The sequence below is a fragment of the Microbacterium suwonense genome, from assembly GCF_030296555.1.
GTDB lineage: Bacteria > Actinomycetota > Actinomycetes > Actinomycetales > Microbacteriaceae > Microbacterium > Microbacterium suwonense.
On sequence record NZ_AP027728.1, the window covers coordinates 1,430,327 to 1,891,699 of the forward strand.

Consider the following 461,373-nt stretch of genomic DNA (forward strand, 5'->3'; position numbering starts at 1 on the left):
GCTGTGATGCACCTGCCGTGAGACCACAAAGCGGTTCGCCTCGAAGAGAGCGGCAGCCTTCGGGTTCGCCGCGTCGGGCGTCGGATAGTAGAGATCAACATGCAGACCGAGGTGGTCGATGCCGTTGCGCAGCATATGCACAACGCCACGGCGCGTGATCTCCCCTGGAGCCGCGCCAGGAACTTGTGACGCGTGGGCGTGTCCGAGGTGAGTCCGAGCGGCTCAACGAGGTCGGGCTGGGTGGCCTCGATGAACTCGGTGAACTGGCCGAGATCGAGAGCGTAGGACGCGACGTAGTCGGCAGGCGCGCCCTCGGCCCATCCACCGTCAACCATCTGGTCGACGATGAGTGCTTCCAAGCTCGCTTCATTGAGACGTCGCATGCTCACTCCTCGCCTTGGCCCAGTACATCCTCAACGTCATCATCGGTTGCTGAGACCGTGTTGTCGAACGACTCGGGTGCGTCCGGCAACGTCGCTGCGATGGCACGGACGTCGACCTGGCCCGTCACCACGTCCGCGACGAGTCGTGTGCGGAACTCCTGGAGGAGCATGATCTCGCGCTCAGCCTTTCCCTGATCAAATCCACCCCAGCAGCAACCGCTTGATACTCGCGAACAATGCGCTTCTGCTCTGTGAGGGGAGGAAGAGGGATACGGAACTGAGCGATCTTCTCCGCATTGACGTTTGGCTGGCCGCCGCCGGCACCGAGCTCTTGGAGGGCTGGCCGCCCCACCAACATCGCGAGTTGAACGAAGGCCACGTTGACGTCAGACTTAGGGTCGCTCAGAACAGAACAAGCTTGGTTAGTCGATGCCGACATCTCCAAGATGCCAGTCCTACCGATCGTTGCACCGTACATCGCGATCACAAGAGATCCGGCGGGGTGCTCACGAAGACTGGATACCTCTTCTAATGCCAATGTTGTCACGGTGCGTGCGCTGGACGACACATGCGCATCATTCAGATCGCCGCTCATAATCCACGGACGCCCGCCCCCGTAATAACCCTCACCAGAGGGGGTAGTGCCACTACCTTGACGTGCAAACAGAGACCTGAGCTTACGTACTTCCCAGTCCGCAGGGAGCCCTCCAACCCAGTGCAAACCGGAGGACTTCCGCGCTCCCGGGTATTCCTCGCCAACAATCAAAGCCCGCAGGGTAGAAGTGTTCTGCTCAGCCAGGAGCGAGATGAGACGGCGCTTGGCGGAAATGGCCTTGTCGATGCGGGCGTTCGCGTGTGCGAGGTACTTGACAATCGCCGCCTGCTCCTCGATCGGCGGCAGAGGGAATCGAATCATTTTGAAGTGCTCGGGCCTCAGGCTCCACTGATCGGACGTGATCCCGTACGACCAACGCTCGGCTTCTTTCGCGAACTGCGGAGTGCGCACAACGTAGTGCATATACTCAGTGAGGGCTTCTCGCGGAGACATCACGACATAAGCAGGACTAACGATGCCGCGATAGTTTGATCCGCCTGCGGCTCCTTGCCATGCACGCATCTTGTTATAGACAACGTCGCCGGGGCCAACGAGCTTATACTTCGATTTATCGACGTTCGATGAGTCCTTTTTTGACGTAGACGACAGTAAGTCAGTTTGAGGAATCACTCCGCGGCCGATGGTCACCGAGAGCATCTGTTCCTCAACGTGCCCAGCATCCTTACGCTCACTGAAAATAGTCCGCGCTGGCTCCCAGCCCCATGAACGGGGCACCTCAACCACCCACTCGCCCGCGACTTTGTATGAGCCATATCGCGGTAGATCCCGAAACATCAACGCTCACCCGCAATATCAGCGATCAGATCGTCCGTTTCCGCCTCCAGCGCGCGGATGTCAGCCTGGATTTCGGCCAGGGTGCGCATCGGCACGGGCTTGTAGAAGTGACGGGTGAAGGAAATCTCGTAGCCAATCTTCGTCTTCGAGTCGTCGATCCAGGCATCAGTGGCGTATGGCTCGACTTCGCGACGGAAGAACGCTTCGATGCCGTCGGCATAGTCACCCGCGGGCTCGGTGAGCGGTACCTGTTCGGTGTCGCGCAGCTCGGTGTCGGGCTCGTACTCGACGACGCGGGTACGGCCGTCGATGACAGCTTCGTACCTCCCGTGCAGCGGGTCGGGCGTTGCCGCGTACGGCAGGGCCTTGCGGATGAGAGGCGGCGCGCTCTCGTCGCGCACGCCGTCCTCCTTCAGCTGCTTGATCTCCTTCGCCGTGTAGACACGGTGCGGGTCGACACCGGCGATGCGCAAGGGCCGTTCGACGGTGATCTTGTGGTACCCGAAGTCCACACCGTCGAACACCTTTGAGTGGTCGGCGTCTTCGTACTCGTCGAACGCCTTGAACGCTTCGAGAACCTTGTCGGCGTCGCTCGAGCTCACCTCGACGCCCTTCTCGCCCAGGTTTTTGCGCAGCGGCGTGAACCAGTTCGTGGCGTCGATGAGCTGGACCTTGCCCTTGCGGCGATCTTCCTTGCGGTTGGAGAGCACCCAGACGTACGTCGCGATGCCGGTGTTGTAGAACATCTTCAGCGGCAGCGCGACGATCGCTTCGAGCCAGTCGTTTTCGATGATCCACCGACGGATGTTACTCTCGCCCTGCCCTGCGTCACCGGTGAATAAAGAAGAGCCGTTGTGGACCGAGGCGATCCGGGAGCCCAGTTCGGTCTCCTGCTTCATCTTCGAGATCAGGTTCGCGAGGAACATCAGCTGCCCGTCGCTGCTGCGCGTGACGAGCGAGTATTCGCTGTCACCATCGTGAGTAACCACGAAGCGCGGATCGATGATCTTCTTCGCACCGCCGAGCCGATCCTGATCGGTCTTCCAACTCTTGCCGTACGGCGGGTTGGAGAGCATGAAGTCGAACTCCTGCCCTGCGAAGGCGTCGTTCGACAGGGTGGAGTACTCGGGACCGCCGACGATGTTGTCGGCCGCTTTGCCGTCGCCCTTGAGGATGAGGTCGGCCTTCGCGATCGCGTACGTCTCGGCGTTGATCTCCTGCCCATACAGATGTGTGGAGACCTTCTTGCCAGACGACTCCGTGAGGTGCTTCAGGGTCTCCTCGGCGACGGTGAGCATGCCACCGGTGCCCATCGCACCGTCGTAGAGCCGATAGGTGCCAGACGGGATCGCGCCCGCGATGGGTTCGAACATCAGCCGGGTCATCAGGCGCACAGCGTCACGCGGCGTCCAGTGCTCGCCGGCCTCTTCGTTGTTCTCCTCGTTGAAGCGGCGCACCAGCTCTTCGAAGACGGTGCCCATCCCGTGGTTGTCCATGCCCGCTGGGGAGAGGTCGAGGTCTGGAGCGAGGAACTTCTCGATCAACGCGCCGAGCGCGTCGGCCTTCGTAAGCCGAGGGAGTTGGTTACGGAACTCGAAGTTGTCGATGATCTCCTGCACGTTGGGCGAGAAGCCATCGAGGTACGCCTCGAAGTTCTGCCGCAGACGGGTGGAGTTCGAGATATGCCGCAGATCCTGCAGCGAGAAACCAGACGTGTTGTAGAAGTCCTGCTTGGCCGCATCGCGCAGCGGTGCATCCTGGTCAGCGACGCCCGCCTCGTCCAGCATCTTCTTCATCGCCATCACCGCATCGCGCGTCGGGCCAAGGACGCTGTCCAGGCGACGCAGGACCGTGAAGGGAAGGATCACGTCCCGATACTTGCCTCGGACATAGAGGTCGCGGAGGACATCGTCAGCGATATTCCAGATGAGCGCCGCGATTCGCGCGTGGTTGATGGAGCTGTGTGGCACGGGGATCCTTCACTGGTGACTAGACAACCTGCCAAGCGGCGGGGCGACGAGACTGGTACTAGTGGTGCCGCCAAACCAATACGAAAGGTAGACGGCACCACTGACATTCTCTCAGCTCGCGTGAAGTCTTGCCTGCCCGGTCAGGCATCCACGATGCCCAACCCGTTCGCCATGCAGGACCAGCTCACGAAGCGGGCATCAAGGCAGAATGATCAGCGAACGCGCCTCGACGCCGAGTTGCTCGGCGAGGGCGTCGACCGAATCCAGGGTGAGGTTGCGCTCTCCACGCTCGATCCCCGCGAGGTACCGAGTCGAGACACCGAGCTCCTCGGCAAGACCTTCCTGCGACAGATGGCGCGCAAGACGCAGATCGCGCACCTGCGCTCCGAGCACCTTTTTCAGTGGATCTGTCACACAACCAGCCTCAGGTCTGGTAGTCATGACTTCCAGGAAGTTATCGCTTCCAGTCGCGGTCAAGGCAGGGTCTCGCTCGCGACTCGAAGTGGGCCGCATCAGACCTCGAAGGAGAGCACGGCCATGCCCGATTCACAACGGTCCCCCGAGGGCGACTCGAGCGCACTCCCCCGCGTCCTGCACACACCGCGTAGCCACGCGTTGCTCTCGGAATCGTGGGCCCAAGCAGAGGAAGCGAAGCGGATGGAGCGGGCAGGCGACGACCTCCAGCTTCCGCATGAAGCCTATGCAGCCGGCGCACCCTGCCGCGCTTGTGGGCGCGCCCTTCTCGGCGAGCCGACCCTGGGCACGGACGAAGAGAGCCTTGCGCGGATCGACGCCGACAATGCCGAGTTCCGAGCCGAACACACGGCATGCAACATGGGTGTTTGGCGTATCGAGAACAACCGGGCAGAGCACTGCCATCTCTGCTGCCCGTTCCCGCCACTCTCGCCGACTCAGCGCGATGAGCTCCGGCAGCTCCTGTACCCGTCCTCATTGCGCATCGACCGCAGCGCCACCTGGCGAGTGGAACTGACCTGTCAGCACGTCGAGACCTTGACCGGGCATTCCCCTCGCTACGTTGAGCCAACCGTCCAATGCACCGAATGCTCCGTCATCCGCGGCGTGGTCAAAGCCGTGCGAATCGATGATCAGGCGAAGGATGGTGACGACAGCAGCGACATCGAGGGCCTCCAGTCGGACTATCAACGACTCACAGATGAGCAATGGAGCTGGATCAAGCACATCGTTCACACACAAGATGGCCCTCGCCGCGGGCGGCCGCGCACTGACATACGCACGATCGTCGACGCCGCTCTCTACAAGACCCGCACAGGCATCCCGTGGCGCGAGCTCCCAGCAGAGTTCGGGTCATGGCAGACCGCCGTGCGCCGGCACAACCAATTGATCGCGAGCTCCCAGTGGGACGAGATCACTCGCACTCTGGCCGAACGAGACCTGCCCCAGTGAACCGCGGCGTCGTTGAGGCGACCGACTTTTGAGTCAGACTGCTTATTGAGTCAGCGCACCTGCCGAGAGATCGCGCGTCGAACGGCTTGAACCCAACCCGGAGCTGGCCAGCCGAGACTACGTCCCAGAGACGCTCCCGCACCGCAGAAAGCAGAATCGGCCTCTGCAGGAGCTCCGCAGAGGCCGATCAAAGTCCCAGGTCAGCGTGGCAAACGCTTAGCAACTGATGTTAAATCGGAACCCGTCCGCCGAGCCAGATCGGAAGCTGCGAAGGTAAAACCCCTGGTCAGAAGGCTTTTTTAGACATTGAATCTGAATTCAACCACGTCGCCGTCCTGCATGACGTAGTCCTTGCCCTCCAGTCGTGCCTTGCCCTTCGCGCGGGCCTCGGCAACGGAGCCGGCCTCGACCAGGTCCTCGAACGAGATCACCTCGGCCTTGATGAAGCCCTTCTCGAAGTCGGTGTGGATCACGCCGGCGGCCTGAGGCGCCTTCCAGCCCTTGCCGATCGTCCAGGCGCGCGACTCCTTGGGCCCGGCGGTCAGGTAGGTCTGCAGCCCGAGGGTGTCAAAGCCGATCCGAGCCAGCTGGTCCAGGCCCGACTCGGTCTGCCCGGTCGAGGCGAGCAACTCGGCGGCGTCCTCGGGGTCGAGGTCGATGAGCTCCGATTCGATCTTCGCGTCGAGGAAGACCGCCTTGGCCGGGGCGACGAGAGCCTCCAGCTCGGTCTTGCGATCAGCATCCGTGAGCACGGACTCGTCGACGTTGAACACATAGATGTACGGCTTGGCGGTCAGCAGCCCGAGCTCGCGCACCGGCGTCAGGTCGATGCCGGAGGTCGACAGCAGCTGGCCTCGCTCCAGAGCATCCTTCGCCGCGTTGGCTGTCTCGAGGACCGCGCCGTCGAGCTTCTTCTGCTTGGTCTCCTTCTCGAGCCGAGGCAGCGCCTTCTCGATCGTCTGCAGATCGGCGAGCATCAGCTCGGCGTTGATCGTCTCCAGGTCGTTCTGCGGGTTAACCGCGCCCTCGACGTGCACGACGTCGTCGTCGACGAACCCGCGGACGACCTGCGCGATCGCATCCGCCTCACGGATGTTCGCGAGGAACTGGTTACCGAGTCCCTCCCCTCGCTCGCACCGCGCACGATTCCGGCGATGTCGACGAACGACACCGTCGCCGGCAGCAGACGTTCGCTGCCGAAGATCCCGGCGAGCACAGCGAGGCGCGGGTCCGGCAGGCTGACCACGCCGATGTTCGGCTCGATCGTCGCGAACGGATAGTTCGCCGCGAGCACGTCGTTCTTGGTCAGCGCGTTGAAGAGGGTGGACTTGCCGACGTTGGGCAGACCGACGATTCCGATAGTGAGAGCCACGGGGTACGAGTCTACCGGTGACGGATGCCGCAGCAGAGCGGCCCGATACGCCACGCACGATGGGGAGTTGTCCCCGGGCCGGATCGGCACAGCGCGCCATAGCATGGACCCAAACGAGCAGAGGAGCCCGCGTGTCCGATCCGATCGACGCCGACCCGTTCTGGTCGGTCGTGCGGCGACGGCATCCGAATCTCGACATCGCGCTGCTCCCGCCGACGCCGCCCGCTCCGACCCTGTCGGGACTGCCACCGCGCTCCCCCGAGCCGTTCGCTCGGTCCCACCTCGCCGATTCGGATGCCGTGTGGGCACGGCTCGTCGGACACGGGATGCCACAGACCGCGACACGCTGGATCCCGGGACCGACCCGCGACTCCGTGCGGCACCTCGTCACCCTGACTCTCGATGGAGTGGACAGCGCCCTCGGGCTGGGCCATCTGCGTGGTACGGCGGATCTGCTGGTCACGGACGGATGGCGGGTGTTCACTCCCCCGACGGGGATGCCACGCGTCACCGCCGATCATGATGGCGAGCTCGGCGACGAGCATCTGCTTATCGGCTACGCCCCAGAGACGCGGCGCCTGTTCCTGCGCCTCACCTCCACCGGACTCCCCGTCGATGAACGACGCGCGCAGGAGCTGATCGGCGGCACGGTATGAGCGGCATGTTCTACTACGACCCGATGAATGCTGGCCAGCTCGTCGACCGCTGGACCACGCAGGCTTCGCAAATGCGCTCGGCGACGAAGCAGCTGGCCGATGCATCGACGCGGGGGCTGCCGGAGTCGGCGACCGGCGCCGCGCAGACGTTCCTGAACATGTGGGAGAGCACGGCCCGCGAGGCCTCGGTCGCCGCCGACGTGTACGCCGACGAGCTGCGGTCCACCGGAGTGTCGTACAAGGATCTGGATGCTGAGATCGCCCGGCGGATGCAGGGGCTGGGCGGCACTGCACGATGACCGCGACCATCCGCATCCCTGCCTCCGTCGACTATCCCGACCGTCCCGCTGGCAGTCCATCGGCAGCGGAATCGCTGGCGACCACGCTGCTGCACGGTGCGGCGAGCATCATCGAGTTCGCGGACGAGGCCGCAGCGCTCTCCGACATCGATACGTTCTGGCAGGGCGCTGCGTCGGACGCCTACGCCGGCCACGCCCGGGGATTCGCGAAGTCCCACCAGCCGATGGGTGAGACCCTCAAGCGCGTCTCTCGCGGGGTGGACCTGTTCGCCGAACAGCTGCGCGATCTGCAGAGCGAGCACACCACTCTCAGCAGCATCATCACCTCGTACGAGCGCGACCGGGTGGCGCTGATCGTCGCCGTCGACATCGCCGATGACACCGACAGCGCTGAACTCCAGGTGCTTCAGGAGCGCGCACGCACACTGTCCGGCCACCGTTCGCAGATCATCGCCGACGTCACTGACTTCCGCTCACGCACCACCGCGAACGAGGAGTTCCTGGTGCGCCTGTTCACCAGTGCCGACACGGCCGCCGAGGCGGAAGCGCCCGCCGGCGGCGTCGACCCGATCGCCGCGCTCGCCATCCTGGGTATGCCCCTGCTCTTCTCGGATCCGAAGGCGATGGCGAAGTGGTGGAACGGGCTGTCCGAAGCGGCGCAGAACGCCGTCATCGCCGCCTACCCGAAACGGATCGGCAGTGCAGACGGACTGCCCGCCTGGGCACGGGACAAGGCGAATCGTCAGCTGCTCGGCGACGACATCGCCGAGCTGACGCAGAAGGAGGCCGACGGCCTGCTCAGCGACGAAGAGAAGAAGCGGCTCGAGAACGCCCGGGCTACGCAGAAGGCGCTGAAGACGGCCGACGACTACGTGATGCCCGGCACCGACGACCACCCCGGCGGCACGCTCTGGCTCTACGACCCCGATGCCTTCGACGGGGATGGGCGTGTGGCCATCGCTGTGGGAGACCTCGACACCGCCGATGACGTCTCGATACAGGTTCCCGGCATCACGACCGAGATGGCGGATGCTCCCGGTTACGTGCAGGACGCCGCCGACCTCTATGAGAGTGCGCGCTACAACGGCGACGGATCGAGCGTGGCGACGATGTTCTGGCTCGGCTACGACACCCCCGAGGGCGCTGTCGACTGGGACACCATCACCGAGGGACGAGCGAAAGACGGCGGTGAGCGACTGGCCACGGCCGTCGACGGGCTCCGCGCCTCCCGTCCGGACTCCCCCGCGCACATGACGGCGATCGGGCACAGCTACGGCTCCACCACCACCTCGTACGCCGCCGCCGATCACGACCTCGCGGTGGACGAGGTCGCGCTGATCGGAAGCCCGGGAGCGGGTCCGGCCGACAGCGCAGCGGACTTCAGCGTCGGCAAGGATCACGTGTACGTGGGGCGGAACAGCAGGGATGCGGTCGCCTTCTTCGGCGATGAGGGCTGGGCGCGCAAGGACTGGGTGGAGGCGGGTCTGGGCATGGATCCGTCCTCGGAGAACTTCGACGCGCATCGTTTCGAGGCGGAGGCCGTCAATCGGGGCGACCACCGCAATTTTGACGATCACAGCCGGTACTACGATCGCGACAGCGAGTCGCTGTACAACCTGGGGCGCATCGTCGACGGGCATGGCAGTGACACGAACAGCGCCGCGCAGAGCTACGATCCATGGTGGCGGGCCGCGGTGGACCCGGAGAGCGATCGCACTCCGACGGCCGATGTGCCGGGCCGTTCCGACACGGGAATGAATCGATGAGACGCAGATTGGCCGTGGTGGCGATCGTGGGACTGTTCAGCTTCCTCTCCGCCGGATGCTCGCCGACATCCTCCGCCCCGCGGGTCGAGCTCGAGCAGAAGGCCGCAGCGATCGACTCCGCCACCCAGGATCTGCTCGAAGCACTCGACGTCGCAGGTCTGCACGAGTCCTCTGCGCGCGGGGTGGTCGACGTGTGCCAGAGCGAGCCCGCGCCGGGAGTGTCGTACCGCGCGGGGATCGGCGTGAAGGTCGGCGACGATCCTGTCGCCGGTTTCGACGCCTTGGTGAAGCAGCTCGATGCCACCGGCTGGCAGCCGACCGACGCGTACCGCGACGTCGAGATCGATCCCGGGGCTCCCGCCGGACGTTTCACCCGAGACGACATCACGCTCGACATCAAGACCGGTGGTGCAGTCGTCGGGGGCGAATCCCAGGGTGCCGACGAGATGGCTCTCGGCATCACCATCGCCGACGACTGCGTGCGTGTGCCCGACGGCGGCTACGTGACCGAGGTCAAGGATCTCGAGAAGGACATCCTTCCCCGCGAGTGATCAGCCGGCGCGCGCGGAGTTCGTCGGGCTGCGGCGAGTCTGCGACCCCTCGTGCGGTGACAGGGGAAGAGTGAAGGTGTGCCACTGGACTTCACCGCGATCGACTTCGAGACGGCGAACTCCAGCCCCGCCTCAGCATGCTCCGTCGGACTCGTCCGCGTCCGCAGCGGCAGGGTCGTCGCGCAGACGGGCTGGCTCATCCGTCCGCCCGCCGGCCACGACGAGTTCAACGAGTGGAACACGAAGATCCACGGCATCCGTGCGCACGACGTCGCGAACGCGACGACGTGGACGCAGCAGCTCGACCGGCTGTGCGGCTTCGCCGGTGCCGACGTGCTCGTGGCGCACAACGCGGGATTCGACATGAACGTGCTGCGCCGTGCCTGTGAGGCGACCGGCATCGATGCTCCGCCGTATCGCTCGCTGTGCTCGCTGGCCGTGGCGCGCAAGACCTATGACCTGGACTCCTACCGGCTGCCGAAGGCGGCCGCAGCCGCCGGGTTCGGGGATTTCTCGCATCACGACGCACTGGCGGATGCCCGTGCCTGCGCGCAGATCGTGATCGATGCCGCGTTCCGCGCCGCCGTGGACGATGTGGATGCGCTGGGCTCTGCACTCAGCATCCGGTTGACGGACCCGATGGCGTCCGTCCCCGCGCGCGCCGTAGCCTGACCCGCAGGCGGACTCGCGGCTCAGGCGGATTCCGTGACGCTCATGGATGCGTCCGGCTCAGGCGCCCCCGGGAACTCCGGACAGCAGAGCGATGACGACACCGGAGACGAGGACGAACGCTCCGATCATCCACCACGAGCTGATCTCGTGCCCCTCCTCGCGACGCACGCGGAAGAGCACGTCCTCGCGACGGGCAGGATCCAGTGCGGGCTTGGTGGCGGCGGGCGAGGGCTGCGCGGCGGCCGCCAGCTGGGCCTCGGTGACGCGCAGAATGCGTCCGGTCTTCGTCGTGATGTGCTGAGCGCGGCTCGGCTTCTCAGACTGCTCGTTCGCGGGCATCCCGAGCTCTCCTGTTCTGGCCATGCCGGCGCACTGAACGCACCGGATCCGCATCCATTCTGCCAGCAGAGGCTGGGAAACGCGGGAGGTGGAGGCTCAGCCGGGCCGGGACGGGTCGCTCAGAACCGCATCGACACGATCAGAGCCACTTCGAGACGAGGTGATCCGACACGATCCGGCGCAGCGTTCCCGAGGCGCTGCGCAGCACGATGCTCTCGGTATAGAGGTACTTGCCCTCGCGCCGCACCCCGCGCACGAGCTGACCGTCGGTGACCCCGGTGGCCACGAAGATGGTGTTGTTGCCCTCGACGAGGTCATCGGCTTCGTACACCTTGTCCATCTCCAGGCCCGCATCGATGCCGCGCTGACGCTCCTCGTCGTCACGCGGCCACAGGATTCCCTGGATGTGACCGCCGAGCGCCTTGATCGCACAAGCGGTGACGATGCCCTCGGGACTGCCGCCGATGCCCACGCACATGTCGGTACGCGCCCCGTGGCGCGCCGCATTGATGCCGCCGGCGACATCACCGTCGCTCATCAGTCGGGTGCCGGCCCCGGCATCCCGGATCTCCTGGATCAGCTGCTCGTGTCGCGGGCGGTGCAGCACCGAGATGACCATCTCGTCGACGGGTTTGTCGAGCGCTTTTGCCAGACGACGGATGTTCTCGCCGATGGGCAGTCGGATGTCGACCACGCCGACGCCCGCGGGGCCGGTGACGAGCTTGTCCATATAGAAGACACTGGAGGCGTCGAGCATCGAGCCGCGGTCCGAGACGGCGAGCACGGAGAGAGCGTTCTGCCTGCCGGCAGCCGTCAGCGAGGTGCCGTCGATCGGGTCGACCGCGATGTCGCACTCCGGGCCGCGCCCGGTGCCGACCTCCTCGCCGTTGAACAGCATGGGCGCGTTGTCCTTCTCACCCTCGCCGATCACCACGCGGCCCTGGAAGTCGACCGTGCCGAGGAAGGCACGCATCGCATCGACGGCCGCACCGTCGGCCGCCTCCTTGGCTCCTCGCCCGATGAACGGAACCGCGCGGATCGCAGCCGCCTCCGTGGCTCGCACCAGCTCCATTGCCAGGTTGCGGTCGGGACGGAGCGGGCTGAGATCGGCTGTAAGGCTCACCATGGGGTCAGCCTAGCGACCGGCCGCGACGAAACACGGGACTTTTCCCGATTTCCAAACGAAGGAAATCAGGTTCTTAACATCTCCTCAAGAACGGCGGTCAGCCTCCCCGCAACAGCTGAGAAGAACCGGCATCCACGCGGCTAAAGTGAGCATGACCCCCGCACATCAGAAGCAGGAGATTTCATGCCCGTCGCCACACCGGAACAGTACGCAGAGATGCTCGACCGCGCGAAAGCCGGCGGCTTCGCGTACCCCGCCTTCAACGTCTCCAGCTCGCAGACGATCAACTCCGTACTGCAGGGCCTGACCGAGGCCGGCTCGGACGGCATCATCCAGGTGACCACCGGCGGTGCCGACTACTTCGCCGGCCACACGGTGAAGGCTCGCGCGACCGGCGCCCTCGCCTTCGCCCGCTACGCGACCGAGGTCGCGAAGAACTACCCGGTCACCGTCGCGCTGCACACCGACCACTGCCCGAAGGATGCTCTCGCCGGCTTCGTCGAGCCGCTCATCGCGGCATCCGAGGAAGAGGTCAAGGCCGGCCGCAACCCGATCTTCCAGTCCCACATGTGGGACGGCTCGGCGGTTCCCCTGGCCGAGAACATCCAGATCGCCAGCGAGCTCCTCCCCCGTATGAAGGCCATCAACGCCATCCTCGAGGTGGAGATCGGCGTCGTCGGCGGCGAAGAGGACGGCGTGCGCCACGAGGGCTCGAACGACGCCCTCTACACCACCTTCGCCGACGTCGACCAGGCCGTGCAGGCACTGGGCATGGGCGAGCAGGGCCGCTACATCGCCGCGCTCACCTTCGGCAACGTGCACGGGGTGTACAAGCCGGGCGGCGTCAAGCTGCGCCCCGAGCTGCTGGGCGAGATCCAGGCGCAGGTGGCCGAGAAGTACGGCACCGGCAAGAACCCGCTCGACCTGGTCTTCCACGGCGGCTCCGGTTCATCGGATGCCGAGATCGCCACGGCCGTCGCCAACGGCGTGATCAAGATGAACGTCGACACCGACACCCAGTACGCCTACACTCGTGCGATCGCCGACTACATGTTCAAGAACTACGACGGCGTGCTGAAGGTGGACGGCGAGGTCGGCAACAAGAAACAGTACGACCCGCGCGCCTGGGGCAAGATCGCCGAGACCGCGATGGCAGCCCGCGTGGTCGAGTCGACCCGCCAGCTCGGCTCGCACGGCCAGTCCAAGAGCTGACCGCAGTCTCGCATCACCCGCGCCGAGACTTCACTTCCAGCATGAGACAGCACGTCTGCCGTCATGTCTCGTGCTGAAAGAGAAGTCTCGCTGGACGTAGGACATGCGGATGCCCCGGATCGCTGCGATCCGGGGCATCCGTCGTCTCTGGCAGGTCACGACGTTGCCCCGGGTGCGGAGACGCCGGCCGCCGACGTCAGCGCGGGACGTCGTGTGCGGCAGCCGCGTCGATGGGTTGGAAGACCTGGGTGTCCTCGGTGACGTCGACCTCGACGATGTCGACGGAATGGTCGTCACCGCGCAGCCGCGACACGGCATCGGCGAACTGCCGCTCGAGGGCGGCGACAGCAGCATCCGGATCCCCCGCGGCGAGTGCGTCGAGCAGCCGCCGGTACGTGGGCGAGACGGAACGGCGAACCGAATATCCCTCGGGCACGCTGAAGCTGACGATCCGCGTCTGCATGATCAGCGATGCCATGGCCCGGCTGAGACGTTCGCTGCCGGCAGCATCGACCAGCACCTGGTGCAGCTCCAGGTCGGCATCACCGATTGCACGCGCGTCCTCCCCTCGCTCGCCGCGACGAGCTCCTCGAAGGCCGCTGTGATCCGTTCGAGCACCGCCGGGTCGTTGCGGCTGGCGATGCGGCGTGCCGCCTGCGCCTCGATCGCCAGACGCATCTCATAGACATCGGCGATCTGGTCTCCCTCGATCACGGCGACGCTCATGCCACGGCCGGGGATCGCCACCAGGATGCCCTCCTGCACCAGCCGCTGTGCGGCCTCGCGCAGTGGACTGCGGCTGACGCCGAGCTGCGCGGCGATCTCGACCTCGCCGAGCTGCGCGCCGACAGCGAGCGCGCCCGAGAAGATCGCCTTGCGCAGCTCGATCGCGATGAGATCGACGGTCGACAGTCGAGACACGCGCGGAACGGAGGCACGGCCGACGGAGCGTGGAAGGTCACGGCGCATTCAGGTCTCCTCATCTATGGAACGCATCGCGTTCCACATCTCATTGTCGCGCCCCACGCGTCACATTCGCGGTGCGACTCTGCGACAACAGTTCTGTCTCATTGTCGACAATCTGCATGTGTGATTGTACGTGAGTCGACAAATTCCCGTATGGTGTTCTGCGGTCGCCACTCACCCGACGCGTCCAGACGACACCAAGAGGAGCATCATGAGCAAGCGCACAGCCCGAACCGCACTCGCCGCCCTGGGGGTGCTCACCCTCGCCCTCGCCGGATGCGCGTCCGGCGACAACAGTGACAACGGCAGCAGCAGCGGCAGCGATGACAGCGCCCAGACCACCCTGGAGAAGGCTCAGGAGTCCGGCACCATCACGCTCGCCGTGGCATCCGAGCGGCCGTACTCGTGGGTCGACAACGGCGAGCCGACTGGCGCCACGATCGCGTTGCACAAAGAGATCTTCGGCAACCTCGGAATCGACGACATCAAGGTCGAAGAGGTCGACTGGAACTCACTCATCCCCGGCCTGAACGCCGGGCGCTGGGACGTCATCAGCGCTGGCATGTCGATCCTGCCGGAGCGCTGCGAGCAGGCAGCCTTCAGCGACCCCGAGATCATGTACACCACGACTCTCGCCGTGCCCGCAGGCAACCCGCTGGGACTCAGCGACCTCGACTCCGTCGCAGCCGCTGACGACGTGACCCTGGCCGTGCAGTCCAGCGCCATCGAAGAGGGGTACGCCAAGGATCTCGGCATCACCGACGTCATCAAGGTCGACAGCGCGACTGCGGGCCTCGAGGTCGTGGAGTCGGGCCGCGCCGATGCGTTCGCCCTCACCGCGGTCTCACTGAACTGGATGACCAAGGACAACGACAAGCTCGAGACCACCGGCGCATTCGTGCAGGTCATCGACGGCGTCGAGCAGATCGGCGCCGGTGCCACCGTGTTCCGCAAGGAGGACAAGGATCTGCTCGAGGCCTACAACGACGAGCTCGCGAAGATCACCGGCGACGAGCAGGCCTACCTCGACCTGGTCGAGCCGTTCGGCTTCACCGCCGAGAACCTGCCGCCGGCAGACCTGACCACTGCGCAGCTGTGCAGCGGCGACCTCGGCTGAGGCTGCCACTGACGTGATCGAGAATCTCGAAGGACTCCAGCGGGCGCTGCCGCACCTGCTCGAGGGGCTGTACATCACCCTCGTGCTCACCGTGTGCGGCGCCCTGCTGGCGTTCGTCATCGCGATCGGTCTGGGCCTGCTCGCCCGGTTCGAGAACGTGCTGCTGCGCGGCTTCGCCCGCCTGGTGATCGAGGTGTTCCGCGGCACCTCGCTGCTCGTGCAGCTGTTCTTCCTGTTCTTCGTCCTGCCGCTGCCGCCGTTCAACCTCGAGCTGCCACCGGTGCTCGTCGGCGTGGTCGGCCTCGGCCTGAACTACGGAGCGTACGGTGCCGAGGTTGTGCGCGGATCGATCAACTCCGTGCCCCGAGGTCAGTGGGAGGCCACCACGGCGCTCAGCCTGTCTCGCCTCCAGCGGATGTGGCGTGTCATCTTCCCGCAGGCCTGGGCACTCATGCTGCCCTCGCTCGCCAATCTTCTGATCCAGCTGCTGAAGGGCACCGCGGTGGTGTACCTCATCACGATCGTCGACCTCACCGCCGAGCTGAACAAGCTCCGCATCGACACCGATGTGTTCTTCGCCTACTCGCTCGGGCTGGTCGTCTATTTCGTGATCGCCTATCTGCTGACACTCGTGATGAATGCGCTCGAAGCCCGCGCGAAGCACCGCCTCGGCCAGGGCACACGGCTGCGCGAGGCCGTCGCCGCCCCCACGGTCGAGACCTCGGGAGGTGCACTGTGAACGACGATCGAGTGATCTGGAACTGGGAGCACGTCGCCGCTGCATTGCCCGACATGCTGTGGACCTTCCTCACCGTCACACTCCTGGTGACCGTGCTCGGCAGCGCCATCGCCGCCGTGCTGGGCCTGGTCATCGCACTCGCCCGCAGGAGCGCACCGCGGCCGATCGCTGCCGTGCTGACGTTCGCGATGAACTTCGTCCGCATGACTCCGCTGATCGTGCAGCTGCTGTTCGTCTACCACGCGTTCACGAAGGTTCCGCCGCTCACACTGGGTGTGATCATCTTCGGCATCCACTATGCGACCTACATGGCCGAGGTGTACCGGGCCGGCATCGACTCGGTGCCGCGCGGGCAGTGGGAGGCGACCACGGCGCTGTCGATGTCGCCGGGGCGCACCTGGACTGCGGTGATCATCCCGCAGGCGCTGCGTTCGACCGTGCCCGCCCTGGGCAACTACGTCATCTCGATGTTCAAGGAGACGCCGTTCCTGGCGGTCATCACCGTGACCGACATGGTGCGCGCCGCTCAGGAATACGGCGGATCGCATTTCCGGTTCATCGAAGTCATCACCATGGCGGGGATCCTCTTCCTCCTCGCCAGCTACCCGACTTCCCTGCTCATCGGGCGATTGGAGAAGCGTCTTGTCTATGCAACCTGACACTCACACCGGCGCAGTCACGCTGAACGACGGGGATGTCCCCGCCATCCGATTCGACAAGGTCGAGAAGCGCTTCGGCGACCACGTCGTGCTGCACGACCTGGACTTCACCGTGCGCAAGGGCGACCGCGTGACCCTGATCGGACCCAGCGGTTCCGGAAAGACCACGATCCTGCGCCTGGTCATGACCCTCGAGGAGGCGAACAGCGGGTACATCATCGTCGACGGCGAGCCCCTCACCCACTTCGAGCGCGACGGCAAGCGGGTCGAGCTGAAGGAGAAGCACAAGAATGAGATGCGCAAGCGCATCGGCATGGTGTTTCAGCAGTTCAACCTGTTCCCGAACATGACGGTGCTCGAGAACATCATCGAGGCGCCCGTGCACGTGCTGAGGCAGCCGAGAGACAAGGCGATCGCCCGTGCGCACGAGCTGCTGCAGATGGTCGGCCTGCCCGACAAGGCGCAGGCGCACCCCACCCAGCTCTCCGGCGGTCAGCAGCAGCGTGTCGCGATCGCCCGAGCCCTGGCGATGGAACCCGAGATCCTGCTGCTGGACGAGGTGACCAGCGCACTGGATCCCGAGGTGGTCGGCGAGGTGCTCAACATCCTGCGCGACGTCGCACGCAACACCGACGTGACGATGCTGATCGTCACGCACGAGATGCAGTTCGCGCGCGACGTCTCGAATCGGGTGCTGATGTTCGACGGCGGACGGATCGTCGAAGAGGGCTCACCCGAGCAGATCTTCACAGCGCCGCAGGAGCAGCGCACCCGGGACTTCCTCGCAGCGGTGCTCTGATCTGACGAGGCTCTGAGCCGACGGAGGCTCTGAGCCGACGGAGGCTCTGAGCCGAGCCGTGCCGTGACCCGAATCGAGTTCTGAGCCGAGCCGTGCGCTTAGCGCCGCAGCAGACGGATGGCGAGGATCGCGAGGTCGGCGAGCGCATCGATGACGAGCAGGATGCCGACGCCTCGCCCGAGCCGGGACCTGCCCCGCCCAAGTGCGACGCCGACGGAGAGCTCCCCGACGCTGAGAGCGGCGCCGAGCAGCGGACGTTTGCGCAGCAGCCGACTCCACCGTGCCACTGGACGGTCGCGGCGGGTGAGTGGGACGGTCTCGGTGATCCCCGCCATCACCACGTCGCCGATCACCGGCATCCATCCGCGGGGTGCGAAGCGCCGCGCCGCTCCCCGTCTTCCAGACCGGCATCGTTCAGCCCAGCGTCGACCAGTGCTGCCGGCACCCCGAAAGCGGCGACGAAAGCGCGCAGCCGCTCCGGCTCGCCGACGATCCCGCCGAGTGCTTCCGGCAGGCACGCCCTCAGCACCGCATCCGCGTCGATGGCATCGCCCAGGTCGAGCTCTGCCAGCTCATCCCGCGTGCCGTCGGCCTCGCTCAGCATCCGCCGGTAGAGCTCGGCACTCTCGGACACCCCGATCTGGTCGATCTCCAGCACCGGACGGGTGAGCCGCTCGGCATTCGGCCAGAACATCGCCGTCCGCCCGCGCGAACCGTCCACCTCGATCCAGGCATCGCCCTGCACAGGCACATTGACCTCGATGATCGGCCGGTCCGCCGAACTGCCCGAGATCGCCCCATGTGCACGGTCGGTGCGATAGCGATACACCGACCAGCCGGCATCCTCCAGATAGTCGACCGGAGTGGCCAGCAGCTGTGCGGTCACCCGGGCCGCCCACGGCCCGCGCCGGGAGAACTCCGCCACGTGCACCGGATCGGGTGCGAACAACGTGCCATCGTCCCGCTCCGACACCGCGAGCCCGATCAGATCGTCCGGCGCTTCGTCGAGCTGCTCGAACACCTCGCCGAACTCCTGCTCCAGCTCCGCGTCGACCTCGTCCAGCGCGTGGTCGGCGTACCCCAGGTGCAAGGTGAGCCCCGCGTCGGCGAACAGCGTCTGCAGGCCGACGGCGCTCAGATCGAAGCGAAGTCGCCCTTCGGCATCCAGAGCCACGACGTTCCCCTGCTCGGTGATCGGGAGCAGCACCGTCGTCGCCTCGCCGTCGAAGCCGCGGATCGCGGCGAGCACGCGCTCCCGGCGCAGAATGCGCTCGGCCCGCTCGCCGCAGTCGCCGCCGTCGCCGGAGTCGACGGAGGCGAAGGCGACCTGGAAGGCGATCTGCTCTGCTGACACCCCTTGAGGCTACCCGGCGGGCGGAGTCACCAGAATCTGGTTGAAGGCGGGGTCGCCCATCATCGGCACCGAGATGCAGATCGACACGGCGATCATCGTCACGACGAAGCCCACCAACGGTAGCCACCACGAGGATCGCCCGCGCTTGATCCTGTGCACCGACAGCCACAGCGTCAGCGCGTAGCCGGCGAACAGCACGATCAGCGCGATGACACCCCAGGTCCTCGCCGCGGCATAGTTCGAGAAGGATCCCTCAGCACCCAGCATCGTCAACGTCTGATCGAGCGTGGCCGACAGATCGAGGAACCCGGGTATCGACATGAGCACGTTCACGAGCCCGATACCCAGCAGCACGGCCGTGATCATGCGCCCCGCCCCGTTCGCCGGCCGCGCAGCGCGCACGGCTGCGCCGGGTGAGGGTGCGGCAGGAGCGGATGCCGACGGAGCCTGCTCCACGGGCGGAAGGCCCGCACGCAGCCGCTGCTCTTCCGGCGACGCGTATTCGCCGTACTGCGGCTGATCGACACTCATGCCATCAACGGTACCCGTCGTGCCTTGGTCGCGGCCGTGAAGCCGTGGTGCATCCGGGCACCATCCGGACTGTCAGCGGCTGGAGCGTCCGCCCAGGGCGCGCTCGTCGCGCTTGCCGCTGGCATCATGACGCAACTCCTTGGGCAGGGAGAACATCAGATCCTCCTCGGCCGTGCGCACCTCTTCGACGTCGCGATAGCCCGCCTCGCCGAGCGCCTCGAGCACCTCGCGCACGAGAACTTCGGGCACCGAGGCGCCGCTGGTGACGCCCACCGTGCGCACGCCGTCCAGCCAGTCCTGCTCCACCTCGTCGGCGTAGTCGACGCGGTAGGCGGCCTTCGCCCCGTACTCCAGCGCGACCTCGACCAGGCGCACGCTGTTCGAGGAGTTCGCCGATCCGACCACGATCACCAGGTCTGCCTCCTTGGCGACCTTCTTGATCGCAACCTGACGGTTCTGGGTTGCGTAGCAGATGTCATCCGACGGCGGATTGTGCAGCTCCGGGAATCGCGTGCGCAGGCGGTTCACGGTCTCCATCGTCTCGTCGACCGAGAGCGTAGTCTGCGACAGCCACACCACCTTCGAAGGATCCTTCACCTGCACGGTGTCGGCCTCTTCGGGCGAGTTCACGATCGTGACGCGGTCGGGCGCATGACCGGCCGTTCCCTCGACCTCTTCGTGCCCGTCGTGGCCGATCAGCAGGATCTCGTAGTCGTCGCGCGCGAAGCGCACGGCCTCACGATGCACCTTGGTCACCAGCGGGCAAGTCGCATCGATCGCATGCAGCTGACGATCGGATGCTGCCTGCACGACCATCGGCGAGACGCCGTGCGCGCTGAAGACGATGTGCGCCCCTTCGGGCACCTCATCGACCTCGTCGACGAAGATCGCGCCCTTCTGCTCGAGCTCGGTGACGACGTGGATGTTGTGCACGATCTGCTTGCGCACGTACACCGGCGAGCCGTAGCGCTCCAGCGCCTTCTCGACGGCCACGACCGCACGGTCGACACCGGCGCAGTACCCGCGCGGAGCCGCCAGCAGCACCCGCTTCGCGCCGTCCACGGGACGGTTCTCCAACGGCGCGGAACGGCGGGCTGGGCGCGGCGGCTCAGGGAGCCTGACGACGGTTGCACTCACACCTCGAGTCTACCGAGACTGCCTGTTCGAAGGCCGGGAGCCCCAATCCCGTTCATGTAGCGCAAGTTGCTGCGATTCCGCGCCAATCGGAGCCATTTGCGCTACACGAACGCAGCTGGGCGCTCGACTGAGCAGAATGGAGGGATGACCGCCTTCGAAGCATCCGCGATCCCGGGTGAGCCACCGCCGGCCGATTCCGTCGCCCCGCGCGATTCGACGGCCGATGCGCCCACCTCGGTCGCGCGGCTGAACGGCACAATCCGCGACTTCATCGCCCGGTGGAACACTGTGTGGGTGGAGGGCGAGATCACGTCCTGGAACCTGCGTGGCGGCAACGTGTTTGCACGCCTGAAGGACGTGCGCTCGGATGCGCAGATCTCGATCCGGGTGTGGTCGAGCGTGCGCGCGCGCATCCCCGCCGACCTCGCCGTCGGAGACCACGTCGTCGCGGCGGTGAAGGCCGACTACTTCGTCAAGGGCGGCGACTTCAGCTTCATCGTCTCGACGATGAAACACGTGGGCCTCGGCGACCAGCTGGAGAAGCTGGAGAAGCTGCGCGCGCAGCTGCGGCAGGAGGGCCTGTTCGAGTCCGCTCGCAAGAAGCCGCTGCCGTTCCTGCCGCGCCGCATCGGCCTGATCACGGGCGAGAGATCGGATGCCGAGAAGGACGTGCTGCGCAACGCCGAGCTGCGCTGGCCGCAGGTGCGCTTCCGCACCGAGTACGCCGCCGTGCAGGGGGATCGCTGCGTTCCGGAGACGCTGGTCGCTCTGCAGCGGCTGGATGCCGATCCCGAAGTCGATGTGATCATCATCGCCCGCGGCGGTGGCGACCCGCAGACGCTGCTCGGCTTCAGCGATGAGCGCCTGGTGCGGGCGGTCGCCGCGGCATCCACCCCCGTCGTCAGTGCCATCGGCCACGAGAACGACCACCCCCTGCTGGACGACGTCGCTGACCTGCGCGCGTCGACGCCGACGGATGCCGCAAAGCGGGTCGTCCCGGATGTCGGCGAGCAGCGCGCCCTGATCGCCCAGCTTCGGGCCCGCGCGACCTCGCGGCTGACGCAGCGCATCGCGCACGACATCAGCCAGCTCGAGCAGTTGCGCTCACGCCCGGTGCTGCGCACCCCCGACCCGATCATCGAAGACCGCGCGCACGAGATCTGGCTTCTGGCCTCCCGCGGCCGCGACACCCTCACCCGCCGTCTGGATGCCGCCGGCCGCACCACCGCCGAGCTGCGCGCCTCGCTGCGCGCCCTCTCCCCCGCGGCCACCCTGGCGCGCGGATACGCGATCGCACACCTCGACGACGGCCGCATCCTCAGCGATGCCGCCGACGCCCCGTCTGGCACGCCGATGACGGTCACGGTCGACCGGGGCTCGCTCCGCGCACGCTCGGAGGGACAGATCGCCGAAGCGGAGTGACGCGGCATCCGCAGCTTCGAGCCTCCGGAGCCCGCAGGTGACGGCTGCGACGCGCCGGTAGGATGGATGCTGTGACTGCGTCCAACGAGCTCCCTGTGGAGTCGCTGTCGTTCGAGGCCGCCCGCGACGAACTCGTGCGCGTGGTCGCCGAGCTCGAACAGGGCTCTCCCACCCTCGAGCACTCCCTGGCCCTCTGGGAGCGCGGCGAGGCGCTCGCGGCTCGCTGCGAGGAGTGGCTGCTGGGCGCGAAGCGCCGCCTCGAGGCCGCCCGCGATGCGGCATCCGCCGGAGAAGCCGAATGAGCCGCAAACCGGGGATCGTCGCAGAGCTCGGACGGCCCGAGACCCCGCAGGAGACCGCCGACCGCAAGGCGGAGTCCAGCCGTGTCTACCGGTCGAGTCAGAGCTTCAGGAACCTGATCGCCGCGCTGCTGGTCACCGTCGCCGTGGTCGCCGTCATCGTGCTGGCCGTCCCGCGCGGCGAGCCGACCACGACGCCACCGATCGACGTGGCGAAGATCGCCGCCGATGTCGCGTCGACCTCGGAGCGGCCAGTGATCGTGCCCGAGACCGGGGACTTCTGGCGTGTCAACGCGGCCAGGCTCGAAGGAGGCGCCACCCGGGTGTGGAGCGTGACGCTCGCACCCGCCGGCGAGAAGGAGCGCGGCTTCATCAAGCTGGGACAGGCCTTCGACGCCGATGTCACCTGGGCTCCGCAGGTCACCGGTGGCATGGCTCCCACCGGCACCGAGGACATCGACGGCATCACCTGGGACGTCTTCGACCTCGGTGATCGCGGCTCCGCCAACGTCACCTACGCGCTCGGCACCCAGGCCGGCCACGACTACGTGCTGATCTACGGATCCCGCTCCGCGGACTCGACGAAGAAGCTTGCTGAATCCCTGACCGCACAGTTGAGCGACCTGAAGGAGGCCGGATGACCACGACACTCACCCCTGTCGAGGCCTGGACGAAGTTGATCGAGGGGAACAGGCGATTCGTCGCCGGCGAGTCCCGTCATCCGAACCAGGACGCGCACCGCCGAGCCGAGATCGCGAACGGTCAGAATCCGTTCGCCACCTTCTTGGGCTGCTCCGACTCGCGCGTCGCCGCGGAGACCCTCTTCGACGTGGGCCTCGGCGACCTGTTCACCACACGCAACGCCGGCCAGATGGTGACGGACTCAGCCGTCGCGAGCATCGAGTTCGCTGTCGCGCTGCTCGACGTGCCGCTTCTGATCGTCCTCGCGCACGACTCGTGCGGTGCGGTCGGCGCAGCGGTGCGCGGAACGGCTATCGACGCCGACCCGATCCCGCCGAAGATCTGGAAGCTGATCGCACCGATCGTCCCGGCAGCACGCCGCGTGCTGAAGGCCTCCGGCGGCACCTCGGTCGATGACATCGACCCCGAAGAGGTCGGACGAGAGCACCTCCGCAGCACCATCCTGGGGTTGCTCGCCTCGTCCGAGATCATCAGCGACGCCGTTGCCGAGGGTCGCCTCGCCATCGTCGGCGCCAAGTACCGCTTGACCGATGGCAGCGCCGTCCCGATCGCCCAGGTCGGCCTCGCCGACTCTGACATCCCCTCTCTCGCAAAGGAGCAGAAGTGACTGAGTCCGAATTCCGCATCGAGCACGACACCATGGGTGAAGTGCGTGTTCCCGTGAACGCGCTGTACAGCGCGCAGACGCAGCGTGCCGTGGAGAACTTCCCGATCTCGGGAAGCGGCCTCGAGTCTGCGCAGATCGCGGCGCTCGCCCGTATCAAGAAGGCGGCGGCGCTCGCGAACAAGGAGCTCGGCACGCTCGACGGCGCCATCGCCGATGCGATCGCACAGGCCGCCGACGAGGTCGTCACCGGCAAGCACGACGGCGAGTTCCCGATCGATGTCTACCAGACCGGGTCGGGTACCTCATCGAACATGAACATGAACGAGGTGCTGGCGAACCTGGCATCCTCGATCCTCGGCTCCGCCGTGCACCCGAACGACCACGTCAACGCCTCGCAGTCGTCGAACGATGTGTTCCCCACGTCGGTGCACGTCGCCGTCACCCAGGCTCTGATCGACGACCTCATCCCCTCACTCGACCACCTCGCCGTCGCCTTCGAGGCCAAGGCCGAGGAGTGGAAGACCGTCGTCAAGTCCGGCCGTACGCACCTGATGGACGCCACCCCGGTCACGCTCGGCCAGGAGTTCGGCGGCTACGCCCGCCAGATGCGCCTCGGCATCGAGCGCGTGCAGGCGGCGCTCCCCCGCGTGGCTGAAGTCCCGCTCGGCGGCACCGCCGTGGGCACCGGCATCAACACGCCCCTCGGCTTCCCGCAGAAGGTCATCGCGCTGCTTGCCGCCGAGACCGAGCTGCCGGTCACCGAGGCGAAGGATCACTTCGAGGCTCAGGCCAACCGCGACGGCCTGGTCGAGGCATCCGGCGCGCTGCGCACCATCGCCGTCTCGCTGACGAAGATCAACAACGACCTGCGGTGGATGGGTTCGGGACCGAACACGGGTCTCGCCGAGATCCACCTGCCCGATCTCCAGCCGGGTTCGTCGATCATGCCAGGCAAGGTCAACCCGGTCATCCCGGAGGCCGTGCTGATGGTGTGCGCGCGCGTGATCGGCAACGACGCCACGATCGCCTGGGGCGGCGCCTCGGGTGCATTCGAGCTGAATGTCGCCATTCCCGTGATGGGCACGGCACTGCTGGAGTCGATCCGCCTACTCGCCAACGCGACGCGCGTGCTGGCGGACAAGACCGTCGACGGCCTGGTGGCCAACGTCGAGCGCGCGGCCGCGCTGGCGGGCATGAGCCCGTCGACCGTCACCCCGCTGAACAAGCTCATCGGCTACGAGGCCGCGGCGAAGATCGCCAAGCACGCCGTGGCGAAGGGCATCACCGTGCGCGATGCCGTGATCGAGCTCGGCTACGTGGAGCGCAGCGAGATCACCGAGGCCCAGCTGGACGAGAAGCTCGACCTGCTGAGCATGACCCACGCCGGCTGAGCACCGGCCCCGCGGCTGGTTGCTGGTTGCTGGTTGCACTTTGGGGGCCGACACGCCAGATGTCGGACGTTTTCCGCGAATCCGTCCGACATCTGGCGTGTCGGCCCCCGATTCGTATCTCTCCACAATCAGGTGCACCGGGTGAGTTGTCCACAGACGCCGGGTTTTCGAGGGTCACCACTCATCGGATGTCGGATGCTGGCGGCATGATCGATCCACAGTTGCTCATCGACCGGCTCGGCGGCGTCGCACCGGGAACCTCGTTGCAGGAGTTCGGTGTCAGCCGCATGCGGCTCACCAAATCGGTCCGCGCCGGCGACATCCAGCGGCTGCGCCCCGGGGTGTTCGCCACCAACGTCGCGCATCCTTCGGAACGTGAAGCCGCACTCCATGGGGGTCCGCTGACCTGCTCGTCGGCCCTTCAGCGACACGGCGTGTGGGTGATGGCTGGAGATGGACCGCCACATGTGTGGGTCGGTCGCCGCGGGCGCGCCCATCCTCACGCAGGATGCCGATGCATCAGCCACTATTTTCGCGGGGCGTCCACATTCGGCAAGGTCGACGTCGTGACGGCTCTCATTCACCTGCATCGCTGCGAGGGCGAGGAGTCGTTCTTCGCATCGATGGAGTCCGCGCTGCGGCTCCGGCTGATCTCCGACGCGTCACGCCGTCGCATCCGAGCCGCGCTCCCCCAGCATGCCCGTTGGCTCGTCGATCTGGCACGCACCGACGCCGACAGCGGACTGGAATCGCTTCTCCGACTGCGGATGCACCAACTCGGCATCCGTTTAGACACTCAGATCGTGATCGACGGAGTCGGCAGAGTGGACTTCGTCATCGGCGGGCGGCTGATCATCGAGGTCGACGGCAAAGAGAATCATGATGGCCGATCGAACCGGCACAAGGATCTTGCGCGCGATGCTGCAGCATCTGCTGCGGGGTACGAGACCCTGCGCTTCGACTACGCCCAGATCGTCTATGACTGGCCGGTGGTCCAGTCCGCGATACTCGCTGCCCTGACCCGCATGGCAGAGCGCGCGTAGCCCATCCCTCCCTCCATCCGGCTTCGACTCGGATGCGAAATGGGGGCCGACACGCCAGATGTCGGACAGATTCGCTGGAAACGTCCGCCATCTGGCGTGTCGGCCCGCAAAGTGCAACGTACGCGACCAGGAACGGATGCCGTCAGCTGAGCTCCTCGGCCTCCAGCAGCTCGGTGACCAGCGCCGCGATGGCGGAGCGCTCGGAGCGGGTGAGGGTGACGTGCCCGAACAGGTCGTGCCCCTTCAGGGTCTCGATCACGCTGGCCACACCGTCGTGGCGGCCGACCCGCAGGTTGTCGCGCTGACCGACGTCATGGGTGAGCACGACCCGGGAGTTCTGACCCATCCGGCTGAGTACCGTCAGGAGCACGTTTCGCTCCAGCGACTGAGCCTCATCGACGATCACGAAGGCGTCGTGCAGCGACCGTCCGCGGATGTGCGTGAGCGGCAGCACCTCCAGCATCCCCCGCTCCACGACCTCCTCCAGGACGTTGCCGGAGACGACCGAGCCGAGCGTGTCGAACACCGCCTGACCCCAGGGATTCATCTTCTCGCCCTGGTCGCCGGGCAGGTAGCCGAGCTCCTGCCCGCCCACGGCAAACAGCGGGCGGAACACGATGATCTTCTTCTGCTGCTGGCGCTCCAGCACCGCCTCCAGCCCCGCGCACAGCGCCAGGGCGGACTTTCCCGTGCCTGCACGTCCGCCGAGCGAGACGATGCCGACCTCGGGATCCATCAGCAGGTCGATGGCGATGCGCTGCTCGGCCGAGCGCCCGTGCAGTCCGAACACCTCGCGATCCCCCCGCACGAGCCGGTACTCGCCCTCGCCGGTGACGCGCCCGAGCGCGGATCCCCGCTCGGAGTGGATGATCAGGCCGGTGTTCACGGGCACCCCACGCACCTGATCGCTGAGTCCGACCTCGCTCTCGTAGAGGTCGCTCATCTCGTCGCCGGAGAGGTCGAGAGAGGCGATCCCGGTCCATCCCGAGTCGACCGCCTGCTCGGCGAGGTACTCCTCGGCGGCCAGCCCGAGGGAGGCGGCCTTCACCCGCATCGGCAGGTCCTTGGAGACGATGGTGACGGCCTGACCGTCCTGCGCCAGCTGCGCGGCCGTCGCCAGGATGCGGCTGTCGTTGTCGCTGAGCCGGATACCTGCGGGCAGCACCGACAGATCGGCGGCTCCGAGCTCGACCCGCAGCGTGCCGCCGTCGCCGACCTCGACCGGGAAGTCGAGCCGCCCGTGCTCTATGCGCAGATCGTCGAGATGCCGCAGCGCTCGACGCGCGAAGTAGCCGAGTTCGGGGTCGTGCCGCTTGGCCTCGAGCTCCGTGATCACGACGACCGGAAGCACGATGGAGTGCTCGGCGAAGCGGAAAAGCGCCTGCGGGTCGCTGAGCAGCACCGAGGTGTCGAGCACATATGTGCGAAGAGCCGTGTCATCTTTCGACACGGCTCGGGTTCCGACGATCTTGCGGGTGGACAGCTGCGAGGTGCGAGTGGTCACGATCGATCCCCCGATCCGGGTTTTCCCGGCTCTGTGGCGAGTCGACCAGGGGCCACGAGTCGCGATCCGGAAGGCCGACCCGATCGGGCACGGTGCCCGATGTCTGTACCGTACGTCGCCGGATCAAGGGGGCCGGATGCGACACGCTGACGCGCGGGTTACGCCGCCGTGAACATCTGTCAGCGCCCGAAGCGGCGGTCGCGGTCGGCGTAGTCGCGGATCGCACGCAGGAAGTCGACCTGGCGCAGATCGGGGCCGAGCGCCTCGACGAAGTAGAACTCGCTGTGCGCGCTCTGCCAGAGCAGGAAGTCGCTCAGCCGCTGCTCGCCGCTGGTGCGGATGACCAGATCGGGGTCGGGCTGCCCGCCGGTGTACAGGTGCTCGCCGATCATCTCGGGGGTCAGCTGGGCCGCGAGGTCTTCCATGGTGCCGCCGGAGGCGTTGTGCTGGCCGATGATGCTGCGCACCGCATCGACGATCTCATTGCGTCCGCCGTAGCCGACGGCCAGGTTCACGTGCAGACCCGTGTGGTCGCGGGTGCGCTCCTGGGCCTCTTCGAGCACTCGTGACAGCTCCGCTGGGAGGATGTCGGACCGCCCGACGTGCTGCACGCACCAGCTACCGTGCTGCGACAGCGTGTCGGCCAGTTCAGCGATGATCTCGATGAGGTCGTCGATCTCTTTGGAGTCGCGCTTGTGCAGGTTGTCGGCGGACAGCAGGTACAGCGAGACCACGCTGACCCCGAGCTCGTCGCACCAGCCGAGGAACTCGCGCATCTTCGCGGCGCCGGCGCGATGCCCGTCGGCCGCGGAGTCGTAGCCGAGCTGGCGCGCCCAGCGGCGGTTGCCGTCGATCATCATGGCGACATGGTGCGGAACGGATGCCGGGTCGATCCGGCGTCGCAGGCGGTTGCCGTACAGCCGGTAGAGGGGTCCTCGCCCTGAGCTCTCGCGTGCACTCACGTCCCTACGCTACCGCCAAGGATCGGATGCCGACGGCGCAGGGCACGCGATGCGAGAACCGCACGAGCGTCGGGCACCGCGTCGCCGGGACATGTGCTGCTCGCGGAATGCGGGCGCGCCTAGAGTGGGGACGTGAGCACTCCAGCCGACGAAGGCCTCGAAGTCCCTCAGCTGCCGCTGCTCGACGCTGCAGCGAAGGATGCCGACGTCGAGATCAAGCCGAGCTGGCGAGGGTGGATCCATGCCGGCACGTTCCCGGTCGCGATCGTCACCGGCATCGTGCTGATCGCGCTGGCGCACGGAGCGCCGGCGAAATGGGCAGCCGCCGTCTTCATGGCCAGCTCGCTGCTGCTGTTCGGCAACTCCGCGCTGTATCACCGCTTCACCTGGAGCCCCAAGGTGAAGGGCGTCCTCAAGCGCATCGACCACGCCAACATCCTGCTGCTGATCGCCGGCACCTACACACCGATCGCAACGCTCGCGCTGGCGCCGCAGAAGGGCGCGCTGCTGCTGTTCCTGGTGTGGGGCGGGGCGATCCTCGGCATCCTGTTCCGCGTCTTCTGGATCAACGCGCCGCGCTGGCTGTACGTCGCGCTGTATCTCGTGCTCGGCTGGGCGGCGGTGATGTACATGGTCGACCTGGCGGTCGCGAACGTGGCGATGATGGTGCTGGTGTGCGTCGGCGGCGTGCTCTACACCGCCGGGGCCGTCGTGTACGCGATGAAGAAGCCGAATCCCTGGCCGGGGCACTTCGGATTCCACGAGATCTTCCATGTGTGCACCGTGCTGGCCTTCCTGTGCCACTGGACGGCGTGCCTGCTCATCTCGCTGGCCCCCCACGCGCCCTCGCTCGGGCTCGCCTGACATCCGCCGTCATCCCCCGCCGTGCGTGCAGGCGCGCGTGGCATCCTGGCAGCAGAACGATCTGGAGGACCATCATGGCCGACGTGGAGAGCTTCACCCTCGATCACACCGCCGTCATCGCGCCCTATGTGCGTCTGATCGGCGTCGAGCACGGTCCGAAGGGCGACGCGATCTCGAACTTCGACGTGCGCTTCGTGCAGCCCAATGAGGGCGAGATCCCCACTGCGGGGCTGCACACCATCGAGCACACCCTGGCGAGCGTGCTGCGCGACCACATCGACGGCGTGATCGACATCTCGCCGTTCGGATGCCGCACCGGCTTCCACCTGATCATGTGGGGCGAGCCCGCGGTCGCCGACGTGGTGGCGGCCGTGCGCGCGGGACTGGAGTTCATCGCGGGCCCAGCCGAATGGAGCGATGTGCCCGGCGTCTCGGCCGTCGAATGCGGCAACTACCGCGACCACAGTCTGCACAGCGCCAAGGAGTGGGCGAAGCGCATCCTCGCGCAGGGCATCAGCCTCGACGCGTTCTCCCGCGTCGGCGTCTGAGCCGCCGGACGACGTCAGTCCGTCCCGCCGGCACCAGGGGTGCCGTCCTCGGCATCCGTTCCGGCCTGCTCGGCATCCAGCTCGGCGCGCACCTCGTCGCGATACCGCACCCGGCGGATGCGGCGATTCATGTCCCAGATCAGCAGGATCACGGCGACGACCACCACGATCACGGCGGCGAAACCGGCGAAACCCGGGGTCACCAGCTCGGGCGGAACGGTCGAGGTCGGCGTCGGCATCGGGGTGTTCTCGCCGAACAGGATCATGAGTCCGCCTTTCCTCCTCAGGTCGCATAACCTGGGAGTACCAGCCTATCCGCCGACAGAGAGCCAGGAGACCCGTGACCACCGCCCGCGAGCTCGATGAGCGCTACGGTCGCACCGGTCGCCGCCGCCTGCCCTGGATCATCGCGGGCGTGCTCACCGCCGCCGTGGTGGTGGCGTTCGGCTGGATGATCGTGGTCAGCGAGATGAGCACCGTCACCGCAGACGACGTGGGCTTCACCGTCACGGATGAGCACAGCGTGGATCTGCGCTTCCAGTACACGGCTCCACGGGGATCCGACGTCACCTGCGTGGTGCAGGCGCTGGACGCGGAGTTCGGCGTGGTGGGCTGGAAGATCGTCGATATCCCGGCCGCAGAAGCGCACACCTCCGCCTTCGATGTGACCATCCCGACGGTCGCTGCGGCGACCACCGGTTTGGTGAAGTCCTGCTGGGTCGCTTAGACTCGATCGCAAGAGACCTGCGCCCTGGCCTACGCCGGGGCGTTTTGGCATATCCCCCGGGCCGCAGATGACGGTCCGGCATCCTCCCAGCCCCTGAAGGGGCCCGCATCGAAGGAGCACGCTGTGTCCACAGACGCTCAGGTACCTTTCCTCACGCAGGAGGCCTACGATCGGCTCGTCGACGAGCTCGAACAGCTCTCCACTGTCGGCCGCGACGAGATCGCGGCCCGCATCGAGGCCGCTCGCGAAGAGGGCGACCTCAAGGAGAACGGCGGGTATCACGCCGCGAAGGACGAGCAGGGCAAACAGGAGGCGCGCATCCGCACGCTGCAGCAGCTTCTGAAGACCGCGAAGGTCGGCGAGGCGCCCACCAGCCGCGGCATCGTCGAGCCCGGCACGGTCGTCACGGCGATCGTCGCCGGCGACGAAGAGGTGTTCCTGCTCGGAAGCCGTGAGATCGCCGCAGACGGCGACCTGGACGTCTACAGCGAGGCGAGCCCGCTCGGCCAGGCCATCCTCGGCCTGAAGGTCGGCGAGAAGACGAGCTACGAGGCCCCCAACGGTCGCGCGATCTCGGTCGAGGTCACCGGCGTGGAGACCTACACCGGCTGACCGTCGCAGACGCAGCCGAAGGCTCGAGCAGCGCGCTCCGAGCCTTCGGCGTCTCAGTCCTCGACGACGAGCGGATCGAAGCCGGCGGCACGCAGTGTGTCCAGCGCCAGCTGGGTGTGCTCGGGTCCGCGTGTCTCGATCGAGAGCTGCAGGATCATGTCGCTGATCTGCAGTCCATGGCCGTGCCGGGTGTGCAGCACCTCCATGACGTTCGCGCCGACCTGCGCGAGCGCCTCGGAGACCTTGGCCAGCTGGCCGGGACGATCGGGCAGCGGGATGCTCACGGTCGCGTAGCGGCCGGATGCTGCCAGTCCGTGCGAGACGACCCGCTGCAGCAGCATGGGGTCGATGTTCCCGCCGGAGAGGATCGGAACTGTCGTGCCTGCCGACGTCACCTTTCCAGCGAGGATGGCGGCGACGCCGACCGCACCTGCGGGCTCGACGACGATCTTGGCGTGCTCCAGCAGCATCAGGATGGCACGGGCGATGTCGTCCTCAGAGACGGTGACGACGTCGTCCACCAGATCGCGGATGATCTCGAAGGGCACATCGCCGGGGCGCGCGACGAGGATGCCGTCTGCGATGGTCGGCTGCGTGGTGATCTCGACCGGATGGCCCGCGGCGAGGGACGGGGGAACAGCCGCGGCGTGCTCGGACTGTACGCCAATGATGCGCACGGTGCGTCCATCTGCGGCGGCCGCCTGCTTGATGGCTGCCGCGACTCCCGCGATCAGTCCGCCGCCGCCGATCCCCATGATCACCGTGTCGACCTCGGGGACGTCCTGGTAGATCTCCAGGCCCAGCGTGCCCTGGCCGATGATCACGTCACGATGGTTGAAGGGCGGGATCAGCACTGCCCCGGTGCGCTCCGCGAACTCCGCAGCCAGCCGCAGCGACGTCGCGACCGTCTCCCCTTCCAGCACCACCTCGGCACCGTACCCGCGCGTGGCCAGCAACTTCGGCACGGGCACGCCGAGCGGCATGAAGATCGTGGCGGGGATGCCGAGGGCCTGGGCGGCGAGCGCCACACCCTGTGCGTGGTTCCCTGCGGAGGCCGCGACGACGCCGCGTGCACGCTCCGAGTCCGACAGCTGGGCAAGCCGGTACGATGCCCCGCGGATCTTGAACGACCCGGTGCGCTGAAGGTTCTCCATCTTCAGCAGTACGGGAGATCCCAGTATGTCGCTGAGCGCCCGGGAGAGCTCGGTCGGCGTGTGCGAGATCACTCCCGCGAGGCTCTCGGCCGCCGACGTGAACTCGGTCAGGCTGGGGACTGCTGTCAGGCTCGGGACTGCGGTCATCGATTCCTCCTCGGCCGCTCCCGCGGCACTGTGCTCCAGATGAGATCGGCGTCGGGCTCCTCCCCCGTCCGCCAGGCGCCGGTGCTGATGGTCACCGCAGCCACGTTGATGAATGCGGCCAGCGGAACGGCGAACAGGGCCCCGGGAATGCGTGCGATCATCGCTCCGCCCGCGACCACCAGCACGACCGCCAGCGGGTGCACCTTGACCGCCGATCCCATCAGGATGGGCTGCAGGATGTGCCCCTCGAGCTGCTGCACGAGCAGCACGACGCCCAGCATCGCGACGGCGATCCAGATGCCGTTGTAGACCAGGGCGAGGAACACGGCGACCGCTCCGGTGACCACGGCTCCGACGATCGGCACGAACGAACCCAGGAAGACCAGCACGGCGACCGGGATCGCCATCGGCACGCCGAGAAGTGCTGCGCCCGCTCCGATGCCGACGGCATCGATCGCCGCGACGAGCATCTGGGTGCGCGCGTAGTTGATCACCGTGTCCCAGCCGTTGCGCGCGGCGGCGTCGGCGGCGGGCGCGCCTTGCGCGGGAAGAGCTTGAGCGTCCACCGCCAGATGCCGGCGCCGTCGGCCAGCAGGCAGACGAGGATGAACAGCGACAGCAGGGCGCCGGTGACCACCTCGGCCGCCGTCCCGGTGACGGCTCCGGCCGCGCTGAGCAGCCAATCCTGCTGTTCGGTGAGGAACTCCTGAGCCTGTGCGATGTACGCGTCGATGTCGCCGGCGGTGAGGTGGAGCGGGCTGTCCAGCAGGAACGCCTTGAACTGCTCGAAGGCGAGTGCGGTCCTGGTCTGCACGTCGTCGAGCTGGGCCCGGACCTGCCACACGACCAGCCAGATCAGCCCCGTCACGATGCCGATCGCGCCGATCACCGTCGTGGCGATGGCCAGCCAGCGCGGGAATCGCGCCCGCAGCATGAGCTGGAACCCGGGCCACAGCAGTGCGGCGATCAGGATGCCGACCATCATCGGGATGATCAGCGCCTTCAGCAGCATCACCAGCCAGATGAACAGGGCGATGACGCCGGCGATCACGAGCAGACGCCAGGAGTAGGCGGCCGTCACTCGCAGCGGTGCGGGCACCGCCTCATCGACCTTGGTGGTGACCGTGCGGTCGGTGACGGGCGGATAGTGGCGGAACGGATTGCGGAACCTCGGTGTGGGGTCGTCGCTCATCGTCCAATTCTACGTACCGCCCCGACCGGCGCCGGAATGCATGTCGGAGGTGACCGTTACCCTGAACGGATGATGACCGCTCCCCTGCCGTGCTGAGCTCCAGCGAGGCCCGCCGGATCATGCTGGCCGCGCAGGGCTTCTCACGACGGATGCCGGCTGCTGTGGCTCCCCGGCACCTGCACCGCACGATGGATCGCCTGGGCGTGCTGCAGATCGATTCCGTGAATGTGTTCGCCCGTTCGCACTACATGCCGATGTTCTCCCGCCTCGGCTCCTACGATCCGGCTCTGCTGGATCGTACCGTCGTCTCGCGGACGACCCACTACGTCGAGTACCTGGCGCACGAGGCCGCCTTCATGCCGGTGGAGGACTGGTCGCTCTGGGATTTCCGGATGCAGGCGTGGCGACGCCGTGAAGCCGAGCCGGGCAGCTGGATGCACGCGAATGCGAGGACGCTGGACTGGGTGCGCGCACAGCTGCGCGAGCGCGGCCCGCTGCGCCCGGTGGATCTGCGGGACGACGCTCCCCGATCACGGGGGCCGTGGTGGGACTGGGACACCGCGAAATCCGCTCTCGAGCATCTATGGCGCTGCGGCGAGGTGGCGATCGCGGGCCGGGCCGGGTTCGAGCGGCAGTACGGTCTGGCCGAGCAGATCGTTCCCGCCGACGTGCTGGCATCCCCCGTTCCCGAGCCCGAGGCCGTGCGCGAGCTGGTGCGGCGCGCGGCGCGGTCGTCCGGGGTCGCGACGATCGCCGACCTCAATGATTACTACCGGCTGCGGAACCAGTCCGCCGTCCGCACTGCTGTCGGCGACCTCGTCGACGCCGGAGAGCTGGAGCCGGTCACCGTGCGCGGCTGGGAGCGTGCGGGCCGGCCTGTGCCCGCGTGGAGGCATCGGGATGCGGTGCTTCCCCGCCGCATCCCGCGTGCGGCGCTGCTGACGCCGTTCGATCCGGTCGTGTGGTTCCGCGACCGGGCTCTGCGGGCGTTCGATCTCGACTATCGGATCGAGATCTACGTGCCCGCCGACAGACGTCGCTACGGGTACTACTCGCTGCCAGTGCTGGTGGAAGATCGCATCGTGGCACGCGTCGATCTCAAGGCGGATCGCGCCGCCTCGGTCCTGCGGGTGCAGTCGGCCTGGTGGGAGCCCCATGCCCGCCGGCAGACGGATGCCGATCGCATCGCGGAAGAGATCATCCGTGCCGCCGCGTGGCAGGGGCTGGAGCGCATCAGCGTCTCGGGGTGGGGCGATGCTGCGGATGCCATCGCATCCGCGCTCAGCGGCCACGATACGGCCGTCGAGCGGCACGTACACCCGAGGGAATGAGAGACCGTCCAACAGGACTCTCGAGGCTCAGGAAGCTTCGACTCGCTGCGCCGGCTCAACCTGGATACGCGGACGACTCAAGGCGACGTCGTCGCCTAGAGTCGTATCGCGTTGAGTCGTTCGGGGTCAGAACTGCACGCGCGGGGGCTCCGAGATCGCGCTGTCGTCGGCGACCTCGAAGAACTCGCGCTCGGTGAAGCCGAGCCCGCGTGCGAACAGGTTGTTCGGGAAGACCTTGATCTTCGTGTTCAGCTCGCGCACGCCGCCGTTGTAGAAGCGACGGGCCGCCTGGATCTTGTCCTCGGTGTCGACCAGAGAGTGCTGCAGCTGCAGATAGTTCTGGCTGGCCTGCAGCTGCGGATACGCCTCGGCGACCGCGAACAGGCTGCGCAGCGCCTGCTGCAGGTGGCCCTCTGCCACGCCGGCCTCTGCAGGCCCCGACGCCGACAGGGTTTCGGCCCTGGCGCGTGTGACGCCTTCGAACACGGATTTCTCATGCGCCGCATAGCCGCGCACCGTCTCGATGAGATTCGGGATGAGGTCGGCTCGACGCTTCAGCTGGACGGTGATGCCACTCCACGCCTCGTCCACCCGCACGTTCAGCTGCACGAGCGAGTTGTACGTCGACCACAGGTAGATTCCGACGAGCACGAGCACGCCGACGACGATCAGTACCGGCCACAGCCATTCCATGCGAAGCCCCCTCTTGGATCGAACTCCATCCTATGCGTGCCACTCTGCACATCGGCTGGACGACAGGCGCGATTCACGCACCGAGAATGCGCTCGAGGTGACGGTTGCCGAACAGCCGCTGCGGATCGAGCTGATCGCGCAACGCCACGAAGTCGTCGAAATGCGGGTAGCGCTCGCGCAGCTGGTCGGCGGTCAGGCTGTGCAGCTTGCCCCAGTGCGGGCGACCGCCATGACGCAGCATGATCTGCTCGACCGCTCCGAAGTACTCCCGGGGGTCGACGCGCCAGTAACGATGCACGGCGATGTACGCACTGTCGCGACCCGTGGCCGTCGACAGCCACAGATCATCGGACGCCGCGAAGCGCACCTCCACGGGGAACTCGACGCGCCAACCGCGCTCGTCGATGAGCCGGCGCAGCTCCTGGAAGGCGGGGACCAGGTGCTCGGCGGGCAGCGCGTACTCCATCTCGCGGAATCGGACGTTGCGGTGGTGGATGAGCACCCGGTGCGACTCGTCGGCGTATTCGCCGTCACCGGTGAGCTGCACGGCCAGCCGGTTGAACGGCGGGATGATCGCCGGCACCACGCGGCTGGCCGCGCAGAAGACGCCGAAGACGCCGTTGCTGAGCACGCTCTCATCGATCCAGCGCTGGAAGGCGGGGATCGGATGCCGCTTCGCGGACTCCGGCAGTCGCTGCTGCGTCTTCAGCAGTGCGACGTCCGTGTGCGGGTGCCAGTAGAACTCGAGGTGATCGGCTGCGTCGGCCTGGGCGTGCACCGTGTCGAGGGTTGCGTCGAGCGGGGCCGGGGCATCCACCGCGCTGAGCACGAACGCGGGCACGCACTGGAGCGTGACCTCGACGACGACGCCCAGCGCGCCGAGTCCCACCACGGCCCCGGGCAGCATCTCGCTGTTGTGCGTCTCGTCGATGCGCAGGAACTCGCCATCGGCGGTGATCAGGGTCAGGCCCCGCACCTGGGTCGCGATGCCCCCGAAGCCGGTTCCCGTGCCGTGCGTTCCAGTCGATATGGCACCCGAGATCGACTGGCGATCGATGTCGCCGAGGTTCTCCATCGCGAGTCCGTGGGGGCGCAGCAGCGCGGGGATCCGATGCAGGCGCGTGCCAGCCAGGAGCGTGACGCGCCCGGTCTCGACATCCGCGCTCACCAGGCCCTGCATGTCGTCAAGTTCCAGCAGCACGCCCGGAGCGACCCCGATGCCGGTGAAGCTGTGACCGGCGCCGATCGCCTTCACTGTGAGCCCCTGAGCGGCGGCGGCCCTGACCGCGCGCTGCACGCCCTCCGGAGTGCGCGGTCGCTCCACCCGCACGGGTCGCACCGCCGCCGACCGTCCCCAGTTGTGCCAGGTTCCGCCCGGGCGCGTCACAGGAACGCCTTCCCTTCGCCACGATAGGTGGGCAGCTGATCCACGACCTCGCCGTCGGCGACGAGCTGGTAGGCGTCGATGCGCTCGGCGGGCTCACCGCTCTTCGCGTGCCGGAACCAGACCCGGTCTCCGACCCGCAGCTCGCGCGCGGCATCGCCCTGCAGGGGCGTCTGCACCTCACCGGCCGCCTCGCGTGGAAGGGTGCGCAGTCTCGGCGGCCAGACCGGGGCGGGCTGGCGCGACTTCACTGCCGGGCCGGAGGCGATCCAGCCCCCGCCGAGGACGGTCGCGATATCGGGGGCGGGCTTGCGCACCACGTCGAACGCGAAGGCGGTCGCGGGCGCCGGCCGGAAGGAGCGGTAGCCGTCGAACAGGTGCCCGGCGAGCAGGCCGCTTCCCGCCGTCGCCTCGGTGAGGGACTCATCGCTGCCGGTGAACTCCAGTGAGCCGGTCCCGCCGCCGTTGAGGAACTCCAGGGGTGCGACATCGAGCATGGCATCCGCGATCTCGGCGCGACGGCGGCGCAGCTCGTCACGCGACCGCGCCTGCACCATCCGGATGACCGGAGCATCCGCACCCGCGGCGTCGCCCTGACCGGCGATCTGCGCCTCGTACATCTGCAGGCCGACCAGCCGGAACCCGGGGCGGCGCACGACCTGCCGTGCGAACCCGGCGACCTCCGCTGCGGTGAACAGCGAGGAGCGACGTACGCCGATGTGGCCGAGGCCGGGGGCGCGCAGGGACGCGTCGACATCGATCGCGACCCGCACCTCCGGTCGGCTGCCGGGAGGCGCGATCGCATCGATCAGGTCGAGGTGGGCGAGATCGTCGATCATCAGGGTGATGCGCGAGGCGAGCAGTTCGTCGGCGAGCAGTGTGGTCAGACCGGCGCGGTCGACCGTCGGGTAGCCGAGGACGATGTCGTCGTGGTCCTTCGCCAGCCAGAGCGCTTCGGCGAGTGTGAACGACAGGATGCCGCGGAATCCGGGGATCGCGAGCACCGCGTCGAGCACAGCGCGCACACGCACCGATTTGGTGGCGACGCGGATCGGGATGCCGCCGGCGCGCACCAGCAGATCCATCGCGTTGTGCCGCAGGGCGTCGCGCTCGATGACGGCGACCGGAGCCGGCAGATGTGCGGTGGCATCGGTCAGAGAGCGCCAGTAGCGTGCCGGGTCCCGCCAGGCCTCGTTGTCGGCGCGAGAAGTCACGCCCTGTTCGGCGATACGGCCATGTTCGGCGAGGCCCTGGTCAGCAGTGAGGTCGAGCACACCCCCACACTACGACGTCAGGGACCGAGATTCATCTCCTCCGATACTCCGTCGCATTCGGGCGGATGGATAGGCTGGGCGTGCGGCCCCCATAGCCCAACGGCAGAGGCAGGCGACTTAAAATCGCTTCAGTCTGGGTTCGAATCCCAGTGGGGGCACCTGTCGTCTGCAGCCCGTGGTGACACCACGCGGCCACAACGGCGAAGAGCCCGCCGGAGATCACCTCTCGGACGGGCTCTTCACGATGCTGGCTCAGGCGTCGGCATCCACCTTCTTCTTGGCGGGTGCCTTCTTCTTCGCCGCAGCGGGCTTCTCGGCCTTCGCCACAGCGGACTTCTCGGCCTTCGGCTTCTCTGCGACCGGAGCAGCCTTCTCCGCCGGCGCGGCCTTCTCCGCCGGTGCAGCGGGAGCAGCCTTCTCGGCGGGGGCAGCGGGTGCGGCAGCCGCCGGACGCGGGCGGGCGGCGAACTCCTCGAACACGTCACGCGGCTGCTGCACAGCCTCGAGGTTCACGATGTCGCGGCCGAGCCACAGGTTGTTCCACCAGCCCCACAGCACGCGCCACTTGCGCTCCCACGTGGGCATCGCCAGTCCGTGGTAGCCGCGGTGCGCAACCCAGGCGACGAAGCCCTTCAGAGCGAGGTTGCCGGACTGGAACACGCCGTCGTAGAGGCCGAGGCCCGCCACGGCTCCGAGATTCTTGTGGACGTAGTCCTTGGTGGTCTCGCCCCGCAGAACGGCCACGAGGTTCTTGGCCAGACGCTTGGCCTGGCGCACCGCGTGCTGCGCATTCGGCACGCAGTAGCCGCCGACGCCGCCGCCGGACAGATCGGGAACGGCCGAGACGTCACCGGCGGCCCAGGCGCCCTCGACGGGCTCCTCGGCGGTGCCGACGCGCAGGTCGGCGCGGGTCTGGATGCGTCCACGCTCCTCGACAGGCAGGTCGCCGCCGCGCACGACGGTCGGGTTGGCCATCACGCCAGCGGTCCAGACGATCAGGTCGGTGGGGATCACCTCGCCGGTGGAAAGCTCGACGTTCCCGTCGACGGCGCCGGTGACCTGCGTGTCGAGGTGTACGTTCGCACCGCGCTTGGCGAGGTCCTTCAGCACCCATTCACTGGTCTTGAGCGAGACCTCGGGCATGATGCGCCCCATCGCCTCGATGAGGTGGAAGTGCGTGTCCTCGAAGGAGATCTGAGGGTACTTGGCGACCAGCGCCGAAGCCAGCGACCGCAGTTCGGCGAATGCCTCGATGCCGGCGAAGCCACCGCCGACGACCACCACGCTCAGCAGACGGTCGCGCTCGGGGCCTGCCGGGATCGAGGCGGCCTTGTCGAAGTTCGACAACAGCTTGTCGCGCACCGCGACGGCCTCTTCGATGGTCTTCAGCCCGATCGCGTTGTCGGCGATGCCCGGGATCGGGAACGTACGCGAGACGGCACCGGCGGTGACGACGATCTGGTCGTACGCGAACTCATAGGGCTCACCCGCTGACGGGGAGATCGTCGCGACCTTGTTCGCATGGTCGATTCCGGTCACCTTCGCCGTGATCACGGTGGTGCGCTTGAGGTGGCGGCGGTGTGCGACCACTGCGTGGCGCGGCTCGATGGAGCCGGCCGCGACCTCGGGCAGGAACGGCTGGTACGTCATGTAGGGCAGCGGATCGACCATCGTCACGTCAGCCTCACCCTTGCGAAGGTGCTTCTCGAGCTTCCATGCGGTGTAGAAACCTGCGTAGCCTCCACCGACAATCAGAATGCGGGGTGCAGTGCTGTTCTGAGGCACAGGGGGACAACTCCTCGTCGTCAGGGTGTGGGAGTGCGTCGACCGCGCTCCGTTCGGATGCGCCGGGCAGCTGCGGTGACGCCAAGCGCTATCACAATACCAGGCACCGTGAGCGCGAGAAGCGGCAAGGTACCGTACCGCAATGTCTCTGCCGAGGGGAGCAGCGGGGAACCCGGTTCGCTCGGAGCATCCGCGGCGGGCAGCGGCTGCACTTCGACCGCAGGCTTCGTCACCTCGGGCTCGGGCTGATCCGGTGAGGTGGCCCGGCGGTGCACGCGGATCCACTCCTTCAGATCTCCCATCGGGTTCGCGCTGACCTTCGGAACGGATGCCGTCACCGCGGCCGCTGCATCCAGCAGTCCGTAGCCGTAGAGCACGTCGGGCGCTCCGCGCATCTCGGGGACGCGGATGGCCGTCCGGATCAGCCTGTTGATGACGTTCGCCGCGTCGAGCTCCGGATGCGCCGCACGCACCAGCGCGGCAGCACCGGCCACGATCGGCGCGGCGCCGCTGGTGCCCTCCCATCTGCCCACGGAGCCGTCGGCGGTGATCCCGAGCAGGAACTCACTGGGTGCCATGACTCCGATCGTGATGCCCTGCGTGGACGCCTCACGGCTGGCGGTGCCGGTCTGGTCGACGCCTCCGACCGTGAGCACGCCGGGAATCGTCGCGGGCGCGCCGACGATGTCGGTGCCGTTGCCCCGGTTGCCCGCGGCGACGATCACGACCACATCATGTGCGGCGGCGTACAGGAAGGCGTCATCCCAGCTCTTGTCCCAGTCCAGGGTGTTGGTCGTGAAGGACAGATTGATGATGTCGGCGCCGTGGTCGACGGCCCACCTCATCCCGTCGGCCACCTGCTGGCTGAACGGCACAGTGGCCGATGAGCCGGGGAAGCCGAGCGAGACCGAGAGCAGTTTCGCGCGCGGCGCCACGCCGATGAATCCGGTGCCGTCCGCACTGCCGGGCGCGGCCGCGGTCGATGCCACGAGAGTGCCGTGGTCGCCCTGCACCACACCCACCGGTGTGCGGCCGTCTGCGCTTCCCGCACCCGAGACGTCGGTGCCGCCCACCACCGAGTCGCCGAAGGCTCCTCCTGCCGCGCTGATGCCGGTGTCGAGGACGGCGATGGTGACGCCCTCACCGAGCGTGGTGTTCCAGGCATCCCGGATGTGCGCGCCGTCCAGCCAATACTCCTGTGCGCGCACAGGATCGCTCGGGTCGTCGGGGACGGGCGGAGTGGGGGTGGGTTCCGGAGTCTCCGCCTGCACGGGGCTGAGCGCGAAGGAGCCGGCTGCGGCCGCCGGGGACGCCGCGAGAAGCACGGATGCCGCCATCGCCGTCGACACGACGATGGCCGAGAGCACGCGGCGAGCGCTCATCCCGCCGTGCTCGTTCCCTGCGCCGCTCCCGGCTGGGCGCAGACGCATCGGTCCGGCGACCAGCTCGAGCGCGCGAGAGCCGCGTCGCCGATGGGGTTGACTCCCGGCCCTGCGGCCAGTGCGTGCCCGGCGAGGGCGTGCAGGCATTTCACGCGAGTGGGCATGCCCCCGGCGGAGATGCCGTCGATCTCGGGCACGTCGCCGTATCGGGCACGATCCGCGAGATACGACCGGTGGGCGGCCTGGTAGGCGGCGGCGACATCGTCATCCTCATCCAGCAGCGCCGTCAGCTCGGGCATCACCTGCGTCGCCTCGAGCGTCGACATGGCCGCGGTCGCGGCCGGATGGGTGAGGTAGTAGAAGGTCGGGAACGGCGTTCCGTCGTCCAAACGCGGAGCAGTCGCTACGACAGTGGGGTTCCCGCACACGCAGCGCGCGGCGATGCCGACGACGCCACGTGCCGCGCGGCCGAGCTGGCTGGAGACCACGTCGATCTCGGCGGCGGTCGGCGTCTCGTACGGCGGGGTCGTCACCGCTCCAGAATACGTGCCCCGACCTGTGTGCGGACTCAGCGCACGAGGTCAGTCGGCCGGCGCCTGGACGGCCGTCTTGGCGAGTCCCGCGGCGGTCAGGCTGCGCAGCAGCTGCGGCATCCAGTCGGAGGGCCGTTCCTGGATGGTGGCGCTGACGGCCTTCTGCTCGGGCGGGATGTCGGCGGGGTCCAGATCGTTGTCGACGAGGTAGACGACCTCTCCCGGCCTGACGTAGTACAGGCGTTCACGCGCCTGGGTGGTGATGTACGCCGGATCGTCCCACCGGGCGCGTTCCCGCTCCAGGTCTGCGATCTGATCCTTGGTCAGCTGCACCGACTGCTCGAGGGAGGCGATCTTCTGCCGCTGATCCAGGTACGTGCCGATGGACGGCACCAGCACCCAGGTTCCGAGCACGACGAGGGAGAGCATGATCACCGCGAAGCCCGAGAGCCGGATGCCGCCGGCCCACTCGCGCACATCGACGGCGCGCGCTGATCCGCGTGCCGGCCGCTCACCCCGCGAGGCGGGGCGCCGGGCATCCTTCTCTGCGCGAGCCGGCGAAGACGGCGAAGGGAGAGCCGGACGTCGTGCCATGGCTCTCCCCTCGTCGTACGTGCTCTGCGGTCAGGATCCCTGATCAGGCCTGAAAGCGCGGGAAGGCCGAGCTGCCGGCGAACACCGCGGCGTCTCCCAGCTCCTCCTCGATGCGCAGAAGCTGATTGTACTTCGCGACGCGCTCGCTGCGGGCGGGCGCACCGGTCTTGATCTGACCAGCGTTGGTCGCGACCGCCAGGTCGGCGATCGTGGTGTCCTCCGTCTCGCCGGAACGGTGCGAGAGCATCGCCGTGTAGCCCGAGCGCTGGGCAAGGCTGACAGCGTCGAAGGTCTCGGTGAGGGTGCCGATCTGGTTGACCTTGACCAGCAGCGAGTTGGCGACGCCGCGCTGGATGCCGTCGGCCAGACGCGCCGGGTTGGTGACGAACAGGTCGTCGCCGACCAGCTGGACCTTGGTGCCGACCGCGTCGGTGAGCGCCTTCCAGTTGTCCCAGTCGTCCTCGGCGAGCGCGTCCTCGATGGTGACGATCGGGAAGTCGCGCACGAGCCCCTCGTAGTACTCGATGAGCTTCTCGGCCGACCATTCCTGGTTCTCCAGGCGGTAGACGCCGTTCTCGAAGAACTCGGTGGCGGCGACGTCGAGACCGACGGCGATGTCCTTGCCGGGGGTGAAGCCGGCCTTCTCGATCGCCTTGAGCAGGAAGTCCAGTCCCTCGCGGTTGCTGGGCAGGTCGGGGGCGAAGCCGCCCTCGTCGCCGAGACCGGTGTTGAAGCCGGCGGCCTTCAGCTCGGACTTGAGCACGTGGTAGGTCTCCACGCCCCAGCGCAGCGACTCGGAGTAGGTGTCGGCGCCGATCGGGGCGAGGAAGTACTCCTGGAAGTCGATGCCGTTGTCGGCGTGCTCGCCACCGTTGATGACGTTGAACAGCGGCACGGGCAGCAGGTGGGCGTTCGGCCCGCCCAGGTACCGGAACAGCGGCAGGTCGGCGGAGTCGGCGGCGGCCTTGGCGACCGCGAGGCTGACGCCGAGGATGGCGTTCGCGCCGACGCGCTTCTTGTTCTCGGTGCCGTCGACGTCGATCAGGATCTCGTCGACGATGCGCTGCTCGCTGGCCTCGATGCCTTCGAGCGCGGGGCCGAGCTCGTCGATGACGGCCTCCACCGCCTTCAGCACGCCCTTGCCTCCGTAGCGGCCCTTGTCGCCGTCGCGCAGTTCGTACGCTTCGAAGGCGCCGGTGGAGGCGCCGGAGGGAACGGCCGCGCGCTGCACGACGCCGTCGTCGAGGAGGACTTCGACCTCGACGGTGGGGTTTCCGCGCGAGTCCAGGATCTCGCGTGCGCCTACTGCCTCGATAAGTGCCACAGGTGTACTCCTTTTCAGGGAGGGAAGGGTGGTGTGGAGCGACGTCGATCCGCCGTTCAGTCTAGTCATGCGGCATCCGGCGGCTGAAGGGATGTCGGCGCGCGGCGTCACACCACCACGGCGATGGCGAAGCCGTCCCAGCCTTTGACCCCTACGGTCTGCAGGGCGGTGGCATCGAAGCGAGGGTCCTCTCCCAGCATCCGAAGTCCGTCCCTGGTGCCGATCACGCGCGGGTCGGTCGTGGCGTCGTTCGCGATCTCGCCCTCACGGCCGATGTTGTCGACGACCACCACCGTGCCCGGGTGTCCGAGCTTCGCCGCCCAGTCCAGGTAGATCGTGTTCGACTCCTTGTCGGCATCGATGAAGACCAGGTCGAACCCGCCGACCAGGGTGGGCAGCACATCCGCGCCACGGCCCACGCGGATGTCCACCCGCTCCCCCAGGCCCGCCGCCTCGATGCTCGCTCGTGCGACGGCGGCGTGAGCGGCCTCGGCCTCGATCGTCACGACGCGACCCTGATCGCCGACGGCGCGAGCCATCCAGATCGTCGAGTACCCGCCCAGCGTCCCGATCTCGAGCACTCGGCGTGCTCCGGAGATGCGCACCAGCAGGTTCAGCAGCTTCCCGGCGACCGGAGCCACCTCGATCTCCGGCAGTCCGGCATCGTGCTGCGCGGCGAGCACGGCCTCCAGCTGCGGGTCGCGCCCGACGAGAGTGTCGGCGAGGAAGTCGTCTGCGGCGCGCCACGCGCGTGGTGTGGAGTCCATGGCTTCACTCAACCCCGGCACCGGCGGCCGGTCAAGGGGCTACGAGGGTCAGGATGCCGCAGGGCCGGGCTGCGCGGGCGTGCGCGGCTCCGCGAGCGCGGGCTGCTTCCGGAACTGGCCGGTCAGCAGCAGGATCACGATCACGACGGCGCCGACGATCCAGCCTGAGACGCCCAGTCCGTAGCCGAGCGCGGGGTCGAAGTTCGTCCCTGCCGCGATGAAGATGACGGGCATCCCCATCGCCGCGTTCATCGCACCGTGCGCGAAGACGGCCGGCCACATCGATCCGCTGCGCAGTCGCAGCCAGCCCAGCAGCACGCCCCAGACGATGCATCCACCGGTCATCAGCAGCACGCCGGTGATGTCGGTGCGGGCGAAGTTGTAGCCGAGCAGGATGACCGGCGCGTGCCACAGACCCCAGATCGCGCCGCTGATCAGCAGGGCGGGCCAGGTGCCGTACTGACGCAGCGCGGGGACGAGGAATCCTCGCCAGCCGACCTCTTCACCGAACGCGGCGAGGGCGTTGATCGTGACGGCGGCGAACGGGATCGCGATGAGCTGTCCGGCCACGAGCAGTCCGGCAGGCGGCAGCTCCGTCCCGGCGGGAAGCAGCCCCTCCAGCGACTGCTGGAAGCCGGACAGACCGGCGAAGTCGGCCTGGAACCAGCCCAGCGCGGCAGCCAGCAGCATCGCGACGACGATCACGGCGACGGCCCCGAACAGTCCGATCACGCTCATCCAGATCACTCGCCTGGCAGGACGCAATGGCCACATTCCCAGGAACCTCAGCCGCTGCCCCTTCGGCACGGGCCTGAGAGCGAGCATGACGATGAGCACCGCGGCGGCGGGCGTGTACATCATCACCGGCAGCAGCAGGGCGGCGCCCGGCGTCGCCAGCCCGTCCCCCAGCCACAGCGGCAGGGCGATGAGCCAGGCGAGCGCGAACGCCAGCACGACGTAGACGATGGTGGCGAGCGGTCGGATGCGGATCATGAGCGTCTCCTCCGGTTGTCAGTCGATTCAGTCGTGTGTGGATCTCAGCCATGTCGGGTGTGAGCGCGCAGCGTATCGAGGGTGGCCGCTGCGGCGGATGCGCCGTCGACGGTGACGACGAAGACCCGGCCGTCGGTCCGCGTGACCTGCAGTGCTTCTCCGGCGCGCAGCACCACACCCCGGCGCCCGTCCAGTGCGAGGCGCCACCCCCAGCCGCCGAACTCGCGGAACGGGTCGAGCTGCACGGTCTCGACCTTCTCGATGCGATCCAGGGGGATGCGACTGTTCGGCCACCCCAGCAGGGAGCGCACGCGCAGACCCTCTCCGTTCACTCGCACCCGGAACACGACCATGGTCCCGATGAGCACCGCCATCACCGCGGTCACGATCAGGAGAATCCATGAGCCGTCCTCACCCGCCGCGAGGAAGAACACGGTCATGGCCGCCAGCAGCGTGAGCGCCGAGATGAGCACGATCACCCCGCTGCGCGCCATCGTCGCCGTGCCGAACCAGGCCGCGCGCTCCGTGGTGGCCAGCGGGATGCTGCCCGCCGGAGCAGGCTGCTCCGCCTCGGTCTCGGGACTCCGCGGCTGCAGGAACCAGCCGAGCGCAGTGAGCACCGCCATCAGGACGAAGCCGATCAGGGTCGGGATGCCGATGCCGGGCGCGTCTGCGGCATCCGACAGTCCGCGCTGGATCCAGGCGCCGGCGACTGCGATGGTCGCGATCAAGGCACCCAAACCCAGGTTGAGCGCTCCCATGAACCGGGCTGTCGGCGACCACGGGCCGACGGCCGGTCTCACGCTGCTCTGCGGCAGACGGTGCGCCACCATCGCGAACACGGCGGTCAGGACGACCACCGCGACGCCGATTCCGAGCCCCAGGGCGATATACGCCCACTTCGGCGCGTAGCCGTTGACGCCCTCCTCACCCCAGTGGATGGCCATCGGGTCGGGCAGCTCGGGCATCCAGGCGACGATCACGACGGCGGCCGCGACGAGAAGCGCCAGCGGCGCGATCAGCCCCACCCGAAGGAAGGCGGTGCGGGAGCGGCGGACGTCTGGGTTCATGGCGTGGTGTCCTTCACGAGAGAGGCGAGGGTGGCGGGGCTGACACCGAGGGCTGACGCACGGGCGACGAGCGCATGGATGTCGTGCGCGAGGTCGACCAGCGGACCGGCGGATGCCGAGATCACCGCTCCCCTGCCGCGACGCAGGTCGACCAGGCCCTCGTCGCGCAGCTGCTGATAGGCACGCAGCACGGTGTGCACGTTGATGTCGAGTGCGGTGGCCACCTCGCGGGCGGGCGGCAGGCGGTCGCCGGGGATGAGATGGCCGGTCAGGATGTCGGAGCGCACGGAGGCCGCGACCTGGTCGAAGATCGCAGTGGCGCTGTCGCCGTCGATCCTGATGAGCATGTCACCTCCGCTAGTTATAGATCAACTATAACAAGTTGTGGGACTTCTTCAATCGGTTTCGTCTCGACGGATGCCGTCGATCACACTGACGGCATGAAGATCACCCCACGCCGGCTGGCGATCGGAATGAGCCTGTGGGCTCCGAACCTGTTCAGCGGCATCCGCGTGCGACGGTTCAGCGACGACTGGACGCATGCGACGGTCGAACTGCACGTGAACCTCATCACCCGCAACTACGTGAAGACCGCGTTCGGCGGTTCGATGTCGGCGATGACCGACCCGTACTTCTTCATGCTGGTCATGCATCAGCTCGGTCGCGACTACGTCGTGTGGGACACCCGCGGCGAGATCGAGTTCGTCAAGCCGGGCCGGGGCGTGCTGACCGCGGAGTTCTCGGTGCCGAAGACGCGCGCGCAGGAGCTGCGCGAGCGCGCACGCGGCGGCGTCAAGGTCCTGGAGTGGTTCGAGACCGTGATCACGGATGCCGACGGCGACGTCGTAGCGCGCGTGCGGCGCGAGGTGTACGTGCGAGAGAAGAAGCGCGTCACCGCCGCGCGCACCGAGTGACGACCCCGATCGCTCACGCCGGCGGATTGGCCGGGATGCCGGTGTCGCGATGCGAATAGCGGGCCGACACGCCAGATGCAGGACGTTTTTCGCGAATCGATCCGACATCTGGCGTGTCGGCCCCCGAAGTGCAACCCGCTCAGGACAGCGGCTTGACCTCGATCGAGCCCGACTCCTGGCCCGCACGCACGGAGGAGAAGCCGGTGTAGCCGTCGGCCGCCGAGCGCTCCAGCAGCGCCTTCAGGTTCTTCGGGCGGCGCTCCACGCGCACCCTCGCCACGGCACCGTCCCGCAGCAGCGCTGCCTTGTGCGCGAGCAGCTCAGTGACGGGGACATCCGCGTCGTGCACGAGCACCACGGCCTGCGCAGCATCCGTCTCCTGCTCGGCGACCAGATCGACGATGCGCTCGAAGCCGATCGAGAACCCGACCGCAGGCACCTGCTGGCCCAGGAACCGGCCGATCATGCCGTCATAGCGGCCGCCGCCACCCAGGGAATAGCCGACCGAGGGGTGCGCGAGCTCGAAGATCGTGCCCGTGTAGTAGCCCATGCCGCGCACCAGGAACGGGTCGTACTGCAGGGGCGGCTCCCCGGCATCCGGTCGGGCGGCGACGACGGCGTCCCCCAGACCGACCAGGTGGGCGACGATGTCATCGGGCGCACCCGCAGGCAGTGCCTTGCGGATCTGCCGTTCTCCGTATGCGTTGTACTCCAGAGTCTGCGGGCGCGTCAGGAAAGCCTCGAACGCGTCGACGGCAGATGCCGTGACCCCTCGCTCGCGCAGCTCGGCGGCCACGCCGTCGGGGCCGATCTTGTCGAGCTTGTCGATCGTGATCAGCACGCCGGGGCGCTCCTGCTCGGTGAACCCGAAGGAGTCCAGCATCCACTCCAGTGCGCGCCGATCATTGACGCGCACGATGCCGCCGGAGAGCCCGAGTGCATCGATGGTGTCGAGCGACGCGACGATCAGCTCGGCCTCGGCGCGCGCACTCTCGTCGCCGATGATGTCGATGTCGCACTGCACGAACTGGCGGTAGCGGCCCTTCTGCGGACGCTCGGCACGCCAGACCGGGCCGATCTGGATCGCCCGGAACACCGTCGGAAGGTGCCCGCGGTTGGTCGCGTAGAACCGGGCGAGCGGCACGGTCAGGTCGTAGCGCAGGCCGAGATCACTGAGAGCGGCCGGATCGTCGGCTGCGGCGCGGATGGCATCGGCATCCATACCGCGACGAAGGATGCTGTACGAGAGCTTCTCGTTGTCCCCGCCGATGCCGGCGTGCAGGCGGCCGTGCTCCTCGACGACGGGTGTCTCGATCTCGTCGAAGCCGTGGGCGCGGTAGCGCTCGCGGATGACGGCGAGCACGCGCTCGCGGCGGACCTTGTCAGCGGGGAGGAAGTCGCGCATTCCGCGCGGCGGGTTCACAGTTGCCACCCCTCCATCTTCCCAGGTCGCAACGTGCGCCGCGGAGTTTCGGTCAGGCCTCGGCTGGCATAGTGGAGGACATGCCCGAGAAAGACGTGCGCCCGATCATCGCGGCGCTCGCGAACCCCGTGGCGCGGGAGGCGTTCGCGCGGGTCGTACTGGGCACCGCATCCGACTCTCCCGCTCGTCGCGAAGAGCGCGCACTCGACCAGCTCGCGTCTGCAGGTCTGATCACAGCGACCGAGGGCGGCTGGACCGTCGACGAGACGCACCTCCGCTCACTTCTGCAGCAGGGCGCGAAGCGCCGGCCGAAGGACGGGCCCGAGCGGTTCCTCACTGCCGGGCGCATCGATCGCTACCCGTCACAGCACGGCGAGCGCGACGCCTTCCTGCGATTCCTCGCACCTCGGGTGATCGGCGCGGACGAAACGCTCAGCGAGACCGCGCTCGGTGCGCGGCTCGAAGCGCTCACCGCAGATATCGCCCTCCTGCGCCGGATGCTCGTCGACCACGGCATCCTGGATCGCGATCCCGCCGGCACGCAGTACCGGCTCGCCGGCTGACCGGTTTCGAATCGCGCAAATTGCGGCTGCGAGCCCTGATTCACGACAATTTGCGCGATATGAATCAGCCGACCTCGGCGGCGCGGACGTCGGCTTCGATCCGGCGGAGACGCTCGCGGAGGGCGCGCTCGGCATCCCACCCCTGGGCGCGTGCCTGAGCGACGAGCGCAAGCAGAGCATCGCCGAGTTCGGCTTCGGATGCCGGCCCCTCGACGGGCTCAGGGACCGGTTCCGCAGGCCGATCCCCCAGGATCTTCACGGCTCGGCCCAGCACCTTCTGCGCGCGGGCGAGCGCGGGCATCCCCGCCGGCACGCCATCGAGCACGCTGCGGCGCTCACGCTTCTCTGCGGCCTTCGCCGCGTTCCAGTGCACGAGTACCTCCTCCGGCGTCGTCGCGACGGCATCCCCGAACACGTGCGGATGCCGGCGCACCATCTTCTCGGTCAGCCCACGCGCCACATCGTCGATGTCGAAGGGATCGTCCGGATGCTGCGCGGCGACGGCGGAATGGAACAGCACCTGCCAGAGCAGGTCGCCGAGCTCCTCGCGCAGCTCCGCACGATCGCCGGTCTCGACGGCGTCGATCACCTCGTGCGACTCCTCGATGAGATACGGCACCAGGTCACGGTGCGTGATCCGCTGCGACCACACGCAGCGCTCGCGCACCTGTCGCATCGTCTCGGCCGCCGCGCGCAGCGGGTCGGGGACGTCCTGCAGCGGATCGGTCACACCACCCTCCTCAGGCGGCCTTCGCCAGCATCCGATAATGCCGTGCGCGCATCGAGACGAATGCGCCCGACAGTGCCAGTGCGATCAGCGAGCCGCCGAGCACGCCGAGGATCGCCTCGTCGCGCACCGCCGAGTCGCCCGCGAAGGCGAGATTGGCCAGCAGCAGCGAAACGGTGAACCCGATGCCGCCGAGCACGCCCGCCGCGAGGACGTCGGGCAGCACCAGGGCGGCAGCGGTGCCTCGCGGCCGCAGCTGCAGGCTCAGCCATCCGAACAGCGTGATTCCGATGATCTTCCCGACGGGAAGGGCGATCAGGATCGCCCAGAACGCCGGCGACAGCTCGGAGGGCGCCACGTGCGGGATCACGACGAATGCCGCCACGAAGGCGAACACGGGCAGGATCGCGCCGTTCACTGTGGGCTCCAGCCCGTGCCGCGTCTTCTCAGCGGGCGCGGGCGACATGAACAGGCCCAGCAGCACGCCGGCGATGGTGGCATGGATGCCCGAGACTGCCATGAGCCCCCAGGCGATCACGCCGATGACGCCCATCAGCACCGCGAGCATCGCCGAGCCGCTCTTGGCCAGCACGCGACTCAGCACAGCGAACACCGTCACGGCGACCACGGCCAGGGCGAAGTTCAGCCAGTTCACGTCGTGTGCGAACAGCACCGCGATGAAGACGATGCCGATGATGTCGTCGAGGATCGCCAGCGCCAGCAGGAACACCCGCACGGCTGCCGGCAGCCCCTTGCCGAACATGGCCAGCACGCCGAGGGCGAAGGCGATGTCGGTCGCGGTGGGGATCGGCCAGCCGACCGCGGTCAAAGTGCCCGAGGGCGAGGACGGCCCGGCGATCAGCAGGTAGATGAGGATCGGCACCAGCACACCGCCGCCGGCCGCGATCGCCGGCTGCACGGCCTTGTGCAGTGAGTTCAGCTCGCCGTGCGTCAGCTCGTACCGCAGCTCGATCGCGACGACGAGGAAGAAGATCGCGAGCAGCCCGTCGGCCACCCACTCGTGCACCGACAGATCCAGGGCGGTGCCGGGGATGGCGATGTGCGCGTCGAGGACGGCCGCGATCGCGTCGTGGGTCGGCAGGTTCGCGAACAGCAGGCCGATGGCCGCCGCGGCGAGCAGGAGGCCTGCGGGGAACTGCTGCCCTCTGAGGGGATTGGCCGAGATGCGCATTGCGTCCATCGTAGGTCGTCGCGGCAGGACACCTCCAGAACTGCAGGCCGTCACGATGTGAAAGCCGATTGCGGCCGCCGGTTAGTCTCGAAAGTATGACCCTCGAGCCGACCAATACCGAAGCCATCCGCGTCATCACCCGCTTCGAGGCGTCCAACGGCATTCCCGAGAGCATGCGCGCGGATGTGCGCATGCTCGGCGGTCTGCTCGGCCAGGTGCTGCGGGAATCGGGCTCGCCGGGCCTGTTCGAAGACGTCGAGCGGCTGCGTCTGGCGACGATCCAGGCGGCGGATGCCGATGATGGGGCGTTCACGCGTGCCGCGTCGATCGCGGATTCCTTCACGATCGAACGGGCCGATGAGGTGGCGCGGGCGTTCACGTGCTATTTCCACCTGGTGAATCTCGCCGAGGAGCACCAGCGGGTGCGGGTGCTGCGCGAGCGGGCCGGCAAGCCCGGACGCGAGGACTCCACAGACACCATCGCCACCGCCTACGCGCAGCTGCGTCGCGAGGTGGGCGACGACGAGGCACGCGAGCGTCTGGCCGAGCTGCGCTTCCACCCCGTCTTCACCGCACACCCGACCGAGGCGCGTCGTCGAGCGGTCTCCAGCAGCATCCGCCGTCTGGCCGACCTGCTCACCCAGCACGACGCGGCGAGCGCGGGCGGTGCGGAGCAGAAGCGGGCGCACCGACGGATGCTGGAGGAGATCGACACGCTGTGGCGCACCGCTCCGCTGCGCGCACAGAAGCCGTCGCCCACCGACGAGGTGCGCACGGTGATGAGCGTGTTCGACGAGACGCTGTTCACCACCGTCCCGCATGTGTACCGGCGGATCGACGACGCACTCCGTGGCGAGGAGTCGGGCAACGGCGCCCCCTCGTCCCGGCCTTCGTGCGAGTGGGTTCCTGGGTGGGCGGCGACCGCGACGGCAATCCGTTCGTGACCGCGGAAGTCACCCGTGAGGCGGCCGAGATCGCGGCCGATCACGTGCTGCGGGGCCTGGAGCGCTCGATCGAACGGATCGGGCGCACGCTCACCCTGGATGCCGAGGACACGCCGCCCAGCGCGGCCGTCGTCGAGCTCTGGACGCGCTTCGAGGGCGCCGAGCCCGAGCTCGCGGCCGAGATCGCCAAGCGCTCACCCGATGAACCTCATCGTCGAGTCGCGCTCTCGCTCGGGCACCGTGTGCACGCGACGAGGATCGGAGCGGCCGATGCCTACGGCTCACCCGAAGAGCTGCTCGCCGACCTGCGTGCACTGCAGACCTCGCTGGCGGATGCCGGTGCCACCCGGCACGCGTTCGGCGGCATCCAGCACCTGATCTGGCAGGTGGAGACCTATGGGTTCCACCTGACCGAGCTCGAGGTGCGCCAGCACTCCCAGGTGCACGCCGAGGCGCTGGCCGAGCTGGATGCCGGTGGTGAGCTCAGCGAGCGCACGCAGGAGGTGCTGGAGGTGTTCCGCGCCGTCGCGGACATCCAGCGCCGCTACGGGAAGCGCGCCGCCGGCCGCTACGTCGTCTCTTTCACCCGCTCAGCTGAGGACCTGGCCGCCGTCTACCGGCTGGCAGAATATGCGCTGGGCGCGGACGCCCCCACGCTCGACGTGGTCCCGCTGTTCGAGACCTTCGCCGACCTACAGGCGGCGCCAGGCATCCTCGCCGAGGTCGTGCAGACGGCCCCGTTCCGCGCGCGCCTGGAAGCCACCGGGAACCGGCTGGAGGTCATGCTCGGCTACTCCGACTCGTCCAAGGACGTCGGGCCCGTCGCCGCCACGCTCGCGCTGTACGACGCGCAGCGCGACATCGCGCAGTGGGCGGTGGATGCCGGTATCCGTCTCACTCTCTTCCACGGCCGTGGCGGTGCGCTCGGCCGTGGCGGCGGACCCGCCAACTCCGCGATCCTCGCTCAGCCGCCGCACTCGGTGGAAGGCCGCTTCAAGCTCACCGAGCAGGGCGAGGTGATCTTCGCCCGCTACGGTGAGCCTGCGATCGCCATGCGGCACATCGACCAGGTCGCAGCCGCCACGCTGCTGGCGTCCTCCCCCACGGTCGAGCAGCGCACCAGCGGTGCCGCCGAGCGCTTCGCATCGATCGCACGCGTCATGGATGTCGCCTCGCGCGAGCGGTTCTTCTCCCTGGTCGGCGCCGACGGCTTCGCCCCGTGGTTCGCGACCGTCACGCCGATGGAGGAGATCGGCCTGCTCGCTCTCGGCTCCCGGCCGGCGCGGCGCGGCCTGTCCGTCGAGTCGCTGGAGGATCTCCGCGCCATCCCTTGGGTGTTTGCGTGGACGCAGGCGCGCATCAACCTGGCCGGCTGGTTCGGGCTGGGATCGGCGCTGGAGGCGGTAGGCGACGAGCAGACGCTGCGCGAGGCGTACCGCGAGTGGCCGCTGCTGCACACGATGATCGACAACGTCGCGATGAGCCTGGCGAAGACCGACGAGCGCATCGCTCGCGAATACCTGGCCCTCGGCGACCGCGACGACCTCGCGCAGATCGTGCTCGAGGAGCTGCGACTGACGCGTGACTGGGTCATCCGGCTCACCGACGGCGACAGGCTGCTGCAGAACAAGCCGATCCTGCAGCGGGCCGTGCAGCTGCGCACCCCGTATGTCGACGCGCTCTCGCTGCTGCAACTGCGGGCGCTGCGCGCCCTGCGCACCTCTGCGACGACCGAACCCGTGCAGACCCCCGATCTGCAACGCCTGCTGCTGCTCTCGGTCAGCGGTGTCGCCGCAGGTCTGCAGAACACCGGGTGACACGAGTAGTAGGGCCCCCTAGTGATCGTTGTAAGGTGAAAACTCAGCCTGATCCGGCGAAGCATCATGCGACACGATCGCTCGCATCCCCCCATCCATCTTTGAGAAAGCTTCCCGCGTGACCGATACCACTGCCGATTTCCACCCGCTCAGCACTGCCGCACAGCCCATCTTCGACACTGTGCGCGCGCTCAACCCGAACGAGCCGGAGTTCCACCAGGCGGTTCATGAAGTGCTGCACTCCATCGGCCCGGTCCTCGAGCGCCACCCCGAGTACGTCGAGAACGGCGTGCTCGAGCGACTGGTCGAGCCCGAACGGCAGATCATCTTCCGTGTGCCGTGGATCGACGACTCGGGCCGGCTGCAGGTGAACCGTGGCTACCGTGTGCAGTACAACTCCGCTCTCGGCCCGTACAAGGGCGGCCTGCGCTTCCACCCCTCGGTGAACATCTCCATCATCAAGTTCCTCGGCTTCGAGCAGATCTTCAAGAACGCGCTCACCGGCCAGGGCATCGGCGGTGGCAAGGGCGGCTCGAACTTCGACCCGCACGGCAAGAGCGAGGCCGAGGTGATGCGCTTCTGCCAGTCGTTCATGAACGAGCTGTACCGCCACATCGGTGAGCACACCGACGTGCCTGCGGGCGACATCGGCGTGGGTGGGCGCGAGATCGGCTACATGTTCGGCATGTACCGCAAGATCACGAACCGCCACGAATCCGGCATCCTCACCGGCAAGGGCATCGGCTGGGGCGGTGCGCAGGTGCGCACCGAGGCGACCGGCTACGGCGCGGTGTTCTTCGTGCAGGAGATGCTGGCCGTGCACGGCGAGACCCTCGAGGGCAAGCGGGTCGCGGTGTCCGGCTCCGGCAACGTCGCCATCTACGCGATCGAGAAGGCCACCCAGCTCGGCGCCCGCGCCGTGACGGCATCCGATTCCTCCGGGTACATCATCGACGACTCCGGCATCGATCTGAGTCTGCTGCGCCAGATCAAGGAGGTCGAGCGCGGCCGCATCGTCGAGTACGCGAACCGTCGCCCCGGCGCCCGTTTCGTCGAGGGTGGCAACGTCTGGGAGGTTCCGGTCGACATCGCCGTGCCCTCCGCCACGCAGAACGAGCTGAACCTCGAATCGGCCGAGATGCTCATCGCCAATGGCGTGCGCGCGGTCGCCGAGGGCGCCAACATGCCCTCCACTCCCGAGGCCGTGGGCGCGTTCCAGGACTCCGAGGTGCTGTTCGCACCGGGTAAGGCGGCGAACGCAGGCGGCGTGGCGACCTCGGCGCTGGAGATGAGCCAGAACGCCTCGCGTCAGCGCTGGAACTTCGCGAACAGCGAGCAGAAGCTGCGCGACATCATGGCCGACATCCACGATGCGTCGTTCCGCGCCGCTGAGCGCTACGGCACTCCCGGCGACTATGTCGCTGGCGCGAACATCGCCGGCTTCGAGCGCGTCGCCGACGCGATGCTCGCCCAGGGCGTGATCTGACCTTCGCCGAGACCCCTCACCATCGCCGAGACCCCTCCTGAATCACCGGAATCAGGAGGGGTTTCGGCGCGCTGGAGGGGTTTCGGCGGATGGTGGGGTGGATGCCTCAGACCTGGCGGTCGTGGGCGTGGCGGGCCAGGGAACTGGCGTAGCGCTCGGTGAGCTGCACCATCAGGTCGGGGGTGTCTCGGTCCACCCCGAAGACGTGGCCGGGGAAGTCGAGCTCGGGCATGGCCTCGGCGATCTCCTCGGCCTGGTCGGGCGAGAACATCCGCACCGGATCCCCCGCGGCGATCCAGCCGATCGGCACGACGGTGCCCTCAGGAAGAACGGCCCTGCGCTGCACGATCGCATTGACGCGGATCTCGCAGTGCGGCCCCACCAGCGCGCCGTTGAACACCCGGGCACCGGATGCGAAGAACACCTCGTCACCCACGGTGGCCCCGGCGATGCTCGCAAGCGTGCCGACGAGCGTGTGATCGCCGATGCGCACCGCGTTGGCCGCGGTCGCGCGGATGAGCGCGTTCTCCATCACGATGACATGCTCGCCCAGGACGATCGGCCCACCCTCGGCGGTGATCACGGCGCCGTGCAGCACCTGGCAGTTCGGGCCGATCTCCACATCGCCCGAGATCACAGCGGTCGGCGCCACGACGGCGGTGTCGTGGATGCGGGGCCGAGCCCCGAGGTGCTCGTACATCATGCGGCCAGACTAGCCGTCCGCCGGGCTCAGCGGGCGCGCAGCACCGCCGGCAGCACGATGTGCACCTCGGGGATCATGCCCGGAGTCACGCGCTTGCGGAAGATCCAGTAGCTCCAGGCCTGGTAGAGCAGGATCACCGGCAGCGACAGCCCCGCGACCACCGTCATCACGCCCAGCGTGTACGGACCGTTGGCCGCATTCCACACGGTCAGATCGAAAGCAGCATCCACCGTCGAGGGCAGCACCAGCGGGAACATCCCGGTGAAGATCGCTGCGGCGCCGAACAGCCCGAAACCGGCATACCCAGTGAAGGCGATGCCCTCACGGCGTGCGCGTGCGGCGAACCAGCCCACCGCCACTGCGACCACGGCCAGCGCGATGAGCACCCACGCCACCACGCTCCCGCCGTGCTCGAGCTGCACCCAGATCGCCCACACCGCCGCCGGCGCGAGGCACACTGGGGCCCAGCGCGCGGCGAAGCGCCCCGCCCGATCCCGCACCGGACCGTCGGCCTTGAGCCCGAGGAAGGTCGCCCCGTGCACCAGTGCGAAGCCGACCACGGCGAGCCCGCCCAGCACGGCCGGCAGGGTCAGCCAGACGAACGGCCCGCCGACGCGGTCGCCGTTGGCATCGATCGGAAGTCCGGTCGAGGTCAGCGCCAGCGCCGCCCCGATGCAGAAGGCGGCGATCAGCGAACCGAGCCCGATCATCCACGTCCACACGGTGCGCCAGCGCTCGGTGTGGATCTTGCCGCGGTACTCGATGCCGACGGCCCGCACGATCAGCCCGACCAGCGTGATCGTCAGCGGGACGTACAGGGTGGAGAACAGCGCGGCGTACCACGCGGGGAAGGCCGCGAACATCGCCGCTCCTGCGGTGATCAGCCACACCTCGTTGCCGTCCCAGACGGGGCCGATGGTGTTCAGCATGACCCGGCGATCGCGCTCGGACCGGGTGGAGAACACCATGTGCATGCCGACTCCGAGATCGAAGCCCTCCAGCAGCAGGTATCCGATCCAGAGCACGGCGATGGCGATGAACCAGACGACGGGAAGCGGTTCCATTTTCGTTGTTCCTCTCGAATCGGCCGGTCAGTAGGCGAACGCGAGCACGTCGTCGCGGTGGCCGTCAGGATGGTCGTCGGTGTCGTCGGATGCCGAGAGCTCAGGCATGGATGCCGCCACTCCCCCGCGCACGTACTTCACCAGCAGGTACAGCTCGATCACGAGCATCACCCCGTACACGACGCTGAGGGTGATCACCGAGAACAGCACTTCTCCGGCGGTGACCCCGGGCGAGACCGCGGCGGCGGTGAACATGAACACGCCGTCCACGCCGGTGGCGTCGGGGTTGGGCGCCACGACGAAGGGCTGCCTTCCGAGTTCGGTGAAGATCCAGCCGGCGATGTTCGCCGCGAACGGGGCGATGATGCCCAGCAGCGCCAGGCGCATGATCCACGGAGATCGGGGCACGGTGCCCTTGCGGGTCAGCCACAGCGCGACGACACCGCCGAAGGCGACCACGCCGCCCAGGCCGATCATCAGCCGGAAGCCCCAGTACGTCACCCACATCACCGGCACGTACTTCACGTCGGTGCCGGCCCGCTCGCCGTACAGCGCGTCGTCGGGGATCGTCTTGCCGTACTGGTCGACGTACTGCGGCTCCAGGTCACGGATGCCGGGCATGTCGGCGCCCCATTCGCCCGTGCCGAGGAACCCCAGGGCGCCGGGGATCTCGATCAGGGTGACGACGTCGGCGCAGTCCGTCGAGCCGGGGTCTCCCAGCGAGAGCACCGAGAACGAGGAGCCGGTATGGCAGGCGGCTTCCGCGGCCGCCATCTTCATGGGCTGCTGCTCGTACATGAGCTTGCCCTGAATGTCTCCGGATGCCACGGTCCCTGCGAACGCGAGGATTGCGACGACGGCGCCGAACCGCAGCGACCAGATCCACACGCCGTGGTCGGTGCGGTCGCGCCCGGGCGCGGCATCCGTCTGCCCGACGATGACCCGACCGGCGTCGTCGACTGAGTCGATGCCGTCATGGCGGCGGCGCCAGAGGTGGTACCAGGAGATGCCGAGCAGGAACATACCCGCCACGACCAGCGCGCCGAGGATGGTGTGACTGTAGGCGGCGAGCGCAGTGCTGTTGGTGAGCACCGCCCAGACGTCGGTCATCACAGGTCGTCCGTCGGCGCCGAGTTCGACACCGACCGGATGCTGCATCCAGGAGTTGGCGGCGATGATGAAGAACGCCGAGATCCACGAGCCGATCACGGCGCACCACAGCGCCGCCAGGTGCAGACCCTTGCGCAGGCGCCCCCAGCCGAAGATCCAGATGCCGAGGAAGGTCGACTCGACGAAGAACGCCAGCAGTCCCTCCATCGCGAGCGGCGCTCCGAAGACGTCGCCGACGAAGCGGGAGTACTCGCTCCATGCCATGCCGAACTGGAACTCCTGAACCAGACCGGTGGCGACGCCGATGATGAAGTTGATCAGATAGACCTTGCCCCAGAACTTCGTCATGCGCAGGAACTTCTCATCCCCAGTGCGCACCCAGCGGGTCTGCATGATTGCCACGCACATGCCCAGTCCCAGGGTGAGGGGCACCATCAGGAAGTGGTACACCGTCACGATGCCGAACTGCCATCTGGCGATGTCGAGCACGTCCATGCGGTTCTCCTTCTCGGTCCGGATGCCGGCGACCGGCGCCTCTTGAATTCTACGCTACGTAGAACTTCTTCGACACACAATAGAACACTTTCTACGAGGGGTAGAATCACTGTGACGGATTCGATCGACGGGAGGCGACGATGACAACGCTCGGAGAGCTGGAGCGCGCGGTGATGGAGGCGCTCTGGGATGCCGACGGCTCCCGCAGCGCCTATGACGTGCAGCACCGCCTTGAGGCCGAGGGCCGTTCTCTCGCCGTCACGACGCTGCTCACCGTGCTGTCCCGGCTGGAGAAGAAGGGCTTCGTCTCCTCCGATCGCTCGGCGCGCCCGCACCAGTACACGGCGGTCTCCTCGCGCGCCGATCACGTGGCCGAGCTGATGCACACCGTCCTCGGCGATGCCGGTGACCGCACCGCGGTACTCGAGCGCTTCGTCGGCGGGGTGTCGAACGAAGACGCCGCGATCCTGCGCCGACTGCTCGGGCACTCCGACTAGGTCACCCCATGCTGGTGTCCGAGGCCGATGCGGCGCTGACCGGCGCGCTGGTGATCCCGCATGGCGTGGTCATCGCCGCCGCCGGCGTGCTGGGTGCCGTCGCCATCGCGCTCGCCTGGCCCGTTCCCGTCGCGCTCTCAAGGGCGTCCTGGCCCATGCGCACGCCGATCATGGCGCTGCTCCTGTGGCAGGCGGTCGGTCTCGCCGGCGGCTTCTCGATGATCGGCGCGCTCGCTCTGGCCGGTTTCGCGGCACTGCCCGCGCACCCTGGCTCGCGCTCATCCCCGCCGCCGGTTTCACGCTCTACCTGCTCACACACCTCGCGATCACGATCGTGCAGGTCACGCGGCTGCGCCACCGCCATCTCGCCCTGCTCGAGATGCTCACCTCTCCGCATCCGACCCGCGCCCGCACCCGGGTGATCGACGATGCCGTGCCGGTCGCGTACTGCCTGCCGCGCGGCGCCCGGTCGGTCACGGTGCTGTCGCAGGGGCTGCTCGACCGGCTCGATCCCGATGAGCTGGTCGCGGTGATCGCCCACGAACGCGCACACGTCGAGCAGCGACACGACCTGCTGCTGCTGGCGTTCCGCGCATGGCGCTCGGCACTCCCCTGGTTCCCGACCGCGGCGCGTGCCGAAGTCGAGGTCGCGGCGCTGGTCGAGATGCTCGCCGACGACCACGCTCGCCGTGAGGTGCACGACAAGGTGCTGGCGCGCGCGATCCTGCAGGTGGGTGCCAGTGGCGTCCCCGGCGCCGATCAGCCGGTGTCGGGATCGACGCGCGTCAGCGACCGGTTCCGCCGCCTCGCCGGCTGACTCAGCGCAGCGCTGGCGCCGGCCGCAGGGGAGCCGGGATGCCACCGGTCAGCCGCACGACCGTGTCATCGCCGCGAAGGTCGGCGCGCCGGTGCGTGACCAGCACGACGATCCGATCGGCCCCCGCGGTGCGGAGATCCGCCATCATCGCCGCAGCGGTGGGCTCATCCAGGTGCGCGGTCGGCTCATCGAGCAGGATGACATCGGCGCGGGTGAGCAGGGCCCGGGCGACCGCCAGACGCTGGCGCTCCCCGCCCGACAGGGCTGAGCCCCCGGCGCCGACGCGCGTGTCCAGCCCCTCGGCGAGGGTGTTCAGCAGGGCGCCCAGCCCGGCTCGATTCAGCGCATCCCGCATGGCCACATCGTCCGGTGCGTCGCCGCGTGAGCGCGCCAGCATGAGGTTCCCGCGCAGCGTCGAATCGAACACGTAGGCGTCTTGCGGGCACCAGGCCACGCGGTCGCGCCACGCACGTTCGTCGAGAGCGGTCAACGGCACGTCATCGGCGAGGACGGCACCGGACGCCAATGGCAGGGCACCCATGATGGCCGAGAGCAGCGTCGACTTCCCCGATCCGGAGGGCCCGTCGAGCACGAGCCAGCGGCCGCGCGACGTCGCGCCCGAGACACCGCTGACCGCGGGTTCCGCGGTCCCCGGATAGCGGATGGTCACATCGTCGAGGGCGAGCCGCTGCGTGGCATCCGGATTCCGCTCGCCCCACCCGGCGGCAGGAGCGGGCTGCAGGATCGGGTCGAGGCGGTCCAGCAGCGCACGCAGCGCCGGCATCCGCTGAGCCGACGAGACGAGCGCTGCGAGCGGCTCGAGCACGGCAAGGGCGAGCAGCGCGATGACCGAGGCGGATGCCGCGGGACTGTCCGCCGAGAGCAACGGCACGAGCACGGCCAGCAGGGTGGTCGCCGCGGTGACGATCGCGGTGCCGAGGCCCGCCGACCAGGCGGCGCGCCGCTCGGCGTCGGCGAGCCGGTCGGCGTGGACGTCGAGCTCATTCAGGGCGGAGTCCGTCACGCCGTTGCCGCGCAGGTCGGCGGACGCGGATGCCAGCGCCGAGGTGCCGCGGACGATCGCCGAGCGTGCCACGACGCGCTCCGATCCGGCGCCACGCTCACTGCGGATGGCGAGCAGCACTGCCGAGCCGGTCGCGACGATCAGCATTGCCGCGACGAGAAGCGTGAGGTGCGGTGTGACCAGAGCCGTGGTCGTGATGGTGCCGGCGATCACCAGGACGCCCGCCCCGATCGGAGGAACGATGCGCGGCAGCTGATCGCGCAGATCGTCAGCCAGCGTCACGAGGTAGTCCAGGGGCGCACCGCCCTCGAGCAGACGGCGCGATCCGGCGCCGCGGGCGGCGATGGACCGCCACAGACACAGGCGCAGCGCGTCGACGACCTGGAATGCAGCACGGTGGGTGACCAGCCGTTCGGCGTAGCGGGCCGCAGCGCGCCCGATGCCGAAGGCGCGCACGCCGACGATGGCGACGAGCAGATACATGATGTACTCCTCGACACCGGCACGTACGATGAGCCAGCCCGAGACCGCGGTGAGTGCGGCGGCCAGCCCGGCCGCCAGTGCGCCGAGCCCGATCGATGCCGCCCACAATCGTGGGTGCAGGAGCAGCAGCGAGGCGAGAGTGAGGCGACGGATGCCGCGCTGCGGCCGCCCGGATCGCTCGGGCACGCCTGCCGGCAGTCCGGGCGCGACCACCGGCGCTGAGGCTGCCTGCGTCGGCTGTTCACCGGGCCCGGGCGCCGGCAGCGCGACGTGCCCCGCGGAAGCGCCCGTGAGCGGCGCCGGGCCGGGCCGAGCCACGGCGGGTTCGGTCTGCACGGGCACGCACCGATCGGCGAGGGCCAGAGTCTCGGCCTCATGACTGGCGAAGACGATCGTGCAGGACTCCGCGCGACGGAGCACGGCATCGCGCACCCGCTGCGCGGCGATCGGGTCCAGATGCGCGGTCGGCTCGTCCAGCACCAGCAGCCGTGCGCCGGCATCCACCCGCGCCAGGGCGCGCGCGACGGCGAGCCGCCGCAGCTCCCCCGGGCTGAGCTCGGCGACCGCGGCGTCGGCGAGCGTCGCCAGCCCCAGCTCGTCGAGCGCGGAAAGGTCACCGCCGTACATGGCCAGCTCGGCACGGGGCGTCGCCGCGAAGGCGCGCGGCGCCTGCGGGGCCCAGGCGACGGCATCCGGGTCGATGCCACGGATCTCGCCGGCGATCTCGGCATCCGCCGGCAGCACGCCCGCGAGTGCCGCCAGCAGAGTCGATTTGCCTGCACCGCTCGGGCCGGTGATCGCGGTGATGCCGTGCAGCTGCGCGCTGAGGTCTGCGAGCGCGGCCGAATCTCGTCCGGCGTACTGCACGCGCAGTCGCGCGATGCTCACCGTCCCGGCCGCGTCGCCGCGCACATCGGGCTTCGCCGGCTCCGCGAGCAGTGCCTCCGTGCGATCGAGAGCCGAAACCCCGTCCTGCGAGGCGTGGAAGGCGGCGCCGACATCGCGCAGCGCCTGGAAGCACTCCGGTGCCAGGATCAGGGCGATCAGCGCCGGTTCGAGGTCCATCGTGCGGTCGAGCAGACGCAGCCCCAGCACGACGGCGACGACGGCGACCGAGAGCGTGGCGATCAGCTCCAGTGCGAGCGAGGAGAGGAACGCCCAGCGCAGGGTCTCCTCGGTGCGTCGCCGGTAACGACTCTGGATGTCATCGAGTGCCCGGGTCTGCTCGTCCACGCGCCCGAGTCCGACCAGCACAGGAAGGCCACGGGCGAGCTCGGTGAGGTGGTCGGCCAGGCGGGTGAGCGCGGTGAGCGCCGCGTCGGTGCGCTGCTGGGTGTGCTTGCCGATGAGGATCATGAACAGCGGCACCAGCGGAACGGTGAGCACGATGACGAGAGCGCTCAGCCAGTCGGCGCCGAGGATGCGGATGCCGACCACCAGCGGCACGACGGCGGTGCCGACCAGGGCCGGCAGGGTCTGCACGTAGTAGTCGTCGAGGTCGTCGAGCCCGTCGGCGGCCAGCACGGCGATGCCGCCACCCTCGCCGCCTCCCTGCGCGATCCGCCGCCAGAGCCGGCCGCGCAGGTCGCGCTTGACGATCGTCGCGATACGTCGCGCGACGACGGATGCCGCCCACTCCCCGCCGGTGCGCAGCAGCAGCCCGAGGATGCCGCACAGCAGGATGACCCGGGTCGCCCCCGGGGTCAGGCCTTCGCCTGCGAGAGCGGCGATGCCGCGCGCGACGGCCTCGGCGATGAGCACGAGTCCGACGGCTCGGGATGCCGCCAGCACGCCCAGCAGGTACACCGAGCGCTTCGGCGCCGGGCCGAGGCCCGGCCTGCGGAATCCCGGTGCGTGCCGTGCGCGCTCGGCCTCGGCGACCCACGGGTCGTTCGGTATCGGTGCAGCGCTCACCCTTGAATTCTACAGCTCGTAGAACTCGAAATTGTTCGCCGGCCCGACACCCTGCCTTCACCCCTGCGGATAACACCGGGCCCCGTCGCTGTAGGTGAGATCGGCGGCGAACGGTCGGCTCAGGCCTGCGCGTCGACCTTCGCCGACTCGGGGAACATCGCGGTGAACAGGTTGCCGACCCACTCGATCAGATCCGCATCGACCGGCATCGGCACGACCAGCGCCTCTCCCCGCCCAGCAGCTTCGCCTTGGGATACAGCCGCTGCAGCCGCACCTTCATGGAGTCCTCGAAGCGGGCCGGGGCGATGCGCAGGTTCGATCCCATCGCCACGACATCCGTCAACCCTGCACGCGCCGCCCGGCGGCGCAGCCGTGCGACCGTCACCAGCGTCTGAACCTCGTCCGGAAGCGCACCGTAGCGGTCGACGAGCTCTTCGGCGACCAGGTCGATGGCATCCTCGGCAGCCGCCACCGTGGCTGCGGACGACAGCTTCTGGTAGGCCTCCAGCCGCAGCCGTTCACTGTCGATGTAGTCCTCGGGGATGCGTGCCTCCACCGGCAGCTCGAGCCGCAGCTCGACATCCGACGACGTCTCGTCGCCGCGGAAGGTCGCCACGGCCTCGCCGATCATGCGCAGATACAGGTCGAAGCCGACGCCCGCGATATGCCCGGCCTGCTCCGCGCCGAGCATGTTGCCCGCACCGCGCAGCTCCAGGTCCTTCAGCGCGACCTGCGTGCCCGACCCCAGCTCGTTGTTCACCGCGATGGTCTGCAGCCGATCCGCGGCAGTCTCACTGAGCGGCTTGGAGTCGTCGTAGAGGAAGTACGCGTAGGCGCGCTCGCGGCCGCGACCCACCCGCCCTCGCAGCTGGTGCAGCTGCGAGAGGCCGTACTTGTCGGCCCTGTCGATGATGATCGTGTTGGCGTTGGAGATGTCCAGCCCGGTCTCGACGATCGTGGTCGAGACGAGCACGTCGTACTTGCGCTCCCAGAAGTCGTCGACGACCTGCTCGAGCTGGTGCTCGCCCATTCGGCCGTGCGCCACGGCGATGCGTGCCTCGGGCACGAGCTCGGCCAGCTCACTGGCCACGCGCTGGATCGACTGCACCCGGTTGTGCACGAAGAACACCTGTCCTTCGCGCAGGATCTCGCGTCGGATGGCAGCGGCCATCTGCTTGTCGCTGCGCGGGCCGACGAAGGTGAGGATCGGATGCCGGTCCTCCGGCGGCGTCTGCAGCGTCGACATCTCGCGGATGCCGGTAACCGCCATCTCCAGCGTGCGCGGAATCGGGGTGGCACTCATGGCGAGGATGTCGACGTTGGTCTTCATCTTCTTGAGCTTGTCCTTGTGTTCGACCCCGAACCGCTGCTCCTCGTCGATGATCATCAGACCCAGATCCTTGAAGATCACCTGATCGGTGAGGATGCGGTGCGTGCCGATGACCATGTCGACCGAGCCGTCGAGCAGCCCCTGCAAGGTGAGCCGGGCCTCTTTGTCGGTCTGGAAGCGCGAAAGCGCCCGCACCTGCACGGGGAACCCGGCGAAGCGCTCGGTGAACGTCTCCATGTGCTGTTTGACGAGCAGCGTGGTCGGCACGAGCATGGCGACCTGCTTGCCGTCCTGGATCGCCTTGAACGCCGCCCGCACGGCGACCTCGGTCTTGCCGAAGCCGACGTCGCCCGAGAGCAGCCGATCCATCGGCACCGGCCGCTCCATGTCGGCCTTGATCTCGTCGATCGTCTGCAGCTGATCCTGGGTCTCGGCGAACGGGAACGCCTCCTCCAGCTCACGCTGCCAGGGCGTGTCCGGGCCGAACGCATGTCCCTTCGCGTTCATCCGCGCCGAATACAGCTTCACCAGCTCGACCGCGATGTCGCGCACCGCCCTGCGCGCCTTGCCCTTGGCGGCCGACCAGTCGCCGCCGCCCATCTTCGAGAGCACGGGCGCCTCGCCGCCGACATACTTCGAGAGCAGGTCGAGCTGATCTGTGGGCACGTACAGCTTGTCGCCCGGGTAACCGCGCTTGGACGGCGCGTATTCCAGCACCAGGTACTCGCGAGTGGTCTTGACGGCGTTGCGTCCGCCGGAGGACACCTCGCGCTTGGTCATCTCCACGAACCGGCCGATGCCGTGCGTGGTGTGCACCACGTAGTCACCCTGCTTGAGCTGCAGCGGGTCGACGACGTTGCGCCGCCGCGAGGCGAGCTTGCGCACCGCCCGCTGATCGCCGCCGATCGTGCGCCCGTAGAACTCACTGTCGGTGAGCACGGCGAGCTTCGCCTCGGGCACCTGGAAGCCGGACTCCACCGAGCCCCTCACCAGGCTGGCCACACCGCCCTCCGGCGGGTCTACGAGGTCGTCCAGCACGCGGGCGGCGAGTCCGCGGTCGCTGAGCACGTCGCGAGCACGCTCGACCAGCCCCTGGCCGGAGGCGATCACCACGACGCGCCAGGCTTCACGCAGACGTTCTTCGATGAAGGAGATCGCGCCGTCGACGTTGCCGTGGAAGGACGGGATGATCGAGGAGTCGATGTTCTCGGCATCCGTGTCGTCGACGGCGAACGGACTCAGCCGCCACCAGACGCCCTCGCGCTCACGGATGACCTCACGCAGGCGCGCGATGGAGACGAAGTCTCCGGCGTCCAGCCCGGCATCGCGTCCTGTCGACGCGTCGATGGGTGCCGCGGCACCGGCGGTCGCGGCGCTCCACGCCGCCTCCAGGAACTCCCGATTGGTCTCGCCGAGGTTCTGCGCGCGGGCCGACGCCCGCTCGGGGTCGACGATGGCTGCGGCCGATCCGGTCGGCAGGTACTCCGCAAGGGTCACCAGCGGACCGGCGACGATGGGCAGCAGCGACTCCATCCCCTCCACGGGGATGCCCTCGGCCATCTTCTCGAGCATCCCGGAGATCGCCGGGAACCGTCCGATCAGCCCTGCCGCACGCTCACGCACATCGGCGGTGAGCAGCAGTTCGCGGCTGGCCGGCAGCTCGACGGATGCCACATCGCCGGGCAGCGAGCGCTGATCGGCGACGGAGAAGGCCCGGATCTGGTCGATCTCGTCGCCGAAGAACTCCACCCGTGCAGGGTGGTCGGCCGTGGGCGGGAAGACGTCGAGGATCCCTCCGCGCACGGCGAACTCGCCGCGGCGCGAGACCATGTCCACGCGCGAGTAGGCGCGCTCGACGAGCTGCTCCACGACCTGCTCGAGCTCCAGCCCCCGAGAGCCGACGCGCAGCTGCAGCGGCACCGCATCGCCGAGATTCGCGGCCACCGGCTGCAGTGCGGCACGCACCGAGGCGACGACCACCAGCGGCTTCTCCCCGGTCCAGGTGGCGATGCGGCGCAGCGCCGCCAGCCGCTGCCCGACCGTGTCAGGACTGGGGCTCAGCCGCTCGTGCGGCAGAGTCTCCCAGGCGGGGAAGGTGAGGATCTCGGCATCCGCCAGATAGTCGGCCAGTGCCGCCGCGACCGATTCCGCGCGCCGCCCGGTGGGAGTGACGACCAGCACGGATGCCGGCAGCCCCTCCTGCGCACGCTTGCGCAGCAGCCCGGCGATGATCGGCGCATCCAGCCCGTCCACCGCCGAGATCTCGGCATCCGTCTTCGCCCAGGTGAGGGCGTCACGGTACAGGTTCGCCTCTTCCAAGGCGCGCAGAATCCCCGGAACAGTCACCGGAGAAGTCTACGGGCCCGGCGCGTGGGCTGTCGCCGTGATCAGCGCGTCCGGATGCGCTGTACCCGCCCCGACAGTGCGGAGAGCTCGGCTGTCGGGCCGGTGACGACGCACATCGGGAACGTTCCTGTGCCCCCTACGCTGGTGCGATGGAAACGGTACGCTGGTGCGATGGAAACGGTCGCCCTGCGCACCCAGCGTCTCGTCCTCAGCATCCCCTCCGAAGCCGACCTCGATGCGATCACCGCCGCGTGCCAGGATCCGGAGGTGTCGCGCTGGACGACCGTGCCCAGCCCGTATTCGCGCGACGATGCCGAGGCGTTCGTCGGTCTCGTCGCATCCTGGTGGACGGAAGGCGTCGAGACCGTGTGGGCGATCCGCCGAGACGACGCGCTCGCGGGAATGATCGGCCTGCACAGGATCACACAGCATCCGCATGGCGGAGAAGCCGAGATCGGCTACTGGGGCACCGCAGCACACCGCGGGCAGGGAGTCGTGGGCGAGGCGGGTCGTGCTGTCATCGACTTCGCATTCGGGGAGCTGGGTCTAGCGCGACTGGCCTGGCGCGCCGTGGTCGGCAACGTCTCGTCCGCCCGCACTGCCCGCGGGCTCGGCTTCCGGTACGAGGGAACCGTGCGCCAGGGGCTGACCAGTCCTCGAGGACGCGACGACGGCTGGATCGCTGGCCTGCTGGCATCCGACGACCGCACACCCGTGGACTGGCCGATTCTCTGACGCTCGGATTGCAGGATTCCGCACGAAACGCAGGAACGGATGCCGGCATCCTTCCTGCGTTTCGTGCGATCCCCTGCGATTCGTCCGACCCGCGTGACAGGATGTCTGCATGCCCGAGATGCCGGAGGTGCAGGGACTGGTCGAATTCCTCGGCGAGCGCGCCACCGGGCACACGGTCACACGTATCAGCGTGGCGTCCATCTCGGCACTGAAGACCTTCGACCCACCCGTGCACGCACTGCAGAACGCGGCTGTCACGGCCACTGCGCGACACGGCAAGTTCATCGACGTCGCGTGCGACGACCTGCACCTCATCTTCCACCTCGCCAAGGCGGGATGGCTGCGGTGGTACGACACGCTGCCGACGACGCTCATCAAGCCCGGTCGCAGTCCGATCGCACTGCGCGTCGCACTCGATGACGGCAGCGGGTTCGATCTGACCGAGGCGGGCACGAAGAAGTCACTGGCCGTGTACGTGGTGCGCGACCCGCAGGAGATCCCGGGAATCGCGCGACTGGGGCCTGACCCTCTTGACCCGGCTTTCACGCGAGACGCTTTCGCGGAGCTGCTCGCCGGAAGGCGGATGCAGATCAAGGGGCTGCTGCGCGATCAGAGCATCATCGCGGGAATCGGCAACGCCTACTCCGACGAGATCCTGCACGTCGCGAGGCTGTCGCCCTATGCACCGTCGGGCAAGCTCGACGATGACGCGGTGGATCGTCTCTACGCGGCGATGCAGGACACGCTCCGCGAGGCCGTCTCCGTTGCGTCGGGCAAGCCTCCTGCGGAGTTGAAGGATGCCAAGCGCGCGGGGTTCCGGGTGCACGCCCGGCGCGGGAAACCCTGCCCGGTATGCGGCGACACGGTGCGCAGCGTGTTCTTCGCCGACAGGAGTCTGGAGTACTGCGCCACCTGCCAGACCGGCGGCAAGGAACTGGCCGATCGACGGCTCTCGCGCCTGCTGAAATGACGATCAGAGGTTCTGCTGAAGGTAGCTCAGATCGCCTGCTAACGGTAGCGTAAGAGACCCCCACCCGGGCGGCTCAACTCGATTCATGTGGAGCGGCCGACTTGGACAGGCTCCGATCATCTGCGCTGGCTGAAGGAGCGGATGGGTCCATATCTCACCGACGCGGTCGTGATCACCACTGGTCCTGCCGCCTACCGCCGCGCGGATGGCATTGCCGTGATCCCCGCCTCGCTCCTGGGCCCCTGACTCGACGATTGTGACGGGGAATGAATCCTGCGGCGCCGCGTTGAGTAGACTCGGAGCAATAACGTGCTCCGGGGTCGGTGAGAATCCGAACCGGCGGTGACAGTCCGCGAACGCCTGGTCACAGGCGCCGATCCGGTGGAATTCCGGGACCGACGGTGATGCGAGGGAGATCCTCGCTAGTCCGGAGGAGAGGCAGCACGGGCGACGCCGTCGATGCGTGCCGCCGGCCCCGGGAATCCAGAGAGAGATGACCGATGCCAGCGACCGGCGCAGAACGCGACGCGATGCGGCGCGCCCTCTCGCTCGCGCTCAACGGGCCCCGTGGGGTGAATCCGCAGGTCGGCGCGGTCTTCCTCTCTGCCACAGGCGAACCGATCGCAGAGGGATGGCATCACGGTGCCGGCACACCGCACGCCGAGGTGGATGCGCTCTCCCGGCTCACTCCCGATGCGGCGCAGGGTTCGACGGCGGTCGTCACCCTCGAGCCCTGCAACCATGTCGGCCGCACCGGACCGTGCGCCCAGGCGCTCATCGACGCGGGGATCGCCCGCGTCGTGTATGCACTGGACGATCCGGGCGAGGCGTCCAGCGGTGGTGCGGACCGTCTGCGCGCCGCCGGCGTCGACGTCGTCGCGGGCGAACAGGCGGATGCCGCTCGTGCCCAGCTCAGCGACTGGCTCGCCGTGCAGCGGCTGGGGCGCCCGCACGTCACCGTGAAGTGGGCGCAGAGCCTGGACGGTCGGGCCGCGGCATCCGACGGCAGCAGCCAGTGGATCACCGGGCCAGCCGCACGTACCGACGTGCACCGCCGCCGCGCACTCGCCGACGCGATCGTCGTGGGCACGGGCACCCTGCTCGCCGATGACCCATCGCTCACCGCCCGCGACGGCGACACGCTGCTCCCCCACCAGCCCGTCCCGGTCGTGATCGGCTCACGCCCGACTCCGGCGGATGCCGCTGTGCATCGGCATCCGCACTCGCCGCTGTTCTACCCCACGCACGATCTGGCGGCCGTGCTGGACGATCTGCGCGAGCAGGGCGTGCAGCGTGTGTTCGTCGAAGGCGGGCCGACCCTGGCCAGCGCCTTCGTCACCGCCGGCCTCGCCGACACCGTGCTCGCCTACATCGCCCCCGTGCTGCTGGGCGGCGAGCGCATGGCGCTCACCGACCTCGGCGTGGCGAGCATCGCCGACGCGCGTCGGCTCACGATCGACGAATGGCTGCCGCTCGGCGACGACCTGCTCGCGGTCGCCCACCCGTCTGCTCTGGAAGAAGGAAGCTGATGTTCACCGGAATCATCGAGGAGATCGGCGAGATCGCCGCGATCACGCCGTCCGGAGACGGCTGGCGGCTCACCGTGCGTGCGCCGAAGGCCGCGTCGGATGCCGTGCACGGCGAGTCCATCGCGGTCAGCGGCGTGTGCCTGACCGTGGTCGGCTCGACTTCCGACACCTTCGACGCGGATGTCATGAAGCAGACCCTCGATGTCTCGGCGCTCGGCACTGTGCAGGTCGGCACGCGTGTCAACATCGAGAAGGCGATGCCGGTGGGGGCGCGCCTGGGCGGGCACATCGTGCAGGGCCACGTCGACGGCACCGGATCCGTGCAGGAGGTGCGCCCCGGCGAGCAGTGGCGGGTGCTGCGATTCTCGCTGCCGGCCGAGCTCGCGCCGCTGGTGGTCGACAAGGGCTCGATCAGCGTCGCCGGCACCTCGCTGACGGTCAGCGCCGTGTCGGATCCGGATGCCGCGCGGCCCTGGTTCGAGGTCTCGCTCATCCCCGAGACCCTGCAGTCCACCACCCTCGGCGACCTCGCCCCCGGCGACCCGGTGAACCTCGAGACCGACATCCTCGCCCGACACGTGGAGCGCCTCCTCGCGTTCCGCACCCTTCCGGAAGGAGGCTCGCGATGAGCCTTGCCACCATCGACGACGCACTCGAGGCGCTGCGCGCCGGCAGACCGGTGATCGTCGCCGACGACGAGAACCGTGAGAACGAGGGCGACATCATCATCTCGGCCGAGCTCGCCACCCCCGAGGTGATGGCCTGGATGGTGCGCTGGACCTCGGGCTTGATCTGTGCGCCCATGCCCGCGGACCTGGCCGACAGCCTGAACCTGCCGCCCATGGTGGAGAGCAACGAGGATGCCCGTTCCACCGCCTACACGGTCAGCGTCGACGCCGCCGAAGGCGTGACCACCGGTATCAGCGCCCACGATCGTGCCCTCACGCTGAACGTGCTCGCGAACCCGCAGTCGACCGCGACGAGCGTCATCCGGCCCGGGCACATCCTGCCGCTGCGCGCTGTGGACGGCGGCGTGCGTCAACGCGGCGGTCACACCGAGGCCGCCGTCGAGTTGATGAATCTGGCCGGCCTCCAGCCGGTCGGCGCGATCGCCGAGGTCGTCGCCGACGACGGCAGCATGATGCGCCTTCCCGGGCTGCTCGAGCTCGGTGAGCGCGAGAGCGTCCCGGTGATCACGATCGAGCAGCTCATCGTGCACCTGAACGAGACCGACCCGCGCGACGACGACGCCTGCGCCGCGCAGAAGACGCAGCGCAGGGTGAGCCTGCGCGCCGATGCGAATGTCCCGACCTCGCACGGTGCCTTCCGGTTCCTCGCCTACAAGGATCGCGTCACCGGCACGGATCACATCGCGGTCGTCTCGGGCACCCCCGGCGAGACCGCGCTGGTGCGCGTGCACTCCGAGTGCCTGACCGGTGAGGCGTTCGGGTCACAGAAATGCGAGTGCGGGCCGCAGCTGCAGGCGGCACTGGACATGATCGCCGAGGACGGCGGCGTGGTCGTGTACATGCGCGGCCATGAGGGACGCGGCATCGGCCTGATCAACAAGCTGCGCGCCTACAGTCTGCAGGAGGACGGGCTCGACACCGTCGACGCCAATCTCGCACTCGGCCTGCCCGCCGACGCCCGTGAATACGCCGCCGCAGCAGGCATCCTCGCCGACCTCGGGATCTCGAAGGTGCGCCTGCTGACCAACAACACCGACAAGGTCGACAAGCTGCGCGAGCTCGGACTCGATGTGGTCGAGCAGGTGCCGCTGATCGTCGGTGTCGGCCCGAACAACCACCAGTATCTCGAGACCAAGCGCGATCGCATGGGCCACATCATCGGCGAGACCGAACTGGCCGCAGCACTCGCAAGCGGAAAGGACCACGCATGAGCGGCGCCGGAGCACCCACCCCCTCGCCCCCGTCGACGGGAGCGGCCTGCAGGTCGTGATCATCGCCGGCACCTGGCACGAGACCATCACCGACGGACTCATCGCCGGCGCCCAGCGCACGCTGGATGCCGCCGGCGCCGCACATTCCGTGGTGCGCGTGCCCGGCTCCTTCGAGCTGGCGCTGGCCGCGCAGGCCGCGTTCGCCGGAGGAGCGGATGCCGTGGTGGCACTGGGCGTGATCATCCGGGGCGGCACGCCGCACTTCGAGTACGTGTCCGCAGCGACCACGGACGGATTGACGCGGGTGGCTCTGGATGCCGGAAAGCCGGTCGGCTTCGGCGTACTCACCCTCGACGACGAGCAGCAGGGTCTGGACCGTGCCGGCCTGCCGGGCTCGAAGGAGGACAAGGGCGCCGAGGCCGCGGATGCCGCGCTGCGCCTGGCACGGGTGATCACCGAGCTGCGCGGCTGAAGCGCGTTCGCCGTCGTCGGCCGGTATCAGATTTCGCCCGGGCACGTTCCTGGCTAGCCTGGGGTCATGGAAACCCTCCGTCAGATCGTCGTCTTCGTCCACATCATCGGCTTTGCGGTGCTGTTCGGAGCCTGGGCCGCTCAGGCCTTCGGCGGCAAGAAGCAGTTCACCGCACTGATGAACTACGGTGTCGCGATCGCCGCGATCGCGGGACTGGCCCTCGCTGCCCCCTGGGGGATCAGCTGGACGCCTGGCGCGAGCTTCTACATCAAGATCACCGTCAAGCTGGTGGTGCTGTTGATCATCGGAGCGTTCATCGGCATCGGCATTGCGCGGCAGAAGCGCAACGAGACCGTACCGTCGGTGCTGTTCTGGGGTGTGGGAGTGCTCACCCTGGTCAACGCCGGCATCGGCCTGCTCTGGCACTGATCCATCCCGCGCGGCCCCATCCGCGCGGCGGTGCGGAAGGGGCATTCCCGCGCGCGTATGATCGATTCATCTGCGCTCCCGCGCCGTCCATGGTCGAGGCTGACGGTGTGAACGCAGGTGGTTCCGGCCCTGCCGGGACAGCCCGGCACCAGGGCGACCCACATCATTCACACCGTGCGCCTCGACGATCACGGAGGTTCACATGCGCAAGATGTTCCGCAACGCCGCTCTGCTCTCGGCATCCGTCCTGCTCCTCGCCGGCTGCAGCGCCACCGGTGACGGCGGCAACGGCGGCGGCGACGCGAGCGGCAGCCTGAAGGGCAGCGGCTCGGGCGACACCTGCACGATCGAGGGCACCGTGCCCCTGGGCGCGGCGCTCAGCCTCACCGGCGCCGCCGCCAGCTACGGCGAGTCCCAGCAGAACGGCCTCAAGCTCGCACTCAAGGACATCAACGCCGAGGACGGCGTGAAGTACGACCTGAAGATCGAGGACGACGGCACCGACCCCAAGCAGGCCATCGGCGTCTTCGAGAACTTCGTCTCCGACGGCACCAGCGCCGTGATCGGACCCACCCTGTCGAACACCGCCTTCCAGGCCCAGCCGATCGCGCAGGAGGGCGGGATGCCCGTGCTGGCCATCTCGAACACTGCCGACGGGATCACCGCACAGGGCGACTTCATCTTCCGCGACTCGCTGACCGAGGGCCAGGTCATCCCGCAGACCATCAAGGCCGCCACCGAGAAGTTCGGCCTGAAGAACGTCGTGGTGATGTACAGCAACGACGACGCGTTCACCGAGTCGGGCTACAAGGTGATGGCCGCCTCTCTCGAGGATGAGGGCGTCGACGTGGCCGACACCCTGAAGTTCTCGGTGAAGGACACCGACTTCCGCAGCCTGCTGACGGCGGCGAAGGAGAAGAAGCCCGACGCCATCGTCGTCTCGGCGCTCATCGAGGCGGCGATCCCGCTGGTGACCCAGGCCCGTGAGCTGGGAATCGATGCTCCGATCATCGGCGGCAACGGCTTCAACAACCCGCAGCTGATGAAGGACGCCGGTGACGCCGCCGAGGGCGTCATCGTCGGCGCCGCATGGAACTCCGCATCGGACAGCCCCGAGAACACCGCGTTCATGAAGGCCTACGAGGACGAGTACGGCTCCGGCCCCGATCAGTTCGCCGCGCAGGCATACACCGGCCTGAAGGTTCTCGACTACGCGGTCCGCGCCAACTGCTCCGGCGAGCGCACCGACATCCAGGACGGGCTGACGCAGGTGAAGGATCTGAAGACGCCGCTGGGTTCGCTGACGATCAACTCCGACCGCGACGCCGAGCACAACGCCGTCGTGCAGATCGTCGAGGACGGCAAGTTCGCGGTTCTGAACTGACCGTTCCGTTCTGAACCGCCCCATCCGACGACCCGCCGGGAGCCTCCATGCTGCAGCAGCTGCTGAACGGCCTGTTCCTCGGTTCGATCTACGCGCTGTTCGCCATCGGCTTCACGCTGGTGTTCGGCATCCTGGATCGACTGAATCTGGCCCATCCCTCCGTGTTCGCCGCCTCGGCGTTCGTGGGCATCTGGCTGACAGAAGCCTTCGACCTGCCGCTGTGGCTGGTGCTGATCCTCGTGTTCGCGTTCGGCGCGGTCATGGGGCTGCTCATCGAGCGCATCGCGTTCCGTCCCCTCAAGGACCGGCCCGATGCGCACTTCGCCGGGTTGATCTCGTCGATCGCGATGGCCGGGATGATCGTGGCGCTGCTGCAGGCCGTGTTCGGCCCGAACACCAGGAGGTTCCCGGTCGGCACGATCCCCGAGGACGCCCTGGAGTTCGGTGATCTGACGGCCAGCTGGCTGCAGATCATCATCCTGGCGGTGTCGTTGGGTCTGATGATCGCGCTGAGCCTGCTCGTGCAGCGCTCCCCGCTGGGCCGGTCGATGCGCGCCGTGGCCGAGAACCCGACCGCGGCGCGCGTGCTCGGCGTGAATGTCGACCGGGTGACCGCGCTGACCTTCGCGATCTCCACAGCGCTCGGCGCGGTGGCGGGTGTGCTGTTCGCGCTGAACGTGAACAGTGCGCAGCTGGGAATGGGCAGCGCGATCGAGCTGAAGGGGCTCGCCGTCATCATCGTCGGCGGGATGGGGTCGCTGTCGGGCTCGCTGGTGGGCGGTCTCATCCTCGGTATCGCCGAGGTGTTCGCGATCCAGTACATCGGCTCCAGCTGGCGTGACCTCATCGCGTTCGCACTGCTGTTCGTCATCCTGCTGGTGCGGCCCGAGGGGCTGTTCGGCAAGCGCAAGGTGCGTGAGGTCTGATGCTGTTCACCGAATCGACCCTCGTCTTCATCGCGCTCAACGGCGTCTTCGCGTTCTCGTTCTACGCGGTGCTCGTCGCCGGCCAGCTCAGCCTGGCGCAGGCGGGCTTCGCCGGTGTCGCCGGCTTCACCGCCGCTGCCCTGACTCCCCCGCCCGCCCAGTGGGGTCCGATCCCGACGCTGCTTTTCGCGATGGTGGTCGGGATGGTGGTCGGCGCCATCGCCGCGGTGATCCTGGGACTGCCGACCATGAAGCTGCGCGGGGTGTACCTCGCGATCGCGACGCTCGGGTTCGCCGAGGCGATCCGCATCTTCCTGCTCAACTCGGAGTGGACCGGCGGTGCGCAGGGCATGTCGGTGCCGAAGACCCTCACACCGGTGGTGGCGTGGGGCGTGCTGGCGCTGGTGACCTACTGGTTCGCACGGCAGAGCCGCTCCCGCTACGGGCGCGCGCTGGAGGCCATCCGCGAGGATGAGCTCGCCGCGCGCTCGATCGGCATCAACGTCGGTGGGCACCGGCTCTCGGCCTTCGTCGCCGCCGGTGTGCTGGCGGGCCTGTACGGCGTGATGTGGGCGTACTACGTGCGGCTGGTCGCGCCCGAGGACTTCGGCTTCAGCACGGCGATCGACGGGCTGGTCACTGCTGTGGTCGGCGGCACGGCGAACTTCGTCGGCCCGATCCTGGGCAGCGGATTCCAGACCCTGCTGCCCGAGATCCAGCGCACCATCGGCATCGAGGCCGGCTGGATCCGGCCGTTCATCTCGGGCCTGCTGCTGCTGCTGGTCATCCTCTATCTGCCCGGCGGCATCGCGAGCCTGATCCCGCGGCGCCGTCAGAAGGTCGACGTCGCGTCGCTGCAGACGGATGCCGCGCAGCTCGCCCTGCGAACCCACCCGGTGCCGGGAGAGGTGGTCGTCGAGCTGAAGAGCCTGGCGAAGGAGTACGGCGGCGTGCACGCCGTACGCGGAGTGGACCTCACCGTGCGCAGCGGCGAGGTGGTCGGACTGATCGGACCCAACGGTGCGGGCAAGACCACCCTTGTGAACATGATCAGCGGGCTCATCCCGCCGTCCTCCGGCGCTGCCACGGTGCTGGGCAAGCCGATCGGCCGCACCCCGGTGCACAAGATCGCCGCCGCCGGCGTCACCCGCACCTTCCAGCACTCCAAGCTGTTCAATCGGCTCACCGCGCTGGAGAACGTGCTCATCGGCGCGCATGTCGTCGCCAAGCCGACGTTCCTGCGCCGCCTGATCTGGTTGCCCTCGGCCCGTCGTGACGAGCGCATCGCCCTCGCGCACGCCGCCCGCTGCCTGGACCGGGTGGGGCTGCTCGACAAGGCGAACACCACCGCGAAGGGCCTGTCCTACGGCGATCAGCGGCGGCTGGAGATCGCCCGCGCACTCGCCGCGGATCCCTCGCTGCTGATCCTGGACGAACCCGCGGCGGGCATGAACCACGTCGAGGCCGATGGACTCAGCGCGCTGATCAAGGACCTCGCCGCCGACGGGCTGACGATCATCTTCATCGAGCACAACGTCGGCATGGTGCTGGACACCTGCGATCACATCATCGTGCTGAACTTCGGGGAGGTGCTCGCCGACGGCGCCCCTGCGGACATCTCCGCCGATGAGCGCGTGATCGAGGCGTACCTGGGAGCTGCGGAGGAGAGCCATGAGTGAGCCGCTGCTGAGCGTGCAGGATCTGTGCGTGTCGTACGGGCGCGTGCAGGCCGTGCGCGGCATCTCCTTCGATGTCGCCGCGGGCACGCTGGTGACGCTGGTGGGCGCGAACGGTGCCGGCAAGTCGTCGATCATCAACGCGATCTCCGGGATCGTGCGCCCGTCGGCCGGCACGATCCTGTTCGAGGGCTCGGACATCACCAGGACCAGGTCGCACAGTCTGGTCCCCCGGGGCCTGGTACAGGTGCCGGAGGGCCGGCAGATCCTCGGAACCATGTCGATCGCCGAGAACCTGCAGATGGGTGCCCGCTCGCACACGTCGGGATCGGCATCCGCCATCGACGAGATGTACCAGCGCTTCCCCGTGCTGGGCGAACGCCGCAAGCTGCCGGCCGGCTCGCTGTCGGGCGGCGAGCAGCAGATGCTCGCCATCGCCCGCGCCATGCTGGCGCGCCCGAAGCTGATCCTGATGGACGAGCCCTCGATGGGGCTCGCCCCCAAGATCGTCAACGAGGTGTTCGCCGTGATCGACGAGGTGCTCGCCGGCGGAACGACCGTGCTGCTGGTGGAGCAGAACGCCCGCCGCGCCCTGCAGGCGGCCCAGGAGGGGCACATCCTGCAGAACGGCGAGATCGTGCGCTCCGGTGCCTCGGATGCGCTGCTGGCCGACGACGACATCATCCAGGCCTACCTCGGCACCGGACGGGCGAAGGACTGACGACGCCGCACCGCGTGCGGATGTGACGTGCAGACGCGGTGTCGCACGAAGGGGTCGGCGCGTACGCTGTCGGCATGGCGACGATCGAGGATGTGCGCCGGATCGCGATGGGCTTCCCACGCGTCGTGGAGAAGGTCAACGGACACAGCGGCGGACCGTGCTGGCGGACGACCGCGGGAATGGTGGCCTGGGAACGGCCGCCGCGCAAGCGCGATCTGGAGCAGCTCGCCGCCCTGGGCAGACAATGGCCGGACGGCGTGGTCATCGGCATCCGTGTTGAAGGGGAGCAGGCGAAGGCGGCCGCGCTGGAGACGTATCCCGAGATCTTCTTCACCACCCCGCACTTCGACGGCTTCCCCGCCGTGCTGACGCGGCTGGAGTCGATCGATGAGCAGCTGCTGCGCGAGATGCTGACGGATGCCTGGCTGCTGCGGGTCCCCACCACGGTCGCAAAGACGTGGCTGGCCGAGCACGGGCTGTCGGAGTAAATCCAGTCGAAGGGCTCCTCCGACCGCTTCCGTCAGTACGCGGCGCGCACCGTGCGCGTCTCGCCGTCCATCATCAGCTCGCCGCCGTAGGGCAGGATCCACTGCGGGCGGGTGTGCCCGAAGGGCACGCCGACGCAGACGACGGCATCCGGGTTGTACTGGCGGACCTGCTCGATCACGGCGTCGCGTTGAGCGGTGCGGAGTCGGGCCCGCTCCCCCGCCGGGGGCATCACGTCGAACGAACTCACCGGCGGGCGCGCGACGAGCACACCCGAGAACGCGCCGAGCAGGCCGCGCTCGCCGTACGCGCGCAGCTGCTCGGTGACGACATCGGCGGCAGTCAGTCGCTCGCTGGTCTCCAGCAGCAGGATGCCGCCGGCGAGCTCCTCGTTCGACGGGAGCCGATCGGCGAGCGCGAGCTGGTCGAGCACTTCGAGGCAGCCGCCCCAGGTGCGTCCGGTGACCTTCTTCGCCAGCCCCGCCCACGTCCACGGTTCGGCCGGTTCGCGGTCGCCGAACTCGGCGAGGGCTGCGGGGTCGTCCCAATGCCGGCCGAAGTCCTCGGACTCTCCCGGCTCGGTGAGCTCGATCTTCCCGCCCTCCTGCAGCGCGGCACGCAGCGAGCGCAGATGGATGTCGTCGACAGCCGGGCCGGCGCCGAGGTGCAGCTGGGTGGAACCGCCGTGGAAGGCTGCGATCCCGTTCCGCCACAGCCAGTTCAGCAAGTTCGTGTTGTCGCTGAAGCCGAGGAACGGCTTCGGGTCGGCGAGCGCGAGCGACGGGTCCAGGTGCGGGGTCACGAGGATCTGGTCGTCACCGCCGATCGTGGCGAGGATGCCGCGGATGCTCGGATCAGCGAACGCCGCATTCACGTCGGCCGCTCGCGCCTCGGCGCTCGCGTCGAGCAGTCTCGTGGTCGGGTACTCCACCGGTACCAGACCGGTGAGCTCTGTCAGCCGGCGCATCGCCCGATCATGGATCGTGGGGCCCTCCGCCGGTGCGGCGAAGGCGGGCGAGAGCACTGCGACACGGTCACCGGGCTGGGTTTTCGGTGGAATCAGCATCCGTCCATGATGCCCGTTCCCGTCGCACTTTTTGTCGCTTCCAGCCGTGTCCCGGCGGCAGAAAGTGCGACGGGGACTGACCGTAGACCTGAGCATCGCAGCCAGCGCGTCAAAACAGGTTGACAAACGAAGGATGTCAACCTAGATTGACAGACATGATCGATCGCACCGCCCTCGCCACCGATCCGGCCGGTGAACCGCTCGCCGAGCTGCACCGCCTCGCCGGCATCCGCCGCGAGATCGCTCGTGCAGAGGAGGCCCAGGTGCGCCGCGCACGGCTCGCCGGCTACTCGTGGCAGGCCATCGCGAGCGCTTTGGGCGTAACCAGACAGGCGGCACATAAGAAGTTCGGCAGACAATAGAGGGTCCCCACGCAACACTTCCCTCAAGAACGAGGTCCCCATGGCTCGCACGGCGACAGCACGCCGCCGCGGGCGCGGTGCGCAGCAGGACGGCCCGCGCGCCACGTTCCGCCAGCTGCTCCCCTTCCTGCTCGAGCACAAGAAGGTGCTGGTCGGAGCCACCGCGCTCAGCATCGTCGGCGCTGCCGCTTCACTGGCGCAGCCCCTGCTCGTCGGTCAGGTCATCGACCGGGTGCAGCACGATCAGGCGCTCGGCGCGCTGGTCTGGCTGCTGATCGGGCTGGTGATCGTCGCATCCGTGATCTCCGGTTATCAGCACTACCTGCTGCAGCGCACCGGAACCGCCGTGGTGTACTCCAGCCGGCGACAGCTCATCGCCCGCATCCTGCACCTGCCGATCAGCGAGTTCGACTCCCGCCGCACCGGCGACCTCGTCTCGCGCGTGGGCACCGATACGACGCTGCTGTACGCCGTGCTCACGCAGGGACTGGCGGATGCCGTCGGCGGTGCGATCCTGTTCGTCGGGGCACTGATCGCCATGCTCGTCATCGACTCGCTGCTGCTCGTGCTGATCGTGCTCGTGATCGGCGCCTCGGTCGCACTGGTCGTCACGCTCAGCGGACGTATCCGCACCGCATCCGCCGCCCAGCAGCAGAAGGTGGGCGAACTGGCCTCCGGCATCGAGCGCGGGATCTCCTCCATCCGCACCGTGCGCGCATCCGGCGCCACTGAGCGCGAGACCGCGGCCGTCGACGACCTGGCCGGAGAGGCGTACGGCCTGGGCGTGCGGATCGCGAAGATCTCCTCGATGGTGGTGCCGGTCGCCGGTATCGCCCTGCAGGTCTCCCTGCTGGTGGTGCTCGGGGTCGGCGGATTCCGTGTGGCATCCGGGGCGCTGAGCATCGCGTCCCTGGTCACCTTCATCATGTTCCTGTTCATGCTGGTGATGCCGCTCGGGCAGGCCTTCGGCGCGATCACCTCGGTCAACCAGGCGCTCGGTGCGCTCGGCCGCATCCAGGAGATCCTCGACCTGCCCACCGAGACCCAGCACGACGAATCGGATGCCGCAGTCACCTCTGCCCCGGTCGCAGGCTCGCCGGCCCTGGAGTTCCGCGATGTACGGTTCCGCTACCCCGACGCCGTCGTCGCCGCCCGCGAAGCAGCGGCGAAAGAAGCTCGGAACGTGCTGGCCGACGCGCACCTGGAGGCCGCCGAGGCTGCCACCACCGAGGTCGACCGCGATGTGCTCAAGGGGTCTCCTTCGCGGTGCCGCGCGGCGCCCGGGTCGCGCTGGTCGGCCCCAGCGGCGCAGGCAAGAGCACGATCCTCTCGCTGGTCGAGCGCTTCTACGACCCCACCGGCGGATCGATCCGGCTGGCCGGTCACGACGTGCGCACGTACCCGCGCCAGCAGCTGCGCGCGCAGTTCGGCTATGTGGAGCAGGATGCGCCGACCCTCGCCGGCACACTCGCCGAGAATCTGCGGCTGGCTGCACCGGATGCCACGGATGCCGACTGCGAGCGGGCGCTGCGCTCGGTGAACCTCGGCGACGTGCTCGAACGCAACCCGCTGGGCCTTCAGGCCCCGGTCGGCGAAGACGGTGTGATGCTCTCCGGCGGCGAGCGCCAGCGCCTCGCCATCGCACGAGCACTGCTGACCGAGGCGCCGATCCTGCTGCTGGACGAATCCACGTCGTCGCTGGACGGCGTCAACGAGCAGCGGATGCGGGAGGCCATCGACGCCGCCGCCGCCGACCGCACGCTGATCGTGATCGCGCACCGGCTGTCCACCGTGGTGGACAGCGACCTCATCGTGGTGCTGCAGGACGGCGCCGTGGTCGGCCAGGGCACGCACTCCGAACTCGTCGACGAGGTGCCGCTGTACCGCGACCTGGCGAGGCACCAGCTGCTGGTCTGAGCACTCTCCGCGAAGGTCAGGCCTGCTCGCAGACCCAGCCCTCGGGGTAGGTGCCGTCGCGCAGGAAATCCGCGAGCTCGGCGCGCACCTCATCGTCCAGGTCCGCGTCGGCACGCGGGTAGACGATCGGCTCCTCCTTCTTGTTGTGCTCGTCCAGCAGCACGAGAAGGTCGCGACATGCGGCGTCGGCATCCTCTCCGGCGGTGACGGCGGCATCCACTCCGTCCATGGCGCGCCACAGCTCACCGTGCTCGCGCAGCATGACGAAGATCGGCATCATCATCGTGGGCTTGAGCGGCGGGAACAGGAACACCTCCTCGAGGTAGATGTGCCGGCGGAGGGCGAGCATCGCATCGCGCAGCGCCTGCGGGTCGCCCTCGTCGCCGAGGAACGCCTCGATACCGTCGTCGATCGCGCGATGCTCTACCGTCAGCGCCTCCGCCAGCGCCATCCCCTCGGTCATCAGTCCGCCAGCTGGGCGTCGACCGTGATCGTGGCTCCGGCGAACAGTCGCGAGACCGGGCAGAGCTTGGCGGCCTCGTCGACGATGGATGCAAACGTGACGGCGTCCACACCGGGAACGATAGCGCGCACCGTGATCGCCGAGGTCGTGATCGTCGGGGCGCCGTCGACCTCATCGAGTGTCACCTCGCTGGTGACGACGAGCTGCTGCGGCGGCGTCTTGTGCTCTCCGAGCGTGAGGGCCAGCGCCATCGAGAAGCACGAGGAGTGTGCGGCGGCCAGCAGCTCCTCAGGACTGGACTTGCCCGCCGGCGCCTCGGTGCGCGAACCCCAGGTCACCTGCTGGCCATCCAGCGCTCCGCTGCTGGTGGAGCCGAAGGTTCCGGTGCCGGCTGCCAGAGTGCCGTCCCAGGTGGTGGTGGCCGTGCGTGCTGCGATGCTCATGTCGCTCCGATCTCGTGTCGTTGTCCACAGTCGTGGTATTTATCCACAATAAACCCTGTGGAAAATACCGCCAACACCTCGACAGCCGAGAACGGCGCTCAGCGCGCAGTGGAGAGCCGGTACCGCAGCGCATCCAGCTCGCTGCGCAACGCGGCGGGAAGCCTGTCGCCGAAGATCTTGTAGAACTCCTCCGTCGAGTCGGCCTCGGCCTGCCAGGCGTCGACATCCACGTCGAAGAGCTCGTCGAGATCGGCATCCGTGATCTCGAGCCCCTCGAGGTTGAGATCCTCGCGACGGGGCAGCCGGCCGATCGGGCTGTCGACGGCGCCCACCTCGCCGGAGATCCGACGGATGATCCAGTCGATCACCCGAGAGTTGTCGCCGAACCCGGGCCAGAGGAAGCGGCCGTCCTCACCACGGCGGAACCAGTTCACCTGGAAGATGCGCGGCGCGCGGTCGAACCGCAGCGTGCGACCGACCTGCAACCAGTGGCCGAAGTAGTCGCCCATGTTGTAGCCGCAGAACGGCAGCATCGCGAACGGGTCGCGGCGCAGCTCCCCGACCGTTCCTTCAGCGGCGGCCGTGCGCTCGGACGAGATGGTCGAGCCGAGAAAGACGCCGTGCGTCCAGTCGGTCGCCTCGACCACGAGCGGCACATTGCTCGCACGGCGACCGCCGAACAGAATGACATCCAGTGCGACACCCTCGGGCGACTCCCAGTCCTCGCAGATCTGCGGGCACTGCGCGGCAGAGACGGTGAAGCGGGAGTTCGGGTGCGCGGCCGGGCGACCCGACTCGGGCGTCCACGGGTTGCCCTGCCAGTCGATGAGGTTCGCCGGCGGAGTGTCCGTCAGACCCTCCCACCACACGTCGCCATCCGGGCGCAGTGCGACGTTCGTGAAGATCGTGTTGCCCCACAGCGTCTCGACGGCGGTGACGTTGGTCGATTCACCCGTGCCGGGCGCGACGCCGAAGAAGCCCGCCTCGGGGTTCATCGCGTACATGCGCCCGTCCGCACCGGGGCGGATCCAGACGATGTCATCGCCGAGGGTCTCCACGGACCAGCCCGGGATGGTCGGGCGCAGCATGGCGAGGTTCGTCTTGCCGCACGCCGAAGGGAACGCCGCCGCGACATGGTAGGCCCTGCCCTTCGGATCGGTGACGCGGATGAGCAGCATGTGCTCGGCGAGCCAGCCCTCATCCCTGGCGATCACCGAGGCGATGCGCAGCGCGAAGCACTTCTTGGCGAGGATGGCGTTCCCGCCGTAACCGGATCCGTAGGAGTACACCTCGAGAGTGTCCGGGAAGTGCACGATGTACTTCTCGTCGTTGCACGGCCACTCCACGTCGACCTCGCCCGGCTCCAGGGGCGCACCCACCGAGTGCACCGTCCGCACCCACGGCGCACCCTCAGCGATGCGCCGGGTGACCGCGTCGCCGACGCGGGTCATGATGTTGATGGAGGCGACGGCGTACGCGCTGTCAGTCACCTGCACCCCGATGTGCGAGAGCTTGCCGCCGACGGGACCCATCGAGAACGGGATCACGTACATGGTGCGGCCCCGCATCGAGCCGGCGAAGACCCGATCCATGGTGGCGTGCATCTCGGCCGGATCCGCCCAGTTGTTCGTGGGGCCGGCATCCTCTTCCTTCTCGGATGCGATGAAGGTGCGCGCCTCGGTGCGGGCGACGTCACTGGGGTGCGAGCGGGCGAGGTACGAGCCCGGACGCCACTCGGGGTTGAGCTTGATGATCTTGCCCTCGTCGACGAGCTGACGCAGGATCGCATCGTTCTCGGCGCGCGACCCGTCGACCCAGTGCACGCGGTCGGGCTGCGTGAGCGCGGCGATGCCGTCGACCCACGCGCGCAGCTCCGCCATCGCCGGAGTGTCGTAGGCCGGCACGTCCCCGAGGCTGCGCACGGGGGCGACGGACGGAATGCTGTGGACGTAGGTGTCAGCCATAGCCATGTCTGCTCCTTGGGAAGACGGATGCGATACATCCATCTTCCGCACACTTTCGCCATGCTTTCGGTCGTTTCGCTGGGAAAGAAGCTCATTTCTTTCGGGTATGCTCAAGGAATGGCGACAAGCGGACTCGAACTCAGCACTCTCGGACATCGCATCCGGCACCATCGCACGAAGAAGGGTTTCACTCTCGACGAGCTCGGTTCCCTGGTCGGGATCGCGGGTTCGCAGCTGAGTCTGATCGAGAACGGCAAGCGCGAACCGAAGCTCTCACTGCTGCAGGCGATCGCGCAGGCATGCAACACCGATGTCGCCGACCTCATCTCGGGTGAGCCGCCGAATCACCGCGCGGCGCTGGAGATCGAGCTGGATCGCGCGCAGGCGAGCCCGGTGTTCCGGCAGCTGGGCATCGCCCCTGTCCGCGTGTCGAAGAGCATGAGCGACGAGACCATCGAGGCCGTCCTCGGGCTGCACCGAGAACTGCACCGTCGGGAGCGTGAGGCGATCGCCACCCCCGAGGAAGCCCGGCGGGCCAATACCGAGCTGCGCCTCACCATGCGCGCCAAGTCGAACTACCTCCCCGAGATCGAGTCCCTCGCCGAGAAGCAGTTGAAGGCCGCAGGGCATGTCTCGGGGGCCCTCACGCACCGCACGGTGAGCATCATGGCCGAAAAACTCGGGTTCGAGCTGATCTACGTCGACGACCTGCCGCATTCGACCCGATCCATCACCGACCTGGACAATGGACGCATCTATCTTCCACCCGCCTCGATCCCCGGCGGGCACGGGCTACGATCCATGGCCCTGCAGGCCATGGCGCACCGGCTGCTCGGACACACCCGCCCCACCGACTACGCTGACTTCCTGCAGCAGCGGCTGGAGATCAACTACTTCGCCGCGTGCTGCCTGATCCCCGAGACGGCCGGGGTCGCGTTCCTGCAGCAGGCGAAGAAGGATCGCAACCTCGCCGTCGAGGATTTCCGCGATGCGTTCGGCGTCACGCACGAGGCCGCCGCCATGCGTATGACCAATCTCATGACGCATCATCTCGACATGCGCCTGCACTTCCTGCGGGTCGATGAGGATGGGGCGATCACGCGGGTGTACGAGAACGACGACCTCACCCTTCCGATGGATGTCACTGGCGCGGTGGAGGGCCAGCCTGCATGCCGCAAGTTCTCAGCGCGCGCCGCTTTCGAGCAGCGCAACCGCACCACCGAGCACTACCAGTACACCGACACCCCTTCGGGCACGTTCTGGTGCGCGACGCAGACGGGATCCACCGCCTCGGGCGGCTTCTCGATCACGGCAGGCGTGCCATTCGACGACGCCCGCTGGTGGCGGGGTCGCGAGACCTCGCACCGCGCGCAGTCGACCTGCCCCGACGAGGCGTGCTGCCGCCGGGCACCGGCGACCGTCTCACAGCGCTGGGAGGGCCGTGCCTGGCCGAGCGCCCGCGTGCACACCCACATGTTCTCGCCGCTCCCCGCGGCGCGTTCCCGGGTGTCGACGAGAATGAGGTCTACTCGTTCCTCGACCGGCACGCCGGCGAGTAGCATCCGCTGCTCTGCCGGATGCCGGTCAGCAGCGATCTCGGAGACTCACCGCAGACGAATGGTCAGCGTCTGCGACGAGGTGCCCAAGGGGCCCGATGCGTCGCTGAGAACGGACTCGGTGAGCCCGATGCCATCCGCTCCGAACGACACAGAGGTGTCCAGGCCGAACCACTCCCCGACCGGCTCACGGAAGACACTCGCGGTGAGGTCGATGTTGGGATAGAGCGCTTGCTCGGGCGCGACCCGCGTGGCGATGCCGTTGGCGAAGTCGACCATTCCCAGCATCCGTGCCCGTGACGAGATCGTCTCATCGGCGAGCAGCGGATGCCGGGGCCGTATCCAGCAGCGCGCGCGACCTGTGCCGGCGGCCTCGCGCCGGGCGTCGATCGAGCGGATCGCGCCGCCTGGCCAGACCTCGGCCGCGGACCACGGCGCGAACGACTCGACGGCGGGCAGGTGCGGCAGAGGGCTGCCCTGCACCGCCGAGGTATCGCTCTGCTGCAGCATCCATGCCCGCAAGGTCACGGCAGTCCGGCCACCATGACTCAGCGTCGCCTCGATCAGCTCGATCGTGCGCCCGGGTCGCACCACGCGCGTCGCCACCTCGAAGGCAGCCATCGGGATCACGCCCAGGATGTCGTAGCTCGCCCGCGCGATCACCAGCGGCGCGTCGGTGCGGCGCGCGGCGTGGTCGACCTCCACCAGGTGCGCGAGCAGCCCCAGCACCGGCGCGATGTGCTGCTCGTCGGGGTTCCATGCACCGCCGACGTGCTCGGTGGGTTCGAACGAGGTCTCGGACACGCGCTGGAAGTAGCTCGACACGCTCCTCATTGTGTCAACACCCCGGTGACTTGCCCAGCACCGCCGCCACGTGGCGACCAGCCGTCGACGAAGCGCGTGAAGCGGGCGAGGGCGGATGCCACGGCATCCGGGTCGGGCCCATCGCCGAACAGATCCGGCGGCGTGCCCCTGGTTGCGGCGGCATGCGCCCAGGTGCCGACGACGCGGCCCCGATGCACGAGCGTGGGACGCACCATGCCGTTCTTCCCCGGTCCGACCGCAGCCAGACGATCCGGCTCACAGACGATCGTTCGGTCGGCGTAGGAGATGTAGTACTCGTCGAAGGCGGGCAGCGCGATGACATCCGCTGCCTTCGGCGAGCGCCGCGGCGTAGTGATCGCGGTGAACAGTCCGTCCTCGACCTCGACGAGGCGCCCGCGAGCCCGCTCGGCCGCTTCGCGGGCACAGCCGAGGGTGTGTCCCGACCACCAGGCGAAATCGGGCACGCCCGCGGGACCGTGCCCGTCGATGTATCGCACGAACAGTTCGGCCAGCGGGTCGGCCGGAACATCCGACTCCTGCACCCAGTCCTCGACGAGCACGAACCGCTGATCGCGAGTGACACCACCGTGGTTCGGCTCGATCGGCCCCTGACAGATCTCGCCCGCCAGCGTGAGCGCGAACAGCAGATGGATGCCGCGCTGACCCCGCGGGTCGATTCCGGCGCCCTCCAGCAGGGCGAAGGCCTCGGCCCTGGTGCAGCCGCCGTCGCGCAATGCCGGGCGAAGCGCGCGCGAGGCCGTGCTCAGCATCCGGTCGTCCACCCCGAGATCCCGCTGCCGACCGGCGGCCTGCTGACGCTGCCGCCCTGCTGTGACGGAGAGCACCCAGGCGAGGTCACGGGCGGGAATGATGTGCAGCGTGCCGCGCATGGTCCACGCTCGCACCAGCTCACCGCGTGCGAACGCGGCGTCAACCTGCGCGAGGCTCGGTGCGCTCCGGCCGACGGAAGAGCGCGTTCGCACCCCGAGCGCCCACCTTCCCGCCAGCAGATCCTGGCTCTGCACGGCGAGCAGGTGGCGCGCGGCATCCGTCACGGTCGCAGCGGGCGACGTGAGCCGGTGCGACCGCAGCCGGCGATCCAGCAGGGTGCGGGGAGTCATCCCCTCATCATGCCGGTATCCACGGACATCGCACCGTGCCGTCAGGCGTGCAGGGTCACCTCACGGCGCGCTGGCAGCACGACCGGATGCGAGCCCGCCATGACCTCGAGCACGCGCACCACCTGGCAGGAGTATCCGTACTCGTTGTCGTACCAGACGTACAGCACCACGTCGCGGTCGTTCGCGATGGTGGCGAGCCCGTCGACGATGCCGGCACGGTGTGAGCCGACGAAATCGGTGGAGACCACTTCGGGGCTCTCGACGTAGTCGATCTGCTGGCGCAGCTTGGAATGCAGCGAGGCACGACGCAGGTAGTCGTTGAGCTCATTCTTGGTGGCGGGGTTCTCGAGCGTGAGGTGCAGCACCGCGAGCGACACGTCGGGCGTGGGCACGCGGATCGCCGAGCCGGTGAGCTTGCCGGCGAGCTCGGGCAGCGCGCGGGCGACGGCCTTCGCGGCACCGGTCTCGGTGATCACCATGTTCAGCACCGCCGACCGTCCGCGGCGGTCACCCCGGTGGAAGTTGTCGATGAGGTTCTGGTCGTTGGTGAAGGAGTGCACGGTCTCGACGTGGCCGCGCGCGATGCCGTACGCCTCGTTCACGGCCGCGAGCACCGGGGTGATCGCGTTGGTGGTGCAGGACGCGGCGGAGACGATGCGGTCCTCGGGCACGATCGTGGAGTCGTTGATGCCGTGCACGATGTTCTTCAGCTCGCCCTTGCCAGGGGCCGTCAGCAGCACGCGCGCGACACCGGTGGACTGCAGGTGCCGGCTGAGGCCTGCTTCGTCGCGCCAGCGGCCGGTGTTGTCGACCACGATCGCGTCGCGGATGCCGTAGGCGGTGTAGTCGATCGTTCCCGGATCGTCGGAGTAGATCACCTGGATGCGGATGCCGTTGGCGATGATCTGTGAGTTCTGCTCGTCCACGTCGACCGTGCCCTCGAAGCGACCGTGCACGGAGTCGCGCAGCAGCAGCGAGGCGCGTTTGACGAGGTCGTTCTCAGCACCGCGGCGCACGACGATCGCTCGCAGCCGCAGTCCGCTGCCACCCCCTTGTGCGCGATGATGATGCGGGCCAGGAGCCGGCCGATGCGGCCGAAGCCGTACAGCACGATGTCGACCGGTTCGGACAGCTCGGCTCCCAGCGCCGGCGCGATCTCATCGCGCAGGTAGGCGGTGAGGTCCTTGCCGCTGGCCGCGTGCCCTTCGACGAGTCGTGCGACATCGAGCGATGACGCGCCGGGGCCGATCTCGTGCAGCGCCTCGAGCACGGCGAGCGTGTCGGTGAGTGCCAGATGCCGGTGGCCCAGCTGCGCGACGCGCTCGTGCACCTCGAGGATCCCGGTGGTCGACAGGCCCAGCAGGCGGTGTCCGTGCAGCGACGTGACCACGTCGCGTTCCCTGTTCAGTCCGCCGATGAGCGGGATCATCCGCTCGGCGAGTTCTTCGTTGATCTGCCAGTCATCGTGGTGGGTCACGACGTGTTCCATGTGCATCCTTGCAAGCGTGTTCCAGCGCCGTCGGGTCACGACGCTGCGGTGGAGGGATGGCGATTCGCCACGTCCAGGCTAGTGACTGCACGCACACGAGCCACCGTCCTGACACCGCAAGATCATGCGGACTGTCAGCCGATCGGATAGAACCCGGATTCTTAACAGCGGCGGAGCGACGAAGAGCGGGGGTCGGCGCGACTCCCCTAGCCTGGTGCTATGACCCAGCGCATTCCTGCCCGTGCCGTGCTGCTCGATATGGACGGCACTCTCGTGGACTCGACGGCAGTGGTCGAGCGACTGTGGCTGGAGTGGGCGCAGCCGCACGGCCTGGACCCGCAGCGCGTGCTGCAGGTGGTCCACGGACGACAGGGGCATCAGAGCATGGCCATTCTGCTCCCCGAGCGCGATCACGCGATCAATCTGGCCGAGAACGCCGAGATGCTCGCCCGCGAGGCCGCCGACGTCGACGGAGTGGTGGCCATCGGCGGGGCGCAGCAGCTGCTGTCGGCGCTGGAGCGGCATCCGCATGCGATCGTCACGTCGGCGAATGTCGCGCTGATGACGGCGAGGATGGAGGCCGCGGGACTCGCCGTCCCAGATCTCACCATCACGGCCGAGAGCGTGACGGCGTCGAAACCGCATCCGGAGGGCTTCCTGAAGGCCGCCTCGCTGCTGGGTGTCGAGCCGGCCGACTGCGTCGTGTTCGAGGATTCCCCGCCGGCATCCAGGCGGGGCTCACCGCCGGTATGCGCGTGGTCGGCGTCGGCGGGCCAGCGACGGCGAACGGCCCGACCTACGCGGTCGACGACCTGACGGAGATCACGATCATCGAGCGGCCGGACGGATTCGAGCTGACCATCGGGTGATCTGTTGCCGTCCGAACGTCGCTCCCCTACTCCAGCATCCATTCGCCGATTCCGCCGCCACCCGACACCCACGCGGTCGGTTCCTCGTCGAAGCGGATCACCTCGGTCAGCCAATACGTCTCACCCGGGTTCCAGCCCGCGATGACGGACGCGGCGCTGTCACCCACCGGGATCGCGGTGCCTGCGGCAGCCAGGTAGGCACCGGCCTGCAGATGCACGGCGTCGTAGTGCTCCGCGACAGCACTCCAGTCCGGGAGCACCCAGTCACCGATGCGTCCTGTGGCCCGATACCAGTCGTGCCGCTTGAGCGCGGTCACTGCCGTCGGGAACCGCGTGCACAGTTCACCCCATGCCTCGGCACTGTCGATCTCGAACACCCGGGAGCGTGCGGAAACGGACGCCATGTACACGAGGCACTGCTCCCAGCCCATGCTGTCCTCGACGAACCACAGTGCCGCGGGACTCCCATCGAAGGTCGCCCCGGCCGTCGAAGGCGTCGGCCAGCCGGGCTTCGACCACCACTCACCGCTCATATTGGCCGTCGGATCTGCCGGCCGGTCGTGCTGCGCACGCTGCTCCTGTTCGATCTGCTGGGCCTGGATTCGGCGCAGCTGAGCCATCGACATCGCCGCCGGCGGCCCGATGCGCGGCTCGTCCCATCGCACCGACCACTGGCGGTGCAGGTCGATCGGCCGCCACCACGACGACACCGTGGGCGCGACGTGCTCGGCGACGCGTTCCAGTGCCACACGCACTTCGGCAGTCGCCGCCACCTGGTCGGTCCCGTCGGACTCCTGCCAGTACCTGGCCATGTCCACCGAACGGGCCATCGCCGCACGCAGTCGCTCCGGGGTCGCCTCTGCGAGCGTCGTCTCTGTCAGCAGCCGCGCCACCTCGTCGGGCGTCGCCGGGGCGGGTTCCTTCGGGCGTGGTCCGGTGCCGATCCAGATGGTGGTTCCCGGCGGTTCGAACGTACGCGCCGCTGAGGTCACAGCGGCTGCAAGTGGCATCAGCTCAACGACACCCGGAGGTTCGGAGTCCAACGCGAACTCCAGCAGCATCCGCCGCCCACGAGGGCCGGCGAGCAGGGCGTCGACAAGTTGCATCCGGTTCACCTGCCCACGCTATCCAACCGAATTCACTCCCGACTGAAATCCTCGAAGATGAGCGTGGTGCGCGTGGAGCGGATCGAGGGGATCGCCTGGATGTCCTCCAGCACGATGCGGCGCAGGTCGCGCGCGTCGCTGGCGCGCACAAGCAGGATGACGTCGAAGTCGCCGCCGACGAGCGCCATGTGCTCGACCTCGGGGATGGCACGCAACCTCGCCTGCACTTCCTGCCAGGTCGCCTGCTCGATCGCGAGCATGACGTAGGCGGATGCGTGGTGCCCGAGCTGCACCGGGTCGGTGCGCACGGTGTAGCCGGTGATGACCCCGGCATCCGTCAGCCTCTTGATGCGCGCATGCGCCCCGGCACGCGAGATGTGCACGACCTCGGCGATGGCCGTCATCGAGATGCGCGCGTCGCGGCGCAGCTCCGCGAGGATCGCGTGATCTATGGCGTCGAGAGTCGTCATGAGTGCACCTGCCCTTCTGTCACTGAATCCTGACACATCGATAGCTGTTCTGCATGCTGGCGATCGAACGTCCACATCTAGCGCGATCTGATTGGACGATTGAAGAATCGGAGGCACACTGGGCAGACACGTTCGGCAAGGAGGGCGAACCCGATGCATCACGACGATCTGCTCCCCCGCGACACCCCTGTCTCGCTGATCGATGCGAACGGCGCGGTCGTCGCCGATGAGCGCTACGCCCTGCCGGATGCCGAGACGCTGCTGCGCGCATACCAAGGTCTTCTCGAAGGACGACGCATCAACGATCAGGCGTACGCCCTCGTGCGGCAGGGCCGGATGGCGGTCTATCCGTCCTCGCACGGCCAGGAGGCCTGCCAGGTGGGCGCCGCCCTCGTGCTCGGCGGGCGCGACTGGCTCTTCCCGACCTACCGCGACTCGGTCGCCGTCATCATGCGGGGCGTCGCCCCGGCCCATGCCATGGTGCTGCTCAAGGGCGATTGGCACTCCGGCTACGACCCCGCCGAGCACCGTGTCGCACCGCAGTCCACCCCGCTGGCCACCCAGCTGCTGCACGCCGTGGGCTTCGCGCAGGCCGCGAAGCGCCGCGGCGAGGACACCGTCGTACTCGCCCTGTGCGGCGACGGCGCCACCAGCGAGGGCGATTTCCATGAGGCGCTGAACTTCGCAGCGGTGTTCCACGTGCCGGTGGTCTTCTTCGTACAGAACAACGAGTTCGCCATCTCGGTGCCGCTCTCGCGTCAGACCGCCGCGCCATCCCTGGCGCACAAGGCGATCGGGTACGGGATGCCCGGGCAGCGCGTGGACGGCAACGATGTCGCGGCCGTGCTGGCCGTGCTCGGCGAAGCGGTGCAGCACGCGCGGGACGGCGGCGGACCATCGCTGATCGAGGCGCACACCTATCGGATGCAGGCGCACACCAACGCCGACGACGACACCCGCTACCGTGAGCGCGACGAGGTCAAGGCCTGGGCCGATCGGGACCCGCTGATCCGCATGCGCACGTATCTGATCGAGCAGGGGCTGCTCGACGATCAGGCCGAGAATCGGCTCACCGCGGGGGCCGAAAGCATCGCATCCGCCCTGCGCGACGCGCTGAATGCCGACTCCGACCTCGACGCCGAAGACCTGTTCCGCCACGTCACCGCTGAACGCTCCCCGCAGCTGGAGGAGCAGTGGCAGCTGCTGCGCGGCGAGATCGAACGCGCAACCCTGACCGAGGCAGGAGGCCACCGATGACCATCGCACACGACGACACCCGGATCGAGTCCCCGCAGCACGTGGTCGGCACGATGACCATGGCTGCGGCGCTCAATCGTGCACTCGCCGATGCCATCGCGGAGGATCCCGAGGTGGTGGTCTTCGGCGAGGACGTCGGCGCGCTCGGCGGCGTGTTCCGCATCACCGACGGCCTGGCGGAGCGCTTCGGTGAGGATCGCTGCTTCGACACCCCGCTGGCAGAGTCCGGCATCGTCGGCACCGCCGTCGGCATGGCGATGAACGGCATGCGGCCCGTCGTGGAGATGCAATTCGACGCGTTCGCGCTGCCCGCCTTCGAGCAGGTGGTCAGCCACGTCGCCAAGCTCGGCAACCGCACCCGCGGGGCCGTGCGGATGCCGATGGTCATCCGCATCCCCTTCGGCGGCGGCATCGGCGGAGTCGAGCACCACTGCGACTCCTCCGAGGCGTACTACGCGCACACCCCGGGGCTCACCGTGGTGGCACCCTCAACCCCGCAGGATGCATACTCGCTGCTGCGCGCGGCCATCGCCTCGCCCGACCCGGTCGTGTTCCTGGAGCCGAAGAAGCTGTACTGGTCGAAGGGCAAGGTCGACACCTCGATCACCGCCGAGATCGGCCAGGCCCGCATCGCCCGCGACGGCACGGACGTCACTGTGCTGGCCTATGCGGCCATGGTGCCGGTCGCACTGGAGGCGGCTGAGATCGCCGCATCCGAGGGGCGCAGCCTGCAGGTGATCGACGTGCGCAGCCTCTCCCCGTTCGACGATGCGACGGTGACCGCCGCAGTGCGCAGCACCGGCCGTGCCGTCGTCGTCGCCGAGGCGCCGGGCTATGTGAGCGTCGCAGGCGAGATCCAGGCACGGGTCTTCGAGCGCTGCTTCGAGTACCTCCTGGCCCCGGTGCGACGGGTCACCGGATTCGACACGCCCTTCGCTCCCCCAAGCTCGAGCACTGGTATCTGCCCGACGCCGATCGCATCCTCGATGCCATCGACTCGTTGCACTGGGACGACGACGCGGAGGTGTCGGCACCATGACCACCGCGACCGCACGGGTGTTCCGCCTGCCCGACCTCGGCGAGGGTCTCACCGAGGCTGGGCTCGTGCAGTGGCTCGTGAAGGTGGGCGACAGCATCGCCACCGATCAGGCCATCGCCGAGGTCGAGACCGCCAAGAGCATCGTCGAGCTGCCCTCACCGTTCGCCGGAGTCGTCACGGCCCTGCATGGTGTGCCGGGCGACACGCTCGAGGTCGGCGCGCCGGTGCTCGAAGTGGCCGGCGACGAGGCGGGCCCGGATGCCGACAGCCAGGCTTCGCGGGCGGATGCCGACACCACTGAGAAGGACGCCTACCGCGCCGAAGAGCGCGCGGGCTCGGGCAACGTGCTGATCGGCTACGGCACCACAGAGCGCGCCGGATCGGGGCGCCGCCGTGCCCGCGCCGTGCCCGTGGCCCCCGCTCCCTCGGCAGTCTCGACGGCACCGCCGACTGCACCGGATGCCACCGAGAGCACAGCTTCCTCGCGCAGCGAGCTCGCGCATTCGACGACGGGCCGTGCGCTCGACGAGAGCGCGGCTCCCCGTCGCCCGGTCGCCGTGCGGTCGCCACTCGTGCGCCGACTGGCCCGCGACCTCGGCGTGGATGTGCAGACGATCACCGGCACGGGGGCCGACGGCGCCATCACCCGCGGCGACGTGCTGCGCGCGGCCGTCGACAGCGCGGTGGACGGTGTCGCCCTGGACGGTGGCACGGCATCCGGTGGCACGGCATCCGGTGGCGGCGGCGAGCTCGACGGTCTGGCGGTGCGCTCGCGCGAGCGGATGGGACCGCTGCGCAAGGCTGTCAGCGCGAAGCTGAGCCGGAGCCGCTCCGAGATCCCGGAGGCGACGGTGTGGGTCGATGTGGACGCGACCCGGCTCTGGGAGCTGCGCGCGGCCATGGCACCGGAGGGCGGCAAGGCTCCCTCGCTGACCGCCCTGGTCGCCCGGTTCGCGCTGATCGCTCTGGAGGACTATCCACTGCTGGCCTCGCGGCTGAGCGACGACGCCGGCGAGATCATCTCCTTCGAGGGAGTGAACCTCGGCATCGCCGCCGACACGGAGCGGGGGCTGATGGTGCCGGTCGTGCCACGGGCGCACGAGCTCACCGTGGAGCAGCTGGACGCTGCGCTGCGCGAACTGGCCGCGACCGCACGGTCCGGGTCCATGCCGCCGGAGCGCCTGCGCGGCTCGACGTTCACGCTGAACAACTACGGCGGCTTCGGCGTCGACGGCTCGGCCGCCATCATCAATCACCCCGACGTCGCCATCCTCGGCATCGGCCGGATGATCGAGCGCCCCTGGGTGGTCGACGGCACCATCGTGGCCCGGCGCATCGCCCAGCTGTCCCTCGTGTTCGACCACCGGGTCTGCGATGGCGGCTACGCCGCCGGGTTCCTGCGCCGCGTGGTCGGGCTCATCGAGCATCCGCTGCGCGCCTACGGAAGGATCTGAGACCAATGCCCGTCTATTTGTGCCGAACGCGGGTTTCCAGCCCCGGATCCACCGCATTCGGCACAAGTAGACGGGCTGTGAGAAGGGGAAGGAACGGGACGGGAGCATGACCGACGCATACCTGGTGGATGGGATCCGCACGCCTGTGGGGCGCTACGGGGGCCTGCTGGCCGGCGTGCGTCCGGACGACCTCGCCGCCCTCGTCGTCGGTGAGACGGTCGCGCGCTCCGGGCTGCCGCACGACGCGATCGACGAGGTGATCCTGGGAGCTGCCAACCAGGCCGGCGAGGACAATCGCAACGTCGCCCGCATGGCGGTGCTGCTGGCGGGCCTGCCCGACACCCTCCCCGGCATCACCGTGAACCGGCTGTGCGCCTCGGGCATGTCGGCGATCGCGATGGCCTCACAGGCGATCCGCGCGGGTGATGCCGAGGTGATCGTCGCCGGCGGCGTGGAGTCGATGACCCGCGCCCCCTGGGTGCAGGCCAAGCCCGAGCGTGCCTGGGCCAAGCCGGGAGCCACCTTCGACACCTCGATCGGCTGGCGCTTCGCGAACCCGAAGCTGCTGTCCCGCGACAAGGCCACGTTCTCGATGCCCGAGACCGCGGAAGAGGTCGCCCGGCTCGACGGGATCAGCAGAGCGGATGCCGACGCCTTCGCCCTGCTCAGCCATCAGCGCGCGCTCGCCGCGATCGATGCCGGGCGCTTGGCTTCTGAGATCGTCGCCGTCGAGACACCCCGCGGCACGGTCGATACCGATGAGGGGCCACGCCGCGAGACCTCGCTGGAAGCGCTCGCGAAACTGCGGGCGGTCGTGCCCGGCGGTCAGGTCGTGACGGCGGGTAACGCCAGCTCGCTCAACGACGGCGCCTCGGCGATCGTGGTGGCCAGCGCGGATGCCGTGCAGCGCCATGGTCTGCGTGTCCGCGCGCGCATCGTCGCCTCGGCGAGCGCCGCACTGGCACCCGAGATCATGGGCCTGGGCCCGGTGCCCGCGACCGAGAAGGCCCTGCAGAAGGCCGGCCTGACAGTCGCGGACCTCGGTGCGATCGAGCTCAACGAGGCATTCGCGACGCAGTCGCTGGCCAGCATCCGCCGCCTGGGCCTGGACCCCGAGATCGTCAACGCCGACGGCGGCGCGATCGCCCTCGGGCATCCACTGGGCTCCAGCGGATCGCGCCTGATCGTCACCCTGCTGCGCCGCCTGGAGGCGACCGGCGCCCGCTACGGTTTGGCCACGATGTGCGTCGGCGTCGGCCAGGGCACCGCCATGATCGTGGAGCGCCTCTCGTGACGGCGATCGCGCGCTTCCAGGTCGCAATGGATGCCGTCTCCAGCCGCGCAGCATCCGTTCAGGTCGCAATGGATGCCGTCGTTTCGTCTTCCAAGCGGCCAAAAGTGCGACCTGAACAGCAGGAGGCGGGCGGATGAGCGACGAACCACTGCTGATCGAGCGACGCGAGGACCGCGTCGTCGCCACCCTGAACCGCCCGGACGTGCGCAACGCCATCGACCAGGCGATGGTCGATGAGCTGCACGCGCTGTGCGACGAGCTGGAGCGAGATCGCCGCGTGCTGATCCTGATCGGCGCCGACGGCGTGTTCGCCTCGGGCGCCGACATCGGCCAGTTGCGCGAGCGCACCGCCGACGATGCCCGCCGCGGCATCAACTCGACGATCTTCCGCCGCATCCGCGCGCTGCCGATGCCGGTGCTCGCCGCCGTGGACGGCTACGCGCTGGGTGGCGGCGCCGAGCTCGCCTACGCCGCCGACCTCCGCATCGGCACTCCGCGGGTGCGATTCGGGAACCCCGAGACCGGTCTGGGCATCATCGCCGCGGCCGGCGCGACCTGGCGGCTGCCCGAGATCGTCGGTCATGCGCGGGCCAGCGAGCTGCTGCTCACGGGTCGTGTCATCGATGCCGACGAGGCGCTGGCGTGGGGCCTGCTCTCCTCGCTGCACGAACCGGATGACCTGCTGGCCGCGGCACATGCACTGGCCGACCGCATCTGCGCGAACGGCACCCGGGCCACCCAGCTGACCAAGCTCGCCCTGCTGGCCCCGTCCGATCAGCATCCGGCGATCGAGCTGGAGGTGCAGGCGGAGCTGTTCGATAGTGACGAGAAGCATCGTCGGATGACGGCGTTCCTGGAGCGCGGAAGGAAGAAGCCATGACCGTACCCGGAATGGTCGGCGTGCTCGGCGGCGGACGGATGGGTGCGGGCATCGCGCACGCCTTCCTGCTCGCGGGTTCGCGAGTGACCGTGGTCGAGCGGGATGCGGAGTCGGCGGATGCCGCACGTGAGCGCGTGCTGGCCAGCATCGCGGCATCCGTGCAGCGCGGCGACCTCGCCGACGACGCCTCTGCCACCGTCGCCTTCGCCACCAGCACCGAGATCGCGGACTTCGCCGGCGCGAGCCTGGTCATCGAGGCGGTTCCGGAGGATCGCGCGTTGAAGATCGGCGCGCTTGCGCGCATCGAGTCCATCGTGGCCGCTGATGCCGTGGTCGCGACGAACACCTCCTCGATCTCGATCGATGCGCTCGCTACGTCCCTCTCCCGCCCCGGGCGCTTCGTCGGGCTGCACTTCTTCAACCCCGTGCCATCGTCGAAGCTGGTCGAGATCGTGGTCGGTGAGCGTACCGATCACGACGTGGTCGCCTCGGCCCGCGAGTGGGTGACGACCCTGCGCAAGACGCCCGTCGTCGTGCGCGACTCCCCGGGTTCGCGTCGAGTCGACTCGGGGTGATGCTGGCACTGGAGGCGATTCGGATGCTGGAGGAGAACGTCGCCGACGCTGCGGACATCGACGCCGCCATGGAGCTGGGCTACCGGCATCCGACCGGCCCGCTGCGCACCACCGATGTCGTCGGCCTCGATGTGCGACTGGGCATCGCCGAGGAGCTGGCGCGCGAGCTCGGGCCGAGATTCGAGCCGCCAGAGCTACTGCGGCGCATGGTGGCCGAAGGCAAACTGGGCCGCAAGAGCGGCGAAGGATTCTACGTCTGGAACGAGGAACGATGAGCGACTACCTGCCGAGCTATGTCCAGGGCGACTGGTGGACACCTGCCAGCGGAGCGACGGGCACCGCTGTCCGCGACGCGTCCACCGGCGAGGTGATCACACGGGTGTCGACGGAGGGCCTCGATCTCGCCGCGGCGCTGGAGTACGCCCGCACCACGGGGCACGCAAGCCTGGCCGCACTCACCTTCCACCAGCGCGCGGTGCTGCTGAAGAAGTTCGCGCTGGTGCTCACCGAGCGCAAGGACGAGCTGTATGCGATCTCCGCTCGCACCGGCGCGACCAAGGCCGACTCCTGGGTGGACATCGACGGCGGCATCGGCGTGCTGTTCTCGTACTCCGGCAAGGGCCGCCGCGAGATGCCGAACAGCCGTGTGCTCGTCGACGGGCCGGTCGAACCGCTCTCGAAGGACGGCTCCTTCCTGGGCCGCCACGTGTACACGACGCTGCCCGGCGTGGCCGTGCAGATCAACGCCTTCAACTTCCCCGTCTGGGGTTCGCTGGAGAAGTTCGCGCCCGCATTCCTGGCCGGCATGCCCACGCTCGTCAAGCCCGCCACTCCCACCGGATATCTCGCCGAGGCGATGGTGCGCATCCTCGTGGAGTCCGACCTTCTGCCCGAGGGCTCGCTGCAGCTGGTCAGTGGCAGCGTCCCGGAGCTGTTCGAGAACCTGCGCCTGGGCGACCTGGTCGGCTTCACCGGCAGCGCGTCGACTGCCGAGAGCCTGCGCCGGCATCCGTCGGTGCAGACCGGCGGCGTGCGCTTCACTGCAGAGACCGACTCGATCAACGCCTCGGTGCTGGGCACGGATGCCGTTGCCGGCACCCCCGAGTTCGATGCCTACGTGCGCCAGCTGGTGACCGAGATGACCACGAAGGCCGGGCAGAAGTGCACCGCCATTCGTCGCGCAGTGGTGCCGACCGCATCCGCCGACGCCGTCATCGACGCCGTCCGCGACCGCCTCGCTGCGAAGACCGTGATCGGCGACCCGCGCGCCGAGGGCGTGACGATGGGCCCGCTGGCCTCTGCCGCCCAGCGCGACGAGGTGCGCCGGCAGGTAGAAGCACTCGTCGACGGCGGCGGCCGGATCGTGATCGGCTCGACGGACGCGCCCGAGGTGCGGCATGCCGACGGCACGACGGCTGCAGCACCCGACGGCGCCTTCGTGTCCCCCGTGCTGCTGCGCTTCGACGACGCGCAGGCCGAAGCCGTCCACACGGTGGAGGCGTTCGGCCCGGTGTCGTCGCTGGTCACCTACGACACGATCGCAGAGGCCTCCGACATCGTCGCCCGCGGCGGCGGCTCGCTGGTCACCAGCATCGCCACGCACGATCCGGCGCAGGCAGTGGAGCTCGCCACCCGCATCGCACCGTTCAACGGACGGATGCTGCTGCTCGACCGCGACGACGCCCGTTCGTCCACCGGCCACGGATCACCCCTGCCGGGCCTCGTGCATGGCGGCCCGGGCCGCGCCGGCGGCGGCGAGGAGCTCGGCGGGATCCGAGCGGTGAAGCATCACATGCAGCGCACCGCAGTGCAGGGCTCGCCGGAGATGCTCACCGCCCTGACCGGGGAATGGCACGCCGGCGCAGCGGCGCGCTCGGACGACCGGCATCCGTTCCGCAAGTCGCTCGCCGAGCTGCGGATCGGCGACCAGATCGTCTCCGGTTCACGCGAGGTGACGCTGGAGGACATCGAGACCTTCGCGCACTTCACCGGCGACACCTTCTATGCCCACATGGACGAGGATGCTGCGGCCGCGAATCCGTTCTTCCCCGGACGCGTCGCACATGGGTACCTGCTGGTGTCCTGGGCGGCAGGACTGTTCGTCGATCCGGAGCCGGGACCAGTGCTGGCCAACTACGGGCTGGAGAACTTGCGCTTCATCACGCCGGTGTCGCCGGGCGATAGCATCCGCGTCGAGCTGACCGCCAAGCAGATCACTCCGCGTGAGACCGACGAGTACGGCGAGGTGCGCTGGGATGCCGTGATCCGCAACCAGGAGGAGGAGATCGTCGCGACCTACGACGTGCTTACCCTGGTGACCAAGGAGCCGATGGCCGCATGAGGGAGATGATGCGGCGCGATCGGGCCTCGGCGATGCTCGGCATGGTCGTCGAGCTCGACGAGCCGGGGCACGCCGTCGTGTCGATGACCGTGCGCGAGGACATGCTGAACGGCTTCGCGATCACACACGGCGGACTGGTGTTCGCCCTGGCCGACACCGCCTTCGCGCTCGCCTGCAACGAGGACGAACGCGTCACCGTCGCCGGGGGTGCCGACATCACCTTCCTGAAATCGACCACCGCCGGACAGAAGCTCACGGCCACAGCCGCGCGCCGCGTCGTGAACGGACGCAACGGGCTTTACGACATCGCCGTGACCGACGAGACCGGCGATGCCGTCGCCGAGGTGCGCGGACGGTCGATTGTCACCAACCGGGTCTGACACGGGGTCGCGAGCCGCCGTAAACGATCGTTTTGCCGGCCGAATCCTCAAGGAAATGGATTGATCTCGCCGTCCAGCGATGATGCTCCAGCGGAACGCCCCGGCCAGGCTCACCGTTTAGCCGCGCTGCGCCAGCACGAACGGCAGCACCGCCGTGGCCCCGGCCCGGCGCAGCGTGCGCGCGGCGACCGTGAGGGTCCAGCGGCTGTCGGCCAGGTCATCGACCAGCAGCACCGGCCCGGCCGGGATTTCCAGCCCTTCGGCGGTGAACCGATCCCACAGGCCCGCGAGCCGGAAGGCGCTGTTGCCGCCCGGGCCGCCGGTGGGCCCGCCGTTCGCGAACCCGAGCGCGCCGACATACGGCAGCTTTCCGATCTCGGCGAGGCCGCGGGCGAGCGAGTCGACCAGCTGAGGCCGCGAGCGTGACGGCATCCCGACCACGGCGACCGGACGCTCATCCCAGCCCCACCCGGCGAGCACGCGCACGCAGGCTCCCCGCACCTGCGGCGGCACACTGGCATCCGGAGCGCCGGCTGCGAACAGCTCTCGCAGCGTGCCGCCCCAGCCCAGGTCGGTCAGGCGGGCCAGCGCCCGTCCCTCGGCGGCCTGCTCCTCCGCGCCGATGCGCCCCTTGGCTGGCACGCCGAGCCGATCGGCACCGGTCGGCCACTGCTTGCGCGGCTCGATCGGCACTCCGACCCGGTCGAGGGACTCGGCGGCGGTGGCACCCGCGTCCGCCGCGACGTCGCTGGGGAACCACACGCCCGCACAGTTGTCGCACCGGCCGCAGGGAGCTGCAGTGTCGTCATCGAGCGAGCGCTGCAGGAACTCCATCCGGCATCCGTTCGTCTGCTGATACTCGAGCATGTGCTGCTGCTCGGCGCGGCGCTCGGCCGCGATGCGCTCGTAGCGCTCGGCATCGTAGATCCAGGGCTGACCGGTCGCGACCCACCCGCCCTGCACGCGACGAACCGCGCCGTCCACGTCGAGCACCTTCAGCAGCAACTCGAGCGGAGTGCGGCGGATGTCGACCATCGCCTCCAGCGCCGGGGTCGAGATCGGGGCCTCGCCGAGCGCCGCGATCACACGTTCTGCCCGCTGCTGGTCCGGCATGGAGGCGGTCGCGAAGTAATGCCAGATATCGCGGTCCTCGGCCCCGGGCAGCAGCAGCACATCAGCGCTGTCGCTGGCGCGCCCGGCGCGACCGACCTGCTGGTAATACGCCACAGGCGAGGAGGGCGCACCGAGGTGCAGCACGAAACCGAGATCCGGCTTGTCGAACCCCATCCCCAGCGCGCTCGTGGCGACGAGCGCCTTCACCTCGTTGCGCTTGAGCATCCGCTCGGATTCCTCGCGCTCCTCGGCATCCGTCTGCCCGGTGTACGCACGCACCTCGTGCCCGTGCTCGCGCAGCAGTCGTGCGGTGTCGACCGCCGCCGCGACGGTGAGCGTGTAGATGATGCCGGAGCCAGGAAGCTCATCGAGGTGGCTGAGCAGCCAGGCCAGCCGCTGCGCCGACCCGGGCAGCCGCAGTACACCCAGGCGCAGGGACGCACGTGCCAGCGGACCGCGGATGGTCAGCACCTCGCCTCCTCCGGACTCCAGCTGCTCGGCGACATCGGCCACCACCCGGCTGTTCGCCGTGGCGGTCGTCGCGAGCACCGGAACGTCGGCGGGCATCCCGGCGATCAGCTCGCGCAGCCGCCGGTAGTCGGGGCGGAAATCATGCCCCCAGTCGCTGATGCAGTGCGCCTCGTCGACCACCAGCATCCCGATCCGGCCGATCAGCGCCGGCAGCCGCTGTTCACGGAAAGCCGGGTTGTTCAGCCGCTCCGGAGAGACCAGCAGCACGTCGACCTCGTCACGATCGAGCTGCGCGAGCACGTCCTCCCACTCGTGCGCGTTGGTCGAGTTGATGGCGACCGCCCGCACCCCCGCGCGCTGGGCGGCCGCGATCTGGTCGCGCATGAGCGCCAGCAGCGGCGAGACGAGCACCGTGGGGCCGGCGCCCTGACGGCGCAGCAGGAGGGTCGCGACGAAGTACACCGCCGACTTGCCCCACCCCGTGCGCTGCACGACCAGCGCTCGGCGGCGTCCCTCGACCAGCGCCTCGATCGCCTCGTACTGGCCGTCGTGGAAGTCGGCATCCGCACGCCCGACGAGATCGCGCAGAGCGTCGAGAGCGGCGGCACGCGTGTCGGCGGAAGTCATGCCACCACTCTGCCGCACGGCACCGACATCCCATCCTGATCCTGAGTCCGCACTGAGCCGCGAGTCAGCATCGAGCCGGCCCGCTGACTCATACCGAGGCTGCAGCGCGCGAGGCCGCCCGCGCATGCCACCGTCCGTCGCGGTGCTCGATCCGGATCGGGTGGTCGAAGCTCTCGGACACCCGTTCGGTGGTGAGCACGTCGTCCGCGGCGCCCGCCGCGAGCACCCTGCCCTTGCGGATCAGCATGGCGTGGGTGGTCGTCTCGGGCAGCTCCTCGAGATGATGGGTGACGAGCACCGTGGCAAGGCCCGGCTGGGTGCGGTGCAGCAGGTCGATCGTCTCGAGCAGCTGCTCCCGGGCAGCGACGTCCAGTCCCGTCGACGGCTCATCGAGCAGCAGCAGCGGCGGGTCGGGCAGCAGCGCACGGGCGATCAGCACCCGGCCGCGCTCGCCCTGCGACATCGTCGGCCAGGTCGCGCCGTCCAGCGCACCGAGGCCGAGCAGATCGATCAGGTGGTCGGCTCTCTCCACCAGTTCGGATGCCGGATGCCAGCGGTTCATCAACTCGGTCGTCCCGGTCGCACCGGTGAGCACCACCTGCCGCACTGTCAGCGGCGAGCGCAGCGGATGCCGTGGATCGACGTGCCCGATCGACTCCCGCAGCCGCCGGATCTCCACCCGCCCGAGCTGCTGCCCCAGCACCCGGACGGTTCCGCGCGTGGGATGCTGTTCGGCACCGCACAGGCTGAGGATGCTGCTCTTGCCGGCACCGTTCGGCCCGATCAGCGCCCAGTGCTCTCCCGCACGGATCACGAGGTCGATTCCCGTGAGGATCTGCCGGGAGTTGCGCACCAGATCGACGCCGTCCAGGCGCAGAACTTCGGCGGGGCCTGCGACACCGGTCATGCCAGCACCTCCCCCATCGACTGCAGGTGCTCCCGGCTGCGGGATGCCGCGACATCCGCTTCTCTGCGCGCGATGGCGTCAGCGAGGGCGACGTGCATGTCGTGCTCCGCGTCGTCGCCGTGATGGCCGCGGAGGCGGAGCATCTCGACCATCGCCTGGCGCAGCCGCGGCGTGAAGCCGTCGAACAGCTCGATGAGGATCGGATTGTGCGCCGCGACGACGACCGCACGGTGAAAGTCGGTGTCGGCATCGACGTGGCTCTCGATCTCTTCTCTCCGCTCCCCGCGGCGCGCGAGTGCCGCGCGGATGGCGCGGAGGTCCGCCGGCGTGCGACGGACGGCGGCGAGCGCGGCGGCCTCGGTCTCGATCGCGATGCGCGCCTCGATCACCATCGCGATGTCGGCGCGCCGCAGCACGACATCCCAGTCCTCGGGCACGCCCAGCGCCGTGACGAACACGCCGGATCCCTGTCGGGAGGCAAGCACTCCGCGGCCGGCGAGCTGCCGGATCGCCTCGCGGACGGTCGAGCGCCCGACCCCGAGCTGGGGAGCGAGGGTCGTCTCGCCGGGCAGCTTCTCACCCAGCCGCCACTCCCCCGCGCCGATCCGCTGCAGCAGCAGTTCGGCCGCCTGATCCGCGAGCGGCGTGCGCGTGACCTGTGCCATGACTGCACCCTATCTTCTCTGCTTGTCTGAGGACTTGACGACGACTCTACCCCTGTTTGGCCGGGAGGATCTAGCGTGGAGGAATGATCAGCCGCGAACTCGCCATCGCTCTGCGCGACGCCGGGCTGCAGTGGCGCCCGGAGAGCGGTGACCGCTTTCAGCTCGACCTGCCCGACGAGGTGGAGCCCGAAGTGGAGGCGGAGGTCTTCACCGTCAGCGAGATGACGATCGAGGCCCGGCGGACGCCGTCGGGCACCGATCTCGCCTTCAACGGCACGACCGAGTGGGCACTGGATGCCGTCGAGCTGGACGGCACGGTCTGGCTCCCTCGCGAGGATCAGCTCCGCGACCTGCTGCGCGGAACCTTCCGCCGCCTCGTGCGGCTGACTGACACCTTCCGCGTCGACATCGAGATCGCCGGCGAGGCGCTGGGCTATGAGCATCCGGATCCCGCCGAGGCCTACGGCCGGGCACTGCTCGAGCTGATCCGCCGCTCGCACTGAGCCCGTTCGCTTGCATGCGTCGCACTTCCATGCGACAATTACCAAACGATCGGTCAGTAAAGAAGACCCGAGGAGTCGAAGATGACCAGCCCTGCAGACCTGTCCGCGGTGGACGATGCCGACGCGCTCGCGCGCTTCGACGAGCTCGTCGCCCACGAGCAGCGGATCGAGCCTCGTGACTGGATGCCGGATGCGTACCGCAAGACGCTCATCAGGCAGATCTCCCAGCACGCGCATTCCGAGATCATCGGCATGCAGCCCGAGGGCAACTGGATCACCCGCGCCCCGAGCCTGAAGCGCAAGGCCATCCTGATGGCGAAGGTGCAGGACGAGGCCGGGCATGGACTCTACCTGTATTCCGCCGCGCAGACGCTCGGCGTCACCCGCGACACGATGACGGATCAGCTCATCAGCGGCAAAGCCAAATACTCCTCGATCTTCAACTACCCCACCCCCACCTGGGCCGACATGGGCGCAATCGGCTGGCTGGTCGACGGCGCGGCGATCGTCAACCAGGTGCCGCTGTGCCGCGCGTCCTACGGCCCGTACGGCCGGGCGATGGTGCGGGTCTGCAAGGAGGAGTCCTTCCACCAGCGGCAGGGGTTTGAGATCCTGCTGACCCTCATGCAGGGCTCCGAGGAGCAGCGCGAGATGGCGCAGGATGCCGTGAACCGATGGTACTGGCCGAGCCTGGCGATGTTCGGCCCACCCGATGACCAGTCGCCCAACTCCGCCCAGTCGATGAAGTGGAAGATCAAGCGCTTCTCGAACGACGACCTGCGACAGCGGTTCGTCGGGATGCTGGTGCCGCAGGCTGAGATCCTCGGCATCACCCTGCCCGACCCCGAGCTGAAGTGGAACGAGGAGACCGGCGCCTACGACATGGGCGAGATCGACTGGGACGAGTTCTTCGAGGTGCTGCGAGGCAACGGGCCGTGCAACGCCGAGCGCCTCGAGCGGCGCCGCACCGCCCACGAAGAGGGCGCCTGGGTGCGCGAGGCTGCGGCCGAGTACGCCCGCAAGCAGGCGCTGCGCACAGAAGGGCAGGTGGCGTGATGGCGACCCCCGGCGGCTCCCCCGAAGAGACCTGGCCCCTGTGGGAGGTCTTCGTCCGCGCGAACCGCGGCCTGAACCACGTGCATGTCGGCTCGCTGCACGCCCCGGACGCGAGCATGGCCGTGCGCAATGCCCGCGACCTGTACACGCGACGCAACGAGGGCGTATCCATCTGGGTGGCGCCCGCGGATGCCATCACCACCAGCGACCCCGATGACAAGGGCGCCTTCTTCGAGAGTCCCGCAGGCAAGAACTACCGTCATGCCGTGTACTACACGGCATCCGAGGGGTGCCGCACCTGTGAGCACCGCACATGCCGAGAATGTCCATGTCTCCGTCGACGAGCTGGAGCTGGCATCCGAGCTCTCCGGCGGCGACGCCCGTGCGTACTCGGCCGACATCGCCGAGTACGCGCTCTGGCTGGCCGATGACGCCCTGATCCTCTCCCAGCAGCTGGGCGCGTGGATCTCGCGCGCCCCGGAGCTGGAGGAGGACGTCGCGCTCGGGAACATCGCCCTCGACCTGCTCGGCCACGCCCGGTCGCTGCTGCGCTACGCCGGCTCGTGGGACGGTCGCAGCGAGGACGATCTGGCGTATTTCCGCGACGAGCCCGAGTTCCGCAGCGCCTGGATCATGGAGCAGCCCAACGGCGACTTCGCCCAGACCATCGCCCGCCAGCTCATCGCGTCCGTGTACATGTACGAGCTGTACACGGCGCTGCGCTTCTCGACCGATCGCACCTTCTCCGCGATTGCGGAGAAGTCGCTCAAGGAGGTCGACTACCACCGCGACCACGCCGTGCAGTGGGTGCTGCGCCTGGCCGGCGGTACCGAGGAGTCCCGCAGCCGGATGATCCGCGCGCTGCGCGATGTCTGGCCGTACGCCGACGAACTGTTCCGCGACGAACCGCTCATCGACCGCCTGGGCGATGCGGCTGCACGCCCTCGACCCTGCGGCCCGGCTTCGACGCTGTGATCGACACGGTCTTCGCCGAAGCCGAGCTGGAGATCCCGGCGGTGGCCGCCTCCCGCGCCGGGGGCCGGTACGGGAGCCACGCGACGCCGATGGGTCACCTGCTCGCCGAGATGCAGGTGCTCGCCCGACGGCATCCGGGAGCGAGCTGGTGAGCGCCATGACCGCACAGTCCGTCGACACACTCGCGACCCGTGCGCGCGAGATCGCTGCACGCGTGGCCGACCCCGAGATCCCCGTGCTCACCATCGAGGACCTCGGCGTGCTGCGCGACGTGAGAGCGGATGCCGATGGTCGCATCGCCGTCGACATCACGCCGACGTACAGCGGATGCCCCGCCATGGACGCGATCCGCGACGACATCGTCCTCGCCCTCACCGCCGATGGTTTCGAGGACGTCGAGGTGCGCCTCGTGCTCTCCCCCGCGTGGACCACCGACTGGATGAGCGAAGACGGCAAGCGCAAGCTGGTGGAGTACGGCATCGCGCCGCCGTCCGGCCGCGCCGCACACCGGCAGGGCCCGATTCGGCTCGCGCTGAGCGTGCGATGCCCGCAATGCGGCTCGCTGGACACCCGCGAGGTCTCCCGCTTCGGCTCCACCTCCTGCAAGGCCCTCTACGAGTGCCGCGCGTGCCAGGAGCCCTTCGACCACTTCAAGGTGATCTGATGTCGCTGTTCCGGCTGCCGGATGCCCGATCCGCCGACGCCGTCACGACGCGCGGTCGAGTCCGCGAGCGTCAGCGCGCGCGTTTCCACACCCTGACCGTGTCGGAGGTACGCCACCTCACCGACGACGCCGTCGAGGTCACCTTCGCGGTGCCGGCAGACCTCGCCGACGATTACGACTACCTGCCGGGACAGTACGTCGCACTGCGCGTGCACCTGGAAGGCGCCGAAGTGCGCCGTTCGTACTCGCTGTGCCGTCCGCCGACGCCCACAACGGGCGGCGGTGCGACCCTGAGCGTGGCCGTCAAGCGCGATGAGGGCGGCCTGTTCTCCACGTGGGCGCAGACGCAGCTGACTCCGGGGTTCGAGATCGATGTGATGAGCCCGCAGGGCACGTTCACCTCCGGTCTCGCCGAGCTCGACGGCGCGCACGTCGTCGGCATCGCGGCGGGCTCGGGCATCACGCCGATGATGGCACTCGCGCGGGATCTGCTCACGGCATCCAACACCACCCGGTTCACGCTGCTGTACACCAACCGGTCGACCAGAGACGTGATGTTCCTCGAGGATCTCGCCGATCTGAAGGACCGCTACCCCACCCGCCTGGTGCTGCATCATGTGCTCTCCCGCGAGCAGCGCACCGCTCCCGTGCTGTCGGGTCGCATCGATGAGGAGCGGCTGCGCACGATCCTCGACTCGCTGATCCTGCCCGCCACGGTCGACGAGTGGTTCCTGTGCGGGCCGTTCGCCCTGGTCGACCTGTGCCGCGAGGTGCTGGCAGAGGTCGGCGTGCCGCGCGAGCACATCCGCTTCGAGCTGTTCACCACCGGGGATGCGCCTGCAGAGCGCGGCCCGCGCCGGGTGGAGGTGCGCCAGGGCGAGAAGGCCTACCGGATCGAGATCAACCTCGACGGCGTCTCATCGACCGTCGAGAGTCCGGTCGACGCGCACGAGTCCGTGCTGAACGCCGCCCTGCGGGTGCGCCCGGACGCACCTTTCGCCTGCTCGGGAGGCGTGTGCGGCACCTGCCGCGCCCGCGTGCTCGAGGGCAGCGTGACGATGACCGAGAACTACGCGCTCGAGCCCGACGAGCTCGAGCGCGGCTATGTGCTCACCTGCCAGTCCCACCCCACCAGCGACCGCATCGTGGTCGACTACGACGTCTGACCTCGTTCTCCGGAGGAGCACCATGATCGACCTCGACATCGCATCCGACGTCGCCCACATCACGCTGAACGCCCCCGCCAAGCTCAACTCCCTCGACGAGCAGGCCCTGCACGATCTCGGCGCCGCCTACGACGAGGCCGAGCGTGCCGGCGTGCGTGCCCTCCTGCTTCGGGGCGAGGGCCGTGCGTTCTGCGCCGGGCGCGACATCTCCGGCGTCGACCCGCGCGACGACGACGTGATCGGGTATCTGGGCGGGATCGTCACCCCGCTGCTGAAGAAGCTGGCGGCGTTCCCGGCACCGACGTTCGCGGTCGCGCACGGTGCCTGCCTGGGCGTGGGGCTCGGGCTGCTCATCGCCACGGATGTCGTGTACGTCGCCGAATCCGCGAAGATCGGCTCCCCGTTCGCCGCCCTCGGCGCGACGCTGGACTCCGGCGGTCACGCACTGTTCCTGGACAGGCTCGGCGCGCACCGCACCCTCGACCTGATCTATACGGGCCGCCTGATGTCAGGCTCCGAGGCGGTGGCATCCGGTCTCTTCTCCCGCGTTCTCCCCGATGACGAGGTCGTGCCGGCGACGACGGATGCCGCCGCAGCGGCGTCCCGGGGCGCCACCGCGGCGTTCCTGGCCAGCAAGCAGCTCATCGCCCGCATCCGGGACGAGCGTCTCGCGCTGTGGGAGGCGGTCGAGATCGAGAACGCCGCACAGGCCGCCCTCTGCGACACGGACGACTACCGCGAGGGCTTCGCCGCCTTCCAGCAGAAGCGCACGCCCGAGTTCACCGGCCACTGACCGCGGGCGACGACCTGCATGGGGTAGAAACGAAGGAGGAGCGCGCTACGTCTCTGCATCCGTCCACCACCCGAGGTTCCCCATGTGCCGTCTGTTCGCCTTCGTCTCCCCCGAACCTGCCACCGCGCGCGGCGCCCTCGGGGTCGAAGGACGCGCGAGCATGCTGTCACTGGCGCGCCTGCACGGCGACGGCTGGGGCTGGGCGGGAGTGCGCGCACCCGGCACGCCGCCCATCGTGGTCCGATCGCCCGGCTCGGCGATCTCGGACCCCGGGTTCGACGCGGCATTGACCACGCCCGGCCGGGCGGCGATGGTGCACCTGCGCTGGGCGACGGCCGGCCTGCCGGTGAATGAGCACAATGCGCATCCTTTCCAGGCCGACGGCATCGCCTTCGCGCACAACGGCACCATCAAACCGCTCGACACGCTGCGCACCCTGCTCTCCCCGAGAGCGTCGCACAGCTCACCGGCACGACCGACAGCGAGATGTACTTCGCGCTCATCCGCGAGCAGCTCGGGCTGGGTCTCCCCTGCCCGACGCCACCGTCCACGTCGCACGCCGACTGCGCGAGCTGTTCCCGCTGGCCAGCCTCAACGCGCTGATCCTCGATCGCGAGCACCTCGTCGTCGTGCACGCCAGCGCCACCAGCATCCTCACCGATCACGATCTGGAGCGCCTCGCCCCCATGGCCGAGCTGCTGCCCAGCGAGCACAACGAGGACTACTTCGCGCTGCGCCGGCGCGAGAGCGCCGACGGCACCATCATGGTCGGCTCCACCGGCGTCGCCGGCGAGGGCTGGGCGCCCCTTCCGGCCGAGGCCGTCACCGCGATCCGTCTCGACGACCTCCGCAGCTCTACCGTCGAGCTGACACCGGTCGCGACCGCGCGCTCCTGACCCGTCACCGATAGAATCGAGTCGTCCGGCCACGGCCGGTGCCCGAAAAAGGGGCACGAAGCACTCCGCGCCGATGCGTGAGCGGCGAGACACATACGGACCCCATCCGTTCCCGTGTCGAAAGGCCTTTCGCATGCCCACCGTCTCCGCCCACGTCGCCCTCACCCTCGCCCAGCACGTCGACCACGTCTTCGGTGTGATGGGGAACGGCAACGCCTACTTCCTCGACGCCATCGAGTCCCAGACGGATGCCGTGTTCACCGCGGTCCGTCATGAGCAGGGCGCCGTGGTCGCCGCCGACGCGCACTATCGCGCCTCCGGCCGGATCGCCGCCGCCACCTCGACCTACGGTGCCGGCTTCACGAACACGATCACCGCCCTCGCCGAGGCCGTGCAGGCGCACGTGCCGCTGGTGCTCGTGGTCGGCGACGAGCCGACATCGGGCCCGCGTCCATGGGACGTGGACCAGATCGCCCTGGCATCCGCCGTCGGTGCGCGCACGTACACCACCGGACGCGCCGACGCCGCGGCGACGACGGTGATCGCTGTGGAGCACGCCCTCACCTACCGCACGCCCGTGGTCCTCGCGATCCCGTACGACGTCGCCGCCCTCGAGGCGGGGCCGGTCCCCGAGGCGCCCGCCCCACGCATCCCGGCGCCACCGAGCCCGCGCGGCGAGTTCGCCGAGGGGATGCTGGACGAGATCGCCGACGCGCTGCGCAGTGCCGAACGTCCGTTCCTGCTGGCCGGCCGCGGGGCCTGGCTGGCCGGTGCGAGCGAGGCGCTGGGCGCGCTCGCGGATGCGACGGGTGCGCTGACGGCATCCACCGCACTCGGCCGCGGCGTGTTCCCCGACACCCGCTACGACCTGGGTGTGGCGGGCGGCTTCGGCGCAGACGGCGCGATGGCGCTCATCCGCGAGGCCGATGTCGCCGTGGTGTTCGGTGCCGCCCTGAACCAGTTCACGATGCGCTTCGGCGAACTGTTCGCGCCCGGCACCCGCATCTTCCAGATCGACGTGTCCCCCGCCGCGACGCACGCGCACGTCGGAGGCTTCGTCCGCGCCAACGCCCGCGTCGCCGCGGAGCGCCTCGTCGAGCTCCTCACCTCCGGCCGACACGACTCCCAGGATTCTGACCGCGAAGGCGCCGACAGTCCGACCGGGAGCACCGCCGACGGGGAGCTCTCCGGGATTGTGACCGGTGGCTGGCGCGCATCCGTCGACGTCGCGGCTGCGCGACGGTACGACGATGCCGACGAGCTCGCTGCCGACGGGCGGCTGGATCCGCGTGCCGCGGCGCAGCGGATCGCCGAGCTGCTGCCCGAGGATCGCGTGGTCGTCTCGGACGGCGGCCACTTCATCGGCTGGGCGAACATGTACTGGCCGGTCGCATCGCCCGACCGCATGATGATGGTGGGCACCGCCTTCCAGTCGATCGGGCAGGGGTGGCCGAGCGTGGTCGGGGCCACTCGGGCGCGTCCGGAGGCGACCGTCGTACTCACCTCCGGAGACGGCGGCGGCCTGATGGCCGTCGCCGACCTGGAATCCGCGGTGCGCGCGGCCGGCGGCCACGGTATGGCCGTGATCTGGAACGATGCCGCCTACGGCGCCGAGGTGAATCTGTACGGACTGAAGGGGCTCGCCGAGGCTCCGATGCTGATCCCCGAGGTCGACTTCGCCGCCTTCAGCGCCGCGGTGGGCGCGGAGGGCGTGGTGGTGCGCACGCTCGACGACCTCGAGCGGCTGCGCACCTGGGCCGCCGAGCCGGCGGAGAGCCGTCGCTTCCTCGTGCTCGATCTGCGCATCTCGGGTCGGGTCATCGCCCCGTATCAGCAAGAGATCATCCGCGTGAACTCCTGAGTCACCGCATGCGGTAGTCGGGGATGCTGTCGTCGGTGGCGAACGTGTCGGTGAGCCACATCATCGAGCGGTACATCACGGGGTTCGAGAAGGTCCAGTCGCGGGTGCGGATGCGCCAGCGGGAGGGCGGTGCGAGGAATGGACCCACATTGCCGGACCGGGCGATCTTCGTCGGCTTCCACATCCGCCGGTCGTACGCCGCGAACCCCGCGACGTGGTCTCCTCGGGCGGCGATCAGCTCACCGGCCAGCACATAGGCGCCAATCAGCGCCAGACCGGTGCCGAATCCACCCAGGGTGTTGACGAACCCGGCATCGCCGACGAGCGCGACCCGCCCCCGGGTGAACGAGGTCATGGTCGTGCGCGCCAGCACATCCAGGTAGAAGTCGTCCGCGTCGCGACCTGCTGCGATCGCCTGCGGCACCCGCCACCCGGATCCGGCGAACGCCGATTCGAGCAGGGCACGCTGCGAGCCGACGTCGCGCCGATCATAGTCGCCCCCATCGGCGCGGAAGACGAACAGGCTCGGCGCCTTCTGCCCGCCGAGCAGCGCCAGCCGCCCCGGCTCGTTGTAGCCGTAGGCGATCGCTCTCCCGTCGGGCAGCTGCCGTTCCAGGCCGTCGAGCGGCATCTCGCCGCTGGCCACGGCGTAGCAGTATCCGCGTGACTGAATGAATCGGTCCTCGGGCCCGAACGCGAGTCGCCGCACGGCGGAGTGCACGCCGTCCGCACCGATCACCAGATCGAACCGCTCACTCGGCCGGGTGGCGAAGGACACGTCGACACCCGAACCCGACTCGGCGAGGGCGACGATCTCGTCGTCGAAGACGTACTCGGCGTCGGCCCGCGACTGCTCGTGCAGGATGCCGGCGAGATCTCCTCGCAGGATCTCGACGTCACCGCCGATGAACTCTCCCGGCACGGTGGCCTTCACCCGATCGTCCTCGTCGACCAGCCGCCAGTCGGTCTTCGCGGTCTGCCGCGCGTGCACGTCGTCGAGGATGCCCATCCGCTCGAGCACGTCACGGTGCGTGCGCCCCTTGAAATCCACTGCCTGTCCGCCGGGTCGCAGGGCCGGCGCCTTCTCGACGATGGTCACGTCGAACCCGTTGCGTCCCAGCCAGCGTGCGAGTGCGGGGCCCGCGATGCTCGCCCCTGAGATCAGAACCTTCATGGTGACTCCTTCGATCAATTAATTGCGTCTTTGAGACACAATACATAATCGCGTACACTGGACGCAATTACTTTCAGGAGTTTCCATGGACGATGCGACTGACCTGCTCTGGACGCCCCCGGCACCGTCGAAACGCGGGCCGAAGCCCCGATTCACCCTCGACGCGATCGCCGAGACGGCGATCGCCCTCGCCGATGAACACGGGCTCGAGGCGGTGACCATGCAACGGGTCGCCTCGCACCTCGGCACCACGAAGATGGCGCTGTACCGCTATCTGCCCGGTCGCACGGAACTGGATGCCGTGATGCTCGACCGGGCGCTCGGCGTCCCCGGGCCCCTCCCCGGCGATGACTGGCGACCCGCGCTCGCACAGTGGGCAGACGGGTTGCACCGGCGTGTGCTGTCGAAGCCGTGGACGGTCGAGCTCAGCCAGCGACCTCACCTCCCCGGCCCCTCCGAGCTCGCCTGGTTCGAAAAGGCGCTGGCGGCGATGTCCGGCCTTCCGCTGCGCGGGGGCGAGAAGCTCGACGTGCTGACCCTGCTGGTCGGACACGTGATGTCGCTCGCACGTCGCGAGGGACAGGACGCGGCATCCGAGGCGGAGCTGGCCCGCGGACTCGCACCCATCCTCCGCACGCACGCACAGGAGTTCCCGCACACCGCCGCCGCCTTCGCGGAGAGCGCCGAGGAGGGAGCTCAGGACAGCGCCCTCCGCTTCGGCATCGATCGAATCCTCGACGGCGTCCAGCTGCTCCTCGCCGAACGCCACAGCCCCGGCGCGTGAGCATCAGAGCCCGGAGCACACGAAAGGACTCGGGTGGGCTGCTCAGTCGAGCTGCTCGATGCCCTCCAGGCGGATCTGATCGAGGTCGAGACGCGCAGAGATCCGGGACACCACCAGATCGTCGATCGCTCCCGACCGGCGCAGGCTGCCGAGCACCGCACGCTTCTGCTCGAGCATCGCGAGCTTCAGCCGCGAGAACTCATCGTGACGGATCAGCGGCGAACGCTGCTCGAGATCGACATCCGCCGAGGTCGCGACCATCTGCAGCGTCGTGCCCTCGGCGACCGCCGGAGCGCTGCTCGGCTCCGCTGCACCGCCGGCGAGCGGATCCGGTGAGTCCAGCAGATCCTCCATGGCCCCCACCTCGGCGTCGATGAGCACCCGCTCCCGGGCCATCGCCCTGGCGTTGGCGAGTTCGAGCATCTCGTAGCCGTCGCGACGCACCCGATCGCGCACCTCATCGCTGATTCCGTGCTCGGCGGCGAGCGCATCGAGTGCCGCCATCGCCGCGCCCGAGATCGCACGCTCGGCGAGCTCGAACTCCTCGTCCTCGCCGTGATCCTCGGGGTACCGCGCCCAGCGGACGACGGCCGGGAGCAGCGGACCCTGCACGAGAAGACTGAGCAGGATCACTCCCGCCGTGACGAAGACGATGTCGTCCCGGCCCTCCAGGCGCACGCCGCCGGGGGTGGCCAGTGGCACCGACAGCGCGATGGCGAGCGAGACCGCGCCACGCATGCCCGCGACGGTGGTGACGATCTGCATCCTGATGTGCAGCCCCGGTGGGTGCGCGGGTCCGCCGCCGATCCGCTGGAACGGCATGGCGAGCAGCTGGAACAGAAAGCGCACCACCAGCAGCGTCGCCCAGACGGCGACCGTGGCGAGCGTGAGCCAGCCGATGGTCTGCAGCGAGGTCTGATGCACGACCCACTGCACTTCGAGCCCGATCAGCACGAACAGTGCGCCGTTGAGCAGGAAGACCCCGAACGGCCAGGCCGCCTCGGCCTGACGCCGCGACGCGGCGGTGGTGACCCGGGAGTTCAGGTAGGAGGCGATGAGACCGGCGACCACGACGGCGAGCACACCGGACGCCTGGATCAGCTCGGCGATCATGAACGCCGTGAACGGCAGCAGCAGCATCGTCACGTTGATCGTCATCGTCGCCCGCACCCGACGCAGCAGCAGCCACGCGGCAGCGGCCACCACCACGCCGACGGCGATGCCCCCGAGATACGAGACGATGACCGTCCACGTGACCATGAGCGGCGTGACCTGGCCGCCGACGGCGAGCGACACGGCGATCGCGTACAGCACGAGCGCGGTGCCGTCGTTCGTCAGGCTCTCGGCCTTCAGCTTCATAAAGCTGCGCCGCGGCAGCAGCCTTCCCAGCGCCGCGACGGCCGTGGCGTCGGGCGGGGCCACGGCAGCCCCCAGGATCAGGGCGATCTCCCAGGGCAGGCCGAACAGCACGGCCACCCCTGCCACGGCGAAGGCGGAGGCGACCACCAGCAGCGTGCTCATCGGCAGGATGTAGCGGAAGTCGCGCCGGATCGAACGCAGTGAGGTGGTCAGGCTCTCCCAGAACAGCATCACCGGCAGGAACAGCAGCAGCACCGTCTCGGGCGGCAGTTGCACCTCGCGCAGCGCAGGCACGAAACCCAGCAGCAGCCCGAAGACGACCAGCACCAACGGCAGCGCGACGCGCACCCGGGGCGCCAGCATCGTCCCGATCAGAATCGTCAGTCCCAGCAGGACCGTGATCTCCAGACCTTCCATGCACCCACCTCCGTCTGTCCCTCACCGTGCAGCAGCACGCGCTCAAGGCACAGCACCCGCCACGCACACGGTATTCCCGAGACGTCCCGCACAAAAGGGGCTGTGCTGCCGTGACCGGTCAGATCCAGCCCTTGTCCTGCGCGATCCGCACCGCCTGCGCCCGATTCGCGGCGCCGGTCTTGCCGATGACCGCCGACAGATGGTTGCGCACCGTCCCGGCCGAGAGGAAGACCTCGGATGCGATGGCCGCGGCCGAGCGCCCGTCCACCGCAAGCCTCAGCACCTGCCGCTCGCGCTCGCTGAGCGGGTTGGCTCCCTCGAACAGGCTCTCCTCGGCGAGGGCCGAGTCGACCACCCGCAGTCCCGAGTGCACCCGGCGCACGGCATCCGCGAGCTCCTCGGCGGGGGCGTCCTTCGCCATGAAGCCGGCCGCGCCGGCATCCAGGGCCGAACGCAGGTAGCCGGGCCGGGCGAACGTCGTCACGACCAGCACCCGCGTGCCAGGGCTCGCCTGCCGCAGCCGGCGAGTCGCCTCGATGCCGTCCAGATCCGGCATCTGGATGTCCATCAGGCAGACGTCGGGGGTCAGCTCCTGCACCAGTCGCACCGCTTCGGCGCCGTCGGCCGCCACCCCGGCGACCTCGATGTCATCCTCCAGTGCGAGCAGTGCGGCGAGCGCGCCGCGCACGAGCGCCTGGTCGTCGGCGATCACGATCCGGATGCTCACCACGTCACCTCCACCCGCGTGCCGCCCCCTGATGGGCTCGTCAACCGGAAGTGGGCGCCCGCGGCCGCGGCGCGCTCGCGCATCCCGCGAACGCCGTTGCCCTCCGCGTCGCCGGCGCCGCACCCGTCGTCCTGCACGGCCAGCAGACCCGGTCGCAGCGAGACCGCCACAGTGGACGCCTCGGCGTGGCGCAGGATGTTGGTGGTCGCCTCACGCAGAATCCAGCTCGCGGTCAGCCCCTGCGCCGGGGAGAGCACCCCGGCTCGCCGTCCACGACCGGACTGATGCCCGCCGACCGCAACGCGTCGGTGCTCGCTGCGAGCTGCTCGGTGAGGGAGGCGGCTCTCGCGCCCGCCACGGTGCTGCGCACCCCGCTGATCGCCTCGGCGGCCAGCGCCTCGATGTCGGCCAGCTCCGCGCGGGCGCGCTCCGGATCGGAATCGATCAGGCGGCGTGCCAGCTGCGCCTTCATGCGGACCACGGTGAGGGAATGCCCGATCAGATCGTGCACATCGCGCGCGAGCGCCTCACGTCCCTCGCTGGTCGCCAGTTCCAGGCTGAGCCGCTCGGCGTCGGCAGAGCGGATGATCAGCCAGGTCGAGACGGTGTTCACGACGCCGAGCAGCCCGACGATCGCCAGAATCGAGAGGTAGTCCAGGCCGCCCGGCAGCAGGAAGACCCACAGGGCGGTCACGATCACGGCGCCGATGGTGGTGGCCCAATGCGCGATTCTGGTGAGTCCGTACGACGCGAACGACATGATGAACGGCAGAAAGCTCAGTGCCGAGCCGCTCTCTGCGGGGATGGATGCCAGCGCACACAGGATGAGTCCGCCGAAGAACGCCCACTGCCCGGCATCCGGTCTGCGCCCCAGCCCGCCGGCACCGGCCACGCCGCGCATGAAGCCGACCACGTACAGCAGCACGAAGACCGCCAGCGCCGTCCAGCCGATGACGATCCACGGGAGAGGGCCGCGCTGTCCAGCAGCGCGAGCACCGGGTACACCAGGAAGACCAGCCAGATCACGGCCATCAGCCAGCCGAAGCGGTCCCAGTGATTCTTCCGCGCCGGGCGCGGCCGTGCCATCCAGGTGGCGGGCACGGATCCGGCGGCGGGCCGGTCCTGCTGTGCAGTCCGATCCGCCGCCGTGCCGTCGCCATCGTGGGTCGTCATGAATCCAACCTACTGATCGGTCACTGGCGGGTGCGCGAGCGGCGCACGCCGGCGACCACGAGCACGATGAAGACGGTCACCCAGACTGCCACGTTCAGCAGCACCATCCACAGCGGGTCGGTCTGCCCGGTGGTGAGGGTCCCGTCGGTGAGCGGCCAGCGCGACAGGGCCGCGAAGCCGTACAGCGGGGTGAAGCGGGCGACGTCGAGCATGATGCCGTCCAGCGGCATGAACACGTTTCCGAAGAAGGCGAAGAACGTCATCGAGATCGACGCGAGCGCAGCCGCCGAGTCGGCGTTGAAGAACAGGCCGACACCCAGCCCGAACAGCCCGAACATCAGCCCCAGGCCGAGGATGATCCCCGCCGCGGCGAACCAGCGCCAGAGGTCGTCGGCCTGTGCCCCGGTGATCATGCCGGCGACGAAGACGACGATCAGCGCGAGCGAGGCGAACGTCACCGCCGTGATCAGCTTGGTCATCGCGTACCCGACGGTGCTCAGCGGAGTCATCGCCAGCTGGCGGCCCCACCCCTGCTTCGACTCGGTGGCGGCGAGCGAGGTCAGCGAGCTCATCGCCACCGCGGTTCCGTAGGCGGCCATCGAGACCATCACGTAGAAGGACACATTGCCGTGCCCGGCCGACATCGTGCCGTAGGAGGCGCTGGCGCCGAAGATCACGTACATCAGCACCGGCATGGCCAGGGTGAAGGCCAGCGTGTACGGGTTGCGCAGCTGGCGCACGCCCTCGATGCGCAGCATGGTCAGCGAGATCCCGCGGCGTCGGGGCTGTGCGACCCGGCCTGCGGAAGCCGGGGCGAGCGGGGCGGATGTGGGGGTCGTGGTGGTCATAATCAGTCCTCCGTCAGTGCGGTGAAGGCGGTTTCGAGGGTGGGGGCGGCGATCTCCAGATCGCGGGCGCCGGCCTGCAGAAGGGCCGCGGCAACGGCATCCGAGTCCGCGGCACGCAGCGTGAGCCGACCGGCGTCCACGCGAAGCTCTGCGACGTCGCTGCGGGTGCGCAGGTCGTCGGCGATGCGGGAATCACCGTCCGGCAGGGTCGCGGCGACCGTGCGGGCGCCGAGTCCGGCGCGCAGCTGCGCCGTGGGTGCGTCGGCGACGATCCGGCCGTGGTTCATCACGACCGTGCGGCGGGCGAACTGCTCGGCCTCCTCCAGGTAGTGCGTGGCGAAGATGATGGTGCGGCCGGCATCGGCGTCCGCCCGCATGACGTCCCAGAAGTGCCGGCGGGCCGTGACGTCCATGCCTGCGGTGGGCTCGTCGAGCACGAGGATGTCGGGATCGGCGACCAGGGCGAGCGCGAACTTGATGCGCTGCTGCTCACCGCCTGAGCATTTCGACACCCTGCGGCGCGCGATGGCGTCCAGGTCGGTGCGAGCCAGCACCTCGGGGACGCGAGCCAGAGCGGCCGCGCCGTGCAGCGAGGCGATCAGGCTCACCGTCTCGCCGACCGTCAGGTCCGAAAGCAGGCCGCCGGTCTGCAGCACCGCCGCGATCGCACCGTCGGCGGTCGCGCGGGACGGACGGCCGCCGAGAACCTGCACCGTGCCCTCGTCGGGCTCGGTGAGGCCGAGCAGGATGTCGAGCGTCGTGGTCTTTCCGGCGCCGTTGGGGCCGAGCAGGGCGACGATCTCGCCGCGGCGGATCGCCAGATCGACGCCGTCGACGGCCTGCACGCGTCGCTCGCCCGATCCGAAGCCCTGGCGCACGCCGCTCAGCGCGATGACGACGTCATGCTGGGTCGTGCCCTGAGTCGTGGATGCGGGGATGGTCCGCCTCTGCGGAGCTGCTGTCGTTTGCATGATTCCAGCGTCGCACGCCGGAGCCGCGGACGCCGGAGGGCGATGTCACGAGGTCGACGTGACAGTTGTCACGCCGCAGCCGCTTTCGAATCGCGCAAATGGTGCGATATCCGGGCAGAATGGCGCAATTTGAGCGATTCGAACGTGTCAGGATGCCGGCAGCAGGTTCCCCTCGAAGAACGCCGCCAGCTCGTCCACGTCGTCCAGCGGCAGAATCGCGGCCACGTACTGGTCGGGGCGCACCACGACGACCACACCGTCCCGCGAGAGCTCGCGCGCCTCGAAGATGTCGTCGTGACACCAGACCGTGGGCGCCGCCGAGTAGATCTTCTCCCAGTCCGTCAGCCCGTAGGGGCCGGTCTGCGGCCGGAACAGTGCGGGAGCGTCGGTGAACTCCCGCTCGTCGAAGCGCTGCTGATAGATGGCCTTCACGTCGAAGACCGCGTCCACGTCGCCGTCTTTCGGCGTGTACCGGGCGAACAGCGGCTCGACGGACTCGGCCCATGACGACAGCTTCACTGCATCCGCGTCGGCGAAGGCGTACACCCGCCAGCGCCCGTCGGCCTTCGCGTGGTGACCGAGGTGCACGACGTTGCCGTCGCCGACCCGGGTGACCTCGGCGGACTTGAAACGCTTGCCGAGCGGGAAGCCCGCCGCGAGCTCCTGCCGGGAGGAGCCGTCGATGATCATCGAAGGCCCGTACTGCGTCATGAAGCCGGAGGGGAACTCAGCCGTCGCCAGGTAGTAGGTCGCGAGATCCTGCGGGTCCGAGATCTCCTCGGGCTTGCGCGCCATCAGGCTGGACCACTCCCGGTCGAAGTCGATCAGCTGCTGGGCGACTGGACGACGTTCGGCCGCGTAGGTCGACAGCAGCTCCTGCGGCGCACGCCCGGTGAGCACGTGACCGAGCTTCCAGCCCAGGTTGAAGCCGTCCTGCATCGACACGTTCATGCCCTGGCCGGCCTTCGCGCTGTGCGTGTGGCAGGCGTCTCCGGTGAGGAAGACCCGCGGATGCCGGTCGGCATCCAGCGCGTCGTCGAAGCCGTCGGTCACCCGGTGCCCGACCTCGTAGACGCTGTGCCAGGCGACCTCCTTCACATCGATCGCGTAGGGATGCAGGATCTCGTTGGCGCGGCGGATGACGGTCTCCAGCGGAGTGCTTCTGACCTGGTGGTTGTCGCCCTCCGCGACCTCGCCGAGATCGATGTACATCCGGCTGAGGTAGCCGCCCTCGCGAGGGATGTGCAGGATGTTGCCCGCCTCGGCGTTGATCGCGCATTTGATGCGCCAGTCCGGGAAATCGGTGTTGACCAGCGCATCCATCACGCCCCAGGCGTGCGCGGCCATCACGCCGACGTGCTTGCGGCCGATGGCCTCGCGCACGCCGCTGCGGGCGCCGTCGCAGCCGGCGACGTATTTCGCCCGGATCGTGCGCTCGGTCCCATGATCGTTCACTCGCACCTCGACCGGGTGCTCGCCCGTCTCGTGCACGGTGAGCCCGGTGAACTCCACGCCGTAGTCCGGGACGATGCGTCCGGGCCCGTTCAGCGCCGCCTCGGCGAAGTAGTCCAGCACGCGCGCCTGGTTCACGATCAGGTGCGGGAACTCGCTGATCTTCAGCCCGTAGTCCTCGGTGCGCGAGGTGCGGACGATGTTCTCCGGATGCTCGGGGTCGGGCCCCAGAAGTTCATCCAGCCGATGTTGTACGCCTCGGCGACGATGCGCGGCGCAAAGCCGAATGCCTGGAACGTCTCGACGCTGCGCGGCTGGATGCCGTCGGCCTGGCCCAGCACGAGGCGGCCATCCCGCTTCTCGATGATGCGGGTGACCACGCTCGGGAACTGCGACATCTGCGCGGCCAGCAGCATGCCGGCGGGGCCGGACCCGACGATGAGCACATCGACCTCGTCGGGCAGGTCGTCGGGACGGTCCAGACCGGTGCCCTCAGCGGGGAGCACCCGCGGGTCGTGGGAGACGTAGCCGTGGTGGTGGAACTGCATTGTCGGGTCCTTCGCTGAACGTCGTCGGGTACTGAGCTGGTGTCGTTCTCTCTCTGGCTGTATTCTCCTAGGCCTTCGACGCCCCGTGGATCGGACTCTTCGCCTGCTCCTCCTCGTGCTCGGGCCCCAGTGGAATGCCGGTGCGATCGCGCAGCAGCAGCGTGGCGATCAGACCGATCACGGTCATGCCGGCCAGATACCAGGTGATCCCCGTCGTCGACCGGGTCGACTGGAAGATCGCCTGCGCGATCATCGGCGAGAATGCGCCACCCACGATGGCTCCGATGGCGTACGAGATCGAGACTCCCGAGAAGCGGATGGATGCCGGGAACAACTCTGCGTACAGCGCGGCCTGCGGCCCGTAAGTGAACCCGAGACCGATCGTGAGGATCACCAGCGCCGCGGTCAGCGACGCGAGGGTTCCGAGGTTGGTCAGGAAGAACAGCAGGAACACGCCCACCAGCTGCAGCACCCAGCCGATGATGTACGTCGTGCGCCGACCGAGCTTGTCGGAGATCCACCCGCCGAACCAGGTGAAGAACAGCCAGGTCACGCCCGAGAGCGCCACCACCCAGAACACCGCCCCGGTGTCGAGTGCGATCGGCCCCTTCGGGTCGGTGGCGTAGTGCTGCACGTAACCGCCGGTGGTCATGTAGCCGACAGCGTTGTTGCCGGCGAACACGAGCGCCGCCACGATCACCAGCGGCAGGTGGTGACGCAGCAGCTGCACGATCGGCATCCGCGTCTCCTTCTTGCGCTCGGCGATCTCGGTGAACACCGGACTCTCAGACACGCGCCGGCGCACCCAGTAGCCGACGACGATCAGCACCACCGACAGCAGGAACGGGATGCGCCAGCCCCACTGCCCGAACGGCGTGTCGGCCAGGGCGACGTCGGAGCCGGGCTTCGGCCCGGGGAAGATCATCTCGGTCAGCGCGAGCACCATGGATGCCAGCAGCAGGCCGATCGGCACGCCGATCTGCGGGGATGCCCCGAACAGTCCGCGCTTGTGCTTGGGGGCGTGCTCCACGGCCATCAGCACCGCGCCGCCCCATTCGCCGCCGGCCGAGATGCCCTGGATGACGCGCAGCAGGATCAGCAGGATGGGGGCCCAGACGCCGAGGAGCGCATGCGTGGGCAGCACGCCGACCAGCGTGGTCGCCGCGCCCATCAGCAGCAGGGTGATCACGAGCATCGGGCGTCGCCCGATCTTGTCGCCGAAGTGGCCGGCGAGGAAGGCGCCCAGCGGGCGGAACAGGAAGCTCACCCCGACGCTGAAGAACGACACGATCTGTGCGAACTCCTCGCCCATCGGCTCGAAGAACAGCGCGGCGAACACCGTCGCCGCAGCGAACGCGTAGATGAAGAAGTCGTACCACTCCACCGTGGTGCCGACAACGGTGGCGATGACGACGCGGCGGCGATCCGCCGGCTTTGCAATGGTTCCGGTGGGTGTGAACCCATCGTGTGTCTGCCCGCTCATGTCTCTCTCCTTCGAGGTGACCGATCTGCGTGGTCGGCGTCTCTTGCACGTCGACGAGGTGATGATATACGATTTCAAATACAACGCACAAGGGCATGCCGGTGCGCAATGCGAGGAGGCGCTTCAATGACGACGATCACCCGCCCAGGCAAGATCATCGCGATCCACCTGAACTACCTCTCGCGCGCCGAGCAGCGCGGACGCCGCCCCTCGGCCCCCTCCTACTTCTTCAAGCCGGCCAGCTCCGTCGGCGTCAGCGGCGGCACCGTCGAGCGCCCGGCCGGAACCGAGCTGCTCGCCTTCGAGGGCGAGATCGCACTGATCATCGGCACGAGCGCCCGTCGAGTCTCCACAGCGGATGCGTGGTCGCATGTGGCGTCGATCACGGCAGCCAACGACCTCGGCCTGTACGACCTGCGCGCCAACGACAAGGGCTCGAACGTGCGCTCCAAGGGCGGCGACGGCTACACGCCGCTCGGCCCGGAGCTGATCGACGCGGCATCCATCGACCCCGCCGGGCTGCGCGTGCGCGCCTGGGTCAACGGCGAGCTGCGCCAGGACGACAACACGACCGGCCTGCTGTTCCCCCTCCCCCAGGTGATCGCCGACCTCTCCCAACACTTCACGCTCGAGCCGGGGGACGTGATCCTGGCCGGCACGCCCGCCGGGTCGTCGGTGATCGTGCCCGGCGACGTCGTGGAGATCGAGGTGGACGCCCCGGATGCCGAGGGTGCCCCATCATCGGGCCGCCTGGTCACCACGGTGACCCAGGGCGAGATCCCCTTCGACGAGTCACTCGGGTCGCTCCCCGCTGTGGACGACCTGCAGCGTGCGGAGGCCTGGGGATCACGGGAGGCGGCCGGCCTGCCCGCCGAGGACGAGACCACGGCATCCGCCCTCTTCCCCACGCTGCGCGCCAAGCTCGAGGCCGCGCCCACCGCCGGGCTGTCCAGCCAGCTGCGCAAGCGCGGCCTGCACGCCTGCTTCATCGACGGCGTCTCGGCCAACATCGCCGGCACCAAGATCGTCGGCACGGCCAGGACGCTGCGCTTCATCCCCGTCCGCGAGGACCTCTTCGCCGGCCACGGCGGCGGCTACAACGCGCAGAAGCGCGTCTTCGACGCCGTCGAAGAGGGTGAGATCATCGTCATCGAGGCGCGCGGAGACGCCGGCACCGGCACGCTCGGCGACATCCTCGCGCTGCGGGCGAAGACCCGCGGAGCCGCCGGCATCGTCACCGACGGCGGCGTGCGCGACTTCGACGCGGTCGCCGAGATCGGGCTGCCGGTGTTCTCGAAGGGCGCACACCCCTCCGTGCTGGGACGGCGGCACGTGCCGTGGGAGTTCGACGTCACGATCGGCTGCGGCGGAGCCGCCGTGCAGCCCGGCGACGTGATCGTCGGCGACGGCGACGGCGTGATCGTCATCCCCGCCGGCATCGCCGAAGAGGTCGCCGACGCGGCCCTGGCGCAGGAGGATCAGGATGCCTGGATCGCCGAGCAGGTGGCTGCCGGGCATCCGATCGACGGCCTGTTCCCCATGAACGCCGAGTGGCGAGCGAAGTTCGACGCGCAGCATTCTGCGAAGCAGGGCGGTCAGCCATGACCACCGTGATCCACACCGGCAGCAAGTCCGAGCAGGCCTACGACTGGATCCGCACGCACATCACCTCGCACACCTTCGGGCCCGGCTACCGACTGGTGCTCGGCACGATCGCCGACGAACTCGACATGAGCGTCGTCCCGGTGCGCGAGGCCATCCGACGTCTCGAGGCGGAAGGGCTGGTGACGTTCGAGCGCAACGTCGGCGCCCGTGTGTCTCTGGTGGACGAGAGCGAATATGCGAACACCATGCAGACGCTTGGGCTGGTCGAGGGCCTGGCCACCGCGCTGTCGGCTCCGCTGCTGGATGCCGAGACCCTCGCCCGCGCCGAGCAGGTCAACGACCGGATGAGGCAGCTGCTCGGGCACTTCGACGCGCACATGTTCACGAAGCTGAACCAGGACTTCCACTCGCTGCTCTACGAGACGTGCCCGAATCCACACGTCCTCGACCTGGTGCACCGCGGGTGGGCGCGGCTCTCCGGCATCCGCGATACCAGCTTCGCGTTCGTCCCCGGGCGTGCACACCATTCCGTCGAAGAGCACGCCCAGATCCTCGAGCTGATCCACAACGGTGCAGAGCCCCTTCAGATCGAGCTCGCCGCACGACACCACCGCTGGCGCACCATGGACGCATTCCTGGCTGCGCGGCATTCGCACACCAGTGAAGAAGGACGATGATGACCGACGTGTACATCCCGGCGGATCTGCCGGAGAGCATCCAGCACTACATCGACGGCGAGTTCGTCGATTCCGCCGACGGCGGTACCTTCGAGGTGCTCAACCCCGTCACCAACGAGACCTACGTGCGCGCCGCGGCCGGCAAGCAGGCCGACATCGACCGCGCGGTCGCCGCCGCCCGCCGTGCGTTCACCGAGGGCCCGTGGCCACGGATGCTGCCGCGCGAGCGCTCGCGGGTGCTGCACCGCATCGCCGACATCGTCGAGTCGCGCGACGCGCGCCTGGCGGAGCTGGAATCCTTCGACTCCGGCCTGCCGATCACCCAGGCGCTCGGCCAGGCGCGCCGCGCCGCCGAGAACTTCCGCTTCTTCGCCGACCTGATCGTCGCCCAGGCCGATGACGCCTTCAAGGTGCCCGGCAGGCAGCTCAACTACGTCAACCGCAAGCCGATCGGCGTCGCCGGGCTCATCACGCCCTGGAACACGCCGTTCATGCTGGAGTCCTGGAAGCTCGGCCCGGCTCTGGCCACGGGCAACACCGTCGTGCTCAAGCCCGCCGAGTTCACTCCCCTGTCGGCATCGCTGTGGGCCGGGATCTTCGAGGAGGCGGGGCTGCCCAAGGGCGTGTTCAACCTCGTCAACGGGCTCGGCGAAGAGGCCGGAGACGCCCTGGTGAAGCATCCGGACGTCCCCCTGATCTCGTTCACCGGCGAGAGCAGCACCGGGCAGCTGATCTTCGCCAACGCCGCCCCGTTCCTGAAGGGACTGTCGATGGAGCTGGGCGGCAAGAGCCCGGCTGTGGTGTTCGCCGACGCCGATCTGGAGACGGCGATCGATGCCTGCATCTTCGGGGTGTTCTCTCTGAACGGCGAGCGCTGCACGGCAGGATCGCGTGTGCTCGTGCAGCGGGAGATCTACGACGAGTTCGTCGAGCGCTTCGCCGCGCAGACCGCGCGGGTCAAGGTCGGGCACCCCCACGACCCCACCACCGAGGTCGGGGCCCTCGTGCATCCGGAGCACTACGAGAAGGTGATGAGCTACGTCGAGCTCGGCAGGAGCGAGGGCCGGCTGATCGCCGGCGGCGGACGCCCCGAGGGCTTCCCGACCGGCAACTACGTCGCACCGACCGCGTTCGCCGACGTGTCGCCGGATGCCCGCATCTTCCAGGAGGAGATCTTCGGCCCGGTCGTCGCGATCACCCCGTTCGACACCGAGGAGGAGGCGCTGGCCCTGGCGAACAACACCAGGTACGGCCTGGCCGCCTACATCTGGACCAACGACCTCAAGCGCGCACACAACTTCGCCCAGTCGGTCGAGGCGGGCATGGTGTGGCTGAACTCGAACAACGTGCGCGACCTGCGCACGCCGTTCGGCGGAGTGAAGGCCTCCGGTCTCGGACATGAGGGCGGTTACCGCTCGATCGACTTCTACACCGACCAGCAGAGTGTGCACATCACCCTCGGCGAGCCGCACAACCCCGCGTTCGGCAAGCAGAACCTCGACGACCCCGACCCGCGCTGACCCACCCCGCTTCTCGCACAAGGCAAGGACGCTGACATGACCCACCGCGATGAAATGACCCTCACCTCCTCCGGCTTCTACGTGAGCCAGGAGGCGCCGATCCGCTCGGACAACCCGATCGCCGCCCCGCAGGCGTCCCCGCCCGACATCCTGCGCTGCGCGTACATGGAGCTGGTCGTCACCGACCTTGCGGCATCCCGGGAGTTCTACGTCGACATCCTGGGCCTGTACGTGACCGAGGAGGACGACCAGGCGATCTACCTGCGCTCGACCGAGGAGTTCATCCACCACAACCTCGTCCTGCGCAAGGGCCCGGTCGCCGCGGTCGCCGCGTTCTCGTACCGGGTGCGCTCCGCAGAGGATCTGGACAAGGCTGTGGCCTTCTACACCGAGCTCGGCTGCGATGTGCGACGCAACCCCGACGGCTTCGTCAAGGGCATCGGCGACTCGGTGCGCGTAGTCGACCCGCTCGGCTTCCCGTACGAGTTCTTCTTCGCCACCACGCACGTCGAGCGCCTGTCGTGGCGCTACGACCTGCACACGCCGGGCGAGCTGGTGCGGCTGGATCACTTCAACCAGGTGACCCCCGACGTGCCGCGCGCGGTGAACTTCATGCAGACCCTCGGGTTCCGTGTGACCGAGGACATCCAGGACGAGGGTGGCACCGTGTACGCCGCCTGGATGCGCCGCAAGCCGACCGTGCACGACACCGCCATGACCGGCGGCGACGGACCGCGCATGCATCACGTCGCGTTCGCGACGCACGAGAAGCACAACATCCTCGCGATCTGCGACATCCTGGGTGCGCGGCGGCACTCGGATGCCATCGAGCGCGGACCGGGCCGGCATGGCGTCAGCAACGCGTTCTACCTCTATCTGCGCGACCCCGACGGGCACCGGGTGGAGATCTACACGCAGGACTACTACACCGGCGACCCCGACAACCCGGTGATCACCTGGGATGTGCACGACAACCAGCGCCGCGACTGGTGGGGTAACCCGGTGGTGCCCAGCTGGTACACGGACGCCTCGCTCGTGCTCGATCTGGACGGCAACCCGCAGCCGGTGCACGCGCGCACGGATGCCAGCGAGATGGCCGTCACGATCGGCGCCGACGGGTTCAGCTACACCCGGCCCCTCGACGAGACCCCGATGCCGGAGTGGAAGCAGGGCGAATACAAGCTGGGCCACCAGCTGTGACCCCGACAGCCCGTCTATTTGTGCGTAACGCGCGCTTTCGAGGCGTTTTCCATGCATTCGACACAAATAGACGGGCTTGGAACGAGGACTGACGGATGCTTACATCTGAGACCATCGCGGCGCTCGCCGCCGAGCTCGCCGAGGCCGAGCGCACCCGCAGCGTGATCCCGCGCATCACCGCGCGGTATCCGGATGCCACCGTCGAGGACTCGTACGCGATACAGGGCGTGTGGCGCGACTCGCAGCTCGCCGCCGGCCGCACGCTGGTCGGCCGCAAGATCGGCCTGACCTCGAAGGCCATGCAGCAGGCGACCGGGATCACCGAGCCCGACTACGGCGTCATGTTCGACGACACCGTGCACCACTCGGGCGCCGAGATCCCGTACGACCACTTCTCGAACGTGCGTATCGAGGTCGAGCTGGCGTTCGTGCTCGCCCGGCCTCTGGAAGGTCCGGACTGCACCCTCGACGATGCGCTCGCGGCGATCGACTACGCGGTGCCGGCACTGGAGGTGCTCAACTCGCACATCGAGCTGGAGGGGCGCACCATCGTCGACACGATCAGCGACAACGCCGCCTACGGAGCGATGGTGCTCGGAGATGTGCGCAGACGCCCCGACGAGATCGATCTGCGCTGGGTGCCCGGCGTGCTCAGCCGCAACGGCCAGATCGAGGAGACCGGGGTGGCGGCCGGCGTGCTCGGTCACCCCGCCACCGGCGTGGCCTGGCTGGCGAACAAGTTCCACCAGCATGGTGCGCGTCTGGAGGCGGGCGAGATCATCCTGGCAGGATCATTCACACGGCCCATGTGGGTCGAGCGCGGCGATACCGTGCTGTGCGACTACCGCGAGATGGGAACCATCGAATGCCGCTTCGTCTAGCCAAGCCATTCCGTGCGCGCCTCGCTGAGAGCGATCGTCCGCTGATCGGGATGTGGGTCTGCTCCGGCAGCCCCACGATCTGCGAGATCGCCGCCGGTTCGGGCGTGGACTGGCTGCTGATCGACATGGAGCATTCCGCGAACTCACTGGAGAGCGTGCTCTCCCAGCTGCAGGTCGCGGCCGCATACCCGGTCACTCCGGTCGTCCGCGTGCCGTGGAACGATGCCGTCGCGATCAAGCAGGTGCTCGATCTGGGCGCGCAGAACATCATCGTGCCGATGGTCTCGTCGGCCGATGAGGCTCGCGCCGCGGTCGCCGCCACTCGCTACCCGCCGCAGGGCGTGCGTGGGGTCGGCAGCGCGCTGTCCCGCAGCGCACGCTGGAATCGGATCGACGGCTACCTGGAGAACGCCACTTCGCTCGTGTCGCTCACGGTGCAGATCGAGACCATCGCGGGCGTCGCCGCCGCCGCCGAGATCGCTGCGGTCGACGGGGTGGATGCCGTGTTCGTGGGCCCCTCCGATCTGTCGGCGTCGATGGGCCTGCTCGGGCAGCAGACCCATCCGGACGTGGTCGCGGCCGTGCACAGCGTGTTCGACGCCGCGCACGCTGCCGGATCGCACGTCGGTGTGAACGCTTTCGCTCCCGACGCCGCGGACGCTTACGTCGAGGTGGGTGCCGATTTCGTGGCGGTCGGCGCCGACGTGGCGATGCTGGCGCGAGCATCCGAGGCGCTGGCATCGCGGTTCATCCCGTCGGCCTCCGACGAGCAGCGCGCCAGCTACTGACGCGCTCCCCGTTTCGAATCGCAGATCGCGATATCCGATGGCGATTTCGAGGGATGTGCGCGATTCGAGATGTGCCCCGCACCGCAAACCATCCGAGTTCATAGCCGGCACCGGGGAACCGCACAGCGTCCCGGGCCAGACTGGATCCATGACTTTCGAGACGCTGCGGGCCCTCGCCGGCCGAGCCGCCCTGTTCACCGCACTCCGCCAGGACCAGCTGCGATCTGCGACCGACGCGCTCGGCGACCATCGCTGGGATGCGGATCTGGCAGCGGGCACCTTCACCTTCGCGTCTACCGCAGACCCGCAGCGCACCCTCACCGCCACACCGCATCTGCTCGCCTCGATCGCTCCCGGCCCTCGCTCGCTGATGTGGTCGTGGGCGCTGCCGCAGGGGATCGCACCGGCGTCACCGAGCGCCTGCGCGCCTATGGCGAGGAGCACGGCATCGCGGAGCTGACGCAGGGCGAGGTCGCTTTCCCCGATGACACCGGCGACGACATCCACGCCTGGATCGCAGATCTCGCGCACGTGATCGGCGGCGCCGCCACCGAGATCACCGGCCTCTCGCCGTACTACTCCGCTCCGACGGACGGGGCCCGAGCCGTGCTGCTGCTGGATGCGCCGATGGACCCGCTGACGGTCGCCTCGGCGGTCACGGCGCTCCCGGGCATCCTCTCCGAGCTGACGCTCAGCGACGCGCGCGCATCGGTATGGGACCTCGGCCGGCTGGCCGGCTGGCACCTGGAGTGGGCCGACGGAGACTTCGCGACGGCGGTCGTGACGGATGCCAGTGGCTCGGCGACCTTCCGCTTCGACGAGTACGCGCGCATCACCGGCATCGAAAGCACGCTCACCGGAGCCTGATCCTCGCCCCTGCTGGGCTGCGCCGCCCTGCTCAGTTACGTGAATGAGCAGGGGCGGCGCAGCTGAACAGGGACGGCGGGAAAAGAGACCGGCGGACGGGGCACACAGACGAGAGGCACACGATTCCGTGAAAGCGGTTTCTCAGCTAGTCTGAATGCATGCCCGTCATCACCGCCGATCGACCTCACAAGCACGAGCGTCTCGTCCGGATCCTCGATGAGCTCGACGCGGAGAGCATCCTGCTCACCCGCCCAGAGAACCTCGCCTGGTACTTCGACGGCGCCCGCACCCAGGTGCCGATCGGCGGCGCTCCCGTCTGCTCTGCACTCGTGCACCGCGACGGATCCGCCGTCGTCACCGCCCCTGAGAACGAGGCCGACCGGCTCGCCGCCGAAGAGGTCGCCGGCGCCGAGTTCCGTCGTGTGCCCTGGTACGAGTCGTTCGCCGAGGCGCCCCGCGGCGTGCCGACGGACGCGGATGCCGTGAGCGCGCTGCGCGCCGCCCGCGCCCCCTGCTGCCGGTCGAGCGCGAGAGGTACGCCGAACTCGGACGCGACGCCGCCATCGCCGTGACGGAAGTCCTGCGGGAGGCCCGGCCGACGATGACCGAGTTCGGCCTGGCCGCCGATCTCGCCCAGGCGGTGCACGGCATCGGCGCCACGCCCTCTGTCGTGCTCGTCGCCGGCGCCGAACGCGGCGGGGTGCAGCATCCGATCCCCACATCCGCTCCCCTGGGCCGCCGTGCGCTGGCTGTGGTCACGGCGGTACGGCACGGCCTGCACGTCAGCTTCAGCCGCTGGGTGCGCTTCGCCGGCACAGAGCCGTCAGCGGTCGAGACGCTGCGCGAGGTCGAGGCCGAGGTCTTCGCCGCCACCCGCCCTGGCCGTGCGCTCAGCGCCGTCGTCGCCAACATCGCCACAGCCTACGAACGACACGGTCTGGGCTCCCTGAGCATCCTGCCTGGCTCGCGCACCACCAGGGCGGCCCGACCGGCTATCTGGGTCGCGACCCCAAGGCGAACCCGCACAGCGCCGATCTCGTCGCCGCCGGCGGCGCGTTCGCGTGGAATCCGTGGGTGCCACACGCGAAGCTCGAGGACACCGTCATCGTCGACGAGGCCGGCCCACTGATCCTGACGACCGATCCCGCCTGGCCGACCACGACGGTGCGCGGCATCCCACGACCGCTGACGCTCGATCTCACCTGACCCGACTCCACTGGAGGCTCTCATGCATCTCGACGACATCCACATCCGCGACCCCTTCGTGCTCGACTCGCCGGAGTCGGAGCACCGTTACTGGCTGTTCGGCAGCACGGACGACAACATCTGGTCGGGTCCCGCCACCGGCTTCGACACCTACTGGAGCGACGACCTCGAGAACTGGACCGGACCCATCGCCGCGTTCCGGCCCTCCGACGACTTCTGGTCGCACACCCAGTACTGGGCGCCGGAGGTGCACATCCACAACGGCGCGTTCCACATGTTCGCCACCTTCACCGCCGAGGGGCGACGGCGCGGCACGCAGGTGCTGCGCGCCGACCGCCCGGAGGGCCCCTACCTGCCGTGGTCGGATGGCCCGGTCACCCCGCACGACTGGGAGTGTCTGGACGGCACGCTGCACGTCGAGGACGGCACGCCCTACCTCGTCTTCTGCCACGAATGGAAGGACGTCGGCGACGGCGAGATCCACGTGCTCGAGCTGTCGCCCGACCTGCGCCGCGCCGTCGGCCAGCCCCGGATGCTCTTCCGCGCGTCGTCGGCGCCGTGGACGCTCAGCATCCCCCGCCCCGAGTTCCCGGAGGTGTTCGTCACCGACGGGCCGTCGATGCATCGCGCGGCCGACGGCCGGCTGTTCATGCTCTGGTCGAGCTGGGGCGACGGCGGTTACGCGGTGGGGGTGGCGACCTCGGCGACCGGCTCGGTGCAGGGACCGTGGACGCAGTCCGAGCAGCCGCTGTGGCCCACCGACGGCGGACACGGGATGATCTTCGCGGATGCCGAGGGGCAGCTGTTCCTCACCCTGCATACGCCCAATCGCACGCCCGACGAGCGGGCCGCGTTCTTCCCGCTGGTCGAGACTGCGGAAGGGCTGCGGCTGCGAGAGAACCCTCAGAAGACCGGTGAGACGAACGGGCGCGCTTCGCGCACGCCGATCGCGCCGCCGGAGAGGGTGATGCGCTCGTTCGGCGCGACCCGCAGCGGCACGACAGCGGATGCTCCCGCCCGCGCACCCGCGATCATGAGCTCCCCCTCGACGGGCTGCGCCGCGAGGCCGATCACCGCGATCACGCCGCCGGCGGCATCCGTCTGCACGCGCCAGCCGCGGGGGAACGAGAAGGCGAGCTCTCCGTCGCGATGCACCTCGACGAGCTCGTCGTCGGCGACGAGTTCCCAGTCCGCTCCGCCGATCGTGCGGGCGTAGGCGATCGCCTCGGCAGCGGCGCCGTGCTCGAGGCGCGTGGGCGTCAGACCCGAGAACCAGACGGTGCCGTCGTGGTGGGGAAGGATGCCGGAGTGCCGCTCGAGAGCGTCGAGGAACCAGAGGATCGACGGCGAGTACACCTCGGTGAACCCCGCCGCCCCCGACCACGGGTCCAGGCACTGCGGGAAGGCGTCGGCGACGGCGAGCGCGGCCAGCGTCGGCTGCGCCGTCAGCGCGAGCTCGGCGACGTGACCGTGCTGCTCGAAGGCGTCGGGGGCGCGCAGCTGGGCGAGGAAGTTCACCGGGCCCGCCCAGGAGTTGCGGGAGGCGTCGTGGTCGAAGCGCGGGTCGTCCATGGCGATCGTGGTGAAGCCGTAATGGGCGAGGAACTTCCCGGTGTGCATGAGGTACCGGCGCAGGCTTGCGGCGAAGAAGTCCGCGTCGCCGACCTCGCAGGCCAGCACGCGCAGCAGCACATCCGAGGCGATGCGCACCGGACGACCCGATCGGTCGCGGTCGTAGAAAAGTGCGTCCTCGTCGTGGAAGCACTGCGTGTACAGCGCGTCGAGGGATCGCTGCGCGGCATCGCGCCAGGGCCGCGGATCCTCGCCGAGCGCCTCGGCGATGACGGCGAGATACGAGCGCTGACAGGCGACGTTCGCGGTGAGATCGGGGGCGATGTAGGGCATCGTGGCCGAGCCGGGGTCGATCTGCCGCGCATCGGCCCGGAACGCGCGATCGGGGGCGAACCAGAACCGCGGCGACAGGTCGTGACCGGTGTCGAAGGTGCAGAACGCCTCGACCCCGCCGCTGCCGCGGGTGTCGCGATACCGTGCGAGCCAGGCGTCGTAGCGCACCATGGCGTCGTACATCCGCCGCAGCAGTGCGTCATCGCCGGTGCGCTGGTGGTGCCGCCACACGACGCGCGCGAGCGGTGTCACGATCTGGATCTGGCTGAATCCCGGCCCGTCCGGAGTGACCTTGTACGGCAGCATGCCGTCTTCGCGCTGCAGCTGGGCGAACTGCCGGAGCGTGTCTGCGGCGATGTCGGGCGCGAAGCGGGCGAGCACGTCGGTGTTGATGGTGCCGGTGCTCTCCAGCCAGCATCCGTCGTAGACGCCGCCCTCGTTGAGCACCGCGGCGTCGGCGATGGGCCGGATGCACTGCGCCAGCTCGGTGAGGGCCCGGTGCCAGCGGGTCTCCAGCGGTCCGCCGACGGCGGCGAAGGCGATCCCGGATGCCGTGATCTGCTCTCCGAACGGCGTCCCGGCAATGCCGGCACGAGCCGCTGTTGGGCCCTGTCCCGCTCTCCGGCGTGCCTCAGCGCGAGCAGTCTCGGTCATGGTTCTCCTTGCGGCAGGGCAAAGACTCGACGGATGCGGACGATGGTGGTGCGGACTGATCCGCACCACCATCGGCTCACGCCAGGATAGGCGTCACTTCAGTGCGGCGCCCAGCTCGTCGACCAAGCGCTGGCCGGCCTCGGCGGGTGTCGCCTTGCCGAACAGCACATCGGACTCCATACGCTGGGACAGCTCGTTGAGGATCGCACCACCGGCGGGCTGCGGCGGAGCGACGACACCGCTGTCGAGCACCACGTTCACGTAGTCGGCCGCGATCTGGCTCGCGCCCTCCAGCTTCGGGGCGACGACGGCGAGCGTGTCGGGGTTGAACGGCACGCCACGCGTGTCGAGGATCAGCTCGGCGGCGGCAGGCTCGTTGAGGAACCAGTCCACCAGCAGCGCAGCGGCGGCCGGATGCTTGGTCGCGGCGTTGATCGACCAGAACGCCGACGGCAGCAGTGCCACTCCGGAGCTGTCGGTCGACGTCGGTGGCAGCAGCATCTTCACATCGCCCGCACCGGCGTACACGCTCATCAGGTTGCTGTAGCCGAAGGTGACGCCGGCCTGCCCCAGCGTGAACGGCTGCTGGTCGGGCGGGAGCTGCCAGTTCGAGGTCACCACCGACGGATCGGGAAGGCCTCCGCCGTCCTGCAGCGCGGTCTCGATCTCGTACCAGCCGGCGATGTCGTCGGCGTCCACGTCGAGCTGACCGTCCCAGTCGTACATCCCCAGCTCGCTGACCTGCCCGGCGTAGGTTCCCAGGATGTCCTGGACCCGCAGATCGATTCCATAGACGGGCTGCCCATTGTCGTTGGTCAGACCGGCGCTGCCGATCTTGTTCGCCGCGGTGATCAGGTCGTCCCAGTTCCAGTCGTCACCGGGCAACTCCACACCCGCGTCGGCGAAGATGTCGGCGTTGATGAACGCCGCGGTGGCGTTGCCGCCGGTGGGCAGGCCGTACAACTTGCCGTCGACGGTGGCGTTGGTCAGCGAGAAGTCCGGGTACTTCGACACGTCGAGCTGGTCGGAGACAGTGCCCAGATCCAGCAGCGCACCGAGCCCGCCGTACTCCAGTGGCTTCGCGCCGCCGAGAGCGAAGACGTCCGGGGCGGTGTCGCCGCCGCCGGCGAAGTCGGTGGCCAGGCGGTTGAACAGATCATCGGGCGAACCCACCGGGGTCTCCACGACGGTGATGTTCGGATGCTCGTCTTCGAACAGGTCGATGACGTCGGCGAACAGTGCGGCTCGCGCGTCGTCACCCCACCAGGAGATTTCGAGCTGGATGGGCTCATCCGGGTCGACCTCGCCTGCCGGCTCGGCATTGCCGGAGCAGCTGGTGAGTACGAGGAGTGCGGCGACTGCAGCGCCTGCAGCCGCGTACGAACGGGTTATACGCCTCATTGCGCCTCTTTCGGGTCGGGGCCGCCTGGCGGCCTGCTGCGTGCGGAGAAACCGCTTTCACGCTGAAGTTAGCAAACCGTCAGACCTCTGTCAACGGATTAGACGGGGCTGACAACAAAATTGAGACGAAGCGAGCGCGTCCGCTGCGGTGGTGACGATGAGCGCCGAAGCGGTCAGGACGCCCCGGCCTCAGCGGCGGCGACACGCACCGGTCCGGACGAGGCACGCACCTCCAGGCGCGGCTGGAACACCACGTCGTGGCCGGGCTGCTCGCCGCTCATCAGGGCGCGCATCCGCCGCCAGGCGAGCACGCCCAGCTCGGAGTGCGAGACGGATGCCGTGGTCAACGCCGGCGCCACATATTGCGCCAGCGGGATATCGTCGAAGCCGGTCACCGAGATGTCCTCCGGCACGCTGACGCCGAGTTCGCGCAGCCCCCGACGAGGCCGACGGCGACCAGATCGTTGAAGGCGAGGGCGGCGCTGACGCCGCTGTCGAACACGGCGGCGGCAGCGCGCCGCCCGTCCTCGGAGCCCGCACCGGCGGCGATGCGCACGACTCGGGAGTCCGGATGCTCACGCAGGAAGTCCTCGAGGCCCTGCTCCCGGCGCGCGTTGGACATGCTGCGCTCGGGGCCGTACACGTAGGCGAGCGAACGGTGCCCGAGCGCGTGCAGGTGCGCGGCGAGAGCAAAGATCCCGGCGCGGTAGTCGATCGCCAGCGAGGGCGCCGGAACGGTCGGTGAGGTGCGGTTGATCAGCACCAGGGGCTGCAGCTGGCCCGCGAGCGCGGTGAGCTGCTCGTCGGGCATGCGGGGCGCGCACAGCACGATGGCATCCGTGCGCCGACGGATCTCCACCGACAGCGGCCCCTCGTCATCCGGCGACTCCGCGGAGTCGGCGACGAGCACGCGATAGCCGTCGGCCGCCGCCGTCTTGCTGAGCCCGGCCAGCACCGACTGGAATGCCGGGTTGGCCAGGTCGGGCACGACGAAGGCGACGACCTGCGTGCGCCCGAGGGCGAGGCTGCGGGCGAGCGGGCTGGGCGCATAGGCCAGCGTGCGTGCCGAGGCCTGCACGCGCTCGGCCACCTCGGGCTCGCCGCTGAAGCGGCCGTTCATCACCCGCGACACCGTTGCCGGCGACACCCCGGCATGGCGCGCCACATCGGCGATCGTGACATTGCCCCGCTGTGCCGTCATCGTCACCTCTCCTGCCACCGGAAATCACCGGACTCGTCACACCATACCGGCGCGGGCTTGACGAATCGGCTCGAACGCGCCATTATCGACACGTTCGTGAAACCGCTTTCTCGATGAGATGCCCACTTCGGGCCCATGAGGACGCATCCGTATCGACGAGGAGGTCAGGTGAGCAGTCTCGGGGAACTCCGCACCATCGCACGATCCCGGCGAGGCACCGCCCTGCGCGTCCGGGAGAAATACCCCGACAACAAGGCCGCCCTGGTCTTCCTCCTGCCCTGGATGATCGGGCTGCTGGGTCTGACCATCGGCCCGATCTTCGCATCGCTGTACCTGTCGTTCACCGACTACAACCTGCTGCAGCCGCCGGTGTGGTCGGGGCTGGACAACATCGTCGAGATGTTCGGCGACGCGCGCTTCTGGAACTCGTTCCGCGTCACCGTCGTCTATGTGCTCGTCGGCGTGCCGCTGCAGCTCGCCCTCGCCCTCGCCCTGGCGATGCTGCTCGACAAGGGCATGCGGGGGCTGCCGTTCTACCGGTCGGTCTTCTATCTGCCCTCGCTCATGGGCGGCTCGGTCGCCGTGGCCATCCTGTGGCGCCAGGTGTTCGGCAAGGAGGGTCTGGTCAACGGCTTCCTCGCCTGGTTCGGCATCGACGGCCCCGGCTGGATCGGTCACCCCGACTTCGCCCTGGGCACGCTCATCGTGCTGAACATCTGGACCTTCGGCTCCCCGATGGTGATCTTCCTCGCCGGGCTCCGCCAGATCCCCGAGATGTACTACGAGGCCGCATCGATGGACGGTGCGGGCCGCGTCCGTCAGTTCTTCTCCATCACCTTCCCGCTGCTGACCCCGGTGATCTTCTTCAACCTCGTGCTACAGATCATCTTCTCCTTCCAGGCGTTCACGCAGGCGTACGTCGTCTCCGGCGGCACCGGAGGTCCGAGCGACTCGACGATGTTCTTCACACTGCTGCTCTACAAAGAGGCCTTCACCGAGCTCGACATGGGGTACGCCTCGGCGATGTCGTGGTTCCTGCTCGTGGTGATCGCCGCATTCACCGCCTTCAATTTCTGGCTCTCGAAGTATTGGGTGTTCTATGACGACTGAAACCGAGACCCTGCTGCGTCCGGGGGGCGCCGTTGACGCGTCGCCGCGCCGGCACCGCCATCCCGCGCCTACGCTCGCTGGGCAAGCACGCTCTGCTGATCCTGTTCAGCGTGATCATGATCTATCCGCTGATCTGGCTGCTGGTGTCCAGCCTCAAGCCGAACGCCGACATCTTCCGCGACCTCAGCATCTTCACCACCGACCTCACCGTCGACAACTACGTCAACGGCTGGAACGATCTCCAGCATCCGTTCGGGCTGTTCCTGCTGAACTCGACGATCATCGCGTTCGGTGCGATCATCGGCAACCTGCTCTCCTGCTCGATGGCGGCTTACGCGTTCGCACGCCTGAAGTTCCGCTTCCGCACGCTCGCCTTCACGCTCATGCTCGGCTCGATCATGCTGCCGTTCCAGGTCATCCTGGTGCCGCAGTTCATCATCTACAAGGAGCTGGGCTGGCTGAACACCTTTCTGCCGCTGATCGCGCCGAAGTTCCTCGCCACCGAGGCGTTCTTCGTCTTCCTCATGGTGCAGTTCATCCGCGGTCTACCCAAGGAGCTGTTCGAGGCGGCGCGGATCGACGGCGCCGGGCACTTCCGCAGCTACTTCCAGATCACCCTGCCGCTGATCATCCCCTCCCTCGCCACCACGGCGATCTTCACGTTCATCTGGAGCTGGGGAGACTTCTTCGGGCCGCTGATCTACCTGCGCCTGCCGCAGCTGTTCCCGGCATCGCTCGCCCTGAAGGGATTCCTGGACGCGCAGTCCAGCTCCAACTACGGCTCGATGTTCGCCATGAGCGTCGTCTCGCTCATCCCCCTGTTCCTGGTCTTCCTGTTCGGGCAGCGGTTCCTCATCAAGGGCGCCGCGACCTCCGGCATCAAGTGATCGAAGGGATCACCGCATGACCCGTCTCCGCTACGCCCTCATCGGCACCGGCTCCCGCGCCCAGATGTACCTCGGCGCGATCGCGTCGACGCACTCCGACGTCGCCGAGCTCGTCGCGTGGAGCGACACCAACCCCGGGCGGCTGGACTTCTCGCTGCAGCGGAACCCCGGCCTGGGCGAACCGGCACGGTTCGCCGTGTCCGCGCTGGCCGACGCCGTGCGCGAGCACCGCGTGGATCGGGTGATCATCACCTCTCCCGATTTCACGCACGCCGATCACATCGTCACCGCGCTGGATGCCGGCGCCGACGTCGTCGTCGAGAAGCCGCTCACGATCGATGAGACCGGCATCCGCCGCATCGCGGATGCCGCCCGGCGCACCGGGCGCGAGGTGACGATCACCTTCAACTACCGCTACGCACCGCGCAACAGCACGCTGAAGCAGGTGATCGATTCCGGCGAGATCGGCGAGGTGACCAGCGTGCACTTCGAGTGGGTGCTCGACACCGCCCACGGCGCCGACTACTTCCGGCGCTGGCATCGGCAGAAGGAGCTCTCCGGCGGGCTGCTCGTGCACAAGGCCAGCCATCACTTCGACCTGGTGAACTGGTGGATCTCCGATGTGCCCGTGCGGGTCTTCGCCTCGGGCGGGCTGCGATTCTACGGCGCCGAGAATGCCGCGCGCCGGAATCTCGGGCCTCGCCCCGAACGCGGCACCACCGACTCGCCGCTGCGCGACCGGTTCAGTCTCGACCTGCGCACCGACCCGACCTGGACCGGCCTGTACCTCGAGCAGGAGCAGTACGACGGCTACCTGCGCGATCGCGACGTCTTCGACGAGGGCATCACCATCGAGGACAATCTCGCCCTGATCGTCGACTACGCCGGCGGCAGCACGATGTCGTACTCGCTCAACGCTCATTCCCCCTGGGAGGGCTACACGATCTCGGTCAACGGCACGCGTGGGCGCGCCGAGCTGACCGTGGTCGAGCGCGGCGCCGTGCTCGTGGACGAGCAGGGCCGCACCGTCGTGGATCCCAGCGCCCGCCCCGACCTGGTGCACGACGACGAGACCCGTCCCGTGGCCGAGCGTGTGCTCGTGCAGCCGCACTTCGGCGTCGCCCGAGAGGTGCCGATCCCCGCCGGCGAGGGCGGGCACGGCGGCGGTGACGACGCTCTGCTGCGCGATGTCTTCCTGGGCGCCCAGCCCGACCCGCTCGGACGCACCGCCGACTGGACCGACGGGGTGCGCAGCGTCGTCGTCGGCCTCGCCGGCAACCGCTCTCTCGTCGAGCAGCGGCCGGTGCGCATCTCCGACCTCGAACTCGGTCCCGCCGGTGCGGCGATCGCGGGGGCCCGCTGATGAGAGTCGACGATCCGGCCGCCGCGGCGGCTTCCTCCGGCATCCGCTCGGGCGCGACGGTCGTCGTCACCGGCGGGGCGGGGCGGCTGGGCCGCAGCGTCGTACATGCTCTGGCGGATGCCGGGTACGAGGTGGTCTCGATCGATCGGGTACATCTGGAGGGGCTTCCCGCACGCCAGTTCGACATCGACCTTCTCGACGCCCCCACTGCTCGTGCGGCGTTCACGGAGATCGCACCGGATGCCGTGGTGCACCTGGCCGGGATCGCCGTGCCCGATGCACTGCCCGACGCGCAGGTGTTCGACGTGAACACCCGGCTGGCGTGGAGCGTGCTCGAAGCCAGCGTCGCCTGCTCGGCGCGCGCCCTGCTGACCGCATCCAGCCCCACCGTGATCGGCTACGGAGCACCCGGCGGCTGGCAGCCGGCATACCTGCCGCTCGATGAGCAGCATCCGCTCGCCCCCTGGAACGGCTACGCGGTCGGCAAGGTGGCGATCGAGGAGATCATCCGGATGGCTGTGCGTCGCCACGGCGAGCGCATGCGGTTCGGGCTGTTCCGCCCGTGCTACGTCATTGCGCCAGAGGAATGGGCCGGCGCCGCCACCCAGCAGGGGCACACCATCGCCGAGCGCCTGGCGGATCCGTCACTGTCGGCGGTGGCGCTGTTCAACTACGTCGATGCCCGCGATGCCGGCGACTTCGTGCGCACCTGGCTGGAGCGGTCGGCGTCGGTGCCGAACGGCGAGGTGTTCTTCGTCACCGCTCCCGATGCGCTCGTGCACGGGCGGACGGCGGACTCCTCGCGGCCCTCGTGCCGGGCACGGCCGATGCCTCCGGCGCGATCCCGGGCACCGAGCCCGTCTTCTCGGGCCGCCATGCCCAGCAGCTGCTGGGCTGGACGGCCCGCCGCAGCTGGCGCACCGAGCTCGCAGCGCAGAGCTGTGACGGCCAGCAGCCTCCACGACCGGCCGCACCGCCGGCCACCCCCGACGAGCAGGAGCACTCCCATGCCTGAACTGACCATTCCCGACCGCGTGCTGTTCTTCCCGGTCACCGCGTTCGACGCCGCCGACCGGGTGGATGCGGAACTGGTCGAGCAGCATGTCGCCGAGCGGGTGCAGCACCGGCCGGGCGCCGTGTTCGCCGCCTGCGGCACAGGCGAGTTCCACGCCCTGTCGTCCGCGGAGTACGCCGTCGTCGTCGAAGCCGCCGTGCGCGGTGCGAACGGCGCCGTCCCCGTGCTCGGCGGCTGCGGCGGGCCGCTCGGGCACGCCATCGAGTGCGCCCGCGCCGCCGAGCGCCTCGGCGCCGCGGGGCTGCTGGTGATGCCGCCCTATCTGGTGCGCGGCCCGCAGCAGGGGCTGGTGGACTACATCGAGCGCATCTGCGCGGCGACCGAGCTGCCGCTGATCGTCTACCACCGCGGCGCCTCGACCTTCGACCCCGCAGTCGTTCGGGCACTGCTGCGCAATCCGCAGGTCGTCGGCATCAAGGACGGCGTGGGCGACCTGGCCCTGGCCCAGCAGTTCGTGCGTGAGGCGGCACAGGCCGGGCGTGACGACGTGCTGTTCTTCAACGGCCTGCTCACCGCCGAGATGACGCAGGCCGCCTACACGGCGATCGGCGTTCCGCTGTACTCCTCGGCCACCTTCGCGATGGCACCGGACATCTCGGTGGCCTTCTTCGAGGCGCTGCGCTCCGGCGACCTCGCAGCCCAGCATCGGCTGCTCGACGGCTTCTACACGCCGCTGATCGCCCTGCGCGACGAGACGCCCGGCTTCGCCGTCGCACTCGTCAAGGCCGGTGTGCGGGCGGGCGGGCTGCCCGTCGGGCCCGTGCGCGCTCCCCTGACCGACCCGACGACCGAGCAGACCGCCCGGCTCGAGCAGCTGCTGGCGTCGGGCAGGGAGCTGATCTGATGATGTCCTCGCCGATCGCAGCGGTCACCACTCGGCTGCTGCGCGTTCCGCTGCTGCGGCCGTGGGCGGCGGACGTGACCGAAGTCGGCGTGATCGCGGTGACGGTGCGCGCCGAGGACGGCGCGATCGGCGAGGGATTCTCGTGGACGCCGTCGATCGGCGCCCGTGCCGTGCAGGCGATGATCGACGACGACCTCGCGCCGTTCCTGCAGGGGCGTCCGTCCTCCCCGAGGTGTGGGATCAGGCCTGGGTGCACGTGCACGAGGCGGGCGGAGGCGGGGTGACGACCATCGCACTGGCCGGCGTCGACCTGGCGCTGTGGGACCTGCGGGCGCGCCGGCGCAGCCTGTCGCTGACCGAGCTGCTGGGACGTCGGCACGATCGTCTGCCGGTGTACGGCAGCGGCGTGAATCTGCACTACTCACTCGACGAGCTCGTGGCCCAGGTGCGTCGCTGGGTGCAGAGCGGATGCCGTGCGGTGAAGATCAAGGTCGGCAGGCCCGACCTCGCCGAGGACCTGGATCGGGTCGCGGCGGTGCGTGAGGTGCTCGGCCCGGATCGCGAGCTGTTCGTGGACGCCAATCAGCGGTGGGACCTGGATGCCGCGACGCGTGCGATCCCCGCGCTGGCCGCGCACGGCATCGGCTGGATCGAGGAGCCGCTGCGCGCCGACGACCTCGCCGGCCACGCCGAGCTGCGCCGACGCATCGACGTTCCCGTCGCACTGGGCGAGAACCTGCACACCGTGCATCGCTTCCGTGACTTCCTCGACGCCGGAGCCGTGGACGTCGTCCAGCCCAACATCGTGCGCGTCGGCGGGGTGACGCCGTTCCTGCGCATCGCCGAGCTGGCCCGCGAGCGCGAGGTGCGACTGGCCCCGCATCTGCTGCCCGAGCTGTCGGCGCAGCTCGCGTTCGCACTGCCGGAGACCTGCTGGATCGAGGATGTCGAGCAGGCCGGCTTCGCGCAGCTCGGCGCGCTGCGCACTCCGACCGGACTGCGGATCGCCGACGGTTGGGCGACAGGCGGTCCCGCGGTCGGTCTCGGGATGTCGTTCGTCGATGCCACCGCATCCACCGTTCCGGGCGCAACCGCCACGCCCGCCGCACCCGCCGCAGGAGGTTCCCGATGAGCAGTCCGTCCGCCGAGCCGCACCCCGATACGACGCTCGAGGAGGTGGAGCGGGTCGTCGAGGCCGCCGTCATGGCATCCGTCGCCGTCGGCCGCACCGACGACAGCACCCGAGCAGTGTGGCTGCGCGCGATCGCGGATCGGCTCGACGCGCACGCCGAGGAGCTGATCGAGGCCGCCGATGCCGAGACGGCTCTCGGTCGGCCCCGGCTGCCCGGCGAGCTCGCGCGCACCACGGCACAGCTGAGGCTGTTCGCCGGGGTGATCGAGGAGGGCTCGTACCTCGAGGCGACCATCGACCACCCGGATGCCGCCGCCACCCCGCCGATCCCCGACCTGCGGCGCGTGCTGCGCCCGATCGGCCCGGTGGCCGTGTTCGCAGCGTCCAACTTCCCGTTCGCGTTCTCAGTCGCCGGTGGCGATACCGCCTCGGCACTCGCTGTCGGCTGTCCGGTGATCGTCAAGGCACATCCCGGGCATCCGCGAACCTCGGCACTGACCTCCGGACACGTCTCTGCGGCGCTGTCCGCGGCCGGCGCTCCGGAGGGTGCTTTCGCGATGATCAGCGGGTTCGACGCCGGACTCGCGCTCGTCGATCATCCCGGCATCCGTGCCGTCGCCTTCACCGGATCCGTTCCCGGAGGTCGCGCCCTGCATGATCGCATCGCCCAGCGCGATGCGCCGATCCCGTTCTACGGCGAGCTGGGCTCGCTGAACCCGGTCGTGATCACGGCCGGCGCCGACGCGCAGCGCGGTGCCGAACTGGCCGCGGGACTGGCCGGGTCGTTCCAGCTCGGCGTCGGGCAGTTCTGCACCAAGCCGGGAATCGTGTTCCTCCCGCCGGGCTCGGCCGTCGAGCGCGCGCTGCCCGGGCTGCTGCGCTCGCAGCCGCGCATGCTCACCCCGACGATCGCGGCGGGCTTCTCCTCCGGACTGCAGCGCCTGAGCGACACACCGGGGGTGCGGCTGATCGGCGGCGCGGATGACGGCCCCGCCTTCGCCGTGGTCGATGCGCAGACGCTCGTCGATCGCGCGGACGAGCTCACCGAGGAGGTGTTCGGGCCGTTCACGCTGCTGGTGCACGTGGCAGACGATGCGCAGCTGCAGGCCGCTCTGCGCGTGCTGCCGGGCAGCCTGACGGCGACGGTGCATCATGAGCCGCAGGAAGCCGTGCACGAGCTGGTCGGCACGCTGGAGCAGCTGGCCGGTCGAGTGCTGTTCGGCGGCTGGCCGACCGGCGTGGCGGTGAGCTGGGCGCAGCATCACGGCGGGCCCTGGCCGTCGACGAACACCCAGTTCACCTCGGTCGGCGCGACCGCCGTGCGCAGATTCCAGCGCCCGGTCGCCTACCAGGACGCCCCGGAGCAGCTGCTGCCGCCGGCTCTGCGCGAGGAGAACCCGCTCGGCATCCCCCGCCGCGTCGATGGTGTGCTGCAGCTGCCCTGACCGCATCCGTCCGGAGCGACCGTCGGCGAGCGATCGCGTGCCGCACCCGATCTTCGCCCCTGCTGGACTGCACCGCCCCTGCTCAGTCACGTGACTGAGCAGGGGCGGTGCAGCTGAGCAGGGCCGAGGCTCACCGCGGGTGACCACGGTGAGCCTCGGCCCCGTGCCGACTCAGGCGCGTCGGCGCCGCAGCGGCGAGAGCAGCATCCCGGCGACGACCAACACGGATGCCAGCAGCGCCAGCCCCCACGGGAGCATCGCGCCGGTGACGGCCAGCTGGCCCGGTGCGAGCACCGTGATCTCGGCGCTGAGCGGATCCAGCCCCGGCGAGGCGATCACCAGCGTGTGAGAGCCCAGTGCCATATCCGACGGCACGGCGAGGGTGAACGCGATGCGTCCGTCGGCATCCGCGGCGGGAATCCCGGTCACGGTGACCGGATCGCTGTGCAGCGTCGCCGTGATCCGCTGCCCCGGCTGCAGGCCGGTGACCACGACCGGCAGCGAGCCGCCCTGCTCGACCCGTCCGTCGCCGACGTCCAGGGTCGCCCACTGTGCGGTGCCCGCCCCGTCGTCGCCCGATCCGTCGTCGCCCGAGCCGTCCGAGCCGTCGTCGTCCGATCCGTCCGATCCATCGGCGGGCACGAGTCGCGCCACGCCCCAGCGCGCGGTGTTCTGGTAGCCGGTGCCGGTCGGCTCCGCCCAGGTGTGCACGGCGAAGCGCGAGCCGTCGCGGCCGTCGTTGACCTGGAAGTCCAGGCCGTGGAACGTGTCCGCGCCTCCCAGCGGAACATCGCTCTGCCCACCGGACTGGCCCACCAGAGCGATCGCGAGCTCGACGACGTAACCCGTCTCGGTCTCGGCTGTCGCACTCGCTGCCACCCGTGCCAGCTGCGCGGCGGAGTCGCCGGTGCCGAAGGACAGGTCGCCATCCGACGTCACCCGGATCTGGGTGTCATTGGGCCCGTAGCTGCCGGTCTTCGTGTTGCCGAGGTCCAGGAAGAGCTCGACCGAATCGCGGTTCCACGGGTCGCTGTTGCTGTTGTCGAGCGCCGGATCGGTGACCTCGTACAGCACGTACAGCGTGTTGCCCTGCCAGAGGGTGCGCACCTGCGCGGTGGCTCCTGCCGCAGCACCTTCGACCAGGGTCTCGGTGCGTGCCACGGCGGCGTCCGCCCACACCGGGTCCACTGCTCCGTCGATGGACGGTGCCGGCAGCTCCGGGATGTCCAGGTACGACAGCGGTTCCAGGAAGGTGAGCCGTCCGGTGGCCCCCGGCGAGTTCCACGAGCCGGCCACCGCTCCGTCTGCAATCACGCGCAGATCGAAGGCGACCGAGTCACCCGATGAGACGCCTGCATGCGGCACGTGCACGGCGATGAGGTGCTCGCCGTCGACCACCGTCTGAATGCCGTCGAGCGATCCAGCGGCATCCGGTGCCCAGAACAGCTCCTGGTCACCGTAGGTGAACTCGATCCGCTCGGGCGCCACCGCGCTGCGCACGAGCACCGTGAGGTGATCGGGGGTCCATCGGGTCTGGAACCCTCCGATCTGATGCGTCAGGGCGTTCTCCGGGAGGTTGCGCCATTCGATGGCATCCGCGAATCCGTCCTGCAGCGCGACGTCGCCGCCGAACACGTTCGCCGTCGCCACCAGAGCCGGCACGCCGTCAGCGTCGTCCACCGCACCGTAGTAGGCGGGCTTGGCCTGCAGGTCGCCGCCGAACAGCAGCGGCTGCTGCTCCGACCGCCAGGAGCGGTCGTCGGTCAGGCCCCATACTGTTGCGGAGAAGATCTTCTCGTCCGCTGGAGCCTGCGCCTGGTACTGCCGCAGCAGGTTGAACACGTCGCGATAGAAGTGCCCCTGACGGATGCGGTTGGTCTCGGTCGCCGGGTTGATCGTCACATCCAGCTCGGTGATCGCCTGCATCATGCCCAGGCCGGAGAAGCGATCCAGCGCCGCCTCCAGCGAGGCGATCGTGGTGTTGATCGACACGTGGAACTGGTGGCCGACACCGTCGACGGGTACGCCGTCGGCGAGGAGCCGCTTGACGAGCGCCTCGTACTGCGCGCCCTTGCGGTCCTGCTCGGTGTTGTAGTCGTTGATGAACAGCTTCACCGGGCGGTCGACGCCCGCCGCAGCGTAGGTCTCGTTGAAGGCCTTGTCGGCGTCCTCGAACGCGAGGCGGATGAACTCCTCGCCGAGCACGTCGTGCCACCGGCTGGTGCGCAGACCGTCGGGGGTCTCCTGATCAGCCACGACCTCGTTGACGACGTCCCAGGCGACGATGGGGTTCGTGTCCGATCCGTACGGGCCGTAGTCGTCGTAGATCGATCGCGCGATGTCGTCGATGTGCTCGGCGAGGCGGTCGCGCAGGAACTGCTTGTCCGCCGGCGACGAGGTCAGCTCCCGCCCGCTGTCGTCCTGGAAGAACCAGTCCGGTGTCTGCGAGTGCCACACCAGCACGTGACCGTACAGGCGCAGGTCGTTCTGCTGCGCGAAGTCCAGCAGGGCCGTCGCCTCCGGGTGGCGCCGGAATGTGCCGTCCTCGTCGTACCAGGCCTCGACCTTCATGTGGTTCTCGGGCGTGATCTGGTCGAAGTGGTGACGCAGCAGGTCGGCCGCCGCACCCGTGATCTCCCGGGAGTCGATGGCGACGCCCATCGGGAAGTCCACGGTGTCCTTGATCGGAGTCAGCGCCAGATCCACCGGGTTGGGCTCGGGCACGCTCACACGGATCTCGTCGACGAGGAACGTCGCGGTGTTGCCGCTGTTGTACCGGGCCTCGACGTACAGCTCGGCGGCGGTGTCGTAGCCGGGCACGGTGAACTCACCGGACACGCGCGTCCAGCCGTCGGCCGTCGCATCCGCGATCTGGACCAGGTTCGCGTACGACTCCGCGTCGCCGGTCACCGTGCGCATCGAGATCGTCAGCCCCTGGCCGGGATCCTCACCGGCGGCGAACCGCACGGACGCCTCGACACGATAGGTGCTTCCCGCGCGCAGACGATCGGTGACATCCACCTGGATGCCGTCGCCCTCGTGCACCCGACCGGAGACCTCTGCGGCGTGAGCAGTGCCCTCGGCACCGCCCTCGACGACGGTCACGGCCGGGGTGGAGTCGCCGGACCCCGCACGCGCGAACCAGCCCTGCAGCGTGCCGTCCTCGAAGTCCGCTTCGATGAGGTCGCCCTGCTGAGCGGGTGCGGGTGCGCCCACCGGCAGGGTGAAGCGCCAACCGTCGGAGATCCGCTCCGAGACGACGGTCGTGACCGCCTGCAGCGAGGGCTCGCGGTCGCCGCCGCCGTCGTGCACGAGAACGATCTCACCGGGCTTCATGGCCGCTCGCAGGTTCTCTGTGAGAACGGCGGGGTCGGTCTCCTCCCAGTCGCTGATCGTGTTGACCACGGCGAGGGGCTGCATGCCAAGGCTCACGGCGACGGCGGGCGTGGCTCCCCAGCTGCCGTTCGGCGCACGGAAGAACGGCACCTGCGCCTGCGGGTCGCCCAGCGCTTCGCGGATGATCCGCAGGTTCTCGGTGAGGTCGGCACGGATGCGATCGGCATCCCAGGCGCCCATGTCGGCGTAGCCGGTGCTGTGATTGCACAGCGTGTGCCCCTCGTCGACCATGCGACGCAGCAGCTCCGCTCCGCCTGGTGCGGTGATGTTCTCACCGATCACGCAGAACACCGCCTGGAGGTCGTGCTGCTTGAGGAAGTCCAGGAGCTTCGCGGTCGTGGCGCCGTTGGGGCCGTCGTCGAAGGTCAGCGCCGCGACGTCGCCGGTTCCCTGAGCGAGAGCCACCGGCGTGGTGCTGGGGTTCTCCGCGCCCCCTGGCGCGACGTCCCCGTCATCCGGCTCGGATTCGGACTGGTGGGTGATGAGCACATCGTCGAGGTAGAACGTCTCGGTGGCGGGCTCGACTTCGACGTACACCTGGGAGTCGTCCGCGTCGGCGGTGAAGTCGCCGCTGACCGTGGTCCACTCCCCGGCCGGCACCGTGGTGTCGGCGACCCAGTGGTAGCCGTCCTTCACGATGAAGCGCGCCTGTCCGTCGGCGTCGGGAAGCAGCACGCGGGCCGAGAGCGTGTAGGTCTCGCCTTCGGTGAACAGCCCCGTGGGGCTCTGCAGCGTGTGCCAGGTCTCGCTGCGATCGCCGACGCGGAGCACCAGGCCCTCGCCTCCGGCGGGATCCTCGACGGTCTCAAGGGTCGGGTCTCCGCTCGCCGTCCAGTCGCCGAGTGTGCCGTCATCGAAGTCGGCATGCGTGACCGGCTCAGGGTCGGCCGCTGCTGCGGTGAGGGGAACGAGCGGCGCTGCGACCACGGCGGTCGCAGCCAGCAGAGCGAGGAAGGAATTTCGACGTCGCACGGGCGCTCCTTTGCGCGATTATTTGTAGTTACCCACAACATATGTTGTCGCTCATAATCTACGAGAGAAACGGACGCGGCGCCAGTGGTTAACGAAAACGTTATCTATGACATCGGGTGGCTCCTCCGCCGCTCCCGCGCCGCCGCCCGGCGGGCTCCCGCGCCGCCACCCGGCAGGCTTCCGCGCCGCCGCCCCTGCTGAACCACACCGCCCCTGCTCAGTCACGTGACTGAGCAGGGGCGGTGAAGCTGAGCAGGGGCGGTGAGGCCGGGTCAGAGGCGCTCGGCGGCCTCGACGACGTTCGTCATCAGCAGGGCGACGGTCATCGGGCCGACGCCGCCGGGGTTGGGCGAGAGCCAGCCGGCGACCTCCGCGACGTCCGGATGCACATCGCCATAGACCTTCGACTTGCCGGTCTCCGGGTCGGTCTCGCGCGTGACACCCACGTCGAGCACGGCGGCTCCCGGCTTCACGTCGGATGCCTGGATCAGGTGCTTCACACCCGCACCGGCGACGATCACATCGGCCTGCCGCAGGTACGGGCTCATGTCCGGCGTGCCGGTGTGCACCTGCGTGACGGTCGCGTTGATGTCGCGTCGGGTGAGCAGCAGCCCCATCGGCCGGCCGATGGTCACACCGCGCCCGACCACGACGACGTGCTTCCCCTTCAGGTCGTAGTCGTTGCGCAGCAGCAGCTCGATCACGCCGCGCGGCGTGCAGGGCAGTGGGGTGCGGATCGGCGCGTTGACGTTCAGCACGAGACGGCCGAGGTTGGTCGGATGCAGGCCGTCGGCGTCCTTGGCCGGGTCGATGCGCTCCAGGATCGCATCGGTGTCGAGGTGCTTCGGCAGCGGAAGCTGCACGATGTAGCCATGGCAGGTGTCGTCGGCGTTGAGCTCGTCGATCACCGCCTCGACCTCGGCCTGGGTGGCATCGGCCGGCAGTTCGCGCTGGATCGAGTTCATTCCGATCGCCTCGGACTGGCGATGCTTCATCCCCACGTACAGCTGAGACGCGGGGTCGGCGCCGACCAGCACGGTGGCGATGCCGGGCACCACACCGCGCTCGCGCAGCGCCGCGACCCGCTCGGCGAGCTCACTCTTGATCGCCGCAGCCGCGGCCTTGCCGTCGAGGATCTTCGCGGTCATGTCCCGCTCCTTCCGTACAGCCCGTCTATTTGTGCCGAACGCCGCGAATACGGCCCAGAATCGCCACGAAAGGCACAAATAGACGGGTAGTGGTGGTGGGCTACTGCTGCAGGCCGGGGTACAGCGGGAACGCCTCGGCGAGCGTGGCCACTCGGGCGCGGAGCGCCTCGACGTCGGCTCCCGGCAGCAGCGCCAGCGCGATGATGTCGGCGACCTCGGTGAACTCGGCGTCGCCGAAACCGCGGGTGGCCAGCGCCGGGGTCCCGATCCGCAGCCCCGAGGTCACCATCGGCGGACGCGGGTCGTTCGGAACGGCGTTGCGGTTCACGGTGATGTGGATCTCGTGCAGCAGATCCTCGGCCTGCTTGCCGTCGATCTCGGCGTTGCGCAGGTCGACGAGAACCAGGTGCACGTCGGTGCCGCCCGAACGGACGCTGATGCCGGCATCCTTCACGTCCTGCTGCGAGAGCCGCTCGGCGATCAGCGCGGCGCCCGAGATCACCCGCTGCTGACGCTCGGCGAACTCCGGAGTTGCGGCGAGCTTGAACGCGGTCGCCTTCGCCGCGATCACATGCATGAGCGGGCCGCCCTGCTGGCCCGGGAACACGGCCGAGTTGATCTTCTTGGCGATGTCGGCATCGTTGGTGAGGATGAAGCCCGAGCGCGGGCCGCCGATGGTCTTGTGCACGGTCGACGAGACGACGTGCGCGTGCGGCACCGGGTTCGGGTGCAGGCCTGCGGCGACGAGACCGGCGAAGTGCGCCATGTCGACCCACAGCAGCGCGCCGACCTCATCGGCGATCTCGCGGAACTTCGCGAAGTCGAGCTGACGGGGGTACGCCGACCATCCGGCGATGATCACCTTCGGCTTGTGCTCGATGGCGAGTGCGCGCACCTCGTCCATGTCGATCGTCGAGGTCTCGGGGTTCACACCGTAGGCGACGATGTTGTACAGCCGCCCCGAGAAGTTGATCTTCATGCCGTGCGTGAGGTGGCCGCCCTGGTCGAGCGAGAGGCCCAGGAGCGTGTCGCCGGGGCGGGCGATGGCATGCAGCACGGCAGCGTTCGCGCTGGCGCCGGAGTGCGGCTGCACGTTGGCGAACTCGGATCCGAACAGGCTCTTCGCCCGCTCGATGGCCAGCGACTCGGCCACGTCGACCTCTTCGCAGCCGCCGTAGTAGCGGCGGCCGGGGTAGCCCTCGGCGTACTTGTTGGTCAGCACCGAGCCCTGCGACTGCAGCACCGAGACGGGCACGAAGTTCTCGGATGCGATCATCTCGAGGTACGTGCGCTGGCGGTTCAGCTCGCGCTCGAGCACCTCGGCGATCTCGGGGTCGACCTCGGCGAGCGGGGCGTCGAAGTAACGGTCGGTCATGGCGGTCTCCTGTTCACACGGGATTGGGGTGTGTTCCTCATCGGCCCAGGCGCGCGGTCGATTGCAAAGAGGCCGCTCCCCGGTGGTGCCCCACCCAGACGCCAGTCGCGACGTGGAAAAGCTTAGCGGATGCCGGTGCCGCACGCCCAGCATCATGACCGGCATCCGGTGCCCGGCGCGATAGATTCGGTGCATGGCGCATGCGATGACCCTGACGACGGACTTCCACGGCTCGCGGGTGATCCACTCCGCGCGGATCGTCGACGGTGACGGCTCCGTCACCGAGAACGGCTGGGTGCGGTTCGAAGAGGGCATCGTGGTCGCCCGCGGCACGGGATCCGACTGGACGGATGCCGCTGACGTGGTCGATGCGGCATCCGTCGTCGGCGGCGACGCCGTGCTCACGCCCGGTTTCATCGACATCCACGGCCACGGCGGTGCCGGCGCGGCGTACGACGACGGCGCGGATGCCATCCGCATCGGCCGCGAGATGCACCGCTCGCACGGCACGACGCGCGCCGTGATCTCGCTGGTCACGGCGACGATCGACCAGCTCGCCGCTCAGGTGGCGACCATCGCGGATCTCACTGAGACGGATGCCGAGATCCTCGGCAGCCACCTGGAGGGCCCGTTCCTCGACCCCGGCCACCACGGTGCGCACGAGCCGTCGCTGCTGCGCACCCCCGACCCGGACGCCATCGCGCGGCTGCTGGCTGCGGGGCGCGGGACGGTGAGACAGGTCACCCTCGCCCCGGAGCTGCCCGGGGGCTCGATGCGGTGCGCCAGATCGTGGCATCCGGCGCCGCCGTCGCCGTCGGACATACGAACGCGGATGCCGAGATCGCCCGCGCCGCGTTCGAAGCCGGTGCATCGATCCTCACGCACGCCTTCAATGCGATGAACGGGATCCACCACCGGGCACCGGGGCCGGTGCTGATCGCGGCGGCCGACCACCGCGTGGTACTGGAGGGCATCGCCGACAACATCCACCTCGATCCGCACGTGATCAAGCTGCTCTTCGACGCGGCGCCGCGTCGAGTGGCGCTGATCACGGATGCCATGGCCGCGGCCGGCAGCGCCGACGGGCACTACGACCTGGGAGCGGTGAAGGTGACGGTGACGGATGGCGTCGCGCGCGCCGACGACACTGGTTCGATCGCGGGTTCCACCCTCACGCAGGATGTCGCTCTGCGGCGTGCCGTCGACGCGGGTGTCGAGCTCGGCGAGGCTGTGCGTGCGTTGACGGCGACGCCGGCGAAGGCCGTGGGGTTCGGCGAGTCACTGGGCTCACTGAGGCGCGGCTTCGTGGCGGATGCCGTGCTGCTGGATGGAGATCTCGCGGTTCGCGGTCTGTGGATCGGGGCGGCGCCGACGCGCTGATCACCGCGGCGCAGACGCTGCCGAAGATGATGAGTGAGGCCGCCGCTGTCCCCACAGCGGCGGCCTCACCTCCCCTGAGCCGACCGGATCGGAAGCTCCTCCCCGAGGTCTCCGATCCCGTTCTGCTTCGATGCGATACCCCCGGCATCGATCCCCTCCGCAACCGGCCCCTCGCCAGTCGCTTCGGACGTGCTCTACGAGAAGAGACGGCCGACCCCTCGATTCATTACGCCGGTGCGAGGAACTTTTTCGCGTAGATCCTGAGAGCGCTCTCGATCGGTTCTCCACAGGGCTGGCCTCCGCCGGGATTTCGAGCGAGAATGGAAAAGACGCGTGATGAAGTGACCATTCACGCGTCTCTTCTTTGAGAAGCATGTCCGCCACACGAGCGCGGAACATCCGGCAGGAGTACAGGGACGACGTGAACGACCGCAGTGCCGAGGAATCAGCATCCGCTGACTCCGACCTCGTGCTGCGCACCCGATCGGGTGACGCGGAGGCGTTCGGCGAACTCTGGCGACGTCACTACCGCTCCGGGATGACGGTCGCGCGGTCGATCACCTCATCGATCGACCCCGATGACCTCGTGCAGGAGGCCTACGCGCGCATCTATCAGGCGATCCTCAAGGGCGGTGGGCCCAACGGCTCCTTCCGCGCCTATCTGTTCACCAGCATCCGCAACACCGCCGCGGCCTGGGGCCGCGCGCGCCGCGAGACCGCCATCGACGAGCTCGAGACGGTCGCCGACCCATCGAGCACCGACGCCGCAGCCGACGAGGAGCTCGATCGCGGGCTGACCGCACAGGCCTTCCGCTCGCTGCCCTCCCGCTGGCAGGAGGTGCTGTGGTACTCCGAGATCGAGGGGATGAAGCCGGCGGCGATCGGCTCGCTGCTGGGAATGAGCGCCGGCGCGGTCTCGCAGCTGACCTTCCGCGCCCGCGAAGGTCTGCGCGAAGCATGGATCCAGGCCCACCTGCGCAGCGTGGACGACGAGTCCGAGTGCAGGTGGACGATCGAGCACCTCGGCGCGTATGCGCGCGGCAACCTCGGTGTGCGTGCACAGCAACGCGCTGACCAGCACTTGCAGGATTGCGCTCGCTGCATGATCGTCGCAGCCGAGGCCAAGGACGTCTCCAGCCGGCTCGCACTCGTGCTGCTGCCTCTCGTGCTGGGCGTCAGCGGCGCATCGGCCTACCTGGCGACTCTGCAGGGCGGCGGAACGCCGATCGTCGCGCTTGCCGCCATGCCCTCGAGCGTCGTCGAAGGGGCCGTCGTCGCCGGTTCCGGGGGCGTCGCGGCCACTGGTTCAGGAGGCACGACGGGTTCGGCCGGGTCGGGTGCGGCCGGTTCCGCCGCTGCCGGATCCACGGCATCCGGTGGTGCGACTGCCGTCAGCAGTGCCGGCGTCATCTCCGGCATCGGGGCACTGGTGGGTGCGGGGTCGGCTGCACTCGTCGTCGCCGGCGTCGTCGCGGCCGCAGCCGTCGTTCCAGGGATGCTGACCGGATCGCCGGCGACCTCGCAGCCGAGCGCCTCGGATTCCGAGCCGTCGTCGATCTCCTCCGAGGTGGTTCCGGATGCGACGATGTCGATCGATGATCCCAAGGTGATCGAGATCGACGAGCAGAGGACGCCGAGAGTCGATCCGGATCCGCGCGCAGATGCCGACGAGGCATCGCCCCCACAGCAGGAAGCCGACGTGGCTGCACCTCCCGCCGACGACGAGTCGGAGCAGGAGCTGGAGCCGGCTCCCGACCCCGGCGACGTCACCGATCCGGGTGGGGACGATGCCTCGCCTGGAGACGGTGAGGAGGAACCCGGCGCCGAAGAGCCCGGGGACGGTGAGGAGACGGAGGAACCCGGGGACGGCACCGAGACCGACACGGAAGAGCCCGGCGACGGCACCGAGGAGCCCGGGACTGGCACCGAGGAGCCCGGAACCGACCCCGGGACCGAAGAGCCCGGCACGGATCCCGCACCGGCGCCGGTGGAACTGTCATGGGGCACTGCGACCGTGATTCTGGATTCCAACTCCCGCACGCACATCTACGTTCCCGTGACAGGCACCCCCGGCAGCACCGTGCAGGTGTGGCTGAACAGGCAATCCGCCCGCAGCGATCAGATCACGCTCGGCCCTGATGGCACCGGCACCGCAGACTTGCGGCCGAATGTCGTGGAGCTGATTAGCAACACGACCGTCGGATTCCGCTACGTCACCGACGACGTCGCTGGAGAATGGACGACGACCACGCTGCGATCGCTGCTCCCGCCGCCCTGGGGCTCCGGCACGCCCGCTCCCGAGCCCCCAGCGACTGAGACTTCCGACACGACGCCTCCTGAGACCGCGGCGAACGAACCTGCTGAGTCATCCGAGTCTGGTTCGAACCTGGTGTCGACGGCGCCGCCATCCCCTGCCTCCACCGACGCCGACGCCGACGCCGACGCCGAGGCACCCACAGCCGAGCCCGACGCTGCAACGCCCGACGTGCCGGCGCCCGACGAGTCCGACGGCACGGACCCGGCGTCCGTCGACACAGCACCCGCCGAATAGACTTGAGGGCATGTCCCAGGATTCCGTCGTCGACGGCGGCGTGCGTCGCGCCGCCCTGACTCCGCTCGATCTGATCCGCGTCGTCGTGCTGCTCGTCGCGCTGGCCACCTTCGCACTGTGGGGGTTCGGATCCTGGCTTATGCCCTGGAACATCGTGGTCGGGATCGGCGCTCCGGTTCTGACGCTGCTGGTATGGGCGCTGTTCCTCTCCCCTCGGCCGGTGCTGCATCTGCATCCGTTTCTGCGTGCCGTCGTCGAACTGCTGATCTACGCCGCCGTGACCCTCGCCTGGTGGTCGCTCGGGCAGGCGTGGGTCGGCATCGCCTTCGCCGTGGTGGCCGTGGCGGCCGGCGTCATCGCCGGGCGCCGAACCCTCGCATGAGCACTCCAGCCCAGAAGGTGGGAGCCGATGCCTGACATCCGGGTGAGCGCCGCCGTCATCGTCGATCATGCCGGCCGCGTGCTCGTGGTCCGCAAGCAGGGCACGACGCGCTTCATGCAGCCCGGCGGCAAACCCGAGCCGGGCGAGACAGCGGCCGAGACGCTGATCCGCGAGCTGGACGAGGAGCTGTCCCTGCGCGTGGACGAGTCCGATCTCGAGCCGTTGGGCACCTTCGTCTCCGCGGCCGCCAACGAACCCGGTCATCGGGTGATCGCCGATGCGTTCGCGCTGCGCGCCGAGCCCGATCAGGTCGTCGTGCAGGCCGAGCTCGCCGAGCTGCGCTGGCTGGAGCCCGGCGACCGCACCAGCGTGCCACTGGCGCCGCTCAGCGAGGAGCACCTGCTGGCGTTCGCCTGGCGCTGACACAAAGCCCGTCTATTTGTGCCGTATGCCCGGTTTCCACGGCGTGTCGCGCGCATACGGCACAAATAGACGACGGGCGGGGAATCACAGACCCTGCCAGGCCGGCTTGTTGGCGTAGCTGTAGCGGTAGTAGTCCGCGAGCTTCAACTCAGATGCGGCCGCTTCGTCGAGCACGACCGTCACATGCGCGTGCAGCTGCACGGCGGATGCCGGAACCATGGCGCTGATCGGGCCTTCGAGCGCCGCGGCCACCGCTCGCGCCTTGTTCTCGCCGAAGGCGAGCAGCACCAGGTGTCGTGCACGCAGGATCGTGCCCAGCCCCTGCGTGATGCAGTGCTGCGGGACGTCGTGGACGGAGTCGAAGAAACGCGCGTTGTCTTTGCGGGTCTGCTCGGTCAGTGTCTTGATGCGGGTGGTGGATGCGAACGACGAGCCCGGCTCGTTGAAGCCGATGTGGCCGTCGGTGCCGATGCCGAGGATCTGCAGATCCACGCCGCCGGCGGCGACGATGGCCGCGTCGTAGTCGTCTCCAGCGTGCTGGATCGTCTCGATCGCCCCGTTGGGCACCCGGATCAGCGCGGGATCCAGGCCGAGAGGTTCGATGACCTCCCGGGTGATGACCGAGCGATAGCTCTCGGGGTGCTCCGGATCGATGCCGACGTACTCGTCGAGAGCGAACCCGCGCAGATGCGAGACGTCGTGCCCCGACAGGCGTCCGCGCAGCGCCTCGTAGACCGGCAGCGGAGTCGACCCCGTGGCCAGACCCAGCACAGGTTCCGCAACCGTATCGATGAGCCGCACGATCTCGTCGGCGACGAGCGCCCCGGCGATTTCCTTGTTCTCTACGATGACGACTTCAGCCATGATCGGTGATCTCCTTGAGTGTGTCGAGGTGCGCTGCTGCGCGGTCGAGCGGGGTGGATGCCGGGTTCGCCGCCGGCGGGCGCGTCGGGAGGCAGGTCAATCCTCTCATCGGGACGCTGCGCATGCGGCCGTGGGGAGCGGTGCGCGCACGCCCGATGCACCGCCCCGTCACGTCACGCCCAGCTGGGCCGAGAGCACGGTCACGGCTGCTCCGCGGATGACGATGTCGTCCTGTTCGCTGAGCCGGAAGGTCACGTCCTCGAACACCCCCTCCAGTGTCCGCGCGCGCAGAGCCGTGGTGGCCGCGTCGATGAACTCCCCCGCGAACAGCTCGCCCGGCCCGGAGATCACGATCTCGGAGAGGTCCAATGCCGCCACGATGGGCGCGATCGCGATGCCCAGGCGCGTACCCGCGTCCGCGAGCAGCGCTGCGACGCGGCTGGGTGCGGCCGAGATCTCGGCGCTCAGCCGAGGGACGTTCACCCACGCCTCCAGGCATCCGATGCGCCCGCAGGCGCAGACCGGGCCGCCATCGGTGCCGACCACGACGTGGCCGATCTCCCCCGCTGCGAAGCGTGCACCGATCAGTGGCCGTCCTCCCGTGATGATGCCGGCTCCGACCCCCTGCCGATGCGGACGAGCATCACGTCGGAGCGTGCGCGGCCGAAGGTGTACTCGGCCAGGAGAGCGACATCGGCGTCGTTGCTCACCACCGCGGGGAGGCCGAGCTCCCCGGCGATCAGGTGCTCCAGGGGGAAGTCCTGCCACGAGAGATTCGGGGCGCTGAGGATCGTCCCGTCACCGCGCACCACACCGGGACTGCCGACCCCGATCCCGAGGATGGGCCTGGTCGCTGCGGCGATCAGTTCGCGTGCCAGATCCGATGCCGCTCGATAGGTCTGCTGCGAGCCGGGCTGCACGGGCAGCGATACCGACCTGCGGCAGATCACGCGTCCGCCCAGGTCGAGCACGGCGCCTTCGAACTTCGACGTGCCCGACAGATCGATCCCGATGATCTGATGCCCTTCGCGATCGATGTCGATCACGATCGCCGGCTTTCCCGGCCCGCTGGCGTGGCGCACGCCGATGTCGTGGATGATGCCATCGGCGATCGACTCGGCGACCAGATCCGAGATGGTCACCCGGGTCAGACCGGTCTCGCGTGCGAGGTCTGCCCGGCTCATTGCTCCACCGTGGTAGAGCGTCTGCAGCATGAGGGCGCGGTTGTGCGCACGTGCCTGCTCGGGCAGCGCTTTCGTCGCCGAACGCAGGTGCCGGCCCGGTGCAGCCACCGGCAGCGACCGCTCGCCCTGTGACGATTCCATATTTGTTAGTAGAGCTTACGAACTAGGTTCCGCGCAAGACGCCGCGTTGCACGGCACGCGGCGCAGGGCGCGCAGGTTATCAAAACGTTACTGCCGCTGTCCACCGAGCGGACCATGAGCAGTCCTGCCGCCGCCCGGCGTCCCGTACCATGAAGAGGTCAGTCACGTTGTGTCCTTGGGGGTGAGTTCGTGACCGATCTGATCTCCGGTCCCGGCACGGATGCGATCCCGTCCTCCTTCGTGGACGACGCTCTGCCGCCGCACGACGGTCACCCCGTGGAGTGGGCGCCGGCTGAGCCGGCACCGCGCAAGCGTCGCCTGGGGCTGTGGATCGGCCTCGGAGCGGGCGCACTGGCACTCGCGGCCGCAGGGGCCTCCCTGATCCTCATCGCACCCGGCACCACCGTCGCCGGCGTGCCGGTGGGAGGAATGACGCCGGGCATGGCATCCGCCGCGATCAGCAGCCGTCTGGCATCGACCGAAGTGGAGCTGACCGGCGCGGGTGCAGGCGCCACCCTGACCGGCACCGACCTCGGCGCCAGCGTGGATGCCGGCGCCCTGGCCGAGCAGGCGTTCGCCGATCGGCCGCTCTGGAACCTCGGCTCCTGGATGGGCGATCCGATCGGCGCCGAGGTGAGCCTGGATCCGACCGCCGCCGAGCGTGCGCTGCGCGCAGCCGTCCCCTCGAGCTACATCGATCCGGTGGACGCCGTGGTCGCGTTCGACCCGGCATCCGCCGCCTACACCGCCACACCCGCCGCGTCGGGCACCGGCATCTCGGTCTCGGATCTTGCGGAGGCGTTCACAGCAGCGTCGGACGAGGGCGCCACGACATTCTCGTTCTCGGGGGATCCCACCGAGGTGATCCCGGCGATCACCGATGAGAAGGCTGCGGCGACCGTCGAGAACCTCAACGGGATGCTCGCCGAGATCGGCTTCTACGTCGGAGACGAGCGCACAGTTCCGGTCGCCCCTGAGGTCGCGGCGAAGTGGCTCCACATCGACCAGGTCGACGGAGAGCTCGAGATCACGGCCGATCAGTCCGCCATCCAGGGCATGGTCGCCACGCTGCCCGATCTCGTCAACCGCGACGTCGTCGACGCGACGAAGGTCGTCGATTCGAAGGGCGAGGTGCTGCGTACCCTCGTCGACGGCAAGGACGGCAGAGTGCTCGGCGACACCACCGGCATCGCATCGGCCTTCGCCACCGATCTCGGCGATGGCAAGGCCGCGTTCGAGCTGCCCGTGACCTCCACCCCGTTCGAGACCACGACGCTGTTCCGGCGCATCGAGGTCGACATCAGCGAGCAGCGCACCTATCTGTTCGAGAACGAGAAGCTCGTCGACGCCTGGGCGACCTCGACCGGCCTGCCGGGCACCGACACGCCGCTCGGGCACTTCCGAGTGTTCGCCCACACCGCCAAGCAGGACATGGGCTGTTTCGAAGGAGCCTCGTACTGCACCAAGGACGTGCCGTGGAACACCTGGTTCGCGCCGAACATCGCCTTCCACGGTGCTTACTGGCACAACAACTTCGGCCACCGCATGAGTCACGGCTGCGTCAACCTCCCGCCACGCATCGCCAAGCAGGTCTACGACTGGTCGCCGGAAGGCCTCGAGGTCTGGGTGCACAGCTGATCCGGAACGCGGCTTGTCCGGGACGCTGCTGATCCGGCGCGCCCGGTCCGACACGCAGAAGGGGGCGGATGCCGATCGGCATCCGCCCCCTTCTGCGTGCGTCGATCAGGACAGCGCGTCGATCACGCCGTTCAGCGTGGCGGACGGGCGCATGACGGCCTCGACCTTGTCGGCGTCCGGACGGTAGTAGCCGCCGATGTCGGCGGACTTGCCCTGCACGGCATTGAGCTCGTCGACGATCTTCTGCTCGTTCTCTGCCAGGGTCGCGGCGATCGGGCCGAAGGCCGCCGCGAGATCGGCATCCTTGGTCTGCTTCGCCAGCTCCTGCGCCCAGTACAGCCCCAGGTAGAAGTGGCTGCCCCGGTTGTCGATCGTGCCCAGGGCGCGGCCGGGAGAGCGGTCCTCTTCGAGGAAGGTGCCGGTCGCCGCATCCAGGGTCTCGGCGAGCACCCGCGCCTTCTCGTTGCCGGTGCGATCGGCGAAGTGCTCGAGCGATGCGGCGAGAGCGAAGAACTCGCCCAGCGAGTCCCAGCGCAGGTAGTCCTCGGCGATCAACTGCTGCACGTGCTTGGGCGCGGAGCCGCCCGCACCGGTCTCGAACAGCCCACCGCCGGCCAGCAGCGGCACGATCGAGAGCATCTTGGCGCTGGTGCCGACCTCGAGGATCGGGAACAGGTCGGTCAGGTAGTCGCGCAGCACGTTGCCGGTGACCGAGATGGTGTCCAGTCCCTGACGCATGCGGGCGAGCGTGTAACGGGTGGCGTCCTCGGGGGCGAGGATCATGATCGTCAGTCCCTTGGTGTCGAGCGTGGCGAGCCCCTGGTGCACCTTGGCGATGATCTGCGCGTCGTGCGAGCGGTTCGCATCCAGCCAGAACACGGCGGGCACGTCGGTCGCGCGGGCCCGGGTGACCGCGAGCTTGACCCAGTCCATCACCGGGATGTGCTTGGTCTGTGTGGCGCGCCAGATGTCGCCCGCGCCGACCTCGTGCGAGATCAGCACGGTGCCGTCGCTGTCGAGGATCTGCACCACGCCCGCCGAGGAGATCTCGAACGTCTTGTCGTGGCTGCCGTACTCCTCCGCGGCCTGCGCCATCAGCCCCACGTTCGGCACGGTGCCGATGACGGCGGGGTCCAGCGGGCCGTTCGCGATGACATCGTCGATCACGGCCTGGTAGACACCCGCGTAGGACGAGTCCGGGATGACCGCGATGGTGTCGGCCTCGCCGCCGTCGGCACCCCACAGCTTGCCGCCGTTGCGCACCAGGGCCGGCATCGACGCATCGACGATCACGTCGCTGGGCACGTGCAGGTTGGTGATGCCCTTGTCGGAGTTCACGTACGACAGGCGCGGCCCGTCGGCGATCGCGCGCTCGAACGCCGCCGCGATCTCGTCGCCGCCGGCGATGTCGGACAGCCCCGAGAGGATGCCGCCGAGCCCGTTGTTCGCATTCAGCCCGGCCTCGGCCAGCTGTTGACCGTACTGGGCGAAGACGTCCTTGAAGAACGCCTTCACGACGTGACCGAAGATGATCGGGTCGCTGACCTTCATCATGGTGGCCTTGAGGTGCACCGAGTAGAGCACGTCGTCGGCCTTCGCTGCCTCGAGCGTCTCCGCCAGGAACGCATCGAGATCCTTCGCGGACAGGAACGTCGCGTCGATGATCTCGCGCGGCAGCACCTTCAGCCCGTCCTTGAGCACCGTGATCGTGCCGTCGGCGGCGACATGACGGAAGCTGAGCGTGTCATCGTGCGCGGCCACCCAGGAGCGCTCGTTGTGCTTGAAGTCATCGTGACCCATGGTCGCGACTCGGGTCTTCGAGCCCTCCGCAAAGGGCTTGTTGCGATGCGGGTGCTTCTTCGCGTAGTTCTTCACTGCCAGCGGAGCGCGGCGGTCGCTGTTGCCCTCGCGCAGCACCGGGTTGACGGCGGAGCCCTTGATCTTGTCGTAGCGTGCGCGGACGTCCTTCTCCTCGAGGGTCTTCGGCTCGTCCGGGAAGTCCGGGATGTCGAAGCCCTTCTGCTGGAGCTCGGCGATCGCGGCCTTCAGCTGCGGGATGGATGCCGAGATGTTCGGCAGCTTGATGATGTTCGCCTCGGGAAGCGTGGCGAGGCCGCCGAGCTCGGCCAGCGCATCGCCGACCTGCTGCTCGGGAGTGAGCTTCTGCGGGAAGGTCGCCAGGATGCGACCCGCCAGCGAGATGTCGCGCGTCTGCACCTCGATGCCCGCCTGGCCGGTGAAGGCCTTGATGATCGGCAGGAAGGACGCGGTGGCCAGAGCCGGCGCCTCGTCTGTGTGGGTGTAGATGATGGCGTCGTCGGTCACCGGATCTCCGTTCGCGGGGCAGATTTTATCTCGATACCAAGATACCCGAGTCTGCTTTCCCGCAGGTTCGGCGTGTTTCGACACTGCCAGCTGTTTCCACCCCGGGATCGGCGAGGAGGGGCTAGCCTGGGTTTCATGTCGGAACTGCGCGTGGTCGAACTTTCCGCGGCGACGATCGTCGCCGTCAACAAGCTGTCCCTCAAGCCCGGACAGGAGCAGTACCTGGCTCCGGTGTCGTACGGCATCGCCGCCACGGTCGTCAACCCGCAGACCTCCTGGCAGCGGGTCGTTCTCGACGGCGATCAGGTGGTCGGCTTCGTGAGTGCGAGCTTCAACGCCGACACGCCCGACGAGAACCTCCGAAATGTGCTGTGGCGCATCAACGTCGATGCCGACGACCAGGGGCGCGGTGTCGGGCGCTTCGCCGTGAAGACTCTGATCGACGAGGCCCGTGCGCGGGGCGTCGATCACGTGAACGTGATCTACGAGGCAGGCGACGGGGGTCCCGAGGCGTTCTTCCGCCGCGTCGGATTCGAGCCTGTCGGCGAGACCGAATATGCCGAGGTCATCGCGCAGATCCGAGTCACGGACTGAACCGGCGGCGGGGCCTCGGATTCCCTCCCCCACCGAGACCCCGTCGCCGCCCCGGCTGAACTGCGGACTTCCGCGCTTTCGACATATTTGTTGGAATTTGCCACATACCCCTTGCGCGGGAACCTGTCACGGCCTACCATCAGAGGGAATCGAAGCGCTTCGACGAAACGCTTCCGCACAGCGACGATGGAGTTCTGATGACGACGATCCACCAGGTGGCCGAGGCCGCTGGCGTGTCGATCAGCACCGTCTCGTATGCGCTGAGCGGCAAGCGACCCGTGTCGGAGAAGACACGCCGGCGCATTGAGGAGGCCGCAGCAGCACTGGGCTACATGCCCGATGCCGGTGCCCGGATGCTCGCGGGGCGCCGGACGCACATCTTCGCCCTCACCGAACCGCTGCGCGCCGACACCCATGCCCCCACGCACATGGCCTTCGTGCTCGCGACGTCGATCGCCGCACGCAGGCACGGCTACGACGTGCTGCTGCTGACCGATGAACAGGCATCCGTGGGCATGAGCCGCGTCGCATCGAGCCGGCTGGTGGACGCCATCCTCGTGCTCGATGTCGCACCCGACGATGCCCGGGTCGAGATCGCCCGCTCCATCCGCACGCCGACGATCTTCATCGGCCTTCCCGACGACGCCGAAGGACTCACCTGCGTCGACATCGACTTCGAGGCCGCTGGGCGACTGGCCGTCGACCGGCTCGCAGATGCCGGGCACACCGCGATCACCCTGCTCGGCCAGCCCGCCGTCTCATACCGCACCTCCAATTTCTCCCGCCGTCTGCGGCGCGGCGTCGAGTCGGGCGCGCAGGCACGCGACATCGCACTGGAGACGACGTGCTCGGGCGAGCTCGCGACGGATGCCGGCGTCGTGCGCGCCGTCGTGGAGGCGGCTCTTGCTCGCGGCGATCGCGCCTTCGTCGTGCACACCGTGACCGATGCGCATGAGGTGCTGCTCTCCGTGCTGGCCGACCACGGCCTCCGCGTCGGTCACGACGTCTCGGTGGTCTCCGCCGCGACCGCTTTCGATACCTCGGATCTGCGCACTCCGCTCGACACGATCCCTCTCGTGCCCAGCCAGTCCTGCGATCTCGCGGTCGAGATCGCACTGCACCGCCTCGAGGACAGGACTTCCTCGCCCCGCATCCACCTGATCCCACCTGAATACCACCCCGCCGGGTCGGTCCGCACACTCGCGGATCGATGACGCCGGACGTGCGACGCACCCGTTCGCGCGGAGTCGAAACGCTTCGACGATGCGCACCTCCCACAACTGAAGAACCCTCCCGAAGAAGTGTTCGGCCCACCGGGCCCTGAGAGAGAAGGAGTGCCGACGATGGCACACATCAACCGCAGAACGCAGGCGCTGGCAGCACTCGCTGCGATCACCGCCGCAGGCATCGCCCTCACCGGCTGCTCCCCTCCGGAGGCTCAGGCGACGGCGGAGACGGCGACGGCCAGACGCTCAAGCTGTGGCACTACGAAGGTGCCGACAGCGCCATGGGCAAAGCCTGGAACGAGGCCATCACCGTGTTCGAGAAGGAGACCGGTGCGAAGGTCGAGTTCGAGGAGAAGTCCTTCGAGCAGATCCAGAAGACGGCCAGCCAGGTGCTCGACACCGACGCGGCTCCCGACCTGATGGAGTTCAACAAGGGCAACGCGACCGCCGGCTTCCTTGCCTCGACGGGTCTGATCTCCGACATCTCGGATGCCGTGGACGAGTACGGCTGGGGCGACAAGCTCGCCCCGTCGCTGCAGACCACGGCGAAGTACACCGACGACGGCGTGATGGGCGGCGACACCTGGTACGGCGTGCCGAACTACGGCGAGTTCGTGGGCGTCTACTACAACGAGGACGCCTTCGCCGACGCCGGACTGGAGATCCCCACCAGCTACGACGAGTTCGTCGACGTGCTCGATGCGTTCGTCGCCAAGGGCATCACCCCTCTCGCCGAGGCCGGCGCCGAGTATCCGCTCGGCCAGCTCTGGTACCAGCTCGCGCTGCTCAAGGGCGACCGCGGCTTCGTCGACGACTACCAGCTCTACAAGAGCCCCGTCGACTGGCAGGGCCCCGTGATCACCTCCGCGACCGAGACGCTCAAGGAGTACGTCGACAAGGGCTACATCGCCGACGACGTCTCCTCGATCAAGGCCGAGGACGCCGGAGTCTCGTTCATCAACGGCACCGCGCCGATCTTCGTGTCGGGCTCGTGGTGGTTCGGGCGATTCGTCGCCGAGGCGACCGACTTCGACTGGACGATGACGGCCTTCCCCGGAGCCGACCTGTCGCTCGGCTCCTCGGGCAATCTCTGGGTCGTCCCCGAGAACGCCGCGAACAAGGAGCTGGCGTACAAGTTCATCGACATCACCATGCGCCCCGAGATCCAGGCCATCATCGGCAACAACGGCGGCCTTCCCGTGGCGGCGAACCCGGATGACATCACCGACGAGAAGAGCGCCGAGCTGATCGCGACGTTCAACGGCATCCTCGACAAGGACGGACTGTCGTTCTACCCGGACTGGCCCGCACCCGGCTTCTACGACGTCATCGTGCAGCAGTTGCAGGGTCTGATCACCGGCGTCAAGGACGTCGAGGAAACCGACGCCGGCCTCGGCAAGGCGTACGACGAAGGAACCGCGGACTTCCGCTGACCGACCGCCGGGGCGGCACGCGCTGCCGCCCCGGCCCTTCCGAGGAGCGCTCGATATGACTCTCATCACACGGCCCAGACGGACGGCGCTGCCGCCCGAGCAACCGGCGATCCCGCAGGGCAAGGGCGGCACGAGTGCCTACTGGATCTACCTGCTGCCCGGCTTCGTGCTGCTGCTGGTGATCGTGCTCGTCCCGCTGGGCTGGAACGTGTACCTCACCTTCCAGAAATGGCGGGGTGTGCGTGCACCGGAGTTCATCGGACTGGCGAACTGGCAGAAGCTCTTCACCGACGAGGACTTCTGGACCTCGTTCACCAACTCGGTCTGGATGATCGTCGCCATGGTTGTCGTGCCCACGATCCTGGGCCTGCTGGTGGCTGCGCTGCTGTTCGATGTCGTGGGCCGCAAGTTCGGCGGTCGTGTCGCCAGCTTCCTGCGCGCCACGTACTATCTGCCGCAGATCCTCCCCGTCGTGGTCGCCGGTATCGTGATCGGCTGGATCGTGCGCCCCGACCGCGACGGCGCCCTCAACCAGATGCTCGGCTGGCTGGGCATCCCCGCCGTCGACTGGCTCGGCCAGATGCCCTCGGCGCTGATCGTGCTCATGGTCGTGATGGTGTGGGTGCAGCTGGGCTACCCGGTGGTGATCTTCATGGCAGCGCTGCAGCGTGTGGATCCCGAGCTGTACGAGGCAGCCGAACTCGACGGCGCCAACTGGGCGCAGCGCTTCCGCGCGATCACCGTCAGCATCATCCGTCCAGAGATCTTCGTCGTCACCCTCACGTGCACCATCGCCGCGCTCAAGGTGTTCGGCCCGGTGTACGTCATCACCCGCGGCGGCCCCGCCGGTGCCACGCTCGTCCCGGCCTACTACGCGTACCAGGAGTTCTTCACCAAGCGGAACATCGGCTACGGCGCGACCATCGCGACCGTGCTCACCGTCGTCGTGGTGATCGTGTCGATCGTCTTCATCCGCGTGCAGAACTCCATGGAGCAGAAGGAGAGGGCGGGACTGTGAGTGCCACCACCGCGATCGTCACGGGCAAGCCGACCCGCCCCCGCGGCGGCATGACCCGCAAGCAGCCCATCGACTGGCTGATGCTGGCGTTGGTCGTCATCGGCGCCGTGCTCGTGCTGATCCCCTTCTATCTCGTCTTGGTCAACTCCTTCAAATCGCCCGTGGACTATGCCACTTCCGGCCCGCTGGCGCTGCCGCACGAGCTCGACTTCACCGGCATCTCGGCGTTCTGGGAGCGGGTGAACTTCCCCGAGAAGGTGTGGAACTCCATCCTCATCTCGGGAGTCGTCTCGGTTCTTGCGGTGTTCATCTCCATGCTCAACGCCTTCGCGATCGGCATCGGCCGCATCCGTGGCCGCAGCTGGATCGTGCTGCTGTTCCTGATGGCCAACCTGCTCCCGCAGGAGGCGCTGCTGTACCCGCTGTACTACATGTTCAAGAGCATCGGCCTCTACGACAACGTCTGGTCGGTGATCATCGTGTTCACCGTCATCCAGGCCGCCTTCGGCACCTACCTGCTCTCGTCGGTGTACGGCACCTTCCCGAAGGAGGTGCTCGAGGCCGCCTCGATCGATGGCGCCGGGCGCTGGCAGATCCTGTGGCGGGTGGTCTTCCCGATCAGCCGCCCGACCCTGTCGGTGCTGCTCATCTTCTTCTTCATCTGGACGTGGAACGAGTTCCTCATCCCGCTGACCTTCCTCGCGTCGAACGCCAACCAGACCGTCCCCGTGGCGATCAGCGTGCTGCAGGGCGACCGCCTCATGGACGTCACGACCACGAGCGCGTCCGCACTGCTGGGCATCATCCCGACGCTCATCTTCTTCCTCATCTTCCAGCGCACGCTCACACGCGGCATCACGGCAGGAGCAGTCAAGTAATGAAGTTCACCGATGGTTTCTGGCAGCTTCGGCCCGGAGTCACCGCCCTGTACGCGCAGGAGGCGTACGACATCGATCGCACCTCCGATACTCCCGACGGCTCCGGGATCGTCATCACGGCGCCGACCATGGTCATCGACAAGCGGGGCGACACCCTCAACCGGCCGGTGCTGACCACGACACTCTCCTCGCCCGCCGAGGGCGTGATCCGGGTGCGCATCGCCCACCATTCCGGGGGTCGGTGGCACGGCGGGTTCGATCTTCCCGGGGCCGGCGCGTCGTCGGCATCCGTCTCGATCACCGCCGACGGCGGCGTGCTGGATGCCGGCACGCTGGTCGCGCGCATCGCCCCCGGTGCCCCCTGGGATCTGTCGTTCGAGGTGGCCGGCCGTCGGGTGACCGGCAGCGGTCACCGCGCGCAGGGCTGGCTGCAGCTGGCTCCCGGAGCGCAGGTGGATACCGGGATCGTCGGCAACGCCAGGCAGAACGGAACCGTGCCGCGCGGCACGACCTTCATCCATGAGCAGCTCGATCTGGGCGTGGGAGAGCTCGTCTACGGTCTGGGTGAGCGCTTCGGCCCGCTGGTGAAGAACGGCCAGTCGGTGGAGATCTGGAACGCCGACGGCGGCACCTCCAGCGAGCAGGCGTACAAGAACGTGCCCTTCCACCTGTCCAGCCGCGGATACGGGGTGCTGGTCAACGACCCGGGCCATGTCTCCTACGAGGTGGGCTCGGAGGCCGTCGAGCGCGTGCAGTTCTCGGTGTCGGGCGAGGTGCTGGAGTACTTCGTCATCGCCGGCCCCACCCCGAAGGACGTGCTCGGCCGGTACACCGCCCTCACCGGCCGGCCGGCGGTCGTGCCGGCCTGGTCGTACGGGCTGTGGCTGTCGACCAGCTTCACCACCGACTACGACGAGCAGACCGTCAACTCGTTCATCGACGAGATGGCCGCCCGTGAACTGCCGGTGTCGGTGTTCCATTTCGACTGCTTCTGGATGCGCGAGTTCAACTGGTGCGACTTCGAATGGGATCCCCGGGTCTTCCCCGATCCGGATGGCATGCTCACCCGCCTGCACGAGAAGGACCTGCGGGTGTGCGTGTGGATCAACCCGTACATCGCGCAGCGCTCCCGCTGTTCCGCGAGGCCGCCGACCTCGGCTATCTCGTCACCCGCGCCGACGGCTCGGTCTGGCAGTGGGATCTGTGGCAGGCGGGCATGGGGCTGGTGGACTTCACGAACCCAGCCGCGACGGCCTGGTACCAGTCGCACCTGCGGCGCCTCATCGAGCAGGGCGTGGACTGCTTCAAGACCGACTTCGGCGAGCGCATCCCCACCGACGTGGTGTGGTCCGACGGCAGCGACCCGGAGCGGATGCACAACCTGTACACCCAGCTGTACAACCGTGCCGTGCAGGATGTGCTGGTCGAGGCCAGGGGCGAGGGCGACGCGGTGCTGTTCGCGCGCTCGGCGACGGCGGGCGGCCAGAGCACGCCGGTGCACTGGGGCGGCGACTCCACCTCGACGTTCGCATCGATGGCCGAGACGCTGCGCGGCGGGCTGTCGCTGGCGATGAGCGGCTTCGCGTTCTGGAGCCACGACATCGGCGGCTTCGAGGGCACGCCGGATGCCGGGGTGTTCAAGCGCTGGGCCGCGTTCGGTCTGCTCAGCTCTCACTCGCGGTTCCACGGGTCGAGCTCGTACCGGGTGCCGTGGGCCTTCGACGAGGAGGCCGTGGATGTGACCCGTCGCTTCACGCACCTGAAGATGAGGCTCATGCCGTACCTGCACCAGCACGGCCTCGATGCGGTGCGTACGGGCGTGCCGGTGATGCGGCCGATGGCACTGGAGTTTCCGGACGATCCGGCGACCGCGTATCTGGACCGCCAATACATGCTGGGGGCAGATCTGCTGGTGGCGCCGGTGTTCCGTGCCGACGGCGAGGTGGACTTCTACCTACCCGCCGGCCAGTGGACGTCACTGCTCACCGGCGAGACGGTCACCGGCGGCGCGTGGCGCCGGGAGACGCACGGCTTCGACTCCCTGCCGCTCTATGTTCGTCCTGGTGCAGTCCTGCCCTGGGGAGCGCGGCACGACCGTCCCGATTACGACTATCACGAAGGTCTGAAGCTGCGCGTGTTCCCGGGCGGGACGGGCACGGCATCCGTCACCGTCACCTCCCCCGACGGCACCGCGCGCGACTACGCTGTGAACCTCGAGGAGGTGACAGGATGACCGTGGACGACTACCGCGACTCGGGACGGGTGTTCCCCGAGACCTTCACGTTCGGCTCCGCGACGGCCGCCTACCAGGTGGAGGGTGGCACGGCCGAAGGCGGGCGCACCCCGTCCATCTGGGACACCTTCAGCCGCACGCCAGGGAAGGTGTGGAACGGCGACACCGGAGACGTCGCCTGCGACCACTTCCACCGAGTCGAGCAAGACCTCGATCTGATGGCGGAGCTGGGTCTGGAGGCGTACCGGTTCTCGATCGCCTGGCCGCGCATCGTCCCCGCCGCATCCGGCGAGGTGAACCGGGAGGGCGTGGACTTCTACTCGCGACTGGTCGACGGGCTGCTCTCCCGCGGCATCCGTCCGGTCGCGACCCTGTATCACTGGGATCTGCCGCAGTACCTGGAGGATGCCGGCGGCTGGGCGTCGCGGGCGACCGTCGACGCGTTTGCGGAGTACGCCGCGATCCTCGGTGCGGCGCTCGGCGACCGCGTGCACACCTGGACCACGCTGAACGAGCCGTGGTGCTCGGCGTACCTCGGCTACGGGCAGGGCGGGCATGCACCGGGGCGCCGCGAGCCGGCATCCGCTCTGGCCGCTGTGCACCATCTCAACCTGGCCCACGGGCGGGCGCTGCAGGCGCTGCGCGCCACCTCCACCGGTGACCCCGACTACTCGGTGACGCTGAACTTCCACGTGCTGCGCGGCGAAGGCGACGGCGCGCACGAGGCGGTCCGCCGGATCGATGCGCTGGCCAACCGCGCGTTCACGCAGCCGATGCTGCGCGGCGAGTATCCCGCCGATCTGCTGGCCGACACCGCATCCGTCACCGACTGGGGCTTCGTGCACGACGGCGACCTCGCCGCCATCCACCAGCCGATCGACGTGCTGGGCGTGAACTACTACGCCACCACCGCCGTGCGGCTGTGGGACGGCGTCGCGCCGCGGCAGCAGAACGACGGGCACAAGGGCGCCGAGGGCGGCACCGCCTGGCCCGGCAGTGATCGGATCGTCGAGTTCGTCGAGCAGCCGGGGCCGCACACCGCGATGGGCTGGAACATCGCCCCCGAGGGTCTGGAGGAGCTGCTGGTGTCGCTGTCCGAGCAGTTCCCCGGGCAGGCGCTGATGGTCACCGAGAACGGCGCGGCGTTCGACGACCGGGTCGCCGCCGACGGCTCGATCCCTGATGCCGAGCGGCAGGACTACCTGCACCGGCACCTGACCGCCGCCCATCGGGCGCTGCAGCGCGGCGTGGATCTGCGCGGCTACTTCGTGTGGTCGCTGCTGGACAACTTCGAGTGGGGCTACGGCTACGCGAAGAGATTCGGCATCGTGCGGGTCGACTTCGACACGCTGGAGCGCACCGTGAAGGACTCCGGGCACTGGTATCGGGAACTCATCCGCACCCGCACGATCGCGTCATAGCGCGACTCGGGTCAGCGGCCGCGCCGACGCCGGGCGTTCCAGTCGCCGAGCAGGTCGGTGGTGCGGTTGAGCGCCTCGGTGGACTTCTCCATCAGGGTGCGGGCGGCCTCGCGGAGCGCATCGGGCAGGTCGGACGGGTTCTTCTCACCGCGCGCGGAGCGCTCCGCGACGTCGAGGGCGCGTTCGAGGTCGTCCACCGCGCGACGGTAGTCGGAGAAGGCGGATGCTGTGACCCGTTCACCCTCGCGCGGCGGACGCAGATCGCGCGCGCGTTCCAGAGCGGCGAAGAAGGCTGCCGTGTGCGGCTGGCGCCCATCGGACATTCCCGGGAAGGCCAGCAGTTTGGCCGGGTCGGTCTCGTACTCCATCCAGCGCGCCAGGATCGCGTCGTGACGGGAGCGCACCCGGTCCAGCGGCAGGTCTCCCGCCCCCAGCGCCGCACGTTCGGCGGAGACGCGTGCCCGTGCGGCCTTCACCCGCGCGGTCGCAGCCTTCGAGGCAAGCTGGGCCTCGCGCAGGGCTCGGCGCGCGGAGGCGACGGCGTCGGCATCCGTTCTGGCGGCCGCGCGATCGGCGACCATCCGCGTGGTTTCGGCGCGGGCGATGCGCACCGTGACGGCCGCGGCCCTGGCATCCTTCTGCGCTTGGCGCAGCTCAAGCCTGGCCGCGTCGTAGCCGAGCCGCTTTCCGTTCACCGTCTGCCGCCTTCGAACCGTGGCGAAACCGACCGCTCCCGCACCCGCGACGGCCGGCGCGATCCACCAGAGATCGGCCGCGGCGGCCCAGATCGGATCCACCCCCTCAGCCTAACCGCCCGTCTATTTGTCACGCGTGCACGCTTTTCAGCCGAGAAGCGTGCACGCGCGCCATATAGACGGGCCTTGAGGGTCAGACCAGGGTCTCCTGCCAGGCCGCATGCAGCTGCGCGAACTTGCCGGTGCCGGCGATGAGCACATCGGGCGCGTCATCCTCGATGATCCGGCCGTGCTCCATCACGAGCACCCGGTCGGCGATCGCGACCGTCGACAGACGGTGCGCGATGATGATCGCCGTGCGGTCGGCCAGCAGCGTCTGCAGCGCATCCTGGATGAGCCGCTCCGAGGGGATGTCCAGCGAGGCGGTCGCCTCGTCGAGGATCAGCACCGCCGGGTCGGCCAGGAACGCGCGGGCGAACGAGATCAGCTGCCGCTGCCCGGCGGACACACGCCCTCCACGCTTGTTGACGTCGGTGTCGTACCCGTCCGGAAGCGCAGAGATGAACTCATCGGCGCCCACGGCCCGCGCGGCGGCGCGGATCTCGTCGAGAGTGGCATCCGGCTTGCCGAGCGCGATGTTGTCGGCGACCGTCCCGCTGAACAGGTACGCCTCCTGGGTGACCATCACGATGGCGCGGCGCAGATCCTTCGGATGCAGCATCCGCAGATCCACTCCGTCGAGTGCGACGGCGCCCTCGGTCGGGTCGTAGAAGCGCGAGACCAGCTTCGCGAGCGTCGACTTGCCCGCGCCCGTGGTGCCGACCAGGGCGATGGTCTGGCCCGCAGGGATGTCGAGGAGAAGTTCGGCAGGATCGTCTTCTCGCCGTTGTAGCCAAAGGTCACCTCGTCGAAGCGGATCGCCCCGCGCGACTCCCACAGGTCCACCGGCTTGTCGGGGTCGGGAACGGTGGGCTGCTCCTCGAGCACGCCGGAGACCTTCTCCAGCGCCGCGGTCGCGGACTGGTAGGAGTTCAGGAACATCGCGATCTCCTGCATGGGCGCGAAGAAGTTGCGCACGTACAGCACGCTGGCCAGCAGCACGCCGACGCCGAGCACGCCGTCCGAGACGCGGATGCCGCCCCACAGCACGACCAGGGTGATGGTCAGCGCCGACACCGCCATCAGCCCGGGCTCGAAGGTGCCGAACAGCACCATGGAGCGCCGGTTGATGTCGCGGTACTCCCCGCCACCTTCCGGAACGCGACGTCATTGCGCGGCTCCTTGCGGAACGACTTCACCGCGCGGATGCCGGTCATCGTCTCCACGAACTGCACGATCACCTTGGCGCTGATCACGCGCGACTCGCGGTACACCAGCTGCGACCGCCCGTAGAACCAGCGCATCAGCAGCACGAGCGGGATCCCTGCCAGCATCAGGATGACACCGGCCTGCCAGTCGGCGATCACCAGCGCGATGAACGTGAACAGACCGAACAGCACACCCGAGACGAGGTTGTTCAGGCCGCCGTCGAGCAGTTCGCGGATGGAGTCGAGGTCGCTGGTCTGGCGCGAGATGATCCGGCCCGAGGTGTACGACTCGTGGAACTCCAGACTCAGCCGCTGGGTGTGCAGGAAGATCCGCTTGCGCAGATCCAGCAGCACCGCCTGCGTGATACGGGCGGCGAGCACGACGTAGAAGCCGATCAGGGCCGACCCGAGGATGCCGGCGAGAAGGTACACGGCGGTGATCATGATCGCCGGCATCCAGTCGGCGTTCTGCAGCAGCTGCGGCAGGGCGTCGTCGAGCGCGATGCCGATCAGGATCGGACCGGCGACCTGGAGCGCCGTCGAGACGACCAGCACGAGGGCAGCGATCACGATGCGCAGCCGCAGCGGGTGGATCAGCGAGCCGAGCAGGCGCAGCGAGCGCTGCCGGATGGCGCGGCTCTCCTCCTTGGTGTAGTGGGAGCGGTCCTCGTCCTGGGTTCCGGTGATGGTCATGCCTGCACCTCCTTCTCGGTGGCGGATGCTTCGTTCTGGGCTGCCTCGTTCATCGCCTCGGTGATGATCGGGATGGTTCCGGTGCGCGCCGCCTGCTCGGCCTCGAGGCTGGAGATCACGTGGCGGTAGTGCGCGCTGGTGCGCAGCAGGTCGGAGTGCGTGCCGACCGCCGTGATCCTGCCCTTCTCCAGCAGGGCGACGCGATCGGCGAGCGCCACGGTCGAGGGGCGGTGCGCGACGATCAGCGCGGTGGTCTCAGCCAGCACGTGCCGCAGTGCCTCTTCGACGAGAGCCTCGGTGTCGACGTCCAGCGCCGAGAGCGGGTCGTCGAGCACGAGCACCTTAGGAGCCGCGGCGACCGCTCGCGCCAGGGCCAGGCGCTGACGCTGGCCGCCGGAGAGGCTCAGCCCCTCCTCGCCGATGATCGTCTCGACGCCGTCGGGAAGGGTGTCGACGAATCCCGCCTGCGCGACATCGAGGGCCTCGCGCAGCACGCGCTCGCCCTCCGCGCTGTGGATGTCGAGGTCAGCGCGGCCGAGCAGCACGTTCTCGCGCACGGATGCCGAGAACAGCGTGGCGTCCTCGAACGCCATGGCGATGTGGCGGCGCAGCTCGGAGAGCTCGAAGTCGCGGATGTCGACGCCGTCCAGCGTGACCCGTCCGCCGGTGACGTCGTACAGGCGCGCCGGCAGCGTGGTCAGGGTGGTCTTGCCGGATCCGGTCAGTCCCACCAGCGCCATGGTCTCACCGGGACGCAGCACCAGGTCGATGCCATCGAGCAGGTCGCGCTCGGCTGCCCCGGCATCCTGATACCGGAAGCGCGCGCCCTCGAAGGCGAGCTCGCCGCGGGGCTCCGCCAGGTGCACCGGCTTCTCGGGATCGGTGATGGAGTTGGTCTCACGGTAGATGTCGAAGACGCGATCAGTCGCCGTGCGGGCGTCGAGCATGAACGAGAACAGGAACCCGATGGACTCGATCGGCCAGCGCAGCACCGTGGCCATCGCGAAGAACGCGAACAGCTGGGCGACGTCGATGCCGCCGGTGGAGATCAGCCAGATGCCGGTGATCAGGCTCACACCGAACGCGATCTGCGGCATGAGGTCCAGCCAGAACCAGATCTCGCCGACCGCGCGGGCCTTTCTCAGCTCGGTCTCGCGCAGGGTCTCGGCCTGGCGGCTGAAGCGACTGAGGGCGTGCTTGCCGCGGCCGAACGCCTTCAGCACGCGGATGCCGTGCACGCTCTCCTCGACGCTGGTGGCGAGGTCGCCGGCCTGGTCCTGGCTGCGCCGGGCAAGCACGCCGTAGCGCTTCTCGAAGAGGAACCCTTGGATCCACATCGGGATGCCGGTCAGGATGAAGATCACGCCCAGCATCCAGTGCCAGCGGAACAGCAGCACGGCGCCGATGCCGATCGTGAGGATGTTCACCACCAGCAGGATCAGGCCGAAGGCGATCCAGCGTCGGATCAGGCTGATGTCCTGCATCATCCGGCTCAGCAGCTGGCCCGACTGCCACCGATCGTGGAAGGCGACCGGCAGGTTCTGCAGTCGCGCGTACAGCTCCGACCGCATCTGGAACTCGACTTCGGTGGCCGGGGTCAGCACGAACCAGCGCCGCAGCCACACCATCGCGGCCTCGCCGAGAGCAAGGGCGAAGACGCCGGCCGCACCCGCCAGGATCAGGCCGAGCACGCCGCCGTTCAGGTGCGCGCCCGCGACGTCGCCGAGACCGCGGACGATCTGCTCGAGAACGATCGGAATCATTAGCGCGATCACCGCGGCGGCGAGTGCGCTGAGCGCGCCGCCGACGAGGCGCCAGACGATGGGCCGGACGAAGGGCTTCAGGCGCCAGAGGGCGGCGACGGTGGACAGAGACGACGAAGAGGAGGTGACAGACATGGCTCTCGGTTTTGCGGGACGATCAGGTGATGAAGACGGAGCGGATGCTCGGCATCCGGTGCATGCGGCGAACGGCGAGGCCGTCCGCCGCGGTCAGTCGCGCAGGCGAGCTGCGCGCGAGCCGGCGGGGATGAACGTCGTGACAATCGTCGTGGTCATGGTGTCCTCCGCAGGCTCGGCTTCATCGGGCCGATCGGCGCGACAGCCTTCAATCCTATGCGTGCCACGATCCCGATGGCAAGCGCTCCGAGCACAAAGGGAATCCCCTTTCCGACATGTGCCGCACTGTCGGTTCCGCCCCAATGCGGATTTCCAAGGTTCCAGATCGCCGAGACCCCTCCTGAGTGTCGAAACCCCTCACCACACGCGCGATTCCTGAGGGGTATCGACGGCCACGAGGGGTCTCGGCGGAGGGAAACTGCGCGGGATCACCTGATCGCAGCCGCTGCGGCCTCGCGGTCGAGCAGGCTGCGCTTGACCGGCAGGCCCCAGGCGAAGCCGCCGAGGGATCCGTCGGAGCGCAGCACGCGGTGGCAGGGCACGAACAGCGCCGGGGCGTTGCGGGCGCAGACGGATGCCGCAGCGCGCACGGCCTGCGGTCTGCCCAGCTCGACGGCGAACTCACTGTAGGTGAGCGGCCTGCCAGGGGCGATGCGGCGCAGCGTCCGCCACCCGGCATGCTGCAGCTCGGTGCCGTGCTGGCGCACCGCGACGGTGTCGATCGCGGTCAGGTCGCCGCCGTAGTACGCGCGTGCCGCGGCTGCGGCATCCGTCTCCGCCTCGATGATGTCGTCGGGCCGCAGGGAGACGTGCACCCGCTCGATGATGGCGGCGTGGTCGTCGCTCCACCCCGAGGCGAGCACGCGCTGGGAGGGGTCGGCGAGGATCGTGAGGGCCCCATCGGGGGTGTCGATGGTCTGGATGCGTGCGGTCATGCTGTTCATGCCTTTCGTCGATTCTTCATCGGAGGCGCCGAGTCGAGGTGTTCGCGGCGAGCGGGGCGGACCGGGGCCGCGCGCCAGAGATGGGCGGTCAAGTAGCTGCGCCACGGCGCGGTGCGCTGCGACCAGGCGCTGAGCGAGCGCGGGTCGGCGGGGATGCCGGATGCCGTGGCCCCGGCGCGCACGGCGACGTCACCGGGCAGCAGCACATCGGGGTCGCCGATCACCCGCATCCGCACGTAGTCCGCCGTCCACGGGCCGATGCCGGGCATCGCCAGCAGTCGTGCCCGCTGCTCGGCGGCGTCATCGCCGACGGTCAGGATCAGCGAGCCATCCGCGAGCGCCGCCGCGGCGCCGGTGATGGCACGGATGCGGGCCGCCGGCCCGCGCAGCACCTCGGTGCCGTGCTCGGCGATCGCCGCCATCGTCGGGAACAGCAGCCCGCCGTCGGCGGTGCGCTCCCCAGCTGCTCGGTGAGCGCCGTCAGCGCGGTGCGGGCGGCCGCGACGGTGATCTGCTGGCCGACCATCGCACGGATCAGCATCTCGTGCGGGTCGGCGGCTCCGGGAACACGGATGCCGGGGATCGCCGCGACCAGCGGCACCAGCTGCGGGTGGACGGCGAGCGCCTCATCGACGGCGGCCGGATCGGCGTCCAGGTCGAACAGCCGGCGGCTGATCGACACGAGCGGGGCGAGATCGCCGAGCCCGGTGACCCGCACGCGCAGGTGCAGCCGTGCGTCGGCGTCCTGCCGGATCTCCAGGTGGGCGGGGCCGCCCGGCATCCGCAGGTGCCGCGCGAACGAGGTCGCGGTCGCCTCCTCCACGCCGGGCACGGCACGGGCCGCCATCCACGCGAACACGCCGGCTGCGTCGATCGGCGTCCGGTGCGGCAGCAGCAGATCGATGGCACCCTGCGCCCCGGCATCCGGCGCAGCCGCGCGGCGCGTGTGCCGCAGCTGCCCCGGTGTCATCTCGAAGACCTCCCGGATCGTGTCGTTGCACTGACGGATGCTGGCGAACCCGGCAGAGAAGGCCACTTCCGATACGGGCATGTCGGTGCTGGTCAGCAGCATCCGCGCCGTGTGGGCGCGATGGGCCCTGGCCAGGGCGAGCGGGCCGGCACCGAGTTCGGCGGTCAGCATCCGGGTCAGGTGCCGGGGCGAGTAGCCGAGCCGATTCGCGAGCCCGGGCACCCCTCCTGTTCGACGACGCCCGCAGCGATCAGGCGCATGGCCCGCGCCGCGGCGTCTCCACGCAGATTCCAGACCGGCGAGCCGGGAGTCGCCTCCGGCAGGCAGCGCTTGCACGCCCGGTACCCCGCCTCGTGCGCGGCCGCGCTGGTCGGATAGAAAGTGACGTTCGCGGGCTTGGGAGTGCGCGCGGGGCAGCTCGGGCGGCAGTAGATGCCGGTGGAGCGCACGGCGGTGACGAACTGGCCGTCGAAGCGGGTGTCGCGTGCGCTGATGGCGCGATACCGCTCGTCGAAGGTCATCGTGTGCGGGGCCATGCCCCCACTCTGCCACCTTCAGCGCACGTCGACTGGCGGAAATCGGACACGGCTGTTCACCGCCGGATCAGGATGGCTGCGACGCCGCTCAGCGCGGATCCAGATGGATGCCGGCGATCATGCAGCGCACCGATCCGCCCGCCAACTCGATCGGGGCGACGTCGATCGGGAGCACGCGGCACGATGCGGAGAGGATGCTCAGCTGCTCTGCGGTCAGGCTGCGGTGCCCGGTCTCGGAGATCACCAGGATGCGTTCGCCGTCGCGGCCGCGCACCTCGATGGCATTCCCCGCGAACGCCGCCACCTGCTCGGCGGACAGCGCGATCAGCGTGCGCCCGGTCTCGCGGATGCGGTGCGCGACCTCGGCCCGACGCGTGTCGCCGACGACGGCGTCCAGCCCGATCAGTGCGACATCGCTGCCGATGCACATCATCACGTTGGTGTGGTAGATCGGCACGCCATCCGGATCGACGGCATCGAAGACGACGGGTTCGTAGCCGAACACCGTGCAGAAGCGCTCCACGAGCACCGGATCGCACCGCTTCGAGCGCACCGCATAGGCGATCCGCGACACATGATCGAGCACCATGGCCCCGGTGCCCTCGAGGAACAGGTCGTCGGGTTCGAGCCCGGAGTAGTCGATGACCTCCTGCACCCGGTACTCGGTCTTGAGCATCTCGATGATGTCGGCTCGGCGTTCGCTGCGGCGGTTCTCGGCATACATCGGGTACACGGCCACGCGCCCGCCGGCGTGGGTCGAGAACCAGTTGTTCGGGAAGACGCTGTCCGGATGCGTGGTGGTCTCGTCCTCGAACAGATGCACGCGCACGCCGACCTCACGCAGGCTCTCGGCAACCCGGGTGCACGCGTCGTACGCCTCCCGCGAGACATCGTGGTCGGCGGTGCTCTGGAAGGTGTTGTCGGCCGCGGTCTGCGGATTGGGCCGGAAGTGGTGGGGCCGGATCAGCACCACCGCGCCCGGCGCCTGCGCGGACGCGGCTCTCACGCCAGGCTCGGCGCCGCGGCGCCCTGCGCCACCAGCGCGAACAGGTTCTTCGGGTCCTCGGGCTCGGCGATGATGTCGACCTCGGTGAAGTAGTCGGTGCCGTCGATCGCAGCATCCAGGTAGCGCAGCGCCGAGAAATCCTCGATCGCGAACCCGACGGAGTCGAAGATCGTGATCTGCTCGGCGGAGGTGCGTCCGGCGGCCTCGCCGCGCAGCACGCGCCACAGCTCGGTGACCGGATGCTCAGGATCGAGCTGCTGGATCTCACCCTCGATGCGGGTCTGCGGCGGGTACTCGACGAAGATGTCGCCACGGTGCAGGATGCGCTCGTCGAGCTCGGTCTTGCCCGGGCAGTCGCCGCCGATGGCGTTCAGGTGCACACCGGAGGCCACCATCTCATCGGTCAGCACAGTGGCGTTGGCCTTGTCTGCTGTGCAGGTGGTGATGATCTGCGCACCCTGGACGGCCTCGGCGGCGCCGTTCGCGCGCACGATGTCGAAGCCGAGCGGACGCATGTTGGCCTCGAAGGTGTCGAGGGCCTGCGGGTCGGTGTCCCACACACGCAGGTGCGAGATGCCCAGCAGAGCGCGGAATGCCAGGGCCTGGAACTCCGCCTGGCTTCCGGTGCCGATCATCGCCATGGTCGTCGCACCGGCGGGCGCGAGCACGCGTGCCGCCATCGCGGAGGTGGCTGCGGTGCGCAGTGCGGTGAGGATCGTCATCTCCGACCACAGCGTCGGATAGCCGCTGTCGACGTCGGCGAGAACTCCGAAGGCCGTGACGGTCTGCAGGCCACGGGCCGGGTTGCTCGGGTGCCCGTTGACGTACTTGAAGCCGTACTTGCGGCCGTCGCTGGCCGGCATCAGCTCGATCACGCCGATGTCGGAGTGGCTGGCGACGCGGGCGGTCTTGTCGAAGTCGGCCCAGCGCGCGAAGTCCTCCACGAGGGTGTCGGCGATCCCCGAGATCGCCTGCTCGATGCCTGTGTCGATCAGCCATCTGCGCATGTTCGGAACATCGACGAAACGGACCATCGCCCTACCCTTCACTCGGATACCTCAAATCTACGAACGACCAGCGATACTTTCAATCAACAACGTGAGTCATTTACGCCATTCACTGGTATTTCTGCTCGCTAGTGCAGTACATTCTGTTCATGATCTCGCTCGATGATCTCGATCGCCGACTGCTGTCGCTGCTGCGCGCGAACAGCCGCGAATCCGTGGTGAACCTCGCCCGCCGCCTCGGCGTCACCCGCGCAACCGTCGACAGCCGACTCAAGCGACTCATCGACAGCGGGGTGATCGTGGGCTTCTCGGTGCGCGTGCGCGACCCCGCCGCAGCATCCGTCGTCCGTGCGATCATGCTGATCGCGGTGGAGGGCCGCAACACGGCGGAGGTGATCCGCAGCCTGCGCGGAGTACCTCAGATCGCGGCGCTGCACACCACCAACGGCCGCTGGGATCTCGTCGCCGAAGTCAGCTGCGACAGCCTGGCCTCCTTCGACGAGACGCTCAGCACGATCCGCGGAATCGACGGCATCCGCGACAGCGAGACCAGCATCCTGCTCAGCTCCGCGAGCGTGTGACCGGGCGGCCCGGCCGCTTTCACTGTAGTTTCAGAGGTCGGGTCACGGCGTTTCGACTCTTGCGGCTCCGCCGCCTTCGCTCAACGAACGGTTTGCGGCTCCGCAGGCTCCGCCGCTTTCAAGGCCACTTCTTCCACGTCCGCGTCGCTGGCGCTCCGCGTCAGTGGAAGAAGTGGCGCTCGCCGGTGAAGAACATCGTCACGCCGGCCTTGCGGGCGGCGTCGATGACCTCGCCGTCGCGCACGGAGCCGCCGGGCTGCACGATCGCCGAGACTCCGGCATCCAGCAGCACCTGCGGTCCGTCGGCGAACGGGAAGAACGCATCGGATGCCGCGACCGAGCCCGCTGCACGCGCCCCGGCGCGCTCCACGGCCAGGCGGCAGGAGTCCACCCGGTTGACCTGTCCCATGCCCACGCCGACGGTGGCGTTGTCCTTCGCGAGCACGATCGCGTTCGACTTCACCGCGCGGCACGCCTTCCACGAGAAGATGAGGTTCTCCATCGCCGCGTCGTCCGGGCGCTCGCCCGAGACGAGCTCCCAGTTCTTCGCCACCGAGACGATGTCGTCCGGGAACCGGTCGGCATCCTGCAGCAGCAGTCCGCCCGACACGAGACGGATGTCCATCCGCTCCTGCTGCCAGTCCGAGGGCAGCTGCAGCAGCCGCAGGTTCTTCTTCGCCTTGAACACCTCGAGCGCCGCCGGCTCGAAATCGGGCGCGACGATCACCTCGGTGAAGATGTCCTTCAGGTTCTCGGCCATCTTCAGCGTCACGGTGCCGTTCGCTGCGATCACGCCACCGTACGCCGAGACGGGGTCGCACTCGTGCGCGCGCAGGTGCGCGCTGGCGATCGGGTCGAGGGCGTTCGGCGCGGTCGTCGCGATACCGCAGGGGTTCGCGTGCTTGATGATCGCGACCGAGGGCAGCACCATGTCGTAGGCGGCGCGCAGTGCGGCATCCGCATCGACGTAGTTGTTGTACGACATCTCCTTGCCCTGCAGCTGGGTGGCCTGGGCGATGCCGTGCCCGCCGGTGCGGGTGTAGATCGCACCGCGCTGATGCGAGTTCTCTCCGTAGCGCAGCGTCGCCAGGCGCTCGGCCTTGATGGTCAGATGCGCGGGCAGATCCACGCCGTCGCTGAGAGTGCTCTCGGCGAACCACTGCGCCACCGCCGTGTCGTAGGTGGCGGTGTGCGAGAAGGCGCGGGCGGCGAGCTCCCGGCGCTGGGTGAGGTCGGTGCCGCCGGCCTTCACCGAGGCGATGATCGCCGGATACGCCTCCGGCGAGACGACGATCGCCACGTTGGCGTAGTTCTTCGCCGCAGCACGCACCATCGAGGGCCCGCCGATGTCGATCTGCTCGACGATCTCATCGGGCTCCGCGCCGGACTCGACGGTCTCGACGAACGGATACAGGTTCGCCACCACCAGCTCGAACGGCGCGATGCCCAGCTCGGCGAGCTGACGCTCGTGATCCTCCAGGCGCAGATCGGCGAGCAGTCCGCCGTGGATCTTCGGATGCAGGGTCTTCACCCGCCCATCCAGCATCTCGTCCACACCGGTCACCGAGGCGACGTCGGTGACCGGATATCCGGCGTCGCGCACGGTCTGCGCGGTCGAGCCCGTGGAGACGATCTCGACGCCCGCCTCGGTGAGCGCCTCGGCGAGCTCGACCAGACCGGTCTTGTCGCTCACCGACACCAGTGCACGCCGGATCGGCACCAGATCGCGGTGACGGTACAGCGAGGAATCGAGGCGAGGGCCGGCCATGATGATGCTCCTTCGTACGTGGGTGGTTCGGGTCGGTGAGAGTCAGAGGACGAGCTCGCCGGTGGCGATGCGCTGCACGACGTCGATGAGCAGCCGCCGCTCGACGGGCTTGATGCGCTCGTGCAGTGAGGACTCGGTGTCGTCGGGGCGCACGGCGATGCGCTCCTGGGCGAGGATAGGGCCGCTGTCGACGCCGTCATCGACGACGATCACACTGGCGCCGGTCTGCTCCGCACCCGCGGCAAGGGCGTCGCGCACCCCGTGTGCTCCGGGGAACTCGGGCAGATAGGCGGGGTGGGTGTTCACGATCCGTGGCGCGTAGCGGGCCACGACCGCGGCGGGCAGCAGACGCATCAGTCCGCTGAGCACGATCAGGTCGGGCTGCCAGGCGTCCAGCTGCGCGGCGAGCTCTTCACCCCACGCCTCACGGGTCGGGTAGGCGGCGTACGGCACGGTGAAGGTCGGGATGCCGAAATCCTCGGCGTGTGCGAGCCCGTCGGCGTCGCGATCCGCGCCGACGGCCAGCACGCGAGCCGGGAAATCGGGGTGGCTCGTCGCCTCGAGCAGGGCTCGGAGGTTCGAGCCGGCACCGGAGATGAGAACGACGAGCGTCAGCACCCGGTTAGTCTACCGGGGCTGCGGTGGCCTGCTCACGCCAGAAGTCGGTGCGCTCCTCGGCGAGCTCGTCGCGGTGGCGTGGCGTGAGAAGCAGGATGCCGCAGCCGATGAGCACCTCGATGCCGACGGCCAGGGCGAAGGGGCCGACCGCAGGACCGGCATCCGCGAGCCGGCCCGGGCCGATGGATCCGGATGCCAGCACTGCGGCGAGCGCGGCGACGCCCGCGGAGACGACGGAGATGCCCGCCGTGATCGCCGCCCGGGGCCACAGCCCGGTACCGGTGCGCCCCCACACCAGCCGCGAGCGGACCATCCAGCCGGCCAGGGCGCCGCAGGCGATCGGCACGAGCACCGCCACCAGCATCCACATCGATGAGTTCTCCGGCACCAGCCCGAGCACCGGAATGCCGGGAACCACGCCGAGCTCGGTTCCCGCCGGCGACACCGCGGTCCCCGTGCCGAGCGCGAAGCCGGGGCCCGCGAGCCAGCTCGCCGACCACACCACCAGCGTCGGCAGATACATCAGGTGCGCGAGCGTGAGCATGCTCGCGCCCAGCACATCCACGCGGGCGGCCTCGAACAGCGCGATCACCTCTCCCCCGCGAAGCATCGTCATGACCGCCACACCGACTGCGGCCGCACCGGTCAGCGCGACGGTGACGACCGCCGCGCCGCGCAGCGACTCAGCCGGTACCGGCGCCCAGTCCCCCAGCCATCCACGATGTCGTGCACCCGGTCAATGATTCCGTCGTCGCCCTCCGACCAGGCACGCGTCACGGCTCCGGCCAGCAGACCCGCGAAGTAGACGGATGCCGGGATCAGGACCGCCGCCCACAGCGGGGCAGTGAGCACCTGAGCCTGCGCGGTGACGCCGATCAGCGCGCTGAGCAGCGCGAAGACGACGGCGCCGGAGAGCACCCCGCTCAGCCAGGCGCCCGCGGCAGCGGCGCGACGACCGGAGCGGGCGGCGAAGATCAGGGTGAACAGCAGGAGGGCTAGCGGCGGCACCGAGATCGCGAACGTCGCCGCCTCCTTCGCGATGCCGAGGCTCGACAGCACGGCATCCGGCAGCGTCACCTCGAGCGGCACCCCGTGACCGAACTGCCACAGCGTGCCGCTGACCGGCCACAGCGACCCCCAGTCGGCGTGCACCCCGAACGCCAGCACCCACAGCAGCGTGAACGGCGCGAGCACTGCGACCACGCCCACGGCGGCCGCGATGAGGGCGTCGAGGGCGGCGAGAAGCACGACGATGACACGTTGCATGACCCATCGAGCCTACGGCTCAGATCCGACAGTGTCGGTCGGGGCACGCGACACGATAGATTCTCCTGCGGAGGTCCCGATGACAACTGCCCCTGTGCACCCCGATTCCGCAACCGACGGCCCGCCGCGCAACGCGCTCGACCGATTCTTCGAGATCACGAAGCGAGGATCGAGCTTCGGCGCCGAGATCCGCGGTGGAGTGGTCACGTTCGTGACGATGGCGTACATCGTCATCCTGAACCCGATCATCCTCTCGTCCACGACCGACATCTCGGGCAACGCGCTCGACTTCCTGCAGCTGAGCGCCGTCACCGGTCTCACTGCCGCGGTGATGACGATCCTGTTCGGCCTCATCGCCAGGCTGCCGTTCGGCTTCGCGGCGGGGCTGGGCATCAACGCCTTCCTGGCGTTCTCGGTGGTCGGAGAGGTCACCTGGCCCGAGGCGATGGGTCTGGTCGTCATCAACGGCCTCATCATCGTGGTGCTCAGCGCCACCGGGCTGCGCCGGATGATCTTCGACGCGGTGCCGATGCAGCTGAAGATCGCGATCACGGTGGGCATCGGCCTGTTCATCGCCTTCATCGGCTTCGTGAACGCCGGTTTCGTCACCGCCGCCTCCTCGCCGCCCGTGACACTGGGCATCGGCGGCTCGGTCAGTACCGTGCCGACCCTGATCTTCGTCATCACCCTGCTGCTGACCGGCGTGCTCGTCGCCCGCAAGGTGAAGGGCGGCATCCTGATCGGCCTGGTCTCGGGCACCGTGCTGGCGGTGATCGTCGAGGCGATCTGGCACATCGGCGCGAAGAGCGACGACAACCTCGGCGGCTGGGGTCTGTCGGTTCCGGCGCTGCCCGAGCAGCTGGTGAGCCTGCCCGATCTGTCGCTGGTCGGCCAGGTGGACCTGTTCGGCTCGTTCGGCCGGATCGGCGCGCTGGCCGCGCTGATGCTGGTGTTCACCCTGGTGTTCACGAACTTCTTCGACGCCATGGGCACCATGACCGGGCTCGCGAAGGAGGCCGGTCTCGCCGACGAGAAGGGCAACTTCCCGCGGCTGAAGTCCTCGCTGATCATCGAGGGCGTCGGCGCCGTCGTGGGCGGTGCGACCTCGGGGTCGTCGAACACGGTGTTCATCGAGTCGGGAGCGGGCATCGGCGAAGGGGCGCGCACAGGGTTCGCGAACCTGGTGACCGGTGGGCTGTTCCTGATCGCGATGTTCTTCACCCCGCTGGTGTCGATCGTGCCGACCGAGGTGGCCGCAGCCGCCCTGGTGATCGTGGGTGCGCTGATGATGAGCCAGATCCGCTTCATCGATCTGACCGACTTCTCGGCTCTGTTCGGAGTGTTCCTCACGGTCGCCGTGATGCCGATGACCTACTCGATCGCCAACGGCATCGGGGCGGGCTTCATCGGCTGGGTCGCGGCCCGTGCGTTCGCGGGCAAGGCCCGGGAGATCAGCCCGCTGCTGTGGATCGTCACGGCCGGGTTCGTGATCTTCTTCGCCCGGGGTCCGATCGAGGTGCTGCTGGCCTGACATCCATCGAGCCTGCCGACACCCGTTGCCACGGATGTCGGCAGATTCTACGGATGTCGGCGCAGATCACCGCATTTCTCACGCAAACCGTATTCTGAGCCGACATCTGTGGCGAGGACACCAGAAGCCCAGACAGGACGAAGGCCCCGGGGTGGAGCCCGGGGCCTTCGTCGTTCAGCTTAGCCGATCGGTCAGAGACCTTCGACGATGGAGCGCATCAGCTCGGCGGTCTCGGACGGCGTCTTGCCGACCTTGACCCCGGCGGCCTCGAGGGCCTCCTTCTTGGCCTGCGCGGTGCCCGCCGAGCCCGAGACGATGGCGCCGGCGTGGCCCATGGTCTTGCCCTCGGGCGCGGTGAAGCCGGCCACATAGCCGACGACCGGCTTGGTCACGTGCGACTTGATGTACTCGGCCGCGCGCTCCTCGGCGTCGCCGCCGATCTCGCCGATCATGACGATGGCCTTGGTGGCGGGGTCGGCCTCGAAAGCGGCGAGCGCGTCGATGTGGGTGGTGCCGATCACCGGGTCGCCGCCGATGCCGATGGCGGTGGAGAACCCGATGTCCTTCAGCTCGAACATCATCTGGTAGGTCAGGGTGCCCGACTTCGACACCAGCCCGATCGGGCCGGTTCCGGTGATGTTGGCGGGGGTGATGCCGGCCAGCGCCTCGCCGGGAGTGATGATGCCGGGGCAGTTCGGCCCGATGATGCGGGTCTTGTTGCCCTTCGACTTGGCGTACGCCCAGGCCTCGGCGCTGTCGCCGACCGGGATGCCCTCGGTGATGACCACCAGCAGCGGGATCTCGGCGTCGATGGCCTCGATCATCGCATCCTTGGCGAACTTCGGCGGCACGAAAGCCACCGAAACGTCCGCACCGGTCTTCTCGATGGCCTCGGCGACCGTTCCGAAGACGGGCAGCTCGACCTCGCCCTCACCGGGCTTGTCGTGGGTGACGGTCGTGCCGGCCTTGCGGGCGTTCACGCCGCCGACGATGTTCGTGCCGGCCTTGAGCATGAGGGCGGTGTGCTTGGTGCCCTCGCCGCCCGTGATGCCCTGGACGATGACCTTGGAGTCCTTGTTGAGGTAGATCGACATTTCTCTGATTCCTTCAGTCTCAGGCGTTCGCCAGCTCGGCGGCCTTGTCGGCGCCTTCGTCCATTCCGGCGGCGAGGGTCACCAGCGGGTGGTTCGCCTCGGCGAGAATGGCCCGGCCCTGCTCCACCTGGTTGCCGTCCAGGCGCACGACCAGCGGCTTGGTAGCGGCATCGCCGAGGATCTCGAGGGCCTTCACGATGCCCTCCGCCACGGCCACGCACGAAGTGATACCGCCGAAGACGTTCACGAACACGCTCTTGACCTGCTCGTCGCCGAGGATGACGTCCAGTCCGTTCGCCATGACCTGCGCATTGGCGCCGCCGCCGATGTCGAGGAAGTTCGCCGGCTTGACGCCGCCGTGGTTCTCGCCCGCGTAGGCGACCACGTCGAGCGTGGACATGACCAGGCCCGCGCCGTTGCCGATGATGCCGACCTGACCGTCGAGCTTGACGTAGTTCAGACCGGATGCCTTGGCCTTCGCCTCCAGCGGGTCGGCGGCGGACTTGTCCTCGAGCTTCTCGTGCTCGGGGTGGCGCACCTCGGAGCCGTTCTCGTCCAGCGAGACCTTGCCGTCGAGTGCGATGATGTCGCCCTCTTCGGTGCGCACCAGCGGGTTCACCTCGACGAGCGTGGCGTCCTCGCCCTTGTAGACGTCGTAGAGCTTGACGAACACGTCGGCGACCTTCGAGACGAGCTCGTCGGGGAAGTTCGCGGCCTTAGCGATCTCGATCGCCTTGGTCTTGTTGATGCCGACCAGCGGGTCGACCTCGACGCGGGCAAGAGCCTCGGGCTTCTCGACGGCGAGCTGCTCGATCTCCATGCCGCCCTCGACGCTGCACAGCGACAGGTAGGAGCGGTTGGCGCGATCCAGCAGCACCGAGAAGTAGAACTCCTCGGCGATGCGAGCGCCGGCGGCGACCATGACGCGCTTGACGACGTGGCCCTTGATGTCCAGGCCCAGGATGGCCTTGGCTGCCTCGTAGGCCTCGTCGGGGTTCTTGGCGACCTTGACGCCGCCTGCCTTGCCGCGGCCACCGGTCTTCACCTGAGCCTTGACGACGACGACACCGCCGAGCTTCTCGGCCGCTGCCTTCACCTCCTCGGGGGTGTCGGCGACGATGCCGGCGAGAACCGGCACTCCGTAGGATTCGAATAGGTCTCGTGCCTGGTACTCGTAGAGATCCACGTGCAGTCCTTCGCTGGTTGCGGCGGGTGGGACGCGACAGTTCTGTCGGGTTGTCGATGATTCGACCCGATCAGCAAGCCTACTACCGCTGGCGACATCCCCCGAACGGCCGAGACTAGGCTTCACCCTATGCAGCATCCGTCTCCGTCCCACACCGGTGTGGTCGCCGCCGCGCTCGAACTGTTCGCCACCCAGGGTTTCGAGGCCACGTCGGTCGAGCAGATCGCCAAGGCAGCCGGCGTCTCGCGCTCCACCTTCTTCCGACAGTTCGGCGGCAAGGAGGACGTGGTCTTCACCGATCACGAGCAGATGCTCGCCGATCTGCGCGCGTTCTTCGAGCAGCCGCACGACGATCCGTGGGAGGCCGTCTGCGCGGCATCCGAGCGCGTCTTCGACTACTTCGTGCGCGACCCCGAGCTCGCCCGCCGCCGGTACGAGATCGTCCGTCAGGTGCCGGTGCTGCGCAATCGCGAGATCGTGACCGTGTTCCGCTACGAGCGGCTGTTCGACGAGTACCTGCGCGATGCGCTCCCTGGCATCTCGCCGATCGACGCGGTCGGTTTCTCAGCGCTGGTGACCGCCGTGCACAACCACGTGCTGCGGCAGCTGCTGCGCGGCAAACGCGTGCCGGTCACCACGCTGCGCGCCGCCCTCGACGACGTGCGCCGTCGCTACGGCGTGCTGCCGGGCGGAACGGATGCCGCATCCGACGACGTCGTGGTGGCGGTGTTCCCCCGGTCGATGCCGATCGCCGAGATCTCCCGCCGCGTGCAGGCCGAGCTGTCTGACTGACTCAGGCCATGACGAGATGGCTCAGTCGTCGCATCCGCACTTGCCGGCGGCGTTGCGCACCATGAAGCACACCTCGCACACGCCGTAGTCGCGTTCCTCACGCCGGGTGGCGGCCCTGGGGGCGCGCGCAGCGGATGCCGTCTTCGCGGTGCTGCGCGTGCCGGCGGCGCGGGTTCCGGCCGACCGCCGGCCCGCGGTCGTGGCCGAGGGCAGCGCGCTGGGCTGGGTGACGTAGAAGTAGGGCGCGCGTCCCTCGCTGGCCTGCAGCGGCAGCGCACGACCGCCGACGAGCACCTGCTCGTCTTCGGTGAAGCCGTTGATGTAGGTGCGGCCGATGTGCAGCGCGGCGCCCTCGCGCCGGAGCGCCTCGATGTAGCGGCCGCGGTCGATGAAGGTGATCACGCCGACGGCGTTCGAGACGGCTTCGACGAAGGCGTGGTTCTCTTCGGGGATGCGGTGTGCGCGGAGCGCGTCGGCGAGGGATCGGTAGGGGCGGGAGGTTCCGGTGGGGGTCGGCCCCTGTGTCTCGTTCATCACCTCGATTCTCTCACTCGCGCAGGCCCGCCGGTGGCCGACCTCTGCCCGTGGCATGACCTCTCCCGCCGGCGTGACCTCTTCCTCGTGACACACTGGGGGCATGGCGCGCGCGACGGTGATCGGCAGCGGACCGAACGGGCTGGCTGCTGCCGTCGCGCTGGCACGAGCCGGCTACCGGGTCGAGGTGCGGGAGGCGGCCGGCGTCGTCGGCGGCGGGGTGCGCACAGCTCCCGGCCCACTGCCCGGTTTCGTCTCCGACGTCTGCTCGGCCGTGCACCCGGCCGCGCTGGCCTCCCCGTTCTTCCGGGCGTTCGGGATCGCCGAACGCGTGGACTGGATCGTCCCGGAGATCTCCTACGCGCATCCGCTGGATGGCGGCCGGGCGGCGATCGCCTGGCACGACATCGACCGGACCGCGCAGGCTCTGGGCTCAGACGCACGCGCCTGGTACGCCCTGCTGCGTCCGCTCGTGCGGCATATCGAGGGCGTGGTCGACTTCACCGGCAACCAGCTGCTGCGGTGGCCGGCCGATCCGGTCGCGGCGGCGCGGTTCGGCATCCGGATGCTGGAGCAGGGCACCCCGCTGGCTCGCCGCACCCTGCGCACCGAAGAGGGTGCGGCACTGCTGTCGGGCGTGCTCGCGCATGCCAACGCCCCGCTGCCCTCGCTCAGCGCGGCCGCAGCGGGTCTGCTGCTCGCCGCGCACGGTCATGCCGGCGGCTGGGCGTATCCGAGGAGGCGCGCAGCGCATCGCCGACGCGCTGGCATCCGATCTCGAAGCGCACGGCGGCAGCATCCGCACCGGCGAGCACGTGCACGATCTGCGCGGGCTGGACTGGGGCGACCCCCGGCGCGGCGACCTGCTCGTGCTGAACACCTCGCCGCGACTCGCCCTCACCCACCCCGACGTCCCGGCGGGCTATGCACGGGCGCTGCGCGCCTACCGGTACGGTCCTGCGGCCGCGAAGGTCGACTTCGCCCTGGACGGGCCGATCCCCTGGGCGAACCCGGATGTCGCACGTGCACCGACGGTGCACCTGGGCGGCACGCGCGAGGAGGTGTGGGCCAGCGAGAACGCCGTCGCCCGCGGCACGGTCGGCAAGCGCCCGTACGTGCTCGCCGTGCAGCCGTCGGTGCTCGATGACACCCGGGCCCCGGCGGGCAAGGCGGTGCTGTGGACCTACATCCATGTGCCGGCCGGATCGGAGCTGGATGCCACTGAGCTGGTCACGGCTCAGGTCGAGCGCTTCGCGCCGGGATTCCGCGACCGGGTGCGAGAGAGCCACGCCGTGCCGGCATCCGCACGGGAGATGCTCAATCCCGCCGAGCTCGGCGGCGACATCTTCGGCGGGGCCTTCACGATGCTTCAGGCCGTGCGGCGCCCGGTGGTCTCCCGCGCACCGTGGCGCACCCCGATGCGCGGCGTGTACCTGGCATCCGCCTCCACCCCGCCCGGCCCCGGTGTCACCGGGATGCCGGGCTGGCTCGCCGCGCGCACCGCGCTGCGCGACGCCGGCTTGCCGCACACCCTCCCCGACCTGTTCTGAAGCCCGTCTATTTGTGCCGAATGCGGGCGAAAGCCACGGGTTCCGCCGCATTTGGCACAAATAGACGGGCTGTGACGCGGGGTTGCGGATGCGGGCGGCACGGGCGCTAATGGGAACATGTACGACATCCCCGCGCCGATGCTCGCGAAGGCCGCCGCGTCCGTCCCGGATCCGGCGAAACGGCCGCTGCTGTACGAACCGAAGTGGGACGGATTCCGCGGCCTGATCGGGTGGGACGGCTCGACCCTCGAGATCGGGTCACGCGGCGCGAAGCCGCTCACGCGCTACTTCCCCGAGCTCGTCGAACAGCTGCCGGAGCTGCTGCCCGGCCCGTGCCTGCTGGACGGCGAGATCGTCGTGGCGACCGGATCCGCCGGCGCACAGCGCCTGGACTGGGAGGCGCTCAGCCAGCGCATCCACCCCGCGGCGACCCGGGTGGCCAAGCTGGCGGTCGAGACCCCGGCGATGTTCGTCGCGTTCGATCTGCTCGCCGTCGGCGACGAGGATCTGCAGCAGCATCCGTTCCGCGAACGCCGCGCGCGACTGGAGCGGATGCTGCACGGCGCGCGCGCTCCGCTGCACCTGACCCGCACGACCGAGGATCCCGACCTCGCCCGGCGCTGGCTGGCGGAGTTCGAGGGTGCCGGTCTCGACGGTGTGGTCGCCAAACCGCTGGATGAGCCGTACGCGCCGGGGAAGCGCGCGCTGATCAAGATCAAGCACGTGCGCACCGCCGATGTGGTCGCACTGGGCTACCGCGTGCACAAGAGCGGCTCCGGCGTCGGCTCGCTGCTGGTCGGGCTGTACGGCGATGACGGCGTGCTGCGGCAGGTGGGCGGCGTGGCGGCGTGGACGGATGCCATGCGGAAGCAGCTCGTCGACGACCTCGCGCCCCTGGTGGAGCGCGACGAGTCCGGGGAGGCGGTGGTCGGCGAGGGCGAGCGCTCCCGGTTCACCGGCGCGAAGGACGTGTCGTTCGTGCGGCTGCGGCCCGAGCGCGTGCTGGAGGTGCGCTACGACCAGCTGGAGGGCGTGCGCTTCCGGCACACGGTGCAGTTCGAGCGCTGGCGTCCGGACCGGGATGCGTCATCGTGCACCTACGATCAGCTCGACACGGTGGCCGGCTACGACCTCGCCGACGTGCTGGCCTGATCCGCCCCGAACCACCCGTCTATATGGCGCGTATGCACGGTTTCGAGGGGTTTTCCGTGCACGCGCGCCATATAGACGGGTTCTGGACGGGGTTGCGGGGAGGGCGGGTCACTCGTCCCAGTTCTCGGCGACCTTCTTGCTGGGCTGCACGCGCGGGGGCTCGCCGGGCATCTTCGGGAACTCCGGCGGGAACGACAGCTCGCCCAGGCCGTCGGAGAGGTCGCGCTCCCACCACTCCAGCAGCGTGTCGATGCGCCCGGGGGCATCCTGCATCCGTGCCCACGGGTCGCCGACCTCGGCCAGTCGCGCGGGGATGCTCCGCACCGTGAACCGCGTCGGATCCAGCTCGTCGAGCTCCTCCCACTCCAGCGGTGTCGACACCGGCGCACCGACCTTCGCGCGCGGACTGTACGCGCCGGCCATCGTGCGGTCGCGGTTGGCCTGGTTGAAGTCGACGAAGATGCGCTCGCCGCGCTCCTCCTTCCACCAGCTCATCGTGACGGCATCCGGCATCCGCCGCTCCAGCTCGCGACCGGCGGCGATCACCGCATGCCGCACCGTGAGGAACTCCCACTCCGGCACGATCGGGCAGAACACGTGCAGGCCGCGGTTGCCGCTGGTCTTGATGAACGGCTCCAGGCCCGCCTCCTGCAGCACGGCGCGCAGCCCGTGCGCGGCGGAGACAGCCTCGGCGATGCCGGTCCCCGGCTGCGGATCCAGGTCGATGCGCAGCTCCACCGGGTTGTCGGTGTCGGCTGCCAGCGAGGCCCACGGATGGAAGACGATCGTGTTCATCTGCACGGCCCAGACGATGGCGCTGGCACGGTTCAACACGATCTGGGGGTGGCTGCGCCCCGAGTTGTAGGTGACGGTGACGGCATCCACGAAGTCGGGCGCGCCCTTGGGCGGGTTCTTCGAGAAGAAGCCGCCGGCCCCGGGGTCGGCATCCGGGTCTGCGGAGCGGATGCCGTCACGGAACCGCTCCAACGACACCGGGCGGTGCCCGTTCGCCGCGAGGAACGGCTCCGACACCTGCTGCACGTAGTCGGCGTACTCGGCTTTAGTGATGCCGTCTTCACCCGGCACCGGCCAGACGACCCGGTTCGGGCTGGACAGCGACACCTCGCGTTCGCCGTCGGTGTCGGTCACGGTCAGAGTCACGCGCTCAGAGGCCATGACCCGACCTTAGGTGCTCGGCGCGCGCGGGGACAGGGGTTGCGCGAACCGACAGGAACCCGTCAGAAAACGGATGCCGGCAGCGAGTCCGGTGCGTACAGCGCGCGGGCCAGGCCGTCCATGATGTCGGGGATGCGCGTGCCGCCGGCGAAGATCTCGGTATCGGCGGCGTCGATGATGCGGCGGTGCTCGCCTGCCTTCGTGAGGGCGATGCTGGGCTGCGCCTCGAGCAGTCCGTCGATGCCGCCGGCGCTCTCGAGACCCTTGGTCATCACGAGGATCACATCCGGGTCGATGCGCATGAGTGCTTCCGGTGTCATCGGCCGCTCCCCACCCAGCCGATCTCGGTGGCGACGTCGATCGCACCGACGGAGTCGATCAGCGAGTCGGCGCCGCTGCCCTCGCCGAACAGGTAGTAGATGCCGGCCGTGCCGCGCACGTACAGGAACGCCACTCGGGGTCGCCTGTTCTCGTCGGTCGGCGCGAGGCGCGCGATCTCGGCGCTCTTCTGCGCGATCGCATCGTCGAGCGCGTCGATCAGCTCGTCGGCGGACGAGGCCGTGCCCAGCGCCTCGGCGATCGTGCGGATGGCCTGATACGTGGATTCCGGGTCGGTGGCGCGGGGCACCGTGACGACGGGGATGCCCGCGTCGCCCAGCTGCAGCACCACATCGGTGGGTCCGATCGATCCGTCGGTGAGGATCAGCGTCGGATCGAGCGACAGCACGGCCTCGGCGTCGACGGTGTGGCCCTTCTTGGTGACCACGGGCAGGTCGCCGGTATCGGACAGGTCGGTGGCGACGTCGCGCCCCACCAGGCGGTCGCCGAACCCGAGGGCGTCGACGAGCTCGGCGGTGGTTCCGCTGAGCGAGAGCGCGATGATCCGCGACGTGTCCGTCACCGTCACCTGGCGTCGGCCGTTTCCGTCATCGGAGGTGACGGTGACGGGCAGCTCGGGCTCGGATGCCGTGATCGGTGTGAGGCTGGGGCCGCCGATGATGACGGTCGAGGGCCCTTCGACAGTGCGAGGGTCGGCGACCGGTGTCAGCTCGGACAACGGGGGAAGCTCGACCGCCGTCTTCTGCGCCGACGATTTCTCGCCCGCCGCCTCCTGTGCGGTGGCTGCCTGGCAGGCCACCAGGGAGAGGGCGAGGAGGATGCCGCCGGCTGCAGTCAGGAGGGGACGGATGCCGCGCATGCGCGCCTTTCTCACGGGTTCGGGCTTAAGGTAAGCCTAGCCTAAGATAGTCGGGTGCCCTCTGACTTCGCCGTGTCCGCCCCCGCCCGTCGGCGCAGGTCGGATCCGCTGGGGATGCCGGCCCTGCTCGCCGTCGGGCTCACGATCGCGCTCCTGGCTGCGCTGATCATCACCACGGGGGTCGGCCAGCTCAATGTGCCGCCCGCACAGGTGCTGGGCACGCTGCTCGAGCCGCTCGGCATCCGCGGGCTGCCGCTCCCCGAGCTGGAGACCGCGCAGCGGGGGCTGTGGACGATCCGGTTCCCGCGTGCCGCCATGGCGGCGATCGTCGGCGCGGCGCTCGCCGTCGCGGGACTGCTGATGCAGGCGATCTTCGGCAACCCGCTCGCCGAGCCCGGCGTGGTGGGCGTCTCCTCGGGCGCCGCCGTCGGGGCGGGGTGTGCATCGTCTTCGGTCTCAACGCGTTCGGGGAGTGGACGGTGCCCGCGTTCGCGTTCGTCGCAGGGCTCGGCGTCAGCCTGGTCGTGTACGGCCTGAGCCGGGCGGAGGGCCGCACCGAGGTCGTGACGCTGGTGCTCACCGGCATCGCCGTGAACGCGGTGGCCGGCGCGGCGATCGCCCTGCTCACCTTTCTGGGCGACACGCAGTCCCGCGAGCAGATCGTGTTCTGGCAGCTCGGCAGCCTGGCCGGCAGCCGCTGGTCGCAGGTGCTGATCTGCGTGGTGCTGCTGGTCGGCGGCCTGATCGCCGCCTACCTGGTGGCGCACCGCCTGGATCTGCTCGCCCTCGGCGAGCGCAGCGCGCGCCATCTGGGCGTGCACGTGGAGCGGCTGCGGCTGTTCACGATCGTCGTGGTCGCCCTGCTGGTGGGATCGGCGGTGGCCTTCGCCGGCATCATCGCGTTCGTCGGCCTGGTCATCCCGCACCTGATGCGCATGATCCTGGGACCGGCCCATCTGCCGCTGATCACCGCCAGCGCCCTGGGCGGCGCGCTGCTGCTCACGCTCGCCGACCTCGGCGCCCGCACGATCGTGCCGATGGCGGATATGCCGCTGGGCATCCTCACCTCGCTGGTGGGCGGGCCGTTCTTCTTCTGGATGCTGCGACGCACCCGGAGAACCTCGGGAGGCTGGGCATGAGCGCTGTTCCGGTCTGCGCCCTGCGCGGCGCCACGGTGATCCGCTCCGGGAACGTGCTGCTGGACGGGGTCGACCTCGAGCTGCATGCCGGCGAGGTGCTCGCAGTGCTGGGCCCGAACGGCGCCGGCAAGTCCACCCTGCTGGGTGTGCTGGCCGGTGACATCGCCGTCGAGCACGGCGAGGTGGAGTTCGCAGGCAGGCCGCTCGCCGCTTGGAGTCTGGGCGAGCTGTCCCGCCGGCGCGGCGTGCTGCTGCAGGACAATCGCACGGCCTTCCCGTTCACGGTGCAGGAGGTCGTGGAGATGGGCCGCGCGCCGTGGCGGCGCACGGCGCAGGCGGACGAGGATGCGGATGCCGTCGCCTGGGCGCTGGAGATCGCCGACGTCACGCATCTGGCTGCACGCCGTGTGCCCTCGCTGTCGGGCGGCGAGCGCGCCCGCGCCGCTTTCGCCAGGGTGATCGCCGGACGCACCGGGGCGGTGTTCCTCGACGAGCCGACGGCCGCACTGGACATCGGCCATCAGGAGGCGCTGCTCACCCGCGCCCGCGACCTCGCACTCGATGGCGCGGCGGTGCTCGTCGTGCTGCACGATCTGAACCTGGCCGCCGCCTACGCGGATCGGGTGATGCTGCTGCAGCAGGGCGCGGTCGCGGCCGTCGGAACGGCAGATGAGGTGCTCACCGCGGCGAACGTCTCGAGCGTCTACCGCACGCCGGTGGAGGTGATCCCCCACCCGGTGACCGGGCGGGGGATCATCGTTCCCTTGCGCTGAGCGCGGACGCGGCTCACCCCCGCCGGCGTCGGCGCGCGATCAGGAACCCTCCGGTCGCTGCGGCGATCGCGACCACAGCGCCGCCGCCGATGGCGAACGGCACCCACCCGGCGCTCTCGCCGGGCGTCTCCTCCTCGGGCGTCTCGGTGCCCGCCTCCGGCGCCTCCGCGGCGGGTGTCTCATCGGCAGCGGAGTCACCGGCGGAGGTCTCGGAATCGGCGGTCGGGCAGGACAGCTGCACGTCCACCGTCACCGGGTCCAGCTCGTCGCCGGCTTCGTAGAAGCCTCCGAAGGCCGGCGCACCCGCATCCGTCAGCACGGCTGGCGCATCTGCGACAGCGGCGGTTCCGGCCGAGGCATCGACGACGATCGGCTCGCCCAGCGCACCGACCTCTGCCTGCTTCTCGTCCACCGCGGGGGCGCCCGAGGTGTCGGTGCTGCGTACATCCAGCTGTAGCGTCGCCGTGCCGTCCTCGGCGATGACGATGCTCGGCGAGGCGAGCGTCATGTCCAGCACGCCGCCGTGCCCGGTGAAGTGCACTGTGCCGGCGAAGGCGATCGTGCCGGCACCGGTGGCCGCGTCGATCTCGCCACTGGCACCGGCGAAGGTGAACGAGGGCGTCTCGTAGGTCGCGCCGGCGGTCGCCTCCCAGGAACCTTTGGCGATGCTTCCGGAGATGTAGGAGCGGAAGCTCTCTTTCACACCCCACGTCATCGTGCCCGATTCGATGCTGCAGCCCTCGGCCGCGGCGGCGGGTGCACTGACCAGGCAGATGGGCACGAGGGTGGCGACCGCAGCCAGCAGCAGTGCGGATCTGCGGCGATGGTTCCTCACGGAACTTCTCATGGTTGTCCTCTCTCATCCGGATGCGGGGTGCCCCTGCGCAGAAGGGCACCCCGCATCCGTTCAGCCGATGGCGGTCAGGCGACGCGACGTCGGCGGATGACGGTCAGCGCGGCACCGGCCAGCAGCAGGCCGATGCTCAGCGCGACACCGAGTGCCGGCGCGTCCGAACCGGTCGAGGCCAGCGCGGCACTGCTGCCGGACGCCGGATCCGTCATCGAATCGCAGGAGGTGCTGCCACCCAGCGACACCCGGAACGACAGCGCGTCCAGCACCGCACCGGCATCGTAGAAGCCCGCGAAGGCCGCAGCGCCGGCCGAGGTCAGTCGCGCCGAGGCGCCGTTGACCGCGAACGTCGAACCAGAGCTCTTGCCATTGAACGACAGGGTCGCGAAGCGCACCGTGGCATCAGTGGTCTTCGTGCCCGCCGTGTCGGTGGAGCGCACGTGCGCGTACAGCGAACCGGTTCCGTTGCCGTTCAGCACGATGCGCGGGTTGCTCAGCCGGAAGTTCAGCAGCCCGTCGTGCCCGGTGGCGGTGATGCTGCCGGTGAAGCGGATCTGACCGCGATCACCTGCGTCGACATTCACGGCGCCGCTGCTGACGCTGAACGATCCGCCGGTGAAGTCGCCCTTCGCGATCGGCCCGGTGACATAGGAGCGGAAGCTCTCTTTGAGCCCCCAGTTCAGCGTGCCGCTGGTGACGGAGCGCGCCACGCAGACCTGCTCGACGGGCGCGGTCGGGGTCGGGTCGGTCGGGACGATGATCGTCGTCTCGACGGTGAACGGAGCCGTGAGGAATGCCGTGGGCTCGCTGGCGCCTGCCGCGTCGACACGGAAGGCGTGCACCTCGTGGGCGCCGGAGGCGAAGTCCGCTGGCACCGTCCAGGACAGCCGTGCGGTGCCCTGACCGTCAGCGACCGCCGTTCCGGCGTCGACCGGGTCGGAGTGCACCTCGAAGCGCACCTTCTGGCCCTGCTCGAGACCGGTCACCACGAAGTCGAGCGCGTCACCGGGCTTGACAGCCTCCGCGCCACCGATGACCTCGAGCGCGGGCTCGTCATCCGGTTCGGGCTCGGTCGGGCGCTCACCGCGGTAGTCGATCGGCGTCGCGGTCTCCTGCTCGGCGTTCTTCTGACCGCCGGCTGCGTAGGTGTAGACGCCGTAGGAGCCGCCCTCCACGACGGACTTCGGCGCGGCCACGGTCAGCGTCGCAGTGAACGTGCCGTCGGTGCGCAGCTCGGTCCACTGAGCGCGGATCGTGTCACGGTAGCGCTCGGGCACCTTCTCGAGAGTGTCGGATGTCAGTGCCCACAGCTGCGCACCCACCTGACGCTCACTGCTGGGGGCATCCGCCGACGGCCGCCAGTCGGCGCCGAAGCTGCCGAAGACCACGTAGTCGCCCTGAGGCAGGTCGCTCGGGATCGGCATGCCGCGGCCGCCGATGTTGGCCTCGGGATCGAAGCCGGATCCCTTGATCACGATGGTGTCGCCGTCGTAGACGGGCGTGCTGCCGATCGGCGTGGTGCCGTCGGCCAGGAACACCTCGACGGAGGGCTCCCACACCGGGTCGGGGTTCGGCTCGGGGTCGGGCTCAGGGTCCGTCGCGGCGCCGGCGACGGTCACGGTGACCGGCGCCGAGGTCGAGGCGAGGTGTGCATCGGAGTCCTCCGGCGCGAATGAGGCGGTCAGCTGGTGCTCTCCGGATGCCAGTGCCGAGGTGTTCAGCGTGGCGATGCCGTCGGCGACAGCGACGGTGCCGAGCGAGTCATCGCCGTCGAGGAAGGTGACTGCCCCTGCGGCAGATGCCGGAGAGACGGTCGCGGTGAGAGTGACATTCTCGCCCGTATGCGGTGCGACCGGTGCGGCCTCGATCACGGTGCTGGTGGCTGCAGCCGGCGCGGTGACCGTTGCGGTCAGGGTCAGCGGGTCGAACGGCTCGCCTGCCGGATACGTACCGGTGAAGGCGTCGGAGCCCGCCTGGGTGAGTGTGACGGCGGCATTGCTCCAGGTGTAGGTGGAGCCGGAGACCGCCGGCGTCGGGAGCGCCACCGTGGCGAAGTCGACGTCGTCGAGCGTGAAGGTCTCGCCCACATTCGACGTGCCGACGAACTTGCGCCCCTGCACATCCAGCACGAGGCTGGCCGTCGTGGGCGAGGTGACGATCACCCGGGGATGGGTGAGCTGCAGATCCAGCGCGTAGACGCCGTCCATCTCATGCGCCCGGAAGCGCAGTCCGTCGCCGTTCGCGAAGGCGATCGAGCCGGCGCTGGTGTCCGCCGCAGCGGTGCCGGAGCCGTTCGACCAGCGGTAGGTGCCGGAGACGCCGCCCAGGGTGTCGATGCGGCCGTGTCCGATCGGACCGGTCACGTAGCTACGGAACGATGCCTTCACACCCCAGTCCAGAGTGGCTGCGGTGACGGTGCTGTCTTGGGCGGGTGCGGCGGTGGCCACGGCGGGCACCAGAAGCCCACCGATGGCGAGCAGGGCTGCGGTGACGAACGCGAGCAGTGCTCGGGGTGTTCGCGACGTTCTCGGGATTGTGGACACGACGGACGGGTCTCCTCTGCGTGCATGTGCGAGGACTCGCGACTGCGAATCGGGTTAAGGTTAGCCTTACCTAATTTTTTTGGCAAATGGCAGCGAAACGCGCCGTGACGCACAGACGAGCGCGTCACGGCGCGGCGTGCCGCCGCTCAGACTGCGGCGGCCTGGCGTTCGCGCTCGAGGTCGATGAAAACAGCGGTGTTGTGGCGGTATGCCGCCCGCACCTCATCCAGCATCCGCTGCTGCTCGGGCTCCGGAAGCACCTCGCCGTAGGCGTCGAGAACCTCGCGATAGCGATTCTTGAAGACGGTCAGATCCCCCAGGTCGGTGAAATCGTAGAACGACGCCCCCTCGGCGCCGAACCCGAATTGGCGGATCACCCGGCGTGCGATCACCTGCCCCCGGAGAGGTCGCCGAGATAGCGGGTGTAGTGGTGCGCGATGATGCCGGCCGTCCAGCCTTCGTCTGCCACCTCACGGATGCGGCGCGCGTAATCCGCCGTCGCGGGAACGGCTGACAGACCGTTTCGCCAGTCGTCGCCGCGCAGGTGCCGCAGGTCGCGCTCGAGAGTGTCCATGCGCAGCAGGGACCCCGGATGCAGGACTGCCAGCATCGGGTCGTCCAGGAGCTGCCGCGAGGCCTCTTCGAGCGCCTCGTACATGAAGTAATGCTGCACCACGAGCGCGATGTAGTCGTCGAGCGTGCCCTTGCCGCGGATGACGTCGGTCATGAACGTGGCGCCCTCGCTGTCGCCGTGATCGCCCCAGGTGGCCTCGCGCAGCCGGCGGGCGAAGCTGTCGTCGGCGGAATCCTCTGCGGTTCCGTGATGCCCGTGGCCGGGTGCGCCGCCATGGGCGGGTGCGTGCGCGGCCTCATGGGGGTGGCCTCCGCCGTGGCGGGCAGTCGCATGTGGCGACGGCGCATGCTCCTCACGCGGAGTCACTCCCAACCGACGACACGCCTCCCGATAGAGCGAGACGGCCTCGCGGCGGAACTGAGCGCGCTCGACGATCTCTCCACCCGGCCAGTCCAGCACCAGTTCGTGCTCGCCTGCGGCATCCGTCACCCGCCACTCGCCGTGATGCGCGTCGAGAGTCACCATCCGCGACGATGCCGCCAGCGGATAGCCGAAGGCGCGTGCGATGAGCAGGTTGTCGTCGGCGTGATCGCCGTTCATGTGTCCGGTGACGGCGGAGATGATGGAGTCGTCGATCAGCATGCGGGCACTCTTTCGCGGCGAGGTCAATAAGGTGAGCCTTACCTACTCTAGTTGACTTGCCGGGCGGGAGGAACCGCCCGGAGCCCGGTCACCGTCTGCTCACCGCCCGCTCACCGTCTGGAGCGTCTGCGTCGCCCGTCGCGTCAGTCGTCGCCGACGTCGATGGCCAGCACCAGAACGGCACTCAGATCGTCGCGCTCGACGGCGATGGAGGGCCCGGCGATGTCGACGAGGACGCCGGCGATCTCGTCATGGTCGCTGAGCACCTTCGCCAGCTGCTCGGGCTCGAAGGGCATCGGCTTGTCCTTGCGCCCGAGCACGACGACCTCCAGCGGATGCGAGAACACCTGCAGGAAGCGACGGCCGTCGGCTGTGCGAGCCTCGGCGATGCCGACCGGCTGACCGTTGCCGCCGTCGTTGATCGCCACCCAGCTGCGGGTCTTCGCGAGCGCCTCGGCGACGCGCACCGGCGTCTGCTCGTCACGGGGTGCTGCGAGCAGCGTCTTGACCGACATGTCGGCGTCGCCCTGTTCGAGCGCCCGCTGCAGCAGTTCGGTCGGGAAGACTGCCCGGTGCGGTGCGGAGGAGTTGTCGATGATGATGCCGGAGAATCCGCCGGCGACCACCTGCTGGTACACCGAGGTCGCGGGCTGGGCGATGGCGGATGTCGATGCCGCGTCCTCCTCGCCCTGCACGGATGCCCGCAGCGCCGCGCCAGAGCTGTAGGCGAGCATGAACGAGCGATCCCCATCGCGGACCACGCCGATCGACAGCGGCTTGCCCGCGGCCATCTGCTCACGGGCGTCGCCGTGCACCCGCAGGTACAGGTGGCCCTGCAGAGACTGCCGCATGACGCCGAGCAGCTGTTCGTTGGTCACGCCTTCTTCGAGCTGCGCCAGCGCAACGCGCAGCAGCACGTTGTCGTTCAGCCCTTCGACGGTGTGCGTCTGCTCGGGAGGCAGGGCCGGCGCCAGCGGAAGACGTGCACCGCCCATCTGCGTGACGGGCACTCCGCTGCTTGAGGCCGCTCGGGGACGCGGGGTGGTCTCATCGGCGCCCTGCTCGGCATCCGGCGGCGTCTCGACGGGCATGCTCACCTCGGGCCCGGCCTGCGCGCCGACACCGCGGAACGCCTGCACCGAGATGCCGACGTCGGGAACCGGCTCACTGGGCGGCTGCTCGTCTTCGGCGACCTCGTCCACGGCATCCGCCTGGATCGGGTCCTGCGACTCGGGTTGCGCGTCGTCGGTCTTCTTGCGGCGGGAGAACAAGGCCATATCACTCAGCCTAACGCGGGGCGCCCGCACGCAGGCATCCGTCCGCAGGGCCCGGTTGTGCCCGGGCCGTAGCATGGGCGGATGGCCGCCCCGGAGAAGCTCTCGGACATCGTCACCTCGTTCCTCGACGTCGTGCACGATCGGCTCGTCGGCGATCGACGCGGCGCGGTCGCCGACTACATCCCGCAGCTGGCCGACGCCGATCCGGAGCTGTTCGGCATCGCGCTGTGCGGGCTCAACGGTCGCGTGTACGAGAGCGGCGACACGCACGTGGAGTTCACGATCCAGTCGGCGTCGAAGCCTTTCGTCTACTCGCTCGCGCTCGATGATCAGGGGCTGGATGCCGTGCACGCGCGGGTCGGCGCCGAGCCCAGCGGCGAGGCCTTCAACTCCGTCAAGCTCGAGGCCGGCACCGGACGACCGCCGAACCCGATGGTCAACGCCGGCGCGATCGTGACGACCTCGCTCGTCGAGGGATCCTCCGCCGACGATCGCTTTGCCCGCATCCTCGCCCGGCTCAGCGCATTCGCCGGCCGCGACCTCAGCGTGGACGAAGCGGTGTTCGCCTCCGAGCAGGAATCCGGTGACCGCAACCGTGCGCTGGCGTACCTCATGCGCGGCGCGGGGTCGCTGACCGCTCCGGTCGCCGAGACGCTCGAGACGTACTTCCGGCAGTGCTCGGTGCTCGTCACCGCGAGTGACATCGCGGTGATGGGTGCGACGCTCGCCAACGGCGGCGTCAATCCGCTGACGGGCGAGCGCGTGACCAGCGCCGAGACCTGCCAGCACGTCATGACGATCATGGCCACCTGCGGAATGTACGACTACGCCGGCGAATGGCTGCTGCGGGCGGGGCTTCCCGCCAAATCCGGCGTCGCGGGCGGACTGGTCGCGAGCTCACCGGGCGAGTTCGGCCTCGGCCTGTACAGTCCGCGACTGGATGCCAGCGGCGCGAGCGTGCGCGGCGTCGTGGCTGCGCAGCGGCTGGCGACGCGGTTCGGGTTGCACGTGCTGCACCGTCCGCTGACGCTGTCGGCCGCGGAGGTGACCGCAGCGAACGACGAGCTGGCGGCGGGTCTCGGCGCCGAGCAGGATGCGGTCGCCACGCAGCTGCTGCAGGAGAACGCCGACGATCTGGCCGTGTGGCGGCTGCGCGGGTACATCGACTTCGACGGCGCGGAGCGGCTGCTGCTCGACCTGGACTCGTGGCTCGAGGCCCGCCCGGCGGATCGCGAGTCGCCGGCGGTCATCGTCCTCGATCTGACCGAGGTGACTCAGCTGCAGTCCGTCGCGGTGTGGATGCTCGCCGCGCTCGCCACGTGGTGCCGGGCGCGCGGCATGCGCGTGATCGCGAGCGACCCGCAGGGCCGCAGCCTCGGAGTGGCAGGGCTCTCGCAGTCGGCGGGTTTCGACGATGCCGTGCGGGATGCCGCGGCTATGACCGGCGCGAACCCCGACGACTGAGCGGCTGCACGCGTCAGGGCAGTTGCGGGCGGCTGAGCGGCTGCGCGCGTGGCAGCTGCGCGCGGTGGGCGCGGCCGCCGGGTCAGAGCTTGACGATCGGTGCGATCTTGATCAGCAGCTTCTTCTGCCCGGCGGTGTCGAAGCGCACATGGGCGATGCGCTTGGCGCCCTCGCCGGTGACGGCCTCGATGCGCCCCTCGCCGAAGTCGTCGTGGCGGATGCGATCGCCGGTCGCCAGCTCGAGGTCGCCGTTGTCGCGCACCTTGCCGGTGACCTTGTTCGGGAACCGGTCCATCGCGGTGGAGAGCGGCTTGAGCCCCTCGCGCTTGGGCAGGGCCTGCACGCCGAACCGATCGCCGCCGCCCTTCGATGAGCCCTGACCGCCGCTCCCCCAGCCACCGGATCGGCGGGCGTTCAGCGCACGCGACTGCATGCCGCCACGTGAGTTCACATCACCCGGCGACTGGCGCCAGTCGATCAGCTCGGCGGGGATCTCCTGCAGGAACCGGCTCGGCATCGCCACCGACACCTCACCGAACTGGGCGCGCGTCATGGCGAGCGAGAGGTGCAGGCGCTTGCGCGCCCGGGTGATGCCGACGTAGAAGAGCCGACGCTCCTCCTGCGGCCCTCCCGGCTCCCCCGCCGAGATGCGGTGCGGGATGAGATCCTCTTCGACGCCGGTGACGAACACGGCGTCGTACTCCAGGCCCTTGGCGGTGTGCAAGGTCATCAGCGAGACCACGCCCGACTCGTCGTCGAGATCGTCGGCATCCGAGACCAGCGCCACCTCGGTGAGGAAGTCGACGATGGTGCCATCGGGGTTGTTCCGGGCGAAGTCGCGAGCCACGGCGACGAACTCGTCGAGGTTCTCCAGTCGCGCCTCGTCCTGCGGGTCGCGACTGGCGCGCAGGGCGTCGAAGTAGCCGCTCTTGTTCAGCAGCACCGTGAGACCCTCGGCCACCGAGGTGGGCGGGGGCAGCTCTCCGGATGCCGGCAGCAGCACCTCGGTGGCTTCGGCCAGTACGCTGTCGAGCCGGGCGATGGCCGCCTGCAGCTTCGGGCCGACTCCGAGCTCGCCGGGGTGACGCAGCGCATCGCGGAAGCTGATGCCGTGCTGCTCGGCGTACATTCCGATGGAGGTCTCGGTGACGGCGCCGATGCCGCGACGCGGCTTGTTGAGGATGCGACGCACGGCCATGTCGTCGGCCGGGTTGGCGACCGCCACCAGGTAGGCCAGCGCGTCCTTGATCTCGGCGCGCTCGTAGAACTTCGTGCCGCCCATGATCTTGTACGGCACGGCCGAGCGGATGAAGATCTCCTCCAGCGCCCGGGACTGAGAGTTGGTGCGGTAGAACACCGCCATCTCGGAGTACGCAACGCCTGCGCGCCGCAGCTGCTCCACCTCGTCGGCGACGAACTGCGCCTCGTCGTGCTGCGAGTAGCCGGTGAAGCCGACGATCTTCTCGCCCGGCCCCTTGTCGCTCCACAGGTTCTTCGCCTTGCGGTCGAAGTTGTTGCCGATCACGGAGTTCGCGGCCGAGAGGATGTTCTGCGTCGAGCGGTAGTTCTGCTCGAGCAGCACGACCTTCGCCCCGGGGAAGTCGCGCTCGAACTCGGTGATGTTGCGGATGTCCGCGCCGCGGAAGGCGTAGATCGACTGGTCGGAGTCGCCGACCACGGTCAGCGAAGCGCCCGCGGTGCTCTCGTCGGAGGAGGCCTCCGGCTCGGGCTCGAAGATCATCATGCCGTTGGAGGCATATGGTTCTGGCGCCTCGCCCTCGATGGGCTTGGTCAGCTCGCGGATGAGCGAGTACTGCGCATGGTTGGTGTCCTGATACTCGTCGACGAGGATGTGCCGGAACCGGCGGCGGTAGACGTTCGCAACCTTCGGGAAGGCGCGGAACAGGAACACCGTCTGCGCGATCAGGTCGTCGAAGTCGAAGGCGTTCGACTTCTGCAGCGCCCGCTGGTAGTCAGCGAAGATGTCGGCGAACTTCCGCTCCGCGGGGTCGGACATGTTCGCCTGGCGCGCGTAGCCCTCGGCATCCAGCAGCTCGTTCTTCAGCTTGGAGATGCGTGACTGCGCCGCTCCGGGCGTGAGGCCGTAGGCATCCGCCTCGTGCTCCTTGACCAGCCGCTTCAGCAGCGCACGCGAGTCGCCGGAGTCGTAGATCGTGAACGATTTCGTGAAGCCGAACTGATCGGCCTCACGGCGCAGGATGCGCACGCACGCCGAGTGGAAGGTCGAGATCCACATGCCGCGCGCGGTGTCCCCGACCAGCCCCGCCACCCGCTCGCGCATCTCACCGGCGGCCTTGTTGGTGAACGTGATCGCCAGGATCTGGCTGGGCCAGGCCTCACGCTGCTGCAGCAGCAGGGCGATCCGCCGGGTGAGCACACTGGTCTTACCCGAACCGGCGCCGGCGACGATCAACAGCGCGATGCCGCGGTAGGTGACGGCCTCGAGCTGCTGCGGGTTGAGCCCCGCGAGCAGTGCATCGCGGCCCTCTGCGGGCCGCGGGCCGGAGGATGCGGGGACGATGAGTGAGGCGTCGGTCATGGCCCTTCGAGTCTAGGCCGCGCCTCCGACAGCCGGCCGCCCGGCCGGTTCCGGCTGCTCGCGCAGTCAGCGCAGGAGTGCGACGGCCAGATCGGGGTGGTCGACGAAGACGCCGTCGACGCCGGTGCCGGCGATGGCCCGCCACTCCGCCTCGTAGTCGCCGAACGCCGCCTTGCCACCGCCGGCACGGTACCGCGCGTCCAGGAACTGGTTCTCCGGGCGGCAGGTCCAGGTGAACACCCGCATCCGTCGCGCATGCGCGTCCGGCACGATCGCGTTGCCCGGCTTCAGCAGCATCCGCTTGTTCACGCTGATCCCGTCCACCTCCCCGCGAAACCGGTCCAGTCCTTCCGGCGTGACCTGGTCGACGTAGTCGGGCGCGGCGCGCCCGAGCCGGGTCACGAGGTCGAAGGGCTTGCCCGCCGCCTCGATGAGATAGATGAAGGAGGCCGCGATGCCGGCCCGCTTCAACCGGGCGAGCACCGTCGACTCGAAGGCCTCGATGATCAGCGGCGACCCGCCGTCCGCCCAGCCCCCGGCCCGCAGATCGCGTTCGATGAGCGGAACCAGGTCGAGGCCGATCCCCTCGAAATAGGTGGCGTGCTTGATCTCGAGCACCATGCCGATCTCACGGCCGTGCTCGACGGAGCCCACGCGGATCATCTCCAGCAGCTCGGGCAGTCGCAGAATCGGCTGCCGGTCGTCAAAGCTCGCGCTCGAGGGGCGTACCTTGGGCAGCCGCTCCCGCACACGCAGCGTGGCGAGCTCGTCCCAGGTGAAGTCCTCGGTGAACCAGCCGGTCAGCGTCACCCCATCGATGCGCTTTGTGGTGCGGCGGTCGGCGAACTCCGGATGCTGTGCGACATCGGTCGTGCCGGAGATCTCGTTCTCGTGCCGGATGACGAGCACGCCGTCCCTGGTGGCGACCACATCGGGCTCGACGGCGTCGACGCCCATCGCGAAGGCGAGTTCGTAGGAGGAGCGGCTGTGCTCGGGACGGTACCCGGGGGCGCCGCGGTGCCCGATGATCAGCGGCGATTTCCTGGGCACGCTCTCAGCGTAAAGCACCCCACTCATAGCATCCGCCGTTATCTTTGATGTAAGAGTCGACCGATCCCTCGGGAGTAGAGGCCCACCCATGAGCAACTTCGTCTTCAACAACCCGGCGTTCAAGCAGCAGGATCCGCGGAAGGTCGCCAGTTATCCCGGCACGCCGCAGGGGTCGCAGACCGGTTACGCACCGCCGCCGCCCGCCGCCGCGCAGACCGCCTCGTTCCAGCAGGCCGGCGTCAATGCCGCAGCACAGGCGAACCTCGAGGGCATGTACACGGCCCCGTCCGCCGGTGCCATCGAGACCGACCGGATGACGGTCGAGGACACGATCTGGAAGACCGTCGGCCTCTTCGGCATCCTGCTGGTCACCGCCGTCGTCGGCTGGTTCTGGACGGCGTCGACCTTCGACCCGATGACCGGTTCTGCGGACCTGACGCCGTGGATCGTCGGTGCGCTCGGCGGCTTCGTGCTCGCCATGGTCGTCATCTTCACCTCGCGCAAGAAGGTCCGCCCGGTGCTGGTCTTCGGCTACGCCGCATTCGAGGGCCTGTTCATCGGCGCCATCTCCGCCTGGTTCGAAACGATCTTCCCCGGCGTCGTCATGCAGGCGACTCTCGCCACCGTGGCCGTCGTCGGCGTGACCCTGGCGCTGTTCGCCAGCGGCAAGGTCCGCGCGTCGGCCAAGATGAACAAGATCTTCCTGATCGCGATGTTCGGCTATCTGGCCTTCTCGGTCCTCAACCTCATTCTGATGTGGACCAACGTGCTGCCTCAGGATCTGATGTTCGGGATGCGCAGCGCGCCCAGCCCGCTGTTCGGCATCCCCTGGGGCGTCCTGATCGGCGTGTTCGTCGTGTTCATGGCGGCGTACTCACTGGTGCTCGACTTCGACAACATCCAGCAGGGCGTGCGCAACGGCGCCCCGCGCAAGTACGGCTGGATCGGCGGCTTCGGCATCATGGTCACCGTCGTGTGGCTGTACGTCGAGATCCTGCGGATGCTTGCGATTCTGCGCGGCAGCAACTGATCTGCTCCGATTCCCGGAACGGCCGCTCTCCTCGGAGGGCGGCCGTTCCGCATATACCGGGCGACACGCCGACAGTCAATGGATTCCGCATCATGCGCTGAATGAGCAAGACTGTGCGCACGACAGACCGTCGTGAATGTAAGAGAACGGAGCCTCCATCATGAGTTTCCTCGGATTTCTTCTCCTCGGACTGATCGCGGGTGCGATCGCCAAGCTGATCCTGCCAGGCAAGCAGGGTGGCGGATGGTTCGTCACGCTGCTTCTCGGAGTGGTCGGCGCACTGCTGGGCGGTTGGATCGGCAACATGCTGTTCAACGTCAAGGTCGACGAGTTCTGGTCCCTTTCCTCGTGGCTCCTGGCGATCGGCGGTTCGATCATCGTGCTGCTGATCTACGGCGCGATCGTCGGACGGGGCAGCCGCAAGGCCTGACCCACGGCAACGTGGAAGGCGGGTTCCCGAATCGGGGAGCCCGCCTTTCGCCTGCAATGATGGAGAGCCAGGAGGGCGCGGGCGGATGCTCGGCCGACGACCGAGAGGATGCGGGATGCGGGTGCGAGAAGACCGAAATCGGTTCGCGGGACTGATCGCAGCGCTGGCAGCCCTAGCCCTGTCCGTCGGTGTCGCACTGGTCTCTGCTGCGCCGGCAGCCGCTCAGACGCCCGCTGACCTCGATCCGGGCTTCGTCACCGATCTCTCGGATGTGCTCACGGATGCCGAAGAGGCGGCCCTTGAGCAGCACTTGGGTGAGCTCGCGGCATCCGAGGGCAAGCCGGAGCTGTATGTCATCCTGGTCCCGGATTTCGAGAACCCCTCCAACGCGCTGCAGTGGGCGGATAAGACCGCGACGCGCAACAACCTCGCATCCGATCAGTATCTGCTCGCGATCGCCACCTCGGGACGAACCCTGGCGATCTCAGCCGAGTACGGCGGTGAAGGAACCGCTGCCGGCCCGCTCTCGGAGAAGCGCGTCCTGCAGATCGAGGATCGGCTCGGCGGCGACTACCTCGCCCACGACGACTGGGCCGGTGGCATCGACTATGTCGCCGGCGAGTTCGAGAAGACCCCTGGCCCTGGTGGGTCTGGGTGCTGGGCGTGGTGGTTCTGGCGCTGATCGTGTTCGGTGTCGTGCGGCTGGTGCTCTATCTGCGGCACCGGGCGGCCCTGGCAGCGGAGCTGCGCACGCTGGAGGGCCAGAAGAAGCGGGCCGCACGGCTGCTGGTGCACGCCGATGAGGCTGTGCGCACCAGCGAGCAGGAGCTCGGCTTCGTCACCGCGGAGTTCGGCGAAGAGACCACCGCCGAGTTCACCACCGTGCTGCGCGACTGCCGCGAAAAGCTCGATCAGGCCTTCGTCCTGCTGGAGAAGCTGCAGGACGCCACGCCGGACACGCCCGCCGAGACCCGGTCGTGGACCGACGAGATCATCCGGGTGTGCGGGCAGGTCGACAGCGAGCTGGACAGCCGCAAGAAGAAGCTGGCCTCGCTGCGCGCGCTGACGGATGCCGCCCCCGAGACACTTGCCCGGCTGAAGGCTGCGCGTGCGGACGCCGCCGATCTCGCCACGGATGCCATGACCCGGCTGAGCACGCTCTCGGCGACCTTCTCACCGGCCGAGCTGGTCGGTGTGGCGAACAACCCGACCGACATCGAACGCCGGCTCAGCGATGCCGACGAGCAGCTGGCAAAGCTGGAGAAGGCGGTGCGGGCACGGCGGCCCCGCGCCATCACCCGGACCGTGCACGAGATCGAGCGGCTGCTGAGTGAAGCACGCGACCTGCACGATGCTGTCAGTGCTCGTGCGAATGCGCTCGGGGCGCGCGCAGCGGGTGTGCCCGGTCCGGAGACGACCGGCGCGGAAGCAGCGGGTGCGACCGATGCCTCCGCGAGCGGCCCCGATGTGCTCCTGAGAGCTTCGGCCGCGGTGCAGGCGGCCGAGGCTGCGGTGAAGGCCCGCCCTGGCCAGGTGAGCGCGACCACGCTCAGCCGGCTGCATCTGGCGCAGCGTCAGCTCTCCGAGGCGAAGGCATCCGACGATCCGAAGGAGGTGCGACGCCTGGCGATCTCCGCTCTCGGTGTCGCCGAGCAGGTGCAGTCGCTGATCAGTGCACCGTCCTCATCGGCCACTGGGCGCTTCGTGCGCTCCACGACGGCTTCGCAGGCGATCATGCACGATCCTGCCCCTGTGCCGGGGGCCCATACCTCGCAGCCCTCTCGCCCCTCTCGCGTCCGCGCCGACGGTCCCACGACAGCGCGGACGGTGTGGGGTGCGTTCACCGGTGGGCTCATCGGACTGTTCAGCGGCTTCAGCGCCACGGACGGCGAACCGGGCGCCATCATCTTCTTCGTCATCGTCGGGCTCGTGATCGGCGCGCTGTCCGGGATCTTCGGCGACGGCGCCTCGTCGTCATCGGGGTGGGGCGGATCCGGCTCCCGCCGCTCGTCGTCCTGGAGCAGCTCCTCGCGATCGCACTCGTCCCGATCCTCCAGCCGTTCTTCCAGCCGTTCCTCCAGCCGTTCCTCCAGCCGTTCTTCCGGCCGCTCCGGTGGACGACGCTTCTAGCCCGGCACGAGACTTCCCCTCCAGCACGAGACTTCCCTTCCGGCACGAGACTTCTCCTCCGGCACGAGACTTCCCTTCCGGCACGAGACTTCTCCTCCGGCACGAGACTTCCCCTCCAGCACGAGACTTCGCCGCACGCCCCCTGTCTCATGCTGGGAGGGAAGTCTCGGTGGTGTGGTGGGGCAAGGGGGTTCTAGTCTGGTGCGATGAGCGCGTCCGAGCACCTGGCCGACCGGCTTGCCGACGGCATCCGTGCCGAGCTGCGCAACCTCGCCGACCCGAGCCTGGCTCCCGGACAGCAGGCGTACATGAAGTCGACGATGCCGTTCCTGGGTGTGCGCGTCCCCGCTGTGCGCGCGCTGGTGCGGCGTCTCGCAAAGGAGCACACGGATGCCGAGCTGCTGCGCGACGCGGCTCTGATGCTGTGGCACGGGGCGAGCTTCCGCGAAGAGCGCTACGCTGCCCTGGCGCTGATGGCGCTGCCGCCGCTGCGCGGGGACGCGACGACCCTGCCCGTGCACGAGGAGATGATCCGCACCGGCGCGTGGTGGGATCTCGTGGACGAGGTGGCTCACCGGCTGCGCGAGCTGCTGGATGCGAACCCCGTACAGCTGTCACTGGAGCTGCGCATCTGGGCCGACGACGAGGACTTCTGGGTGCGTCGTGCGGCGATCATCAGCCAGCTCGGGCGGCGCGAGGCCACCGATCTCGACCTGCTCGAGTACACGATCCTGGCGAATCTCGACGACAGCGAGTTCTTCATCCGCAAAGCGATCGGCTGGGCACTCCGCGACCTCGGAAAGACAAACCCCGATTGGGTGCGGACGTTCGCAGCACGGCATCCGCTCTCCCCGCTCTCACGACGCGAGGCACTCAAGCACCTGGCCTGACGCCCACCCCTTCCCTTCCCCCACCCCACCCGAGACTTCCTTTCCAGCACGACACAGGCCGCGCGGCACATGGTCTCGTGCTGGAACAGAAGTCTCCTGCTGGAACAGAAGTCTCGTGCTGGAAGGGAAGTCTCGCGGGGGTGCGGAGCGTCAGCGGCGCGGCGGACCCGACAGGGCCGTGCGGACGGCGGCGGCGAGGGCGGTCATGGCCGCGTCTTCGCTCCAGGCGGATGCGGCGACGGGAGCCTGCGCGGCGAGACGCGCGTGCAGGTCGGCGTCCGTGAGCACCCGGCGGATCGCCTCGGCCAGGGCGCTCTCGTCTCCGGGCGGCACGAGAACTCCCCGCCGTCGCGCAGCACGTCGCCGGGGCCGTACCGGACGTCGTAGGAGATCACCGGGCAGCCGGCGGCGAGCGCTTCGACGATCGACAGGCCCTGCCCCTCGAACGCCGTGGCGGTGACCATCAGCGACGCCCGCCGCAGCACGGCGGCGGGATCGTCGGTGCGGCCCATCAGGCGCACCCGGTCGCCCGCCTCGAGGGTTGAGATGAGCTCTGTCACGGATGCCGTGGACGGCCCGTCTCCCCAGATCTCCAGCCGCGTGCCCGGCACGGCGGCGGCGAGAAAGGCACGCACGAGGTGGTCGATGCGCTTGCCGGGGGCGATCCGCGAGACGCTCACGACCAGGCCGGGCTCACGCTGCGCGTCGCTCACGGTCGGCAGGGGGATGCCGTGCGGGGCGACCAGGTTCACGGCATCCGAGCCGAATCGCGCCTGCACCTCGTCGCGCTGCGCCTGCGTGGGCCAGATCACCGCGTCGAAGCGGTCGCTGAGGGCGAACCAGCGCGACCATAGCGCGTTCAGTGGCGCATCCGGCGTGTACGGCGGCTCCAGGTGCATGGTGTGGATGGCGTGCACGATGCGCGCCCGGGGTGCGGCCAGCCGGCCAGCAGCTCGCCGAGCTGGCGGGACTCGCAGATCACCACGACCGGGCGTTCGGCCTGCTCCACGAGGTGATCCAGCCACGCGCGGTACAGCCCGCCGAAGCCCGGCAGTGCGCCGACCGTGTCGCCGTGCTCGTCGTACACGCGCACGGGTGCGGTGCTCAGATGCCAGTCGGGGTCTCCCGAGATCACCGGCAGGGCCAGGATCGGCCGGCTTTCGGCATCCGTGATCTCGCGGTACTCGTCCGCCTGCTCCGCCGTCGCTGCATGGCTCCCGCAGGGGGCGGAGCGGGCGGCAGCGCTCAGCCACTCCGCGGCACCACCGGACGAAGCACCGGCCTCGTCGAAGAGATTACGCAGGGGAACAGCGGCGGGGAGCATGCCGAGACGGACGAACTCGGCACGGTGCGCTGCGTGCGCGGCGGCGTCGGCCGGGTCGACCGTGAGCACCTGCACGTCGGCGCCGCGCTCGGCCAGCTGTCGGGCTCGCGCGGCCGTGGCGATCGTGTAGCCTCCGTCGAGTCCGGGGATCAGCCTGCTGGACAGCACGAGAAACGCCGCGTCGGGGAAGAGCCTCTCCCCGGCGCGGCGTCGCTCACTGCGGTCACTCCCACTCGATGGTGGCCGGCGGCTTCGAGGTGACATCGAGCACGACGCGGTTCACCTCGCGCACCTCGTTGGTGATGCGGTTGGAGATCTTCGAGAGCACGTCGTAGGGCAGGCGGGTCCAGTCGGCGGTCATGGCGTCTTCGCTGGAGACCGGACGCAGCACGATCGGGTGGCCGTAGGTGCGGCCGTCGCCCTGCACGCCCACCGAGCGCACGTCGGCGAGCAGCACGACCGGGCACTGCCAGATGGTCTGGTCCAGGCCCGCCCTGGTGAGCTCCTCGCGGGCGATGGCGTCGGCTTCGCGCAGGATCTCGAGCCGCTCGCGGGTCACCTCGCCGATGATGCGGATGCCCAGGCCCGGCCCGGGGAAGGGCTGCCGCCCGACGATCGCCTCGGGGATGCCGAGCTCGCGGCCGATCGCACGGACCTCGTCCTTGAACAGGGCGCGCAGCGGCTCGACGAGCTCGAAGTCGAGGTCTTCGGGCAGACCGCCCACGTTGTGATGCGACTTGATGTTGGCGGTGCCCGTGCCGCCGCCGGACTCCACGACATCCGGGTACAGGGTGCCCTGCACGAGGAACTTGACCGGCGCTCCACCGGTGGCCTTGGCCTCTTCGACCAGATCGCGCTGCACCTGCTCGAAGGCGCGGATGAACTCGCGGCCGATGATCTTGCGCTTGGCCTCGGGGTCGGTGACGCCGGCGAGATGCCCGAGGAAGGTGTCGACCGCGTCGACGGTGATCAGCCGAACGCCGGTGGATTCGACGTAGTCCTTCTCGACCTGCTCGCGCTCGCCCTTGCGCAGCAGCCCGTGGTCGACGAAGACCGCGGTGAGCTGGTCGCCGATGGCCTTGTGCACGAGGGCAGTGGAGACTGCCGAGTCGACGCCGCCGGACAGCGCGGAGATCACGCGCGCGTCGCCGACCTGCTCGCGGATGCGCTCGAGCTGCTCGGCGATCACGCTGTCGCTGTTCCAGTCGGCCGGGAGCCCGGCACCCTTGTGCAGGAAGTTCTCGATGATCGCCTGGCCGTGATCGGAGTGCTTGACCTCGGGGTGCCACTGCACGCCGTACAGCCTGCGCTCCTCATTCGCGAAGGCGGCGACCTTGGTGGCATCCGTCGTGGCGAGCACGTCGAAGCCCTCGGGCGCACGGGCGACCTGGTCGCCGTGACTCATCCAGACGTTCTGCTCGACCGGCTGATCGCCCAGCAGCGTGCTGCCCTCGGCCGAGATGTGCGCGTCGGTGGCGCCGTACTCGCGCAGACCGGTGTTGGCGACCTCGCCGCCCAGGGTCTGCGCCATGTACTGGAACCCGTAGCAGATGCCCAGCGTGGGCACACCGAGCTCGAACACGGCCGGATCCAGCTGGGGTGCGCCCTCGTCGTAGACCGACGACGGACCGCCGGAGAGGATCAGCGCGACCGGGTTCTTCGCGGCGATCTCGTCGGCGGTGGCAGTGTGCGGCACGATCTCGCTGTACACGCCGGCCTCGCGCACGCGGCGGGCGATCAGCTGCGCGTACTGCGCACCGAAGTCGACGACGAGCGCGGGGCGCTGCTGGGTCTCGGTCTGCTCGGTCAACGGGAACCTTCCGTGGATGAGGCTGTGGTGGGGGTCTCGGAGCCTGCTGAGGCGTCTTTCGCTTCTCGGGAGGCCAGGTATTTCCTGATGTCGCGGGAGACGCGCAGCTCCATGAAGAACGACAGGAACGGCACGACGCCGCCGAGTGCGAGCATGATGAAGCGCAGGAACGGCCAGCGCATCAGGCTCCACACGCGGAAGCACGCGAACAGGTACACGACGTAGAACCAGCCGTGCACGATGAGAATCCCGAGCGACAGGTTCACGCCGTCGCCGGTGGATTCCAGCCCTTCGGCGCCCTCGACCACGTCGGCGAACCAGAGGAACCCGCCGGAACCACCGAGGAAGAGCTCCAGGCGGATCGGGGTGTACTTCAACACCATCTCGGTGACGAGCAGCAGCAGCATGACACCAGTGATGACAGACGCGATCTGATAGAACTTCAGCGCGCCGCGGATCGCCGGGAAGCTGGCGATTTTGGGCTCGGGCATGGAGACAAGTCTAGTCGGCGGCACGGCGCGCTCTGAGCGGATGCCGACGTCCCGCCTCCCGGATGCCGACGCCCCGCCGCCCCGCAGAGGGACACCCATCGCGCGATCGGACGCCCGCCGCCTCCGGAGAGGCGACGGGCGTCCGTGGATCAGGCCGTTCGATCAGTGTCGAGCGGCCCGACGCCGCCGCAGGACGACCAGGCCGAGGCCCGTCGCCAGCAGCAGTGCTGCGAGCAGCAGGTACGGCATCGAGTCCGCGCCGGTGATGGCGAGGTCATCGCCAGCTCCTGCGGCCTCGGTCACCGTCAGCGCAGCCGTCGCCTCGGCGCCATCACTCTGGATGACGGCGATGGTGTGCGCCCCCGCCGCGGTGCTCTTCGGGATCACGACGCTCGTCGAGAAGGTGCCATCCGCGGCCGCGGTGACCGTGCCGAGCGTCACCGGGGTCGAGCGCAGCTCGATGGTCAGCTTCTCGCCTGCCGCGAAGCCCTCGCCCGTGACGGTCACGGATCCGCCTGCAGCGACCTTCGCCTTGTCGAGTGCGATGGTCCCGCCGGCCGCAGTGGTGGCGAAGGTCACCGGGACCTCGACCGTCGTGCCGGTGGCATCCGTGGCCACGGTCAGCGTCTGCGCACCGTGCGCATCGGCCGGGACCGTGAACGTCAGGCTGGCGCGTCCGACCTCATCCGTGGCATCCACCACGGTCGGGTCGATCGCGGCGGTGGCCAGTTCGACGCCGTCCAGCGAGACCGAGGCCGAGGTCGGCGCCGTCTCGCCCGCGCTGAACGCCAGCGACGAGAGATCGACGGTCACCTGGTCTCCCGGTGCGGCACCGGCGGGCGTGACCGCCACACCGACCGCGCGCTGTGCGAGATCGGGCGAAGCCGTCTTGTTCTCTGTGAACCAGTCGACCATCGACTGCAGGTCGACCTTTCCGGTGTCCTTCTTATCCGCGCCGTCGGCGAGGGTGAAGAAGTTGTCGCCGCCGGCCGCGAGGAACGAGTTCGCCGCGACCAGGTACGACGCCGCCGGATCGATGGCTGTGCCGTTCAGCGTGATCGACGTGATGTGGCTGCCCTTCGCCGCCGTCGGGTCGTACGTGTATGTCAGCCCCTTGGAGACGCCGAGCTTCAGGAACGGACGGCTCGCGCCGTCGGGCTGCCACTGCTCCTCGAGCACCGACTTCAGCTGCGCGCCGGTCAGCTGCAGCGTGACCAGCGTGTTGGCAAACGGCTGCACCGTCGCCGCCTCGCGATAGGTCACGTTGCCGTCCGGATCGCTGTCTCCCGTCGATGCGTAGGTGAGATTGGCACGGATGCCACCGGGGTTCATCAGCGCGATCTGCGCACCGGTGGACCACTGCTGCACATCGGCGACGAAGTTGCCGATGGTCGACTCGCCGCCACGGTTCTCGGTGCTCCCGTCGCTCTGGCGAGCACGGTTGAGGTCTGCGGTGATCTCGCCGACCTTCACGGCGCCGAGGACGTCAGCCTCCTTCTTGGCCTCATCGACGATGGACTGCACGGCCGGGACGGCCGGGTAGTTCGGCACCCAGACCTCCTGACCCTTGGGGCCTTCCTGATGCGCGAGGGGCGGATCTCGTTGACGATCGAGATCAGCTCCTTCGTCGTCGGGTCGACCTGCAGGTTCATCACGCCCAGGTTCTCGCCGTACTGCCCGGCAGAGACCACCGGACGGCCGTCGATGACGTGGTTGTACGCCAGGTGGGTGTGCGCCGAGACGATCGCGTCCACGTCGTCATCGACGCCGTAGACGATCTCGCCCAGCGGGGAGTCCGGTGTGATGCTGGACAGCTCCACGGTCGAGGCGCCCTCGTGCACGAGCAGGATGACGACGTCGGCCTCTCCGTTGGAGGGGTCGCCGTCGCGCAGGTCGTCGGCGACGGCGTTGACCGAGTCGGGGATGCTGCGCACCTCGAGATCCTTGATGCCGTCGGGCGAGACGAGGGAGCCGAGGTCCTCGGTGACGGCGCCGACGAAGCCGACCCGCACCCCATCGACCTCCTTCACCCATGCCGGTGCGAGAGCCGGCTGACCGGTGGCGGTGACGAACACGTTCGAGGAGATGTACTCCCAGTCGGCGCGGTCTTGCACGCGGTCGCGCAGATCCTCCCAGCCCTGGTCGAACTCGTGGTTGCCTGCTGCGCTCACGTCGAGCCCGGCGGCGTTCAGCGCGTCGATGGTCGGGTTGTCGTCCTGGATGAACGAGGTGAACGTCGAGGCTCCGATCAAGTCGCCGGCGGCGGCGAAGATCGTGTTCGGATTCGCGTCGCGCACCGACTGCACGGCACCCGCGAGCACGGCCGCTCCGGCGGCGGCGCCATCGGCCTCGATGCGACCGTGGAAGTCGTTGATCGTGGCGATGTCGATGCTGATCGGCGGCTGGTCGGCCGAGACTCCGACCAGGATCGGGTCGTGGTCGCTGGATCGGAACGGGGTGCCCGACTCCGTGGCGCCGAAGGCGTAGCCGCGGTCACTCCACTCCGGTGAGTTGATCGCCCAGACGCCGGCTCCGGTGATCGACGAGGCCAATGAGGGCGAGGCGATCACATGGTCGAGTGAGCCGAGCTCGCCGTCGAAGGTGTACGTGTACTGCCCCTTCGCCTTGCCGGGCACGGTGTCGAGCCAGCCCTGCGAGGTGAAGACCTCGATCGGGTCCTCCTGCGCATAGGCGTTGAAATCGCCGATCAGCAGGATGTCGCTGCTGCCGCTATCGGCCTTCAGCTGCTCGGTGAACTGCAGCAGGGACTGCGCCTGAGCGACGCGGTCGGCGTTGAAGAGGCCCTGCCCGTCGGCCGGCTCGGGGTCGCTGCCCGACTTGGACTTGAAGTGGTTGGCCACCACCGTGACGGTGCGTCCGTCGATGTCGAACGTCTGCGCGATCGGTTCGCGAGCATTGCCCCAGACGGTCTCGTCCGTGATGGTTGCGCTCTCGCCCTTCGGCGTCACCGCGCCCTTCTTGTAGATGATCGCGTTGGTGATGAAGTCGGTGGTCGCGGGGTCGTCCAGCGCGTCTGGGGTGGGCACGTACTCCCACACCTCGGCGCCTGCAGCCGCATTGAGACCGCTGACCAGGTCGGCGAGGGCGCTGTCGATCGGCTCGCCGAGCTTGACCGAGTTCTCGATCTCCATCAGCGAGACGATCTCCGCACCGGTGCCGTTGATCGCCGCGACGATCTTGGACTTCTGGATCGCGAACTGCGCCGCATCCTTCGCGCCGCGTGCGTCGGAGTTCTGCGAGCTGAGCGTGGTGAAGTAGTTGTACACGTTGAACGACGCGATCTGCACGTCGCCACCGACGGACGGCACAGAGGGCCGCGGGTTGTTCGTCGTGAACGTCACCCTCTCGGATGCCGGGGAGGTGCTGTCCAGCGGCGTGACCGGCTGCAGACGCCAATCGTCGAATCCGTACTGCAGCACGAAGGCGTTGCCGCCGAAGTCGACCCCGTCGCCGTTGCGCACGACGACGTCCTCGGTGAAGTAGGGCTGGTCACCGGGATGAGCGGCATTGCTGATCTGCACGTTGTAGCCGTCGTCGAGCAGGATGCGGTCGGCGCGGTTGGCCGCGGCGATGGCATCCGCGTCGGGACCGGGGCTCTTGAGCTCGGTGCTCTTCACGTTCAGCTCGCCGGGGTTCAGCCAGAGGGTGCCGAAGTTGTAGAGCTGGTGGCTGGAGGCCACCAGGTAGTCGCCCGTCGGGGTCACGAGCATGTTCTCGTACTGCTCGCGGTCGGTGCCGACGACGCTCGCCGGCAGCGCGACCGGATCGGGGGCGCCGACCCCGGCGGTGACGAGGGTCACGTCGGCCGCTGTGCCCGGGGTGAGCTGCGTCTGGCCGAAGTACTCGCTCACCGTGCCCGTGACCGAGACGAGGTCGCCGATGCTCCCCGGCACGGACTTTCCGTTCAGGTACACGAAGATGCCGTCCGAGGCACCGGGAGTGTCGTCCGTGTCACCGCCGGAGCCCTGCGTCTGGATGACGATGCCGTCGTAGCCGCCGGTGCGGTAGTCGGCGGTGATCACGCCCTCGACGACGACCTTCGTGCCCGCTTCGGCGAACGGCGACACGCCGCCGGTGCCCTGCACCTCGGCGATCGAGGCCGGCACGGGCTCGGGATCGCCATCCGCCGCGAAGGCCGGTGAGGCGACCAGTGGGCCGAAGCCCAGCGCGAAAACGGTGGTCATGGCAAGAGCGCAGGCACGCCCTCGGATTCTCAGACGTGGCGCGGGAACCATCGGGTTCCCGGCATCGGGGCCGGACATCGTCACTACTGTCTCCTCGTTCGGTCGACCGCCGGATCTCGTGAATCCGGCGCAGCGCACGGGCGTGACCCGACGGCGCATGTCAGCGAACCTATGACCGGCCACCGACATCGGCAAGGGAGTTCGTCAACTGCTAACCGAATGGTCATCCCGCGGTTCGACTAACGGGCAGTCTCCCCGGCCCCGGATCCCTCCCCGGCAGCCTCCTCGAACTCCTCGACCTCGCGCTCCCAGGCATCCTTGGCGAGTCGATACCAGAGATAGAACGCGAATCCGGCGAAGACCGCCCACTCGGCTGCGTAGAAGATGTTCAGCCAGTTGATCGGCGATTTCTGCTGCGGCGGAGGCGAGCTGATGTCGACCAGACCGGCGGATGCCGTGACGGATGCCAGGTACGGACGGTACACGTTCAGCTCATCGATGTCGTGCCATCTGCTCAGCAGTGCCGCCGGCGACATCCGTGTGAGCTGCAGAGGATCGGCGCGCGGCGGCACCTCCACGCCTTCGTCATCGATGAGACGCCCCGTGATCTTCACCGAGACGGCGCCTTCCCGCTGCAGGGATTCGACGGCGGCATCCGCCTGCTCCCGCGTCTGCGCCCAGCCGACCGCGACGGCGATCGAGGTGCGCTCCGCGACCCGCAGCTGCCCGGTGACCCAATAGCCCTCTTCACCGTCGTTGAAGCGCTGCGAGAGCACGATGAAGTCCTCGGGCACCCACGTGCCACTGGTCTGCACGCGCTGCCCGCCGAGCTGCTCGGCGAGGTACTGTCCGGGCTCGATGACCTCGTCCAGCGGACGCACCTGCTCGGTCATCCCAGGCGGTGGCGGATCGGTGTCGATCGCCCGCGCAAGCTGCCACTGCCCGAGCCAGGCGAACACGCCGGCGACGACCAGGCACAGCGCGAGCACGCCGAGCCAGCGCCGGCGCAGCATCACCTCGCGCAGGGTCGGCGGGAACTCCTGCGGCAGGTTCAGCCCGCTGTCGGTCATCCCAGCTCGTAGGGCGCGAGCACGACCTCGACGCGCTGGAACTCCTTCAGGTCGGAGTACCCGGTCGTCGCCATGGACTTGCGCAGAGCGCCGATCAGGTTCGCCGTCCCGTCGGCGACGGGAGCGGGGCCGTACAGGATCTCCTCAAGTGTCGCGACGCCCTCCACCGCCACGCGGCGGCCGCGCGGAAGCTGCGGGTGGTGCGCCTCGGCGCCCCAGTGGAAACCGTTGCCGGGAGCATCCGTGGCGCGCGCGAGCGCGACGCCCAGCATCACAGCATCCGCCCCCATTGCGAGGGCCTTGACGATGTCGCCGGAGGTGCCCACGCCGCCGTCGGCGATCACGTGCACGTAGCGTCCGCCCGACTCGTCGAGGTAGTCGCGGCGAGCGGCGGCGACGTCGGAGACGGCGGTCGCCATCGGTGCATGGATGCCGAGGGTCGCGCGCGTGGTGGAGGCCGCTCCCCCGCCGAAGCCGACCAGTACGCCCGCGGCGCCCGTGCGCATCAGGTGCAGGGCCGCAGTGTAGGTGGCGGCGCCGCCGACGATGACGGGCACGTCGAGGTCGTAGATGAACTTCTTCAGGTTCAGCGGCTCGGCGACGCTGGAGACGTGCTCGGCCGAGACCGTGGTGCCGCGGATGACGAACAGGTCGACCCCGGCTGCCACGACACTCTCGTAGAGCTCCTGGGTGCGCTGCGGGGTGAGGGAGGCCGCGACGGTGACGCCGGCCTCGCGGATCTCGGCCAGACGCTGAGTGATGAGCTCGGGCTTGATCGGCTCGGAGTACAGCTGCTGCATCCGCACGGTCGCGCGTTCGACGGGGAGCGCGGCGATCTCGTCGAGCAGCGGCTGCGGGTTCTCGTAGCGCGTCCATAGGCCCTCGAGATCGAGCACGCCCAGGCCGCCCAGACGTCCCAGCATGATCGCCGTCTGCGGGCTGACCACCGAGTCCATCGGGGCGCCGAGCACCGGGATATCGAAGGAGAACGCGTCGATGGTCCACGTCGTCGAGACGTCTTCGGGGTTGCGGGTGCGCCGTGACGGCACGACCGCGATGTCGTCGAACGTGTACGCGCGACGCGCGCGCTTGCCTCGGCCGATCTCGATGTCCATGCTCACCCTCCCAGACTACCCGGCCGCACCGACGCCCTCTGCGGGTGCCGGCGGCTACCGTTCAGGGCGCGTCAGGCCTGGCCGCGCGCAACGGTGTCGGCCGCGCGCTGATTGGCGAGCGCCTGCGCGTCCTCGTCGCTCGGTGCGGCGGGCTCGCCCAGGGACAGCATCAACCGGTTCGCCCAGGCGAAGAAGGCCGTCGCCTCGACGATGTCGTGCACGTCGGAGGCGCTCAGTCCGGCATTGCGCAGCGCCCGCACATGGTGCTCGCCGAACCGCGGCGGCGACGCCGTCAGGGCAGCGGCGGCATCGGTTATCGCCCGCCAGCGGTCATCGAGTTCGGCCTCCACGCCCTCGGTGAGCAGGCGGTTCACCTCGTCCTCTCGCCTTGTGAAGGTCACGGTGAAGCGCGAGTGCACGCTGGTGCAGAGTTCGCAGCCGTTCAGTCGCGATGCGACGGTGGCCGCGAGTTCCCGCTCTCCTCGACGGAGGCCGGGACGTGCCAGGAATACGGCATGATCGAGCGCAGTGCGGGCCTCTAGCGCGGCGGGGTGCCAAGCCAGCAGCCGGAAGTAGGGCGAGTCCGGCCAGACACTCGACTCGTAGGCCTGGATCTGCTCGGGTGTTCCCGTCTGCGGGCCAACCGGCTCGATCCAGGCATGCCAGGCGCGCTCATCTGTGGTGAAGTGCGTGCTCATTACCTGTCCTCCTGCACCTGCAGCGCCTGCACTCGCAGTGCCTGCGCGATGCGCACCTGGTAGCTGACAAGTCCGACGATCTGCCCGATCACGACGATCTCGGCGGGGCTCCAACCGGCGGCCCGCAGGCCATTGAGGTCATCGGCTGCGGCGGAGGCCGGACGCGTGACGAGCAGGTCGACGTAGCGCAGTGCCGCACGCAGCGCGCGGGGCGAACGGATGCCCGCAGCGCCATCCGCACCGGCGGTGACGAGATCTGTCGCATCCGGGACCGCCTGGATGCGGCTCCGATACCAGTCTGCGGCCGCACGGTCACCGTCCAGCCACGCACCACGCGCGGCGATCAGATGACGCAGATCGCGATCAACCCCGGGCACAGGATCCGTCGCTGGCACGGTGAACAGCGCCTCATGCGCGGCCTGGGCGGCCTCGCGCACTGCGGGCCGGTGATCGCGCGGGGCATCCGGTTCCAGCCCCGCGATCTGCAGGATCACATCGGTCATGGCGACTCCTCCTCGACGTCGACGGCGCGGATGCCGTCGGCTGCGGCCAGCGGTGCGATGCCCTGACCCAGGTACGCCTCGCGCACGCCAGGGTGTGCGAGCAGCTCAGTGGAGCTGCCGTGCAGGGCGACCTCGCCGGTGCGCAGCACATAGCCGCGGTCGGCGACCTGCAGCGCCAGCTCTGCGTTCTGCTCCACCAGCAGCACGCTCACGCCCAGGTCTCGGTTGATCGCGGCGACATGCGCGAGAACCTGCTCGACGATCACCGGGGCCAGCCCCATGGTGGGTTCATCCATGCAGATCAGACGCGGCCCGCTCATCAGCGCCCGTCCGAACGCGAGCATCTGCTGTTCACCGCCCGACATGCTGCCGGCGAGCTGGCGACGCCGCTCAGCCAGCCGGGGGAAGAACGCGTAGATGTCGGCGAGGCTCGAACGCACCGCCCGATCGGTGCGCGTGAAGGCGCCCATCAGCAGATTGTCCTCGACTGTCATCTCCGGGAACACCCGTCGCGCCTCTGGGACGGAGGCGATGCCCGCGCGGATCCGCCGCGGCGTCGACCATCGTGTGATGTCCTCCCCGTCGAACCAGACGCTGCCGGCACGCGGACGAACCACACCGAGAATCGTCTTCATGGTCGTCGATTTGCCCGAGGCGTTCCCTCCCAGCAGAGATACGACCCGACCCGCTCCGATCTCGAGCGAGACACCGATCAGCGCGGGACTGGTGCCGTAATCGACGCTCACGTCCCGGAACTCCAGCAGCGCGCTCACTGTGTTCCTTCCGCGAAGGCTTTTCCGAGGTATGCCTCGATCACCCGGGGGTCGCGTCGCACCTCGGCGGGTGTTCCCTCGGCGATGAGTCGGCCGTTATCGAGCACGAGCACGCGATCGGAGAGCGCCATGACCAGATCGAGCTTGTGCTCGACCAGGACGAGCGACTGTCCGAGGCGCTTGAGCTCCTGGAGCTGCTGCAGCACCTCGGCGGTCTCGGTGGTGTTCATCCCCGCGGTCGGCTCGTCCAGCACGAGCAGGCGCGGCCCGGAGATGAGCGCACGGGCGATCTCTACCCGACGACGATTCGCGTAGGAGAGCGAGAACGCGTACTCGTCCACGCGTGGCGCCAGGCGGGTGCCGAAGCGCTCGAGCTCATGCGCGACGTGCTCGCGATCCCGCTTATCCTGCCGGCGTCGCGCACGGCTGGGGACGATGGCGCCGGCGACCTCGGCGAGCAGTGGCAGCCAACGCAGCCCAGGGTAGCGCCGCAGCCGTGCCAGCGGGCGCCCCACAGTCTGGACCGTCTCCAGTCCGATCAGGACGTTGTCGCGCACGGTGAGGTTGCCGATCACCCGGCCGTTCTGGAATGTGCGGGTGAGCCCATCTCCGGCGATGTCGTAGGCCTTACGACCGGAGATCCGCTCCCCGGCGAGCTCGACGACACCGGCATCCGCCCCCAACGCGCCGCAGATGATGTTCAGGGTCGTCGTCTTGCCGGATCCGTTCGGCCCGATGATCGAAACGACCTCGCCCGCGGCGACCTCGAAGGACACGCCGTCGACGACCGTGAGACCTCCGTAGCGCTTGGTGATCCCGTCGACCTTCAGCAGCGCGGTCATGCGGACGCCCCCGTCCGTCGCGACACCCGGCGCCACGCCCGGGCCACGGGCTCAATGTGCGACCAGGCGCCCTGGGGGCGCAGCACGATGAGCACGAGAAGGAGCACGCCGTAGAACAACAGCCGCCAATCGGCGAGGCTGCGGAACAGCTCGGGAGCGCCGACGAGGATGATGGCGCCGACCACGACTCCCATTGGTGCCCGCAGCCCGCCGAGGATCGCGATCGTGACGGCGAGCACTGACAGCGAGACGTCGAACTGCCCGGGCTGGAGGTAGGTTACCTGCGCGGAGTAGAGCGCACCCGCGAAGCCCGCGATCACCGATCCGATACCGAAAGCAAGCGACTTGTACGCAGCGGGATGCAGCCCGGATGCCGCGGCTGCCACCTCGTCCTCGCGGACGGCCGCCCACGTGCGCCCCAGATGGGACGCACCCAGGCGAGAGACGAACACGAGAGCAGCGATGAGGATGCCGAACGTCAGCAGGTACATTCCCCAGGCACTCGTGACCGGTGCGCCGAAGAATGTCGGACGCGGAATCGCGACGATGCCACGGGATCCGTTGGTGAGGTCATGCAGGTTGAGAGCGAGAGCGGCGATGAACGCTCCGGTCGCCAGGGTGGCCATCGAGACGTAGTGACCGCGCAACCGCCAGGTGGGAGCGGTGAGGACGACGCTGATGATCGCGGCGAGCAGTCCCGCCGCGACGAAGCTCGCCCAGAAGTCCCAGCCGGCCTTGGTCACCAGCAGTGCCGAGGTGTACGCGCCGATGGCGAGCGCACCGGCTTGGCCGAGCACGATCTGCCCTGCGAACCCGCCGGCGAGCGTGACAGACAGGGCGAACAGCGCGTAGATCCAGACGAGAGCCCCGGCCCGCAGCACGTAGTCACTCACGACAAGCGGCAGAACAGCGGTGAGGGCGATGAGGCCGATCGCCAGCCAGCGATTCAGCCGCAGAGGGCGGCCGGCACCGAAGAAGGTGCCGGTCATGGGTTCTGCCGCCAGGGCGGGAACTCTGCCGAGAAAGCCCCCAGGGCGCACCCACAGCACGAGGATCAGGGCGCCGAAGGTGATGAGTCCACGGACCGAGTCACCCCAGAGGGAGATGCCGAACGCCTCCGCGATGCCGAGGACCAGACCGCCGATGATGGCGCCCGGCAGCGAGCCGAGCCCACCGATCGTGGCGGCGGCGAACGCGGTGATGCCTGCGGTGAAGCCCATCGATGGCTCGACGTTCGAGAAGTACATCCCGACCAGCACCCCGGCAATGCCGCCCATGCCCGATGCGACGACGAAGGAGATCGCCTGCACTCGGCCGACCGGAACGCCCATCTGCGCAGCTGCCTCGGGATCCTGTGCCGTCGCGCGGATCGCCCGACCGATGCGGGTGCGAGCCAGCACGAGCGCCAGTCCTGTGACGCAGACGACGCTCACCCCGACGATCACGATCGCGATCGTGCCGAAACGAAACCCCCACAGCTCGAAATTGCTGCGTTCGAGGAGAGCGGGGAAGCGGCGGGTCTCGGCGCCGAAGGCACGCTGCGAGGTGTTGTCGATGATGATCCCGATGGCGAACGTCGCCAGGAGCACCGCGATCCCCGGTGCCGTGCGCAGTGGGCGGACGGCAACGAGGTAGATGATCAGGCCCAGGATGCTAGTGAACAGCACGACCGCGATCAGCACCGCCCACAGCGGCCAGCCCAATTGCGCGGCGAGGAACCATCCGAGCATGCCACCCACGGCGAACACTGCACCGTGGGCGAAGTTGACGATGTTCGATACGCCGAACACGAGTGAGACGCCGACGGCGAGCAGCGAATAGGTGCTGCCGCTGATGATGCCGGCGAGAAGTGTGTCCATGACGATCTTTCAGAGAGTGCGACAGTGCCGTGCGAGGAAGCCCGCACGGCACCTGGAATCCGGCTAGTCCCGCAGGACGAAGGCCCCGTCGCGCACGACCAGCGGGTACTGCTGCGCGTCATCGACGCGCCGCTTCTCGTTGAAGGTCACGGGCCCGTAGAGGATCGTGTCGAAATCAGAACCGGCGGCGAGCGCGTCGCGCACGCTTTCGCGAGTGATGTCGCCGTCTGCGGCTGCGGCCTCGATGGCCTCCGCAAGGATTGACAGCGCGTCGTACGCCCGGATCGCGAAGTCGCTCGGAACCGCCACGTCATAGGCGTCGGAGAAGTCGGCGATGAACTTCTGCACCGTCTTGTCGGGGTTCTCCGGCGTGAAATAGCTGAGCGTCTCGACGCCCTCGGCTGCGTCACCGGCCAGTTCGATGAACTGCTGGTTGTAGATAGAGCTGATCCCGACGATCGGCTGCTCGAGCCCGAGCTCGCGCGCCTGGGCGGTGATCAGCGCGCCATCGGCCGCGTAGCCGATGATGACGATGACATCGGGTGTGGCCTTGGCTGCGGCGAGCAGCAGCGGACGGAAGTCTTTGCCCTGGGGGTCGTACGCGGTGGTGTACACCTGATCCAGTCCGGCATCCTCCGCACCCGTGTTGAAGAATCCGTAGGTGTTCAGACCCCAGTCGGTGTCGTGGTAGAAGACGGCGGCCTCGTCGCCGTGCTCAAGCGCGAACTCAGCCAGGCGGGGCGCCTCGTACTCTTGCGAGACCCAGGTGGCGAAGATGTAATCGCCCGGGTCGGTGACGTCGGACGCGGACTGCGTGAAGAGGAACTGCAGCAGACCGGCCTGCTGGTACAGCGGGCTGGAGGCCGCAGCGGCCGGGGTGCCGAAGTCTGCGAAGGTCGCGACGATCGACGAATCGTCGATGAACTTCTGCGCCAGCGACGCGGCCTGCGCCGGGTCGGACTGCGAGTCCTCGTACACCAGCTCCACCTGCCGGCCATCGATCCCGCCGGCACGGTTGATTTCAGCGAGCTTGAGCTCGTAGCCCTGCTTGAAGTACTCACCGTACTGCGCGTTGTCGCCTGTCTCGGGCAGCGGGACGCCGAGGCGGATGACGTCGGAGGACTCCGCCTCGTCCGCAGCGGAGGGCCCCGAGCATCCTGCCAGGGCCAGGATCAGGGCGGTGGCGCCCGCGAGGGTGGTGATCAGACGGCGTGACGACATGGCGGTCTCCATCGGGTGCATAGGGAATCCGGTCCACGCTGCAGGGACACGTCGAAGAACCGGGCTGTGACTCGATACAACCAAGCACGCCCGCGCATTTCCATTCACGCGAAACACTCGGTCACAGACGTGCCCAGGAATCGCGACGATTGAGACAATGATCCTCGACGAGCGAGGGCGGAGGACGGATGCCATGGCAGCGGGTACCGTCCGGATCGCCGTCATCGGCAGCAGCGTCCGTGGCACCCTGCTGGTCGAGAGGCTGGTCGCGCGGGCCGCAGCGCGGTCGGGCACGCGGCCGCTGGAGATCGTGGTGTTCGATCCACATCCCCCGGGATCAGGCCGCATCTGGCGTGACGGCCAGCCACAGACGCTGATCATGAACACCGTCGCAGCTCAGTCGACGGTCTTTCCGGACGACTCCGTCGCGATCGACGGGCCGATCACGCCGGGACCGAGCTTGGCCGAGTGGTGCCGGATGGTCGCGCATGACCCCGCGGGTCTTCCGTCCGAGGTCGCCGCCGAAGCCGAGAAGACCGAGGACTGGTCGAGTCCGAGCCGACTGCTGTACGGCCATTACCTGCGGTGGGCGTTCGCGCGCATCGTCGCCTTCGCGCCCGCGCACGTCCGGGTGCGCGTGATCGCCGAGCGGGTCGAATCCCTGTGTCCCGACGCTTCCGGCTGGACACTCGCGACGCCGAGCGGCGGCTATCCGGCCGATGCCGTGCTGCTGGCGGTCGGCTGGCTCGATCGCGACGATGCGATCGCGCATCCACGAGTCGTCGCGGCCGGCAATCCGATCGATCAGGACCTCACCCGCATCGCGCCGGGCAGCACTGTGGCCGTGCGCGGTCTGGGCATGGGATTCTTCGACGTGGTCAGCATGCTCACCGAGGGTCGTGGGGGCGTTTTCTCCCGCGATCTCTCACACTATTCGCCGTCCGGTCGCGAGCCTCTGCTGATCGCCGGTTCGCGTCGCGGCATCCCGTATCGTGCGAAGCCGGCGTTCGGAACCCCGCCGTTCTTCCCCGCGCAGCGAATCCTGCGCGCCGCCCTGCCCAACCTGATCGCACGGCGCCCGGTTGATTTCGCCCGGGACGTCCTGCCGCTCATCGAGCGCGATGCTCTTCACGACCACTATGCGACACTCGCTCGTGTGCGCCCGGCCGCTGTGCGGGATGCCCCCTCACTGCTCGGCGGGCTCATCGACGGTGCCGCCGCACCCGGAGAACTGGTTCGCGCGCACGTGCAGAATCCCGACGACCGCCTCTCACTCACCCACACCGCCGATCCCTTCGCGAAGCATACCGGGGTCGACGATCCTGACTCCGTCGTGGCCGCGATCGTCCGTGACGATGCGGCAGAGGCTGCACTCGGCTTCGACAGCCCGATGAAGCTCGCCCTGCACTCCTACGCCGCCGCGCGCGGTGCGCTCATAGACCTGGTGGGTTTCGGCGGACTGACGGCGTCGTCGTTCCCGGACTACCGGCGATTCCTCTCGATCGCGGCATCCTTCGGCTCCGGTCCGCCGTTGCGGCGCAGCAGACAGCTGCTGGCGCTGCACGAGACGGGGGTGGTGAGGTTCACCGGCCCCGGAATTGCGGTCGATGTCGCAGATGCCGGAGTGGAGGTGCGGTCCCCCAGCCTTACCGAACCCGTTCGGGCAGAGCAGCTGATCGACGCATGGCTTCCCGCTCCAACAGTCACGCGCACCGCCGACCCACTGCTTCGAGCACTTCTCGTAGCCGGGTACGCCCGCGCTTGGCAGCACGCCGACGGGACCGATTCGGATGCCGTGGAAATCCGTCCGGAGGACGGCGCACTCATCGGCGCCGACGGCACGGCGGTGCCGGGACTGTACTCGGTCGGTGTGCCTCACGAGGATGCGCGGGTGTTCACTATCATCGCCCCCGTCCCGGGAACCAACTCATCGGTGCTGCGCGAATGTGATGCGGCCGCCCGCTCAGCGCTCGCGCACGCAGCGCTCGCGCGAACAGGAAGCGGCTCGTGACCGACATCATTGTGATCGGCGGCGGGGTGATGGGGCTGGCGACGGCCTGGGAGCTCAGCAGACGCGGACACCGCCCAGTGGTTCTCGAGCAGTTCGCGCGGGGGCACGGGCAGGGCGCCTCGCATGGCGCGACCCGCAACTTCAACAACGCCTACGTCGAGCCGCATTACCTCGATCTGCTCCTGCGCGCCCGCGACGGCTGGGATGCGCTGGGCGCCCCTGACGGCGAGCCGCTGCTGCGGATGCACGGGCTCGTCACGCATGGCGAGGTCGACATCGCAGCGGTGCACACCCGGCTCGTCGAGCGCAGCATCCCCTCCGAGATCCTGGGTGCGGATGAGGCGCGGCGACGCTGGCCGGGCATGCGCTTCGTAACAGACGTGCTGTGGTCGTCCGATGCCGGCGTAATCCGGGCATCTGCCGCCCTTCTCGAGTTCGAACGCCGCATCGTGGCAGCCGGCGGCGATGTGCGCTGGGAGACGCCTGCACTGAGTATCCATGAAGACGACGCACACGTCGCCGTCACGCTTCCCGACGGTGTTCTGCATGCCGAGACGGTCGTGGTCACGGCCGGGGCGTGGACGTCGAAGCTGCTCGGAACTGGCCTGCCGAGGCTACGCGTCACCGAGGAGACGCCGGCGCATTTCACGCCGATGTCGAATGTCTCCTGGCCCTCGTTCAATCACTACGTCGACCCCGAGCGCTATCCGGCGACCGTGTATGGTATGCCCACACCGGGCGAGGGCGTCAAAGTCGGGTTCCACCGGGTCGGCGACGAGGTAGATCCGGACGACCGTCCGCATCGCACCACACACGGCGAGGCCCTGGTGGAATACGTGCGCGAGTGGATGCCCGCACTCGACCCGGCCTCGGCCGTGCATCTGAGCTGCACGTACACGTCGACAGATGACAGCACGTTCGTCCTGGAACGGCGTGGGCGAGTGGTGATCGGCGCAGGTTTCTCCGGTCACGGGTTCAAGTTCGCCCCTGGCATCGGTGCCGTGCTCGCGGACCTGGCGGTTACGCTCAGCAGCAGCTGATGGGCCTGGCCGTTCAGTGCGGTTCTGAGGTCCGCGCCAGCAGCTCGGTCAGCAGTGCTTCGGCGACCGGATGCGGCAGCAGCTCGATCAGCGCCATCAGCCGGGCCATCGGCTGCTCGCCGGACATCTTCGCCGCACCGGCCATCCGCAGCAGCCGCCATGCGGCCTCCGGTCCCGGCACCCGCCCGCCCTCGCCGTATCCCAGCGTGCGCATGCCCGCCATCAGCATCCGCGCGTCGGCTCGCGGCCGCCCGCGCACGGAATCGGATGCCGAGCGCAGAGCATCCGTGAACTCCGAGATCCTCTGCTCCAGCACGGGGGTGACGGTCAGGTGCGCACTGTGCGGGATGCGCACCCCGTCGCTCTGCGTCATGCCGGGCTGATGCTGAATCTTCCAGCCGTAGCCGATCAGCGCGTCGGCGAGCCGGTGCGGATCGACCTGCTCCGGCTTCGGAACGGACGGGTCGGCGATGACGGCGATCGCGGGGCCCGCCGGTTCGCCCATCACGGTGAGCCCACGGATGCCGTCCACCGCCGCCATGAGGGCGAGCGCGACGCGACGGATCGCCCCGGTCAGCTCGGCGTACCCGCGATCGCCGAGGTGCTGCGTGATGGCCCAGGCCGCGGCGAGGGGAGAGGCGGACCGGGAGCCGAGCAGCGTCGGATTCACCACCGGATATCCCGACCAGCGGGTGGTCGCGAAGAACTGCGTCCGATGGCGGCGCCGGCCTTCGTGCCCCGAGCCGCCATGCAGCAGCACGGACACGCCCTTGGGCGCGTAGCCGAACTTGTGCACATCGGCGGAGATGCTCGTCACACCACGCACGCGGAAGTCCCAGTGCGGCAGCTCCGGCCACCACGGCAGCACGAAACCGCCGAAGCAGGCGTCGACGTGGCACGAGATGCCGCGCTCCGCTGCTGCCCGGGCCACGGCGGGGATCGGGTCGAGCGCCCCGCTCGGGTACGCCGGTGCCGAGACGACCACCAGCGCCACATCGTCGCCCATGCGGGCGATCAGGTCCGCAGCGTGCACCGCCCCGTCTGCTCCGCATGGCACCGGATCCCAGTCCAGGTCGAACAGCAGGGCGGCCTTCTGGAACGCAGCATGCACGGTGGTCGCGGTGAGCAGCCGCGGACGACCACCTTCGGGATGCTCCCTGCGCCACAGATCGCGCGCGGTCTTCACCGCGAGCAGGCAGCTCTCGGTCCCGCCGCTGGTGACCGATCCCACCACGGAGCGTCCGCCGTGCAGCATCCGTCTGGTGAACGCGACCAGGTCGCGTTCCATCGCCGCGATGGAGGGGAAGACTGTGGGATCCAGGCCGTTCAGCGGCCTGGCCAGCCTGGCCGCAGCATCCGCCAGCTCATCCAGCTCCTCCCGGCCGGAGTCGTAGACGTAGGAGAGCACGCGTCCGCCGTGGGTCGGCGCATCGCCCGCGCGCAGCCGCCGCAGCCGCTCGAGGATGTCGCTGGCCCCGCTGGACCCGCTGGACCCGCTCATGATGCGGCGCCGATCATGCGGAGGTGCCCACGATATCGGCCTCGCGCAGGCGATACCGCGCAAGCGTGACCAGGCTCGCCAGCATCAGCGCGGCGGGCAGGATGCTGAACGACACCGCGATGCCGGCCACCGCCGACTCCGGCTGGACGACGGTCTGGCCGGCGGTGGTCTCCAGGTATCCGGTGACGGCGAGCACGATCGTCAGCACGGTGCCGCCGAGCGCCATGCCGGTGGTCTCCCCGCCGTCCAGACCCCGCCGAAGATGCCCGAGCGGTTCTGCCCGCCGGCATCCGTTGCCGCGTGCCGTGAGCGGTCGTAGGCGATCACATCCGGCAGCATCGCCATCGGAAGCGTCTGCATGCCCGCATAGGCGGCGCCGGCGAGCGCCACCGGCGCGACGATCCACCAGCCCGGCACCCACACCATGGCGACCAGCGCGAGCGTGGCCAGGATGAAGACGATGCTGGCCATCCGGAAGGCGCGCTCCTTGCCGACCCGATCGGCGATGAGCTTCCACACCGGTGCCATCAGCAGCGCCGGAGCGATGAGCGCCACGAACAGCTGCGTCACCGCGGTCTCGTCATCGAGCACCCACCGGGCGACGTACTGCGCGGCGGCGAGCATCATGCCCGTGGCCAGGCCCTGCAGCAGGAACGTCGCCAGCAGTGCGCGGAACGGCTGGCTCTCGCGCAGCACAGTGATGCCGTCGCGATAGTGCTCGGCGATCGAGGCCCCCGGCCGCACAGGCAGCAGCGGACGCTGCGGGGCAACGCTCGCCGACGTGAGCATCGCTGCCCCCAGCACCACGGCGGCCACGACGGCCATCACCAGGTAGCCCATCAGCGGGTCGTCGGGGAACAGTGCGCGCAGCTCGGGACCGCCGGCGCCGAACAGCAGGATCGCGACGGTCAGCAGCACCACGCGCCAGCTGAGCAGGCGGGTGCGCTCGCGGTAGTCGTCGGTGAGCTCGGCGGGCAGAGCGATGTAGGGCACCTGGAAGAGACTGAAGCATGTCGCAGCGAGCATGAACGCCACGAGCACCCACAGCGCGGCCGGCAGCGGGCCGAGACCGGCCGGGACGGCGAAGGTGAGGACGAACGCGATCGGCAGTCCGATGCCGCCGAGCATCATGGCGCGCCGCCGGGTGCCGGTGTGCGCGAGAGAGCGGTCGCTGAGGCCGCCGATCACCGGGTCGATCAGCACGTCCCACACTTTCGCCACAGTGACGATCGCCCCGGCTGCGAGCGCCGTGACGCCCAGTGAGTCGGTGAGGTAGTAGACGAGCACCAGCCCGGGCAGTGTGGCGAAGCCGCCCGTGCCGAGAGATCCGATCGCGTAACGCGTGACCTGCCCGCGGCTGAGCGAATTCGTCCGTGAACCCATGCCGCTCACTTTAGCGTCGGCATCCGTCTCCCGTGGGCGTGCGCTGCTCTGCATGGGCGCTCGTGCGCACCCCCGTGCACCCCTCACCCTCTTGCTTCACGTGTCGCAGATGGCTGCCTCAAGCACCACGGATGCCGCGTGTTGCGCCACCCGAAGCACAGGGGCGCCACACCCCCACCCCCACACAGAACCCTCACGTGTCACAGATGGCCGCCTCAAGCACCATGGATGCCGCGTGTTGCGCCACCCGAAGCACAACAGCCACCCGAAGCACAACAGCCACCCGAAGCGCAGCAGCCGACGGGCAGCGAGCAGGGGCGCCGCAGCTCAGCGCTTGTAGTTGGGGGCCTCGACGACGATCTGCACGTCGTGCGGGTGCGATTCCTTCAGGCCGGCCGCCGTGATGCGCACGAACTTGCCGCGGGCTTTGAGCTCCTCGATCGTGCGGGCACCAACGTAGAACATCGACTGACGCAGTCCTCCGATCAGCTGGTACGCCACGGCCGAGACCGGCCCGCGGTACGGCACCTGACCCTCGATCCCCTCGGGAATGAGCTTGTCGTCGCTGGGCACATCGGCCTGGAAGTACCGGTCCTTCGAATACGAGGTCTGCTTGCCGCGGGTCTGCATCGCGCCGAGCGAGCCCATGCCGCGGTACAGCTTGAACTGCTTGCCCGACTGGAACACGATCTCGCCCGGCGACTCGTCGGTTCCTGCCAGCAGCGAGCCCAGCATCACGGCATCCGCTCCTGCGACCAGCGCCTTGGCGATGTCGCCCGAGTACTGCAGCCCACCATCGGCGATCACCGGGATGCCGGCGGGCGCCGCCGCCAGCGACGCCTCGTACACGGCGGTCACCTGCGGCACGCCCACCCCGGCGACGATGCGGGTGGTGCAGATCGATCCGGGGCCGACACCCACCTTGACGGCGTCGACACCGGCATCCACCAGCGCTTGCGCACCCTCGCGGGTCGCGACGTTGCCGCCGATGATGTCGATGTGCTCGAACGACGGGTCGGCCTTGAGCCGCGTGATCAGATCGATCACGCCCTGCGACTGGCCGTTCGCGGTGTCGACCACGAGCACGTCGACACCGGCATCCCGCAGCGCCTCGGCCCGCTCCCAGGCGTCGCCGAAGAAGCCGATCGCGGCGCCCACGCGCAGCCGACCCTGGTCGTCCTTGGTGGCCAGCGGGTACTTCTCGCTCTTGTCGAAGTCCTTGATGGTGATCAGTCCGGCCAGCTTGCCGTTCTCGTCGATGAGCGGCAGCTTCTCGACGCGGTGCTTGGCGAACAGCGCGATGACGTCGCCCGCGGCCACACCCACCGGGGCGGTGACGAGGTTCTCGCGGGTCATCACGTCGCGCACGCGCGTCGTCTTGCGATCCATCCCGGTGACGAAGCGCATGTCGCGGTTGGTGACGATGCCCTCCAGACGGCCTTCGCCGTCCACGACGGGCAGGCCCGAGATGCGGTATTTGGCACACATCGCGTCGACCTCTTCGACGGTGGCGTCGGAGGTGGTCGTGATCGGGTCGGTGATCATGCCGGACTCGCTGCGCTTGACGCGGTCGACGTCGGCGGCCTGGTCGGCGATGGACAGGTTGCGGTGCAGGATGCCGATGCCGCCCTCGCGCGCCATGGCGATGGCCATGCGAGCCTCGGTGACGGTGTCCATCGCGCTGGAGAGCAGCGGGGTCGCGACCGAGATGCGGCGGGTGATGCGCGAGGACGTGTCGGCCTCGCTGGGGATGACGTCGGTGTGCCCCGGCAGAAGCAGCACGTCGTCGTAGGTGAGCCCTGTGAAACCGAAGGGGTCGTGCTGCTGCATGGAAACTGGCTCCTATCCGTCGTCTACTGATTCTAAGCTCCGCTCGGCTGTGAAAATTCCGTCGAGTCATCGGCCGCGACACTCCCGGAATTCCGATCCGGCCACGGATGATGCGGTCACGGCCTTCCGCGAGATACGCTCAGTGCGACGTCCGTCACCCGAACGACGCCTACCCGGTTCGTTCGCGGGCACTCGATGTGGAGGATGCGTGGGACTCAGAACCGTGGCGCTTCGGCGCCCTCATACCGGGCTGATCGCGTTGCTTGCAACGCTTTTGGCCGCTTTCCTGGTGCTCGGCGTATCCGCCGGTTCAGCACAGGCCGACACGACCGATGACGGCCAGGAGATCACCCAGTTCTACTTCGGTGGGAACATCACGTACCAGGACAGCCCGGTCGAGGATGTCGGGGTGTCGATCAAGGGCAACGGCTTCGAGGCCGCGACCGAGACGGATGCCGACGGCAAGTGGCGCCTGTACGTGCCGGAGAAGGCCAAGTACACGATCTCGATCGACGAGGACACCCTGCCCGAGGGCGTGGTCGTCGATGCGGAGCAGCTGCCCGAGGGCGTGAAGGCCGTCGAGGGCACGAGCGGGTCCTTCGAGGCCGAGTTCGGCCTGACGGGCACGAAGATCGTGAACCTGTTCCTCGATCAGGGCGAGCGGATCACCGAGTCGATCTGGGACCAGATCCTCTCCCGCACCGTGAACGGACTGAACTTCGGCCTGCTGCTGGCGCTGGCGTCGATGGGTGCCGCGCTGATCTACGGCACCACGCGCCTGGGCAACTTCGCCCACGCCGACATGGTGACCTGGGGCGGCCTGCTCGCGCTGGTGTTCACCTCGTTCTGGCAGCTACCACTGTGGCTGGGTGTCATCGCCGCCGTGATCGGCGGCGGGCTGCTGGGCTGGGCGCTGGATGCCGGTCTGTGGTCGCCGCTGCGAAGGCGGGGCATGAGCGTGGTGCCGACGATGATCGTCAGCATCGGCCTGGCACTGGCCCTGCGTTATGTCTTCCAGTTCATGATCGGCGGCGGCACGCTGCAGCTGCCCGGTTCGAGCCCGGCACCCTGGAATCTGGGGCCGATCACACTGTCGTACATCGACGTGGTCACCATGGTGGTGAGCCTGGTGGTGATCCTCTCGGTGGGCTTCTTCCTCACCCGCACGCGACTCGGCAAGGCCACCCGCGCCATCTCCGACAATCCCCAGCTGGCCGCGGCGACGGGCATCGATGTGGACAAGGTGATCCGCCTGGTGTGGATCCTCGCCGGCGCGCTGGCGGCGATCTCCGGCATCCTGTGGGCGTACTTCCGCCCCGGCGTCAAGTGGGACATGGGCGTGCAGATGCTGCTGCTGATCTTCTGCGCCATGACCATCGGCGGCCTGGGCACCGCGTTCGGGGCGATCATCGGATCGATCATCGTCGGCATCGCCGTCGAGCTGTCGACCCTGTGGATCCCGTCGGACCTGAAGTACGCCAGCGCCCTGATCGCGCTGATCATCATCCTCCTGGTGCGCCCGCAGGGGCTGCTGGGCCGCAAGGAGAGGCTGGGCTGACATGAACTTCGGAAGCATCTTCGGCGACACCGCCGCATATCTGTTCAGCCCGGTCACCATCGCCTATGCCCTGGCCGCGACCGGCCTGGCCGTGCACTTCGGCTACGCCGGCCTGCTGAACTTCGGCATGGCGGCGTTCATGGCGGTGGGCGGCTACGGCTACGCCATCCCCGTGCTCAGCTTCGGCCTGCCGTGGTGGATCGGCATGCTCATCGCCCTGCTGGGCGGTGCGCTGTTCGCTCTGCTGCTCGGCATCCCGACTCTGCGTCTGCGTGCCGACTACCTGGCCATCGCGACCATCGCTGCCGGCGAGATCGTGCGCCTGCTGTTCACCACCGAGCTGTTCCACAAGTGGACGAACTCCGCGGGCGGCCTGGCCGGGTACCACGGCGGGTTCCGCGACGCGAACCCCTTCCTCCCGGCACGTACGGATTCGGCCCGTGGACCTGGAACGAGAACGAGCTGTGGAACCGCGTGTTCGGCGTGATCCTGCTGGCCGTGTCGGTGCTGCTGGTGTGGTCGCTGATGCGCAGCCCCTGGGGCCGCGTGCTCAAGGGCATCCGCGAGGACGAGGATGCCGTGCGCTCGCTGGGCAAGAACGTGTTCGCCTACAAGATGCAGGCGCTGGTCGTCGGCGGCGTGATCGGGGCGGCGGGCGGCATCGTCTTCGTGCTCCCCTCCGCGGTCGTGCCGAACAGCTACTCGACGTCGCTGACGTTCTTCCTGTGGACGCTGCTGCTGCTGGGAGGTGCGGCGACCGTGTTCGGCCCCACGCTGGGCGCGGTGCTGTTCTGGATCGTGTTCGCGTTCCTGGGCAACCTGCTCTCGCAGCTGGTCTCGGCGGGGATCCTGCCGATCACCAACCTGCAGGCCGGCTCGATCCGATTCGCGCTGGTCGGCGTCGCGCTCATGCTGCTGGTGATATTCCGGCCGCAGGGCATCCTCGGCGATAAGAGGGAGATGACCTTTGTCCAGTGAGAACGCGTCCAGTGAGAACGAGAACACGGATGCTGTGATGCCCGACTCCCCACTCGAGGCCGCCGCGTCTGCGGTGCCCGCCAAGCGTCAGAAGGCTACGGGCCTGGCGAAGGGGCCGGCGGTTCCCGGCGTCGCCAAGGTCGATCCGATCCTCATCGCCGACGGTGTGGAGCGACGCTTCGGCGGCCTGGTGGCCGTCGACGTGGATCACCTGGAGATCCCCCGCGGGGCGATCACCGCGCTGATCGGCCCCAACGGTGCCGGCAAGACCACGCTGTTCAACCTGCTGTGCGGCTTCGACAGGCCCAACGCCGGCACCTGGTCGTACGACGGCAAGAGCCTGGCCGGCGTCCCGTCGTTCAAGGTAGCGCGGATGGGCCAGGTGCGCACGTTCCAGCTGACCAAGGCGCTGTCGCTGCTGTCCGTGCTGGAGAACATGAAGCTCGGCGCCAAGGGGCAGACCGGCGAGAGGTTCTGGACGAGCCTGTTCCCGTTCTTCTGGCGCAGGCAGGAGAAGCAGATCGAAGAGAAGGCGCGCGACCTGCTGACCCGCTTCAAGCTGGACGCCAAGCAGAACGACTTCGCAGCATCCCTTTCCGGCGGTCAGCGCAAGCTGCTGGAGATGGCGCGGGCGCTGATGAGCGACCCGAACCTGGTGATGCTCGACGAGCCGATGGCCGGCGTCAACCCTGCCCTCACCCAGTCACTGCTCGAGCATGTGCTCGACCTGAAGGACCGGGGCATGACGGTGCTGTTCGTCGAGCACGACATGCACATGGTGCGCCACATCGCCGACTGGGTGGTCGTGATGGCCGAGGGCCGCGTGGTGGCCGAGGGACCTCCGGACTCGGTGATGGAGGACCCGGCCGTCGTGGACGCCTACCTCGGTGCACACCAGGACGTGGATCTCGGCGCCGTCACCGGACGCATCCCGGTGATGTCGGAGACGACCGCCACCCGCATCCGCGAGAAGATCGATGCCGAGGCGGAAGCCGAGCTCGAAGAAGAGGAGCAGTCATGACCGACGCCGCGCAGTCCCCGAGCGACGCCGCTGCCTGGGCGGGTTCGCCGGGCATCAGCTCCGAGGTCGTCGTCGAGCTGACCGACGTGCACGCCGGCTACCTGCCCGGCGTGAACATCCTCAACGGCGCGAACCTGGTCGCCAGACAGGGCGAGCTGATCGGCATCATCGGCCCGAACGGCGCCGGAAAGTCGACGTTGCTGAAGGCGATCTTCGGACTGGTGCACGTGCGCCAGGGCGAGATCACCGTCAACGGCGAGAGCGTGGTGGGCCTGAAGGCCGACAAGCTCGTGCAGCGTGGCGTGGGCTTCGTGCCACAGACCAACAACGTGTTCCCCTCCCTCAGCATCGAGGAGAACCTGCAGATGGGCCTGTACCAGAATCCGAAGGCGTACGCGGAACGGCTGGAGTTCGTCACCGGCATCTTCGCCGAGCTCGGCTCGCGGCTCAAGCAGCGTGCGGGCTCGCTCTCGGGCGGTGAGCGCCAGATGGTGGCGATGTCGCGTGCGCTGATGATGAACCCGTCGGTGCTGCTGCTGGATGAGCCATCGGCGGGTCTGTCGCCGGTGCGCCAGGACGACGCCTTCATCCGGGTCTCCGACATCAACAAGGCCGGCGTGACGACCATCATGGTCGAGCAGAACGCCCGCCGCTGTCTGCAGATCTGCGACCGCGGCTACGTGCTCGACCAGGGCCGCGACGCCTACGAGGGCACCGGTCGTGCGCTGCTCGAGGATCCGAAGGTGATCGGGCTGTACCTGGGCACGCTGGGCCAGGACGCCGCCTGACGGCATCCGCTCTGCACCCGGCCGCCGTCGGGCCGGCGGCGCATCACACGAGAAGGGCCCGGATGCCGAAGCATCCGGGCCCTTCTGCTGTCACTCAGTTGGTGCGGGTGTAGGTGTTGTCCCCGCCGAACTTGAAGACGCCGATCGCGGCGCCCTGCGGGTCGCCCCACTCGTCGAACGTGACGTCGCCGGAGTAGCCGTTGTAGTCGGCCTGGCCGCCGTCGTTGATGATCTTCGCGCAGTCGGCGAAGCTGGTGCACGCGGTACCGCCGTCGACTCCGCCGGAGACCTCCTGCATCTTCGCGGCGATGTCCACACCGTCGGTGGACTGCGCCGAGAGCGATGCCAGAGCCATCAGGATGACCGCGTCATAGGACTCAGCCGCGTAGGTGAAGTCCTTGATCTCGGCGTTGCCCTTGCCGGTCCAGTAGTCCTGCAGACGCTGGGTGAAGTCGTCCTCGAGCGCGGGCCCGGGGCGAGTTCCCTGTGCACCTTCCAGCGAGACGGAGATCTCGTCGCCGTAGTTGGAGACGTTGCCGTCGACCAGGTAGAACTTGCTGGCGTCGATGCCGGCGTTCACCAGCAGCGGGGCGATCGTCTTGAACTGCTCGAACGAGATGATCGCGACGGCGTCGGGGTTGGAGGCCTTGATGGTCTCAACCTGCGCATCGAACTGCGAGTCACCGACGTTGAAGCCCGCGGTCTCGACGACCTTGCCGCCGTTGCCCTCGAACGTCGTCGTGATCGCGTCGCGCAGACCGGTGCCGTACGGGTCGTTCTGGTAGATGATGCCGAGCGTCTTGTGGCCGTCCTCGGCGATCAGGTTGCCGAGCACCTCACCCTGCAGCAGGTCGCTGGGGGCGGTGCGGAAGTACAGGCCCTTGGTCACGCCGTCCTCGGACAGCTTGGTGAAGTCGGGTGACGTGTTCGAGGGCGAGATCGTGATGATGCCCTTGCTCACGTTGCCGTCGAGGATGATCTTCGACACACCGGATGCCGCGGCACCCACGATGCCCGCCACGCCGGCGTTCTGCAGCGTGGTGATCGAGGTCTCGTAGGCCTTGGTGTCGCTGTCGCCCTCGTCCTGAGAGTTCATGTCGACGGTGATGCCGGCCTTGGCGTCGTTGATCTCCTGAGTCGCGAGTCCGACACCGGCGTACATCGGCGGGCCGAGGAACGCGAGCGAACCGGACGACGGAAGCAGCGAACCCAGCTTGAGACTGATGTCGGCGGCTGGCTTGTCGTCACCAGGCTTGTCGCTCGGCGTGTCGGTCGGCGTGCTGGAACAGCCCGCGATCACCAGTGCGGATGCGCTGACCAGCGCGATCCCTGCGAAGATTCTCGCCGGTCGCGAGCCCTTCAATGCGTTCATGTTGCTCCCTTGCGTAACTGAACGTGGATTACCACCTTCGGGTGATTCTTACCCTATTCGGTCGGAGACACCGGAAGAGCCATCCTGGGTCTCGGTCCCTTAACGATCGGTCAGGAGTGTCATGATGGGGACGGCGCGGGGGTGGTATGAGAGGTCCGCTCAGATCAGCTCCGGCAGGTCGGCTCGCCGCATCCGTCCCTTCTGAAACACCAGGTCGATGACGAAGACCGAGATCGCGACCCACACCAGGACGAAGCCGATCCAGCGCTCCGCCGGCATCGGCTCGCCCAGCACCGCCCAGCCCAGCAGGAACTGCATGATCGGGGTGATGAACTGGATCATCCCGACCAGCGACAGGTCCACCCGTCTGGTGCCGGCGGCGAACAGCAGCAGCGGCACGGCGGTCGCGATGCCCGCGCACAGCAGCAGCCCGGTGTGCAGGGGACTGACAGTTCCCATGGTGATGCCGTCGCCCTGCCCCACGACGACGAGGATGACCACCGCGATCGGGATCAGCCAGAACGATTCCAGCGCGAGGCCGCTGACGGCATCCACGGCAGGCCCGATCTTCTTCTTGACCAGCCCGTACAGTCCGAACGATCCGGTCAGCGACAGGGCGATCCACGGGAAGGAGCCGTAGGCGACGATGATCACGCCGACCGCCACCGCGGCGATCGCGATCGCAACCCACTGCGCGGCGCGGATGCGCTCGTGCAGCACCAGCACGCCCAGCAGCACGGTGAAGATCGGGTTGATGAAATAGCCCAGGCTCGTCTCGACGACCTGCTCGGTCATCGTGGCGATCACGAAGACCTGCCAGTTGATGTAGATCAGGATGCCGGCCAGTACCGTCAGGGCCAGCACCTTGGGCTGCCGCCAGATGGCGCGCAGGCGCTGCCAGCCGCGGGTGAGCGCCAGCAGCAGGATGCAGAACCCCAGCGTCAGCAGCAGGCGCCAGGCCACGACCTCGAACGGGCCGGTGGGAGCGAGCAGGATGAAGTACAGCGGGAAGATCCCCCACAGCAGATATGCGCCGACCGTGTACAGGATCCCGGCGGTCTTCGTACTCACCGCCCAAGCCTACCGGCGTTCATCCCCCTCGCTCCGGTCGCACTTTTTGTCGCTTTCCCGCTCTGGAAGCGGCGAAAAGTGCGACCGGAAGGCGTGTGCGGGGACAGCGAAAGGGCCCGGATGCTCAGCATCCGGGCCCTTCGAGAACGTCAGCGTCAGCGGACGACGACCGCCAGGACGTCGCGAGCCGAGAGCACCAGGTACTCGTCGTTGCCGAACTTGACCTCGGTGCCGCCGTACTTGCTGTAGAGCACGCGGTCGCCCACGGCGACGTCGAGCGGAACGCGATTGCCGTTGTCGTCGATGCGGCCGGGGCCCACTGCCACGACCTCGCCCTCCTGGGGCTTCTCCTTGGCGGTATCGGGGATGACCAGACCGCTAGCGGTGGTCTGCTCTGCCTCGACCTGCTGGATGACGATGCGGTCCTCGAGCGGCTTGATGGAAACCGACACGGTGTACCTCTTCTTTCGTGACTGAGATCAGAAGACTGTTAGCACTCTCACATCGAGGGTGCTAACTCCAGTGTATGCCGATGGCTGGCACTCACGCAATGCGAGTGCCAGTCTTCCTGCCGTCCCGGCTCTCTTCACGTGCCGTTCGCGTGTCACAGATGGTCGCCTCATCGCGCAGGATGCCGCACTATGCGCCACCCGAAGCAGACCACCGACCCGAAGCAGCCCACCCCACCCGCTCACGTGTCACAGATGGTCGCCTCATCGCGCAGGATGCCGCAATATGCGCCACATGAAGGGCACGAAGCACAGGGCACGAGGCACGACGAGGATTCGGGACATGCGGCGCGGGGCAGCGCAGCATCCGTAGGCTGGTCGGATGGAGATGTCCGAGCTGACTGCGCTGCTCACCCGCGACGGGCTCGCCCTGCTCGACGCCGTCGGGACGATCGAGTCCACCGCCGAGGTCGCACGCACGGTCTCGCGGCTGCGGGCGGCCGGGCACTCCCCGACCTCGTCTCGGCCGTCGTCGGGCAGGCGCATCTGCGGGTGAAAGCGCGCGCGAAGTTCGGCGAATTCGCCGAGCGGATGCTGTTCACCCGCGCCGGCCTGGAGCAGGCCACCCGGCTGAACGTCGCCACCCTGCACGCGGTCCGCATGCGCCAGGCGGGCATGACGACGGTGTCCGATCTCGGCTGCGGCATCGGCGGCGACAGCCTGGCCTTCGCGGGCGCCGGCCTGCGGGTCAGTGCCGTGGATGCCGACGAAGTCACCGCCGCGATCGCCGCCTACAACCTCGCGCCGTTCGGCGACGATGCCGCGGTGCGCACCGGCCGCGCGGAGGAATTCATGAGCGCTTCGCGCGGAGAAATACGCCCGGCTCGGACTGATTCAGCCGATTCGTCCGCCGATGCCGCACATCTCCGCGGCACGGACACGGGCGCGGTCTGGCTGGACCCCGCCCGGCGCACCACCGGTCACAGCGAGACGCGCCGGCTCTCGGCATCCGACTGGTCGCCGTCGCTGGACTGGTGCGTCGAGGTGGCGCACCGGCATCCGACCGGCATCAAGCTCGGCCCCGGGCTGGATCGCGAGCTGATCCCCGACGACGTCGAGGCGCAGTGGGTCAGCGCCGACGGCAGCGTCGTCGAGCTGGTGCTGTGGAGCGGTGCGCTCGCGCGCGACGGCATCCGTCGTTCCGCGCTGCTCGTGGCCGACGGGCAGACGCACGAACTGACGGCGGCGACGGATGCCGAGGATCTGCCGGTCCGCGAACTGGGCGCCTTCGTGCACGAACCCGACGGGGCGGTGATCCGCGCCCGGCTGATCGGCGATGCGGGACGGATGCTGGAGGCCGGCATGCTCGACGCGCAGATCGCGTATCTCACCGGCGATGCAGCCGTGACCAGCCCGTTCGTGCAGTCGTTCCGGGTGCGCGAGACGATGCCGGTGCATGCGAAGACCATCAATGCGGTGCTGCGCGCGAACGACATCGGCCGGCTGGAGATCAAGAAGCGCGGCATGGACATCGACCCGGCGACGTTCCGGCGCAAGCTCACGCTGAAGGGCTCGCAGCAGGCGACACTGATCCTTACGCGCACGACGGCGGGGCGGGTGGCGATCCTCGCCGACCGGGTGTGAGAACCGACCGGGTGTGAGAACCGACCGGGCGGGCGAACCGCCGGGCACGGCGAACCGCCCGGGCACGGCGAACCGGCCGGGTGTCGGCGTCGGCGCAATGCCGTGACGCCGCTTACCCGGCGTCGCCGGTCTTGTCGTCGATCGACGTGCACGTGAGGGTGTCGAAGTCGCAGGCCGCACCACCGGTGACGCTGCTCGGCGGCCGGATGATGGTGAACGTCGTGCCTCGCCACGATGACCACGCCACGCTGTAGATGCTGTCGCGGAACGGGATATTGAGAGTCACCTGCGAGCTCTCCGATTCCGGGAACTCGTGGGGCGCACAGGAGCTGAGCACCTCGCTCGTGTCGGGGTCGACGACCGCGATGCACTTCTGGTCTGCGTACGACCCCCAGATCGGCAAGTCCTCGTCGTAGCCGACGATACTCAGGTCCATCGGATTGAATCCGGCGTCCTGCAGGTCGGGGATGAGCGCGCGCTCCTCTTCGGTGTACTGGCTCGCCCAGTTCAACTCGGCCTCGCCGCTGTCCCAGCTGCTGACGATCACGGTGCGATCGCCGGACAGCGTAGAGGTCAGGGATGCGGTGACGTACGTCCACCTGCCCTCATGCTCACCCACCAGCTGCGTCACCACGGATCCGAGCGGAGAGAACGAGTTCCCCGACTCGGCGCAGTTCGCGCGGCGGCGATCATCCCCGATCAGGATCACGCACTGCTCGGCCCCACGGGTCGCCGTCCACACCGCCACGCCGTCCTTCTCGCCGGCGAAGGTCACCGACCCATCGTCAAACTCGTCGCTCGCCGCCAGTTCGTCCTCGATCCGCTGCTGATCCGCCGACATCTGCGGCACGGAGCGCAGCGTATGCGGGGCGACCAGCCAGGCGAGACCGAAGCCGAGCATCAGCGCGGCGATCGCCACGAGGGGGACGACCCAGCGGGGTCGGCAATGTCTCGGCACGGATGCCGAAGGCACGGCCGTTCCGGGGTTGGCATCCGGCTTCTCCGCGTCCCCCGCTTCCGCGTCCCGCCTCGCCGCGTCCGCCGCTTCCGGATTCGGTTCGTGCGCCGAGCCTGGCGTCCCCGGCTCCGTCGGAGCGTGCCGGTCGAGGTCGCGATGGCGTTCAGCTGAGGGAGGCTCGGATGCCTGCGCCGACGCCGTCGGATGCACGGACGCCGGTGCCGACAGCATCCGCAGCTCCTCCGCCTCTTCCGGGGTCAGCGTGCCGCCTGGCGCGAACGCACGTCTCAGCAGTTCGCGCCGGCGTGCGGCATCCGTCTGCGCCGTCATCGGCCGGTACCGGTCTCGCCGACCCCACGCTCGATCGTGAGGCTGAATCCGCGGTTCGATGAGAGGGACACGCTGTAGGCGGTGTCGCCCACGGTGAGCACGAGCGGCTGGTCTGAATCCGTGGCGATGTCGCCGCACTGCTGCGCAACAGAGCCGTCCTGCACGATCATCACGCAGATCTGGCCCTGCGCCCCGACCCACACCGGCGTCTCGCCGTCATAGCCGACGATGTTCAACGTATCGCCCCTGAATCCGGCCGCCTCGAGAATGTCGACGATCTCGAGCTCGACATCGCTGTACATCGAGTGCCAGTCCCACCCCTGCGACATGTCCATGCGCTGCACGATCGCCACCTGATTGCCGGCGATGTCCTCCGCGATGGACGCCCACATCGCATACTCGGTGCCGTCGTCCTGGTAGGTGGAGTTGACCTGCAGCTGCGCGTCTTCGTCGTCCTGCTGGTCGGATCGGCATCCGGTGGTCGGTTCCGCATCCGCTCGGGTCAGCACCAGGCACTCCAGGTGCACCTCGCCACGAGTGGCCATCCAGATGTCTGCGCCATACTTGTGCCCGACCAGGTGGATCGACCCGGCGTCGTAATCACCGGATGCCTCCAGTTGCGCCCAGGCATCCTGCTGCGCGGCGGTCATCGCGACCACGCTCATGTCACGGGAGAAGAGGAGCCAACCCGCGCCCAGCCCGACCAGCACCGCCGCGATGGCGATGACCGGCAGCGCCCAGGCTCGCCGCCGCGCGCTCTTCTGCGCCCTTCGCGTGTCACGAATGGCGGGGTCCACCGGGTCGGACCCCGCAATCTGTGACACCCGAGCAGAAGGGTCCCAACCCGAGAACACCTCCCCCTGGCTCGCGTGTCACGAATGGCCGGGTCAACAGGGTCGGATGCCGCAATCTGTGACACCTGAGCAGAAGGGTCCCCAGCAGAAGGGTCCCCAGCAGGAAGAGCAGGATCACCAGCGGAGCGCAGCGCGCGGGTGTCGAGAGCACGCAGCTCTGCGGCCTCGGCATCCGTCAATGATCCCCCGGGAGCGAAGGCCCGGCGCTGCAGCTCACGTCGTCGTGCGGCCGCCGCGTCATCCAGCATCCGTCACCCCATGCTCTCGAACTGCATGGCCGCCCAGATCAGCCACCCCGTGCTGAACAGCGTGGCGCACAGGCCCAGCACCAGCGCCCACATCGCCACCCCGCGGTTCTCGATGGGGCGGCGCAGCGACATGATCGCGGCGATCACGGCCACGATCGCGACCGGAACGCCCCAGCCGACGAACATCGAGGTCGCCAGCGCGACGATCGCGGCGAAGAGCGCCCACGGGGCGAGCCGCGCGTCATCGACCGGTTCGGGTTCGGGAGGCTCCGCCGGTTCCCAGGCGCCGCGCACCACGGCATCCGAGTTCTCGGTCGTGCGCTCCACCGGAACCGGCGCGGTCGGCAGCCTGTCATACCCCTTGGCCGCGCCGGGCAGCGCCGTGCTCCCCCGGGCCGCGCGACCTCGGGCGTGGGGTTCTCGATGCGAGGATCGGTCATGTCGCACTCACCTGGATCTGCGTCACCGGCAGCGTCGAATCGGCCCCGAAGGCGAGCGTCGACGCACCGCGGCCGCTCGCGATCAGCTCGGCGGCCAGGCCGGCGATCATCGCACCGTTGTCGGTGCACAGCCGCAGCGGCGGGATGCGCACCGTCACGCCTGCAGCCTGCGCACGCTCAAGCGTGACATCACGCAGACGGCGGTTGGCGATCACGCCCCCGCCCAGCAGCAGTCTCGGCACACCGCGATCCTCGCACGCGGCGAGCGCTTTGGTGACCAGCACGTCGACCACGGCCTCGCGGAAGCTCGCCGCGACGTCAGCGACGGGGACCTCCTCGCCGTTCGCCTCGGCCCGTTCGATCCAGCGCGCGACGGCGGTCTTCAGCCCCGAGAACGAGAAGTCGTAACGGTGCTTCTGCAGATCGGATGCCTTGGACAGGCCGCGCGGGAACCGGATCGCCTTCGGGTCACCATCGGCCGCGGCCCTGTCGATCTGCGGACCGCCCGGATAGGGCAGCCCGAGCAGGCGGGCGACCTTATCGAAGGCCTCGCCAGCCGCATCGTCGACGGTCTCACCGAGCAGCTCGACGTCGGTGGTCAGGTCGCGCACGTGCAGCAGCGAGGTGTGCCCGCCACTGACGAGCAGGGCGATGGTCGGGTATTCGAGGGGCTCGGAGTCATCGGACAGCAGGTCGGCGGCGATGTGGCCGACCAAGTGGTTCACGGCGTACAGCGGCTTGTTCAGCGAGACGGCCAGGCCCTTCGCCGCCCCCACGCCGACCATGAGGGCACCGGCGAGCCCGGGGCCACTGGTCACGGCGATGGCGTCCAGGTCGTCGAGGGTCACCCGTGCCTCGGCGAGCGCCTGCTCGATGGATGGCTGCAGCGCCTCGAGGTGCGCGCGGGCGGCGACCTCGGGCACGACCCCGCCGTAGCGTGCATGCTCGTCCATGCTCGACGCGATGGTGTTCGAGAGCAGGGTGCGGCCGCGCACGATGCCGATGCCGGTCTCGTCGCAGCTGGTCTCGATGCCGAGCACCAGGGGGTCGATCATGCTCATGCGGCGCCCTCCTGCTCGCTCGATTCGGAGGATTTCGCACGATCTGCAGGATCCATTCCGGCATCCGCTCCTGTGTTTCGTGCGATCTCCTGCGTTTCGTGCGCAGCGGCCCTGGCCGCCCACGCCCGCAGCTCCAGCTTCATCACCACGGCGTCCACGTCATCCGGCTGGTAGTAGCGGGGACGGCGACCCAGCTCGGTGAAACCCTCCGAGGCGTACAGCCCCTCGGCGACCGGATTGTCGGCGCGCACCTCCAGGAACAGCTCGCGCGCGCCGCGGGCGACGACCTCGGCGATCAGCGCGCGCAGCAGCGCCCGTCCCCGCCCTTGCCCGCGGACCTCTTCGGAGAGCGCGATGGTCTGGATGTCGGCATCCGACCCGCCCGGCAGCGCGCGCAGACCCCCGTACCCGACGACGACTCCGTCCTGCTCGTCGACGAGATAGTGATTGTGGTCGCTGACCAGTTCGGCGGCCATGGTGTCTTCGCTCCAGGCATCCGTGGGAAAGCTGCGCCGTTCCAGGTCCATGATCGCGGCGAGGTCCGCGGCGGTCGCGCGTCGGAGGCTCACGCGCTCACCCGCTTCGGCGCGCCCGGCTGCACGACATCCGGCGAGCGCAGGTACAGCGGTTCGGGGCCGGCGAGGGTGCGGCCGGCGGCGATCGCGCGCACGCCGACCCGGGCGAGAGCGGATGCCGAGAGCTCGGTCGCCTCGCGCACGGGTCCCTCCAGTTCGACGCCGCGCTTCTCGAGCCGGGTGGGGGCGGTCAGGTGCGGGATGCCGTCGGCATCCGTTCCGTCGAAGAGACTCAGCGCGATCTCGCGGCGGCGCGCATCGGTGACCACCGTGAGCGGGCCGTCGGAATCGAGAGCGATCGCGTAGTGGCTGGGGATCGGGACGACCGGGATGCCGCGGCCGAGCGCGAACGCGCGAGCGGCGGCGATGCCGATGCGCAGGCCGGTGAACGGACCCGGCCCCATGCCGGCGACGACATGCGTGATGCCGGGCTGCGCGACCTGAGCCAGCATGTCGCCGATCACCTCGGCGTGCCCCAGCGGGTCGGTGCTGGCGGCCTCGGCGACGGTGCGCCCGTCCGCGTCGATGACGGCGACGGCCGTGCCCAGAGAGGTGTCGACGGCGAGAATCACCTCTCCAGGGTAGTCGGGGTGAGGCGTGGCGGTCGGGGCAGGGCAGGAGGCGCGGCGGTTCCGGGTTCCGGAAGGTTCACTCAAGCCTGCCGCAAGATTCCCAGAAGAACACCGCGGGCGGCCCTGGGGCCCCAGTAGCGGACCGTACGATCATGAGTGAGATTCTGAGGCCGTGGCGATGGGATGCTGCGGCCTCAGTGGTGCGAGAGGACACGATGAGCAGGACGACCGGTCACGGGACTTCGTCGCGACGCCGCAGACAGTGGGGCACGGAGAAGACGCATGCGCTGCTCCCTGCCGTGCACGATCGTCCGTCGACGCGCAAGCTCGTGTTCGCGCGCGTGGCAATCTGGCTGACCATCGCCGCCTGGATGCTCTATGTGCTCACCGTGCTTCTCACACTGTTCCTCGCGGGCGAGTTCGACACGACGTGGCGCGTCATCGAGGCTGCGTCCTACGTGGTGGTGGTGACCTTCCTCACCTTCTCCGCGCTGATGTACCTGCTGGCCCGCTACGGAGCCTTCCAGCGGTTCCGCACGCACCGCCGGGCAGCGCGCGGCGAGCTCGACCGCCACTTCTCCCTCGACCACCGGCCGCTCACCGTGCTCGTGCCGTCGTATGCGGAGGAGCCGGGCGTCATCCGCAAGACGCTGTGGTCGGCCGCACTGCAGGAGTACCCGGAGATGCGCGTCGTGCTGCTCATCGATGACGATCCGCATCCGAGCGATCCCGAGACGCGCGACAAGCTGAACGCGACGCGTGCCGTGACCTCGGAGATCGCCTATGCACTGCGCGAGCCGCGCGAGCGCGCCGTCGAAGCGCTGGAGTTCTTCGAGAGCATCCGTGATCTGCCGGGTATCGCCGAGGACGCCCTGCCCGATCTCATCGACCAGTACCGGCTGGCGGTCACCTGGCTGCGCGACTTCGCGGATGCCGAGCCGCGCGAAGACCATGTCGACGACTTCTTCGTGGAGCAGGTGCTGCACGGCCTGGCCGACGATCTGGAGTCGACCGCCGTCGCGTTGGAGATGGCCGCAGCTGAGGGGTCGGCGCCGAGCACCGCGCGCATGCATGAGCTGCATCGCCGGCTCGTGTGGATCTTCTCGGCGGAGATGGCCTGGTTCGAGCGCAAGCGCTATGCCTCGCTGTCGCATGAGGCGAACAAGGCGATGAACTTGAACGCGTACATCGGCCTGCTCGGCGGCCGGTTCGTCGAGCAGGTCACTCCCGACGGCCTGATGCTGCGTCCCGCTCCCGGCGGTGCGCCGGCCGATCTCGAGATCCCCTATTCCGACTTCGTGCTCACGCTCGATGCGGATTCGCTGCTGCTTCGCGACTACTGCCTGCGCCTGGTGCATTTCCTCGAGCAGCCCGAGAACGCGAACGTCGCCGTCACGCAGACGCCGTACTCGTCGTTCCGCAACGCGCCGACGCGCATCGAGCGGCTCGCGGGCGCCACCACCGACGTGCAGCACATCCTGCACCAGGGCATGTCAAGGTACAACGCCACGTTCTGGGTGGGCGCCAACGCCGTGATCCGCATGGAGGCGCTCGATGACATCCTCGAGATCGAGAGCGTCGACGGCATCGAGGTGCGGCGCTACGTGCAGGATCGCACCGTCATCGAGGACACCGAGTCCAGCGTCGATCTGACCCTGTTCGGGTGGCGACTCGTCAACTACCCCGAGCGGCTCAGCTACAGCGCGACACCACCGGACTGGGGGTCGCTGATCGTTCAGCGACGCCGCTGGGCCAACGGCGGTCTGCTCATCCTTCCGAAGATGTGGCGGCAGATGCGCGATGCCAGGCGCCAGCACAAGCCGCTGGGCACCGCCGAGGTGTCGCTGCGGATGAACTACATGGCCTCGATCGCCTGGGCGAGCTTCGGGCTGATCTTCCTGCTTGCGTACCCGTACGACAACAGGCTCGTGAGCCCGTTCATCCTTCTCGGCGCGCTCCCCTACTTCCTCGCGATGTCCAGTGACCTGAAGTACAGCGGCTACAAGCGCACCGACATCTTCCGCATCTACGGGTTCAACCTGATCCTGCTGCCGGTCAACCTCGCGGGTGTCCTCAAGTCGCTGCAGCAGGGCATGACCGGCCGCAAGATCCCGTTCGCCCGGACCCCGAAGGTGAAGGATCGCACCGGCTCGCCGCTGCTGTACATCGTCAGCCCCGTCGTGATCATCGCCTTCTCGGCTTTCGTCGCGTGGCGCAGCTACCTGGACAGCTCCTGGTGGACTCTCGGCTTCTCGACGTTCAACGCGCTCTGCGCCGCATGGGCGTTCCTGGGAAACATCGGCATCCGCAACGGCCTGGTCGACACCTGGGTGGGCCTGACGGACTGGATGTACGTCGACATCGAGCGCCAGGAGCCTGCAGAGCACGTGGAGGACACCGCACCGGATTGGCGGTCGATTCTGCACGAAGGGCATCCGGCTCCCGGAGTGGTTGCGCCGGAGATGGCGGGTGCGGATGTGGCCGGCGCGGAGGTGGCCGCTTCTGTGGCGGACGTGGACACGGATGCCGTGGACGCGGATGCCGTGGACACGGATGCCGTGGACACGGGTGCCGTGGACACGGATGCCGTGGACACGCCTTCCTCGGGCACGAGCACTCATCCGATCGAGCAGCAGCCGGTCGATCCCCAGTCAGAGATCCAGGTGCACTCATGAGCCGCACACCCCGCCAGCGCACACCCCGCCAGCGCACACCCCGCCAGGGCCGTCATCCGGGCAAGCGGCTGTCTCCGCTGCGGGTGCTGCTCGGCCTGGCCGTCGTCATCATTGTGGCGGCCGGAGCCATTGCCGTGCCCTGGTACCTGACGAAGGAGAATCCCGCGATCGCCGAGACGGCAGGCCCGCAGTGGTTCGGCGGATACTTCGATGTGACCGCGGCGGATGTGTCGGCCTCTCCGACTGCCGGCGTCGGCAATGACGACACCGTCGTGCTCGGATTCATCGTCGCCGCCAGCGCGACCGAATGCGCACCCTCGTGGGGCACCTACTACAGCCTCTCCGAGGCGGGCTCGCAGCTCGATCTCGATCGCCGCATCGACGGCATGCGGCGTGACGGCTCGCACGTCGCGGTCTCGTTCGGCGGGGCGCTGAACCAGGAGCTCGCGGTGGTCTGCGACACAGCATCCGCTCTGACGCAGGCGTACACCCGCGTGCTCGACCGCTACTCGATCACGACGATCGACCTCGATCTCGAGGGTGAGGGCCTGGAAGACGTCGAGGCGGGCGCGCGACGCGCGCGGGCCGTCGTCGCACTGCAGCGCCAGCAGAAGGCATCCGGCACCGCACTCGACGTCTGGGTCACCCTGCCCACGACCCCGACGGGCCTGACCGACTCAGGTGTCGCTGCCGTCCGGCAGCTGCTGGATGCCGGCGTCGAACTCGCCGGGGTCAATGTGATGACCATGGACTACGGCGTCGACCTCGGCCAGGCGACGATGGCCGAGACCTCCATCCAGGCGCTCAACGGCGTGCACGATCAGCTGACCTCGCTCTACCGCAGCCTGCGGGTTCCGCTGCCTGCGGCGGGGGCATGGGCGGTGATGGGTGCGACGCCGATGATCGGGCAGAATGACGAGCGCGACGAGGTGTTCACCCTCGACGATGCCGCAGCTCTGAGCGATTTCGCCCGTGAGAAGGAGCTTGCGCGCATCTCGATGTGGTCGATCAACCGCGACCGCACCTGCGGCCCGAACTATCCCGATGTCTCGATCGTGTCCGACTCGTGCAGTGGCGTCGCGCAGGGCGGGGAGACGTTCGCCGGCATCCTCTCGGCGGGCTACCACGACGCGCCGTCGGATGCTGCGGCCACCGCCGCCGCGACACCGCTACCCGACGACCCCGAGACCAGCCCGTATCCGATCTGGTCGCCCGATGCCGCATACTCGCACGACGTGCGCGTGGTCTGGCACGGCTACGTCTATGCGGCCAAGTGGTGGGTCAGCGGCGGCCCCCAGCCGGACGATCCCACCCAGACCGCGGACTCGACCTCCTGGGTGCTGGTCGGCCCCGTGCTGCGCGAGGACGAGCCGTTCACCCTGCCGACGGTTCCGGCCGGGACGTACCAGGAGTGGCAGGCCGGTGAGGTCTACCAGAAGGGTGCTCGGGTCGTCGTGGACGGTGTTCCGTTCGAGGCGAAGTGGTGGACTCAGGCGGAGGATCCCATGGAAGGCGTCACCGATCACGACCGCTCGCCGTGGAAGCTCGTCGAGTGAGCGCAGAGCTGTTGGGAGGCTGAGCTGTCCGAAGGCTGAGCCCTCCGTCAGGCGACGGCCTTCTCGGCCGGCGTGAGCCGGTAGCCGACGCCACGCACTGTCTCGATGTAGCGCGGTTCTGCGGAGTTGTCGCCGATCTTGCGGCGGAGGTTGGTCATGTGCGCCTCGATCGCGCGCTTATCCGGTTCGCCGACGTAGTACGACGTCGAGCTGTGCGTCTCACCGCGCAGCACCAGCGCCAGATCGGCCTTGCTGCGCACTCGACGCTTCGACTCGAGCAGCGTCGCGAGCAGATCGAACTCCGTCGGCGTGAGATCGACCTCGCGCTGAGCGACGAGCACGGTGTGCGTCGACAGGTTCAGGATGATGTCTCGGTGCGACTCCAGGCGATCCTGATTCGGAGCCGTCACGATCGGAGCGGATGCCGAGGTGCGGGCGGCTGCCGTCGCCTCGACGAAAGACGGAGCGAGCCGCGGCCGGCGCATCAGCGCCTCGATCCTCGCACGCAGCTCGCGCGGACGAAACGGCTTGGCCACGTAGTCATCGGCACCGGAGCCGAGCCCGAGGATCACATCGCTCTCGTCGGAGAGGGCTGAGAGCATCATCACGAAGGACGAACTGGTCTTGCGGATGCGACGCACCACCTCCATGCCGTCGATGCCGGGAAGGTTGATGTCGACAGTGGTGATGGCAGGGTCGTGCTCCTGCACCGCGGCGATGCCGTCAAGACCCGAGCCGGTGAGCACGACCTCGAATCCGGCAGAGCGGAACACGCCATCGAGCAGACTGCGCACATCGGGATCATCGTCGATCACCACAGCGACCTTCGGCTGAGGCGCCGCCTTCGGCTGAGGCGCGGCCTTCGGCTGAGGCACGGCCTTCGGCTGGACAGCGCTGATCGGCAGAACGGCGAGCGGCCGCTCGACCGCAGCCGTCCGTTCCAGCTCGAGCTCGGATTGCACAGCAACGCTACTCATACCAGTCCCCTCAGACTTACAGATCAACGTTCACGTACGTCTACCCCGTTACTGAAAATCTTAGCCGTAGGTCGGGTATATGCGATAGTTCCTACGACTTATGTCTAGGTTAAGTATCGACTCATCGCCGATGCACGCCCACGATTCGCCCCGCGCCGCGCCCCGCGCGCCCCTTCATGTGTCACAAATCGCGGCTTCACACACCCGGACGCAACAAATCGCGCCACCCGAACCAGGCTGCCCGCCACGACGCGCACCCCACGCGCGCTCCGCCCCCGCGCGCCCCGCATCCTGCACACTCCCCCGCACCCAGCGCGCCCCGCACCCCGTGCACACACCTTCAGGTGTCACAAATCGCGGCTTCATCCACCCGGATGCAACAAATCGCGCCACGCGAACCACGCTGCCCGCCACCACCCGCACCCCGCGCGCGCTCCGCCCCCGCGCACTCCCCGCACCACCGCGCCCACGCACACCCCTTCACGTGTCACAAATCGCGGCTTCACACGACGGGACGCCGCAAATCGCGCCACCCGAGCGGGGTTACCCCTCCGCGGTGACGCGCTCGATGGTCACGAATCGCGGGGCGTCGGCATCCAGATCCTCATCCGCGAGCTCGGCGACTCCGCCGACGGGACGCTCGATCTCGATGTCCCACCAGGCATCCGCCACCGACGCTGCCATCGCACGCCCCCACTCGATCACCACGACCGACCGGGCGAAGTCGATGTCCAGGTCGTCCAGCTCAGCGGCCGATCCCAGCCGATAGGCGTCGACGTGCACCAGCGGCGCCCCGCCGATCAGTGAAGGATGCGTGCGGGCGATCACGAAGGTCGGGCTCTGCACGGGCCCACGCACACCGAGACCTTCGGCCAGACCCCGCGTGAACGTCGTCTTGCCTGCGCCGAGCGCACCGGTCAGCACGAGCAGGTCGCCGGCCTGCAGCTGTTCACCGATGTGCAGGCCGAGGCGCTCCATGGCATCCGTCGTCGCGATCTCGTGACGACCCAGGAAGGCGGGATCGACGCTCATGACACCGACCGGGGCACGCGATCGCCGATGCGCGTGACGATCTCGTAGTTGATCGTGCCCGCGGCATCCGCCCAGTCCGTCGCCGAGGGCTGCCCGAGAGTCGGGTCGCCGAACAGCACCACCTCGTCGCCGACCGACACCGGCTCGTCGCCGACGTCGACGACGAACTGGTCCATCGCGATGCGCCCGGCGACGGTGTGCGGGCGGCCGTTGACGAGCACGGGGCCGCGCCCGGACGCCTGCCGCGGCACCCCGTCGGCGTACCCCATCGGAACCAGCGCGAGGGTGGTCTCGCGCTCGCAGCGATACACGTAGTCGTACGAGACTCCCGCGCCGGCGGGCACACGGCGCACGGCCGCGACCGCAGCGCGCAGGGTCATCGCGGGGCGCAGGCCCAGGTCGGAGGAGCTGCGGCCGGCGAACGGCGAGAGCCCGTAGAGGCCGATCCCGACGCGCACGGCGTCGAGGCGTGCTTCGGGGAGCGAGATGGCTCCGGCGGTGGCGGCGAGGTGGCGAATCTCGGGACGGATGCCGACGGCCTCGGCCTGCGCGATCACTTGCCGATACCGGGTCAGCTGCGCGCGGTCGTCATCGGCGCTCGCCCCGGAGAGGTGACTGAAGATGCCGACGATGCGGATGCGGCCGATGCGCTCCAGCCGTGCGGCCTCGGCGAGCACGTGGTCGAGGTCGTGGGTGGCGATGCCGTTGCGAGAGAGCCCGGTGTCGACTTTGAGATGCACGGATGCCGGGGTCTGCGCGGTCGCCGCCTCGGATGCCGCCGTGAGCTGGTCGAGCGAGGAGATCCCGATCTCGATGTCCGCTTCGACGGCGTCGTGGAAGCGCCGGCCGGGTTCGTGCAACCAGGCCATCAGCGGTGCCGTGATGCCGGCGCGGCGCAACGCGAAGGACTCTTCGAGGGTGGCGGTGCCCAGGCGCGCGGCGCCTCCGGCGAGCGCGGCGGTCGCGGCGGCCGCGGCTCCATGCCCGTAGCCGTTCGCCTTGACCACGCCGATCACGTCGACGCCGGTGAGCTCGCGCAGGTGGCGGACGTTGTGGGCGATCGCGCCGAGGTCGATGGTCGCCTCGCGGAACGGATGCTGCGCACTGCGCTCACTCATACGATCCCCTCCCCTTCCGCCGAGACCCCTCCTGAGTGTCGAAACCCCTCGCTGGCGACGCAGCTGCGAGGGGGTCTCGGCGGCACGAGGGGGTTTCGGCGAACCAAGCGCGGCTCATGCGGCATCCGTCCGCTCGGCGATCACGTACGCGGCGGCGAGGCCGGCGTCGTGCGTGAGGGTCAGGTGCAGGGCGGTGATGCCGCGCTCGACCACGACCGCGGCGGTGGAGCCGCTGAGCACGAAGTGCGGACGGCCCGACGGCTCGGAGGCGATCTCGATCTCGCTCCAGTACACGCCGTCGCTGCCGCCGAGTGCTTTGATCAGTGCCTCTTTCGCGGCATAGCGGGCGGCCAGCGAGCGCAGTCGCAGCGTCTGCTCGGATGCCGTGAACAGCCGCTGCAGCAGCCTCGGCGTGCGGGTGACCGAGCGCTCGAACCGCGCGACGTCGACGAGGTCGATTCCGGTGCCGATGATCACCCGTTCAGCCTACTCGGCGTGCTCCCGCGGCCCCCTCACCTCCCCCTCCTCACCTCCTCCTCACCTCACCTCCCCCTCCTCACTTGTCGGCTCAGAATCCGGATGTCGGCGGAGACGGCCGATCTGATCCGACATCCGTCGTCTGTGCCGACATCCGTGGGGCGACTGCCGAGAGGCGGCCCAGCCGATCTCCCTGCACAATCGACGCCTTCGACGAGTTCTCCACAATTCGCGGATTCGCACCAGCTCGAGACGCGCCGCCCAGGAATGCTCGGAGGATGCTCACCCCGGAAGAACTCCTCGCACATTTCGGCGGCATCGCCCGTGGCACGCGTCTGCAGCAGTACGGCTGCACGCGTGACCACCTGTCGTCCGCAGTCCGCGACGGCCAGATCCGTCGCGTGCGCCCAGGCGTGTTCGCCCTGCCCCGGCTCGACGAGAAGGTCGTGACGGCCGCCGCTCACGGCGGCGAGCTGACCTGCGCGGATGCGCTGCGTGCACGTCGAGTCTGGATTCTTCCGGATGCCGACGACGAGGTGCACGTGTGGCTCGGGCGGGCCGGGCGACGGCATCCGCATTCTGGATGCGTGTGCATTTCGCACCGTTCCGCGGGCACCGCTCAGGTCGGGTACGCCTCCGTGGCCACCGCCCTGATCCATGCATACCGCTGCCTGACCGAGGAGGCCTTCTTCGCCGCCTACGAGTCTGCGTGGAATCGGCGGCTCATCACGGCATCCGACCGCCGCCGAATCAGAGCCGAGCTGCCGAAAAAGGCGACCTGGATGCTGAACCTAGCGCGATCCGATTCGCAGAGCGGGCTGGAATCGCTGCTGCGTTTTCGACTGCACCTGCTCGGCATCAGCCTGGACTGCCAAGTCGATATCGACGGCGTCGGCCGAGTCGACTTCGTCGCCGGCGGGCGCCTGATCATCGAGGTGGACGGCAGAGAGAATCACGCAAGCGCCGAGCGCCGGCACAACGATCTGGTGCGGGACGCTGCAGCATCCGCCTCAGGGTACGAGACCTTGCGCTTCGACTACGCCCAGGTCGTCTACAACTGGGATGCCGTCGTCCGCGCCATCCTGCCGGCACTCTCGCGAACCGGCGGCTGAGCCCGCCGACCTTCCTCACCTGTCGGTCGAAACGACGGATGTCGGCTCAAACGGCCGATCTAAGCCGACATCCGTCATCTGAGCCGACATCTGTCGGCGGGTCGGGGTCCCCGGGCTCACTCCACAGTGACGGACTTGGCCAGGTTGCGGGGCTGGTCGACGTCCAGGCCCTTGGCCGTGGCGAGCGCCATGGCGAAGATCTGCAGTGGCACGACCGAGAGGATCGGCTCGAACAGCGGCGAGGCGAGCGGGATGCGGATCACCTCGTCGGCATACGGCAGCACGGCGGCATCCCCTCTTCGGCGACGACGATCACGCGGGCGCCTCGGGCGCGGATCTCCTGGATGTTCGAGACGACCTTGGAGTGGATCAGCGCGGAATGCCGCGGTGACGGGACCAGCACGAACACCGGCTGGCCGGGCTCGATCAGGGCGATCGGGCCGTGCTTGAGCTCGCCGGCGGCAAAGCCCTCGGCGTGGATGTACGAGATCTCCTTGAGCTTCAGAGCGCCCTCGAGGGCGATCGGATAGCCGACGTGGCGCCCGAGGAAGAGCACCGAGCGGGTGTCGGCCATCCAGCCGGCCAGCTGCGAGACGTGCTCGGTCTCCTCGGCCAGCACCTGCGCGACCTTCTCGGGCAGCGCCTGCAGTTCGGCGGTGGCTTCCAGAGCATCGGATGCCAGGGTGCCGCGCACCCGGCCCATGTGCAGGCCCAGCAGCAGCAGCGCGGTGATCTGCGCGGAGAACGCCTTGGTCGATGCGACGGCGACCTCGGGGCCGGCGTGGGTGTAGACCACGGCATCCGATTCGCGAGGGATCGTCGCGCCCTGGGTGTTGCAGATCGACAGCGTCTTCGCACCGCGCTCGCGCGCGTACTTCACGGCCATCAGGGTGTCCATGGTCTCGCCGGACTGGCTAATCGACACGACGAGCGTGTCATCGCCGATCACCGGGTCGCGGTAGCGGAACTCGTGCGCCAGCTCGACGTCGACGGGCACGCGCGCCCACTGCTCGATCGCGTACTTGCCGACCAGCGCCGCGTACGACGCGGTGCCGCAGGCGGTGATGATCACGCGGTTGATGCCGGTGAACAGCTCGTCGAGTCCGTCGAGCTCGGGGATGATGACGTCGTCGCCCTGGATGCGTCCGCGGATGGTGTTGGCGACGGCCTCGGGCTGTTCGGCGACCTCCTTGGCCATGAACGACGACCAGCCGCCCTTCTCGGCGGCGGCGGAGTCCCACGACACCTCGAAGGGCTGCGCCTCGACGGGGTTGCCGTCGAAATCGGTGACAGTGACCTCGTCGGGGGTGATCGAGACGATCTGGTCCTGGCCGATCGCGAGTGCGCTGCGGGTGTGCTCGACGAAGGCGGCGACGTCGGAGCCGAGGAAGTTCTCGCCCTCGCCCAGGCCGATCACCAGCGGTGAGTTGCGGCGGGCGCCGACGACGAGCCCGGGCTGATCCTGGTGCATGGCCAGCAGCGTGAAGGCACCCTCGAGGCGATTGACGACGGCACGGAACGCCTGCTGCAGGTCACCCGTACGGCGATATTCCCGGCCGAGCAGCGCTGCGGCGACCTCGGAGTCCGTCTCGCTCGCGAAGGTGGCGCCTTCGGCCTCGAGCTCGGCGCGCAGGGCGGCGAAGTTCTCGATGATGCCGTTGTGGATCAGCGCGAGCTTGCCATCGTCGGCCAGATGCGGGTGCGCGTTGACGTCGGTCGGGCCGCCGTGCGTGGCCCAGCGGGTGTGGCCGATGCCGGTCGTGCCGTCGCCGAGTGCGGCATCCGTCAGCGAGTCGCGCAGCATGGCGAGCTTGCCCGCCTTCTTGCGCATGCCGAGGTGGCCGTCGGAGTCGATGACAGCGATGCCGGCGGAGTCGTACCCGCGGTATTCGAGGCGGGCGAGGCCCGCGAGAAGGATGTCCTGGCTGGGCCGCTGGCCCACGTATCCGACGATTCCACACATGGTCTCCAGAATAATCTGCGCGATTTGCGAGGCGTCCGAACGAACCCAAGGCCCCGCTTCGCCCCCACGTGCTTCGCGTCCCCACGTGCTTCGCGCCTCCTCGTGCTTCGCGTGTCACGAATGGTCGCCTCCACAGGCCCAGATGCCGCAATCTGCGCCACGTGAAGCAAGAAGACAAAGCAACAGACCCCCAAAGACCCCCTCAGGTGTCACGAATGGTCGCCTCCACGCCCCCGGATGCCGCAATCTGCGCCACATGAAGCAAGAAGACAAAGCAACAGGACCCCAAAGACCCCCTCAAGTGTCACGAATGGTCGCCTCCACGCCCCCGGATGCCGCAATCTGCGCCACATGAAGCAAGACGACAAAGCAGACAAAGCAGACAAAGAAGACAGGACCCCGAGGACCCCCTTCAGGTGTCACGAATGGTCGCCTCCACGCCCCGGATGCCGCAACCTGCGCCACATGAAGCAAGAGGACAAAGAAGACAAAGCAGACAAAGAAGACAGGACCCCAAAGACCCCCTCAGGTGTCACGAATGGTCGCCTCCACAGGCCCGGATGCCGCAATCTGCGCCACATGAAGCAAGACGACAAGACGACAAGACGACACGACCGAGCCCGGGCGCGGGTCAGACCTTGCGGAGCAGCACGCTCTCGACGCTGTGGTCGGCGCCCTTGTTGAGCACCAGGGTGGCGCGGTGCTTGGTGGGCATGACGTTCTCGATGAGGTTGGGCATGTTGATCTCGTTCCAGTACCCCAGCGCCGTGGTCACCGCCTCATCATCGGTGAGGTGCGCGAACACGTTGAAGTACGACGACGGATTGCTGAACGCCCCCTGGCGCAGCGCGAGGAAACGGTCGACATACCACTTCTCGACATCCGACGGCAGCGCGTCGACGTAGATCGAGAAGTCGAACAGGTCGCTCACCGCCACGTCGTTCGGCGCGGGCGGCGGCTGCAGCACGTTCAGCCCCTCGACGATCACCACATCGGGCCGGCGCACCACCACGTGCGCATCGGGCACGATGTCGTATCGCATGTGCGAGTAGAACGGCGCGCGCACCTCGGCCGCCCCGCTCTTGACCTCGGTGAGGAATGAGATCAGAGCACGGCGGTCGTACGACTCCGGAAAGCCCTTGCGATCCATCAGCCCGCGCCGCTCGAGCTCGGCGTTGGAGTACAGGAATCCGTCGGTGGTCACCAGCTCGACGCGGGGCGTTCCCGGCCAGCGGCTCATCAGCTCGCGCAGCAGTCGCGCGATGGTCGACTTTCCGACGGCGACGGAACCCGCGACGCCGACGACGAACGGAGTGGTCGCGTCGTCTTCCTGCAGGAACTCGCTGGTAGCCGCACCGAGCCTGCGGATGGAGCTCGCATACAGGCTGAGCAGCCTGCTCAGCGGCATGTAGACCTCGCGCACCTCGTCGAGGTTCAGGCGATCGCCGATACCACGGATGCCGACGACCTCGGTCTCGGTGAGAGGCTGGTCCAGCCCCGCCGCCAGCCGCGCCCAGTCGGCACGGTCGATCTCGCGGTACTGGGACAGCGGCAGGTTGATGGCAGCGGTCACGGATGCCATCGTATCCGCCAGCATCGAAAGACGACGGATGCCGAAAGACGACGGATGCCGAAAGCCAACGGATGCCGACAGACGACGGATGCCGTAAGACAACGCATGCCGAAAGACGACGAATGCATCGCACCCTGACAGTCGTCGGTACGCTCGACTCATGTCTTTGGTGACGGAGCGCTTCTTCGGTGACAGCCGCTCCCGTTCGATCTGGCAGTGGCAGCTCGTCTTCTCGTTCACGATCGTGGCGATCGGCGCGGGAGTCGCCCTGCTCACGCCGGCGCGATTCGGCGACTGGCGGTTCAGCGTCGGCATCATGCTGGTCGCCGCCGTCACCATGGCGACGCTGTGCATCCCCTGGCATCGCGTCGGCTCGATGCCGGTGCTGGCGGTGCCCGTGCTGGACGCCCTGCTGATCGCCCTGATCGCCGCAGGCGACACCCCGCGGCGGTGTACCTGTGGGTGTTCCCGGTCGCCTGGGCCGCGTCGTACTTCTCGGCGGCGACGCTGATCGGCGTGCTGGCCCTGGTCGCGGCGCTGCGCACACTGAACCTGGTGCTGCTGGGCCTGACCGTCGAGGGCGCGATCAACACCATGATCCTGCTGACGACGCTGGGGTTCGTCGGGGTGATCATGTCGGTGGGCACGGAGCGCAACCGCTCCACACGCAAGCTGCTGCGGGCGCAGTCCGACCGCCTGGCACACGCGCTGCGACTCGCCCGCGAGCAGCGGAGCCGCAACCAGCGCATCCTCGACTCCCTCGACGTGGGCATCGCCCGGGTGAATGCGGGCGGCCTGATCGAGATCGCGAACGACGCCTTCCGCACGATCTACGCGCTGGACGCGGCGACCCAGTTCCATCCGGCCCGCGTCGTGGAGTACTGCGAGCGCCGTGGTCAGCCCGTGCCGGCGGCCGAGACGTCGATCGCGCGGGCGGCGCGCGGCGAGCTGTTCAAGGATGAGATCGTGTGGCTGTTCGGCCTGGACGGCAAGTGGCGGGCGCTGTCGGCGTCGACGAAGGTGGTCGATCACGGCGTGGCCAATGACGGCCTGCTGCTGCTCGTCGAAGACGTCACGCAGACGGTCGACCCGCGTGCCGGCCAGGAGGCGGTGCGTCGCTCGATCTCGCACGAGCTGCGCAATCCACTGACCGCGATCCTGGGGCACATCGATCTGCTGCTGGAGCGGGACGACCTGGATGAGACGGCGCGCAAGCAGCTCGGCGTCGTCGAGCATGCCGGCGAGCGGATGCAGCGGCTGATCGACCAGGCGCTGGCGACCCCGGACGACCTCGAGGATGTACGCGGGCCGGTCGATCTGGCTGAGATCGCGCGGTCGTCAGTGGACGGCTTCGCCCCGGCGGCGGATGCTGCGGGGGTGGCCATCGAGGCGCATCTGAACGACGTGCTCCCGGCCTACGCGGATGCGTTCCGGCTGCGGCAGGTGGTCGACAACGTCGTCGGCAACGCGATCAAGTACGCCCAGCGCGGCGGCCGTGTGACCCTGCGCGCGCGGCGACCGAGCGCCGACGAGGTCGCACTGCTGGTCACCGACACCGGGATCGGGATCTCGGACGAGGACCTTCCACGGATCTTCGATCGCGAGTTCCGCACCGAGCTGGCCCGTGAGCGCGGAATCCCCGGCACGGGCCTGGGCCTGAGCATCTCGCGCGAGATCATCCTCAGCGAGGGCGGCCGCTTCGACGTGAACAGCACTCTCGGTCAGGGCACCGAGGTCACCATCCTGCTCCCCGCGACCGATCACTCCCCTTCTGAACGGACAACCGAATGATCACTTCTTCGTTGGTGATGCCCGTCATCGCGATCACCACGCTCGCGACCATCGTCTACATCTCACTCGGGTTCCTGCCGCGGCCGTCGCGCGCGTCGGCGATCTGGTCGGCGACGTTCGCGATCGCGATGATCGGCTCGTACGTCTGGATGATGCACGAGTTCGTCGCCACCGAGCAGATGCGCGCGATCGGCTCGGGCCTGGTGATCGCGCCGATGCCGCTGATCTGGTCGGGACTGCGCGCATACCGCGAAAGCCGGCGCCAGTACCTGTCGGTGTCTGTGGTGTTCCTGGTGGCCGCGCCGCTGGTGCTGCTGGCGTCGACGTACGTCGACGCGTACGGGGTCGTCTTCCGGCTGCTGTTCACGGCGACGGCGTTGTTCGCGATCCTCACCTTCATCGAACTGCTGCGCCTCGGGCCGCGGCTGCGCGATGAGGCCCTGCCCCTGATGGGGGTATCGGCGGCCTTCATGGTGTTCACCGTGATGTTCGACATCAACGGCGTGCTGGTGATGGTGGGTCAGATCGACACGACCGCGAGCCTGCAGTTCATCCGCACGCTGAATCTGATCGGGATCCCGGTGTACGTGGTGTGCACGCTCGTCACGACGCTGCTGCTGACGGTGCGCGCCGATGCCCAGTCGGCGTCGCCGCGCACCGAGTTCGAGCGCACCGCCCGCAACCGCCTGGATCGCGCTCGCGCGGCCGGCGACGAGTGGTGGTCGCTGCTGGACATCCGCCTGGACGACCCGGATCACATCCGCTCGGCGTCGGGCACGGCGGCCTTCAACGCGGTCAGTGAGAAGTTCGCGCACGACGTGGACGCCGTCATGCCGGCGGATGCAGATATCGATCGCATCAATACGACGCAGTTCGTGGTGCTGCTGCCGCGCTCGCAGGGTGGGGTGCGCGAGCTGCTCCCCGAGCTGCTGGATCGTGTCTCGACGGCGGAGGATCGGCAGTCGGTTCCGATCCGCCTGTCGGCGAGCATCGGATGGGCGCCGGTGTCGGCATGCGGGCACGACTTCGGCACGCTGGTCGCGCGGGCCGCCGAGGCGGCGGTGACCGCGACCGAGAAGGGCGGCGACCGGTGGGAGCGCGTGCGCGGCGAGGCGGACTGACGCAGCGCGGCGGATCGGCGGGCGGATGGTTCCGGTCAGATCGCACGGATGCTGGAGCTCACTGCGCCGTTTGGGCATACGATGGGCGCGAGGGCGCAGGATTAACGGCGTGAGTGGCCCTCCGCATCCGTCCGCCGACAGCGGGAGATCTCTATGACGTCCGAGGCGAACCAGGCGGCGAAGACCGCCGTCGTCATCGAAGACGACCCCGATGTGCGCCACCTGCTGTCGGAGGTCTTGGAGTCGGCCGGCTTCTCGACGATCTCGGCCGGCAACGGCATCGACGGGGTCAGTGCGGTGCTCACCTACCAGCCCCTGATCACGACGGTCGATGTGAACATGCCGGGGATCGACGGCTTCGAGGCGGTGCGCCGCATCCGCGCGCACAGCGACACGTACATCATCATGCTCACCGCCCTCGATGAGGAGGCGGATGCCGTGCTGGGCCTGACGGCTGGCGCCGACGAGTATCTGAACAAGCCGTTCCGTCCCCGTGAGCTGCGTGCGCGGGTGGAGGCGATGCTGCGGCGACCTCGCGGCGGCGCTGGGCCCGCCGCGACGCCATCGGATGCGGTCGGGCGGTCGTTCCCGGCCTCGAGCGCTGCACACGGGCAGGCACCCGGCACTGTCCAGTCCGGTGCGCCGGAGTCGGCCGAAGTCGCCTCCGGTGGCGCGCGGCTCTCCCCCGTCGCAGCCGTCGCGGTCGAGGCATCGGATGCCGAGGAGCAGTGGACGACGCACCGTGATCTGCAGCTGAATCCTGCCACGCGCATCGTGCGCATCGGGGACGCCGAGATCGAACTGACCCGTACCGAGTTCGATCTGCTGCATGCGCTGATGGAGTCCAAGCGCCGGGTGCGCAGCAAGACCGACCTGACGCTCGTGCTGCGGGGCGAGTCGTATGTCACCAGCTACTTCGTCGGGGATGCCGACAAGCGCGCCATCGAAGCGCACATGGCGAACCTGCGGCGCAAACTGGGCGACAATCCGGCGCAGCCGCAATACATCGAGACGGTGCGCGGGGTCGGCTACCGGCTCACCTCGGGGGCGTGAGTCACCGGTTGGACGTGCTCCGTCGCGGGGTGGGAAGAGTCGCACGTCGCGGGGTGTGAAGAGAGGCACCCCGCCCGCCCGCTGCGGCTGTCCCCACTGCCGAGCGAGCGAGGCGGAGTGCCTCTCCCTTACCCAGAAGCGGCGTCCCCAGTCCGCTCCCTTTCAAGCCGCTTCACACGGTGTACCCCAGATCACGTCGAAGCAGCTTGAAGATCATGACCATCGTCTTCCCCGCGGCGACGATGGCGACGGCGCACCAGCCCACCTGCAGCACAGCGGAGTGCACGGCCGGCCCGACCAGGTTCCAGATGACGACGATCACCGCGAGCGCCGTCGCGACCGCGATCGATGGCGTCCAGCGTGCGCCGCGGGGTCGTTCTGCGCTGCGGCGCGGTCACCCCGCTCGCGCGAGAGGAACAGGCTCCAGGCGCGCACGAACTGGCTCATTCTTATCCAGGTGAAGATCTCGGCGGGAATCAGCAGTGCGGCGAAGAGCACGTCGCCGGCGGTGCGGTCGCTCATGCTCAGGGCGATGCGCACGTTCAGCAGCACCGCCGCCGCCACGGGCGCCAGCCACCAGGGCGAGAACGCGAAGGCGCCGATCGAGAGCGCGCCGGCCAGCAGCAATGCGAAGGCGATGCGCACGAACAGTGCGCTGAACATGCCGACGCTCTCGAACCAGCGCGAGCGCAGGCCGGGGTGCAACGGCTGCCCCTGGATCTCGCCGCGCCGGCCCGGCCACATCAGCTCGATGGAGCCGAGAGTCCGCTGGATCTGCTGGGCGTCATAGGCGCGCAGCGTCGTCATGCCACCGACGTCGGCGCGGGCGCGCGGGCTGACCCTGGTATCGAAGCCGGCGCTGTTGATCCGCAGCGACAGCTGTGGTCGGGCCGCCTCGCTGCCGGGCGCCCAGGGGTGCGCAGCCGGCCGGCATCCATCACCGCGCGCAGCGCGGTGATGGAGAGGAGCGAGAACTGTCCGCCGAGCATCGCGGTGCTGCGTCCAGGCAGCAGGTTCTGCAAAGTGGCGGCGGCGAGTCTGCTGCGCTGTGCGGTGAGGAGGAGCCTCGGCAGGATGCCGGTGGCCCGAGTGCGGTCGATGGAGCGGATGGCCAAGATGCCGCCGATGCGCGTGTCGGAGACGGCGTGAGCCTCGAGGTGTTCGACGGCGTGTGCGTCGCCGACCGCGTCGCCGTCGACGACGAGGAGGAAGTCGTAGCCCTCGACGAGCGAATAGCCGTAGTTGAGGGCGCCGATCTGCTGGCCGGGGTTGGCGCCGATGTCGTGCACGAAGACCTCGGTGAACTGCTCCCCCAGTCCGGTGACGATCTCGTGTGGTCCGGCGAAGACGGATGCCGCCGGCACCGTGCCGTCGGAGGTGCCGTGCACGATGACGTGGATGACGTCGGGCACCCGCGTCTGCTGCAGCAGCGAGGTGAGCACTGCGGCGATGGTGGCTTCGTCGTCGTGCGCCGGGATGACGCATCCGATCGATGAGCGGCGCACGGAGGTGCCCACGACGGCCAGGTCGTGCTCGTACTCGGCCAGGTCGTGCTCCTGGCGGGCGGGCTCGGCGTCGCCGCCGGCGTATCCGCCGGGGCGATTGCCCCCGGAGAGCGGAGTCGACATGCCCTTCCCCTTTGCGGTCGGGGCACTCGATCGGGCCCCGATGGGCTCATCATCGCGCCCGCACTTGGAGATGGGCCGTGAGCCCGGTACAGGTCAGCGCAAGATCAGCAGCACGTCTTGCGCAGACCTTGCGCTGATCTTGAGGTTCGCGCTCAGCCGAGCGCCGCTCGCAGCGGGTAGTCCTGCCCTTCGAGGATGACCTGGGCGGCCGCGCCCGTCTCCGGATTGGCGACGATCGGCGCCAGCAGGTTCACGTGCACGCCGTCGGGGGTGCGGCTGGCGACCACCAGCACCAGTGCGTCGTCGGGACCGTCCAGGCCGAGGTCGGCAGCCTGCTGGTCGGTCAGCGTGGGCGCGTAGTCGGCCACCACGGTCTGCGGATCCACGACGAACAGGCGCAGCGCCTCGTCGGTCACGGCGTCGAGGCGGAACAGACCGTCCGCGCCGTCGACGGGGTCGAGCACGAACTCGGTGTGCGGGGCGAATCCCGGCGGGGAGGCGACGAAGCTCAGCAGCGCGCTCACCGCAGGAACTCCATCAGCGTCGGCTGCAGCACACGCCCGGTGACCGCCAGCGCAGACCGGTACACGAGTTCCTGCGCCTGCAGCCGCACGAGCACCTCGACCGAGTCGACGTCCTCGACGGCGGCTCGTCTCGCTTCGAGTGACACAGCGTCCTGCACCGTCGCCTCCTGAACGCGCTCGATCTGCGCCTGCCTGGCACCCACTGTGCCCTGCGCACTGAGCATAGCGTTGCGCCGCTGATCGATCTCGCCCAGCCGGGGGCCGACATTGGTGCCCGAGCGCAGATCGGAGACGATCCGGTCGATCATCGAGAACACCGAGTCCGCGCCGGTGCCGAACACCGCGGCGCCGTCGGTGTCGACCCGGATCGAGCCCGCGTCCGAGATCCGGCGCACCACCTCTGCGCCGGGAATGCCGTTGTACGTTCCGTCGGCGGCGAACGCCGCCGTGTCGGAGGTGCCGGCGAAGACCGAGCGGCCGACGACGGTCGTGTTGGCCGTAGAGAGCATCTCGCTGCGGATGCTCTCCAGTTCGACGGCGATGGCCTCCCTGGCCGTCGCGTCCATGGCTCCGTCGTTCGCTCCCTGCAGCGTGAGGGTGCGCACACGACCGAGCAGCGCGGTGCCGGCGGTGATCGCGGAGTCCGCTGCGGTCAGCCAGGCGAGGCCGTCGCCGATGTTTCGTGCGTACTGCTCGTTGCGGTGCTGCTCGCCATGTAGCCGGAGCGCCGTCGTCGCGGCGGCGGGGTCGTCGGAGAGGGCGAGGAAGGCTCTCTGGGAGGTGGCCTGCTCCTGCAGGCGGGACAGCTCCGACAGGTTCGTCTGCAGCTGGCGCATCGCAGAGGTCGCCATCGCCGAGGTCGTGACGCGAGAGATCATGTGCGACTCCTATCGGCCCACGATGCCGGTGCGGTTGATCAGCACGTCGAGGGATTCGTCAATGGCCGTGAGAACTCGTGCGGCGGCCTGGTAAGCGCTCTGGAAGGTGAGCAGGTCGATGGTCTCCTCGTCGCCGTCCACTGCGGCGACGGATCGCTGGGCGGTCGTGGCGGTGATGGCCGCGGCATCCGACAGCTCTGCGCGCTGGATGTCGCCGGCGGTGCCGACGGCGAGCGCGCCGACCGCCTCGGTCCAGATGGCATCGGGAGAGAGTGCGCGTCGCCCGATCTCGGAGATGGCGTTCGCGTTGCCGGCATCCAGGGGGCCGGCACCGGGTGCGGCGAGGGCGAGGTCGGATGCGTCGTGCACGGCCACCTGCAGGCCGAGCGCTGCCGGGCCCGTCTCCGACACGGTGAAGAAGTCGCCGCCGGGCTGCCCGGAGGCGGTCGCTCCGAGTCGGTGCTGGGCGTTGACCATGTCGGCGAGGGCCGTTGCGACGGCGTTGTACGACCGCGCGATTCCGGCGAGGGTGCCGCCGTCGTCGGCCGGGGCGAGCACGCTGAGCATGCCACCCAGCTCGCCGCCGTCGACGGCGACCGGGAAGTCGGATGCACCGGACCAGGACACCGTCAGCGTGCCGTTCTCGTCCATCGACACCGGACCATCCAGCGTCAGCGACCGCGACTCGCTGCCCGAGACCAATGCGTTGCCGTCGACGCGGACCGTCATCGTGCCGTCGGATTCCAGCGTTCCCCGTGCGCCGACGAGACGTGCGGTGACCTGCACCAGCGAGTCGCGCCGGTCGATGAGCTCGTTGGCCGACCGGCCGGCCGCGAGCGCGTTCCGGATCTCGGCGTTCAGCTCGGCGATCTGGGTGGCCGCGGCATTCACCTGTACGACGGCACGGTCGGCAGAGGCCCTGGTGTCGGTCCACTGCGTGGCCACCGAGCGGTAGCCACCGGCGATCTGCGCGGAGAGCTGGGCGGCGCTCTCCAGCACCACCGCCGCCGCCGCGCCGGAGTCGGGTGCGATCGCGAGATCCTGCCAGCCGACCCAGAACTTCGACAGCCGAGCGGCCAGGCCGTGCTCGCCGGGCTCCCCATCGCCGCCTCCGCCGTCGTGGCGGCGAGCGCGCGAGCCGACCAGAAGCCGGCCGCACTCGACGACTCGCGCACGCGGGCATCGAGCAGAGCGTCGCCCAGGCGCACGATGCCGTCCACCGAGACGCCGTGGCCCGGCAGCGGCCCGGTGCTGAACCGGGTGGACAGTGTCGCGGCGGGGATCGCCGAGGTGCTCACCCGCTGCCGGGTGTACCCCTCAGTGCCCTGGTTGGCGATGTTCTGCCCCACGACGTCCATGCCGCGACGTGCTGCCGCCAGTGCGCTGGCGGCAGTGCCGAGACCGCTGAAAGTGGACATCGTCCCTCACATCTCCGTGTCGATGATGCGCGCGGAATCGCCTCGCGCGCGGTCGCCCTGCGTCGTGTACTCCCCAGTGGTCTCCCCCAGGCCGGCGAGTGTCTCCTGCGTGGCGCGCATGACGGCCCGCAGCCGCTCCGTGTTCCCATCGCGCAGCCGTCCGATCTCGTCGGTCAGCTGGGTCAGGGCATGCAGATGCCCGGTGAGAACCTCGCGCCAGGCCGCCGTCGGCGCCGTGTCGATCAGATCGCGGATGCCAGCGCCTTCCGGCGCGCCCCACTCCGCGGCGACGGTCTCGGCCTCGACGATGCGCGCGAGTCCCGCTTCGCGCAGTCCCTCGAGCACCTGCTCGATCTCGCGCGTGGCGAACTTCGTCCAGCGCGAGCGGCCGGCTGCCAGAAGCAGCTCCTGCTCCTCCAGCTTGAACACGAGCATCTCCAGCAGCTCGCGTTCCCGCCACAGCAGCATGGACAATTCGTTGGCTCCCATTTTTCGCTCTCTCCCCAGTGAGGACCATCCGGAATCGAACGGTCAGAGGCGACTATCGACCACCCCGAAAGAATTGTTATCCCTCGAGGATGGTGATTTCTCCCCATACAGCTATTATTCAGGATGTGGTAGGCGGGGGAGCTTGTCCACGGGGGCACCGTCGCCCCTTCTATCCCGAGGAAGGCAAGTGGCATGACGACGCGTGACGAGCGCAACCTCCTCATCATCGAGAACCTGCCGCTGGTCGGCTATCTCGCCTCAGAGACCCATGCCCGCGCGACCCACGTCTCCCGGGAAGAGCTGGTCTCGGCCGGCGCACTGGCGCTGGTGACCGCCGCCGACGCCTTCGATCCCGAGCTGGGCGTGCCGTTCGGCGCGTACGCCCGGCGCCGCATCCTCGGCGCATTCGCCGACGAGATGCGTTCGATGGACTGGGCGCCCCGTGGGGTTCGCACGCGCATCAAAGAGACCACCCGGGTCCGCGACACTCTCACCGCCGCCCTGGGACGGACAGCATCGACGGCCGAGATCGCGACGGCGATGGGCGTGGCCCCCGACGAGGTCTCTGCCGCTCTCGCGGACGCCTCCCGCTCGGTGACCACGATCGACGAGGCCTACGACGCCGATCTGGCCTCTCTCACGCCGCTGCCCGAGGAGTCGGCGATCATCGCGGAGCGCCGCCACGTGCTGCAGCATGCGATTCAGGCTCTGCCCGAACGGATGCGGGCGATCGTGCACGCCGTGTACATCGAGGAGCGTCCGGTGAAGGACGTCGCCGAGGAGCTCGGCGTCTCGCACTCCGCGGTGTCGCAGCAGCGTGCCGAGGCCATCCGCCTGCTGCGCGACGCGCTCGAGCAGTACTACCGCGACGGCCAGGACGCGCCGACCACCTCCCGGGTCTCCGCGGCCGTCCGCGAAAGGTTCTTCGCGCACCTCGCCGAGGCGGGCGGCAGCCGCGTCGCCCGCGCGCTCGCCCCCACCGTCGCCGTCACCTGACGGCTAACGTCCCACCTCCGACTGCCGATAGGTGTGTGTGGAGCCCACGGATGGGCTCCGTAAGAATCCATCACGGAGGAACACATCATGGGTATGCAGATCAACACCAACGTGTCGGCGCTCAACGCCTACCGCAACCTGTCCAGCACGCAGAACGACCTGTCGAAGTCCCTGGAGAAGCTCTCCAGCGGTCTTCGCATCAACCGTGCGGCGGACGACGCGGCCGGCCTCGCGATCTCCGAGGGCCTGCGCTCGCAGGTCAACGGTCTGAACGTGGCTGCTCGCAACGCTCAGGACGGCATCTCGGTCATCCAGACCGCGGAAGGCGCCCTGACCGAGGTCCACTCCATCCTGCAGCGCATGCGCGACCTGGCTGTGCAGGGCGGTAACGACTCGAACAACGTCGAGTCGCGCGCGGCGATCCAGAACGAAGCCAACCAGCTGGGTGCTGAACTCTCGCGCATTTCGGAGTCGACTAACTTCAACGGCATCAACCTTTTCCAGGCCGGTGGCGATCCGGCGGCAACGCCTGCAGTCCCTGCTGGTCCCGCCACGCTGTCCTTCCAGGTCGGCTCTGACGGCAATGCTGCTTCGCAGATCAGTGTGAAGATGCTCGATCTGTCGACCGCGCTCTCGGACGGGACCACCGACCTCGTCACCTTGGGCGCCGGAACGCTGGCGACGGACGCCAGTGGGTTCGACGTGACTGACGCTGCGGCCGCCGCCAAAACCATCACCCTGATCGACGCAGCGATCACCAACGTGTCGACGGGACGCGCTGAGCTCGGTGCCGCGCAGAACCGCTTCGAGTCGACGATCAACTCGCTCAACGTGTCGTCGGAGAACCTGGCTGCTGCCGAGAGCCGCATCCGCGACACCGACATGGCGGCCGAGATGGTCAAGTACACCGCGGCGAACATCCTGTCGCAGGCCGGTACGGCGATGCTGGCTCAGGCCAACCAGTCCAACCAGGGCGTCCTGCAGCTGCTGCGCTGATAACCGTCGAGCCCCGGGTGAGGGACCACCCCCACCCTCACCCGGGGCTCGATACCTCCGACCGAAGGGCTCGCATGGGAATCGCACTCGACGGCCTGGTCTCGGGCCTGGACACCACCAGCCTGATCAAGGCGCTGATGGACGTGCAGGCCATCCCCCGCAACCTGCTGAACGCGAAGATGACCGACAAAGGCGTGGTCATCTCGAACCTGCAGTCGCTGAACTCCTCTCTCCAAGAGCTCGCGACGAAGGCGAAGGATGCCGCCGTGCCCGGCTCGATGGCCCGCTTCACCACCGCATCCTCCTCCCCCGCCGTGACCGTCGCCGCCGGCGCGGAGGCGGGCGAGATCGCCGCAGACATCGTCGTCGACCGCATCGCCCAGCGGCACACCGTCGTCACGGCCGCCTACGCCGCGTGGCCGGACGACCCGCCTGTGCTCACACTGCAGAACGCCGCCGGCGAGAAGCTGCAGATCACCGCCGACTCGACCTCGCCGCAGGATGTCGCTCGGGCGATCTCGAGCGCCGGCTTCGGCGTCACCGCTCGCGCGATCGCATCGGGAACGGATGCCGACGGCAACCCGGCCTACCGTCTGCAGCTCACCGCCGCCGATGCCGGCGCCGCGGGTGTCTTCCAGGTCTTCCGCGGCGACATCGCCGCCGTCGATGCCGGCACGGCGACCGATCTGGCCGGCGACCCCGGTGCAGCGGTCATCGCCGCCGGCGTCGACGCGCAGATCCGGCTGTGGGCGGGCACCGCCGCCGAGCAGACCATCACCTCGGCATCCGGGACGTTCACCGACCTCTTCCCGGGCATCGACGTCACCGTGACCGCGGTGACAACGGATCCGGTGACCGTCACCGTCGCGAGCGACACCGCCGAGCAGGCAAAGGCGCACGGCGAGTTCATCACCGGCATCGCGACGATCCTCGGCAGGATCGCCAAGGGCTCCACGGCCACGGTCGCCGCGAGCGTCGGCGATGCCACCACGCTCGGCGTCTTCACCGGAGACAGCACGGTTCGCGCTCTGCGGCTGGCGCTGACGGATGCCGTGCAGCATCCGGTGGAGGGGATGTCACCCTCAAGCGTCGGCATCGACGTCGACCGCCACGGCGTGCTGACCTTCGACGAGGAGCGCTTCGCGGCTGCTGTCGCGGACGATCCTGCGAAGGTCTCACGGATGTTCTCGGGCATCGCCGCCCGGGTGCAGGATGTCGCCGAGACCTACTCCGACAAGTACGACGGTCTGCTCACCTCGCGCATCACCGGGCAGCAGAGCGAGGTCACCTCCCTGGGGGAGCAGATCGAGCGCTGGGACGTGCGGCTCGCGCAGCGCAAGTCCACCCTCGAGCGCACCTACGCCCGGCTGGAGACCCAGCTGGCCCAGCTGCAGTCGCAGTCGTCGTACCTCACCTCGCAGCTGGCAGCCCTGCCCATGTCGCAGAAGGGTTCGAACTCATGAACGCCGCCCTGAAGGCGCACCAGCGCTACCGTGACGACGCGATCCTGTCGGCTGCCCCCGAGCGGCTGCTCACCATGCTGTACGACCGGCTGATGCTCGACATCGAGCGCGGCGAGATGGCCCAGCGCGGCGGCGACTGGGACGCGGCGAACACCCAGCTGCAGCATGCGCAGTCCATCGTCGCCGAGCTGAACGCCTCGCTGACCGACGCGTGGGACGGCAGCGCGCAGCTGCGTGCCGTGTATGCCTTTCTCACCCAGACGCTGATCGGCGCGAACGTCGGTCGCGATCCGGAACGCACCCGCTCCTGCCTCGAGATCGTGGCGCCGCTGCGCGACGCCTGGCACACCGCATCCGAATCGCTTGCGGCACGACGCGCATGAGCGGCACCGCCTGGGAGGAGCTGCTCGACCGCTTCGAGAACGACCTCGACAGCGCCCGGGACGCGGCCCCATGGCATCCGCCCGCCGAGCCGCTGCCCGCCGAGCTCGCCGACCGCGCCCGCGAGGTGCTGCGCCGCCAGCAGCAGCGGATCACCGCGATCAGTGCCGAGCAGGCATCCGTCGCGCAGCAGCTGACCGCTCTGCGCCGCGTGCCGGATGCCGCCGTCGGCGTCCCGGCGTTCCTCGATGTGGACAGCTGATCACGCGCGGGTCCCTGGTTCGCGGGGCGCAACACGCCGCAACATCCACCGCGATGCGACCAGATGCGACCCACGAACCGGCACGGCGAGTTGCCGGCTGACCTTCAGTCTTGCCTTACGACTGTGACGGGCGTGCCGATAGAGCACCTCGAGCAGGGAGCGCTCATCGAGATCGGCCACGGATAGGCCTCACTCCGACAACGGATGGAAGCGGTTCGTGTTCGATTCTGTGACCTTCTCCGCGCTCTCCAGCGCACTCGATGGCCTGTCGCTGCGCCAGCGCGCCATCGCCGACAACATCGCCAACGTGAACACCCCCGACTATCACGCCAAGCGCGTGCAGTTCGAGCAGGCCCTGGCCGATGCCGTCAAGGCGGGGCGGGGTTCGGCATCCGCCACCGTCGGCGAATCGCTCGAGCCGACGCGCCTGAACGGCAACAACGTCAACCTCGACACCGAGACGCTCTCCAGCATCGACACCATGCTGCGATACCAGTTCGCGACGCAGGCGATCAACGGCTCGTTCTCGTCGGTGCGCACGGCGCTGAGGACCACATCATGACCTTCGACGCGATCGGCATCGCCAGCACCGGCCTGACCACGCATCGCAAGTGGCTGGACGCGATCAGCGACAACATCGCCAACATCAACACTGCGGTCACGCCTGCGGCGCCCGCGTTCCAGCAGCGCTACGTGCTCGTGCAGAACAGCGATTCCTCGCCCGGCGTCTACGTGGCCGGCACCGAGCTGGGCAGTGCCGAGGGCCGGCTGGTGCATCAGCCCGATCACCCGCTCGCCGACGCGGACGGCTACGTGCGCTATCCCGACATCGACCTGGGCGATCAGATGAGCCAGCTCATCCTCGCGCAGCGCGGCTATCAGGCCAGCGCCGGCATCGTCGATCGTGCCCGTGCCACCTACGAGGCAGCTCTGCAGATCGGACGCAGCTGATGGATGCCGTGTCAGGGATCAGCGCCCTCTCGTCGGCGCTGCCGACCTCGCTCGTGGGCGCTTCCACCGCCGCAGGCGACGGTTCGTCGTTCGCCGCGAGCATCACCGGCGCGGTCGACGAGCTGCGAGGCCTGCAGTCCGAGGCCGATGCGCTCAAGGTGGCGGCCGTCACCGGCGACCTGAATGACATCCACTCGGCGATGATCGCGGCGACCCGCGCCTCGGTCACTCTCGAGCTCGTCGCCGCCGTGCGCAACAAGGGCGTCGACGCATTCACTGAGATCATGCGGATGCAGGCCTGATGCCCAAGGCTGTCTCCTCGCTCTTCGAGCGCGCCCGGCGAGCCGTCGCAGGGTTCAGTCTCGCGCAGCGCACCATCGCGATCATCGGCATCGCGGTGCTCACCCTGGGCATCGCCGCGTTCGCCAGCTGGGCCGCGCGCCCCACCATGACGCCGCTGTTCACCGGACTGAGCGCATCGGATGCGAGCGCGGTCGTCGAGCAGCTGCGCTCGTCGTCCGTGGCGTATGAGCTCACCGACGGCGGATCGACCGTGCTGGTGCCCGACGACGAGGTGTACGACCAGCGTCTCGCCGCGGCTGCGGCCGGCCTGCCCAGCGACAGCACGAAGGGGTACTCCTGCTCGACGATCTGGGCGTGACGACATCGGAGTTCCAGCAGTCCGTCGCCTACAAGCGCGCCATCGAGGGCGAGCTCGCCGCGACCATCGCCTCCCTGGACGGCGTCTCGGCGGCATCCGTGCGCCTGGCGATCCCCGAGGAGAGCGTGTTCGTCTCAGAGAAGGTCGACCCGACCGCGTCGGTGTTCGTCGAGACCGGCAGGACATCGCTCTCGCCGTCGCAGATCGAGGCGATCGTGCACCTGACCTCGGCGGCGGTGAGCGGGCTCAAGCCCGACAACGTGGCCGTGGTGGATCAGAGCGGCCACACGCTCTCGGCGGTCGGACTCGGCGCCACCGGCGGGGTGGACCGGCAGGCGGGCGACTACGAGGCCAGGGTCACCGCCAGCGTGCAGCAGCTGCTGGACAAGGTCGTCGGCGTCGGCAACGCCACCGTCACCGTGGTCGCCGACATCGATCGATCGGTCAACGAGAGGCTCGACGAGACGTACACGCCCGTCGAGGGCGGCGTGCCCTCGTCGGAGCACACCCGCACCGAGACCAACAGCGGCGGCAAGACCAGCGCGGGCGTGCTCGGACCCGACAACATCGCGGTGCCCTCCGGCGACGGCGACAGCAGCTATGAGGTGAGCGAGCAGACCCGCAACAACGTCATGAACAAGTCCACGCAGACGACGTCGACGCCGGCCGGATCGGTCACCAGGCAGTCGGTGTCGGTCGCGGTGGATTCGGAGGCGGGTGCCGAGGTGGGCGCCGGTCAGCTGCGTGAGCTGGTCGCCGCGGCCGCGGGCATCGATCGGGAGCGCGGCGATGCGCTGACCGTCGAGATGGTCTCGTTCAGCCAGCGCGACGCCCAGGCCGCGCAGGCGGCGCTGCAGGCGGCGAAGGATGCCGCGGCGGCCGAGCAGCGCGCGTCGCTGCTGGGTCTCGCCCTGACCGCGGTCGCGATCGCCGTTCCGGTGCTGATCATCGTGATCACCCTGATCCTGCGCAGGCGGCGGCGGAACCGCGAGCCCGATGAGTACGACCTGATGTTCGGCGAGCGCGCGCCGTCGGTCGCCGCCTACGCCGGCGGCCTGCCGCTGGAGCAGCAGCCCACGGTGCCGGTGCCGCTGAGCGCCCCCGACCCGGAGCCGGTCGCCGAGCTGGAGCTGGATGCCGAGCCGGCGCAGATCAGCCTGGAACGCCGTCGCAGCGAGATCGAAGGGCTCAGCCGCCGCGACCCGCAGCGCACCGCCGAGCTGCTGCGCGCTCTGCTCTCCGATCGGGCGGGCGTATGAAGGCGCTGACGGGCCGCCAGACCGCGGCGGTGGTGCTGATGAACATCGACCGCGCCGCGGCGATCGAGGTGATGAAGCATCTGTCCGAGCCGGAGGCCGAGGCGATCACCGCCGAGATCATCGGCCTGCAGAGCCTGGATGCGGAGACGACCGCACGCGCCCTGAGCGACTTCCAGCGGATGGCCGCCGGGCACCTGCCGCCGGCGCGGGGCGGTCGCGACATCGCCGCCACCCTGCTCGAGGCGTCGTTCGGCTCCGAGCGTGCGGCGGCGCTGCTGGGCCGGGTGGGATCGTCGAACTCGGCCTTCGACTTCCTCGGCGCAGCCGACCCCGCCCAGGTGGCCAGTCTGCTCGACGGTGAGCTGCCGCAGACGGCCGCCCTGGTGCTCGCGCACCTGTCGACCGATCATGCCGCTGCCGTGCTGGCGGCGCTGCCTGACGCCGTCCGCACCGACGTCGCGCAGGCGATCGCGACGATGGGCACCGCGACGCAGGATGCCATCGCCATCGTCGCGGAGTCACTGAAGGCGCGCACGGGCGTTCTCGCCACGCGCGATGCTCCGGAGCGACTCGGCGGCGTGGCCCCGCTGGTCGAGATCATCAACCGCTCGGATGCGGCGATCGAGAAGGCGCTGCTGGAGAGCATCGAGAGCCGCGATCGCTCGCTGGCCGATGACATCCGCTCGCGCATGTTCACCTTCGCCGACATTGTGCGCCTGGACGATCGCGACGCCCAGCGGGTGCTGCGCGGCGTGGACATCCGCACCCTGGCTCTGGCGCTGAAGGGCGCCAACGAGGGCATCGCCGAGATCATCCGCCGCAACGTCTCGGAGCGCAACCGCGAGAACCTGGAGGCGGAGTCGCGTGCGCTCGGCCCGGTGCGCGTCTCGCAGGTGGAGGAGGCCCGCGCCGAGATCGTGCACATGCTGCGCGGCATGGAGGCCGACGGCGAGATCTCGGTGCAACGCAGCGAAGAGGACGAGTATGTCTACTGAGGCCTTCGCCCCGGCGGTCTACCCCCGGCTGCGCGGCGCGGACGACGAGATCGAACGCCGGCGCGCCCATCGACGCGGCTACGCCGACGGCCACGCCGAGGGCTTCCGGGTCGCGGCGAAGAGGGCCGAGGAGGCCGCGGCACGCGCCGAGGCGGAGCTGCTCGCGGAGCGTTCGGCGGCACGGCGCGAGCTGGCATCCGCCGTGTCGGGCCTGCAGGCCGCCGCTGCGGCACTGGAGGCACGCGCACAGGAGCTGACGCGGCTGGACGAGCAGCGGATCTCGGCCCGCGCGATCGAGCTGGCCGAGACCATCCTGGGCGAGGTGCTCGCCGATCGCGACCTGTCGGCGCGCACAGCGCTGCGCCGTGCGCTCGCCGGCGCCGATACCGGCCCGCTCAGCGAGGTGCGGATGAACGCCGACGACGTGCGCAGGCTGCAGCGCGACGATGCCCTGCCCGCGCAGGTGCCGGTCGTCGCCGACGAGTCGCTCGCGCCCGGCGAGTCGATCGCGGTGCTGCACGACGGCGTCGTCGACGCCCGCATCGGTAGCGCGCTGGATCGCGCACGACGCGCGCTGGACGAGGTGTCGCCATGAGCGGCTGGGGTGCTGTGCTCGAGGCGGCGCGGCCGGAGCGGCGCGGCCTGATCTCGCGGGTGCGCGGGTTGGGCGTCGAGGTGCGCGGGCTGGACGGCGCGGTGGGCGATCTGGTCGAGCTGGGCGAGGGCGTCGAGGCCGAGGTGGTGGCCACCGGACCCGACGGGCTCAGCTGCATGCCGCTGGCATCGACCGCAGGGCTGACGATCGGGATGCCGGTGCGCGGTCGCGGCGGGCCGCTACGCGTTCCCGTCGGCGCCGGCCTGCTGGGCCGGGTGGTGGACGGGCTGGGGCGGCCCATCGACGGCAAGGGCCCACTGAACGCCGGGCGCGTGAGCCTGGATCACGCGCCGCCGTCGATCCTGGGCCGGGATCGCATCGACACCCGGCTTCCGCTCGGCGTGCGCGTGCTCGACACCATGGTGACCGTGGGGCGCGGGCAGCGCGTGGGCCTGTTCGCCGGCTCCGGCGTCGGCAAGTCGTCGCTGCTGTCGATGGTGGCACGCGGAACCGAGGCGGATGCCACGGTGATCGCCCTGGTCGGCGAGCGCGGGCGCGAGGTGCGCGAGTTTCTCGAGGACGATCTGGGCCCGGAGGGCCTGGCGCGCTCGGTGGTGGTGGTCTCTACCTCGGATCAGCCGGCGATGGCTCGCATCCGTGCGGCGTACACGGCCACGCGCATCGCCGAGGCGTTCCGCGACGAGGGAGCGCACGCGATCCTGATGATGGACTCGCTGACCCGGGTCGCGATGGCGCAGCGCGAGATCGGCCTGTCGGCGGGTGAGCCGCCGGCCACCCGCGGCTATCCGCCGTCGACGTTCTCGATCCTGGCGGGGCTGCTCGAACGGGCGGGCACCGGCAGCGGCGGGTCGGTCACCGGCATCTACACGGTGCTCGTCGACGGCGACGACCACAACGAGCCGATCGCGGATGCCGTGCGCTCGATCCTGGACGGCCACGTCGTGCTGGATCGGGCGCTGGCCCTGATGGGCCATCATCCCGCGGTGGACGTGCTGGGCTCGGTGTCCCGCGTGGCGGGCAAGATCGTCTCACCCGAGCAGCGTGCTCAGGCGTCGGCGCTGCGTGCGGTGCTCGCCGCGCGCAGATCTGCCGCGGATCTGATCGACATCGGCGCGTACCAGTCCGGTGCGAACCCGCGCGTGGATGCGGCCCTGGCCCATGAGCGCGCGATCTCGGATTTCCTGACCCAGCCGCTGGATGAGACCAGTGCCGCCGACGAGTCGTGGCAGCGACTGGCGAGTCTGGTCGCCGACCTCGGAGGTGCATCGTGAGCCGCCTGTTCTCGCTGTCCGGTCTGCTGCGCGTGCGCTCGATCCAAGAGCGGCAGGCCGCGCAGGAGCTGTCGCGCGCAGTGATCGATGCCAAGCAGACCCGCACGCGGGATCGGCATGTGCGTGCTGCGCTCGCGGCGACGGAATCGGAGGCTGTGGATGTGCGCACGCTCGCGGCGCTGGCCGCGGCACGGGTGGCCAGTCGCAGCATGCTGGCCGATCTGGAGACGCTGTCGGCGCAGCAGCAGCAGGCGGTGGATGCCGCGCAGTCGGCGCACGAGGATGCGCGGCGCGCGGTGCGCGGGCTGGATCGGCTGGCCGCCGCCCATGAAGCGCGGATGCTGGTGGAGCAGCTGCGCGTCGAGCAGCACGAGCTCGATGAGATCGCGCTGCGGCGCGGAAGCGGGGTGCCCGAATGATGCCGATCGCCCTCGCTCCTGCTGCAGCCGCGCCCCGGAGACCGCTTCGCCCCGCGATGGTGCCCCGTCTGCGACGTCGTTCGCGGAGGCTGTGCGCACGCAGCGTGCACTGAACGAGCCGGCGTCGGCCACGCCCGCCAGGCGGGAGCCCGGCACCGCCGGGGCGGAGACGACGGATGCCGTGCCTCTGGGCCCGACGGAGTCGGCGCTGCTGCCGGCGCAGACCGCAGTTCCGGATGAGGCGTCCACTGAGCTGGAGGCTGTAACCGCCGGGTCGGAGGGTGCCGGGCCGGGGAGGTCGCTGCCGTCCCGGCCGCCGACGGCGTTGCGCAGGATGCCGTGCCGGCGGATGCCGCGGTTCCGCTCCCCGGTGCGGATCCCACCGCCGCGCCGCCGGTCACCGCCGCGCCGCTGCTCGTGCAGGACTCCGACGTCGCCGGGGTCCGCGCCTCAGCAGCCCCGGCCGATCCGCCGTCCGGCGTGAGTGCGGCCGGTCGAGCTACGGCCGGTCAAGGTACGGACGCTCAGGCTGCGGCCCCTCAGGCTCCCGCCGACCAGCCCGTTCTGCATCCGCTTCGGCAGCCGACTCCCTCCCCGGTCACGGGCGAGATGCCGACCTCCCCGGTCACGGGCGAGACGCCGATGGGCGGGCGGGCCGCCGTCGCCCTGGAACCGGCGGATGCCGCTCCCGCTGGGTCGACGACCTCGGCGACCCCGGCGACCCCGGCAACGGCGGCGACAGCGGCGCCCACCGCCCTGCCGACGCCGACCCAGATCCCGACACCGGCCCCAACCGCGGCCCCGTCCGACGCGTCGAGACCTGCGCTGCTTCCCCAGGTGACGGCGCCGGTGGTCGCGCTGGCGCGTTCGGCCGAGGGCGAGCACAGCATCACGCTGACCGTCTCGCCCGAGAACCTCGGACCGGTCACCGTGCGTGCGCACATCTCGAGCGGCGGCATCCGGCTCGAACTGCACGCCCCGTCCGACGCGGGTCGTGACGCACTGCGCACCATCCTCACCGATCTGCGGCGCGACCTCTCCGTGGCCGCGCCCGGCGCATCGCTCAGCGTGGCGCCCACGGATTCCTCGGCATCCGCCACACCCTCCCATACCCGCTCCGACGGTCAGCCGAACCCGAGCGCCGACGGGCAGTCGCAGCGCGACGGACAGGGCCGCACCGGTGCCGAGCACCAGCCGCCGGGCGCCGGCTCCGCTCACGCCGGGCCGGCACCGGCATCCGTCGACCTTCCCCGCACCGAAGCCTTGACAGCGTCGTCGCCCCTGCGCATCGACGTGTACGCCTGACCGAAAGGAGAACGATGACCTCCGTCGACCCGATCGCCGCGACCGGCCCGCAATCCGACAGCACCGTAGCCCCGCCCGCGCAGAAGAAGACCCTCGACTCGGAGGTGTTCCTGAAGCTGCTGGTGACTCAGCTCTCCAACCAGGATCCCAGTTCGCCGATGAACACCAACGAGATGATCGCGCAGACCACTCAGCTGGCCTCGATGGAGCAGCTCACCCAGCTGACGACGATGACGTCCGAGAGCTTCGCGCTGAGCATGCGGCACACGGCGGCCGCGCTGATGGGCCGCGACGCGCAGTACATCGACGCCGATGGGCTCTCGCAGAGCGGCACGGTCACGGCGGTCTCGTTCGCCGGCCCGGTTCCACTGGTCACCATCGGCGGGCAGTCCGTCCCGCTGGACTCCCTGTCCGGGCTGACCCTCTCCTCCTGACCCTCTTCTCCCCCAGAAAGGCACACCATGCTTCGCTCCCTCTTCTCCGGCATCTCGGGTCTGCGCACCCACCAGACCATGCTCGATGTCACCGGCAACAACATCGCCAACGTCAACACCGTCGGCTTCAAGTCGTCGGCCGTGCAGTTCCAGGACTCGCTGTCGCAGCTCGTCAAGAACTCCACCATGCCCCGCGAGGACGCGGGCGGCTCGAACCCGGCCCAGGTGGGGCTCGGCGTGCAGCTGGCCGGCATCCGCACGAACTTCAGCTCGGGCGCCCCGCAGCCCACCGGCGTACCTACCGACCTGATGATCGCCGGCGACGGCTTCTTCATGGTGCGGGGCGGCGGCGAGACGCTGTACACCCGCAACGGCAGCTTCTCGTTCGACGCCGACGGGCGCCTGACCACCGTCGACGGCGCACTCGTGCAGGGCTGGACGGCGCAGGACGGCCTGATCACCGGCGGTCAGGCGCTCGGCGACATCACCCTGCCGGTGGGCGCCGTCGTGCCGGCCGTCGCGACCACGCGCGCGGATGCCACCGGCAACCTGCCCGCCGAGACCGAGGTCGGCGAGCAGCTGGTCCGCGACATCGAGGTGTACGGCGCCGACGGCTCGACCTCGAGCGTGCGGCTGACGTTCACCCGCACCGCCACCGGGTGGGACGTCGCGGATGCCGACGGCGCCACCGCGACCGTGACGTTCACCGACGGCAGGCAGACCGCCGCATCGTCGATCGTCTCGGGCGGCATCACCGTCGATCTGTCGACCCTCACCGGCTTCAGCGACGTCAGCACGCTCGCTCTCACCGGGCAGGACGGGCGCCCCGCCGGTGTGCTGTCGTCGTATGCGCTGACCGAGGACGGCAGCCTGATGGGCACGTTCAGCAACGGCGAGTCGAAGGTGCTCGCACGGCTCTCGCTGGCGACGTTCACGAACCCCGGCGGGCTGGAGAAGGCGGGCTCATCGCAGTTCCGCCCGACGGCCAACTCGGGCCAGGCGAGCATCGGCCAGGCCGGCTCCGACGGGCTGGGCGGCATCATCAGCGGCGCGCTGGAGATGTCGAACGTCGACCTGTCGCAGGAGTTCACCAACCTGATCGTCGCCCAGCGCGGTTTCCAGGCCAACGCCCGCATCATCACCACGAGCGACGAGGTGCTGCAGGAGCTGACCAACCTCAAGCGCTGACCCGCCAAAGCCCGTCTATTTGTGCCGAATGCGCCGAATCGGGCCTGAAACTCCGCATATGGCACAAATAGACGGGCGGTGAGGCGAGGGGCTAACGCGACGGCGAGGACTGCCGACAGTCAGAGGCGACGGACCAGGATGGGCCGTCGCCGCCCCTCCGGGGGCCGATCTTCCAGGATGGAGCTCATGATCGTCGTCACGCGCCTGAACCTCACGCGGTTCGCGGTGAACCCCGACCTGATCGAACGGGTGCAGGCTTCGCCCGACACCACGATCATCATGGTCGATGGCGCGCGTTTCGTCGTTCAGGAGAGCATGGACGAGCTGATCGCGCAGATCACCGACTTCCGCGCCCGGGTGCTCAGCACCGCGCTGCGGCTGTCGTCCGCTCCGCCGAGCGGGGGCCTGTGATGGACATCGCCCTCATCCTCGGCCTGGTCCTGGCGTTCGGCGCGCTGCTGGCGATGATCAGCATGGAGGGCGCGTCGATCACGGCGCTGCTGCTGCCCGCGCCGATGGTGCTGGTCTTCGGCGCCACGATCGCGGTCGGCATCGCCAGCGGCACGCTGCGCGATTTCCTGAACGCGGCAGCGTCGCTGCCGCGCGCCTTCCGCGGGCAGAGCGGCTCGACGCAGACCGTGATCGCCACGATCGCCGGCTACGCCGACAGGGCACGTACCGAGGGGCTGCTCTCGCTGGAGCAGGGCGTCGCCGACGAGAAAGATCCGGTGATGCAGCAGGCTCTGCAGAGCATCGCCGACGGCGTGGATGCCGAAGACCTGCGCATCCTGCTCGAAGACGCCATCGCATCGGCGGCGGCCCGCAGCCGATCGGCGTCGCGGTTCTTCATGACGCTGGGCGGATTCGCGCCCACCGTGGGCATCATCGGTACCGTCGTGTCGCTGACCCACGTGCTCGAGCGGCTGGACGCCCCCGAGACCCTCGGCCCGATGATCGCGACAGCCTTCGTCGCCACCCTGTGGGGGCTGCTGTCGGCCAACTTCATCTGGCTGCCGATCGGCGGGCGCCTGCAGCGCCTGGGCGAGCTGGAGCTGGAGCGGATGACGGTGGTCATGGAGGGGATGCTGGCCGTGCAGTCCGGCGCCACCCCGGCCTTCGTACAGGAGCGGCTGAGCGCTCTCGTCTCGGATTCCGCCTCATCGGCATCCACGAAGGCATCCACGAAGGCATCCGCGAAGGGCGGCAAGGAGCGCCGCGCGAAGAAGGGCACCGCACCGGCCGACGACGCAGCGCCACCGGTGGGTGCCGGATCATGAGCGTGCGTCGACGCCGCCGCATCCAGCCCGACGGCCACAGCGGCCCGGATGAGCGGTGGATGGCGTCGTACCTCGACATGATCACGGTGCTGATGTGCATGTTCATCGTGCTGTTCTCGATGTCGACCATCGACCTGAAGAAGTTCAGTGCGCTCAGCGCCTCGCTGGCGACGGGCTTCGGGCAGGAGCAGACCGAGCGGATCGACGTCTCAGAGGGCGTGGTGGTGCCGCCGGAGCTGCTCGAGGAGGACGGCGAGGGTTTCGCCGACATCGAGCTCAGCGCGGCCCAGCGGGAGTTCGACGACCTCTCGGCGCTGCGCGACCGCATCCGCACCGCTCTGAGCGAGCAGCGTCTGACCGACACGGCCACCTTCACGATCGATTCCCGCGGGCTGACCATCAGCCTGGTCAGCGCCGAGACGTTCTTCGCCACGAACAGCACGGCGCTGTCGGGCATCGCGGTCACCATCCTGAACACCCTCGGCGGGGTGCTCGCCAGCATCCCGAACGAGATCTCGGTGGAAGGGCACGCCGACGCGCGGCAGTCGGCAGCGCCGTTCGCGACCAACTGGGAGCTCTCGGCCGCCCGCGCCACCCAGGTGCTGCGCCATCTGGTCGAGACCTGCGGAATCGACCCGGGTGTGATCAAATCGGTCGGCTACGGCGATGCCCGGCCGGTCGCCGAGGGCACCAGCCCCGAGGCGCTGGCCAAGAACAGACGCGTCGACGTGGTCGTACTCTCCGGCGCCGATGAGGAGGTGCGCCAGCTGCTGCCTGCCCTGCAGGCGAAAGCGCCCTCCCGCTGATCGTCGCAACTGCTTACGTCCGCGCGCCGCCGCCCGATAGTCGGGGTCGTGGCGGTGGATGAGGGTGCACGCCCGGGCGTGCGCACGGATGCCGAAGTCGAACTCTACGACTTCGGCCGCTCGACGACCCTTTCGCGCGAGCATGCGCGCATCCTCGAGATGTCGTTCGAGGCGTTCGCCCGGCAGTGGGGTTCTCTGCTGTCGGCGCGCACGCACGGCAGATCGCAGGTCTCGGTCGAATCGGTGACGATGCAGACCTACGACGAGTACGGCCGATCGCTTCCGCCGGCCACCACCCTGGTGGTGTGCGCCCTGCCGGGTTCCGACGCGCGCGCGGTGATCCAGTTCCCCGCCTCGCTCGCCACAGCCTGGGTGGTGCAGATGGTCGGCGGCCGCCCGGTCGATCAGGCGCAGGAGCGCCCGCTGACGCACATCGAGCAGGCCCTGATCCGAGCGGTGATCGCGGATGCCCTCGACCATCTCGTGCGCTCCTTCGACGGCGTGCTGCCCACGGGCATCTCGATCACCGGCATTCAGCACAGCTCGCAGTTCACCCAGGTGGCGGCCGCGAACGATCCGGTGATCGTCGCGCTGCTGCCGATCGTCTTCAGCGGCGGCACAGCGCATGCCAGCGTCATGCTGCCGGCATCCGTGGTGCTGCGCTCACTGACCAGCGGCACGACGAGTGCACCCGAGGCGGTGCGGCCCGGAGTGATCGACCGTCAGATCGAGCGCACTCCGGTCGATCTGACACTGCGTCTCGCGCCGCGCTCGATCCGCCCGCACGAGGTGCTGGACCTCTCGGTCGGAGACCTGCTCACCCTCCCGCACACCGCCGATCGTCCGCTCGAGCTCATGGTCGGCGATCAGCCGATCGCCACGGCCGCGGTCGGCACGAGCGGTGCTCGCCTCGCCTGCGTCGTCACCGCGACCACACCCGATCCCGCACAGGAGCTCTCGTGACCAGCACCATCGCCTACGAATCCGCCGTCGCCGCCGCGCTGGCCTCCCGGCTGCCCACGGCCGCCACCGCGACCGCGGTCGCGTCGCAGGCGTCGGGCGACACCGGCGACGCGGTGATCGTCAGCTTCGTGGGCGAGGCCAGCGCGCAGCTGGCGGTGCAGGTTCTCGAGATCGACGCACTGGTGGACGGTCAGGCGGATGCTCCGCTGGTCGAGCGCCTGCACGGAGCACTGGAAGCGGCGGTCGGCGCCCTCGGCGCGGGCCGGCTGGACGAGGCGATCGTCGGCGATGCCTCCTCGGTGTTCTCGCACCCGGCCGCGCAGGTGTTCGATCTGCAGGATCAGGACGGGCGGGTGATCGGACGGCTGGCCGTGCGCGTCACCCGCAGCCCGGTGGCCGCACCCGCCACCTCCCGGCGGCTGCAGCGCATCGCGGGTGTGGAGATGGATCTGACGGTGGAGATCGGCCGCACCCGGATGGCGGTGCGCGACGTGCTCGGGCTGGAGCCGGGCCGCATCGTCGAGCTCGACCGCTCGGCGGGCGCTCCGGCCGATGTGCTGCTGAACGGACGCGTGATCGCGCACGGTGAGATCGTCGTCGTCGATCAGGACTACGCGGTGCGGATCACCCGGATTCTCGAGAACGCCGAGGCCTGATCTGGACGAGCTGCTCCTGCTGCTGCGCGTCGCCCTCTCGCTGGCGGCGGTGCTCGGGCTGCTCTGGTACCTGCAGCGCCGGATCGGCAGACGGATGCAGCGGCGGCGCCACGACGCCGAGATCTCGGTGATCGGAAAGCAGGCGCTGAGCCCGAAGGCGCAGCTGATGATCGTCGAGACCGACGACCGCAGGTACGTGCTGGGGGTCACCGAGCACGGCGTGAACCTGATCGACAGCCTGCCCGCGAACCACGTCGCGCGGCCGGTGCGCAGTGATCTCGACAGCGCAGACCTCGACAGCGCGGCTCTCGACAGCAGTGACCACGACAGCGCGGATTTCGAGAGCCTGCTCGCCGCCGAGCAGGCGGCGAGCGGCGAGCCGCAGACGCTGCGGCGCCATCGGCGCCCGGAGCCGACAGACCGGCTGGGAGGTTCGATCCTCTCCGCGCAGACCTGGCGGCAGACCGCTGACTTCCTGCGGCGCACGCGATGACGGCGCGGTCGCTCACGGCACGGATGCTGAGGATGCGCGGTGTGCACGGCATGCTGCTGCTGATCTGCGCGACGCTCCTCGCTGCGGGTGCGGTGCTGGGAACCGGGGCCGGTGCGCAGGCGCTGGCGTCGTCGACGGCGGCCGCACCCACGGCATCCGTGCTCTCGGCATCCGTGCCCCTCCCGGCCTCCGGTGCTCTGTCGGCATCCGTGCTCCCGGCCGTCACCGATCCCGACGACCCCGACTCCCCCACCGACCCGACCTCGCCGGCCGATGAGGGCATCACGATCGGCATCAACGGGCTCGACGGCACGCCTTCGGCTTCGATCCTCACGCTGCTGGGGATCACCGTGCTGTCGATCGCGCCGGCGCTGCTGCTGATGATGTCGTCGTTCACGAAGATCTTCGTGGTGCTCGCGATGACCCGCAACGCCCTGTCGCTGCCGAGCATCCCGCCGAACCAGGTGCTCGCGGGGCTGTCGCTGTTCCTGTCGCTGTTCATCATGTGGCCGGTGCTCACCGACATCAATCTGAGCGCGGTGCAGCCCTACGTCGACGGGTCGATCACGTTCGCGCAGGCGATCGATCTGGGCCAGCCGCCGCTGCGGGACTGGATGCTGCACTTCACCCGCGAAGAGGACCTCGCGCTGATGACGCGGATGGCATCGCTGCCGAACCCGGACGACCCGCAGAGCGTGCCGATGTTCACGCTGATCCCGGCGTTCATGATCTCAGAGCTGCGCGCCGCCTTCATCATCGGCTTCGTGATCTTCGTGCCGTTCCTGGTGATCGACCTGGTGGTCGCGGCGGCACTGATGTCGATGGGCATGATGATGCTCCCGCCGGTGATGATCTCGCTGCCGTTCAAGATCCTGCTGTTCATCCTGGTCGACGGGTGGGGGCTCATCATCCGCACCCTGCTGGAGAGCTACGGAGGTGCCGGATGAGCCCGGAAGCGGTGCTGGACATCGGTACGCAGGGTCTGCTGGTGGCCGCGAAACTGGCCGCTCCCCTGCTGATCACGGCCCTCGTGGTCGGCTTCGCCATCTCGCTGCTGCAGTCGATCACGCAGGTGCAGGAGGTGACGCTGTCGTTCGTGCCGAAGATCGCCGCGGTCGGCATCGCCCTGCTCATCGCCGGCAACTGGATGATCTCCGAGATCGTGCAGTTCACCCACACCATGTTCGACCGCATCCCCCAGCTGCTGAGCGGCGGCTGAGGTGAACATCCCGATCGACTTCGCGTGGCTCGAGGCGACGATGCTCGCCGGGGTGCGCATCACGGCGTTCGTGATGATCGCGCCGCCGTTCTCGTACGGCGCGATACCGGTGCGCATCAAGGCCATGCTGGCCATGGCACTCGCCCTGGCGATGTCGGGAGCGGTCTCGCCCGGGTACGAGAACCTCGACACCGGGCCGTTCTTCGCGGCGCTGGCGCTGCAGGTGCTCACCGGGGCCGTGCTGGGCTTTCTGGTGCTGGTGTGCTTCTCGGCGGTGCAGGCGGCCGGCAGCCTGATCGACGTGTTCGGCGGCTTTCAGATGGCGCAGGCGTTCGATCCGCAGTCGATGGTGAACGGCGCACAGTTCACCCGGATGTTCCAGATGACCGCGCTCGCGCTGCTGTTCGCATCCGGCGGGTACCAGGTGGTGCTGGGCGGGCTCGCGCGCAGCTTCGAGGTGATCCCGGTGGACGGGCTGCTCGCGCTGGCCTCGCCGGCCGAGCTGATGGTCGACGGGGTCGTGCAGCTGTTCCTCGCGAGCGTGCAGATCGCCGGTCCGCTGATGCTGGTGCTCTTCCTCGCCGATGCCGGTCTCGGTCTGATCACCCGCGTCGCCCCGGCACTGAACGCGTTCGCGATGGGCTTTCCGATCAAGATCCTGCTCACGCTCGTGCTGGTCGGGTTCACCTTCGTCGCCCTGCCGGGCATCGTCGGCGCGCTGGTCACGCAGGCCGTGCACATGATGCAGGGGTGGGCCCGTGAGCGACAGCGGCGAGCGGAATCAGAAGGCCACCGACAAGCACCTGCGCGAGGCGCGGCAGAAGGGCAAGCTGTCGCGCAGCCAGGACCTGACGGCCTGGCTGGGCATCGGCGCGGCGGCGGTCGCGATGCCGTCGGCGATGGCCGCGGGTGCCGCGGCCGGCACCGAGCAACTCATCGCGCTGCCGGGGATCATGCGCGATCCCTCTCCGGACTCGGCGCTGGGCGTGCTGGGGCTGGGACTGAGCTCGGTGCTGCCCACGCTCGGCACGCTGCTGGGTGCGGTGGTGGTGGTCACGCTGCTGGGTGCGGTGGTGCAGGGCGGCGTGCGGATGCGGAAGTTCTCGGGCCGCTACGAGCAGTTCAACATCCTCAACGGCGTCAAGCGCATCTTCGGCATGCAGTCGCTGTGGGAGGGCGCGAAGGCGCTGCTGAAGACCGGGGCGATCGCGATCGCGCTGTGGGCGGTGATCGCGACGCTCATCCCGGTGCTGTCGGCGAGCGGGGCGCACTCCGTGACGCTGCTGCTGGGCACGGCCGCCGACGGCACGGCCGCGCTGCTGCAGGTGGCGATCATGGTGGGTCTGGGGCTGGCGGCCATCGACGTGTTCGTCGTGATGCGCCGCAACACCAAGCACACCCGCATGACCAGGCGCGAGGTGACCGATGAGCACAAGAGCTCGGAGGGCGATCCGCTGATCCGCCAGCAGCGGCGATCGCGCCAGCTGGCGATGAGCCGCAACCGCATGATCGCGGCGGTGGCGGGTTCGGATGTCGTGCTGGTCAACCCCACGCACGTGGCCGTGGCGCTGCGTTACGAGCCGGGACGGTCGGCGCCGAAGGTGGTCGCGAAGGGCAAGGGCGTGGTCGCCGAGAAGATCCGCGAGCGGGCGACCGAGTGCGGTGTGCCGATGGTGCGCGACATTCCGCTCGCGCGGGCGCTGCACGCGGCCTGCGAGCTGGGCCAGGAGATTCCCGAAGAGCTGTACACGGCCGTGGCGCGCGTGCTGGTGTTCGTGGACATGCTGCGGCGGCGCGGGTCCGCACGCGGCGTGCATTCAGTGCCGGTGAGGACGGCATGATGGCAAGGAGGACCGCATGCGCGGAACGCTGAACAGGATCGTCGTACCGATCGCCGTGGTGGGCATCATCATGCTGCTGGTGGTGCCGGTGCCGCCGGTGCTGCTGGACACGCTGATCATCCTGAACATCCTGTTCGCCCTGGTGATCCTGCTGAACACGATGTTCATCCGCAAGCCGCTGGACTTCTCGGTGTTCCCGTCGCTGCTGCTGGTGGCGACGCTGTTCCGGCTGGGGCTGAACGTGGCATCCACCCGGCTCGTGCTGGGCGAGGCGTACGCCGGACAGGTGATCGAGGCGTTCGGCACGATCGCGGTGGGCGGGTCGCTGATCATCGGTGCGGTGATCTTCCTGATCCTGGTGGTCATCCAGTTCGTCGTGGTGACCAAGGGCGCCGAGCGCGTGGCCGAGGTGGGCGCCCGGTTCACGCTGGATGCCATGCCCGGAAAGCAGATGGCGATCGACGCCGACCTGAACGCGGGACTGATCACCGACGTGCAGGCGCGGGAGCGCCGTGCCGAGGTGGCCGCCGAGGCCGACTTCTACGGGGCGATGGACGGTGCCTCGAAGTTCGTCAAGGGCGATGCGATCGCGGGGCTCGTGATCATCATCATCAACATCGTGGGCGGTATCGCGATCGGCATGGTCTCGCACGGGATGGCGATCGACGAGTCGGTGAACACGTACAGCCTGCTCACCATCGGTGATGGGCTGGTCACGCAGATCCCCGCGCTGCTGATGGCGGTGTCGACGGGCATGATCGTGACGCGCTCGAACGCCGAGGCCGACATGGGCAGCTCGGCGTTCGCGCAGCTGGGCCAGTCGGTGAACGCGCTGAACATCGCCGGGTGCGCGGCGATCGTGATGGCGTTCATCCCGGGGATGCCGATGCTGCCGTTCATCGTGGTGGGGGCGCTGCTGATCCTGGCGGCTCAGCGCGTGAAGGCGTCGCAGGCCGCCACCGCGGCATCCGAGGTCGCACCCGCCGAGACGTCGTCGTCGGACAGTCCCGAAGAGCTGATGGAGCGCATGCGGGTGCATGCGCTCGAGATCCAGCTGTCTTCGGATGTCGTCGATCTGGTCACCGGCGGCCCGGACGACCTGCTCGCGCGGGTGAAGGCGCTGCGCCGGCGCATCGCGCTGGATCTGGGTCTGGTGGTGCCGCCGGTGCGCACGCGCGACAGCGTGGAGCTGCCGTCGTCGACGTATGTGATCCGCATCGCCGGCGTCGAGGCCGGCCGCGGCGTCGTGCCGCCCGGTCGCCTGCTGGCGCTGGGGGCGGGGCTGGATGCGCTGCCCGGGGCGGCCGTGCACGACCCGGTGTTCGGGCTGGAGGGCAAGTGGATCCCGGCGGAGATGCGGCACAGTGCCGAGCTCGCCGGGGCGACGGTGGTCGATCGCGCCAGCGTGGTGGTCACGCACCTGTCGAGTGTGATCCACGCCGGGGCCGCACGTCTGCTGAGCCGTGAAGACGTGCGTCAGCTGACCGATGCGCTCAAGCAGGTGTCGCCGGCTGCGGTGGAGGAGCTCACCCCGGCGCTGCTCTCGCTGGCCGAGGTGCAGCGGGTGCTGCAGGCGCTGCTGGCCGAGCGGGTGCCGATCAACGATCTCAGCCGCATCTACGAGGCGCTCGCGGTGCGCGCCAAGACGTCGACCGATCTGGAGGGTCTGGTCGAGGCGGCACGGGCGGCGCTCGGGCCGGCGATCGCGGCGCGGTTCGCCGAAGACGGCGTGCTGCGCGTGATCATGATCAACCCGCTGCTGGAGCAGTCCATGATGGAGAGCCTGCGGATGGGCGAGGATGGCCCGCAGATCGTCTTCGAGCCGAACCGCATGGAGGCGGTGGTGGAGTCGGTGCGTCAGGCGGTGACGGCGGCTTCCGCCCGGGACGGCGGCGAGCCGGTGCTGGTGTGCGCGCCGTCGCTGCGTGCCGCGGTGCGCCGGATGGTGTCGGCGCAGACCGACGGGCTGCCGGTGCTGTCGTACACCGAGGCGGGCGGCGCGGGAGTGTTCACCATCGAGACGGTCGGGGTGGTGCGCGATGCCGCCCCGTCGGCGGTCGCCGGCCTGGCCGGCCCCGCCGAGTAGGCTGTTCGGATGCTGGTGTTGACGAGGCGAATCGGCGAGAGCGTGCTGATCGGCGACGATATCGAGGTGACGCTGCTCGATGTCAAGGGCGACAGCGTGCGCATCGGCATCAACGCCCCCGTTCGACTCGCATCCAGCGCTCCGAGATCGTCGAAGCCGTGGTCGCCGAGAACACGGCGGCGGCGTCGGACACGGGCGCCGAGACGGCGGATGCCATTCTGGCTGCCGTGCTGCAGGCGAGAGGACGGTCATGAGCGACGTCGACGGCACCACCCGACCCCGCATCCGCAGGGCCGACCTTCGTCGCATGCGCGAGGCGCTCGATCACGGTGAGACCGCGTTGCCGGCCGAAGTGCCCGTCTCGGTGCCGGCTCCCCGGCCCGCTCCGGTGCCACAGGGTGCACCGCGGGGCACGATCCTGACGGTGTGCACCGGCAACATCTGCCGTTCGCCGATGGGCGAGGTGCTGCTGCGTGCGCGGCTGCGCGACCTGGGTGTGCGGGTGCACAGCGCGGGCACGCATGCGCTGGTCGATCACGAGATGACCGAGCAGGCGCAACAGCTTGCGGTGGCGAACGGAGCGGATGCCGGGGATGCGGCGGCGCATCGTGCCCGGCTGCTGACCGTGCAGCACCTGGCGGAGACCGACCTGGTGCTGACGATGGCGCGCGAGCACCGTTCATATGTGGTGCAGCTGTCGCCGGCACTGCTGCGGCGCACGTTCACGGTGCGGGAGTTCGCGCGCCTGGCGGCGACGCTCAGCGACGACGAGGTGCGTCGAGGTCTGTCGGCTGCGGGAACGGATGCCGGTGCGCGCCTGCGCGCGCTGGCCGAGCTGGTCGGCGGTCAGCGTGGCCTGGTGCCTGCCGAGCCCGATCAGGATGATGTGGTGGATCCGTATCGCCGCTCGCAGAACACCTATGAGCTGTCGGCGTCGCAGCTGGTCCCGGCCGTCGCCGAGGTCGAGCGCGTGGTGCGCGCGGCCCTCGCCTGATATGTGACAACCCCACCCACATGGGAGCAGAGCCCCTTGTGAGATGTATACGCGCCAGTGGGCGGTGTGCTTCGAGTCGGGTCACGCCGGCAGCGCAGACGAAGAGGCGGATCAGTGAACCGTCGCGCGTGACCGCTGAGTCTGTCGAACGGTCGTCGCCGTCTCCGTCAGCCTTCGCCCACCGGCCTCTCCTAGGCTGTTCCCTATGCCCGCACCACGTCTGTCACCGTTCACGATCATCGCTCGCGTCGCGCTCGTGCCGTATGCGATCGCGCTCGGTCTGATCGTCTGGCTGCCCGCGAGTGCGGCTTCCAAGGTCACCGATGTGGTGTTCCGCTTCGCGCGCTTCGTGAGTGCGCACACGCCGGTTCCGCTGGGCCTGAGCTATACCGTGTTCGAGTTTCTGGCGAACATCGCCCTGTTCGTGCCACTTGGGCTGCTGCTGGTGGCCGCGTGGCCGCGCGCGAACGCGTGGGTGGTGCTGCTGCTGGGTTATGCGACCAGTGTCACGATCGAACTCGTGCAGACGCTGCTGCCCAGCCGTTTCACGACGCTGTCGGATGTGATCGCGAACACGCTCGGCACGGCGATCGGATGCGTGATCGCCCGCATGCTGGTGCAGCGGCACCCTCCGCGCATGCCGGTCGAGCCGCCGCTGGCCACCTGGGACGAGATCATCGCCGATCAGCCGGCCGCGCGTCGCTGACGAGGCGGGGGCGAAGCCTGTAAGAAGGCGATTCAGCGTGCAGTGACCAGATGCCGCGGTGGCCCCTCGATGCGGGCGACAGCGACCTTCACCTCGACGAGTTCTTCCTGAACCCGGTCGATGCGGCTCCCGAGCTGGCTCTCGACACGGTCGATGCGGCTGCCGAGTTTGCTCTCGACACGGTCGATGCGGCTGCCGAGTCTGCTCTCCAGCCGGCTGGAGACGATGTCCATGCGGTGGATCATCCAGCCGCCCACGCTGCCGATGGCAAGCAGGATCGACACGCCGACGCCCAGCATCGTGATCACTTCGACCGACATGTACACGCCTCCATTGTGCCTGAGGTTCTGGCTCCAGCGGCAGTGAAACCGACCATATCCGCGGGCGAGGACGCTCTGACCGACTTTTCCGGTCGCTGTGGCGACCCACGCCGAACCCGCAGCTGTGCAGGGCAATCGTCGTGCACGCGCACCTCGGGAGATACTGAAGCATGACCTTTGGTGACGACGCGTTGCATGCCGCCCCGCCCCGCCGACGCCGCCGCTGGCCGTGGGTGATCGTGTTCGTGGTGGTGTTCGCGCTGGTGGCCGTTGCCGCGACTGCGGGCGTGTATCTGTGGCGACTGTCGTCGTCGTACGAGAAGGCCGAGTCGATACCTGCTGCGAAGGTGTTCCCCACAGTTCGCCCCACGCAGGTGAATCCCGAGGCGATGAACATCTTGATGCTCGGTTCGGACACGCGCACCGGGCTGGGCGGCGGGCTGGACAGCATCCGCGGTCAGCGCGCCGACACGATGCTGCTCGTACATCTGCCGGCCGACCGGTCGGGGGTGCAGGTGATCTCGTTCATGCGGGACAACTGGGTCGACATCCCGGGGTACGGCGCGAACAAGCTCAATGCCGCTCTCGCCTTCGGCGGGGTGCCACTGCTCGTGCAGACGCTGGAGACGCTCGTCGACGTGCCGATCGATCATGTGATGATCACTGATTTCGAGGGGTTCACCGGACTGACCGATGCTCTGGACGGCGTGACGGTCGACAACCAGATCGCGTTTCGGGAGACGGCTACGCCTACGCCAAGGGTCCGATCGAGCTGCGCGGCAAGCAGGCTCTCCGCTATGTGCGCGAGCGCCACTCGTTTCCCGATGGCGACTACCAGCGCGTGCGCAATCAGCAGGCGTTCATCAAGGGCGTGATCGACAAGATGCTCAGCCGCGAGACTCTGACCAATCCCGGCCGGGTGGCCGCGGCGGTGGATGCCATCTCGCCCTACCTGATGGTGGATGCCGGGCTGGATGCCGCGACCGTCGGGAGTCTGGCCCTGAGTCTGCGCGACGTGACGCGCGACGAGGTGCTGTTTCTGACCGCCCCGACGCTCGGCACGGGCATGGTCGGCAGCCAGTCGATCGTGCGGCCGGATTGGGATGGTCTCGCCGCGCTCTCGGACGCGCTCAAGAACGACACGGTGCCGGCGTACGCCGCGGCGCATCCGGCGAACCGCTGAGCGGTCCCACAGCACGCCCCACCTCTTACTAATCTGGACGTATGAGCGACCCCGACGGCACCACCCGACCGAGTCTTCGACGGGCCGATCTTCGTCGCCTGCGCGATGCGCTGGATCATGGCGAGACTCCCCTGCCCGCCAGTCTGGCGGCAGATCCGGCCGCGCGCACGTCTCCTGGGGTGCACAGTGCGCCGCGCGGCACGATCCTCACGGTGTGCACCGGCAACATCTGCCGTTCGCCGATGGGCGAGGTTCTGCTTCGCGCGCAGTTGCGCGATGCAGGCGTGCGGGTGCACAGCGCCGGGACGCACGCGCTGGTGGATCATGAGATGACAGAGCAGGCGCAGCAGCTTGCGGTGGCCAGTGGAGCGGATGCTGCCGAGGCCGCCGCGCACCGGGCGCGTCTGCTCACCGTGCAGCACCTGGCCGAGACCGATCTGGTGCTGACCATGGCGCGCGAGCACCGTTCGTACGTGGTGCAGCTGTTGCCCGCGCTGCTGCGCCGCACGTTCACCGTGCGGGAGTTCGCCCGCCTGGCCGCGACGCTGACCGACGACGAGGTTCGTCGTGCCGTGACCGCAGCCGGAACGGATGCCGGTGCGCGCCTGCGTGCTCTGGCCGAGCTGGTGGGCGGTCAGCGCGGCATGGTGCCCGCCGAGCCCGACAACGACGACGTGATCGACCCCTACCGCCGCTCGCAGACCACCTACGAGCTGTCCGCCTCGCAGCTCGTACCGGCCGTCGCCGAGGTCACGCGCGTCGTGCGCGCTGCGCTCGGCTGAGCCGGCGGCGGCGCTCATCTCGCTCTGAGACGATCTCAGCCTGCTCCTCTAGGCTTTTCCCATGCCCACCGCGCGCATCTCTCCGTTCACGATCGCCGCCCGGGTCGCGCTCGTGCCGTACGTGATCGTGCTGGGGCTGATCGTCTGGCTTCCTGCGAGCGCGGCCTCGAAGGTCACCGGCATCGTCTTCAGGTTCGCTCGCTTCGTCAGCGCGCACACCGACATCCCGCTGGGCTTGAGCTACACGGTGTTCGAGTTCCTCGCGAACATCGCCCTGTTCGTGCCGCTCGGTCTGCTGCTGGTCGCGGCCTGGCCGCGCGCGAACGCGTGGGTGGTGCTGCTGCTCGGATACTCGTCGAGCGCGACGATAGAGCTGGTGCAGACGTTGCTGCCGAGCCGCTTCCCGACGCTGTCCGACGTGATCGCCAATACGATCGGCACGGCGATCGGATGCCTGATCGCGCGCATGTTCGTGCGCCGGCATCCTCCGCGCCCCGCACCCGCGGAACCGCCGTTGGCCACGTGGGATGAGCTGGTTTCGATTCGTCGTTCATGAGGCTCTGGATCGTCACTCACCCCCTCTAGCTAGGCTTAAGCCTCATGCGCGTTCTTCTCACCGGCGGCGCCGGTTACATCGGCTCCCATACGGCCCTGACGCTGCTCGAGGCCGGTCATGACGTGGTCGTGCTCGACGACTTCTCCAACAGCCGCCGGGAGTCGCTGCGGCGGGTCGAGCAGCTCACGGGGCGGGGCGTGCAGGTCATCGTCGCGGATCTCGCCGATCGTGCGGCGGCGGATGCTGCGCTGCAGGATGCCGATTTCGACGCTGTCGTCCATCTGGCCGGCCTGAAGGCGGTGGGCGAGTCGGTGGCGCAGCCTGCACGCTATTACCGCACGAATCTGGTCTCTACGCTGAACCTGCTCGACATCATGCGAGACAAGGGTGTTGACCGGCTGGTGTTCAGCTCGTCGGCCACGGTGTACGGCGACCCTCAGACACCGCGCATCGCGGAAGACCACCCTGTTGGTTTGGGGCTGACCAACCCGTACGGGTGGTCGAAGGCGATGAACGAGCAGATCATCCGCGACGTGCAGCGCGCGTGGCCGCAGCTGCAGACGGTGCTGCTGCGGTACTTCAACCCGGTGGGCGCGCACCCGTCCGGACGGATCGGCGAGGACCCTGCCGGCATCCCGAACAACCTGATGCCCTTCGTCGCCCAGGTGGCGGTGGGTCGGCGCGAGAAGCTCGCGGTGTTCGGCGACGGCTATGCGACACCGGATGGCACCGGGGTGCGCGACTACATCCACGTGATGGATCTGGCCGAGGGGCACGTGGCCGCGCTGGAGCGCCTCTCCCCGGCGTCGAGGTGTACAACCTCGGTTCGGGTGCGGGGGCGAGCGTGCTCGACGTCGTGCGCGCTTTCTCCGCCGCCAGCGGCCGCGACATCCCCTACGAGCTGATCGCACCACGCGAGGGTGATGTGGCCACGAGCGTGGCCGACCCGGCGAAGGCGAATCGCGAGCTCGGCTGGCGCACGACGCGCAGCCTGGATGACGCGTGCCGCGACGCGTGGGCATGGCAGTCGCAGAACCCCCGAGGCTTCAACACCCAGACGTGATCGCGCCTCGAGCAGCGCGCGCCGTCACGAGGTCCGACCGAGGTTCCGCAGTCTCGACTGCTTCCGGGGCATCGAATTCCCCACTGTGCACTCGTGCTACCGCGGCATCTCGTCGGAATCTCCATCACTCCAGGGGACGTCACCACGTCACCCTCACGGTAATGCCTGCAGGAGATGCCAAGCCAGGTCTCGTAGGCTTTCGCTGTGCCCCAGCCTGAACCGCTCTCCCGTCGCGCACGCCGTTCAAAGGTTCGCGTGTCGAAGCGCCGCCGCACGATCATCTGGTGGTCCGTCGCTGGTGTGCTTGTCGTGCTGCTGGCCGTCGGCGGCCTGGCCGGAAAGCGCGTCTACGACCAGGCAATAGGGGTGCGTGGACATCTCGAGGCGGCCATGACCGAGGTGCAGAGCGTGCAGAAGGCGGTACTAGCGGGCGATTCGGCCACGGCAACGGTCGCAGCCGATCGGCTCAGCGTGCACACAGCAGCGGCCGTGAGCGGCTCACAGGGGCGCCTGTGGAGCCTGGGCGCGGCGCTGCCGTTCGTCGGCTCGAACCTCACAGCAGTCAGCCAGGTGGCGCGCGTGACCGACGGTCTGGCGCGCGACGTGGTCACGCCGGCGTCGAGGGTGAATCTGAAGTCTCTGGTGCCCGAGGGCGGCCAGGTGGATATAAAACAACTGTCGAGCCTGTCTGATCTGCTCGACACCGTTTCGCAGGGCCTCGACACGGCGAAGAAAGACATCGGCAAGGTCGACCGGTCGGCGCTGATCGGACCGGTGGCCAACGGCGTGAAAAGGCTCGATGACTCGCTCGAGAAGCTGCAGCCATACATCCAGCCTGCGAAGGACGTGCTGAGCGTGCTGCCGGATGCCCTGGGCGCCAGCGGCCCGCGCAACTACCTGCTGATGTTCCAGGGCAACTCCGAAGCCCGCAGCCTTGGCGGGAACGCCGCCGTCGACATCGTGCTGCGCGCCGAGGACGGTCGGCTCAGCATCATCCAGACGGCCAACAGCCAGGAATTCCACGGCCCGTCCGCGGAGCCTGTCGCGCCACTCGATCCCGAGGCTGTCGCGATCTACGGGGACAAGATCGGTCACTACGTACCTGATTTCACGATGGTGCCCGACTTTCCGACGGCAGCGAAGATCTTCGACGGGTGGTGGAAGCGCGAGTTCGACACACCGTACAACGCGGTCATGTCCGTCGACCCCGTGGCGCTCTCGTACATCCTCGGTGCCACGGGTCCGGTGACACTCCCGACTGGCGATGTCCTCTCTGCAGACAACGCGGTTTCGCTGCTGCTGAACGAGGTCTATTTCCGTTACTCGGATCCTGAAGCGCAGAACATGTTCTTCGGGGCAGCCGCCGACGCAGTGTTCACAGCAGTCACCAGTGGCAAAGCAGCCCCGCTCGCACTTGTCTCGGCCGTGGTGAAGAGTGCGGACGAGGGCCGGTTGCTGTACACCTCATCAGACGCCAAGGAAGCTGCACTCGTCGCTCCGCTGAGAATGAGCGGGGTGATGCCACATGACAACACAGAGAAGACCGTCGTTGGCGCCTACGTGAACGACAACACCGGCTCTAAGAAGAGCTATTACCTCGACTTGGCGGTGTCAGCATGTGCTACCGACAGCACAGTGAAGACGCACACTGAGCTGACGTCGAGTTTGACTGCAGATGAGGCAAAGAGGCTTCCGTACTACATCACAGGTGGCTACTTCGCGCCAAGCGACATCAGCAGCTACGTCGTACTGTATGGGCCGGTCGGCGCGACGTTGCAAAGCATCACTTTGGACGGACGACCCGCATCAGTTCTGAGCTCTGGACAACACTTAGGACGCCCAGCGGTGAAGGTCGAAGTCTTCAACCATCTGACGAGCACACACTCGCTGGATGCGGCATACAGCATGCCAGCAGGTACCCAGGGGCCACTGTCGATATGGCACACGCCAATGGTCAGAGCAACGCCAATCAGCACCAACGACACGTGCGCTGGCTGACGGGACTGCTGCACGGATAGGTGACAGTTTGTAGTCACGCCGCCAGTGCGACGGTCGTGTTCATGATGGTCTCGAATTCGATGGGAGCTTGACCCGGTTTCCCGGACACCAAATTTGAGGCGATGATCGTCTCAGAGAGGAGTCCGTGAGATGCCTGCTGCTCACCCGCCGGAGTTCCGACGTCGAGCCCTGGACCTGGTTGCCCAGGGCGCCGCGGTCGCGCAGACTGCCCGTGATCTCGGAATTAGTGAGTCCTGCCTGCGCAACTGGATGAACCGTGACGCGGTCGACTCCGGCCGTAAGGCCGGTGTCACGACTGACGAGCACAAAGAGCTCGTCGAACTGCGCCGTCGGAACCGTGTGCTGAAGATGGAGATCGAGATCCTCAAGCGCGCGTCGGCGTACTTCGCGAGGGAGAACGTGCTCCCAAAATAGGGTTCCGGCTGGTCCAGGAGCTCGCCGCTGACGGTTATCCCGTCGCGGTGGCCTGCCGGTTCCTGAAGATCTCGAGGTCCGGCTACTACGAGTGGGTGGGCCGGCCGCCGTCACCGCGGACGATCGCTGATGAGGCACTCACAGCGACGATCCGGCAAGTTCACCGTGACTCCCGCGGCACCTATGGAGCCCCGCGGGTGCTCGCTGAGCTGCGGCTCGGACTCGGCATTCATGTCGGCAAGAAGCGCGTCGCCCGGCTGATGCGCCTCGATGGCCTGACCGGGGTGTCGCATCGGCGCAAACGCCGTGGATGGAAACCCGACACCGCGACTCATGAGGATCTCGTGAAGCGGCAATTCCGGGCGGATGCACCGAACCGGCTCTGGTTCTGCGACTGAATCGGCCTGACTTTCGTTCCGTTCTTCAAGCAAGGATGGAACTCGATGAATACGAAGTACTCGCCGGAGATGCGTGAGCGGGCGTTGCGGATGCTCGCGGAGACGCGGCCGTCGCACCCGACGATGATGAGCGCGGTCCGTCACGTGGCCGGTCTGCTCGGGATGAGCCCGGAGACGCTGCGGCTCTGGCAGCGTCGCTACGAGGTCGACGCGGGCGTGAAGCCTGGGCTCACGACCGATGCGGCGGCGGAGATCAAGCGACTGCAGAAGGAGAACGCCGAGCTGCGGAAGACGAACGAGATCCTCAAGGCTGCGAGCGTGTTTTTCGCGAAGGAGCTCGACCGCCCCTGACCGAGATGATCCGGTTCATCACTGAGTACCGGGATCGTTTCGGGGTCGAGCTCATCTGCCGGGTGCTGCGCCCGGCGGTTCAAGGGTTCCTCACCTCCCGCGGCTATCGCGCCGCCGTCGGTCGTGCGCCGTCAGCGCGTCGACTGCGCGACGACCTCCTCGTGCCGGAGGTCGCCCGGCTGCATGCGGAGAACTACGGCGTCTACGGGCGACGGAAGATGCACGCGCTGATGCGTCGGCAAGGTTGGGACATCGGCCGCGACCAGACCGCGCGGCTGATGCGGCTCGCCGGGGTCCGAGGCGTGCGCAAGTCGAAGCGGGTGTTCACCACGAAGACCGATCGGACGCAGACTCTGCCGCAGGATCTCGTGAACCGGAGGTTCACGGCCGACGGCCCGCGCCGGCTCTGGGTCTGCGACGTGACCTACGTCGCGACATGGTCCGGGTTCGCCTACGTCGCGTTCGTCACCGACGTCTACTCAAGGCGCATAGTGGGATGGAACGTCGCCGCCACGCTCAAGGCCGAGATCCTGCCGCTGCAGGCCCTCGATATGGCCGCGTGGGACGCTGGCGGCGACCTCACCGGGCTGACCCACCACTCGGACCACGGCTCGAACTACATGGCGATGGTCTACACCGACCGGATCGTCGAACTCGGCGCCGTCCCCTCCACCGGAACCGTCGGCGACTCGTTCGACTGTGAGAGTGTCGAGTACCTCCTGGCGGCCTGACTCTTGCTGACGACTGACCTCGAAGTCTGGGTGTCCTTGCTGTTGATCTGTCGTCCGTCAGGAGGCGCATCACCTTCGTGGTGCTGGCCGGGCGGGCGTGACCTCATAGGAGCCTGATCGCAACAGTCCCATCACAGTCCCGTCCACCCGACCGGCCAGTGTCACTCACCCTGTCCTGATCTGGTTGGAGCGAGCACTATGAGCATGCAGCATGTCCCCCTCACCGTCGAGTCGTTGTCGGCGTCGACACTCACAAACACGTCCACGTCGCCGTCGCGATCGATGAGCTCGGCGCGGTCCTGGATCGCCGGTCTTTCGCGGCGGATTCCGGTGGATACGGTCAGCTGATCGACTGGGGCGAGTCGTTCGGTGGGAAGCTCACGTTCGGTATCGAAGGCACCGGTTCCTATGGCGCAGGCCTGGCCGGCGCAGTGCGCCGTCGTGGAATCGGGACGCTGGAGGTGATGAGAACGGACCGTCGCGACCGGCGGTTGCGAGGCAAGTCCGACACGATCGATGCCGAGAATGCAGCCAGGGCAGTTCTCGCGGGCCTGGCCACGGCCATCCCGAAGTCAGCTGACGGAACCGTGGAGATGATCCGTCAGATCAAGGTCGCCAAGGACATCGCCGTCAAGGCGCGAACATCCGCGATGATCAGCCTCAAGCAGGTCATCGTGAATGCCCCTGATGATCTGCGTCAGGAGCTGCAGCCGCTATCGAAGATGGCGCTCATTCACCGTTGCGCGGCGCTTCGTCCGGGCCAGGTGACCACGATCATCGCGTCGACCAAGCACACGTTGCGGTCGATCGCTCGTCGGTGGGAAGTACTGGATGCCGAGATCTCCGGGCATGAGAAGCTCCTGGCAGAGCTGACCGCGCAGATCGCTCCCGACCTCGCGAAAGCCTTTGCGGTCGGTCCTGACACCGCGGCCGAGATGCTGATCGTCGCCGGCGACAATCCGGAACGGATCCGTTCGGAGGCCGCGTTCGCCAGGCTCTGCGGTGTCGCCCCGATCCCCGCATCGTCGGGGATGACCACCCGACACCGGCTCAATCGGGGCGGTCACCGGCAAGCGAACGCCGCGCTCTACCGTGTCGTCATCGTTCGCATGCAGCACCACGAACCCACCAAGGCTTACGTCGCCCGCCGGATCACCGAAGGAAAGACGAAGTCTGAGATCATCCGGTGTCTGAAACGACTCCTCGCCCGCGAAATCTGGGCCGCGATGCGCCCCATCCGCGAATCCCGACCACCTCTCCAAATCGCGGCTTGACAGATATAGGAGCATCAACGCGATGGCCGAGGCGGTGAACAACCTCTACAAGACCGAGCTCATCCGTCAGCGCGGCCCCTGGCGGACAGTCGAGCAGGTCGAGCTCGCGACCCTCGAATGGGTGTGGTGGTGGAACAACTCACGGCTCCACGGAGAGCTCGACATGCGCACCCCCATCGAGGTCGAGGACGCGTACTACGCTGGCCAAGAATCAGGCCAACCGGCACCTGCCGGACAAGGCTCCCGATAGGAACGAAAGTCAGGCCGATTCACACCTCCGCGGCTCCGCGCTCGGCTTCCGCAATCTCACCAACTACGTCGCCCGGTCGCTGCTCGAAGCCGGAGGCTTCAGACCCGCACTACACCCTTGATTACGAAGAGCCGCTTTACTGAAAGCCTCGTGATCAACGTGTTGCGACGACTGCTGGAATCCAAGCGAAGGACGGGTGGGTCTATTGCGCCGCCGTGATCGACGCGTTCAGCCGCCGGATCGTGGGGTGGTCGATCTCGGACCGGATCACCGCCGAGATCGTCGTCGACGCGCTCGAAATGGCCCGGTGGCGGCGCCGCCCCGCACCCGGAACCGTGGTCCACGCAGACAGAGGAGCTCAATACACCTCCTGGCTCTTCGGGCATCGGCTCCGTCAGGCCGGCCTGCTCGGCTCGATGGGCAGAGTCGCGTCCAGCGTCGACAACGCGCTCATCGAGAGCTTCTGCCCACGCGCGGTGAACGACAGCACGATCTCGTCAATCCCATCCAGTCGGCGATGCCGCTTGCGGACGATCTTCGGCTCAAATGAACCGTCCCGATCCCCGGGGACGTCGATCTACACCACCGTCTTAGACCTGGTGCCGTTGCGCGCGTTCTCGTTGTCGGAGCCCTGGTGCTTCTCGTAACCGAGGTGCTCGGTCATCTCAGCTTCCAGCGCGGTCTCCAGCACCGTCTTGGTCAGCCCACCCAGTAAGCGTCCCGGCGTGCCAAGGCTGACACCTTGCTCCCTCGCTTGCGTGAGCAGCAGCTCCGCGACCTGTTTATCATCGATGATCTCTCCCGTCACAGGATAGATAATCTCGATGGGCTGGGTCATTGCCTTTCCTTTCGGTCAGCCAGTCTCAGATCCACTGTTTTTCTGACAGCCTCTGGTCACGCGCCGGATGGGCAGGCAGGGCATGACACGCCCGAACCCATCCACACGTTTTGGCCTATAAGCCGCAAGTTCCACCCCAGAGGAGCGGGAAAGAGCTGTCGCTCCCTCGCGCGCCGTGCTCGAAATCTCCAGAACGAGCGTCGGCTACTCGATCATCCGTACTTCAAGCATATCAACAACCTCTCATATGCCAGGACGCACCGATAATACCAACACCACTGACGCAATCTCGGTAGTTCTCAATTGGACACTCACGCGATTGATATACGCCCGTCATCGACCGCATCCGTCGCGACAGGAAGTGCGGTTCGATGGCTCAGGCGCTCCCAGACTACCAGCGCGAATACCAACGGTATGAGCGCAGCGAATGCCGCTACATGCAGAACGACAAGTAATACGAGAATCACCGTCAGACCGGCACGCGGCAACGCATCACGAACACGGTTCGCCCACCTGCACATAAATCCAAGGAGCAGGGGCGCAACTGCATACCCCGCGACCCCGATATTACTAATCCATTCTTCATACCAACTGGTTGTGATCCCGTATCCCCAAAGTTGAGGCGGCGATAGGAAGACTGCCGATGTAAAGTACTGAGAATAGGGCAAGGGTTTCTCGGGCCAAATAGCGCGCGGAACAAGTTGCCCAACATATAGAGGCAATGTTGTTCCCACCTCCGGTAAGACACGAATACGCTCAGGATTTTGCTGCGCAAATATCGACAAGCGAATCTGGCTATCGCGGCCATAGTCGATGCGGAAACCTTGATAACTATTCGCCGTCACAATTTCACTGCGGAGTTCGGCTTGGTACCCCACAGAAAATGTCGCGAAAGCGATGAGAGAGATACAACCAATCGCGATCAATCGCCACCCTCGCATAAGCCCACGTTGCCAGAACGCGAAGAACAATCCACCGAGAATCATTGCGACCGTTGCGCGCTTTCCGCTCAACCATGCACCGGCCGACAGCGCGATCAAAATACTCAGAACGAGTGCCGGTGAAATCCTATCAGCAGAAAGGAGCAGCGCCACCGCAGCAACAATTGCTGCTTGCACGGCGAACGAGACTATCGAATGATAATCGGCGACCCCTCCCGTAAACCCGCTCAACTGGGATACACCGTAGTTCAAATAGATCGATGGCCGAGGACCCAAAAGTGCGACGGGAACCGGGCTAACGAGGATTAACGCACAGAGCACGCGCAGGACTCGAGGCAGACGGTAGGGATCGTAGCTATGCGCTCTCGCGACGCGCCTCTTAGCGCCGACCGTCGCCGTCAGATATAGAAGCGGAAATATTGCTGATACATACACAAGATATATCGAACGCGTCGGCTCATCGTCCTGAGCGATCTGCAGGCCAGGATACCGAACTAGATCGGGCTCGCCCGACACCAAATCATATAGAAGGGGTAGCGCAAGGAAAGCATATGTAACCAACAAGACCGGGTGAACTATCGCCGTGTTCCCCTTGCGCATCTTCCGAAGGGACACAAATGCCCACAAGGTTGACCATAGAAGAACTAAAACAGTCATGATTGACAATCTCCAATAGTCATACTCAGCAAGTAGTTCCAACTGCTTTTAACTGACTTCGTGACATCAGCAAGATGTGGGGAGAGATGAAGCGACGACACACACCATCCAGCCCGAGCAAAGATACCAGGTGCCATCGAAACCTGCGGGAGAGAGTACCCGGTCACGTTGGCGCTCTCACGTGCGGACGTACCCTCGGATTCACAGAAACCCACAATCGTGTTCGATTGCAACAGCTCTGACGCGACAGTAGACGAGGCGACAGGCTGGTGACGGTCTTGCCGCAGCTTGGATGTCGCGACTCACCACCGCTCCAGTGGCGGTCCTCGCACGGGGGCGACGCGCACACATCTCCAGCACAACCATTGGGCCCCTCCCCTCGGCGTCTACGCCGCTTCGAATCGACTCTTCGACGCTCTCCCTTGGAACAATCGGTGTGGCTTCGTCTCGGCTCGCACCGCGCACAGCCACATTCGTGGCAAACTTAAGCCCCACTCCGATGTCGGCTAACGCCCAATCGACGACAGTGCAGTCTTCTCCGACGCCGCCTGCGTCAATGCGCATCCGCCGATCAGAACGACCTATGATGGCACTGTTGCTCGCACCGCGAGGAGAACTGCCGGCAAGATGCGCATCGCTCTCAAACTTGGCATCGCGAACTGAGTCCTCGAGCGGTCTCCGCTTAAGTCGCAAGTCGGTGCCTTGCGTGAGGTGCAGCCCTTTCCACGCAAGACATGTACTCCGCTGGCGGCATTTCTCCAGTCGTCCCGATATCTGAACAGTTCTATGCCACGCCGCTACCCCATCCGCACTACTGAACATCGACACCAGTCCTGATCCTGCTAGTCATCGTGCTTAAGTTCAAAGTTGCACTGTCGAGGCTGATCCATTTGCTAGCGATCTTCGCCGCCCTATGCCTCGACGCAAGAGTCCCGAGACGGCGACGAGAAGCATCGCGGAATACGCAATCGATACCCCAAAGGCCGCGCCGATCACGCCAAAGCCAGGAGTCAGAATGAAGACCGCGCCAACCATGGCGACGCTGCCTACAATGCCGGATATACTGGCCCACCATGGGTAGTTGTAGCCTGCGAGCCCTCTGGAAATGACCAGGTAAGGTGCGAGCGCTAGCTCCCCCAACAACAACACACGGACTATTGGGACAGAGGCTTCGTATTCCGCCCCAAAGACTAGAGGCATCAACCACGGCGCGGCGATGGCGAGCACCAATGCATACAATGCTGTCATGCCGAGGGCCGCCAAACTCCAAAGCGCGAGCCGGCGGACTCCTAGTTTCCGAACTGCTGCCTCTCGGTAAACGACTTGGCCGAGCGAGTTGGAGACAACCTGCGTCAACGCTGCCGGAGTGACAGCAACCGCGTAGATCCCTACTGTGTGCGAGCTCACGAGTACGCCGAGGAGCAAGAGGTCAAGTCGGAAGGCTAGAGCCTGGCCGAGCGACATGCCCCAGAATCGCAGCCCGTGTCGCAGCAACAATCGCCCATGGTCCACGGCAAGTGCCCCAGAGTGAAACCCGCGATCAAGGCGAATCAACAGCAGCGAGATCGTCGTACGCCCGACGAAGCCCACCAGGTAAGCACCGATTGCGACAGCGACGTTATCGACGTGCAGGAAGAACGCCACCAGTAGTACTACTGCTGTAATGGCGTGTCCCGAGGTGTTCACCGCCGCCGAACGGCTGGTCTTTCCTATGGCGTTCAGCACATCCAGAAGCTGGCTACTCGCAAAGTTGGCGATTCCCAAGAGCATGATTACTGCACACACTGCGAAACCAACGGGTATCGCTCCAGAGAAGCAGAAGAGAACCAGTGCACCCACCACGGCCACGCAGTTGAGACCGACGAGTCGCAAACTGACGGATGCATAAGTACGGAAGCTCGCCCACTCCGCCCTTGGTTGAAACGTCCTCACCGCCGCATTTGTGCCGACCGAGGAGAGAACGTAGCTCATCGACGAGATCGTTATCGCAAGCGCTAGGACCCCACGGTCCCCAGGGCTCAATAGTCTGGCGGTGAGAATACCGTTGAGCAAGCTGCAGAATAGACCAAAGAAGTTCCACAGGATGGCGCCGAATGCTTCCCTACGCATCGCTTCCCAACTCTGCCTTCACGACTGGAACCCGTCACTTGGGGCCTGACCTGGCGCAGTCCACAGGTTGACGTATCCTCTCGCGGACTCCTGGATGTCAAAAGGAGTTCCCACGATCTGCTCGGCACGTGCAGCCCGAGAGCCCTCTGCGGACTCGTCGAGAAGTTCTACGATTGCCGTGGCCCAAGATTCGTCGCCTTGATCAGGATCAAGCAGACGAATTGGTAGACCGGGAACAGACTCCACGATATATCTGACGCCTGGAAGGTCGGACGAGACAACAGGGAGTCCTGAGGCGAGCGCCTCAATGACGACGCCGGGCAATCCTTCGAGCGTCGACGTGAAGAGGAAGAGATCTGCCGCTGCCAAGTAGTCCGACACATTGTCGACTTCGCCAACGAATCGAACCCGCGACGAATCCACACCAGGAGACAGCTCAGCAAGGATCCCCTTGCGATGTGTCTCCGCCTCCTCGGCATCTCGCCCGTCACGGCCGACGAACACGAGTTGGCAGTCTGGTAATCGCGTCGTCAAAGCAGAGATGACTCTTGCCGCCTTCTCACGGTTCTTGGTGGGCAGATCCCCTCGTCCAACATGAACCACAATCGGGACTGCCTCTGGCATGCCCAGCATGGCGCTGCGCTCACCGACAGCGAACTCAGACGTCTGTACTCCGTTCACGACGACTTCACAACGCGAGTCGTCCCGCCAGTTGGGGTTCCAGGCAAGTGTCAGATTGTCAGGTGTCAACCCCACGATCTTCGTCGCGAAGAGCCCGATCATCTCTCGCAGGACACGGTGCCTGGCGAGCTTCAACCACGAGATCCCGACCTTTTGTCCATCCGACTGGAAGTGCGCGATCCGTCTCGGCACGCGCGCGATCCACGCACCAAAGAGCAACAAACCGCTGGTATACATGATGTTCGAATGCAACACGGAGATGCCCAACCTCCGTAGCAGGATGACGAACCTGAACACGAAGAACACGCTCTGCACCGGGAGGTAGTGAAGTCGGACTCCGGCCGCACGATAGTCGTCATCAAGCGTGCCACGCTGGCCCGAACTAACCAGTACATGGTGTTCGATCCCCTCACCGTGCGTGAAACGGATCAACTCCAATGTCCGCCGCTCAACTCCGCCAGGGATCAATCGGCTGATGACATGCATCACCCGTGCTGTCTGGGTGGCCTCAGCCAACGGGTACCTCGCCAATCTTGCGTGCCGGAACTCCCGCCACGATCGATCCAGCCGGGACATCACGCGTGACCACAGCACCCGCCGCGACGATAGATCTCCCGTGGATCGTGACTCCTCCGAGTATCCGCACACCGGCACCGATCCAGACATCATCTTCGATCACCGTGCTTCGCATACTCAGTTCTTGATCTCGGATCGGCACCCCGGGAGTCGACCAGGTATGCGTTGACGAAAGGACTGTGGACTGATGCGCGATCGACACGTCGTTCCCAATCGATATGCCGCCGGTGGCGTCAATGTAGCAGGTGGGATGGATGCTGACCCGGGACCCAATCTCCAACTGTTCGACGCCAAGCAAAATGCACTGGCTGTGCACATCAACCAAATCTCCGCAGGCCCTAGCGACAGAACGAAGCGCACTCAGGCGAACGAGCCTTGATAAACGAGAATCCGACGTCTGACGGAACCTCACGAGACGCGAACGAAGCGGGTACGGCATCACCTTTACAAGAATGAACAGCATGCCGATCTGTTTCCGATATCGTGCATAAACCGCGCGTCCGCGCGGAATAACTTCTTCATCACTCATTCTCATCAGCGCACCTTCGCCACGATGAACCGTCGAATGAAGTCTGACATTAGCGCCGCACCCGAATGGTTGGACCATATATCGCGAGCACGTTCCCGTTGGCTGCGAGCCAGATCTGCCACTAGAACCGGGCGCTCCAGAAAGTATTCCAGCCTTTCGACCAGCGCGGACGACGAGTTGGGTTCGAAGACACACTCGGGATCCAGCACTTCTGGAATCCCCCCACGTTCGACCCCAAGGAGAACACGCCTGCCAACATTGCCTCGAGAAGCGCCTTGGGCATCCCCTCCGTACGTGAAGGCATCACAAAGATGTCATGTCGCCGCACCTCAGCGATGACATCATCACTCGTTCCGACCTGGCGCAGAAACTTGACATCATCCAGGCCCAATCTCTCGGCCTGAAGCTCCAGATCGTCGTGAACACGTCCGTCGCCCACCAGCGTCAATCTCACATCGCGCCCTCTCGCACGCAGTTCAGCCACTGCCGCGATGAGAACATCATGCCCCTTGTAGCTCTGCTGCTGGGACCCGACAGCGATGAGAGTGACCGGACTGGTGGCCGAATTTTGCTGATAAGCCTTCGGCGCCGCCTCCACTGTGCTCGACGCCAGTCTAAGATTGGTCCGTGCCAGTGTCAGAGCATCGGCTGCAGCTGGATATTCTCGCTGTAACGTCCTGAGAGTGACGTAGACGACAGCGTCAGCTGAGCGAACTACGTTCCGAGTCGCACGACGAGCCTTTTTCGCCAGGATGGACCGAAGGCCGAATGGCGCAATGGAAGTAGCAACGCTTGTAGGATCCCCAATCAACCTCACGATCAAGCGCGCCCCGATCGTTTTGACGCGCTTCGAAACCATCGCTGAGATCGAGCTAGGAGCCCATAGCCCATAGACGACCGCAGGATCCCTTATATGAGACGCGAGGAACTTCCCGATCGCTCTTGAACGGAACAAAAATCCAATAGGACCATCATAATACGGCAGCGGAATGACGTCGTCCGCCTGCGCACCGACAAGATATCCGTCGTCGGAAACAGACTTCGATGATATACGAGCGTACAGGACCACTCTCGAGAACGACTCGCGGAAGGGTTCCCATTCCTCCTCCGCCATCAGAGGCGTCTTGGCCCTCAGACGACCCTCGGAGTCTGTGTGCAGGCGTACCACGGTGAAGAACCGTAATTCCGGTCTGTCAAAACTCGACATATCAAAACCCTCGTGCAGATTCGACGCTAGAGGCGCAGATCGGAGTCATCGACAGGTAGTCCGTACTTGAGGTCGTAGAGGATATGCTCTTCGCGACCGTACGCGTGGATCTTCGTCGCGCCAAGCGCGATGAACTCTCTGTGCGCAACGGCGAGAATGATCGCGTCGTAGGCACCGTTTTCGGGAGACTCGACCAGATTCACGCCGTACGCTGACCGAGCATCGGCGACCTTAACCAGGGATCGCACACATCGACGCGGATCTCGTAATCCTCCAGCTCTCGAATGATGTCGACCACGCGCGTGTTCCGCAGATCCGGTGTGTTTTCTTTGAACGTCAGGCCCAACACCAGGACGCGCGCGCCCTGCACTTGAATTCGTTGCTTGGTCATGCGCTTGACGAGCTGGGAGGCAACGTATGCACCCATCCCATCATTCAGCCGTCGACCCGCAAGGATTATCTCGGGGTGATAGCCGACCGATTGTGCCTTGTACGTCAGATAGTAGGGATCGACTCCGATGCAGTGACCTCCGACGAGACCAGGGCGGAACGGCAGGAAGTTCCATTTCGAGCCAGCGGCTTGCAGTACGGACTCCGTGTCGATCCCCAGCCGGTTGAATAGGATAGCCAACTCATTGATCAGCGCGATATTCACATCACGCTGGGTGTTCTCGATGACCTTGGCTGCCTCCGCGACTTTGATCGACGACGCACGGTGCGTACCCACCGCCACGACCGTTCGATAGAGGGCATCCACGAAGTCCGCAGCCTCTGGTGTTGATCCCGAAGTCACCTTGACGATGTTCTTGACGCGATGCTCTTTGTCGCCCGGATTGATACGTTCCGGACTGTAGCCGACGAAGAAGTCGGTGTTGAACTTCAGTCCCGAAGTCGCCTCCAGCACAGGGACACACTCTTCCTCGGTCGCGCCCGGATACACCGTCGATTCATAGATCACGACGTCGCCGACAGACAGGTGGCGGGCGATCGCCGTCGTCGCGGAGAGGACGGGCCCCAGGTCAGGCCGCTTGTGCGCATCGATTGGAGTGGGAGTTGTCACGATGTAGACATTTGCAGCCTCCAAAGCGGACTCATCGCTGGTGAACTCGATGTTCGTTGAGGCCAACTCCGCGTCGTCAACTTCGAGCGTCCTGTCATTTCCCGCGCGAAGCTCCGCAATTCTGCGGTCGTTGATGTCATAGCCGATGACTCTACGGTGCTTGCCGAACTCAACGGCCAGCGGCAGTCCCACGTAGCCGAGCCCGACGACCGCGAGCTTCATATCGTCGAGATTCATTTGCTATTCCCTGCCTTTGTCACCTGGCGGAACCAGTCGATTGTTTCGGCCAGCCCCTCTTGCAATGAAATCGGTGTGATCTCCGGGAACAACTCGTGGATCCGCACACCATCCGACTGCGACGCACGCACATCCCCGACGCGGGCACCGACGTGCTCGCGCGCCACTGGATGCCCAAGTTCGGTCTCAATCAACGAGACCAGATCTAGCAGTGGGGTCCTTGTCCCAAAGGCAAGATTCACAGGATCTGGCGACACAACACGTCGTTCGAGCGCGGCGTATAGCGTCGCACAGACAGTCCGGACGTTGGTGAAGTCGCGCGACTGGAGACCATCTCCATGGATGGTCAACGCGCGGCCGCTCAATGCTGCGTCCAGGAAGCGTGGAATAACAGCTGCATATGCGTGATCCGCTGCCTGCTTGGGTCCGTACACGTTGAAGAAGCGGAAGGCGAGTGTCGGCAGATCATACGAATACTGGTACGCGATCATGTACGCCTCAGCGCCAAGCTTCGTCACCGCATACGGACTCATAGGTCTCGTCCAGTCGAACTCACACTTCGGGAGACTCTGGTTGGCGCCATAGACCGAGCTGGAAGATGCGAAGACGACGTGGGCCTGTGTCTCGCGTGCAGCTTCGAGAACATTCAGCGTGCCGGTGAGATTCGCGACATGACTCGCAACAGGATCCTTCACCGACCGAGGTACGCTTCCCAACGCGCCGAGATGTACGATCGCGTCGGCACCCGCAGCGGCAGACCGAACAACGCCCACATCCGCAAGGCTTCCAACGATAAGCCTCGCAGGCAATCCAGTCAGGTTCTCAGCCCTGCCAGTGCTCAAATCGTCGAGCACGACGACTTCATGTCCGTGTCCGCGCTCAGCGATGTGTGACACAAGATTGGAGCCGATGAACCCGGCACCACCTGTGATGAGAATCTTCATTTGATCAAGACCCTTCCTTCGGCCCATGTAGATAGCAGCATGTCAGCGCACCGTCTCACGAGGCTCTATTTTTCATCAGGAAATCGATTGTCCGGTTCCAGACAGTTGCCTGGTCAAAATCGTCAACCACCCATCGGCGTGCGTTCTCCCCCATACGCGCTCGCAGTTCATCATCGGAGAGAAGCTGAAGGATCGCTTCCGCGAGAGCGCTCGGATCGTCCGTCTTCACAATCAGGCCCGTCACTCCATCGACAACCGAGTCAACAGCCCCGGTGGCATCTGTCGTGATCGTCGGCACACCACTCGCTGCCGCTTCGAGGACAACGTTAGGGAAGCCTTCTCTACGGGTAGGTAAGCAGAAGACATCCAGAAGAGGATAGTACGCACTCGTGTCAAGGACTTGGCCCGTCCGGACAATCCGAACATTGCCCCCAACATGTTCTTGGTCTGACAGCACGCCCCCGTCCTGTCCACCGACAAGCAACAACTGTAGCCTGATGGGCCCCGCAGCGATCAGATGCAAAGCCTCTCTGAGAGTGTCTAGACCCTTGTCGCGGTTTAGCCGTCCGACGAATCCAATCGTCGGTAAGGCGGGATCCAAACCGAGTGATTCACGCAACGAATCAGAAGTCTCGTCAGGAACCGGGCGAGGGACAAATCGCATTATATCGACGCCATTGGAGCTCCCCTTGCCCAGCACCCAGACCTTGGACGGCCGAGTGAGCTTCAACCGCAGGATCTCGTCACGCAGGCTCGGTCCCACCGAGAGAGCCCGGGTCGACAAAGCGAAGGTGAGCTTCTCGAGTACGGTCAGCACTTGACGCAGCACGCCTGTACTGGTCTCCAGCCGAAGGCCTCTCACGATGTAGACGCGGTCGGGCACTCGAGTTATCCAGGCCGCGATCGTGCCCAGCAGACCGGCTTTCGGCGTTCCCGCGACGATGACATCCGGACGAATTTCCCGGAGAATCCGAATCCACGCTAATAGCGAGCGCAAGTCGCGTACGGGATCCGGTTCTCTTGACATCTTGATCTCGTGGAGCTGGATTCCTGAATCACGGAGACGATCAGCGTAAGCGCCGGGCCCAGACACGACGCGTACATCCCACCCTGACTCGACGAGGTAGTGCGCAAACCCGTCGATCAGACCGAGCGAAAGATCAACAGTAACTGCGAGGACGATGGATCGGTGCCTGCCCGTTCCTCGGCGTGTTTCACCCGTCATATGTCGCTCCACCGATCAGCCTGATCTACGCTCGTGCTTGCGTTTTGGGACCCTAGTCCTTCATCCCGCAGGTTGCGACGCTTGGCGCCAGTAGATCGAACGCCTCCTCCTGAACCCGCAAGAATATTAAGGAGTTCAACAGACTCGCGGACAACTACCTTCTGGTTCCAACCGGGATCCTGCTGCTGACCAAACCACATCACTTCGACTCGTCGACTGAGACCCGAGAGCCGCGGAACGACCCGGCCGATGAAAAACCCACCCGTGACGATGAAACGGCACAGCCAGGCGGGCAGGCTCTTCGGCGCACGTCCTGAGGCGGCTTCCAGCACGCGGCGCACAGACATCCCCTCCCATGGCTGGAGCACAATCCCCGGCACCTCTTTCGAAGTTGCACCGACATCGACCACGGTGGCCGCGAGACGTGCAACGCTACTCACGACGGACTGTGCGCTACCTGACGCTGCCACGCTGGCAAGAGGCGAATGCGCGAGCTTGATCAGTTGCTCGGTCGTGCGTCGTCCCTGCCCCTGCACCGAAGTGGCGCGAAGGATAATAACCCGCGGCGACAGATCACGAGCAGCAATCGCTAACAGCACCCTCTCCCCCAGCGCCTTCGAATGCGAGTACGGCGAGAATGGTGCCACTTCACTCGAGGCGTCGAGCTCCGGCCTGCGACCTTGCACGGCAGCTGAACTCAGATGTATGACTCGCTTCACACCTGCACGAGCAGCCGCCTCGGCGACGACGGCCGGCAGCAATGTATTCGCGCCATACAGTCGTTCATCGGCGGCAGAGTCCGGAGCCGCCATCCCAGCGGCGTTGACGACCACGTCCACACCGCCCAATGCTTCCGCCAGTTCAGCGACCGTAGGATGCGGCGCTGCAGCTTCGAGGCAGCGACCCACGTCGGGATCTGCCCCAGCTGCATAAGTCAGACGTGGCGCATGGAGCTTGACGATGTCGTATCCCCGGTGCTCCAGTTCTTGGACGACTGCCGATCCCACGAAGCCGCTCGCTCCAACGACGGCCCATCGACGAACGACGTGTTCCTCGTCTGCGGGGATGGCTCGGATCTCGTCCGCCGGAGGAACAGTCAACTTCGTCGAGGGCAGACGTGATCCACGCCAACGTGGGATTGCCAGGTAGACCGCGCACAGAACTGCGATCGCAAGCGCTCCCACCCATGGCGACGCCTTCACTACGGTGACTACGACCCCGATGATCGCGTTCGCCACTGCGAATGCTGTCACCACCCCCGATGCCGCAAGATGTGACATTCCCGTGTCTGTCAGACGCTGATATGCGTGGGTTCTGTGCGCATGTGTGATGTTTTCCCCGCGAAGCAGACGCCGGGCCATCGTCGCGACTGTGTCGGCGACGTACACAGCCATAGGGGCGAGGACCAGCAACGGAGGCACACCACCCTCGATCGCGACCACAGCAGCGATAGCGATCGAGGCACCCAGCGCGTAGCTGCCCACGTCACCAAGAAAGAACCCCGCAGTGCGCAGATTCCACGGCAGGAAGGCGACGAATGACGCAGCGATCACAGCTCCGACAAAGCTAAGCCACTGCGTACCGGTCAGCAGTCCACCCGCGACGAATGCGAGCCCGACCACGACACCATGCATCGCCGACAGTGCATTTACACCATCCATGAAGTTGGTGGTGTTCACATAACCGACGATGAGCAGCGCGCTCAGCCCGACGGCAATCCACCCGTGCGCACCGCCGACCACTATCACGGCAGTTACCACACTCAGAGCCACCTGCGTCAGCAACCGCGGTACGGCCCGAAGACTCCTGAGGTCATCGACGAACCCAAGCACGGCAAACGCGATCGTGGCGACTCCGACGATGAGAGGCTCGAACAGATTGTCAGGCAACACCAACGTGATGATCCCGACACCGACTATCCACCCGGTCAATGGTCCGAGACCGCCGGCTCTCAGCGTCGTCGTCGAATGGGATGAGCGCTCGTTGGGCACGTCCACGACACCCCACCGGATCAGAGCCGGACGGAACACGAACGGCGCCAGCCCGCTGACGCCGAACGCCGCTACTGCGACGGCCAAAAGGGTCAATGTCACGGCACAAAATCCTCATTCTGCGCAGGGGGCAGTCTGATGGGCTCGATAATCGAGGTGTCGTTGTCGCGAGGCTCAGCGAACATCCGCGCCTCCCACCCCGCCTTGTCCAATTTCTCCGGGGCGATCGGGTCGGCGTGCGTGTGCGAGATCTTCGGGTGGAACGGGCGCTCCAGATCCTCGTTCGACCCCACCAGCACCTCATGCAGCTTCTCGCCGTGGCGCAGTCCGGTGAAGATGATCTCGATGTTCTTGCCCGACATCGCGATCATCCGCTTCGCGACCTCCAGGATCGACACCGGCTCACCCATATCGAGGATCAGCACCTCGCCGGGCCGCCCGATGCCGCCGGCCTGGATCACCAGCTGGCACGCCTCGGGGATGGTCATGAAGTAGCGCGTCGCCTCGGGGTGAGTGACGGTCAGCGGCTTACCCTCGCGGATCAGCGTCTGGAACGTCGGCAGCATCGACCCGCGGCTGCCGATCACGTTGCCGAACCGCACCGACACGTAGTGCATTCCGGTTTCGCGAGCGGCCCACGCCGTGAGCTTCTCGGCGACGCGCTTGGAGTGTCCCAGCACGCTGGTGGGGTTAGCCGCCTTGTCGGTCGACACATTAACGAAGTGCGTCACGCCGACCCGACGCGCGGCGTTGAGCACGTTCAGCGACCCGAGCACATTCGTCTTCCACCCCTCGTCGGGGTACTGCTCCAGCATCGGCAGGTGCTTGAGCGCCGCCGCGTGGAAGACCACCTCGGGGCGGCGGTCGTCGAAGATGCCGTTGATCACGTCGGCATCGCGGATGTTCGCCAGGATGACATCCCGGTTGTTCAGGAGTCCGTGACCCGAAACACCTAGCTGGGCGATCTGCAGCCCGGTCTCGTCACGGTCGAGCATCATCAACTCGGCAGGCCCGAACTTCGACAGCTGACGGCACAGCTCCGAACCGATCGAGCCGCCCGCACCGGTGACCAGCACGCGCTTGCCTGTGACATAGCCGGCGATCAGTTCGACGTTCGTATCGACAGCGTGTCGACCGATGAGGTCTTCGATGCTGATATCGCGCACGTCAGTGGCCGCCTGTTCGCCCGACATCAGGGCGTTCAGAGAGGGCGTCACGGCCACTCGGGCGCCCGCGCTCTCGGCCCGGTCGCTGATCTTACGCAAGACGACGCTGTCAGCCTGCGTCATGGCGACGATCACCATGGTGGCGCCCGTGCGCTTGACTGCCTCAGCGACCTTTGCGGTGCGCCCCACGACGGGTACCCCGCGCAGCACCAGGTTCTTCTTCGCCGGGTCGTCGTCGAGCAGACCGACCGGACGGATCGGCGAAGTCGGGTCGGTGGTGATGTTGTGCAGCAGCTTGTCGGCGATGTAGCCGGCGCCAACGATGAGTGCGGGCTCCGCGTCGTCACCGGGCTTACGGGAGCGATCAAGCATGAGCCGGGCCAGGTAGCGCACCCCGAACATCAGCAGCAGCACGAACGGCGCAGCCAGAAACATCGTTCCACGAGGAACGCTGACGAAGTTGCCGACCGCCATGACAACCAGACCAAGCACTGCGGTGATCGCGATGACGATGATGCTCAGCAACCGCACTTCATCGAAAGACCCGTAGGTGTGCCGTCCTCGATACAGCTTGGTCGCGTAGCCGACGGCGACCTGTATCGCTGCGGCGATCAGTGCGAGCACGATGGTTGCGAGCCATCCGCGGGGCGGCATGGTGAACTCGAACCGCAGGGCGACGGCGAGCAGCACGCCCAGACCCCAGGCGACCGCATCGACAGCTGCTGCGGCTGCACGTCGTCGTCGCTGGGCGACCGTCACCGCCGGCATCACCGCGATCTCGCCAGTCGCGGGCGCTGCAACGTCGGTCCGGTCAGTCTTCATGCGTTGAACTGCTTTCTATCGATGGAGGATCCCCCGATCCCCGTCAATGTTCCCATACGATTCACAGATTCCAGGACGGGATGCGCGGATCAGCCCTCTGGCGGTGCCGGCTGATCGTCCGAGTCACCGGAGTCACCGGAGTCGTCCGGGTCTGCCGGTGGAGCGGTCGTCTCGCCAGGGTCAGGTTCCTGCGAGCTCGGCGGCCGCCACTGCTGCCGCTCGCGCTCCTCACGCTCCGCGCGCTCGCGCGCTTCCTGCTCCTCGCGCTCCCGCTGTCGATCAGCCGCGACCTGATCCGCCACCACCGCGACGACAGCATCGCGGTACGCGGGCAGAGTGGCCGCCCCGTCAGCGGTCAATAGATCGGCACCGGACACGGCGGCAGCAGCTGCCGTCACTGCGTCCTTCAGCTCCTGCTCCGCATCCGGATGCTGCTCGATGACGCCCTTTGCCACACCGGGGAAGGTGGCCGCGAACGCGCTGACCTGACCGGCGAACGTCGCCGCACGGGCGTCGACCGCCGTCCGCACGGTGCGCACTTCCGCACTGCTGCGATCGATCGCATTCAGCTGCAGCTGTGCGGCGTCGATGGCCGCGGCGACCTCGGTCAGCGACTCCGAGTCGACATTGCTGGGCGTGTATACCGCCGGAAGCTCGGGCACGGTGAATGCAGCCAGCTCCTTCTGGTACGTGTCGATGGCCGCCAGCACCGTGTCGAGCGCCTTGCCGTCGGCGATCGGAATGGTCCCGGCATCCTCCGGAGCATCGGCCCATCCCTCGGGGATGTCCGCCGGATCCGTCGCCTCGCGCACCTGCTGCAGCGCCGGGCGTAGCGCCTCGGCGGCGGCGTCGGCGTCGGCGATCGCGTCGATCAGACGGCTGTGTGCCGCCTCCAGTCCGGCGGTCGCGCTCTCGATCGTCTTCTCATCTGCCGAGAGCACGTGAAGGGCGTCGGATGCAGGGCTTGCGGTCGCGATCTGCACACCGCCCATCACGCCTGCGGCGACGACGGCGACGACGGCGAGCCCCGCCGCCGCGACATTCACGACATCGATGCGACGGCGGCGATGGCGCGGCGTCGAGTGCGGAGTCTGCGGCGCCTCCGGCAGCGACGTGGCATCTGCAGCGGCACTGTTGACCATCGCGATCAGCGCCGGGCGGGCGGACGCCCGGTGGGTGCGCTCGAGGTCGGTGCGACGGTCGCCGAACAGCTCGTCCAGGCGCCGCACGGTGTGGTGATCGTCTGCGACGGCGTGCGCACCGGGCCGATGCTTGCCGTCGGGGAAGAGGTCGTCGAGTGTGGTCATCAGGGCTTCCTGTCGTGCCGGTGCCGTGGTCGAGTCGAACAACCGGGTAACTTAGAGGATAGTCGGGAGGTCGTCTCCCGCATCCGATCCCCTCCAGGAGCCCGCGTGGATCTGCGTGACTTCCTCCGCGTTCTGCGACGAAACCTCATCGTCGTGATCGCGGCGACCGTGATCGGTCTGTGCAGCGGCGCGATCGTCGGCGTGGTGACGCCGCAGCGCTACGAGGCGTCGACCCAGCTGATGGTTGCTGTCGACACCGGTGCGTCATCGACTCCGGTCGAATTGAACCAGGCCAACAGCTACGCGCAGCAGGTGGCCGAGAGCTACCGCAGTGTGCTGACCAGCTCACTGGTGCTGCAGCCCGTGATCGACGACCTGGGTCTCGACCTGACGGCGGCGCAGCTGGGCGGCAAGGTGTCGACGAGCCTGGCCACCCGCGGCGTGCTGATCACCGCGACGGTCAGCGACGCCAATCCCGGCCAGGCGGCTCGCATCGCCAACGCGATCGGCGACAGCTTCGCCTCGGTCATCACCGGTCAGCTCGAGAAGCGCGAGCAGGCGACGTCGTACAGCATCCGCATCGTCACCGTGCAGCCGGCCACCGTCCCGACGAAACCGGTGGCACCCAACCTGCGCCTCTCGCTCGTGCTCGGCACCCTGCTCGGCTTCGCGGCAGGAGTCGGGATCGCGCTGCTGCGCGCGGTGCTCGATCGCCGCATCCGTACGCTCAGCGATGTCGAGAAGGCGGTCGCCGCTCCCGTGCTGGGCGGCGTGACCTTCGACCCGAAAGCATCCGACCGTCCGCTGATCGTCGCGCACGCGCCACGGGACCCGCGTGCCGAGGCCTTCCGCAGCCTGCGCACGAACGTGCGATTCCTGTTCCCGCAGACCGGCACCGGAGTCTTCGCCGTCACCAGCGCCGGCCCCGGTGAGGAAGTCGACCATGGCCGGCAACCTGGCCATCGCCCTCGGAGAATCTGGCTACCGTGTGGCGCTGGTCGATGCCGATCTGCGCAAACCACGCGTGGCGGGCCTGTTCGGCATCGAAGGCGGGATCGGTCTGAGCGATGTGCTGATCGGCCGCGTCGTGGTGAGCGACGTGATGCAGCGCTGGGGTCGCGGCACGGTGTTCCTGCTGCCGGCGGGCACCACTCCGCCCAATCCGGCCGAACTGCTCGGCTCCGACGCGATGGCTGCACTCGTCGAGGATCTGAAGGCCGCGTTCGACGTCGTGATCATCGATGCGCCGCCGGTGCTGCCGGTCACCGATGCCGCCGTGCTATCGCGTCTGACCACCGGGATGCTGCTGGTCGCGGCCGCCGAAGCGACCACGATCGACAACCTGACCGCTGCCGCTGCACGCATCGACTCCGCCGACGGCACGGTGCTGGGCACCGTCGTCTCGATGCTGCCGATCCACGGCGCCGATAAGACCGCCTACGGCACCTACGGCTACGGAGTGCCCACGAAAGTGTGACCGCGGCCGAGACCGGTCGTGTGTGAGAATCGTTTACTGTCTGACCTTTGAGGAGAAGAGCCCGGTGGAGCTTCGCGACTATGTCCGCATCCTGCACAAGAACTGGATCCTGATCCTGATCCTTCTCGTGCTGGGTCTCATCGGCGGCGCTGGGTACGCGGCATTACAGGCCCCCAAGTACGTGGCTTCCACCCAGCTGTACGTCTCGGTGCGCACTGAGGGCGCGGCCACCGGCGAGCTGGTGCAGGGCACCACCTTCGCCCGGCAGATGGTGACCAGCTACGTCGACGTGGTCAACACCGCCCTGGTACTCGACCCCGTGATCGACGAGCTCGGCCTGGACACCACCGTCTCGGCTCTGGCCCCGAAGGTGTCGGCCACTACGCCGCTGAACACCGTGCTGATCGGCATCTCTGTCACCGACGGGGATGCGGATCAGGCCGCAAAGCTCGCGAATGCAGTGGCCGACAGCTTCACGAACGTGGTGCAGAGCACCCTCGAGCAGCCGGCAGCAGAAGACGTCGCCAGCCCGGTGCGCGTGACGATCACCGAGCCCGCGGTCGCGCCGACGGCGGCGGCCAGCCCGAACGTGCGGATGCTGATCATTCTCGGCGGACTGCTCGGCTTGGCGCTCGGCGTCGGCATCGCGATGCTGCGCACCGTGCTCGACACACGCATCCACACCATGCACGACATCGAGGACATCACCGACCAGCCGATGCTCGGCGGCATCGCCTTCGACCCTGAAGCACCCAAGCGTCCGCTGATCGTGCACGCCGACCCGCGCAGCCCGCGAGCGGAGTCGTTCCGCACCCTGCGCACCAACCTGCAGTTCCTCGACGTCGAAGGCGGACCTCGCATCTTCGTCGTCTCGAGCGCAGGGCCAGGTGAGGGCAAGTCGACCACCACGGCGAACCTGGCGATCGCCCTGGCCGAGACCGGCGCCCGGGTGGCGCTGATCGACGGCGACCTGCGCCTGCCGCGAATCGCCGACTACATGGGCCTGGAGGGCGGCGTCGGCCTGACCGACGTGCTCATCGGACGCGTCGACGTCGCCGACGCGCTGCAGAAGTGGGGCAAGAACGAGCTGTTCGTGCTGACCAGCGGCCGCATCCCGCCGAACCCCAGCGAGCTGCTGGGCTCGGCTGCGATGACCCAAGTGCTGCAGCCGCTCGGCGAATACTTCGACTACGTGCTGATCGACGCACCGCCGCTGCTGCTGGTCACCGACGCCGCCGTGATCGGCAAGAAGACCCGCGGCATCATCCTGGTCGCAGCATCCGGCAAGACGAAGAAGCAGGAGCTCACCGGCGCCGTGCGCAGCCTGGAGACCGCCGGCGTGAACCTGCTGGGCACCGTCGTCACGATGCTGCCCACCAAGGGTCCCGACAGCTACGGCTACGGCAGCTACACGTACGGCTCGACGCACATCGCCGAGCAGGCCGAACCCGAGATCAGCACGGCACAGGCTCAGCCGAAGCGGCGGTCGGTGGCGAAGACCCGGGCCTGATCCGCGCCGGACTGCACACCCTTGGCGTCAGCGCACGTCACCATCGTTCAGGTGGCGCAACACGCCGCATCCCACACCCCGGACACAGCAATACGCGCCACCTGAAGGCTGGGGAGCGAGGCTCAGGGCGCCCAGAAGACCGGGGAGCGAGGCACAGGGCGCCCAGAAGACCACGGAGCGAGGCTCAGGGCGCCGCGCACACCCGGTAACGCGAGCCCTCGACCAGGGTCTGCGTGTCGCACGACTTGCCCGTCAGCTGCGGAGTCCCGGCCATCGCCGGAGCATCGAAGAGGCCCACGTGCGCGCCCGACAGCACGATCGGCGCAATCGCCGCACCCCACGGGTTCGCCGCCAGCCATTCGGTGCCGGTCAGTTGCACCCAGTCTCTGATCGGCCCGACATCCACCCGCTGCGTGGCCAGCGTCTCCGAGCGTGGCAGCGTGGTCTGCTGCACATGCCCGGTCACACTCCACGCCAGCGACGCGCTCAGCAGCGCCACGAGCACGCCTGCCGATGCGCCCCGGACGGCGCCACGTACGGCGACGCGCTCGAGCAGTGCCCGCGCGGCCCACACCGCTCCGATCACGAGAACAGGGAAGAACGCGAGCACCCCGGCCGCCGGATGCCGCACCCACAGCGGTGTGTGCGCAGCCGTCGACCACCAGCCGACGAAGGCGAGCGCGCCCGCGACCGATCCCGCGATGAGCATGAGGGGCTGCTTCTCGGCATCCGACCTCTGCTCCACTCCCCGCGGGCCGACAGCAGCCCGGCCGCGATCAACAGCAGGCACAGCACCGCCGTCGCGATCGCCACCCACGGCGGCACGAACCAGGCGCCGGCGAGCGTCTCGATCTTCTGCAGCACGGTGGTCGGTGCGACATGCTGCCCGCCGCCCCGCACGAACCATGCCAGCCCGCGCAGGTGATCGACGAACGCCGCCGGTCCCATCGAGACGAGCGCGGCGATCTCCACCAGCAAGGTGGGCGTGCCCACCAGCACCAGCGGCAGCCACGACCGCTTCAGCGTCTGCACGATCCGCTGCCAGCCGCGCCCCGGTGCGAGGACCCACAGCGCCACCGCGAACCCGGGCAGCGCCAGCAGCGCGATCAGCTTCGCCTGCACCGCCAGGCCGACCAGCAGCCCCGCCAGCCATGCACGGCGGGGCAGCACGACCAGGGCCCACACCAGCAGTGCCGCCGCCGGAATCTCGCCGAGCAGATCGGTGGGCCCCTGAATCGGCGAGACACTGCCCAGCCCGTTAAACGCCAGCGGCACCGCCGCGGCGACCAGCGCCGCCCATAGGCCGGCCGTGCGACGACCGAGAACGGCCAGACCCGCGATCAGCGCCACCCAGAAGGCCAGCGGCACCATCCGCGCGCCGATCACCGGATCGGCGCCGAAGGCGAGCACGGCCGCTACGGGCAGCAGCACTGTGGGCCCGGTGGAGATGCGCGGATCGAACAGAGTGATCGTCGATCCCGACAGCGCACCGTCGCTGGCATAGCCGAGCCCGGCGAGCAGGTTGCGGGGAACGGTGAGGTTGAACGCCTCATCCTCCCAGAGCCGGGCGCCGAGGCTGTGCTGGATCACGATCACGTGGCAGGCGAGCAGCGCAGCCGCCAGCAACCAGAATGCGATCGTGCGGGTGAGCCTCATGCGCGCTGATTCTCGAATCGGATGCTGCGCAGCGGAGCTCCGGGGCGCAGCGAGAGTCGCCAGACCTCACGCAGCGCGTCAGCGGCGAACCTGCGCAGCCGGGGTGGGGGAACCAGCGCCTTCACGCCCCCGCCCCACATCGTGCCGCTCGTGGACGCACCGCGGCGTGGGATGCTGCGCACGGCGACGTAGCGCACGGCGAACCCGCCGCGCGCTTCGGCGAGCGAGAAGTGCACGTGCGGCACGAGCGCGTCGGCCGGAACGGCCTCCGCGAGCACCCGCAGGGCGTCAGGACGGTAGGCGCGCATCGGAGTGTTCACATCGGGCACCCGCCGGCCGGCGGTGGCGGCGACCAGAAGGCCCACCGCCCCGGTCAGCGCACGGCGATACCACGGGTCGGTGCGACTGTGCCGCACACCGTGCACGACGTCCGCCCCCGTGCTCTCGATCCCCAGGATCAGGCGCACGAAGTCGGGGCCGACGAACTGGCCGTCGCCGTCGACATGCACCAGCAGGTCGGGCTGCAGCGCGAGCCCGGCCCGGTATGCCGCCAGGGCCGTTGGGCCGTGGCCGCGATTGGCCGGCTGCGGCTGCACCTGAACGTCATCGATGCCCGTCAGCGCGGCGACCGTGGCATCCGTCGAACGGTCGTCGGCGACGACGAAGGTGACCCGCCCGGCCAGCGGTGCGACGTGCTCACGGATCTCTTCGATGAACCCTCGAATGCCCTCCGCCTCGTTGTAGGCGGGCATCACGATGGCGAGATGGGGTACTGACACGCGGGTCCTCACGGTACGTCGGGAGCGGTGTGGCCCCACTCCCCAGTATTCTAATGGAGCCATGAGAATTCACCCGCGACTGCGGCGACTCGCCTCGGTCGGGAGTCGCTTCCTCATTGTCGGCGCGATCAGCACCCTGATCGAGATCGGCGTCTTCAACCTTCTCGTGTACGCTCTGGGCGTCGACGTCGTATGGGGCAAGATCATCGCCTCACTCGTTGCCCTGATCAACGCCTATATCGGCAACCGGGAATGGACGTTCCGGCACCGCGACCGCCGCGGACGAGTCAACGAGCTGGTGCTGTTCGGGCTCACCAACGCCGCCTGCACGGGCCTGGGCGCGCTGCTGCTGTGGGCCGGGGTGCAGGCGGTCGGTGCCGTTCTGGAGCGCCCCGCAGGTCCCTTCGCGGTGAACATCGTGAACCTCGCGAGCATCGCCATCGTGGTGCTCGTGCGCTTCGCGCTGTACCACTGGCTGGTGTTCCGCGTCAGCGGCGCCAAGCGCTGAGGTCTGACCTGCTGCCCACCAGATGGCTCAGTCCGTCGTCATGCAACCCGGGGCGTCGATGCTCACCGGCGTCTGCCGCACCATCGGCGTGTGCCGCACCTCGAATGGGCCGTATTCCCCTGCCGCGCCCTCGTACTGCACGGTGAGAGCGTGCTTCTGCCCAGGCTTGTTCTGCAGCGGCACCATCACCGCATTGCGGCCCAGATGCGGCTTGGCGGTCGCCTTCACCTCTTTGCCGTCGACCAGCACCTTCGTCACCGTGGCGCCGACCGGACCGTACACGACCAGGTTCGTCGCGATGACGCCCTTCTTGAAGTAGCGGGCCGGAGCGACGTAACGCGGCAGGTCGGCCGCCTGCTGGTCGTCAAGTGTGTTCGTGATCGTCGCACTCACCTCGAAGGTCGGCTTCTCGGGTGCCGAGCACTGCGTGGAGGTCGCGGCCATGTCGAGCTGCAGATAGTAGTCGAGCTTGCCCTCGGTGAAATCGTTCACATAGGCGCCGACCATGGTCGTGTCGGCGTTGCTCGTCGGCATCCGTCCCGACAGCCGAGATTCGCCGATCAACTTCGCCTGCTCGTCATCCGAGGGCTGATACATCAGCCGTCCCTCGTCCACGGCCCGGGTCAGGCTCTCCAGCAGCGCCTTCGGCTCGGCCTTGCCCGAGGTCAGCGCGTCGAAGATCGCGTGCGTCGACAGGGCGAACACGGCGTCCTGCTGGGCCGGAATCGTGTACTGGTCATACACGTCCTTCAGCAGGAAGGCCACCGCGTTGTCGGCGGTGAGGGTGAGTGGCTGCTTGAGCACGTGGATCGTGCGACCGAGCACCTCGACCGTCTCGTCGGGCACCTCGGCGGGTCCGGTCGCCTTGAGCAGATAGCCGAGTGCGACCGGATCGAACGACACCACTCCGTCGATCGGAGTGGCGAACGCCTCCGCCCACCAGGCACGGACGATCCCCGCCGTCTCTGGGAAGTCGGGCGTGAGGGTGGAATCCTGTATGTAGCGACCGATCTTGTCGCCGTACAGCGCGGCTGTCTCAGGCTCCAGCGTGGTGACGGGCTTGGTGCGCCCGTTCTTGAAGTCCGCGCTGGAGGCCTGTTCGCCGATCTCGATCTTCCCCTTGTCGACGTCGATGCGCACCAGTGCAGCGGGGTTGCCGCCGCTCCCCGCGACTCGGCGTTGTTCTGGAACATCAGCAGGTAATGCTTGGGTGACTCGGCACCGAGGGCGTTCGGCAGCACATCGAGGATCTCTGTGGCCGGTCCCAGCATCGGCTCGAGCTCATCGACCACGCCGGTGAGCTTGCCGAGGGCGCCGCTGACCTGCGGGATCAGGGCGTCGGTCTCGATCGTGTCCAGCCGCGCCGAGGCGGCGGTGACCGCGACAGAGGCCTGGGCGATCACGTCCTGCATCATGTCGATGCCTGCCAGGTCGATCGCACCGTCCTTCGGCTTGAGCGCCGACAACGACAGGTCGGTGGCGGGAGTGAGCGCATCGCGCACCAGATCGTCGGTCACCGCGGCGGCGGTGCGCACCGCATAGAGGTTGGGCCCGGCCATCGGCGTCCATTCGATGCTCTTCCAGACGTCGTCATCCGTCTGCGTGCGTGCATCGGCGGTGAGCGCGGCGAGTTCGGCCGTCAGCTCCTTCGCCTTGGCGTTGTCGCCGGCGAGGATGGCGTCGGCTGCCTGCGATGCCAGCGGCATCGCCTTCTCGAGCGAGGATTTCGCCGACATCGCCCGGTCGAACACGTGCAGGCCGACCAGCGTGCCGACCACCACGACCGCGATGACGATGAGCAGGATGCTGATGGGAATCCAGAACCGGAAGCTGCGCAGCAGCGGGCGGCGCGGCGGCCCATCGTCGCCGTCGTCGGACGTACTCGCAGTGAACACTTCCTTAAACCGCTCGAAATCCGACTCCTGCTGTCGCTCGCGCTCAGCACGGCGTTCGGCTCGGGTGGTCATGATCTCCATCGTAGGTCTACGCACTGTGCAACAAATGTCAGAAAATGCTTGGCACCCGCACCCAACCGGGATAAACTCACCGAAACGACGCTGGGGCGTCGTGACTGCGAGCGGGGGCCGTTCGCAAAATGGGGATTATGGATCTGGGGAGATCATGCAAGAGCGCAGACGTGTTCGTGTAACACGATCCGACATGATGCATGTCGGACGTTCACTGCCGCACATGGGGCGTCGACCACCCGGTGTACCACCACCGTTGAGCTGAGTCCGCCGACTGCAGGACGCATTGCGTTCGCCTGCAGTGACCGTCGACCGCACTGCCGAATGAACGGCAGCTGCACCGTGATGTGGGATCACGGCGTCGACAGTGCCGAGGGGTCGGCACGTTCGCATACTCCCGGGGCGCGCAAGCGTCGCGGGTGCTGGGGAAAACTGGGGAAGGTATGTCGCACTGGGGTTTGCGCACATCCACTGCTCGTGGAGTTCTGGAATGACTTCGGTAGAAGAGGTTCTGGAACTGACCCGAAGCGGTACGGGCTTCGGCACCGTCACCGCTCCACGAGCATTGCGCGCGGTCAACGACACAGTCGTTGCACCGCGCGCAACATCGACGCTGGAGCATCGGCGGCGCTGGGAGCGCCATTACCGCATGCGTCTGCGTCTGTCGGATGCGGGAGTGGTCGCCTTCGCGATCGCACTCACCGTCGGCATCCAAGCGAGCGCGGGAGCCGCTCTGCTGGACACGGCCGGCCACGGAGCGTTGCTCTGTGTGCTCTGGTACGCCCTGCTCAGCGGCACCCGCGCTCGTGATGGCGTGCCCTTCCGCTCCACCGCGAGCGAGTTCCGGGCTGTGGCGCACGCCACCGGGTTCACCTTCGGCATCGCCGCCGTCGCCGATGTGCTGATCGGTTGGGACGCCCAGCAGGCACTGCTGGTTGCGTTGCCGATCGGACTGCTCGCTCTCATCGCCACCCGCTGGGGCTGGCGGCGCTGGCTCACCGCGCAGCGTGAGCAGGGACGCTACGTCTCGCGCACACTCGTCGTCGGCAACTACGACGATGTCGACTACGTGCTGCGCACACTGCGACCGCACGGCACCTCCGAGTACACCGTCGTCGGCGCGACCGTGCTCGATCGCAGTGTGCCGAATCTCGGCCCGCACGGCCTGCGGGTACCGGTGCTCGGCAGCATGCACGATGTGGCCGACACCGCCGCTGAACTCGGCGCCGACACGATCATCGTCGCCAGCCACCCTGCCGGAGAGCCGGACTTCGTCAAGCATCTCAGCTGGCAGCTCGAGGGCACCGCCGCCGAGTTGGTGCTGTCGAACAGGCTGATCGATGTGGCCGGGCCGCGGCTGTCGTTCGCGCCGGTCGACGGGCTGCCCCTCATCCACGTGCAGATCCCGACGTACAGCGGAGGGCGGCACCTGCTCAAGCGAGCACTCGACATCATCGTCGCTGCCTGCGCCCTCGTGCCGATCGCGCTGGTCACTCCTCTGATCGCGCTGATCATCAAGCTCGACAGTCGCGGTCCGGTGTTCTTCCTGCAGGAGCGCGTCGGGCGCGACGGGCAGCTGTTCCGCATGATCAAGTTCCGTTCGATGCGCCCGGATGCCGAGCGGCAGCTGGTCGCGCTCACTGCGCAGAACGAGGGCGCCGGCCTGCTGTTCAAGATGAAGGACGATCCACGGGTGACCAGGGTCGGTCGTGTCCTGCGCAGGCTGTCGCTCGACGAGCTGCCGCAGTTCTGGAACGTGCTGATGGGCGAGATGAGCGTGGTCGGACCTCGCCCGCCCCTGCCCCGAGAGGTGACCGGATACGACGGGAGCGTCTCACGGCGGCTGTACGTCAAGCCGGGGATCACCGGCCTGTGGCAGGTCTCGGGCCGCAGCGATCTGAGCTGGGACGAGAGCGTGCGCCTCGATCTGCGCTACGTCGAGAACTGGTCTGTCATGAACGACCTGCAGATCATGTGGCGCACGGCACGAGTGATGGTACGGCCTGCCGGTGCCTACTGAAACCCGCCCGACCCGGCCCCTATCAGGGGCCCCCAAGAACGGACCCGCAGTCATGAACAACTCCGTTGCCCCGGTTCCCTCAGCCCCAGCGGAGCCATGGCTGCGGGTCCTCTCGCCCTGACCCGGCAGAAGAACCGAAACATCGACATCGACAGAAGAGAAGATCTGGGGAGATCATGGGGACTCGCATCGGCTACGCCGCAGGGGCATTCGACCTGTTCCACGTCGGACATCTGAACATCCTCCGGCACGCGAAGCAGCACTGCGACGTGCTCATCGCCGGCGTTGTCAGCGATGAGATGCTCCGGCAGGTGAAGGGGTCGACCCCGTCATCCCGACGGCAGAGCGCGCCGAGATCGTACGGCACATCTCTTTCGTCGACGACGTGTACATCGAGACGCAGCCCGACAAGATGTCGGCGTGGGAGCAGCTGCACTTCACGCACTTCTTCAAGGGCGACGACTGGCGCGGCACCCAGAAGGGCCTGCGCCTGGAGCGGGAGTTCGCGGCCATCGGCGTGGAAGTCGTGTACTTCCCGTACACCGTGCACACCTCCAGCACCGCGCTGCGCCGCGCCCTGGACCTGATCACCGCCGATGCCGACAGCGGTGCCCCGGCGGTGTCGCACTGATGAGCACGATCACCGCCCCCGACGGCCAGGTGCTGTTCATCGGCGTCAACTACGCACCCGAGCCGACCGGGATCAGCCCGTACACCACCGGCATGGCGCAGGGCCTGGCCAAGCGCGGTCATCGAGTGGGTGTGATCACCTCGTATCCGCACTACCCGTGGTGGCGGATTCCCGAAGAGCATGCGACTCTGCCGCGGCGCACGGATGCCGAGGGCGTGACGATCACGCGGGTGCACCACTACATCCCACGCCGGCCCGGCAGCCTGCGCCGTGCGCTGTTCGAGGTGACGTTCGGCATCCGTGCCCTCTTCTCGCACTGGAACAGCCCGAGCGTGGTTGTCGTGGTCTCTCCGGCGCTCTTCGCATCACGCCTGGTCGCCCTGCGTGCGCGATTGCAGGGTCTGCCCGTGATCGTGTGGGTGCAGGACATCTACACGCTCGGTGTCGGTCAGGCATCAGATGGAGCAGGCTCACGTGCTGTCGCGCGCGTGGAGCGCAGCCTGGCAGACACCGCCACGCGTGTGGTCGTGATCCACGATCGCTTCCGCAGGATGTTCCAGGAGGACGTCGGAACCAGCACACCGATCGATGTCGTGCGCAACTGGTCTCACGTTCCCGATGTGAGCAGTGCCGCACGCGCGGCGACCCGACAGCGGATGGGCTGGGGCGACGACGAGATCATCGTGCTGCATGCCGGCGCCATGGGCGCGAAACAGGGGCTGGAGAATGTCGTGCACGCCGCGCGGGAAGCGACGCGCCGCGGATCGCGCGTGCGTTTCGTGCTGCTCGGCGACGGCAATCAGCGTACCCACCTGGAGTCGCTCGGCGGTGACCCGCGTCTGCAGTTCGTCGACCCTCTGCCCGACGAGCGCTTTCTCGAGACGCTCGCGGCCGCCGACGTGCTGCTCGCCAACGAGCGCCCTGGCCTGACGGAGATGTCGGTGCCGAGCAAGCTCACCACTTATTTCGCGACGGGCCTGCCGGTCGTCGCCGCCGTGGATGCATCGAGTACCACTCACGACGAGATCCTCGCATCCGGCGCCGGCCCGGTGGTGCCGGCCGGCGACCCCGGGGCCCTCGTCGACGCAATCGAGGAACTGTCCGATCATCCTGGCATGGCCGCCGCATTCGGCGCCGCGGGGCGCGCGTACCGTGCCGCGCACCTCACTCCCGATGCCGCAGTCGACGCCTTCGAACGCACCCTCGCCAGCGTGGCACCCCGTGAGGTGGCCGTGCGGGCCTGAGCCGCGCACGGCCCGATCTCTCAGGTCGCTGACATCACGGTGCAGGGGTGAAGGTGAGCACCAGCACTGGCCGGTACGTCGCGTTCGGAGCCTCGGAGGACCACAGGCGGATGTTGTCCAGACCGGCGCTGGAGATCCGCAGCGTCTGCGTCGTGCCCAGCACAACCGATAGACCAGTCGCCGACAGCGACGCGGTGTACGCCGTGTTCGTGCTCGGCGCCGCGCCCAGTGACCCCAGCAGTGCGCCTTCGCTGGTCGGACGGTTGTTCCACGTCACGCTCGCCTCCGACCAGGAGCCGGACACGAGGTTGATCGCGTGCGAGTCCGCCGACGACGCCGTCGGATCCGTCGAGGTGCGTACCCGCAGTTCCGCCCCCGAGAGCACCGTGCCGGCCGGGGCGGAAGGCAGATCGACCAACAGGAACGACTCGATCGGCGATGCGTTGCCACCGCCACGAGAGGACAACTGGGTGTCGGTGCCGAAATTCGTCCCGGGGATGATGCCGTAGACCATCGCATCCGCCGCGACCGGCACGGTCACCGTCATCGGCTCCACCGATCCGGCCACGGTTGCCGAGACCTCGGCCGAGGCACCGCTGGCGTTTCCGGCGGCATCCACCGCGACCACCCGGTAGTACCAGGTGCCCGCCGGCCGATCGGCATCCGTGAACGCAGTCGACGCCGCATCCGCGATCTTCGACGAGGCCGACACCGCGAACCCGGCTGCGGCGCCGCGGTGCACCTGGTACCCGACGACACCGACGTCATCCGTCGACGCCGTCCACGACAGGCCCACGTCCGCGCCCGACACCGACGCGCTCACACCGGTCGGCACCGACGGGGCCGACTGATCTTCCACCGGAACGGTGCCGGGGGTGAAGGTGAGCACCAGCACCGGCCGATAGGAGGCGTTCGCGGCCTCGGAGGACCACAGGCGCAGACTGTCGGCTCCGCTGCTGGAGAACCGCAGCGTCTGATGCGTGCCCAGCGCCCCGGCCAGCACGTTCGGCGACAGCGACGCCGAATACGCGGTGTTCGTCGCCGGAGTCGCCCCCAGTGCGCCGAGCATGGAACCCGCCGAGGTCGGGCGATTCGCCCAGGTCACCGACGACTCCGACCATGCGTCCGAGATCAGGTGCACGACATGCAGGTCCGTCGACGTCGCCGTCGGATCCGTCGAGGTGCGAACTCGCAGCTCAGCGCCCGTCAGCGCCGTCCCGGCCGGCGCGGAGGGCAAGTCGAACGACAGGAACGACTCGATCGGCGAAGAGCCGCCGCGCGAGGACAGCTGCGTGTCGGAACCGAAGTTCGTGCTCGGAAGAACACCGAACACCATCGCATCCTCCACCACGGGCACGTTCACCGTCACCGGCTCGCCCGAACCCGTGACCGCTGCCGAGACCTCAGCCGAGGCACCGCTGGCGTTCCCGGCGGCATCCACCGCGACCACCCGGTAGAACCAGGTGCCCACCGGCCGATCAGCATCCGTGAACGACGTCCCCGTCACATCCGCGACCTTCGACGACGTCGACACCGCGAACCCGGCACTCGAGCCACGATGCACCTGGTACCCGACGACACCGACGTCATCCGTCGACGCCGTCCACGACACCACCACGCTGGCGCCCACAGCCGACGCGCTCGCGTTGGAAGGCACCGACGGCGCCGTCACATCTGCCACCGGGCCGCTGCCCGGTGTGAAGGTGAGTACCAGCACAGGCCGGTACGTCGTGTTCGGCGCCTCCGACGACCACAGCCGAAGGTTGTCGGCCCCGGTGCTGGAGATCCGCAGCGTCTGCGTCGTGCCCAGCACACCCGACAGACCAGTCGCCGACAGCGACGCGGTGTACGGCGTGTTGGTCGCCGGGGCTGCGCCCAGCGCTCCCAGCAGCGCACCCTCACTGGTCGGACGGTTGTTCCACGTCACGCCCGACTCCGACCACGCACCGGATACGAGATGGATCTGATGCATGTCCGTCGACGTCGCGGTCGGATCCGTCGAGGTGCGAACCCGCAGCTCGGCGCCCGTCAGCGCCGTCCCGGCCGGAGCAGTAGGCAGCTCCACCGACAGGAACGACTGGATCGGCGACGCAGTGCCGCCGCGCGAAGACAACTGACTGTCGGAACCGAAATTGGTCGTCGGGATGATGCCGTACACCATCGCATCCTCCACCACGGGCACGTTCACCGTCACAGGCTCGCCCGAACCCGTGACCGCTGCCGAGACCTCAGCCGAGGCACCGCTGGCGTTCCCGGCGGCATCCACCGCGACCACCCGGTAGAACCAGGTGCCCACCGGCCGATCAGCATCCGTGAACGACGTCCCCGTCACATCCGCGACCTTCGACGACGTCGACACCGCGAACCCGGCACTCGAGCCACGATGCACCTGGTACCCGACAACGCCGACGTCATCCGTCGACGCCGTCCACGACAGGCCCACATCGGCACCCGACACCGACGCGCTCACACCCGACGGAGCCGACGGAGCCGATACATCCGCGACAATCGCCTGTGCGGCGTCCGAGGCGGGGCCGGCGTTTCCGGCGGCATCGACGGCGACGACCTTGTAGAACCAGATGCCGCTCGGTGCGGCATCCACGTACGGCGCATCGGCCACCTCGGCGACCCGGTTCGCGGACGAGACCGTGAAGTCGGCTGCCGATCCGCGGTGCACGCGGTACCCGGTGACGGCGACGTCATCGTCGGCGGGCTGCCATCCGACGGTCACCCCGGACTGACCCGGCTGTGCCACCACCCCGGTCACCTGTGTGGGGGCCGACGTGTCGGCCACCGACACCTGCGCGGCATCCGAGGGAAGGCTGGTGTTCCCCGCTCCGTCGAATGCGACCACCTTGTAGAACCAGGTGCCCGCGGGAAGTGCGCTCTCCTGCGCAGACAGTCCGGTGACCTCGGTCACCAGCAACTCAGCCGAGACCTCGAAATCGGCCACCGCACCGCGGTACAGACGGTATCCGGCCACACCGACATCATCGGTGGACTCCGTCCACGTCACGGTCGCGATCGACCCGTTCAGATCGGCGGCCACATCCGTCGGGGCGGTCGGCCCGGAAGCATCCGCCACCACCGCTTCTGCGGAGTCCGATGGCGCGCTGACATTGCCGGCCGCGTCGATGGCTGCCACACGGTAATACCACGTGCCGGCCGTACGCCCGCTATCGACGTACGCAGGGTCGGTCACCGTCGCCAACAGCGAACTCGCCGTCGGCGTGAAGTCGGCTGTGGACCCGCGATGCACCTGGTATCCGGTGACGCCGACATCGTCCGTCGAGACGGACCAGGTGAGCGAGACATCGGATCCGTCGACAGCTGCCACCAGGCCATTCGGGGTCGACGGCGCCGTGTCATCGATGTCGAGCACCTCGACGGATGCCTCATTCGACGCCCCGCTGGCATTACCCGCGGCATCAAGCGCGACGACCAGGTAGTGCCACTCCCCCGGCTCCACCTCCATGTCGGCGTAGCCCGCCTCGCTCGAGGTGCCGATCAGGGTCGCCTCCGACGGCGTGAAGCCGGCTGTCGCGCTGCGGTGCACCTCGTAGCCGGTCACGGCGACGTCGTCCGACGACGGCGACCAGCTCAGCTGCACGTTCTGCCCGGCAGCCGAAGCCGCCAGATCCGCCGGAGCCGAGGGCGCCGTCGTGTCTGGCACGACCACCTGGGCTTGGTCGGATGCAGGCGAGGTGTTCCCGGCCGCGTCGACGGCGACCACACGGTAGAACCACGCTCCCGCCGTCACCGTATCGTCGACGTACGTCGTTCCGGTCACGTCCGCGATCTTCGTCGCCGCCGAGACGGTGAAGTCCGCCGTCTGGGCACGGTGCACCTGGTAGCCGGTGACGCCCACATCATCCGTGGAATCGCTCCACGACAGGCTCGCCGCACCGTCGTCGAGAACCGCCATCACCGTCGGTGTGCTGGGTGCGGTGACATCCGGCACCGTCACCTGCGCGGCATCCGAGGCTGCCGAGGCGTTGCCGGTCGGGTCCACGGCGACGACGCGGTAGAACACCTCGCCCGCCGGCTGATCGGCATCCGTGTACGACGTCGATGTGCTCTCGCCGATCCTCGTCGCCGCCGACGCTTCGAAATCAGCGCTCGCGCCGCGGTGGATCTCGTAGTGCTCCACCGCGACGTCGTCGCTCGCAGCCGTCCAGCTCAGCGACACGTCATTGCCGGACGTGGTGCCCGCCAGGTCCGTGGGCACCGTGGGCGCGGTCACATCGGCGACGGTGGCCGAGGCCACCTCAGAAGCCGGGCTGCCGTTGCCTGCCTCGTCCACGGCGACGATCCGGTAGTACCAGGTGCCGGGCGTCACGTCCGAATCGGTGTACGAGGTCGTCGTGACCCGCGCGATCTTCGCGGTCTCGTCGACGGTGAAGTCCGCAGCGATGCCGCGATACACGTCGTAGCCGGTCACACCGAGGTCATCGTCGGACGCCGTCCAGGTGACCGTGATCTCCGGGTCGCCGCCGGTCACCGCGCTGACGTCACTCGGCGTCGTCGGAGCGGTCACGTCGGGCACGACCGCCTCGACGGACTGCGACGGGTCACTCATATTCCCGGCCACGTCCACAGCGACGATCCGGTAGTAGACGGTCGAGGCCGGCCGGTCGACGTCGGTGAACGATGCGTCGTTCACCGATGCGATCATGGTCGCGGCCGACGGTGTGAAGTCAGCGGAATCGCCGCGATGCACCTCGTAAGAGGTCACGCCGACGTCATCCGTCGACGCCGTCCAGGTGAGGCCGACCGCGGAGCCGTCGACCACGGCGACCAGCCCGTCGGGCACGCTCGGCGCAGTCGTATCAGGCACATTGACGCCGATGGCATCGGACGGTTCGCCGGCCTTCTCACCGGGGCCGACCGCGACGACGCGATAGTACGTCTCGCCAGGCGTCACGGAGGCATCGGTGAATGCCGTCTCCTGCGTGGTGCCGACCAGCGTCTCCTCCGAGACGGCGAAGTCGGGCTCGGAGCTGCGGTACACGCGGTACTCCTGCACGCCGAAGCCGCTCTCTGCCGTGGACCAGCTCAACTGCACACCGTGGCCTGCCGGAGCGGCCTCGACCTGCGCCGGTACGCCGGGCGCTGCGGCGTTCGCGATGCCCAGAGCGTAGTGCGCCGCAACGGTGGCCGCCGGCAGCGACTGCGAATACACGGCGAACTCATCGATCGTCCCCGCGAAGTAGTCGCTGGAGGGCCGGTCGGGCCACGAGGAGAGGTTGCCTCCGCCCACGCGCCAGTACCCGTCGCCGGACTCCGCACCCGTCACGTCGTTCTGAGCAACCTGTTCGCCGTCGACGAAGAGCGCGCGCCCTGTGCTGTCGATCACGGCGGCGACATGGTGCCAGACACCGTCGTTGTACGCGTCGGCCGATGTGATGACCTCGGCGTGGCCGATGTACGAGCTCCACACCAGGCGGCCGTCATCGGCCATGTACAGGTGCTTGTCGTAGGAGGTGCCGTTGCCGGTTCGGGTGTTCTCGAAGCCGAAGATCTTCCCGCCGGCATTCGTGGTGGTCTTGAACCATGCCTCTGCGGTGAAGACCGCACTGGGCGACATGCTCTGCGAGGTCGCGACAGTGCCGTTCGAGGTTCCCGAAGTGGTCACAGCCGTGTTGCCCGGCAGAACCCCCGTCACACCGCGCTCAGTGCCGTTGCTGTATGTGCCGGGTCGCATCGCGAACAGCGACGAGTCCACAGCGGGCCCGCTGGTGTCATCGAAACGCCAGTACAGATCGGGGTCGGCGTTGAACACGGCCGCACCGTACTGGTCGGTCGGAGCGGTGTTCGTTCCCAGCGACCGTCCGGATGCCTGGTAAAGCCGTGCCACGTCGAAGCTTCCGAGAGCGGTGGGGTACACCGCGATCTCATCGATGAGCCCCGAGAAGAAGTTGCTGGACGGTCGGCTGGGCCAGGAGTTGAGCTGGTCGCCGCCGACCCGCCACACGCCCCAGTAGTCCTGTGCAGCGGTCACGCCGTTCGACGCGACCGAGACACCGTCCACATACAGGCGCATGCCACTGGGCCCCTGCGTGCCGACGACATAGTGCCACTGCCCGTCGTTGAGGGCTGTGGGCGAGGTGATCGTCACTGTCGATCCGGTGTAGACACCGAACAGCACCCGGCCGTTGTTGGCCATGTACAGGTGCCGGTCGTAGCTGCCGCTCAGCCGCGAGGCGTTCGTGCCGGTGTTGGGCTGTCCGTTGCCGAAGCCGATGATCTTGCCGCCACGGTTCGTGGTGGTCTTGATCCACGCCGACACGGTGTAATTCGTCGGCCCGGGGCGCAGCTGATCGCTGCGGATGTAGTCGTTGCTGCCGTCGAAGCTGAACGCGGTCGTGTTGTTCGGAACGGCACTGTCCGCAGTCGTCTGCGCGGCTCCGTCCATGAGCAGGCCGTTGAATCCGTCCGGCCTGGACGTGTCGGATGCCGAGTCCACGACCCACGAGCCCACGGCTGCGCCCGTCCACGCCGAGTTCGGGTGCAGCGCGCGGACAGCGCTGCCGTAGTCGGCTGTCGCCGCGATGGCGACCGCCGAGCTGGGTGCCGACTGTCCCGAGGTGTTGGTTCCATCGGATGCCGTGACCCGGTATGTGTAGTTCGTGCCGGGGGTCACGTTCGAGTCCACGAACGTCACCTGAGGGCGCTCCCACCACAGCGACCTCGCTGTCCCCTGCCAGATCGGGCCCGACGTGCCAGAGCGGTAGACGCTGTAGGTGAGGGTGTCGTCATCGGAGTCGACCACAGTGCGGAAGTGCACCTGGATCGTGCCGTCGCTGGTGGCCTCGGCACTGACGATCGGGATCGGCGGAGCACCGACGTCGTCGGGGCCGAAGCGGGTGAGGCCCTGCTGGTCGTGACCGTTGATGCGCGTGAACTCGCCACCCGACCAGAGGTAGTCCTTGCCAGTCGTCTTCCCGGTGACAACGGTCAGTCCGCGCGGGCCGATGCCCTCGCCGATGCCGTCGTTGCCGAGCGGCAACCAGCCGAGGAACTCCATGGTGTCGGCGTTCTGAGCGTTGAAGTAGCGACGGATGCCGTCGGGGAACGCGTTGATGCCGGCGCAGTCGTGGTGGTGGCTGGCGGAGTAGATGGTCCCGTTGCGTACGAGCAGGTCCTGCACGGCACCCAGGCAGGTGTCGCGCCAGATCTGGTCTCCGGTGTCCCAGCTGAACGCCGCCTTGCCGTCGAAGACGCCGCCGCCGGTGCCCTCGTTGCCGATGTAGAAGCGCCCGTCACCGCCGTCGACGATCGTCTTCGTGACCGAGGTGTCCGGGAAGAATCCCGATGGATAGGTGCGCAGCACATCTCCGCCGGCGCCGTTCGGGCCTGTGGCAGCGGTGACCATCGCGATCGAATGCGAGTAGACGCCGTTGATCTCGAACAGGTCGCCCCCGACGACCACCTTGGTCCCGTCGGGCGACACCTGCACGGCCCGCGCCTGCGCGACCTCCGGGGGCAGGTTCGTGCGGGTGCGTACAGCATCCGCACGCCAGTCCAACAGTGCTCCGGTCGTGGCGTTGAAGGCCGCGAACGCGCGCCGCTGAGCCGAGCCGACGGTGTTGAACAGACCTCCGGCGTAGAGCGTGTCGCCGTGGATCGCGAGCGCTGTCACCGTGGAGCTGGGCAACGGTGCACGGAACGGCAGCACGGTGCAGTCGACGATGTTCAGCGCCGCGATGCGTGCCACGTTCACACCGCCGACATTGGAGAAGTTCCCGCCGATGTACACGACCGAGCCGTCCGGACTCGCCTGCACGGCGCGCACCGTCGGGGTGCCGCCCGACAGGCTCATGCTGAACTGGCACTGATCGGGCGCACCGGTCTCGCCGTCCAGGATGATCAGCGCGTTCTGCGATCGCGGTGTGCCTGGCTGGCCCGTCGGTGGGCGCACCTGCGAGAAGGTGCCGCCGGCGACGACCTTGCCCTGGGCGGCATCGATCCCCCAGACCGTGCCGTTCGTCTGCCAGGTCGGCAGATCGTCGGCGCTGAAGTCGATGCCTGGCGACAGCGCGGCAGCGGGCGGCGGTGCCTGCACGACGAGCAGGGCGGAAACAACTGCTGCGACCGCAAGAGCGGACGTCAATATACGTGCGCGCACGATTCCCCAGAATGCCAAGTCGCCTTTGACAGCGATCCCCAGTGTGGTCCGCGTTGCCGCGGAGAGATGCTCTCCCACAAGCACCAAGTCGTTAGACTCTCACGCAACATACACCAACAACTCTCTCCGGCGCCAGTGTCGGTGCGAGATCCACCGGCGCATCACCGGGACCATCACGCGTCTCACCACGATCAGCACGAATAGCGGGAGAAGCCACATGACATTCATCGAGGCGCTGCGGTCGCTGCGCCGGGCGCAGAAATCCAGCAAGGGCGTATCGCTGTACTCGCGCTGGCTGAACCGTCCACTGGGCCGGGTGCTCGCCGCCGGCGCTGCGAGCATCGGGATCGGACCGAACGCGGTGACCCTGGTCTCGTCGGCTGTGACCGCCGCCGCACTCGTGGTGCTGATCATCTCGCCGATCACGGCGATCAGCGGTGTCGCCGTCGCCGCGCTCCTGGTGCTCGGATTCGCCCTCGACTCGGCCGATGGGCAGGTGGCGCGCCTGACCGGCACCAGCTCACCGGCCGGTGAATGGCTCGACCATGTGGTGGATGCGGGCAAGATGGTGGCCGTCCACGCCGCCGTGCTCATCGCGCTGTGGCGGGACGGTGCAGAACCCGGCTGGTTCGCCGTTGCACTGGCCTACCAGTTCGTCTCGGTGGTGTTCTTCGCCGCCCTGACGCTGTTCTCGCTGCTGCACCGCGGCGATCGGGCTCCTGCGGCCGCTGCCACGCCGTCCACGCTGCGTGCCGTGGCGCTGCTGCCGGCGGACTACGGCATCCTGGCGCTCGCCTTCGTACTGTGGGGCTGGCAGCCGGTCTTCCTCATCGCCTACGCGCTGCTGTTCGCCGCGACGACGGTCATCGCCGCAGCGCTGAGCATCAAATGGTTCCGTGCACTGTCGAGCGCACAGGGCTGAGGCCGTTCAGATCGCGGCCTCGATCGTCTCGTCGAGTTCGGGAAGGTAGACATCCGTGGTCGAACCGATGGTGCGGTCGAACCATCGACCCGACATCGCCGTCTTGAATCGAGCGGGGACACCGGCCCAGAGCCCCTGCTCGCTGCGCTCGGCAGCTGTCAGAACGGATCCGGCAGCCAGCACCGATCGTGCGGGCAGCTCACCGCCTCCGAGCAGAAGGCACCTCGCGCCGACGAAAGAGCGCTCGCCGATCACGACCGGATATGCGGACTGGGCGTTCCTGGACAGATCGATGCTGTGAGTCAGCACCTGCGACCCGAACCCCGCGAGCGCGGAGTAGGCGCCGACCAGGAGCGACCCGGAGCAGTCGATCCCGTGCCGGCTGGTCACGTAGGAGTGCTCGCCGAGCACCAGACGCGCCCCCTTGCAACCGCGCATAGGCCGCATGCGCAGTGATGATGTTGTTCTTCCCGATGGTCGCGCGCTCGGCCAGCCGAACCTCCTTCATCCCCTTGAGCAGATTCCATCTGCCGATCCGCGAGCGCGGAGCCAATTGGATCGTTCTCACCTTCCAGACCAGGTTCGACCTCGCGATGGCGCTGGGCGCGACGCGATGCCCGAGCATCGACAGCAGCCTGTTCTTCACCCGGCACGCCGGCAGCAGCCACAGCACCAGCAGCATCAGATCCCTCATCATGACCCCTTTCCTTCCGGTGGATGCAGAACGCCGCGCATCACGACCACGGCGATCACCAGTTCATACGCAGCGCGAGCGGCCAGCCCCGTCAGCACTCCGGCGAAAGCGCCGACCAGGCCGAACAGCAGTGCCCCGCCGACCACCAGCGGCAATCCGATCACCGCACTGAGCACGGTGCCTCTCGCCACGACATCCAGCCGGTCCAGCGAGGCCAGCACAGCACGGGCGAGAATCGACTCCCACACGTTCACTCCGATGAACGCCGACATCAACACGACCACGGCGAACTCAGGCTGCACCTGACCGGCGCCCAGCCAGGAGAACAGCCACGGTGCGACGATCAGCACCGCTGCGGCGAGCACCAGGCTGAACCCGGCGCCCGCCAGCAGCGCCTGCCGAGCCCGGCGCACCGTCACCAGGCGATCACGGCGCGGCACATAGCCCTGCACCACCGCGACCACAGGTCCCAGCGCGACGCTGATCTGGCGCTGCAGTTTGTCGACCAGGGCGTAGGCCGGCTGGATCCCCGGTGCGACCAGCGAGACCAGCACAAGAGGCAGCGCGGAGTACGCCGCCGTTCCCGCCCCCGATCCGACTCCGTTACGCTGCGCGGAGATCACCTGGCGCAGCGATCGGCGCTCCGGTGCGCCGGGCAGGCGCCGTCGCAGCACCCACCACGACGTCACGGCGAAGGCGAGCAGCATGCCTGCGAGCAGGCACAGCGGCCCGGTGATCACGGGAGCGCCGTTGAACAGCAGCACGATTCCGATCCCGGTGCCGGCCACTCGCGGCAGGGTCTCCAACGCGAGGTAGGCGTACGGCCGACGACTGCCGACGAAGAACCAGTCGGAGGTGAAGCCGACGGCCGCGGCAGACAGGCAGCCGGCGACCGCGAGCACCGGATGCGATGGCGCAACCAGCGCCGCGATCACGCAGCCCACGGCCGCGATCGGCACGAAGAGCACCATCCGGGTGCGCAGCGATTCCGCGAATTCGACCTGGGCGCTCAGCGGATCGGCGCGGGCGATCGTGGCGGGTCCGGTGTGTCCCCATCCGAAGTAGATGAGCACTGCGGCGACACCGCCGATGCTCTGCCCGACGGCGATGGAGCCCCACGCGCGGTCGCCGCCGGCCGCGACCATCGCGGGGATGAGCACCAGCGACGACGCGGCCAGCAGCGCCACCGACAATCCGAAGCCGACCAGGCGACTGCCTCCGCGCAGCACTGCAGCGCGAGCTGAGCGCACAGGCGTGCCAGTCACCGCAGTCCCCTTTCGCCGCCCCATTCGGCTTGCACTACACCGTATCCGCTTCGTGCCGCTGGGGACAGAGCACGTGTATCTCTTGCGCCGCGCACCGATTCGCCTAAGATCACAGGTGAGACACGTACGCCGTCATTGTGGGAATGCTGAGGCGTCGTGTGGGGCTGGGGATGGAGATGCCATGCGCAGAATGGCTGTGCGTTCGAGCATGCCGCGCGCGCGCAGGCGCTCGAGCACGCGCGCCGGCAGGCGGCGCGGACCGGTGGCGAAGATCATCGCGGTGGCCGTGATCTCATGCGTGAGCCTGGGGATGGCTGCGTGGGCGCTGTCGTCCCGGGCATCCGATGCTCCCGTGCACAGGCCTGTGGCGGTGTTCCTCGGCGACTCGTACACGGTGGGAGTCGGCAGCGACGGCCCCGACTGGCCGACGACCGTCTCGGCCCAGCTTGGCTGGGATGCCGTCAACCTCGCCGCCGGTGGAACCGGCTACGCCACCGAGGCAGGAATGAAGGGATGTGGCAAGGAGCACTGCGGCACCTATCTGGAGCAGTCGAAGTCGATCGTGGGAGTTCCCGACATCATCGTCATCGCGGGTGGACGCAACGACCGCAGCAGCGTCATCGCCGAGGGCGCACGGAAGCTGTTCACCGCGCTGCGGGCGGAGTATCCGGACACCCGCATCATCGCGCTCTCACCCTGGACCGACGACGACCCGATGAACGAGGTGGTCGAGGCGAAGATTACAGCCGTGCAGAAGGCCGCTGAGAGCGCCGGCATCACCTACGTCGACACCGGACAGCCCTTCGTCGGGCACTCCGACCTGATATCGGCCGACGGCGTGCACCCGAACAGCGCCGGCTACGCGAAGCTGTCGGCGCTGCTGACCCCGATGCTGGCGAAGGCCACCGGCCGCCCCGTCCCCGTCACCACTCCAGAGACGGCCACCGTCCTCACCATCCGCGAAGAGCAGGTGCGCACGGCATTACGTGCCACGAGCTGGCCTGAGCTCACCCCGGCGGCCGACCAGCTCGGCGATGGCGCACTCGTGCCGGAGTGGGTCAAGGATCACTGTCTCGATGTGAGCGACGCCAACGTCGATGCGTGCGCATACGGCGACGCGGATGCCGACGAGACGATCGCGCTGCTCGGCGACGAGCAGGCCATCGGCTACATGCCCACGCTGCGCACGGCATTCCCCGACCGGCGGATCCAGTCGCTGACGCTGCAGCGCTGTCCAGCGGCTGCGGTGCAAGTGCAGACGCGCACTGCATCCGGGCTGTCGCGGTATGCGGAATGCGACGCGCATCGCAGGTGGGTCTCCGAATGGCTGACCGAGCACAAGCCGCAGACCGTGGTCGTCGTCGATACCTGGAACACACCGATGAGGATGACCGCCGACGACACCGTGTCGGCCCTGCGCGAGTACAAGACAGCACTGACCGGGCTGCTCAGTCAGCTCACCGCGCTGGACGCCGAGGTCATCGTGCTCGCCGCCCCTCCGCCGGGATATGCGCTCACAGAATGCCGGACGGCCACCAGCACGCCGTCGGACTGCGTGCGCACAGCACCCCGGGAGTACTCGGACTGGACCCGGATCCTCACGGATGCCGCCTCGCCGTTCAAGACTGCCGACTTCGTGCGATCGGATCGCTGGCTGTGTGCTGCGCGAAGCTGCCCGGCCTTCGTAGACGGCGTCATCACCTTCGCCGATGGCACCCACCTGACCGACGCCGCCGCCCGCGCGTTGGCGCCGCTTCTGGTGCAGGCGACCGCACAGCAATAGAGTTCGAAAAGACAAAGGAGACACAGTGACGAAGCGCGCTCTCATCACCGGCATCACCGGCCAGGACGGCTCATATCTGGCCGAGCTGCTGCTCTCGAAGGGCTACGAGGTGCACGGGATCATCCGACGGGCCTCGACGTTCAACACCGCCCGCATCGACCACCTCTACGTCGATCCGCACGATGAGGATGCCCGGCTCTTCCTGCACTACGGCGACCTGAGCGACGGCACCCGACTGGTCACGCTGCTCGCGCAGATCGACCCCGACGAGGTCTACAACCTGGCTGCGCAGTCACATGTGCGGGTGTCGTTCGACGAGCCCGAGCACACTGCCGACACCACCGGCACCGGCACGATCCGTCTGCTCGAGGCCGTGCGGCTCTCCGGCATCAAGACGCGTTTCTACCAGGCATCCTCCTCGGAGCTGTTCGGAGCCACTCCCCCGCCGCAGAACGAGAACACGCCGTTCTACCCGCGGTCGCCGTACGCGGCCGCGAAGCTGTACAGCTACTGGATCACCAAGAACTACCGCGAGGCGTACGACCTGTTCGCCGTGAACGGCATCCTGTTCAACCACGAGTCGCCCCGCCGCGGCGAGACGTTCGTCACACGTAAGATCACCCGGGCGGTTGCACGCATCCAGGCCGGCCTGCAGAACGACCTGTACCTGGGCAACCTGGAATCGATCCGCGACTGGGGCTATGCCCCGGAGTACGTGGAGGGCATGTGGCGCATGCTTCAGGTCGACGAGCCGACCGACTACGTGCTCGCCACCGGCGTCGGGTACAGCATCAAGGACTTCCTGGAAGCATCCTTCGGTCACGTAGGACTCGACTGGCAGAAGTACGTCAAGTTCGACGAACGCTATCTGCGACCCACTGAGGTGGATGCTCTCATCGGCGATTCGTCGAAGGCGCGGGAGCGGTTGGGCTGGACGCCGACCGTCGACGGAGCCGCCCTGGCAAGGATCATGGTGGACGCCGATGTCGAAGCGCTGGCCTGCGAGGGGCGCCCATGGATCGACAGCGTGGCGGTGCCCTCCTGGGAGCTGGTATGAGCGGCGACGAGGTCTCCTACACGCCCGGCCCGCTGGACCGCGACGCACCGTTCTACGTCGCCGGCCACCGGGGGCTGGTCGGCTCTGCGATCATGCGTCGATTGGAGGCCGACGGGTTCAGCCGCGTCTTCGGAGCCACCTCGGCCGAGCTGGATCTGAAGGATCGTGAAGCGGTATTCGAGCAACTCGGCCGAACGCGACCCCGGTATCTGGTGCTCGCGGCGGCGAAGGTGGGCGGCATCCTCGCCAACAGCACCTACCCGGTCGACTTCCTCAGCGAGAATCTGCGCATCCAGACCAATGTGCTCGACGCGGCTCTGGCCAACGATGTGGAGCGCGTCGTCTTCCTCGGCTCGTCGTGCATCTACCCGAAGCTGGCACCCCAGCCCATCCGCGAGGACGCGCTGCTGACCGGGCACCTGGAGCCGACCAACGATGCCTACGCGATTGCCAAGATCGCCGGAATCCTGCACGTGCAGGCGGTGCGCAGGCAGTACGGCCTGCCGTGGATCTCGGCGATGCCGACGAACCTCTACGGCCCCAACGACAACTTCTCGCGCACCGGTTCGCACGTGCTGCCCGCGCTGATCCGCCGCTACGACGATGCTGCGGCATCCGGAGCCGCGTCCGTCACGAACTGGGGCAGCGGAACGCCGCGACGGGAGTTCCTGCATTCCGATGACATGGCGGATGCCGTGCTGCACCTGCTCGAGAACTACGACGGCGCCGCCCAGGTGAACGTCGGCACCGGCACGGACGCCACCATCCGGGAGATCGCCGAGAAGATCGCCGCCATCACCGGGTTCACCGGCGAGACGGCGTGGGACACCACGAAGCCGGATGGCACCCCGCAGAAGCTGCTCGACGTCTCACTGCTGACCAGCACCGGATGGACCTCCAGCATCGGCCTCGACGAGGGTCTCGAACGCACGGTCGCCTGGTATCGCGATCACAGGGACGAGCTGCGGGAGTAGTCGGGCGGCCCGACGTCATCCGTGTTGCGGCCGGTGATCAGGATCACCGAGAAGATCGTGATCATGAGCGCCCCGGTGGCCTGCAGCAGCGACCCGCGCAGCAGGATGGTCATATACACCGGAAGGATCGCACCGACGATCGCCCAGGTGCCGCCCGTGGCGAATGCCGGGATCGTGCGAGTGTCCATTGCTCGCAGACCGACGCCGAGCGCGATGAAGACGATCACGACGGCGATCAGCCCGCCGTTGACCAGTGCCTCCGCCCACATCGGCGCCGAGAGATTGTCGAAGGAGTAGCCGCGGTAGTCGGCGAGCAGGATGCCGGTGTCGGTCGGCTTGTCGGCCCAGATAGCTCGCGGCACGAAGAACAGCAGGCTTCCCAGCGCCTGCCGGAACGGCACGACCAACCCGTCGATCCAGTACGACAGCGAGTTGGCGATCTGCCAGAACGCATCGTAATCGGGGTTGGACAGGTACTCCTCGAAGAACCCGGCGCGGGTAGCCGTGCTCCCCTCCGTGCGGAACGCGTCGGCGATCGGAAAGATGGCGAGGAAGCCGACGATCCCGGCCAGCATCGTCAGCCTCGCCCTCATCCGCGTCGCCACCGCTCCCCGAACACCGCGAGCGCGAACGCCACCGTGCCGAAGGTGTATCGCGCACTCGCCACCGGGTTGACGATCATCACCAGCACGAGGGCTGTGGCGATCATGCCGCCCAGCGCCCAGCGCCGATTCGCCACGTCGCGCGCCGTGCGACTCAGCTGCGCCAGCCCACCGACCGCGACGAGCAGCGGGTACACCGCTCCTGCGTAGAACATCGCGCGCATCGCCGGGTCGGGCCAGGCAGCCGATCTCGCCGCCAGGGCTCCTCACGGCTGCCGAGCGACCCGGCCAGTCCGATACGCGAGACGAAGTACCCGCCGATCAGCACGCCGGCGATGGCGAGCACCAGGGTGCGGGTGGGATGCACCGGCCGAACCCGGCGCGCAGCCTTCTGACCTGCCCGCACCTCCAGGATCATCCACGCCAGCCGGCCCGCCTCGTAGCAGACCAGGCCCAGAGCGACCACGGATGCCGCAGGCAGATCCATACCGGAATCGACGCCGGGCGTGGTCGTCGAGGTCAGACCGGATCGGATCTGCGCGGTCGGGGCGATTCCCATGAAGATGTAGGTGAAGACCCACAGGAAATAGTCGAACAGCCGCGGGATGCCGCTGACCCAGAGCAGTGACACGCGCACGCCCGCCCACACCATGATGAGCAGCGTGACGATCCAGGCGTCGCTGCGCGGGGATGCCGGAACGTACACCAGCAGTGCGGCGGGAAGCGCCACGGCGAGGGCGGCGATCGACGCGACGAGCAGCACCCAGCGCACCTCGGGGCGCAGATCGCTGCGGAAGGATCCCTTCTCGGAGCCGTGCTCCACCGGCAGGCGTCCGGGACTGCTCGTCATGGAATGGCTCATCTGTGAATCCGATCGAACGGCGTATTCACGGGAGGACTCCCGGCCGCTGCGACTATCATGATATGCGGGGCGGGGCACACAAGCCGGACAATGCGCACCTCTTCCACGATCAGAGGGAGGGTCATGGAGTCCAACAATCTGGGGAAGCTGATTCGCTATCACTGGGCGGCGATTCTCATCTGTGCGCAACTGGGAATCATCTTCGGCGCTGCGCTGGCCATCACGACACCCCGCGAATACACCGCCCACGCCGACGTCTTCGTGCAGGTCTCGGGCGGAAGCAGCACCAGTGACGTCGCCGCAGCGACGAACTACTCGCAGCAGCAGGCGCGCAACTTCAGCGCGGTGGCGACCCGTGAGATCGTCCTGCAGCCGGTGATCGACGATCTCGGGCTCGACACCACGGTTCCCGAACTGCGCCGCAGAGTCAGCACCGTCGTGCCGTTGAACTCGACGATGATCACGATCTCCGGAACGGATCGATCCGCGCAGACGGCGGCCGACATCGCGAATTCCGTCGCCGACGAGCTCACGGCAGTGGTGCCGATGCTCACGCCTGAGGTCGTTGGCGAGTCGACGGTGCGGATGCAGATCATCGAGAGCGCCAACCCTCCCGCGACTCCGTCGTCTCCGAATGTGCCGCTGCTTCTCGTGCTCGGCCTGCTCGCCGGCCTCGTACTCGGTGCTATCGTCGTCGCCATCCGCGCTGCGGTGGGAACCCGGGTGCACTCGGTCGAACAGGCCAGGGCGATCACCGGCGCGGCGGTGATCGGCACGATCGCGTTCGACAAGTCGGTGCGCGATCAGCCGGTTCCCGTCGGCGATGGCACGTGGTCGCGTCGCGCCGAGGAGTACCGTCAGCTGCGCACCAACCTGCGCTATCTTCAGCCCGACACCCCGCACAAGGTGTTCGTGGTGTCGTCGTCGATCCCCGGTGAGGGCAAGAGCACGACCACGGCGAACATGGCGGCCGCGCTCGCGGCCGCCGGCCTGCGTGTCGGTCTGATCGAGGCCGATCTGCGTCGCCCGCGACTGGCCGAGGTGCTGGACATGACACCGGGACCGGGCCTGGCCGGTGTGCTCACCGGCGTCGTCCCGCTCGAAGACGCGTTTCAGAGCTGGGGGCGCGACGGCCTGCAGGTGCTTTTGGCGGGAGACACTCCCCCAATCCCAGCGAGCTCATCGAGTCCGAGCGGGGTGCGGAGGTCTTCGAGCGGATGCGGTCGCTCTTCGACGTGATGATCATCGATAGCCCGCCCCTGACGGCCGTTTCGGATGCCGCCGCGCTGAGCGGGCTGCTGGGCGGTGCCGTCCTGGTCGTCGGCTCACGTCGCGTGCGCGTGCGCGAACTGCGCCGTGCGGTGAACAGGCTCTCCACCATCGGCGTCCAGATCGAGGGAGTCGTCGTCAACTTCGCCTCGGTGCCGCGTACCGACCGGTACGACTACAGCTATGTTTCGACGCCGACAACGACTGGAGACGACTCCACCGTCGATGGGCCGAGCCATGATCCGGGCTCGAAGAGCAGCGCCGATCAGGATTCCACCGCGTCGGAACGCGACCTGCGACGCCCGCAGCGTCGGCTGCCGAGCCCGACCGCGCGCACCGCACGCATCAACGAGAACCCCGCCTAGTGACAGCGCCGGACCGCATGGCGACGATCCTGTTCGTCTGCACCGGGAACATCTGCCGGTCGCCGTACATGCAGCACAGCCTGCATGCCATGCTCACCGACCAGCGTCGAACCGACGTATCGATCGTCTCGGCGGGCACGCATGCCGTCGAAGGGCACGCCATGGCGACGCCGCTGGCGCGACGTCTGCACGACCGCGGCATCGATGCCTCCGGCTTCCGGGCATCCACTCTGCGATCGGAGACGATCGACAACGCGTCACTGGTGGTGACGGCCACCCGTGAGCACCGCCGTCTGGTCGTGGGACGCCGTCACGACGCCGCGGAGCGCACGTTCACGCTCGCGCAGCTGGCTCGTCTGCTCCGCTCGTCTCCCGAGAACGCGGCGGTTCCGGCATCCGTGCCCGACCTCGTCCACCGCGCCCTCACCGCACGCGGCAGAAGCGGCGGGGGTGCCTCGGATGACGATCTGGACGATCCGTGGCGACGCTCACAGCGCACCTACCGACGCGTCGCCGACCGCATCGACGAGCTTCTCATCCCGATCGCCGCAGGGCTGGTCGCCGGAAGCTGACCTCCGGTGACCAGCCCGCGATGATCACCTGCCGGTGACGGCGTAGTACTGCAGGTCCTGCACCTGCGGAGCCGCGACGACCTTGTGCGGCGAGACCGCGGTCTTCACATCAGCGCCGGCGCGGACGATCTTCGCCTGCACGGTTCCGACCTTCAGCGGCACCGTGAACGCCGACACACCCGCCTGGGCGCTGAACGTCGATGTCGTTCCGCCGACGGTGACCTGGACGGTCGCCGGCGCGGTGAGGAAGACCAGTGCCTCGACGGTGTCGCGCACCTCGCCCTTGCTGCCGCTCAGGGTCGGCGTGACCAGCTTCGTGCCGACCGCGGGCTTGGCGTCTGCGAACTGCACGCGATGCGTCACATACAGCTGATCCTCCGTGATCCTGGGTGCCTTGCCGGTGTGGAACCAATCGGCGTAGTACCGGCTGATCTGCAGGAAGGTGCTGCCGTGGGCGACGGACGGCGCGAACTGGGTGGATTCGCTGTAGTCGTTCCACGAGACCATCTGCACGAAGTCAGCATCCTCGCGGATCGCCTTGGTCCAGCCGGCGCGAAGCGCTGCGGTGTTGCCTGCCTCGGCATAGACGCCGGAACGCGGTCGCATGTCCTGCGGGGCGACCGGCTCCATCCACTGCTTGCCATACTTGTCGGCCTGGTTCTCGTATACCGGGAGGTTGTTGATCGCCTGCGGGCTGCGCGCGCCCCAGTTGCCGAAGCTGTCAGCAATCGGTGCGAACGCGGCCATGTTGGCATCGTTCGAGTTCAGGAACACCGCCTGGAAGGAAACCGGCACGCCGTACTTGGTCTCCAGCAGATCGATGATCTGCTTCCACCAAGACACGCCGGGACCTTCGGCCTTGAACGACGAGAGCAGGAAGTCCGGGCCGATCTTCATCGCCGCCGGGCTCTTGAACAACGGGGCGATCGCTGCGGCGACCTGAGCGGGGGCCAGGCGCGAGATGCCCGCGGTGCCGTCGACCATCGGAACGACGGCGAAGTCCTTCTCGAGCTCTGCCGCGGTGAACAGCTTCACCGTGGTGTTCCAGTTAAGACCGGACACGCCCATGATGTCGACGACGAATCCATCGATACCGGCCGTCTTGGCCTGCCGGATCTCCGTGCGCAGGTTGTCGACCTGCCATGTCGCCGACGTCGACTTCCCGACCGGGAGCGGGCGATCGCGGAGCAGCCCGCCATAGGCGGCATGCACCCCGCCCTCGCCGTTGACGGTCAGATAATTGCGTGCGTAGTAGTCGCTGTCGGCCGGCTTGTTATCCAGCGATAGCGGATACGGCGGGAAGTAGTGCGCGAACACCTTCTTCGCCGACTGAGAGGTGGATGCCACCGGTGGCTGCGACGCAGACTGCTGCTGCTCGACCGGGGCAGCAGCCTGCGGCTTCTGCGGTTCCTGCGGCGCGCGGCTCGGCTGAGCGGTGGGCTCAGCCGTCGGCTTCTCGTTCTGCCCTGCCTTCTGGTCCGAGGACTGCGGCTTCTGCGGTGGCCGGGTCGCCTGCTGAGCCGACTCCTGGGTCGGCTGCGGCTTCTGCGCTGCCTCTGTCTCTGACGCGCCCTGCTGCACCGTCACGACCAGTCGAGGAGCTTTCGCGCCGGCGCCGACATACGTCGTTCCGACATACGGCTGCGAGTACTGCAGGCGCACAGCGAACGATCCGTTCGCATCCAGCGTGCTGAGGTTGGTCAGCGGCACCGTGACGGCCTGCTTTGCATGCGCCTGCGGGGCGACCGTGTTCAGTGCGACGTTGCTGTCGGCCGGACGGTTCGCGTGCGTGAGCGTCTTCTCATCCCAGTTGATGGGGGCAGGGTGGACGACGATCCCAGGCTTGGTCGCGGCGCTCATCGCGACCTTCAGCACCAGCTTCGCGCCGACGATCTTCTTGCCATCCAGCACCGACCCATCGAACTTGAGATAGGTGCGATCCTGTTTCGAGGTCGCGCTCAGATAGGGGAGGTCCGAATGCGTGGTCGTGGCATGACGTGAAGTGGTCCAGGTGGACTCTGTGGGGATCAGCGTCACTTCACTGGTTCGACTCGCGGCGTCCGCGGTCGGCGAGGAGATGGGGAGGAGGAATCCGGCGACGAGCACAGCTGCAGCGAGCATCGCGAGCCGGATGATTCGCGGCGAGGGGATGCGCCAGCGATTCCGGGTGTGGGGGACGGGGGAGGTCATAGAGCCTTTCGGGGTCTGAAGAGTTCAGTCCCGGTCTTTCAGCCGATGCTCTCGCACCCGGCTGCCCTCGCCCGAGTTACCCGGCAATTGTAACGGTTGAGATACGGATTCGCGAAATCACGTAATCAGACGGCGTGGCCGGTCTCATCCCACGTCCTGCGTGTAGAGCCGCTCCAGTTCGTCTCCGACAGCCGACATGCTGCGTGTGCGAGTCACCGCCTCACGCCCCCGGCGCCCCGCAGCGCGTGCCGCTGCGGGGTCGGCGAGCAACTCGCGGATCGCGTTGCGCAGAGCCTGCGGCTCCGGCGCGATCACCGCACCAGCGCGATGCTCCGCCACGAAGCCGGCGAGACCGCAGGAGTCGGTGACGATCACCGGCAGTCCGACTGACATCGCCTCCAGCACCGACATCGGGTATGGCTCATCGATGCTCGGCAGAACGTAGACGGATGCCATCAGCATCCGCTCCAGTGTCTCCTCGGGCGCAAGTGCACCTTCCCACACCAGGCGTTCGCCCAGCCCTGCTGACTCGATGATGTCGCGCACCTGCGCTCCGACGCCCTCATCCGGTCCGACCAGCCGGAATCGCGTCTGCGGAAACTCCGCGGCCAGATCTGCAGCGACCTGCGCGAACAGTGCAGGGTTCTTGCGGGGCGCGAGCCGAGCCAGGTAGAGCACTTCGCTGCGCGTCGCGGCATCCGTCTGTCGTTCCCGTGCGATCGGCACACCGTTCGTCAGCTGCTGCAACTGCGCGGCTCCGCGACCGACCACCTCCAACGAGCGGAGCTCCGCCGGCGTCAGATACGTCACCACAGCCGCGTCGCGCAGTGCCCGGCGAGTGATCGCGGCGTCCAGGGGAACCGCCAGCGGGTTGGCGGACTCATCGATCATCCCGTGCGTCTGCAGCACCGTGCGCACGCCGGCACGCTGTGCGATGCGCGCGGCCGGCAGCGTCACCAGGTCGCGTGCCGCATGCACGTGCACGACGTCGAACTCGCGCACGTGTGCGCGCAGTCCTCTCAGCAGCCCGGGTGATGTCAGGCCGGCGAAGCCCGTTCCCGGCAGCACCGTTCGTGCGGGGAAGAGCCGGGTGGGAATGCCCTCGATCTGCGTGGGAGGCGAGCCGCCGTATCCGCGGCAGCTGCCGCTGAGCACGACATCGTGCCCGCGATCCGCCAGTTCGCGAAGCTGATTGACGGCAACACGCAGCGGGCCGCCGTACTCGCCATCCGGGCTGACCAGGGTCACCACTCCGAGGATCTTCACGACGGCCTCGGTGCCTGCGTGCGTGGGGCGGTCTTCGTGGGGGCGGTCTTCGTGGGGGCGGTCTTCGTGGGGGCGGTCTTCGTGGGGATGGTCTTCGCAGCCGGGGCGAGGGCCACGGCGCCGGCCGCGACATCCTTCGTGACCAGCGCGGTTGCGCCGACGATCGCATCAGCACCGATGGTCACACCGCGCAGCACAGTGGCCCGCGCCGCGATCCAGGCGCCGTCCTCGACGCGAATGGGCGCGTTGTCGAACTCGAACGACGGCGAGCGGTGGTCATGGCTGCCCGTACACAGGAATGCAGCCTGCGAGACGCAGACGTCGGAGCCGATCCGTATCGACTCAAGGTTCAGCAGCCACACCCGCTCGCCGATCCACGAGTCGTCGCCGATCTCGAGCTTCCAGGGCCAGTGCACGCGCACGCCCGCCCGAAAGTTGACGCCCTTTCCGATCTTCGCACCGAACGCTCTCAGCACGGCGATGCGGATGCGCGGTGGCACGAACCACGGCATCACCAGCACGCTCGACGCCAGCTGCCATGCCGCTTGCCACAGCACACTGCGCCCCTTGTCGTACCCGACCCCAGTGAAACTCCCGAGCCTCCGCCGTGTCCCCATGCGGGCATCCTACTCGTCGCCATCATCTGTCACACTTGTGCGATGAGAAAGTCATGGACAGCTGGGGCTGTACTGGGGATCGCCGCGATTCTGACGCTCAGCGGATGCTTCGGCACCGGCACTGAGCCGAAGCAGGAACCGGCGACCATCGTGAAGACGATCGACGAACTGCAGGGTGCGAAGGTGCAGCTCGCGCCGGGCGAGAGCCTGGGGGTCGACACCGCAGAACAGGACGCGGTGCCGTACGCGGCGATGATCCTGGACGGGAGCATCGCGTCGTACGAGCCCTCACGCGACGGAAGCCAGATCCGCATCATCGCCGTCGCACCAGGGACGACAGATGTGCTCCTCGGCGACCCCGATCAGCGCGTCGACGACGTGTCCTTCACGCTCACCGTGACGCAGTGATCGGCGCCGACCCGCGCGTCGACGATATCCGAAAGCATTGTGCGACCCCGGTAAGATTTTGGCTGTGGGGCGAACTTCTCGGCCCCACTGGCGTGGTGAGCATCCCCAGTGCCCCACGTCAGGTGCAGATTTTCCCCAGATCTCTGCGCCGCGGCCTCAGTCGGGTCCCCACTCACTGAGGCCGCACAACATCGCCTTCGCCTGTTCTCCACAGGTGCGCCGGTCGGCTGAGCGGGCCGGGATCTCGCAGACGACATCGATGCGTGCCGTATCCTTCAGCTCAACTGGCCACGCCAGGCGACTGGCTCAGCGCCACGCTTGAAGTTCTCCCACCGCCTTTGTCAGCCTGAGATTCCCGCAAGCGTCAGAGCGCGAGATGCTTGCGCACGACCTCGGCGAGGGATTCCGCATGGGCATTGGCGGTCTCAGCATCCGCCGCTTCCACCATCACCCGCACCAGTGCCTCGGTACCCGACTTGCGCAGCAGCACGCGGCCCGACGAGCCGAGCTCGGCGGAGACCGCCTTCACTGCGTCCTGCACGCCGGCGTGATCCGAGACGGCGTCCTTGTCGACGTCCTTCACGTTGATCATCACCTGCGGATACACCGTCATGATCGACGCGAGCTCAGCGAGTGACTTCTTCTGCCGGGCCATCTCGGCGACCAGGTGCAGGCCCGTCAGCACACCGTCGCCGGTGGTGGCGAACTCCCGCATGATCACATGGCCGGACTGCTCGCCGCCCAGTGAGAAGCCGCCGGCGTTCATGTCCTCGAGCACGTAACGGTCGCCGACACCCGTCTGCCGCACGGTGATGCCGTGCTCACGCATCGCGATGTGCAGGCCCAGGTTGCTCATCACCGTGGCGACCAGAGTGTCGTCGACGAGCTTGCCGCGGCTCTTCATCGCCACGGCCAGGATCGCCATGATCCGGTCTCCATCGATCACGTTGCCGTCGGCATCCACAGCCAGGCAGCGGTCGGCGTCGCCGTCGTGAGCGATGCCCACATCGGCGCCGACGCGCACGACTTCGGCGGCCAGCTTCTCAAGATGTGTCGAGCCCACGCCGTCGTTGATGTTGATGCCGTCGGGATCCGCGCCGATCACGGTCAGCTTCGCACCCGCGGCACGGAACACCTCGGGAGACGCACCGGATGCCGCGCCGTTGGCGCAGTCGAGCACCACATGGATGCCGTCGAGGCGGTGAGGCAGTGAGGCCAGCAGGTGCATGACGTAGCGATCCTCGGCATCCGAGAATCGCTGCACGCGACCCACGGCGGCACCGGTGGGCTGCAGTTTGGTGCCGGCAGCCATCGTCTGCTCGATGCGCTGCTCGACCTCGTCGGGCAGCTTCATTCCGCCGCGGGCGAAGATCTTGATGCCGTTGTCGGGGGCCGGGTTGTGGGATGCCGAGATCATCACGCCGAAGTCGGCGTCGATGTCCGAGATCAGGAAGGCCGCAGCCGGCGTCGGAAGGGTGCCGGCGTCGAGCACGTCTACGCCGGAGGAGGCGAGACCCGCCTCGACTGCGGCGCTGAGGAATTGCCCGGAGATGCGCGGGTCGCGCGCGATCACGGCGGTGAGACGCTTGCCCACGGTCTGACGCGCCTGGGCGATGCGCCCCTGACCCAGGACGACAGCAGTCGCCTGGGCCAGGGTGAGAGCAAGCTCGGCGGTGAGGGGGCCGTTGGCCAGCCCGCGCACGCCGTCGGTACCGAACAGTGCCATGGAAGGAACTGCGCGGATCAGCGCTTGGAGTACTGAGGAGCCTTGCGGGCCTTCTTCAGACCGGCCTTCTTGCGCTCGATGACGCGGGCGTCACGAGACAGGAAGCCGGCCTTCTTGAGGGTCGGGCGGTTGTTCTCGGCGTCGATGTTGTTCAGCGCGCGGGCGATGCCCAGACGCAGCGCACCGGCCTGACCGGAGTCGCCGCCGCCCGAGATGCGGGCGATGACGTCGTACGCACCGGCAAGGTTGAGTGCCGTGAACGGGTCGTTGATCAGCTGCTGGTGCAGCTTGTTCGGGAAGTAGTCCTCGAGGGTACGACCGTTGATCGTGATGGTTCCCGAGCCGGGGATCAGACGCACGCGGGCGATGGCCTGCTTGCGACGGCCCACAGCAGCGCCCGGCACCGAGAGCACGGGGCGGGGAGCCTGCTCCACGACCTCGGTCTCAGGGGTCGCGGTGGTGAAGTTCTGCGGGAATTCGGTGGTGTCCTGAATGTCAGCCACGAGTATGTCCTTTATCTGGAGCGGCGCTTACTGGGCGACCTGGTCGAGGGTGTACGGCGTGGGCTGCTGAGCGGCGTGCGGGTGCTCGGCACCGGCGTACACCTTCAGCTTCGACAGCTGCTCGCGGCCCAGGGTGTTCTTCGGGAGCATGCCGCGCACGGCCTTCTCCACGGCGCGAACCGGGTTCTTCTCGAGAAGCTCGGCGTAGGAGGTGGCCGTCAGGCCGCCCGGGTAGCCGGAGTGGCGGTACGCCATCTTCTTCTGGAGCTTCTGACCCGTGAGGGCGACCTTCTCGGCGTTGACGATGACGACGAAGTCGCCGGTGTCGACGTGCGGAGCGAAGGTCGGCTTGTGCTTGCCGCGCAGGATCGCTGCGGCGTGCGAGGCGAGGCGACCGAGAACGACGTCGGTGGCGTCGATGACGATCCAGTCGCGCTGGACCTGCCCGGCCTTCGGGGTGAATGTGCGCGTCACAATAGTGCTGCTTTCGTAGGTTTCGAACGGAGAGGTTCGTGAATCCCACTCCGGGGTGGTTCTCATCCGGTCCTCGAGCCTGTCGAAGGACCAGGACGGAACACGCCAGTGGAGGGCTCACGTTCGTCGTACCGGCACCTCGGCAGACCGAAGGGCAGGCACCAAGGAGTCAGCTTACCGCATGTCGACGGTTTTCGGCGCCAGAGCTACGCGGCCTCGGCGGTGATCAGAATCGGACGATGATCGCTGGTGCCCTGCGGCAGCGTCGTGATGCTGGAGATGTCGAACCCCGACGAAGTGGCGAAGTCGTAGTGCCCGCGGAACACCCGGTAGCGCGTGTAGGTGCGGTCATCGCTCAGGGTCAGCCGATATCCGTGCTCGCGCACCGACTGCCCGAGGCTCTCCTTGAACACCGGATAGTTGTAGTCCCCGACCATGAGCACCGGCAGGCCGGGCCCGAGCGCCTGCAGCGCGTCCAGTCCGGCACGGATCTGGTTGCGGCGCAGCGAGTTCAGGGCGGTCAGCGGGGCCGCGTGGAAGGACGCCACGATCAGTCCGTGTCCGGTGTCGATATCCCGCAGCCGGGCGCCGAGCACGCGTTCGTTGGCCGGTTTGAGCACGCGGTCGTGCAGGGATTTCTTCAGCCCGATCGTGCGCACCTCCTCGACGTGGAAGAGGTTGCTGCGCAGATACATCGCCAGGCCGAGCCGGTTGCCGCTCGTGGCCTGCACGAGCGTGAGCTCACCGACCGTCTCCGGCAGCACGGCCGTGTCGCACTCCTGCAGACAGAGGATGTCAGGGTCGTGCTTGGAGACGAGCACGCCGAGCTCGGTGGCAGCACGGTGCTTGCGCAGGTTGTACGAGATGACTCTCATAGGCCCACGGTACCGCCGTCGCCGACGCACGACCGCCCTCTTGACGGGGCGCTCATCCGTGGACTCATCCCTCCCGATCGCGCCGGGCGCGGGTCTGCTCGGCGCGGGATGCCAGCAGCGAATCGTCCGGATAGCCGACCTCGGCAAGAGTGAGTCCCCGCGCGGGCAGCACCTTGAAGGCACTCGTGCGCGTCAGATCATCGCGCAGGCGAACGACATCATCGACGGAGAGCCTGCCCTCCCCCACGGCCGCGCAGGCGCCGACCAGGGCGCGCACCATGCTGTGGCAGAACGCGTCGGCCTTCACCTCGGCGACCAGCACGCCTTCGGCGTCCCGCGCCCAGCGGTAGTCCAGGAGCGTGCGGATCGTGGTGGCCTCCTCGCGCGGCTTGCAGTAGGCGGCGAAATCGTGCAGCCCGATGAGGGTGCGCGCAGCGGCGTCCATGCTCTGCCCGTCGAGCTCTGCGCGCACGGTCGTGGTGTCGTTGCGGCGCATCGGGTCGTAGCCGACGGTCAGGTCGGCGAGGCGATAGCGGTAGCGGCGCCACACCGCCGAGAAGCGCGCGTCGAAGCCCTCGGGCGCGAGAGCGGAGCGGGTGACGGTCACATCGGGGTACTGCCCGAGAACACCTCGGATGCGATGGGCCAGCGCGCCGGCCGGATCCGATCCCGCGCGCCCCTGCCGCGCCCGGATCCGGGCCCACTGCGCGTCGTCGAGATCCACGTGCGCCACCTGGCCGGACGCGTGCACCCCGGCATCCGTCCGTCCGGCGACGACGAGACGCGCAGCGGATCCGAGGATGCGCGCCAGCGCGACCTCCAGCACCCCCTGCACCGTGCGCAGACCCGGTTGCGTGGCCCACCCGCGGAAGTGGGTGCCGTCATAGGCGATGTCCAGGCGAATGCGCACCCACCCAGCCTAAGCTGGAGCCCTCCCCTCCTCTGCGAAACCCTCCCCCTCGTCTTGATGTCTCCGTCCTCGCCCCACATTCCGCGTTACGCGGGGCTCGATGGGCTGCGGGCGATCGCCGTGGGCCTGGTGCTGATCTATCACCTGTTCCCCGGCGCAGGACTGTCGAGCGGTTTCGTCGGCGTCGACGTGTTCTTCGTCGTGAGCGGATTCCTCATCACGTCGCTGCTGCTGCGCCCGTCCCGGCACACGCGACGTCATCGGCTCATCGATTTCTGGCGCCGTCGTGCGCGCAGGCTGCTGCCCGCACTCGCGCTGATGCTCACGGTGAGCGCGACCGCGGCATGGCTGATCGGCGGCGACGTGCTGGTCGGCATCGGGCGGCAGCTGGTGGGAGCGGCGACGTTCAGCTACAACTGGGTCGCGCTGGCCGGGGGTTCGGATTATTTCGCCGCGACCGAGCCCGAGCTCTTCCGCAACGTGTGGTCGCTGGCCGTGGAAGAGCAGTTCTACCTTCTTTGGCCGCTGCTGCTGCCGGTGCTGCTTGCGGTCCTCCGGATGCGGTGGATCCTCGTCGCGTTCGCCCTGCTCGCCGCGGCGGCGTCGACGTGGTGGATGTCGACGCTGGTGGATGCCGGCGGGATGACCCGCGAGTACTTCGGCACCGACTCGCACGCCTTCGGCCTACTGCTCGGCATCGCGGCGGCCTTCGCCCTGCAGCATATGCCGGAGCGGGAATGGTTGCGAGGCAGGGCGGCCCGGGTCGGCGGCGCGGCCGTCGGGATGCTGGGACTCGCGCTGATCGTCATCGCGGCGGCGGTGCCGGCCTCCTCGGGAGCGTCTGCCTTCCCCGGACCGCTGCTGATGGCATCCGTCGGCACTCTTCTGGCCGTCGTCTCGGGCGTCATGCCCGGGTCCTGGTTCGGGCGCGCGATCGATGTGCAGCCGCTGCGATGGATCGGGGATCGCTCGTACGGCATCTACCTCTGGCACTGGCCGGTGCTCGTGCTGATCACCGCGGCGAGCGGTCTGGGCGTCTCCGGCAGCGTCGCTGACGTGCCCGTCTGGGCGGGCGTGATGGCGCTGCTGCTGTCACTGGTCGTGGCGGCGATGTCCTACCGCTTCCTCGAGACTCCGCTGCGTCGGCACGGATTCCGTCGCGCGCTGCGCGCCGTGCGGGTGCGTCTGGCGCGCGGACCCCGGAGCCGACTCGCGATGCTGGGCACCGTGCTGGCGGGAGCGCTCGCGCTCAGCGGCACGACCGCCGCCGTCGCCGTCGCTCCGCCGATGACGACCTCCGAGATGTCGATCCGCGCGGGCCAGCGGGCCATGGAGGCCGAAGCAGCGCGACCCAGACCTGCACCGATCCCCGAGGCCATCAGCGGTGACGACGTGACCGCGGTCGGCGACTCCGTGATGCTGGCCTCCACTCCCGCCCTGTACGAGAAGCTGCCCGGCATCCATGTCGATGCCGCCGTGTCCCGACAGAGCTGGGCGGCGCCGGACATCATCGACGCGCTGGCCGCATCCGGACGACTGCGCGAGCACGTCGTCGTCGCGCTCGGCACGAACGGATCGCTCGACGGCGGGGCGCTGCAGAAGATGGCGGATGCCGTGGGCCGCGACCGCGATCTCGTGCTCGTCAACGCCTACGCGCCGCGCGACTGGATCGCCGGCGTCAACAGCGACCTCGCCGCCTTCGCCGACGCCCGCAGCGGAGTGGTCGTGGCCGACTGGGCAGCGGCCATCGCCCCGCACGAGGAGCTGCTGGCCGGCGACCGCATCCACCCCGGCATGGCCGGCGGCCGCATCTTCGCCGACGTCGTCGAGCAGGGCATCCGCGCATCCGAAGCCGAGCGCGCCGCGCGAGCCGCGCCCTGGAGCGGGTGCCGATCGCGCCGTGAGCACCCCGCCCGCTGCTGTTCTCGGCTCGCGCTGCTGTTCTCGGCTCGCGCGACTGTTCTGAGTTCGCGCTGCTGTTCTCGGTGCGCGCTGCTGTTCTCTCGGCTCGCGCTGCTGTTCTCGGCTCGCGCGCCAGGGATTTACGCCGCGGGTGCGGAGAACAGCAGCGCGATCGGCTCTGTGAAAGCCGGTCTCAGTCGACTTCGCGCACGACGTTGCGCAGCGTGCCGAGTCCCGTGACCTCGACCTCGACGACGTCACCGTCGACGATGAAGCCCTGAGGCTCCATGAAGAGACCGACGCCGCCGGGGGTGCCCGAGACGATCACATCACCGGGCGCGAGCGGCGTGAACGTCGAGACGTATTCGATGATCGCCGGGATGTCGTTGATCAGGTCGGCGACCGAGCCCTGCTGACGCACCTCGCCGTTGACGCGGGTGGTGACCTCGAGCTTGGTGACGTCGCCAACCTCGTCGGCGGTGACCATGTAGGGGCCGAAACCGCCGGTGCCCGGCCAGGTCTTGCCCGGCAGCCACTGGCTGGCCTTGCGCTGCCAGTCGCGCACGGAGAAGTCGTTGTAGACGGCGTAGCCGGCCACGTGGTCGTAGGCGTCGGCCTTGGCGACCTTGTGGGTGGGCTTGGAGATGATCACCGCGACCTCCCCCTCGTAGTCGAACTGCGGCGAGATGCTCGGCTTCAGGGCATCCTCGCCGTGACCCATCTGACTGTCGGCGTAACGGGCGAAGATGACCGGCGCCTGCGGCGCGGCCTTGCCGATCTCGTCGCGGTGCGAGGCGTAGTTGACGCCGATGCAGATGATCTTGCCCGGGTTGTGGATGACGGGGGCGAGTGCGACGGCCGCGAGGTCGACGGGGTTCTCGGCGTAGTCGGCGAGCGAGTCGAGCGCGCCGTCCGCGATCGCCTCGGCGAGCGACGGCGCGACGGAGGTCGCGTCGTAGATCGTCTCGCCGTCGAGACGGCCCCACGCCACGGACTTGTCGGCGCGGTAGTAGCTGGTGAACTTCGTCATTGAATACTCCTGGGGAGGTCGGGTCAGACGGCTGCGATGTGCTCGCGGGCGGGGAAGAGTCCGTGGGAGCGGAACTCGCTGAAGTCGTAGATGGACCACTTGGTGGCCCAGGCGCGGTCGTCCTGCGGCCACACCACCGGCGGCCGGTCGTCGTCGAGGATCCACTCCATGTCGGCGTAGAGCTCGACGACGGCACCGGTCGGCTCGACGTAGTACGCCGCCATGTTGTGGCCGGCGCCGTGCCGCACCGGCCCCATCAGCAGACGCGAACCGGAGTCGTGCAGGCGGTCGCCCACCTTGCCGAGCTCGGCGATCGACTGCACCTGCCAGGCGTGGTGATGCATCCATCCCTTGCCCTTCATCAGCGCCACACCGTGGTGCTCGGCGTTGCAGCGAAGGAAGTAGGCGAAGTCGTCGCCGATGATGTCCGAGATGCGGAAGTCGAGGACGTCGCGGAAGAAGGCGAGCATCGCCTGCAGATTCTGCGGGTGCAGGTTCACGTGCCCGAAGCGGTCGGGTGCGTGACCGCTGGGGACCAGGCTCGCGTCTTCGAGCCCGATGTAGATCTCGAAGACGAAGTTCTCGGGTCCGATGAACGCGAAGCCGTCGGCGACACCCGGGTGCAGCGGCACCTCGGACAGCAGCGGGTAGCCCGCCTCGATGACGCGGGTGCGCACCAGGTCGAGACCGGCCTTTCCGGCGGCGACGAGACCGATGTGGCCGACGCCGTCCTCCGGAGAATCCAGGTAGACGAGCTCGTGATGGCGGCGAGCGCGGCTGGAGAGGTAGACGGCGTTGCCCGAGCGGTGAGTCTCCGTCAGCCCCAGGATGTCCCGCGCGTGGCGGATCGCATGCTCGATGTCCTTCGATTGCAGCGACACGTATCCGATCTCGCTGATGGCTCCGAATGCCATGCACGCACCTCCGACGTTCCAAAGTAGATTTTTACCGTATCATATATTCTTACTGCATTACTGGATGATCCCGTTCATCGACCAAGATAGGTTCCATGGCCACCGAGCAGACGAGCAAACGCAGGCACGTGATCGACGCGATCCGGGCCGATGTCCTCAATGGGGTCTGGCCTCCGGGCAGCCGCGTCCCACCCGGCGAACTCGCCGAGCGATATGCCACTTCCACCACCGTCATCCGCGAAGCCCTCACCCGGCTCGCGGGCGAGAACTTCCTCGTCAGCGAGCCCAACCGCGGGTTCTTCGTCCCGGCGCTCACCGACGGCGGCCTGACGGACATCACCGACGTCCGCTGCCTCATAGAGGGGCGCGCGATCGAACTCGCCATCGAGCGCGGTGGCGTCCAGTGGGAGGGCGAGCTCATCGCCGCGCACCATCTGCTCGCCCGCACCCCACGCCGCACCGAAGACGACCCGGCGCACACCAGCCCCGAGTGGCTCACGGCGCACCGGGCGTTTCACGAGAAGCTCATCGAGGCGTGCGGGGTGCCCTCGCTGTGCAGCTTCGCCCGCCAGCTGACCAACGCCACCGAACTGTTCCGCCGCTGGTCGGCTCCCGATGCCGGTGCTCGCGCACGCGACGTCGAGAAGGAGCATCGCGACATCCTCGACGCCGTGCTCGCGCGCGACGCACCGACGGCCGTCGCCCTGCTGCAGGCGCACTTCCAGCGCACCAGCGACATCGTGCTGCACCGCGCACAGCAGCAGCAGCGCGAGGCCGGCGCGCCGATTCAGTCGAACGTGTAGTCCTCTTCGGCGATCGACTCGGTCGCGGCCCAGTACTCGACGTTCGTGTACGGCCAGATCGTGACGACCCGCCCGGCCGCGTTCTGGTACCAGTTCGAGATGTACTCCTGCCCCCAGGCCATCCGCCTGTTGCCGGCATCGACCCAGGAGACGAAGCGATCGAGAGCGTCCTCGGTGACCTCGAGCGACCGTGCGCCCCGGCGCAGCAGTTCGCCGATGGCGCTGACCGCATACTCGGCCGCCCGCTCGATCATGAGATGACCCGAACCCGCGACGACGCCGTTGACGTTGGGACCGTAGATGAGGAAGAAGTTGGGGAACCGCGGCACGGTTATGCCGTTGTAGGCGCGGGAGTCGCCCGCCCAGTAGTCGTGCAGCTCCACGCCGCCGCGCCCGACGACGTCAGTCCCGTCGAGGAAGTCGCTCGCCTTGAACCCGGTGGCGAACACGATGACATCGGCCTCGTGCAGCACCCCGGCGCCGTCCACGACGCCCTCGGCGGTGATGCGGCCGACACCTGTCGAGACGACCGTGGTCTGCGGCGCCTGCAGCGCTTTCGCCCACACCCCGTTGTCGCGCAGCATCCGCTTCGCTCCCGGTGGGTAGTTCGGGATGGCGAGCTCGAGCAGATCAGGGCGGTCGCGGTACTGCTCTGCCATTCGGGCGATGAGCGATTCACGCACCTCATGGTTCTTCGCACTGACGGAAAGCGGGACGCCGGACCAGCCCTCCTCGGCGGTGACGGTGTGGAACCGGCCGGGGATGCCCAGCAGCAGTGTCCAGAGCCGGAACCACTGCCCGTAGTGCGGCACGGTGCGCTGCAGCCAGTCGAAGGTGTCGGTCATGCGCTCGTGGTAGTTGTCTGCGGGGATCATCCACGGCGCGCTGCGCTGGAAGACGGTCAGGTGATCGACCTGCTCGTAGACCGCCGGAACGATCTGATAGGCGCTCGCCCCCGTGCCGATGACCACGACGCGTTTGCCCTCGACGTCGACCGTCTCATCCCAATCCTGCGAGTGCACAGCGCGGCCGGCGAACGTCTCCAGCCCGGGGAAGTCCGGGATGTGCGGACGATCGAGCTGTCCCAACGCGGAGATCACGGCGTCGAATCGGCGCTCCTCCGTGCCCTGCGGGCCCGAGAGCACCACGACCCACTCGGACGCGTCCTCATCCCAGCGCGCCGAGTCGAAGCGCGTGCCGAATTCGATCCGCTCGGTGATTCCCGCCCGGTCGGCGACTTCCGCGAGGTAGTCGTGGATCTCCCCGCCCTCGGCGAACTGATGCGGCCAGTCCGTCTTCTGCGCGAACGAGTAGGAGTACCCGAAGGTCGGCGTGTCCAGCCGTACGCCCGGGTAGCGGTTCTTCCACCACGTGCCGCCGAGCGCGGGGGCTTCGTCGATGATGGTGAACGGAGCGCCCGCCTGCATCAGACGATAGCCGGCGGCGATGCCGGAGACCCCGGCGCCGATCACGAGCGTCCGGAACTCACGCGAACCCGCGAGGTCGGCGTAGACGAAGTCCGGAGCGCCGTTCTTATCTGGTGCGAGGCCGAGTTCGTGCTTGAGAGACGGCCAGTACTCGGCCCGTCCGTTCGTGAGGAAATCGAGGATCGCGTCGACCTGCTCGCGGGGCAGGATGCCGACGGATCGGATGCCGCTGTCGCGCAGCCGCACCAGCGCGGCGAGCGCCACCTCCCGCCCGCGTTCCACCTGCGCCGACGTCATCCCGCCGTGCGGATGTCCGAACGTGTCGACGAGAGTGAGCGGTGGGCGCAGCCCCGGCTCGAGGATCGACGGATCGCCGAGCGCAGCGGCGAGCGCAGCGAGCAGCGCCGGCAGATCGGCGCGCTCGACGATCGCCGCGAGCTCGGCGTCGGTCTCGACGATGGGATCGTACTCGTCGCGCCAGAACAGGTCATCGAACGGCACGCGAAGCGGTGCCGGGAGTTCTGCGGTCGGACGTGCGGCACCGGGCATCATGATTCCTCCTGGCGGACCAGGACCGGCGGCGCCTCGTACTCGCGCAGGCCGGCGATGATCCGGTTCTCGTCTCCGGGCACGATGACCGCGGCGACGTACTTGTCTGGTCGGACGAGCAGTGTCACTGCCTGCGCTCCGGCTGTGCGGGCTTCGCGGCACAGGGACACCACGGTGTCGGCTGTCTCGACGACGTCGGCGACGTCGGCTTCCGCGACGCTCGCGACCCGGGTACCCGCGGGGAGCACGCGTACGCGACGCACGCCCAGCCCGTCCCAGTAGGGATGCCGTGTGTCGACGCCGATGCCCTGCCCGATCTGCACAAGCGCCCACTCGCCGCCCAGCGCGCGGTCGAGACCCCGGTCTCGCCGTTCGCGAAGACCACCGTCGGCTGACCGAGCGGACGGCCGACGGCATCCGCAAGCGGCGATCGGCGACTCGGCGCCCGCACCGCCACTCCATCGGCGTAATTCGGCGGGGTGATGAAGCGCATGTAGCGCAGGTAGTCGTACACGGGCGGAACGACGCTGATCGCGCGGAAGAGCAGGTCGCGCAGGCGGGTACGGGCGGCGCCGATGGCCATCACGACATCCCCGGTGCGGCGCGACACGGTGACCATCTTCGCGCCGTGCGCGCGCCGCTCGGCCTCGTAGCTGTCCAGCAGCGCATCCGTGCCGCGGCCCGCGAGCACGTCGAGGATCTTCCAGGCGATGTTGTTCGCGTCGCGCAGGCCGGCGTTCAGGCCCTGCCCGCTGAACGGCGGCATCAGATGAGCGGCGTCCCCGACGAGGAACGCGCGCCCGCGACGGTAGTGCTCGGCCACGCGCTGATGGGCGACGTAGACGACCGCCCGCCGGATGTCCTCCGGGCGAACGCCGGACTCGATCGGCTCGCAGAGGGCGATGATCTTCTCCGGCGCGCACATCGCATCGCCGTCCTCGCCGTCGAAGAGCATGAACTCGATCCGGAGGCGATTCTTCACGCCCGGCACGAGCACGTAGGGGCGCCGACCGTTGCCGTAGAACTCGGCATACGGCTCGCGCGGGGTCATGACATTCACCAGATCGACGACGATCCAGCGCTCCTGCTGGGTCGAACCCACCAGTCGCGTGCCGATGGCGCTGCGCACGAACGACTTGCCGCCGTCCGCGCCGATCAGGAAGGAGGCGACGAGCAGCTCGGACTGCGTGTCCTCCCCCGCAGGGCGCACCTCGACCGAGACGCGGTCGCTGCTCTGCGCGACGCCCACGGCCCGCATGCCGGTGCGGAAATCGATGCGCTCGTGCGCGACGGCACGATCCCACAGCAGCTTCTCGAGGACCGGCTGATCGAACTGGCTCTTGGCAGGATGCCCGCTGCGGCTGGGCAGGGGCTTCGACGCGGCGAGCAGGCGGTCGTTCAGACCGAAGTACCGACTGCCGGTGTCGAGCAGCGTCTCGGATCTGAGCTCCTCGCAGATCGTCAGGAAGTCCATGATGCGGAACGTCTCGTCGGCGATGCTGATCGCCCGAGGCAGATCACCGGGGGCGGTCTGCTGCTCGATGACGGTGACCGCCGCGCCGCCGTCGGCGAGCCACAGGGCTGCCGTCAACCCGACGGGCCCGCCGCCGACGACGATGACATCGCGAAGCTCGGCATCATTCCTGTCGCGCCTTCTCATGCCGCGCTTCCGGTGCGAGCACCACCCGCGTTCGTCTTCGCGAACTGCACTTCCTCGTACACCTGTGTGCGCAGCTCGGCGAAACGCGGCAGTGAGCGGGTGCCGATCTGGTCGCGCTCATCCGGCAGATCGACAGCGATGTCGTTCTGGATGATCGTCGGCGAGCTCGAGAGCACGAGCACGCGGCTGCCCAGGTACACGGATTCGTCGATGTCGTGCGTGATGAACAGGATCGTCATGTTGTGCTCGCGCCAGACCTTGCGCACGAGATCTTCGAGTTCGCCGCGCGTCTGCGCGTCGACGGCCGCGAACGGCTCGTCCATCAGCAGCACGGTCGGGCGGGATGCCACCGCGCGAGCGATCGCCACGCGCTGCTGCATGCCGCCGGACAGCTGCCACGGGTACGACCTCATCGCGTGCCCGAGCGAGACGGCGTTGAGCGCGTCGAGCACACGCGCCCGGCGTTCGGCGCGCGGCACGCCCGCCACCTTCAGCGGCAGCTCGACATTGGCCTCGACCGACATCCAGGGGAAGAGGCTGCGCGCGTACTCCTGGAACACGACCGCCAGGCCCTTCGCCGGCCCGCGCACGCGCTTTCCGTCGAGCACGACGGTTCCTCCGGTGGGCTCGAGCAGGCCCGAGATCATCTTCAGCAGCGTCGTCTTGCCCGAGCCCGAGGGGCCGACCAGGCAGGCGAACTCGCCCTGGTGCAGGTCGAAGGTGAGGCTGCGAACGGCTTCCACCGCACCCGCACGCCCGTTGTAGGTCTTGCTCAGATTCTCGACACGCAGGAGGACATCGTCGCCCGTGCTCGGGGTGTCGTTCATGTCAATTGCCATCAGCCGCCGCCTTGAGTCCGTCGTACCACTTGAGAACGCCCTTCTGAACAAGGGCGAAGATCGCCGAGAGCACCACACCGACGACGCCGAGCAGCAGCACGCCGCTCCACATCTCGGGCACCGCCACACGGTTCTGGAAGTTCGTGATGAGTGTGCCGATGCCGTTCGCCGAGGCGAACATCTCAGACACCACCATCAGGATGAGGCCCACGGCGAGGCTCTGTCGCACGCCCGCCATGATCGCCGGTGAGGCACCGGGGAGCACCAGGTGCCAGACCCGGCCCCAGCCGTGGACGCCGTACACCTTCGCGGAGTTCGACAGCACTTCGTCGAGAGAGCGCACGCCCGTGATCGTGTTGAGGAGCACGGGCCAGATGCTGCCGAGCACGATCACCGTGATCCGCATGTTGTCGTTGAGTCCGACCACCAGCAGGAGGACCGGGATCATGATCGTCGACGGGATCGCCCGCAGGAACTCGAACAGCGGCTCGAAGAACCAGCGCGCCGAGCGGAACGATCCGATCAGCACTCCGAGCACGACACCGAGGACGATCGAGATGGCCAGGGCCAGCAGCAGGCGCCCGATGCTCGGCAGCACGTCGGTGAGAAGGTTCTCGCCGAGCCACACCGAGACGAACTTCTCCCACAGCGGCAGTGGCCGCGGAACGAACGGGCTGATGTCTCCCATCGTGGCGAAGTGCCAGATGAGGATGAGGATGATGGGCAGGCCCAGCCAGTAGGCGAGGTTCTTCAGAATGTTCACGCCGGAACCTCCGCTCGAACGGACTCGTGCCAGAACAGCGCCTTGCGCTCGGCGATCTTGGCTCCGGTGTTGATGATGATGCCGAGCACACCGGCTGTGACGATGAGGGCGTACATGGCGACGGGTGCGCCGTTGAGCTGTGCCTGAGCGACCGACTGTCCGAGACCGGGGGTGCCGATGATGAGCTCTGCGGAGACCGCGAGGATCAGCGAGATGGTGGCCGAGAGCCGCACACCGGTGAAGAAGTACGGCAGCAGTGTCGGGACGACGAGGTGCCGCGCCCGCTGCCCCCAGTTCAGGCCCATGGTCAGTGTCGTCTCGTGCGCGACGCGGTCGACATCGGCGACGCCGTAGAGGGTCTGGATGAGCACGACGAAGAAGCAGCCGTAGATGATCACGAGCAGCTCCGCTTCGAGCTGCGGGCCGAAGGCGAGGGCGGCGATCGGGATGAGCGCGACCGACGGGATCGGACGCAGGAACTCGATCACCGTGAACGTCGCCCGGCGCAGGAATCGGCTGGAGCCGATGATGACTCCCAGGACGAGGCCCGCGATGGCGGAGATCACAAGACCGAGGAACCATGCCCACAGCGTGGCGCCGACGGATGCCCAGAACGAGGTCAGTGCGAAGTTGCCGAAGAACTGTCCGATCACCTCTGCCGGGTACGGCAGGTACTCGTTCGACACCGGCCCGAACTGCGCGTAGAGCTGCCAGGCGATGAGGAACGTGACGACGCCGGCGGTGCCGAGGACGACGGGCCCGACCTGCGCCCAGCGATCCTGTCGTACCGTCTTGGCGACGCGGAGTACCTGCGTCTCAGTGACGGGAGGAGGAGTGACCATGTCGCTTCATCCATCTTTCATTGGGGCCGATGCGGAGATGCGGTGCGAGCGCACCGCATCTCCGCCTGATCACGTCAGTGCTTCCAGATGATCGCATCCATGTCGGGCTCGTTGGAGACGATCTCGTAGCGGGTCATCAGCTCTGCGAAGGTTCCGAGCACGGCCGGGTCGACCTCAGCGGAGTAGAGGGTCCACACCTGGTTCTTGGCAGCCGCCTCAGGGATGCTGAGCAGTTCGGGCAGCATGGCTGCGAGCGCGTCGTGGTTCTCGTTGGCGTACTCGTAGGTCTCCTCGAGCGCGGCGATGAAGTCCTCCGCCTTCTCGGGGTTGTCCTTGAGGAAAGTGCCGTTGCCGGCGATCACGAGCTCGTTCTTTCCGAGACCGTCCTCCTGGATGAAGTCGCTGAGCACCGAGCCGCCGGCGGCCTCGACCTGTCCGATCCACGGAGCGCCGGTCATACCGGCATCGATCTCGCCCGACTCGAGAGCTGCCGGCACGTCACCGAGCGCGAGCTGGATGTACTGGATCGTGCTCGGGTCGCCGCCGTCGGCCTCGACCGCGGCGTTGATGCCGATCTCACCGATCGATCCGAGCGCGTTGATCGAGACCTTCTTGCCTTCGAGGTCCTTGGGGCTCTTCAGCGGGGAGTCCGCGCCGACGAGCAGGGCGGTGGAATCGTTGACCGTGTCGGGGTCGTTCTGGGCGTAGCCCGCGACGATCTGCACATCGAGCCCCTGAGTGTTCGCGAGGATCGGCGTGACGGGGCTGGCGAGGAGGAACTGGATCTTGCCGCTGTCGAGCGCCGGCAGCTGTGCAGCCGAGGAAGCAGCCTGGATGACCTCGATGTCGAAGCCGTGCTCCTCGAAGAACCCCTGCTCCACACCCGCCTGGATCACGGCGACCGACGGCGAGGTGAAGACGCCGAGCGAGATCGGTGTGAGACCTTCCTGGGTCTCCTTCACGGTGCTGCCATCGACCGAACCCGACGAGCAGCCGAGAAGGCCGACCGCAAGAGCGACGGTGACAGTGGTGGTTCCGAGAACGCGTGATAGCGACATCATCAAACCTCTTCTTTGAGTCCGGGTCGACCTTGTCGGTCGATAAGTACATAATACACGTTTAGATACAGATTAAGTGAATAATATTTTCTTATGTTCCAGGGGTGATGCGGAAGGCTCTAAGCGAGGGAAGCCGGCTGACGCACGCGGATGCTGGCCGCCTCGAACACACGATCGAGCACCTCCCGCACCTCCTGGGCGAGGCACTCCGCCGCCACGACATGGTCCGGTCGCACGATCACGGCGCCGACCGGTCGCGCGTCGAACCAGGCCTGCAGACTCGCCTCTCCTCCGAGGTCGCCGACGATGGTCACGTCCGCCGCGGCGTGCGCACGCACCCACGGCAGCTGCGACCTCGGCACGACCTGCACGAGGCGTCCTCCGAGGTCCGCGATGGTGCGAGCCTGTTCGGGCGTCACGAACTTCGAAGGATCGTTGTTCCACATGATCACGCGCCAGCCCTGACCGGTGGCATCGTCGAGGAGCATCTCCACGCCGTCGGCATCGGTGGCCTGCGGCTGCGGGAAGATCGACCCGGCCATCCGCGGCACGTCACGTGCCGGCAGCGTCTTGAACTCCGGCAGGGGTGTGTGCACGACGACGCCCGCATCGAACTTCGGCTGCGGCTTGAACTTCTGCTGGGCCTGCGCGGCGCGCTCCTCCGGAGTCCGGTTGGCAGCGATCCTGTCGCGCTCGGCGGCCGCCGCGGGATCGTGATCGGTCATCTCCTTCGCCATGCCCAGCGAGACGGCGACCATCTGTGCGACATGCCCCAGACGCTCCTGCTCGTAGGTGTCGAGCAGGGCGGCATCCGCCTGTCCCTTCACGACGGCGGCGAGCTTCCAGCCCAGGTTGAACGCATCGCGGATGCCGGAGTTCCACCCCTGGCCGCCGACGACGGGCATCACGTGGGCGGCGTCCCCGGCGAGGATGATCCGCCCGACCTTGAACGCGCCGGCGACACGGGCGTGGTGGCGGTACACGCGGCTGCGGATGATGTCGAGCTTCGACGGATCGGGCACGTGCGGCGCGAGCAGCGAGCGCGCGAACTCCTCAGTGACCTCGGCCTCCTCGCCCTCGAAGAGCGTGAACTCCCAGCGGCGGATGCCGTGCGGCAGCGAGATGGAGGCGTAGCTGCGCTTCGGGTCGCCGCCGAACACCGCATGCGGTGTCCCGATCGGGTCGTTCGCCACGTCGATCACGAGCCCGTCGGAGGGGCGCGTCTCGCCCTCGAACGACAACTCGAGGCGCTTGCGCGTGGGGGATGCCCCACCCTCGGCCGCAACGACCCAGCGCGCACGGACGGTCTCGCCGTTCGCGAGCGTGGCTGCGACGCCGTCGGCATCCTCCACGAGATCGGTGACCTCGGCGCCGAAGCGGACGCTGACACGGGGGAAGCGCTCGAGCCCTTCCAGCAGCACGCGATCGACGAGCGGCTGCACGAAGCCGTTTCGGCGCGGCCAGCCGAACTCGCGGGTGGTGGGGTTGACCTCCGACAGGATGAGCCGGTCGCCGTTGACCATGTAGATCTTCTGATCGGGGATGGTGTGCGGCAGCACCTCGCCGACGATGTCGGCGGTCTGCATGACGCGCAGCGCCTCGTCATCGATGCCGACGGCCCGCGGGTAGCTGATGAGCTCGTCCTCCTTCTCGACGAGCAGCACCTCGATCCCCTGCTGACCGAGCAGGTTGGCAAGCGTGAGTCCCACCGGGCCCGCGCCGATGATGAGGACGTCGAAGACGGCGGATGCGGAGTTCAGAGCCATGACGCACTCCCGGAGGATCGCGCTGCGGTCAGCGCGGAGATGGTGTCGCCGAACGCGCGGTTCAGCAGGACGAGATCGATGCCGAGGCCGACGTAGTCGATCAGCCCCTCGGCGAGGAGGGCGGCCGTGTAGTCGGCGCGGCCGGAGTAGATGCCGAGCGTGAGGCCGTGGGCATCCGTCAGCTCGCGCAGGTGCACGATCGCGTCTTTCACCGGACCGTCCTCCCAGTCGCCGCGGCCGGGCAGCCCGTAGGAGACGGCCAGATCGGCCGGACCGATGTAGATCGAGTCGAGACCGGGCGTCGAGACGATCGCTTCGGCGTTGTCGACGCCGATCTGCGTCTCGATCTGAGCGATGGTCGACACGGCGAGATTGCCGGCGTCGGCGTAGGAGTCGCCGCTGTAGAGTGCGGGCCGAGACGGCCCCAGGCTGCGGTTGCCGACCGGCAGGTACTTGGTCGCCGCGACGAGTGCCTCGGTGGCCTCACGGGTCTCGACGGTCGGGGCGATGATGCCTCGCGCGCCGCTGTCGAGCAGGCGCAGGATCGGCGCGGTGTCGATCGACCCGACCCGCGCGTACGCGTAGGCGTTCCCGCGGGGAAGGGAGCGGAGGATGCCGCAGGCCGCCTCCACACCGAGTTCGCCGTGCTGCAGATCGAGGATGACGCCGTCGTAGCCCGCGGCCAGGGCCCACTCGGGCTCGGAGAATGAGGGCAGGGACTGGTGGAACAGCACCGGCTGCGCGCCACCGCGTGCGGCAGCCTTCATTGCGCCTGGTCCTTGCGATCGGCCAGCCGAGCCGCGTGGGCTGCGGCGGCGGTTCCGCCGAAGATCGGGGCGATCTCACGACGGGCGAAGAACCACCGGCCGTCGACGCGACGGTAGACCTCGCGGAACTCGCCGACCGATGCGGGCTGGGTCTGCGGGTCATTCGCGTCGCGGAACGTCAGGTACTGGACGGTGCCGTGCACCTCGTCGTCGTCTGCTCCGGGAACGAGGCGGATCGCTCCGATGAAGTGGCGGCCGACGATGTCGGTCTGCAGGGCGCGCTTGGCTCCCCATGCTTTCATCCCTTCACGACCCATCTGCCCCATCGGACCGACCGAGACGCCGTCCTCGGTGTAGAGCTCCCAGGTGGTGTCGGCCTGGTTGTGGTCGAGGCGGTACAGCATCTCGGAGATCAGCTGCTCGATCTCGACGCGGGTGATCGCGGGTACGGGCGTGTAGGCGCTCATGATTCAGATCTCCTCAGGCCTTCGAGTCGACGGTCGCGGTGACGCGACCGAGTCCGGTGATCGTGGCGACGCACTCGACGTCGGCGGGCCACGGTTCGATGTATCCGATCGAGCCCGACAGCAGCACCTCTCCGGCACGCAGCGGATGCCCGGTGGTGATCGCCGTCTCGGCGAGCCATTGCACGGCATTGACCGGGTCGCCGAGCACGTTGCTGCCGACGCCGCGGGTGATCTCGGTGTCACCGGCGGTGATCACCATCTCGACGGCCGTGAGGTCGACGTCGCCGTAGGGGTGCTTCTCCTCGCCGAGGACGAGTCCACTGCATCCGGCGTTGTCGGCGATCGTGTCGACGATCTGTCCGACGCTGCCGCCGTAGCGGAAGTCGACGATCTCGAACGCCGGGGTGACGTAGTCGATCGCCGCGACGATGCTCTCAAGGGACGGATCGAGGATGTCGTTCTTGAGCACGAAGGCGACCTCGGCCTCGATGAGCAGCCGGTTGTAGCGGGATGCGGGCAGCACGACGCCGGACTGGAAGACCATGTCGTCGTGGATGATGCCGTAGTCGGGTTCGAACACTCCGACGCGCTTCTGCACGAGCGGGTTGGTCAGCCCGACCTTGCGTCCGACGCGGCGCACGCCGAGCTCGCTCTCGCGGAGTGAGGCGAATGCCTCCGAGATCGCGTAGGCGGAGTCGAGGTCGTGCTCGGGAAGCCGCGGACTCACATACGGAACGGTGTAGGTGCCGTTCTTGGCGTCATGCAGCTCGCGGGCGATCTCGACGATGGTCTGAGCGTCGACGGTCACTGGTCGCTCCCTTCTGAGTGGCGGGCGAGAAACGCCGTGGCGGCCGCGTTGAACGCGTCCGCTCCCTCCCACTGCGGCCAGTGGGCGGCGCCCTCGACGAGCAGGAACTCGTTGTCGGGGATGAGCCCGGCCAGGCGTCTGCCCTCCTCGGCGTCGCCGGTCGGCTCGTTGTCGGTCCAGACGAACAGCGCGGGCACCCCGATGGAGGCGAAGTCCTCGTCGGTGACGCGGTTGCGCCAGCGCGGCTCGGGCCGGCGCAGCGCCGAGACGTGCGCCATGTTCGCCCCGCTCGGATCCTGGCTGTAGATCGCGCGGCGCACCTTCACGAGCTCGTCGGTGATGTTCTCGGGATCGTGGATGACCACCTGCAGGCGCTTCTTCACGTTCTCGAAGGTCGGCTCGGTGACGGCCTGCACACTGACGGACTGCGCCTTGTCGACCTTCTGCTCTCCGACCACGCGCCCGCCGGGAGCGCTGAGGATCACGGTGCGCAGGCGCTCCGGGTGGTGCGCAGCGAACTTCACGGCGAGCCAGCCGCCGAGCGACTCGCCTGCCAGGTGCACCCGGTCGAGGCCGAGCGTGTCCAGCAGACCGAGGAGGTGCTGCTCGTACTCGGGGATCTCGAGGTCGTGGTCGGTCAGGGTCGTGTAGCCGTGGCCCGGGTAGTCGTAGCCGACGACGCGGAACCCCGCCACGGCCAGCGCGCGGACGTTCTGCGTCCACGCCTCGATGTGGCCGCTGGTGCCGTTGGCGAGCACGACGACCTCAGCCGTCGACGAACCGCCCTGCGGTTCGATCTCGAGCACGCGCGTGCGCCACGGGCCCACCTGGACGTAGTGCAGGACGTGCGGGAGGTCGGCGATGGCCTCCCAGAAGGTCGACAGTGCGGTCATGACGTGCGTGCCGCCTGGATCGCGAAGCCGGCGGCCCAGCCCTTGACGGCCCAGTAGTGATCGACGTCGAACCCGTAGGGGCCGGCGGTCGACAGCGCAGCATACGCGGCGAGCCAGCTGCGCATCTCGTGTGCGGCCGAGCCCCCTCGGCGAGGAACCAGGAGTTGTCCCACTCGTCGGCCGGCGTCAGATCGCCCGAGCGGAACGTGTCGAGCAGAAGGGTGTCCCACTCCTCGTTCAGCGGGTCGCTGTTGCCGCCGCCGTCGGCGATCTTCTGGATCGCGGTGACGATCGCGTTCTCGCGTGCCATCCGCTCGTCGCGGCTGGGTGCATAGTCGATGAGGCGCTCCTGGAGTGTGCCCGGGGCGCCCTCCCAGCGCGGGATCGGCGGGTCGTGCGAGATGCCGCCGGACGCGATGAAGAGCACGCGCTTGTCGAGCTGCTGCGCGGCGCGGCCGAATGCCTCGCCCATCAGGCGGACGCGGTTCATGGGGGTCAGCGGGATGCCGAGCGAATTGACGAACACCGGGATGATCGGCTGCGTGAACTCGGTGCCGAACAGGAAGTTCACCGGCTGCATCACACCGTGGTCGACCTTCATGCGCTCGGAGCGGCCGATGTCGATGCCCTGCTCGAGGACAAGACGGTGCAGCTCGCGGGCCGTCTCGCTGTCCACCCGGATCGGCCCCTCGGTGGTGCCGTAGTCGCCGATCCCCTCGGCCTGCGCGCCGACCACCCACGGGGAGATGTTCGAGTACAGCTGGCCGTTGAAGTGGTCGGGGCCGAAGACGACGATGACCTCCGGGTCGAAGTCGGCGATGAACGCCTTGACCTCGTCGATGGCGGCAGTGATCTCGGCGAACGTGTTCCCTCCGGGGTCGACGTTCCCGAAGGACGGAGCGTGTGAAAGCGCGGCGACTGCGAGCGACATGGGTTCTCCTTCTGCCTGGTGCCGACGGTGGCTCGGACTCGCATCGACAGGTGCGAATACATATTCTGGAATCAAGATTCTAGAACTTGCAGCTATTATGATCGGTGGACCGCGCGATGTCAAGCGGTCGCAGAGCTCGATGGAGGAAATGCCATGGCGACACGAAAGGGCGAGCATCACGGCTCGGCGGCATCCAAGCGAGCGATCCTGGAGGCCGTTCTCTCCCGCGCTCTGGAAGCGGGGTACGAGGGAACGACGATGGTCGACGTCGCCCGCGCCTCGGGATTGCCCATCGGATCGGTCTACTGGCACTTCCAGAACAAGGAGCAGCTCTTCGCCGAGCTTCTGGACTACTGCTTCGAGATCTGGAAAGACGCGAACCCTCCGTCGCGCTCGATGCGCGAGCGGCTGCGCATCAGCATCGGCACCTCAGCAGCCGCATCGGCCGGATCGGCTGATCCCGCGGCGGCGTTCTGGAGCATCGGTCTCATCTTCGCCCTGCGCCGTTTCGACGACAACGCCGCACGGCAGCGCTACCTGGGCATCCGCGCGGAGATGTTCACCCTCATGGCCGAGCGGCTGCGCGCGGAGTTCCCCGCGCTTCCCGAGGACGAGGCGAACAAGCTGGCACGGGACATCACCGGCATGGCGCGAGCCGTCACGGACGGGTTCCGCATCGCGGCTGCGGCCGGCGATGACACCGATTTCGAACATGCCGCCGCCATGGCCGCGGATGCCCTGGAGCATCTGATCAGAACCCGTGTCTCGGAGCTCACCGATGCCTGAGCAGTCCACTCCGCCGGTCGCGATCATCGTCGGGGCCGGCGCCGGGATCGGGGCGGCCGCTGTCCGGGAGTTCGCCGAGAACGGCTACCGCGTCGTCGCGATGTCGCCGTCCGGGCGCGGACGTCAGCTCGCGGAGTCTCTCGGGGGCGAGGGGATCGATGGCGCGAACACCGACCCCGAGGCGCTGCGCGCGGTCGTCGACCTCGCCGTCTCACGCTACGGGCGCATCGACGCGGTCGTGAACAGCAGCGGCCATGCCGCGCGCGGACCGCTGCTGGAGGTCACCGACGACGAGTGGTTCACCGGCATGGACCTGTACCTCATGAACGTCGTGCGCATGGCGCGCCTCGTGACGCCCCACTTCCTGGCCGCCGGCGGCGGTGCGATCGTCAATGTGTCCACGGCGTCCGCTCTGGAGCCGAGCGCTTCCTTTCCCGTGTCGGCGACGGTGCGCGCCGCCCTCGCCGCGTTCACGAAGCTCTACGCCACGGAGTACGGTCCGCACGGCATCCGGATGAACAATGTGCTCCCCGGGTTCACGACGGACGACCCTGCGACCGTATCCCCGCAATGGACGCAGCGCATACCGCTGCGGCGAGCGCAGAGCACCAGGGAACTCGCCCGCGTGATCCGATTCCTCGCCGGCAGTGATTCGGGCTACATCACCGGTCAGAACCTCCGCGCGGACGGGGGCGAGACGCGCTCCCTCTGAACGGGCTCGCGCTGATCAGCCGACCGCCGCCGGTCAGAGGGCTACCCGCAGTTCGGCCTCGATCGCCGTCGCGGTCTGCGTCAGCGCAGGGAGCAGCGCTCGACGCGTCTCGTCGGCCGATTCACGACCGGTGCTGGTCGACACATTGACGGCCGCGACGACCTCGCCCCTCGACCGCAGCGGCACGGCGATCGAGCGAAGGCCCTCCTCCAGCTCGCCGTCGACCATGGCCCAGCCCTGCTCACGCACCACGCGGATCTCGGTCGTCAGTTCGGCGCTGTCCACTCGCGTGCGCGGTGTGTAGGGCGGGCGCTCGGAGCTGTCGATGAGCGAGAGCGCCTCCGTCTCGGGACGAGCCGACAGGAGCACTCGTCCCATACTCGTCGCGAAAGCGGGCAACCGCGTGCCGATGGTGATCCGGACGCTGATGATGCGCCGACCGGCGGCACGGGCGACGTAGACGATCTCATCGCCGTCGAGCACCGCGACCGACACCGACTCGCCGACCTGGCGGGAGAGATCCTCGAGATGGGGTTGCACGATCTCGGGGAGCGACAGTGACGAGAGATAGCCGTAGCCGAGCTCGAGCACCCGCGGGGTCATCGCGTATCGCCCCTCGGGCACGGCGCGCAGATAGCCGAGCTGCTCGAGGGTGCGCAGGAAGCGTCGGGCGGCGGCACGAGGAATGCCCGCACGGCGCGCGACCTCGGCCAGCGAGAGGGCCGCGGGCTCGCCGTCGAACGCCTTGATCACAGCCAGCCCTCGCGCGAGGGATTGGACGAAGTCCCCGCCGGGAGAGCTCGCAGCGGGGGATTCGTCGGTCGCAGTCACATCGAAACCCTAGCGCTCGAGCACGACCGCGAGGCCCTGCCCGACGCCGATGCAGATCGCGGCGATCGCGACTCCCCTCCGCGCCGCCGCAGCTCGTGCGCGGCGTGTCCCAGGATGCGGCCGCCGGAGGCGCCGAGCGGATGCCCGATCGCGAGGGCACCGCCGTGGATGTTGAGCTTCTCGGGGTCGAGATCCGGCCAGCCGCGCAGGCAGGCGAGCGACTGCGATGCGAACGCCTCGTTCAGCTCGACGACGTCGACGTCCGCCCAGGTGCGGCCGGCACGCGCGAGCGCCTTGTTCGCGGCTTCGATCGGCGCGATGGGAAAGTCCTCCGGATCCACGCCGTGCGCGGCGCGTCCGGTGATCCGGGCCAGCGGCTCGTGATCGAGCACGCCCTCCGCGCCGAGCAGCACGGCTGACGCGCCGTCGTTGATCGAGGACGAATTGCCCGCCGTGACGCTGCCGCCGTCGGCGAACAGAGCGCGCAGCCCGGCGAGCTTCTCGAGCGTCGACTCCTCGCGGATGCCCTCATCCCTGATGAGCGCCGCCCCCTCGACCTGCACGATCTCGTCGTCGTAGATGCCGTCGGCCCAGGCCTTGGCAGCCCGCTGATGCGACCTCAGAGCGAATGCATCCTGGTCCTCCCGGGTGATGCCCGCGTTCACCGCGATCCGCTCGGCCGCCTCGCCGTTGGAGATGGCCCAGGCTGCGGGCAGGGCAGGATTGACCATGCGCGCGCCGATCGCTGTGTTCCACATGGTCTGGTTCCCGGTCGCCGGAAACGCCTTGGCGGACTTCTCCACCACGTAGGGGGCACGGCTCATGGACTCCACTCCGCCCGCGAGGATGATCTCCGCATCCCCCGACTCGATGGCTCGTGACCCCTGGATGACGGCCTCCAGACTGGATGCGCACAGCCGGTTCACCGTCACCCCCGTCACCGACGTGGGAAATCCGGCGAGCAGAGCGCCGAATCGCGCGACATTGCGGTTGTCTTCGCCGGCCTGATTGGCGTCGCCGAAGATCACGTCGTCGATGCGTGCCGCGTCGAGGCCGGTGCGCTCGACGCTTGCGCGCATGACGGCGGCGGCGAGGTCATCGGCGCGGATGCCGGAGAGGGCGCCGCCTGAGCGGCCGAACGGCGTGCGCACTGCGTCGTAGATGTGGGTGACTCTCATGACAGCTCCAGTCCGGTGAGTTCTTCCAAGGCTCGGATGGTGTTGTCGCCGAAGGCCTCACGCACGCGGAAACCGCCTGCAGTGACCTCGAAGACGGCGTGATCGGTGTAGACGCGGCTGACGCAGCCGACGCCGGTGAGCGGGTAGGTGCACGCGGAGACGAGTTTGGATGCGCCGTCCCTCGTGAGCAGGTCTGTCATCACGTACACGTCCTTGGCGCCGATGGCGAGGTCCATGGCACCGCCGACGGCCGGGATCGCCCCGGGCGCCCCCGTCGACCAGTTGGCGAGATCGCCGTTCTCCGCGACCTGGAAGGCCCCGAGCACGCAGATGTCGAGGTGTCCTCCGCGCATCATCGCGAACGAGTCCGCGTGGTGGAAGTAGGACGCTCCGGCGAGCGCCGTCACCGCCTGCTTGCCGGCGTTGATGAGATCTGGGTCGACCCGTCCCTGCGCCGGCGCCGGCCCCATACCCAGCAGCCCATTCTCGGTGTGCAGGAGAATCTCGAGATCGGCGGGCAGATAGTCGGCCACCAGCGTCGGCGCACCGATGCCCAGGTTGACGACGGCGCCCTCGGGGATATCGGCGGCGACGCGCGCGGCCAACTCGTCACGGGTGATACGGCTGCTCATCGCTTCTCGCCCTCGGTCACGACATCCGTCTCGTCGGCATGCAGCGGGCGGCCCTCCAGGTCGACCCCGCCGATGAACTCGCCCTCACGCAACCAGTTCCGTGCTCCGACGGCGACGAGGCGGTCGACGAACATGCCCGGCGTGACGACGTGCTCCGGATCGATCGCCCCGAGCGGGACCACCTCGTCGACCTGCGCGATCGTCGTCGTGGCAGCGGTGGCCATGATGGGTCCAAAATTGCGGGCGGTCGCACGATAGGTCAGGTTGCCCCAGCGGTCGCCCCGGAGCGCGCTGATGAGGGCGAAGTCGGCTTTGAGCGGATACTCGAGAACGTAGCGGCGGCCGTCGATGGTCCGCTCCTCCTTTCCGCGGGCGAGCTCGGTGCCCACGCCCGTGGGAGAGAAGAACGCGCCGATGCCTGCGCCGGCGGCGCGGATGCGCTCGGCGAGGTTGCCCTGCGGGACGAGCTCGAGCTCGATCTCTCCTGCGCGGTACAGGCGGTCGAAGACCATCGAGTCGCTCTGGCGCGGAAAGGAGCACACGATCTTGCGCACCAGGCCGCGCGCGAGGAGGGCGGCGAGACCCGTTTCACCGTTGCCGGCATTGTTGTTCACGATCGTGAGGTCGCGGGGCCCGTGCGCGATGAGCGCGTCGATGAGCTCGACGGGCTGTCCGGCCCGCCCGAAACCGCCGATCATCACGGTCGCACCGTCCGGGATGTCCGCGACCGCGACCGCGGCATCCGACATCGTCTTGTCGATCACGGATCTCCTCAAGAGTGTTCGCTGTGCGAACGTACGTTCGCTTAATGAACAGAATAGCAGAGCGCCCGCTCGCCGCTTCGCCGCGCACCGTACGTTGTTCGCGCTGCTGCTCTCAGCATCCGCGCCAGTGATATGCGCAGCACAAGCAGGATTCAGCAACGCGAACGGATGCTGCGCCCGGCCGAGCCCGAGCACCAGGGCACCGATCAGCAGCGCCAGGTGCGGGCCGAACGCCGACTCCATGAAGCCCACTGCCAGACCGAGCGCGGCCACCGCGACCAGAACCACGACCGACGCGGTTCGCGGACCGGCGCGGCCGTCGATATCAGACGCACCCTTGGCCATCACATAGCGGACGAGCGTCACGCCGTGCGGAGCGAAGCGTCGATGAGGACTTCGGCGGCCGACCTCGCCTGCTCGGCCGCGATGGGATCACCGGAGATCGCCGCCGTGCTCTGCGCCCCCTCGGCGAGGATGGAGAGCTGTGCAGCCAGCAGCTCGCTGCCTCCCTTCTCCGCCACGAGGTCCGCCATGTACTGCTGGAAGGAGTTCTTGTGATCGCGCACGATCCCGGCGATCTCCGGGTCCGTGCCGCCCAGCTCACCGAACGCGTTGATGAACGCGCAACCGCGGAAATCGTCCGCGCCGAACCAGTCCTGCAGATAGGCGAAGACGGCTGTCAGCTGTTCGCGCGCCGACGGCCCCGCCGCGTCCACACGGCTTCTCAGACCCTCCTCCCACTGCTCATGGGTGCGCGCGAGGACGCCCTTGACGATGTCGGACTTCGACGGGAACTCGCCGTAGAGCCGTCGCAGTGACACACCGGCCGCCGAGCGCAGCTCATCCATGCCGACGGCTGCGTAGCCCTTGCGGTAGTACAGGTCTCCGGCTGCCGAGAGGATGTTCTCGCGTGTCTCGTCATCAGTCATACGCACAGTCTACTTGACATGAGAACGATCGTTCTCTACTGTGAGGGAATAGCACGCGAGAACGAGCGTTCTCACCATCAACAATCCCCCTTGCGGGGGCCAACGAAAGGATTGCATCATGGCTGTCATCACCGTCGGGACCCAGAACAGCACCGACATCGAGCTGTACTACGAGGACCAGGGCGCGGGTCAGCCGGTCGTCCTGATCCACGGCTATCCCCTGGACGGACACAGCTGGGAGCGGCAGACCCGTGACCTCCTCGCACAGGGCTACCGCGTGATCACGTACGACCGCCGGGGCTTCGGACAGTCGTCCAAGGTGAACGACGGATACGACTACGACACCTTCGCCGCCGACCTGAACACCCTCCTGGAGACCCTGGATCTGCGCGACGTCATCCTGGTCGGCTTCTCGATGGGCACGGGCGAACTCGCCCGTTACGTCGGGCGCTACGGTCACGAGCGCATCGCCAAGCTCGCGTTCCTCGGATCGCTCGGCCCGATGCTCGTCGCTCGCGACGACAACCCGGCAGGTGTCCCTCAGACGGTCTTCGATGACATCGCCGCGACGGCGAAGGGCGACCGTTTCGCCTGGTTCACGGACTTCTACGCGAACTTCTACAACCTCGATGAGAACCTCGGCACGCGCATCAGCCAGGCCGCGGTGGACGGCAGCTGGAACGTCGCCATCGGCAGTGCCCCGGTGGCCGCCTACGCGGTCGTCCCGTCGTGGATCGAGGACTTCCGCTCCGACGTGACCGCAGTCCGCGAGAGCGGCAAGCCGGTTCTCATCCTGCACGGCACCGCCGACCGCATCCTGCCGATCGACGCGACCGCCCGGCCGTTCCACGCCCTGGTGCCTGATGCCACCTATGTCGAGGTCGAGGACGCCCCGCACGGTCTGCTGTGGACCCACGCCGACGACGTCAAGGCGGCCCTCACGGCGTTTCTCCGCAAGTGACCGAAGCGGAGGTCGGGGGCGCGTGTTCCCCGACCTCCACGACAGCAGGCCTGCAGTCCCGCGCATCGGAACGTGAGCACGCCGGCGGCACCTCGCGGCTTTGCGTCTCATTCGCGGCCGGGCAGGCGTCCCCACCCTCCCGCGCGAGCGACCCCCGCCCTCTCGGAGAGCGGGGGTCGACTCGTCGTGGCCGTGAGCGCGACTCAAGGTCGTGCCCTGCGCTCCCCACACGGGCACGTCGTACCTCGTGGCAGAGATCCCACGCGCACAGGCGACGCTCAGGTAGCGGGAGTTCGCTTCCGACGGAGCGGATCGCGTACGGCGCTGTAAATACGTCGCGCGACGTCTCCCGTCAATGCCCTCCGCGATGACGCCGCCGCTGATTAGCCTCGATCGTCCAGCCGAACCGGTTCCCCGCCGGCCGCGCGCCATCACGATCAAGGAGCAGCCAGTGATCACCCCTATGCGACCCCGACCCGGATCGTCCTCGTCGTGACGGCAGTCCCGAGTCCGGTGGAGGTGGTCCGGTGAGAGCCATGGCGTACCGCGGACCGTACAAGATCCGCGTGGAAGAGAAGCCGAGGCCGACGATCCAGCATCCGAACGACGCCATCGTCCGGGTGACGCGCGCCGCCGTCTGCGGCTCGGATCTCCACCTGTTCCACGGCATGATGCCGGACACGCGCATCGGCCACACGTTCGGTCACGAGATCGTCGGGATCGTCGAGGAGGTCGGCCCTTCCGTCGAGACGCTGCAGCGCGGCGACCGGGTGATGGTGCCCTTCAACATCTACTGCGGCTCCTGCTATTTCTGCAGCCGCGGGCTGTTCTCCAACTGTCACAACGTGAACCCGAACGCCACGGCGGTAGGAGGCATCTACGGCTACTCGCACACGACCGGCGGGTACGACGGCGGGCAGGCGGAGTACGTGCGGGTGCCGTTCGCGGATGTGGGGCCGTCGATCATTCCGGAGTGGCTGAGCTCGGAGGACGCCCTCATGCTCACCGATGCGTTCTCGACCGGCTACTTCGGCGCTCAGCTCGGAGACATCGCGATGCACGACACCGTCGTCGTCTTCGGTGCCGGACCGGTGGGCCTGGCAGCCGCCCGGTCGGCGTGGTTCCTCGGCGCGGGCCGCGTGATCGTCGTCGACCACATCGACTACCGGCTGGAGAAGGCGAGAAGCTTCGCGTTCGCGGAGACGATCCACCTCTCGGAGGTGAATGACATCGTGCTCGCGCTGAAGAAGATGACGGGCCACCTGGGAGCCGACGTCGTCATCGATGCGGTCGGCGCCGAGGCTGACGGCAGTGTCCTGCAGCACGTCACGGGAGCGAAGCTGAAGCTTCAGGGCGGGTCACCGGTGGCGGTCAACTGGGCGATCGACTCGGCACGCAAGGGCGGGACCGTCTCGCTGATCGGCGCATACGGCCCGCTGGTCTCCTCCGTCCGACTGGGCGACATCGTCAACAAGGGTCTGACGGTGCGGGCGAATCAGGCACCCGTCAAGCGTCAGTGGCCTCGGCTGCTCGAGCACATCCGCGAAGGACATGTGAACCCCGGCGAGCTCCTCACGCACCGCTTTCCCCTGGAACACATCGCCGAGGCCTACCACGTGTTCTCGGCAAAGCTCGATGGCTGCATCAAACCCGTCATCGTGGTCGGAGAGGAGTGATCATGCCGTACGAGTCAGCGAAGCCCGACCTCACGCCGTCGACAGAGGAACTGCGGGCGAGGATCCCGGGGTGGGGCGCAGACAACGCACCGGAGCATCGTCGAACCTGGCAGCAGCGAGACGACCTCGGGCCGACGGGCGCCCACTGGAGCTTCCCCGAGCGTCAGCCGGACAGTCCGAGCCGCGAACGCTCGATCGAACACGCGATGCTGACACCCGTGTACGGGACGGCCCAGCCGCTGCACGGCGTCTCCGGCCGCATCCGCCGGTTCGCCTACGATCACCTCAGCGAGACGAAGAACCTCCGATGGCTGATCCTCGTGCTCGGCGACCGCACGGAATCCGTCGGCGCCCACGTACGCTCGCTGTTCACCCGGCGCCCTGACCAGCCCTTCACGCAGACGGGCATCCTGGCCGAAGGCCGTCATCACCCGATCGGGTCACGCTTCGGCCGCGGCCGCCTCGACATCAGGCACACCTGGCTCGACCCCATCATCGTCGTCGGGCCCTGGGTGGGGGCCGTCGCCGCTGTGGTCTGCGCACTCCGGTTCGCGGCGAGCCGGCTCCGCGGGTGACAGAGTGGGCATCGGAGGCGGATCGTCGGGGCGAGCCCGGATACGACAAAACCCCCGGAAATCCGGGGGTCCTCCGCTGTAGCGGAGGCGGGACTCGAACCCGCGACCTCACGATTATGAGTCGTGCGCGGGCTACATCTGGTCTTCTGGTCTCGTTCCTGTTTGTCCCGGAATCCGCGGAATCATGCGGATCCGGAGACCGTCCGACGCCTGCTCATGCGGACCAATCAGGCCTGATTCCGTTTGGTTCGTGGGCAAAATGTGGGCAGACGGGAGTGGGCCAAGTGTGGGAAGTCCGTCGTAGCCTGGAGCGTTGAGGCGCATGACCCTAGCAGGGTGGTGCGCTCGGGCCAATCATCGATTGGCTTCATCGCTCCAGTCCCCTTTCAACGACTGGGAAGCCCGTGTTTCCGCGGCATTTTGGAGGCGGGCCCCCATGCTCGTCACGCTCGGAAGACACAGCGAAACTCGTCAGAAACGCCATCCTCGGGATGCTCCGGACACTTTTGGGACACCTAGTGACGCGCCAGATGAGGATGGGCTCTGAACCCGAAACTCTGAGATGCTCCTGGATCTCGTTCATCGCACCTCAAGCTCGACGAGTTCGCTGACCAGCCGTTCGATCCTGCCGCTAGTCGAGCGGACGGCTCGTCACCCCGGCTTGCGGGGTCGTTGAATTCCCCGTACTCGTAGCGATTCCCCGGGAAGCGAGTAGCTAAGCTCCACTTAATGATTGACTTTCCTTGGGAGCGCGCGCTCCCAGACTCTCGGCCTCGTCCGTCAGGCCGGCTAATCTGGCACTATACGTCAGCCCAATCGTTGGCTGCCATCACTCGATCGAATATCTGGCGCGCCTCGTCCTTAGAGACGATGAACGACACTGCCGAGATTGCGACTGGGCAACAAGTGATTGTCCGCGAGGTACTGCGCTACGCTCAACGGGCTGGCGAGATCGATGGCGACGTGCAGGATGCGATCGAGGACGCGGTTAGCAACACGTTCGAACGCAGCGCTTTCGCGATCTCATTTAGTCGCTCTGGCGATGACGTCTCTCAGTGGCAGAGATATGCCGGGGTTGGAGGCGTGGCTATCGCATGGAAGAAGTGGCACTATCCGGTCGTACTCGATCGTACCGGGGTCTATGAGTCCACCGTCAACACGGAGATCGCCGACTATCCGCTTCATTGGCACCGAATGATCTACTCAGAGAAGAAACAGGCTCGCGCTTCGAGGCAAGCACTCAAGCGGGCCGCCGAACTGATGCAGTTCGGAGCCGCGGCCGCGGCTTCCTTCTCTCAGTGGCAGTATGCGAATGTCTGGGCTGCAGACGCAATCACGACCGTGATTCATGGCTCCAAGAATCGTAGCTTTCGTTCGGAGCGTGAGATCCGCTACGCCGTCGGCGATCCCCTAGATCTCAACCTGGTGCACGAATCACTTTCGGGGCGAAAGTACGTCGAGTTAACGGGCGGGAGGGAACTCCATGCCAAAAGAATCAGATCCCCTGAGTACTCCACCAGATCTCCATCGCCGCTTCCTATCGCAGCCGTGCGTCTCGGTCCTGGCGTCGATCGAGACACAGAGTCCCTCGTCCAAGACGCAATGTATCCGGACTATCTGCACGCCCCGATCCTTCGCTCCAGCAGCACACTTCGGACATAGCTTTACCGCGCAACGGCCGCGAAAGCGTGCATCGTCCTGCGCATTCTCAATGGGGTCGCACCGCACACTCCCGGCGCGATCACGTCTGACGGGCTGCAGCGCTGCCGGGAACTCCGCTACGCCCGACTGGGCTCGGCCGCGAGACCTGCCATCCCGCATGAGACGGCAAGCCCCGCGGGGCAGTCTCATGCTGGACGAAGCCTCAGAACCCTGTCACGCCGACTGCAGAGAGGGGCCGCGACGCGCTGCGCCAGCCGCATCCAGGTCTCCACGACCGTGTCGGGGTTGAGTGACATCGACTCGATCCCCTGATCGAGCAGCCAGTCGGCAAGGTCGGGGTGGTCCGAGGGTCCCTGCCCGCAGATGCCGACGTACTTGCCGCGGCGCAGGCAGGCCTCGATGGCCATGGCGAGCATCTTCTTCACCGCAGGGTCGCGCTCATCGAACGTGGCCGCGACCAGCGCCGAATCACGATCGAGCCCGAGGGTGAGCTGGGTCATGTCGTTGGAGCCGATGGAGAATCCGTCGAAGTGGTCGAGGAACTCGTCCGCCAGCAGCGCGTTCGAGGGCACCTCGCACATCATCACCACCTCGAGCCCGTTCTCCCCGCGACGCAGACCATTCTCGGCGAGCAGCTCGATGACCGCGGCACCCTCGGCGACCGTGCGGACGAACGGGATCATGATCTTCACGTTCGTGAGCCCCATGTCGTCGCGCACCCGGCGCAGCGCCTCGCACTCCATGTCGAAGCACTCACGGAAGTCTGCCGAGATGTACCGCGATGCTCCGCGGTACCCGATCATCGGGTTCTCCTCATGCGGCTCGTAGCGGTCGCCGCCGAGCAGGTTCGCGTACTCGTTCGACTTGAAGTCGCTCATCCGCACGATCACCGGCTCCGGGGCGAACGCCGCTGCCAGCATCGAGACGCCTTCGGTCACGCGCTGCACGAAGAACTCGCGCGGCGACGGGTACGCCGCGATGCGCTCGGCGACCTGGTCGTGGAGGTCGGCGGGCAGGTCGTCGAAGTCGAGCAGCGCCCGCGGGTGGATGCCGATCTGACGGTTGATGATGAACTCCAGCCGCGCGAGCCCCACACCGCGGTTGGGCAGGCGGGAGAACGAGAAGGCCTGGTCGGGGGTGCCGACGTTCATCATGATCTTGACCGGCACCTCCGGCATCCGATCCAGGTGCGTCTGCTCCTCGCGGAACTCGAGCAGACCCTCGTAGACGAAGCCGTCATCGCCCTCGGCGCAGGACACGGTGACGTCGAGTCCGTCGGGCAGCACCCGTGTGGCATCCCCCGTGCCGACGACCGCGGGGATGCCGAGCTCGCGGGCGATGATCGCGGCGTGACAGGTGCGCCCACCGCGATCGGTGACGATGGCGGAGGCCTTCTTCATGATCGGCTCCCAGTCGGGGTCGGTCATGTCGGCCACCAGCACGTCACCGGCGCGGAAGCGCGCCATGTCCTCGATGCCGCGCAGCACGCTGACGGCGCCCGATCCGATCTTCTGCCCGATCGCCCGTCCGGTGGCGAGCACATCGCTGCGCTCTGTCAGCACGAACCGCCTCATCACGTTCGCATCCGCCCGTGAGACGACCGTCTCCGGTCGCGCCTGAAGGATGTAGAGCTTGCCGTCGCCGCCGTCGCGCGCCCATTCGATGTCCATCGGGCGCCCGTAGTGCTGCTCGATCGTGACGGCGTGACGAGCGAGTTCCTCGACCTCGGCATCCGTGATGCTGAACAGCCGGCGCCGGTCGGCCGGGACGTCCTCGAAGACGGTCGTCCCGCCCACCTGATCGCTGTCCGTGTACCGCATCGCGATCGCCTTCTCCCCCACCGCGCGCTTCAGGATCGCGGGGCGGGAGGCTGCGAGCGCAGGCTTGTAGACGTAGAACTCGTCGGGGTTCACGGCGCCCTGCACCACGGCTTCACCGAGGCCGTAGGAGCTGGTGATGAACACGGCGTCCGGGAAGCCGGACTCGGTGTCGACGGTGAACATCACCCCGGACGCTCCGATGTCGGAGCGGACCATCCGTTGAACGCCCACCGACAGCGCGACGTCGTGGTGGTCGAAGCCGTTGTGCACCCGGTAGGCGATCGCGCGGTCGTTGTAGAGAGAGGAGAAGACCTGCCTGACGGCCTGCAGGATGTTGTCGACGCCGGAGATGTTGAGGAAGGTCTCCTGCTGGCCCGCGAACGATGCATCGGGGAGATCCTCGGCGGTGGCGGAGGAGCGCACCGCCCAGGAGACGTCGTCCGGAGCGGGGTCGTTGTCGACGAGTCGCGTGCAGGCGGCGCGGATGTCGCGCTCGATGTCGGCCGGCAACGGCTGCTGCTCGATCCACTCGCGCACGACGGCACCGACCCGGGAGAGCTGGGTGACGTCATCGACGTCGATCTCCTCCACGGCGGTGCGGATGCGGGTGTCCAGCCCGTCGGAGGCGAGGAAGGCGCGATAGGCATCCGCGGTCGTCGCGAACCCACCGGGCACGCGCACGCCGAGGTCGGCGAGGTTCGAGACCATCTCGCCGAGCGAGGCGTTCTTGCCGCCGACCTGGGGCAGGTCGGCCATGCCGACCTCGTCGAACCAGAGGATGTTGCTCATAGCGCTTCTTCTTTCGATCGGGTCACGCGCGCAGCTTCATGGTCTGCATGATGACCGCGGACATCTCCTCGACACTTTTGGTCGAGGAGTTCAGGAAGGGGACACGGTTGCGCCGGTAGAGGTCTTCGGCACGGCGCAGCTCGATCGTGCACTGCTCCAGGCTGGAATAGCGCGAGCTCGGGCGACGCTCATGGCGCACCTGGCTCAGTCGCAGCGGCGTGGTCGTCAGGCCGAAGCAGCGCGCGCCGTACTTCGCGACCGAGCGCGGCAGGCCCTCGGTCGGGAAATCATCGTCGGTGAGCGGGTAGTTCGCCACCCGCAGGCCGTGCTGCAGGGCGAGATACATGGTCGTCGGAGTCTTGCCGCAGCGCGACGGCGCGATGAGGACGACGTCGGCCTGGTCCAGGGCGCGGGAGCTCTGCCCGTCGTCGTGCTCGATCGCGTACTCGACAGCCCGCATCCGTGCGAAGTAGCGGTCGGTGTCGCCGAGGCCGTGATACGCGCCGAGCTGCTCGGATGCCGTCACACCGAGCGCCTGCTCGAGCTCGGTCAGGTGCCCGGCGAGCAGGTCGATGACCGTGGCTTCGGAGGCCCCGAGGATGCTGCGCAGCGCCGCCTGTTTCACCGTGATGAACAGAAGCGGTTCGCGGCCCGCTGCCGCGTCCTTGTCGATGCTGGCGACGACCGCGCGCGCCTCAGCGTCCGTGTCGACGAACGGGATGGTGTGCTTGAGGAAGCGGAAGCCCGGGAAGTTCGCCAGGAGGGCGTTGCCCAGGGTTTCAGCGGTGACACCCGTGCTGTCCGACACGAAGTACGCGGCGCGGGTGGCATCGACGATCTCGGTCATACGAGCACCCTATGAAGCTTCCGAGGTTTCCAATGCCTAGAACGCGCGAAGGAATAAGCGTTCTTTCGTAATCGGCAACCATCCCGCACGACAGCCCCTTTCCACCTCTGTCATTGCGCCTTGCTCATTTTCTCGTTATCATACGCATAGATCGAATGATCAGTTTCAATCCGAATGCAATGAAGCACGTAGGGAGCCGATTCGATGTCCACCGAGACAGTGAAGCCGCACTTGACAAGGGAGTGGGCCGAGAACAATCTCCGCCTGTTCTCCGTGAGCGCCGACGATGTGATCGCCCAGTGGGCGGATGAGGTGATGTTCGAGGATCCGATCCTCGAACAGGTGCACCACGACCGCGAGGTGCTGCGCCAGTCGTTCATCCGCTACTCCAACAAGGACCCGGAAAACGGCATCGGCATCCACACGTTCACCGTCGAGGAGTTCCTCTCCGAGCCCGGTCAGAACCCGATCGTCTACCGCTGGAAGTGGGTGCTGAAGCACGCGTCGGACTTCCTTGGCGTTCCGACGAATGGCAAGACGATTGTGACGACGGGCGTGAACATCGATTGGTTCGATGACGACGGCAAGGTCGTCCGCGAAGTCGCGTACTGGGACTTCGTCAAGCCGGCACTCGACCTCGGGCTACCGGTTCTCAATTCCGAATACTGGGAAGAAGAAGCAAAGGAGCAACAGAAATGAACAAGGAATGGGCCGAGAACTACCTCGCATCGTTCGCGACGAAGGATCTCGTCGTCGACACGTTGTGGGCGGACGATGAGAAGTTCCAGACGGAGAACCCCATCACCGGTGAGGTTCACTACGGCAAGGAGATCTATCGCGAAGGCTTCACGCCGTACGCGAACGACGACCCTGACAACGGTGTCGGCATCCACAAGTTCACCCTGGTGGAGTTCTTCTCGGGACCGAACCCCGCGGTCTACCGCTGGCGTTGGGATTGCACTGGTGCCAAGTCGTTCCTCGGGCTCCCGACAAACGGCAAAGACATCGTCACCACGGGCGTGAACACCGACTGGTTCGATGAGGACGGCAAGGTCATCCGCGAGGTCGCGTACTTCGACTTCCTCACTCCGTCGATCGAGACCGGCAACCTCGGCTACGCCGTGCGCGACCCGCTGCTCGCCGGCGGACGCCTGGATGACGAGGAGACGTCAGCCACCGCGTGATCCAGGGCTGGATGAGAGGGCCCCGACCTGCACAACGAATGCAGGTCGGGGCCCTCTGTCTGCAACGACTTACCTTCTGCGACGAGTCTCGCCTCAGTCGTCACTCCAGGTGGATGATCACGACGCCCGCGACGATCAGCCCGATCCCGAATATCATGCGTGGCGGGAGGTCGTCACCGAACAGCACCTTGGCGAGAACGACGACGACAGCGACTCCGACGCCGGCCCAGATGCCATACGCGATGCCCACCGGCATCCCCATCGCCAACGCGGCCCAGAGGAGCAGGTAAGCCGCAGTGTAGCCCGCGGTCACGGGCGCGACATAGCGCCGGTCCTCGAAACCCTTGGACGCATTCAGTGCAAGAGTCGCCGCAACCTCACAGGCGATCGCACCGGCAAGCACGAACCACATCATTGGGCTCCGCTCGTGGACTCGCCGCGCGATCCGAACTCGACGAGTGCGACTCCCCCGACGATCAGTCCGATCCCGAGCGCATCACTCCAGGTGAGCAGCTCACCGAAGATCACGGCGGCGGCAACAGCGGTGAGCACGATGCCGCACGCCGACCAGATTCCGTAGGCGACGCCGATCTTCATCCCCGCCCTCAGCGTCAGCGCGAGAAAGAAGAATGCCGCCACGTAGCCGACCGCGGCCACCGCCAGCCAAGGCGCGCTGTCGTTCGCCGCACGCAGGCTCAACGTCGCACAGACCTCAGCGACGATCGCTCCTGAGAGAAGAACTCTGCCCCTGCGCATGGCACCCCCTCGACGTTGAGAAGCATATCGGATGTATGGATCTATCTATGTTCATGATAATCTTAGTTATTCGTCAATGGAGAGGAAGCGGAATGGACCGCATCGTGATCGCCGGCGCATCTATCGCCGGCGTGTCCGCAGCGCGAGAGCTGCGCCGCCACGGTTACCAGGGTTCGATCGCCCTGATCGACCAGGATCCGCTCGTCGCCTACCGGCGACCAGAAGTCTCCAAGGGCCTCCTGAGCGGCGCGGTATCGACCGAAACCATGAAGGTGCCGACTCCGGCGGACCTCGATCTAGCGCTCATGTCGGGCGCGACTCTCGAGGGCCTGGACCCGCAGGCCCAGACGGTCCACGTCGCCGACATCGAGGGTGTGACTCAGAAGGTCGGGTATGACCGGCTCGTGATCGCGACGGGTTCTGAAGCCCGCCCCAGCCCGTTCTCTCCGACCCTGCAACGCGTGCACACACTGCGCACAAGCGCCGACGCGCTCGCGATGAAGGCGGACCTCGATCGCGCCAAAGACGTCGTCATCGTCGGCGCGGGATTCATCGGTCTCGAAGTCGCCGCCGTCGCTCGTTCCCTCGGAAAGTCCGTCACGGTCATCGAGGCAGCCGAGATCCCGCTGTCGCGAGTGCTGGGTGACACCTTCGGCACGCACATCGCTCAGAAGCACCGCACCGCCGGGGTGAATCTCGTGCTCGGCGACGGCGTGGCGCGACTCGGCAGCGGAGGCGACGGAACAGTCTCCCACGTCGAGCTCACAAGTGGCGGGATCGTCCCCGCCGACGTCGTCCTCGTCGCGATCGGATCCCGCCCCGCCACAGCCTGGCTCGAGAACTCAGGGCTCCCGCTCGGCGACGGCGTCGAACTCGACGAGACGTGTGCAGTGCACGGCTTCGAGGGCACGATCGTGGCTGCGGGAGACGTCGCGTCATGGACGAACCCGCTCTACGAGCGTCGCATGCGCGTCGAGCACTGGACCAACGCCATCGAGCAGGCGGCCTATGCCGCCCGCCGGATCCACGGCGCGCACGACCCAGCGGGCTTCAGCAGCGCGCCATACTTCTGGTCTGATCAGTTCGGCCAGAAGATTCAGAGCATCGGCTCTTCCTTCGGGTTCACCGACGAGACCGTGCTCGACCAGACGGACGACGCCATTCTCGTCGCGTACAGCCGAGGCGACCGGTTGCTGTCGATCGCCGGCATGAACGCCGGCACTCGAGTGATGATGATGCGCAAGCACGTGCTCGACGGAGTGCCCGTCGACTCGCTCGAGGTTGCCGCCTGAGAACACAGCGGTGACGCTGCCCGGCGCAATGAAGGGGACGAGGTGTGAACCTCGCCCCCTTCATTGCGTGAATCCCTTATCGATCAGTCACGTATGCCCGCACGTTCGAGCACCAGCTGAGCTACGCGGTAGTCCGGCATGGTCACGACGCGACCGTCCACGACTGCAGCCGGCTTGCCTTCGCTGAGGGCGCTCTCATACGCGCTGCTGGTCGCGCGCGCACGCTCCACCGCACTCGGCGACGGACGCATGACCTCGTTGATGATCGGCAGATGCGCCGGAGTCACCGCGATGCACGCGGTGTAGCCGAGGTCGGCCCAGGTGCGCACCAGCTGGGCGACCTTCGTCGTGTCCTTGTAGTCGGGTATGAGTGAGCCACCGGTCGCGAACAGACCGTGAGCCGCAGCGGCGACCGCGATGCGCGAGCGCGCATATCCCGTCGTCAGCTCCGACAGCGCGCCGTCGTCGTCGAACGGTCGCGAGCCCATTTCCGCGGCGAGATCGACGTACCCGTAGTGCAGCCCGTCGACTGCTGCGTGCGCTGCCACGCGGTCGACTTCGGTCAGGGCACGCGGGGTCTCGATCATCACATGCAGGCCACGTCGCCGGCCCCCGCCTCCAGAATTCCGGCGACGGCGTCGAGTTCGTCGACCTCGTCGAGTTTCGGATAGGAGACCACGAAGTCGGTGTCGACGGCGGCGAGCGCTTCGAGATCATCGCGTCCCCACGGACTCGCGAGGTTGTTGCAGCGAACGATGATGCGCCGTCCGCCGAAGTAATCCGGTTCACGCAGCGCCGCCACGATGGCGTCGCGCGCCGCTGCCTTCGTCGACGGCGCAGCGGAGTCCTCGAGGTCGAGCATGATCGCATCGACCGCAAGCTCCGGCACCTTCGACCAGTACTTGTCGTTGAGAATGGGGACTTCTATGACACTCACCATCGAGGCGTACGCCCGCCGGGCTTCCTTCTGCGTCACGTCACTGCCCCTCGGCGAAATGCGCCTGGAGCTCCTCGAGGAACTTGTCGGGCTGCTCACGAGGAACGTAGTGTCCCGTCTCGAACCAGACGGCGCGCGCGTTCGGCATGACGGTCGTCATCCGCTCCACGAGCGCCTCGTCCAGCACGTTGCTGGTGCGTCCAACCATCAACAGCGTGGGCATCGTCGCTTTCGCGGACATGTCCCAGAGATACGGGATGTCCGGAAGGCTTGCCGAGCCGGTGATCCACTGCACGTCGGGATCCGCCTTCAGCACGAGTTTGCCGGCCCAGTTGCGCCGCAGCTGGTGCTCGACATGAAGGTCGATGAGCTCTTCGACCCACTCCGGGTGCTCATTCTTGTAGTAGTCCCACGCCTCCTGTGCATTGCGGAATCCGCGAATGGACACCGTCCTCTGAATAAAGTCGCGCATGTACTCGGCGCCCGCCCGCGTTGTCTCGGGACCTGCGTCGGACAGCGACAGAGTCTTCACCCGGTCAGCGTGCTCCCCGGCGTAGGCGATGGCCACGCGCACGCCCGCGGAGTGGCCAACCAGATGGAAGGGAGCGACGATGCCGAGTTCGTCGACGAGGGCCGCGATGTCGTTCATCAGCGTGCGAACGCGATACCCGTTCTTGCTCCAGTCGCTCTCGCCGTGACCACGCAGATCCGGAGCGATCACTCGATGATCCTTTGCGAGCCCGCGGGCGACCAGGTCCCACGTATGCGCCTGCACGTTGAGACCGTGGATCAGGATCACGGGCTCTTTGCTGGGGTCTCCCCACTCGACGTAGTGAATACGAGTACCGCCTGCGTTGACGTAACCGTCCTGGTAGTCCTTCACGTGCTCTTCCCTCTCGTTGGTTTCTTCTTCAGATCACACCGGCTGTGCGCAGCCGATCGAGTTCTTCCGCGCTTCGCGCCAGCATCTCTCCGTAGACCTGCTGATTGTGCTCACCCAGCGCAGGTGCGGAATGCCGCACAGCGCCCGGGTGATTGACCATGCGCGGCACGACGTTCTGCATGCGCACCTCACCCAGATCGGGGTCATCCACGGTGACGACAGCATCGAGCTCGCGGTAAGTCGGATCCTTGAGGATGTCCTCGACGGAAAAAATGGCGGATGCCACTACTTCGAGGCGCTCCATCTCATCCAGGCACTCTGCGAGCGTGTGCGCGGAGATCCACTCCGCGAGCAGTGCATCCAGGTGCTCTCGCCGCTCGGCCTGCATGGCTGAGGTCGCGTAGTCCTCCACATGCTGCCCGAGCAGCTCGGCGACGTTGCGGACGGACCGCGGGGTCCCGGATGTCACGGTCATCCACTCGCCGTCACCCGTCCGGAACGTGTTGATCACCGCGGCGGGCGCGGCCTGAAGGCTGTTGCCCACGCGTTCCGGGCTCCGCCCGAGCTGGTCGTGGAAGATGACCTGCCATTCGATGAGCCTGTAGAGCGACTCGAACAGCGACAGGTCGATCCACTCGCCCTGGAAATCGGGATCGTGGTCCCGTCGGTACAGCGCTGCCATGATCGCGTAGGCGCCCATGAGACCCGTGACTGAGTCGCCATGGGAGAAGCCGGTGTGCACCGGCGGGCCGTCCGGGAATCCGGTGATGTTCACGACGCCGCTCATCGCCTCGCCGACCTTGCCGAATCCGGGGCTGTTGCGCTTGCTCGACACCAATCCGAATCCGGTGACCTGCAGCATGATCAACCGAGGGTTGATGCGCTGCAGGCTGGTGAAATCGAGTTGCCAGCGCTCGAGTGTCGCCGCGCGGAAGTTCACGATGACGACGTCGGCCCAGCGCACCAGATCCCGTGCGAGCTCACGCCCCTCCTCGTTGCGGAGATCCAGAGTCACCGAACGCTTGTTCCGCGCTGACACCTTCCACCAGAGATGAATGCCGTTCTTCGTCGGGCCCGCTTTGCGCTGCGGGTCGCCGTGCGCGGGGTCCTCCACGTGCACGACGTCCGCGCCGAGGTCCGCCAGCAGCGTGCCCGCCAGCGGGCCGGCGATCACATGGGCGAACTCGACGACCTTCAACCCGCTCAGCGTGGCGTTGTCTTTTCCCTTGTCAGTGATATTCATTGATCCATTCCCATCCGTTTCGCGTGCGGCTCTCCGTCGAGCCGTCACACCGCCCAGTCCGACACCGGATCAGGGAAGACACTCGCCGCCTGAGGTGCGGTGCGCCGGTACATCATGAATGTCCGCAGGTACTGCACGACGGTCTCGCCGCGCTGGTTGATCCCTCGCGTGCGGATCGAGACGATCCCCTGGTGCGGCCGCGACTGCGATTCGCGTTTGCCTATGACCTCGCTCTCAGACCAGAGGGTGTCGCCGGCGAACACCGGCGTAGGCATCGAGATCGAGTCCCATGCGAGGTTGGCCATGGCGTTCTCACTCGTATCCGCGACGGAGAGACCGACCACGATCGACAGAGTCAGGCACGAATTGACCAGCGGCTCCTTGAACTCGGTCTTCGCCGCGAACTCCGCGTTGAAGTGCACCTGGTTCGTGTTTCCGGTCAACAGGGTGAACCAGGTGTTGTCGACCTGATCGATCGTGCGTCCGAGCCGGCTCCGGTAGACGTCGCCCACTTCCATGTCTTCGAAGTACCGCCCGCGCCATTCCTTGGGCGCCATCGGCTCCATCTCATCCATTTCGTTCTGCCTCCTCCATCCGTCGCGCCCGCGCGAGGATCTGTTGGGCCCGCATGATCACGGGTCGATCGACAAATGCTCCATCGGGAGCGATACCCACGCCGGAGACGCTCTCCGCCATTGCGCGCGCGATCTCGACCACTTCACGGGCTCGATCGACGGTCGCGATGTTCGGGGTGTGCTCGTCGTTCGCGATCCCGACCTGGTCGGGATGAATGCATGCTTTCGCGCTGAACCCCAACGCACTCCCCCGCCGCGTCGACACGCGCATGCCCTCGGGGTCTCTGACATCGAGATGCACGGCGTCGATGGGTGCCTCGATTCCCGCCGCTGCTGATGCCATCGCGAGTCTGGCGCGCGGGTAGGCGAGTTCGGTCTCCGCAAGGGTGAGCTCCAGCCCGAGATCGGCTGCGAGGTCCGCCGAGCCCAGCATGAGTCTGCGGACTCGGGGTCCTGCGCGACGGCCAGCGCCTCCTCTACACCGATCGCCGTTTCGATCAGGGCGATCAGGGGCCCCGGCACCTCGCTTGCGTTCGGAAGGCCGGAACGCGATGCCTTCGGCACCATGACGGCGGCCAGACCTCCGAGTTCCTCCATCAGGTCCCGATCGTCGGCCCACCATGCTGTGTCGACGCCGTTAGGTCGGATCACGATCGGCTTGAGCCCCCACGCGGAGGTGTCGAGGCGTCGAAGCACCGCGCGCGCCTCACTCTTCATCTCGGGGTGAACGGCATCCTCCAGGTCGATCACCACCGCATCGGCAGGGCTCCGGAGCGCCTTCTCGATGCGCCCCTCGTCGATCGCTGAGACGAAGAGCAATGATCGCCACCCGTACTCCACTGTTAACACCTCCTGTTCCGAATTATCATTATCACGAATTTTTGGACACACGATCCCGCCGTTCTCCAGACCGAAACAGGCTCGCGCCGCTCACCGGCGCCGGGTCATTCCTTGACTAGCTCTGGAGTTCGATGGCGAGGGCGGGGCACATCGCGGCAGCCCGCTCCACCTCGTCGAGGTCGCCCTCATCGATGACGTCCTGCTTGAGGATGACGAGACCGTCGTCATCGAGGTCGAAGTACTTGGGCGATACTGCCACGCAGTTACCGGCGCCGATGCAGCGCTCTCGGAAGATCTCGATTGCCATGATTGCCTTTCTGAGTATGGGGTGCGCGAAGTCACCACGTGATCGGGAGCGCCTTGACGCCGTAGATCATCGAATTGCGGAACTCGATCTGCCCTTCAGGCACAGCGAGCGCGAGATTCGGGAAGCGCTTTAGCAGGCGCGTGAACGCCACCTGAAGTTCGAGTCGGGCAAGATTCTGCCCGAGGCACTGATGGATCCCGAAACCGAAAGCGACGTGGTCACGCGCGTCGCGAGTGATGTCAAACCGATGCGGGTCCGTGAAGACCTCTGGATCGTGGTTCGCCGCCGGAACCGGCGCGAGTATGCCCGACCCGGCAGGGATGACCTGATCGCGGATGGCCACGTCCTCCGTGGCCACGCGCGAAGCGACGTGATGCGCGACGGACAGGTAGCGCAGCATCTCCTCGATCGCAGATGTCGCGAGGCCCTCGTCGGCGCGGAGCATCGCCGCCTGATCCGGGTGACGCAGCAACAGGATCGTACCGAGCGCGAGCATGTTCGCCGTCGTGTCGAAGCCGCCGACGATGAGCAGATTCAGGATGCCGAGCAGCCCCGAGTTCTCGATGTTGCCGGCCTCGAGCTGCTCGGTGACGAGCTTGCCGACCAGGTCGTCGGTGGGGTTCTTGATGCGCTGCTGGACGAGGTCGTCGAGGTACGCGGTCATCTCGGCTGCTGCAGCGGCAGACACCGCAGGCGGGCTGTCCAGGTCCATCCAGCGGTTGACCATGTCGAGCAGACCCGGCCCCTCGCTCTCCGGGAGTCCGAGGATCTCGCAGATCGCGATCGAAGGAAGCGGCTCGGCGAACACGGTGAGGAAGTCGACAGGGGCACCGTCCGCGCCGAGCTCTGCCATACGGTCCAACAGCAGATCCACGACGCGCTCGACGAACGGACGCAGCTTCGCGACCTCGGGAACGGACAGGGCACGAGCGACCATCCGCCGCTGCCGAAGGTGCTCGGCGCCGTCCATGCGGATGAACCCGCGCTGAGATCCGCGCGAGGCCTCGTGGTTCGCGCTGGAGTTCGGATACCCGGGGATGCTGGAATTCGCCGACATCGCGGGGTTGCGAAGCAGGTTGCGGATATCCTCATGCCGGGTGGCCATCCACGCCTGCGAGTCGTTCCACAGCCGCACTGGCGTCACACCGCCGGACGCGCGCGCCTCATCGAAATCCGGGGCCGGAAGCAGGGGATCCTGCCGGGTGAACGGCCACTTGTACTCTCGTGTTACCGCAGCGGATGCTTTTGTGCTGGTAGACATCGGTGTCTCCTATCTATGCGTATGATAGTACCATATATCGAGGGGTGATGAACATGAACGCTTCCCACGAGAACAGTGATCAGATGACCCGGGGACTGACGTGGAACGTCAAGGACTCACTGCTCGCGTACGTCTCACGGCTGGCCGACGGCGCCGTGCTCGTTGACGGGGGTGCGGAGTTCACGGCCGATGGCAGCATCCGGTTCCCGCACTCCCCGGTTGCGAACGATGACGGCGCTGCATCCGGCCCCACGTTCACGTTCAGCGGTTCACTCACCCTCTCCGGACACGACGAGCTCCTCCATATCTCCATCGAAGGACCAGCAGTCAGCGTGATGGGCGACGAGATCGAGGTGAGCGGCGTGGACGCGTTGACCGGCATGCGAGTCACGATCGCTCTGGGCACGGTGACGAGCCGACGAGAGACCGACGACGATCTCGTGGTCGAGGCCTCATCCCTCGCCCTCCAGGAGTCGGCGACCGAACTCTTCGCGCACCAATACCCCCTCGGCACGATCCTCTCGCCTCTGCTCATGTGCGTTCCTCTTCGCCGGCCCGTGTGACCGCGCCTCAGAGGCGCTCGGCGCCCTGAGTCACAGCTCCTGCCGCATCGTCGCGCACGTCTTCCCCCAGAGGATCGACCGCTCGACGACGCAGCACGACCACGCCGATCGCGGCGATGGCACTCACGGCCGCCGAGATGATCGCGAGCGTCGGCCATGATCCGCCCTCGGCGATTATCCAGGTCGCGACGAACGGCGTGAAACCACCCGCCAGCGCCCCCAGTTGCATGCCGACCGAGATCCCGGTCACACGCACATCCGTGCGGAACATCTCGGAGTAGTACGCGGGCACCACACCGACGATGGCGGCCTGGCCGAAGTTGAGTACGGCCATCATGCCCAGGAAGACCCAGAACGGCATGACCGTGTGAAGACTCAGGAAGAACGCGAACAGGAAGGCACTCTGCAGAATCAGCCCGATGATCAGCACGGGCTTTCGACCGATGCGATCGGAGAGCGCCCCCACAGGATCATCGCGACGACATTCGTCAGCGTGACGATGGTCAGCGAGTGCAGAAGATACTCGTTGACGAGGACGTCGATGCTGTAGGCGTAGTTCAGTGAGAAAACTGTCACGAGGTAGAACGCGATGTTCTGCGCCGCGAAGACGAACATGCTGACGAGGATCGCCTTCGGATGCTTGCGGAAAACCTCGACGAACGGCAGTCGCCGTACCTGCTTGTCCGTCGCGGCTTGCGCCTTGACGAAGTCCTCCGGCTCGGCGATCGAGCGGCGGACGACGAAGCCGACGAGGAGCACGACGATGCTCGCCAGGAAGGGGATGCGCCACCCCCAGGCCGCGAACTGGTCTTCGGGCAGAAGGACGACCATCGCGAATATGAACGATCCGAGCGCGGTACCGGCGTTGGTCCCGGCTGTCGAGAACGCGCCGAGGAAGCCGCGTCGTCGCCGCGGCGCCGCCTCGACCGCGAGCGCAGCCGCCCCGCCGAGCTCGCCGCCCGCGGCGAGCCCCTGGATGATGCGCAGCACCACAAGCAGAACTGGCGCAAGCAGGCCGACCTGCGCGTAACTGGGCAGCAGCCCCATGCAGAATGTCACGCCGCCCATTAGCCACAGCGTGAGCACCAGCATCCGCTTCCGGCCGTATCGGTCGCCGATGTGCCCGAACAGCACGGCGCCGGCGGGCCGGGCGAGGAAGGCCACACCGAACGTGGCGAACGCCGCGAGTGTGCCGGTGACGGGATCGAGGTCGGGGAAGAACAACTTCGGGAAGACGAGCGCGGCTGCAGCCCCGTAGATGAAGAAGTCGTAGAACTCCATCACTCCGCCGACGAAGCTGGCCGCGGCTGATCGCTTCGCCTGAGAGCCGATCTGGCCCGTTCGATTTGTCATGTGATTCTCCTCGTGTCGTCTTTGACCGTCAGTTGTCAGCCAGCACGCGCGCCGCGATGACTATCTGCTGAATCTCGTTCGTGCCCTCTCCGAGCACGAGCAGCGGAGCGTCGCGATACAGACGCTCGACCATGAACTCCTGGGAATACCCGTACCCGCCGTGGATGCGCATGGCCTCCGATGCGTTCTCCATCGCCACCTCGGTCGCGAAGAGCTTCGCCATGCCCGCTTCCAGGTCGGCACGCGCACCGGTCGCCTTCAGTTCCGCGGCTTCAAGCATGAGCAACTCCGCGGCGCGGAGGTTCGTCGCCATCTTGGCGATCTTCATCTGGATCGCCTGGTGCTTCGCGATGGGCTTGCCGAAGGTCTCGCGCTCCTTCGCGTACTTGACGGCCTGCTCGAGTGCGCAGGTGGCCAAGCCCACCGCGCGCGCCGCGACATTCACCCGACCGAGTTCGACCGCCGCCATGAACTGCTTGAACCCCTGGCCGACCATCTCCTCGCCTCCGAGCACGGCTGTGGCCGGAACGCGGAACCCGTCGAACACGATCTCGGTGGACTCCACGCCCTTGTACCCCAGCTTCTTGAGCTGCGGAGGCACGGTGATGCCAGGCTGTTCCGACACCGACGGCTCCTTCTCGATGAGGAACGCCGTCATGCCTCGGTGGCGCGGCTCGGCCGTGGGGTCCGTGACGGTGAGGATCATGGCGAGGTCTGCGCGCAGGCCGTTCGTCGCCCACATCTTCTGGCCGGTGATCACGTATTCATCGCCGTCGCGCACCGCACGCGTGCGGATCGCCTGGACGTCGGACCCTGCATGCGGCTCGGTCATCGAGTACGCGCTGCGGCTCTCCCCGGTTGCCATGCGCGGGAGATACGTCGCCTTCTGCTCCTCAGTGCCGTAAGTCATCAGCATCCACGCCGCCATGAAGTGGGTGTTGATGACTCCCGAAAGCGAGATCCATCCGCGGGACAGTTCCCGCACGATCAGGGCATACGTGTACAGATCAAGGCCCAGGCCCCCGAACTCCTCGGGGATCGTGATGCCGAACAGGCCGATCTCCTTCATCTGCTCGACGAGATCGGTAGGGAATTCGTCGGCGTGGTCGAACTTCGACGCGACCGGCAGAACCTCCCTGTCCACGAACTCGCGAACCAGGGCAACAAGTTCTTTTTGCTCGGCCGTCAATTCCTTCATCGGAACGCTCCTGTCTGGCGCATGGAATCCTCGTCAATTTCATTGCTTCGTACTATGATAATGGATCGATGGAACCAGAAATACCATTGGAGCGCAATGTCTGCTGAAACCGAGCCCGCCCGCGCGGCGGCTGACCTCCTGCGCGGACGCTCTACGGTCACGATCATGACCGCGATGTCACCGCAGGAACCGCATTCGGCGATCCGCAAGCTCCTGGCCGAGGCGCGCCGCTTCGACATCGAGGTCACCCTGTTGACGGCCTGCATCGATGGCTCGCTCGCGTACCTCACGGATGAGGACGTCATCTCGATCCGGGAGCGTCGGCTCCATCTGGTGACGCTGGCCGGCGGGGTTCCCCGAGCGCTCGGGGCGCTGGCCGACAGCATCCCCCAGTCGCTGTGGAACATCGATCGCATGCTGCAGGACGGGACGATCGCGTGCGACATCTATGTCGTGCGCGCGACCGCGACGCCCGAGGGCGGAATCGACGTCGGAGCCGCAGTCGCATTCACCCCCACGATGCTCGCCCAGCCGGCGGTGCAGACGATCGTCGAATTGGATGCGACGGGGCCGCACGGTCTCTGCGACGATAACCTCGACTGGAGTCGCTGCCTGGTCTGGGCATCGGATGAGCTTCACGGTGACGAAGCAGCATCGCCGGAGCCTGCCGCGCGGGCGGGTTCGGCTGCCGACCCCGCGCAGGTGCGGATCGCCGAGCACGTCGCGCAATTGGTTCCCGAGGATGCGACGGTCCAACTGGGCATCGGGTCACTGGCGGATGCCATCGCGACGGCGCTGCGGACCGGTCCGTCGGCCGGCATCCATTGCGGCTCCGTTCCCGGCGGTGTGCTGATGCGGATTCGCCAGGGCGAATTCGCCCGCGCGACCGACCACGCGGATGCCGGGCTGCAGATCGCCACCAGCCTCGCCGAGACGCCGGCGAGGTCGGGGCACCGTGTCCCGGACAGCGTCCGGCTGCGACCGATCGGGTATACGCACGACCCGGAAGTGCTCGCCGGCATCCCCGTGCTGTGGGCGATCAACTCCGCCCTGAGCATCGACGTCCGGGGGCAGGTGAACTCGGAATGGATCTCCGGCGCTCGCGTGGCATCGGCTGGCGGGCTGAGGGACTTCACGGCCGGGGCGCAGCGCTCATCGGGCGGCGGGTCCGTCGTCGCGCTGCCGTCACGAACCCGTTCCGGTCACTCGCGCATCCTCGCGATGCTCGAAGCACCCGCGGCGGTGTCCGCGGGCGGTCACGAGGTCGGCTATCTGGTCACAGAGTACGGCGTCGCGACGCTGCACGGGCGCACGCAGGCGCAGCGAGCTGAGAGCATCATCGCCATCGCTCATCCTGACGACCGCGATGCCCTCAGCCGCGGAGTCTGACGGTTACCCCGTGGGGAAATCGGCCCCGGCGAGCGCGACGGGCTCGAGCGCGTGGATCCGGGCGCTCACTGCCACATGGTCGGGGTGCGCGAGATAGGCCGCCAAGCGCCCCTGGTCCTCGAACACACCATACAGAGCGATCTTGTGCTGCAGAGCGCCGTCGGCACCGCGCGCAACACCCGCGCTCAGCGAGACGACACCCGGAAGAGCTGACAGCGCATTGATGTCCGCGCAGATGTCGTGCAGCGCGGTCAGCTCCGCCGACTTCGGGTCGTACTGGACGATCGCGAGGTGCGCGATCACAGCGTGGCCTCGCTTCCGATGCCCGCCTTCTGCAGGAGGCGGTACTCGAATGCGTTGTCCACGGCCTCGTAGTAGTCGAGCAGTCGGTGATCCGCATCTTGCTGGCCCATGACCGCGCTCCAGTTGTCGCGCACCTTCTCGGGAGTGATGGTCGGGTCGGCGAATCCCAGCGGCGACGCGTAGACCAGAACGGCCACGCGGCCGCCGCTGATGCTGAACGCCTGGCCGGTGGCGGGGCACTCGTCCGACGCGAGGATACACGCGCCGAGAGCGATGTGGTCGGGGCCGGTATATCGCTCCATGTAGTCGAGAGTGGTCGTGCCGGGGATCACCGGAGCGACCATCCGCGTCACGGCAAGCGGGAGAATCGCGTTGGCTTTGATGCCGTGCGCGGCACCGGCACCGGCCATCTGACGGGTGGCGGCGATCACCGCACCCTTGGCGATCGCGTACGAGCCGTACCAGGTGCCGTCCGGCTGCACGAAACCAAGCGCGCCGGCGGAACTGGTGTTGACGATCCGGCCGTAACCCTGCGCCGCCATGTGCGGCCACGCGGCGCGCACCGTCATCAGCTGGCCTTCGAGGTGAACGGCCATATGCGACTGGTAGGCGGGACCCGGCTCATCCTGAATGGCGTCGGCAGCGTTAATTCCGGCATTGTTGACGATGATGTCGATCCGGCCCCATTCGTCGATAGCCTGCTGCACCATCTCGTCGGCGCCTGCCGCGTCGGCGACGCTGCCGCGGTTGGCGATCGCCTCTCCGCCGAGAGCGACGATCTCGTCGACCACGGCCTGAGCACGATCGTCGTCCTCGGCCTCATTCTTGATCGACACCGCGTAGTCGTTGACCACGACCTTCGCCCCTCGTGAGGCGAGGGTCAGTGCGTGCGCTCGACCGATCCCGCCGCCAGCACCGGTGACGAGAGCCACTCGGCCGTCGAATCGAATCTCTGCTGACATTGCTGTCTCCCTCTGTTGGGCGGCGTCGCTCGGAGGCGCCGCATGAACTACTTGACTACTCCGGTCTCCGACCGGCGCACCGTCACCAGGACTGCGAACAGGACGATCACGCCGAAGATGACCGTCTGGTAGTTCGGATCGACCTGGGTCAGGGTCATGCCGTTGGTCACAATCCCGAGCGTAAGCACGCCGATGACCGTGCGCAACGGCCCGCCGCTGCCACCGCTGAGTGCCGTGCCACCCATGACTACCGCAGCGATCGCGTTGAGCAGGAAGGGGCCGCCCATGCCCGGCGATGATCCGCCGCCCTGGCCGATGAGCATGAGGCCGCCGATTCCGGCGACCAGGCCCGAGAGCCCGAACATCCACAGCTTGGTGCGAGACACCGGCAATCCGGAGAGCCGCGCGACCCGCTCGTTGCCGCCGATCGCGTAGATGTGACGGCCGAACGGGGTGCGATATGCGATCACCGACATCACGATCAGCGCGAGCACGGCCCACCAGATGACGTTTGGGATGCCGAGGACATCCGCCCCGTTGACGAGGCCGTCGAGCAGCGGATGATCCATGAACACCGCCGCTCCTCCCGTGAGACGCAGGGCCAAACCGTCGAAGATGAAGAGCGTGCCCAAGGTCGTCAGGAACGACGGGAGCTTCGCATACGCGACAAGCACACCGTTGACCAGGCCGCACACCAGACCGATCGGCAGCGCGAGCCATATCAGCCCGGGGTTGCCAGCCGCGGTCATGATCACAGCGAGCGTGCCGGTGAGGGCCGCGACAGCGCCGACCGACAGGTCGATGCTTCCGGACAGGATCACGATAGTCGAGGACAGGGCGAGCACCATGAGCACAGACGACGCGCGCAGGATGTTGAGGAGGTTGTCGGGCGTGAGGAACGCCGGGCTCAGCGCACTGAACAGAATCATGAGGCAGATGACGAGCGCGTACGGCAGCAGCCGGGCTCCCCACCGCCGCCAGAAGGACTCGCGGATCTGCCTCGTCGCGACGAGTCCGGTCGCCTCTCTAGGCTCGGGGAGGTGCGCGTCCTCAACGGGATGCTCCGCGGATTCCGCCGTGTTGATCGACTGCTCTGTCGACATGGTCATACCATCCTCGCTACTATGGTCTCTTCTGTGAGCCCGGGGACCTCTGCGGTCCCCCACTCGTGCACCAATCGGCCGTCCTTCATGACTGCCAGACGATCGCTCATGCCGATGAGCTCACGCATATCGTCGCTGATCATCAGAATCGCGAGTCCTGCGGCGACAGATTCACGGAGGAGACTGTAGATCTCCTGGCGCGCTCCGACGTCGACGCCGCGTGTCGGATTGTCGAGCACCAGTACACGAGCACCCGACGACACGAGCCGGGCGAGCATCACCTTCTGCTGATTGCCGCCGCTTAGGGAGCCCACCAGCGTGCCATCGCCTGGGGCGACGATCCGGTGGCGGCTCATCGCCGTCGCGACATCCGCCTTCTCCCGCTTGGATGACAGCAGCCCTCCGCGAGTGAATCGCTTCAGGCTCGACCACGTCGTGTTCCAGCGGATCGACTGGAACATGCTCACGCCCTCGGCGTGCCGGTCCAGCGGCCCGTATCCGATGACGCCGAGCCTCGACACGGCGCGCCCGCTGGGCATCGCCCGGCCGACCGCTTCGATCGCGCCGACCGAGCTGATATCGCCCGCAATGGCTCCCGCAAGGTGCGACTTGCCGCATCCTGTGAGACCGCCGATGCCGTAGATCTCTCCTGCACGCACGTCGAGCGTCACGTCGGCGAAATGACCGGGGACGCCGAGGCGATCGACTTTGAGCGCCACAGCACCGAAATCGCCGGTGCGCTTGTCTTCAAGATAGTGATTGGCTTCACGATCGCGGCCGACCATCAGCCGATGGAGTTCTTCCTCATTCGTGTCGGCTGAGGCGCGTTCAGCGACAACTTTCCCGTCCTTGAGCACATAGATGCGGTCGCAGATCTCGAGGATCTCGTTCAGGCGGTGGCTCACGAACACGTACGTCGCCGCGCCCCGCGTGGAGCGCACGAAGGAGAACAGTTCGGCGACCTCGTCCTGGTCGAGCGACGCTGTCGTCTCATCCAGCAGCACCACAGGATGGTCCTGGCCCAGAAGCTCTGCGACGGCGAACGCTCGGGTGATCTCGACGAGCTGCCGTTGGTCAAGGGCGAGTTCGCCGACCATCGAGCGCGCATCGATTCCTGACCCGATCACGTCTCTGCCCGAGAGGTGTCGCTGCGCTGCCGCCCTCATCTGCCCCGTCTGCAGCACGCCAGCACGGGTGAAGTGGCGTTCGTGCCCGAGGTAGAGGTTCTCCGTCACCGAGAGATTACCGATCAGCCCCTGATCCTGGTGGGCACGGAACACACCGCGGCGGTTCGCCTCACCGTACGACCCGATGTCACGCACGCCGCCTGCGGTCTCGACGTATCCGGTCGAGGGCTGCTCGGAGCCCGACAGGATGCTCAGCAGCGTCGACTTGCCCGCGCCGTTCTCACCCACCAGGCCGATGATCTCGCCCCGACGAATGGCCAGCGATACGTCGTCGAGCGCACGAACCCCCGGGTAGACACGGCCCACCCCGTGGGCGGCGAGGACGGTGTCCACGTCGGTCGGGGCGATCGTCTGGCTATTCATCAGAGATCGAGGGCGGCAAGGGCCTCGAACGCGAGGCCGTGCCCGAGGTTCGTCTGCATCGTCGTCCGCAGGTCGCGGTTCAGCACTTCACGCGAGTAGCGCAGCGCGAGCATGCTCTTGGCCGCCATCTCGCCGGCGATCTCGAGCGCTCGCGACAGTGACTGCCCCTGCGGGACGACCTCGTTCACGACGCCTGCCGCCTTGGCCTCCGAAGCGCTGAGCTTCTCTCCCGTGAGCAGGAAGTAGCTCCCGCGACGCTGGCCCATCGCGTTGATCCACGCGGTGTGGACACCGTCCCCCGGCACGATCCCGTTGACGAAGTGCGCGGCATCCTGGAAGTACGTGTTCTCGGTCGCGACGACGACGTCCGCCAGGATCGCGATCTCCGAGTGGATGCTCGCGGGCCCGTTGACCGCGGATATGACCGGCACGCGGATCGCCAGCAGATTGTTCAGAAGGCGCTGGCCCTCGTAGACGCTGTTGTCCCAGTCGAGCGGGCCATTGAGCACGAAGCTCGAGAAGTCGATGGCTTCGCAGTACGCGTCGCCCGCCCCGGTAAGCACGACGACCTTGGTCTCCGGGTCCGTGCCGATCTCGGCGAACGCGTACGCGAGCTCGTCATGGACAAGGCTGTCCCACACGAGGGACCCGCCGTCGGTGTGCAGAGTGACGACGAGGATTCCCTGGTCGTCACGTTCCATCTTGATGCGCTTGTACTTGTTCTGGTACGCGGCCAGACGCGGGGCGACTGATGACATTTCCGTTACTCCTCTGTGAGTGGATGAATGGCCGAGAGGGCGGGCTATCGCGCCATCACACCGGCGTCGACGGGGACGGCCAGACCCGTGACGTACTTGCTGTCGTCGGATGCGAGCCATGCCACGGCCGCACTGATCTCCTCAGGAGCGAGGAATCCGCTCACCGGCATGGGGAGCATCGGGGTGAACGAGCCCGCGAACAGCTTCGCGTCCGCGCCTTCGCCCTGCAGCAGCGCTGGGCCGGTCTTGTCGGTCGTGAGCGGTGTGGCCACCGGACCGGGGTTGATCGTGTTGACGCGGATGCCGTGCTCGGCGAGCTCCTGCGCCGCCACGGCGGCGAGGCCCTGCACTCCGTGCTTCGACGCCGCATAGGCGCCGGTGAACGGCAGACCCTTGATGCCCGAGACGGAACTGATGATGATGATCGATCCACCACGCTTCGCCTCGACCATTCGAGGCGCGAACGCCTGAATGGTGTTGAAGGTGCCGGTCAGGTTCACGCCCATGACCTGATCCCACACCTCTATCGGAGTCTCGAGCACTCGCCCGTACGCTCCCATCCCTGCATTCGCGACGAGAATGTCGAGGTGGGGGAACTCTTCGGCGGTCTCGTCCGCCACCCGCGCGAGCGCTTCGCGGTCACGGATATCCGCCTGAGCGGTGTGCGCCTTGCGGCCCAGCTCCCGCACCAGGCGCGCGGTCTCCTCGAGCTCTTCGTTCGTACCCAGCGGGTACGCGACGTTAAGCTTCTGCCCTGCCAGGTCGAGCGCGATGATGTCTGCGCCCTCCGACGCGAGCCGGATGGCGTGGGCGCGTCCTTGACCGTGGGCGGCACCGGTGATCAGGGCGGTCTTGCCCTCGAGTCGAGCGTTCATGCGTTCCTCCAATTGCTGGGTCTTGTGGTGCGGCGTCAGTTTCGCGCCCCGGCGAGCGACAGGGCGCCGAGGACGTTGCCCTGGAACTCCGTCTTCTCACGGACAGAGCCGTACGGATCCTCGAACTTCGATTCCCACAGCGCGTTGAGCGCATCCAGGCCGCCGTCCGATTCGAGTGCGGTCTGGTACGCCTCGGGCCATGCCCACCCGGCCGGCTGCTCCGTCGGGTTGACGCCCGCAGGCCCCCACTCCGTCTCGGCAGGATTCGGGATGACGCAGTGGTGCGGCGTGATCCAGTCGTCGCCGTTGAGGTGGCGCGACATCTTCGCGGCATCCCACAGAACCGGCTTGTCTTCTCCGGTGAGCTCGAGCAGCGCGGCTGCCGCGTCGGGCGTGTCGATGATGATCGCGTCCGTATCGATGAACGTTTCCAGCGGGTTCATCTCCACGCCATTGATGTAGTCGAACAGTCGAACCGCTCCGAGCACGCCCGAGAAGGCGATGAGACCCGCGGACGTCGCAACGATGCGGTCCTCCTTCGCCATCATTGCGAGGAACCCGGGATCGCCATCCATGCCGCACAGCAGAGCAGTGGTGTTGCGAGCCGCCTTGAGCGCCGCAAGCGCGCCAAGCGCGACGCCATCGTTCAGGCAGAGGACGAACTTGACATCCGGGTTGGAGGGCAGCAGAGTCTCCAACGCTGTTTGCGCTTTAGTGATGTCCCAGTCGGTGTACGCGTTGGCAACCAGCTTGACATCGGGGAACTCCTCGATCGCCTTCATCGCTCCGAAGCGACGCGCGGTCTCCGACAGCCCGCCCTTGGGGCCGCCGAGCAGGATCAGATCACCGGCGCCGCCACCGCGCTCGAGCAGGATCTTCGTGACGACGTACGACTCGTCCGCGAACGGCCCACCGACGTTGCCGAGGAAGTGCCCGTCGAACTTGGGGTCCGCAGGCGAGAACCAGGGCAGCCGGTTAGAGAGGTTCTGGTACGCGATGCCGTCGTCCGCGAGAACCTTCGCATACCGATCGATGCTCGCATCTGCGACGAGGTAATTGAAGACGCCCTTGACCTCGAGTGCGCGGAACTGCTGCGCCTGAGACAGCGCCTTCTGCATGTCGCCATCGTGCGAGGTGAACGAGTTCCGAGCACCCAGGGCCGCTGCGGCTGCCGCGAAAGCACGGTCCGTTGAGTCGAACGCGGGAACGTTGGCGATCAAGTGGTCCATGAGTAGTGGCCCGTTCGCAGCGCCGCCTCCGGATGAGCCTGCACTCCCGCCGGCTCCTGTCGTGGCGCACGAGGCGAGAAGCCCTGCGCCGAGGGCGGTGATGCCGGCGACGCCGGCGATCCGGAAGACGTCTCTGCGTGAGAAGTCTCGCGGTGAGATGGGATTCATAACAAACTCCTTTGTTGTCATCAATGATGTGAGACGGGCGTTCGGGTCGCGCGTCCGGTGCGGCCTCGACGTCGAGGCCGCAGGTCCCGCTGGGTTCGCTACTTGGCGACGAACCCTCCGTCGACCGGCAGCGCTACACCGGTGATGAAGCTCGCCCGATCGCTGGCGAGGAACAGCGCCGCGTTCGCGATCTCCTCGGGCCGGCCCCGGCGGCCGAGCGGGATGTCGTTCTCGACCCAGTTATTCAGCCGCTGATCCAGGTTCTCGGTCGTCTCACGAGACCAGAACTGGGGCAGCATCGGGGTGTCGATCGGCCCAGGGCAGATCACGTTGACGCGAATCTTGGGGGCCAGCGAGAGCGCGAGCGCCTTCGCGTACATCACGACGCCGCCCTTGGCGAGCGAGTAGAGCGGGCTCAGCCCCGAGCCGACGAGCCCTGCGGTCGACGCAGTGAACAGAATCGACCCGGTGTGCTCGGACTTCTGCAGCAGCGGAATGCTCTGCTGTGCGACGAAGTAGGAACCCGTCATGTTGACGCCGATAGAGAAGTCGTACTGCTCGATGCTCACTTCGTGGCCGGTGGCACCGGGCGTTCCGGCGTTCGCGTAGACGATGTCCAACTTGCCGAACTGTCGATCGATGTCATCGATCACGGCCTGGATACGGCTCACGTCCGTGACATCCATCGCCACGGCGATCGCAGAGTTTCCGGCAGCCTCGATCTCGCTGACCACGGCCTGCGCGCCCTCGATGTTGAGGTCTGCCACGACGACCGTGGCGCCTTCCTGAGCCATCAGCAGTGCGCTCGCACGCCCCATGCCCGACGCTGCGCCCGTGATGAGTGCAATCCTGCCGTCGAGTTCCTTCATCTGATCCTCCTTGATCCGGACGCGTCGTAGTCGCGTCATCGTGTTTCGAATGCCTTGAGCTCGACGTACTCGTCGAGGCTGTACTTGCCCCACTCGCGACCGATCCCGGTCTGCTTGAAGCCCCCATGCGGGCCTGCCGTGACGTTCGCCAGGCAGTTCACCCCGACGTTCCCCGTGCGCAGTCGGGAGGCGACCCGCCATGCCTTCTTGTCGTCACCGGACCAAACGCTCGCGTTGATTCCGTAGATCGAGTCATTGGCGATCGCAGCCGCCTCGTCCTCTCCGTCGAACGGGATCACCACGAGCACAGGGCCGAAGATCTCTTCCTGGGCGATGCGCATGTCGTTGCGGACGTCCGCGAAGAGTGTCGGACGAATCCGGTACCCGGCGGAGTACCCCTCCGGGGCGCCTCCGCCGGCGACCAAGCGGGCGCCCTCCTGCTTGCCGATCTCGATGTAGTCGAGAATCCGGCGGTACTGGGTCTCGTTGACCACGGGCCCGACGCCCGTGGTCTCGTCGTCCGGTTCGCCATCCGCGATCTGCGCCATCTGCGCGGCGATCGTCTCGACGATGCGGTTGTAGATAGGACGTTCCACGAGCAGACGCGTCAGCTGCCCACACCCTTGACCCGCGTGCTTGAGGTTGCCGGGGTCCGTGGCGATGAAAGCATCGAGATCGGCGTCAGCAAAAACGATGTTCGCCGACTTTCCGCCCAGTTCGAGGCTGATGTTCTTGACCGTATGCGATGCAGACTGCATGACCTTCTTGCCGACGGTCGTGCTGCCGGTGAAGCTCACCATGTCGATGTTGGCGTCGGTCGACAGCGCGTCACCGACATCAGCACCTCCGCCGAGGAGGATGTTCAGCACGCCGGCGGGCAGCCCCGACGCTGCCGCTTCCTCGGCGATCAGCGCGGCGTCGAGCGATGTTCCCGGATGCGGCTTGAGGACCATCGTCGCACCGACGGCGAGGGCTGGAAAGATCTTCTGAACAGCCATACGAAACGGATAGTTGAACGGCGTGATCCCGGCAACGGCACCAACAGGCACGCGCTGCACCATTCGCACGACGTGCGCCCCATCCTGTCCGCTGAGTGGAGGCCCCGTCACGGAGTGGGACTCAATCTCGTCGAATGTGCCGGCAATGTGCGCGTAGTCAAAGGCCGACTTCAGAGGAGCATCGGTCTGCACGCTTTGCGCCCACGAGCGCACCGCACCTGCCTGATGGATCGCGATCTGAACCAAATCTTCGCGACGGGCCTGTAGCCGAGCGGCAAGATCGTGGAGGATCTTTGAGCGCTCAGCCGGGAGCATCCTCGGCCAGGGTCCTTCGTGGAACGCCCGCGCCGCGGCTGAGGCGGCTTCCCGAGCCTCGGCGACCGTGGCGGAAGGTGTGATCGCGAGGAGCTCTCCGCTCCACGGCGAAATGATCTCGCACGAGCCTTCGCCCTCACGGAGCTCACCGTCGATCAGGTGACGCGGACTGGCGACATGGATGCCGTGCGCTTCGGTGCTAACGGCCAAGGCTTCGTTGCTCATGTCAGAGACACTACATGATCCATGCAATTCAAGACAACTATCGTGTTCATGAATATAGATTGATGAGCGGCGGGGACCCGCACTATGATTAGCATGAAAGCTACGAACGCAGAACTAGGATTGAGGTTGCAGTGACAATTACGTCCCGAGCAGATTCCGCCAGTCCGCCTGCCGCTCGGTCGGATTGGTCCCTTACTGCCACATCAGGCGCCCTAGGTCGGCAAGTGAAGACAGCGGAACGCGTCGCCTCGGCTATCGTCACGATGATTGCCGACACCCGGATGCAACCTGGCGACCGACTGCCCAATGAGTCGGAGATGCTTGAGCAATTCGGCGTCGGCCGCGGCTCACTCCGCGAAGCGCTGCGCATCCTCGAGATCTACGGCCTCATCAATCTAAAGTCAGGTCCGGGCGGCGGACCGGTGCTGCTCAATGTCGAACCGGGTGACGTGAGTCGCAGCTTCTCCCTCTATCTCCACCTTCGTGGTGCGACCATACAGGAGCTCGCAGATACGCGCTTGATACTTGACCCTCTGGCTGCTCGAATGGCTGCCGAGTCGATCACGCCCGAATCAGCGGCGCTCCTGCGGTCCACCCTGGAGCGCGAAGCAGAGTCGATCGGACAGAACCAGTCGGTGTTTTTCGCGGCGAACGACGTTCACTACGTCCTGGCGACAATGACCGGAAACCGAGTGTTCGATTTGGTCGCCACCGCACTGAAAGAGATGTATACGTCGCGGCTAGCCTTCACGGCGTTGGGTGAACGAGTGGCGCGACCTGAGGTGCACAACGACCACAAGCTGATCGGGGAGGCCGTTCTCGATGGCGACGCGGACCGGGCGGAGGAGCTTATGCGCGATCACCTCATATCCAGCCTCGGAAAAGCTCTGGAGTCCCCAGGATTTGCAGCGAGCACGATCGGCTGGGCCTGAGCTCAAGGGTTGAGGATCGTCGACCACCACGTTCCGGGCAGTCGGCGTTACCAGCCGCCATGACTTAAGTGGTCAATCCCGAGGGCGTCGGCTGGGCGTTCAGGCTTGAAGCCGGCTCCACCTCTGCATCCGCAACTGCTGCGGCCCGCGGCGGAGAGGGCACGTATACCTTCGAAGGCGTCTGCACTATCGCACCTGAGGACACACTCGCTGTGGACGAGGACGTCGGTGTCGGGTTCAGCGGGCGATCGAAGCGACTAGGCCGTGTTGCTAAAGCTGTTTCGCTCCCGCGTGCGTGAGTCTGGATGTTGTGTCGCGTGATGTGATTTCTGACGAGGCTTGGGCTGTGATCGGGCCGTTGTTCCCGCACGCGAAGGTCACTGGGCGGCCGCCTGAGGATCGTCGCACGGTGGTCGAGGCGACCGCGTGGCGGTTCCGGACCGGGGCGCCATGGCGGGACGTACCGGAGCGGTTCGGGAACTGGAACACGATCTACAAGAACTTCAACCGGTGGGTGGACGCCGCGGTCTGCGCGAAGGTGCTGGAGAAGACCCAGTCTCTCGCACAGCAGGCCGGGGACCTGGACTGGGGGACCTCGATCGACTCCACGATCGTGCGCGTGCACCAGCACGGCGCCACCCTCCCGCGCACCACAGCGGGCTCACCTGAGATGCAGGAAAATCGGGGCGGAGCCGCCTGATCACGCGATCGGCCGCTCCCGCGGCGGGCTGACGACGAAGAACCACCTCGTCTGCGACGGGAAGGGTCGTGCTCTCGCGTTCGCTCTGGAGCCTGTCGGCGATGCCGGCCCGTTCACGTTCGTCGCCGACGCCCACAATGAAAGTCCGAAAAGGCGAACGGGTGATCAACACCGTGGTGATCGCAACTGGCGTCAACGCCGACGGATGCGACGAGGTTCTCGACCTGCGCGTCGCGACTTCGCCGCCACACACGACCTCAATAGGCATCAGTGATCGACTAAGACTCAGCGTCACCCCCACAACTTACCGGCCAACCATGGGCTCAAATCCCTCGCATGTTCGGCCCCGAGCCTGTGCAACTGCAATTGGGGTAGAACCCGCGTCATATCTCCCCGATCTCCTGCCCGAGCCTTAGATAGATCTCGGTGACCGCCTCATCATTGACGCGGTACCTGACCCACTCCCCGCTTGCGCTCCGCGCGAGGCGGAACTGCGAGCAGCAGCCCAGCAGCCTCCAGCTCTCCGAGATACGGCACGAGGGTCGACGCCGGCACTTGCAGCGCGTCGGCGACAACTTTCCGCCCGACGTCCGGGGTCTTCCGCAGCTGGCGGATGATGCCGGCCATCACGCGGTTGCCGAGGATGGCGAGAGGGCCCTCGGCTCCGTCTCCGTCTGCAGGACGCGAGTATTTCGGCATCCTCCCATTGTGCTCGTGCTCCGCGGGCGCGTCCAGACTAAGCACACGAATTACCCGTTTACTTTCAGACTGAACGGGTGTACCGTTCAGTGCATGTTTGAGAAGGCGCTGCAGGTTCCGCTTCATTTCGGGAGTGGTTCTGTGCGCTTGTCCCCCAAATGGCCTACAGACGTCGTCAACCGAACCGGAGTATCGTCCACACCGTCACTGCGGCGCATGCCGGCTCAGTGCAGTCCGCGCATCGTCGCCATCCTGGATCTTCGGGAGGGCTGACCATCGTGGCCAGGGAGCGGGAGCGAGGACGCCACCTGCTGTGGGCGTGGATCGGCGGCGCAGTCCTGGTCGCGGGCATCATCGCCATCCTCATCAGCTCGATTCTGAGCTCTCCCGGCCCGGCACCCACAGCCACCGAGACGGCACCGACGACGACGCCGACGTCCGCACCACCGAGCAACGAACCGTCCGATGTCGTCGACAGTTCAGTCACGGATCGTGGATGGGTTCCTGAGCCGATCACCACCGACGCGGATGCGTACATCCGCAGTGCGCTCGAGGCAGCGGCGACGTTCGACACCCAGCTCAGTGACCGTGACGCCTGGCTGACCTACCTCGACACCTGGTTCACTCCCGACACGCGCTACACCTCCGAAGCCGACCGGGAGGATGCGCTCGCTCTGGTCCGACTCACGATGCGTCAGGCAGTCGTGCTTCCTGAGGACGACTGGAACTCACTCGCAAGCGAGAAAGGCCGCGTCCGCGCCACGGTGAAGGGCGACATTGACTACTCGCCGGTGTCCGAGGACCCGACCGGGCTGATGAAGATCGGCACCGTCGACGTCACCCTCACGTTCACCCGCGCGGACAACAACGGCACCGAGAACTCCTACGACGAGCACGCCCGCGTCAGCGTGCAAGTTCTGTGCGGCGGAGAGACCGTCCCCACACCTGACAGCGACCAGCAGCCCGGCGATTGCAAGATCGTCCGCTACTTCTCGGAGCCGATGGAGCCCTGACGTGGGCGCGCCGCTGCTACTCCTGTCGGGACTCGCGAAAGCGAGGACCGCACGCCGGATAGTGGTCGCATTCTTCGTCACCGTGCTGCTGGTCGTGCTGGTTGCCTTCAGCCCGCTGATCGTGGTTCCCCTGGCGCTTGCCGGATTCCCTGCCCCCGCTGCGCAATCCGCACTTCCTGGCTCGCCACCCGTCACGAGTGGCCAGTGGGGGTATCCGCTGGCTGGTGATTACCGCAAGGGACGCGGGTTCGGACACAACCCCGTCAGCGGATGCAGCTACTGCTCGACCGAGCACAAGGGCTATGACATGGTGCAGGGCTGCGGAAGCACCGTCTTCGCCGCGGGCGCCGGTGTTGTGATCACTGCCGGGTCCTACTTCGGCTGGGGCAACACCGTGCGCGTCGACCACGGTGATGGCGTCGAGACCCTCTACGGGCACATGCAATGGGACTCGCTCCGCGTCGCCGTCGGTCAGCACGTCGACGTCGGGGCTCCACTCGGCGCAGAAGGCAGCACCGGTCATTCCACAGGCTGTCACCTGCACTACGAAGTCCGCCGCCACGGCGTCGCCATCGACCCGCAACCATTCATGGCCGTGCTCGGCCTGCCGCTGAAGTGATCCAAAGGAGAATCATCGTGAAGCTGCCATCCGACGTCGACGTCCCGGATATCAACCCGGACTTCTCAGCCCCGTTCTTCCAGGGCTTTCAACTCATCGCCTCCTATATCCTCGCCGGCGCGATGCTCGTGGTCCTGATCATGCTGATCCTCGCCGGCGCCGCACTCGCGTTCCGCGGCCTCGCCTCCGATCGCGTGAGAACGTGGGCCGGCGAGAACATCCTCTGGATCTTCATTGCCGCGGCGATCCTGGGCGCAGCCAGCGGCCTGTTCGCCTGGTTCGTGAACTTCGACTTCGGCTTCTGATGCACACCATCCGCACGGCCACCGCAGGAATCCTCCTGGGAGTCCTCGCGGTACTGTGCGCGATCGGTCCGGCGGATGCCGCAACGCTGTCATCACCCGCTGCTGCCGTGCAACCGCACACTCAGCTGAACAACGTGAATGGCGAGTCCTGGTCGGCACCGGCATACCCGGTGACCTGCAACGAGGCCTCCGGCCAAGTCTCGTGCACACCAACGAACCCCAGCGACGTCAAGCCCCAAGCCTGTTTCGCGAAGGTCCTCATGAGGGGCGCCACTGTCACCGTCTGCACGACCTACGACGGCCACCACGCGGCGATCGTCTCTGCTGGCGGCGTCCCGCTCCTCGTCGATTACGGGTGCAGTTTCGGGGACGCCGTGTGCGCCACGTTCGAGAACGCCGGACGGGGAATGGCCCTCACGGCGACTTCCGCGATGATGCTGGTCGCCTCGAGCATGAGGTTCGACACGAGCAGCGTCTTGTGGACGGCCGCCGTGAACGAGTGGTCGTTCTGGCAGTGGGCGGTGCTGGTCGTGCTGTTCGCGGCCATGGTCTGGTCGATCGCCGCAGCAGTCGTCTCCGGTGACCGTGACGAGCTCGTCGGGGTGATCATCCGGAGCTTCCTCGCGGTTCCTGCCGTGCCACTCACGCTATGGATGCTGGGGCATCTGCTCAACTCGGTCGATGACCTCACCTGGTACATCCTCAACCGTGACGGCCCGGCCGTCCTGTTCCGCACGTTGCAGAAGGTGATGTGGGCTGGCGGACACGCGAACTACTTCTTCGCGTTCCTCATTCACGGGATGTTGCTGCTCTCGATGCTGCTGCTGGTTCTCGTCTTCACCTTCCGCAACATCGCGCTGGCCGCGCTGATCACCGTCGGTCCGGTCGCCTGGATGCTGTTCCCGGTCAAGAGCATCGGACCGCAGTGGGTGGTGCGCTACGTATCCGCCACGGTCGCGCTGCTGTTGTCGGGTCCGTTGACGATCGGGTTCGTGACGTTGATCATCAACGGGCTCGCCCAGGTGAAGACGATTTGGGATCCGCAGTCCTGGCCGCTGATGATCGGCCTTGCTCTTGCCGCGTTCGCCCCGTTCGCCGTCTTCGGGTTGTTCAACTTCGTGGGCGCGTCAGCGTCCGACGCGCTCGGATCACGCCTGGGGTCGGGGGCCGGGCGTGCCGCGTCGGGTGCGGCGCGTTCCGCAGCCCGCCTGCCATCGCGACTCGGGTCGCTGCCGTCTGGAGTGACACGGGCCGCAGTTCCCGCCCGCGCCGCCGCCCAAGCCGGTTCCACCTCCGCGCGACGCGGCGTCGCCCGACCTGCAGGCACGAGCACTACGGGGTCGCGGCCGGCAGCATCCGCTTCTTCCGCCGCACCGAAGAAGCCGACCTCGCCCCGTCCGGCGTCACCGCCCACATCCGCACCCGCTCCTAGACCTGAGGGGAAGCAGTCATGACCTCCGCATCCGACAGCTCACGACCGGTCCGTCTCCCCGGGCGGTCCCGCCAGGGAATCGTGCTCGGGATGGACGGCTGGCAGCTGGCGTTCATCGCGGCCGCAGCGGTCGTCGTCCTCATCTTCGTCAACCGCTTCGGCCCGGTCGGCCTGCTCTATGCGGCACCGATCTACCTCGCACTGGGAGTCTCGGCTGTGGTCACGATCCACGGCATGTCCGCCCCGAGAATGGCGGGACTGTGGTTGATGAAGCAGCTGCGCCACACGATGGGCGCGACCGCGCAGACCTATCGGCCGGAGCGGCCGCAGCTGGTCGGGACCGTGAACCTTCCCGGCGTACGCGCATCCGTGCAGCTGTGGGATGTCGAAGGCGTCGCGTGCGTGTACGACCCGCGCGGCCACACCGTCTCCGTCACTGCCGAGCTCGAGGTGCAGGGGTTCCTCATGCACGACGAGTCCGAGCGCCTCGACCTTGCTCAGCAATGGTCACGCGTGCTCGCGTCGTTCACCCAGCGTCCCGGCATCAAGCGGGTGACCTTGCAGGAGCGCACCTTGCCCACGACCATCCGCAGCGCCCGCGACCACTACGACACGGTGATCCAACAGCGTGAACTGGACCGCACGACCGTTCTCACCGACAACTACGAACGAGTGATGAACGACTCGGAGCGGTTCGCGGTCGCCCACCGCAACTACCTCACCTTCACGCTGGACCTGATCGCATTGAGTGCGCAGGTGAAAGCCCTCGGCGGAGGGCGCGAGGGGGCGCAGGCGCTGGCGTTCGTGGAAACGCGCACCCTCTCGGACGCGTTGAGCGCAGCGAAGATCGCGGTGCGGAACTGGCTGTCGCCGCGCGAGATAGCCGCCCTCACCCGGGTCGCCTTCGATCCGGAGTTCGCGTCGACCATCCAGAATCGGACGGACGACCATGCCGGCGTCGATCTCGCCGCGATCGGGCCGATGTACCTGGAGGAGCCGCGCGGGGTGAACCATCTCGTGCGTACCGACTCCGGCGTGCACACCACGATGTGGATCCACGAATGGCCCCGCTCCGACACCCACGTCGGATTCGTGTCCCCGATCGTGTTCGCCCGCCATCCCCACACCGGCGAAGCCATCACGCACATCCTCTCCCTGGTACTCACACCCGTGCCGTTGAAACGGGCACTGAAACGTGTGCGGGATGAGAAGAAGGTGTGGCGCGGCAATGAGCGGCTGCGCGCAAAGCGCGGCGTGGACGGTTCGGCCGCGGATGCCGCGGACTGGAACGCCCTGCAGAAAGAGGAGCAGGAACTCGTCGCCGGCCACGGCGAGTTCCGGTACGGCGGCTACCTCACCGTCACCGCCCCCGACGAGGAGCAGCTCGATCAAGCCCTCGCCGGCATGCGGAACGCACTCGCGCAAGCGGAGATGGAAGCGCAGATCCTGTATTGCCAGCAGGCCGAGGCACTCATGGTGAACGCGCTCCCGATGGGCTTGGGAATGAAGTAATGACGCGTCAACGCATCGACTTCGTGCCCGGCGGCCTCTCGCGCAAGGAGCGCCGCCAGGGTCGGCGCGCACGGGCGAACGACGCACGCGACTACGAACCGCCCCGGGCCCGCCGCCGGGAGACGTCACTTCCCGAACCGGCCGTGTCCGGTCCGTTCGGCCCCGGGCTGACAGAGTCCGGGTATTGGAATCTCGCCGCGGTGAACATCCCACCTCACCAGGCGACGTCGCAGCACGTCGCCGGCATCTACCCCTTCGTCGCCGATGTCGGCCTCGGCCATCGCGGTCCGATCCTCGGCGTCGATCTGAACGCGGACGCGCTCTGGCATTTCTCCCCTGGGAGACCTACGCCGACACCACCGACCGAGGCTCGTTCTCCACGAACGTCCTGGTGCTCGGCGCCTACCGTGGAGGCAAGAGCGCCGTCATCAAAACGCTGGTCACCCGCTCGATGGCGTTCGGCCACCAGGCTGTCGTCCCCTCCGACCCGAAGGGGAATGGAGCGCAGTCGCAGAAGCGATCCCGGGCGGCAACGTCATCCGACTCGGCGGCGCTTTCGATACCCGCCTCAACCCGCTCGACCGCGGGCCCCGCCGCACCGGTGTCACCGACGAGCAGCACGAACTCATGGTCAAGCAGCGCCGCATCACCGTGCTCACCTCCTCGTTCAGGCCGCACTCCCCGGCGCACACCTCACCGCCGTGGAGCACGCGGCGCTCCTGGAGGCACTCGATCGATGCATCGTCCATACCGACGATCAGCCCACCCTGCGTGGAGTATTCGCCGAACTCACACAGATCAGCACCGAGACCAACAAAGATCGGCATCTGGCGCACGGCGCCATCCAACCGAGCTTCGTCCTTCGACGCTTCGTCAACGGCGATCTGTCCGGCCTGTTCGAGGACCACTCCACCGTGCGTTTCGACGACGACGCCCCGATCGTCGTCGTCGACACGTCCGAACTATTCGCCCGCGGCGACCTGGTCGCGCAACTGTCGCAGATCTGCACAACCGCGTGGAACCAGGCCGTAATCTCCGACCGCAACGCACACAAGACCCGGTACGTCATCCGCGAAGAGGGCTGGCGCGACATGACCTCACTCGCGTCCCTGCAGATGTACCAGCAGTGGTTGAAGCTGTCACGCCACTACGGGATCAGCAACATCGTCATCCTGCACAAGATGGGGGATCTGGATGCCGTCGGCGAAGCCGACTCCCAAGAACGCAACCTCGCCTACTCGATCGCCGGCGACATCGAGAACAAGTTCATCTTCCGCATCAACCAGCAGGAAAGCGCCAGCATCCAGCAGCGTCTCAGCGTGCCACCCGCGCACGCCGACATGGCCCGCCAACTGCGCAAGGGCGAGTTCCTCGCCTACGTCGGCCAGTACTCGTACCTCGTCGACGCGTTCGCCACATCGACGGACTGGGAGTACGGGCTCTTCAAGACGGACGACGCGATGGAACTCCCCTATCTCGGGCCGGTGAACTGCAGTACTTCGAGCCACCCGACCTCGATGCTGTCTGGCCGGCGGACACCGACGTGGACGGCTGGCTGACGTCAAGCAAGGAGCTGAAATGACCATCGACACCACTCCCCGCGCCTATGCGACCGTCACCGGCGCGGGCGCCACCTTCATCGCACCAGACGGACACAGCGAACCCATCACGGCATCCCCCGATGAGGACATCCGCCGCGTCATCGTCCAACGGGCAGCTGCCGAAGCCCGGCGGACCGGCACCGCCCTGGAACTCATCACCTCCGGCGACCGCGGCGACCACCATCTCCTCGTCGACAGCACCGGCGAACTGACCGCCGTCCCCGTCATGCCCGTCACCAGGCGGAGACGCGACGACAGCGCTCCGGTGCAGGCATCGGACGCCGGCGAGCCCCCGGCCGAGGTGACTCCAGGACCTGAGGACGAGCCGCACCGTGCATCGTTCATCACCGCGGATTCTCCCGACCACAGGCGGAGCACGGGCTGGCGCGGGACCTCCTCCCGGCTCGGCATCCAGATCCCCGAATCAGCACGCCGCCGCCAGCGCCAGGTCAACGAGGTGAATGTGTCACGGCATTGGGCCGGCTACCGGGCGATCGCCGTCGCGAACGGCAAGGGCGGGGTCGGAAAGACCATGACCACGGCGATGCTCGCATCCGTGTTCGCTCGCCTCGGTGGAGGCAACGTCCTCGCCTGGGACAACAATGACACCCGCGGCACGCTCGGCTGGAGAACAGAGCAGGGCACGTACGACACGACCGTCCGCGACTTGCTGCCCGTGACCGGTGACCTGCTCGCCCGGGAGGCGACAGTCTCGGACATCTCCCGCTTCGTGCACCATCAGTCCGCCGACAGGTACGACGTGCTGCGCTCGAACCCCGAGCTGCTCGCGACGCATCAACGCATCGAGTCCGCCGAGTTCGGCGAGCTGATGAGGGTCGCTACCCGCTACTACCGGCTCGTGGTCTTCGATTCCGGCAACGACGAGTCCGCCGACCGGTGGCTGCGCATGATCGACGCGTCCCACCAACTCGTCATCCCCACCCTCCCCTCCCCCGAATCCGCAGAATCCGCCGCACTGCTGCTCGAAGCCCTCCGCGACAGAGACGAGCACTCCGCACGCCTCGCCGACAATGCCGTGCTCGTCGTCACCCAGCCCGAAGCCGGAGCGCGCCGAGCCCCGAAGACCATCGCGACAGGGTTTGACGGTCAGGTGCGAGCCGTGGAGACCGTCCCGTTCGATCCTGCGTTGAAGAGCGGCCCGCTGCGATTCGACTCCTCCGCCCCCGCACCCGCGATGCCTGGCTCGGCGTCGCCAGCGCCGTCAGCTCCGGACTGGATTGAGGTGCCACCATGAACACCGGATGGGCTGGAAAGGCCGCGGCGGTCCTCCTAGCCGCAGGCTTCGCACTGAGCTTGGTGACCGCACTGATCGCGGAAGCCGTCACCGCGCTCGTCTGCGGGGAACGACCGCAACCGGCCAGTGTGTTTGCCGGCCTCCTGCTCGGCGTCACCGGCGACGCATCCCAATACACGTCCTCGTGCCCGATGCCGGTGTGGCAGATCCGCGCACTGGACCTCCTGCTCCTGCTGCTGGTGGCCGGCACGGTGATCGCCCTGTTCGTGCTCTACCGGCGCTACAAGAGCTCCGACCGGGCCTTCATCGCCGATCTGCGCGGCCGGCCCGGATTCGCGAGCGCCTCGGAAGTGCGCCAGCACCTGTCCGCCCGGGCAGTTCTGCACCGCGCACGGCAACTGCGACCGGATATCGACAAACCCCAACCCACCGACGTCGGATGGCGCGTCGGCCGCTCCCGCGGCCGCGACGTCTACGTCTCCATCGAAGACTCCGTCGCCCTTGAAGGACCGCCCCGCTCCGGCAAGGGATACCGAGTCCTGATCTCCGCGATCCTGGACTGGTCCGGCCCCCTCATTACCACCTCCACAACCAACGACAACCTCACCGCGACAATGCGGCTGCGCCAGGAACGCGGCGACGTCCACGTGTTCGACCCGCAAGGACTATCCGGCGTCCGTCACCCGCTGCGCGTGAGCCCCCTCGCCGGATGCGAAGACCCCCTCGTCGCGATGCAGCGCGGCAACGCGATCATCACCGGCACCGCACTCGGCGCCTCGACGACCAACGGAGAGTGGGCACAGGCATCCGGCGTCGTCCTCGGCCGGCTCCTGCACGCCGCCGCGATCGGAGACCGCACCATCGAGGACGTGTACGACTGGGGATCCAGCCCCGCCTTCGCCCGCACCGCCGTCGACGTGCTCCGCTCAGACGGCGCCCCCGGATGGGGCGACAACCTCGAGGCCACGATCAGCGGCGACGAGAAACTCGTCTCCTCCATCTGGTTCGGCGTCCAAGGCGCCGTCGCCCCACTCGCCGTCCCCCAGATCCGCGACGCCCTCATGCCACGCCCCGGCGACCCCACCCTCGACCCCCGCGAATTCCTGGACGGCGCCAACTCGCTCTACCTGATCGGATCGTCCTCGGGAGCAGCCGCCATGGGCGGGTTCCTCGGCGCGCTCCTCGACGACATCGTCGAAGTCGCCCGCGCCCGAGCCCTCGCCTCCCCAGGATCACGGCTCGTGCACCCGCTCGGCCTCATCCTCGACGAGATCGCCAACATCTTCCGCTGGGACGCCCTGCCGCGAACCATGGCCGACGGCGGCGGACGAGGAATCTGCACCTTCGTCGTCCTCCAAGCCCTGTCCCAAGCAGAAACCGCCTGGTCCCGCGCCGAAGCAGACACCATCTGGGCCGCCGCAACCGCGAAAGTACTCCTCGGCGGCGCATCCCACGTCGCCCACCTCCGCGACATCGAAGCACTGCTCGGCGCACGCGAAGCGCGACGCACCGAACGCTCCTGGAACACCGAACAGCAGGGCCACCACACCAGCGAACGCCAGGAAAGACTGCCCCTGATGTCCGTCGATGAGATCCGCCGCATGCCCGAAACCCTCGGGCTGCTCGCCTACCGCAACCGACGCGGCGTGCTTCTCGACCTCGCCGGATGGGACGCGCGACGCGACGCGAAAGCGATCCAGCAGGGCAAGACCAGCACCGAAGCCGAACAGCGCCTCGTCTTCGGTGCCACCAACCGGCGCACCCCTCTCCCGCAGCACCACGAGGACACCGAGGAAACGACCCCGCAACCCGCGGAGGCGGTGAACGACGAATGACCAATCGACGCAGAACCGGACTGAAGAACCTGTACCGGAACGAGTTCCTTCGCTCACCGGCATGGTTCGCCCGCCGCGACCGCTGGTTCCGAAACTGCACCAACAACGGCACGGTGGCCTGCGCTGCCTGCGGAGTGGTGACAGCCAAGGCAGAGTTGGAGCTGCACCATCGCGACTACCAGGGCGTCCGCATCGTGCAGGGAACCTGGCAGGCGTGGGAAGACGACGAGGACCTCATCCCCCTGCACCCTAGCTGCCACGAGCTCCTGCACCGACTGATCGACCGCGACGTCGTACTCGCACAGCACCGCACCCGTCGCGACGCCTCCGACCACGCACTGCGAACGCTGCAGCTGAAGCTCCAGAACGTGGAGGCCGCGTCATGAGCAGATACGACCGGGAAGACGTCGACGCCCTGCTCGCCCAAGAACTCAGCGGACTCAACCTGAGCTCCCGCTCCGTCGGGTCAGGCATGATCGGCGGCGCAGTCACGAACTGGCGTGAACTCACCGACGGTGAAGCCGCCGAACACTGGCAGGCACTGCGTGCATGGGTCGAGTGGTTCGCCACCCGCTACAACATCCCCGTCAGCATCGTCCCCGACTGCTGGTGGAGACACGGCCCCCTCGTCGAAGAACTCTCCGCCCTCCACACCGCGCACGTCGCCGCGTTCGACCCCAGCGACAGCGGATTCGGCCCGATCGGCTGGCACGAACGCCTCGCCATCGCGATCCCCCGCCTCAACCGCTCCTACGGAGGCGGCTGCAACAACGGACACAAGCCCACAAGACCCCGCTCCTGGGTCAACGCGACCGACGAGCAGGAATGGGAGGCATGGACCACCCAGGCCCACGCCGAGTGAGGGCGCACCGCGCGTCCGCGACGAAAGGAATGAACGATGACCACCAAGATCCCGGTCACGCTGGAGGGCAACCTCACAGCCGACCCCGACCACGGCGCTGGCGAAACGGGCAACGAGTACGCCCGCTTCACCCTCGCCGTCAACGACCGCAGGCTCAACGAGGAGACCGGACGATGGGAGGACGCCGGCACCGTGTTCCACCGCGTCGTCGTGTTCAACCAGCAGTCCCGCCACGTCACCGATTCGCTCCACAAGGGCGACTCCGCGATCGTCGTCGGCGACCTCCGCTTCGGCAGCTACACCGACAAGGAGACCGGCCAGACGCGCGAGACCCGCGACGTCATCGCCGACAACGTCGGCGCCTCACTGAAGTTCGCCGACGTCTCCGTGAACCGCGCCCCAAAGCTAGCGGCCCCGCAGCAGACGCTTCGGGGCCGGTAGCAGCACCGGCCTCGTACGCCGGTGCAGGTGTCGCGCGCTGAGATTCCAGACAGAAGCGGACGGGAGTGATGCTACTCCCGTCCGCTTCTTGGTGCGAGAGTCCCGCAGTGCTGAGCTGCACGACCACAGTGCCCAGGCGGCGACTAGTGGATTCTGCGAGGCTCCACTACTTCTTCTCCTCGGCGAGCAAGTTGGCCAATAGCTCATCCCAATCAACATCAGGATCTGGAGCGAACAACTCACTCACGTAGTCCTCGGGGATGAGGTTCCCGGCGATGCCCGACAAGAGAGCGTACGGCGGCAGTAGCGGGTCACGGAACCTGTAACGGAAGTTGCGTTCCACGCCGATGCGTTGCAGCACCGAACCACGCTCGATCGACATGAATGCGTTCAGGTGCCGCGCGAACGCAGGAATCTCGTACCTGCGGCCCATGATCCTGGACAAGGGTTCACGGACAGCGCCCGCGGTGAAATACCCAAGCCCGTCCTTCGGAGTGAGTGCGCATGCCACCAGCACCTGAGCGTAGAGACTGTCGGACCGCGAGCTTTGGACTGCGCCCGAGTATGCCGCCATGCTCATGTGGCTGTCCAGAACGTCCGCAACTGCCGCATCCACATGCGTGAGCGACACCGTCGATTCATCCAGATCGATCGCTCGATGTCCCGCCTTGAGTGCGAGGAGGTGCGCATAGGTGGGCAAGCCCTCAGCGATCTTGGTTACTCGGATCAGCGCGTCATCTTCTATGTTCATACCCACCTCGCGAAAACCGCGGTCGACGATGGACATGATTTCCAGTCGGCTCATTCGGGGCATCTGTACTTCTTCGACAGCCCGTTTCACTGACTCGTGTTCACCAACGAGCGCTTCGATAGAGTCCGACACACCGACGATGACGAGTTTGGTCTGCACGACATGGTCGGACAGCGTCTTAAGCGTGTCTGCCATTGCCGAGAGTGTCTCATCGTCGTCGATCCGGTCGTACTCATCGAACACGATCACCATCGATGGAGTTAGTCCCGACAGGGCGATGCGAATGTCATCGGGGTTCGGAGCACCGTAGGACCATTCCTCAGGGATCTCCAGATCGAGTGCTTGGAATGCCCTCCGCCAAATGCTTCGGAACGTGTCGCCCGCATTGCACGTAATTCGCTTCGCGAACTCTCTTCGACCCGACCCCACGGGCACGAGAAGTTCGGAAAGGATATTGGCCAAGGACGTCTTCCCGACTCCCCGTTCGCCATACAAAATGACGTGACGCCCGGGCTCAGAAACTGCGGTGACCACGTCCGTTATCTGCTGAAACCTGCCTGAGAACGCGTCACGGCGACTTACGGGCGCAGCGGGGGTGAACGTGCGCGATAACGCCATCTTGCGGTCAAGCTTGGCCTGAAAGTCGGTCATGCAATGACTATATGCGAACGCTGTAGAAAACTCATACACGAGGCCACCACGCTGTCCGCACGCGAATGACGTCTTCACGCTATCGTGCGCACACGCGTGCGTCGGGCGGTGCGAATCTCGCATGTACTCGATCAGGAGAACGGCGCGAGTGGCCAAAAACCCAGTCCTGCTACGACGCGTAGATGCCGTTATCGGAGCCAGCTACCCATGTCGGGTCCGGTCGCTGCAACTTGGTGTGGAGATGCCGCATCCCAGCCGGTATTGCGTCGTTTGGCGATATCTTCCGCTCGCGTGACGATGCGGTGACGCATCGCGTTGAGGCGCTGGTTGACGATTCGTGTAACCTCGTCGTCCAGGCGAGACTTCACCTCCTGCTCAACTTCATACGGAGGCAGACCCCGTAGCTCCCGCGCAATCGAGTCAAGTCGAATCTCCTCTCGGAGCCGCGCCTCGTTGCGCTGCCGGTGGTGCTCGTATATCTGCGGGCGCTCGGCGCGAATCTTGTCGACAAGTCTGTCGTGTGACTCCTTCAGCGCTTGCAGATCTCGCGCACGACGCCACCGAATCACCTCCGGGGGCACGTCGCCGCTTACGCGCCAAGCGCTGGGGTCACGCTCGAGTGGCATCACCTGATCTCTCAGCACAACTCGCCTGCGTATTGCGACCGCTTTGGGGACGTCGAGTCCGAACCCATCCACCGCCTCCGCTGCAATCGCGCCCCGCTCAGCCACGCTGCGGCGCCGAGCAAAGTACTCGTCTGCCGCGGCGTCATGTGCCCGTCGTTCCTCCGCATAGAGCCGATGAATCCGGCTCGGTGGCAAACCCAGCGCCTTGAGCCGGCGACGCCGGCGCTGATCTTCGCGACCCCGGGCACGCTGCTCCTCGAGGTTCTTCTCGTACCATTCCCTGTGCTGGTTAGGGTTTCTCTTTCGCCGAGCAGCGGCCGCCTCCCGTTGACGCTCGCGTATCGCGTCGGCGTTCGCGTCCCGGTGACGCTGCGCGTATTCCCGGCCGCTGCGTCGAGCACGCTCAGGATGCCCGTCCTTGTATCGCCTTTGATACTCACGAACCTTGTCAGGATGCTCCTCCCGGAACCGGCGCCCACGCTCGAGAGCAACCTCGCGGTTCTCGGCGTACCACTCCCGCGCATGAGCGTTCTTCTTCAACCGTTGCCGACGGCGGTGGGCCTGTCGCTTTGCGGATTCTCGGTTCAGCTCACGGGACCGTTCGATGTTGCGTTCACGCCACGCGCGGTGCGCCGCAGCACGCTCTTCGGCATGCGCCTCGCGGTAACGTCGACGCCCTTCTGCTGCGGCCTCGGGATGCGCCTGTCTCCAGCTTTGACGAAGATTCGGCTCGGAGGCCTCTTGCTCGTCCCCTGTCGGGCACATGCGCTCACTCCGTGGACTCGGCACCCGCCACAGTGCCGTAGACGAACGCGGTCAGAGCTTCACGGTGACCGGTGGGGTCGACCACTGTGCGCCCGATCAGCTCACGGAGTTCGGAACTCACTTCCTCCACCGCGAGGTCGTCGAGGCACCAGTCGATGTCCTCTTTGAGTTGGTACTCCGGGGAGTCGGCTGGCAACGCCGGGTAGTACATGATCGCGATCGTTCCGACCCGCTGGAGCAGCGCGTCTGCATCGTCGAGTTTCATTGGATTCCTCCTTGTTGGGATGCGGGAGCGGTGGTGACCAGCTCCCGGTGATGGGTTCGGGTGTCGGTGGGCTCGGCGTCATCGGTCAGGTAGTGCGCCAGGTCACGAGCTTCGATCTCCTCGGCCGTGTTCAGTCGTTCCTGCAGGCGCGCGCGCGTTGCGCTGTCGAGGCTGGTGTAGGCGCGAGGAGCAGGTTTTCGCCCCCGACCGTGGGCTTGAGCCTCGCTGCCTGCATCTTCCGCCTCGGCATGGAGCAGCGCGGTTCGAGCGCCGTGCATCCATTGCGTGAGTTCCAACGCGTCCGGCGGGACAGAGGTCTCATCCCGCGCGGAACGGCGCAGATCTCGGTTCGCCGCAACGACGGCATCCGCGAGGTCCGGTTCCGGCAAGCCGCGCATCATCTCGTTGGCCAGCTCTTCCCGAGCCGCGGCCTCGGAGTGCGCGACGACGACGACTTCATTGTGTCGTCGCCCGCGAGTGAGCCCGACATACAGGCCGGAGGCGTCAACATCCGGCCCCACGAGCGACGTATCGGTCGTCTCACCCTGGATGCCATGCACGGTCGTGGCATAGGCCAGGTGGACGTAGTCCGCGGCGTACTCGAGCGAGACGACTCGGATGTCGGCCGCGTCGTCGATCCGCTGCAGTTCAAGTACGGTCGGCCCGATCCGGGTGACCTGCCACGTCGCACGATTCTCGACTCCGGCCGCGCGGTCGTTACGACGGGTCTGGACGATGTCCCCTTCAAGGATGCGCTGCTCCTCCGCACCGATCGCGATCCGCCGCGTGCTGATCTGTTCCCGTGCGACGCGCTCCTGCTGGATGGCGTCATTGAGGTATGCCGCCTCCTCGTTCGTCGCTGTGACGATGGCGACGGACCTACCACGCCCGTGATGCTCGAAGTAGCCCCGGACGAGCGCGCTCCGCGCACCGTCGAGATCAGCCACTCGCCGGACGTGGCCCTGCTGCTGAAGCGCTGCGGCGGTCTCCACTGCATCGAAGATCGTCTCCGCGGAACGGAGCCGCAACGTGAGAGCCGCGTACTCGGGGTCGTCGAAGCGATGCATCCCTGTCAGCTCCACATGTTGGCCGGCACGTCGCTGCGCAAGCGCCATCGCTCCCGCGTGACCCACGGGACTTGCTTGGAGCGGATCCCCGACCAGAGCGATACCAGCGCCGGTCTCGATCGCCACCTGGGCCAGGGCGTCGGCAGCGTTGAGGTCAAGCATCCCGGCCTCGTCCACGACGATTCGGGCCTGCGCATCGAGAGGGTACTGTCGCGGCCCCCGGTAGATCCGGCCGGTCGATGGGTCTGTTTGGCCAGGGCGCAGCCGCCACCAGACGTCGGCGCCGGCATCGTCCTTGCCCCACTTCCAGCCATGGTCAGCGAGGAGGGCATGGATGCTCGTTCCATGCGCTCCGATCTCGCGGCTCGCGACCGCGGCCGCCTTTCGCGTCGGGGCAACAATCATCAAGCGCCTCCCCTGCACTTCGAGCGCGGCCCGCGCCGCCCGCAGCATCGTCGTCTTACCAGTACCCGCCGGCCCGGTGACAGTCACGAGCCGACCAGCATCGGCGACCGTCCTGGCCGCGGCGCGTTGTGACGGGTCCAATCCGCCCTCCGCGATCACCTGCTTCGCAACAGCGTCGATGGGCGTTTCCCGCGAGGGTTCGTCGCTCAGGTTGCTGAGCCTGGCGCCCAGATCGGACTTGAGCTGCGCGAACGCGTGTGTCACGAGAGCCTTCACATGCTGCGGCTTGTCAAGATCGTCTGGGATCAGGTCTCTCGTGTGAGCCAGGGCGCGCGCGGTGATGTCGTCGATGACGTGCTGCAGGTGATCGCGGTCGGCGACTATGCCCGAGGATGCCACGGCTCGCGCAGCACCGGCACGGATGTCAAGCACGCTGAAGCGACCGTTGCTCGCCCGGGACCGATCGTCAGCATCGACTACAGCGCGCCGGGCGAGCAAGTCACGATCGACCCACTCGATACCGCGGCCGGACGGGACCACGGGTGACCGCGGCGTGAGCACAGTGGTGTCGAGCTGAAGGAGCTCCTGCTTCGTCAGCTCGGACCACTCGTCCTCGTTCACCATGCTCGGCTTGTCTGGGCGGTTGATCGCCCACGCGCGGCGGTCGATCATCTGAACGACGTCCGGGCTGGGGGTCTCCCCAGGATGGTCCGTCTTCCATTCTTCGAGCAGCACCGCTCTGTTCGCTTCGATCTGGTTCGAGCGACGAGACACCGACCGCACGAGGTGCGCGAACTGCGCGATCTCACCGTCCGCATCCAACGTGAAGCCGTGGGCGGCCAACGCCGCCCGCCACTCCGGGTCGGTTCGCGCGGCGAGCTCCCCCTCAGCATTGACGAGGTTCTGCACGCGCATGGCGACGCGCGAGTCGACATTGGACCACTTTCCATCCACCCCGCACACCCGCACGTTCAACCACAGATGCCGATGAATATGAGGATCCAGCGCACGAGACCGCCGATGCTGCAACTCGACGACCTCAAGGCGCGCCAGACGTTCGCGGATCCGGCCGCCCGCACCACGTCGAGCATTCAGCTCGCGCTCCCATGTCGTGACGATTCGATCGCGCAGCCGATCCTGCAACGACTCAAACGCGCGGCCAAGCTCCGGATGCAGCAGCGCAGCGATGCTGAAGGACTTCGACGCGTTGATCGTGCTGTCCAGGATCAGGTCCGAGGCCGGCGAGGCGAGCTCGCGCCCTCGCAGCTCCCCGGTATCCGGGTCGCGCCCGTCCACCCACTTCGTGAGCTGTTCCGCGTCCAGCTCGTCATCGGTGATCCTCCCGGATTCGATGACGAACCGGGTCACGGTTGCGCCGTTGATCTGGCTGTACGCACCCAGAGCGTCGACGCCGACCGCTCGAAGATGCGAGTCGCAAGATCCACGGAACGCGTACGCCATCGCCTGCCGAACTCCCTGTGAGCCCGCACCCCGTTTCCAGCGCTCGAGTCCTCCACGCACACCATCAGAATACGTCGAAGTTGCCTATCTCGCCAGAGTATTCACAGAAAGTGCCTGCGTGCATCGCACTATTCGCTTGTCTCATCAGTGGCGCTTCAGGGGGTCGTTCCAGCGCGCTTCTCGGGGTTCGCAAGACGCGCGTTCATCGGGCATGTTCGCGCACGGGTCTTGAGTGCATCGGTAGTCGGCGCGGTCGGCTAACATGTCGCGATCGCAGGACCCGCTGACTAGCGACCGCGGCCGCCCGCTCACCGACCGGCATGCGTTTGCTCGTACCGGTAGCCAGCCATTGGCTTCACACCCATTCCGGGTGTTCATGCTCCCGTCGTTTCACGGCAGCCCGTCGGGCGGCGGCGGCTGCCGAGTCGGGGCCTCTTGTTGCGGTGACGATGGCCGAGGACTGAGGACCGCGCTGAGCGAGCTCGTCGAGAACCGCGTCGATCATCTGCCGATCCATGGCAAGCTCCAGAGTCCACTCCGGGCCGGAACTCATCAATTCGCCTTCAAGGAAGTTCCCTGCAACGAGTTTGAGCGCGGCGGCTGCGGGCGCCTGCATAACGACGCGCTCCACCTTGCACGCATGACGAGCTGTGGCAGGTGACTGCCCCGGCCCCGTTACCCGCCGCTGGACGCATCCGCGAAAGGGTCGTAGCGAAGTACGCCGGGACGGTCACCGGTCGGTTTGTAGGCACACGCGTACGCGAGTTCCAGGTCGGCTAGTTCGCCGACGTAGCCGAACTCAGCGGCAAGCGCGTGGTCGACTCGGTCGGTGATGTTCCGCATCTCTGAGAGGACGACGTTGCCCATGAACTTGCCGGCGTAGGGAGTGAACGCTAGGTGATTCGGGTAGTCCTCGACCAACGCCCTGGCTGCCGCGACGAGCTCGTTCTGAGTCTCGACCGTGAGTCTGCCTGGGTCGACGGGCGTGTTCTTCAGGACGCCGCTGGTGACGTTGAAGTCGTCGCCGGTGGCCCACCACCAGACGAACGCCAGCTTCGACGACAGAACCGCGAGAGTAAGAAGCGCAGAACGCTCATCTTCGACCCAGATTCGTTTGATGTTGGACTGGGCAACCGGCTGCCCATCTCGGGTGTACGCCGGCGGGTCCTCGAGGAATACCGACAGCCAGTACAACGTCGCGCCTTTGAACCCAATCGACGCATTCCGTGCCCGGGCCCGCTCCTGCGCGGCCAGTGCGCCAGAGCGTCCGTCGGCGAGCTTCCCGAGCAATGTGCCGAAGCCCTCGCTCGGCAGTCGAACCCACCCATGGCGTGACTCGACGGCGGGTGGCAGTTCTGTGTAGCGAAGGGTCTCGAACAGGGCAGGCCGGAAGGCTTCATACCAGCGGTGAGTCTTGGTGACCGAGACCGACTTACGGGTGCCTGAGACGCTTCCGACGAGAATCGTCGACCGAACGCCCAGGCCCGCATCGAAGAGAGCGGCGGGATTGCGGGAGAAGTTGCTCACCCAGAGGGTGGCGAAGCGTTCCTTCAGCACCTTCCGCAACAAGCCGAACTCGTCTCCGAACGTGCATGAAATCGGCACGATGAGCGACAGTCGGCCGTGCTCGTTCACAATCTGAGCTGCACGCTCGGTGCAGGGCGCGTAGATGTCAGGGAGGCGGTCGGTCTGGAACCCACTGAAGCTGTAATCCGTGACATCCGTGAGTGGAACGTAGGGAGGGTTTCCACACACAGCGTCGAAGCCGCCACGGTCGAACACCTCTGGGAACTCGATGAACCAGTGGAACGGGTGATGCGAAGAGACCCAGCCTTCGAACGACTCCGCTCGCTCGCGCGCCGCGTAGTACTGCCGGTTGACCGCCTCGCGCTCCTGGTCGAGGAGTTCATGAAGGTCAGTCCGCATCTGACGCAGGTCCTGGTCAGGGTCCTCGTCCTCCTGCGCATCCCGATACAGCGCGAAGGCTTCGGCAATCCTCCGCGCCGAGTCCGCGACCGAGCTTGCGGTCAGCCCGCCAATGAGGTCGGTGCTTGTTGTCGCCTCAATCTCATCTGCCGAGAGTGCACCCACGAGGATGTTGCCGGGCTTGATGTTGAAGTCGAGGTCCGGCAGCGGTTCGAGCTTGTTCTTCTCGTCAATGGCCGACACCAGCTTGAGGAACAGTCGGAGTCGAGCAACCTCCACCGCCTCCTTCATGATGTCGACGCCGTACAGATTGTTGAGGCTCGCGTGCTTCAGAAGGAAGTACTCGGTGTTCGGATGGGAGTCCACGTCCGCCAGCAACTTCGTAAGCGCTGCGTGGTCGCTTGAGTCCACGGACTGCGCCGCCTCGAGCACTGCGCTGTATAGCGGGAGCAACACCTTCAACGCGGCGAAGAGGAAGGCACCTGAGCCGCAAGTCGGGTCCACGATTCGAAGTGAGGTCAGCGTTTCCCACATCGCGTGGATGGTGTCCGGGTCTCGTGTCGTGTCGATGACGTCGACGAGCAAAGTCTCCAGGTCGATGTTTGCGGAGACAGCGGCGTCTACCGAGTCAATCTCGCCTGACGCGAGCTGCTGGCGGAGCGCGCCGTGTTGCTGCCGTCGGTAGTCCGCTTCCCACCAGCGCTCACCGGCGAGACCGACGTCATCGGTTGCTACGCCCGCCCAGGCCGGACGAGAGACCAGCGAACGTTCCCCCTCAACGGCCGGAGGAAAGCTCGTCGTCGTACCGTAGGCGAGGCCATCCCAGATGTACCGGTCAGGGTTGTTTGCCAGCGCCGCCCAGAGTTCCAGCCCGTGGTTCCGGAAGCGCTCCATGACGACAGGGAGCACCGTGGAGGACGTCATGAAGTGCGTCACGTCCTCCTTCGTGTAGTACGCACCCATCTGCTTCTGGTTGATGAACTGCTCAAAGATGTAACCCAGAACGTCCGGGTTGATTTCGTTCTGGTTTGCGCCATCTCGGTCGTCGAGATGCCACTGATAGCGGTCGAAGAGGTCGAACACGTCCGCGAACGCGGCGTCCGGGATATCAATGTCGTAGTCACGCTCTAGCTCGTGCAACGAGAAGATTCCACCATTGATGTACCGAACGTCGCCGATGAGAGCCTTCGTCGTCGGGTCGTCGTACACAGGGTGCTTTTCGCCCAGGCCCTTGTGGAACAGCGGCACTAGGAAGTCGCGGTAGAAGCTGTAGAAATGGTTGCTTTCCGCGGACAGAATCTTCAAGCGGTCGAGGCGTGTCCGGAGGTAGTCCGTGTCTCCGTCCATGAATCCCTTGCGCTGCATGAAGTAGACGAACATGAGACGGTTCATCGTGGTGGCGGCGTACCAGTCGCGATTCGCCTCGTCGTCAATCCCGGATGTAGCTGCCGACAGCGCCTTCTGCTTCTCGATGAAGTCTCGATAGAAGCGTCGCGTGACTTGCTCGGCGTCGAAGGCTCGACGCATTTGCCGGAGCATTTCCAGCAAGCTCGGGTTGTCGTTGAGCCCGACTGAAATCATCTCCAAACGCTGGTCGAGCGCCGGGTTCACCGACCCAACCAAGTGCCGGTGGGTCACAAGACGTGGCTGGCCAGCTCCTTCTGCGTCGGAGGACTGGAGCCAACGCCACTCCTGGAGTCGTTCGTCGGCGAAGACGAGAAGGCGTTCGGTGGAGACCCGCTGAAGTTCTTTGTCGATGAGACGCTGTGTGCGGCGGTCCGGTACCTGGCGGCAGAGCCAGACGCGAAGTCCCGCGTAGCCCGCAACCTGCTCGAGTCGGTAAGTGACTCCCTCGACCTCGATGGTCAGCGACTCCTGGTCCGGTCGGTCCCAGAAGAGCACTTCGAGGAACAGGGTTCTCAGGTCGCCCGCGTTGACCAGGTCCATCCGCCGACTCATACGACAACTCCCATCGAGCAGACAATGTGAATCGGGTCTGCGGCCGCGATATCCACGACCAGCCTGCCGTCCCTGTGCAGGAGCAAGAGGAGGTCCACCAGGTCGTCGACGTCACTGCGTGCGGCGAGCGCCGTTGAGAATCGCTTCTCGGCCTCCTTCGTCAGCGGCCTGCGGAATAGGGCCTCGAGTGCGTCCGCGACGTCCACAGAGTTCGTCGCGAGTGTGCCGTTGAGCCGGTTCCAAACGCGCTTGCGGACACCGTTCAGCCGGCCCTCGACATTAGTTCCCTGGACGAGGTTTCCCTGCGCCATTTGAACGAGGAGCGGGAAATGGTCGGAGCGAGCGGCCAGCGCCGGCGTGTCAGGTTCGCACTTGAACCGCGCGAGTGCCTCCTGGCCCGTGAGGAGGCGGATGCCCTCCGACGAGCCGAACCCGAATCCGTCGTTGTCGTTCTCGGTTCGGACGTAACAGACCACGCCGTTTAGGTCGCGCTCGGAAAGAGCGGGCCTGGTCGCGTAGACGAGGTCAGGCAGGTCACGAACCCTGTGCGCGAGCTGCTCGTTCTCCGTCTCCGCGGCATTCCACACCTCGTAGGCGAGGCTGGACGCATCCACCTCTTGGTCAATCTCACTCTCATTGAGCTTGCCTTTGTAGAGGTCCTCGATGACCTTGACCTCTTCGTCGGACCCGAAGAACTGCTCGTCACTCCCGAACACTTCGGCGTTGGCGCGCAGGCGTTCGGCGATGCGTTCCCGGAGTCGCAGAACCTCCTCGACGCCTTCATGCCAGAGGCTGTAAATCAGAACCTCGTCCGCCTTCTGACCAACGCGGTCGACGCGTCCGGCCCGCTGGATGAGTCGGATGATTGCCCAGGGCAGGTCGTAGTTCACGACGATGTGGGCGTCCTGCAGGTTCTGGCCCTCCGATAGAACGTCGGTGGAGACGAGAACGCGGTACTCCGCCGCAGGGTCGATGAGCGACTCGAGTTCCACTTCGTCGAGCGTCGCCGACCCAATCATGTTCGACCGCGGCGAGAAGCGTCTCGCGACCTCGGTCGGGTTCTGGGTCGCGCCGCTTGCGATTCCCACTCTTTCGATGCCGGCCGCGATGAGCGCGTCGGCGACGTAGTTCGCGGTGTCCTTGTACTCGGTGAAGATGAGTACCTTCTCCTCCGGGTGCGTCTCGGTCAGAAGCTTCACGATGGCGTCGAGCTTTGAGTCGACCTCGGTTGACCAGTCGCCGAACTCGGCGAGCAGTGCCTTGAGCGCGTCGGTGTCCGCGTGCAGGTCCTTCAGGAGCAGCTCGTTGAACACCGTCGGACGAATCCACCGGACGTCCTTCGGTGCGTTCGCTTTGAGCGACTCGTACTGCAGCTGCGCGGTGCCGGTAGCAGGCGGCTCGACTCCTCGTAGTCCTCTTCCGCATCGTCATCGGATTCCGATGACGTCAGCATCGGGTCCAGGAGCGTGCCGAGCGGCAGGTCGAGTTCGTTCTCGATTGCGTAGACGTAGAGCTCGTTGCGTGCGATATGCCGCTCAAGCGAAAGCATGAACGAGTAGCCGGCGCTAGAGAGCCGCTTGTAGAGACCGCTGCGAACGAATCCGAGAAGGTGGCCGCTGCCACGCTCGAACCTCTCGACGACCTTCTTCTCGTCGGCCGTCAGTTGCAGCGTCTTCTTCAGGTACGCGGACAGGTTGTAGCGCGGGAGCACAAGGTTGTCGATGGTGTCGAGAGTCGCTACCGATTCCATCTTGGCCGCCGGGTCGCCCTCGCCGAATGAGTGCACCAGCGGCTTTGGCACTCGGTTCGGGAAGGTGAACTTCGTCCCGTTCGCGAACATCAGGTACTCGGTGCCATCCGCGTCCTTTAGCGCGTAGTTCTTGCGGATGAACGACCGGGTGCGGCGGATGAGGTGCTCACTCATCAAGCGTTTCCAGTCGTCGGGTTCGTCGCTACGACGGAAGGCTTCAAGCGTGCTGGTCTTGCCATCGACACGGTCAGCGAACTTGTCGTCCTTGGACATCGCCACTACGGGCTGCAGCCCGAGGTCCTCGTCCGGCTCCAGGTAGAGACCGAGCTGATTTGCGACATCGCGGAACCGGATGTTGTACGGAGTTGCCGTGAGCAGGAGCACCTTGCAGTCGTAATTGCGGATGTACTCCAGGAGCGCCTTATAGTCCTGCCGGGTGTCGCTACGCATGGTGTGCGACTCGTCGACGATGACGAACTGATACCGGCCCAGGTTCGGAAAACGCTTGGCCGCCATCGAGTACGGCACGACTGTGGCGTTGAGCTCGTACTTCTCCTTGTAGTCCCACCACATCTTCTCGAGGTTCGGCGGACAAACGATGAGCGTGCGATAGCCCTCCGCCTCGTTGAGCATCATCGCTGTGGCCGTGGCCGTGATGGTTTTCCCAAGGCCGACGACGTCGCCAAGCATCGCCCCGCCGCGCGTCATGATGCGGCGGCTGAGGGTCTTGACCGCGCTCTCCTGGTACTCGAGAAGCTGGTTCCGCATCGAGGGCGGAAGCGTGTACTCAATGAGTCCCTCACGCACGTCACGCGACAGGTGCCAGCACACCTTCAGATACACCTCGTAAGGCGAGAGCAGGGTTTCGCTGGCCCACGACTCGTCGATGATCTCGATGAGGTCTGCCGTGACATCGACCGCGAACGGGTCATCCCACCTGGCCTCGAACCAGCCATCGAGCTTCTTCGCGCCGTCGGAGTCGACCACGTCCACGTTGAGCTCGAAGTTCGACGCGAGACCCGAGGTAGTCAGGTTCGACGAGCCGACGTAGGCGACGACGGGCGTGATTTTGTCCTGGCGGTGACAGATGTAGGTCTTGCCATGCAGCGGGCGCCGGGTGAACAACTTGATGGCTGCCCGACCATCCGCGAGTTGCTCGCGGAGCGCGCGAATCGTCTCCTCATCCTGCTTAGTCGGAGCTCCGCGCATGAGCTGCTGACGAAACTTCAGCTTGGCTTGCTTCAGCCGCGCCTGCGCGGTCTTCCGGTCAATGTCATCGGACTCCTGACCGCCCTCCAGAGTGCGCTGAAGGTGCGCCATGACCTGTTCCTCCGGGTCACCGTGAACCATGCCGATGAGCACACGGGCGACTGCGTGGTCAGCCGGTTCACGGTCGGCGACAACGTCTCCGAACAGCTTCCACCCGCGGAGGTTGAAGTATCCGACCGCGGCGTCGATGCGGTCGGACTCCTTCAACGTGGCGACGAGATGTTCACCGAGCGCAAGCTCGATGTTGTCGAAGATTCGGGTCACGCTGCTCCTACGCTCATGGTTCGACCGCGGTTGGCCCGCGTGCTCAGCGTATAAGAGCGTATAAGTGAGCCTCGGGCACCACTCGCATGTCTACCGGGACGGCCGGACATTTCATGCCGCGCACACCCGGAGAAAGGGCCGACATCATTGAAGTGCTGCGAGGCGCTTCGCGCGAATCGGCCCCGCTACCGCGCCATGCCCGCAAGGGGATGGTGGTTGGACGTCGTTACGGGAGACCGGTTCTGACCAACACACGGCTGCATCGTTCCGACGTACGGGCAAGCAGGGTGAGGCAGGTCGTTACCGCAGTCGCCATCCCGGTGGGAGTCCCAGGTCGTCGCGCCGCCACCTGACTGCGGGGTTGCTGGCGCGCGTGGCAGCCGTGTCGAGCAGGTCACCGACAACTGTCAGTGCGACGTCGAGTGCGAGTAGCACCATGTCTTCCTTCGCAGTCATGCGGACGTGCTGCACTTGCGGGTCTTGAGTGTCAGACTGGTCCAGGTCAGACGCCTGGATCGCGCGGAGCAGCGACGGGTGCGCAAGCCCGGAAAGGTACTGCCAGACGGCGCGCGTCGTCGCGATGGGGGCTGGGCGGTGCGCGTCGACCTCGTCGAGGAGCGTTCGCATACTCGACACGCCCTTCTTGACCTCGGTCGTGGGCAAGCCCGCGGCCGCGGCGACCACAGCGATCTTGTCGACACGGCTCTCTCGCCGCGCCTGCTTCTGTCGTTCACGCGCCTTCTTTTTCTTTAGCGGCATGTCGTCCGTGCCACGGTCCTTGAGAAATTCGGTGATCAAGCTCATCTCCTCGCGAGACTCCTGAACCTGGATACGGAGCGCTCGTGTTCGCCGCAGTCTGGGGTTGTCCGGCGCGATCATCCAGATCCCGTAGGCGCCTGCCTCTAGCGCTTGACGCGCGACCGGATAGACACCAAACAGCGGGATACGGATCCCTTCCGTGGGGTCTCGAAGGACTAGCTCGAGAGTGCCGAGTGCGTCGGAAGCGACGGCGATCATGTGTGACACCGCGTGCGACAATTGGTATGGCGCGATGGCGTCGTCGTCCGTGCTGCAAGGCCTGCACTCCGAACCAGTCACGGTGCTGCGCCTTGTGCTCGATGACCTTGTGGAAAGGCTGCCAGGGGTGAATGGCCGTCGGAAATGGATGGTCGGCGCACTTATCGCAGTGCACCACGCGCTGCTCCGCGCTGGCGAGCAAGTAACGCCATTGCGCCTGGACTCGTTGCAGCCGTACATCACGCAGAGCGGCGACACCACGGCGCTTCACGGGTGGATCGAAACCGGACCCCCAGCATCAGAGGTCACCGAGATGCTCGCCAGCGCACGACTCTCCTCTGTCCCTGACGAGACGTGGGAACTCTACGCCACACGCGCCGATATCTCCTCCAGAACGACGTTGTGGGAGGCCGCTGTTGAGAGCATCGCCCCCGTCACGACGCTGACCGCCATCGCCTCGGCCGGAATCGCGGACGCCGCGCTGGCCAATGCCGGTCAGGAGTTGATTCGAGCGACGAACACGAGGGCTCGGCTTCGCGCGCTAGACATATTCGACACGCTCCCCCGAAACCAGAAGACAGCGGCCTCCCTCGAACCCGCTCTCGAGCAGTGGCTAAGCGATGCGCGAATCAGCGAGGGGCGATTCGTCTACGAGCTGATCCTCCGCCATCACAGCGCCCTGACGCGTCCTGCCGTCACCCGCATGAAGCGTGTGATCCCGACGTGGTTCGAGAAGGTGCGCGGCAACCTTCCTCGGCCGGCCGAAGACCAGCTCCGTTCTCTCGGATACCTGCGAACGCCTCCGAAGAAGCGCCGCAAGCGCCGCGGCCGAAGCTGAATGACCGGACCTGTCGGGCATCCATATCGGCGCGCGGGAACGCTGGTGCCGCTGCCTTCCGTCGGCCACCGCTACGCTCATCTCGCGACGCGGACAGCCAGCCCGGCCCCGAGAAGCTCATCGATCGCCGCCGAGATGTCGGCGTTGTCTTCGAGCGCGTCGTCAAACGGGTCGATGGGTTGCCCTTGAGACGCGACGAGTAGCGCGAACAGTCCTTTGGCTGCGAGCGAGAGTTCCACGTCGTTCAGCACGTGGTCGGGAATCCCGAGTTCGCTTGGATCGGCGCTCACTGGCCGGAGTCCGCGTGCGGCGATCCACTCAGATGGTGCGCCCATGAAATTTGACCCTACGCTCCCTCGTCCGCTGCTTCCACGTCGACGGCCGAACCCCAGACCCAGCACCGTACTGTGCGTTCCTCGACGACGAACTCAATCCCGGCAGCACGCGGAGTCGTCCGCACGACCCTGGCCGAGACACGGACCGCGTGTGGCCCGATCCGCACCCAGCCCTGACATCCTCCTGGGCGCGGGTAGATCGTCACCGGCAGTCGGTCCAGTTCCACCTCTCGGGAGGTGAGCGATTGGAGGGGCGCTTCCTTCAGCAGCCTCGCGAGGTGTTTCTCAGCCGCGTACCTGTCGTATAGTTCCGCGAGACGCTTGCTCGATCCCACACCGGTCCCCGTTCCCGGCCCACGGCGATCGTACGGGGCGCCTCTGACACGGCAACCTTGCAGGGCGGGTCGTGCGACCGGCACCATTGGTAAGCTCGCGGCAAGGAGTCCATATGTCCGAGCGCCCCTCGCCATGGCGAGTGAATGATGCGGTGCTTTACGACGCCTTGCGTGAAGAGCTCCGTTCAACCATCGCCGCTGTGATGACTGAAACCGCTCGCCCTGACGACGACACCGTTGCCCTAGTTCGGCAGTTGCGGTCCGAAATGTACGACACGGACGGGTTCGACCGCGACGGCATCGCTTCGCGTCTCGCAGCTGTGCGAGCATCCACTCGATCGACCCCGGAGCGGTCGCGTGGCTGACGGTGAGTCGGTGGATGCCGGACGGGTGCAGGATGTCATCCTGCGGTCGCTGTTCGATGGCGCCCGTCCGAGTGAGACCCCGACGTTCGTGCTTCTGGCAGGTGCGCCGGCCGCCGGCACGGGACGTGTGATCACGCGGCTCCGTCGTGAGCATGACAGTGACCTCGTTCCGATCTCGATCGAAGACCTGCAGGCCTTCCACCCGAGGTACTTGGACACACGGTTCCGGCAGTCCCCGGCGGGTCGGAACGAGTTGTCTGAGCTTGCGGCGTCCTGGCTGCAGACCAGCATCAGTCATGCGCGCGCGAGCGGGTACTCCTTGCTTCTTGAAGGCGAGTTCCGGACTCCGGATACGGCGCTGCGCGTGGCGCTACGGTTTGCTGATTCCGGCTATGACGTGCACGTCGTCACGGTCGCTGCGCGCGATGACCAAAGCCTGCTCGCGGCAACGTCACGTGGTCTGCGCCGCATGCAGGAAAGGCAGCCGGCGGAGTTCGTCACCCCTGCAGAGAATGAGCGGAGTATGCGGGACGTGAGCGCACTGATCGTGGCTGCCGCTGACAGCCCGTTGGTCGGGCGCGTATCCATGCTCGATCAGCACGGTGTGAGCGTTTTCGATGCCGAACGGTCAGAATCTGGGATGCTGAGCGGCGCATCCGTCGCGCTGAGCACTTCACGATCAGAGCCGATGAGTGCTCTCGAGGCGACACAGTGGTTGAGCGAGCTTCGCCACATGACCGAGTACGCACGGTCCCTGCGAACTCTCCCCACCCCCGCCCTAGAGTCCCTCGTCGCGCTGCATGAGATGGCGATTCGACGCGTCGTGCCGGAGCTGCCCGTGCCGCCCGGTTCCGAGGTCGTGAGGATTCAGCAGCAGAAGCTGGCAACGGATCTCGCTGCTCTCAAGCGCTTGCGGGTGCAGCCAGAGATCGTCGATGTGGCCGCCCCTACGGTCACCCCTGCGGAGCCTGGGCCTTCGATCTCCCGGTGAGTCGACCGCGCATTGTGGCGCCGTCCGGATAGCTGCCGATTCCTAGTGGGCGGTGGGCTGGGTAGTGCCGCGTCGTGGAATACCGGACCGAGCGCCAGCGAGGGAGGATATGCCGCGAAAGCGCGGAACGGACCAGTGACGGCGCTCACTACTCTCTTGCAGCCGGCGGTGCTGCTCCGCACCGCCTTCTTGTCCACGTCAACCGATTCCGAGACCAGAAGCGAGCCCGTCGATGAGATCGGGGCGGAAGCCCGACCAACGCGCATCTCCTGCTTCGATGACCGGGGCCTCGCGGTAGCCGAGTTCGTCGACGAGGAACGCGCGGATCTCGGCGTTGTGTTCAGCGTGGATGTCGACGAGGTCGTATCGGATGCCCAGCGCGTCGAGCCGCTGACAGGTGAGTCGGCAGCGCTGGCACGAGGGCCCGGTCGAGTACACCGTCACGTGCGTCATGATGCGCTCCTCCGCTCTGGCCCGGACTTCGCAGAACTTCCGAGGTTGCGCTCTCCGGGACTTCGAGACTTCGAGACTCTGTTACTTCGGGAGTCCCGAGCTTCTGGAGCCCTGGACTCCGACACTTCCGAACTTTCCCTGTCTGTAGCTCGCGGACTTCGGAAGTCTGGAACTCCGGAAGTCACGGAGCGCCGGAGTTCGTCCTCGTCCGAGCCGCGGAGCTGGTCGCGGTGCGCGAGGAGGAGGTCGATGGCGACGCGGATGAGGGTGTTCTCGGTGATGCGCTCGCGCTTCGAGATCCGCTGTCGCATGAGCGACCGGGTCAGCACCGTCAGCTCCGTGTACTGGTCCTCGCGAACGCGGGTCTCTTTTCGCGTGAGACGCAAGAACTTGGGCACCGGCTCCGGCGCCCGACTTCGCTGACGGTCGAGCCGCACCCGCGTCCCGCTGAGACGTTCATTCAGGTCGACCTGGCCCATGATTCACCACGCTCCCTGCAGCTGTGGGCTCAGCTGCTCGGTCACCTCGAGCCCGAGCCGCGTTACGTCCCAGATGGCACCCTGGGTGTTCCGGTTGTCGCGGACGGTCGTGACCAGACTCCCGAGCACCGGCGCGTCAGCCTGCGCCTTGTATTGGCGCAGGCACGCGTCGAGGCGCGGCACACCGAGGGTGACGTCGAGGAGTTCCTTCCACGTCTCCAGCTGGCCGTGGATTCGCGGATCGATCCGGTTGAGCAAGACCGCGAAGCGGACTCCACGCGGTTCGATGAACCGTTGAATCGTCCGCATGGTGGGCTCGACGGCGAGCGGTTCGGGCGCGAGCGGGACGATGACGAAGTCCGACGCGTCGACGACGACCTCGAGCGTGCGAGTGTCCTCCAGACTTCCCGGCGTATCCACGAGTACGAAGTCGTACTCGTGGTCGAGGTGCGACAGCCGGGACAGGACAGAGGGACGCTGGCTGCCGGCGAAGTCGAACGGCAGGTGACGCTCGGCATTCTCGGCCCACCAGACCGTGGACTGCTGCGGATCGACATCCACCACGAGTACGCGATGCCAGCGCGACAGCGCTGCAGCGAGCTGCATCGTGATCGTTGTCTTGCCCATGCCGCCCTTCTGGTTCACGACCGAGACGATCTTCATGCCGCCAGTGGTCGTCGCGACCGACGTACTGGCGACGTCAGCGAGCATGACCGTCACCGGACGACATCGCTGAGGCGTCGATCCACGACTTGAGCTCCTCCACGTCGTAGAGGATCACCCGGCCGAACTTGTAGTAGTCCGGGCCTCGTCGCTCGTATCGCCACTCAGCGAGCTTCTTGACGGTGAGACCCGGGATGAGACGGGCCACCTCCTGCGGTTTCACGAATTCGTGCCCTAAGTCGGGCGCCTTCATGGTGGTCACCGTTGACATCGTCTTCACCCTTCTTGCGTATCGAAACTGCGTATTGACACAAGTAGACGACTTAGCCGTACACTTAGTCAAGGGGTTTCTGTGAATCTCTGGCGCGGTAAGGCAAACTAAGGGGGTGAAGGTCGACGTGAAGAATCCTGACGGCACAGCAATGACGTGGCACTCCGCCACACAGCCCGTCGGGTCCGCGCTGCGCATAGCCCCCGAGTTCGTTGCCTCCGTGGTCGACGAGGACGCCGGCGTCGAAACCACCATCGAGGCCCACTACAACACGGACGAGGGCCGCTACATCGTCACCACGATCCTCAACCGCGCAACCCGTCCGGACTTCGACCACCAAGCACTGCGACGCACAGCATCAGCCGCCATCCTGCAGGCCGCCGTCCCCCACTGCATCGCCGTGCGCCTCAGCGACGAACCGGACTCCACCTGGACGACGATCGCGGACCTCACCTCCACCGAGGGACGCATCATCCCGCCGTGGATGGCAGCCACCGCGGTGAAACGCGGTATGAAGGACGAGCGCATGGAGGTGGTGGAGATCCTCTATGGTGCCGCGGCCCTTGCCGGCACCCCGCCTGTGCGCGCCGTGCAAGTAGAACTGGATATCCCCCACCGCACCGCATCCGACTGGATCAAGAAGGCCCGCGACGCAGGACGCCTGGAAGGCATGACGTACACCGTCGGCCGCCAGGCCGATGGGTAGCATCGAGCCGTACGAGACTACTTCAGGCCGAAGGTACCGGATCAGATACCGTACGCCCGAGAATCGACAGACGGACAAGCGCGGATTCCGCACCAAGCGCGAAGCAGCCGAGTACCTGACTTCTGTCGAGACCCAGAAGTCCCAGGGCGACTACATCGCCCCCAGCAGGTCAAGGATCGACGTCAACACCTGGGCCATCGCCTGGCAGCAGACACTCGCCCACTTGAAGCCAACGACGCGCTCCGGATACATCTACAGCCTGAACCGCCATGTGCTTCCACGGTGGGGCAGGATCCACTTAGCCGACATCTCCCATACTGACTTGCAAGTGTGGGCCGGCGAGCTCTCCGAAACGCTAGCGGCCTCAAGCGCGAGGCAGGTCTTCCACGTCATGAACAGCATGCTCACGCTCGCCGTACGCGACAGAAGGCTGACCCGAAATCCATCAGCCGACGTCAAACTCCCGAAGGTGACCAAATCGAAGCGCGGCTACCTCGACCACGCACAAGTGCGCGAACTCGTGCGTGCCGCAGGACCAGACGGAGACATCATCGCCACGCTCGCCTATACCGGGCTTCGATGGGGTGAGCTTGCCGCTCTGACAGTCGATAGCGTCGACCTCAGGAGGAAGCGACTCTCGATCACCCAGAGCGTGAGCGAGGTCGGTGGTGCACTCGTCTGGGGCACTCCGAAGACCAACCGATCACGCGTCGTAGGGTTCCCCGCGTTTCTGACCGAATCCATCCAAGCTCGCATGAGCGGCAAGCAACCGACAGACCAGGTGTTTACATCTCACAACGGCGCCGTCCTACGCAACAACAATTTCCGACGCCGCAGCTTCGCCCCCGCACTCGAGCACGTGCGGGAGATGGATCCCACGTTCCCTGAGATCACGCTTCACGATCTTCGACACACAGCAGCCAGCCTCGCCGTCTCTGCCGGCGCAAACGTCAAGGCTGTGCAACGGATGCTCGGGCACGCTTCGGCAGCCATGACGCTCGACGTCTACGCAGACCTGTTCGATGACGACCTCAACGCAGTCTCAACAGCACTCGATCGCGACGCAAGCGCCCACTTCGGCGACGGAAGTTGGACCAGGCAAGAACCGACCCAAACTGGTCTGCGATAGACCAGAAAAGACCTGCTCAAACGGACCGGTTCCGAATGGTTTGTGGGCAAAATGTGGGCAAAACGGCGAATTCGGGCTGACCGCACCACATCAGCAAAAACAAAAAACCCCCGTCGACCGGGGGTTTTCATCTGTAGCGGAGGCGGGACTCGAACCCGCGACCTCACGATTATGAGTCGTGCGCTCTCACCATCTGAGCTACTCCGCCGCAATCGCCCACTCCGCAGAACAAGCGCTACGAGCCCCGAGTCAGGATTGAACTGACGACCCCTTCCTTACCATGGAAGTGCTCTGCCACTGAGCTATCGGGGCGCTGTCCTTCACAGGACAACCAGATGAGACTAGCATCCGCGACGCCGTCTCACGAAATCGGGACGTCAGTACGAGTACCGGCCCGCGTTCTTGCGCATCCACACCAGTGGATCGACCGTGGAGCCGTTGATGATGATCTCGAAATGCAGGTGCGCACCGTAGGAACGGCCAGTGTTCCCGACCTTTCCGATGGTGTCGCCAACCTTCACCTTCTGCCCCACCTTGACCGCGATCGACCCGTGCTGCATGTGCGAATAATGGCTGGTGACGACCTGACCGTCGATGATGTGATCCACGTACACGGTCACGCCGTAGCCGCCGCCGGACTCCGTCGCGATTCGCACCGTCCCATCGGCGATCGCCTGGATCGTCGCACCCGCTCCGGGCACCAGGTCGATACCGGCGTGCATGCGACCGTTGCGCATTCCGTACGGTGAACTCATCGCCACGCCGACCATGAACGGCCACTGGATCGCGGCATCCGGGTCGTTGGTGTAGAGGCTGTCGGAGAAGCGGATGTGCTCCTCGGCAGCGATGTCCAGCAGCGAGACCGTGGAGTAATCGGCATCGCGCACGATCGCTTCGTCTTCCACACCAGCCGAGGCGACGAACGCCTGGATCTCGTCCTCGGCCACCTTCGTGGCGGGAGATTCCGCCGCGACGAGGATGCAGTCGCGACCGAGCCGTTCTTCTGAACCGCAGCCACCGCGCTCGCAGGCAACGTCATCGACACCGCGATCAGACCTGCGACGCCCATCACTCCGAGACTCGCACCGGCTGCCGCCAGTCGACGTCCGATCCGGCGGCGTGGAACGAGGTGAGCGGATGCCGGCATCGTGCCGGCCGCAGCCGCAGCCGCTTCGCTCTCGGCGAAGGCCTCGGCTGCCTCGCGCACGGGCGACTCGCGCACGGGCGACTCGCGCACGGGTGAGAAGCCGAAGGCCTCGGATGCCCGGGCGAATGCGTCGGCGAGTGAGTCGGCCGCACCTGTGGTTCTATCACCCGCCGCATCCACAGCATCCGCAGGTCGCGTCTCCGAGGCATCGGATGCCGCGGCGTCGGTCGATTCCTGCACCGGCAGCGGCGGGGCACTGAGAGAGGTCTCGACCTCCGGTTCGCTGCCCTGCTCGGCGACGTCAGCAGTGCGAGCATCGGCAGAGGACGGCTCGATCAGAGCCTCGATGGGGGAACCTCGACCAGTTCCGCACTCACCGGCACCTCGTCAGCCGGCACCTCGGCGATGGGCGCATCAGCTGTGGGCTCGTCGACCGGCACCTTGCCAGCCGGTGTTTCAGCCTGCGGCACTGCCGGGCCCGTCTGTGCCAGGCGACGGGCGCGGCGGCTCAGCGGTGCCGGAGAAGCCTCCACGGCACCGCGGTTCGCGAGCGGCGCTTCTTCGCGCTGAGGGGTGGTCACCGCGTCCGAGGTCGCCGCTGCCTCCAACGTCACGGGAGCCGTGCGAAGTCGGTTGGATCGGCGCGTGGGCGCGGACTCAACCTCAGGGCGTACAGGGGGCAATTCAGATCTCTCAGGTCGTCATCAAGCTCGGGGGCGCTTGTTCACCTTCGGCTTCGGGGCTCGAAAGTAACGAACAGGTAAACACATTACAGGTTCGTGGCCGAGAAAACCATGGATGCGGTGGCTGTTTCTCACAGACTCTCATCGACGCCCGAGACGATCGACTGCAGCCGATCGTGAACAGCGGGACCACCCGCGATGACCATGGGGCGGGCGGAGTCGAGTTCCAGTCGGCTCACCGATCCTCCGGCCTCCTGAACGAGGATCGCACCCGCCGCGAAGTCCCACGGATTGAGCCCTCGTTCGAAGAAGCCGTCCAGCCGCCCGGCCGCGACGTACGACAGATCGATCGCCGCCGATCCCATCCGCCGCAGGTCGCGCGCCATCGTCATGACACGCCGAACCATCGCCAGGTCGCCGTCATGCGTGGCCGGGTCGTAACCGAAGCCGGTGCCCAGCAGCGCCCCGGCGGGCGTGTCGGTGGTCACCGATAGACGGATGCCGTCGAGCCAGGCGCCCTCTCCGCGCACGGCGGTGAACAGCTCGCCCAGCATCGGAGCGGCGACAGCACCGGCTACGCCCACCCACTGCTCGGGGTCGGGCTCCCCCTCGACGACGGCGATGCTCACGGAGTACGCGCTGATGCCGTAGGCGTAGTTGACGGTGCCATCGATCGGGTCGACGACCCAGGTCAGCCCGCTGGTCCCGCGCTCGGCGCCGCTCTCCTCGCCGAGGAACCCGTCGTCGGGACGCTCGACGCGCAGACGCTGACGGATCAGCTCCTCCACCTCGCGGTCCGCGTCAGTGACGATGTCCGCCAGCGTGGACTTGGTCGCCGCCAGCGCCACTCCCTCGGCACGTCGCCGCTTCGCGAGGTCTCCCGCCTCACGAGCGATTTCTGCGGCGAGTGCTCCGAGGTCAGTGGCGCTCACTGCCCGGCATCCCGCGGCGCAGGAGGCGGCGGGTACGAGCCGTATGCGGGTGGGACCGGTGGTGTGGAGGAATCCGCAGGGCCGGACGGATCCTGCTCACCGGCAGCAGGCGGCACGGGCGGTGCGGCGGGTGCTGCGGGCTCAGCGGGTGCTGCGGGCGGCGCGGCCTCAGCGGGGGCTGCGGGCTCAGCGGGTGCCGCGGGCGGCTCCTGGTCGAAGGTGCCGGTACCAGCATCCGTCGGCGCCGGATCAGCACCCTGCGCCGGCGCGTCCAGTGTCGGGAAAGCCTGAGTCTGCGGGGCGTACGTCGGATACCCCGTGTAGTAGGCGTTCCAGTCCGGAGAGCCGTCGGGCATGACCGGCAGCGGCGTCTGACCGTCTGCATACGTCGGCCAGGCCTGAGCCGGCGGCGCGGCGAGCGCATGCGGCGTCGTCGCGTTCAGCCCCGCGGCTCCCGCGCCCACGTGCGGAACCGGCGCGTGCCGTTCACGCGGGGCGAAGAGCGCGTTCAGCAGCGGGATCAGGGTCGTGCCGACAGCAGCCAGGATCGTCAGTGCGATCACGATGCGCCAGTACAGGTCGCTGTAGTCGATCTCATCGGGGAAGGTCAGGAAGAACACCAGCATCGCCACCAGCAGCGCCAGCATGGCGAAGTTCACCATCACGATCACGCGCGTGAACGTCGTGACGTACCGCTGCGAGGCCTTCAGGAACAGCCGGACGTGCACCAGTGCGAGCTGCAGGATCGCGACGACCGCAAGCAGCTGGAAGAATCGGGCGATGCCCGTGGCTCCGCCATAGCCGTACAGGAAGTCCGGCTCCGGCTCGGGCAGCCAGATCTTCACCGCACCGACCAGCAGCGCGATGATCCAGGTGAGCATGCTGGTCAGCACCAGCCAGTCGGGCCGCTGCGCCGCGAGATTCGATTCGGCGATCGCGATTCCCGCGAATACGGCCAGGAGCAGGATCGTCAGGAACGCTCGTCCGATGATGCCGTCCTGATTGCCGATCAGCACCCAGGCCACGCAGACGAGTGCTGCGGCGATCAGTGCGCCGATCGCGATCCAGATCGCCCCGCGCATGAGCTGCGAGGACATGTTCCGCGCAGTGGGCTGCGTCGTGCTGTCTGACATGAGAGTCCTCCCGGAGGTCGTGCTCTCATCCTCGCACGCGACGGCGTGCCTCCACGGAAGCCTGTGGATAACTCACAGACGGATGCCGTGTAGCATCCTCCGGAAGTCCTCTCCAGCTGCCCGACGGCTCAGCGGGCGGACTTGCTCGACGCGGCGGCGAACGCGGCGACCCTTGCCTTGGCATCCGCGGTCTCGAACGCTTCCCCGATCGAACGCGCCTCCTCGGCGAGCTGCTCGTCATAGGAGCGCGACGGCTGCGAACGCACGAGACGCTTCGCCTGACCGTAGGCTCCTGCCGCACCGGCCAGCCAGAAGCGGGCGATCTGCTCGGCGCGCTCACGCACGGCATCCGCCTCTGCCGCGGCGTCCGCGCCTTCGACGGCTTCGGCGACGAGTCCCCACTCCACGGCCTCGGATGCCGACAGCATCCGATCCTGCAGCACCAGCTGCAGTGCGCGACGCTCGCCGATCGCCCGGGCGAGCTGGGCCGTGACCGACAGGTCGGGCGTGAGGCCGATGTTCGCGTATCGGCTGCCGATCTTGGAGCTCGCGCCGATCACGGCGTAGTCGCTGCACATCAGGATGCCGAGCCCGCCGCCGGCCGTGGTGCCCTGCGCGGCGGCGACGACCGGGATGGACGACGTCGTCAGCGAGAGGATGCCCTCGTTGATCACGTGCGCGAGGGAGGTGATGTCGGCCCCGGAGCCCATGGCCTTCGACATCGCCACGACATCGCCGCCGGCGCAGAAGGAGCGCCCATTGGCATCGAGCAGGATCGCTTTGACGTCGTCGCGGGCCACCGCCTCGGCCGTGGTGTCGCGCCAGGCCATCGCGAGGTCGGCGTCGAAGGCGTTCAGGCTCGCCGGGCGGTTCAGGGTGAGGCGCGCAAGGCCCTCATCGACCGTGAGCAGGATGGATTCGGTCATGGCTCTCCTTCGACGCGCAGGACTTCGGTCCCAGCCTAACCGGGACTGAGGCTCGCCCTTCGCGCGCTCGTGCATCTGACGGCCTGCCGGCGGCCCGCCAGGCGTGCCCGCCTGCGCCTGCCCTGCCTGCTGTGCCTGCCTGCCTGCGCCCTGCCTGGCCTGCCTGCTGTGCCTCGCCTGTGGCTCGCGTGGCGCAAATTGCGGCATCCTCCATGCTGAGGCCACCATATGCGCCACCCGAAGCGAGCACCGCAGACACCACGTCCACCCCCACCGTTCATGTGGCGCATATCGCGGCATCCTCCGTGCTGAGGCCACCATTTGGGCCACCTGAAGCGAGCACCGCGGACACCACGTCTGCCCCATGGTTCGCGTGGCGCGAATCGCGGCATCCGCCTACCCGGAAGCGACCATTCGCGACACATGAAGCAGCTGCAACGCGACCACACGTGCCACGTGAAAGCGAGACGCGCCGGGGGTCAGTCTTCGCTGAGCACGCGCGCGACGAAGGCCTCCATGCGGTGGCGGGCGCCATCCAGGCGGGCGTCGGCCTGTCCGGGGGCGCGCACCTCGTTCGGGGCGAGCGGATGCGCGAGGCGCACGTTCTCGTGGCACGACAGGTCAGCGCAGATGTACGTGCCGGCACTGTCGCCACGGCGGCCCTTGGCTCCTCCGCGACGCGCGGTGAGCAATGCCACCTGATTGCCGGGCTGCAGGGTGTGGCAGATGTTGCACATGCCCGAGCGCACGCGGGCCGGGTCGGTGGCACGCAGCACGATGCCCATCGGCTCGCCCTTGTGCTCGACGATCACGATCCCGCGGCGGCTCGATTCCGGATCGCGCCAGGCGAGGAAGTCGAGGTAATCCCAGTCGGTGAGGATGAAGTCGTGCGGCATCCCGATGTCGGCGATCTCCTCAGCATCCGCGTTCCGGATCGCTGCCCGCACCTGGGTCTCGGTCAGTGGTCGCATCGATTCAGTCTAGGAAAGTCTCTGCACAACGCGCTCCCGGCCGCGAGACTTCCTTTGCAGCATGAGACATGGCCCGCTGCGCGTAGTCTGATGCTGAAACGGAAGTCTCGCGCCGGAACAGAAGTCTCGCGCCAAAAAGGAAGTCTCACGCCAAAAAAGAAGTCTCACTTGCTGACGTCGAACAGCCCGTGGGCTCCGCGCTCGGCGTCGATCATGAAGTGCGACACGAACGGGTAGTGCCCTGCCTCGGGGAAGATCAGCTCGACGAATCCGCCCTGGGCGGGCTGCAGGCCGAGCGTCTGCGCCCCGGTATCCGCGGAATGATCCAGCAGATACGCGCCCTCGGCCCACACTGTGTCGAACTGGCCGCCGACGACGTGGAAGCTCGTGGACCGATCGATGCCGGCATCCAGCACCCACACCCGCACCTGCTCGCCGACGACAGCCGGCAGCGGAGCGTGATCGTACTGATTCGCATAGCCGTTGAATGTCACCAGATCGGGGTTACGCGCAGCGATCTTGTCCATGTCGACCTCGCCGCCGTCGTGGTCACCGAGGTAGTACTCCCCCTGCACCAGCACGTAGCTGCGGTCGACCGCAGGCAGGTCATCGGGCTCGATCACCACCGCGCCGTACATGCCATTCGCGATATGCGCCGTCATCGGCATGGTCGAGCAGTGATACATCCAGATGCCCGCGCGCGTCGCCGTGAACGTGTAGGTCAGGCTCTCGCCCGGCGCGATCGTGCGCATCGGCTCGTCGGGAGCGAGAGAGCCGGCATGGAAGTCGATCGAGTGCCCCATCGACGCTTTGTTCTCGAGTGTGACGACGAAGCGGTCGCCCACCCGGCCATGCAACACCGGCCCGGGAGCGGTGCCGTTGTAAGTCCACAGCGTCTGCGTGATGCCCGGCGCGACCTCCAACTCCTCGTCGCGCGCAGTGAGCGTGATCTCGCGGGTGACGGGACCATCGGATGCCGGAAGCGGATCGAGCTCGGCCTTGTACGGCGTGAACCCGGGCCCGGGCTCGGCATCCATCCCCGGCATCGCACCCAGATCGTGATCGGAATGATCGGAGTGGTCGCCGTCTGCGCCGTCGGTCGCTGCGGGCGCAGGGGCGACGGATGCTCCGGTCGCGACGATCTGCATCGTCATACCCATCTGCCTGTGCCCCACGATCGAGCACCAGCCCTCGAGGTCGGCCTCGATCACGCCCACATCGATCGTCTCGGATTCGCCGGGTGCGAGGCGCGTTCCGGCGATGCCGTTCGCGAACACCAGGTCGTGCACCAGCTGCGGATCAGTGTTGGTGATCTCGATGATCAGACGCGTGCCTGCCGGCACTTCGATGCGGCTCGGGGTGAAGCGCATGTCCGCCGCCTGCACCTGCACGGTCTGCACCGGAGCATCCGCATCACCCGTCGGTGCGGTGGTCCAGCCCATCCCGATCGGGTCAGCGGCCGCAGCGCCTGAGGCGACCAGGAGCACAGCCAGAAGGCCGGCGACGGCCTGTCCGGCGCGACGTCCGTGCGGCTGCTCGCCCTCCGGCGCCATCGGTCCGCGCCGACGCGCGGTCGGCGCGGTGCCCTCGCTCTGCTCCCCCGCCGCCGCACCCGCAGCAGCCCCCGCAGCACCCGCCGCACCCGCGCCCCCGCAGGCAGCATCGCACCCTCGGCCTTCGCATGGCGCTGCGCACGCATCGCCCGCAGCATCACCACCAGGAAGGACGCCATCGCGATCAAGTACAGGATCGACGCCGACACGCGCATCAGGCTCGACACCGGCAGCGCGCACACGGCGAGCGCGACGTTGGCTGTGGTCACGCGCAGCGGTCCGAGAGCATCGAACCCGGTCGTGCCGACACGCACCGGTGTCGGGCCTCCGCCGAGCACGACGGGGATCAGATAGCTGAGCGCACCGACCACGACCTGTGCGGCGAAACCGGCGGCGAGATACGGCACGACCTGATCCACCAGCGCAGCAAGCGCATCGAAGCCGGCGCCGGCGATGAAGGCGACCACCGCACCGACCGCGATCATCGCCACAGCACCCGCCCACCAGACCAGCGCCATCCCCACCGAGAGAGCGGCGAAACTGCGCGGAGCCTTCTGCCGGGCGGCGCGGAACAGCGAGATGCCGATGATCACGAGCCCTGCAAGGTAGGCGAGCAGACCGACGGCGACGACGAGGAGCTGGGCAAGAGCAGCTCCTGTGGCCGCGACGACCACGCCGGCGGCGAGCAGCGGCAGCGCCCGAGCGGCACCGGATGCCGCGTGCTCATCGGCCCGGGTGCGCAGGATCGTGGGCCACAGCGTCACGACCGTGCCGGCGACCGTGAGCCCGATCCATCCGAGCACGTTCAGGAAGGCGTGCGCCAGCACGAGGTTGGCCGCACCGTCGCCGCGGGCGAGCCAGGCGCCGAGCGCCGCCCCGATGGTCAGCAGCGCCGCGGATGCGATGTAGTACCGGATCGTGCGCCCGAACCGGCCGGGCATACTGCGGCGAGCGCGACCGATCAGGCTGATGCCGTGCCAGACCACGGCGGCGATCAGGGCCGCCGCACCGACGAGCGTCACCGGCCAGATGTGCGTGACGACGCCGGCGATGATGACGGCGGCGCCGGCGTTCGAGAGGATCAGTCGAATCGTCTGCGTGCGGCGATCAGCATCCGTCGCCCTGCTGCGCAGCAGCGCGAAAGAGAAGTACTGACTCCACACCAGGATCGCGTGCGTGACCGCGCCCAGCAGCAGCAGGTGCAGCATCAGCCAGCCCGGCATGGGCAGCGCGCGATGCGCGACCGCCGCGACGATGGTCAGCAGCAGCCACACCAGCGTGGGGATGTCGCGCATCGGCCAGAAACCGCGGTTCTTCGCGGGGGCCGAGGGTGGCGAGGTCAGGTTCGGGGTCATCGCGGGTCACTCGTTTCGGCGGATTTCGCGCGATTCGCAGGAGCATCGTCGGATTCTGTTCCTGTGTTTCGTGCGATCTCCTGCGTTTCGTGCGGGGCACGATGGCGGGAGTCGGATGCTGCGGATGGGGCGCCAGCGGGAGCTGCGCCCGACTCGGATGCCACCGTCCGCGGCACCCCGAGCACCGCACTGGTGACCGCGGTGAGCACGAACAGCAGCAGGGCGACGACGCCGAGCACTCCGCCGATCTGCCAGGCGGCCGGCAACTGGAACGCGTCGCCGATCCAGACCCGCACGACCAGCGCCACCTGCAGGAGCGCGATCGGCACCCAGAACGCGGGGCGGTACGGCAGCGGAATGTGCAGCACCGCCGGAAGGATGGTGGTCGCATGCGCCATGATCATCGAGAACGTGTACCCGAGGAACACCGCGTGGATCACGGCGTCGTAGGCGGGCTGCGTGGACGGGTACCCCAGCAGCAGCACGAGGGCCGCGACTGCCAGCCACACATACCCAGCCAGGATGCACGCCGCCATGTACCGTGTCACACCCGTCGCACGGATCGTGCGGCGGGCGACGTCATGCACGATCAGCCAGCCGGTCAGCGACAGCAGTGCGACTCCGAGCAGCACGGCCCCGGCATCCGGGAACACCAGCCCGACTGCCAGCGCACCCGCGACGGCCCAGGCGTGGATCAGCAGACGGATGCCGGCCTGCGGCCCCATCGTGATGCGCGCCAGCTCCACTCGCTCGGCGGCGATCGTGAGCACGAGGAATCCGATCAGCCAGGGGATGATGCGCGTCATCTCATCCTGACCGATCCAGATCACCGCCCCGCACAGTGCGAGCCCGGCGGCCAGCAGCTGGGTGAGCAGCGCGGCGTCGTACTGCCGCTGCCAGAGCGGGATGTACAGCAGCACGAAGGATGCCGCCCCCGCCGCCAGCACGATCTTCGCAACCGTCAGCGGAACGGGGGTGACGATCAGCAGTACCCCGCCGATGCCCAGCAGCGCCGGTGTGACGAAACCGATCGGGCGGGCGTACGCGGTGGCGCGCTCCAGGCTGATCAGGGTGCCGACGAAGCCGATCGCCAGCAGCATCCCGTGCACCTCGGGGAGCCGCTCGGTCGTCACCGGAGCGGGCAGACCCAGCAGCACCATGCCCGCGTCCAGGCCGGCGAGCAGAGCGAGGCCGGCAGGCAGCATCCACAGCATCCGCAGCGGGATGCGCTTGCGGGCGTTCACGAGGCGGCGCGCAGGTGCAGCACGCAACCGCCATCGGCGCGCAGGGGCAGCAGTTCGGCATCCGCGTGCTCGTCGCGGGAGCGGGCGATGCCGGCGACCATGCCCTCGTGCACCGCGCAGACGACGTCGGTGCGGCGGGCGGCGGCGGCCAGAAGCGGGCAGCGGCGCAGCACGATGGGGTCGTCGCCGGGCCTCTCGGCGCCGGCTTCCTCGGGGCCGGCACCCTCGGGGCCGGTCTCTTCCGGAGCGAAGCCCTGCTCGCGCATCAGGTCGACCACGAGCGCGCGCGCATCGTCTTCGGCATCCGTGCGCTCCGCCGCGATCTCGGTTCCCCAACGGATGCCGGAGGCACGGGCCTGCGCGACCGGATCGTCGCTGACGTGGATCAGCGAGTCCGCCAGCGCGAGGGCGAGTCCGGCGTACGGATTGACGACATCGGCACGCGGCGCCTCCCAGCGCCACCCCGGACGGCCGCGGCCATGGGCCTGGGCACGGATGCGGCGCAGCCGCCCGTCCCGACGCAGCCGCTCGAGGTGCTCGCGAATGGTGTTCTCGTGCAAGCCGGTCGCCGCAACGACCTCGGCGGTCGAGGCCGACCCGCGCGATTCGATCTCGCGCAGGATGCGCTCACGCGTGGAGGAGCCGCGCCGCACATCGGCGTCGCGCCTCTGTGGAGCCTCTCTTTTCGATGCTCCGGAACCTCGATGCTTTTCCACGTTACTCAGTGTAATAAAATCGGGGGCAAACCCCTACCCAGAGAGACGGAGATGATCATGGGCCACATCGAGATCCACCGATCGAGATCAGAGGCGACCGACCAGTCGCCCACCGCAGGCTGCACATGCGGCGAGGTGGATGAGGAACTGCCCGAGCTCGACGTGCAGACCATCCCGCACGCCGTCCGTCACGCCGCGATCTTCGGTGCGATCGAATCGCTGCGCCCGGGAGCGGCCATGGTGATCTCGGCCACGCACAACCCGGTGCCGCTGCTCACCCAGCTGCAGGCCAAGCACGGCGGCGCCTACAAGACGCGCTACCTCGACGAGGGCCCCGAGCGCTGGCGCATCCTGGTCCGCAACGCGGCCTGATCGTCGCTTTCTGCTTCAGGTGGCGGCTC

Annotated in this window: 405 protein-coding genes, 3 tRNA genes, 41 pseudogenes and 2 riboswitches (1 of these 451 running past the window's edge); of the genes and pseudogenes, 212 read left to right on the forward strand and 237 right to left on the reverse strand. The window is 67.8% G+C overall.

What is annotated here, in order from left to right; genetic code table 11:
• The 3 genes from QUE33_RS07215 to QUE33_RS07225 form a co-directional block, all read right to left on the reverse strand.
• A protein-coding gene (locus tag QUE33_RS07215) for a type I restriction endonuclease subunit R (RefSeq protein ID WP_286302790.1) crosses the window boundary here: on the reverse strand, positions 1 to 135 show its 5' portion. Its footprint begins 2,550 nt before the window's first position; 135 of the gene's 2,685 nt are visible here — the first part of the coding sequence; the start codon lies at positions 133 to 135; its stop codon lies off the left edge, out of view.
• A 372-nt stretch (positions 136 to 507) separates the two neighbouring features.
• Positions 508 to 1,635 carry a restriction endonuclease subunit S gene (locus QUE33_RS07220; protein ID WP_286302792.1) on the reverse strand — a complete coding sequence of 376 codons (1,128 nt, stop codon included), beginning with the start codon at positions 1,633 to 1,635 and terminating at the stop codon, positions 508 to 510.
• 137 nt (positions 1,636 to 1,772) lie between these two features.
• Entirely contained in the window at positions 1,773 to 3,743 is a 1,971-nt protein-coding gene (locus tag QUE33_RS07225) for a type I restriction-modification system subunit M (RefSeq protein ID WP_286302793.1), read from the reverse strand.
• 153 nt (positions 3,744 to 3,896) lie between these two features.
• Here QUE33_RS07225 and QUE33_RS16390 point away from each other — a divergent pair, with 153 nt between their 5' ends.
• Positions 3,897 to 5,168: a transposase gene (locus tag QUE33_RS16390; protein WP_434019620.1), complete on the forward strand. Its 1,272-nt coding sequence runs from the start codon at positions 3,897 to 3,899 to the stop codon at positions 5,166 to 5,168.
• Between the two features lie 299 nt (positions 5,169 to 5,467).
• On the opposite strand, the pseudogene ychF reads toward QUE33_RS16390, so the two are convergent.
• Positions 5,468 to 6,540: pseudogene (gene ychF / locus QUE33_RS07240) on the reverse strand (redox-regulated ATPase YchF).
• A gap of 131 nt (positions 6,541 to 6,671) precedes the next feature.
• Between ychF and QUE33_RS07245 the strand changes: the two are divergent.
• The 5 genes from QUE33_RS07245 to QUE33_RS07265 all read left to right on the forward strand — a co-directional run bounded on the left by QUE33_RS07245 (position 6,672) and on the right by QUE33_RS07265 (position 10,484).
• Positions 6,672 to 7,196: a hypothetical protein gene (locus tag QUE33_RS07245; RefSeq protein ID WP_286302796.1), complete on the forward strand. Its 525-nt coding sequence runs from the start codon at positions 6,672 to 6,674 to the stop codon at positions 7,194 to 7,196.
• Positions 7,193 to 7,495, forward strand: a complete 303-nt coding sequence (locus tag QUE33_RS07250) for a hypothetical protein (RefSeq protein WP_286302798.1) — start codon at positions 7,193 to 7,195, stop codon at positions 7,493 to 7,495. Before QUE33_RS07245 ends, QUE33_RS07250 begins: the two co-directional genes overlap by 4 nt.
• Positions 7,492 to 9,261: an alpha/beta hydrolase gene (locus tag QUE33_RS07255; RefSeq protein WP_286302799.1), complete on the forward strand. Its 1,770-nt coding sequence runs from the start codon at positions 7,492 to 7,494 to the stop codon at positions 9,259 to 9,261. The genes QUE33_RS07250 and QUE33_RS07255 overlap by 4 nt, the downstream gene beginning before the upstream one ends.
• Complete coding sequence (locus QUE33_RS07260; protein ID WP_286302801.1) at positions 9,258 to 9,812, forward strand: hypothetical protein; 555 nt, start codon at positions 9,258 to 9,260, stop codon at positions 9,810 to 9,812. Before QUE33_RS07255 ends, QUE33_RS07260 begins: the two co-directional genes overlap by 4 nt.
• Positions 9,813 to 9,890: 78 nt before the next feature.
• On the forward strand, positions 9,891 to 10,484 hold the full coding sequence (locus tag QUE33_RS07265; RefSeq protein ID WP_286302802.1) for a 3'-5' exonuclease: 594 nt from the start codon (positions 9,891 to 9,893) through the stop codon (positions 10,482 to 10,484).
• A gap of 57 nt (positions 10,485 to 10,541) precedes the next feature.
• Here QUE33_RS07265 and QUE33_RS07270 read toward each other — a convergent pair whose 3' ends face one another.
• Together QUE33_RS07270 and glpX are read right to left on the reverse strand one after the other, a co-directional pair.
• Positions 10,542 to 10,823: a hypothetical protein gene (locus QUE33_RS07270; RefSeq protein WP_286302803.1), complete on the reverse strand. Its 282-nt coding sequence runs from the start codon at positions 10,821 to 10,823 to the stop codon at positions 10,542 to 10,544.
• Between the two features lie 139 nt (positions 10,824 to 10,962).
• Complete coding sequence (gene glpX / locus QUE33_RS07275) at positions 10,963 to 11,949, reverse strand: class II fructose-bisphosphatase (protein ID WP_286302805.1); 987 nt, start codon at positions 11,947 to 11,949, stop codon at positions 10,963 to 10,965.
• A 183-nt stretch (positions 11,950 to 12,132) separates the two neighbouring features.
• Here glpX and fbaA point away from each other — a divergent pair, with 183 nt between their 5' ends.
• On the forward strand, positions 12,133 to 13,161 hold the full coding sequence (fbaA, locus tag QUE33_RS07280; protein WP_286302807.1) for a class II fructose-bisphosphate aldolase: 1,029 nt from the start codon (positions 12,133 to 12,135) through the stop codon (positions 13,159 to 13,161).
• A 196-nt stretch (positions 13,162 to 13,357) separates the two neighbouring features.
• On the opposite strand, the pseudogene QUE33_RS07290 reads toward fbaA, so the two are convergent.
• Positions 13,358 to 14,130, reverse strand: a pseudogene (locus QUE33_RS07290) (GntR family transcriptional regulator).
• Between the two features lie 208 nt (positions 14,131 to 14,338).
• Here QUE33_RS07290 and QUE33_RS07295 point away from each other — a divergent pair.
• Genes QUE33_RS07295 through ehuA form a run of 4 tightly spaced genes read left to right on the forward strand, consistent with a single transcriptional unit; the run spans position 14,339 to position 17,441 of the window.
• Positions 14,339 to 15,244 carry a transporter substrate-binding domain-containing protein gene (locus QUE33_RS07295; RefSeq protein ID WP_286302812.1) on the forward strand — a complete coding sequence of 302 codons (906 nt, stop codon included), beginning with the start codon at positions 14,339 to 14,341 and terminating at the stop codon, positions 15,242 to 15,244.
• A gap of 13 nt (positions 15,245 to 15,257) precedes the next feature.
• Positions 15,258 to 15,983 carry an ectoine/hydroxyectoine ABC transporter permease subunit EhuC gene (ehuC, locus tag QUE33_RS07300; protein WP_286302814.1) on the forward strand — a complete coding sequence of 242 codons (726 nt, stop codon included), beginning with the start codon at positions 15,258 to 15,260 and terminating at the stop codon, positions 15,981 to 15,983.
• Positions 15,980 to 16,642, forward strand: coding sequence for an ectoine/hydroxyectoine ABC transporter permease subunit EhuD (ehuD, locus tag QUE33_RS07305; RefSeq protein WP_286302815.1), 663 nt, complete (start codon positions 15,980 to 15,982; stop codon positions 16,640 to 16,642). The genes ehuC and ehuD overlap by 4 nt, the downstream gene beginning before the upstream one ends.
• Complete coding sequence (gene ehuA, locus QUE33_RS07310) at positions 16,632 to 17,441, forward strand: ectoine/hydroxyectoine ABC transporter ATP-binding protein EhuA (protein WP_286302816.1); 810 nt, start codon at positions 16,632 to 16,634, stop codon at positions 17,439 to 17,441. The genes ehuD and ehuA overlap by 11 nt, the downstream gene beginning before the upstream one ends.
• Positions 17,442 to 17,539: 98 nt before the next feature.
• On the opposite strand, the gene QUE33_RS07315 is transcribed toward ehuA, so the two are convergent.
• The 4 genes from QUE33_RS07315 to QUE33_RS07330 all read right to left on the reverse strand — a co-directional run bounded on the left by QUE33_RS07315 (position 17,540) and on the right by QUE33_RS07330 (position 20,463).
• On the reverse strand, positions 17,540 to 17,794 hold the full coding sequence (locus tag QUE33_RS07315; protein WP_286302817.1) for a hypothetical protein: 255 nt from the start codon (positions 17,792 to 17,794) through the stop codon (positions 17,540 to 17,542).
• A complete protein-coding gene (locus QUE33_RS07320) occupies positions 17,791 to 18,795 on the reverse strand; it encodes a hypothetical protein (RefSeq protein WP_286302819.1) in 1,005 nt (334 codons plus the stop codon). Before QUE33_RS07320 ends, QUE33_RS07315 begins: the two co-directional genes overlap by 4 nt.
• Positions 18,796 to 18,804: 9 nt before the next feature.
• Positions 18,805 to 19,326 carry a DUF6264 family protein gene (locus QUE33_RS07325; RefSeq protein WP_286302821.1) on the reverse strand — a complete coding sequence of 174 codons (522 nt, stop codon included), beginning with the start codon at positions 19,324 to 19,326 and terminating at the stop codon, positions 18,805 to 18,807.
• Between the two features lie 72 nt (positions 19,327 to 19,398).
• A complete protein-coding gene (locus QUE33_RS07330; protein WP_286302822.1) occupies positions 19,399 to 20,463 on the reverse strand; it encodes a 4-hydroxy-3-methylbut-2-enyl diphosphate reductase in 1,065 nt (354 codons plus the stop codon).
• Positions 20,464 to 20,607: 144 nt separating this feature from the next.
• Here QUE33_RS07330 and xseA point away from each other — a divergent pair, with 144 nt between their 5' ends.
• The 6 genes from xseA to QUE33_RS07360 all read left to right on the forward strand — a co-directional run bounded on the left by xseA (position 20,608) and on the right by QUE33_RS07360 (position 25,927).
• Positions 20,608 to 21,885: an exodeoxyribonuclease VII large subunit gene (gene xseA, locus QUE33_RS07335; RefSeq protein ID WP_286302823.1), complete on the forward strand. Its 1,278-nt coding sequence runs from the start codon at positions 20,608 to 20,610 to the stop codon at positions 21,883 to 21,885.
• 62 nt (positions 21,886 to 21,947) lie between these two features.
• Entirely contained in the window at positions 21,948 to 22,187 is a 240-nt protein-coding gene (locus QUE33_RS07340) for an exodeoxyribonuclease VII small subunit (RefSeq protein ID WP_286302824.1), read from the forward strand.
• Complete coding sequence (locus QUE33_RS07345) at positions 22,184 to 22,825, forward strand: DUF4245 family protein (protein ID WP_286302825.1); 642 nt, start codon at positions 22,184 to 22,186, stop codon at positions 22,823 to 22,825. The genes QUE33_RS07340 and QUE33_RS07345 overlap by 4 nt, the downstream gene beginning before the upstream one ends.
• On the forward strand, positions 22,822 to 23,493 hold the full coding sequence (locus QUE33_RS07350) for a carbonic anhydrase (RefSeq protein ID WP_286302826.1): 672 nt from the start codon (positions 22,822 to 22,824) through the stop codon (positions 23,491 to 23,493). The genes QUE33_RS07345 and QUE33_RS07350 overlap by 4 nt, the downstream gene beginning before the upstream one ends.
• Complete coding sequence (locus tag QUE33_RS07355) at positions 23,490 to 24,884, forward strand: class II fumarate hydratase (protein WP_286302827.1); 1,395 nt, start codon at positions 23,490 to 23,492, stop codon at positions 24,882 to 24,884. Before QUE33_RS07350 ends, QUE33_RS07355 begins: the two co-directional genes overlap by 4 nt.
• A gap of 206 nt (positions 24,885 to 25,090) precedes the next feature.
• Positions 25,091 to 25,927, forward strand: a complete 837-nt coding sequence (locus QUE33_RS07360) for an endonuclease domain-containing protein (protein WP_286302828.1) — start codon at positions 25,091 to 25,093, stop codon at positions 25,925 to 25,927.
• A 142-nt stretch (positions 25,928 to 26,069) separates the two neighbouring features.
• Here the strand turns inward: QUE33_RS07360 and phoH2 are convergent, their stop codons facing one another.
• Together phoH2 and QUE33_RS07370 are read right to left on the reverse strand one after the other, a co-directional pair.
• On the reverse strand, positions 26,070 to 27,410 hold the full coding sequence (phoH2, locus tag QUE33_RS07365; RefSeq protein WP_286303101.1) for an RNA 5'-3' helicase PhoH2: 1,341 nt from the start codon (positions 27,408 to 27,410) through the stop codon (positions 26,070 to 26,072).
• Between the two features lie 200 nt (positions 27,411 to 27,610).
• On the reverse strand, positions 27,611 to 28,393 hold the full coding sequence (locus QUE33_RS07370) for an isoprenyl transferase (protein ID WP_286302831.1): 783 nt from the start codon (positions 28,391 to 28,393) through the stop codon (positions 27,611 to 27,613).
• 132 nt (positions 28,394 to 28,525) lie between these two features.
• Between QUE33_RS07370 and trhA the strand changes: the two genes are divergently transcribed.
• The gene (gene trhA / locus QUE33_RS07375; RefSeq protein ID WP_286302832.1) at positions 28,526 to 29,257 is read left to right on the forward strand and encodes a PAQR family membrane homeostasis protein TrhA; all 732 of its coding nucleotides are present in this window, start codon (positions 28,526 to 28,528) and stop codon (positions 29,255 to 29,257) included.
• Between the two features lie 74 nt (positions 29,258 to 29,331).
• Complete coding sequence (locus QUE33_RS07380) at positions 29,332 to 29,805, forward strand: S-ribosylhomocysteine lyase (RefSeq protein ID WP_286302834.1); 474 nt, start codon at positions 29,332 to 29,334, stop codon at positions 29,803 to 29,805.
• Positions 29,806 to 29,819: 14 nt separating this feature from the next.
• Here the strand turns inward: QUE33_RS07380 and QUE33_RS07385 are convergent, their stop codons facing one another.
• Positions 29,820 to 30,071: a hypothetical protein gene (locus QUE33_RS07385; protein ID WP_286302837.1), complete on the reverse strand. Its 252-nt coding sequence runs from the start codon at positions 30,069 to 30,071 to the stop codon at positions 29,820 to 29,822.
• 74 nt (positions 30,072 to 30,145) lie between these two features.
• Here QUE33_RS07385 and QUE33_RS07390 point away from each other — a divergent pair, with 74 nt between their 5' ends.
• Both QUE33_RS07390 and greA read left to right on the forward strand, forming a co-directional pair.
• Positions 30,146 to 30,532, forward strand: a complete 387-nt coding sequence (locus tag QUE33_RS07390; protein ID WP_286302838.1) for a DUF4307 domain-containing protein — start codon at positions 30,146 to 30,148, stop codon at positions 30,530 to 30,532.
• Between the two features lie 123 nt (positions 30,533 to 30,655).
• Positions 30,656 to 31,144 (forward strand): transcription elongation factor GreA, encoded by a 489-nt coding sequence (gene greA / locus QUE33_RS07395; protein ID WP_286302839.1) that lies wholly within the window; start codon positions 30,656 to 30,658, stop codon positions 31,142 to 31,144.
• A gap of 53 nt (positions 31,145 to 31,197) precedes the next feature.
• Here the strand turns inward: greA and ilvA are convergent, their stop codons facing one another.
• Complete coding sequence (gene ilvA / locus QUE33_RS07400; RefSeq protein WP_286302841.1) at positions 31,198 to 32,445, reverse strand: threonine ammonia-lyase; 1,248 nt, start codon at positions 32,443 to 32,445, stop codon at positions 31,198 to 31,200.
• Positions 32,442 to 33,637 (reverse strand): annotated as a pseudogene (locus tag QUE33_RS07405) (AI-2E family transporter). Before QUE33_RS07405 ends, ilvA begins: the two are co-directional and overlap by 4 nt.
• A 119-nt stretch (positions 33,638 to 33,756) precedes the next feature.
• Here QUE33_RS07405 and QUE33_RS07410 point away from each other — a divergent pair.
• A complete protein-coding gene (locus QUE33_RS07410; protein WP_286303103.1) occupies positions 33,757 to 34,968 on the forward strand; it encodes a winged helix-turn-helix domain-containing protein in 1,212 nt (403 codons plus the stop codon).
• 126 nt (positions 34,969 to 35,094) lie between these two features.
• On the opposite strand, the gene QUE33_RS07415 is transcribed toward QUE33_RS07410, so the two are convergent.
• The 3 genes from QUE33_RS07415 to QUE33_RS07425 form a co-directional block, all read right to left on the reverse strand.
• Positions 35,095 to 35,661 carry a LemA family protein gene (locus QUE33_RS07415; protein WP_286302842.1) on the reverse strand — a complete coding sequence of 189 codons (567 nt, stop codon included), beginning with the start codon at positions 35,659 to 35,661 and terminating at the stop codon, positions 35,095 to 35,097.
• A 73-nt stretch (positions 35,662 to 35,734) separates the two neighbouring features.
• Positions 35,735 to 37,048 (reverse strand): D-arabinono-1,4-lactone oxidase, encoded by a 1,314-nt coding sequence (locus QUE33_RS07420; protein WP_286302844.1) that lies wholly within the window; start codon positions 37,046 to 37,048, stop codon positions 35,735 to 35,737.
• The gene (locus tag QUE33_RS07425; RefSeq protein WP_378761929.1) at positions 37,045 to 38,259 is read right to left on the reverse strand and encodes a type III PLP-dependent enzyme domain-containing protein; all 1,215 of its coding nucleotides are present in this window, start codon (positions 38,257 to 38,259) and stop codon (positions 37,045 to 37,047) included. The genes QUE33_RS07420 and QUE33_RS07425 overlap by 4 nt, the downstream gene beginning before the upstream one ends.
• Positions 38,260 to 38,404: 145 nt before the next feature.
• On the opposite strand from QUE33_RS07425, the gene QUE33_RS07430 reads away from it, so the two are divergent.
• A tRNA-Leu gene (locus QUE33_RS07430) sits at positions 38,405 to 38,477 on the forward strand.
• A gap of 94 nt (positions 38,478 to 38,571) precedes the next feature.
• Here QUE33_RS07430 and QUE33_RS07435 read toward each other — a convergent pair.
• The 9 genes from QUE33_RS07435 to QUE33_RS07475 form a co-directional block, all read right to left on the reverse strand.
• A complete protein-coding gene (locus QUE33_RS07435) occupies positions 38,572 to 40,104 on the reverse strand; it encodes an NAD(P)/FAD-dependent oxidoreductase (RefSeq protein WP_286302846.1) in 1,533 nt (510 codons plus the stop codon).
• 20 nt (positions 40,105 to 40,124) lie between these two features.
• Positions 40,125 to 41,486: a S8 family peptidase gene (locus QUE33_RS07440; protein ID WP_286302847.1), complete on the reverse strand. Its 1,362-nt coding sequence runs from the start codon at positions 41,484 to 41,486 to the stop codon at positions 40,125 to 40,127.
• The gene (locus QUE33_RS07445; RefSeq protein ID WP_286302848.1) at positions 41,483 to 42,019 is read right to left on the reverse strand and encodes a DUF501 domain-containing protein; all 537 of its coding nucleotides are present in this window, start codon (positions 42,017 to 42,019) and stop codon (positions 41,483 to 41,485) included. Before QUE33_RS07445 ends, QUE33_RS07440 begins: the two co-directional genes overlap by 4 nt.
• Positions 42,020 to 42,067: 48 nt before the next feature.
• The gene (locus QUE33_RS07450; RefSeq protein WP_286302850.1) at positions 42,068 to 42,613 is read right to left on the reverse strand and encodes an FtsB family cell division protein; all 546 of its coding nucleotides are present in this window, start codon (positions 42,611 to 42,613) and stop codon (positions 42,068 to 42,070) included.
• Positions 42,614 to 42,656: 43 nt separating this feature from the next.
• On the reverse strand, positions 42,657 to 43,937 hold the full coding sequence (eno, locus tag QUE33_RS07455; RefSeq protein ID WP_286302852.1) for a phosphopyruvate hydratase: 1,281 nt from the start codon (positions 43,935 to 43,937) through the stop codon (positions 42,657 to 42,659).
• 107 nt (positions 43,938 to 44,044) lie between these two features.
• The gene (locus QUE33_RS07460) at positions 44,045 to 44,704 is read right to left on the reverse strand and encodes an O-methyltransferase (protein ID WP_286302853.1); all 660 of its coding nucleotides are present in this window, start codon (positions 44,702 to 44,704) and stop codon (positions 44,045 to 44,047) included.
• 48 nt (positions 44,705 to 44,752) lie between these two features.
• Positions 44,753 to 45,697, reverse strand: coding sequence for a CPBP family intramembrane glutamic endopeptidase (locus QUE33_RS07465; RefSeq protein ID WP_286302854.1), 945 nt, complete (start codon positions 45,695 to 45,697; stop codon positions 44,753 to 44,755).
• Positions 45,698 to 45,741: 44 nt separating this feature from the next.
• The gene (locus QUE33_RS07470) at positions 45,742 to 46,767 is read right to left on the reverse strand and encodes a DUF1648 domain-containing protein (RefSeq protein ID WP_286302855.1); all 1,026 of its coding nucleotides are present in this window, start codon (positions 46,765 to 46,767) and stop codon (positions 45,742 to 45,744) included.
• Positions 46,764 to 47,114, reverse strand: a complete 351-nt coding sequence (locus tag QUE33_RS07475) for a GntR family transcriptional regulator (RefSeq protein ID WP_286302856.1) — start codon at positions 47,112 to 47,114, stop codon at positions 46,764 to 46,766. Before QUE33_RS07475 ends, QUE33_RS07470 begins: the two co-directional genes overlap by 4 nt.
• Before the next feature lie 93 nt (positions 47,115 to 47,207).
• Here QUE33_RS07475 and QUE33_RS07480 point away from each other — a divergent pair, with 93 nt between their 5' ends.
• Complete coding sequence (locus QUE33_RS07480) at positions 47,208 to 47,681, forward strand: PaaI family thioesterase (protein WP_286302857.1); 474 nt, start codon at positions 47,208 to 47,210, stop codon at positions 47,679 to 47,681.
• A gap of 139 nt (positions 47,682 to 47,820) precedes the next feature.
• Here QUE33_RS07480 and QUE33_RS07485 read toward each other — a convergent pair whose 3' ends face one another.
• On the reverse strand, positions 47,821 to 49,086 hold the full coding sequence (locus QUE33_RS07485; RefSeq protein WP_286303105.1) for a histidine--tRNA ligase: 1,266 nt from the start codon (positions 49,084 to 49,086) through the stop codon (positions 47,821 to 47,823).
• Positions 49,087 to 49,184: 98 nt separating this feature from the next.
• Here QUE33_RS07485 and QUE33_RS07490 point away from each other — a divergent pair, with 98 nt between their 5' ends.
• Positions 49,185 to 49,667: a DUF2087 domain-containing protein gene (locus QUE33_RS07490; RefSeq protein ID WP_286302859.1), complete on the forward strand. Its 483-nt coding sequence runs from the start codon at positions 49,185 to 49,187 to the stop codon at positions 49,665 to 49,667.
• A 64-nt stretch (positions 49,668 to 49,731) separates the two neighbouring features.
• On the opposite strand, the gene QUE33_RS07495 is transcribed toward QUE33_RS07490, so the two are convergent.
• A complete protein-coding gene (locus tag QUE33_RS07495) occupies positions 49,732 to 50,343 on the reverse strand; it encodes a nucleoside triphosphate pyrophosphohydrolase (RefSeq protein ID WP_286303107.1) in 612 nt (203 codons plus the stop codon).
• Positions 50,344 to 50,407: 64 nt separating this feature from the next.
• Positions 50,408 to 51,586 (reverse strand): Na+/H+ antiporter NhaA, encoded by a 1,179-nt coding sequence (locus QUE33_RS07500; protein WP_286302860.1) that lies wholly within the window; start codon positions 51,584 to 51,586, stop codon positions 50,408 to 50,410.
• A 95-nt stretch (positions 51,587 to 51,681) separates the two neighbouring features.
• On the opposite strand from QUE33_RS07500, the pseudogene QUE33_RS07505 reads away from it, so the two are divergent.
• A pseudogene (locus QUE33_RS07505) lies at positions 51,682 to 54,347 on the forward strand (phosphoenolpyruvate carboxylase).
• A 169-nt stretch (positions 54,348 to 54,516) separates the two neighbouring features.
• Positions 54,517 to 55,833, forward strand: coding sequence for an NADP-specific glutamate dehydrogenase (gene gdhA / locus QUE33_RS07510; RefSeq protein WP_378761931.1), 1,317 nt, complete (start codon positions 54,517 to 54,519; stop codon positions 55,831 to 55,833).
• Between the two features lie 106 nt (positions 55,834 to 55,939).
• Here gdhA and QUE33_RS07515 read toward each other — a convergent pair whose 3' ends face one another.
• From QUE33_RS07515 to QUE33_RS07525, 3 genes are read right to left on the reverse strand one after another with little or no spacing between them, the layout of a single operon-like run.
• Positions 55,940 to 56,536 (reverse strand): gamma carbonic anhydrase family protein, encoded by a 597-nt coding sequence (locus QUE33_RS07515; protein WP_286302862.1) that lies wholly within the window; start codon positions 56,534 to 56,536, stop codon positions 55,940 to 55,942.
• Between the two features lie 26 nt (positions 56,537 to 56,562).
• Positions 56,563 to 57,600: a cytochrome d ubiquinol oxidase subunit II gene (gene cydB / locus QUE33_RS07520; RefSeq protein ID WP_286302864.1), complete on the reverse strand. Its 1,038-nt coding sequence runs from the start codon at positions 57,598 to 57,600 to the stop codon at positions 56,563 to 56,565.
• 27 nt (positions 57,601 to 57,627) lie between these two features.
• Positions 57,628 to 59,205 carry a cytochrome ubiquinol oxidase subunit I gene (locus tag QUE33_RS07525; RefSeq protein ID WP_286302866.1) on the reverse strand — a complete coding sequence of 526 codons (1,578 nt, stop codon included), beginning with the start codon at positions 59,203 to 59,205 and terminating at the stop codon, positions 57,628 to 57,630.
• Positions 59,206 to 59,345: 140 nt separating this feature from the next.
• Between QUE33_RS07525 and QUE33_RS07530 the strand changes: the two genes are divergently transcribed.
• The gene (locus QUE33_RS07530; protein WP_286302868.1) at positions 59,346 to 59,702 is read left to right on the forward strand and encodes a BlaI/MecI/CopY family transcriptional regulator; all 357 of its coding nucleotides are present in this window, start codon (positions 59,346 to 59,348) and stop codon (positions 59,700 to 59,702) included.
• A 1-nt stretch (position 59,703) separates the two neighbouring features.
• On the opposite strand, the gene QUE33_RS07535 is transcribed toward QUE33_RS07530, so the two are convergent.
• Positions 59,704 to 59,874 carry a hypothetical protein gene (locus tag QUE33_RS07535; RefSeq protein ID WP_286302869.1) on the reverse strand — a complete coding sequence of 57 codons (171 nt, stop codon included), beginning with the start codon at positions 59,872 to 59,874 and terminating at the stop codon, positions 59,704 to 59,706.
• Between the two features lie 12 nt (positions 59,875 to 59,886).
• Here QUE33_RS07535 and QUE33_RS07540 point away from each other — a divergent pair, with 12 nt between their 5' ends.
• The gene (locus QUE33_RS07540) at positions 59,887 to 60,519 is read left to right on the forward strand and encodes a M56 family metallopeptidase (RefSeq protein ID WP_286302870.1); all 633 of its coding nucleotides are present in this window, start codon (positions 59,887 to 59,889) and stop codon (positions 60,517 to 60,519) included.
• Between the two features lies 1 nt (position 60,520).
• Here QUE33_RS07540 and cydC read toward each other — a convergent pair whose 3' ends face one another.
• Together cydC and mfd are read right to left on the reverse strand one after the other, a co-directional pair.
• Positions 60,521 to 63,940 carry a thiol reductant ABC exporter subunit CydC gene (gene cydC, locus QUE33_RS07545; RefSeq protein ID WP_286302871.1) on the reverse strand — a complete coding sequence of 1,140 codons (3,420 nt, stop codon included), beginning with the start codon at positions 63,938 to 63,940 and terminating at the stop codon, positions 60,521 to 60,523.
• A 119-nt stretch (positions 63,941 to 64,059) separates the two neighbouring features.
• Positions 64,060 to 67,616, reverse strand: a pseudogene (mfd, locus tag QUE33_RS07550) (transcription-repair coupling factor).
• Positions 67,617 to 67,787: 171 nt separating this feature from the next.
• Between mfd and QUE33_RS07555 the strand changes: the two are divergent.
• From QUE33_RS07555 to QUE33_RS07610, 12 genes and pseudogenes are all read left to right on the forward strand, one after another.
• The gene (locus QUE33_RS07555; RefSeq protein WP_286302872.1) at positions 67,788 to 68,351 is read left to right on the forward strand and encodes a GNAT family N-acetyltransferase; all 564 of its coding nucleotides are present in this window, start codon (positions 67,788 to 67,790) and stop codon (positions 68,349 to 68,351) included.
• A gap of 109 nt (positions 68,352 to 68,460) precedes the next feature.
• Positions 68,461 to 69,321, forward strand: a complete 861-nt coding sequence (locus QUE33_RS07560) for an Fpg/Nei family DNA glycosylase (protein WP_286302873.1) — start codon at positions 68,461 to 68,463, stop codon at positions 69,319 to 69,321.
• Between the two features lie 306 nt (positions 69,322 to 69,627).
• A riboswitch (FMN riboswitch) is annotated at positions 69,628 to 69,769 on the forward strand.
• A gap of 52 nt (positions 69,770 to 69,821) precedes the next feature.
• Entirely contained in the window at positions 69,822 to 70,850 is a 1,029-nt protein-coding gene (ribD, locus tag QUE33_RS07565; protein WP_286302875.1) for a bifunctional diaminohydroxyphosphoribosylaminopyrimidine deaminase/5-amino-6-(5-phosphoribosylamino)uracil reductase RibD, read from the forward strand.
• Entirely contained in the window at positions 70,850 to 71,479 is a 630-nt protein-coding gene (locus tag QUE33_RS07570) for a riboflavin synthase (RefSeq protein WP_286302876.1), read from the forward strand. The genes ribD and QUE33_RS07570 overlap by 1 nt, the downstream gene beginning before the upstream one ends.
• Positions 71,476 to 72,750, forward strand: a complete 1,275-nt coding sequence (gene ribA, locus QUE33_RS07575; protein ID WP_286302877.1) for a GTP cyclohydrolase II — start codon at positions 71,476 to 71,478, stop codon at positions 72,748 to 72,750. The genes QUE33_RS07570 and ribA overlap by 4 nt, the downstream gene beginning before the upstream one ends.
• Positions 72,747 to 73,222 (forward strand): annotated as a pseudogene (gene ribH / locus QUE33_RS07580) (6,7-dimethyl-8-ribityllumazine synthase). The gene ribA and the pseudogene ribH overlap by 4 nt, the downstream one beginning before the upstream one ends.
• Positions 73,223 to 73,288: 66 nt before the next feature.
• A complete protein-coding gene (locus QUE33_RS07585) occupies positions 73,289 to 73,651 on the forward strand; it encodes a Fe-S protein (RefSeq protein WP_286302878.1) in 363 nt (120 codons plus the stop codon).
• Between the two features lie 202 nt (positions 73,652 to 73,853).
• Entirely contained in the window at positions 73,854 to 75,035 is a 1,182-nt protein-coding gene (locus QUE33_RS07590) for an ABC transporter substrate-binding protein (protein ID WP_286302879.1), read from the forward strand.
• A 47-nt stretch (positions 75,036 to 75,082) separates the two neighbouring features.
• A complete protein-coding gene (locus QUE33_RS07595; protein ID WP_286302881.1) occupies positions 75,083 to 75,961 on the forward strand; it encodes a branched-chain amino acid ABC transporter permease in 879 nt (292 codons plus the stop codon).
• Complete coding sequence (locus QUE33_RS07600; protein WP_286302883.1) at positions 75,961 to 77,640, forward strand: branched-chain amino acid ABC transporter ATP-binding protein/permease; 1,680 nt, start codon at positions 75,961 to 75,963, stop codon at positions 77,638 to 77,640. Before QUE33_RS07595 ends, QUE33_RS07600 begins: the two co-directional genes overlap by 1 nt.
• Positions 77,633 to 78,358 carry an ABC transporter ATP-binding protein gene (locus QUE33_RS07605; protein ID WP_286302884.1) on the forward strand — a complete coding sequence of 242 codons (726 nt, stop codon included), beginning with the start codon at positions 77,633 to 77,635 and terminating at the stop codon, positions 78,356 to 78,358. The genes QUE33_RS07600 and QUE33_RS07605 overlap by 8 nt, the downstream gene beginning before the upstream one ends.
• A 74-nt stretch (positions 78,359 to 78,432) precedes the next feature.
• Complete coding sequence (locus QUE33_RS07610) at positions 78,433 to 78,846, forward strand: MmcQ/YjbR family DNA-binding protein (protein ID WP_286302885.1); 414 nt, start codon at positions 78,433 to 78,435, stop codon at positions 78,844 to 78,846.
• Positions 78,847 to 78,878: 32 nt separating this feature from the next.
• Here the strand turns inward: QUE33_RS07610 and QUE33_RS07615 are convergent, their stop codons facing one another.
• On the reverse strand, positions 78,879 to 79,910 hold the full coding sequence (locus QUE33_RS07615; protein WP_286302886.1) for a S66 family peptidase: 1,032 nt from the start codon (positions 79,908 to 79,910) through the stop codon (positions 78,879 to 78,881).
• A 155-nt stretch (positions 79,911 to 80,065) separates the two neighbouring features.
• Between QUE33_RS07615 and QUE33_RS07620 the strand changes: the two genes are divergently transcribed.
• Both QUE33_RS07620 and QUE33_RS07625 read left to right on the forward strand, forming a co-directional pair.
• Complete coding sequence (locus QUE33_RS07620) at positions 80,066 to 80,272, forward strand: AsnC family protein (RefSeq protein WP_286302887.1); 207 nt, start codon at positions 80,066 to 80,068, stop codon at positions 80,270 to 80,272.
• Positions 80,273 to 80,312: 40 nt separating this feature from the next.
• Positions 80,313 to 82,189: pseudogene (locus tag QUE33_RS07625) on the forward strand (ABC transporter ATP-binding protein).
• A gap of 16 nt (positions 82,190 to 82,205) precedes the next feature.
• On the opposite strand, the gene QUE33_RS07630 reads toward QUE33_RS07625, so the two are convergent.
• From QUE33_RS07630 to QUE33_RS07640, 3 genes are all read right to left on the reverse strand, one after another.
• Positions 82,206 to 82,652 carry a hemerythrin domain-containing protein gene (locus QUE33_RS07630; RefSeq protein WP_286302889.1) on the reverse strand — a complete coding sequence of 149 codons (447 nt, stop codon included), beginning with the start codon at positions 82,650 to 82,652 and terminating at the stop codon, positions 82,206 to 82,208.
• Entirely contained in the window at positions 82,652 to 83,095 is a 444-nt protein-coding gene (locus QUE33_RS07635; protein ID WP_286302890.1) for an OsmC family peroxiredoxin, read from the reverse strand. The genes QUE33_RS07630 and QUE33_RS07635 overlap by 1 nt, the downstream gene beginning before the upstream one ends.
• A gap of 98 nt (positions 83,096 to 83,193) precedes the next feature.
• Positions 83,194 to 85,065: a phosphoenolpyruvate carboxykinase (GTP) gene (locus QUE33_RS07640; protein WP_378761768.1), complete on the reverse strand. Its 1,872-nt coding sequence runs from the start codon at positions 85,063 to 85,065 to the stop codon at positions 83,194 to 83,196.
• A 111-nt stretch (positions 85,066 to 85,176) separates the two neighbouring features.
• Here QUE33_RS07640 and QUE33_RS07645 point away from each other — a divergent pair.
• Positions 85,177 to 86,618, forward strand: a pseudogene (locus QUE33_RS07645) (helix-turn-helix domain-containing protein).
• Between the two features lie 45 nt (positions 86,619 to 86,663).
• Here the strand turns inward: QUE33_RS07645 and QUE33_RS07650 are convergent.
• The 3 genes and pseudogenes from QUE33_RS07650 to QUE33_RS07660 form a co-directional block, all read right to left on the reverse strand.
• Entirely contained in the window at positions 86,664 to 87,449 is a 786-nt protein-coding gene (locus QUE33_RS07650) for a thioesterase family protein (protein ID WP_286302891.1), read from the reverse strand.
• Positions 87,446 to 88,561 (reverse strand): winged helix DNA-binding domain-containing protein, encoded by a 1,116-nt coding sequence (locus tag QUE33_RS07655; protein WP_286302893.1) that lies wholly within the window; start codon positions 88,559 to 88,561, stop codon positions 87,446 to 87,448. Before QUE33_RS07655 ends, QUE33_RS07650 begins: the two co-directional genes overlap by 4 nt.
• A gap of 41 nt (positions 88,562 to 88,602) precedes the next feature.
• Positions 88,603 to 90,050: pseudogene (locus QUE33_RS07660) on the reverse strand (glyceraldehyde-3-phosphate dehydrogenase).
• A 219-nt stretch (positions 90,051 to 90,269) separates the two neighbouring features.
• On the opposite strand from QUE33_RS07660, the gene QUE33_RS07665 reads away from it, so the two are divergent.
• Positions 90,270 to 90,866 carry an HAD-IA family hydrolase gene (locus QUE33_RS07665; RefSeq protein WP_286302895.1) on the forward strand — a complete coding sequence of 199 codons (597 nt, stop codon included), beginning with the start codon at positions 90,270 to 90,272 and terminating at the stop codon, positions 90,864 to 90,866.
• A 79-nt stretch (positions 90,867 to 90,945) separates the two neighbouring features.
• Here QUE33_RS07665 and QUE33_RS07670 read toward each other — a convergent pair whose 3' ends face one another.
• Positions 90,946 to 92,025 carry a hypothetical protein gene (locus tag QUE33_RS07670; protein WP_286302896.1) on the reverse strand — a complete coding sequence of 360 codons (1,080 nt, stop codon included), beginning with the start codon at positions 92,023 to 92,025 and terminating at the stop codon, positions 90,946 to 90,948.
• Positions 92,026 to 92,057: 32 nt separating this feature from the next.
• On the reverse strand, positions 92,058 to 92,495 hold the full coding sequence (locus QUE33_RS07675; protein WP_286302897.1) for an Lrp/AsnC family transcriptional regulator: 438 nt from the start codon (positions 92,493 to 92,495) through the stop codon (positions 92,058 to 92,060).
• A gap of 153 nt (positions 92,496 to 92,648) precedes the next feature.
• On the opposite strand from QUE33_RS07675, the gene pdhA reads away from it, so the two are divergent.
• The 9 genes and pseudogenes from pdhA (at position 92,649) to paaI (ending at position 101,715) form a co-directional block, all read left to right on the forward strand.
• Positions 92,649 to 93,752, forward strand: coding sequence for a pyruvate dehydrogenase (acetyl-transferring) E1 component subunit alpha (gene pdhA, locus QUE33_RS07680; protein ID WP_286302898.1), 1,104 nt, complete (start codon positions 92,649 to 92,651; stop codon positions 93,750 to 93,752).
• Positions 93,749 to 94,791, forward strand: a pseudogene (locus QUE33_RS07685) (alpha-ketoacid dehydrogenase subunit beta). Before pdhA ends, QUE33_RS07685 begins: the two are co-directional and overlap by 4 nt.
• Positions 94,788 to 96,245: a dihydrolipoamide acetyltransferase family protein gene (locus tag QUE33_RS07690; RefSeq protein WP_286302899.1), complete on the forward strand. Its 1,458-nt coding sequence runs from the start codon at positions 94,788 to 94,790 to the stop codon at positions 96,243 to 96,245. The pseudogene QUE33_RS07685 and the gene QUE33_RS07690 overlap by 4 nt, the downstream one beginning before the upstream one ends.
• Positions 96,246 to 96,351: 106 nt before the next feature.
• A complete protein-coding gene (locus QUE33_RS07695; protein ID WP_286302902.1) occupies positions 96,352 to 97,539 on the forward strand; it encodes a thiolase family protein in 1,188 nt (395 codons plus the stop codon).
• Positions 97,536 to 97,676 carry a hypothetical protein gene (locus QUE33_RS07700; protein ID WP_286302904.1) on the forward strand — a complete coding sequence of 47 codons (141 nt, stop codon included), beginning with the start codon at positions 97,536 to 97,538 and terminating at the stop codon, positions 97,674 to 97,676. The genes QUE33_RS07695 and QUE33_RS07700 overlap by 4 nt, the downstream gene beginning before the upstream one ends.
• Positions 97,673 to 98,419, forward strand: a complete 747-nt coding sequence (locus QUE33_RS07705) for an enoyl-CoA hydratase/isomerase family protein (protein WP_286302905.1) — start codon at positions 97,673 to 97,675, stop codon at positions 98,417 to 98,419. Before QUE33_RS07700 ends, QUE33_RS07705 begins: the two co-directional genes overlap by 4 nt.
• Positions 98,416 to 99,269 (forward strand): annotated as a pseudogene (locus QUE33_RS07710) (3-hydroxyacyl-CoA dehydrogenase family protein). The gene QUE33_RS07705 and the pseudogene QUE33_RS07710 overlap by 4 nt, the downstream one beginning before the upstream one ends.
• Positions 99,266 to 101,335 (forward strand): phenylacetic acid degradation bifunctional protein PaaZ, encoded by a 2,070-nt coding sequence (gene paaZ / locus QUE33_RS07715; protein WP_286302906.1) that lies wholly within the window; start codon positions 99,266 to 99,268, stop codon positions 101,333 to 101,335. Before QUE33_RS07710 ends, paaZ begins: the two are co-directional and overlap by 4 nt.
• 5 nt (positions 101,336 to 101,340) lie before the next feature.
• Positions 101,341 to 101,715, forward strand: coding sequence for a hydroxyphenylacetyl-CoA thioesterase PaaI (paaI, locus tag QUE33_RS07720; protein WP_286302907.1), 375 nt, complete (start codon positions 101,341 to 101,343; stop codon positions 101,713 to 101,715).
• A 117-nt stretch (positions 101,716 to 101,832) separates the two neighbouring features.
• On the opposite strand, the gene QUE33_RS07725 is transcribed toward paaI, so the two are convergent.
• The 3 genes from QUE33_RS07725 to QUE33_RS07735 form a co-directional block, all read right to left on the reverse strand.
• The gene (locus QUE33_RS07725) at positions 101,833 to 103,926 is read right to left on the reverse strand and encodes a RecQ family ATP-dependent DNA helicase (protein WP_286302908.1); all 2,094 of its coding nucleotides are present in this window, start codon (positions 103,924 to 103,926) and stop codon (positions 101,833 to 101,835) included.
• A gap of 88 nt (positions 103,927 to 104,014) precedes the next feature.
• Positions 104,015 to 104,833, reverse strand: coding sequence for an ABC transporter ATP-binding protein (locus tag QUE33_RS07730; RefSeq protein WP_286302910.1), 819 nt, complete (start codon positions 104,831 to 104,833; stop codon positions 104,015 to 104,017).
• Positions 104,830 to 105,498, reverse strand: coding sequence for a FadR/GntR family transcriptional regulator (locus tag QUE33_RS07735; RefSeq protein WP_286302912.1), 669 nt, complete (start codon positions 105,496 to 105,498; stop codon positions 104,830 to 104,832). Before QUE33_RS07735 ends, QUE33_RS07730 begins: the two co-directional genes overlap by 4 nt.
• 83 nt (positions 105,499 to 105,581) lie before the next feature.
• On the opposite strand from QUE33_RS07735, the gene QUE33_RS07740 reads away from it, so the two are divergent.
• From QUE33_RS07740 to QUE33_RS07770, 7 genes and pseudogenes are all read left to right on the forward strand, one after another.
• Entirely contained in the window at positions 105,582 to 106,001 is a 420-nt protein-coding gene (locus tag QUE33_RS07740) for a pilus assembly protein CpaE (protein ID WP_286302914.1), read from the forward strand.
• Between the two features lie 81 nt (positions 106,002 to 106,082).
• Positions 106,083 to 107,057, forward strand: a complete 975-nt coding sequence (gene paaA, locus QUE33_RS07745; RefSeq protein WP_286302915.1) for a 1,2-phenylacetyl-CoA epoxidase subunit PaaA — start codon at positions 106,083 to 106,085, stop codon at positions 107,055 to 107,057.
• Complete coding sequence (gene paaB / locus QUE33_RS07750) at positions 107,057 to 107,488, forward strand: 1,2-phenylacetyl-CoA epoxidase subunit PaaB (RefSeq protein ID WP_434019621.1); 432 nt, start codon at positions 107,057 to 107,059, stop codon at positions 107,486 to 107,488. Before paaA ends, paaB begins: the two co-directional genes overlap by 1 nt.
• A pseudogene (gene paaC, locus QUE33_RS07755) lies at positions 107,409 to 108,184 on the forward strand (1,2-phenylacetyl-CoA epoxidase subunit PaaC). Before paaB ends, paaC begins: the two are co-directional and overlap by 80 nt.
• Before the next feature lie 5 nt (positions 108,185 to 108,189).
• Positions 108,190 to 108,696, forward strand: coding sequence for a 1,2-phenylacetyl-CoA epoxidase subunit PaaD (gene paaD, locus QUE33_RS07760; protein ID WP_286302916.1), 507 nt, complete (start codon positions 108,190 to 108,192; stop codon positions 108,694 to 108,696).
• Positions 108,696 to 109,862, forward strand: coding sequence for a 1,2-phenylacetyl-CoA epoxidase subunit PaaE (paaE, locus tag QUE33_RS07765; RefSeq protein WP_286302918.1), 1,167 nt, complete (start codon positions 108,696 to 108,698; stop codon positions 109,860 to 109,862). Before paaD ends, paaE begins: the two co-directional genes overlap by 1 nt.
• Before the next feature lie 22 nt (positions 109,863 to 109,884).
• The gene (locus tag QUE33_RS07770; RefSeq protein ID WP_286302920.1) at positions 109,885 to 110,655 is read left to right on the forward strand and encodes an enoyl-CoA hydratase/isomerase family protein; all 771 of its coding nucleotides are present in this window, start codon (positions 109,885 to 109,887) and stop codon (positions 110,653 to 110,655) included.
• Positions 110,656 to 110,700: 45 nt separating this feature from the next.
• Here the strand turns inward: QUE33_RS07770 and QUE33_RS07775 are convergent, their stop codons facing one another.
• A complete protein-coding gene (locus tag QUE33_RS07775) occupies positions 110,701 to 111,015 on the reverse strand; it encodes a hypothetical protein (RefSeq protein WP_286302921.1) in 315 nt (104 codons plus the stop codon).
• A 50-nt stretch (positions 111,016 to 111,065) separates the two neighbouring features.
• Positions 111,066 to 111,290: a hypothetical protein gene (locus QUE33_RS07780; protein WP_286302922.1), complete on the reverse strand. Its 225-nt coding sequence runs from the start codon at positions 111,288 to 111,290 to the stop codon at positions 111,066 to 111,068.
• Between QUE33_RS07780 and QUE33_RS07785 the strand changes: the two genes are divergently transcribed.
• Together QUE33_RS07785 and QUE33_RS07790 are read left to right on the forward strand one after the other, a co-directional pair.
• Entirely contained in the window at positions 111,285 to 111,551 is a 267-nt protein-coding gene (locus QUE33_RS07785; protein ID WP_286302923.1) for a hypothetical protein, read from the forward strand. The two genes, QUE33_RS07780 and QUE33_RS07785, sit on opposite strands and share 6 nt — an antisense overlap.
• A 133-nt stretch (positions 111,552 to 111,684) precedes the next feature.
• Positions 111,685 to 113,412 (forward strand): thiamine pyrophosphate-binding protein, encoded by a 1,728-nt coding sequence (locus QUE33_RS07790; RefSeq protein WP_286302924.1) that lies wholly within the window; start codon positions 111,685 to 111,687, stop codon positions 113,410 to 113,412.
• Position 113,413: 1 nt separating this feature from the next.
• Here the strand turns inward: QUE33_RS07790 and QUE33_RS07795 are convergent, their stop codons facing one another.
• Positions 113,414 to 114,586, reverse strand: a complete 1,173-nt coding sequence (locus tag QUE33_RS07795) for an FAD-dependent monooxygenase (protein ID WP_286302925.1) — start codon at positions 114,584 to 114,586, stop codon at positions 113,414 to 113,416.
• Positions 114,587 to 114,671: 85 nt separating this feature from the next.
• Between QUE33_RS07795 and QUE33_RS07800 the strand changes: the two genes are divergently transcribed.
• Positions 114,672 to 115,370 carry a TetR/AcrR family transcriptional regulator gene (locus tag QUE33_RS07800; RefSeq protein WP_286302927.1) on the forward strand — a complete coding sequence of 233 codons (699 nt, stop codon included), beginning with the start codon at positions 114,672 to 114,674 and terminating at the stop codon, positions 115,368 to 115,370.
• 42 nt (positions 115,371 to 115,412) lie between these two features.
• Here the strand turns inward: QUE33_RS07800 and QUE33_RS07805 are convergent, their stop codons facing one another.
• The 8 genes and pseudogenes from QUE33_RS07805 to QUE33_RS07840 form a co-directional block, all read right to left on the reverse strand.
• Positions 115,413 to 117,146, reverse strand: coding sequence for a Na+/H+ antiporter (locus QUE33_RS07805; RefSeq protein ID WP_286302928.1), 1,734 nt, complete (start codon positions 117,144 to 117,146; stop codon positions 115,413 to 115,415).
• Between the two features lie 118 nt (positions 117,147 to 117,264).
• Positions 117,265 to 117,873, reverse strand: a complete 609-nt coding sequence (locus QUE33_RS07810; protein ID WP_286302930.1) for a response regulator transcription factor — start codon at positions 117,871 to 117,873, stop codon at positions 117,265 to 117,267.
• A complete protein-coding gene (locus QUE33_RS07815) occupies positions 117,870 to 118,130 on the reverse strand; it encodes a sensor histidine kinase (protein ID WP_286302931.1) in 261 nt (86 codons plus the stop codon). Before QUE33_RS07815 ends, QUE33_RS07810 begins: the two co-directional genes overlap by 4 nt.
• Complete coding sequence (locus tag QUE33_RS07820; RefSeq protein WP_286302932.1) at positions 118,106 to 118,798, reverse strand: sensor histidine kinase; 693 nt, start codon at positions 118,796 to 118,798, stop codon at positions 118,106 to 118,108. Before QUE33_RS07820 ends, QUE33_RS07815 begins: the two co-directional genes overlap by 25 nt.
• Before the next feature lie 268 nt (positions 118,799 to 119,066).
• Positions 119,067 to 119,894, reverse strand: coding sequence for an ABC transporter permease (locus tag QUE33_RS07825; RefSeq protein WP_286302933.1), 828 nt, complete (start codon positions 119,892 to 119,894; stop codon positions 119,067 to 119,069).
• 2 nt (positions 119,895 to 119,896) lie between these two features.
• The gene (locus tag QUE33_RS07830; protein WP_286302935.1) at positions 119,897 to 120,865 is read right to left on the reverse strand and encodes an ABC transporter ATP-binding protein; all 969 of its coding nucleotides are present in this window, start codon (positions 120,863 to 120,865) and stop codon (positions 119,897 to 119,899) included.
• Positions 120,866 to 121,012: 147 nt separating this feature from the next.
• Positions 121,013 to 122,865, reverse strand: a pseudogene (locus QUE33_RS07835) (FAD-dependent monooxygenase).
• Between the two features lie 67 nt (positions 122,866 to 122,932).
• Positions 122,933 to 124,348, reverse strand: coding sequence for an MFS transporter (locus tag QUE33_RS07840; RefSeq protein WP_286302937.1), 1,416 nt, complete (start codon positions 124,346 to 124,348; stop codon positions 122,933 to 122,935).
• A 126-nt stretch (positions 124,349 to 124,474) separates the two neighbouring features.
• On the opposite strand from QUE33_RS07840, the gene QUE33_RS07845 reads away from it, so the two are divergent.
• From QUE33_RS07845 to QUE33_RS07895, 10 genes and pseudogenes are all read left to right on the forward strand, one after another.
• A complete protein-coding gene (locus tag QUE33_RS07845; protein ID WP_286302939.1) occupies positions 124,475 to 125,953 on the forward strand; it encodes a fumarylacetoacetate hydrolase family protein in 1,479 nt (492 codons plus the stop codon).
• Entirely contained in the window at positions 125,950 to 126,630 is a 681-nt protein-coding gene (locus QUE33_RS07850) for a GntR family transcriptional regulator (protein WP_286302941.1), read from the forward strand. Before QUE33_RS07845 ends, QUE33_RS07850 begins: the two co-directional genes overlap by 4 nt.
• Positions 126,630 to 128,150, forward strand: coding sequence for a 5-carboxymethyl-2-hydroxymuconate semialdehyde dehydrogenase (gene hpaE, locus QUE33_RS07855; RefSeq protein ID WP_286303111.1), 1,521 nt, complete (start codon positions 126,630 to 126,632; stop codon positions 128,148 to 128,150). Before QUE33_RS07850 ends, hpaE begins: the two co-directional genes overlap by 1 nt.
• A 36-nt stretch (positions 128,151 to 128,186) precedes the next feature.
• Positions 128,187 to 129,350 (forward strand): 3,4-dihydroxyphenylacetate 2,3-dioxygenase, encoded by a 1,164-nt coding sequence (gene hpaD, locus QUE33_RS07860; RefSeq protein ID WP_286302943.1) that lies wholly within the window; start codon positions 128,187 to 128,189, stop codon positions 129,348 to 129,350.
• A 95-nt stretch (positions 129,351 to 129,445) separates the two neighbouring features.
• Positions 129,446 to 130,231, forward strand: coding sequence for a fumarylacetoacetate hydrolase family protein (locus QUE33_RS07865; protein ID WP_286302944.1), 786 nt, complete (start codon positions 129,446 to 129,448; stop codon positions 130,229 to 130,231).
• Entirely contained in the window at positions 130,216 to 131,019 is an 804-nt protein-coding gene (locus QUE33_RS07870) for an HpcH/HpaI aldolase family protein (protein ID WP_286302946.1), read from the forward strand. The genes QUE33_RS07865 and QUE33_RS07870 overlap by 16 nt, the downstream gene beginning before the upstream one ends.
• A 148-nt stretch (positions 131,020 to 131,167) precedes the next feature.
• Positions 131,168 to 131,886, forward strand: a pseudogene (locus QUE33_RS07880) (DUF6882 domain-containing protein).
• A 158-nt stretch (positions 131,887 to 132,044) separates the two neighbouring features.
• Positions 132,045 to 132,458 (forward strand): hypothetical protein, encoded by a 414-nt coding sequence (locus QUE33_RS07885; RefSeq protein WP_286302951.1) that lies wholly within the window; start codon positions 132,045 to 132,047, stop codon positions 132,456 to 132,458.
• A 29-nt stretch (positions 132,459 to 132,487) separates the two neighbouring features.
• On the forward strand, positions 132,488 to 133,015 hold the full coding sequence (locus QUE33_RS07890) for a hypothetical protein (protein WP_286302952.1): 528 nt from the start codon (positions 132,488 to 132,490) through the stop codon (positions 133,013 to 133,015).
• 99 nt (positions 133,016 to 133,114) lie between these two features.
• Complete coding sequence (locus QUE33_RS07895; protein ID WP_286302953.1) at positions 133,115 to 134,308, forward strand: glycoside hydrolase family 43 protein; 1,194 nt, start codon at positions 133,115 to 133,117, stop codon at positions 134,306 to 134,308.
• A gap of 194 nt (positions 134,309 to 134,502) precedes the next feature.
• On the opposite strand, the pseudogene QUE33_RS16395 reads toward QUE33_RS07895, so the two are convergent.
• The 3 genes and pseudogenes from QUE33_RS16395 to QUE33_RS07905 all read right to left on the reverse strand — a co-directional run.
• Positions 134,503 to 135,723 (reverse strand): annotated as a pseudogene (locus QUE33_RS16395) (MGH1-like glycoside hydrolase domain-containing protein); the annotation flags it as partial.
• A gap of 21 nt (positions 135,724 to 135,744) precedes the next feature.
• On the reverse strand, positions 135,745 to 137,052 hold the full coding sequence (locus QUE33_RS07900) for an ABC transporter substrate-binding protein (RefSeq protein ID WP_286302954.1): 1,308 nt from the start codon (positions 137,050 to 137,052) through the stop codon (positions 135,745 to 135,747).
• 173 nt (positions 137,053 to 137,225) lie between these two features.
• Positions 137,226 to 138,253 (reverse strand): annotated as a pseudogene (locus tag QUE33_RS07905) (LacI family DNA-binding transcriptional regulator).
• A gap of 168 nt (positions 138,254 to 138,421) precedes the next feature.
• On the opposite strand from QUE33_RS07905, the gene QUE33_RS07910 reads away from it, so the two are divergent.
• The 8 genes and pseudogenes from QUE33_RS07910 (at position 138,422) to QUE33_RS07940 (ending at position 146,109) form a co-directional block, all read left to right on the forward strand.
• Entirely contained in the window at positions 138,422 to 139,363 is a 942-nt protein-coding gene (locus QUE33_RS07910; RefSeq protein WP_286302955.1) for a carbohydrate ABC transporter permease, read from the forward strand.
• 32 nt (positions 139,364 to 139,395) lie between these two features.
• Entirely contained in the window at positions 139,396 to 140,250 is an 855-nt protein-coding gene (locus QUE33_RS07915; RefSeq protein ID WP_286302956.1) for a carbohydrate ABC transporter permease, read from the forward strand.
• A 16-nt stretch (positions 140,251 to 140,266) separates the two neighbouring features.
• Positions 140,267 to 141,613: a Gfo/Idh/MocA family protein gene (locus QUE33_RS07920; protein WP_286302957.1), complete on the forward strand. Its 1,347-nt coding sequence runs from the start codon at positions 140,267 to 140,269 to the stop codon at positions 141,611 to 141,613.
• Positions 141,613 to 142,305 (forward strand): annotated as a pseudogene (locus QUE33_RS07925) (NAD-dependent epimerase/dehydratase family protein); the annotation flags it as partial. The gene QUE33_RS07920 and the pseudogene QUE33_RS07925, both read left to right, overlap by 1 nt.
• 315 nt (positions 142,306 to 142,620) lie before the next feature.
• Complete coding sequence (locus QUE33_RS07930; protein ID WP_286303112.1) at positions 142,621 to 143,532, forward strand: 5-dehydro-4-deoxyglucarate dehydratase; 912 nt, start codon at positions 142,621 to 142,623, stop codon at positions 143,530 to 143,532.
• The gene (locus QUE33_RS16125) at positions 143,532 to 143,816 is read left to right on the forward strand and encodes a hypothetical protein (RefSeq protein ID WP_350226537.1); all 285 of its coding nucleotides are present in this window, start codon (positions 143,532 to 143,534) and stop codon (positions 143,814 to 143,816) included. The genes QUE33_RS07930 and QUE33_RS16125 overlap by 1 nt, the downstream gene beginning before the upstream one ends.
• Positions 143,813 to 144,664: a mandelate racemase/muconate lactonizing enzyme family protein gene (locus tag QUE33_RS07935; protein ID WP_350226538.1), complete on the forward strand. Its 852-nt coding sequence runs from the start codon at positions 143,813 to 143,815 to the stop codon at positions 144,662 to 144,664. The genes QUE33_RS16125 and QUE33_RS07935 overlap by 4 nt, the downstream gene beginning before the upstream one ends.
• Positions 144,661 to 146,109, forward strand: a complete 1,449-nt coding sequence (locus QUE33_RS07940; RefSeq protein WP_378761824.1) for an aldehyde dehydrogenase (NADP(+)) — start codon at positions 144,661 to 144,663, stop codon at positions 146,107 to 146,109. Before QUE33_RS07935 ends, QUE33_RS07940 begins: the two co-directional genes overlap by 4 nt.
• 171 nt (positions 146,110 to 146,280) lie before the next feature.
• Here the strand turns inward: QUE33_RS07940 and QUE33_RS07945 are convergent, their stop codons facing one another.
• The 3 genes from QUE33_RS07945 to glyA all read right to left on the reverse strand — a co-directional run bounded on the left by QUE33_RS07945 (position 146,281) and on the right by glyA (position 153,000).
• Positions 146,281 to 150,477 (reverse strand): endo-1,4-beta-xylanase, encoded by a 4,197-nt coding sequence (locus tag QUE33_RS07945; RefSeq protein ID WP_286302958.1) that lies wholly within the window; start codon positions 150,475 to 150,477, stop codon positions 146,281 to 146,283.
• A 272-nt stretch (positions 150,478 to 150,749) separates the two neighbouring features.
• A complete protein-coding gene (locus QUE33_RS07950; protein ID WP_286302959.1) occupies positions 150,750 to 151,625 on the reverse strand; it encodes a bifunctional methylenetetrahydrofolate dehydrogenase/methenyltetrahydrofolate cyclohydrolase in 876 nt (291 codons plus the stop codon).
• 100 nt (positions 151,626 to 151,725) lie between these two features.
• Positions 151,726 to 153,000, reverse strand: a complete 1,275-nt coding sequence (glyA, locus tag QUE33_RS07955) for a serine hydroxymethyltransferase (protein WP_286298943.1) — start codon at positions 152,998 to 153,000, stop codon at positions 151,726 to 151,728.
• Positions 153,001 to 153,036: 36 nt separating this feature from the next.
• Positions 153,037 to 153,119: riboswitch (ZMP/ZTP riboswitch) on the reverse strand.
• A gap of 86 nt (positions 153,120 to 153,205) precedes the next feature.
• Between glyA and nagA the strand changes: the two are divergent.
• The 4 genes and pseudogenes from nagA (at position 153,206) to QUE33_RS07975 (ending at position 157,736) form a co-directional block, all read left to right on the forward strand.
• A pseudogene (nagA, locus tag QUE33_RS07960) lies at positions 153,206 to 154,380 on the forward strand (N-acetylglucosamine-6-phosphate deacetylase).
• Positions 154,381 to 154,753: 373 nt separating this feature from the next.
• Positions 154,754 to 156,931: a sigma-70 family RNA polymerase sigma factor gene (locus QUE33_RS07965; protein WP_286298944.1), complete on the forward strand. Its 2,178-nt coding sequence runs from the start codon at positions 154,754 to 154,756 to the stop codon at positions 156,929 to 156,931.
• A gap of 10 nt (positions 156,932 to 156,941) precedes the next feature.
• Positions 156,942 to 157,313 carry a YrdB family protein gene (locus QUE33_RS07970; RefSeq protein ID WP_286298946.1) on the forward strand — a complete coding sequence of 124 codons (372 nt, stop codon included), beginning with the start codon at positions 156,942 to 156,944 and terminating at the stop codon, positions 157,311 to 157,313.
• A 27-nt stretch (positions 157,314 to 157,340) separates the two neighbouring features.
• Entirely contained in the window at positions 157,341 to 157,736 is a 396-nt protein-coding gene (locus tag QUE33_RS07975) for an NUDIX hydrolase (RefSeq protein ID WP_286298947.1), read from the forward strand.
• Positions 157,737 to 157,820: 84 nt separating this feature from the next.
• Here QUE33_RS07975 and QUE33_RS07980 read toward each other — a convergent pair whose 3' ends face one another.
• Complete coding sequence (locus QUE33_RS07980; protein WP_286298949.1) at positions 157,821 to 158,600, reverse strand: glucosamine-6-phosphate deaminase; 780 nt, start codon at positions 158,598 to 158,600, stop codon at positions 157,821 to 157,823.
• A gap of 168 nt (positions 158,601 to 158,768) precedes the next feature.
• Positions 158,769 to 159,925: pseudogene (locus tag QUE33_RS16130) on the reverse strand (ROK family transcriptional regulator).
• A gap of 189 nt (positions 159,926 to 160,114) precedes the next feature.
• Between QUE33_RS16130 and QUE33_RS07995 the strand changes: the two are divergent.
• Positions 160,115 to 161,563 (forward strand): L,D-transpeptidase, encoded by a 1,449-nt coding sequence (locus QUE33_RS07995; RefSeq protein ID WP_286298951.1) that lies wholly within the window; start codon positions 160,115 to 160,117, stop codon positions 161,561 to 161,563.
• Positions 161,564 to 161,668: 105 nt separating this feature from the next.
• Here the strand turns inward: QUE33_RS07995 and QUE33_RS08000 are convergent, their stop codons facing one another.
• Positions 161,669 to 163,888 (reverse strand): NADP-dependent isocitrate dehydrogenase, encoded by a 2,220-nt coding sequence (locus tag QUE33_RS08000; RefSeq protein ID WP_286298952.1) that lies wholly within the window; start codon positions 163,886 to 163,888, stop codon positions 161,669 to 161,671.
• 135 nt (positions 163,889 to 164,023) lie between these two features.
• Between QUE33_RS08000 and QUE33_RS08005 the strand changes: the two genes are divergently transcribed.
• From QUE33_RS08005 to QUE33_RS08035, 7 genes and pseudogenes are all read left to right on the forward strand, one after another.
• On the forward strand, positions 164,024 to 164,482 hold the full coding sequence (locus QUE33_RS08005; protein ID WP_286298954.1) for a GNAT family N-acetyltransferase: 459 nt from the start codon (positions 164,024 to 164,026) through the stop codon (positions 164,480 to 164,482).
• Between the two features lie 197 nt (positions 164,483 to 164,679).
• Entirely contained in the window at positions 164,680 to 165,696 is a 1,017-nt protein-coding gene (locus QUE33_RS08010; RefSeq protein WP_286298956.1) for a LacI family DNA-binding transcriptional regulator, read from the forward strand.
• A 293-nt stretch (positions 165,697 to 165,989) separates the two neighbouring features.
• The gene (locus QUE33_RS08015; RefSeq protein ID WP_286298957.1) at positions 165,990 to 167,141 is read left to right on the forward strand and encodes an ABC transporter substrate-binding protein; all 1,152 of its coding nucleotides are present in this window, start codon (positions 165,990 to 165,992) and stop codon (positions 167,139 to 167,141) included.
• A gap of 55 nt (positions 167,142 to 167,196) precedes the next feature.
• Complete coding sequence (locus QUE33_RS08020; protein WP_286298958.1) at positions 167,197 to 168,159, forward strand: carbohydrate ABC transporter permease; 963 nt, start codon at positions 167,197 to 167,199, stop codon at positions 168,157 to 168,159.
• Positions 168,156 to 169,037 (forward strand): carbohydrate ABC transporter permease, encoded by an 882-nt coding sequence (locus QUE33_RS08025; protein WP_378761836.1) that lies wholly within the window; start codon positions 168,156 to 168,158, stop codon positions 169,035 to 169,037. The genes QUE33_RS08020 and QUE33_RS08025 overlap by 4 nt, the downstream gene beginning before the upstream one ends.
• Positions 169,038 to 169,165: 128 nt before the next feature.
• Positions 169,166 to 171,270 (forward strand): annotated as a pseudogene (yicI, locus tag QUE33_RS08030) (alpha-xylosidase).
• On the forward strand, positions 171,267 to 172,691 hold the full coding sequence (locus QUE33_RS08035) for a GH1 family beta-glucosidase (protein WP_286298959.1): 1,425 nt from the start codon (positions 171,267 to 171,269) through the stop codon (positions 172,689 to 172,691). The pseudogene yicI and the gene QUE33_RS08035 overlap by 4 nt, the downstream one beginning before the upstream one ends.
• Before the next feature lie 11 nt (positions 172,692 to 172,702).
• On the opposite strand, the gene QUE33_RS08040 is transcribed toward QUE33_RS08035, so the two are convergent.
• The 7 genes and pseudogenes from QUE33_RS08040 to ocd all read right to left on the reverse strand — a co-directional run bounded on the left by QUE33_RS08040 (position 172,703) and on the right by ocd (position 181,774).
• Positions 172,703 to 173,488 (reverse strand): hypothetical protein, encoded by a 786-nt coding sequence (locus QUE33_RS08040; protein ID WP_286298960.1) that lies wholly within the window; start codon positions 173,486 to 173,488, stop codon positions 172,703 to 172,705.
• Between the two features lie 91 nt (positions 173,489 to 173,579).
• Positions 173,580 to 175,386: pseudogene (locus QUE33_RS08045) on the reverse strand (ABC transporter ATP-binding protein).
• Positions 175,383 to 177,284 carry an ABC transporter ATP-binding protein gene (locus QUE33_RS08050; protein WP_286298961.1) on the reverse strand — a complete coding sequence of 634 codons (1,902 nt, stop codon included), beginning with the start codon at positions 177,282 to 177,284 and terminating at the stop codon, positions 175,383 to 175,385. Before QUE33_RS08050 ends, QUE33_RS08045 begins: the two are co-directional and overlap by 4 nt.
• A 428-nt stretch (positions 177,285 to 177,712) precedes the next feature.
• Positions 177,713 to 178,219 (reverse strand): methylated-DNA--[protein]-cysteine S-methyltransferase, encoded by a 507-nt coding sequence (locus tag QUE33_RS08055; RefSeq protein ID WP_286298964.1) that lies wholly within the window; start codon positions 178,217 to 178,219, stop codon positions 177,713 to 177,715.
• 5 nt (positions 178,220 to 178,224) lie between these two features.
• Positions 178,225 to 179,734: pseudogene (locus QUE33_RS08060) on the reverse strand (DNA-3-methyladenine glycosylase 2 family protein).
• Between the two features lie 88 nt (positions 179,735 to 179,822).
• Positions 179,823 to 180,740 carry a citrulline utilization hydrolase CtlX gene (ctlX, locus tag QUE33_RS08065; RefSeq protein WP_286298965.1) on the reverse strand — a complete coding sequence of 306 codons (918 nt, stop codon included), beginning with the start codon at positions 180,738 to 180,740 and terminating at the stop codon, positions 179,823 to 179,825.
• The gene (gene ocd / locus QUE33_RS08070) at positions 180,737 to 181,774 is read right to left on the reverse strand and encodes an ornithine cyclodeaminase (protein ID WP_286298967.1); all 1,038 of its coding nucleotides are present in this window, start codon (positions 181,772 to 181,774) and stop codon (positions 180,737 to 180,739) included. The genes ctlX and ocd overlap by 4 nt, the downstream gene beginning before the upstream one ends.
• Positions 181,775 to 181,896: 122 nt before the next feature.
• Here ocd and QUE33_RS08075 point away from each other — a divergent pair, with 122 nt between their 5' ends.
• Complete coding sequence (locus QUE33_RS08075; RefSeq protein ID WP_286298969.1) at positions 181,897 to 182,328, forward strand: Lrp/AsnC family transcriptional regulator; 432 nt, start codon at positions 181,897 to 181,899, stop codon at positions 182,326 to 182,328.
• Between the two features lie 160 nt (positions 182,329 to 182,488).
• Here the strand turns inward: QUE33_RS08075 and purH are convergent, their stop codons facing one another.
• Genes purH through QUE33_RS08095 form a run of 4 tightly spaced genes read right to left on the reverse strand, consistent with a single transcriptional unit; the run spans position 182,489 to position 185,980 of the window.
• A complete protein-coding gene (gene purH, locus QUE33_RS08080; protein ID WP_286298970.1) occupies positions 182,489 to 184,096 on the reverse strand; it encodes a bifunctional phosphoribosylaminoimidazolecarboxamide formyltransferase/IMP cyclohydrolase in 1,608 nt (535 codons plus the stop codon).
• Positions 184,097 to 184,138: 42 nt separating this feature from the next.
• Positions 184,139 to 184,714 (reverse strand): phosphoribosylglycinamide formyltransferase, encoded by a 576-nt coding sequence (gene purN / locus QUE33_RS08085; RefSeq protein ID WP_286298972.1) that lies wholly within the window; start codon positions 184,712 to 184,714, stop codon positions 184,139 to 184,141.
• A gap of 4 nt (positions 184,715 to 184,718) precedes the next feature.
• Positions 184,719 to 185,426, reverse strand: coding sequence for a cell division protein PerM (locus tag QUE33_RS08090; protein ID WP_350226558.1), 708 nt, complete (start codon positions 185,424 to 185,426; stop codon positions 184,719 to 184,721).
• Positions 185,360 to 185,980 carry a cell division protein PerM gene (locus QUE33_RS08095; protein ID WP_286298973.1) on the reverse strand — a complete coding sequence of 207 codons (621 nt, stop codon included), beginning with the start codon at positions 185,978 to 185,980 and terminating at the stop codon, positions 185,360 to 185,362. The genes QUE33_RS08090 and QUE33_RS08095 overlap by 67 nt, the downstream gene beginning before the upstream one ends.
• 79 nt (positions 185,981 to 186,059) lie before the next feature.
• Here QUE33_RS08095 and QUE33_RS08100 point away from each other — a divergent pair, with 79 nt between their 5' ends.
• Positions 186,060 to 187,511, forward strand: a complete 1,452-nt coding sequence (locus QUE33_RS08100) for an NCS2 family permease (RefSeq protein ID WP_286298974.1) — start codon at positions 186,060 to 186,062, stop codon at positions 187,509 to 187,511.
• Positions 187,512 to 187,702: 191 nt separating this feature from the next.
• On the opposite strand, the gene sucD is transcribed toward QUE33_RS08100, so the two are convergent.
• Complete coding sequence (sucD, locus tag QUE33_RS08105; RefSeq protein WP_286298976.1) at positions 187,703 to 188,605, reverse strand: succinate--CoA ligase subunit alpha; 903 nt, start codon at positions 188,603 to 188,605, stop codon at positions 187,703 to 187,705.
• A gap of 19 nt (positions 188,606 to 188,624) precedes the next feature.
• Positions 188,625 to 189,791, reverse strand: coding sequence for an ADP-forming succinate--CoA ligase subunit beta (sucC, locus tag QUE33_RS08110; protein WP_286298977.1), 1,167 nt, complete (start codon positions 189,789 to 189,791; stop codon positions 188,625 to 188,627).
• Positions 189,792 to 189,920: 129 nt separating this feature from the next.
• Between sucC and QUE33_RS08115 the strand changes: the two genes are divergently transcribed.
• Positions 189,921 to 190,583, forward strand: coding sequence for a TetR/AcrR family transcriptional regulator (locus tag QUE33_RS08115; protein ID WP_286298978.1), 663 nt, complete (start codon positions 189,921 to 189,923; stop codon positions 190,581 to 190,583).
• Between the two features lie 21 nt (positions 190,584 to 190,604).
• Here QUE33_RS08115 and QUE33_RS08120 read toward each other — a convergent pair whose 3' ends face one another.
• Positions 190,605 to 191,117: a hypothetical protein gene (locus tag QUE33_RS08120; RefSeq protein WP_286298980.1), complete on the reverse strand. Its 513-nt coding sequence runs from the start codon at positions 191,115 to 191,117 to the stop codon at positions 190,605 to 190,607.
• Between the two features lie 103 nt (positions 191,118 to 191,220).
• Between QUE33_RS08120 and QUE33_RS08125 the strand changes: the two are divergent.
• Both QUE33_RS08125 and QUE33_RS08130 read left to right on the forward strand, forming a co-directional pair.
• A pseudogene (locus QUE33_RS08125) lies at positions 191,221 to 192,667 on the forward strand (phytoene desaturase family protein).
• A gap of 117 nt (positions 192,668 to 192,784) precedes the next feature.
• Entirely contained in the window at positions 192,785 to 193,819 is a 1,035-nt protein-coding gene (locus QUE33_RS08130) for an ATP-dependent DNA ligase (RefSeq protein ID WP_286298982.1), read from the forward strand.
• Between the two features lie 108 nt (positions 193,820 to 193,927).
• On the opposite strand, the gene QUE33_RS08135 is transcribed toward QUE33_RS08130, so the two are convergent.
• The 3 genes from QUE33_RS08135 to QUE33_RS08145 form a co-directional block, all read right to left on the reverse strand.
• The gene (locus QUE33_RS08135) at positions 193,928 to 194,995 is read right to left on the reverse strand and encodes a DNA polymerase domain-containing protein (protein WP_286298983.1); all 1,068 of its coding nucleotides are present in this window, start codon (positions 194,993 to 194,995) and stop codon (positions 193,928 to 193,930) included.
• 62 nt (positions 194,996 to 195,057) lie between these two features.
• Entirely contained in the window at positions 195,058 to 195,315 is a 258-nt protein-coding gene (locus tag QUE33_RS08140; protein WP_286298985.1) for a hypothetical protein, read from the reverse strand.
• A complete protein-coding gene (locus QUE33_RS08145) occupies positions 195,312 to 196,208 on the reverse strand; it encodes a heme/hemin ABC transporter substrate-binding protein (protein ID WP_286298986.1) in 897 nt (298 codons plus the stop codon). Before QUE33_RS08145 ends, QUE33_RS08140 begins: the two co-directional genes overlap by 4 nt.
• Positions 196,209 to 196,307: 99 nt before the next feature.
• Here QUE33_RS08145 and QUE33_RS08150 point away from each other — a divergent pair.
• A pseudogene (locus QUE33_RS08150) lies at positions 196,308 to 197,332 on the forward strand (FecCD family ABC transporter permease).
• The gene (locus tag QUE33_RS08155; protein ID WP_286298987.1) at positions 197,329 to 198,105 is read left to right on the forward strand and encodes a heme ABC transporter ATP-binding protein; all 777 of its coding nucleotides are present in this window, start codon (positions 197,329 to 197,331) and stop codon (positions 198,103 to 198,105) included. Before QUE33_RS08150 ends, QUE33_RS08155 begins: the two are co-directional and overlap by 4 nt.
• 13 nt (positions 198,106 to 198,118) lie before the next feature.
• On the opposite strand, the gene QUE33_RS08160 is transcribed toward QUE33_RS08155, so the two are convergent.
• The 4 genes and pseudogenes from QUE33_RS08160 to QUE33_RS08180 form a co-directional block, all read right to left on the reverse strand.
• On the reverse strand, positions 198,119 to 198,940 hold the full coding sequence (locus QUE33_RS08160; protein WP_286298992.1) for an HtaA domain-containing protein: 822 nt from the start codon (positions 198,938 to 198,940) through the stop codon (positions 198,119 to 198,121).
• Between the two features lie 86 nt (positions 198,941 to 199,026).
• Entirely contained in the window at positions 199,027 to 201,498 is a 2,472-nt protein-coding gene (locus tag QUE33_RS08165) for an HtaA domain-containing protein (protein ID WP_286298994.1), read from the reverse strand.
• A 146-nt stretch (positions 201,499 to 201,644) separates the two neighbouring features.
• Positions 201,645 to 202,714 (reverse strand): annotated as a pseudogene (locus QUE33_RS08175) (biliverdin-producing heme oxygenase).
• Positions 202,715 to 202,857: 143 nt separating this feature from the next.
• A complete protein-coding gene (locus QUE33_RS08180; RefSeq protein WP_286298998.1) occupies positions 202,858 to 203,991 on the reverse strand; it encodes an SseB family protein in 1,134 nt (377 codons plus the stop codon).
• An 81-nt stretch (positions 203,992 to 204,072) separates the two neighbouring features.
• Here QUE33_RS08180 and glsA point away from each other — a divergent pair, with 81 nt between their 5' ends.
• Positions 204,073 to 205,455 (forward strand): glutaminase A, encoded by a 1,383-nt coding sequence (glsA, locus tag QUE33_RS08185; RefSeq protein ID WP_286298999.1) that lies wholly within the window; start codon positions 204,073 to 204,075, stop codon positions 205,453 to 205,455.
• 82 nt (positions 205,456 to 205,537) lie between these two features.
• Here the strand turns inward: glsA and QUE33_RS08190 are convergent, their stop codons facing one another.
• Both QUE33_RS08190 and QUE33_RS08195 read right to left on the reverse strand, forming a co-directional pair.
• The gene (locus QUE33_RS08190) at positions 205,538 to 208,015 is read right to left on the reverse strand and encodes an ATP-dependent helicase (RefSeq protein WP_286299001.1); all 2,478 of its coding nucleotides are present in this window, start codon (positions 208,013 to 208,015) and stop codon (positions 205,538 to 205,540) included.
• Positions 208,016 to 208,081: 66 nt separating this feature from the next.
• Entirely contained in the window at positions 208,082 to 209,065 is a 984-nt protein-coding gene (locus QUE33_RS08195; RefSeq protein WP_286299003.1) for a glycerophosphodiester phosphodiesterase family protein, read from the reverse strand.
• A gap of 88 nt (positions 209,066 to 209,153) precedes the next feature.
• Here QUE33_RS08195 and QUE33_RS08200 point away from each other — a divergent pair, with 88 nt between their 5' ends.
• From QUE33_RS08200 to QUE33_RS08220, 5 genes are all read left to right on the forward strand, one after another.
• Entirely contained in the window at positions 209,154 to 210,095 is a 942-nt protein-coding gene (locus QUE33_RS08200; protein ID WP_286299006.1) for a Bax inhibitor-1/YccA family protein, read from the forward strand.
• Between the two features lie 160 nt (positions 210,096 to 210,255).
• On the forward strand, positions 210,256 to 210,525 hold the full coding sequence (locus tag QUE33_RS08205) for a GlsB/YeaQ/YmgE family stress response membrane protein (RefSeq protein ID WP_286299008.1): 270 nt from the start codon (positions 210,256 to 210,258) through the stop codon (positions 210,523 to 210,525).
• 115 nt (positions 210,526 to 210,640) lie between these two features.
• The gene (locus QUE33_RS08210) at positions 210,641 to 211,207 is read left to right on the forward strand and encodes a TPM domain-containing protein (RefSeq protein WP_286299010.1); all 567 of its coding nucleotides are present in this window, start codon (positions 210,641 to 210,643) and stop codon (positions 211,205 to 211,207) included.
• Positions 211,189 to 212,655, forward strand: coding sequence for a hypothetical protein (locus QUE33_RS08215; protein ID WP_286299012.1), 1,467 nt, complete (start codon positions 211,189 to 211,191; stop codon positions 212,653 to 212,655). Before QUE33_RS08210 ends, QUE33_RS08215 begins: the two co-directional genes overlap by 19 nt.
• Positions 212,656 to 212,861: 206 nt before the next feature.
• A complete protein-coding gene (locus QUE33_RS08220; protein ID WP_286299014.1) occupies positions 212,862 to 213,545 on the forward strand; it encodes a DNA alkylation repair protein in 684 nt (227 codons plus the stop codon).
• A 203-nt stretch (positions 213,546 to 213,748) separates the two neighbouring features.
• On the opposite strand, the gene QUE33_RS08225 is transcribed toward QUE33_RS08220, so the two are convergent.
• From QUE33_RS08225 to QUE33_RS08290, 14 genes are all read right to left on the reverse strand, one after another.
• Positions 213,749 to 214,462: a glycosyltransferase gene (locus tag QUE33_RS08225; protein WP_286299017.1), complete on the reverse strand. Its 714-nt coding sequence runs from the start codon at positions 214,460 to 214,462 to the stop codon at positions 213,749 to 213,751.
• Entirely contained in the window at positions 214,405 to 215,037 is a 633-nt protein-coding gene (locus tag QUE33_RS08230; RefSeq protein ID WP_286299019.1) for a hypothetical protein, read from the reverse strand. Before QUE33_RS08230 ends, QUE33_RS08225 begins: the two co-directional genes overlap by 58 nt.
• A 55-nt stretch (positions 215,038 to 215,092) precedes the next feature.
• Positions 215,093 to 216,679 carry a glutamine-hydrolyzing GMP synthase gene (gene guaA, locus QUE33_RS08235; protein ID WP_286299022.1) on the reverse strand — a complete coding sequence of 529 codons (1,587 nt, stop codon included), beginning with the start codon at positions 216,677 to 216,679 and terminating at the stop codon, positions 215,093 to 215,095.
• Positions 216,676 to 217,170, reverse strand: coding sequence for a DUF3817 domain-containing protein (locus QUE33_RS08240; protein WP_286299023.1), 495 nt, complete (start codon positions 217,168 to 217,170; stop codon positions 216,676 to 216,678). Before QUE33_RS08240 ends, guaA begins: the two co-directional genes overlap by 4 nt.
• A gap of 162 nt (positions 217,171 to 217,332) precedes the next feature.
• Positions 217,333 to 218,721: a bifunctional metallophosphatase/5'-nucleotidase gene (locus QUE33_RS08245; RefSeq protein WP_286299024.1), complete on the reverse strand. Its 1,389-nt coding sequence runs from the start codon at positions 218,719 to 218,721 to the stop codon at positions 217,333 to 217,335.
• Positions 218,640 to 221,375, reverse strand: coding sequence for an ExeM/NucH family extracellular endonuclease (locus QUE33_RS08250; protein WP_286299025.1), 2,736 nt, complete (start codon positions 221,373 to 221,375; stop codon positions 218,640 to 218,642). The genes QUE33_RS08245 and QUE33_RS08250 overlap by 82 nt, the downstream gene beginning before the upstream one ends.
• A gap of 239 nt (positions 221,376 to 221,614) precedes the next feature.
• The gene (locus QUE33_RS08255) at positions 221,615 to 222,445 is read right to left on the reverse strand and encodes an SURF1 family protein (protein ID WP_286299026.1); all 831 of its coding nucleotides are present in this window, start codon (positions 222,443 to 222,445) and stop codon (positions 221,615 to 221,617) included.
• Positions 222,442 to 223,560, reverse strand: a complete 1,119-nt coding sequence (locus tag QUE33_RS08260; RefSeq protein WP_286303122.1) for a GuaB3 family IMP dehydrogenase-related protein — start codon at positions 223,558 to 223,560, stop codon at positions 222,442 to 222,444. Before QUE33_RS08260 ends, QUE33_RS08255 begins: the two co-directional genes overlap by 4 nt.
• 71 nt (positions 223,561 to 223,631) lie before the next feature.
• Positions 223,632 to 224,258: a peroxidase-related enzyme gene (locus tag QUE33_RS08265; protein ID WP_286299027.1), complete on the reverse strand. Its 627-nt coding sequence runs from the start codon at positions 224,256 to 224,258 to the stop codon at positions 223,632 to 223,634.
• Positions 224,258 to 224,761 carry a carboxymuconolactone decarboxylase family protein gene (locus QUE33_RS08270; RefSeq protein ID WP_286299029.1) on the reverse strand — a complete coding sequence of 168 codons (504 nt, stop codon included), beginning with the start codon at positions 224,759 to 224,761 and terminating at the stop codon, positions 224,258 to 224,260. Before QUE33_RS08270 ends, QUE33_RS08265 begins: the two co-directional genes overlap by 1 nt.
• The gene (locus tag QUE33_RS08275; RefSeq protein WP_286299030.1) at positions 224,758 to 225,534 is read right to left on the reverse strand and encodes an ABC transporter ATP-binding protein; all 777 of its coding nucleotides are present in this window, start codon (positions 225,532 to 225,534) and stop codon (positions 224,758 to 224,760) included. Before QUE33_RS08275 ends, QUE33_RS08270 begins: the two co-directional genes overlap by 4 nt.
• Positions 225,531 to 226,376: an ABC transporter ATP-binding protein gene (locus QUE33_RS08280; RefSeq protein ID WP_286299031.1), complete on the reverse strand. Its 846-nt coding sequence runs from the start codon at positions 226,374 to 226,376 to the stop codon at positions 225,531 to 225,533. Before QUE33_RS08280 ends, QUE33_RS08275 begins: the two co-directional genes overlap by 4 nt.
• The gene (locus QUE33_RS08285; protein WP_286299032.1) at positions 226,373 to 228,235 is read right to left on the reverse strand and encodes an ABC transporter permease; all 1,863 of its coding nucleotides are present in this window, start codon (positions 228,233 to 228,235) and stop codon (positions 226,373 to 226,375) included. The genes QUE33_RS08280 and QUE33_RS08285 overlap by 4 nt, the downstream gene beginning before the upstream one ends.
• 63 nt (positions 228,236 to 228,298) lie before the next feature.
• Positions 228,299 to 229,456: an ABC transporter substrate-binding protein gene (locus QUE33_RS08290; protein WP_286299035.1), complete on the reverse strand. Its 1,158-nt coding sequence runs from the start codon at positions 229,454 to 229,456 to the stop codon at positions 228,299 to 228,301.
• A 157-nt stretch (positions 229,457 to 229,613) separates the two neighbouring features.
• On the opposite strand from QUE33_RS08290, the gene QUE33_RS08295 reads away from it, so the two are divergent.
• Positions 229,614 to 231,467 (forward strand): FAD/NAD(P)-binding protein, encoded by a 1,854-nt coding sequence (locus tag QUE33_RS08295; RefSeq protein ID WP_286299038.1) that lies wholly within the window; start codon positions 229,614 to 229,616, stop codon positions 231,465 to 231,467.
• Positions 231,468 to 231,496: 29 nt separating this feature from the next.
• Positions 231,497 to 232,507: an FAD-dependent oxidoreductase gene (locus QUE33_RS08300; protein ID WP_286303124.1), complete on the forward strand. Its 1,011-nt coding sequence runs from the start codon at positions 231,497 to 231,499 to the stop codon at positions 232,505 to 232,507.
• A gap of 13 nt (positions 232,508 to 232,520) precedes the next feature.
• On the opposite strand, the gene QUE33_RS08305 is transcribed toward QUE33_RS08300, so the two are convergent.
• The 4 genes from QUE33_RS08305 to guaB all read right to left on the reverse strand — a co-directional run bounded on the left by QUE33_RS08305 (position 232,521) and on the right by guaB (position 237,221).
• Complete coding sequence (locus QUE33_RS08305) at positions 232,521 to 234,008, reverse strand: pyridoxal phosphate-dependent decarboxylase family protein (protein WP_286299040.1); 1,488 nt, start codon at positions 234,006 to 234,008, stop codon at positions 232,521 to 232,523.
• Between the two features lie 13 nt (positions 234,009 to 234,021).
• Positions 234,022 to 234,234, reverse strand: a complete 213-nt coding sequence (locus QUE33_RS16135; protein ID WP_350226439.1) for an MFS transporter — start codon at positions 234,232 to 234,234, stop codon at positions 234,022 to 234,024.
• Positions 234,210 to 235,391 (reverse strand): MFS transporter, encoded by a 1,182-nt coding sequence (locus tag QUE33_RS08310; protein ID WP_350226440.1) that lies wholly within the window; start codon positions 235,389 to 235,391, stop codon positions 234,210 to 234,212. The genes QUE33_RS16135 and QUE33_RS08310 overlap by 25 nt, the downstream gene beginning before the upstream one ends.
• Positions 235,392 to 235,718: 327 nt before the next feature.
• Positions 235,719 to 237,221, reverse strand: coding sequence for an IMP dehydrogenase (gene guaB, locus QUE33_RS08315; RefSeq protein WP_286299042.1), 1,503 nt, complete (start codon positions 237,219 to 237,221; stop codon positions 235,719 to 235,721).
• A gap of 208 nt (positions 237,222 to 237,429) precedes the next feature.
• Between guaB and QUE33_RS08320 the strand changes: the two genes are divergently transcribed.
• The 4 genes and pseudogenes from QUE33_RS08320 (at position 237,430) to QUE33_RS08335 (ending at position 241,566) form a co-directional block, all read left to right on the forward strand.
• Positions 237,430 to 238,779 (forward strand): branched-chain amino acid ABC transporter permease, encoded by a 1,350-nt coding sequence (locus QUE33_RS08320; RefSeq protein WP_286299044.1) that lies wholly within the window; start codon positions 237,430 to 237,432, stop codon positions 238,777 to 238,779.
• Position 238,780: 1 nt separating this feature from the next.
• Positions 238,781 to 239,757 (forward strand): annotated as a pseudogene (locus QUE33_RS08325) (branched-chain amino acid ABC transporter permease).
• A 37-nt stretch (positions 239,758 to 239,794) separates the two neighbouring features.
• A complete protein-coding gene (locus QUE33_RS08330; RefSeq protein ID WP_286299046.1) occupies positions 239,795 to 240,778 on the forward strand; it encodes an ABC transporter ATP-binding protein in 984 nt (327 codons plus the stop codon).
• Entirely contained in the window at positions 240,775 to 241,566 is a 792-nt protein-coding gene (locus QUE33_RS08335) for an ABC transporter ATP-binding protein (RefSeq protein WP_286299048.1), read from the forward strand. The genes QUE33_RS08330 and QUE33_RS08335 overlap by 4 nt, the downstream gene beginning before the upstream one ends.
• A gap of 94 nt (positions 241,567 to 241,660) precedes the next feature.
• Here the strand turns inward: QUE33_RS08335 and QUE33_RS08340 are convergent, their stop codons facing one another.
• From QUE33_RS08340 to groES, 3 genes are all read right to left on the reverse strand, one after another.
• Positions 241,661 to 242,938 (reverse strand): ABC transporter substrate-binding protein, encoded by a 1,278-nt coding sequence (locus tag QUE33_RS08340; protein ID WP_286299050.1) that lies wholly within the window; start codon positions 242,936 to 242,938, stop codon positions 241,661 to 241,663.
• Positions 242,939 to 243,097: 159 nt separating this feature from the next.
• Complete coding sequence (gene rarD, locus QUE33_RS08345; protein ID WP_286299053.1) at positions 243,098 to 244,009, reverse strand: EamA family transporter RarD; 912 nt, start codon at positions 244,007 to 244,009, stop codon at positions 243,098 to 243,100.
• 155 nt (positions 244,010 to 244,164) lie between these two features.
• Positions 244,165 to 244,461: a co-chaperone GroES gene (gene groES, locus QUE33_RS08350; protein ID WP_286299055.1), complete on the reverse strand. Its 297-nt coding sequence runs from the start codon at positions 244,459 to 244,461 to the stop codon at positions 244,165 to 244,167.
• 379 nt (positions 244,462 to 244,840) lie between these two features.
• Here groES and QUE33_RS08355 point away from each other — a divergent pair.
• Positions 244,841 to 246,102 (forward strand): annotated as a pseudogene (locus QUE33_RS08355) (class I SAM-dependent methyltransferase).
• A 112-nt stretch (positions 246,103 to 246,214) separates the two neighbouring features.
• Here QUE33_RS08355 and QUE33_RS08360 read toward each other — a convergent pair.
• The 6 genes from QUE33_RS08360 to tsaB all read right to left on the reverse strand — a co-directional run bounded on the left by QUE33_RS08360 (position 246,215) and on the right by tsaB (position 251,140).
• A complete protein-coding gene (locus QUE33_RS08360) occupies positions 246,215 to 247,390 on the reverse strand; it encodes a hypothetical protein (RefSeq protein WP_286299057.1) in 1,176 nt (391 codons plus the stop codon).
• Positions 247,387 to 248,214: a hypothetical protein gene (locus QUE33_RS08365; protein WP_286299060.1), complete on the reverse strand. Its 828-nt coding sequence runs from the start codon at positions 248,212 to 248,214 to the stop codon at positions 247,387 to 247,389. Before QUE33_RS08365 ends, QUE33_RS08360 begins: the two co-directional genes overlap by 4 nt.
• 281 nt (positions 248,215 to 248,495) lie before the next feature.
• Positions 248,496 to 248,819 carry a hypothetical protein gene (locus QUE33_RS08370; protein ID WP_286299062.1) on the reverse strand — a complete coding sequence of 108 codons (324 nt, stop codon included), beginning with the start codon at positions 248,817 to 248,819 and terminating at the stop codon, positions 248,496 to 248,498.
• Between the two features lie 109 nt (positions 248,820 to 248,928).
• Positions 248,929 to 249,993, reverse strand: a complete 1,065-nt coding sequence (gene tsaD / locus QUE33_RS08375) for a tRNA (adenosine(37)-N6)-threonylcarbamoyltransferase complex transferase subunit TsaD (RefSeq protein WP_286299064.1) — start codon at positions 249,991 to 249,993, stop codon at positions 248,929 to 248,931.
• A complete protein-coding gene (gene rimI, locus QUE33_RS08380) occupies positions 249,990 to 250,562 on the reverse strand; it encodes a ribosomal protein S18-alanine N-acetyltransferase (RefSeq protein ID WP_286299066.1) in 573 nt (190 codons plus the stop codon). Before rimI ends, tsaD begins: the two co-directional genes overlap by 4 nt.
• Positions 250,559 to 251,140, reverse strand: a complete 582-nt coding sequence (gene tsaB, locus QUE33_RS08385) for a tRNA (adenosine(37)-N6)-threonylcarbamoyltransferase complex dimerization subunit type 1 TsaB (protein ID WP_286299069.1) — start codon at positions 251,138 to 251,140, stop codon at positions 250,559 to 250,561. The genes rimI and tsaB overlap by 4 nt, the downstream gene beginning before the upstream one ends.
• Positions 251,141 to 251,355: 215 nt before the next feature.
• Between tsaB and QUE33_RS08390 the strand changes: the two genes are divergently transcribed.
• Positions 251,356 to 253,815 carry a glycosyltransferase family 2 protein gene (locus tag QUE33_RS08390; protein WP_286299071.1) on the forward strand — a complete coding sequence of 820 codons (2,460 nt, stop codon included), beginning with the start codon at positions 251,356 to 251,358 and terminating at the stop codon, positions 253,813 to 253,815.
• Positions 253,812 to 255,371 carry a chitinase gene (locus tag QUE33_RS08395; protein WP_286299075.1) on the forward strand — a complete coding sequence of 520 codons (1,560 nt, stop codon included), beginning with the start codon at positions 253,812 to 253,814 and terminating at the stop codon, positions 255,369 to 255,371. The genes QUE33_RS08390 and QUE33_RS08395 overlap by 4 nt, the downstream gene beginning before the upstream one ends.
• A gap of 47 nt (positions 255,372 to 255,418) precedes the next feature.
• On the opposite strand, the gene QUE33_RS08400 is transcribed toward QUE33_RS08395, so the two are convergent.
• From QUE33_RS08400 to QUE33_RS08415, 4 genes are all read right to left on the reverse strand, one after another.
• Positions 255,419 to 256,348: a response regulator transcription factor gene (locus QUE33_RS08400; RefSeq protein WP_286299078.1), complete on the reverse strand. Its 930-nt coding sequence runs from the start codon at positions 256,346 to 256,348 to the stop codon at positions 255,419 to 255,421.
• 543 nt (positions 256,349 to 256,891) lie between these two features.
• A complete protein-coding gene (gene tsaE / locus QUE33_RS08405) occupies positions 256,892 to 257,380 on the reverse strand; it encodes a tRNA (adenosine(37)-N6)-threonylcarbamoyltransferase complex ATPase subunit type 1 TsaE (RefSeq protein WP_286299080.1) in 489 nt (162 codons plus the stop codon).
• Positions 257,377 to 258,498 carry an alanine racemase gene (gene alr / locus QUE33_RS08410; protein WP_286299082.1) on the reverse strand — a complete coding sequence of 374 codons (1,122 nt, stop codon included), beginning with the start codon at positions 258,496 to 258,498 and terminating at the stop codon, positions 257,377 to 257,379. The genes tsaE and alr overlap by 4 nt, the downstream gene beginning before the upstream one ends.
• A 114-nt stretch (positions 258,499 to 258,612) precedes the next feature.
• The gene (locus tag QUE33_RS08415; RefSeq protein ID WP_286299086.1) at positions 258,613 to 258,975 is read right to left on the reverse strand and encodes a holo-ACP synthase; all 363 of its coding nucleotides are present in this window, start codon (positions 258,973 to 258,975) and stop codon (positions 258,613 to 258,615) included.
• Positions 258,976 to 259,253: 278 nt separating this feature from the next.
• On the opposite strand from QUE33_RS08415, the gene QUE33_RS08420 reads away from it, so the two are divergent.
• On the forward strand, positions 259,254 to 260,087 hold the full coding sequence (locus tag QUE33_RS08420) for an endonuclease domain-containing protein (protein WP_286299089.1): 834 nt from the start codon (positions 259,254 to 259,256) through the stop codon (positions 260,085 to 260,087).
• Positions 260,088 to 260,203: 116 nt separating this feature from the next.
• On the opposite strand, the pseudogene glmS reads toward QUE33_RS08420, so the two are convergent.
• Both glmS and coaA read right to left on the reverse strand, forming a co-directional pair.
• Positions 260,204 to 262,050, reverse strand: a pseudogene (gene glmS / locus QUE33_RS08425) (glutamine--fructose-6-phosphate transaminase (isomerizing)).
• Between the two features lie 631 nt (positions 262,051 to 262,681).
• On the reverse strand, positions 262,682 to 263,632 hold the full coding sequence (gene coaA, locus QUE33_RS08430; protein ID WP_286299091.1) for a type I pantothenate kinase: 951 nt from the start codon (positions 263,630 to 263,632) through the stop codon (positions 262,682 to 262,684).
• A gap of 151 nt (positions 263,633 to 263,783) precedes the next feature.
• On the opposite strand from coaA, the gene QUE33_RS08435 reads away from it, so the two are divergent.
• The 4 genes from QUE33_RS08435 (at position 263,784) to QUE33_RS08450 (ending at position 267,588) form a co-directional block, all read left to right on the forward strand.
• Complete coding sequence (locus QUE33_RS08435; RefSeq protein ID WP_286299092.1) at positions 263,784 to 264,134, forward strand: hypothetical protein; 351 nt, start codon at positions 263,784 to 263,786, stop codon at positions 264,132 to 264,134.
• The gene (locus tag QUE33_RS08440) at positions 264,074 to 265,414 is read left to right on the forward strand and encodes a sensor histidine kinase (RefSeq protein ID WP_286299094.1); all 1,341 of its coding nucleotides are present in this window, start codon (positions 264,074 to 264,076) and stop codon (positions 265,412 to 265,414) included. Before QUE33_RS08435 ends, QUE33_RS08440 begins: the two co-directional genes overlap by 61 nt.
• A complete protein-coding gene (locus tag QUE33_RS08445) occupies positions 265,411 to 266,535 on the forward strand; it encodes a hypothetical protein (protein ID WP_286299096.1) in 1,125 nt (374 codons plus the stop codon). The genes QUE33_RS08440 and QUE33_RS08445 overlap by 4 nt, the downstream gene beginning before the upstream one ends.
• Positions 266,536 to 266,688: 153 nt before the next feature.
• Entirely contained in the window at positions 266,689 to 267,588 is a 900-nt protein-coding gene (locus tag QUE33_RS08450; protein WP_286299098.1) for a response regulator transcription factor, read from the forward strand.
• Positions 267,589 to 267,760: 172 nt separating this feature from the next.
• Here QUE33_RS08450 and QUE33_RS08455 read toward each other — a convergent pair whose 3' ends face one another.
• From QUE33_RS08455 to flgN, 8 genes and pseudogenes are all read right to left on the reverse strand, one after another.
• Entirely contained in the window at positions 267,761 to 267,910 is a 150-nt protein-coding gene (locus QUE33_RS08455) for a hypothetical protein (RefSeq protein ID WP_286299100.1), read from the reverse strand.
• A complete protein-coding gene (locus QUE33_RS08460) occupies positions 267,907 to 268,395 on the reverse strand; it encodes a hypothetical protein (RefSeq protein WP_286299102.1) in 489 nt (162 codons plus the stop codon). Before QUE33_RS08460 ends, QUE33_RS08455 begins: the two co-directional genes overlap by 4 nt.
• Complete coding sequence (locus QUE33_RS08465) at positions 268,392 to 269,216, reverse strand: glycosyltransferase (RefSeq protein ID WP_286299105.1); 825 nt, start codon at positions 269,214 to 269,216, stop codon at positions 268,392 to 268,394. Before QUE33_RS08465 ends, QUE33_RS08460 begins: the two co-directional genes overlap by 4 nt.
• A gap of 152 nt (positions 269,217 to 269,368) precedes the next feature.
• The gene (locus QUE33_RS08470) at positions 269,369 to 269,740 is read right to left on the reverse strand and encodes a flagellar assembly protein FliW (protein WP_286299109.1); all 372 of its coding nucleotides are present in this window, start codon (positions 269,738 to 269,740) and stop codon (positions 269,369 to 269,371) included.
• On the reverse strand, positions 269,737 to 270,618 hold the full coding sequence (flgL, locus tag QUE33_RS08475) for a flagellar hook-associated protein FlgL (RefSeq protein ID WP_286299112.1): 882 nt from the start codon (positions 270,616 to 270,618) through the stop codon (positions 269,737 to 269,739). The genes QUE33_RS08470 and flgL overlap by 4 nt, the downstream gene beginning before the upstream one ends.
• A gap of 9 nt (positions 270,619 to 270,627) precedes the next feature.
• A complete protein-coding gene (locus tag QUE33_RS08480; protein ID WP_434019626.1) occupies positions 270,628 to 271,764 on the reverse strand; it encodes a flagellar hook-associated protein FlgK in 1,137 nt (378 codons plus the stop codon).
• A gap of 200 nt (positions 271,765 to 271,964) precedes the next feature.
• Positions 271,965 to 272,036, reverse strand: a pseudogene (locus tag QUE33_RS16400) (hypothetical protein); the annotation flags it as partial.
• Between the two features lie 6 nt (positions 272,037 to 272,042).
• Positions 272,043 to 272,525 (reverse strand): flagellar export chaperone FlgN, encoded by a 483-nt coding sequence (flgN, locus tag QUE33_RS08490; RefSeq protein ID WP_286299123.1) that lies wholly within the window; start codon positions 272,523 to 272,525, stop codon positions 272,043 to 272,045.
• Between the two features lie 192 nt (positions 272,526 to 272,717).
• Here flgN and QUE33_RS08495 point away from each other — a divergent pair, with 192 nt between their 5' ends.
• The 31 genes and pseudogenes from QUE33_RS08495 (at position 272,718) to QUE33_RS08640 (ending at position 296,763) form a co-directional block, all read left to right on the forward strand.
• Positions 272,718 to 273,521, forward strand: coding sequence for a sigma-70 family RNA polymerase sigma factor (locus QUE33_RS08495; RefSeq protein ID WP_286299126.1), 804 nt, complete (start codon positions 272,718 to 272,720; stop codon positions 273,519 to 273,521).
• Positions 273,522 to 273,608: 87 nt separating this feature from the next.
• Positions 273,609 to 274,517: a flagellin N-terminal helical domain-containing protein gene (locus QUE33_RS08500; protein ID WP_286299128.1), complete on the forward strand. Its 909-nt coding sequence runs from the start codon at positions 273,609 to 273,611 to the stop codon at positions 274,515 to 274,517.
• Between the two features lie 74 nt (positions 274,518 to 274,591).
• Complete coding sequence (gene fliD, locus QUE33_RS08505) at positions 274,592 to 275,980, forward strand: flagellar filament capping protein FliD (RefSeq protein WP_286299130.1); 1,389 nt, start codon at positions 274,592 to 274,594, stop codon at positions 275,978 to 275,980.
• Complete coding sequence (fliS, locus tag QUE33_RS08510; RefSeq protein ID WP_286299132.1) at positions 275,977 to 276,363, forward strand: flagellar export chaperone FliS; 387 nt, start codon at positions 275,977 to 275,979, stop codon at positions 276,361 to 276,363. Before fliD ends, fliS begins: the two co-directional genes overlap by 4 nt.
• Positions 276,360 to 276,623: a hypothetical protein gene (locus tag QUE33_RS08515; protein WP_286299134.1), complete on the forward strand. Its 264-nt coding sequence runs from the start codon at positions 276,360 to 276,362 to the stop codon at positions 276,621 to 276,623. The genes fliS and QUE33_RS08515 overlap by 4 nt, the downstream gene beginning before the upstream one ends.
• 217 nt (positions 276,624 to 276,840) lie before the next feature.
• Positions 276,841 to 277,185 carry a flagellar basal body rod protein FlgB gene (locus tag QUE33_RS08520; protein ID WP_286299138.1) on the forward strand — a complete coding sequence of 115 codons (345 nt, stop codon included), beginning with the start codon at positions 276,841 to 276,843 and terminating at the stop codon, positions 277,183 to 277,185.
• Complete coding sequence (locus tag QUE33_RS08525) at positions 277,182 to 277,574, forward strand: flagellar basal body rod protein FlgC (protein WP_286299143.1); 393 nt, start codon at positions 277,182 to 277,184, stop codon at positions 277,572 to 277,574. The genes QUE33_RS08520 and QUE33_RS08525 overlap by 4 nt, the downstream gene beginning before the upstream one ends.
• Positions 277,574 to 277,876 carry a flagellar hook-basal body complex protein FliE gene (fliE, locus tag QUE33_RS08530; RefSeq protein ID WP_286299145.1) on the forward strand — a complete coding sequence of 101 codons (303 nt, stop codon included), beginning with the start codon at positions 277,574 to 277,576 and terminating at the stop codon, positions 277,874 to 277,876. Before QUE33_RS08525 ends, fliE begins: the two co-directional genes overlap by 1 nt.
• A complete protein-coding gene (locus QUE33_RS16445; protein WP_491562445.1) occupies positions 277,876 to 278,235 on the forward strand; it encodes a hypothetical protein in 360 nt (119 codons plus the stop codon). The genes fliE and QUE33_RS16445 overlap by 1 nt, the downstream gene beginning before the upstream one ends.
• Positions 278,232 to 279,494, forward strand: coding sequence for a flagellar basal-body MS-ring/collar protein FliF (gene fliF / locus QUE33_RS08535; protein ID WP_491562446.1), 1,263 nt, complete (start codon positions 278,232 to 278,234; stop codon positions 279,492 to 279,494). Before QUE33_RS16445 ends, fliF begins: the two co-directional genes overlap by 4 nt.
• The gene (gene fliG / locus QUE33_RS08540; RefSeq protein WP_286299147.1) at positions 279,491 to 280,489 is read left to right on the forward strand and encodes a flagellar motor switch protein FliG; all 999 of its coding nucleotides are present in this window, start codon (positions 279,491 to 279,493) and stop codon (positions 280,487 to 280,489) included. Before fliF ends, fliG begins: the two co-directional genes overlap by 4 nt.
• Positions 280,479 to 281,084 (forward strand): FliH/SctL family protein, encoded by a 606-nt coding sequence (locus tag QUE33_RS08545; protein WP_286299148.1) that lies wholly within the window; start codon positions 280,479 to 280,481, stop codon positions 281,082 to 281,084. Before fliG ends, QUE33_RS08545 begins: the two co-directional genes overlap by 11 nt.
• The gene (locus tag QUE33_RS08550) at positions 281,081 to 282,376 is read left to right on the forward strand and encodes a FliI/YscN family ATPase (RefSeq protein ID WP_286299149.1); all 1,296 of its coding nucleotides are present in this window, start codon (positions 281,081 to 281,083) and stop codon (positions 282,374 to 282,376) included. Before QUE33_RS08545 ends, QUE33_RS08550 begins: the two co-directional genes overlap by 4 nt.
• Positions 282,373 to 282,795, forward strand: a complete 423-nt coding sequence (locus QUE33_RS08555) for a hypothetical protein (protein WP_286299150.1) — start codon at positions 282,373 to 282,375, stop codon at positions 282,793 to 282,795. The genes QUE33_RS08550 and QUE33_RS08555 overlap by 4 nt, the downstream gene beginning before the upstream one ends.
• A 339-nt stretch (positions 282,796 to 283,134) precedes the next feature.
• Positions 283,135 to 284,100, forward strand: coding sequence for a flagellar hook-length control protein FliK (locus QUE33_RS08560; protein WP_286299151.1), 966 nt, complete (start codon positions 283,135 to 283,137; stop codon positions 284,098 to 284,100).
• Positions 284,101 to 284,114: 14 nt separating this feature from the next.
• The gene (locus QUE33_RS08565; RefSeq protein WP_286299152.1) at positions 284,115 to 284,534 is read left to right on the forward strand and encodes a flagellar hook assembly protein FlgD; all 420 of its coding nucleotides are present in this window, start codon (positions 284,115 to 284,117) and stop codon (positions 284,532 to 284,534) included.
• Positions 284,535 to 284,561: 27 nt separating this feature from the next.
• Positions 284,562 to 285,722, forward strand: a complete 1,161-nt coding sequence (locus QUE33_RS08570; RefSeq protein ID WP_286299154.1) for a flagellar hook protein FlgE — start codon at positions 284,562 to 284,564, stop codon at positions 285,720 to 285,722.
• Between the two features lie 186 nt (positions 285,723 to 285,908).
• Positions 285,909 to 286,133 (forward strand): flagellar FlbD family protein, encoded by a 225-nt coding sequence (locus QUE33_RS08575; protein WP_286299157.1) that lies wholly within the window; start codon positions 285,909 to 285,911, stop codon positions 286,131 to 286,133.
• Entirely contained in the window at positions 286,133 to 286,999 is an 867-nt protein-coding gene (locus tag QUE33_RS08580) for a motility protein A (RefSeq protein WP_286303126.1), read from the forward strand. Before QUE33_RS08575 ends, QUE33_RS08580 begins: the two co-directional genes overlap by 1 nt.
• Entirely contained in the window at positions 286,996 to 287,805 is an 810-nt protein-coding gene (locus QUE33_RS08585; RefSeq protein WP_286299158.1) for an OmpA/MotB family protein, read from the forward strand. Before QUE33_RS08580 ends, QUE33_RS08585 begins: the two co-directional genes overlap by 4 nt.
• Positions 287,806 to 287,853: 48 nt before the next feature.
• Positions 287,854 to 288,768 carry a flagellar motor switch protein FliM gene (locus QUE33_RS08590; RefSeq protein ID WP_286299160.1) on the forward strand — a complete coding sequence of 305 codons (915 nt, stop codon included), beginning with the start codon at positions 287,854 to 287,856 and terminating at the stop codon, positions 288,766 to 288,768.
• A complete protein-coding gene (gene fliN, locus QUE33_RS08595; protein WP_286299162.1) occupies positions 288,765 to 289,424 on the forward strand; it encodes a flagellar motor switch protein FliN in 660 nt (219 codons plus the stop codon). Before QUE33_RS08590 ends, fliN begins: the two co-directional genes overlap by 4 nt.
• Before the next feature lie 49 nt (positions 289,425 to 289,473).
• Entirely contained in the window at positions 289,474 to 289,917 is a 444-nt protein-coding gene (gene fliO, locus QUE33_RS08600; protein WP_286299166.1) for a flagellar biosynthetic protein FliO, read from the forward strand.
• A complete protein-coding gene (fliP, locus tag QUE33_RS08605; protein WP_286299167.1) occupies positions 289,914 to 290,864 on the forward strand; it encodes a flagellar type III secretion system pore protein FliP in 951 nt (316 codons plus the stop codon). Before fliO ends, fliP begins: the two co-directional genes overlap by 4 nt.
• Positions 290,861 to 291,136 (forward strand): flagellar biosynthesis protein FliQ, encoded by a 276-nt coding sequence (fliQ, locus tag QUE33_RS08610; protein ID WP_286299169.1) that lies wholly within the window; start codon positions 290,861 to 290,863, stop codon positions 291,134 to 291,136. Before fliP ends, fliQ begins: the two co-directional genes overlap by 4 nt.
• Position 291,137: 1 nt before the next feature.
• Positions 291,138 to 291,887, forward strand: a pseudogene (locus QUE33_RS08615) (flagellar biosynthetic protein FliR); the annotation flags it as partial.
• A gap of 7 nt (positions 291,888 to 291,894) precedes the next feature.
• The gene (locus QUE33_RS08620) at positions 291,895 to 292,977 is read left to right on the forward strand and encodes an EscU/YscU/HrcU family type III secretion system export apparatus switch protein (protein ID WP_286299171.1); all 1,083 of its coding nucleotides are present in this window, start codon (positions 291,895 to 291,897) and stop codon (positions 292,975 to 292,977) included.
• Positions 292,978 to 292,993: 16 nt separating this feature from the next.
• On the forward strand, positions 292,994 to 295,063 hold the full coding sequence (locus QUE33_RS08625; RefSeq protein WP_286299174.1) for a flagellar biosynthesis protein FlhA: 2,070 nt from the start codon (positions 292,994 to 292,996) through the stop codon (positions 295,061 to 295,063).
• 9 nt (positions 295,064 to 295,072) lie between these two features.
• Positions 295,073 to 295,132: pseudogene (locus QUE33_RS16405) on the forward strand (carbon storage regulator); the annotation flags it as partial.
• Positions 295,133 to 295,313: 181 nt separating this feature from the next.
• Positions 295,314 to 296,057 carry an arsenate reductase/protein-tyrosine-phosphatase family protein gene (locus QUE33_RS08635; RefSeq protein WP_286299178.1) on the forward strand — a complete coding sequence of 248 codons (744 nt, stop codon included), beginning with the start codon at positions 295,314 to 295,316 and terminating at the stop codon, positions 296,055 to 296,057.
• 205 nt (positions 296,058 to 296,262) lie between these two features.
• Positions 296,263 to 296,763 carry a VanZ family protein gene (locus QUE33_RS08640; protein ID WP_286299180.1) on the forward strand — a complete coding sequence of 167 codons (501 nt, stop codon included), beginning with the start codon at positions 296,263 to 296,265 and terminating at the stop codon, positions 296,761 to 296,763.
• A 32-nt stretch (positions 296,764 to 296,795) separates the two neighbouring features.
• Here the strand turns inward: QUE33_RS08640 and QUE33_RS08645 are convergent, their stop codons facing one another.
• Positions 296,796 to 297,083, reverse strand: a complete 288-nt coding sequence (locus QUE33_RS08645) for a hypothetical protein (protein ID WP_286299182.1) — start codon at positions 297,081 to 297,083, stop codon at positions 296,796 to 296,798.
• Positions 297,084 to 297,484: 401 nt separating this feature from the next.
• Between QUE33_RS08645 and QUE33_RS16450 the strand changes: the two are divergent.
• From QUE33_RS16450 to QUE33_RS08710, 12 genes and pseudogenes are all read left to right on the forward strand, one after another.
• Positions 297,485 to 298,266: pseudogene (locus QUE33_RS16450) on the forward strand (LCP family protein).
• Positions 298,267 to 298,307: 41 nt separating this feature from the next.
• Entirely contained in the window at positions 298,308 to 299,048 is a 741-nt protein-coding gene (locus QUE33_RS08660) for an arsenate reductase/protein-tyrosine-phosphatase family protein (protein ID WP_286299183.1), read from the forward strand.
• Positions 299,049 to 299,109: 61 nt separating this feature from the next.
• Complete coding sequence (locus QUE33_RS08665) at positions 299,110 to 299,604, forward strand: VanZ family protein (RefSeq protein WP_286299184.1); 495 nt, start codon at positions 299,110 to 299,112, stop codon at positions 299,602 to 299,604.
• A gap of 44 nt (positions 299,605 to 299,648) precedes the next feature.
• Positions 299,649 to 300,667 (forward strand): annotated as a pseudogene (galE, locus tag QUE33_RS08670) (UDP-glucose 4-epimerase GalE).
• A 255-nt stretch (positions 300,668 to 300,922) separates the two neighbouring features.
• The gene (locus QUE33_RS08675; protein ID WP_286299185.1) at positions 300,923 to 302,665 is read left to right on the forward strand and encodes a DUF4012 domain-containing protein; all 1,743 of its coding nucleotides are present in this window, start codon (positions 300,923 to 300,925) and stop codon (positions 302,663 to 302,665) included.
• Between the two features lie 150 nt (positions 302,666 to 302,815).
• Positions 302,816 to 303,100, forward strand: coding sequence for a transposase (locus QUE33_RS08680; protein WP_286299186.1), 285 nt, complete (start codon positions 302,816 to 302,818; stop codon positions 303,098 to 303,100).
• A 95-nt stretch (positions 303,101 to 303,195) separates the two neighbouring features.
• The gene (locus QUE33_RS08685) at positions 303,196 to 303,498 is read left to right on the forward strand and encodes an IS3 family transposase (RefSeq protein WP_286303127.1); all 303 of its coding nucleotides are present in this window, start codon (positions 303,196 to 303,198) and stop codon (positions 303,496 to 303,498) included.
• Positions 303,499 to 303,543: 45 nt separating this feature from the next.
• Positions 303,544 to 303,849: a transposase gene (locus tag QUE33_RS08690; RefSeq protein WP_286299188.1), complete on the forward strand. Its 306-nt coding sequence runs from the start codon at positions 303,544 to 303,546 to the stop codon at positions 303,847 to 303,849.
• Between the two features lie 5 nt (positions 303,850 to 303,854).
• Positions 303,855 to 304,580 (forward strand): IS3 family transposase, encoded by a 726-nt coding sequence (locus QUE33_RS08695; RefSeq protein ID WP_286299191.1) that lies wholly within the window; start codon positions 303,855 to 303,857, stop codon positions 304,578 to 304,580.
• Between the two features lie 278 nt (positions 304,581 to 304,858).
• The gene (locus tag QUE33_RS08700) at positions 304,859 to 305,854 is read left to right on the forward strand and encodes a transposase (protein ID WP_286303019.1); all 996 of its coding nucleotides are present in this window, start codon (positions 304,859 to 304,861) and stop codon (positions 305,852 to 305,854) included.
• A 22-nt stretch (positions 305,855 to 305,876) separates the two neighbouring features.
• Positions 305,877 to 306,104 (forward strand): IS3 family transposase, encoded by a 228-nt coding sequence (locus QUE33_RS08705; RefSeq protein ID WP_378761694.1) that lies wholly within the window; start codon positions 305,877 to 305,879, stop codon positions 306,102 to 306,104.
• A gap of 215 nt (positions 306,105 to 306,319) precedes the next feature.
• A pseudogene (locus QUE33_RS08710) lies at positions 306,320 to 306,478 on the forward strand (DDE-type integrase/transposase/recombinase); the annotation flags it as partial.
• Between the two features lie 92 nt (positions 306,479 to 306,570).
• Here QUE33_RS08710 and QUE33_RS08715 read toward each other — a convergent pair.
• The 13 genes and pseudogenes from QUE33_RS08715 to QUE33_RS08775 form a co-directional block, all read right to left on the reverse strand.
• Positions 306,571 to 306,942: pseudogene (locus QUE33_RS08715) on the reverse strand (transposase); the annotation flags it as partial.
• A gap of 311 nt (positions 306,943 to 307,253) precedes the next feature.
• Positions 307,254 to 308,060, reverse strand: coding sequence for a hypothetical protein (locus QUE33_RS08720; RefSeq protein WP_286299193.1), 807 nt, complete (start codon positions 308,058 to 308,060; stop codon positions 307,254 to 307,256).
• 1,341 nt (positions 308,061 to 309,401) lie between these two features.
• Positions 309,402 to 310,649 carry a lipopolysaccharide biosynthesis protein gene (locus QUE33_RS08725; protein WP_286299196.1) on the reverse strand — a complete coding sequence of 416 codons (1,248 nt, stop codon included), beginning with the start codon at positions 310,647 to 310,649 and terminating at the stop codon, positions 309,402 to 309,404.
• Between the two features lie 18 nt (positions 310,650 to 310,667).
• The gene (locus tag QUE33_RS08730; RefSeq protein WP_286303129.1) at positions 310,668 to 311,816 is read right to left on the reverse strand and encodes a glycosyltransferase; all 1,149 of its coding nucleotides are present in this window, start codon (positions 311,814 to 311,816) and stop codon (positions 310,668 to 310,670) included.
• Positions 311,817 to 311,838: 22 nt separating this feature from the next.
• Positions 311,839 to 312,435 carry an acyltransferase gene (locus tag QUE33_RS08735; protein ID WP_286299198.1) on the reverse strand — a complete coding sequence of 199 codons (597 nt, stop codon included), beginning with the start codon at positions 312,433 to 312,435 and terminating at the stop codon, positions 311,839 to 311,841.
• A 121-nt stretch (positions 312,436 to 312,556) separates the two neighbouring features.
• Positions 312,557 to 313,642, reverse strand: coding sequence for a glycosyltransferase (locus QUE33_RS16140; RefSeq protein WP_350226441.1), 1,086 nt, complete (start codon positions 313,640 to 313,642; stop codon positions 312,557 to 312,559).
• A 26-nt stretch (positions 313,643 to 313,668) separates the two neighbouring features.
• Positions 313,669 to 313,845: a hypothetical protein gene (locus QUE33_RS08745; RefSeq protein ID WP_286299202.1), complete on the reverse strand. Its 177-nt coding sequence runs from the start codon at positions 313,843 to 313,845 to the stop codon at positions 313,669 to 313,671.
• Positions 313,842 to 314,939, reverse strand: a complete 1,098-nt coding sequence (locus QUE33_RS08750) for a nucleotide sugar dehydrogenase (protein ID WP_286299204.1) — start codon at positions 314,937 to 314,939, stop codon at positions 313,842 to 313,844. The genes QUE33_RS08745 and QUE33_RS08750 overlap by 4 nt, the downstream gene beginning before the upstream one ends.
• A complete protein-coding gene (locus QUE33_RS08755; protein WP_286299206.1) occupies positions 314,936 to 315,883 on the reverse strand; it encodes an NAD-dependent epimerase/dehydratase family protein in 948 nt (315 codons plus the stop codon). The genes QUE33_RS08750 and QUE33_RS08755 overlap by 4 nt, the downstream gene beginning before the upstream one ends.
• 55 nt (positions 315,884 to 315,938) lie before the next feature.
• Complete coding sequence (locus tag QUE33_RS08760; protein ID WP_286299208.1) at positions 315,939 to 317,108, reverse strand: glycosyltransferase family 4 protein; 1,170 nt, start codon at positions 317,106 to 317,108, stop codon at positions 315,939 to 315,941.
• Positions 317,105 to 319,201: an NAD-dependent epimerase/dehydratase family protein gene (locus QUE33_RS08765; RefSeq protein WP_286299210.1), complete on the reverse strand. Its 2,097-nt coding sequence runs from the start codon at positions 319,199 to 319,201 to the stop codon at positions 317,105 to 317,107. The genes QUE33_RS08760 and QUE33_RS08765 overlap by 4 nt, the downstream gene beginning before the upstream one ends.
• Positions 319,198 to 321,087, reverse strand: coding sequence for a polysaccharide biosynthesis protein (locus QUE33_RS08770; RefSeq protein WP_286299212.1), 1,890 nt, complete (start codon positions 321,085 to 321,087; stop codon positions 319,198 to 319,200). Before QUE33_RS08770 ends, QUE33_RS08765 begins: the two co-directional genes overlap by 4 nt.
• 89 nt (positions 321,088 to 321,176) lie before the next feature.
• Positions 321,177 to 322,394: a hypothetical protein gene (locus QUE33_RS08775; RefSeq protein ID WP_286299214.1), complete on the reverse strand. Its 1,218-nt coding sequence runs from the start codon at positions 322,392 to 322,394 to the stop codon at positions 321,177 to 321,179.
• Between QUE33_RS08775 and QUE33_RS16145 the strand changes: the two are divergent.
• Positions 322,356 to 322,712, forward strand: a pseudogene (locus tag QUE33_RS16145) (Wzz/FepE/Etk N-terminal domain-containing protein); the annotation flags it as partial. The gene QUE33_RS08775 and the pseudogene QUE33_RS16145 overlap by 39 nt on opposite strands.
• Positions 322,713 to 322,739: 27 nt before the next feature.
• Here the strand turns inward: QUE33_RS16145 and QUE33_RS08780 are convergent.
• Entirely contained in the window at positions 322,740 to 323,339 is a 600-nt protein-coding gene (locus QUE33_RS08780) for a hypothetical protein (protein WP_286299216.1), read from the reverse strand.
• On the opposite strand from QUE33_RS08780, the gene QUE33_RS08785 reads away from it, so the two are divergent.
• On the forward strand, positions 323,338 to 323,871 hold the full coding sequence (locus tag QUE33_RS08785; protein ID WP_286299218.1) for a CpsD/CapB family tyrosine-protein kinase: 534 nt from the start codon (positions 323,338 to 323,340) through the stop codon (positions 323,869 to 323,871). The genes QUE33_RS08780 and QUE33_RS08785 overlap by 2 nt on opposite strands.
• 64 nt (positions 323,872 to 323,935) lie before the next feature.
• Entirely contained in the window at positions 323,936 to 325,381 is a 1,446-nt protein-coding gene (locus QUE33_RS08790; protein ID WP_286299219.1) for a tyrosine-protein kinase domain-containing protein, read from the forward strand.
• 184 nt (positions 325,382 to 325,565) lie between these two features.
• Here the strand turns inward: QUE33_RS08790 and QUE33_RS08795 are convergent, their stop codons facing one another.
• Genes QUE33_RS08795 through QUE33_RS08805 form a run of 3 tightly spaced genes read right to left on the reverse strand, consistent with a single transcriptional unit; the run spans position 325,566 to position 327,816 of the window.
• On the reverse strand, positions 325,566 to 326,012 hold the full coding sequence (locus tag QUE33_RS08795; RefSeq protein WP_286299221.1) for a hypothetical protein: 447 nt from the start codon (positions 326,010 to 326,012) through the stop codon (positions 325,566 to 325,568).
• On the reverse strand, positions 325,964 to 327,037 hold the full coding sequence (locus QUE33_RS08800) for a hypothetical protein (RefSeq protein WP_286299223.1): 1,074 nt from the start codon (positions 327,035 to 327,037) through the stop codon (positions 325,964 to 325,966). The genes QUE33_RS08795 and QUE33_RS08800 overlap by 49 nt, the downstream gene beginning before the upstream one ends.
• A complete protein-coding gene (locus QUE33_RS08805; RefSeq protein WP_286299225.1) occupies positions 327,034 to 327,816 on the reverse strand; it encodes a glycosyltransferase family 2 protein in 783 nt (260 codons plus the stop codon). The genes QUE33_RS08800 and QUE33_RS08805 overlap by 4 nt, the downstream gene beginning before the upstream one ends.
• A 61-nt stretch (positions 327,817 to 327,877) precedes the next feature.
• Between QUE33_RS08805 and QUE33_RS08810 the strand changes: the two genes are divergently transcribed.
• Positions 327,878 to 328,324 (forward strand): GtrA family protein, encoded by a 447-nt coding sequence (locus tag QUE33_RS08810; protein ID WP_286299227.1) that lies wholly within the window; start codon positions 327,878 to 327,880, stop codon positions 328,322 to 328,324.
• Positions 328,325 to 328,351: 27 nt separating this feature from the next.
• Here QUE33_RS08810 and QUE33_RS08815 read toward each other — a convergent pair whose 3' ends face one another.
• Positions 328,352 to 329,464 carry a DUF4012 domain-containing protein gene (locus QUE33_RS08815; RefSeq protein WP_286299229.1) on the reverse strand — a complete coding sequence of 371 codons (1,113 nt, stop codon included), beginning with the start codon at positions 329,462 to 329,464 and terminating at the stop codon, positions 328,352 to 328,354.
• A 114-nt stretch (positions 329,465 to 329,578) separates the two neighbouring features.
• Between QUE33_RS08815 and QUE33_RS08820 the strand changes: the two genes are divergently transcribed.
• From QUE33_RS08820 to QUE33_RS08835, 4 genes and pseudogenes are all read left to right on the forward strand, one after another.
• Positions 329,579 to 329,866: a hypothetical protein gene (locus tag QUE33_RS08820; RefSeq protein WP_286299230.1), complete on the forward strand. Its 288-nt coding sequence runs from the start codon at positions 329,579 to 329,581 to the stop codon at positions 329,864 to 329,866.
• Positions 329,867 to 330,781: 915 nt separating this feature from the next.
• Positions 330,782 to 332,311 carry a sugar transferase gene (locus tag QUE33_RS08825; protein WP_286299231.1) on the forward strand — a complete coding sequence of 510 codons (1,530 nt, stop codon included), beginning with the start codon at positions 330,782 to 330,784 and terminating at the stop codon, positions 332,309 to 332,311.
• 176 nt (positions 332,312 to 332,487) lie between these two features.
• A pseudogene (locus QUE33_RS08830) lies at positions 332,488 to 332,942 on the forward strand (FAD synthase family protein).
• Positions 332,942 to 334,186, forward strand: a complete 1,245-nt coding sequence (locus QUE33_RS08835) for a glycosyltransferase (protein WP_286299232.1) — start codon at positions 332,942 to 332,944, stop codon at positions 334,184 to 334,186. The pseudogene QUE33_RS08830 and the gene QUE33_RS08835 overlap by 1 nt, the downstream one beginning before the upstream one ends.
• A 34-nt stretch (positions 334,187 to 334,220) precedes the next feature.
• Here the strand turns inward: QUE33_RS08835 and QUE33_RS08840 are convergent, their stop codons facing one another.
• The gene (locus QUE33_RS08840; RefSeq protein ID WP_286299234.1) at positions 334,221 to 342,332 is read right to left on the reverse strand and encodes a CBM96 family carbohydrate-binding protein; all 8,112 of its coding nucleotides are present in this window, start codon (positions 342,330 to 342,332) and stop codon (positions 334,221 to 334,223) included.
• Between the two features lie 199 nt (positions 342,333 to 342,531).
• Between QUE33_RS08840 and QUE33_RS08845 the strand changes: the two genes are divergently transcribed.
• Entirely contained in the window at positions 342,532 to 343,236 is a 705-nt protein-coding gene (locus QUE33_RS08845; RefSeq protein ID WP_286299238.1) for a CDP-alcohol phosphatidyltransferase family protein, read from the forward strand.
• Between the two features lie 6 nt (positions 343,237 to 343,242).
• Here QUE33_RS08845 and QUE33_RS08850 read toward each other — a convergent pair whose 3' ends face one another.
• A complete protein-coding gene (locus tag QUE33_RS08850) occupies positions 343,243 to 343,674 on the reverse strand; it encodes an acyltransferase (RefSeq protein WP_286299240.1) in 432 nt (143 codons plus the stop codon).
• Between the two features lie 255 nt (positions 343,675 to 343,929).
• On the reverse strand, positions 343,930 to 345,195 hold the full coding sequence (locus QUE33_RS08855) for a lipopolysaccharide biosynthesis protein (protein WP_286299241.1): 1,266 nt from the start codon (positions 345,193 to 345,195) through the stop codon (positions 343,930 to 343,932).
• A gap of 262 nt (positions 345,196 to 345,457) precedes the next feature.
• Here QUE33_RS08855 and QUE33_RS08860 point away from each other — a divergent pair, with 262 nt between their 5' ends.
• From QUE33_RS08860 to QUE33_RS08870, 3 genes are read left to right on the forward strand one after another with little or no spacing between them, the layout of a single operon-like run.
• The gene (locus QUE33_RS08860; protein ID WP_286299243.1) at positions 345,458 to 346,978 is read left to right on the forward strand and encodes an SGNH hydrolase domain-containing protein; all 1,521 of its coding nucleotides are present in this window, start codon (positions 345,458 to 345,460) and stop codon (positions 346,976 to 346,978) included.
• Between the two features lie 25 nt (positions 346,979 to 347,003).
• Positions 347,004 to 348,035 (forward strand): GDP-mannose 4,6-dehydratase, encoded by a 1,032-nt coding sequence (gmd, locus tag QUE33_RS08865; RefSeq protein WP_286299246.1) that lies wholly within the window; start codon positions 347,004 to 347,006, stop codon positions 348,033 to 348,035.
• Positions 348,032 to 349,009 (forward strand): GDP-L-fucose synthase family protein, encoded by a 978-nt coding sequence (locus QUE33_RS08870; RefSeq protein ID WP_286299248.1) that lies wholly within the window; start codon positions 348,032 to 348,034, stop codon positions 349,007 to 349,009. Before gmd ends, QUE33_RS08870 begins: the two co-directional genes overlap by 4 nt.
• Here QUE33_RS08870 and QUE33_RS08875 read toward each other — a convergent pair.
• From QUE33_RS08875 to QUE33_RS08885, 3 genes are read right to left on the reverse strand one after another with little or no spacing between them, the layout of a single operon-like run.
• Complete coding sequence (locus tag QUE33_RS08875) at positions 348,985 to 349,602, reverse strand: hypothetical protein (RefSeq protein WP_286299251.1); 618 nt, start codon at positions 349,600 to 349,602, stop codon at positions 348,985 to 348,987. The two genes, QUE33_RS08870 and QUE33_RS08875, sit on opposite strands and share 25 nt — an antisense overlap.
• Positions 349,599 to 349,808, reverse strand: a complete 210-nt coding sequence (locus QUE33_RS08880) for a hypothetical protein (protein WP_286299252.1) — start codon at positions 349,806 to 349,808, stop codon at positions 349,599 to 349,601. Before QUE33_RS08880 ends, QUE33_RS08875 begins: the two co-directional genes overlap by 4 nt.
• On the reverse strand, positions 349,766 to 350,461 hold the full coding sequence (locus QUE33_RS08885; protein ID WP_286299253.1) for a hypothetical protein: 696 nt from the start codon (positions 350,459 to 350,461) through the stop codon (positions 349,766 to 349,768). Before QUE33_RS08885 ends, QUE33_RS08880 begins: the two co-directional genes overlap by 43 nt.
• 135 nt (positions 350,462 to 350,596) lie before the next feature.
• On the opposite strand from QUE33_RS08885, the gene QUE33_RS08890 reads away from it, so the two are divergent.
• The 3 genes from QUE33_RS08890 to QUE33_RS08900 are packed head-to-tail and all read left to right on the forward strand — an operon-like array spanning position 350,597 to position 352,679.
• Positions 350,597 to 351,712: a YveK family protein gene (locus QUE33_RS08890; protein ID WP_286299255.1), complete on the forward strand. Its 1,116-nt coding sequence runs from the start codon at positions 350,597 to 350,599 to the stop codon at positions 351,710 to 351,712.
• A complete protein-coding gene (locus tag QUE33_RS08895) occupies positions 351,709 to 352,107 on the forward strand; it encodes a polysaccharide biosynthesis tyrosine autokinase family protein (RefSeq protein ID WP_286299258.1) in 399 nt (132 codons plus the stop codon). Before QUE33_RS08890 ends, QUE33_RS08895 begins: the two co-directional genes overlap by 4 nt.
• Entirely contained in the window at positions 352,107 to 352,679 is a 573-nt protein-coding gene (locus QUE33_RS08900; RefSeq protein ID WP_286299260.1) for an arsenate reductase/protein-tyrosine-phosphatase family protein, read from the forward strand. The genes QUE33_RS08895 and QUE33_RS08900 overlap by 1 nt, the downstream gene beginning before the upstream one ends.
• A 24-nt stretch (positions 352,680 to 352,703) precedes the next feature.
• On the opposite strand, the gene QUE33_RS08905 is transcribed toward QUE33_RS08900, so the two are convergent.
• The 3 genes from QUE33_RS08905 to QUE33_RS08915 all read right to left on the reverse strand — a co-directional run bounded on the left by QUE33_RS08905 (position 352,704) and on the right by QUE33_RS08915 (position 356,692).
• Complete coding sequence (locus tag QUE33_RS08905; protein ID WP_286299262.1) at positions 352,704 to 354,869, reverse strand: glycoside hydrolase family 71 protein; 2,166 nt, start codon at positions 354,867 to 354,869, stop codon at positions 352,704 to 352,706.
• A gap of 144 nt (positions 354,870 to 355,013) precedes the next feature.
• Complete coding sequence (locus QUE33_RS08910; RefSeq protein ID WP_286299264.1) at positions 355,014 to 356,135, reverse strand: glycosyltransferase; 1,122 nt, start codon at positions 356,133 to 356,135, stop codon at positions 355,014 to 355,016.
• Positions 356,132 to 356,692, reverse strand: a complete 561-nt coding sequence (locus tag QUE33_RS08915; RefSeq protein ID WP_286299267.1) for an LbetaH domain-containing protein — start codon at positions 356,690 to 356,692, stop codon at positions 356,132 to 356,134. The genes QUE33_RS08910 and QUE33_RS08915 overlap by 4 nt, the downstream gene beginning before the upstream one ends.
• Before the next feature lie 102 nt (positions 356,693 to 356,794).
• Between QUE33_RS08915 and QUE33_RS08920 the strand changes: the two genes are divergently transcribed.
• Positions 356,795 to 357,160 carry a pilus assembly protein N-terminal domain-containing protein gene (locus QUE33_RS08920; protein WP_286299268.1) on the forward strand — a complete coding sequence of 122 codons (366 nt, stop codon included), beginning with the start codon at positions 356,795 to 356,797 and terminating at the stop codon, positions 357,158 to 357,160.
• A 364-nt stretch (positions 357,161 to 357,524) separates the two neighbouring features.
• Here the strand turns inward: QUE33_RS08920 and glmM are convergent, their stop codons facing one another.
• The 5 genes from glmM to truA form a co-directional block, all read right to left on the reverse strand.
• Positions 357,525 to 358,886: a phosphoglucosamine mutase gene (gene glmM, locus QUE33_RS08925; protein WP_286299269.1), complete on the reverse strand. Its 1,362-nt coding sequence runs from the start codon at positions 358,884 to 358,886 to the stop codon at positions 357,525 to 357,527.
• A gap of 17 nt (positions 358,887 to 358,903) precedes the next feature.
• Positions 358,904 to 359,389 carry a 30S ribosomal protein S9 gene (gene rpsI / locus QUE33_RS08930; protein WP_286299270.1) on the reverse strand — a complete coding sequence of 162 codons (486 nt, stop codon included), beginning with the start codon at positions 359,387 to 359,389 and terminating at the stop codon, positions 358,904 to 358,906.
• 27 nt (positions 359,390 to 359,416) lie between these two features.
• Entirely contained in the window at positions 359,417 to 359,863 is a 447-nt protein-coding gene (rplM, locus tag QUE33_RS08935) for a 50S ribosomal protein L13 (RefSeq protein ID WP_286299271.1), read from the reverse strand.
• Positions 359,864 to 360,069: 206 nt separating this feature from the next.
• Positions 360,070 to 360,738, reverse strand: a complete 669-nt coding sequence (locus QUE33_RS08940) for an endonuclease/exonuclease/phosphatase family protein (RefSeq protein ID WP_286299272.1) — start codon at positions 360,736 to 360,738, stop codon at positions 360,070 to 360,072.
• A 64-nt stretch (positions 360,739 to 360,802) separates the two neighbouring features.
• Positions 360,803 to 361,648 carry a tRNA pseudouridine(38-40) synthase TruA gene (gene truA / locus QUE33_RS08945; RefSeq protein WP_286299273.1) on the reverse strand — a complete coding sequence of 282 codons (846 nt, stop codon included), beginning with the start codon at positions 361,646 to 361,648 and terminating at the stop codon, positions 360,803 to 360,805.
• A 57-nt stretch (positions 361,649 to 361,705) separates the two neighbouring features.
• Here truA and QUE33_RS08950 point away from each other — a divergent pair, with 57 nt between their 5' ends.
• Complete coding sequence (locus QUE33_RS08950) at positions 361,706 to 363,790, forward strand: acyltransferase family protein (protein ID WP_286299275.1); 2,085 nt, start codon at positions 361,706 to 361,708, stop codon at positions 363,788 to 363,790.
• Here the strand turns inward: QUE33_RS08950 and QUE33_RS08955 are convergent.
• Together QUE33_RS08955 and QUE33_RS08960 are read right to left on the reverse strand one after the other, a co-directional pair.
• On the reverse strand, positions 363,744 to 364,580 hold the full coding sequence (locus QUE33_RS08955) for a fumarylacetoacetate hydrolase family protein (protein WP_286299276.1): 837 nt from the start codon (positions 364,578 to 364,580) through the stop codon (positions 363,744 to 363,746). The two genes, QUE33_RS08950 and QUE33_RS08955, sit on opposite strands and share 47 nt — an antisense overlap.
• A 23-nt stretch (positions 364,581 to 364,603) precedes the next feature.
• Entirely contained in the window at positions 364,604 to 365,494 is an 891-nt protein-coding gene (locus QUE33_RS08960) for a VOC family protein (RefSeq protein WP_286299277.1), read from the reverse strand.
• Between the two features lie 95 nt (positions 365,495 to 365,589).
• On the opposite strand from QUE33_RS08960, the gene QUE33_RS08965 reads away from it, so the two are divergent.
• The gene (locus tag QUE33_RS08965; RefSeq protein WP_286299279.1) at positions 365,590 to 366,297 is read left to right on the forward strand and encodes a GntR family transcriptional regulator; all 708 of its coding nucleotides are present in this window, start codon (positions 365,590 to 365,592) and stop codon (positions 366,295 to 366,297) included.
• On the opposite strand, the gene QUE33_RS08970 is transcribed toward QUE33_RS08965, so the two are convergent.
• The 13 genes and pseudogenes from QUE33_RS08970 to QUE33_RS09030 all read right to left on the reverse strand — a co-directional run bounded on the left by QUE33_RS08970 (position 366,282) and on the right by QUE33_RS09030 (position 379,067).
• Positions 366,282 to 368,276 (reverse strand): flavin-containing monooxygenase, encoded by a 1,995-nt coding sequence (locus QUE33_RS08970; RefSeq protein ID WP_286299281.1) that lies wholly within the window; start codon positions 368,274 to 368,276, stop codon positions 366,282 to 366,284. The two genes, QUE33_RS08965 and QUE33_RS08970, sit on opposite strands and share 16 nt — an antisense overlap.
• Positions 368,273 to 368,596: a hypothetical protein gene (locus tag QUE33_RS16455; protein ID WP_491562447.1), complete on the reverse strand. Its 324-nt coding sequence runs from the start codon at positions 368,594 to 368,596 to the stop codon at positions 368,273 to 368,275. Before QUE33_RS16455 ends, QUE33_RS08970 begins: the two co-directional genes overlap by 4 nt.
• A gap of 347 nt (positions 368,597 to 368,943) precedes the next feature.
• Positions 368,944 to 369,933: pseudogene (locus QUE33_RS16460) on the reverse strand (FAD-dependent oxidoreductase); the annotation flags it as partial.
• On the reverse strand, positions 369,930 to 370,772 hold the full coding sequence (locus QUE33_RS08985) for an ABC transporter ATP-binding protein (RefSeq protein WP_286299288.1): 843 nt from the start codon (positions 370,770 to 370,772) through the stop codon (positions 369,930 to 369,932). The pseudogene QUE33_RS16460 and the gene QUE33_RS08985, both read right to left, overlap by 4 nt.
• Positions 370,762 to 371,535 (reverse strand): ABC transporter permease, encoded by a 774-nt coding sequence (locus tag QUE33_RS08990; protein ID WP_286299289.1) that lies wholly within the window; start codon positions 371,533 to 371,535, stop codon positions 370,762 to 370,764. Before QUE33_RS08990 ends, QUE33_RS08985 begins: the two co-directional genes overlap by 11 nt.
• Positions 371,532 to 372,377: an ABC transporter permease gene (locus tag QUE33_RS08995; protein ID WP_286299291.1), complete on the reverse strand. Its 846-nt coding sequence runs from the start codon at positions 372,375 to 372,377 to the stop codon at positions 371,532 to 371,534. The genes QUE33_RS08990 and QUE33_RS08995 overlap by 4 nt, the downstream gene beginning before the upstream one ends.
• 74 nt (positions 372,378 to 372,451) lie before the next feature.
• A complete protein-coding gene (locus QUE33_RS09000) occupies positions 372,452 to 373,438 on the reverse strand; it encodes an ABC transporter substrate-binding protein (protein ID WP_286299292.1) in 987 nt (328 codons plus the stop codon).
• 116 nt (positions 373,439 to 373,554) lie between these two features.
• On the reverse strand, positions 373,555 to 375,201 hold the full coding sequence (gene mhpA / locus QUE33_RS09005) for a bifunctional 3-(3-hydroxy-phenyl)propionate/3-hydroxycinnamic acid hydroxylase MhpA (protein ID WP_286299293.1): 1,647 nt from the start codon (positions 375,199 to 375,201) through the stop codon (positions 373,555 to 373,557).
• The gene (locus QUE33_RS09010; protein WP_286299295.1) at positions 375,192 to 375,968 is read right to left on the reverse strand and encodes an HpcH/HpaI aldolase family protein; all 777 of its coding nucleotides are present in this window, start codon (positions 375,966 to 375,968) and stop codon (positions 375,192 to 375,194) included. The genes mhpA and QUE33_RS09010 overlap by 10 nt, the downstream gene beginning before the upstream one ends.
• Positions 375,965 to 376,435: a nuclear transport factor 2 family protein gene (locus QUE33_RS09015; RefSeq protein ID WP_286299297.1), complete on the reverse strand. Its 471-nt coding sequence runs from the start codon at positions 376,433 to 376,435 to the stop codon at positions 375,965 to 375,967. The genes QUE33_RS09010 and QUE33_RS09015 overlap by 4 nt, the downstream gene beginning before the upstream one ends.
• A gap of 13 nt (positions 376,436 to 376,448) precedes the next feature.
• Positions 376,449 to 377,243 carry a 2-keto-4-pentenoate hydratase gene (locus QUE33_RS09020; protein ID WP_286299300.1) on the reverse strand — a complete coding sequence of 265 codons (795 nt, stop codon included), beginning with the start codon at positions 377,241 to 377,243 and terminating at the stop codon, positions 376,449 to 376,451.
• Entirely contained in the window at positions 377,240 to 378,049 is an 810-nt protein-coding gene (locus QUE33_RS09025; protein ID WP_286299304.1) for an alpha/beta fold hydrolase, read from the reverse strand. The genes QUE33_RS09020 and QUE33_RS09025 overlap by 4 nt, the downstream gene beginning before the upstream one ends.
• On the reverse strand, positions 378,009 to 379,067 hold the full coding sequence (locus QUE33_RS09030) for a 3-carboxyethylcatechol 2,3-dioxygenase (RefSeq protein ID WP_286299306.1): 1,059 nt from the start codon (positions 379,065 to 379,067) through the stop codon (positions 378,009 to 378,011). Before QUE33_RS09030 ends, QUE33_RS09025 begins: the two co-directional genes overlap by 41 nt.
• 153 nt (positions 379,068 to 379,220) lie before the next feature.
• Here QUE33_RS09030 and QUE33_RS09035 point away from each other — a divergent pair, with 153 nt between their 5' ends.
• Complete coding sequence (locus QUE33_RS09035; RefSeq protein ID WP_286299309.1) at positions 379,221 to 379,853, forward strand: TetR/AcrR family transcriptional regulator; 633 nt, start codon at positions 379,221 to 379,223, stop codon at positions 379,851 to 379,853.
• A complete protein-coding gene (locus QUE33_RS09040) occupies positions 379,846 to 380,565 on the forward strand; it encodes an SDR family oxidoreductase (RefSeq protein WP_286299310.1) in 720 nt (239 codons plus the stop codon). Before QUE33_RS09035 ends, QUE33_RS09040 begins: the two co-directional genes overlap by 8 nt.
• Positions 380,566 to 380,598: 33 nt before the next feature.
• On the opposite strand, the gene QUE33_RS09045 is transcribed toward QUE33_RS09040, so the two are convergent.
• The 5 genes and pseudogenes from QUE33_RS09045 to QUE33_RS09065 all read right to left on the reverse strand — a co-directional run bounded on the left by QUE33_RS09045 (position 380,599) and on the right by QUE33_RS09065 (position 384,899).
• The gene (locus tag QUE33_RS09045) at positions 380,599 to 381,396 is read right to left on the reverse strand and encodes an IclR family transcriptional regulator domain-containing protein (protein WP_286299311.1); all 798 of its coding nucleotides are present in this window, start codon (positions 381,394 to 381,396) and stop codon (positions 380,599 to 380,601) included.
• 9 nt (positions 381,397 to 381,405) lie between these two features.
• Positions 381,406 to 382,574: pseudogene (locus QUE33_RS09050) on the reverse strand (thiolase family protein).
• Complete coding sequence (locus QUE33_RS09055; RefSeq protein ID WP_286299313.1) at positions 382,571 to 383,206, reverse strand: 3-oxoacid CoA-transferase subunit B; 636 nt, start codon at positions 383,204 to 383,206, stop codon at positions 382,571 to 382,573. The pseudogene QUE33_RS09050 and the gene QUE33_RS09055 overlap by 4 nt, the downstream one beginning before the upstream one ends.
• The gene (locus QUE33_RS09060; protein WP_286303131.1) at positions 383,203 to 383,970 is read right to left on the reverse strand and encodes a 3-oxoacid CoA-transferase subunit A; all 768 of its coding nucleotides are present in this window, start codon (positions 383,968 to 383,970) and stop codon (positions 383,203 to 383,205) included. Before QUE33_RS09060 ends, QUE33_RS09055 begins: the two co-directional genes overlap by 4 nt.
• 362 nt (positions 383,971 to 384,332) lie before the next feature.
• Positions 384,333 to 384,899: a TetR/AcrR family transcriptional regulator gene (locus QUE33_RS09065; RefSeq protein ID WP_286299314.1), complete on the reverse strand. Its 567-nt coding sequence runs from the start codon at positions 384,897 to 384,899 to the stop codon at positions 384,333 to 384,335.
• Positions 384,900 to 385,017: 118 nt separating this feature from the next.
• Between QUE33_RS09065 and QUE33_RS09070 the strand changes: the two genes are divergently transcribed.
• From QUE33_RS09070 to QUE33_RS09085, 4 genes are all read left to right on the forward strand, one after another.
• Positions 385,018 to 385,860 (forward strand): alpha/beta fold hydrolase, encoded by an 843-nt coding sequence (locus QUE33_RS09070; protein ID WP_286299315.1) that lies wholly within the window; start codon positions 385,018 to 385,020, stop codon positions 385,858 to 385,860.
• A 527-nt stretch (positions 385,861 to 386,387) separates the two neighbouring features.
• A complete protein-coding gene (locus tag QUE33_RS09075) occupies positions 386,388 to 387,536 on the forward strand; it encodes a zinc-dependent alcohol dehydrogenase (protein ID WP_286299316.1) in 1,149 nt (382 codons plus the stop codon).
• Positions 387,537 to 387,538: 2 nt separating this feature from the next.
• A complete protein-coding gene (locus tag QUE33_RS09080) occupies positions 387,539 to 388,111 on the forward strand; it encodes a hypothetical protein (RefSeq protein ID WP_286299318.1) in 573 nt (190 codons plus the stop codon).
• 870 nt (positions 388,112 to 388,981) lie between these two features.
• On the forward strand, positions 388,982 to 389,773 hold the full coding sequence (locus QUE33_RS09085; protein WP_286299319.1) for a DUF2971 domain-containing protein: 792 nt from the start codon (positions 388,982 to 388,984) through the stop codon (positions 389,771 to 389,773).
• Between the two features lie 185 nt (positions 389,774 to 389,958).
• Here the strand turns inward: QUE33_RS09085 and ppsA are convergent, their stop codons facing one another.
• Together ppsA and QUE33_RS09095 are read right to left on the reverse strand one after the other, a co-directional pair.
• Positions 389,959 to 392,382 carry a phosphoenolpyruvate synthase gene (gene ppsA, locus QUE33_RS09090; RefSeq protein ID WP_286299321.1) on the reverse strand — a complete coding sequence of 808 codons (2,424 nt, stop codon included), beginning with the start codon at positions 392,380 to 392,382 and terminating at the stop codon, positions 389,959 to 389,961.
• A gap of 22 nt (positions 392,383 to 392,404) precedes the next feature.
• Positions 392,405 to 393,229 (reverse strand): pyruvate, water dikinase regulatory protein, encoded by an 825-nt coding sequence (locus tag QUE33_RS09095; RefSeq protein WP_286299323.1) that lies wholly within the window; start codon positions 393,227 to 393,229, stop codon positions 392,405 to 392,407.
• A 273-nt stretch (positions 393,230 to 393,502) separates the two neighbouring features.
• Between QUE33_RS09095 and QUE33_RS09100 the strand changes: the two genes are divergently transcribed.
• Positions 393,503 to 393,928, forward strand: coding sequence for an ester cyclase (locus QUE33_RS09100; RefSeq protein WP_286299324.1), 426 nt, complete (start codon positions 393,503 to 393,505; stop codon positions 393,926 to 393,928).
• Positions 393,925 to 394,413 (forward strand): ester cyclase, encoded by a 489-nt coding sequence (locus tag QUE33_RS09105; RefSeq protein ID WP_286299326.1) that lies wholly within the window; start codon positions 393,925 to 393,927, stop codon positions 394,411 to 394,413. Before QUE33_RS09100 ends, QUE33_RS09105 begins: the two co-directional genes overlap by 4 nt.
• A gap of 100 nt (positions 394,414 to 394,513) precedes the next feature.
• Here the strand turns inward: QUE33_RS09105 and QUE33_RS09110 are convergent, their stop codons facing one another.
• Positions 394,514 to 394,828, reverse strand: coding sequence for a DMT family transporter (locus QUE33_RS09110; protein ID WP_286299327.1), 315 nt, complete (start codon positions 394,826 to 394,828; stop codon positions 394,514 to 394,516).
• Complete coding sequence (locus tag QUE33_RS09115) at positions 394,825 to 395,169, reverse strand: DMT family transporter (RefSeq protein ID WP_286299328.1); 345 nt, start codon at positions 395,167 to 395,169, stop codon at positions 394,825 to 394,827. Before QUE33_RS09115 ends, QUE33_RS09110 begins: the two co-directional genes overlap by 4 nt.
• Positions 395,170 to 395,261: 92 nt before the next feature.
• Between QUE33_RS09115 and QUE33_RS09120 the strand changes: the two genes are divergently transcribed.
• Entirely contained in the window at positions 395,262 to 396,461 is a 1,200-nt protein-coding gene (locus tag QUE33_RS09120; RefSeq protein ID WP_286299330.1) for an NAD(P)/FAD-dependent oxidoreductase, read from the forward strand.
• 83 nt (positions 396,462 to 396,544) lie between these two features.
• On the opposite strand, the gene QUE33_RS09125 is transcribed toward QUE33_RS09120, so the two are convergent.
• The 9 genes and pseudogenes from QUE33_RS09125 to QUE33_RS09160 all read right to left on the reverse strand — a co-directional run bounded on the left by QUE33_RS09125 (position 396,545) and on the right by QUE33_RS09160 (position 402,507).
• Positions 396,545 to 397,048, reverse strand: coding sequence for an aldolase/citrate lyase family protein (locus tag QUE33_RS09125; protein WP_286299331.1), 504 nt, complete (start codon positions 397,046 to 397,048; stop codon positions 396,545 to 396,547).
• Positions 397,048 to 397,437: an aldolase/citrate lyase family protein gene (locus tag QUE33_RS09130; protein ID WP_286299332.1), complete on the reverse strand. Its 390-nt coding sequence runs from the start codon at positions 397,435 to 397,437 to the stop codon at positions 397,048 to 397,050. Before QUE33_RS09130 ends, QUE33_RS09125 begins: the two co-directional genes overlap by 1 nt.
• A gap of 1 nt (position 397,438) precedes the next feature.
• On the reverse strand, positions 397,439 to 398,281 hold the full coding sequence (locus tag QUE33_RS09135; RefSeq protein ID WP_286299335.1) for an alpha/beta fold hydrolase: 843 nt from the start codon (positions 398,279 to 398,281) through the stop codon (positions 397,439 to 397,441).
• A 28-nt stretch (positions 398,282 to 398,309) separates the two neighbouring features.
• Positions 398,310 to 399,524, reverse strand: coding sequence for a CaiB/BaiF CoA transferase family protein (locus QUE33_RS09140; RefSeq protein WP_286299337.1), 1,215 nt, complete (start codon positions 399,522 to 399,524; stop codon positions 398,310 to 398,312).
• A gap of 44 nt (positions 399,525 to 399,568) precedes the next feature.
• Entirely contained in the window at positions 399,569 to 400,099 is a 531-nt protein-coding gene (locus tag QUE33_RS09145; protein WP_286299339.1) for a MaoC family dehydratase, read from the reverse strand.
• Positions 400,092 to 400,532 (reverse strand): aldolase/citrate lyase family protein, encoded by a 441-nt coding sequence (locus tag QUE33_RS09150; RefSeq protein WP_286299341.1) that lies wholly within the window; start codon positions 400,530 to 400,532, stop codon positions 400,092 to 400,094. Before QUE33_RS09150 ends, QUE33_RS09145 begins: the two co-directional genes overlap by 8 nt.
• A gap of 179 nt (positions 400,533 to 400,711) precedes the next feature.
• Positions 400,712 to 400,990 (reverse strand): annotated as a pseudogene (locus QUE33_RS16150) (aldolase/citrate lyase family protein); the annotation flags it as partial.
• 64 nt (positions 400,991 to 401,054) lie between these two features.
• Positions 401,055 to 401,246, reverse strand: a complete 192-nt coding sequence (locus QUE33_RS09155) for a ferredoxin (protein ID WP_286299342.1) — start codon at positions 401,244 to 401,246, stop codon at positions 401,055 to 401,057.
• A 31-nt stretch (positions 401,247 to 401,277) separates the two neighbouring features.
• The gene (locus QUE33_RS09160) at positions 401,278 to 402,507 is read right to left on the reverse strand and encodes a cytochrome P450 (RefSeq protein WP_286299344.1); all 1,230 of its coding nucleotides are present in this window, start codon (positions 402,505 to 402,507) and stop codon (positions 401,278 to 401,280) included.
• 83 nt (positions 402,508 to 402,590) lie between these two features.
• Here QUE33_RS09160 and QUE33_RS09165 point away from each other — a divergent pair, with 83 nt between their 5' ends.
• Positions 402,591 to 403,070 carry an HtaA domain-containing protein gene (locus tag QUE33_RS09165; protein ID WP_286299346.1) on the forward strand — a complete coding sequence of 160 codons (480 nt, stop codon included), beginning with the start codon at positions 402,591 to 402,593 and terminating at the stop codon, positions 403,068 to 403,070.
• A 7-nt stretch (positions 403,071 to 403,077) separates the two neighbouring features.
• On the opposite strand, the gene QUE33_RS09170 is transcribed toward QUE33_RS09165, so the two are convergent.
• From QUE33_RS09170 to QUE33_RS09180, 3 genes are read right to left on the reverse strand one after another with little or no spacing between them, the layout of a single operon-like run.
• Positions 403,078 to 403,500: an MFS transporter gene (locus tag QUE33_RS09170; protein ID WP_286299348.1), complete on the reverse strand. Its 423-nt coding sequence runs from the start codon at positions 403,498 to 403,500 to the stop codon at positions 403,078 to 403,080.
• Positions 403,494 to 404,423 carry an MFS transporter gene (locus QUE33_RS09175; protein ID WP_286299350.1) on the reverse strand — a complete coding sequence of 310 codons (930 nt, stop codon included), beginning with the start codon at positions 404,421 to 404,423 and terminating at the stop codon, positions 403,494 to 403,496. The genes QUE33_RS09170 and QUE33_RS09175 overlap by 7 nt, the downstream gene beginning before the upstream one ends.
• Positions 404,424 to 404,451: 28 nt before the next feature.
• Positions 404,452 to 405,621, reverse strand: a complete 1,170-nt coding sequence (locus QUE33_RS09180; protein WP_286299351.1) for an acyl-CoA dehydrogenase family protein — start codon at positions 405,619 to 405,621, stop codon at positions 404,452 to 404,454.
• Between the two features lie 96 nt (positions 405,622 to 405,717).
• Here QUE33_RS09180 and QUE33_RS09185 point away from each other — a divergent pair, with 96 nt between their 5' ends.
• A complete protein-coding gene (locus QUE33_RS09185; protein WP_286299352.1) occupies positions 405,718 to 407,010 on the forward strand; it encodes an acetyl-CoA hydrolase/transferase C-terminal domain-containing protein in 1,293 nt (430 codons plus the stop codon).
• 3 nt (positions 407,011 to 407,013) lie between these two features.
• Here the strand turns inward: QUE33_RS09185 and QUE33_RS09190 are convergent, their stop codons facing one another.
• The 9 genes from QUE33_RS09190 to QUE33_RS09230 all read right to left on the reverse strand — a co-directional run bounded on the left by QUE33_RS09190 (position 407,014) and on the right by QUE33_RS09230 (position 416,365).
• Positions 407,014 to 407,313 carry a Dabb family protein gene (locus QUE33_RS09190; RefSeq protein WP_286299354.1) on the reverse strand — a complete coding sequence of 100 codons (300 nt, stop codon included), beginning with the start codon at positions 407,311 to 407,313 and terminating at the stop codon, positions 407,014 to 407,016.
• Positions 407,310 to 408,275, reverse strand: a complete 966-nt coding sequence (locus QUE33_RS09195) for an SDR family NAD(P)-dependent oxidoreductase (protein WP_286299355.1) — start codon at positions 408,273 to 408,275, stop codon at positions 407,310 to 407,312. Before QUE33_RS09195 ends, QUE33_RS09190 begins: the two co-directional genes overlap by 4 nt.
• A 47-nt stretch (positions 408,276 to 408,322) precedes the next feature.
• Positions 408,323 to 409,384 carry an ABC transporter permease gene (locus QUE33_RS09200; RefSeq protein ID WP_286299356.1) on the reverse strand — a complete coding sequence of 354 codons (1,062 nt, stop codon included), beginning with the start codon at positions 409,382 to 409,384 and terminating at the stop codon, positions 408,323 to 408,325.
• Positions 409,381 to 410,928 carry a sugar ABC transporter ATP-binding protein gene (locus QUE33_RS09205; protein ID WP_286299358.1) on the reverse strand — a complete coding sequence of 516 codons (1,548 nt, stop codon included), beginning with the start codon at positions 410,926 to 410,928 and terminating at the stop codon, positions 409,381 to 409,383. The genes QUE33_RS09200 and QUE33_RS09205 overlap by 4 nt, the downstream gene beginning before the upstream one ends.
• The gene (locus QUE33_RS09210; protein ID WP_286299360.1) at positions 410,928 to 411,686 is read right to left on the reverse strand and encodes an enoyl-CoA hydratase/isomerase family protein; all 759 of its coding nucleotides are present in this window, start codon (positions 411,684 to 411,686) and stop codon (positions 410,928 to 410,930) included. The genes QUE33_RS09205 and QUE33_RS09210 overlap by 1 nt, the downstream gene beginning before the upstream one ends.
• Before the next feature lie 44 nt (positions 411,687 to 411,730).
• A complete protein-coding gene (locus QUE33_RS09215) occupies positions 411,731 to 412,561 on the reverse strand; it encodes a mycofactocin-coupled SDR family oxidoreductase (protein WP_286299362.1) in 831 nt (276 codons plus the stop codon).
• A gap of 35 nt (positions 412,562 to 412,596) precedes the next feature.
• A complete protein-coding gene (locus QUE33_RS09220) occupies positions 412,597 to 413,958 on the reverse strand; it encodes a sugar ABC transporter substrate-binding protein (protein WP_286299364.1) in 1,362 nt (453 codons plus the stop codon).
• A 98-nt stretch (positions 413,959 to 414,056) separates the two neighbouring features.
• Complete coding sequence (locus QUE33_RS09225) at positions 414,057 to 414,827, reverse strand: SDR family NAD(P)-dependent oxidoreductase (protein WP_286299366.1); 771 nt, start codon at positions 414,825 to 414,827, stop codon at positions 414,057 to 414,059.
• Positions 414,828 to 414,862: 35 nt separating this feature from the next.
• Positions 414,863 to 416,365, reverse strand: coding sequence for an aldehyde dehydrogenase family protein (locus QUE33_RS09230; RefSeq protein ID WP_286299367.1), 1,503 nt, complete (start codon positions 416,363 to 416,365; stop codon positions 414,863 to 414,865).
• A 224-nt stretch (positions 416,366 to 416,589) separates the two neighbouring features.
• Here QUE33_RS09230 and QUE33_RS09235 point away from each other — a divergent pair, with 224 nt between their 5' ends.
• The 3 genes and pseudogenes from QUE33_RS09235 to QUE33_RS09245 all read left to right on the forward strand — a co-directional run.
• Positions 416,590 to 417,297, forward strand: coding sequence for a FadR/GntR family transcriptional regulator (locus QUE33_RS09235; RefSeq protein ID WP_286299369.1), 708 nt, complete (start codon positions 416,590 to 416,592; stop codon positions 417,295 to 417,297).
• Positions 417,298 to 417,643: 346 nt separating this feature from the next.
• Positions 417,644 to 417,997, forward strand: coding sequence for a transposase (locus QUE33_RS09240; protein WP_286299371.1), 354 nt, complete (start codon positions 417,644 to 417,646; stop codon positions 417,995 to 417,997).
• Between the two features lie 91 nt (positions 417,998 to 418,088).
• Positions 418,089 to 418,239: pseudogene (locus QUE33_RS09245) on the forward strand (transposase); the annotation flags it as partial.
• A gap of 196 nt (positions 418,240 to 418,435) precedes the next feature.
• Here the strand turns inward: QUE33_RS09245 and QUE33_RS09250 are convergent.
• Entirely contained in the window at positions 418,436 to 418,696 is a 261-nt protein-coding gene (locus tag QUE33_RS09250) for a hypothetical protein (RefSeq protein WP_286299373.1), read from the reverse strand.
• A 278-nt stretch (positions 418,697 to 418,974) separates the two neighbouring features.
• On the opposite strand from QUE33_RS09250, the gene QUE33_RS09255 reads away from it, so the two are divergent.
• The 11 genes from QUE33_RS09255 to QUE33_RS09305 all read left to right on the forward strand — a co-directional run bounded on the left by QUE33_RS09255 (position 418,975) and on the right by QUE33_RS09305 (position 429,571).
• Complete coding sequence (locus QUE33_RS09255) at positions 418,975 to 419,709, forward strand: hypothetical protein (protein WP_286299376.1); 735 nt, start codon at positions 418,975 to 418,977, stop codon at positions 419,707 to 419,709.
• 61 nt (positions 419,710 to 419,770) lie between these two features.
• The gene (locus QUE33_RS09260) at positions 419,771 to 420,328 is read left to right on the forward strand and encodes a M23 family metallopeptidase (RefSeq protein ID WP_286299378.1); all 558 of its coding nucleotides are present in this window, start codon (positions 419,771 to 419,773) and stop codon (positions 420,326 to 420,328) included.
• A 17-nt stretch (positions 420,329 to 420,345) separates the two neighbouring features.
• A complete protein-coding gene (locus QUE33_RS09265) occupies positions 420,346 to 420,633 on the forward strand; it encodes a hypothetical protein (protein ID WP_286299381.1) in 288 nt (95 codons plus the stop codon).
• A complete protein-coding gene (locus QUE33_RS09270; protein ID WP_286299384.1) occupies positions 420,633 to 422,087 on the forward strand; it encodes a hypothetical protein in 1,455 nt (484 codons plus the stop codon). Before QUE33_RS09265 ends, QUE33_RS09270 begins: the two co-directional genes overlap by 1 nt.
• A complete protein-coding gene (locus tag QUE33_RS09275) occupies positions 422,084 to 423,577 on the forward strand; it encodes an SCO6880 family protein (RefSeq protein ID WP_286299386.1) in 1,494 nt (497 codons plus the stop codon). Before QUE33_RS09270 ends, QUE33_RS09275 begins: the two co-directional genes overlap by 4 nt.
• Before the next feature lie 701 nt (positions 423,578 to 424,278).
• Complete coding sequence (locus QUE33_RS09280; RefSeq protein ID WP_286299388.1) at positions 424,279 to 425,136, forward strand: hypothetical protein; 858 nt, start codon at positions 424,279 to 424,281, stop codon at positions 425,134 to 425,136.
• A gap of 19 nt (positions 425,137 to 425,155) precedes the next feature.
• Positions 425,156 to 426,433 (forward strand): MinD/ParA family ATP-binding protein, encoded by a 1,278-nt coding sequence (locus QUE33_RS09285; protein ID WP_286299389.1) that lies wholly within the window; start codon positions 425,156 to 425,158, stop codon positions 426,431 to 426,433.
• Complete coding sequence (locus tag QUE33_RS09290) at positions 426,430 to 428,268, forward strand: type IV secretory system conjugative DNA transfer family protein (protein ID WP_286299391.1); 1,839 nt, start codon at positions 426,430 to 426,432, stop codon at positions 428,266 to 428,268. The genes QUE33_RS09285 and QUE33_RS09290 overlap by 4 nt, the downstream gene beginning before the upstream one ends.
• A complete protein-coding gene (locus tag QUE33_RS09295) occupies positions 428,265 to 428,654 on the forward strand; it encodes a hypothetical protein (protein ID WP_286299396.1) in 390 nt (129 codons plus the stop codon). The genes QUE33_RS09290 and QUE33_RS09295 overlap by 4 nt, the downstream gene beginning before the upstream one ends.
• Positions 428,651 to 429,130 carry a hypothetical protein gene (locus QUE33_RS09300; RefSeq protein ID WP_286299399.1) on the forward strand — a complete coding sequence of 160 codons (480 nt, stop codon included), beginning with the start codon at positions 428,651 to 428,653 and terminating at the stop codon, positions 429,128 to 429,130. The genes QUE33_RS09295 and QUE33_RS09300 overlap by 4 nt, the downstream gene beginning before the upstream one ends.
• A 36-nt stretch (positions 429,131 to 429,166) precedes the next feature.
• Positions 429,167 to 429,571 carry a single-stranded DNA-binding protein gene (locus QUE33_RS09305; RefSeq protein WP_286299401.1) on the forward strand — a complete coding sequence of 135 codons (405 nt, stop codon included), beginning with the start codon at positions 429,167 to 429,169 and terminating at the stop codon, positions 429,569 to 429,571.
• Positions 429,572 to 429,737: 166 nt separating this feature from the next.
• On the opposite strand, the gene QUE33_RS09310 is transcribed toward QUE33_RS09305, so the two are convergent.
• The 9 genes from QUE33_RS09310 to QUE33_RS09350 all read right to left on the reverse strand — a co-directional run bounded on the left by QUE33_RS09310 (position 429,738) and on the right by QUE33_RS09350 (position 443,747).
• On the reverse strand, positions 429,738 to 430,973 hold the full coding sequence (locus tag QUE33_RS09310) for an AAA family ATPase (protein WP_286299404.1): 1,236 nt from the start codon (positions 430,971 to 430,973) through the stop codon (positions 429,738 to 429,740).
• Between the two features lie 188 nt (positions 430,974 to 431,161).
• Positions 431,162 to 432,364, reverse strand: a complete 1,203-nt coding sequence (locus QUE33_RS09315; protein WP_286299405.1) for a hypothetical protein — start codon at positions 432,362 to 432,364, stop codon at positions 431,162 to 431,164.
• Positions 432,365 to 432,368: 4 nt separating this feature from the next.
• The gene (locus QUE33_RS09320; RefSeq protein WP_286299407.1) at positions 432,369 to 432,629 is read right to left on the reverse strand and encodes a hypothetical protein; all 261 of its coding nucleotides are present in this window, start codon (positions 432,627 to 432,629) and stop codon (positions 432,369 to 432,371) included.
• Complete coding sequence (locus QUE33_RS09325; RefSeq protein WP_286299408.1) at positions 432,626 to 435,397, reverse strand: AAA family ATPase; 2,772 nt, start codon at positions 435,395 to 435,397, stop codon at positions 432,626 to 432,628. Before QUE33_RS09325 ends, QUE33_RS09320 begins: the two co-directional genes overlap by 4 nt.
• A 520-nt stretch (positions 435,398 to 435,917) precedes the next feature.
• Complete coding sequence (locus QUE33_RS09330) at positions 435,918 to 436,115, reverse strand: hypothetical protein (RefSeq protein WP_286299410.1); 198 nt, start codon at positions 436,113 to 436,115, stop codon at positions 435,918 to 435,920.
• 122 nt (positions 436,116 to 436,237) lie between these two features.
• Complete coding sequence (locus tag QUE33_RS09335; protein ID WP_286299413.1) at positions 436,238 to 439,435, reverse strand: Eco57I restriction-modification methylase domain-containing protein; 3,198 nt, start codon at positions 439,433 to 439,435, stop codon at positions 436,238 to 436,240.
• An 8-nt stretch (positions 439,436 to 439,443) separates the two neighbouring features.
• Positions 439,444 to 440,760, reverse strand: coding sequence for a C-terminal helicase domain-containing protein (locus QUE33_RS09340; RefSeq protein ID WP_286299415.1), 1,317 nt, complete (start codon positions 440,758 to 440,760; stop codon positions 439,444 to 439,446).
• Positions 440,739 to 442,730 carry a phospholipase D-like domain-containing protein gene (locus QUE33_RS09345; protein ID WP_286299418.1) on the reverse strand — a complete coding sequence of 664 codons (1,992 nt, stop codon included), beginning with the start codon at positions 442,728 to 442,730 and terminating at the stop codon, positions 440,739 to 440,741. Before QUE33_RS09345 ends, QUE33_RS09340 begins: the two co-directional genes overlap by 22 nt.
• A 300-nt stretch (positions 442,731 to 443,030) precedes the next feature.
• Positions 443,031 to 443,747: a hypothetical protein gene (locus QUE33_RS09350; protein ID WP_286299420.1), complete on the reverse strand. Its 717-nt coding sequence runs from the start codon at positions 443,745 to 443,747 to the stop codon at positions 443,031 to 443,033.
• Here QUE33_RS09350 and QUE33_RS09355 point away from each other — a divergent pair.
• Positions 443,746 to 444,585: a hypothetical protein gene (locus QUE33_RS09355; protein ID WP_286299422.1), complete on the forward strand. Its 840-nt coding sequence runs from the start codon at positions 443,746 to 443,748 to the stop codon at positions 444,583 to 444,585. The genes QUE33_RS09350 and QUE33_RS09355 overlap by 2 nt on opposite strands.
• Before the next feature lie 77 nt (positions 444,586 to 444,662).
• Here the strand turns inward: QUE33_RS09355 and QUE33_RS09360 are convergent, their stop codons facing one another.
• Positions 444,663 to 444,836 (reverse strand): hypothetical protein, encoded by a 174-nt coding sequence (locus QUE33_RS09360; RefSeq protein ID WP_286299424.1) that lies wholly within the window; start codon positions 444,834 to 444,836, stop codon positions 444,663 to 444,665.
• Between the two features lie 776 nt (positions 444,837 to 445,612).
• On the opposite strand from QUE33_RS09360, the gene QUE33_RS09365 reads away from it, so the two are divergent.
• Complete coding sequence (locus tag QUE33_RS09365; protein WP_286299426.1) at positions 445,613 to 446,611, forward strand: zeta toxin family protein; 999 nt, start codon at positions 445,613 to 445,615, stop codon at positions 446,609 to 446,611.
• A 198-nt stretch (positions 446,612 to 446,809) separates the two neighbouring features.
• Here the strand turns inward: QUE33_RS09365 and QUE33_RS09370 are convergent, their stop codons facing one another.
• The 3 genes from QUE33_RS09370 to QUE33_RS09380 all read right to left on the reverse strand — a co-directional run bounded on the left by QUE33_RS09370 (position 446,810) and on the right by QUE33_RS09380 (position 448,477).
• Entirely contained in the window at positions 446,810 to 447,064 is a 255-nt protein-coding gene (locus tag QUE33_RS09370) for a glutaredoxin family protein (RefSeq protein WP_286299429.1), read from the reverse strand.
• 482 nt (positions 447,065 to 447,546) lie between these two features.
• Positions 447,547 to 448,254 (reverse strand): ParA family protein, encoded by a 708-nt coding sequence (locus tag QUE33_RS09375; protein WP_286299431.1) that lies wholly within the window; start codon positions 448,252 to 448,254, stop codon positions 447,547 to 447,549.
• Positions 448,244 to 448,477, reverse strand: coding sequence for a hypothetical protein (locus tag QUE33_RS09380; protein ID WP_286299432.1), 234 nt, complete (start codon positions 448,475 to 448,477; stop codon positions 448,244 to 448,246). Before QUE33_RS09380 ends, QUE33_RS09375 begins: the two co-directional genes overlap by 11 nt.
• A gap of 151 nt (positions 448,478 to 448,628) precedes the next feature.
• On the opposite strand from QUE33_RS09380, the gene QUE33_RS09385 reads away from it, so the two are divergent.
• Together QUE33_RS09385 and QUE33_RS09390 are read left to right on the forward strand one after the other, a co-directional pair.
• Positions 448,629 to 449,183, forward strand: a complete 555-nt coding sequence (locus QUE33_RS09385) for a hypothetical protein (protein WP_286299435.1) — start codon at positions 448,629 to 448,631, stop codon at positions 449,181 to 449,183.
• Positions 449,176 to 450,312 carry a site-specific integrase gene (locus tag QUE33_RS09390; RefSeq protein WP_286299437.1) on the forward strand — a complete coding sequence of 379 codons (1,137 nt, stop codon included), beginning with the start codon at positions 449,176 to 449,178 and terminating at the stop codon, positions 450,310 to 450,312. The genes QUE33_RS09385 and QUE33_RS09390 overlap by 8 nt, the downstream gene beginning before the upstream one ends.
• Before the next feature lie 134 nt (positions 450,313 to 450,446).
• On the opposite strand, the gene QUE33_RS09395 is transcribed toward QUE33_RS09390, so the two are convergent.
• The 12 genes from QUE33_RS09395 to QUE33_RS09450 form a co-directional block, all read right to left on the reverse strand.
• Positions 450,447 to 450,520, reverse strand: a tRNA-Met gene (locus QUE33_RS09395).
• Between the two features lie 32 nt (positions 450,521 to 450,552).
• Positions 450,553 to 450,624 (reverse strand) — tRNA-Thr (locus QUE33_RS09400).
• A 65-nt stretch (positions 450,625 to 450,689) separates the two neighbouring features.
• Positions 450,690 to 451,259: a M23 family metallopeptidase gene (locus QUE33_RS09405; RefSeq protein WP_286299439.1), complete on the reverse strand. Its 570-nt coding sequence runs from the start codon at positions 451,257 to 451,259 to the stop codon at positions 450,690 to 450,692.
• Between the two features lie 535 nt (positions 451,260 to 451,794).
• Positions 451,795 to 452,073 carry a hypothetical protein gene (locus QUE33_RS09410; RefSeq protein ID WP_286299440.1) on the reverse strand — a complete coding sequence of 93 codons (279 nt, stop codon included), beginning with the start codon at positions 452,071 to 452,073 and terminating at the stop codon, positions 451,795 to 451,797.
• 200 nt (positions 452,074 to 452,273) lie between these two features.
• Positions 452,274 to 453,074, reverse strand: a complete 801-nt coding sequence (locus QUE33_RS09415) for an inositol monophosphatase family protein (protein ID WP_286299442.1) — start codon at positions 453,072 to 453,074, stop codon at positions 452,274 to 452,276.
• Positions 453,071 to 454,207: a hypothetical protein gene (locus tag QUE33_RS09420; protein ID WP_286299443.1), complete on the reverse strand. Its 1,137-nt coding sequence runs from the start codon at positions 454,205 to 454,207 to the stop codon at positions 453,071 to 453,073. Before QUE33_RS09420 ends, QUE33_RS09415 begins: the two co-directional genes overlap by 4 nt.
• A 128-nt stretch (positions 454,208 to 454,335) precedes the next feature.
• On the reverse strand, positions 454,336 to 455,133 hold the full coding sequence (locus QUE33_RS09425) for an enoyl-CoA hydratase/isomerase family protein (RefSeq protein ID WP_286299444.1): 798 nt from the start codon (positions 455,131 to 455,133) through the stop codon (positions 454,336 to 454,338).
• A gap of 479 nt (positions 455,134 to 455,612) precedes the next feature.
• Entirely contained in the window at positions 455,613 to 456,104 is a 492-nt protein-coding gene (locus QUE33_RS09430) for an FBP domain-containing protein (protein WP_286299448.1), read from the reverse strand.
• A gap of 164 nt (positions 456,105 to 456,268) precedes the next feature.
• The gene (locus QUE33_RS09435; RefSeq protein ID WP_286299451.1) at positions 456,269 to 457,504 is read right to left on the reverse strand and encodes a multicopper oxidase domain-containing protein; all 1,236 of its coding nucleotides are present in this window, start codon (positions 457,502 to 457,504) and stop codon (positions 456,269 to 456,271) included.
• Complete coding sequence (locus QUE33_RS09440) at positions 457,426 to 459,012, reverse strand: hypothetical protein (protein WP_286299452.1); 1,587 nt, start codon at positions 459,010 to 459,012, stop codon at positions 457,426 to 457,428. The genes QUE33_RS09435 and QUE33_RS09440 overlap by 79 nt, the downstream gene beginning before the upstream one ends.
• Complete coding sequence (locus QUE33_RS09445; RefSeq protein WP_286299453.1) at positions 459,009 to 460,256, reverse strand: DUF8744 domain-containing protein; 1,248 nt, start codon at positions 460,254 to 460,256, stop codon at positions 459,009 to 459,011. The genes QUE33_RS09440 and QUE33_RS09445 overlap by 4 nt, the downstream gene beginning before the upstream one ends.
• Positions 460,253 to 460,972 carry a winged helix-turn-helix transcriptional regulator gene (locus QUE33_RS09450; RefSeq protein WP_286299457.1) on the reverse strand — a complete coding sequence of 240 codons (720 nt, stop codon included), beginning with the start codon at positions 460,970 to 460,972 and terminating at the stop codon, positions 460,253 to 460,255. The genes QUE33_RS09445 and QUE33_RS09450 overlap by 4 nt, the downstream gene beginning before the upstream one ends.
• A 57-nt stretch (positions 460,973 to 461,029) precedes the next feature.
• Between QUE33_RS09450 and QUE33_RS09455 the strand changes: the two genes are divergently transcribed.
• Complete coding sequence (locus QUE33_RS09455; RefSeq protein WP_286299460.1) at positions 461,030 to 461,344, forward strand: DUF2249 domain-containing protein; 315 nt, start codon at positions 461,030 to 461,032, stop codon at positions 461,342 to 461,344.
• Positions 461,345 to 461,373: the final 29 nt, after the last annotated feature.

Coding starts and splice junctions, on each gene's coding strand:
- QUE33_RS07220 (WP_286302792.1), bottom strand. CDS start 1,635: ATGCTCTCGGTGACCATCGGCCGCGGAGTGATTCCTCAAACTGACTTA.
- QUE33_RS16390 (WP_434019620.1), top strand. CDS start 3,897: ATGCCCAACCCGTTCGCCATGCAGGACCAGCTCACGAAGCGGGCATCA.
- QUE33_RS07250 (WP_286302798.1), top strand. CDS start 7,193: ATGAGCGGCATGTTCTACTACGACCCGATGAATGCTGGCCAGCTCGTC.
- QUE33_RS07255 (WP_286302799.1), top strand. CDS start 7,492: ATGACCGCGACCATCCGCATCCCTGCCTCCGTCGACTATCCCGACCGT.
- QUE33_RS07260 (WP_286302801.1), top strand. CDS start 9,258: ATGAGACGCAGATTGGCCGTGGTGGCGATCGTGGGACTGTTCAGCTTC.
- QUE33_RS07270 (WP_286302803.1), bottom strand. CDS start 10,823: ATGCCCGCGAACGAGCAGTCTGAGAAGCCGAGCCGCGCTCAGCACATC.
- glpX (WP_286302805.1), bottom strand. CDS start 11,949: ATGGTGAGCCTTACAGCCGATCTCAGCCCGCTCCGTCCCGACCGCAAC.
- fbaA (WP_286302807.1), top strand. CDS start 12,133: ATGCCCGTCGCCACACCGGAACAGTACGCAGAGATGCTCGACCGCGCG.
- QUE33_RS07295 (WP_286302812.1), top strand. CDS start 14,339: ATGAGCAAGCGCACAGCCCGAACCGCACTCGCCGCCCTGGGGGTGCTC.
- ehuA (WP_286302816.1), top strand. CDS start 16,632: ATGCAACCTGACACTCACACCGGCGCAGTCACGCTGAACGACGGGGAT.
- QUE33_RS07325 (WP_286302821.1), bottom strand. CDS start 19,326: ATGAGTGTCGATCAGCCGCAGTACGGCGAATACGCGTCGCCGGAAGAG.
- xseA (WP_286302823.1), top strand. CDS start 20,608: ATGACCGCCTTCGAAGCATCCGCGATCCCGGGTGAGCCACCGCCGGCC.
- QUE33_RS07340 (WP_286302824.1), top strand. CDS start 21,948: ATGGATGCTGTGACTGCGTCCAACGAGCTCCCTGTGGAGTCGCTGTCG.
- QUE33_RS07345 (WP_286302825.1), top strand. CDS start 22,184: ATGAGCCGCAAACCGGGGATCGTCGCAGAGCTCGGACGGCCCGAGACC.
- QUE33_RS07350 (WP_286302826.1), top strand. CDS start 22,822: ATGACCACGACACTCACCCCTGTCGAGGCCTGGACGAAGTTGATCGAG.
- QUE33_RS07360 (WP_286302828.1), top strand. CDS start 25,091: ATGATCGATCCACAGTTGCTCATCGACCGGCTCGGCGGCGTCGCACCG.
- QUE33_RS07380 (WP_286302834.1), top strand. CDS start 29,332: ATGGCCGACGTGGAGAGCTTCACCCTCGATCACACCGCCGTCATCGCG.
- QUE33_RS07385 (WP_286302837.1), bottom strand. CDS start 30,071: ATGATCCTGTTCGGCGAGAACACCCCGATGCCGACGCCGACCTCGACC.
- ilvA (WP_286302841.1), bottom strand. CDS start 32,445: ATGACCGCAGTCCCGAGCCTGACAGCAGTCCCCAGCCTGACCGAGTTC.
- QUE33_RS07410 (WP_286303103.1), top strand. CDS start 33,757: ATGCTGGCCGCGCAGGGCTTCTCACGACGGATGCCGGCTGCTGTGGCT.
- QUE33_RS07415 (WP_286302842.1), bottom strand. CDS start 35,661: ATGGAATGGCTGTGGCCGGTACTGATCGTCGTCGGCGTGCTCGTGCTC.
- QUE33_RS07440 (WP_286302847.1), bottom strand. CDS start 41,486: ATGAGCGCTCGCCGCGTGCTCTCGGCCATCGTCGTGTCGACGGCGATG.
- QUE33_RS07450 (WP_286302850.1), bottom strand. CDS start 42,613: ATGGCACGACGTCCGGCTCTCCCTTCGCCGTCTTCGCCGGCTCGCGCA.
- QUE33_RS07460 (WP_286302853.1), bottom strand. CDS start 44,704: ATGGACTCCACACCACGCGCGTGGCGCGCCGCAGACGACTTCCTCGCC.
- QUE33_RS07465 (WP_286302854.1), bottom strand. CDS start 45,697: ATGATCCGCATCCGACCGCTCGCCACCATCGTCTACGTCGTGCTGGCG.
- QUE33_RS07470 (WP_286302855.1), bottom strand. CDS start 46,767: ATGAACCCAGACGTCCGCCGCTCCCGCACCGCCTTCCTTCGGGTGGGG.
- QUE33_RS07475 (WP_286302856.1), bottom strand. CDS start 47,114: ATGCTCATCAGGATCGACGGCGACAGCGCCACTGCGATCTTCGACCAG.
- QUE33_RS07480 (WP_286302857.1), top strand. CDS start 47,208: ATGAAGATCACCCCACGCCGGCTGGCGATCGGAATGAGCCTGTGGGCT.
- QUE33_RS07485 (WP_286303105.1), bottom strand. CDS start 49,086: ATGCGCGACTTCCTCCCCGCTGACAAGGTCCGCCGCGAGCGCGTGCTC.
- QUE33_RS07490 (WP_286302859.1), top strand. CDS start 49,185: ATGCCCGAGAAAGACGTGCGCCCGATCATCGCGGCGCTCGCGAACCCC.
- QUE33_RS07495 (WP_286303107.1), bottom strand. CDS start 50,343: ATGCGACAGGTGCGCGAGCGCTGCGTGTGGTCGCAGCGGATCACGCAC.
- QUE33_RS07500 (WP_286302860.1), bottom strand. CDS start 51,586: ATGCGCATCTCGGCCAATCCCCTCAGAGGGCAGCAGTTCCCCGCAGGC.
- QUE33_RS07515 (WP_286302862.1), bottom strand. CDS start 56,536: ATGATGTACGAGCACCTCGGGGCTCGGCCCCGCATCCACGACACCGCC.
- cydB (WP_286302864.1), bottom strand. CDS start 57,600: ATGGAACCGCTTCCCGTCGTCTGGTTCATCGCCATCGCCGTGCTCTGG.
- QUE33_RS07525 (WP_286302866.1), bottom strand. CDS start 59,205: ATGGACGTGCTCGACATCGCCAGATGGCAGTTCGGCATCGTGACGGTG.
- QUE33_RS07530 (WP_286302868.1), top strand. CDS start 59,346: ATGACAACGCTCGGAGAGCTGGAGCGCGCGGTGATGGAGGCGCTCTGG.
- QUE33_RS07535 (WP_286302869.1), bottom strand. CDS start 59,874: ATGATCGGCGTGCGCATGGGCCAGGACGCCCTTGAGAGCGCGACGGGA.
- QUE33_RS07555 (WP_286302872.1), top strand. CDS start 67,788: ATGGAAACGGTCGCCCTGCGCACCCAGCGTCTCGTCCTCAGCATCCCC.
- QUE33_RS07560 (WP_286302873.1), top strand. CDS start 68,461: ATGCCCGAGATGCCGGAGGTGCAGGGACTGGTCGAATTCCTCGGCGAG.
- ribD (WP_286302875.1), top strand. CDS start 69,822: ATGCCAGCGACCGGCGCAGAACGCGACGCGATGCGGCGCGCCCTCTCG.
- QUE33_RS07570 (WP_286302876.1), top strand. CDS start 70,850: ATGTTCACCGGAATCATCGAGGAGATCGGCGAGATCGCCGCGATCACG.
- ribA (WP_286302877.1), top strand. CDS start 71,476: ATGAGCCTTGCCACCATCGACGACGCACTCGAGGCGCTGCGCGCCGGC.
- QUE33_RS07585 (WP_286302878.1), top strand. CDS start 73,289: ATGGAAACCCTCCGTCAGATCGTCGTCTTCGTCCACATCATCGGCTTT.
- QUE33_RS07590 (WP_286302879.1), top strand. CDS start 73,854: ATGCGCAAGATGTTCCGCAACGCCGCTCTGCTCTCGGCATCCGTCCTG.
- QUE33_RS07595 (WP_286302881.1), top strand. CDS start 75,083: ATGCTGCAGCAGCTGCTGAACGGCCTGTTCCTCGGTTCGATCTACGCG.
- QUE33_RS07600 (WP_286302883.1), top strand. CDS start 75,961: ATGCTGTTCACCGAATCGACCCTCGTCTTCATCGCGCTCAACGGCGTC.
- QUE33_RS07605 (WP_286302884.1), top strand. CDS start 77,633: ATGAGTGAGCCGCTGCTGAGCGTGCAGGATCTGTGCGTGTCGTACGGG.
- QUE33_RS07610 (WP_286302885.1), top strand. CDS start 78,433: ATGGCGACGATCGAGGATGTGCGCCGGATCGCGATGGGCTTCCCACGC.
- QUE33_RS07615 (WP_286302886.1), bottom strand. CDS start 79,910: ATGCTGATTCCACCGAAAACCCAGCCCGGTGACCGTGTCGCAGTGCTC.
- QUE33_RS07620 (WP_286302887.1), top strand. CDS start 80,066: ATGATCGATCGCACCGCCCTCGCCACCGATCCGGCCGGTGAACCGCTC.
- QUE33_RS07630 (WP_286302889.1), bottom strand. CDS start 82,652: ATGACCGAGGGGATGGCGCTGGCGGAGGCGCTGACGGTAGAGCATCGC.
- QUE33_RS07635 (WP_286302890.1), bottom strand. CDS start 83,095: ATGAGCATCGCAGCACGCACGGCCACCACCACCTGGGACGGCACTCTG.
- QUE33_RS07640 (WP_378761768.1), bottom strand. CDS start 85,065: ATGGCTATGGCTGACACCTACGTCCACAGCATTCCGTCCGTCGCCCCC.
- QUE33_RS07650 (WP_286302891.1), bottom strand. CDS start 87,449: ATGAGGAGCGTGTCGAGCTACTTCCAGCGCGTGTCCGAGACCTCGTTC.
- QUE33_RS07655 (WP_286302893.1), bottom strand. CDS start 88,561: ATGACTCCCCGCACCCTGCTGGATCGCCGGCTGCGGTCGCACCGGCTC.
- QUE33_RS07665 (WP_286302895.1), top strand. CDS start 90,270: ATGACCCAGCGCATTCCTGCCCGTGCCGTGCTGCTCGATATGGACGGC.
- QUE33_RS07670 (WP_286302896.1), bottom strand. CDS start 92,025: ATGCAACTTGTCGACGCCCTGCTCGCCGGCCCTCGTGGGCGGCGGATG.
- QUE33_RS07675 (WP_286302897.1), bottom strand. CDS start 92,495: ATGACGACTCTCGACGCCATAGATCACGCGATCCTCGCGGAGCTGCGC.
- pdhA (WP_286302898.1), top strand. CDS start 92,649: ATGCATCACGACGATCTGCTCCCCCGCGACACCCCTGTCTCGCTGATC.
- QUE33_RS07690 (WP_286302899.1), top strand. CDS start 94,788: ATGACCACCGCGACCGCACGGGTGTTCCGCCTGCCCGACCTCGGCGAG.
- QUE33_RS07695 (WP_286302902.1), top strand. CDS start 96,352: ATGACCGACGCATACCTGGTGGATGGGATCCGCACGCCTGTGGGGCGC.
- QUE33_RS07705 (WP_286302905.1), top strand. CDS start 97,673: ATGAGCGACGAACCACTGCTGATCGAGCGACGCGAGGACCGCGTCGTC.
- paaZ (WP_286302906.1), top strand. CDS start 99,266: ATGAGCGACTACCTGCCGAGCTATGTCCAGGGCGACTGGTGGACACCT.
- paaI (WP_286302907.1), top strand. CDS start 101,341: ATGATGCGGCGCGATCGGGCCTCGGCGATGCTCGGCATGGTCGTCGAG.
- QUE33_RS07725 (WP_286302908.1), bottom strand. CDS start 103,926: ATGACTTCCGCCGACACGCGTGCCGCCGCTCTCGACGCTCTGCGCGAT.
- QUE33_RS07730 (WP_286302910.1), bottom strand. CDS start 104,833: ATGACCGGTGTCGCAGGCCCCGCCGAAGTTCTGCGCCTGGACGGCGTC.
- QUE33_RS07735 (WP_286302912.1), bottom strand. CDS start 105,498: ATGGCACAGGTCACGCGCACGCCGCTCGCGGATCAGGCGGCCGAACTG.
- QUE33_RS07740 (WP_286302914.1), top strand. CDS start 105,582: ATGATCAGCCGCGAACTCGCCATCGCTCTGCGCGACGCCGGGCTGCAG.
- paaA (WP_286302915.1), top strand. CDS start 106,083: ATGACCAGCCCTGCAGACCTGTCCGCGGTGGACGATGCCGACGCGCTC.
- paaB (WP_434019621.1), top strand. CDS start 107,057: ATGGCGACCCCCGGCGGCTCCCCCGAAGAGACCTGGCCCCTGTGGGAG.
- paaD (WP_286302916.1), top strand. CDS start 108,190: ATGACCGCACAGTCCGTCGACACACTCGCGACCCGTGCGCGCGAGATC.
- paaE (WP_286302918.1), top strand. CDS start 108,696: ATGTCGCTGTTCCGGCTGCCGGATGCCCGATCCGCCGACGCCGTCACG.
- QUE33_RS07770 (WP_286302920.1), top strand. CDS start 109,885: ATGATCGACCTCGACATCGCATCCGACGTCGCCCACATCACGCTGAAC.
- QUE33_RS07790 (WP_286302924.1), top strand. CDS start 111,685: ATGCCCACCGTCTCCGCCCACGTCGCCCTCACCCTCGCCCAGCACGTC.
- QUE33_RS07795 (WP_286302925.1), bottom strand. CDS start 114,586: ATGAAGGTTCTGATCTCAGGGGCGAGCATCGCGGGCCCCGCACTCGCA.
- QUE33_RS07800 (WP_286302927.1), top strand. CDS start 114,672: ATGGACGATGCGACTGACCTGCTCTGGACGCCCCCGGCACCGTCGAAA.
- QUE33_RS07805 (WP_286302928.1), bottom strand. CDS start 117,146: ATGGAAGGTCTGGAGATCACGGTCCTGCTGGGACTGACGATTCTGATC.
- QUE33_RS07825 (WP_286302933.1), bottom strand. CDS start 119,894: ATGACCACCACGACCCCCACATCCGCCCCGCTCGCCCCGGCTTCCGCA.
- QUE33_RS07830 (WP_286302935.1), bottom strand. CDS start 120,865: ATGCAAACGACAGCAGCTCCGCAGAGGCGGACCATCCCCGCATCCACG.
- QUE33_RS07840 (WP_286302937.1), bottom strand. CDS start 124,348: ATGAGCGGGCAGACACACGATGGGTTCACACCCACCGGAACCATTGCA.
- QUE33_RS07845 (WP_286302939.1), top strand. CDS start 124,475: ATGACGACGATCACCCGCCCAGGCAAGATCATCGCGATCCACCTGAAC.
- QUE33_RS07850 (WP_286302941.1), top strand. CDS start 125,950: ATGACCACCGTGATCCACACCGGCAGCAAGTCCGAGCAGGCCTACGAC.
- hpaE (WP_286303111.1), top strand. CDS start 126,630: ATGACCGACGTGTACATCCCGGCGGATCTGCCGGAGAGCATCCAGCAC.
- hpaD (WP_286302943.1), top strand. CDS start 128,187: ATGACCCACCGCGATGAAATGACCCTCACCTCCTCCGGCTTCTACGTG.
- QUE33_RS07865 (WP_286302944.1), top strand. CDS start 129,446: ATGCTTACATCTGAGACCATCGCGGCGCTCGCCGCCGAGCTCGCCGAG.
- QUE33_RS07870 (WP_286302946.1), top strand. CDS start 130,216: ATGCCGCTTCGTCTAGCCAAGCCATTCCGTGCGCGCCTCGCTGAGAGC.
- QUE33_RS07885 (WP_286302951.1), top strand. CDS start 132,045: ATGCCCGTCATCACCGCCGATCGACCTCACAAGCACGAGCGTCTCGTC.
- QUE33_RS07890 (WP_286302952.1), top strand. CDS start 132,488: ATGACCGAGTTCGGCCTGGCCGCCGATCTCGCCCAGGCGGTGCACGGC.
- QUE33_RS07895 (WP_286302953.1), top strand. CDS start 133,115: ATGCATCTCGACGACATCCACATCCGCGACCCCTTCGTGCTCGACTCG.
- QUE33_RS07900 (WP_286302954.1), bottom strand. CDS start 137,052: ATGAGGCGTATAACCCGTTCGTACGCGGCTGCAGGCGCTGCAGTCGCC.
- QUE33_RS07920 (WP_286302957.1), top strand. CDS start 140,267: ATGACCCGTCTCCGCTACGCCCTCATCGGCACCGGCTCCCGCGCCCAG.
- QUE33_RS07930 (WP_286303112.1), top strand. CDS start 142,621: ATGCCTGAACTGACCATTCCCGACCGCGTGCTGTTCTTCCCGGTCACC.
- QUE33_RS16125 (WP_350226537.1), top strand. CDS start 143,532: ATGATGTCCTCGCCGATCGCAGCGGTCACCACTCGGCTGCTGCGCGTT.
- QUE33_RS07940 (WP_378761824.1), top strand. CDS start 144,661: ATGAGCAGTCCGTCCGCCGAGCCGCACCCCGATACGACGCTCGAGGAG.
- QUE33_RS07950 (WP_286302959.1), bottom strand. CDS start 151,625: ATGACCGCGAAGATCCTCGACGGCAAGGCCGCGGCTGCGGCGATCAAG.
- glyA (WP_286298943.1), bottom strand. CDS start 153,000: ATGACCGACCGTTACTTCGACGCCCCGCTCGCCGAGGTCGACCCCGAG.
- QUE33_RS07965 (WP_286298944.1), top strand. CDS start 154,754: ATGTCCGCCACACGAGCGCGGAACATCCGGCAGGAGTACAGGGACGAC.
- QUE33_RS07970 (WP_286298946.1), top strand. CDS start 156,942: ATGTCCCAGGATTCCGTCGTCGACGGCGGCGTGCGTCGCGCCGCCCTG.
- QUE33_RS07975 (WP_286298947.1), top strand. CDS start 157,341: ATGCCTGACATCCGGGTGAGCGCCGCCGTCATCGTCGATCATGCCGGC.
- QUE33_RS07980 (WP_286298949.1), bottom strand. CDS start 158,600: ATGGCTGAAGTCGTCATCGTAGAGAACAAGGAAATCGCCGGGGCGCTC.
- QUE33_RS08005 (WP_286298954.1), top strand. CDS start 164,024: ATGTCGGAACTGCGCGTGGTCGAACTTTCCGCGGCGACGATCGTCGCC.
- QUE33_RS08010 (WP_286298956.1), top strand. CDS start 164,680: ATGACGACGATCCACCAGGTGGCCGAGGCCGCTGGCGTGTCGATCAGC.
- QUE33_RS08015 (WP_286298957.1), top strand. CDS start 165,990: ATGGGCAAAGCCTGGAACGAGGCCATCACCGTGTTCGAGAAGGAGACC.
- QUE33_RS08020 (WP_286298958.1), top strand. CDS start 167,197: ATGACTCTCATCACACGGCCCAGACGGACGGCGCTGCCGCCCGAGCAA.
- QUE33_RS08035 (WP_286298959.1), top strand. CDS start 171,267: ATGACCGTGGACGACTACCGCGACTCGGGACGGGTGTTCCCCGAGACC.
- QUE33_RS08050 (WP_286298961.1), bottom strand. CDS start 177,284: ATGTCTGTCACCTCCTCTTCGTCGTCTCTGTCCACCGTCGCCGCCCTC.
- QUE33_RS08055 (WP_286298964.1), bottom strand. CDS start 178,219: ATGACCGCACGCATCCAGACCATCGACACCCCCGATGGGGCCCTCACG.
- ocd (WP_286298967.1), bottom strand. CDS start 181,774: ATGGTCCGTTTCGTCGATGTTCCGAACATGCGCAGATGGCTGATCGAC.
- QUE33_RS08075 (WP_286298969.1), top strand. CDS start 181,897: ATGATCTCGCTCGATGATCTCGATCGCCGACTGCTGTCGCTGCTGCGC.
- purH (WP_286298970.1), bottom strand. CDS start 184,096: ATGGCCGGCCCTCGCCTCGATTCCTCGCTGTACCGTCACCGCGATCTG.
- QUE33_RS08095 (WP_286298973.1), bottom strand. CDS start 185,980: ATGCAACGTGTCATCGTCGTGCTTCTCGCCGCCCTCGACGCCCTCATC.
- QUE33_RS08100 (WP_286298974.1), top strand. CDS start 186,060: ATGACAACTGCCCCTGTGCACCCCGATTCCGCAACCGACGGCCCGCCG.
- sucD (WP_286298976.1), bottom strand. CDS start 188,605: ATGTCGATCTACCTCAACAAGGACTCCAAGGTCATCGTCCAGGGCATC.
- QUE33_RS08115 (WP_286298978.1), top strand. CDS start 189,921: ATGCAGCATCCGTCTCCGTCCCACACCGGTGTGGTCGCCGCCGCGCTC.
- QUE33_RS08120 (WP_286298980.1), bottom strand. CDS start 191,117: ATGAACGAGACACAGGGGCCGACCCCCACCGGAACCTCCCGCCCCTAC.
- QUE33_RS08130 (WP_286298982.1), top strand. CDS start 192,785: ATGTACGACATCCCCGCGCCGATGCTCGCGAAGGCCGCCGCGTCCGTC.
- QUE33_RS08135 (WP_286298983.1), bottom strand. CDS start 194,995: ATGGCCTCTGAGCGCGTGACTCTGACCGTGACCGACACCGACGGCGAA.
- QUE33_RS08140 (WP_286298985.1), bottom strand. CDS start 195,315: ATGACACCGGAAGCACTCATGCGCATCGACCCGGATGTGATCCTCGTG.
- QUE33_RS08155 (WP_286298987.1), top strand. CDS start 197,329: ATGAGCGCTGTTCCGGTCTGCGCCCTGCGCGGCGCCACGGTGATCCGC.
- QUE33_RS08180 (WP_286298998.1), bottom strand. CDS start 203,991: ATGGCCTTGTTCTCCCGCCGCAAGAAGACCGACGACGCGCAACCCGAG.
- glsA (WP_286298999.1), top strand. CDS start 204,073: ATGGCCGCCCCGGAGAAGCTCTCGGACATCGTCACCTCGTTCCTCGAC.
- QUE33_RS08190 (WP_286299001.1), bottom strand. CDS start 208,015: ATGACCGACGCCTCACTCATCGTCCCCGCATCCTCCGGCCCGCGGCCC.
- QUE33_RS08200 (WP_286299006.1), top strand. CDS start 209,154: ATGAGCAACTTCGTCTTCAACAACCCGGCGTTCAAGCAGCAGGATCCG.
- QUE33_RS08205 (WP_286299008.1), top strand. CDS start 210,256: ATGAGTTTCCTCGGATTTCTTCTCCTCGGACTGATCGCGGGTGCGATC.
- QUE33_RS08210 (WP_286299010.1), top strand. CDS start 210,641: ATGCGGGTGCGAGAAGACCGAAATCGGTTCGCGGGACTGATCGCAGCG.
- QUE33_RS08220 (WP_286299014.1), top strand. CDS start 212,862: ATGAGCGCGTCCGAGCACCTGGCCGACCGGCTTGCCGACGGCATCCGT.
- QUE33_RS08240 (WP_286299023.1), bottom strand. CDS start 217,170: ATGCCCGAGCCCAAAATCGCCAGCTTCCCGGCGATCCGCGGCGCGCTG.
- QUE33_RS08250 (WP_286299025.1), bottom strand. CDS start 221,375: ATGACCACCGTTTTCGCGCTGGGCTTCGGCCCACTGGTCGCCTCACCG.
- QUE33_RS08255 (WP_286299026.1), bottom strand. CDS start 222,445: ATGACCGACAGCGGGCTGAACCTGCCGCAGGAGTTCCCGCCGACCCTG.
- QUE33_RS08260 (WP_286303122.1), bottom strand. CDS start 223,560: ATGGACATCGAGATCGGCCGAGGCAAGCGCGCGCGTCGCGCGTACACG.
- QUE33_RS08265 (WP_286299027.1), bottom strand. CDS start 224,258: ATGAGCACGCACTTCACCACAGATGAGCGCGCCTGGCATGCCTGGATC.
- QUE33_RS08270 (WP_286299029.1), bottom strand. CDS start 224,761: ATGACCGATGTGATCCTGCAGATCGCGGGGCTGGAACCGGATGCCCCG.
- QUE33_RS08280 (WP_286299031.1), bottom strand. CDS start 226,376: ATGACCGCGCTGCTGAAGGTCGACGGGATCACCAAGCGCTACGGAGGT.
- QUE33_RS08285 (WP_286299032.1), bottom strand. CDS start 228,235: ATGGACACACTTCTCGCCGGCATCATCAGCGGCAGCACCTATTCGCTG.
- QUE33_RS08290 (WP_286299035.1), bottom strand. CDS start 229,456: ATGTCGTCACGCCGTCTGATCACCACCCTCGCGGGCGCCACCGCCCTG.
- QUE33_RS08295 (WP_286299038.1), top strand. CDS start 229,614: ATGATCCTCGACGAGCGAGGGCGGAGGACGGATGCCATGGCAGCGGGT.
- QUE33_RS08300 (WP_286303124.1), top strand. CDS start 231,497: ATGGGGCTGGCGACGGCCTGGGAGCTCAGCAGACGCGGACACCGCCCA.
- QUE33_RS08305 (WP_286299040.1), bottom strand. CDS start 234,008: ATGAGCGGGTCCAGCGGGTCCAGCGGGGCCAGCGACATCCTCGAGCGG.
- QUE33_RS16135 (WP_350226439.1), bottom strand. CDS start 234,234: ATGGCGCTCGGCGGCACCGTGCTGACGATCGTGCTCGCCGTCACCGGA.
- QUE33_RS08310 (WP_350226440.1), bottom strand. CDS start 235,391: ATGGGTTCACGGACGAATTCGCTCAGCCGCGGGCAGGTCACGCGTTAC.
- guaB (WP_286299042.1), bottom strand. CDS start 237,221: ATGCAGCAGCACGACCCCTTCGGTTTCACAGGGCTCACCTACGACGAC.
- QUE33_RS08330 (WP_286299046.1), top strand. CDS start 239,795: ATGCCCGACTCCCCACTCGAGGCCGCCGCGTCTGCGGTGCCCGCCAAG.
- QUE33_RS08335 (WP_286299048.1), top strand. CDS start 240,775: ATGACCGACGCCGCGCAGTCCCCGAGCGACGCCGCTGCCTGGGCGGGT.
- QUE33_RS08340 (WP_286299050.1), bottom strand. CDS start 242,938: ATGAACGCATTGAAGGGCTCGCGACCGGCGAGAATCTTCGCAGGGATC.
- QUE33_RS08360 (WP_286299057.1), bottom strand. CDS start 247,390: ATGACGGCGCAGACGGATGCCGCACGCCGGCGCGAACTGCTGAGACGT.
- tsaD (WP_286299064.1), bottom strand. CDS start 249,993: ATGAGCATGATCGACCCCCTGGTGCTCGGCATCGAGACCAGCTGCGAC.
- QUE33_RS08390 (WP_286299071.1), top strand. CDS start 251,356: ATGAGCAGGACGACCGGTCACGGGACTTCGTCGCGACGCCGCAGACAG.
- QUE33_RS08395 (WP_286299075.1), top strand. CDS start 253,812: ATGAGCCGCACACCCCGCCAGCGCACACCCCGCCAGCGCACACCCCGC.
- QUE33_RS08400 (WP_286299078.1), bottom strand. CDS start 256,348: ATGAGTAGCGTTGCTGTGCAATCCGAGCTCGAGCTGGAACGGACGGCT.
- tsaE (WP_286299080.1), bottom strand. CDS start 257,380: ATGAGCGTCGATCCCGCCTTCCTGGGTCGTCACGAGATCGCGACGACG.
- alr (WP_286299082.1), bottom strand. CDS start 258,498: ATGAGTGAGCGCAGTGCGCAGCATCCGTTCCGCGAGGCGACCATCGAC.
- QUE33_RS08420 (WP_286299089.1), top strand. CDS start 259,254: ATGCTCACCCCGGAAGAACTCCTCGCACATTTCGGCGGCATCGCCCGT.
- coaA (WP_286299091.1), bottom strand. CDS start 263,632: ATGGCATCCGTGACCGCTGCCATCAACCTGCCGCTGTCCCAGTACCGC.
- QUE33_RS08435 (WP_286299092.1), top strand. CDS start 263,784: ATGTCTTTGGTGACGGAGCGCTTCTTCGGTGACAGCCGCTCCCGTTCG.
- QUE33_RS08445 (WP_286299096.1), top strand. CDS start 265,411: ATGATCACTTCTTCGTTGGTGATGCCCGTCATCGCGATCACCACGCTC.
- QUE33_RS08450 (WP_286299098.1), top strand. CDS start 266,689: ATGACGTCCGAGGCGAACCAGGCGGCGAAGACCGCCGTCGTCATCGAA.
- QUE33_RS08460 (WP_286299102.1), bottom strand. CDS start 268,395: ATGACGACGCTGCGCGCCTATGACGCCCAGCAGATCCAGCGGACTCTC.
- QUE33_RS08465 (WP_286299105.1), bottom strand. CDS start 269,216: ATGTCGACTCCGCTCTCCGGGGGCAATCGCCCCGGCGGATACGCCGGC.
- flgL (WP_286299112.1), bottom strand. CDS start 270,618: ATGATCTCTCGCGTCACGACCTCGGCGATGGCGACCTCTGCGATGCGC.
- flgN (WP_286299123.1), bottom strand. CDS start 272,525: ATGGGAGCCAACGAATTGTCCATGCTGCTGTGGCGGGAACGCGAGCTG.
- QUE33_RS08495 (WP_286299126.1), top strand. CDS start 272,718: ATGACGACGCGTGACGAGCGCAACCTCCTCATCATCGAGAACCTGCCG.
- QUE33_RS08500 (WP_286299128.1), top strand. CDS start 273,609: ATGGGTATGCAGATCAACACCAACGTGTCGGCGCTCAACGCCTACCGC.
- fliD (WP_286299130.1), top strand. CDS start 274,592: ATGGGAATCGCACTCGACGGCCTGGTCTCGGGCCTGGACACCACCAGC.
- fliS (WP_286299132.1), top strand. CDS start 275,977: ATGAACGCCGCCCTGAAGGCGCACCAGCGCTACCGTGACGACGCGATC.
- QUE33_RS08515 (WP_286299134.1), top strand. CDS start 276,360: ATGAGCGGCACCGCCTGGGAGGAGCTGCTCGACCGCTTCGAGAACGAC.
- QUE33_RS08525 (WP_286299143.1), top strand. CDS start 277,182: ATGACCTTCGACGCGATCGGCATCGCCAGCACCGGCCTGACCACGCAT.
- fliE (WP_286299145.1), top strand. CDS start 277,574: ATGGATGCCGTGTCAGGGATCAGCGCCCTCTCGTCGGCGCTGCCGACC.
- QUE33_RS16445 (WP_491562445.1), top strand. CDS start 277,876: ATGCCCAAGGCTGTCTCCTCGCTCTTCGAGCGCGCCCGGCGAGCCGTC.
- fliG (WP_286299147.1), top strand. CDS start 279,491: ATGAAGGCGCTGACGGGCCGCCAGACCGCGGCGGTGGTGCTGATGAAC.
- QUE33_RS08545 (WP_286299148.1), top strand. CDS start 280,479: ATGTCTACTGAGGCCTTCGCCCCGGCGGTCTACCCCCGGCTGCGCGGC.
- QUE33_RS08550 (WP_286299149.1), top strand. CDS start 281,081: ATGAGCGGCTGGGGTGCTGTGCTCGAGGCGGCGCGGCCGGAGCGGCGC.
- QUE33_RS08565 (WP_286299152.1), top strand. CDS start 284,115: ATGACCTCCGTCGACCCGATCGCCGCGACCGGCCCGCAATCCGACAGC.
- QUE33_RS08570 (WP_286299154.1), top strand. CDS start 284,562: ATGCTTCGCTCCCTCTTCTCCGGCATCTCGGGTCTGCGCACCCACCAG.
- QUE33_RS08575 (WP_286299157.1), top strand. CDS start 285,909: ATGATCGTCGTCACGCGCCTGAACCTCACGCGGTTCGCGGTGAACCCC.
- QUE33_RS08580 (WP_286303126.1), top strand. CDS start 286,133: ATGGACATCGCCCTCATCCTCGGCCTGGTCCTGGCGTTCGGCGCGCTG.
- QUE33_RS08585 (WP_286299158.1), top strand. CDS start 286,996: ATGAGCGTGCGTCGACGCCGCCGCATCCAGCCCGACGGCCACAGCGGC.
- fliP (WP_286299167.1), top strand. CDS start 289,914: ATGACGGCGCGGTCGCTCACGGCACGGATGCTGAGGATGCGCGGTGTG.
- fliQ (WP_286299169.1), top strand. CDS start 290,861: ATGAGCCCGGAAGCGGTGCTGGACATCGGTACGCAGGGTCTGCTGGTG.
- QUE33_RS08625 (WP_286299174.1), top strand. CDS start 292,994: ATGCGCGGAACGCTGAACAGGATCGTCGTACCGATCGCCGTGGTGGGC.
- QUE33_RS08635 (WP_286299178.1), top strand. CDS start 295,314: ATGAGCGACGTCGACGGCACCACCCGACCCCGCATCCGCAGGGCCGAC.
- QUE33_RS08640 (WP_286299180.1), top strand. CDS start 296,263: ATGCCCGCACCACGTCTGTCACCGTTCACGATCATCGCTCGCGTCGCG.
- QUE33_RS08645 (WP_286299182.1), bottom strand. CDS start 297,083: ATGTCGGTCGAAGTGATCACGATGCTGGGCGTCGGCGTGTCGATCCTG.
- QUE33_RS08660 (WP_286299183.1), top strand. CDS start 298,308: ATGAGCGACCCCGACGGCACCACCCGACCGAGTCTTCGACGGGCCGAT.
- QUE33_RS08665 (WP_286299184.1), top strand. CDS start 299,110: ATGCCCACCGCGCGCATCTCTCCGTTCACGATCGCCGCCCGGGTCGCG.
- QUE33_RS08680 (WP_286299186.1), top strand. CDS start 302,816: ATGCCTGCTGCTCACCCGCCGGAGTTCCGACGTCGAGCCCTGGACCTG.
- QUE33_RS08690 (WP_286299188.1), top strand. CDS start 303,544: ATGAATACGAAGTACTCGCCGGAGATGCGTGAGCGGGCGTTGCGGATG.
- QUE33_RS08695 (WP_286299191.1), top strand. CDS start 303,855: ATGATCCGGTTCATCACTGAGTACCGGGATCGTTTCGGGGTCGAGCTC.
- QUE33_RS08705 (WP_378761694.1), top strand. CDS start 305,877: ATGGCCGAGGCGGTGAACAACCTCTACAAGACCGAGCTCATCCGTCAG.
- QUE33_RS08725 (WP_286299196.1), bottom strand. CDS start 310,649: ATGCGTAGGGAAGCATTCGGCGCCATCCTGTGGAACTTCTTTGGTCTA.
- QUE33_RS08730 (WP_286303129.1), bottom strand. CDS start 311,816: ATGCATGTCATCAGCCGATTGATCCCTGGCGGAGTTGAGCGGCGGACA.
- QUE33_RS08735 (WP_286299198.1), bottom strand. CDS start 312,435: ATGAGTGATGAAGAAGTTATTCCGCGCGGACGCGCGGTTTATGCACGA.
- QUE33_RS16140 (WP_350226441.1), bottom strand. CDS start 313,642: ATGTCGAGTTTTGACAGACCGGAATTACGGTTCTTCACCGTGGTACGC.
- QUE33_RS08750 (WP_286299204.1), bottom strand. CDS start 314,939: ATGAATCTCGACGATATGAAGCTCGCGGTCGTCGGGCTCGGCTACGTG.
- QUE33_RS08755 (WP_286299206.1), bottom strand. CDS start 315,883: ATGAAGATTCTCATCACAGGTGGTGCCGGGTTCATCGGCTCCAATCTT.
- QUE33_RS08760 (WP_286299208.1), bottom strand. CDS start 317,108: ATGACGGGTGAAACACGCCGAGGAACGGGCAGGCACCGATCCATCGTC.
- QUE33_RS08770 (WP_286299212.1), bottom strand. CDS start 321,087: ATGAAGACTGACCGGACCGACGTTGCAGCGCCCGCGACTGGCGAGATC.
- QUE33_RS08775 (WP_286299214.1), bottom strand. CDS start 322,394: ATGACCACACTCGACGACCTCTTCCCCGACGGCAAGCATCGGCCCGGT.
- QUE33_RS08785 (WP_286299218.1), top strand. CDS start 323,338: ATGGCCGGCAACCTGGCCATCGCCCTCGGAGAATCTGGCTACCGTGTG.
- QUE33_RS08780 (WP_286299216.1), bottom strand. CDS start 323,339: ATGGTCGACTTCCTCACCGGGGCCGGCGCTGGTGACGGCGAAGACTCC.
- QUE33_RS08800 (WP_286299223.1), bottom strand. CDS start 327,037: ATGAGGCTCACCCGCACGATCGCATTCTGGTTGCTGGCGGCTGCGCTG.
- QUE33_RS08810 (WP_286299227.1), top strand. CDS start 327,878: ATGAGAATTCACCCGCGACTGCGGCGACTCGCCTCGGTCGGGAGTCGC.
- QUE33_RS08825 (WP_286299231.1), top strand. CDS start 330,782: ATGACTTCGGTAGAAGAGGTTCTGGAACTGACCCGAAGCGGTACGGGC.
- QUE33_RS08835 (WP_286299232.1), top strand. CDS start 332,942: ATGAGCACGATCACCGCCCCCGACGGCCAGGTGCTGTTCATCGGCGTC.
- QUE33_RS08845 (WP_286299238.1), top strand. CDS start 342,532: ATGACATTCATCGAGGCGCTGCGGTCGCTGCGCCGGGCGCAGAAATCC.
- QUE33_RS08850 (WP_286299240.1), bottom strand. CDS start 343,674: ATGCGCGGTTGCAAGGGGGCGCGTCTGGTGCTCGGCGAGCACTCCTAC.
- QUE33_RS08870 (WP_286299248.1), top strand. CDS start 348,032: ATGAGCGGCGACGAGGTCTCCTACACGCCCGGCCCGCTGGACCGCGAC.
- QUE33_RS08875 (WP_286299251.1), bottom strand. CDS start 349,602: ATGAGGGCGAGGCTGACGATGCTGGCCGGGATCGTCGGCTTCCTCGCC.
- QUE33_RS08885 (WP_286299253.1), bottom strand. CDS start 350,461: ATGACGAGCAGTCCCGGACGCCTGCCGGTGGAGCACGGCTCCGAGAAG.
- QUE33_RS08890 (WP_286299255.1), top strand. CDS start 350,597: ATGGAGTCCAACAATCTGGGGAAGCTGATTCGCTATCACTGGGCGGCG.
- QUE33_RS08905 (WP_286299262.1), bottom strand. CDS start 354,869: ATGACCTCCCCCGTCCCCCACACCCGGAATCGCTGGCGCATCCCCTCG.
- QUE33_RS08920 (WP_286299268.1), top strand. CDS start 356,795: ATGAGAAAGTCATGGACAGCTGGGGCTGTACTGGGGATCGCCGCGATT.
- glmM (WP_286299269.1), bottom strand. CDS start 358,886: ATGGCACTGTTCGGTACCGACGGCGTGCGCGGGCTGGCCAACGGCCCC.
- QUE33_RS08940 (WP_286299272.1), bottom strand. CDS start 360,738: ATGAGAGTCATCTCGTACAACCTGCGCAAGCACCGTGCTGCCACCGAG.
- QUE33_RS08950 (WP_286299275.1), top strand. CDS start 361,706: ATGTCTCCGTCCTCGCCCCACATTCCGCGTTACGCGGGGCTCGATGGG.
- QUE33_RS08955 (WP_286299276.1), bottom strand. CDS start 364,580: ATGACGAAGTTCACCAGCTACTACCGCGCCGACAAGTCCGTGGCGTGG.
- QUE33_RS08960 (WP_286299277.1), bottom strand. CDS start 365,494: ATGGCATTCGGAGCCATCAGCGAGATCGGATACGTGTCGCTGCAATCG.
- QUE33_RS08965 (WP_286299279.1), top strand. CDS start 365,590: ATGGCCACCGAGCAGACGAGCAAACGCAGGCACGTGATCGACGCGATC.
- QUE33_RS08970 (WP_286299281.1), bottom strand. CDS start 368,276: ATGATGCCCGGTGCCGCACGTCCGACCGCAGAACTCCCGGCACCGCTT.
- QUE33_RS08985 (WP_286299288.1), bottom strand. CDS start 370,772: ATGGCAATTGACATGAACGACACCCCGAGCACGGGCGACGATGTCCTC.
- QUE33_RS08995 (WP_286299291.1), bottom strand. CDS start 372,377: ATGGTCACTCCTCCTCCCGTCACTGAGACGCAGGTACTCCGCGTCGCC.
- QUE33_RS09000 (WP_286299292.1), bottom strand. CDS start 373,438: ATGATGTCGCTATCACGCGTTCTCGGAACCACCACTGTCACCGTCGCT.
- mhpA (WP_286299293.1), bottom strand. CDS start 375,201: ATGGCTCTGAACTCCGCATCCGCCGTCTTCGACGTCCTCATCATCGGC.
- QUE33_RS09010 (WP_286299295.1), bottom strand. CDS start 375,968: ATGAAGGCTGCCGCACGCGGTGGCGCGCAGCCGGTGCTGTTCCACCAG.
- QUE33_RS09015 (WP_286299297.1), bottom strand. CDS start 376,435: ATGAGCGCCTACACGCCCGTACCCGCGATCACCCGCGTCGAGATCGAG.
- QUE33_RS09030 (WP_286299306.1), bottom strand. CDS start 379,067: ATGTCGCTCGCAGTCGCCGCGCTTTCACACGCTCCGTCCTTCGGGAAC.
- QUE33_RS09035 (WP_286299309.1), top strand. CDS start 379,221: ATGGCGACACGAAAGGGCGAGCATCACGGCTCGGCGGCATCCAAGCGA.
- QUE33_RS09040 (WP_286299310.1), top strand. CDS start 379,846: ATGCCTGAGCAGTCCACTCCGCCGGTCGCGATCATCGTCGGGGCCGGC.
- QUE33_RS09055 (WP_286299313.1), bottom strand. CDS start 383,206: ATGAGCAGCCGTATCACCCGTGACGAGTTGGCCGCGCGCGTCGCCGCC.
- QUE33_RS09065 (WP_286299314.1), bottom strand. CDS start 384,899: ATGACTGATGACGAGACACGCGAGAACATCCTCTCGGCAGCCGGAGAC.
- QUE33_RS09070 (WP_286299315.1), top strand. CDS start 385,018: ATGGCTGTCATCACCGTCGGGACCCAGAACAGCACCGACATCGAGCTG.
- QUE33_RS09080 (WP_286299318.1), top strand. CDS start 387,539: ATGCCGTACGAGTCAGCGAAGCCCGACCTCACGCCGTCGACAGAGGAA.
- QUE33_RS09085 (WP_286299319.1), top strand. CDS start 388,982: ATGAACGACACTGCCGAGATTGCGACTGGGCAACAAGTGATTGTCCGC.
- ppsA (WP_286299321.1), bottom strand. CDS start 392,382: ATGAGCAACATCCTCTGGTTCGACGAGGTCGGCATGGCCGACCTGCCC.
- QUE33_RS09095 (WP_286299323.1), bottom strand. CDS start 393,229: ATGACCGAGATCGTCGATGCCACCCGCGCCGCGTACTTCGTGTCGGAC.
- QUE33_RS09105 (WP_286299326.1), top strand. CDS start 393,925: ATGAACAAGGAATGGGCCGAGAACTACCTCGCATCGTTCGCGACGAAG.
- QUE33_RS09110 (WP_286299327.1), bottom strand. CDS start 394,828: ATGATGTGGTTCGTGCTTGCCGGTGCGATCGCCTGTGAGGTTGCGGCG.
- QUE33_RS09115 (WP_286299328.1), bottom strand. CDS start 395,169: ATGCGCAGGGGCAGAGTTCTTCTCTCAGGAGCGATCGTCGCTGAGGTC.
- QUE33_RS09120 (WP_286299330.1), top strand. CDS start 395,262: ATGGACCGCATCGTGATCGCCGGCGCATCTATCGCCGGCGTGTCCGCA.
- QUE33_RS09125 (WP_286299331.1), bottom strand. CDS start 397,048: ATGATCGAGACCCCGCGTGCCCTGACCGAAGTCGACCGCGTGGCAGCG.
- QUE33_RS09140 (WP_286299337.1), bottom strand. CDS start 399,524: ATGAATATCACTGACAAGGGAAAAGACAACGCCACGCTGAGCGGGTTG.
- QUE33_RS09145 (WP_286299339.1), bottom strand. CDS start 400,099: ATGGATGAGATGGAGCCGATGGCGCCCAAGGAATGGCGCGGGCGGTAC.
- QUE33_RS09150 (WP_286299341.1), bottom strand. CDS start 400,532: ATGCTGGGCTCGGCGGACCTCGCAGCCGATCTCGGGCTGGAGCTCACC.
- QUE33_RS09155 (WP_286299342.1), bottom strand. CDS start 401,246: ATGGCAATCGAGATCTTCCGAGAGCGCTGCATCGGCGCCGGTAACTGC.
- QUE33_RS09160 (WP_286299344.1), bottom strand. CDS start 402,507: ATGTCTACCAGCACAAAAGCATCCGCTGCGGTAACACGAGAGTACAAG.
- QUE33_RS09165 (WP_286299346.1), top strand. CDS start 402,591: ATGACCCGGGGACTGACGTGGAACGTCAAGGACTCACTGCTCGCGTAC.
- QUE33_RS09175 (WP_286299350.1), bottom strand. CDS start 404,423: ATGACAAATCGAACGGGCCAGATCGGCTCTCAGGCGAAGCGATCAGCC.
- QUE33_RS09180 (WP_286299351.1), bottom strand. CDS start 405,621: ATGAAGGAATTGACGGCCGAGCAAAAAGAACTTGTTGCCCTGGTTCGC.
- QUE33_RS09185 (WP_286299352.1), top strand. CDS start 405,718: ATGTCTGCTGAAACCGAGCCCGCCCGCGCGGCGGCTGACCTCCTGCGC.
- QUE33_RS09195 (WP_286299355.1), bottom strand. CDS start 408,275: ATGTCAGCAGAGATTCGATTCGACGGCCGAGTGGCTCTCGTCACCGGT.
- QUE33_RS09200 (WP_286299356.1), bottom strand. CDS start 409,384: ATGACCATGTCGACAGAGCAGTCGATCAACACGGCGGAATCCGCGGAG.
- QUE33_RS09205 (WP_286299358.1), bottom strand. CDS start 410,928: ATGAATAGCCAGACGATCGCCCCGACCGACGTGGACACCGTCCTCGCC.
- QUE33_RS09210 (WP_286299360.1), bottom strand. CDS start 411,686: ATGTCATCAGTCGCCCCGCGTCTGGCCGCGTACCAGAACAAGTACAAG.
- QUE33_RS09215 (WP_286299362.1), bottom strand. CDS start 412,561: ATGAACGCTCGACTCGAGGGCAAGACCGCCCTGATCACCGGTGCCGCC.
- QUE33_RS09220 (WP_286299364.1), bottom strand. CDS start 413,958: ATGAATCCCATCTCACCGCGAGACTTCTCACGCAGAGACGTCTTCCGG.
- QUE33_RS09225 (WP_286299366.1), bottom strand. CDS start 414,827: ATGAAGGAACTCGACGGCAGGATTGCACTCATCACGGGCGCAGCGTCG.
- QUE33_RS09230 (WP_286299367.1), bottom strand. CDS start 416,365: ATGAGCAACGAAGCCTTGGCCGTTAGCACCGAAGCGCACGGCATCCAT.
- QUE33_RS09250 (WP_286299373.1), bottom strand. CDS start 418,696: ATGCCGAAATACTCGCGTCCTGCAGACGGAGACGGAGCCGAGGGCCCT.
- QUE33_RS09270 (WP_286299384.1), top strand. CDS start 420,633: ATGCACACCATCCGCACGGCCACCGCAGGAATCCTCCTGGGAGTCCTC.
- QUE33_RS09275 (WP_286299386.1), top strand. CDS start 422,084: ATGACCTCCGCATCCGACAGCTCACGACCGGTCCGTCTCCCCGGGCGG.
- QUE33_RS09285 (WP_286299389.1), top strand. CDS start 425,156: ATGACCATCGACACCACTCCCCGCGCCTATGCGACCGTCACCGGCGCG.
- QUE33_RS09290 (WP_286299391.1), top strand. CDS start 426,430: ATGAACACCGGATGGGCTGGAAAGGCCGCGGCGGTCCTCCTAGCCGCA.
- QUE33_RS09295 (WP_286299396.1), top strand. CDS start 428,265: ATGACCAATCGACGCAGAACCGGACTGAAGAACCTGTACCGGAACGAG.
- QUE33_RS09300 (WP_286299399.1), top strand. CDS start 428,651: ATGAGCAGATACGACCGGGAAGACGTCGACGCCCTGCTCGCCCAAGAA.
- QUE33_RS09305 (WP_286299401.1), top strand. CDS start 429,167: ATGACCACCAAGATCCCGGTCACGCTGGAGGGCAACCTCACAGCCGAC.
- QUE33_RS09310 (WP_286299404.1), bottom strand. CDS start 430,973: ATGACCGACTTTCAGGCCAAGCTTGACCGCAAGATGGCGTTATCGCGC.
- QUE33_RS09315 (WP_286299405.1), bottom strand. CDS start 432,364: ATGTGCCCGACAGGGGACGAGCAAGAGGCCTCCGAGCCGAATCTTCGT.
- QUE33_RS09320 (WP_286299407.1), bottom strand. CDS start 432,629: ATGAAACTCGACGATGCAGACGCGCTGCTCCAGCGGGTCGGAACGATC.
- QUE33_RS09330 (WP_286299410.1), bottom strand. CDS start 436,115: ATGAGTTCCGGCCCGGAGTGGACTCTGGAGCTTGCCATGGATCGGCAG.
- QUE33_RS09335 (WP_286299413.1), bottom strand. CDS start 439,435: ATGGACCTGGTCAACGCGGGCGACCTGAGAACCCTGTTCCTCGAAGTG.
- QUE33_RS09355 (WP_286299422.1), top strand. CDS start 443,746: ATGTGTGACACCGCGTGCGACAATTGGTATGGCGCGATGGCGTCGTCG.
- QUE33_RS09350 (WP_286299420.1), bottom strand. CDS start 443,747: ATGATCGCCGTCGCTTCCGACGCACTCGGCACTCTCGAGCTAGTCCTT.
- QUE33_RS09370 (WP_286299429.1), bottom strand. CDS start 447,064: ATGACGCACGTGACGGTGTACTCGACCGGGCCCTCGTGCCAGCGCTGC.
- QUE33_RS09375 (WP_286299431.1), bottom strand. CDS start 448,254: ATGCTCGCTGACGTCGCCAGTACGTCGGTCGCGACGACCACTGGCGGC.
- QUE33_RS09380 (WP_286299432.1), bottom strand. CDS start 448,477: ATGTCAACGGTGACCACCATGAAGGCGCCCGACTTAGGGCACGAATTC.
- QUE33_RS09385 (WP_286299435.1), top strand. CDS start 448,629: ATGACGTGGCACTCCGCCACACAGCCCGTCGGGTCCGCGCTGCGCATA.
- QUE33_RS09390 (WP_286299437.1), top strand. CDS start 449,176: ATGGGTAGCATCGAGCCGTACGAGACTACTTCAGGCCGAAGGTACCGG.
- QUE33_RS09420 (WP_286299443.1), bottom strand. CDS start 454,207: ATGTCAGACAGCACGACGCAGCCCACTGCGCGGAACATGTCCTCGCAG.
- QUE33_RS09425 (WP_286299444.1), bottom strand. CDS start 455,133: ATGACCGAATCCATCCTGCTCACGGTCGATGAGGGCCTTGCGCGCCTC.
- QUE33_RS09430 (WP_286299448.1), bottom strand. CDS start 456,104: ATGCGACCACTGACCGAGACCCAGGTGCGGGCAGCGATCCGGAACGCG.
- QUE33_RS09440 (WP_286299452.1), bottom strand. CDS start 459,012: ATGACCCCGAACCTGACCTCGCCACCCTCGGCCCCCGCGAAGAACCGC.
- QUE33_RS09455 (WP_286299460.1), top strand. CDS start 461,030: ATGGGCCACATCGAGATCCACCGATCGAGATCAGAGGCGACCGACCAG.